Below are 461,373 nucleotides of genomic sequence, written 5' to 3'. Positions count from 1 at the left end.
AACGGCGTCCAGGATTTCAAAATAATAATCGGTCCGGATAAGGATAGTGTCTATATGGATAAGCTTCCTAAATGGGACAGGCATTCCCCTGATTCTATATTGGGCTCGCTATTGCATAGTGACAATGAGATCTATATTGATACTCTTACTCCGATAATGGTAGAGAAGGGCAGGACTGATAAGCCTTTATATTATCATACCGATACACACTGGAATTCATACGGAGCGGGTATGGCCTTCAATGCGCTGGCATCTACTATGCAATTTAAGCATCCTGACACAAAGTGGCCCGGTCCGTTCACTTCGGCACACTTTAAAACAGCAGAGGGACGCTCAGGTGATTTAGCTGCATTTTTACGTGTGAAAAACGTCAAGGAGGAACTTGTTTATCTTGACGACAGGGCTATCAATAAAACGAACATTAAAGTTTTTGATTTTAAAACAGGAAGGTTGTTGTCGGAAAAAAGGCTCACGGTTATAGGGGCACCACCTACCCCGGCACTTGTGGTTTCAGATAATGCGCTAAATGATGACCGTGTACTATGGCTTAGAGACTCCTACGGCACCGCTATGTCACCTTTTATGTCCAGAACTTTCAGGGAGGTTTTACAGGTACACCCAGGAAAGGTAACGCCGGAATTACTCCAGATCATGGTTAAATCCTTTAAGCCTAAGTATGTCTTCATCACAAGTGTAGAGCGAGACGCTTTAGGTAAATTTTTTACTTCTCCACCTGATACCAATGAATAACAAATACATAGCCCACTTCGGTGGGCTTTCCCACTCCGGCAGCAGACTACGTAGAAACGCGAATACCTCTTGATGAGTTGTTAGTGCAAAGGCCCGCGGCAACTTACTTAGTGAGAGCAGGTGGCCCAGCACGGCGCTACGGAATCCTGTCTGGTGCCTTGCTTGTCGTTGATGCCTCGCCTGACTCCATGCGACGGCTCGTTACTTGTATGTGATTTCGGTGGAGAATTCAGGGTGGTTGAGTACAAAAAACATCCTACGCCATATCTGATAAACGTAAGCAGCGGTCGCCGTGAAGAAATGCCTGAGATGGAAAATGAGGCGATCTTTGGAATGATAACGTACATGATCAACGATGCCCGTTCTGGCGAGTTTGATGATTGTCCGGTGTGATGGCAAAAAATTAGCGCAAGATGACGAAAGCAGCCTTGCGCTAATGCTCTGCAACAGGTCATTAATGTATCGTAAGTAATTGATTGTTGTGATTGAAAATGTCGTGTATTACAGTCTTTAGTTGTATTTAAATGAGATAAATAATCTTGTAATGGTTTGATTTTTCTATTTTTTATCATTCTGATTGCAGCTTTTTTTATACTAAGTTGAGCGAAACGGGAAGGCGAAAAGAGAAAAAGTCTTTTTTAAGTCGCTCAGCGTGCGGGGTACAGGTTTATATATCACAAATAAATAACATTTCTCGTGCTTCAGGTTGACATCCCTCGTGGAATGAAAATAAATGTCTATACAACCTACGACAAGCGGGGATGGTATGCGGCAGTGGTTACCTGATGACACAATCTGGCGGAATGTCCGGCTGGCAACGATGGACCCTGAGCGGGAAGCGCCCTACGGCATGGTTGAGGGGCACGCGCTGGTTGTACGCGCAGGGCGAATAGCGGCGATTGTTCCCGAAGCGTCCCTCGGAAACAGCCATCACCACGCACATGATATGGAAGGCAGGCTGGTTACACCGGGACTCATTGATTGCCATACGCATCTGGTCTTCGGGGGGAATCGTGCCGGAGAGTGGGAGCAACGGCTTAACGGCGTCTCTTACCAGCAGATCAGCGCCGGAGGCGGCGGAATTAACGCCACCGTATCCGCCACGCGTACTGCCACGCCAGACCAACTTTTACAGCTGGCGCGCGCGCGTATGCACCGGCTGATTAAAGAAGGCGTGACCCTCCTGGAGATCAAATCCGGCTACGGGCTGGCGCTGGCGGCGGAAGAGAAAATGCTGCGGGTTATTGCGGCCCTGGCGGCGGAGCAGGTGATCGAAATCAGCCCCACGCTGCTGGCGGCGCATGCCACCCCAGCCGAATATCGCAACGATCCTGACGGCTATATCACCCTGGTTTGCGAAACCCTTTTGCCTCAGTTATGGGAAAAAGGGCTGTTTGAAGCGGTCGACCTGTTCTGTGAAAGCGTTGGTTTTACGCTTGCCCAGAGCGAACGGGTGTTCCGGGCGGCGCAGGCGCTGGGCATTCCGGTCAAAGGCCATGTTGAGCAGCTCTCTTTACTTGGCGGCGCACGGCTGGTGAGTCGTTATCACGGGCTTTCAGCCGATCATATCGAATATCTGGATGAAGACGGCGTGGCGGCGATGAGTCGCAGCGGCACCGTCGGCGTGCTGTTGCCCGGCGCATTCTATTTCCTCAAAGAACAGCAGCGTCCGCCGGTGGCGCTGCTGCGTCAATACCGGGTACCGATGGCGGTAGCCACCGATTTTAATCCGGGCACCAGCCCGTTTATCAGCCTGCACCTGGCGATGAATATGGCCTGCGTCCAGTTTGGCTTAACGCCGGAAGAGGCGTGGGCTGGGGTGACGCGCCATGCCGCACAGGCGCTGGGGCGTCAGGCGACGCATGGGCAGCTTAAAGCGGGCTATGTGGCTGACTTTAACGTCTGGGATGCCCAACAGCCGGTGGAGATCCTCTATGAGCCGGGGCGCAATCCGTTATATCAGCGAATTTACCGAGGGCAAATGACATGACGCAATGGTTTCCAGCCTCTCCTGCACTCTGGCAGGGGCGGGACGACAGCGCGGAGGCTGCCAACGCGCTGCGCCTGTTCCAGACGGTCACCCTGAGTAGCGATTTCACGCCTGAGGCGTACCGCGGGCAGATTGCCTTTCTTGGCTTTGCCTGCGACGAAGGGGTGAAGCGTAACCAGGGGCGACCGGGGGCGGCAGGGGCGCCCGACGCGCTGCGTAAGGCGCTGGCGAATCTGGCCAGCCATCATGGCCACGAGCGGCTGGTGGATTTAGGCAATGTCGTCGCGCCCACGGCCGATCTGGAAGGGGCGCAGCAGGCGCTGCGTGAGGCGGTGCGCGCGTGTCAGCAGGCAGGCGTACGGACGTTTGTACTGGGCGGCGGTCATGAAACCGCATTTGGTCATGGGGCAGGGGTGCTGGACGCGTTCCCGGATGAGCGAACTGGTATTATCAACCTCGACGCCCATCTGGATTTGCGCCATGCCGACCGGGCCACGTCGGGCACGCCCTTTCGCCAGCTGGCGCTGCTTTGTGAAGAGCAGCAACGTGAATTTCATTATGCATGCCTTGGCGTAAGCCGTGCGGCCAACACTCAGGCGCTGTGGGATGAGGCGCAGCGGCGCGGCGTTACCGTGGTGGAAGATGTGCACTGTGATAGCGCCCGTGAACAAATGGCGCACTTTATCGACGGCGTCGACAAAATCTATCTGACCATCGATCTGGATGTTTTACCCGTCTGGGAGATGCCAGCCGTGTCGGCCCCCGCTGCGCTGGGCGTACCGCTGGCGACGATTATGCGGATAGTTGAACCCCTGTGCCGCAGCGGTAAACTCCAGGCCGTGGATATGGTTGAATTTAACCCACGCTTTGACGATGATGGCAGAGCCGTGCGCACTGCCGCACGGCTTGGCTGGCAAATTGCACACTGGTGGCGCTGAGATGACGGACGGCGCGCCGCGTTAAGGCATTTGCGCCGCCATCCGGCAAATAAAATGATACGCATAAGGAAGGCTCACGCATGTACCCATCCCGACCCCGTCCCGCCCAGGTGAATGCGCCTGCCCCTTTCTATGAAAAGATCAAAAAGGAGATTAGCGAGAAGATCGCCAGCGGCGTCTGGCAGCCGCACGATCGCATTCCCTCTGAGGCTGAACTGGTGGCACAGTATGGCTTCAGCCGGATGACCATCAACCGGGCGCTGCGTGAGTTAACGGATGAGGGGCTGCTGGTGCGTTTACAGGGGGTCGGTACCTTTGTCGCAGAACCGAAGGGGCAGTCCGCGCTGTTTGAAATCCGCAGTATTGCTGATGAGATTGCCGCCCGCCAGCATCTGCATCGTTGCAAGGTGCTGAGGCTGGAAAAAACGCAGGCCAATGCCTTGCAGGCTGTGTCGCTGAACGTCAAAGAGGGGACGCCGATTTTCCATTCGGTGATGGTCCATTTTGAAAACGAGCTGCCGGTGCAGATTGAAGATCGCTGCGTGAATGCGGATATTGTACCGGCGTATCTGACACAGGATTACAGCCAGACCACGCCGCATGCTTATCTGTCATTGGTCGCGCCACTCACCGAGGGGGAGCATATTGTTGAGGCGGTGCGAGCCACGGCAGAAGAGTGCGCCCTGCTGAACATCAAAGAACATGACCCCTGCCTGCTGATCCGACGAACGACCTGGTCGGCCACGGAGATTGTTTCTCACGCCCGTCTGCTTTTTCCTGGCTCCCGCTACCGCTTACAGGGGCATTTTATGTCCTGAGCGGACAGCTCTGAAAACCGTGATTGCTGACGCAATATAACAAAATTGTATCATTTTTGTTAATCACATCCTTGCGATGGCTTGTATAGACAAGTATATGTTAGTGACTTATTCACGTTCACCGTGGGCCGGAAAAGACGTGCCTGCGTCAGCCTGAGGAGTCTCTGTCATGTCCCAAAGCAAGTACCGTCAGCAAAATATCCGCGCCCCTCGCGGCACCACATTAACGGCTAAAAGCTGGCTGACCGAAGCGGCGCTGCGCATGTTAATGAATAATCTCGACCCGGACGTTGCCGAGAATCCCCATGAGCTGGTGGTTTACGGTGGGACAGGCCGCGCGGCGCGTAGCTGGGAATGCTATGACGCTATTGTTAACGCGTTAACTGAACTGGAAGCCGACGAAACTCTGCTGGTGCAGTCCGGCAAACCGGTTGGCGTCTTTAAAACCCATGAGAACGCCCCACGCGTGCTGATAGCTAACTCAAACCTCGTGCCGCATTGGGCGACGTGGGAGCACTTTCATGAGCTGGATGCCAAAGGGCTGGCGATGTATGGCCAGATGACGGCAGGAAGCTGGATCTACATTGGCAGACAGGGCATTGTGCAGGGCACCTATGAAACCTTTGTTGAAGCGGGACGTCAGCATTACGCAGGCAACCTGAATGGGCGTTGGGTGCTTACCGCCGGGCTGGGTGGGATGGGCGGTGCGCAGCCCCTGGCCGCGACGCTGGCGGGCGCCTGCTCGCTGAATATTGAGTGTCAGCAAAGCCGTATCGATTTTCGTCTGCGCACCCGCTATGTCGATGAGCAGGCCACCTCGCTTGCTGACGCGCTGGCGCGTATCGAAAAATATACGGGTGAAGGCAAAGCGGTGTCGATTGCCCTGTGCGCCAACGCGGCGGATATCGTTCCTGAGCTGGTAAAACGCGGCGTGCGCCCGGATCTGGTGACCGACCAGACCAGCGCCCACGATCCGCTGCATGGCTATCTGCCGTCCGGCTGGTGCTGGGAGGAGTATCAGGCAAAAGCCGCGTCAGACCCACAGGGAACGGCGCTGGCGGCGAAGCGCTCTATGGCGAAGCATGTGCAGGCCATGCTGGCGTTCAGCGAAATGGGGGTGCCGACCTTTGATTATGGCAACAATATTCGTCAGATGGCTAAAGAGATGGGCGTGGAGAAGGCTTTTGATTTTCCAGGTTTTGTTCCGGCCTATATCCGCCCGCTTTTCTGCCGCGGCATCGGCCCGTTCCGCTGGGTGGCGCTGTCCGGCGATCCGCAGGATATTTATAAAACCGACGCCAAAGTGAAAGAGATTGTGGCGAATGACGCGCACCTTCATCACTGGCTGGATATGGCGCGGGAGCGGATCAGCTTCCAGGGCTTACCGGCGCGTATCTGCTGGGTCGGTCTGGAATGGCGGCAGAAACTGGGACTGGCGTTCAATGAAATGGTACGTAAAGGGGAGGTTTCTGCGCCGATCGTGATTGGCCGCGATCATCTGGACTCCGGCTCCGTCGCCAGCCCGAACCGGGAAACTGAGGCGATGCGCGACGGATCTGACGCGGTTTCCGACTGGCCGCTGTTGAACGCGCTGCTCAATACCGCCAGCGGCGCGACCTGGGTTTCGCTGCATCATGGCGGCGGGGTGGGAATGGGGTTCTCCCAGCATGCCGGGATGGTCATCGTCTGCGACGGGAGCGATGAGGCCGCCGCCCGTATCGCCAGAGTGTTGCACAACGATCCGGCCACGGGGGTGATGCGTCATGCCGACGCCGGGTACGACATCGCCGTCGAATGCGCGGCGGAACAAGGTCTGAATCTTCCGATGGTTGCCGCGACGCAGGGAAAACGCTGATATGAACACATTGACACTTACGCCAGGTCAGCTGAGTTTTTCTCAACTGCGCGATGTCTGGCAGAACCCCGTGCAGCTCAGTCTCGATACCCGCGCCATTGACGGGATTAATGCCAGCGTTGCCTGCGTTAATCATATCGTTGCACAAGGGCGCACCGCCTACGGTATCAATACCGGTTTCGGCCTGCTGGCGCAAACGCGCATCGCCAATGCGGATTTGCAGAATCTACAGCGTTCTCTGGTGCTCTCCCACGCCGCAGGGGTGGGCGAACCGCTGGATGACGCGATGGTGCGCCTGATTATGGTCCTGAAAATCAACAGCCTGGCGCGGGGCTTCTCCGGGATCCGTCTGAGCGTAATTGAAGCGCTGATGGCGTTGGTCAACGCGGAGGTCTGGCCGCTGATCCCGGCAAAAGGTTCCGTGGGGGCATCGGGGGATTTAGCGCCGCTGGCCCATATGTCGCTAACGCTGTTGGGGGAAGGGAAAGCGCGCTGGCAGGGCGAATGGCTACCGGCGCGAGAGGCGCTGAAAAAGGCGGGTCTGGAACCCATCACTCTCGCGGCAAAAGAGGGGCTGGCGCTGCTCAACGGCACGCAGGCATCCACCGCGTTTGCGCTGCGCGGCCTGTTTGAAGCGCAGGAGCTGTTCGCTTCCGCTGTCGTCTGTGGGGCGCTGACCACCGAAGCGGTGCTGGGATCGCGTCGGCCTTTTGACGCCCGCATTCACGCCGCACGCGGTCAGCGTGGGCAGATTGACGCCGCCGCGCTGTATCGCCATGTGCTGACGGAAACCAGCGCGCTTTCACAGTCACATCACAACTGTGAGAAGGTACAGGATCCCTATTCGCTGCGCTGTCAGCCGCAGGTAATGGGAGCCTGTCTGACACAGATGCGCCAGGTGATGGAGGTGCTGCTGGTTGAAGCGAACGCCGTATCGGATAACCCGCTGGTCTTTGCCGAAGAGGGGGATGTGATCTCCGGCGGCAATTTCCACGCTGAGCCGGTGGCGATGGCGGCGGATAACCTGGCGCTGGCGATTGCGGAAATCGGTTCGCTGTCGGAACGACGCATCGCGTTAATGATGGATAAGCATATGTCGCAACTGCCGCCTTTCCTGGTGAAGAATGGCGGGGTTAATTCGGGCTTTATGATCGCCCAGGTCACCGCCGCCGCGCTGGCGAGCGAGAATAAAGCGCTGGCGCATCCGCACAGCGTTGACAGCCTGCCGACGTCGGCAAACCAGGAAGATCACGTCTCAATGGCGCCAGCCGCAGGTCGCCGACTGTGGGAGATGGCAGCCAACACCCGCGGGGTGATTGCCGTAGAGTGGCTGGCGGCCTGTCAGGGGATTGATTTGCGGGACGGTCTGACGTCCAGTCCACTGCTGGAACAGGCGCGGAAAGCGCTGCGTGAGGAGGTTGCCCATTACACGGACGATCGCTTCTTCGCGCCGGATATCGAATGTGCGACCAGGCTACTGACGCAGGGAGCATTGCTTAAACTGATGCCCGCGTTTCTGTCAGAAAATGCCGGATAAAACGCCTTAGCGTTGCTATCCGGCACAACAAGACCTGACTGAACATAGCGGTTATCGACGCGCTGGCGAGCGCGTGAAACGTGAAGATTTTGGCGGTGGGATAATGCCAACCGTTTAAGAGATAACGGAGAATTTTTAACAATGGCAAAGGGTTCCGTTCACCGTATGTTCATTGTTTCCCTGAAACCCTCATACCCGTGAACGGGCAAGGGAGGCTCCTCGTGCACTGAACCCCAAATCCTGGACACCAGATACCTTAATCTGGAGGTCCAGAACGATGAAATATCCATTTCGCGTTAATAAAAAATACAGACCGCAAAAAGTGTAGCCAGGCGTCAGGCAGCCTACCGCTAATTAATCCACAAAAAATGCTTCATTGCGCACGGCATTGTTCACTGCCTGAGTCAGGCGGTGGAGCTGCGCTGGCGCAATGAGATAAGGCGGCATCAGGTAGATCAGTTTGCCAAACGGACGGATCCAGACGCCTTGTTCAACAAAGAATTTTTGCAACGCTGCCATGTTGACCGGACGGGTCGTTTCCACCACGCCGATGGCGCCGAGCACCCGCACATCTGCAACGCTGGCGCAGTCGCGTGCAGGGGCAAGTTCGACGCGGAGCTGCGCCTCAATGGCCGCTACCTGCTGCTGCCATTCGCCGGTTTCCAGCACCGAGAGGCTGGCCGTCGCCACCGCACAGGCCAGCGGGTTGCCCATAAAGGTTGGGCCATGCATAAAACAACCGGCCTCGCCGTTGCTGATGGTTTCTGCCACTTCACGCGTGGTCAGGGTGGCGGAAAGCGTCATCGTACCGCCGGTTAACGCCTTGCCGAGACACAGAATATCCGGTGCGATCCCGGCGTGCTCACAGGCAAACAGCTTACCAGTACGGCCAAATCCGGTGGCAATTTCATCGGCAATCAGCAGGATACCTTCGCGGTCGCACATCCTGCGGATCCGGCGCAGCCACTCCGGGTGATACATCCGCATTCCCCCCGCGCCCTGCACGACAGGTTCCAGAATGACCGCGGCAATTTCATGACGGTGTGCGGCCATCAGGCGGGCAAAGGCCACCATATCGCGTTCGTCCCATTCGCCCTCCATCCGGTTTTGCGGCGCCGGGGCGAAGAGGTTTTCCGGCAGATAGCCCTTCCACAGGCTATGCATGGAGTTGTCCGGATCGCACACCGACATCGCGCCGAAGGTATCGCCGTGATAACCATTACGAAACGTCAGAAAGCGTTGGCGCGCTTCGCCTTTCGTCTGCCAGTATTGCAGCGCCATTTTCATCGCCACTTCAACCGCTACCGAGCCGGAATCCGCGAGGAATACGCATTCCAGCGGTTCCGGCGTCATCGCGACCAGCTTCCGGCACAGGTTGACGGCGGGCGTATGGGTTATTCCGCCAAACATCACGTGTGACATCGCGTCGATCTGCGTTTTCATCGCGGCGTTCAGCTGCGGGTGGTTATAACCGTGAATCGCCGCCCACCAGGAGGACATGCCGTCAATCAGCCGTTCGCCGCTGGATAAAATCAGTTCGCAGCCTTCCGCACGTTCAACAGGATAAACCGGCAGCGGAGAGGTCATGGAGGTGTAGGGATGCCAGATATGGCGTTGGTCAAAGGCAAGATCGTCCGGTGTCATAATCGACTTGTAAACCAAATTAAAAACATTTAGGTTTACGAGTCTACATGAAACTCACAACGAAAAGTAGACAAATATGGCTCACTCTTCTCGCTGGACATTGTCGCAAGTCACCGAATTATTTGAAAAACCGCTGCTGGATTTGCTGTTTGAAGCACAGCAAATTCATCGCCAGCACTTCGATCCCCGTCAGGTACAGGTCAGCACGCTGCTGTCGATTAAAACCGGCGCCTGCCCGGAAGATTGTAAGTATTGCCCGCAGAGTTCGCGCTACAAAACCGGGCTGGAGGCAGAACGATTAATGGAGGTCGGGCAGGTGCTGGACTCTGCGCGGAAAGCGAAGCTCGCCGGTTCCACCCGTTTCTGCATGGGGGCGGCGTGGAAGAACCCTCACGAGCGCGATATGCCGTACCTGGAGCAGATGGTGCAGGGCGTGAAGGCAATGGGGCTGGAAGCCTGTATGACGCTTGGGACGTTGAATGAGTCCCAGGCGCTGCGTCTTGCGAACGCCGGACTGGACTACTACAACCACAACCTCGATACCTCCCCGGAATTCTACGGCAATATCATCACCACGCGTTCATACCAGGAGCGCCTCGACACGCTGGATAAAGTGCGCGACGCCGGGATCAAAGTCTGTTCCGGCGGCATTGTGGGTCTGGGCGAAACGGTAAAAGATCGCGCCGGACTGCTGCTGCAACTGGCCAGTCTGCCAACGCCGCCGGAAAGCGTACCGATCAACATGCTGGTGAAGGTGAAGGGGACGCCTCTGGCGGATAACGAGGATGTGGATGCGTTTGATTTTATTCGCACCATTGCCGTGGCGCGCATCATGATGCCGACTTCATATGTGCGCCTCTCTGCCGGACGCGAGCAGATGAACGAACAGACCCAGGCGATGTGCTTTATGGCCGGGGCTAACTCCATTTTCTACGGCTGCAAATTACTGACTACCCCGAACCCGGAAGAAGATAACGATCTCCGGTTGTTCCGCAAGCTGGGGCTGAATCCACAGCAAACCGCCGTGCTGGCGGGCGATAACGAGCAGCAACAGCGTCTGGAACAGGCGCTGTTGACCCCGGATACTGACGATTATTACAACGCGGCAGCAGTATGAGCTGGCAGCAAAAAATCGACGAGGCGCTCGCGGCGCGTCGTTCGACCGATACCCTGCGAACTCGCCACGTGGTTGAGCAGGGGGCGGGGCGCTGGCTTACCGCCAATAGCCAGCGATATCTTAACTTCTCGAACAATGACTATCTTGGCCTGAGCAGTCACCCGCAGATTATTCGAGCCTGGCAACAGGGTGCCGAACGGTTTGGCGTCGGCAGCGGAGGATCGGGCCACGTCAGCGGCTATAGCGTGGCGCACCGGCAGCTGGAAGCGTCGCTGGCAGACTGGCTGGGCTACCCCCGCGCCCTGCTGTTTATCTCCGGCTTTGCGGCGAATCAGGCGGTTATTGCGGCATTAATGGCAAAAGATGACCGGATTGTCGCCGATCGTCTCAGCCATGCGTCGCTGCTGGAGGCCGCCAGTCTCAGTCCGGCGGCGCTTCGTCGCTATACCCATAACAATCCGGAGCACCTTGCGCGCCTGCTGGCGGCCCCCTGTCCGGGGCAACAGCTGGTGGTGACCGAGGGCGTTTTCAGTATGGATGGCGACAGCGCGCCGCTGGCGGAAATTCATCGTATCGCCCAGGAGCATAACGGCTGGCTGCTGGTGGATGATGCCCACGGCATCGGCGTTATCGGACAGGAAGGACGGGGAAGCTGCTGGCAACAGCAGGTGAAGCCAGAACTGCTGGTGGTGACTTTCGGCAAAGGTTTCGGCGTCAGCGGCGCGGCAGTTCTCTGCTCTGACAGCGTGGCGGATTATCTGTTGCAGTTTGCCCGTCACCTGATTTACAGCACCAGTATGCCGCCTGCCCAGGCGCAGGCATTGAGCGCCGCGCTGGACGTTATGCGCAGTGAGGAGGGGGATAAACGGAGGGAAAAGCTGGCGACGCTAATTCAGCAGTTTCGATCGGCAATCAACGCCACGCACTTTACGCTGGCAGATTCGCAAAGCGCCATCCAGCCGTTAATCGTTGGCGATAACGTTCGGGCGCTACAGCTGGCAGAGCGATTACGCAGCCAGGGATGCTGGGTGACCGCCATCCGTCCACCGACTGTGCCCGCGGGTACCGCCCGCTTGCGTCTGACGCTAACCGCCGCGCATGAACCGCAGGATATCGATCGTTTGCTGGAGGCGCTGCATGGCGCTGGTTAATAAACAAGCCATCGCGGCGGCGTTTGGCCGCGCGGCGAGCCAATACGAACAGCATGCCGAACTTCAGCGCCTGAGCGCGGATGCGCTGCTGGGGCAGCTGCCGGAAAGGTTTTTTGCACAGGTGCTGGACGCGGGATGCGGTCCCGGTCGGCTGAGCCGCTACTGGCGCGAACGGGGCAGTCACGTAACCGCCCTGGATCTGTCAGTGCAGATGCTGGATGAGGCGCGTCGTCAGGCGGTTGCGCACCACTATCTGGCTGGCGATATCGAATCGCTGCCGCTGACCTGCGCAGGGTTTGATCTGGCGTGGAGCAATCTGGCCGTCCAGTGGTGTAACGATTTGCGGGGGGCGTTAAGCGAACTCTGTCGTGTGGTGCGTCCCGGCGGCTGCGTGGCTTTCTCTACCCTGGCGCACGGCTCGCTGCCGGAACTGCATCAGGCGTGGCGGGCCGTTGATGAACGGCCCCATGCCAACCGCTTTTTAGCGGAAGATGCGCTACAGAATGTCGTAAACGACTGGCGCGGGTGCGGGCAGAGGCAAACCCTCACCGTGTGGTTTGACGATGCGCTCAGCGCGATGCGTTCACTGAAGGGGATTGGCGCAACCCATTTGCACGAAGGGCGCGAACAGCGCGTGCTGACGCGTGCGCAATTGCAACAGCTTCAGCTGGCCTGGCCACAGCGGCAGGGGCGATTTCCCCTGACATATCATCTTTTTCTGGGAGTCATTGAACGTGAATAATCGATTTTTTGTCACCGGAACCGACACCGAAGTCGGCAAGACGGTTGCCAGTTGCGCGTTGTTACAGGCTGCGGCGCGCCTGGGCTACCGGACGGCAGGCTACAAACCTGTCGCCTCCGGCAGCGAAATGACCGCATGTGGGTTACGTAACAGCGATGCCCTGGCCCTGCAGCGTAACAGTAGCCTGCGTCTGGAGTATGCAGCGGTGAACCCCTACACCTTCGCGGAACCGACGTCACCGCATATTATCAGCGCTGAAGAGGGGAGGCCGATTCAGGCTTGCGTGATGTCCGCAGGCCTGCGCGCTTTGGAGGCGCAGGCGGACTGGCTGCTGGTGGAAGGCGCCGGAGGCTGGTTTACGCCGCTGTCGGAGACGCTCACCTTTGCCGACTGGGTGCAGCAGGAACGTCTGCCGGTGATTCTGGTGGTCGGGGTGAAGCTGGGCTGTATCAACCATGCAGTGCTCACAGCGCAGGCGATACGGCAGGCCGGACTGCGGCTGGACGGCTGGGTGGCGAATGATGTGGTGGTGCCGGGGAAGCGACACGCCGAATATATGGCGACGCTCACAAGGATGATTCCGGCGCCGTTACTGGGAGAAATCCCCTGGCTTACGCAGCAGGCTGAATATGCAATGACAGGACAATATCTCGATCTTACCGCGTTAAACCGCAGGTAAAGATGGCGAAATTGCGAGCGATATCTTGCCTGCCGTCAGCAGATAAAAATCGAAAATTAGTGATAATTTTTTTTTAGTCGCGCTTTTGGAGCAAAGTGGGCGTATTAGCCAGGCGGCAGTCCATACGGGCTGGAAGCAGTTATCCACTATTCCTGTGGATAACCTTGTGTATTAGAGTTAGAAAACCCAGGGTAAGCGAGAGAATACGCGGCCTGCAGCTGAATTGATGCGAAAGCCGTCTCAAGGAAATATCCTTTGTGATACAGTTGGTTATATAAAATCAATGGCTGTAAGGAAAGTGTCATCGGTTGCCATAAAAGTTTCATAACGCGACTTGACAAATGTTAAGAAAGTCGGAGGTCTGGGGATAACCCGCTTTAGACGGTGTTTTATCTTGTCAGGAGCTAAATTTCCCCCCGTGCTGATGGCACATTACGGCGCGTAACAGCAGTATTATGATGCGCTACTGTTTTTTCATCCAGTATATTTTGCTGGCAATATTGGCCATCAGGAGTAAAATTACACACCTGCCCGCCCATTCCTTCAGGTAGCTGCTCATGAGTAAACCGTTCAAACTGAATTCTGTTTTTAAACCTTCTGGCGATCAGCCGGAGGCGATACGCCGTCTGGAAGAGGGACTGGAGGATGGCCTGGCGCACCAGACCTTGCTGGGCGTAACGGGTTCAGGAAAAACGTTTACTATCGCCAACGTGATTGCCGATCTTCAGCGACCGACCATGGTGATGGCCCCCAATAAAACGCTCGCAGCGCAGCTCTATGGCGAGATGAAGGAGTTCTTTCCGGATAACGCGGTGGAATATTTCGTCTCGTACTATGACTACTACCAGCCGGAGGCCTACGTGCCGAGTTCTGATACCTTCATCGAGAAGGACGCCTCGGTTAACGAACATATTGAACAGATGCGGCTGTCGGCGACCAAAGCGCTGCTGGAGCGTCGTGACGTCATCGTGGTGGCGTCCGTTTCGGCGATCTACGGTCTGGGCGATCCGGATTTGTATCTGAAGATGATGCTGCACCTTACGGTCGGCATGATTATTGACCAGCGGGCGATCCTGCGGCGGCTCGCGGAGTTGCAGTACACCCGTAACGATCAGGTTTTCCAGCGCGGCACCTTTCGCGTGCGCGGCGAGGTGATCGACATCTTCCCGGCGGAATCAGATGACATCGCGCTGCGCGTGGAACTGTTTGATGAAGAGGTGGAGCGCCTGTCGCTGTTCGATCCGCTGACCGGACAGATTGAATCGACGATTCCCCGCTATACCATCTACCCAAAAACGCACTATGTGACGCCACGTGAGCGTATCCTGCAGGCGATGGAAGAGATCAAAGTGGAGCTGGCGGACCGGAGAAAGGTTCTGCTGGCGAACGATAAGCTGCTGGAAGAACAGCGCTTAACCCAGCGCACACAGTTTGATCTTGAGATGATGAACGAGCTGGGCTACTGCTCAGGTATTGAAAACTACTCTCGCTTTCTTTCAGGGCGTGGGCCAGGCGAACCGCCGCCGACGCTGTTTGATTATCTGCCCGCGGATGGTCTGCTGGTGGTGGACGAATCGCACGTTACCATCCCGCAAATTGGCGGCATGTACCGCGGCGATCGGGCGCGCAAAGAGACGCTGGTGGAATATGGCTTCCGTCTGCCTTCCGCGCTGGATAACCGTCCGCTGAGGTTTGAAGAGTTTGAAGCGCTGGCGCCGCAAACCATCTACGTTTCCGCCACGCCCGGGAATTACGAACTGGAGAAATCCGGTGGCGATGTGGTCGATCAGGTCGTGCGACCCACCGGGCTGCTGGATCCGGTCATTGAGGTTCGTCCGGTGGCGACGCAGGTCGACGATCTGCTTTCTGAGATTCGTATCCGTGCGGCAATTAACGAACGTGTGCTGGTCACCACGTTGACCAAACGGATGGCGGAAGACCTGACTGAATATCTCGAAGAGCACGGCGAGCGAGTGCGCTATCTGCACTCGGATATCGATACCGTAGAACGTATGGAAATCATTCGTGATTTGCGTCTGGGCGAGTTTGACGTGCTGGTGGGTATCAACCTGTTACGAGAAGGCCTGGACATGCCTGAGGTGTCTCTGGTGGCGATTCTCGATGCCGACAAAGAGGGGTTCCTGCGTTCTGAACGTTCTCTGATTCAGACCATTGGTCGCGCGGCGCGTAACGTTAACGGGAAAGCCATCCTGTATGGCGACAGAATCACCGCGTCGATGGCAAAAGCGATTGGTGAAACTGAACGTCGTCGCGAGAAACAGCAGCTGTATAACGAAGAGCACGGAATCATCCCACAGGGCCTGAATAAGAAAGTGGTTGATATCCTGGCGCTGGGGCAAAGCCTGGCGAAAACCAAAGCGAAGGGCAGAGGGAAATCGCGCGCGGCGGCGAAGTCCGATGTGGTGGAAATGGATATGTCGCCAAAAGCGTTGCAGCAGAAGATCCACGAGCTGGAGGGACAGATGATGCAGCATGCGCAAAATCTGGAATTCGAAGAGGCCGCACAGATCCGCGACCAGCTGCATCAGCTGCGCGAGCTGTTTATCGCGGCGTCGTGATCACCAAAGGCGTTGCGTTGGCCCGATGAGCTTGCGCCATCGGGCAACCATACCGCCCGTTACCCCAGCGCCTGAATTGCTTTTTCCAGCGCGCAGTGCAGCAGCTGGCGGTTATGACGGTAAGGAATATCGCTGGCCTCCAGCACTTCCTGGATCACAACCCGGTCGGTAATCCCTGAAACATTCACTTTCGGCCCCACAACGACCGCATCAATCACTTTCTTCCCGACGTACTGCTCTATGACTGCCAGCTTATCAGCAAGCGTCAGGCTCGCGGCGGGGAGACTCAGTTCACGACCCAGATTACCGATATAAACCATCGGTGCAGATGTGCGGCGCAATGCCTGCGCCAGTTCATCAAGCAGCAGGATTGGCATCAGACTGGTATAGAAGCTGCCTGGCCCAATCAGGATTAAATCGGCCTGGGCAATGGCCTGTACCGCTTCCCGCGTTGTTGGAACCTTCGGCGACAGCATCAGCTCCTGAGGTGGGGTAGTGAGTTGATCAATGTTCACTTCACCGTAGACTTCATGCCCCTGGGCGTCCAGCGCCATCAGGTCAACCGGCAGTTCAGACATGGGGATTAAGTGCGCATCCACTTTTAGCAGGCTACGAATTAAATTTATCGCTTCCAGAGGCCGCACGCTGAGGTGATCCAGCGCTTTTAACATCAGATTTCCGAGGTTATGACCGGAAAGTTCGCCATTCCCGCCAAAACGGTACTCAAACATCGCTGAAGCAACGCTGGGTTCGGTGATCAATTGGTTCAGACAGTTGCGCATATCACCCCAGGCAATCCCCCCCTCCGAGCGGCGAATACGCCCCGTTGAACCCCCATTATCCGTGGTGGTGACAATTCCCGTCAGGCGTGAACCCAGTGAGGAGAGTGACGAGAGAACGCGTCCTAATCCATGCCCTCCGCCGAGAGCGACGACACGATCAAGGTCAGCCAGCGTACGATTGCGCATAAAAGTTCCTGAAGTCAAATTAACCGCGCTACAGTAACGCAAATCGCGGCTTTTCAGCAATTGGCTGACCCACAGGTAAATAAAAAAAACTGTCTGGATCTACTCCTTTAGAGCGAAGCGGGGCTGCGCCGGAAATGATGTACATCAATGCAAAGGTGTGATTTTCGCTTATTCTGTAGCGAAATGGCACGATCATGACGCTATATACATGTTTATACAGCGTAAGTGTGAATGGCACAATGTCCGTTTACACGCTACTATCGGCTTAGAGCTCGTCCCATCTGGCTCTTAACTACATAAACACACTCTAGCCTCTGCACCTGGGTCAAAAGATACGGTGCTTTGGCCGTGACGATGCTTAATCGCGTTGCCACCAGGGCGCAGGAAGAAATGACTCCGCCTCCCGTATATGGAAAGGTGTACATGGCCTCACAACTGACCGATGCTTTCGCACGCAAGTTCTATTACTTGCGTCTGTCGATTACCGATGTGTGCAATTTTCGTTGCACCTACTGTCTGCCGGATGGCTATAAGCCAGGCGGCGTCACCAACAACGGTTTTCTTACTGTCGATGAAATTCGCCGGGTGACTCGTGCCTTTGCCAGCCTGGGTACTGAGAAAGTGCGTCTGACAGGCGGCGAGCCTTCTTTGCGCCGCGACTTCACCGATATCATCGCTGCCGTGCGTGAAAACGATGCCATTCGTCAGATTGCGGTAACTACCAATGGTTACCGTCTGGCACGCGACGCCGCAAACTGGCGCAATGCAGGGCTGACAGGGATTAACGTCAGCGTTGACAGTCTGGATGCCCGTCAGTTTCATGCCATTACCGGACAGGATAAATTTCAGCAGGTGATGGCGGGTATTGATAGCGCGTTTGACGCCGGTTTCGAGAAAGTCAAAGTTAACACCGTGCTGATGCGCGATGTGAACCACCATCAGTTAGATACCTTTCTTTCCTGGATCCAGGGGCGCCCCATCCAGCTCCGCTTCATTGAATTGATGGAGACGGGCGAGGGGAGTGAACTGTTCCGTAAACACCATATTTCTGGTCAGGTGCTGCGCGATGAGCTGCTGCGCCGTGGTTGGATCCATCAGTTGCGCCAGCGCAGCGATGGTCCGGCCCAGGTTTTCTGCCATCCCGATTATGCCGGTGAAATCGGCCTCATCATGCCTTATGAGAAAGATTTCTGCGCCACCTGCAACCGTCTGCGCGTCTCTTCCATCGGCAAGCTGCATCTTTGCCTGTTTGGCGAAGGCGGCGTGAACCTGCGCGATTTGCTGGCTGAGGATGTTCAGCAGCAGGCGCTGGAAGAGCGCATTTCAGGCGCTTTGCGGGAGAAAAAACAGACCCATTTTCTGCACCAGAACCATACCGGTATTACGCAAAACTTATCGTACATTGGCGGTTAAACGTTATGCACTTCATCCTTCATGCTGTCTCTGCGCGGGCTGTGGAGTTACCTGTCTCATCCATGAGGCTCGCCCTTACGGGCCGTCGCTCTGCGACATTCAAATCTGTTCCTGACAGATTTGTCGCTCACCCCAGTCACTTACTTCTGTAAGTTTCCGGGGGCACTCCCTTGCTGCCCTGAGATAACCTGAATAATTTTGTGCGTATATAGGAGATTAAAGATGAGTCAGGTAAGCGCTGAATTTATCCCGACCCGCATTGCTATTCTTACCGTTTCGAATCGTCGTGGTGAAGAAGACGACACGTCCGGCCATTTTTTGCGCGATTCAGCGCAGGAAGCCGGTCATCAGGTCGTCGACAAAGCAATCGTTAAAGAAAACCGCTACGCGATTCGCGCCCAGGTGTCAGCGTGGATTGCCAGCGATGACGTACAGGTCGTATTAATTACCGGCGGCACGGGGCTGACGGAAGGCGACCAGGCGCCGGAAGCGCTATTGCCGCTGTTCGACAGAGAGGTCGAAGGCTTTGGCGAGGTGTTCCGTATGCTGTCGTTTGAAGAGATTGGCACCGCCACGCTGCAATCCCGCGCCGTCGCCGGGGTGGCGAACAACACGTTGATTTTCGCCATGCCTGGCTCCACGAAGGCATGTCGCACCGCCTGGGATAACATCATCGCCCCGCAGCTGGATGCGCGTACGCGTCCGTGCAATTTCCACCCACATTTGAAGAAATAAATATGCCGCAACTGACCCACATTAACGCCGCTGGCGAAGCGCATATGGTGGATGTCTCCGCCAAAGCGGAAACCGTACGTGAAGCCCGTGCGGAAGCGTTTGTGACGATGCGCAGTGAAACGCTGACGATGATCGTTGAAGGTAGCCACCATAAGGGCGATGTATTTGCGACCGCGCGTATTGCCGGTATTCAGGCGGCGAAGCGCACCTGGGAGCTGATCCCGCTGTGCCATCCGTTGCTGCTGAGCAAGGTGGAAGTACAGCTGCAGGCCGAGCCGGAACATAACCGTGTCCGTATCGAATCGCTCTGTCGCCTGACGGGGAAAACCGGCGTGGAGATGGAAGCCTTAACCGCGGCGTCCGTGGCGGCGCTGACCATCTATGATATGTGCAAAGCGGTGCAAAAAGATATGGTGATAGGTCCGGTTCGTCTGCTGGCGAAAAGCGGCGGTAAGTCCGGTGATTTTAAGGTGGATGCGGATGATTAAAGTTCTGTTTTTTGCGCAGGTTCGCGAACTGACTGGGGCGGACTCGCTGGAGGTACCGGCAGACTTCCCGACGGTGGAAACGCTGCGTGAACATCTGGCTGCTACGGGCGATCGTTGGGCGCTGGCGCTGGAAGACGGTAAGCTGCTGGCGGCGGTAAACCAGACGCTGGTCAGCTTTGACCATCCTTTGGTGGAAGGCGATGAAGTCGCGTTCTTTCCTCCGGTCACAGGGGGCTGAGATGGCGGAAACCCGAATTGTTGTCGACCACGCGCCGTTTAGCGTAGGGGAAGAGTACCCCTGGCTGGCGCAGCGTGATGAAGATGGCGCGGTCGTGACCTTTACCGGCAAGGTGCGCAATCACAATCTCGGTGACAGCGTGCAGGCGCTGACCCTGGAGCATTATCCCGGCATGACCGAAAAAGCGCTGGCGGATATCGTGGAAGAGGCGCGTCGCCGCTGGCCGCTGGGACGTGTGACGGTGATCCACCGTATCGGTGAGCTGTGGCCGGGCGATGAAATTGTTTTTGTCGGCGTGACCAGTGCCCATCGCAGTAGCGCCTTTGACGCCGGGCAGTTCATTATGGATTATCTGAAGACCCGCGCGCCGTTCTGGAAGCGCGAAGCAACGCCGGAAGGGGACCGCTGGGTGGAAGCGCGCGACAGCGATCGGCAAGCGGCAAAACGCTGGTAATAAAATAATGTGATAATCTTATTCAGAGGTATACCCTAAATAATTCGCGTGGCAGAAAGGCGGCAAGGGAAGAAATCTCAGGGAGCGCAGATAGCTCTGTGACCGGAGTTTCTGACAAATCCGCGGCTAACGCACCTGCTACTTGAAGTATGACGGGTGTATCATTTTTAATCTGAATTCAGGAGATAGTCATGGACCGATTCCCACGAACCGATTCCATTGTACAGGCACGTTCCGGCCTGCAAACCTATATGGCGCAGGTCTACGGTTGGATGACAGTCGGGCTGCTGTTGACTGCGTTTACCGCATGGTATGCGGCAAATTCCGCTGCCTTTATGGAACTGTTGTATACCAACAGGATCGTTTTCTTCGGGCTTGTCATCGCGCAGCTGGCCGTCGTTTTTGTGTTATCGGGTCTGATTAATAAGCTCAGCGCGGGGGTGATGACCACGCTGTTTATGCTCTATTCCGTCCTGACCGGCCTGACGCTTTCCAGTATTTTTATCGTTTACACGGCATCTTCTATTGCCAGCACGTTCGTGGTGACGGCCGGGATGTTCGGCGCCATGAGCCTGTATGGTTACACCACTAAACGCGATCTCAGCGGTCTGGGCAACATGCTGTTTATGGCGCTGATCGGCATTATTCTGGCGTCGCTGGTGAATTTCTGGCTGAAGAGCGAAGCGCTGATGTGGGCAGTAACCTACATCGGGGTGGTGGTGTTTGTCGGTCTGACCGCGTATGACACCCAGAAACTGAAAAATATCGGTGAGCAAATCGATGTACGCGACAGTTCTAACCTGCGTAAATACTCGATTCTTGGGGCGTTAACGCTGTATCTGGACTTCATCAACCTGTTCCTGATGCTGCTGCGTATCCTCGGTAATCGTCGCTGATCTCAGTGTGCCGGATGACATTTTGCTCATCCGGCATAACCCTTCACAATTATTTCGCCAGCGCCTTCTCGTTTTTCGCCCGTAACGTCTTCGCCCGACTTTCCAGAAGCAGGTAACAAATCAGCGCCAGCAACAGCGGCATAAAGTAATACAGCACGCGATAAGCGAGCAGTGCGGCAATGATCGTTCCCTGTGAGGTATGTTCTCCCGCCAGCAGGGCCAGAAACACCGCTTCCAGTACGCCAATTCCGGCAGGAATATGCACAATAACGCCAGCAATACTGCTGACCAGCAGCACGCCGAGCACGAAGAAAAAGTCGACGCTCTGGCCTAACAATAACCAGATAATGGCCCCCATGACCATCCAGTTAATACTGGATATGACCATTTGCGCTACGGCGAATTTCCACGACGGCAGCACTAATTTTTGTCCTTTAATGGTCATATGGCGATGTCTGGAAAAGGCGCAAAACCACAGGTACACCACGACCACCAGCAACAGCGCCACCCCCAAAAAGCGCAGCGTATTCTCACTGATGTACCAGTGGGCGGGTAACTGTACGACACCAAAAGTAAAGATAACCCCGCCAAGCAGGATATACCCCAGCCAGTTGGTGGCGATACTGAGCGAGAAAATTCGTGTGATGGTACTACCGGGCAAACCGAGGCGGGAGTAGAGTCGGTAGCGCATACCAATGCCGCCCACCCAGGTACTTAAGGTCAGATTAAAGGCATAGCAGATAAACGACACCAGCATCACCTGGCGCCTGGCCAGTTTATGCCCGCAATAAAAACGTCCAAGCAGATCGTAGCAGCCATAGAGCAGATAGCTGAGAACCACCAGCCCGATGGCGCTTAGTAATGCAACCCGGTTGTAATCGCGGATCACCGCCCAGACTTCTTCCCAGTTGACTTTACTGGCGTAGACCACCAGCAGCACGATCACGGCGATAAAAAACAGCCAGGTGAGGATCTTTTTCGCCAGCCGCCAGCGTGGATGCGATTTTGCCATCAGGGTTTCCCTCCCGTATCCTGCGCTTCGATGCGATCCTGCGTTTCCATTGTCGGCTGTGCCGGTGGGTCTACCTGCGCCAGACGCGGCGTATGCGCCGGAAGCCAGCCGACCAGCGCCGGGAAATGGCGTAAGAAGTGGAACGCCAGCACGCTTTTGCTCAGGTTCCACCAGGTGCGCCTGGGCAGCATGGATTCGTCAACTTGCTTGCAGTCGTGGGCGATAATGGTATTGAGGTTGTCGCGCAGGGTCTGGTTAAAAGCGCGGTCGTAAATAATCAGATTCGCTTCCAGATTGAGCGACAGGCTGAGGGGATCCAGGTTACTGGAGCCGACCGTTGCCCAGCGATCGTCCATCAGCGCCACTTTGCCATGCAAAGGTTTGCGGCGGTATTCATAGACCTGCACGCCGCCTTTCACCAGATAGTTATAAAGCAGGCGCGCGCCAACGGTGACAATGGGCATATCCGGCTCGCCCTGTACGATCAGCTTTACCCTCACCCCTCGTCGGGAGGCCTTGCGCATGGCATGGAGCAGGCGATAGCCGGGAAAGAAATAGGCGTTGGCGATGATAACTTCCCGCCTTGCCTGGGTGAGCATTTTCAGATAGTGGCGTTCAATGTCGTCGCGGTGCTCTTCGTTATCACGCCAGACAAACAGGGCCTGCGCTTCGCCAGGCTGATGATTTTCAATCGCCCGATGATGCCGTTTCCACCAACGGCGTACGGCGCTTTGCCCCGGTAGATTCTCCACTTCAAACTGAAGAATATCAGCCACGATCGGCCCCTCCACCCGTACCGCATAATCCTGTTTAGCCTCCGGGCCGTAGTCGGACATGTGCTCAGCGGAGTAGTTGATTCCACCAACAAAAGCCACCTTATCGTCAACCACCACAATTTTACGGTGCATGCGGCGAAAGAGATTCGTGCGCATACCAAACAGGCGTGGGCGCGGATCGTAATAGCGAAAAATCACCCCTGCCGACGTGAGTTCGCCGACGAAGCGGTCGCTGAGATCCGGTGAACCATAACCGTCTAAAAGTACCTCGACCTTAATGCCGCGTAATGCTGCTGCGAGCAGAACGGCATGAAGCGCTTTCCCCACGTCATCTTCAAACCAGATGAACGTCTCCAGAATTACTCTTTGTTGTGCCTGATCAATGGCTTCAAACACGGCGGGGTAGTACTGGTCGCCGTTCTCCAGTAGCTGGATCTGATTGCCTTCACGCCAGCTGCATTTCATAAATGAATCTCCGCGCTAAGAGGGGCATGGTCAGACAGATGTCGCCAGTTTCGCAGCGGCAACGCGGTGGGCGAACTGGCGTTAGCATTTTTTACGTAGATCCGATCGAGGCGCAGCAGCGGCAGGTGAACCGGAAAGGTCCGGGCCGGACGCCCGTGCGCCCGGGTAAAAATCTCGTCCAGTCCGGCGGCGGTCTTCAGCGCATGGTTCGCCTTTTGCCACCAGTCATTGAAATCACCTGCCACTACCACGGGTTCTGCTTCGGGCAGGGCATTGACCCAGTCAGCCAGCATTGTCAGCTGCGCCTGACGGTGGGTTTCACGCAGGCCGAGATGAACGCACATCACATGGATAGGGTGAGAGAGCACCGGCGGTGCGATGCGGCAGTAGAGCACGCCGCGCTTTTCGCTTCCGTCCACGGACACATCGCGATTTTCATAATGTTCAATAGGGTAACGCGACAGCACGGCATTTCCATGATGCCCTTCCGGGTAAACGGCGTTACGTCCATAGGCGAAGTCACTCCACATAGTATCCGCCAGAAACTCATAGTGGGTGGTGTCCGGCCAGTTCTCGATGTGTAGCGGATGGACTTCGTGGGCGCCCATCACCTCCTGCAGGCAGACAATATCGGCGCTGACGGTGCGCACGGCATCGCGCAGCTCCGGTAAAATGAAGCGCTTGTTAAAGGCGGTAAAGCCTTTATGTGTATTAATGGTGAGCACTTTGAATGAAAATTGCTGCGTTTGACCGGTCATAGTTCTCCTGTCGGCGTCACTTTCCTGAATAAATAGTGTAGTCGGCGTCACAAAAAGGTGCGGTCTTACGGAATTTTCCGTAAAGTTCGGTACTCTGAGTAATTAGACAAAAATCCTTCAGGAGAAAAGCCATGAGGTGGCAACAACGTGTTCGTGTCGCAACAGGTCTTAGTTGTTGGCAGATAATGTTGCATTTACTGGTAGTGGCGATGCTGGTAATGGGCTGGATGAGCGGCACTCTGGTGCGCGTCGGCCTTGGATTATGTGTGCTGTACGGGGTGACCGTACTGCTGATGTTGGCGCTTCAGCGTCATCATGAACAGCGCTGGCGAGATGTCGCTGATGTGCTGGAAGAGTTAACCACCACCTGGTATTTCGGCGCCGCGCTGATTGTGCTGTGGCTGCTCTCCCGGGTTTTGCAGAATAACCTGCTGCTGGCTCTGGCTGGGCTGGCGATCCTTGCCGGACCCGCCGTGGTTTCGCTACTGGCGAAAGATAAAAAACTACATCACTTTGCGTCTAAACATCGCGTACGCCGCTGATCCCGTCGTGGCCGCTATAACCAGTAGCGGCCACAAGCTTCCCCAGACAATCTGTAAACTCGCGTCCTTCAAATAAATCTGTTTGGTAATATCCGTAAAGTGACGGATAGGGTTTATCCATGTCAGATTCTGCAACCAGACCGGCATGTTCTCGACCGGAGAAACATACCCTGAGAGCAAAATCGCTGGCATCATAAAGACAAACACGCCGATAAACGCCTGCTGTTGCGTGGAACACAGCGATGAGATCAGTAACCCAAATCCCACCAGCGACAGGCCGTAGATAACCATGGTGAAGTAAAACAGCATCAGCGATCCGGCGAACGGGATCTGATAAGCCCAGATGCCTACGCCTAACACAATGGTGGCCTGGAACGTGGCGACAATCAGCGCGGGAACCGCTTTACCGACGAAGATCTGCCAGGTGGTCAGCGGGGAGACGAGTAGCTGATCGAGCGTGCCTTGCTCGCGTTCGCGGGCGACAGACAGCGAAGTGACGATCATCACCCCGATGGTGGTGATCATGGCGATCAGCGACGGCACCACGAACCATTTATAGTCCAGGTTCGGGTTGTACCAGTTACGCACGACCAGCTCGCTGTTGTTGGGTTTGGGTTTGCCGTCCATCAGTTCCTGCTGGTACTGCTTTACGATCTGTTGCAGGTAGTTGGCGGCAATCTGCGCGCTGTTGGAGTTACGTCCGTCGAGAATGAGCTGCATGGGGGCTGACTGGAAGGTATCCAGATTACGCGAGAAATCCGCCGGGAAGCGCACCAGCAGCAGCGCTTTTTGGGTATCAATTGTCGGCTGGATCTCCTGCGGGCTTTTTAACAACAGGATATGGGTAAATGCTTTGGCGCGGGCAAAACGCTGAGTCAGCTCTACCGAATGCTTGCCGTTATCTTCGTTATAAATTGCAATGGTGGCATTCGTAACCTCCAGCGTGGCGGCAAAGGGAAACAGGATGACCTGAATCAGCACCGGTAAAATCAGGATCGCGCGGGTCTGCGGCTCGCGTAACAGCGACTGCAACTCTTTGCGAATTAACGTCCATAAGCGATGAAACATGCGCGTCTCCCTAATCCAACCGACGTTTGGTTTTCAGCCACGTCAGGCCAATAAACATGACCGCCGAGGCGATTAAAAACAGCACGTTCACCATCAGCACCACCGGAATATTTCCCGCCAGGAACAGGCTTTGCAGCGTGCTAACGAAGTAACGCGCCGGAATAATGTACGTCACCGCGCGGATCACCGCAGGCATACTGTCTATCTGAAAAATAAATCCCGACAGCATGATAGAGGGCAGAAAAGCCGCGTTAAGCGCCACCTGTGCGGCGTTAAACTGGTTACGGGTAACGGTGGAGATCAGTAGCCCCATCCCTAGCGTACTGAGTAAAAAAAGGCTGGTGATAAAAAACAGGATCGTCAGCGAACCGCGATACGGTACGCCGAGAATGAAAACCGAAACCAGCATACAGAGCAGCATCGCCAGCATACCGAGAAAGTAGTAGGGGATAAGTTTGCACAGCAGCAGCTCCAGGCGCGTGACTTCCGTGGAGAGCAAGGCTTCCATGGTACCGCGCTCCCATTCGCGCGCCACCACCAGTGAGGTCAGGATTGCGCCGATCACCGTCATAATGATGGTCACTGCGCCAGGAATAATAAAATGCTGGCTGATGGCCGCCGGGTTAAACCAGTAGCGGGTTTGTACCTCGATGAGCGGTTCAAAGGTTTCCCCGCGATCTTCCGCCCGCTGCATTTGCCAGATCTGCCAGATGCCTTCCACGTAACCCTGTACAAAGTTGGCGGTGTTGGGTTCGCTGCCGTCGGTGATGACCTGAATGGGGGCGGTGTCGTTCGGGCGCGCCATCTGCCGGGCAAAATCCACCGGGATCACCACCAGGCCACGAATACGTCCGGCCTGCATTTTTTCAATGAGCTCGTGCCGGTTGTCGCTGATGGTGGCATCAATATAAGGTGAGCCGGTCATCGCATGAGTGAAATCCAGCGCCTCTTTGCTTTGTTGTTCCAGTAAAATTCCGACCCGTAACTTGCTGGAGTCGAGGTTTATGCCGTAGCCAAAGATAAACAGCAGCAGCAGGGGGATCACCACCGCAATCAGCCAACTGCTGGGATCGCGGACGATCTGCCGCGTCTCCTTAACGCACAGGGCGCGCACACGACGCCAGGAGAGCAGGCGATTAGGCATGGGTATGCTCCTTATCCCAGTCGTTAATCAACGTGATAAAGGCTTGTTCCATCGTTGGGTCGGGGGTGTTGTCATCGGCAGCCTGCGTTTTCAGGTCGTCCGGCGTGCCGCTGGCGATAAGCTTCCCGCGATAGACCAGCCCGATGCGATCGCAATATTCCGCCTCATCCATAAAATGGGTGGTGACCATCACCGTCACCCCTTTCTCGACCATGCTGTTGATATGCAGCCAGAACTCGCGACGGGTAATAGGATCGACACCCGAAGTGGGTTCGTCGAGAAACAGAATGTCCGGTTCGTGCATCAGCGAGCAGGCCAGCGCCAGGCGCTGTTTAAAGCCCAGCGGCAGCTCGTCGGTGGCGTGCGAGGCAATGCTTTTTAAGCCAAACGCCTCGCTCATCCTTTCGATTTTTTCGTTCTGAGACCGGCCCCGCAGACCATAAACGCCAGAGAAGAAGCGCAGGTTCTGTTCTACAGTCAAATTGCCGTAAAGGGAAAATTTCTGCGCCATATAGCCCAGACGCTGGCGCGCCTTGCCGGAGCTGACCTTCAAATCCATATCCAGCACCAGCGCCTTACCGGATGTTGGAACCAGCAGGCCACACATCATTTTAAACGTGGTCGATTTGCCCGCGCCGTTGGGACCCAGCAGGCCGAAAATTTCGCCGCGCTCAACGGCAAAGTTGACGTGGTCGGTGGCGGCGAAGTCCCCGAATTTTTTCGTCAGTTCTTTGGCTTCAATCACCGTCTCGCCGGGCGTGCCCTCTACCGTATGCAGGATGGCGCCAAGCGGCGACTCTGAGGTTCCCGCGCCGCCAAGCAGATCGATAAATGCATCTTCAAAACGCGGTGCGGTTTCGTTTATCTCAACGTCCGGCATTCCTTCGCCGCGGCGAATATCCTCTGCCGTCGCCTCTTTTTTCAGGATAAGCCTTACGGATTTCCCCTGGATCATGCCGTCGCTGACCTGCGGTAATTTCAATGCCCGCTGTAGCAGCCGACGGTTATTTTCCTGCGGACTACTCATCAGGAAGCTGCGTCCGGCCATCGTCTGCGTCAGTTTCGTGGGCTCACCCTGATATAAAATCTCACCTTCGTTCATCAGCAGCACATCGCGGCACTGTTCGGCTTCATCCAGATACGACGTGCTCCACAGAATCAGCATGCCGTCACCCGCCAGTTCGTGCACCATCTGCCACAGCTCGCGTCGTGAGATAGGGTCAACTCCGACGCCGGGTTCATCCAGCAGCAGAACCTTTGGCTCGCCGACCAGGGTACAGGCCAGCCCCAGCTTCTGTTTCATCCCACCGGAGAGTTTCCCGGCCAGACGGTCGGTAAACGGACCGAGGGCGGTGAATTCAAGCAGGCGCGCGAAAGTTTTCTCCCGCTCTTCGCCGGTGACGCTGCGCAAATCGGCATACAGATTAAGGTTCTCCATCACGGTGAGATCCTCATACAGGCCGAATTTTTGCGGCATATAGCCCAGCACCGCATGCAGCTCGCTGTCGTTTTTTATGGGGTCGTAACCGATGACCGTGGCGCTGCCGCCGTCGGGTTTTAACAAACCCGCCAGCATACGCATCAGGGTGGTCTTCCCCGCGCCGTCCGGTCCAACCAGACCCGTCACGTAGCCCGCGTGCAGGGTACAGTCGAGCGGAGCGACCGCGGGCTTATCCATCCCCGGGAAGCGTTTTTCCAGCCCGTTCAGCGTGATAACGGCCTCATTCATGGCCTGCCTCATTGTCGAATTTCACCGTCACCGGCATCCCCTGACGCAGCGTATCATCCGCATCGGTGACCACAATACGCAGACGATAGACGAGGTCGGTTCGCAGGTCCGGTGTTTCAACCGTTTTCGGGGTGAACTCGGCGGTGGGGGAGACGAAGCCAATCTTGCCGTGATAAGGCTTATCCGCACGACCGTCGGTGTAGAGCAGAATTTCGCGACCCGGCTGCGCCTGGTTAAGATTACGTTCATCCACATAAGCGCGCACCCAGACCGGACGCGTCAGGGAGAGCGTCAGCGCGGTGCTACCGGCGCTGAGCATACTGCCCGGCTCGACGGCGCGGGTAAGCAGCGTTCCGTCAGATGGGGCGTGCAGCGTGGTATCCTGCAAATCGAGCTCAGACTGTGCCAGCTGCGCCTGCGCCTGTTCGAGACTGGCTTTCGCCTGGGCGATATCCTGCTGGCGGTTACCGGTGCGGTACTGGCTTAATTTGTCCTGGGCGGATTTCAGCGTGGCCTGCGCCTGATCGCGCGATGAGCGGGCATTTTCCAGGTCGTTGGCAGAAATCGTCCGGCTTTTCCACAGCCCCTGTTGACGGTTGTAAAAGTTCTGCGCGTAGTCATAGGCCGCCTGCGCCTGTTTGACCGCCGCCGCCGCCTGGGCAATCTCTTCATCGCGATAGCCTGCCAGCATCAGGTCATACTGGGCCTGGGCGACGGAAACCCCCGCTTTGGCCTGCATCAACGCGTTTTCATAAGGGGCTTTATCGAGCATCCCCAGCACCTGCCCGGATTTGATGGCGTCGCCTTCATCCACCGCCAGCGAGGCAAGCCGGCCGCCGACGCGAAAACTCAGGTTAACGGTGCGGATGTCCACGTTGCCATAAAGCGTCAGCCCGTTATCCTGCCGACTCTGATACCACCCTGTGCCGCCAGCAATGACGGCGACCAGTACCGCTGCTGCCAGTCCGATTACGACAGGTTTTTTCATCAGTCCAGACTCCTTTGCGCTAAACCTTGCAAAATAAGATCGATATGACAGGTCACCGTTTGATAAATCAGTTCTGTTTTCTCTGCGTCAAACTGCGGCCAGCCGGTACGTAACAGGATGGTTTCTTTGCCAAGACGGAATGCGAGAACTTCGCCCAGCAGGGCATGAGTATGCAGAATCATGCGGGTATCGCTGGCATCGCAGCCAGTGTAAGCGGCGATCAGCCGGGTTAAATGGCTATGTAATGGTTCAATAACCTGCGAGTGCACCCGCTGATAGGCTGCCGTAGGAGAGAGCTGCTCGCGTGAGATAAATTTGCTCAGATTGACGGTGTCATCCTGGGTCAACAGCATAATCATGTTTTTACAGGCGCGCAGAATAAGCTCGCGGATGGCGGCACGGTCAGGCTCCGGTTGCGCAAACAGTTGTTCGGCTTCCTCGGCGTGAGGGCGAAACTGGGAGCCAATAAAATCGGCGATCCACTGCGCGCAGGCGAGGTAGAGATCCTCTTTGGAGCCAAAATAGTAGGTGATAGCGGCAATATTTTGTCCGGCCTGAGCAGCGATATCGCGGGTGGTGGCATGCAGGCCATACTCGCCAAACTGCGCCAGCGCGGCGGCAATCAGCTGACTTTTTGCCTGCTCGCCTTTCGCTGTTGTCGTGGGGGTATTCATCACACACCCTAATTCTTAATCAATCGATTGATTAAGATTATGACTGATTATGACTCTTGTCCAGTCTGGTCGATTATTTTACTTTTTCCATCTTTCGGGATGATTCAGGCGCTAAATAATTCGAGTGGCAGGAAGTCGGCCCCGCAGGGGCGAGGCGCGGAGAGGGGCCGGGTAAAAAGCCAGCGCATCTGTGGCTTAAAGCATGAGGGGTATATGCGCCGTGTCACAAAAACTGCTACACTCCGCCTCTTCATGACAGTGTGGTTTGTGTCATTTCCATTTTCAGTATCTCCCTGAAAACTACACCGGGAACGGTCGGGGCGGTTCGGAGTAGTTATGTCTTTTGATTCCCTGGGGTTAAGCCCTGATATCCTGCGCGCCGTTGCCGAGCAGGGTTACCGTGAACCTACCCCTATTCAGCAGCAGGCGATTCCTGCGGTGCTGGAAGGCCGTGACCTGATGGCCAGCGCCCAGACGGGGACCGGTAAAACCGCCGGTTTTACGTTGCCGTTGTTACAACACCTTATTAGCCAACAGCCGCATGCCAAAGGCCGCCGCCCGGTGCGTGCGCTGATCCTCACCCCGACCCGCGAACTGGCGGCGCAGATTGGTGAGAACGTTCGTGATTACAGCAAATATCTGAACATTCGCTCGCTGGTCGTATTTGGCGGCGTGAGCATTAACCCGCAGATGATGAAACTGCGAAGCGGCGTGGATGTGCTGGTGGCAACGCCGGGCCGTTTGCTGGATCTGGAACATCAGAATGCAGTGAAGCTGGACCAGGTTGAAATTCTGGTGCTGGATGAAGCGGATCGTATGCTTGATATGGGCTTTATCCATGACATCCGTCGCGTACTGGCTAAGCTGCCGGCAAAACGGCAGAACCTGCTGTTCTCAGCAACCTTCTCCGATGAGATTAAAGCGCTTGCCGAAAAGCTGCTGCATAATCCGCTGGAAATCGAAGTGGCACGCCGTAACACGGCCTCTGAGCAGGTGACGCAGCACGTTCATTTCGTTGATAAGAAACGCAAACGCGAACTGCTGTCACAGATGATTGGCAAAGGTAACTGGCAGCAGGTGCTGGTCTTCACCCGCACCAAACACGGGGCTAACCATCTGGCGGAACAGCTGAATAAAGACGGTATTCGCAGTGCGGCGATCCACGGCAATAAAAGCCAGGGGGCGCGCACCCGTGCGCTGGCTGATTTTAAATCCGGCGATATTCGCGTGCTGGTGGCAACTGACATCGCTGCGCGTGGGCTGGACATCGAAGAGCTACCGCACGTGGTGAACTATGAGCTGCCGAACGTGCCGGAAGACTACGTTCACCGTATCGGACGTACCGGTCGTGCTGCCGCGACCGGTGAAGCGCTGTCGCTGGTTTGCGTGGATGAGCACAAACTGCTGCGTGATATCGAGAAGCTGCTGAAAAAAGAGATCCCGCGTATCACTACGCCGGGCTATGAGCCGGATCCGTCCATCAAAGCGGAGCCGATTCAGAATGGTCGTCAGCAGCGCGGTGGTGGCGGCGGCGGTCGTGGCCGCGGACAGTCACAAGGACAGAGCGCTGGTCGCGCTCAGCAGCCGCGTCGGCAGGATGGCGGAGCGCCAAAAGCCAAACCGCGCAGTAGCGAAGGTAAACCGGCAGGCGATAAACCGCGCCCGCCGCGCCGCCCACGCAGAATCACGCCCGCACAGTAATTTGCGAGCCCGGCCGAAAGGTCGGGCTTTTCTTTTTGCGACAGGGTTCAGAAAATGCCACAATAGTGGCTGTTTATACAGTATTTCAGGTTTTCTCATGGCATTAACCGCTGCGCTAAAAGCGCAAATTGCTGCCTGGTATAAGGCGCTTTCGGAACAGATCCCCGACTTTATTCCCCGTGCGCCACAGCGGCAGATGATTGCTGATGTCGCGAAAACGCTTAGCGGAGAAGAGGGGCGGCATCTGGCGATTGAGGCGCCCACCGGGGTCGGGAAAACCCTCTCTTATCTTATTCCGGGTATTGCCATCGCCCGCGAAGAGCAAAAAACGCTGGTGGTGAGTACTGCGAACGTTGCGCTTCAGGATCAGATCTACAGTAAAGATCTGCCATTGCTGCGAAAAATCATTCCCGATCTGCGCTTTACCGCCGCGTTTGGTCGTGGGCGCTACGTCTGCCCGCGCAATCTGACGGCGCTGGCCAGCACTGAGCCGACACAGCAGGATCTGCTGGCCTTTCTGGACGACGAACTGACGCCGAATAACCAGGAAGAACAAAAGCGCTGCGCAAAGCTGAAGGGCGATCTCGACACCTACCGATGGGACGGCCTGCGCGATCATACAGACATTGCCATTAATGATGACCTCTGGCGACGCCTGAGCACTGACAAAGCCAGCTGCCTGAACCGAAACTGTCACTACTATCGGGAATGCCCCTTTTTTGTTGCCCGCCGCGAGATTCAGGAAGCAGAAGTGGTGGTGGCGAACCATGCGCTGGTGATGGCGGCAATGGAAAGCGAAGCGGTGCTGCCGGATCCAAAAAATTTGCTGCTGGTCCTGGATGAAGGCCATCACCTGCCGGATGTGGCACGCGATGCGCTGGAGATGAGCGCGGAAATTACGGCGCCGTGGTATCGGTTGCAGTTGGATCTTTTTACAAAGCTGGTGGCGACCTGCCTTGAACAATTTCGCCCCAAAACGACGCCGCCGCTGGCGAACCCTGAGCGCCTTAACGCGCATTGCGAAGAGTTGTATGAGCTGATCGCCTCACTCAATAACATTCTTAATCTGTATATGCCCGTGGCTCAGGAGGCGGAGTACCGCTTTGCTATGGGTGAGCTGCCAGACGAGGTGATGGAGATCTGCCAGCGGCTGGCGAAGCTGACAGAGATGCTGCGCGGGCTTGCCGAACTGTTTCTCAACGATCTCAGTGAGAAAACGGGAAGTCACGACGTGGTACGTCTGCACCGGATGCTGTTGCAGATGAACCGTGCGTTGGGGATGTTTGAAGCACAAAGCAAACTCTGGAGGCTCGCCTCGTTAGCCCAGTCCTCCGGTGCGCCGGTGACTAAATGGACAACGCGGGATGTGCGCGACGGGCAAATTCACGTCTGGTTTCACTGCGTAGGGATCCGCGTCAGCGATCAGCTGGAAAGGCTGCTCTGGCGCAGCGTGCCGCATATAATCGTCACTTCAGCGACGCTGCGATCGCTCAACAGCTTTTCGCGTTTGCAGGAGATGAGCGGTCTGAAAGAGAAAGCCGGAGATCGCTTTGTTGCGCTCGATTCACCGTTCAACCACTGTGAGCAGGGAAAAATTGTCATTCCCCGGATGCGCTATGAGCCGCTCATCGATAACGAAGAACAGCACATTGCCGAAATGGCGGCGTTTTTCCGCGAACAGCTTGAGAGCAAAAAGCATCATGGCATGCTGGTGCTGTTTGCCAGCGGGCGGGCGATGCAGCGCTTTCTCGAATATGTGACCGATCTCCGCCTGCTGCTGCTTGTGCAGGGCGATCAGCCTCGCTATCGGCTGGTGGAGCTGCACCGCAAGCGCGTTGAAAACGGCGAGCGCAGCGTGCTGGTGGGCTTACAGTCCTTTGCTGAGGGTCTGGATCTGAAGGGGGATTTACTCAGCCAGGTACATATCCATAAGATCGCTTTTCCGCCTGTCGACAGCCCGGTCGTGATCACCGAAGGCGAGTGGCTGAAAAGCCTGAACCGTTATCCGTTCGAAGTCCAGAGTTTGCCAAGTGCCTCGTTTAATCTTATTCAGCAGGTGGGACGTCTGATCCGTAGTCACAGTTGCTGGGGAGAAGTGGTGATCTATGACAAGCGTTTGTTCACCAAAAATTACGGTTCGCGCTTACTGAATGCGTTACCTGTATTTCCGATAGAGCAACCCGCCGTGCCAGACGTTATAGTAAAACCAAAAGAAAAAGCGAAACCCACGCGCCGTCGGCGGCGTTAATGATGTGAGTTTGAAGCAAGGAGTTTTCGATGGACTATCGCAAAATCATTAAAGAGATCGGGCGCGGTAAAAACCATGCGCGCGATCTGGATCAGGACACCGCGCGCGGTCTGTACAGCCAGATGCTAAATGGCGCAGTGCCGGATCTTGAAATGGGCGGCGTGTTGATCGCGTTGCGTATCAAAGGCGAAGGTGAAGCGGAGATGCTGGGTTTTTATGAAGCCATGCAGAACCACACCCTCCGCCTGACGCCTCCCGTTGCTAAACCGATGCCGATCGTAATCCCCAGCTACAACGGCGCACGTAAACAGGCCAACCTGACGCCGCTGCTGGCTATCCTGCTTCACAAGCTGGGTTTTCCGGTTGTGGTTCACGGGGTGAGTGAAGATCCAACCCGCGTTCTGACGGAAACCCTCTTTCAGCTGATGGGGATTGAGCCAACGCTGCACGCCGGGCAGGCGCAGGCAAAACTTGATGGTCATCAGCCGGTCTTTATCCCGGTCAGCGCCTTCTGTCCGCCGCTGGAGAAACAGCTGGCGATGCGCTGGCGTATGGGGGTGCGTAACAGTGCGCACACATTAGCAAAACTGGCAACGCCGTTTGCAGAAGATGCCGCTCTGCGCCTTGCCAGCGTTTCACATCCAGAGTACGTCTCGCGGGTAGCGAAGTTCTTTGGTGATATCGGTGGCCGGGGATTGCTCATGCACGGTACCGAAGGTGAAGTGTACGCCAACCCGCTGCGCTGCCCGCAGATCAGCCTGATCGACAGCGCGGGAGTTCGGGTGTTGCAGGACAGACAGAGTGAGATGCCTGACGAACCGGTGCCGCTACCGGCTGCCAAAGATCCGGAAACGACAGCTCGCTGGATTGAACGTTGTGTGGCGGGGAGTGAACCCGTACCGGTATCGCTGAAAATCCAGATGGCCTGCTGCCTGGTGGCGACAGGAGAAGTTGCAACGATGGCGGAAGGACTGGCGCGAATCGATCAAAGCTTCTGATTTCTGCTGGCGAATTTATTCAGATGCCGGATCTGTCCCTCAGGTCTGGCCTTATTCCGCAATATGAAATTTCTGCACGTTTGTTGACCTCTCCGTCTGCTAAGCGCAGCATAGCTTGTTGAAAAATAAGAAACACAACAAGCACGCAACGCAACAGGAGTTAACAATGAAAAGTGGACATCGCTTCCACGCGCAGACGCTGCACGCCTTTATTCAGGCTGTTTTCCGCCAGATGGGAAGCCATGAGCAGGAAGCGCAACAGGTGGCCGATCATCTGATAGCCGCCAACCTTGCCGGGCATGACTCACACGGTATCGGCATGATTCCCAGCTATATCCGCTCATTCTCTCAGGGGCATCTGCAAATCAACCGTCATGCAAAGATAGTGAAAGACGCCGGGGCGATCGTCACTCTCGAGGGGGATTGTGGCTTCGGCCAGGTTGTCGCACGTGAGGCCATGACGCTGGGGATTGAAAAAGCGCAGAAATACGGCATTGCCGCCGTTGCTTTACATAACGCTCATCATATCGGGCGCATTGGCTATTGGGCGGAGCAGTGCGCAGCGGCAGGATTTGTCTCCATCCATTTTGTTAATGTGGTGGGTATTCCGATGGTGGCGCCCTTTAACGGGCGTGACAGTCGGTTCGGCACGGATCCGTTTTGCGTTGTTTTTCCCCGTAAAAATGATTTTCCGCTATTGCTGGATTATGCCACCAGCGCCATTGCTTTTGGTAAAACGCGCGTGGCCTGGCATAAGGGCGTGGCGGTTCCTGAAGGGTGTCTGATTGATGCTGCCGGCGTGCCCACGACCGATCCTGCCGTCATGCAGGTTTCGCCATTAGGCTCGCTGTTAACCTTCGCTCAGCACAAGGGGTATGCCCTGGCGGCAATGTGCGAAATTCTGGGCGGGGCGCTTTCGGGTGGGAAAACGACGCATCAGGAGACGTTGCAGGAGAGTGCAGATGCCATCATTAATTGCATGACGACAATAGTCATTAATCCAGAGCTGTTTGGCGCGCCAGATTGTGACGAGCAGGTGGCGGCGTTCGCCGGGTGGGTTAAAGCGTCCCCACATGCCGATGATGCGCCGGTATTACTACCGGGAGAGTGGGAAGTGGGCATGCGTAATGAACGTCTGGCACAAGGCATTCCGCTTGATGCCGGTAGCTGGCAGGCTATTTGCGATGCGGCGCGGCAGACTGGAATGCCGGAAACGACGCTACAGGCGTTTTGCCGACAACTGGAATGCTGAGCAAAAAAAAGCCCGTCCAGTGGCGGACGGGCAAACAAAGGGTAACACAGGGTCAATGAGGGTTGGAGCAGCAGAGTCTGTTGGCAATACAGACCGGGTAAAACAGGAAATCTGTCGGTTATTTATAGATAACCGCGGTACCGCTCATTTTGTTGTTGTTGGTTGCGGAAGTGATGCTGTAGCCGCTCGCGCCAGCTGCCGCCGCTTTCTCAGCCAGTTTCGCTTCCAGGCCATCCAGCGTGGTTGCGCCTTCTGCAGACACAACGCCAATTTTATTCATGCTTTGCGCCTGAGCCGGGGTAACCGATTCTGCAGCAAAAACACCAAAAGACAGGGTAGACAGGGCAACAGCAGCAACAGCGTATTTAATGGTTTTCATCGTTAATTTCTCGCAGGTTATTTTTAAGGAGGACGTTGTTTCGTCGATGTGATAAGTATCACGTTTTTTTCCGGGAGATAAAATCGAAGAGAATTGACCACATTAATCAAATATTTTGAATAACAAATAACTTATTGATTATTAATTAATTCAGGGGCAGGATTTACAGTTCTTGTCAGTGCGCTTCACAGTCGGTGTGATAAGGGCACATTTTGCCACGCAGTTTATAAAATTACGTGAGCGTAAAGGAAAGCGCTTGCGCGCCGTTATTCGGTAAAGTCAGGTCAACGTAGCTGGCTGTCTTTCGAACCTCTGCGATTATATCCTGAATAGATTGAGTTATTTGAATCTTTCTCCTGCTGGCAGTTCAGGCATAATCTTACGCCCGGAACGGCCTTGCGCCGTGCTTCCGGAATAGGATCGCCACATTCTTCACATTCATACAGACTTTCACCGCCCGGTAATTCACCGCGAACACGTGCAACAGCATCTTCAATTGTACTGTTGATCTGTTCGTTGACGGCATCATCATTTGCCCAACCTGAAGCCATTATTCACTCCCACAATGTCGTATTGTGTCAATAAGTATAGTCAATATGGGGGCAAAAAATGGCCCGTCAAGGCGACGGGGGACGTCAGGAATAAACTGCATTCCCGGGAATGCAGTTATCGGTGAAATGACTATCTATAGATAGTCGCGGTGCCATACATCTGGTTATTACCGCCGGCAGAATTAACCACAAAGCCTTTCGCGCCCTGTTCATGGGCTTTTTCCGCCAGTTTATCTTCCAGATCGCTCAGGTTTGTTGCACCCGTTGCAGAGACGGTACCTGCGGCTCTTAGCTGACCGGTATCGGGATGGGTAACCGGTTGAGCAGCAGAGGCTGCAAGCGCCAGGCCGCTAAGTACGGTGGCAACAAGCAATGTGAGGCATGTCTTCATAGTGATATCCTCTAAGAAATAACAGGTAGTGCCAGATAAGTTTAGGACGTCATTGAAGGACAGATAACGCAAAAAATTGAGTGTGATCTGCTTGTTTTTTGAACAAAATTATTTGACAAATGTTGACAGATCAATGACATGTAGAGTACTGATTTTTGTGGTTTTATCGCCGACCTTTTGCGAGGGAGCGTAAGGCTGGCACGGGGTGACGGTTTTTCACGTCAGCCATGTTTACCCTGTGGCGTTAAGCGGGTATCTTACGCCGCTGCTAAAAGGAGAATGCTATGTCCCCCCAGAAACCGGGATTACACCCGCGTAACCGTCACCACGGTCGATACGATCTTGCCGCGCTTTGTCAGGCCGCGCCCGAGCTGACGCAATATCTCACCCGTACGCCCGCGGGGGAGCAAAGTGTTGATTTCGCCAGCCCGCTGGCGGTGAAAGCGCTGAACAAGGCGTTGCTGGCACATTTCTATGCGGTCGCTAACTGGGATATTCCCGACGGCTTTTTATGCCCGCCGGTGCCCGGTCGTGCAGACTACATCCACCATCTGGCGGATCTGCTTGGTGAGACGACCGGGACGATCCCTGCCAGCGCGAGTATTCTTGACGTTGGCGTGGGGGCTAACTGCATTTATCCGCTTATCGGCGTACATGAATATGGCTGGCGCTTTACCGGTAGTGAAACGCATGAGGCGGCGCTGGCGAGCGCGCAGGCGATTATCAAGGCGAATCCGGCGCTGAACCGGGCAATCCGCTTACGCCGCCAGCAGGATTCTGCTGCCATCTTTACGGGCATTATTCATAAGAATGAGCAGTATGACGCCACGTTGTGCAATCCTCCATTTCACGATTCGGCAGCGGCGGCACGCGCCGGAAGCGAACGCAAGCGGCGTAATCTTGGGCAGGATAAAGACGACGCGCTGAATTTTGGCGGTCAGCAGCAGGAGCTGTGGTGCGAAGGCGGTGAGGTCGCGTTTATCAAAAAGATGATTGCAGAGAGCCAGGTCTTTGGACGTCAGGTGATGTGGTTTACCACCCTGGTGTCGCGTGGTGAAAACCTGCCGCCGCTGTATCGTGCGCTGACCGACGTTGGGGCCGTGAAAGTGGTGAAAAAAGAGATGGCCCAGGGGCAAAAGCAGAGTCGCTTTATCGCCTGGAGCTTTATGGATAACGATCAGCGTAGCCGATTTATGGCGCGTCAGCGCTAGATCGTGGGTTCACCCGGCGGCAGCGGATTTGCTGCCGGGGATGGCAAGACCTGATACGTTTGCACTGGCGCGCGGATATTCGCCAGATCGAAATGTTTTTTCACCTGCGTATCCAGGGCAAAGCGTACTGTCCATTGCTTCAGCGGCAGAGTCGTAAACGATACCCGCAGCGTAAACGCCGTATTGGTGAGTCCCACAATGCCGGAAAATGACGGCTCGCCGATAATCAACCCACGAATGCCTTCCGTCTCCATGACCGCAGCTACGGCATCTTTCAGTGCCTGGTTGGCTTTGTCCGCATCTTCGTGTCTGTCCACGTCGTAATTGGCGACCACAGAGCCAATACCGCGAACAAAGTTGGCAAACGTTGTAATCGATGACCACGGAATAATGTGGTAAGCCCCGGTATCCTGGCGCACGCCGACCGAACGTATCGACATTCTCTCCACCGTGCCGGTGAGTGGGCCAATCGTCACCAGATCGCCAGTGTTCATCCCGTTTTCAAACTGAATAAATACGCCAGTGATAATATCCTTGACCAGCGTTTGCGAACCGAAGGAAATTGCCAGCCCTAATGCACCGGCGCCTGCCAGCAGCGGCGCGATATTGACGCCAATCTCTGACAGCACAATCATGATGGTAATGGTACTGATGACCACCGCCAGGGCGTTGCGAAAAAGCGTCAGCAGCGTTCGGGTTCGGGCGCTGGGCAGCGGGCGACCGTGAATGTCAGATGCCAGCCGGTTTTCTATCAGGCTGGCGAGAACCGTCCAGCCTACGGCGGAGAAAAACAGGATCAGCGCGATGCGGATCAGAATATCCACCGTTTTTTCTCCCGCACCGTTATGCAACCAGTTCCAGAAATCAAAAAGACTCCAGGCATTGAGCAGTAGCATGATAGCCACGCAGACCGTCAGGAACCGTGCCACCTTCAGCGCCGTCGAAAGCCAGCCGTTCAGCCGCTTTTGCAGTTCCGGGTAGTTACGCTGAGTGTGCGGCGACAGGGTAATTGTTTTGGCAATCCAGCGAGAAAATACGCCAGAAACAAAGGCGGCAATACCGATAATCAGCAGGCTGTGCACCGTGGCGCCCATCATAAATTTCAGGCTGTTGCCGGGATCGAAAAGTGAAAAGAAAAACAGCACGACAAAGTAGGCGCTCGCCAGCCAGTGCCAGATTAACGCAAAGGCGCGGATAAAGAGGCTGAAAAAGGCCAACGAACGATCCGCCAGATTGAGCAAATGCTGAGTAATCTCTTTTTTGTTGTGAAAAATCAGATACAGCGCCCAGAGCGTAATACACAGCATAATGATGACATTCGCCATCGCGCCAACCTGCACGTTGACCTGGTTGGAGATAATAGGGACGGCAACGATCAGGCCGTAGCCAATCAGACTGCTCAGCGAACTCAGACGCCGGTTCCAGTAGCGCGCGTTGGCATCCTGAATGGCAAACGGACGTAGTTCAGGCACGCCAGGACAGAAGATCAGCCGCAGGATGGCTTTGAAAAACTCAATAAGCGCAAAAGCGTTCAGGAACAGGCTTTGCTGGAAAGCGATGGTGGAACTTCCCGCGTTCAGATTGTCGCTGAGTACCTGCCCCACGAAGAGCGTCAGCGCCAGCAGCAGGAGATCGATAATAAACGCACTGATAATCATCGCCGGAAGCTGTAGCCAGTTGCTGCGGTCGCGGTTTTTCTTTCGCGCCCATTGCCCCATTTTGCGATACAGCGGCAGCGCGCACAGACGAATGAGCCAGTAAAAGCCGAACACGGCGGCGGCGAGCATCAGAAAGTGGGTCAGGGCATTGGTGAAGGTTTGAGTATTGAAGGGTTTGTGCGGCGCATCGGTAATGTTGCGATAAAGCTGGGCAAAGCGACCCGAGAGGGCCTCACCATAATGGCGGCTGATATCCGTGACATTTTCCAGTACGGTTTTCTCTTCTGCCACGGTTGGCGGCGTGATCCTGGGCACGGGTTCTGCGGGGGGCGTGGCGGCAACGGTACGTAGTTGCTCAATAAGTTCTTTACGCGATGTATCATTTTCCAGCACGTCCGCCAGCGCGGCATAGGCGGCTTTCTTTTGTTCAATATTGGGTACCGGTGCGGGGGCCGCCTGTGCGTCGGTGGTCGCTCCGGTCGTCACGCCGGGTATGGCGACAGCATGGGCGGGAGCGCCCAGCAGACAAAAGAAGATGAACAGGATCCACCGCATGACTCCTCCAGTGAGAAAAAGTAAAACAAAAAGATAAGTATAGATGCTGGAGGAGGGGGAAGCTGATTTGGGACAATTCGTAGAACAGCCTCCCTTTCTGGCGAAAGGGAGGCCATCCGTCAGGACACGTGCTGCAAAAACTCCTGCAAACGCGGGCTGGGCGGGTTTTCAATGAGGTCTTGCGGGTTGCCATCTTCGGCAATACGGCCTTTGTCGATAAAGATCAGACGAGAGGCCACTTTCTCTGCAAAGCCGATTTCGTGGGTGACAATCACCATCGTCATACCTTCTTCTGCCAAATCCTGCATCACTTTCAGTACTTCATGACGCAACTCCGGATCGAGCGCGGAGGTCGGCTCATCAAACAGCATCATCTTCGGCTTCACCGCCAGCGCACGGGCAATTGCGACACGTTGCTGCTGACCGCCTGAAAGCTCAGAAGGGTAGTGGTGCGAACGCTCTGCCAGTCCAACTTTTGCCAGCAGCGCTTTCGCCTGCTTCTCAGCCTCTTCTTTCCTGGCCCCACGCACGCGCAGTGGGCCGAACATGACGTTTTCGAGCGCCGTCAGATGCGGGAAGAGATAGAACTGCTGGAAAACCATTCCGGCTTCCTGGCGAATTAACCGCTCGTCCACCTTCGGGTCGTTGACTTTCAGGCCATCGACAATGAGTTCGCCGGAGGTGATCTCTTCGAGTTTGTTAATACAGCGCAGCAGCGTCGATTTCCCGGAGCCTGACGGCCCGATAATCACCACCACTTCACCCTGCTTAATGTTCAGGTCGATATTGTGCAGCACCTGGGTCGGACCAAAATGCTTCGAGACGTTTTTGAATTCAATCACAGGATTTTCATCCTTCTTTCCAGGCGACGCAGAATAAAGCTCAGCACCAGCGTAATAATCAGGTAGAACACCGCAACGGCGCTCCAGATTTCCAGGGCGCGGAAGTTACCCGCGATGATTTCCTGACCCTGCCGGGTCAGTTCGGCCACGCCAATAACGATAAACAGCGAGGTATCTTTAATGCTGATAATCCACTGGTTACCCAGCGGCGGCAGCATGCGACGCAGGGCGAGAGGCAAAATAACGTGGCGAATGGTTTCGGTACGTGAAAGCCCAAGCGCCAGCCCGGCTTCGCTGAAACCCTTGTGAATAGAAAGTACCGCCCCGCGGGTGATTTCGGCGATGTAGGCGCCGGAGTTAATCATGATAGTGACGACGGCGGCGCTGAACGGGTCAATACGCAAATCGTTAAACGCCATCGGCAGGGCAAAGTAGATAAACATCACCTGCACAACGATTGGCGTACCGCGAATGACTTCAATAAAAACCAGTGCGACGTGGTTAGCGATCCAACCGCCGAACGTACGGGCGAAACCTGCTGCCAGGCCAATGACCAGGCCGCCAGCCAGACCGAGGACCGAGATCCACAGGGTCATTTTGGCGCCTTCAATCAGAAGCGGAATGGCAGGCCAAATGGCACTCCAGTCAAACTGCATATGTCGTTCCTGTTACCGTGGTGGAAATATTCAAATGCCCGATGGAAGGATCATCGGGCAAGACAAACACCGATCAATTAATTATTTAGGTTCAGTACCGAACCATTTTTTGTAGATTTCGTTATAGGTGCCATTTTCACGCAGCGTTTTCAGCGCACCGTTCACTTTCTCGCGCAGCTCGTCGCTACCTTTCGGGAAAGCGATACCGTACTGCTGGGCTTCCAGAGACTCGCCTACCGCTTTGAACTGACCGTTACCGGCGGTTTTAATGAAGTAGAGAATGTTTGGCGTGTCGTGCAGGACAGCATCCGCGCGATTCGTGCCCAGCTCCATGTACGCGTTATCAATGTTCGGGAACTGACGCAGATCTTTGGTTTTGATGTTTGCTTTCGCATAATCAACAGAACCGGTACCGCTCTTCACGGCAACCACTTTACCATCCAGATCTTTCACGCTTTTCACGTCGTTATTGTTGGCTTTCACCATCACTAACAGACCGCTTTTGTAGTAACCATCAGAGAAGTCGATCGCTTTTTTACGCTCATCGGTGATGGTGATACCTGCCAGCGCAAGGTCAATGTTTTTGGTTTGCAGTGCAGGGATGATGCCGCTGAAATCCATCGGCTTCAGTTCGTAATCGAGCTTCAGCTCTTTCGCTACTGCCGCCCACAGATCCACATCAAAACCAACGTACTTGTCACCCTGTTTAAATTCAAACGGAACGAATGCAGTATCCGTTGCAACAACCAGTTTTTTATCCGCGGCATGAGAAGACACCGCAAAAGCCAGGGTAAGTGCAGCCAGTGAAACTTTAAATAGAGAATTCATAGCATTTCCTTTTATATCCACGGGGCGATCCCCTGCGAGAACATATGTCTTAATGAAAAAATCGTGCCAGTTTTGCAACTCATTGTTTTAACAGGAAGGTGTTTCAGTCTGTTGCACAATAAAGGGCGCAAAACCGGTAAGTTGCACCGTTTTGGGGCACCGCTATAGTGCAGATAAGACGTGATGCAAACGGTTTGACTATTTAGCGTAAAATACGTTGTTAAAACAATCTCTCATTAACGATTGTGTGAGGTAGTTATTACAAATATTTTACTTTGAGGGCGTCGGGCAGGATTTTGATGCACCATAAAAGTGCAAAACCCCCGCCAGAGCGGGGGTTACAGACAGTATACTTATGATGCTGTTATTCGATATTCGCTTCGATAAACCACAGGAATTTGTCGAGATCGCGAGAGGCCGCGGTGAAGATATCTGCAGTGTCTTCATCTTTCGCTTCGCCGATGGCTTGACGCACATCATTAGCAACAATCGCATAACGATCCGCCAGCTCTTTTAGGTGATCCTGCACGGTATGGATGTCGAGCGGGTAACTTTTCAGCGGTGTCTTGCTGTTAATAACCTGAGTTGTCCCTAAAGCTACGCCACCCAGCTGCACGGCACGTTCTGCCATGGTGTCCAGATGATCGGTCAGCGCAGTACGGAAGCCATCCAGCATTTCGTGTACGGCAATAAAGTTAGCACCGCGCATGTTCCAGTGAGCCTGTTTGGTAATCAGTGACAGATCAATGAACTGGATCACCTGACGATTCAGCAACTCAATCGTGGCTTTCTTCTCGCTGTCAGATACATCGTTGCGGGTATAAAGCAGATTGGACGCTTTTGTTTTTACCAATTTAGCGGTACTCATAATTTCATATCCTCTTGATGTTATGTCCCAGTAAACAACGGAACTAAGTATAGCACCTGTTATACATTCTGCTTTTGTGGATGTTCCTATCGCTTTAATAGCGGTAACAAGGCTATATTTTATTTTTATTTAAAATCATATGGTTAGGGATATTTTCTTAAGAGGGTAATTTATTCTCATTTCGCACAGGTAAATGAGAATAAATATGTGAGTAGTGAATCAGGAAAAATAATAAAGAGACAGCGTTGCGCAAAATATGAAAGATATTCTGCATGATTATGCATCTCATGCAGAAATGTAAAAATTAATTAATATCGACCTCTTTTATCTTTGTCTCCTGACGAAGGGTGAGTGTTGAACCCATTGAGGCGGCGATAATGGCGCACAGTGCTAATGTTTGAATGAGCGTCAGAGTCTCTCCGAGGAAAATCATGCCAGAGACGGCGGCCAGCGCGGGCTCCATACTCATCAACGTACCAAAAGTTCTGGTCGGCAGACGCGTCAGGGCAATCATCTCCAGAGAGTAGGGCAGTGCGGTCGACAGAATCGCAACGGCCAGACCTAACGGAACAACAGACCAGTGCCAGAGCGCTTCACCTGCCTGTGCTGCGCCAAGCGGGACAAAGATGATTGCCGCAATAAGCGAACCCACCGCGACGGTCGCCGGACCATGCTCGGCACCGGCACGCTGTCCGGTAAGAATGTAGATCGCCCAGCAGGCACCTGCACCAAGCGCGAGCGCGGCTCCCGTTAAATCAACGTGCGACACGTCCTGACCAAGCGGCAGCAGGAACCAGAGACCCAGTACCGCCAGCACGACCCAAATAAAATCGACCGCGCGTCGTGAAGAGAACAGCGCAACCGCCAACGGCCCGGTAAATTCCAGCGCCACGGCAATGCCCAGCGGTACGGTCTGAATCGACAGGTAGAAGAGGTAGTTCATCCCGCCAAGTGACAGACCGTAAAAGAGCAGCGGAAGCCTTTGCTCTTTCGCAAAGCGTAAGCGCCAGGGTTTAAAGAAGGCGACAAGGATAAGGGTTCCCAGCGCCAGGCGTAAGGCGGTGACGCCTGGCGCCCCAATCAGAGGAAACAACGATTTTGCCAGCGATGCCCCACTCTGAATAGAGGACATGGCAATAAGCAGCACCAAAATAGGTAACCAGACTGGCGTTTTATGTGACGACCCTGGCATCCTTTCTCCTGTCAAAACTTGTCAATTGAAGTAAAAGAGCCAGTGTAATGGAAATATCCCTGAGCGGTTGAGTGTTGGTTGAAAAAAAGTTTCCAGAAATCCGTAAAATAGCGAAATATTGATGGATTAATAAGCTATGTGATTAGGAATTATCTGGATGAATGTACCGATGTTTGTGCGTATTAATGGTGCAAATATCGGAAAAAGTGGTGTTAATTGAAAGAGATAACGGGTTCTGGAAACGTTCTGTTACATGAAAGACCCCGTTAGACATCGCAAATCGCAAAGAGTTTCTCATTAATTTTTGATATATTTAAATCTTAGGACTTTTTAGAAGCACATTTGAGGTGGTTATGAAAAAAATTGCATGTCTTTCAGCACTGGCCGCTGTTCTGGCTATCTCCGCAGGTACTGCTGTAGCAGCTACTTCTACTGTAACCGGTGGTTATGCTCAGAGCGACGCTCAGGGCGTAGCGAACAAAATGAACGGTTTCAACCTGAAGTATCGTTATGAGCAGGATAACAACCCGCTGGGCGTAATTGGTTCCTTCACTTACACTGAAAAAGATCGTACTAACAGTGGCGGCGATTACAACAAATCTCAGTACTACGGCATCACCGCAGGTCCGGCTTTCCGTCTGAACGACTGGGCAAGCATCTACGGTGTAGTCGGTGTTGGCTACGGTAAATTCCAGAGCACCAACTATCCGACTTATAAAGATGACACCAGCGACTACGGTTTCTCTTACGGTGCTGGTCTGCAGTTCAACCCAATCGAAAATGTTGCTCTGGACTTCTCTTATGAGCAGAGCCGTATTCGTAGCGTTGACGTTGGCACCTGGATCGCGGGTGTTGGTTACCGCTTCTAATCACTTCGGTGATATGAAAAATCCGCCTTACGGGGCGGATTTTTTTTGCCTCAAATCTGTCGGTATTGTAGACCATATAAAGCATTTATGCCGCCATCCGGCGCAGGCAGTTACGCTTATTGGGTCAGGAAAAAGTCGTTACCCAGATGGTTGTAGTCCACTTTCTGTAATTTAAAGTTGGTGATATAGACCTGCCCGGCCTTCTGCTCAGAGATAAAGCGGTATTGGGTCTTGATCTCTTTTGTGCTGATCCCCGTCCATTGTGAAAAAAAGTCGAGAAAATCATTTGCCGAGCGGCGGGCTTTAATTAGCCGATGCGCTTTATCATCGCTGGAGAGCACCATAAACGGCACCTGGAAGTTTTGCTGGAACTGGTCGTCATGGGCCAGATATTGCACCTCTTTCCCACGTTCTTTAAAGGCCAGACCGTGGTCCGAGAAGTAGACCAGAGAGAAACTGTCACCGCTGTTGCGTAGCTGATCGTACAGTTTACGCAGCAGGTCGTCCGTTTGGGTCATCGTGTACAGGTAGCAGGAGGTCTCTTTTGACTGTACAAACGTTTCGTATTTGCCTTTGGTGCGATCGCAGGCCTGGGGATGAGAACCCATTAAATGCAGCACGATAAGCTGGGGCTGTGTTCGCCCCGTCTCAAGAACCTGAGCCGTCATTTTCAACAGCGCCTCATCCTGAGTATTTTTATCCGCTTCAAAGTCGCCGCTTTTCAGAAACTGCACCTCGTCGGCACGCTTCGCGATACTGGCAATAGCGGTATCATATTCGCCAATTTGTCCCTGGTTTGAAAACCACCATGTCTGGAAACCGGCGCGATTGGCTAACGTGACAAAGTTATCCTGATACTGCGGCTTGTTATCCACCACGCGGTTGAGCGTTAAGCCGAGCGATTTTTGCGTTGACCCGCTGGCGGCAATATAGTCGGTAAACAGATAACCATTCACGTGACTTGCGAACGGGGTGTTGTCCCAATGACCGCCGAATGCGCCCAGCGCATCACGCCGCGCGCTCTCACCAATCACAACGACGTAGGTGTGATATTTAGGCTTCACTGCCGTCACCGTCCAGGTATCTTTCACGCTCGACAGTTTTGCCATGCGATTCTGTTCGTCAATCACTTCGTTGTTATTGACGATTATGTCTTTAGCGAAGCGGAAAACGGGGTAACCCGTATCTTTAAGTTTAAAGACGCCGCCCCACGCCAGATTCTGAACTGGCGCAACAAAAAAGGTGACCGCGCTGAACAGCAGGCACAGGCTGTCGAGCGTATTCCAGCATCTCTTCGGTGCCTCTTTCTTACGCCGAACGGCAATGACGCCAAGTGCAAAAATAAAAAGACCGACCAGATAGCTATACCACGGAAAAATAGTCAGGATTTCCGTGGACTCTTCCATATTGGTGGAGTGCAGTGCCAGCAGGGTGTTGAAATTGGGGGCACCGTAGGCCTGACCAAACGGGAAGTACATTGCCGCAATAAGCGAGCAGACGCCAATAAACGCCTTTTGCACGTGTGGCGAGGTGCGCCAGAGCAGCAGCAAAATACAGGTAAATGCGGCGGTATACAGCAGGCTTAAGGGATAGCCCAACGCAAGGTTTATCAGCAATGACTGTAAAAAGTACAAGCCTGTCCACGGACTGATAGCCCGGCTGCGGGCAATAAGCGTGTCTTTAAGGGTTAAATTCATATACCACTATCGCGAAAACGCCATGTGCTCACCCTGGCGTCAAGGGCCATTACCTGCTGAGCGTGCGTGAAGAGGGGATAGGGTCCGCATCTGCGAGCCGCAAATGTGCAGGGCTGCAAGAAGATAGAGCGCGCTTATGTTCAGGTCAACTAGCAGAGAGAAAATGTTTTGCGAAGGGGTTAGCAAAAACAGCAAAAAGAGAAGGGATTTTACGTGTTCAGCAAGCGTAGCTGCCGAATGTGACAGAAAAATGAAGCGGCGTACCGCGACGCCGCATTAGTTATCTGAGGGGTTATCCTGCCCGGATTTACCGTTGAACATATCGCACAGCATTGAGAGCAGCATTAACCGTACCTGAAAGGGAGAGTGGCTAAACACGCGTATACACCTCTTAAATTCGTTCATATAAACCTCCTGACTTTCCGATCCCGTCGATCCGTGAGGGATGCCTGCATTACATACAGATATAGCACAGGCTATATTATATAGCTATTGCTAAAATGTTATTTTTTTGTGCCTGGGCAACTCTGGTTTACAATGAGCGCTCTCCAATTAGATGCAATTAACGCGTCACAGGAATGAGGAAGCAGAATGAGTCGTCGCGCAGGTACGCCAATAACAAAAAAAGTGACGCAGTTAGTGAACGTTGAGGAACACGTTGAAGGGTTTCGTCAGGTCAGGGAAGCGCATCGTCGTGAACTGATCGACGACTATGTTGAGCTAATTTCCGATCTCATTATCGAGGTCGGGGAAGCGCGGCAGGTGGATATGGCCGCACGTCTGGGCGTCTCTCAGCCGACGGTGGCTAAGATGCTGAAGCGCCTGGCCTCGGTTGGATTAATTGAGATGATCCCATGGCGCGGCGTCTTTTTAACGCCGGAAGGCGAGAAGCTGGCGCAGGAGAGCCGTGAACGGCATCAAATAGTGGAAAATTTTTTGCTGGTGCTGGGCGTCAGTGCGGAGATCGCGCGTCGGGATGCGGAAGGGATGGAACATCATGTGAGCCAGGAAACGCTGGAGGCTTTCCGTCTGTTCACGCAAAAGCACGGAACGTCCGCTGAATGAATCTCCCGTGGCTGCGTGCGCTAAAGCGCGATCGTTTTTTTCAGTTATTGCTGGTTGTGGGGACAGGGTTAAGCTTTTGCGTTCCTTTTGCCCCACAGACCTGGCCCAAAGCCATCGACTGGCACACCATTATCACTCTCAGCGGCCTGATGCTGCTTACTAAAGGCGTTGAGATGAGCGGTTATTTTGACGTGCTGGGGCGTAAGATGACCCGCCGCTTTGCCACTGAGCGTCGGCTGGCGATGTTTATGGTGCTGGCTGCGGCGCTGCTCTCGACCTTCCTGACTAACGATGTGGCGCTGTTTATTGTCGTACCGCTGACGATCACCCTCAAAAAATTGTGCGCCATTCCGGTTAACCGACTGATCATTTTTGAAGCGCTTGCCGTCAACGCCGGTTCGCTGCTTACGCCGATTGGTAATCCGCAAAATATTTTACTCTGGGGGCGTTCCGGACAGTCGTTTGCCGCGTTTATCGGGCAGATGGGGCCTCTGGCGGCGGTTATGATGGCTACGCTGTTGGCGCTGTGCTGGTTCAGTTTTCCCAATAAGACGTTGCAGCACCATGCGGGAACACAAATGCCGGACTGGCGGCCGCGACTGGTGTGGGGTTGCCTGGGGTTTTATATCGTCTTTCTGACGGCTCTGGAGCTGAAACAGGAACTCTGGGGGCTGGTAATTATTGCCACCGGTTTTATCGTGCTGGCGCGACGGGTGGTGCTGAGCGTTGACTGGACGCTGTTGCTGGTGTTTATGGCGATGTTTATCGATGTCCATTTACTCACCCAGCTTCCGGCGTTACAGGGGGTATTGGGACACGTCACTACTTTATCAGAGCCGGGACTGTGGCTGACGGCGATTGGCCTGTCACAGTTTATCAGCAACGTTCCCGCGACGATTCTGCTGCTTAATTACGTCCCCCCCTCGATGCTGCTGGCATGGGCGGTGAACGTTGGCGGTTTTGGTTTATTACCCGGTTCCCTGGCAAATCTGATTGCGCTGAGGATGGCGAACGATCGGCGTATCTGGTGGCGTTTTCACGGATATTCGCTCCCGATGCTGGTGTGGGCTGCCGTAGTGGGATATGGGTTGTTACGCGTGTGTGCCTGAATGTGGTTTGCCTGATGGCGGCGCGAGCGCCTTATCCGGCCTGTAAAATGTTGCGCCATCAGGGGCTCATAAAAAAGGCGGATGATTCATCCGCCTTTTTCGTCTCTGGATTGGCTTAGTTCAGGCGAACCGGCATACCGGAACGGTTTTGAACCGCCTGCTCAACCACGGACTGATCGACGTCCGGCTCGTTGGTGACGCTTTGAATGCTCTTGTTCAGCGTAATCGGTACGATCTCACCGCCTTCGAACTGGGCTTCAGTGGTGGACAGCGGATTGTGAACTTCAATATAACGGCTGCCGTCTGGCTCGGTGGTCGCTTTCACCGGCTCATCAATAAACTGTACGCGGGTGCCGACAGGGACGTTTTCAAACAGGAACTTGATGTCTTCGTTACGCAGACGCACACAGCCGTGGCTGACGCGCAGGCCAATACCAAAGTTGGCATTGGTACCGTGAATTGCATACAGACGACCGATATACAGTGCATACAGCCCCATCGGGTTGTCCGGACCTGCCGGGACAACGGCTGGCAGCGGCTCACCGGCTGCACGATATTCGGCGTGCATTTTCGCGGTTGGCGTCCAGGTTGGGCCTGCTTTCTTACGTTCTACTTTGGTGGTCCAGTTGATGGGCGTATCTTTGCCTAACTGACCAATCCCAATCGGCAGGACGATGACGGTATTAGTGCCTTTCGGGTAGTAGTAGAGACGCATTTCCGCGCTGTTGATAACGATCCCCTCATGAACGGTATCCGGCAGGATCAGCTGCTGAGGGATGTTCAACACGGTGCCCCCCTTCGGCAGGAAGGTATCCACGCCGGGGTTGGCTTCCAGCATGTTGGAAAGGCCCATCTGATATTCCGCAGCGAAATATTCCAGCGGCTGGGTGTTGCCTTCCGGGATCGTAATCACCTGATTCTGACCAATAACGCGGCTGCCATCGGTCGGCAGGGGGTACGTCACCGCTGAGGCGGTGCTGCAAAAGCCAACTACAGCGAGAGCCGCTGCGAAAAACGTTGTTAATTTCATATTCATGTTCATGTATGCGAGATTCAGTGCCAGGCAGGCTATTGGGTTGAGAATTCTGTCGTGTTGGAAGCGCATTATATGTGCATTCCGGGTAACAGGGAATTCAGATGTGTACGAAATCACGTTTTTTTGCCATTTTCGTCCTTTCTCGTTTTACCGCCTGCCTCTGCGATATCTGATGCAATATCACTCCGTCAGCAGACGCGACTGTATACTGGCACGCACTTGCGGGGTTAGCTGATATTCCTGCTCCAGCCAGGTATCAATATGATGATAGCGCTGATGAATTGCGCGAAGCGCTTCGGCTAAATAAGATTCGCGTACCGCCAGTATTGCTGACAGGTTTTTCCGTCCACGCGCGCTCAGGCTGTCGCCTAACCAGTTTAGTATTTCGTCTTCTGTCTGCGCCAGCATTCCATGGGTTAACAGGTACTCTTCCATGACGGTGTCGCTGTCGCAGCCCAGCGCAAACAGCGTCAGCGCGCAGCCGATGCCGGTACGGTCTTTACCTACGGCACAGTGTTGCAAAAGTGCACCGTCGAACGGCTCCGTTAACCACTGTGAGAGCTGGCGATAGGCGGCGTTGTTAAACGGTAACTGGCGATAAAGCTCCAGCATAAATTTCTCGCCATCGAGTGTATCGAGCATGGCGGCACTAAACTCGGTCACTTTCGCATTGACGTCGCTGACAACCGGATTGGCTGGCGCGTTGAGATAATGCGCCCCGGCACTCAGGCGATCGGGGCGGTGACTGGCTTCCGTTGGATCGCGATAATCAAGTACCCGACTGAGTGGGATCTCGCCAAGTTGTCCCAGATCGTCGGCCGTCATCTGATGCAGCGCGCCGGAACGTAATAACTTGCCCTGACGGATACGGCGCCCCTCTGCCGTACGCTGGCCTCCCAGGTCACGAAAGTTAATTCCTCCCTGGAGCGCCAGGAATGCGGGATGGTGTGGCTGAGCTGTCATGGATATCCTCTTGCGTTGTCATGCTTACCGCACTGAAATTCAACCATATCATAGCGGCTGGAGAGGATTTTATCGCAGGCGTGAAAACTTTTGCGTTTGCTGGCATAATGTCTGGTTTATCACACTTCTCATTCTCATTTTTCAGGATATAACCCCGTGTTAGTTTCCAGCAACGTCACCATGCAGTTCGGCAGTAAGCCGCTGTTCGAAAATATTTCCGTCAAATTTGGCGGCGGCAACCGTTACGGCCTGATTGGCGCGAACGGTAGCGGTAAATCCACCTTTATGAAAATTCTCGGCGGCGACCTGGAGCCGACGCTGGGCAACGTTTCTCTCGATCCCAACGAGCGCATCGGTAAGCTGCGCCAGGATCAGTTTGCGTTTGAAGCGTTCACCGTACTCGACACCGTAATTATGGGACATGGTGAACTGTGGGAAGTAAAGCAGGAGCGTGACCGTATTTATTCGCTGCCGGAAATGAGCGAGGAAGACGGCTATAAAGTGGCCGATCTTGAGGTCAAATACGGCGAAATGGATGGTTATTCTGCGGAGGCGCGCGCGGGTGAACTGTTACTCGGTGTCGGCATTCCCGTTGAGCAACATTACGGTCCGATGAGTGAAGTGGCACCCGGCTGGAAGCTGCGTGTGCTGCTGGCGCAGGCGCTGTTTTCCAATCCGGATATTCTGCTGCTCGACGAACCGACCAACAACCTGGACATTGATACCATCCGCTGGCTGGAGCAGGTGCTTAACGAACGTGACAGCACCATGATCATTATTTCGCACGACCGTCACTTCCTGAACATGGTCTGTACGCACATGGCGGATCTGGATTACGGCGAGCTGCGTATTTACCCCGGTAACTACGATGAATATATGACTGCGGCCACTCAGGCGCGTGAGCGTCTGCTGGCCGATAACGCCAAGAAAAAAGCGCAGATTGCAGACCTGCAATCCTTCGTCAGCCGCTTTAGCGCTAACGCTTCGAAATCTCGTCAGGCAACCTCCCGTGCCCGTCAGATTGATAAAATTAAGCTCGATGAGGTGAAAGCCTCCAGTCGTCAGAACCCGTTCATCCGTTTTGAACAGGACAAGAAACTGTTCCGCAACGCGCTGGAAGTGGAAGCGCTCGCAAAAGGCTTTGATAACGGCCCGCTGTTTAAAGGCGTTAACCTGCTGCTGGAAGTGGGCGAAAAGCTCGCGGTACTGGGGACCAACGGCGTGGGTAAGTCCACGCTGCTGAAAACGCTGGTGGGCGATCTGGAAGCAGACAGCGGTACCGTGAAATGGTCAGAGAATGCGCGTATTGGCTATTACGCGCAGGATCACGAATATGAATTCGAAAATGACTTAACGGTATTCGAATGGATGAGTCAGTGGAAACAGGAAGGCGACGACGAGCAGGCGGTACGCAGTATTCTTGGACGCCTGTTGTTCAGCCAGGACGATATTAAAAAACCGGCGAAAGTGCTCTCCGGTGGTGAAAAGGGTCGTATGTTGTTTGGTAAACTGATGATGCAGAAACCGAACATTCTGGTAATGGACGAACCGACTAACCACCTGGATATGGAATCGATCGAATCACTGAACATGGCGCTGGAAATGTATCAGGGCACCCTGATTTTCGTTTCTCACGACCGTGAGTTTGTAAGCTCGCTGGCAACTCGCGTGCTGGAAATCACCCCGGAACGCGTGGTGGACTTCAGCGGTAATTACGAAGATTATCTGCGCAGTAAAGGTATCGAATAATTTTCCCGTCGTCTTTCACGTTACAGGTGTGTTGGCTGCACCTGTTCACCCCGGTCACTTACTGATGTAAGCTCCCGGGGCTCACCGGTTTGCCGCCTGCCTGTCACACGAAATACTTAGGGAAAATGGATGGTTGTCGTCTTTCACGTTACAGGTGTGTTGGCTGCACCTGTTCACCCCGGTCACTTACAGATGTAAGCTCCCGGGGACTCACCGGTTTGCCGCCTGCCTGTAACGCGAAATACTCAGGGAAAATGGATGGTTGTCGTCTTTCACGCTACAGGTGTGTTGGCTACACCTGTTCACCCCGGTCATTTACTGATATATGCTCCCGGGGACTCACCGGTTTGCCGCCTGCCTGTCACACGAAATACTCAGGGAAAATGGACGGTTGTCGTCTTTCACGCTACAGGTGCGGTTCAGGTTGCATTATTCCATTCCCAGCGCGCGCTTACCGTGAATGTTCAGATCGGCGGGCGTGAAACGTCCTTCCCAGTGAGTCTCATAATCTTCGCGCGGAAAATCCCCTGGCGATGCGCCTTTCTCCAGCGCCTCTTTGACTTTGTGCGCGTAAGCCAGATTCTTTTCACACATTGGCGCCGCCGGAATATACATCACGTTGCCCCAGCCCTGCTGATTTTCGACCGGAGCGACAGAGTGAATCACATCACAATGCCACCAGACGGAGTCTCCGGCTTCCAGTTGCGGAATGCTGGTGAGCGCCTCAATCAACAAGGGATGCCATTTCTCAGAGACCGGCAAGACTCTGCCCGGCGAGACGCCACACAGTTCATCTTCCGGCACATCATCAAGTAACGGGCGTAGCAGGATATATGCCATCGCTTCCGGGATGGGCACCACATGCAGTAATCCCTGGCCTGGCAGCATATCAGACAGGGCTGTCCAGCCCTGGAAGGTCCGGAATACTGAACATTTGGTCGTGTTCTCAACCGTGTATTCTTCCACTTCAGTACGGTGGGCGGCCTGCCACGGATCGTATTTTGCCAGGTTGCCATTAAACACATTCGCGAAAACGCGCTGATAAGCAGGGAGCAGCCAGCGCTCCAGCGCGCCAGAGTCGGTATGTGCGCCCAGACCCTTCGAGGTTGTACCCGGCGGGCGACGGCGGATCCTGTCCGGGTAAATCACGCTGATATCCGGGTTAAACCACTGCCTGCCATCGCTTTCAAAGGTCCACAGGCGGTTAAGAAAAGACTGCACGTTAGCCATCTCTTCGCTCTGGCGAGCCTGCATTTGCGCCTGCGACCAGTAAATCGGGTAAATCTCCGGGCGTGAAGCCGTTAATGTGCCAAAAAAATTATCCCCCGGCCCCTTGTACACCTCGTCGAAATGGTTGCGATCCAGGTAATCAAGCATCGATTGATCCCAGGCCAGCGCCTGTGCGCGAGGGAAGTGTCCTTTAACCACTGCGCATCCCCGACGCTTAATCTGTTCCTGCTGTTGTGCGGTGATAGTGCCGTCTTTGATATCGGCATACGCCAGTTCAGGCCAGACCGGCGCACCTTGTGATTTCAGAGCATTGATTTCAGCCACGCGGCTCGCGATGGCGTCGCTAAGCTGATTGAAAACCTGCTGAACGTCTCCGGGCTGTGCCCGCAGTTCTTTTTTCATCTGGCGGATTGCCGCTTTGTGATCGACCGGCAATGTGTCGCTTGTGAAGGTAAAAGCCATAACCACCTCGCATAACTTTCATTCGAAACAAATTATCATTACAAATGATAATATAAGTTATGAAAAAGTTAATGCAAGTTTAAAAAATTGATTTTGCGCACAAGAGGGAAAATCAACGGCGATGGGTAAAAAACGTTATCTATCTGGCCGCTGGCGTTATTTACGCTTATGCCCGCGCTGAGTTAGCAAATTTCTGACCAACCAGGGTCACGAAAAACCGGAGCCAGGGCTCCGGTTATCATCAGACGTTAAAAGGCGGGGCATTGTCGAGCACCGCCTGAATCACGTTCAGCGCGCCCTGATGATTGTTGTCATCAGTCTGGTAACGGGCAATCGCTTTGATGTTCTCAGCCGCATTTGCCATGGCGAAGGAGTAGCGCGCCATTTTCAGCATTTCTGCATCGTTGCCGCTGTCGCCTATAGCAACCACATTTTGTGGCGAAAGATCCCAGCTTTTCAGCAGGCGACTAATGCCGTTCGCTTTGTGCAGCCCCGGGATAATCAGGTCAATAAAGCCAAAACCACTGGTGACCGGCTTCATAATGCCGTCCAGTGACGCGTGCAGTTTGTCGATAACGAATGGGATCTGCTGGTCCGGCAGATTTAGCGAGAATTTAAACAGGACATCATCAATATCGTGATAATCCTTTACCGGCAGGAGACGGTGATAATGCTTTGCCATCAGCGCCACGAAGGATTCAGGGGCGTTTTCGCTGACATAAGCGCTTTTCAGACCGCAGGCGACAAAGTTGAGCTGCTTATCTTTTAGCAACTCGCCAATGACGATGCGTGATTCATGCCGGGTAAGCTCACCGTGAAAGCGTTGCTTGCCATGCTCAAACACCAATGCGCCATTTTCGGCAACAAAGGAGATTTCGTTTTTTAGCTCGGGGAAGAAGGAGATAAGCTGGTAATACTGATTACCGCTGGCGACGACAAATTCAATCTCTCTTTTTTTCAGTTCATGATACTGCGCCATAAATCGTGCGTGATCGTACTTTTTGGCGTCATTGAGAAAAGTTCCGTCCATATCGGTGACGATAACTTTAACGGTCATACATAGCTCCTGGCTCAAAACTGCGACCAGAAACATTTTAATAACAATGTGAGCTAATGCACAAATTTATTTCATTCGAAACGTGAATGCCCGGCGAGCGAAACGCCACCGGGCATTTGGGATTACAGCATATGTTCCGTACGCGCAATGATATCATCCTGCGCATCGGGTGAAAGCGCGGTGAAGAAGGCAGAGTAACCTGCCACTCGCACCACCAGGTCACGATACTGATCCGGGTGTTTTTTCGCTTCCAGCAGCGTTTCACGGGAGACGATGTTGTACTGAATGTGCCAGCCTTTATGTACTTCAAAGAAGGTACGCAGCAGCACCATCAGCTTCTGCTTGTCGGATTCATTCTCCAGCGTGGTCGGGTTCAGCTTCTGGTTCAGTAACACGCCGCCGAGAATTGAACCGGTAGGCAGCTTGCCCACGGACCCAATGACCGCGGTCGGACCAAGATGATCCGTTCCGGATGCCGGGCTGGCGCCTTCTGCCAGTGGGGTATGCGCTTTACGGCCATCCGGCGTTGCCATGGTTGCCGCGCCAAACGGTACGTTTGCGGAGATAGAAGAGGTGCCCGCGTAGTAATTGCCGCCAACCGGGCCACGGCCATAGCGCGGGTTATGGTACTGCTTCAGTTCGTCAATGTAGGTCTGGTAGGCACGAGCCAGCAGCGTATCGACGGTATCGTCATCATTACCGTACTTCGGCGCGCCGTTGATCAGACGCTGGCGCAACTGCTCGTGAGTCAGACCGTCAAAATCATCCGCCAGCGCCGCCGCCAGCTGTTGCTGCCCAATCGCCCCCTGTTCAAAGACCAGTTTCTTCACCGCCGCCAGGCTGTTGCCGAGGTTGGCAATACCCACCTGCAAACCCGATACCCAGTCGTACTTTGCGCCGCCTTGCTTAATGCTTTTTGCGCGTTCGATACAATCATCCACCAGCGCCGAGCAGAGAATATCGTGAACATTTTCTTCCAGCATGGTATCGACCACATACTCAATTTCGATCGATTTCCGCGTGTAGTAGCGAATTTGCGCATCCCAGGCGTCCATCACTTCATCGAAGTGGGTGAAGTTACCGGCAGAGAGCGCTTTTTCCTGCGGCAGGAACACTTTCCCACTGGTGGCGTCACGACCGCCTTCCAGCGCTGCCAGCATCACGCGGGCGAAGTTAATAAAGCTCATGCCGGTACAGCGGTAGCCCCATTTGCCGCCAACGGCGGTTTCGATGCAGCCAATCGCCGCATAGTCATAGGCATCCTGCGGTTCAATACCGAGCTTAATAAATTCCGGGATGACGATTTCATCGTTGTTAAACGCGGGCATTCCAAAGCCGCAGCGGATCACCTGCACGCAGGCATCCAGGAAATCATTACTCATCCCGGCGTGATAGCGCACGCTCAGGTTTGGCTGCGTGGAGCGCAGACGACCGCAGGATTCCAGAATGGCGTAGGAGAGCGGGTTGACGGCGTCCATCGGCTGACCGTTAAGCAGATTTTGACCACCAATGGTCACGTTCTGATACAGCGGGCTGCCCGCAGAAGCTTTGGAGTGAGAGCCTGAGCGGATTTTGTTCACTTCCAGCAACTTCAGCCAGCAGCTGTGCAGCAGTTCAATGGCATGTTCGCGATCCAGCGTCTGGTTCAGCTCGACGTCGCGACGGTAGTACGGATAGAGATACTGATCCATACGACCAAATGACACGGAGTGACCGTTGGATTCAATTTGCAGAATCAGCTGGATGAAATAGCAGAGCTGTAGCGCCTGCCAGAAAGTTTGCGGGGGCTGATGGGCGATGACATCACAGTTTTCCGCCATGGTCAGCAGTTCGCTGCGGCGACTTTCGCGCGGCTCTTTCGCTGCCATCTCACGCGCCAGACCGGCAAAACGTTTGATATGAAGGCTCACGGCGTCCAGCACGATATCGATAGCTTTCAGGAACTGATCGCCATGCAGATCGTCAAGCACGGTCAGGTTGATACGCGAGCGACGTTCCGCCACTTTATCGCGCAGACCATCGATACCTTTTTCCAGCAGCAAGGGGAAGTTGACCGCCAGGTGTGCGTCACCGGAGGTCATATTGCCTTCAGCTTTGATAATCCCGGTTTCCAGCAGACCTTTTTGCTCATCGGTAAACATACCGTAGCAGCGATCCTGCACGGTCTGGCCGCGCCACCAGGGGCAGACTTCATGCAGTACGCGTTTGTTTTCTTCGCTGACCGCAAAACCCGCGCCTGGACGATCCGCCAGGTCGTCGATCTCTTTTTCAATCCACGAGACGGTGTATTCCGGGAAGATCGGCGCGGCACGGACTTCGCTTGCCTGGTTGCCGATAATCAGCTCGTCATGCTTGATCCAGATAGTGCGCTGCGCGAGGTGATGCGCCAGCGCCAGGGCGCGACGCACCGGAATCGGCTTATCCAGATGCTGCTGATACATCGTGGTGTAGTGCTGTGCGCGCTCGGTACACACCGGGGGTTTCACAATGTGTACCAGCGCGGTTTTATGCGCCTTGATGCGGTCGCTGAGCGTATCCAGTTTCAGTATGGTCATGAGATTATCCTCGTAGAGTCGCGGTTAAACCTTTATTGCTGGCGTACTGCTGTGCAAAATCGAGCAAGGCAGGCGCATCCAGTGGTTTATCCGGCGCATTGTAGGGTTGACTGAGTAAGTGATATTTGTTCATGCCCAGCGTGTGGTAGGGCAGAAAATGAATCTCGCTGACGTGAAGTTCGTCAGCGGCAAAATCGGTAATGGCTTTGACGGCCTCTTCGTCGGCGTTAAAGCCCTGGATCAGCGGCACACGAATAATCATTTTTTTACCCGCCGCGGCGAGCTTTTTCAGATTCTCCAGCACACGTGAGGCGCTGCCATCAGTCCACTGTTTGAACGGCGCATCGGCGACATGCTTTAAATCGGCAAGAAACAGATCAACATGGGGTAAGGAGGGTTCAATATACTTCCAGGGAACGTGTAAACAGGTTTCGACAGCGGTGTGAATACCGGCATCATGGCTGGCTTTAAACAGTTCAGCCGCCAGTTCCGGCTGCATAAACGGCTCGCCGCCGGAAAGGGTCATCCCGCCGCCGCTGCGATCGTAAAACGGTTTGTCGCGCAGAACGGTCGCCATGATCTCTTCCACGCTTTTCATTTCGCCGCAGACGGTTAACGCCTGGGTAGGGCAGCAGTCGGTCAGCGCAAGAAGGTTCTCATCGGTGATTTTCTCGCGATGGATAAGCAGACCATTCAGTGCGCGCTCAATCACGCCTGGTACCGCCTGGGCGCACAGCGTGCAGTCTTCCAGGCAAAGACGCGCATCGTACAGAAGATCCTGCGTCCGGGCGCGGCTTTCCGGGTTCTGGCACCAGCGACAGCCCAGGGAGCATCCTTTAAGGAACACTACGGTACGGATACCTGGACCATCATGAGTGGAATAGCGCTGAATATTGAAAATCATAAACGGCCTCTTTTCTTTCGTATAAAGATTAAATTACTTTCGAATGAAAGTTATATTGACATGCGTCAACTAACAGAGAGGTTTTGCCGTGATAGTCTTCAATCCATGCACTACGCATAATTTTTCGAGGGGCATCGGGGCGGCAATGACCGGGATGCTTGAAGGCAGCCAGCAAAGAGGCAGCCTGAAGGATGAGGCGTAAAAAATTTTTAGTTGAGGAAAGATTTATGGAACTGTATCTGGATACGTCTGATGTTGACGCAGTAAAAGCGCTGGCGCGTATTTTTCCCCTGGCGGGCGTGACCACCAACCCCAGTATCGTGGCGGCAGGTAAAAAGTCGCTGGAGATTCTACTGCCTTCACTGCAAGAGGCGATGGGCGGGCAGGGACGTTTGTTCGCCCAGGTGATGGCCACGACTGCCGAAGGAATGATCAGCGATGCGCGAAAGCTGCGGGCAATCATCCCTGATATCGTGGTGAAAGTTCCGGTGACCGCAGAAGGTCTGGCAGCGATTAAGCGGCTGAAAGCGGAAGGGATCCCGACGCTTGGGACGGCGGTTTATGGGGCGGCGCAAGGGTTGCTGTCCGCGTTAGCCGGGGCTGAGTACGTTGCGCCTTATGTTAACCGTGTGGATGCGCAGGGGGGGGATGGTATTCAGACCGTGACTGATTTGCAAAACTTACTGAAAATGCACGCCCCGCACGCCAAAGTATTAGCCGCCAGCTTCAAAACGCCGCGTCAGGCGCTGGATTGCCTGCTGGCAGGCTGCGAGTCCATCACGCTGCCGCTGGATGTTGCACAGCAGCTGATTAGCTCTCCGGCCGTTGATGCCGCCGTAGCGAAGTTCGGGCACGACTGGCAGAGCGCATTTGGACGCACCTCTCTGTAAGTCTGTTTTGCCGGATGGCGGCTGACACCTTATCCGGCCTACAAAATGCGCTGTTGTAGGCCTGATAAGAGGTATTAGCATCGCCCTCAGGCAATAGTGCGGTGCCGACGATTTCTCTGCTAACTCCCGCAGACCTCACAGGTGGGATTGCGCATCAGCTTCATTTCGCGAAACTGGCAGGTCATGGCGTCGTACATGACGATTTTTCCGGACGCCGGTTTACCGTAGTTAGCCAGCAGCTTAATGGCTTCCATTGCCTGTAGCGAACCGATCACGCCGATCAGCGGGGCCATCACTCCGGCCTCTACGCAGGTCAGGGCGTTTTCACCGAACAGACGGCTCAGGCAACGGTAGCAGGGCTCTCCTTCCTGGTAGGTAAATACGGTAATTTGTCCTTCCATGCGAATTGCCGCACCGGAAACCAGCGGGATCCTGGCGGCGAAGCATCCGGCATTCAACTGATTGCGGATGCTGACGTTATCCGTACAGTCCAGCACCAAATCGTGTTCGGCGATAAGCGCGTGAATCTCGCTCTCGTCCAGCAGCGCGTTCATCGGCGTAATGGCGATATAAGGGTTAATCCGCGCCAGTGCGTCGCGGGCGGACAGCACTTTTGGCTGTCCAACGGTGGCATCGCTGTGCAGCGTCTGGCGCTGGAGGTTCGACACGGAGACCGTGTCAAAGTCGAGCAGGGTTAAATGCCCGACGCCAGCGGCTGCAAGGTATTGAGTTGCTGCGCATCCCAGCCCCCCCACACCAACGACCAGTACCCGCGCCTCCTTGAGCGCTTCCTGACCTTCGAAATCGAAGCCGCGCAGAATGATTTGCCGGTTATAGCGCATCATCTCCTGGTCGCTGAGTTCTGCCATTACAGGCCTCCAAACAGTGCGTTAAACGGCTCGACCTCAACCCATTCTCCGGCTTCGACGTTACCGCGCTCGCGCTCCAGCACGATAAAACAGTTACCCAGGCTAAAGGAGCTAAAAATATGCGAGCCCTGATGTCCGGTAGTGGTGACTTCCAGTTCGCCTTCTGCGGTACGCTGCAATACACCGCGCTGAAAATCCAGACGGCCAGGTGTTTTCTTCAGGCGTGAGGCGGTGCGCACGCGCTGGCGAGGCGGCAGTCCACAGGCGGTGTTGCCGCTGAGTTTCGCCAGGAGCGGTTGTACCAGTTGATAAAAGGTGAGGGCCGCAGACACTGGGTTACCCGGCAGACCGCAAAACCAGCTGTTGCTCAGTTTGCCAAACGCGAACGGTTTGCCCGGTTTGATGGCCAGCTTCCAGAAGGCAATTTCTCCCAGCTCTTCCAGAATCGTTTTGGTGTAATCCGCTTCGCCTACTGAAACGCCGCCGGAGCTGATGACGACATCGGCCTGGCTGTCGGCTTCGATAAACGCGGCGCGCAGCGCGTTGGGATCGTCGCGAATAATCCCCAGGTTGATCACTTCGCAGCCCAACTGCTGCAGCATCAGGTGAACGGTCAGACGGTTAGTGTCATAAATCTGCCCGTCTCCCAGCGGCTGACCTGGCAACTGCAGCTCATCACCGGTGGAGAACAGCGCCACGCGGACTTTGCGCACTACGGAAGCATCGGCAACACCGAGCGAAGCCAGAACGGGAAGCTCGGCGGTTGTCAGGCGAGTCCCGGCGGGAAACACCACCGCGCCGTTTGCAATATCTTCACCGCGCAGACGAATATTTTGCCCGCGGCGGACTTCGGCGGTAAAACGCACACCGTCGCCAGCTTGTTCCGTTTGCTCCTGCATCACCACCGCGTCACAACCAGCAGGCACCGGGGCACCGGTCATAATACGGATGCAGGTTCCCGCAGGCCACTCGCCATGGAAAGGCTGACCGGCAAAGGCTTTACCCGCCACCGCAAGCGGCTGGTCAGATTGTAAATCGGCTAATCGTACCGCATAGCCATCCATTGCCGAGTTATCAAATCCCGGCACATCAATGGGGGAAACGATGTCGGTGGCCAGAATGCGGCCAAAGCACTGAACCAGCGGCAGCGTCTCAACGGCGGTAAGCGGGGAGATACGTGAAAGCATCTCGTTAAGTGCCGTTTCAAGCGGCATCAGTCCGGCGGTAAATTCCATGAAAACACTCCAGCGGGGCAAATTCGAATCCGCCTATTATGTCAGAAAATGGATGCAGACTGTATGCCACCTCAGACTTAGAGCCTGGCCTTTACATGCCGTCAGCATCTTTCTATATTCAAAAATCGAATCAATAACTCACGGCATTTCTGATATTTATAGAGAAGTTTGTGCCACGTTAATGGACGGCAAAAAATGGGCAAAGCAGTCATTGCGATTCACGGCGGAGCAGGTGCGATAACCCGCGCGAAAATGAGCCAGGAGCAGGAATTACGCTACATACAGGCGCTGTCGGATATTGTCGAAACAGGACAAAAAATGCTTGAGGCGGGCGCGTGTGCGCTGGATGTGGTGACCGAATCGGTGCGCCTGCTGGAAGAGTGTCCGTTGTTTAATGCCGGAATTGGTGCGGTGTATACCCGCGATGAAACTCACGAGCTTGACGCCTGTGTGATGGATGGGAATACGCTAAAAGCGGGGGCGGTCGCGGGTGTCAGCCACATCCGTAATCCCGTTCAGGCTGCTCGACTGGTGATGGAAAAAAGTCCTCATGTGATGATGATCGGTTCCGGGGCGGAGAAATTTGTTGAATCACAGGGAATGACGCTTGTCTCCTCCGAACTTTTTTCTACGCCGGAACGTTACGAACAGTTGCTCGCCGCACGTGCGACCGGCGAGACCGTGCTCGATCACGGCGGGACTCCGCTGGATGAAAGTAAAAAGATGGGCACCGTTGGCGCGGTGGCACTGGATAAATTTGGCAATCTTGCCGCAGCGACCTCTACCGGCGGCATGACCAATAAATTACCGGGACGCGTGGGCGATAGTCCTTTGGTGGGCGCAGGCTGTTACGCCAATAACGCCAGCGTTGCCGTCTCCTGTACGGGGACCGGTGAAGTGTTTATTCGTGCGCTGGCAGCGTACGATATTGCCGCGTTGATGGACTACGGTGGACTGAGCCTGACAGACGCCTGTGAGCGCGTGGTCATGGAGAAATTACCGGCGCTGGGGGGAAGCGGTGGCGTCATTGCCGTCGATCATGAAGGCAATGTCGCTTTGCCATTTAATAGCGAAGGCATGTATCGCGCCTGGGCCTACGCCGGAGATACGCCAACCACCGGGATCTACCGGGAAAAAGGGGATACCGTTGCCACACAGTGACAAGCTTGACGTCGGCGATGTTCTGGCGGTTAACAATCTGAATATTACCTTTGTGCAGGAACAACAGCGCGTCGAGGCGGTACGTCATCTGTCGTTTCGTCTCAAACGAGGGGAAACGCTGGCGATTGTCGGTGAATCAGGCTCCGGTAAATCGGTTACCGCGCTGGCGCTGATGCGGCTGATTGAGCAGGCGGGCGGCGAGCTACACTGCGACCAGATGCTGCTTCGGCGTCGCAACCGCGAAGTGATAGAGCTGGGTGAACAGAGCGTCTCTCAGCTACAGCGCGTACGGGGTGCGGATATGGCGATGATCTTCCAGGAGCCGATGACGTCGCTCAACCCGGTGTTTACCATCGGTGAGCAGATTGCTGAGTCGATCCGGCTTCATCAGGGCGCCAGCCGTGAGGAGGCGATGGCGGAGGCGAAGCGGATGCTCGATCAGGTCCGTATTCCTGAGTCGAAAGCGATATTGTCCCGCTACCCGCATCAGCTCTCCGGCGGAATGCGTCAGCGAGTGATGATTGCGATGGCGCTGTCATGTCGTCCGGCGGTGCTGATTGCCGATGAACCCACGACCGCGCTGGACGTCACCATCCAGGCGCAGATCCTGCAGCTTATCAACGTGCTGCAACAGGAGATGTCGATGGGGGTGATTTTCATCACTCACGACATGGGCGTGGTGGCGGACATTGCTGACCGGGTGCTGGTGATGTACCAGGGCGAGGCGGTTGAGACCGGCAGCGTTGAGCAGATCTTTCATGAACCTAAACACCCCTACACCAAAGCGTTATTGTCTGCCGTACCGCAACTGGGCGCGATGAAAGGACATCTTCTGCTGCGTCGCTTCCCGCTGAGTGAGCTGCAACACGATGCGTCACAGACGGAGCAGGATACGGTGGCAGAAGGTGAGCCAATCTTGCAGGTGCGCAACCTGGTGACGCGCTTCCCATTACGCAGCGGCGTATTTAACCGTATCACCCGCGAAGTACATGCGGTAGAAAACGTCAGTTTTGATCTCTGGCCCGGCGAGACGTTGTCGCTGGTGGGGGAGTCTGGCAGTGGGAAATCCACGACCGGACGTGCGCTGCTGCGGCTGGTGGAATCACAGTCTGGCGAGATTATTTTTAACGGTCAGCGTATTGATACGCTGCCTGCCGGGAAATTACAGCCGGTACGTCGTGATATTCAGTTTATTTTTCAGGATCCGTATGCGTCGCTCGATCCGCGCCAGACGGTGGGGTACTCCATTATGGAGCCGCTGCGCGTGCATGGGTTATTGCAAGGGGATGCTGCGGCGGTGTGGGTGGCATGGCTGCTGGAGCGGGTGGGATTACGCCCGGAACACGCCTGGCGCTATCCGCATGAGTTTTCCGGCGGCCAGCGTCAGCGTATCTGCATTGCCCGTGCGCTGGCGCTCAATCCGAAGGTGATCGTCGCGGATGAATCGGTTTCCGCGCTGGATGTATCTATCCGGGGGCAAATCATTAATTTGCTGCTCGATCTGCAACGGGATCTGGGAATTGCCTACCTGTTTATTTCCCATGATATGGCGGTGGTGGAGCGTATCAGCCACCGCGTGGCGGTAATGTACCTCGGTCAGATCGTGGAGATTGGCCCGCGTTCTGCGGTGTTCGAAAATCCACAGCATCCGTATACCCGTAAACTGATGGCAGCGGTACCGGTGGCCGATCCTTCCCGACACCGACCGCAGCGCGTGCTGCTCTCGGACGATCTTCCCGGCAACATCTTTAAGCGTGGGGAGCAGCAGACGCCGGTTTCGCTGCAACAGGTAGGGCCGGGGCATTATGTCGCACGTCCTCTGACAGAAAATGTGCTATCGCGTTTATAACCAACAACAGACAGGGTTCAGGAGAATAATATGACAACATGTGTAGCCCGTAACTGGCTTCTGGCGCTGAGCATCGCTTCAGCGCTGGCAGCATCTCCCGCATTTGCTGCCAAAGATGTGGTCGTGGCGGTAGGCTCTAATTTCACGACGCTCGATCCCTACGATGCCAACGATACGTTATCTCAGGCTGTGGCAAAGTCGTTTTATCAGGGATTGTTTGGGCTTGATAAAGAGATGAAGCTACAGAACGTACTGGCACAGAGTTATACCGTTTCTGATGACGGCCTGACGTATACCCTGAAATTGCGCCAGGGCGTCAGGTTCCAGGATGGCACTGAGTTTAACGCGGCGGCGGTGAAAGCCAACCTCGATCGCGCCAGCAACCCGGAAAATCACCTCAAACGCTATAACCTGTACAAAAATATCGCTAAAACCGAAGTGGTGGATCCGGCCACGGTCAAAATTACGCTGAAGCAGCCTTTCTCAGCGTTTATCAATATCCTGGCGCATCCCGCGACGGCAATGATCTCCCCTGACGCGCTGAAAAAGTATGGTAAAGAGATCGGTTTTCATCCGGTAGGGACCGGACCGTATGTGCTGGATACGTGGAACCAGACCGATTTTGTGAAGGTGAAAAAGTTTGCCGGATACTGGCAGCAAGGTTTGCCGAAACTGGACACCATTACCTGGCGTCCGGTGGCAGATAACAATACGCGTGCGGCCATGCTGCAAACCGGCGAGGCGCAATTTGCTTTCCCCGTCCCCTATGAACAGGCCGCGCTGCTGGAGAAAAATAACAACCTGGAACTGGTGGCCAGCCCGTCGATCATGCAGCGCTATATCAGCATGAACGTGACACAAAAACCGTTCGATAACCCGAAGGTGCGTGAGGCGCTGAATTATGCGATAAACCGTCAGGCGCTGGTTAAAGTGGCCTTTGCGGGTTACGCGACGCCAGCCACCGGCGTGCTTCCCCCGGCTATCGCTTATGCGCAAAGTTACACGCCGTGGCCATACGATCCGGCGAAAGCGCGCGAGTTGCTGAAGGAAGCCGGTTATCCGAACGGCTTCAGCACCACGCTGTGGTCCTCGCATAACCACAGCACCGCGCAGAAAGTGCTGCAGTTTACGCAGCAGCAGCTGGCGCAGGTAGGGATCAAGGCGCAGGTAACGGCGATGGACGCCGGGCAGCGTGCGTCGGAAGTCGAAGGGAAAGGGCAAAAAGAGAGCGGGGTCAGGATGTTCTACACCGGCTGGTCGGCTTCTACTGGTGAAGCCGACTGGGCGCTGTCGCCGCTGTTTGCATCCCAGAACTGGCCGCCAACGTTGTTTAATACCGCCTTCTACAGCAATACGCAGGTGGACAGCTTCCTTGCGGATGCGCTGAAAACCACCGATCCGCAAGAGAAAGCGCGTCTGTACAAAGAGGCGCAGGATATCATCTGGAAAGAATCGCCGTGGATCCCGCTGGTGGTTGAGAAACTGGTCTCGGCGCACAGTAAGAAATTGACGGGGTTCTGGATCATGCCGGATACGGGCTTCAGCTTTGAAGACGCGGATTTGAAATAAGCAGTACAGGGAGTCTGATGCTTAATTATGTTCTCAAGCGCCTGCTGGGGTTAATTCCGACCCTGTTGATTATCGCGGTGCTGGTGTTTTTGTTTGTGCACCTCTTGCCCGGCGATCCGGCACGGCTGATTGCCGGGCCGGAGGCCGATGCACAGGTCATAGAACTGGTGCGCCAGCAGCTGGGGCTTGACCGTCCTCTGCATGTTCAATTCTGGCATTACCTCACTAACGTGTTGCAGGGGGACTTCGGTACCTCAATGGTTTCGCGCCGTCCGGTATCTGAAGAGATAGCCAGCCGGTTTATGCCTACGCTGTGGCTAACCCTTGCCAGCATGATATGGGCGGTACTGTTCGGCATGACTGCCGGAATTGTCGCCGCCGTGTGGCGTAATCGCTGGCCGGACAGATTAAGCATGACCCTGGCGGTTACCGGCATTTCATTTCCGGCCTTTGCGCTGGGGATGCTGCTGATGCAGGTCTTCTCTGTTGAACTGGGCTGGTTGCCCACCGTTGGCGCAGACAGCTGGCGGCACTATATTCTGCCGTCGCTCACCCTGGGCGCGGCGGTGGCTTCGGTTATGGCGCGCTTCACCCGCGCCTCGTTTGTCGATGTGCTGGGTGAAGATTACATGCGGACCGCTCGGGCGAAAGGAGTCAGCGAAACGTGGGTGGTACTTAAACACGGACTACGCAACGCCATGATCCCGGTGGTGACCATGATGGGGTTGCAGTTTGGTTTTTTGCTGGGCGGCTCGATTGTCGTGGAGAAAGTTTTTAACTGGCCAGGACTTGGACGGCTACTGGTGGATTCCGTGGAAATGCGAGATTACCCGGTCATTCAGGCTGAGGTGCTGCTGTTTTCTCTGGAATTTATTCTTATCAACTTAGTGGTGGATATGCTCTATGCCGTCATTAATCCGGCTATCAGGTACAAGTAAGGATGCGATTGTTTAACTGGCGCCGTCAGGCGATTTTAAATGCCATGCCGCAGGTGAAACCCGACCAGATCCGTACTCCCTGGCATGAGTTCTGGCGTCGTTTTCGTCGTCAGCACGTGGCGCTGATCGCGGGCATTTTTGTGCTGTTCTTGATCCTGGTGGCGATTTTTGCGCGCTGGCTGACGCCGTTTGATGCGGAGAACTATTTTGATTATGACCGCCTGAACGACGGACCGTCCTTGTTGCACTGGTTTGGGGTGGACTCACTCGGCAGGGATATTTTCAGCCGCGTGCTGCTGGGGGCGCAAATTTCACTGGCTGCGGGGGTATTTGCGGTCTTTATTGGCGCAACGATTGGCACGGTGCTGGGGCTGCTGGCAGGCTACTATGAGGGCTGGTGGGATCGCCTGATTATGCGTATCTGCGATGTGCTGTTTGCGTTTCCGGGGATTTTACTGGCTATTGCCGTGGTCGCGGTCCTGGGCAGCGGTATTGCCAACGTCATCATTGCGGTTGCCATCTTCTCAATTCCGGCCTTTGCGCGTCTTGTGCGTGGCAATACGCTGGTGCTTAAGCAGCAGACGTTTATCGAGTCGGCGCGTAGCATCGGCGCCAGCGATGCGACCATCATTTTCAGCCATATCCTGCCGGGGACGGTTTCATCCATTGTGGTCTTTTTCACCATGCGTATCGGGACGTCGATTATCTCAGCGGCGAGCCTGTCATTTCTTGGCCTGGGGGCACAGCCACCAACCCCGGAGTGGGGGGCTATGCTGAACGAGGCGCGAGCGGATATGGTGATGGCACCGCACGTGGCTATTTTCCCGGCGGTAGCGATATTTCTGACGGTGCTGGCGTTTAACCTGTTGGGAGATGGGCTGCGTGACGCGCTGGATCCGAAAATTAAGGGGTAATTTACAGGCCGGATAGCGGCATAAAGCCCTGTCCGGCCTGCAGGACATTTAAACCCGGCTACCCCACAGGTCGTATTCGTCCGCATTCTCTACCTTCACGCGGAGAATATCGCCAGGTTTGACGTTTGTCTCTCCGTTCAGGTACACCGCGCCGTCGATCTCCGGTGCGTCCGCCATGCTGCGACCAATCGCGCCTTCTTCGTCCACTTCATCAATAATGACCAGAATTTCGCGACCCACTTTTTCCTGCAAACGTTCAGCGGAGATCTGCTGCTGTAGCTGCATAAAGCGGTTCCAGCGCTCTTCTTTGACCTCTTCCGGCACCTGATCCGGCAGTTCATTCGCCCCTGCGCCTTCTACCGGGCTGTACTTGAAGCAGCCGACGCGATCCAGACGCGCTTCTTTGAGGAAGTCTAACAGCATCTGGAAATCTTCTTCTGTTTCGCTAGGAAAACCGACAATAAAGGTTGAACGCAGGGTCAGGTCAGGACAGATTTCACGCCACTGCTTGATGCGCGCCAGCTGGCGATCGACGGACCCGGGGCGCTTCATCAGTTTTAGAATACGCGGGCTGGCGTGCTGAAGCGGAATATCCAGGTAAGGGAGGATTTTGCCCTCAGCCATCAGCGGAATCACGTCATCAACATGCGGGTAAGGATAGACGTAGTGCAGACGCGTCCAGATCCCCAGCTTTGAGAGCTGTTCGCACAGACTGACCATGCTGGTCCTGACCGGTTCACCATTGTGGAAACCCGTGCGGTGCTTCACATCCACGCCGTAGGCAGACGTATCCTGGGAAATCACGAGGATCTCTTTTACCCCGGCATCGACAAGGCGTTTTGCTTCGCTTAATACTTCACCAATTGGGCGGCTGATCAGATCGCCACGCATGGATGGAATGATACAGAAGGTACAACGGTGGTTGCAGCCTTCAGAAATTTTCAGGTAGGCATAATGGCGCGGCGTCAGCTTCACCCCCTGTTCCGGCACCAGGCTCAGGAACGGGTTGTGTTTAGGTTTTGGTACATAGTGGTGCACGTGCTGCAGAACCTGCTCATAGCTGTGCGGGCCGGTGATTTCCAGCACTTTTGGATGGACTTCACGAATTTGATCTTCTTTCGCGCCCAGGCAGCCGGTGACGATGACTTTCCCATTTTCATTAAGCGCTTCACCGATCGCTTCCAGCGATTCCTGAACCGCGCTGTCGATAAAACCGCAGGTGTTGACGATGACCATGTCAGCATCGTCATAGCTTGGCACGACGTCATAGCCTTCGGTGCGCAGCTCAGTCAGGATGCGTTCCGAATCGACGAGGTTTTTCGGGCAGCCCAGGGAAACGAAGCCGATCTTCGGCTGACGGGATGGAGTTCTGGTTTGTGACATGCGGATTTACTCACGTTGCATCAATGGCGCGGGATTTTAAAGGCATAAAGGCGAAAATTATACAGTAATGTTTGCTTCAAAGTGGATTGGTCGTGCGGAGTATAATGATTGTGCAAAAAACAGTCAAAAGAAGCCTGTCCGGGCCGACAGGGAAAACAAAACGGTCTGCAAAGTCTCCAGCATTGGCAGGAACAGGGGAGTGGATGAGCGGACCGTACTCAAATTGTAAATAATGTTAATACTGGGTGAATAATTGATCTCAGGCATCTTTTAGCTCAAAAAATGACCATATTATAAATTTGCAGTATAGATGGAAGAGGAGGAACGAAGTATGTTCGTTGACAGACTGAGAACCGATCTGCTGAATAAGCTGATCAATGCCAGGATTGACCTCGCTGCGTATCTGCAGCTAAGGAAGGCGAAAGGATACATGTCGGTCAGCGAGAATGATCATCTACGTGATAACTTTTTCGAACTTAACCGCGAATTACATGATAAATCGCTGCACCTGAAATCGCATCTCGGGCAGGACGAGTGGGATGCCTTGCATCATGCCGAAGGGGCATTAGCCGCGGCTGCGGTGTGCCTGATGAGCGGACACCACGATTGTCCGACCTTTATTGCCGTTAACGCAGAAAAGCTGGAAAGCTGCCTGACAACGCTGATGTTAAGTATTCAGACCCTGCAGACGCACTCAACGTTAGAGCAGGCCTGAAATCAGGGGGAGGAGACTCCCCCTCATCAATTCATTTTTTAGTAAAAACAACGCGCTTATACCTCCTGATAGCTACGCTCACTCCAGCGGCAAGCCACGCAAGCTCTAACGCATAATTCTGCGAAGCACGCGGTTGGCCTGCTGTTCAAACTGGTCCGCTGCCTCGTCAATGGTGGCGTTACCGTGGTCGATACTTTCACGCGCCGCAGTAAACAGGGCGATGATTTGCGGATCTTCCGGCCAGGGCATAATGGGGGAATGGTTCGGCAGAGAGGCAGACTGCGTTAGCCCGGTGACAACCGGATCATCCTCTTTCAAAATGCCAGCCTCGCGCAGTATTTTCTCGCCTGCGGCGCTGAGCGGTACGCCGCGCTCAAGTGCGGATGGAATCACACCTTCCGGTTGATTCATCAAAAAATCAATAAGCAGCGCCGCTTCCTGCGGATACCGGGTATGGCGGCTAATCGAGAGCATCAGCGCCGTTTTGTTAAATTGCCCGGCGTCTTTAGCTCCTTCATGCATCGGATAAGGTCCCATGACCAGATCGGACGGATTCACGAGATTTTGTGATTCTGCCGGGTAAAGCACATTCCAGTTGTAGATCCCCCCCATTCACCGTTGATCCAGGGTTTCATTTCGTAGTTTACGCCTTTCCCAAAAGCAGATAACTCTTTGGTATCAGGGATCACATGCTGGTCGGTCAGTTGCCTGTAAAACGTGAAGGCTTCAACCAGTTCCGCATGGCTCCACGCAATTTTTCGGCGTTGTTCATCGACCATTGGTTTTTGATATTTCTGATATAACCAGGAACGCAGGAGTAAAAGCCCGTCCTGTTCGGACAGGATCATGGGGTAGTACTGGTCACCTAACTTTTCTTTAAAAACCGGTCCGGCCTGTAACAACTGCTCCCATGTTTTTGGCAGCGGGATACCGGCTTTTTTCCAGGTTGCGGCATTGTAGTAAAACAGCATGACGTTAGCTGAAACGGGAATCGCATTGATTTTTCCGTTGACGGTCGTGGTTGCCAGCGCCTGCGCTGAATACTGGTTCAATCCAATGGGACCACTTACTTTTTGTAAATCGTAAAAGCCCTCTCCATTCTTTGACAGCAGCGTCAGCCAGTTCCAGTTGATCTGTAATACATCGGCTTCTGTGCCGCTGTTCATTTGGGTGGTGAAGCGGGAGTAGTACCCATCCCAACCGTTGTATTCTGCTTTTACATCTATATTGGGGTATCTGGCCTCAAAGGCTTCCAGCGCTTTAAGCGTCGCCTGGTTTCGGGCCTTACCCCCCCACCAGGAAAAGCGCAGTTCGACCCGATCGGCGCTGTGTACGCAACTCGCTATGCCGAGGAGCAGAAGTACTAGCGATTTTTTCATCATTGCATTCCTTGTACTGTATCAGGGCTGAATATCTCGCCGTCCCTGACGGTATTCAGTTAACTGTTTCACCAGACGCATCTCCTCATCACTCCAGGGCGTGCCATCGGGGTTCAGAACGTCGTGAAACCACAGCGATTGCGGATCCTGATGCGTTTTATTAACACCAGGCCACGGGATCCAGGTTTGTGTTTTCCCCTGAACCAGTCCCCAGTGGTAGCAGCCCGTTTCAAACGCGCAGAAGAGGGGAAGCTGTTCGCTGACGACACCGTTTGTGTGACGTGAAAGCCATTCGGTGCACAATACCGGCCGCTCATAGCGTGTGAGCATATGGAGAATGTCGATTTGCCTGGCGGCGGAGGTATAGGCGTGGTAGCTGATGATATCGGAGAGTTCAAGCGCGGCGACGTCAATCGGGTGCTCAAGCGTGCCCCATATCTGATGATCCACATGCCATGCCCCGACCGTCAGCGGTTGCTGCGGATTGACGCTGCGCGCCCAGCGAAAAACAGCGTGCAATAAGCGCAGGGCGTACTCTTCTAGCCGCTCGTCGGCTTCGGCGTATTCAATGGGGGAAATGAAAATGCCCCGATTCCCCGGCTCGTTATACAGATCCCAGATGGCGATACGCGCATCCTGAGCAAACTGGGTGAGGAGATCGCAGACATAGGCTTCTACACGTGGCCATTGCTCTGGATCCATGACGATCGCCCGGCCGGGACTGGCGGCAGCCTGGCTGTTGTGCAAACCGGGCACAGGCGGTTTTTGTGGACCCAACCAGGGCTCATCGCCAGAAAACCCGCAATCGTCCATCAGCGTCAGCATAACCTTAATGTGATGGCGATCGGCGACCTCAAGAAAAGCGTCGATTCGCGCGAGCAATCCTTCGCGGTCATGTTCCCAGACAATAAACGGCAGATTGGTACGCAGAGCGTTATAGCCATAGCTTGCAGCCCATGCCAGCTCCTGCTCTATTACCGGCAGATCAAACGTCCCGGCCTGCCACATTTCGTTCCAGTTCACTGCGGTTCGCGGCAAATAGTTAAATCCGCACGCCCATCCATGCTGCTGGTACCATGCGCGAGCCTGTGCGGTACTCCATCGTTTCTGCATCATTTTTCCTCAACTAATAATATTAGCTAATATTTATTAATTATGGTGTCCGATGCAATGCCAACAGAATGAATATGCAAAGATCCTCACAAATTATCGTTCAGGAGAGTGTGGTATAGTCTGGCGAGGCCGAAGGAGTTGAAATGCAAAAGAAGAATAAGATAACGATGAGTGATATTGCTCGTGAGGCGGGCGTTTCACAGGCGACGGTTTCGCTGGTGCTGAACAACAGTCGCAGCGTTCGTTTGAGCGAGGCGACGCGGGAGCGGGTCTTTCAGGCGGCGCAGCGGTTGGGTTACCAGAAACTGGCGGTAGCGCACCGGATGGAAGGGCAGGAAGAGGTCGCCATGCTGGTGAGCGGTATGCCGGGCTACGATCCCTTTGTCGATGCGTTAAGCGAGGCCAGCACCACGGCCTGGCAACACGATATGCTGCTGACGGTGTACGATTATGGCGATGATGCTGAACTGGCCTCGCAGATCCTGCGTCAGCTTGCCCAACGGAACTGTGTTGGGGTGATCTTCGCCAGCCCGGTCACGCGCGTATTCGACTTCTCTCCCTTTGCGGATGTGCTGAGCATGCCGGTGGTGCTGCTAAATCAGTACGATCCGGGGCGTCCGCTGCTGCCAACTTTTCTGCCTGATGACAAGGCGAATGCCTGCCAGGTCACGCGCCATCTGCTCGATCAGGGGGTGACCCGTATTGCGCATATCATGGGTGATGAGTGGATGGATGCCAGTCGTTTACGTCTGGAGGGATATCGGCAAACGCTGCAACTGGCCGGGATCGCGCCGGATGAGGCGCTGATCCGCCAGACCGACTGGTCGCTAAATGCCACCTATGCTGCGACGCAGGAGCTGATGGCTTTGCCGCAGCCGCCCGAAGCGATATTCTGCGCCAGCGACTGGATGACGCTGGGATGCTACCAGGCGCTGGCCTCGATGAATGCACGTATTCCGCAGGATGTGCTGGTCTGCGGCTATGACGATCAGCGTATCTCGCATCAGCTAACACCGCAGCTCACCAGCGTGCAACTGGCCTATAATGAGCTGGGAAAAATGGCGGTGGAGTATTTGTGTTCCGGTGAGGATAACGCCACACACTGTCGGCTGGTGGGGAAATTGCAGGTGCGCGGCAGCAGCCAGCGCACCTGAAAAGGTTAGCTGACGGGGATCATGACTGTCTTACGAAATGCCGGACGCTCCGTGAGTTGCTGATACCAGCGCTCAAGATGGGGACGCGGCGTCCAGGTCAGACCGATGTTAAACAGGTTGTAGACGAATGGCGCAATGGCGATATCGCCTGTGCCGAACGCTTTGCCGGAGAACCAGGTCTGGTTTTTCAGCGCTTCGTCGAGAATCGCGAACAGCTCGTCGCAGCGTTTAGCTCCAGCGTCAATGGCGGACAGATCGCGCTGCTCTGGCGGTGTTCTGATCAGGCCAAACAGCACCACACGGTGTACCGGGCTTAACGTCTGGTTTGCCCAGTCCATCCACTTTTCGCCTTCGGCACGACGGGCGGGCGAGTCGATCCAAAGCCGTTTTTGTCCGTACTGTGCGGCCAGATAACGCACAATAGTATTAGATTCCCATAACAGCACATCGTTTTCATCATCACGCAGCAATGGCACCAGACCGTTTGGGTTCATTGCCAGGTAGTCCGCGTCATGATTAAGACCAAACTGACCGCCCGCCAGAACCTGATGATAAGGTAGCTCCAGCTCTTCGAGCGTCCACAGCACCTTTTTGACGTTGGTAGAGTTATTCCGGCCCCACAGCGTAATCATAGTCACCCCTCAATTAAGGACAGCCCCTGGGCTGTATTCAATCCACATGGTGAGTGAAACCTAACATTTACGCAACAAGCAGCAAAAAAAACGTCGTGGTTTGCAGCACCACAGAGCGTTCTTGCATAAACTTTAAAAACTTTACCAACTTACCGTTTCTTTAAGTTTGTGAGTGCGTTATTACTCACCGCTATTAATACACGGTGATATGACGTGTTTTTTTGGAATGGATACTCGGGTGGCATTTATGACGCAATACTCATACCTTCGTAGTTTCGTAGCAGGTTCAGCACTCTTATTTCTTTTTGCTCCCACGGCAATGGCGGCCGAGCAAACTATCGATCCGCCGAGCGTAGATGCGCGGGCGTGGATCTTAATGGATTACTCCAGCGGCAAGGTGCTTGCGGAAGGCAACGCCGATGAGAAGCTGGATCCGGCCAGTCTGACCAAAATCATGACCAGCTACGTCGTGGGACAGGCGCTGAAGGCGGGCAAAATTAAACTGACCGATATGGTAACGATCGGTAAAGATGCCTGGGCAACGGGGAACCCGGCTCTGCGCGGTTCGTCGGTCATGTTCCTGAAGCCAGGCGATCAGGTCGCGGTTTCCGATCTCAATAAAGGCGTAATCATTCAGTCCGGTAATGATGCCTGCATTGCGCTGGCGGATTATGTGGCTGGCAGCCAGGAGTCGTTTATCGGGTTAATGAACGGCTATGCGAAAAAGCTGGGGCTAACGAATACGACGTTCCAGACGGTTCACGGACTGGACGCGCCGGGCCAGTTCAGTACCGCACGTGATATGGCGCTGCTGGGTAAGGCGCTGATCCACGATGTGCCGGAAGAGTACGCCATCCACAAAGAGAAAGAGTTCACCTTTAACAAGATCCGTCAGCCGAACCGCAACCGTCTGCTGTGGAGTTCCAACCTCAATGTTGATGGCATGAAAACCGGTACCACGGCAGGGGCTGGCTATAATCTGGTGGCTTCGGCAACGCAGGGCGATATGCGTTTGATCTCCGTTGTGCTGGGAACCAAAAGCGATCGTATTCGTTTTAATGAATCTGAAAAACTGCTGACTTGGGGCTTCCGCTTCTTTGAAACGGTTACGCCTGTCAAACCGGATGCCACCTTTGTGACCCAGCGCGTCTGGTTTGGCGATAAGAGTGAGGTGAGCCTGGGGGCGGGAGAAGCCGGTTCGGTGACGATTCCGCGCGGCCAGCTCAAAAACCTGAAAGCCAGCTTTACGCTGACCGAACCTCAGCTAACGGCGCCGCTGAAAAAAGGCCAGGAGGTAGGGACTATCGACTTCCAGCTTAACGGTAAATCTATTGAACAGCGCCCGCTGATTGTGATGGAGAATGTTGAAGAGGGCGGATTCTTTAGCCGCATGTGGGACTTCGTGATGATGAAATTCCATCAATGGTTCGGCGGCTGGTTCTCATAACCACTCAAAATGCCGGATGGTCACGCGCCATCCGGCGAACAACGCTCAATACATTAACTTGATGCTTCGCGCTTTGGCGTAGTCCACGAATTCATCGTCAGGGCGACAATCGCTCACCACCGTATTAAAGCGTTTCAACTCTCCCATCCGTGCCGGACGCACCTTACCGAACTTACTGTGGTCGACGACCAGCACATGATACTGCGCCATCGACATCGCCCAGTGCTTCACCGGTAGCTCTTCAAGATTAAAACAGGTCGCACCTTTGCTGATGTGTACGCCCGCCGCGGAATAAAACGCGATATCCGGACAGATGTTGTTGAGGGTTTCCTGGAAATCGAGAGGTTTGAAAATGGCGTTGCTGGCGTGGAATTCGCCGCCGCAGAGGATCGCGCGACACAGCGGTTTTTCCTGCAGTGCCAGAAAGGTGTTCAGCGAATAGCAAACTGCGGTGAACGGGAGTTCATTATCAATGGCTTCGATGATCCACGGCGTTGTTGTACCGCAGTCAAAGAACAGGGTCTGATGGGGTTGCACCAGGGTTGCCGCCAGCTGTGAAGCACGGCGCTTCTCATCCACTAGTCGCGATTTCTGGTCACTCAGCAAGTAGTGGCTGGCACTACGTGGCTCCAGAACGATATATCCCCCGAGCAGGACAACCGGCGCGCTGTTATTATTCAGATCACGACGGATGGTCATCTCCGATACGCCCAGCAGGGTCGCCGCTTCCTTAAGATGTAATTTATCACTGCGTTTTAACGCCTGCAGCAATTGACCAATACGCTCGTCGCGACGTGTTTCCATAGTTCCTCAGGATAGTTGAATAAGTGCCCCGGATGAGAGTGCTTAATTCTACCCTTTTTCCCTCTGACTAGCCACGCACCCAGCCTTTGCGAATGGGCAGCGCAAAGCAGACGCGATAGCAGGTTTGCAGGCTGCGATAGAGGTTTTGACCGAACTTTTGCCAGATCATCTGTGCGCTCAGACAACCAATCATTCCGGCCAGCAATCCGCCCAGCATATCCATCGGCCAGTGCACGCCGAGGTAAACGCGTGACCAGGCGATGGCCACGGCAACCACCATCAGCAGCGCACCGGACCACACGCGGTGCCAGAACAAAAATGCCAGCGCAAAGGTGAAAATGACCGTACCGTGATCGCTTGGGAAGGAGTCATCTGCTGCATGATGCAGGAAGTTATAGCCGATGCGGTCGACAAACGGACGGTCATGCGGGAACAGGTGGCCCATCAGCCAGGAGAGCGTCAGGCTGACAATCAGCGCGATCGCCATTTTGATAACCAGCTGACGCTGTGCGCTGACCTGCGATTGCGGTCCCCAGAGCCAAAGGATGACAGCCATTAACGGCACGATATTGATCACATCTTTAGCGATGAAAATTGCGAGGGAAATCATCCACTGGGCCGAGTCCGGCGTGGCATTGATGAGGTAGAATAGCGAAGTGTTCAGATTTTCCAGCATAACATCCAGACTCGTAAGATAAATAAGTGACCCGTTCAGGGCAGAGAATAAGAGTGTCAGTACAGGGGGTAAAGTGGTTTAGTCTTAATTCTCTGTAAAATGAAGAGTTTTGCTATAACGGTTCCCGCTTTCGCGCCATAGTAGCGCCATCAACTTAAATTAACCTTAAAGAAAAAGTGGCGATGTTCATCTTTGTGTAAAAATGTGCGCATTTTACTGACGGGATACATAATTTGCTATCTCGGGTGACGCTCTTTCATTACACTTTGCGCGATTTTTACTGGCGAAGAGACTGCATGCAAAACCGAATACAAACAGGTGCCCGGCTGGGACGTCAGGCGCTGCTTTTTCCCCTCTGTCTGGTGCTCTACGAATTCTCGACCTATATCGGTAACGATATGATCCAACCCGGTATGCTGGCGGTGGTGGAGCAGTATCAGGCGAGCATTGACTGGGTTCCCACATCAATGACGGCTTACCTGGCGGGTGGGATGTTTTTACAGTGGTTTTTAGGACCGCTTTCGGATCGTATTGGTCGTCGCCCGGTGATGCTGGTGGGCGTGGTGTGGTTTATTGTTACCTGCCTTGCGACGCTACTGGCGCAGAACATCGAACAATTTATTCTGCTGCGCTTTTTACAGGGAATCAGCCTGTGCTTTATTGGCGCGGTGGGCTATGCCGCAATTCAGGAGTCGTTTGAAGAAGCGGTATGCATCAAAATTACCGCACTGATGGCAAATGTGGCACTGATTGCGCCACTGCTCGGCCCGCTGGTCGGTGCGGCGTGGGTGCATGTGCTGCCCTGGGAAGGAATGTTTGTTCTTTTTGCGCTGCTTGCGGCGGTCTCGTTTGTGGGTTTACAGCAAGCGATGCCGGAGACGGCGACGCGGATCGGTGAAAAGCTGTCGCTCAAAGAGCTGGGCCGTGACTACAGGCTGGTGCTGAAGAACGGTCGCTTTGTTGCCGGTGCGCTGGCGCTTGGGTTTGTCAGCCTGCCTCTGCTGGCGTGGATCGCTCAGTCGCCCATTATTATCATCAGCGGCGAACAGCTCAGCAGTTATCAATATGGTTTGTTGCAGGTACCGATTTTTGGCGCGCTGATCGCCGGGAACCTGGTGCTGGCACGTCTGACCTCCCGTCGGACGGTACGCTCGCTCATCATCATGGGCGGCTGGCCGATTGTGACAGGGCTGATTATTGCCGCCGGGGCGACGGTCGTCTCCTCGCATGCTTACCTGTGGATGACGGCAGGGCTGAGCGTTTATGCTTTTGGGATCGGTGTGGCAAACGCCGGTCTGGTCCGCCTGACGCTGTTTGCCAGTGAGATGAGTAAGGGGACCGTTTCTGCGGCGATGGGAATGCTGCAGATGCTGATTTTTACGCTGGGAATTGAAGTCAGCAAACATGCCTGGCTTATTGGCGGTAATGGGTTATTCAACCTGTTTAATCTGGCGAGCGGGATCCTGTGGATGATTCTGGCGTTTCTCTTTCTGCAAGATAAACGGGTCGGAAATACTCGGGAAGGGTGAAGCCCGGTCGCCGGGCTATGGAGAAACTTAATTGTGATGGTCGTCGATCTGATGTTCGATAATCATCCCTTCACCAACGCTTGCAACGTGCCGTGCATAAGGATGCGCGCGGTAAACCGGCGCAGGTGCCGGTGCTGGCGCGACATAAACTGTCTGCGGCGCGCTGGCGACGTTGATGGCTTGCGGTACGCTCAGAGAAGACGGCACCACCACCACTTTATAACCGCTCGGTACATCGACGGTAACGTTTTGCGCCAGCGCGGCACCCGCGAAGCCCAGTAGCAGCGCAGCTGCCAGTACACTTTTCTTCATAATCTATCCGCCTGAAATATTCACTGGAGATGATAATCCAGTAGGTTAATTTGATGCGGATTATGAGTAGTTCAGCTTTCGATTGTGTTGCCGGGCGTGCTGTCGGCTTAGTGCACAAAAGGGGATTGCTTATTCAGCACCTGGTCGATAATTTCCAGCACCCCCTCCTGGTTATTAGAGCCTGCGCGGAATTTTGCTGCCGATACGACAGCCTCTCCGGCATTTTCCATCGCGAAACTAAAGCCTGCCTGGCGTAACATCTCAATGTCATTTCCACCGTCGCCAAACACCACCACTTCTTCATCGTCAATGCCCCAGCGCTGTTGCAACAGGCGCAAACCGTTTGCCTTGTGAACCCCAGGGATAATCAAATCAATGCTGCCGTAGCCCGTATGGACAGGCACCATAATATCGCCGATAGCGTCATGCAGCGCCGACTGGACTTCAGGAATACGGTTGTCGGAGATGTTCAGGCCAAATTTGAAAAATACGTCGTTGATATTGTCGAAGTTATCGACAAACTCCAGCCGGTGATAGTACATCGCGGCGATCTCTTTCATCTTGTCGTTGTACTGTTTCAGGGTATAAGCGCTGTTTTTCCCACAGGCGATGATTTCCACATCGGTACGGGTCAGCAGATGGTTAACAATGGCGGTAAAATCGTCTTTCGCCAGATCGCCGTTGAAGACGTCTTCACCTTCGCTCACCACCCAGCCGCCGTTTTCTGCGACAAATGAGATCTCATGGGCAATCTCCGGAAAGAAGGAGATCAACTGATAATACTGGTTACCGCTGGCGACAACAAAGCGGATCCCCTGTGCTTTCATCTGCTGATACTGGGCCATAAACCGCTCGCGGTTATAGGTTTTTTGATCGCTCAGAAAGGTGCCATCCATATCGACAGCAATTAACTTGATACCCATCAGCTATGCTCCATCGCAGTTTGAGTTTTCGAATCCGGTTTGGCGACGGCTCGCGCGACGATTGCCGCGACCAGCACCAGCGCCAGTACCACTAACATTGCGCTACGTAACCCGTAGTGCTCGCCGAGATAGCCCAGCAGCGGCGGTCCAACGAGAAAAGCAAGATAGCCGGTGGTCGCCACCACGCTGACGCGCGTCGGCGCGTCGGGACCCGTATCGCTGGCGGCAGAGATGGTCAGCGGGAAGCCGAGCGATGCGCCCAGCCCCCAAAGTACAACCGAAACGCCGGCGATCCAGGCACTGTCGACGAAAATGATCAGGCTGATGCCAAGTGCTCCCATCAGCGCGCTGGCACGCACTACGGCGACCCGGCTGTAACGGTCAATGAACCAACCGCCGGTAAAGCGTCCGACGGTCATTCCCAGCGTAAAACCAGCGTAAATCAGTGAGCCGGAGGTAGGGTTAAAACCGTGGCCGTCCACCATCAGCAGCGGCAGCCAGTCGTTCGCCGAGCCTTCAGCAAACGCCATTGCCAGAACCACCACGCCAATCAGCAGCAGCTGAATATCACGATAGAAGGGAATGCCTTTCTCACTGCTTTGCGTACCGTCAGCGGCGTTTTTTCCGGTACCGCCAGGGATTTCGCGGATGGCAATGAAAATAGGGGCAATCCCGACCAACGCCGCCAGAAGAATATGCACCATGGCCGGAACGCCAAAAGCGGTCAATGCCATCCCAACGCCCGCACCGGCCAGCGTGCCTAAGCTGTAGAACCCGTGCATCATGGGCAACACGGTTTTATTCATTTCGCGTTCGACGGCCGCGCCTTCGACGTTAATTGCTACTTCAGCGGAGCCAAAGCTGGCGCCAAATACGCCGAGACCCAGGGCAAAAAGCAGCGGAGAGGAGAACCACAATGCGACGCTGAGTAGCATCATGCCTACCAGCGCACATGACATCGTGGTTCGGATGACGCTGCGGGTGCCAAATCGTTTCACCAGCCAGGCCGAACAAAGAATACCACTCATTGAACCGATGGAGAGACCGAACAGCACCGCCCCCATCTCTGCCGTGGAGACGGAGAGAATGTCTCGAATGGCTGGCGTTCGGGTTGCCCACGAGGCCATTAACAATCCGGGCAAAAAGAAGAACATGAAAAGCGCCCAGGTACGACGTTGTAAGGCTTTGCGTGATGAAGTGGCAGTCATGGGTTTACGTCAGAAAAAGAAAACAGAGGGACAACACTAGCAAGGTTGTGTACATTTGTACATATACCCGTCATAAGAGGAATCACCGTGCGACGTGCTAATGATCCACAGCGGCGAGATAAGATTGTTCAGGCTACGCTGGAGGCGGTGATGACGCATGGGATCCATGCCGTCACGCACCGCAAAATTGCAACGATCGCCCAGGTTCCGCTTGGATCGTTAACCTACTATTTTTCGGGGATTGATGAGCTGCTGATGGCGGCATTCAGTCAGTTTACCGAAACCATGTCACAGCAGTATCAGTCATTTTTTACTGACGTTATGGATGCGCAGAGCGCCTGCCATGCCATTACCGAAATGATTTATAGCTCGCAGGTGACAACGCCAGACAATATGGAACTGATGTATCAGCTGTACGCTTTCGCCAGCCGAAAACCGGCGCTGAAAATAGTGATGCAAAACTGGATGCAGCGCAGCCAGCAGACGCTGGAACAGTGGTTTGAACCGGCCACTGCCCGGGCGCTGGATGCCTTTATTGAAGGGATGACGCTGCATTTCGTTACGGACAGAACGCCGCTGGCGCGTGACGCTATTCTGCTAATGGTCAAACGCATCGCCGGACAGGAGAGCGCATAACTTTCCCCCCTGTAAGCAAGCTTATTGTTGTACCTGCCGTATGTGCGATAGATTGCGTGATGCAAGGAGAGGGGCTGAATTTCAGGCAACAAAAAACCCATCAACCTTGAACCAAAACGGCGGGGTTGATGGGCTCCACAAATTGGGGACATCAAAGAAAAGCAGTGGCACTAGTTATGACTGACGCCTTGAAGAAAAGTTCTGCGCGTTTGCAAAAATTTTTCACTTAAGGGCAAACTTCAGTTTTATCCTAAGCCAGGCCAGATGATGATGATCAGAGTCCCCGCCAGCGTGAGCAGCACGTTGGCTATCGCATAGGTGCCCGCGTAGCCAAGAGCCGGGATGTTGCTGCGGGCGGTATCGCTGATGATTTCCATTGCTGGTGCGCAGGTACGCGCGCCCATTATGGCGCCAAACAGCAGCGCACGGTTCATTCGCAATACCCAGGCGCCAAACAGAAAGCAGATAATAACCGGCACCAGGCTAACGATCAGCCCGGCAATCAGCATCTGTCCACCCAGCGCGCCAAGCCCGTTGCTAATGCCGCTACCCGCGCTCAGACCAACGCCTGCCATAAACACCATCAGACCAAATTCCTTCACCATATTCAGCGCCCCTTGTGGGATGTAGCCAAACGTTGGATGGTTAGCTCGCAGGAATCCGAGCATGATCCCGGCGAACAACAGCCCGGCAGCGTTACCAATGCCAAAACTGAAGTTGCTGAACTGGAAGGTGATCATCCCGATCATCAGACCGATGATAAAGAAGGCGCAGAAGGCCAGCAGGTCAGTTACCTGGCTGTGAATAGAGATAAAGCCGATGCGATCCGCGATGGTTTTCACACGCCGTGCATCGCCGCTCACCTGCAAGACGTCGCCTTTATTAAGGACAACGTTGTCATCTATCGGCATTTCAATCTGGCTGCGGATCACGCGGTTGAGGAAACAGCCGTGGTCGGTCAGCTTTAGCTGTGCGAGGCGACGTCCAACGGCATTGTGATTTTTAACCACAATCTCTTCGGTCACGATCCGCATGTCGAGCAAATCGCGATCGAACACCTCTTTACCGTTACGGAAGCTGGGATCGAGACGAGCATGGGCGTCCGGATAACCCACAAGCGCAATCTCATCGCCCATCTGCAGCACCGCGTCGCCGTCCGGGTTAGCCAGAATACCGTTACGACGGATACGTTCAATGTAGCAACCCGTCTGACGATAGATACCCAGCTCGCGCAGATTTTTACCATCGGTCCATGCCACCAGCTCCGGGCCTACCCGGTAAGCGCGAATCACTGGCAGATAAACCTTCCGGTTCGCGTCGGTGTCCAGTCCGCGCTCACGGGCGATCTGCTGGGCGCTGGTTTGCAGATCCTGATGCTGTAGTTTGGGTAAATAGCGGGCACCCACAATCAGACTGACCAAACCGATGAGATAAGTAAGCGCATAACCCAGGCTCAGATTATCGAGTGCCGCCGACAGCTCCGCTTTCTCCATCCCGAAGTGACGCAACGTATCGCCTGCACCAACCAGTACCGGGGTCGATGTCATTGAGCCTGCCAGCATACCGGCTGTCAGGCCGATGTCCCAGCCAAACAGCTTACCCAGCCCTAAGGCGATCAGCAGGGCACTACCCACCATCACCAGGGCAAGCATTAGATAATTTTTACCATCGCGAAAAAAAATGGAAAAAAAGTTAGGACCCGCTTCAACACCAACACAGAAAATAAACAACATAAAACCAAGATTCAGCGCGTCGGTGTTAATACTGAAGTGTTGCTGTCCTAATAATAGTGACACTACTAAAACACCAATGGAATTACCCAGTTGGATGGAGCCAAGACGCAATTTACCCAGGCACAGGCCGAGAGCCAGGACCACAAATAATAACAGGATGTAATTCCCATTTAACAAATCGGCGACGTTTATATTCACGGAGACTAACTTCTTGTTTACGAGTAAGCTGTTGAAAGAAAAAGTAATTTACGATAATGTTTTTGCCATAATTTAAGGGTGACCCGGTCATATACAGCACCCCAATAAAATCAACGCAACAATATATTTGACTAGTTTAATCTCATTACGAATCAACGGCTATAAGAATCGTGTGGGTGTATTTTTTAGCAGGGAATGCTGAACGGCTTTATCTGACGGGATGCCACTGGCGAGTGGTGTTTGATAGGGGACAGTGTCAGGAGAAACGATTGAAACATAAACGTGGTTGGGCGGGGACAGTCTGCTGCTTCGTGCTCTTTATAGTAGTTTGCTTGTTTCTTGCCATGAATATGACAGGAGCGTTCCGGGCTTCCGGACATCCTGAAATGGGGCTGTTGTTTTTTACATTGCCGGGCGCTATTGCGAGTTTCTTTTCCCATCGTCGGGAGGTCATCAAGCCACTGTTAGGCGCAATGCTCGCAGCACCATGCTGTATGTTGTTGATGCGGTTTTTTTTCACACCAATTAGCTCATTGTGGCAAGAACTTGCCTGGCTGTTTAGTGCCGTGTTCTGGTGCGCGCTTGGTGCGCTTTTTTACTTGTTTATCAGTAGCTTGTTTATTCATCGGCGCAGGAAAAACCGCTAATGCCCTCAGGACGAGGGCATCGTCAGCGCGCTTATGCAAACAGGTTCATATTCTCTTTTGCCCACGCTTCAAAATCAGTGCAGCCGCCAATGTGTTTCTGGTCGACAAAAATCTGCGGCACGGTTTCTACCGGCTTACCTACCGTTTTCTCCAGATCCGCTTTGGTGATGCCTTCAGCATGAATATCGATATAGCGGTAGTTGAAATCTTCATGCTCGTTGCTCAGTTTTTCTGCCAGTTCTTTCGCACGAACACAGTACGGGCAACCCGGGCGACCAAAAATTACGGTAAACATTCTTCTCTCCTCGAACTCAGAGCCTGACGGCGAATGGCATCTATGATGCCGCTAATTGGTGGCTTTGAACAGTAGGTTGCACCTTTTACTTTGATATCTATAAGCTATATCTGTTAAACACGGCGACGCTGAACGCCTTACAATACGCATCCGTTTACCGGGAGGCTTCTTATGCGCTCAATTGGTGTGTTACCTAAAAGCGTGTTGGTTCTGGAAATACTCGGTATGATTTTGCTGGCACTGGCACTCCTGTCGCTCAATCATTACCTTACGTTACCCGCGCCGCTGAACACTTCGCTGGCCGTTGTGGTAATGGTTTTTCTGGGCGTATTGTTGATGCTTCCTGCGGCGGCGGTGGTCATGTGGCGGGTTGCACAGCGACTCGCACCACAGCTGATGAATCGCCCGCCAGATTCTTCCCGTTCCGACAGAGAAAAAAATAATGACTCCAACCATTGATTTACTTTGTGGACATCGTTCCATTCGCCATTTCACCGACGAACCCATCACTGATGGGCAGCGTGAGGCGATCGTGGCAAGCGCGCAGAGCACCTCTAGCTCCAGTTTTTTGCAGTGCACCTCTATTATTCGTATTACCGATCCGGCGCTTCGTGAAGCGTTGGTGCCGTTAACGGGCGGACAAAAGCATGTTGCACAAGCCGCCGAGTTTTGGGTGTTCTGTGCTGATTTCAACCGCCACCTGCAAATTTGTCCGCAAGCTCAGCTGGGGCTGGCGGAACAGCTTTTGCTTGGGGTCGTTGATACCGCAATGATGGCGCAAAATGCGCTGACGGCAGCGGAGTCCCTTGGGCTGGGTGGCGTGTTTATCGGTGGGCTGCGTAATAATATCGAATCAGTGACCGGGCTGCTGAAGTTACCGAAACATGTGCTGCCGCTGTTTGGGCTGTGCCTGGGCTGGCCCGCAGATAACCCGGATCTCAAACCGCGTCTGCCGGCGGCGATTGTGATGCATGAAAATCAGTATCAGCCCCTCGATCTGGACGTTCTGGCACAATATGACGAGCAGCTGGCGCAGTACTACCTGACTCGCGGCAGCAATACGCGACGTGATACCTGGAGCGATCACATTCGTCGCACCATCATTAAAGAAAATCGTCCCTTTATTCTGGAATATTTGCATAAACAGGGTTGGGCGACGCGCTAAAGCTCAGTGTATGATACGCGGGTTTTTGACCAGGTTCGTCAGAGAGGTGCAGGGTGAAAATTGCCATATTGTCCCGGGATGGAACGCTCTATTCCTGTAAACGCCTGCGAGAAGCGGCGATGCGGCGCGGTCACCTGGTCGAAATACTCGACCCACTGTCCTGCTATATGAATATCAATCCGGCGGCATCGTCGATTCACTACAAGGGACGTAAGCTTCCGCATTTTGATGCGGTGATCCCGCGTATTGGTTCGGCCATCACCTTTTACGGTACGGCGACGCTGCGTCAGTTCGAGATGCTGGGCAGTTATCCATTGAATGAGTCTGTGGCTATTACCCGCGCGCGTGACAAGCTGCGTTCGATGCAGTTACTGGCGCGGCAGGGGATCGATCTGCCCATTACCGGAATTGCGCACTCCCCGGATGACACCAGCGACCTTATTGATATGGTGGGCGGTGCGCCGCTGGTGGTGAAGCTGGTGGAGGGGACGCAGGGGATTGGCGTGGTGCTGGCGGAGACGCGGCAGGCGGCTGAGAGCGTGGTTGACGCGTTTCGTGGTCTGAACGCCCATATCCTGATCCAGGAGTACATCAAAGAAGCCAAAGGGCGCGATATCCGTTGTCTGGTCGTGGGCGATGAAGTGGTTGCCGCTATTGAGCGTCGGGCGAAAGAGGGCGACTTTCGCTCGAATTTACATCGTGGCGGCGTGGCCTGTATCGCCCACATCACGCCGCGCGAGCGTGAGATAGCCATTAAGGCAGCACAAACGATGGGGCTGGATGTGGCCGGAGTGGATATTTTGCGCGCCGAACGGGGACCGCTGGTAATGGAGGTGAATGCCTCCCCAGGTCTGGAGGGTATCGAAAAGACAACCGGAGTGGATATCGCCGGGCGGATGATCCAGTGGATCGAACGGCACGCCACGGCAGAATTTTGTCTTAAAACGGGTGGTTAATCTCATTATCGTTGCCGATCGTAGTATGAAGCGCGCTTTTTGCGTAAGCTGTGTCGGTAATTTTTCATCGTAAGAGGTCGCACATTATTATGACATCACTGGTCGTTCCCACTCTGGATACGTTGCGTCAATGGCTCGACGACCTGGGCATGAGTTTTTTTGAATGCGATACCTGTCAGGCGCTGCATTTACCGCACATGCAAAACTTTGACGGCATTTACGACGCGAAATTAGATCTCGTGGACAATACGTTACTCTTTTCTGCAATGGCGGAAGTCAGACCTTCCGCGCTGCTTCCACTGGCGGCAGATCTGTCTGCCATTAATGCCAGCTCTCTCACCGTAAAAGCGTTTCTGGATATGCAGGACGACAATCTACCAAAGCTGGTGGTTTGCCAGTCTTTATCCGTCATGCCGGGTATCACTTACGAGCAGTTCGAATGGTTTGTTCGCCAGAGCGAAGAGCAGATTTCTATGGTGATCCTGGAAGCCGGGGCGCATCAACTGCTTTTTAGCGCCGAAGACGACGCGCAGAAAAGCAGCACCGAGGATCATTTTCTTCACTGATATCATTTGATTCTACCTGGAATCATTTGAGTTGCGGGACAAAACGACGCGGTCGTTTTCAACAGCGTTTGCGCTGGTCCCGAAGAGGCAAGGCCCAGGGATGGGCCGGGTAACAAAGCCAACGCACAGGCAACCTGAAGAATGATGCGTATAGCGCAGTCGCAACCAGGGCGGCTGCAAATTTCACGCTTTTATTCTGCTTTTAACCTTTCTCTAAAGAATTATTCACCTCCTTTCCCTCTGTTTCGCTTTATCACATAGACAAAGCGTGCATAAAAAATTGATAAAAGGCGTTTTTTAATCTGAGCTATAGCCGCAAACCCTGGCTAAAGTTATTCTTGCGATGCGCTGATGCAGCGAGCAATAACAGCCGGGAGAGCGTAAGCTTTTTCTCGACTTCGCCAGATGACAAAATATGCATGTTTCCTGCATATCTTAGAATGTGACTTTTTTGGTTCGTTTGTTAACGAACGTTCAGAAGGAAAGAGATTATGACCGCCTTAAATAAAAAATGGCTATCGGGTCTGGTTGTGGGTGCCCTGATGACCGTCTCTGCCGGCACGCTCGCCGCTGAACAGAAAACACTCCATATTTATAACTGGTCTGATTATATCGCCCCGGATACGGTGGCGAATTTTGAAAAAGAGACCGGTATAAAAGTTATCTATGATGTGTTTGACTCCAACGAAGTGCTGGAAGGTAAATTGATGGCCGGGAGCACCGGTTTTGACCTGGTGGTGCCGTCGGCCAGTTTCCTGGAGCGTCAGCTTGCTGCTGGCGTCTTCCAGCCGCTGGATAAGAGCAAACTGCCGGGCTGGAAAAATCTCGATCCGGAACTGCTCAAACTGGTGGCGAAGCACGATCCTGACAATAAATTTGCGATGCCGTATATGTGGGCAACCACCGGTATCGGTTACAACGTGGATAAGGTAAAGGCGGTATTGGGCGCCGACGCGCCGGTTAACAGTTGGGATCTGGTGCTGAAACCGGAAAATCTGGAGAAGCTGAAAAGCTGCGGAGTCTCATTCCTCGATGCGCCTGAAGAGGTTTTTGCCACCGTGCTGAATTACCTGGGCAAGGATCCTAACAGCACCAAAGCGGATGATTATACCGGGCCTGCGACCGACCTGCTGCTGAAACTGCGCCCGAATATTCGCTACTTCCACTCCTCGCAGTACATCAACGATCTGGCAAATGGCGATACCTGCGTGGCTATCGGCTGGGCAGGGGATGTCTGGCAGGCGGCTAACCGCGCTAAAGAGGCGAAAAACGGCGTCAATATCTCTTTCTTGATCCCGAAAGAGGGGGCGATGGCGTTCTTTGATGTGTTTGCGATGCCTGCCGATGCCAAAAATAAAGAGGAAGCCTGGCAGTTCCTTAACTATTTACTGCGACCTGATGTGATTGCCCATATCTCCGACCATGTGTTCTATGCTAACGCCAACAAAGAAGCAACGGCGCTGGTCAGCAAGGATGTTCGTGACAATCCGGGCATCTACCCGCCAGCCGATGTACGCGCCAGGTTGTTTACGCTGAAGGTTCAGGATCCGAAGATTGACCGGGTGCGTACGCGTGCCTGGACCAAAGTGAAGAGCGGAAAATAAAAAACGACATCATTGCCCGCCCTGCGTTTGCGCGGGCGGGCAAACGCACCATCGCGGTGCGTTTGCCTATCTTTTGCCAATGCCGGAGAGCACCCCGTGAATGACGTAACCCCACGCCCGCAGGCGAAAACCCGTAAGGCGCTGACGCCGCTTCTGGAAATACGTAATCTGACCAAATCGTTTGATGGCCAGCATGCAGTGGATGATGTCAGCCTGACTATTTATAAAGGTGAAATTTTTGCTCTGCTGGGGGCTTCCGGCTGTGGAAAATCTACGCTGCTGCGCATGCTGGCAGGCTTTGAACAACCCACCAGCGGGCAGATTATGCTGGATGGCGCCGACCTGGCGCAGGTGCCCCCTTATTTGCGTCCTGTCAATATGATGTTCCAGTCCTATGCGCTGTTCCCCCATATGACGGTAGAGCAAAATATCGCCTTTGGCCTCAGGCAGGACAAATTGCCGAAAGCGGAAATTGCCAGTCGGGTCGATGAAATGCTGGGGCTGGTGCATATGCGGGAATTCGCCAAACGCAAACCGCATCAGCTCTCCGGCGGCCAGCGTCAGCGCGTGGCGCTGGCGCGCAGTCTTGCAAAACGCCCAAAGCTGTTGCTACTTGATGAACCGATGGGGGCGTTGGATAAAAAGCTTCGCGACCGGATGCAGCTTGAGGTTGTGGATATTCTTGAGCGCGTGGGGGCAACCTGTGTGATGGTGACCCATGACCAGGAGGAGGCCATGACGATGGCCGGGCGCATTGCGATCATGAATCGCGGTAAGTTTGTGCAAATCGGTGAACCCGAGGAGATTTATGAGCACCCGACCACGCGCTACAGTGCAGAGTTTATCGGTTCGGTTAACGTCTTCGAAGGGCAACTGAAAGCACGCCAGGATGACGGGCTGGTGATCTGGTCGCCGGGACTTGTCCATCCGTTGAAGGTCGATCCGGATGCTTCGGTGGTGGATAACGTACCGGTGCATGTGGCGCTCCGCCCGGAGAAGATCATGCTGTGCGAAGAGCCGCCTGCTGACGGCTATAACTTTGCCGTGGGCGAAGTTGTACACATTGCCTATCTTGGCGATCTCTCTGTTTATCATGTTCGTCTGAAGAGCGGGCAGATGATTAGCGCCCAGTTGCAGAATGTACACCGCTACCGCAAAGGTCTGCCGACCTGGGGCGATGAGGTGCGCCTGTGCTGGGATGCGGACAGCTGTGTGGTGTTGACGGTTTAAGGAGCAAAAATGAGTACACTTGAACCTCCTGCTCACGTGGAGAAACAGGGCGGCTTCCGGCTCTGGCTGGCGCGAATGCAAATGAAGCATGGACGCAAGCTGGTGATTGCGCTGCCTTACGTCTGGCTGATACTGCTATTTTTGCTTCCCTTTCTGATCGTCTTCAAAATTAGCCTGGCGGAAATGGCGCGAGCAATTCCTCCGTACACCGGGCTGATGGAATGGGCTGACGGACAACTGTCGATAACCCTTAATCTCGGCAACTACCTGCAACTCACTGACGATCCGCTCTATTTCGACGCCTATCTGCAGTCGTTGCAAGTGGCAGGGATTTCAACATTCTGCTGCCTGCTGCTGGGATATCCGCTGGCCTGGGCGGTGGCGCACAGTAAGCCTTCCACGCGCAATATTCTGTTGTTGCTGGTGATCCTGCCTTCATGGACCTCTTTTTTGATTCGTGTTTATGCCTGGATGGGGATCCTGAAAAATAACGGCGTGCTGAATAATTTCCTGATGTGGCTGGGTGTTATCGATCAACCGCTGACCATTCTGCATACCAATCTGGCGGTCTATATTGGCATTGTGTATGCCTATTTACCGTTTATGGTGTTGCCGATTTATACCGCGCTGACGCGAATCGACTATTCCCTGGTAGAAGCGTCGCTGGATTTAGGCGCGCGTCCATTGAAAACCTTTTTCAGCGTGATTGTTCCCTTGACCAAAGGCGGGATTATCGCTGGTTCCATGCTGGTGTTCATTCCTGCGGTAGGGGAGTTTGTGATCCCTGAACTGCTCGGCGGGCCGGACAGTATCATGATTGGCCGCATATTGTGGCAGGAGTTCTTCAATAACCGCGACTGGCCGGTCGCCTCAGCGGTCGCCATTATTATGCTGCTGCTGTTGATTGTGCCGATTATGTGGTTCCACAAACATCAGCAAAAAAGCGGAGAGGTACACGGATGAACAACTTACCGGTAATTCGTTCGCCCTGGCGCATTTTTATTCTGGTGCTCGGGTTTACATTCCTCTATGCGCCGATGCTGATGCTGGTTATCTACTCATTTAACAGCTCTAAACTGGTGACCGTCTGGGCGGGATGGTCAACGCGCTGGTATGGCGAACTGTTCCGTGATGATGCCATGATGAGCGCGGTGGGCTTAAGCTTAACCATTGCTGCCTGTGCGGCGACAATGGCGGCGATTCTTGGCACGATTGCTGCGGTAGTGATGGTGCGCTTTGGCCGTTTTCGCGGCTCAAACGGATTTGCGTTTATGATTACTGCACCGCTGGTAATGCCCGATGTGATAACGGGATTGTCGCTGCTGCTGCTTTTTGTGGCCCTCGGACATGCCATTGGCTGGCCGTCGGATCGCGGTATGCTCACTATCTGGTTAGCCCATGTGACCTTCTGTACGGCCTATGTGGCGGTGGTGATCTCCTCGCGTTTGCGCGAGGTGGATCGCTCGATTGAAGAGGCCGCGATGGATCTGGGGGCGACGCCGCTAAAGGTGTTCTTCGTTATCACGCTGCCGATGATTATGCCCGCGATTATCTCCGGCTGGCTGCTGGCTTTTACGCTGTCGCTTGACGACCTGGTCATTGCCAGCTTTGTCTCCGGGCCGGGGGCGACCACGCTGCCAATGCTGGTCTTCTCCAGCGTGCGGATGGGGGTGAATCCGAAAATCAACGCGCTGGCGACGCTTATTCTCGGCGTGGTCGGAATTGTCGGATTTATCGCCTGGTATCTGATGGCCCGTACGGAAAAACAGCGGATCCGTGATATCCAGCGTGCAAGACGCGGCTGAAGAAACTAAAATTTGCCAACCTGGCTATTCTTCACCGCGCACGTTGTGCGGTGAAGTTTTCATGGAAGACGAATCGTTGGGATTTTTTAAAAAAACATCCTCATCACATGCCCGCTTAAATGTGCCTGCGCTGGTGCAGGTGGCGGCGCTCGCCATTATTATGATCCGCTGCCTCGATCTGCTGATGATTTTTAACACGCTCGGCGTACGTGGGCTGGTCGATTTTGTTCATCGCAGTGTGCAGACGTGGAGCCTGACGCTGGTTTTTCTGGGCAGTCTGGTGCTGGTTTTCGTTGAAATCTGGTGCGCCTTTTCGCTGGTGAAGGGACGTAACTGGGCGCGCTGGACCTATCTGCTGACGCAAATTATTGCCGCCGGGTACCTGTGGGCGGCCTCGCTGGGGTACGGTTATCCGGAATTGTTCAGTATTGCCGGAGAGTCAAAGCGTGAAATTTTCCGTACGCTGATGATGCAAAAACTCCCCGATATACTGGTTTTGCTGCTGCTGTTTATTCCTGCGGCGAGTCGGCGGTTCTTCCGTTTGCAATAATGTGTATAATCGTCGCCCCTGATCATCTGAAGGTTTTTGTATGCAGTGCGCACTCTATGACGCCGATCGCTGTCGCTCCTGCCCGTGGATAACGCAGCCGATTCGCGATCAGCTTTTCGCTAAAACAGCCGATCTGCAGCACCTGCTTGCCGGTTTTTCTGTTGGCGAGTGGGGCGCGCCCGTCACTGGCCCGGAAGCCGGTTTTCGTAATAAAGCTAAAATGGTCGTCAGCGGCAGCGTGGAGAAGCCTTTGCTGGGGATGCTGCATCGCGACGGTACCCCGGAGGATCTGTGTGATTGTCCGCTCTATCCCGCCTCGTTTGCACCGGTATTTTCCGCGCTAAAACCATTCATTGCCCGGGCAGGATTAACGCCGTACAACGTGGCACGTAAACGCGGTGAGCTGAAGTACATTTTGCTGACGGAAAGCCAGCTTGATGGCGGCATGATGCTGCGTTTTGTCCTGCGGTCGCAGACCAAACTGGCACAGCTGTATGCGGCGCTGCCGTGGTTACAGGCGCAGCTACCGCAACTGAAGGTGATAACGGCTAACATCCAGCCGGTACATATGGCGATTATGGAAGGGGAGGAGGAGATTTTCCTGACCAAACAGCAGGCTCTGGCAGAGCGTTTTAACGAGGTTCCTCTGTGGATCCGCCCGCAAAGTTTCTTCCAGACTAACCCGGTTGTCGCAAGTGAATTGTATGCGACGGCGCGCAGCTGGGTGCGTCAGCTTCCGGTGAATCACATGTGGGATCTGTTCTGTGGGGTGGGCGGTTTTGGCCTGCATTGTGCGACGCCGCAGATGCAGCTAACCGGGATTGAAATCGCACCTGAGGCGATAGCCTGTGCAAAACAGTCTGCCGCCGAACTGGGGCTAACGAATCTGCACTTTCAGGCGCTGGACTCTACTCAATTTGCCACCCGGCAAGAGGCGGTACCAGAACTGGTGCTGGTGAATCCGCCGCGTCGCGGTATTGGCAAACCTCTGTGTGATTATCTCACGCAGATGGCGCCGCCGTTTATTATCTATTCCAGCTGTAACGCCCGCAGTATGGCGAAAGACATCCATGAACTTCCGGATTACCGAATCGAACGCGTCCAGCTCTTCGATATGTTTCCGCATACCGCGCACTACGAAGTGCTGACGCTGCTCGTCAGGCAATAAAAAACCCGCGTTCGCGGGTTTTCAGGTAGATTCAGGCTTACTGCGGAAACCACTGGTCGCTGATTTTTTGATACGTGCCATCGGCTTTGATCGCTACCAGCGCGCCGTTCAGTTTATCCAGCAGCGCCTTGTTATCAGGACGAACGGCGATACCGAGACCAGTACCGAAATACTGCGGATCGGTGACTTTCTCTGTTGCAGCCCCCAGCTGTGGGTTGGTTTTCAGCCACTCATTTACTACAGCGGTGTCGCCGAACACGCCATCGATACGGCCATTTTTCAGGTCAATAATCGCATTCTGGTAACTGTCATACGCTACCGTTTTGACTTCAGGGTGTTTATCCTGCAGGTATTTCTGGTGGGTGGTGCCATTTTCCATACCGATACGCTTACCTTTCAGGTCGGCGAAGGTTTTATAGGCATCTTTCTTCGCAATCACCAGCGCAGAGTTTGCGTAGTAGGGGTGGGTGAATGCCACCTGTTTGCTACGCTCTGGCGTGATATCCATACCGGAGATCACCGCATCATATTTCTTAAATTTCAGCGCCGGGATCAGGCTGTCAAAGGCATGGTTGGTGAACGTACATTCTGCCTGCATTTGCTTGCACAGGGCTTTCGCCAGGTCGAGGTCGAAGCCAACGATCTGATTATTCGCATCCAGCGATTCAAACGGTGGATAGGTTGCAGAGACGCCGAAGCTGATTTTTTCTGCGGCAGAGGCGCCGACGGCGAAGGAAGCCAGTAATACGGCCAGAACTAACTTTTTCATGGTGTCACTCCCGTCTGTCAATCTTATGATTATTCGCCGTATCTGCGGCAGGAATCACAATGCCAGTTATTGAATTTTTATGCAATAAAATTGATTTAATATTTTTTAAGAAATAAAAAAAGACGGACAACTGTGAAAGTTGTCCGTCTCGTTGATTCTGTTTTATGCAGTTTATCGATTAGTTTCTGCGTTCAAACGCCAGCGCTTTACGCTCGATCATACGCATCATCAACGTCAGCAACCCGTTGACTACCAGGTAAATGACGCCAGCCGCGCCAAATACCATCACATCGTAAGTGCGACCGTACAGCAACTGGCTGTAACCCATCACTTCCATCAGCGTAATGGTATAGGCCAGAGAGGTACTCTTAAAGACCAGTACCACTTCGTTGGAATACGAAGAGAGGGAGCGTTTTAACGCATACGGCAGCAGGATCGCCAGCGTATCTTTCTTGCTCATCCCCAGCGCGCTGCAGGACTGCCACTGGCCCTCAGGAATGGCGCGGATCGCCCCGTAGAACAGTTGCGTGGTATAGGCCGCACTGTTCAGCGACAGCGCGATCAACGCACATAGCCAGGGCTCAGACAGCAGATGCCACAGTACCGGATACTCCTGCAAAGACGGAAACTGTCCCGGTCCGTAGTAGATCAGGAAGATCTGCACCAGCAGCGGCGTACCGGTAAAGAGCGTGATATAGCCGCGTACTATCCACTCCAGCACGGATGTTTTCAGCGTCAGAATGATGGTGAAAATCAGCGCCATAACGAGCGCAACGGCGATAGACGCCACGGTGAGCGTCAGGCTGGTATGCAGCCCTTTCAACAGTTGAGGTAAATACTCAAACATCAGCCTGGTCTCCGCTCAAAACGTGTCGTGTGCAGGTCAATGCGTTTGAGAATGTACTGACTGATGAGCGTAATCACCAGGTAGATTGCCGCCGCAATGATATACCAGTTAAACGGCTCCTGAGTCCGGGTTGCAATGCTCTTGGTTTGTAGCATCAGATCGTTGACGCTGATAAGGCTGACCAGGGCGGTATCTTTTAACAGCACCAGCCACTGATTGCCCAATCCAGGCAAAGCGTGACGCCACATTTGCGGCATCACCAGACGGAAGAATATCGCCGTCTTTGATAAGCCCAGCGCCTGACCGGATTCCCACTGACCGATGGGGACCGCTTTCAGCGCGCCGCGCAGCGTTTGCGAGGCATAGGCCGCATAAAGCAGAGAGAGGGCGATCACACCGCACAGGAACGGGCTGACGTCGAAGTTTTCGATCTCCATCTGCACAGGGATCTGCGCAAAACCGAGAGGGATCGTAAAGCCGTCAGACAGCGTCAGAAGAAGCTGGGAGGAACCGAAATAGATAAACAGCACCACCAGAATTTCCGGCAGGCCGCGCAGAATGGTTACCAGTCCCGTGCCGGTCCATGCCACCGGGCGCCATTTTGCTGACTCCCAGACGGCAAAAAACATTGCCAGCGCCAGGCCGACAATCAGCGCGCAAACGGCAAGGCCGACGGTCATCCCGGCGGCACTTGCTAAAGGAAAAAATTCGTTCATCAAGGATTACTTCTGGAACCATTTGTTATAGATGGTCTCGTAAGTCCCATCTTTCTTCACTTTTTCCAGCGCAGTATTGAATTTCTGCTGCAGCTCGGTGTTGTCCTGACGAACCGCGATGCCAAGACCGGTGCCGAAGTAATCTTTATCGGTGACTTTGTCGCCAACCGACGCCAGCTTTGGATTATCCTTCAGCCACTCGGTAACCACAGCGGTATCGCCGAACACGCCGTCAATACGCCCGTTTTGCAGATCCAGCTTCGCGTTCTGATAGCTGTCATAAGGCACGGTAGTGATTTCCGGATGTTTATCCATAATGAATTTCTGGTGCGTCGTCCCGTTCTGTACGCCCACTTTCTTACCTTTCAGCTGATCGATAGTGGTGTACTTACCCTGCTGACCGACAAACAGCGCGGAGTTGTCGTAGTAAGGCGTGGTGAACAGCACCTGTTTTTCACGTTCTGGCGTGATATCCATACCTGCCATTACGGCGTCGAAGCGACGGAATTTCAGGCTTGGGATCAGGCTGTCGAACGCCTGGTTTGTGAAGGTACAGGTGGCATCGATCTCTTTACACAGGGCATTGGCCAGATCAACGTCGAAGCCGACGATCTGGTTATTGGCATCCATTGATTCAAACGGAGGATAGGACGCTTCGGTTGCAAAACGAAGGGTCTGGGCTGCTGTAGCGGAAAGGCTAAAGCCTACAATTAGTGCGGCAATCAGAACTTTTTTCATGGCTTTTGTCCCGAATCTTAGTGAGATAAGTAGTTTTTAAATGCTTCGGTTTGCGGGTTGGCAAAGCAGCTCGCATCACCAAACTCGACGATATGACCGTTTTCCATATACACCACACGACTGGCGGTTTTACGCGCCACTTCCACTTCATGGGTAACGATCACCTGGGTAATTTTGGTTTCCGCCAGTTCGCGAATAATGCTGACGATCTGTGCGGTGATTTCCGGATCCAGTGCGGCGGTGGGTTCATCAAACAGCAGCACCTGGGGTTCCATCATCAGCGCGCGGGCAATCGCCACACGCTGTTGCTGACCACCGGAGAGGTGCAGCGGGTAGCGATCGCTGTAGGGCTTCAGACGCAGACGTTCCAGCAGCTTCTCCGCACGCGCCAGCGCCTGGTCTTTCGTCAACCCCAGCACGCGGCAGGGAGCTTCGATCAGGTTCTGCACTACGGTCAGATGCGGCCACAGATTATATTGCTGAAAGACCATCCCAACGTTCTGACGCAGCTCGCGAATCGCTTTATCTGACGGGGTCTTAGTAAAGTCGAAATGATTACCTGCAATGTTGAGCGTGCCGGAACGGGGCATCTCAAGCAGATTGAGTACACGCAGCAGCGAGCTTTTACCCGCGCCGCTAGGGCCAAGTAACACCAGTGTTTCACCCTGCGGGCAATCCAGCGTGATATCGAACAGCGCCTGATGCGCGCCGTAGAAGCAGTTAATGCCGTTTAATTGAATACTCATTGACACTCGTATACTGGCAGTCTGATAGCTATTGAAGCCGCAGATAGTACCTTTGACAGAATAGTTATGCAATATTTATGCGTTAAAAGTTAAATGTAGCGCGCATTTCCTCTTAAACATAGCACAATATAGCGGGGTGAATAGTCGGCAAGAACAATTGTCGGCATTCCATACAGAATGCCAGACAATTTCCGGGGGATATGATTTTTCAGCGTGTTGCAGGGGGATTAACGGTTCTCGACAGACTGACGCAGGCTACCGGCAGGCGCATGCACGCTGCCGCCCAGATAACGCACATCATCAATCACCCAGCATTGACCTTCGCGGATCATCAACACTTCATCACGCCAGCTCTGGTCTCCCTGTTTCAGCTCAACCCGCAGCGGAATATTGCGTGCATCGCTATTCGGGATGGTCGAGGCGCTGGTCACGCTGGCGCTGTCCGGCAGGGTGGTACGGCTGGAGAATGGGTCACTGCTCATCAGTTGACGGTGTTCTGTGTCGCGACTGGCATCAGAGAGCAGCTTTGCCAGATTATCACTCAGATAAGGGCGAAGGGCGGTAATATCGTTACTACGGTGCTGAATGCGGTAGTCATAGAATTGTTGGGCCACACTATCCGGACCGCCTTCCACACACGGACCGCTACGTGAACCATTGTCCTTGTAAGCCGGTGTGACGGTCGTACAGGCGCTGAGAAGTAGCGCGCAAGGGATGAATAAAGCAAGTTTGCAATAGCGCATGATGATTTCCTTATATACTCGTCATACTTCAGGTTGCTGGTGCGTTGCCGCGTGACTCGTCCTTTGGCCTCGCCTCTTTGGGACCAGCGCAAGCGCTGTTTAAAACGACTATGCCGTTTTGTCCTGCAACCCAAATTATGTAGAGTGTAAGCGATCGTTCAGGAACCGATCTACGATAACCAATTATATCCTTTCAATGATAGTGTATCGGTTTGATAATGCTTTAGAGATCGTGCTCTTATAACGCTGTCTGCGTATGACTCAATACAGGAGAGTAACCATGCAGTTTTCGACAACACCTACGCTGGAAGGGCAAAGCATCGTGGAATACTGCGGTGTGGTTACAGGTGAAGCCATTCTGGGGGCGAACATCTTCCGCGATTTCTTTGCGGGTATTCGCGATATCGTCGGCGGGCGTTCCGGTGCCTATGAAAAAGAGCTACGCAAAGCGCGTGAAATTGCCTTTGCGGAATTGGGCGAGCAGGCCAAAGCATTAGGTGCCGATGCGGTGGTTGGCATTGATATTGATTACGAAACCGTCGGTAAAGACAGCAGTATGCTAATGGTAAGCGTCAGCGGCACCGCGGTGAAAACGCGCCGATGAGACGTCTGCTGTGGCTGGCGGTCTTCGCGCTGCTGCTGACCGGGTGCGCCAGTGAAAAAGGAATAATCGATAAAGAGGCGTATCAGCTCGATACCCGTCATCAGGCGCAGGCGGCCTACCCGCGCATTAAAGTGCTGGTGATCCACTATACGGCGGATGATTTCGATACCTCGCTGGCGACGCTGACGGATAAAAACGTCAGCTCACACTATCTGGTCCCGGCGCAACCGCCGCTGCATCGCGGCAAGCCGCGTATCTGGCAACTGGTGCCGGAGCAGGATCTGGCCTGGCATGCCGGGATCAGTTTCTGGCGGGGCGCAACGAGGATCAACGATACCTCGATCGGCATTGAGCTGGAAAATCGTGGCTGGCAAAAATCGGCGGGGATGAAGTATTTTGCGCCGTTTGAGGTGGCGCAAATCCAGGCGTTAATCCCGCTGGCGAAAGATATTATCGCCCGTTACGACATTAAGCCGCAGAACGTGGTAGCCCATGCGGATATCGCGCCGCAGCGTAAAGACGATCCCGGTCCGCTGTTTCCGTGGCGCGAACTGGCGGCGCAGGGCATCGGCGCATGGCCGGACGCCCGGCGGGTAACGTTTTATCTGGCAGGGCGTGCGCCGCATGAGCCAGTAGAGACCGCCGCATTACTCGATCTGCTGGCGCGCTATGGTTATGAGGTCAAACCCGAAATGACGCCGCAGGAACAGCAGCGGGTGATCATGGCGTTCCAGATGCACTTCCGCCCGACGTTATGGAACGGCGTGGCGGATGCCGAAACCCAGGCGATTGCCGGGGCGTTGCTGGAGAAGTACGGACAGGGTTAACGTGGGAGCTTGCCGTGGTCGCGTAGCCAGGCTGCGGTACGCTCGATGCCTTTATCCAGAGTGACGATCGGCTGGTATCCCAGCTCTTCCTGGGCACGCGTAATGTCCAGCGTAAAATCGAAATTGAGCTTTGATACGCCGTAGTGCGTCAACGCGGGTTCTTTGGCGGATTTATTGCCAAAACGCTCCATACTGCGGGCGATCATATCCAGCATCGGGTAAGGCACCGAGCGGATACGGCAATCAATATTGAGTTCATCAATCAGTTTTTTCACAATGCTGCGTAACGTCCGGTGTTCACCGTTGGTAATGTTATATGCCCGGCCCGACGGCAGTGTGTCGCACGCTTCCTGACTTGCCAGCCACATGGCGTGAACGGCGTTTTCGTAATAGGTCATATCCACCAGAGCGCTTCCGCCGTGAGGTAACAGCACGCTGCCGTACTGGTGCATCATATGCGCCAGACGTGGGATAAACACTTTGTCATGCGGCCCGAAGAGACTCTGCGGACGCAGTACCGTAAATCGCGTTTGCGGGTTGGCCTGGGCCAGCAGGGAGATCACATCTTCGCCCGCGGCTTTACTACGTGCGAATTCATTAGCGAAACGGTGAGGGCGAAACTCCTCTTTGATATCGCGGTGATGGTGGTAATCGAAGTAGAGCGAGGGTGAAGAGATATGAATAAAATTACGTACGCCCCAGGCCACGGCCCATTCACCGAGACGACGGGTGGCGCGCACGTTTGCCAGATCAAAGGCTTCCTGGGTTCCCCACGGTGAGGTAAAACTGGAGCAGTGCCAGAGCGTGTCAATGCCCGCCAGCATCACTTTTGCCTGTGAGGAGACCAGTTCGGTCAGATCCGCATGGACAAACTCCGCCCCGATTTTTTCCAGCAGCTTACCCATCGCTTCGTTGCGACCGGTTGCTCTGACGCTGATGCCCTTATTGCGCAAAAACTCAACCGCGTTTCGACCTAAGCCGCTGGTTGCGCCGGTAACCAGTACCTTCATATCAATCCACTGTGGTTAATAGAACTTCGTGCGCATTCTTCCGTGAATTACGTCTGTATGCAATGGGAAACGTGAAAGAATACGGCATGTTTTTATTTTTAATCTGTGATTTGTTCTGCAAGTCTGGCGATGCGTTTCGCCATTCCGCGGAAAATGAACAGGTGCGCCGGGATCATCAGCAGCCAATAGAAGAGGCCGGGCATGCCATGCGGATGCCACCATGCGCGGACATCAATCTGCCGATAGTCGCCTTTATCCTCAAGGGTAAAACTCAGTCGGCCCAGCCCTGGCGCCTTCATGCCGAACAGCATCGTCAGCTGTTTTTCCGGCTCAGCGATGATGACTTTCCAGCTGTCTACCGTATCGCCTGGCTGAAGCAAGGCATGTTCAGGACGACCTTTTGCCAGCCGGTGACCTACTAACAGATCCATCGCCGCCCGCGTCTTCCATAAAATATTGCCGAAAAAATAGCCTTCCTTCCCGCCGATGCGGTTAACCACCTGCCACAGCGCTTTCCGACTGGCTGGCGTTTTAACGGTAAAGCCTGCCTGTTTAGCGAAAAAACCGTACTCTGGCCTCCAGCGAGCGAAGGCCTGGGCGTCATAGCCCCAGTCGCTGGAATTCACCAGTTTTTCTTCCTCTTTCAGCGTACGGCGTACGGCATCATCAAAGGCGATCAGCTTCTGCGGTATCAATGCCCTCAGCTCAGCGTCATCAGCCAGCAGATCGTGCCTGAGTCCCTGGATCAACGCTTTGGCCGTAGTGGGCGGCACGGAGGTAATCACATTCAGAAACCATACCGAAATCCAGCGGGTGGGGAAGGGGATGGGGATAAGCAGGCGATGCTTGCCGCTCACCGCCATAAAATGTTCAAACTGCTCCTGGTAGCTTAATACCTGCGGACCGGCGGCTTCGAGGATCCGGTGTTCGCCGGAAGGTTTTTCCAGGAGGGCGACCAGGTAGTGCAGCAGGTTTTCCAGGGCGATGGGGGTTGTACGCGAACGCACCCAGCGCGGCGGGGTCAGTATCGGCAGGTTATAGACCATGTCGCGCATCACCTCAAAGGCGGCAGAGCCTGCGCCGACGATGATCCCCGCACGCAGTTCGGTCACCGGAACGCCCGATTCGCGCAGGGTGTCTGCGGTGATTTGCCGGGCGCGCAGATGATCGGACTGTTCATGGATCGGGGCCTGCAACGAGCTGAGAAAGATCAATTGCTTAACCGGCGTGGCGCGCAGCGCATCACGGACATTCAGCGCGACCTGGCGTTCATGGGCGATAAAATCTCCCCCCTCGCCCATGCCGTGTACAAGGTAGTAAACCGTATCAATATTCTCTAATAAAGCAGGCAGGTTTTTCGGCCAGTTGAGATCGACCTTGTGACAGCTGACCTGCGCCAGGTGCTGCTTTTCCAGTCGCTCAATGCGACGTGCCGCCGCCAGAACCTGATGCCCTTGCTGGCTAAGCGCGCGCACCAGATGTTGACCAATATAGCCACTGGCGCCAAGAACCAAAATGCGTTGCGGCACGTTCTCTCCTTTAGCGATTTAAGAATGCGCGCCAGTGGGCGGCGACTTCGGCAAGCTGTTCACGCGAAACGTCCAGATGGGTAACCAGACGAACAATCGGCGAGGCATTGATCAGCACATCGTGTGCTTTCATGTATTCGCCCAGCGCCGCGGCGTTTTTTTCGCCGACGCGTACGAAGAGCATGTTGGTATCGTGGCGCATAACATCGGCACCGGCTTCGCGCAGCTGTTCTGCCATCCAGGCCGCGTTGGCGTGATCTTCCTGCAGGCGTGCGACGTTGTTCTTCAGCGCATAAAGCCCGGCCGCAGCCAGGATCCCGGCCTGACGCATTCCGCCACCGGTCATTTTACGCCAGCGAGTCGCACGTTTGATGTAATCATGGCTGCCTACCAGCAATGAGCCGACCGGCGTTCCCAGACCTTTGGATAGGCAGATGGTGAAAGAGTCGCAGTACCGGGTAATGTCTTTCAGCTCGCAGCCGTAAGCTACCACGGCGTTAAAAATACGTGCGCCGTCAACGTGCAGCGCAAGATTTCGTTCGCGGGTGAAATCCCACGCCGCTTTCAGATACTCACGCGGCAGCACTTTTCCATTATGGGTGTTTTCAAGGCTAAGCAGGCGGGTACGGGCAAAATGGATATCGTCGGCTTTGATTTTTGCCGCGACCTTATCCAGTGGCAGCGTACCGTCGCTGTCGGCATCGATCGGCTGTGGCTGAATGCTGCCGAGCACCGCAGCGCCACCCGCTTCATACAGATAGTTATGTGCTCCCTGACCGGCAATATACTCTTCGCCACGCTGGCAATGGCTGAGCAGGGCGACGAGATTGGCCTGGGTTCCGGTGGGTAAAAAAATTGCCGCGTCTTTGCCTGAAAGCTCTGCGGCGTATCGCTGGAGGGCATTTACGGTCGGGTCATCTCCGTATACGTCGTCCCCGACCGGGGCGGACATCATCTCTTCGAGCATGGCGCGGCTCGGCCGGGTTACGGTATCACTGCGTAAATCGATCATTGCACATCCCTATAGTTTAAAAGGCGATGTGCATTGTTTTACCTTAGCCAGTTGGTTTTCGCCAGTTCGATTACCTCATCACCGCGTCCGCTGATGATGGCACGCAGCATATACAGGCTGAACCCTTTGGCCTGCTCAAGTTTGATCTGCGGCGGAATAGCCAGCTCTTCCTTCGCCACCACGACATCAACCAGCACCGGGCCGTCAATTGACATCGCCCGTTGCAACGCCTCATCAACCTCAGAGGCTTTTTCCACGCGAATGCCGGTGATCCCACAGGCTTCGGCAATGCGTGCAAAGTTGGTATCGTGTAGCCCGGTACCGTCAGTAAGATAGCCGCCCGCTTTCATTTCCATCGCCACAAAGCCCAGCACGCTGTTGTTGAAGACCACGATTTTGAGCGGCAGCTTCATCTGCACAACGGACAAAAAATCCCCCATCAGCATGCTAAAACCGCCGTCGCCACACAGGGCAATCACCTGACGATTGGGAGCGGTTGCCTGTGCGCCCAGGGCCTGCGGCATGGCGTTGGCCATCGAACCGTGGTTGAAGGAACCCAGCAGGCGGCGTTTTCCATTCATCTTCAGATAACGGGCTGCCCAGACCGTCGGCGTGCCGACATCACAGGTGAAAATGGCATCATCCGCGGCAAAATGGCCGATCTGCTGCGCCAGATACTGCGGGTGAATGGCTTTCTCGCTGGGTTTTGCCAGATCGTCCAACCCTTTACGTGCATCGCGATAGTGCTCCAGCGCTTTATCGAGGAAATGACGATCGGTCTTCTCTTCCACCAGCGGCAGCAGCGCGGCAAGCGTTGATTTAATATCGCCAACCAGCGCCATATCCACCTTACTGTGTGCTCCGATGCTGGCCGGATTGATGTCAATCTGAATAATTTTGGCGTCGGTCGGGTAGAAGGCACGATAAGGAAACTGGGGGCCAAGCAGGATCAGCGTGTCGGCATTCATCATGGTGTGAAAACCGGAAGAAAAGCCGATGAGGCCAGTCATACCCACGTCGTAAGGGTTATCGTATTCGACATGTTCTTTTCCACGCAGCGCGTGAACAATGGGCGCTTTGATTTTGGCGGCGAATTCGACCAGCTCTTTATGGGCACCCGCACAGCCGCTGCCGCACATCAGCGCGATATTGCTGGAGTAGCGTAATAGCTGCGCCAGTTTTTTTAACTCTTCCGCCTCGGGCGTCACCACGGGTAACGGCGCATGATACCAGTGGGTGCTGGCGCTCTCCGGCGCCAGCTTCAGCGCGACATCGCCGGGTAGCACCACCACGGACACGCCCCGGTTCAGCACCGCTTTGCGCATGGCGATGGCCAGAACCTGCGGGATTTGTTCCGGGCTGGACACTAACTCGCAATAGTGGCTGCATTCGCGGAATAACTCCTGCGGATGTGTCTCCTGAAAATATCCGCTGCCAATCTCACTGGATGGAATATGTGCAGCAATCGCCAGTACCGGGACGTGATTACGGTGACAGTCAAATAGGCCGTTAATCAGATGCAGGTTACCGGGGCCGCAGGAACCCGCGCAAACGGCCAGTTCTCCGGTGAGCTGCGCCTCTGCGCCAGCGGCAAAGGCGGCGACCTCTTCATGGCGGGTTGGCATCCACTCAATCGTTCCCATGCGATTAAGACTGTCACTCAGGCCGTTCAGGGAGTCGCCCGTCACGCCCCAGATCCGTTTCACGCCAGCTCGTTCAAGAGTTTTAGCAATAAAAGCGGCAACCGTTTGTTTCATGGTTTTCCATCTCCTTTTTGTGATACCGGTTACAAGTCTAGTTGAATATCATGGTTACGCTTCTCATCCCTTCTTACTTTCGGCAGGTATTTTTCGTCGAAAAAAGATGTTGCGTAGAGCCAGGTATGGCGAAAAAAGGAGTAAATTCAGATGATTGTATTGCTTTTAAATAGAGTGAACCGCATGTTGACGCATGAGGACTTTGGCAAGTTTTTATTACGCCTGGCGGTTGGCGGGCTGATGTTATTTCACGGTCTGCATAAGTTGTTTGCTGGTATTGACGGGATCAGTGGAATGTTGATCGCGAAAGGATTACCCGGATTTATCGCTTACGGTGTACTGGTGGGAGAAGTGATTGCGCCGTGCCTGTTGATTCTGGGGATCCTGACGCGGCCGGCGGCACTGGTGCTGGCGTTCACGATGGTCGTTGCCTGGCTCATGGTCGGAATGGGGGAGACCGGGTCGCTGGATAAAACCGGCGCGTGGGCAATAGAAAGTCTGATTTATTTCTTTGCTGGTGCGCTGGCGGTGGCATTTCTTGGTGCGGGGCGTTATTCCGTCGTCAGGAATTCAGCCTGGCGATGAGGCGTTGCCGGAAGGAGACGTGAATGCCTTATCTGGCCTGCAGATATTTTCGCAAGCCGGATAAGCGCAGCGTTATTTTTAATTAGCGATCAGGCAAGCACCAAATCACCCTGCGGATGACAGGAACAGGCCAGCACATAGCCTTCGGCGATTTCCGAATCGGTCAGCGTCATGGTGCTGCTGACCGTATACTCACCGGAAACAACTTTTGTTTTACAGCAGCCGCAAACGCCAGCGCGACAGGCGGCGGTTACCGGAACCTTGTTGCTCTCCAGCGCCTCCAGCAGCGTGGTGCCGACCGGGGCGTAAAACGCCTTCGCGTCCTGAAGTCGGGTGAACTTCAGGCCGCCCGTCGCCGCTTCAGCCACCGGGGTGAAGAACTTCTCTTTAAAGAATCGCGTCACGCCATGCGCTTTCACTTCTTTCTCTACCCAATCCATATAGGGCGCGGGGCCGCAGGTCATGACGGTGCGTGCTGCCAGATCCGGCACGCGTTGCAGCAGCTCCGTCGTCAGCCGACCGGCGATAAAACCGTCAGTGGCGTTGTTTTCCGCAACCAGCGTGACCGGATACTGCTGCCACTCTTTGGCAAAGATGACATCCTGCGGCGAGCGTACGTTAAAGATCACCTGTACATCGGCCTGCGGACGATATTTAGCCAGCCAGCGGCGCATCGACATAATGGGCGTGACGCCACAACCGGCAGCCAGCAGCAGGAATTTATCTTCCGCTTTGTCGTCGCAGGTGAAATCCCCCTGTGCATCAGACAGCCAGAGGTAATCCCCACGCTTCACGTCGCGTGTCAGCCACTGCGAGCCTTTTCCTTCATCAATCCGACGAACGGTCAGCGTAATGTATTCACTCACCCCTGGGGTAGACGAAATCGTGTAGGCACGCAGCGTTTCCGCTGAATTGCGTACGCTGACCAGCGCATATTGTCCGGCGCGGTAGGGATAATAGTCATGGCACAGTAACGAAATAGTCCATACATCCGGCGTTTCCTGATGGATGTGATGAACCTGCATTCGCCATGGGCACTGATGGGTTGGCATCGTCATGGTTAAACTCCTTACGCGCTCAGCAACTGCTTCATGTCTTCTTCAACGGTGGTCACGGAACGCAGACCAAATTTCTCGTTGAGCACCGCCAGCAGATCCGGCGTGAAGAAGCCCGGCGCGGTCGGGCCAGTGACGATGTTTTTCACCCCCAGAGAGAGCAGGGTCAGCAGAATGACAATTGCTTTCTGTTCGAACCACGAGAGCACCAGGGACAGCGGCAGGTCGTTCACGCCACAGCCCAGTTTTTCCGCCAGCGTCACCGCCAGGATGATGGCAGAGTAAGCGTCGTTACACTGACCGGCATCGACCAGACGCGGCAGGCCTTCGATATCACCGAACTCCAGCTTGTTGAAACGGTATTTACCGCACGCCAGCGTCAGGATCAGGCAGTCATCCGGTACGCTAGTGGCGAAGTCGGTGAAGTAGTTACGTTCACCGCGCGCGCCGTCGCAGCCACCCACCAGGAAGATGTGACGCAGTTTTTCGCGGCTTACCAGGTCGATCAGCGTATCGGCGGCACCCAGCAGAGTCTGACGACCAAAGCCTACGGTAATCAGGTGCGGAATTTCGCTGTACGGGAAGCCTGCCATCTGCCGGGCCTGAGTGATAACGGGGCTAAAATCATCACCTTCGAGGTGGCTTACGCCTGGCCAGCCGACGATGCTGCGGGTCCAGATACGGTCATCGTATGCGCCCACGGTCGGATCGATGATGCAGTTAGAGGTCATCAAAATTGGGCCAGGGAAGCGGGCGAATTCGACCTGCTGGTTCTGCCAGCCGCTGCCGTAGTTGCCGATCAGGTGTCTGAATTTACGCAGTTCCGGGTAGCCATGTGCCGGGAGCATTTCACCGTGGGTATAGACGTTAACGCCGGTACCTTCGGTTTGCTCCAGCAGGTTGTAAAGATCTTTCAGGTCGTGACCGGAGATCAGGATACACTTCCCTTCGGTGGCTTTGACGTTGACCTGAGTCGGAGTCGGGTGACCGTATTTGGTGGTTTCACCCGCATCCAGAATGGCCATCACTTTGAAGTTCATCTGGCCGATTTCCATTGAGCACTCCAGCAGAGCGTTCATATTGGAAGGCCAGGTTCCCAGCCATGCCATGATTTTGTGGTACTGAGCATAAATATCATTGTCTGATTTGCCGAGAACGTGCGCGTGCTCCATATACGCTGCCGCACCTTTCAGGCCGTACAGGCACAGCAGACGCAGGCCGAGAATGTTCTCGCCAATGGTTGCTTTGTCTTTGTTCGGCGTAAATTCGGCTGCCTGACGTTGCAGATCGCCCAGGTCGTCGCTGACCAGTTGCAGCTCAGCCATCGGGTTGTCGCAGTGCGTATTGTTATCCACGCGCAGGCACTGTGCTTTCAGCGCTTCACGCATGGCGATAGCGTCACGGGCGTAGCCGACGATGCGCGGAGAATCGAAATTCACGTTGGTCAGGGTAGAGAAGAACGCGCGTGGCGCGAAGCTATCAACGTCGTGGTTGATGATGCCGTATTCACGCGCTTTCACCGCCCATGCGGAGAGACCTTGTAGGGACGCGATCAGCAGATCCTGCAAATCGGAGGTTTCAGCCGTTTTACCGCACATACCCTGCGCGTAAGAGCAGCCGTTTCCTGCCGGAGTACGGATGGTTTGTTCACATTGCACACAAAACATGGTCACACCTTTTAAAGTTATATTTAATATACATGTTTAAGGTTATGCCCGTGTGTAAAGGGATAAAAGGGATTTCTGCTACAACTTAAAGGGAGATTGATTTAGCGCAATTTTGGCGGTAAATGACTACCGCCAGAGAGGTATCAGGCAGAGAAAAACGCCATCAGAATCGGCACCAGCAGACTCAGAATAAAGCCGTGAACGATAGCGGCAGGGACCATCTCCAGCCCGCCGGAACGTTGCAGAACCGGTAAGGTAAAGTCCATGGAGGTTGCACCGCACAGACCCAGTGCCGTGGAGCGATTGCGGCGTATGAGTCCGGGGATCAGCATAATAGCAATCAGCTCGCGCGCCAGATCGTTAAAGAAGGCGGCGCTGCCGATGACCGGGCCGAACGATTCGGTCAGCAAGATCCCGGAAAGCGAATACCAGCCGAAACCCGACGCCATCGCCAGGGCGGTTTTAACCGGCAGGTCGAGAATAAAAGCATTAATAAATCCGCCGACCAGAGAACTGGCAACCACGACCACAGCGACAATCATTCCCCGGCGGTTAAGTACAATCTGCTTTAACGTCATGCCGCTGTTACGCAATTGCACACCGACCAATATCAATAAAAAGATCAGCGTATATTCGCTGGCTTCTGTGGCATGTTGTAAAAAAGAGAGTCCGCTAAGGCCGATGACAAATCCCACCACCACCACGCCACACAGTTGCAGAGACTCAAGCGCCATCGCAATACGTGAAGGCAGCTTCTCCTGTACGTGGTTGTGTCGCCACGGCAACGAGCGTTCCAGCCAGAGTAATGCCACAATATTGCATAGCAGAATAATAGTAATGCTGACGGCGGAATAATGAAAAATAGCCAATAAATTACTGGCGAGATTATCCAGGAATGCGAGGCTGATCCCCATAAAGAAGAGGATGACATAAACAATCCAGCTCAATAACCGATTAATCAGGCGTAATGCGGCTCTGTGGCGAAGGGGAATGAGGTAACCGACAACCAGGGGAACCAGAATGATTAACAGCCCAGAAAACATGCAATCCTGTCCTTGCGAAGAAAAGAAATAAATAACGCAGTGACACAGTACTCAAAGCAGCGAGATGAGTAAAGTTGCAAATAAAAGGAAACGTTTTGTACATGAAAAGACCTGGCATTTAGCCAGGTCTTTATGCGGATTAATCGCGTTTTTCGAGCAGCGTACGGTAAATAAGACCGCCCAGGATCCCACCAACGATTGGCATAACCCAGAATAGCCACAGCTGTTCCAGCGCCCAGCCACCCTGGAAGATAGCGACAGCGGTACTACGCGCCGGGTTGACGGAGGTATTGGTGACCGGAATACTGATTAAGTGAATCAGGGTTAATGCCAGACCAATTGCAATGGGGGCAAAACCCGCCGGAGCGTGCTTATCGGTTGCACCGTGGATCACCAGCAGGAAACCTGCAGTCAGCACAATTTCAATGACAATGGCTGAGAGCATGGAATAACCGCCCGGAGAATGTTCACCATAGCCATTAGAGGCAAAACCGCTGGTCGTCGCATCAAAGCCGGCTTTACCGCTGGCAATAAGATAAAGTACGGCAGCGGCAATAATACCGCCGACAACCTGGGCGACAATATAACCAATAACATCTTTTGCCGGAAAACGTCCGCCCGCCCACAGGCCTAATGTCACCGCCGGGTTAAAGTGGCCTCCTGAAATATGACCCACGGCAAATGCCATTGTCAAAACAGTAAGACCGAACGCCAATGCAACGCCGGCAAATCCAATCCCTAACTCAGGAAACGCCGCGGCCAGAACGGCACTTCCGCAGCCACCAAAAACAAGCCAGAATGTACCAAAACATTCGGCTGCTAATTTTCTAAACATATCCACCTCAGTTTTAAAAACCTGACATCAGAAAAGTACGTCAGGCGTTATTTATCGCCATAAAAGGGTGACGACATAATTAGAGCCTGGGCCATTAGGCTATTTGCTTGCCATTTTGAACCCGGGCAGTGCTCATCCCCCTCACGTACTGTGTACGCTCCGGTTGCTCCGCGTTGTCCGTGTCCAAACTGCCTGCGCCAATTACACCTGATGGGCCTGGCTTTTTATCCGCGCATATTTTAAAAACGAACGCCACCCATTCGCCAGTCAAATAAATCCAGTAAGTTTGATTTAGGGCAATGTGGTGTTATTCCTTGTTTAGATTTGTCTTAATCACAGTGTAGTGCAGGGTACTGATGTTGCAATTATCACCACATGCAACAGATTTTATCGCTATATACTCGTCATACTTCAGGTTACCGGGGCGTGGGCTTTGTTACCCGGCCTCGCCCCTGCGTTGCCGAATTATTTAGAGTATACTGCGGAAAGGATAAGTTGTTCATTTCTGGAGGATACATGATTCTGGAACGCGTTGAGATTGTTGGTTTCCGCGGTATCAATCGGTTGTCGTTAATGCTGGAGCAAAATAACGTGCTGATTGGCGAGAACGCGTGGGGTAAATCCAGTCTGCTGGATGCCTTAACGCTGTTGTTGTCACCAGAATCGGAGCTGTATCATTTTAATCATGATGATTTCTGGTTTCCGCCCGGTGATACCAAAGGGCGCGAACACCATCTGCATATCATTTTGACGTTCCGTGAGTCTTCGCCCGGTCGCCACCGCGTCCGGCGCTATCGCCCTCTTGAGGCATCCTGGTCCCTTTGTCAGGATGGCTATCACCGTATTTTCTACCGTCTGGAAGGTGAGGGGGCTGAAGATGGCAGCGTAATGACGTTGCGCAGTTTTCTTGACGGTGACGGCCATCCGTTAGAGCTTGATGATATCAACAGCCAGGCGCGACATCTGGTGCGTTTAATGCCGGTCCTGCGCCTGCGCGATGCCCGCTTTATGCGTCGTATCCGTAACGGCACGGTGCCTGATGTCCCGGATGTTGAAGTCACCGCCATGCAGCTGGATTTTCTGGCTCGCGAACTGGCAACCCGTCCGCAAAATCTCACTGACGGACAAATCCGCCAGGGGCTTTCGGCGATGGTGCAACTGCTGGAGCACTATTTCTCTGAGCAGGGGACGAACCCCTCCCATCATCGGCTGATGCGTCGGCGTTCGGCCAATGAACAACGCAGCTGGCGCTATCTGGATATCATCAACCGTATGATCGACAAGCCCGCAGGAAGGTCGCAGCGGGTTATCCTTTTGGGGCTGTTTTCCACATTACTCCAGGCCAAAGGTACCGTCAGGCTACATAAAGACGCCAGGCCACTGCTGCTGGTGGAAGATCCGGAAACTCGCCTGCATCCCATTATGCTTTCGGTGGCATGGCAATTGCTGAATCTGCTGCCGTTGCAGCGAATCGCCACAACCAATTCTGGCGAATTACTGTCGCTGACCCCCGTGGAGCATGTCTGTCGCCTGGTGCGCGAATCATCTCGCGTCGCCGCCTGGCGGCTGGGACCGAACGGGCTGAGTGCGGAAGATGGTCGACGCATTGCCTTTCATATTCGTTTTAACCGTGCCTCCTCGCTGTTTGCCCGTTGTTGGTTACTGGTTGAGGGAGAAACGGAAACCTGGGTGATTAACGAGCTGGCCCGTCAGTGCGGACATCACTTCGATGCGGAAGGCATTAAAGTCATTGAATTCGCCCAGTCGGGTCTGAAACCACTGGTTAAATTCGCCCGACGCATGGGAATTGAATGGCATGTGCTGGTCGACGGTGATGAGGCGGGGAAAAAATATGCGGCAACGGTGCGCGGCCTGCTGAATAACGATCGGGAAGATGAACGGGAACATTTAACCATGCTGCCTGCGCTGGATATGGAGCACTTTATGTACCGGCAGGGATTTTCGGATGTTTTCCACCGGGTGGCGCAGATCCCGCAAGATGTGCCGATGAATATGCGTAAGCTGATTTCGAAGGCGATCCATCGCTCATCGAAACCGGATTTAGCCATTGAAGTGGCTATGGAAGCAGGGCGACGCGGCGTTGATTCTGTACCCACGTTGCTCAGAAAGATGTTTTCACGCGTGCTTTGGCTGGCTCGCGGTCGGGCTGATTAATGGCTGAACATATCGGACATCTGTTCATGGATGGCGTCGAGCATTTGATAGCGTCGACGATATTCAGCGCGTTTTTTGCTGGCCACCTCTGAGGTGTCTTTACGCGTGATGGCACACGGAATGTGGTAATACCCATCTGCGTGACGCTCACCGCCCACAGCGGCCCAAAACTCATCGTAGTTGGCGTGGATCTTATCGCTTTTGTCCCGATAACGCAGGCTGCGATAAATATGTGTTTCATTGCTCACGGCGATGATTTGTTCGGTCTGTAACCGCTGGGCAAAACAACAGATTGCCTCCATGACCAGACGCTTGGGAAATAATCCGTGGCACGCTTTCGTTGCACTCTGGATGGCTTCATGAGGCAATTCTCGCTTACCGCCCTGCAGACCACCGATAAACAGCGTTCGTTTTCCCTGATACTCACACAGTGTAAAGGTGATTTCCGCTAACGTTTCACCGGCTTCATTGCGGATAAGAATGGTGCTATCACCCTCTTTATCCAGTGAGATCATCATGGTTAATTCGAGGCTGAAATATTCACCGTTTTTCCCCTCCAGCTGCGCCAGTCGTAGCCCTGACGTATTCATATACGTTTTTAATTCTTCGTGAGACATAAACGAATACAGCTGCGCATAGTGGAAACGAAGAGCTTCCAGTAACGTCTTGCGCCCTAAATTCGCGGCAAGATAAGGACGATGAAGACGCACCGGCAGGCGGGGCTGGCGTGTCAGCAGCACGTTCAGCTCGGGCCACTGTGCAAGTTCGTTCATCCATTCGCGACTTAAACGCGGCATCAGCAGTGAACGCAGCATAAATTTGCGGCGAAAACTGCGCTGGTGCCAAAATTTTCCTGGACGCCACTGGCCGCTGGTCAGGCTGAAAAACAGGCTCAGGCTCGTGACAGTACGGGAAGGGGACAATGTATCTTCGGTAAGCTGCGACATATTCAACAATCCAATTAAAAGTCGTAGAACCGATTTCATCATCAGCATACTTAACGAAATATCAATAACTCTGATACTCTCACCTCCTTCCAACACTTGTTTATCAATGGTTGAAGTTAATCTTCTCATTCTGACGAAATACATGAGGAATTAAGGATTTCTATGAGCATCAAGGGCAGATTTAAGAAACGTTACTTAATCGTGTTGATTGTCATCATCATGGCGCTGATTGCCCTTTGGAGAACGTTGAATGCACCATTACCCAATTATCAGACGCTGATTGTCCGCCCTGGCGACTTGCAGCAGAGCGTGCTGGCAACCGGAAAACTGGATGCGTTACGCAAAGTTGATGTGGGAGCGCAGGTCAGCGGTCAGCTTAAAACGCTGTCGGTGGCGATTGGGGACAAAGTTAAGAAAGATCAGTTGCTGGGCGTTATCGATCCCGAACAGGCTGAAAACCAGATTAAAGAGGTGGAAGCGACCCTGATGGAGCTGCGCGCTCAGCGTCAACAGGCGCAGGCGCAATGGAAACTGGCGCGAGTCACGCTCTCCCGACAGCAGCAGCTGGCGAAAACGCAGGCGGTTTCGCAACAGGATCTGGACACCGCCGCGACGGAGATGGCGGTAAAACAGGCGCAAATTGGCACGATTGATGCGCAAATTAAGCGCAATCAGGCCTCCCTGAATACCGCAAAAACCAATCTGGATTATACCCGCATTGTCGCGCCAATGGCGGGTGAAGTGACGCAAATCACTACCCTGCAAGGCCAGACGGTCATTGCCGCTCAGCAGGCGCCCAATATTCTGACGCTGGCGGATATGAGCACCATGCTGGTTAAGGCACAGGTTTCTGAGGCGGATGTTATTCATCTGAAGCCGGGACAAAAAGCCTGGTTTACCGTGCTCGGCGATCCCCAGACGCGGTATGAAGGTACGCTGAAAGATGTGCTGCCGACGCCGGAAAAAGTCAACGACGCCATCTTCTACTATGCCCGTTTTGAAGTGCCAAACCCGAAAGGCATTTTGCGCCTTGAAATGACGGCGCAGGTTCATATTCAGCTCACTGAAGTGAAAAATGTCCTCACTATCCCGCTCTCGGCCCTGGGCGATCCGGCTGGAGATAACCGCTATAAAGTAACCTTGCTGCGTAACGGTGAAACCCGCGAACGCGAGGTGTCGCCAGGTGCGCGTAATGACACCGATGTGGAGATTGTCAAAGGGCTGGAAGAGGGTGACGAAGTCGTGACGGGCGAGGATAATTCGGGAGCGGCGCAATGACGGCGCTGCTTGAACTGAGCAATATCCGCCGTAGTTACCCGTCAGGCGAAGAACAGGTCGACGTGCTTAAAGGCATCAGCCTGCAAATAAACGCCGGAGAGATGGTGGCGATTGTTGGTGCTTCCGGCTCCGGAAAATCGACGCTGATGAACATACTGGGCTGCCTCGATAAACCCACCAGCGGTACCTACCGGATAGCGGGTCGCGATGTGTCTGCCCTTAATGCTGACGCGCTGGCGCAGCTACGACGCGAGCATTTCGGTTTTATCTTCCAGCGTTACCACCTGTTGTCGCACCTGACGGCGACGCAAAATGTGGAGGTGCCTGCTGTCTATGCGGGTATTGAACGCAGGCAGCGTCTGGCTCGCGCCAGGGAGCTACTCCAGCGGCTTGGGCTGGACGACCGCGTTGACTATCAGCCTTCTCAGCTTTCAGGCGGTCAGCAACAGCGCGTGAGTATTGCCCGTGCGCTGATGAATGGCGGTCAGGTGATCCTGGCCGATGAACCGACCGGCGCGCTGGACAGCCATTCCGGTGAAGAGGTGATGACGATCCTGCATCAGCTGCGCGATCGCGGACACACGGTGATTATTGTTACGCACGATCCACAGGTTGCGGCTCAGGCGGAGAGGGTGATTGAGATCCATGATGGGGAGATCGTGCGTAATCCTCCGGCGAAACAGTCCGTAAGCGGTCAGGGAATTGTCGAACCAGCCGTGAAGGGGGCCTCCGGATGGAGACAGTTTGTCAGTGGCTTTCGCGAAGCGCTGAATATGGCATGGCGGGCATTAGTGGCGAATAAAATGCGTACCCTGCTGACCATGCTCGGGATCATTATCGGCATCGCCTCGGTGGTATCGATCGTGGTGGTGGGGGACGCGGCAAAGCAGCTGGTGCTGGCGGATATCCGCGCTATCGGCACAAACACGATTGACATCTATCCCGGCAAAGATTTTGGCGACGACGATCCGCAATATCAACAGGCGCTGAAATATGACGATCTGAGCGCAATTCAGAAGCAGCCCTGGGTCAGCTCCGCCACCCCTGCGGTGTCGCAGAGCTTGCGGCTTCGCTATGGCAACATCGACGTCGCAGCCAGTGCGAACGGTGTGAGCGGCGACTATTTTAACGTCTATGGCATGACCTTTAGTGAAGGGAACACCTTCAACAAAGAACAGCTTAACGGGCGGGCGCAGGTGGTGGTGGTGGACAGCAATACCCGACGTCTGTTGTTCCCACATAAAACGAATGTTGTGGGTGAGGTGATTCTGGTGGGTAATATGCCTGCTACGGTCATTGGCGTGGCTGAAGAGAAGCAGTCGATGTTCGGCAGCAGTAAAACTCTGCGGGTCTGGCTGCCGTACAGCACCATGTCCGGGCGGATTATGGGACAGTCATGGCTGAACTCAATCACCGTGCGGGTGAATGAGGGATTTGACAGCGCCCAGGCTGAACAACAGCTCACCCGCTTGTTGACGCTGCGGCATGGTAAAAAAGATTTCTTCACCTGGAATATGGACGGCGTCTTGAAAACCGCCGAAAAGACCACACGTACTCTTCAGCTGTTCCTGACGCTGGTGGCGGTTATTTCGCTGGTGGTCGGGGGGATTGGCGTAATGAATATTATGCTGGTCTCGGTAACGGAGCGTACGCGGGAGATCGGTATCCGTATGGCGGTAGGCGCGCGGGCCAGCGATGTGCTGCAACAGTTTCTGATTGAGGCCGTGCTGGTGTGTCTGGTGGGGGGCGCGCTGGGTATTGGCCTGTCGATGCTGATCGCCTTTACGCTACAGATATTCCTGCCAGGATGGGAGATCGGATTTTCACCCATTGCGTTGCTCACGGCGTTTTTATGTTCAACCTTTACCGGGATCCTGTTTGGCTGGTTGCCCGCACGCAATGCGGCACGTCTGGACCCTGTTGATGCGCTGGCGCGGGAATAAAGCTGCAGAAATAAAAATGCCAGCCGCGAGGACTGGCATTTTGACTGCGGGATGTACACAATAAGACAGAAGATCTATGCAACCGCTTCTGCTTCGATGGGCACGATGACGCTGGCATGATTGCCTTTTGGCCCCTGGTGCACATCAAACTGGACTGACTGTCCGGCTTTTAGCGTTCTGTAACCATCCATCTGAATGGTGGAATAGTGAGCGAAAATGTCTTCGCCGCCGCCTTCAGGGCAGATAAAACCAAACCCTTTGGCATTATTGAACCACTTAACAGTACCCGTTTCCATGCTTCGACATCCTTCGTAAATCTTATATAAGTAAGATGGAATGAACCGGTGGCGGAGTGGGGGCTGTTCAAAACCTCGCCAACTCTCGAAATTACAATTTAGAGAAATCAGGCGATGCGTCAAGCGGCAGGCAGGGGGGATGGGGTAAAAATGAATCAAAAATTTGAAGCAGTTAACGCTATTGACGGGGAATGTGACAGAAGTCGCGGATGCCAGTGATAGATGATAGCTATCTGGCAATTAAGGTAGATTGAATACATGCTATCGCTCCTGTCAGCGGCAGAGCGTTCTGTCGGTAACCGTAACTGAGATGACGACTGACAATGAGTAAGACGAACGATTGGCTGGATTTTGACCAACTGGCGGAAGATAAGTTGCGCGACGCGCTAAAACCGCCTTCTATGTATAAAGTGATATTAGTCAATGATGATTATACTCCGATGGAGTTTGTTATTGACGTGTTACAAAAATTCTTTTCTTATGATGTAGAACGTGCAACGCAACTGATGCTTACGGTTCACTATCAAGGTAAAGCCATCTGCGGAATATTTACCGCAGAGGTCGCGGAGACCAAAGTGGCGATGGTGAACAAATATGCGAAGGAGAATGAGCATCCGTTGCTGTGTACGCTGGAAAAAGCCTGAATGCAGGCATAAAAATTGGGGGAGGTGCCAATGCTCAATCAAGAACTGGAACTCAGTTTAAACATGGCTTTCGCCAGAGCGCGTGAGCACCGTCATGAGTTTATGACCGTCGAGCACTTGTTACTGGCGCTGCTCAGTAACCCATCGGCCCGCGAAGCGCTGGAAGCGTGTTCCGTGGATCTTGTGGCGCTCCGTCAGGAACTCGAAGCCTTCATTGAACAAACCACACCTGTTCTGCCTGCCAGTGAAGAAGAGCGCGACACGCAGCCGACGCTGAGTTTTCAGCGGGTACTGCAACGTGCGGTCTTCCACGTTCAGTCCTCCGGGCGCAGTGAGGTAACCGGCGCAAACGTGCTGGTTGCCATCTTTAGCGAACAAGAGTCTCAGGCGGCGTATCTGCTGCGTAAGCATGAGGTCAGCCGTCTTGATGTGGTGAACTTTATTTCTCATGGCACGCGTAAAGACGAGCCGAGCCAGCCTTCTGATTCTGGCCATCAGCCAAATAGCGAAGAACAGGCTGGCGGGGAGGAGCGTATGGAGAACTTCACGACTAACCTCAACCAGCTTGCACGCGTAGGGGGAATTGACCCGCTGATTGGTCGTGAAAAAGAGCTGGAGCGCGCTATTCAGGTGCTGTGCCGTCGTCGTAAGAATAACCCGCTGCTGGTGGGGGAATCTGGCGTGGGGAAAACCGCCATTGCCGAAGGGCTGGCCTGGCGTATCGTCCAGGGCGATGTGCCGGAAGTGATGGCGGATTGCACCCTCTACTCGCTGGATATCGGCTCGCTGCTGGCGGGAACCAAATATCGCGGTGATTTTGAAAAACGCTTTAAAGCCTTGCTCAAACAGCTGGAGCAGGATACTAACAGCATCCTGTTTATCGATGAGATCCACACCATTATCGGTGCGGGTGCGGCATCGGGCGGCCAGGTGGATGCGGCAAACCTGATCAAACCGCTGCTCTCCAGCGGCAAGATCCGCGTGATTGGCTCAACAACGTATCAGGAATTCAGCAATATTTTTGAGAAAGACCGTGCGTTAGCGCGTCGCTTCCAGAAAATTGATATCACTGAGCCGTCGGTCGAAGAGACTGTGCAGATCATTAACGGCCTGAAACCGAAGTATGAAGCGCACCACGACGTTCGTTATACCGCGAAAGCAGTGCGTGCGGCGGTTGAGCTGGCGGTGAAATACATCAACGATCGTCATCTGCCGGATAAGGCCATTGACGTAATTGATGAAGCCGGGGCGCGTGCCCGACTGATGCCGGTGAGTAAGCGCAAGAAAACGGTCAACGTCGCGGATATCGAATCTGTGGTGGCGCGTATTGCGCGTATCCCTGAGAAGAGTGTTTCGCAGAGCGATCGCGATACGCTGAAAAACCTCGGCGACCGTCTGAAAATGCTGGTCTTCGGACAGGATAAAGCCATCGAGGCGCTGACCGAAGCGATCAAGATGAGCCGCGCGGGTCTGGGGCACGAGCATAAGCCTGTGGGGTCGTTCCTGTTCGCCGGTCCAACCGGGGTAGGGAAAACCGAGGTAACGGTACAGCTTTCCAAAGCGCTGGGAATCGAACTGCTGCGTTTTGATATGTCCGAGTATATGGAACGCCATACCGTAAGCCGCCTGATTGGTGCGCCTCCGGGATATGTCGGTTTTGACCAGGGCGGTCTGCTGACGGACGCGGTCATCAAACATCCTCATGCGGTGTTGCTGCTTGATGAGATTGAGAAGGCGCACCCGGATGTCTTTAACCTGCTGCTACAGGTGATGGATAACGGTACGCTGACCGATAACAACGGACGCAAAGCGGATTTCCGCAACGTCGTGCTGGTGATGACCACCAACGCCGGGGTGCGTGAAACCGAGCGTAAATCGATTGGTCTTATCCATCAGGACAACAGCACCGATGCGATGAGTGAAATCAAGAAGGTGTTCACGCCGGAGTTCCGTAACCGCCTGGACAACATTATCTGGTTCGAACACCTGTCTACTGAGGTGATCCATCAGGTTGTCGATAAGTTCATCGTCGAGCTTCAGGTGCAGCTGGATCAGAAAGGCGTCTCCCTGGAAGTGAGCCAGGAAGCGCGTAACTGGCTGGCGGAGAAGGGTTACGATCGGGCAATGGGCGCACGTCCGATGACGCGTGTGATTCAGGACAACCTGAAGAAACCGTTGGCGAACGAACTGCTGTTTGGCTCGCTGGTGGATGGCGGGCAGGTTACCGTCGCGCTGGATAAAGAGAAAAATGAGCTGACGTATGGCTTCCAGAGTGCGCAGAAGCACAAGCCGGAAACTGCACATTAATTTTTACTCCCGCGCCTGACGTTGAACTTCAGGCATCGTTAAAATCCGTAACCTCTTTTGAGGCTACGGATTTTTTTTTATCCCATGTTCAAAGACTGACGGGCCAGGCGCTCAGTGTCAGCAGCGGATCTGTCAGCGACCCTTTTTTTAAGCCAGATTGTAATTTATTGATTTCTTGAAGAAAAACAGAATGGCGATAAAAAGGGTCAGGCGCATATTTATTGATATTTATCTTTATCGACAACGGTATAGCCATGTAATATTCCAGTTCACTGCCGTACAGGCAGCTTAGAAATGGCTAAAGAAACTGTTTTTCCGGTTCTGAAGGTTCACTGCCGTACAGGCAGCTTAGAAATGTCAGGTTGCGCATATCAGCCTCCGTTCGAGGTTCACTGCCGTACAGGCAGCTTAGAAAGCAAAAAGGCGCATTAAAAAAGAATGCTGAATTGTTCACTGCCGTACAGGCAGCTTAGAAACCATGCACGAATCGGCGGCGACCTGAAAACCAGTTCACTGCCGTACAGGCAGCTTAGAAAATAAACCTCATAAACCATTTGCGCGTTTTCATGTTCACTGCCGTACAGGCAGCTTAGAAAAGTAACAGTCAAATCACCATCGATTTCATATTGTTCACTGCCGTACAGGCAGCTTAGAAAAGCACCTCGGCTACATCCTTCGCCACAAACCAGGTTCACTGCCGTACAGGCAGCTTAGAAACCTTTAACTAATTAAAAATTAAGATGCTTTGGGTTCACTGCCGTACAGGCAGCTTAGAAATCCGGACAGTTGTGTTTGTGTCCGTTGTACGTGTTCACTGCCGTACAGGCAGCTTAGAAATTTACGACAAGCGCCGCGCAGATGAAGTTATGGTTCACTGCCGTACAGGCAGCTTAGAAAGGACGCAGCACGCGGCAAAAAATCGGCTTAAAGTTCACTGCCGTACAGGCAGCTTAGAAAAAAAGCGCCTGGCGCTAACCGAGCAGGAAATCGTTCACTGCCGTACAGGCAGCTTAGAAATAAATCGTGGTTTGACTCTCAGTCAGACGAAAGTTCACTGCCGTACAGGCAGCTTAGAAATGGAGGGTGGCGCGGTCTGCTGCGATGATAGCGTGCACTGCCGTACAGGCAGCTTATTTTTCCTTCTGGATGATAATGCCTGGGATTGATATTTACGGCATGGATAATTTATTTATTACATTATTCATAAAATAACATTCATATTTCATATGAGCAGAAAGATAAAGTTTGCCAGTTATTGGTTTGTTGATTTTTGTCAATTTCAAAATTAAGTTCGATTCTGTACTATCGTTGCAATCCCGTCTTACTAATTATTATTTGAATAAATATGTCAGCGAATTTAATCACGCCAACGGATCTTAAAACCATTCTGCACTCGAAAAGAGCGAATATTTATTATCTTGAAAAATGTCGAGTGCAGATTAATGGTGGGCGCGTTGAATATGTGACGAGTGCTGGCAATGAATCTTATTATTGGAATATTCCAGTCGCGAATACGACGGCGATTATGTTGGGAATGGGGACTTCCGTTTCTCAGGCCGCAATGCGCGAGTTTGCCCGCGCTGGCGTCATGGTTGGGTTTTGTGGTACGGACGGCACGCCGCTCTATTCGGCCAACGAAGTTGATATTGATGTTTCATGGCTCTCGCCGCAAAGTGAGTATCGTCCCACCGAATATTTGCAAAATTGGGTCTCTTTTTGGTTTCACAAGGAAAAACGACTTGAAGCAGCCAAAAGATTTCAGCAAATAAGATTACTGCAAATAGAAAAAAGATGGCTAAGCTTAGCCTCGCGGAACACATTTCAGCCTGATATCGAACGACTCCGCATAATAATTTTCACAGCACAAACCTCTATGGCTCAGGCGGAAAATCATACGGCGTTAATGCTACAGGAAGCGCAATTAACCAAAGCATTATACAGGCTGGCGAGCGAGGCCGTTGGCTATGATAAGTTTATTCGCGCTAAACGTGGCGGCGGTACAGATATCGCTAATCGCTTTCTCGATCAGGGAAATTACCTGGCTTATGGTCTGGCAGCCGTCGCCGCGTGGGTCACAGGGATCCCGCACGCGCTGGCCGTTATGCACGGTAAAACGCGCCGCGGAGGACTGGTCTTTGATCTGGCTGACTTAATTAAAGATGCGCTGGTCATGCCACAGGCTTTTATGGCGGCAATGGAAGGCGAAGATGCCCAGACGTTTCGCCAGCGCTGTATTAACGGGTTTCAGCAATCCGACGCGCTGGATCTGATGATTATGACCCTCCAGGAAACGGCTCAGCAGCTGGCTGAGGCAGGTCAATGAATGTGCTCATTATTTCCCGCTGCACTAAGCGTGCGCGCGAGGAAAGCTGCCGAATTATCGATCGGTTCGCCGAACGTACGGGCGATACCGCCTGGCAAACCGTTATCACCCTGGAGGGGGCGAATACGCTACGTCGATTATTACGCAAATCGGCAAGACGGAATACGGCTGTTGCCTGCCACTGGCTAAAGAAAAATGGGCAAATGGAATTGATGTGGATTGTTGGTAACCTGCGCCGTTTTAATGCGCAAGGGCGTGTACCAACGCATCGTACAGCACGTGCAGTCGTGACAAATCGGGATGAAAATCAGTGGCGATGTGCTGAAAGTATTGCCCTTTTAGCCGCTATCGCAGGGTTATTTCATGACTTTGGTAAGGCCGGGTACTGCTTTCAGGAGAGTTTGACCAAAAAGGGCGGTAAACGCTTTCAGCCTTATCGACATGAATGGATCTCTGTCCGGCTTTTTCAGGCATTCGTCGGTGAGCAAACTGACGAGCGATGGCTGGAAAAACTTGAAACGCTGTCACCCGCTGATGAAACACAAATTCTCTCCCGATTACAGAAAGATCATCCGCATTTTTCCGACAGCCCTTTTCGCACGCTTTCCCCGCTGGCAAAAGTCGTCGCCTGGCTGATTTTGTCACACCATCGCTTACCTGAAAATTTGCGCTCTGAAAGTAGGGAATCATCAGAGAATTGCGATCGCTGGCTGGAGAATCAGCTTAATGCCGACTGGAACGCATTGAATCATGATGATTCGCAGAAAGCGTTTAACTGGTCAGAAACCGATTTTCATCACGTCTGGACCTTTCCGCTGGGAACCCCACTGCAAAGCCGCGTCTGGCGTGAAAAGGCACGGCAAATTGCCCGCCGGGCGAAAAACGCCGCAGCATTGAAACAGTGGGGGCAGATGGATCAACTGTTCACACTGCATATGGCGCGTTTTTGCCTGATGCTTGCCGACCATTTTTATTCTGCCAGCGATCCGCATCCTGGATGGCAGGATCCGGATTACGCTGTCTGGGCAAATAGCGACCGTAAGAGCGGCGCGCTGAAACAACGCGTTGATGAACACCTGACCGGGGTGGCACACCATGCGTTGCTGGTAGGGCGGCAGCTGATGCGCGTTCGCACATCGCTACCGGCTATTGCCCGCCATAAAGGGTTTCGCGAACGTGCGGTCAATCCACTTTTTCACTGGCAAAACAAGGCGTGGGATGTTGCCGCCGCATTGCGTGAACGAAGCCGGGAAGAGGGCTTTTTTGGCGTCAATATGGCCTCTACAGGGTGTGGAAAAACGTTCGCCAATGCGCGAATTATGTATGCGTTAGCGGATGAGCATGAAGGCTGTCGATTTACCGTTGCGCTGGGCCTGAGAACGTTGACCTTACAAACGGGTGATGCCTTGCGTAATCGTCTTCATCTGGGGGAAGACGATCTGGCGGTCATGGTCGGTTCGGGAGCCGTAAGGCAACTCTGGCAGCAAGAAAATAAAAAGAGTGAACCTGACCAGGGCAGCGTGTCGGCATCAGCCCTGACTGACGAGCAACAATATGTTCACTATGACGGCGGTGTACAAACGGGGGTTCTGGAAAAATGGTTACGCGGCGACGGTAAGCTATCCGCACTGGTGAGTGCGCCAGTGCTGGTCGCCACTCTCGATCATCTGATCCCTGCAACGGACGGTGTGCGTGGCGGAAAGCAGCTCCCGGCGATGCTCCGACTGCTGACCAGCGATCTGGTACTGGATGAGCCTGATGATTTTGACGTTGCCGATCTCCATACCGTATGCCGCCTGATGAACTGGGCGGGAATGTTGGGGAGTCGGGTATTACTGTCATCAGCTACTTTGCCGCCGGATCTCGTGCAGGCGCTGTTTGCGGCTTATCTGGCAGGGAGAAAAATCTGGCAGGCGTCGTGCGGCGCGGGTGACAGACCCGTCAATATCTGCTGCGCATGGTTTGATGAAAAAAGAGCGAATGCTGAACAGATTGCCGATGGTCGTTCATTCAGCCGTGCGCACAATGCGTTTGTTGAACAGCGAGCACTGATGCTGGCGAAAAAAGAGAGGCTGCACTTTGGCCGGATTGCGCCGATCTCTCCCGCTTCTTCAGCGGTGAGCGAGGTTATCACCTGCGCTGCAGAGACGGTGCATCAGCAGATGCTGGCTTTGCATCAGGCCCATAAAGAGATACATGAAACCGGGAAAACCGTGTCACTGGGGCTGGTGCGGTTTGCCAATATCGCCCCGCTGGTTGCGGTAGCAAAGGCGCTTTTCGCTCTCCCGTCGCCGGAAAATATCTGTATTCACTATTGTGTTTATCACGCCAGACACCCTCTGGCGGTGCGCTCCGCCCTGGAGAAATGTCTGGATAGCGCCTTCACCCGCCATCAGCCCGATGCTGTCTGGAAACATCCGGATATTGCTCAGGCAATCCATACTCGCCCGGAAAAGCATCATTTGTTTGTGGTGCTGGGCACGTCCGTTATGGAGGTGGGACGTGATTGGGATGCCAGCTGGGGAATCGTTGAACCCAGCTCTATGCGCTCAATTATCCAGTTTGCAGGCCGCATACAGCGTCACCGCAGGCAGGTGCCTGAGAGAGAGAATCTGGTGATATTGAGCCGTAACATCAGGGCGCTAAGAGAGCAATCGCCTGCATTTAGCCAACCGGGTTTTGAAGATAAAAATCATCTGCTGGACAGTCACGATCTGCAAGAGCTACTGCCACCAAGGGACTATCAAACAATCAATGCTGTCAGCCGCATTTTGCCCACCGATGGCAAAAACAAGCTGGCTGAACTGGAACATCTCAGGCTCCGCGCAGAGCTGCGCAGTAAGAAAAGCAAACAGGTTGTCGCCGCCAACTGGTGGCGGCAACCTCTGACCTGGTGTGCCTGGATGCAGAGAAGGACGCCGTTTCGTCACTCCCCCCAGCGTGAAGGCGTGTTTTTCCTGCACATGGAAGATGAGGAGAGCGAGCCATACTTCGCTTTTCGTGAGGAAAACGGCAGACCTAAACCGTCCGATAAGTTTGTCTTTCAGGAGGTTGAGCCAGCCAGCGGAGTCGTGGGGTGGGGGAACGTGAATTACCAGCAGATACTGCGTGATCAGGCTGACTGGCTGAATATGGCGATCGACCGCGTGGGTGAGATGTTTGCAGAAATTAGAGTACCTGTTAATGAGCAGGAGGATGCGGTGAGCGACTGGAAGTACCACCCGTGGCTGGGTGTATTCAGGGATCTACATTAACGATGCCAGGAGCAGTTATGACAACCGAAGCACTGACCCAATTTATAATCCAGTACATTGCTTCCCGCAGGCAGACAAAACTGGAAGCCTTCGACAAGGAGGCGGCAAAGCGACTGGCGCAGGGAGACGACACAAGCCTCGTCGCTCAGGAGCGTCAGGCGCTTGAAGCACGCTACCAGCCGCAAAACTGGCTGACGGAGGCGGCGAGGCGGGCGGGGCAGATAAGTCTGGTTACTCAAGCGGCCAAGTTTACTCATGGCGATTCAAAAAGCAGCAGCATCTATCGCGAAACGCCCGACGATGAAGGTTATTTAAGTACCGCCGCGCTGGATAATATGCCTGCGGATGCGGTGGGCAACGCTGCCGCCCTTGACGTGGCTAAACTGCTGCAAAGCGAGGTGGATGGGGACTCGCTGTTGGCCTGTCTTAAACGAGGCGAGTATGGGCCACTGCAAACATTTGCCGGGAATGGTGAACAGCTGGCGCAGTGGATTAAAGGATTCAACCAGGCGCTGACGTCGGCACAACCCACCTCACATAAGCTCGCCAAACAGATCTACTTTCCGGTGGGTGACCGCTATCACCTGCTTTGCCCGCTGTTTGCCACCTCGCTGGCGCAGGTTATGCACGAAAAGCTGATCGCTTCCCGTTTTGGCGAAGCGGGGAAATTGGTACGCGCTGCCCGCCGGGCCGGGAAATGGCATCCGCAGCCGGACGTGCGCTATCCCAATCTTGCTGAAATGCATTTTGGCGGTACCAAGCCGCAAAACATTTCTGCGCTGAACAGTTCGCGCGGTGGACGTGTCTGGCTGTTGCCTTCACAACCGCCGAAGTGGAAGCTGCTGGATAAAGTGCCGCAAAAAATGGGCCATCTGTTTTCCCTGCGTGGCGCCTTCAACTACGCGGCGACAGGGATTATTTCCCGTATGGTTTATCTGCTCAAAGAGAATGCCGATAAAAATAACCTCTCTGTACGCAATGCGCGTGCTGCCTGTGTGGATGAGCTGATCGACCTTTTGTTTATGCAGGCCGCTGCGTATCAGCAGGAAAACGGGCAGGGCTGGACGCTTAGCCCCCAGGCGTTGCCGCTACATCAGCAACTGTGGCTTGACCCCTGGCGCAGCAAAACGGATGAAACCTTTCGCCTTGAGCGTGAAAAAGGGGACTGGAAGGCGGGCGTTGCGGATGATTTTGCGCGCTGGCTTAACCAGCGTCTGAGCAAGGCGCGTCTGGAGGTGGGGGTCGTTGAGCGCCGAGAGTGGCGAACCCAGCGCCGGTTTGACCAACGAATGCGCGAGATGGAAGCCATTGTGCAGGAGGCGCTGAAATGAGTTATCTGCTGCTATTGCCGCATATTCGCATCGAAAATGCCAATGCCGTTGCCGGATTAACCTGGGGGTTCCCGGCAATAACGCACTTCTTAGGCTACGTTCATGCGCTTTCCCGTAAGGTGAGCGCTGAATATGGCGTGATATTTACCGGGTGTGCCGTTATCAGCCATGAACATCATATTCAGGCGTACACCTCCGGGCGAGATTATCAGTTTGCTTTAACCCGTAATCCGTTGACCAAAGAGGGAAAAACCGCGTCGTTCAACGAAGAGGGACGCATGCATCTTACGGTTTCGTTGCTGGTTGAGTGTCAGGGCGAGATTGCTAACGGGGAATATGGAAAACGGGCGCTCAGTTCACAGCTGAAAATGCAGTGTCAGAGCCAAAAGCTGGCGGGGGGCAGCATTGTTAATATGCGTACCCCGCAGGTGTTTGATTCACCGGATGATGAGAAACAACTGCGTCAAATTCTCTGGCGACTTATGCCAGGCTTTGCGCTTTACGATCGCAGTGAATGGCTGATGGAACATCATCGCGCCCGGCAGCAGCACCAGCCGGAAGGCTCATTGCTGGACGCCTGGCTGGATTTTGCGGCGATCAAATATCGGGCGATAAAACCAGAAGAAGGGGATGACGCCCGCTGGGAGTATCAGCCTAAGCCCATGCCCGGCTATCTGGTGCCGCTGATGTGCGGCTATCAACGCATTTCCCGGCTTTATGCTCCCGGTGACGTTACCCATACACGCGATACCACAACCCCCTTTGCCTTCGCCGAGGCCGTTTATGGCGTTGGCGAATGGCGCGGGATACATCGCGTCACGACGCTCGAACCGCTTTTCTGGCGCTATCACACTACTGATACGGGCTACTACTGCTCTGCTGCGCCTGTAGCTGACGATTTTACGTTTAACGACGATGACGATTTTGAATAAGGACATAACTATGGCAAAGGCTCCTGTAGGGATAAAAACGGCTTCCGTGCTGGCATTTGAGCGTAAGCTTGCGGCCTCCGATGCGATGATGTATGCGGGGAACTGGCAGCGTGAAAGCTGGCAACCCATTGAGATTCAGGAAAAAGCGGTGCGCGGAACGATCTCCAATCGGCTGAAAAATGCGATTGCCAGCGTTCCGCTGAAACTGGATGCCGAAATACAAAAAGCGAACCTGCAACGTGTTGATACTGCGGCTTTATCTGTTGATACAGATACGCTGAAAGTGGTGTTTACTTTGCGCGTGCTGGGCAACCTGTCCACGCCATCGGTCTGTAATGACATGGATTATCAGCAGGCGCTCCAGCAGGTTATTGATGGCTATATCAGCGAGCATGGCTTTGCTGAGCTGGCCCATCGCTATGCCGCTAACCTGGCGAACGGGCGTTTTCTGTGGCGTAACCGGGTTGGGGCGGAACAAATACAGGTCACGGTACGCGCAGAGGATCAGTCCTGGGAATTCAACTGCCATGACTATTCATTGCGTGAGTTTAAGCAAAACCCTCCTGCCCTGGTTTCGCTCTCCAGATTGATTGAACAAGGGCTGAGCGGGCAGGCGTGGGTGATGTTAACCGTTGAAGCTCAGGTGCGTCTGGGGGCAGGCCAGGAGGTATTTCCATCTCAGGAACTGGTGCTGGACAGCAACAGTTCCAAAAGTCGTTTTCTGTATCAGGTCGCGGGAATGGCGGGTATACATTCGCAGAAAATTGGTAACGCCCTGCGTACCATTGATACCTGGCATCCCAGAGTGGCGGAGCTGGGAGCCATTGCGGTAGAACCCTACGGGTCGGTGACCAACCGCGGCGTGGCGTGTCGTCAGCCGAAAGACAAGACAGACTTTTATACGTTACTGGATAATTGGGTGACGAAAGGGCAAAAACCCGATGCTGACCAGCAGCATTATGTTATGGCGGTGCTAATCCGTGGTGGCGTATTTGGTGAGAAGAGCGAATAAGGAGCGGAGATGGATCACTATCTTGAGATCCGCGTTTTGCCCGATCCCGAGTTCAACACCGGGATGCTGATGGCAGCCCTGTTTGCTAAGCTGCACCGTGCGTTAGGCGCGAGAGGCAAAGGGGATATCGGCGTAAGCTTCCCGCTGGCTGGCGTAACGCCGGGGGCCTGTTTACGGCTTCATGGCACAATGTTGGCTTTGCAGGAGCTTGAAGCGGGTTTGTGGCGCAAAGGACTCACTGATTATTGCCAGTGTTCGACAATTAGCATTATTCCTGCCATTCAGGGGTGGCGGACGGTAAGTCGTATACAGGTCAAAAGCAGCCCACAAAGAATGATGCGGCGTTCCGTTAAAAAGGGATGGTTATCAGAAGAGGAAGCGCAGCAGCGTCTGGCAACGTTAGCAGAACAGTACACGGACCTGCCATATCTGAACATCAAGAGTTTGTCGAGCCAGCAGCAGTTCAGGTTGTTTATTCGTCACGGGGACATTCTTTCGATGCCGGTAAACGGGGTATTCAGTAGCTATGGATTAAGTGCAACGGCGACGATTCCCTGGTTTTAGCGCCTGATGGCGCGGTGCTTATCTGGCGTGCGGATGTCTTGCGAATCGTATGCCGGATAAGGCGTTAGCCGCCATCCGACATTCAGGACGGGTCACATGCGAAAAAAAAACCGTACTTTCGTACGCGCTCTTTCTTAAATATGGCGGTGAGGGGGGGATTGACTCGCTTCGCTCGCCCCTTCGGGGCAGCCCGCTCACGGTGTTCGCGGTCTGTCCAGCGGGCAACAGCCCGTTGTCGACCCCCGGTCGGGGATTCTCATCCCCCCGCGGGTGTGCAATATGCGAAAAAAAAGCCCGTACTTTCGTACGCGCTCTTTCTTAAAGATGGCGGTGAGGGGGGGATTCGAACCCCCGATACGTTGCCGTATACACACTTTCCAGGCGTGCTCCTTCAGCCACTCGGACACCTCACCATATTGTATTGCTGCCTGACCGCTTGGGGGGCAACGGGGCGCTACTATAGGGAGTTGCGCTAAAACGGTCAAGCAGTATTTACGCTTTAACTATCGTTTGGTTATCCAGTGTACATCTTCCCCACGCCAGGCTGTGCGGGGAAGTGGATTAGCGTTGTGAATCCAGCTTCTCGTTGTTCTTCACAACTTTCTGCGCCTTGCTGTAGCTTTCAATCAGCAACTGATAGGCCGGGAAGACGTGGGTATAGACCTCAGCCCATTCAGCGGCATCTTCACGGTTCCAGGTGCCCTGCAGCTCAGAGGCTACCGCAGCGGTATCCATCGGCACAACGCCAGCCTGCACCACCCGAGCGAGGGTGATCTCCTGCGCCATTTTGCTGTAAGTACCGGAAGCATCGATCACGGCAAATACCTTATACCCTTCAGCGACTGCACTGATTGCCGGGAAGGCCATGCACACGCTGGTAATCGTGCCAGCGATGATAAGCGTCTTTCGGCCCGTCGCTTTTACGGCTTCAACAAACTCTGCATTATCCCAGGCGTTAATTTCACCTTTACGCGCCACATACCTGGCATGCGGGGCGTTAACATGAATTTCCGGGATCAACGGACCGTTCGGCCCTTGCGGAACAGAGGCGGTGGTAATCACGGGCATCTTCGATAAGGTCGCCATTTTTGCCAGCGCCGCAGCCCGGGCGCGCAGTTCCGGCATCGGCATATCACCAACGGTCTGGAATAAACCGCTCTGATGATCAATTAGCAGCATGACGGAGTCGTTTACATCGATAACCGGGCGTAAGCCATTAAAATTAGCAGGACTGGACATATTCTTCTCCTCTGATTCAGATTTGGCCAAAATGGCCAGAGTTGAAATCACGTATAGCTTCCGCGATCTCTTCTTTAGTGTTCATGACAAACGGTCCGTAACCGACAATCGGCTCATTGAGCGGTTCGCCGGAGAGCAGTAGTACGCTGGCGTCACTGCTGGCTTCAAGGTGTAGCTTTTCGCCCACCAGGCTGAATACCACCAGCTGTGCTTCATTCGCTGTTGAGCCATTGACGGTGATACTGCCTTTCAAAACGACCAGCGCAGTACTCCAGCCCTCAGGCTGCGACAGCGTGACAGGTCGCGCCTGTCGCAAACGCATATCCCAGACGTTTAACGGTGAAAAGGTATGCGCCGGACCTTTGGCATCCTGATAATGCCCGGCAATCACCCGTACCGTTCCAGCGTCATCGGGCAGCATCGTGGTTGGGATTAACGCACTGGTGATGCTCTGATATCCTGGCTCCGTCATTTTGTCCTTAGCGGGCAGGTTCACCCACAGTTGCACCATCTCCAGTTCACCGCCCTGGAGGGTGAAAGCTTCGGAATGAAATTCCTGATGCAAAATCCCCGCGCCAGCGGTCATCCACTGCACGTCGCCAGGGCCGATCACGCCGCCACGACCCGTTGAGTCGCGATGCTCGACTTCGCCGCTGTAAACGACGGTAACAGTTTCAAAGCCGCGGTGAGGATGCTCACCAACCCCACGTTTTTCACTGCCTGGCGTGAAGGTGTGCGGCCCGGCATAGTCCAGCAGCAGGAACGGACTCAGCTGCTGCGCGTGAGACGGATAAGAAAACATTGAACGAACCGGAAAACCATCGCCAACCCAGTGTGGGCGCGGTGCGGTGTAGACGCCTGTGACTTGTTTCATCTTGCTCTCCCCGATAGCGTTGTTTGCTGTTAATAAGCTTATATTTACGACAACGGAGTGGGTAGAGGCTAAAATAATCCATACTGTTCTAAAAATGAGACGATGAAATGGCAAAGCCGGATCTCAATGATTTTGCATGGTTTGTACACGTAGTGGAGCAAGGCGGATTTGCGGCGGCGGGCAGGGCGCTGGATGAACCTAAGTCAAAGCTAAGTCGGCGTATTGCTCAACTGGAAGATCAACTGGGCGTTCGGCTGATTCAACGCACGACCCGGCAGTTTAATGTGACTGAGGTAGGGCAGACTTTTTACGAGCATTGCAAAGCCATGCTGGTAGAGGCGCAGGCGGCTCAGGAGGCGATTGCAGCGCTGCAGGTTGAGCCGCGCGGTATTGTAAAGCTAACGTGTCCGGTAACGTTATTGCATGTACACGTGGGACCAGTACTGGCGAAATTTATGGCCCGATACCCTGATGTCGTGCTGCAACTGGAGGCCACAAACCGTCGCGTTGACGTGGTAAGTGAAGGCGTTGATATCGCGATCAGAGTCAGGCCGCGCCCTTTTGAGGACAGCGATTTGGTTATGCGCGTGCTGGCAGAACGTAGACATCGGTTGGTTGCCAGCCCGGCGCTGATTGCAAGAATGGGGACACCTTCTTCGCCTGCTGAACTTAACCGCTGGCCTGGGCTTAGTCTTCGCGCCGGGAAGCATGTACATCGCTGGGTGCTGTTTGGACCGGAAGGCGCAAAAGCTGACGTTCAGTTCACACCCCGGTTTATTACCACTGACATGCTGGCGCTGCGTGAAGCGGCGGTTGCCGGCGTCGGGGTGGTGCAATTGCCGGTGTTGATGGTAAAGGAGCAACTTGCCGCAGGCGAGCTGGTCGCACTACTGGACGGCTGGGAGCCGGGAAGAGAAGTTATCCATGCGGTATTTCCTTCACGGCGAGGGCTATTGCCCTCTGTGCGCACGCTGGTGGATTTCTTAACGGAAGAATATGCGCGTATGGTGGAGGATTAAAAGAGAAAGTGGGATTAACCCTTTTTTGAATGCATAACTTAACGCATTGATTTTAAAGTGGTTTTATTTTCGGGCTGAAAAAGGGGGTTGTCAGTGAAATTCTGGACTTTTATCGAAAAATCAAAAAGGTAGTCTGTTATTATTTCAGTTCACTGCCGTACAGGCAGCTTAGAAATAATCTGATGAGGCTTAATCATCTGTTCTTCGGTTCACTGCCGTACAGGCAGCTTAGAAAAATGACTGAGGAGCGGAAAAATGGCAACGGATGTTCACTGCCGTACAGGCAGCTTAGAAATTCGACTTTGCGGATAACGTCGTCTTTGCTGTGTTCACTGCCGTACAGGCAGCTTAGAAAAAGACGAACCGTTGCAACTTTTGCAAAATAACGTTCACTGCCGTACAGGCAGCTTAGAAAATAGCAACAGAATCAGCCTCTAATGCGGCCTGGTTCACTGCCGTACAGGCAGCTTAGAAATCTGTTGCAGTGGACGTATGACGAGGTGGTCGCTTCACTGCCGTGCAGGCAGTTGGCAGTAAAATTTGAGGTACAAAAAAGGCCGGAAGAACCGACCTTTTACTATCTGTACGCCATTCGGGCGTGAAAACAAATCAGCGACTACGGAAGACAATGCGGCCTTTGCTCAGGTCGTACGGGGTCAGCTCAACAGTCACTTTGTCGCCCGTCAGGATGCGGATATAGTTTTTACGCATTTTACCGGAGATGTGTGCAGTAACCACGTGACCGTTTTCTAACTCTACGCGGAACATGGTATTAGGTAACGTTTCGAGCACGGTACCCTGCATTTCAATATTGTCTTCTTTGGCCATCTAATCCTCTGGGGTATCACTACCGTAATTTGAACCGGCAAGATAATGCCGAAGTTCTTTTAATAAGTAAAGATTTGTGCGTTTAAAACGCAGCAAATGAAATTTGGCGCATTACTCCGAAATTCTCCAAAAGCACACGGCAAAGCCGCACTTGAAGCGCAACGTATTAAGGGAGCGATGAGATAAACGATGGCGTTACCTGACGCGAAAGGTTCCTTAACGGTAGCGGGGTAATGGGCTAAACCAACTCTGCGACGCAATTATAACACCCCGACAAAAAATGTGCCGAAAACATTCACTCCTGAGGCGAAAATAACGTTCGTGGTACCCAAAAATCCTCTGGCAAACGCTGCTGACGCGTTATTTCAAGGTGTTCCAGATACTCTTTGCGTGAAATTTCGACGGCTCCCAGGGATGCGGTATGATTGTTGAGCACCTGGCAATCGAGCAGTTTTCCACCCTGGCGAACAAATTCCGCACAAAAAACAAGCAGTGCGGTTTTAGACGCATTTTCCTGACGGCTGAACATCGATTCAGCGCAAAACAATGTGCCTTGCGAAACGCCATACATGCCGCCAACCAGCTCATCATTGTGCCACACCTCGATGGAATGCGCATGCCCCAGGGTGTGCAAACGATGGTAGGCCTCAAGCACGCCGAGTGTGATCCATGTCCCTTCCTCACGTTCGGTTGCGCAGCCCTCAATGACCTTACCAAAGGCATGGTTTAGCGTCACACGATAAGGAGAATGGTGATGAAAACGCTTCATGCTGCGGCTGACATGAAATGTATCAGGCCACAGGACTGCGCGCGGATCCGGCGACCACCAAAGGATCGGATCGCCGGGTGAAAACCACGGGAAAATACCGTGCTGATACGCCATTAACAGGCGTGCAGAACTAAGGTCGCCGCCAAGTGCAAGCAGACCGTTAGGCTCACGTAACGCGCCTTCCGGTGAAGGGAAGGCGATTGAGTGGCGAGAGAGTTGAACCAGGCGCATGACAGCATAACTCCAGTACGCGAGAGTCGGATCGTCCAATAATAGCTTAGAGCCAGACCCATCGGGCTAATTTATTTGCCAGTCTGAACCAGGGCAGTGCTCACATCCTCACGTATTGCGTGTACGCTCCGTTTGTTCCACGCTGTCCGTGTCCTGACTGGCTGCAACACTATACGGTCTCTGAACCCGTTTTTTACAGACCTTGCTTAAACTGGTAATAACGCCCCTGCCTGGCTAACAGGTCTGCGTGATTACCTTGCTCAATGATTTGTCCGTTGTCCATCACGATAATCTTATCAAAACGCGACAATCCACGCAGACGATGCGTGACCATCAGGACGGTCTTTTCACGCATCACATCGGCCAGTAATTCAAGCATTTGGCTCTCAGTGGTGGCGTCCAGTCCTTCAGTGGGTTCATCAAGCAGCACCAGCGGCGCATCGTGCAACAGAGCGCGGGCAATAGCCAGACGGCGAAGCTCACCGCCAGAGAGCTGGCGTCCACCTTCACCCAGCCAACTGTTAAGTCCACCGTCTTCAAGCAGTTTCTCCAGACCCACACGACCCAGCGTCTCAGACAAAATTTCATCACTGGCGCTGGGGGAAGCCAGCAGCAGGTTGTCGCGCAATGTTGCGCTGAACAGGTGCACGCGCTGGGGGACCACGCTGATGGTCTGACGCAGCGTTGCCTCACTCAGCGTCGAAAGAGGGCGGTTGTTTAGCAGAATTTCACCGCTTTGCGGATCCCAGGCGCGGGTCAGTAACTGTAATAATGTCGATTTACCGCAGCCGGTGCGTCCCAGAATGGCAATGTGATCTCCGCGATTCGCCTGTAAAGAGAGGGTGTTCAGCGCGGTTTGCGCCTGTTCCGGATAAGTGAATGAAACTTCGCGCAGGGTTAACGTCACGTGTTCGGGAACATCCAGCTTCGCCTCGGGGAAGGTCACTTCCGGTTTCTGTCCGGTGAGTTCAGTAATACGCACTGCGGATGCGATCACCTGCCCCAGATGCTGAAATGCGCCCGTCACCGGAGCCAGAGCTTCAAACGCTGCCAGCGCGCAAAAGACAAACAGAGCAATCAGCGCACCGGGTTGTTCGTTTCCGCCAACGCCGCCGGATGCCATCCACAGCATCAGCATCACGGCCAGCGCCCCGATCAACAACATTACGGCCTGGGATAGCGCAGTTAATTCCGACTGGCGGCGTTGCGCTTCATGCCACTGCAATTCGGTTGCTTCCATCTGTGAACGGTAGCGCTTGCTGGCGCCAAAAATGGTTAGCTCGGCTTGTCCCTGTAGCCAGGCGGTTAGCTGCTGGCGATACAGGCCGCGTAGGTGGGTGAGATTCTGCCCGGTGCTTTTCCCGGCCCGATAAAAGACCGGCGGCATGATAAACAGCGTCAACAACATCACACCGCCAAGCGTACACGCAAGCGTGAAATCGAGCACGCTCAGCCCAACCGTCACCACCAGTATCACCACAAAAGCGCCAACCAGCGGCGAAATTACGCGCAGGTAGAGATGGTCGAGCGTGTCGACATCGGCGACCACCCGGTTGAGCAATTCGCCCTGACGATAACGGGCAAGCCCGGCAGGGGAGAGGGGCAGCAGTTTACTGAACGCGTAGATGCGCAGATGCTGAAGTACGCGAAACGTTGCGTCGTGGCTGACCAGACGTTCAAAATAACGCCCGGCGGTTCGGGTAATCGCCGCACCGCGCACCCCAGCGGCGGGCAGCATGTAGTTAAAGCTGTAGATACCTGCCACCCCCGCAACGGCGGAAGCGGACAGGAACCAGCCGGAAAGCGTTAGCAGACCAATACTGGCCAGCAGGGTAACGATGGCCAGTACGATCCCGAGGAGCAACATCCACTTATGACGTTTATACAGCGCCAGATAGGGTAGCAAAGCACGCATTTAGATCTCCTCCTGACGATGAGCCAATAGCGTCGCAAATGGGCCACCGGCCGCGCTCAGTTCTGCATAATGGCCTTGCTCGACAATCTGACCGTCCTGCATCACCCAAATCGTGTCCCAGTCGGCAAGATCTTCGAGTTGGTGCGTTACCATCAGGGTGGTCTGACGTTTTGACGCGGCACCGAGCGCCTGCATTACACGCTGCTCGCTGTGCGCATCCAGACTGGCCGCGGGTTCATCCAGCAATAACAGTTTGCAAGGATTTAGCAGCGCGCGCGCCACGGCCACACGCTGTGCCTGACCCACTGACAGACGCGCCGCCTGATCGCCGATCGGTGTATCAACACCCTGGGGCAATTGGGGCAGAAACTCACTTACCCAGGCGCTGTCGAGGGCTTTTTGCAACGCTTGCTCACTGGCATCGGGACGCGCCAGCAGAACGTTGTCCCGTAACGTCGCCGCGGGCAGCTGCGGGTTTTGTCCGACCCAGGAGAGATGTTTACGCCAGGATTCTGGTGATAGATCGCGAAGTTCTGTGCCGTTGATGCACAGTGAACCCTGATAAGACAAAAAGCCTGAGAGCACGTTCAGCAGCGAACTTTTCCCGGAACCGCTGCGCCCGACCAGTACCGCTCGCTCTCCGGGTGCGAGGGTAAAATTGAGTGGCCCGGCAAGGGTTTTTCCTTCAGGCGAGGTGATAACCAGATCTTTTGCTGTAATGGTAACCGGATCCTGGGTCGTCAGTTCAACATCCCCCTGTTCCGGATGGGCGAGCGGTGTTTCCAGAAACGTTTTCAGGCTGTCGGCCGCGCCAACGGCCTGCGCTTTCGCGTGATAGAACGTGCCCAGATCGCGCAGCGGCTGGAAAAACTCCGGGGCGAGAATCAGAGCCAGGAAGCCCGCGGCGAGCGTAACGCCGGCACCATAATGACCAAAATTGAGTTCACCGAGATAAGAGAAGCCAAAGTAGACCGCGACCAGCGCAATGGATAGTGACGTGAAGAATTCAAGGATACCAGAAGATAAAAAGGCAAGACGCAGCACTTCCATTGTCCGCTGGCGGAAATCCTGTGACGCGGCGCGAATACTCTCTGTTTCGGCCTCGCCACGACCAAAAATGCGCAGCGTTTCCATCCCGCGTAAGCGATCGAGAAAATGACCGCTCAGGCGGGCCAGCGCCAGGAAGTTGCGACGGTTAGCATCGGCGGCGCCCATGCCCACCATTGCCATGAATAACGGAATAAGCGGCGCTGTGCCTAACAGAATCAGCGCAGCGGCCCAGTTGGAGGGGAAAATCGCCGCCACAATCAGTAACGGAACGCTGACGGCAAGGGCCATCTGCGGCAAATAGCGCGCATAGTAATCGTGCATATCGTCAATTTGTTCAAGCACCAGCGTCGCCCAGCTCCCCGCCGGTTTTCCCTGAATCCACGCGGGCCCAGCCTGTTGTAACCTGTCCAGTACCTGTCGGCGGATCTCAAAACGAATGTGCTGTCCGGCGTGAAATCCGACGCGTTCCCGCAGCCAGACAATCCAGGCACGCAGAATGAAGACCAGCACCAACAGGACGAACGGGAGCAGCAGCGCTTCGCGGGGAATATTCTCCATTATCATATGCTGCAGAATGCGCGCCATGATCCAGGCCTGAGCAACAATCAATACGCCGCTCACAAACCCCAGCAGACGCGAAATGTTCAGCCAGCGCTGGGAGATGACGCTTTGCTGTTTTAACCAGCGGGTTAACTCTTTTTGACGGGTTTTGTTCATTGCACGCTTAGCAGGTGAGTTATCGGTATTTTTTTGCAGGGCAATGTTACAACGAGGCAAAAATAAAGGCGACTTCTAGTCGCCTTTTTTACTTTTGTTACTGATTTGTAAACTATTTGCAGGCGTCAGCCAGACCATCCAGGTAGCGCTCAGCGTCCAGCGCTGCCATGCAGCCGGTGCCCGCAGAGGTGATCGCCTGACGGTAAATGTGGTCCATCACGTCCCCGGCAGCAAATACGCCAGGAATGCTGGTCTGAGTCGCGTTACCGTGGATGCCGGACTGCACTTTGATATAGCCGTTTTCCAGCGCCAGTTGACCGTCAAAAATGGCGGTGTTCGGGCTGTGACCAATGGCGACAAACAGACCTGCAACGTCAAGAGATTCAATGTTGTCGGCATTCAGTGTATCGCGCAGACGCAGACCGGTGACGCCCATCTGATCGCCGGTGACTTCTTCCAGCGTGCGATGGGTGTGCAGCACGATATTCCCGTTCTCGACTTTATCCATCAGACGCTTAATCAGGATCTTCTCTGCACGGAAACTGTCACGACGGTGAATCAGATGCACTTCAGCCGCGATATTCGACAGGTACAGCGCTTCTTCAACTGCGGTATTGCCGCCGCCGATGACCGCCACTTTTTGGTTGCGGTAGAAGAAACCATCACACGTCGCGCAAGCGGAAACGCCGCGGCCTTTGAATGCTTCTTCTGATGGCAGACCCAGATAGCGCGCGGAGGCGCCGGTGGCAATGATCAACGCATCGCAGGTGTATTCTGCGCTGTCGCCAGTCAGACGGAACGGACGATTCTGCAGATCCACTTTGTTGATGTGATCGAAGATAATTTCGGTTTCAAATTTTGTTGCATGTTCATGCATGCGTTCCATCAGCAGCGGGCCGGTCAGATCGTTTGGATCGCCAGGCCAGTTTTCCACTTCTGTTGTGGTGGTCAGTTGGCCGCCTTTTTCCATGCCGGTAATCAGAACCGGTTTCAGGTTTGCGCGCGCTGCGTAGACAGCAGCGGTATATCCCGCAGGTCCTGAACCAAGAATAAGCAGTTTACTGTGTTTGGTCGTGCCCATGAGATCCCCATAGTTGTTGGCAGACAATGGGCAGGATTGTAGGGAATTTGCAGACGTAAAAAAAGAGTGCAGCGATTTTGTTAACAATTTGTGTAATAGCAGAAGCCGATGAATGGGGGAATTTGCGTCTGGATCATAATGATTGCTACTAAAACGGAGTCAGTTATAAGGTGATAAAATGACGATTTACCACCACTCTGAATGAATAACTGGCATGTTGTACTAAAAATCGATGTTTTGCTTTGACAATCACCTGCTGTTTTGCGAAAACATTCCTTGAAGAGAAAAACAGTGTTATGTGTGTGCCGCATAATCATGCATGTAAATACCATGTTTACCGGGCTAGTGAAATCTACGCATGGCGTGGACAGACGCCATTCGTGATGTCGATAGCAGCCGTGAGGCAACGGTCTTCTCACCATAGACCCAGGCATTGCGCGCCGTTAATCCCTCTGGGTTTCGGTCTATTGTGATGGGCAGCGACTCTAAACAGTGATGTGTATAGAGTCAGGCAGGAGTAGGGAAGGAATACAGAGAGACAATAATAATGGTAGATAGCAAGAAGCGTCCTGGCAAAGATCTCGACCGTATCGATCGTAACATTCTTAATGAGTTGCAAAAGGATGGGCGTATTTCCAATGTCGAGCTTTCTAAACGAGTGGGACTTTCCCCGACGCCCTGCCTTGAGCGTGTGCGTCGTCTGGAGAGACAGGGTTTTATTCAGGGCTATACGGCACTGTTGAACCCACATTATCTGGATGCATCACTTTTGGTTTTTGTTGAGATTACTCTGAATCGTGGTGCGCCGGATGTGTTTGAACAATTTAACTCTGCTGTACAAAAACTTGAAGAAATTCAAGAGTGTCATCTAGTTTCCGGTGATTTCGACTACCTGTTGAAAACACGCGTGCCGGATATGTCAGCGTACCGTAAGCTGTTGGGTGAGACCCTGCTGCGTCTGCCTGGCGTGAATGACACACGTACATACGTGGTGATGGAAGAAGTCAAACAGAGTAATCGTCTGGTTATTAAGACGCGCTAATACGGAACAGGTGCAAAATCGGCGTATTTTGATTACACTCCTGTTAATCCATACAGCAACAGTGCCAGGGCAACCTGGTGCTGTTGTCCGTTTTAGCATCGGGCAGGAAAAGCCCGAAACCTGGAGAGCCTTTTTTGAGCCAGGAATACACTGAAGACAAAGAAGTCACATTGACCAAGTTAAGCAGCGGGCGCCGACTTCTGGAGGCGTTGCTGATCCTTATTGCGCTTTTTGCCGTCTGGCTGATGGCCGCTTTACTGAGCTTTAATCCCTCAGATCCCAGCTGGTCGCAAACGGCCTGGCACGAGCCTATCCATAACCTGGGCGGTGCGCCGGGCGCGTGGCTGGCTGACACTCTGTTTTTCATTTTTGGGGTGATGGCTTACACCATCCCGGTAATCATTGTTGGCGGCTGCTGGTTTGCCTGGCGACATCAGACCAACGATGACTATATTGACTACTTTGCCGTCTCACTGCGTATTATTGGCGTTTTGGCGCTGATCCTGACCTCCTGCGGCCTGGCGGCAATCAATGCCGATGACATCTGGTATTTTGCCTCTGGCGGCGTTATTGGCAGCCTGTTGAGCACTACGCTAAAACCGTTGTTGCACAGCAGCGGCGGAACGATCACGTTGTTGTGTATTTGGGCTGCGGGCCTGACTCTTTTTACCGGCTGGTCATGGGTCAGCATTGCGGAAAAACTCGGCGGCTGGTTATTGAATATCCTGACGTTCGCCAGTAATCGCACCCGTCGTGACGATACGTGGGTGGAAGACGACGAATATGAAGATGATGAAGAGTACGAAGACGAAACGGATGGCGTGAAACGCGAATCCCGTCGGGCACGTATTCTTCGTGGCGCGCTGGCGCGCCGTAAACGGTTGGCTGAGAAATTTATTAACCCACGTGGTCGTCATACCGATGCGGCGCTGTTCTCCGGCAAACGCATGGATGATGATGAAGAGATTGAATACAGTGCGCGTGGCGTGGCGGCCGATCCTGATGACGTGTTGTTCTCAGGGAATCGGGCGATGCAGTTGGAATATGATGAGTACGATCCGCTGCTGAATGGTCACTCTGTTACTGAGCCTGTTGCAGCTGCTGCTGCAGCGACGGCTGCAACTCAGACGTGGGCGGCTCCGGTCGACCCCATTGTGCCAATGCCGCAAGTTCCGGAAGGCGAACCGGTTTCTGTTCAGCCGGTTGTCGAGTGGCAGCCGGTTCCCGGCCCGCAAACGGTTGAGCCGGTCATAGCGCCTGCGCCGGAAGGCTACCCGCCGCATACGCAAGAGTATGCTCAGCCGCAGAATATGCCGTACGAGCCATGGCAACAGCCTGTTGAAGGCAATTCTCCGCAGCAATATTATGCCCCGCAGGCGGCTGACCCCGTATATGCTCAGCCTGTCGAGCCACAGCCGCAAACACAGTGGCACTCACAGGAACCCGCTGCAGAGCAAACCTGGCAACCGGAACCGGTTAATCAACAGGAACCCGTGCCACAGCCGGATTATCATCAGCATCAATCCACATTCCAGCAACCTGTTGTTGAACAGCCGCCTGCTGTTTCCGCGTCAGAACCTGTGGTGGAAGAGACAAAACCGGCTCGCCCGCCGCTCTACTATTTTGAAGAAGTGGAAGAGAAGCGTGCGCGTGAACGCGAGCAACTGGCTGCATGGTATCAGCCAATTCCTGAACCGCTTGAAAAGCCAGAGCCTGTTAAACCTTCTGCCACCGTTACTGCTTCAGTTCCTCCTGTAGAAGCTGCCGCCGCAATTGCGCCAGTCGCGGCAGGTGTGAAGGAGGCGACGCTGGCTGCGGGTGCTGTTGCCGCTCCTGTGTTCAGTCTGGCAAATGGTGGTGCTCCGCGTCCGCAGGTAAAAGAGGGGATTGGCCCGCAGTTGCCGCGTCCGAATCGAGTGCGTGTTCCAACGCGACGTGAGCTGGCGTCATATGGCATAAAATTGCCGTCGCAGCGTATCGCCGAAGAGAAAGCGCGTGAAGCAGGGCAGTATCAGAATCATACCGATAATGACTACGGCGATGATGAAATTGATGTCATGCAGCAGGATGAGCTGGCTCGCCAGTTTGCACAGTCGCAACAGAATCGTTATGGCAACGAGTATCAGCATGAGGTTTCTCAGGTTGAGGACGAGGATGCCTCGGCTGAAGCTGAACTGGCGCGCCAGTTTGCCTCATCACAGCAGCAGCGTTACTCAGGGGAGCAACCTGCCGGAGCAAATCCATTCTCGCTGGATGATTTTGAATTTTCGCCGATGAAAACGCTGGTGGATGATGGCCCTCATGAACCATTGTTCACGCCGGGCGTCATGCCGGAAGTCGCGCCCGTGCCGCAGCAGCAGTATCAGCAGCCGCAACAGACGGTAGCACCACAGCAGCAGTATCAGCAGCCGCAACAGCCGGTAGCGCCGCAACAGCAGTATCAGCAGCCGCAACAGCCGATAGCGCCACAGCATCAGTATCAGCAGCCGCAACAGCCGGTAGCGCCACAGCAGCAATATCAGCAACCGCAACAGCTGGCAGCACCGCAGCAGCAGTATCAGCAGCCGCAACGGCCGGTAGCGCCGCAGCAGCAGTATCAGCAGCCGCAGCAGCCGGTAGCGACGCAGCAGCAGTATCAGCAGCCGCAGCAGCCAGTTGCTCCGCAGGCGCAGGAAAGTTTGATCCATCCGCTGCTGATGCGTAATGGCGACAGTCGTCCGCTGCAGAGACCGAGCACCCCTCTGCCATCGCTGGATCTATTGACCCCGCCGCCGAGTGAGGTTGAACCTGTTGATACCATTGCGCTGGAGCAGATGGCACGCCTGGTGGAAGCACGTCTGGCGGATTTCCGTATTAAGGCCGATGTGGTGAACTATTCCCCTGGGCCAGTGATCACCCGCTTTGAGCTTAATCTGGCACCGGGGGTCAAAGCCGCGCGTATTTCTAACCTCTCCCGCGACCTGGCGCGTTCTTTATCAACCGTTGCGGTACGCGTGGTGGAAGTTATTCCAGGTAAACCTTACGTTGGCCTGGAACTGCCGAATAAAAAACGTCAGACCGTGTATCTGCGTGAGGTGCTGGATAACGCGAAATTCCGCGAGAATCCATCGCCGCTGACCATCGTGCTGGGTAAAGATATCGCGGGCGATCCGGTTATTGCGGATCTGGCCAAAATGCCTCACCTGCTGGTTGCCGGTACAACCGGTTCCGGTAAGTCCGTGGGGGTGAACGCCATGATCCTCAGCATGCTGTATAAAGCGCAGCCGGAAGATGTTCGCTTCATCATGATCGACCCAAAAATGTTGGAGCTCTCGGTCTACGAAGGTATCCCGCATCTGCTGACGGAAGTGGTCACAGATATGAAAGACGCGGCCAATGCCCTGCGCTGGAGCGTGAATGAAATGGAGCGTCGCTACAAGCTGATGTCTGCGCTTGGCGTGCGTAATCTGGCAGGTTACAACGAGAAAATCGCGGAAGCCGCGCGGATGGGACGTCCGATTCCAGATCCGTACTGGAAACCGGGCGACAGTATGGATGCTCAGCATCCTGTACTGGAAAAATTGCCTTACATTGTCGTGCTGGTGGATGAATTTGCCGACCTGATGATGACCGTTGGTAAAAAAGTCGAAGAGCTGATTGCTCGTCTGGCGCAGAAAGCGCGTGCGGCAGGGATTCACCTGGTGCTGGCGACGCAGCGTCCGTCGGTTGACGTCATTACCGGTCTGATTAAAGCCAACATCCCGACCCGTATCGCCTTTACCGTGTCCAGTAAGATTGACTCGCGTACCATCCTCGATCAGGGCGGTGCGGAATCGCTGCTGGGAATGGGGGATATGCTCTATTCCGGGCCGAACTCATCAATGCCGGTTCGTGTTCACGGTGCTTTTGTCCGCGATCAGGAAGTCCATGCGGTAGTTCAGGACTGGAAAGCACGCGGCCGTCCGCAATATGTCGATGGCATTACCTCCGACAGTGAAAGTGAAGGTGGCAGCGGCGGTTTTGACAGTGGCGAAGAGCTGGACGCACTATTCGATCAGGCAGTTAACTTTGTCACTGAGAAGCGCAAAGCCTCAATATCTGGCGTACAGCGCCAGTTCCGTATCGGTTATAACCGTGCGGCGCGCATCATCGAACAGATGGAAGCGCAGGGGATTGTCAGCGAGCAGGGCCATAATGGTAATCGAGAAGTGCTGGCACCGCCTCCCTTCGAGTGATTGCAAAGTTGGGTAAATATTTAAAAATTCAGTATTTTCTTCTTTCCTCCTGCTGATTTTTGGCCTGGAATGGATAGCAGAGGGATCTCCCGGTCGGGAGTGACGTATTTTGAGGAACAATGATGAAAAAAATTGCAATCACCTGTGCATTACTCTCAGGTTTCGTCGTGAGCAGCGTATGGGCGGATGCCGCCAGCGATCTGAAAAGTCGCCTGGATAAAGTCAGCAGTTTCCATGCCAGCTTTACCCAGAAAGTGACTGATGGCAGCGGCGCTGCCGTTCAGGAAGGTCAGGGCGATCTGTGGGTTAAGCGTCCAAATCTGTTTAACTGGCACATGACACAGCCTGACGAGAGCATTCTGGTTTCTGATGGTAAAACTCTGTGGTTCTTTAACCCGTTTGTCGAACAGGCAACGGCGACCTGGCTGAAAGACGCCACGGGTAACACGCCGTTTATGCTGATTGCACGCAATCAGTCCAGCGACTGGCAGCAGTATAACATCAGGCAGAACGGCGATGACTTTGTTCTGACGCCCAAAACCAGCAGCGGTAACCTGAAGCAGTTCACTATCAACGTGGGGCGCGACGGAACTATTCATCAGTTCAGCGCCGTAGAACAGGACGATCAGCGCAGCAGCTATCAGCTGAAATCTCAGCAAAATGGCGCTGTTGAAGCATCGAAATTTACCTTTACTCCACCGCAAGGTGTAACGGTAGACGACCAACGTAAGTAGAGGCGATGAGTGAGCAATCTGTCGCTCGATTTTTCTGATAATACCTTTCAACCACTGGCCGCACGTATGCGGCCAGAAAATTTAGCGCAATACATTGGTCAGCAGCATTTGCTGGCAGCGGGTAAGCCTTTGCCTCGCGCAATTGAGGCCGGTCATCTGCATTCGATGATTTTATGGGGGCCGCCAGGGACCGGTAAAACCACGCTCGCAGAAGTGATTGCCCGCTATGCCAACGCCGACGTGGAGCGCATCTCGGCAGTAACTTCCGGCGTTAAAGAGATCCGTGAGGCCATCGAGCGCGCCCGTCAGAATCGAAATGCCGGACGTCGTACCATTCTGTTTGTCGATGAAGTTCATCGCTTCAACAAAAGCCAACAGGATGCCTTCTTACCCCATATTGAAGATGGCACCATTACCTTTATTGGTGCAACGACCGAAAATCCCTCGTTTGAACTTAATTCCGCGCTGCTGTCACGCGCGCGCGTCTATTTACTCAAATCGCTGACCACTGAAGATATTGAGCATGTGCTACGTCAGGCGATGGAAGATAAAGCGCGTGGCTACGGCGAACAGGCTATTGTGCTACCAGACGAGACGTGTCGGGCGATTGCTGAACTGGTCAACGGTGACGCGCGTCGGGCGCTTAATACGCTGGAAATGATGGCGGATATGGCGGAAGTGGACGCCAGCGGAAAGCGAGTATTGCTGCCAGCGCTGTTGACCGAAATTGCCGGAGAGCGCAGTGCCCGCTTCGACAACAAAGGCGACCGCTTTTATGATCTGATCTCTGCGTTGCATAAATCGGTTCGCGGCAGCGCTCCGGATGCGGCGCTCTATTGGTATGCCCGTATTATTTCAGCCGGTGGCGATCCGCTTTATGTCGCCCGCCGTTGTCTGGCGATCGCGTCTGAAGATGTCGGAAATGCAGATCCGCGTGCGATGCAGGTGGCGATCTCCGCATGGGATTGCTTTACCCGGGTCGGTCCAGCCGAGGGCGAAAGAGCAATTGCGCAGGCAATTGTCTATTTAGCCTGCGCACCGAAGAGTAATGCGGTTTATACCGCTTTCAAAGCGGCGCTGGCCGATGCCCGCGAACGTCCGGATTACGATGTACCGGTTCACTTGCGTAATGCGCCGACAAAGCTGATGAAGGAGATGGGCTACGGTCAGGAGTATCGCTACGCTCATGACGAACCTAATGCTTATGCTGCAGGCGAGGAATATTTCCCGCAGGAAATGGCACAAACACGCTATTATCACCCGACAAACAGAGGTCTTGAGGGCAAGATTGGCGAAAAGCTCGCCTGGCTCGCCGGACAGGATCAAAATAGCCCTATAAAACGCTACCGTTAGCGCAGGCGTTGCGGTAATGTTGGCAATGTATCCCTGTGACTGCAGGCTGTGGTCACTTTTTCCTATTTCAATTCGATAAGCACAGGATAAGCATGCTCGATCCCAATCTGCTGCGTAATGAGCCAGACGCAGTCGCTGAAAAACTGGCACGCCGGGGCTTTAAGCTGGATGTAGATAAGCTGCGCGCTCTTGAAGAGCGTCGTAAAGTTTTGCAGGTCAATACCGAGAACCTGCAGGCAGAGCGTAACTCTCGATCGAAATCCATCGGCCAGGCGAAAGCGCGCGGGGAAGACATTGAGCCTTTACGTCTGGAAGTGAACAAGCTGGGCGAAGAGCTGGATGCAGCCAAAGCTGAGCTGGACACCTTACAGGCAGAGATCCGCGATATTGCGCTGACCATTCCTAACCTGCCGGCCGATGAAGTTCCGGTGGGCAAAGATGAAAATGACAACATTGAAGTCAGCCGCTGGGGGACTCCACGCGAGTTTGATTTCGAGGTGCGCGATCATGTAACGCTGGGCGAAATGCACGCGGGGCTTGACTTTGCGGCTGCGGTTAAGCTGACAGGTTCTCGTTTTGTGGTGATGAAAGGGCAAATTGCCCGTATGCACCGTGCACTGTCGCAGTTCATGCTGGATCTGCATACCGAGCAGCATGGCTACGGTGAAAACTATGTACCGTATCTGGTCAACCATGACACGCTGTATGGCACCGGTCAGTTACCGAAATTTGCCGGCGATCTGTTCCATACCCGTCCGCTGGAAGAAGAGGCTGACAGCAGCAACTACGCGCTGATCCCGACTGCGGAAGTGCCTTTGACCAACCTGGTACGCGATGAGATCATCGACGAAGATCAACTGCCAATCAAAATGACCGCGCATACGCCGTGCTTCCGTTCTGAAGCCGGTTCTTACGGTCGCGACACCCGTGGTCTGATCCGTATGCACCAGTTTGATAAAGTTGAGATGGTGCAGATAGTCCGTCCGGAAGATTCTATGGACGCACTGGAAGAGATGACCGGTCACGCAGAAAAAGTTCTGCAACTGCTCGGTCTGCCGTATCGTAAAATCATCCTGTGTACGGGTGACATGGGCTTCGGCGCGTGCAAAACCTACGATCTGGAAGTGTGGATCCCTGCGCAGAATACCTATCGCGAGATCTCCTCCTGTTCTAACGTCTGGGATTTCCAGGCGCGTCGCATGCAGGCTCGCTGCCGCAGCAAGTCAGATAAAAAGACCCGTCTGGTTCACACTCTGAATGGTTCTGGTCTGGCTGTAGGTCGTACTCTGGTTGCCGTAATGGAAAACTACCAGCAGGCTGATGGCCGTATTGAGGTGCCGGAAGTTTTACGTCCGTATATGAACGGACTGGAATATATCGGTTAATCCCCCGTCCTCTCACTTCTGAAAAGCGCCTTCCGGCGCTTTTTTTGTGCCTGTTTGATACCGGACAATGATCCTTACTCCCTTCGGGGTAATACTCCCTGAGAGTGAAAAGCAGTATTTCACGCTGTTTTTCAGGAATTAATTATATACAAACTTATATAACGATATCATCGTTGTGTATATAAATATACAGCGATTTTTTGCTTTTGTTAATTACGAGCAAGCAGAGTGAGCCATTATGAAAACTAAGATCCCCGATGCCGTACTGGCAACTGAGGTGAGTCGTCGTGGTTTGGTAAAAACGACGGCGATAGGCGGACTGGCCGTGGCCAGCAGCGCGTTTACCCTGCCATTCACCCGAATAGTTAATGCAGCTGAAGCCATCAGTCCTGCACAAAGCAATGAAAAAGTTATCTGGAGCGCCTGCACGGTAAACTGTGGGAGCCGTTGCCCGCTGCGAATGCATGTAGTGGACGACGAAATCAAGTACGTGGAAACAGACAATACCGGTGACGATGACTACGAGGGGCTGCATCAGGTTCGCGCCTGCCTGCGTGGACGCTCTATGCGGCGTCGCGTTTATAATCCGGATCGCCTGAAGTATCCGATGAAACGCGTGGGTAAACGTGGCGAAGGCAAATTTGAACGTATCAGTTGGGATGAGGCTTACGAGATCATCGCCAGCAATATGCAGCGTCTGATCAAAGACTACGGTAACGAATCCATCTATCTGAACTACGGTACCGGTACGCTGGGCGGTACCCTGACCCGTTCCTGGCCACCAGGTAAAACGCTGGTCGCCCGCCTGATGAACTGCTGTGGCGGTTATCTGAATCACTATGGTGATTACTCCTCCGCGCAGATTGCCGCCGGTCTGAACTACACCTACGGCGGATGGGCAGACGGAAACAGTCCTTCCGATATCGAAAACAGCAAGCTGGTGGTGCTGTTTGGCAACAACCCAGGTGAAACCCGCATGAGCGGCGGTGGGGTAACCTACTACCTCGAACAGGCGCGGCAGAAATCAAAGGCGCGGATGATTATTATCGATCCACGTTATACCGACACCGGCGCGGGTCGTGAAGACGAATGGATCCCGATTCGCCCTGGTACGGATGCGGCGCTGGTGAATGCGCTGGCGTATGTCCTGATCACCGAAAATATGGTCGATCAACCGTTCCTCGACAAATACTGCGTGGGTTACGACGAGAAAACGTTACCTGCCAGCGCGCCGAAGAACGGCCACTATAAAGCCTATATTCTGGGAGAGGGAAAAGACGGTACTGCGAAAACGCCAGAGTGGGCGGCGCAGATTACCGGAATTCCGGCGGATCGTATTATTAAACTGGCGCGTGAAATCGGCAGCGCTAAACCGGCTTATATCAGCCAGGGGTGGGGGCCACAGCGTCACGCCAATGGTGAAATTGCCACCCGCGCGATTTCCATGCTGGCTATCCTGACCGGTAACGTCGGAATTAACGGTGGCAACAGCGGTGCGCGTGAAGGCTCATACAGTTTGCCGTTTGAGCGTATGCCTACCCTGGAAAATCCGGTTGAGACCAGTATTTCTATGTTTATGTGGACCGACGCGATTGAGCGCGGCCCGGAAATGACCGCCCTTCGCGACGGCGTGCGCGGAAAAGATAAGCTTGATGTTCCGATTAAGATGATCTGGAACTATGCTGGTAACTGCCTGATTAACCAGCATTCTGAAATCAACCGCACGCATGAAATTCTGCAGGATGACAAGAAGTGCGAAATGATTGTTGTCATTGACTGTCACATGACTTCTTCAGCGAAATATGCCGATATCCTGCTGCCGGACTGCACCGCGTCTGAGCAGATGGACTTTGCGCTGGATGCGTCCTGCGGGAATATGTCCTATGTCATTTTCACTGACCAGGCCATTACGCCGCGCTTTGAGTGCAAGACTATCTATCAGATGACCAGCGAGCTGGCGAAGCGTCTGGGCGTGGAGCAGCAGTTTACTGAAGGACGTACCCAGGAAGAGTGGATGCGTCATCTGTACGAACAGTCACGTAAAGCGATTCCGGATCTGCCGACGTTTGAAGAGTTCCGCAAGCAGGGCATCTTTAAGCAGCGCGACCCGGAAGGTCATCACGTCGCGTATAAAGCCTTCCGTGAAGATCCACAGGCGAATCCGCTGACGACGCCGACGGGCAAAATTGAGATCTACTCGCAGGCGTTGGCGGATATAGCGGCGACCTGGGAACTGCCGGAAGGGGATGTCATTGACCCGCTGCCGATCTACACCCCAGGGTTTGAAAACTACAACGATCCGCTGACCAAAGACTATCCGTTGCAATTGACCGGCTTCCACTACAAGTCTCGCGTGCATTCCACCTACGGCAACGTTGACGTGCTGAAAGCCGCCTGTCGGCAGGATATGTGGATTAACCCGATGGATGCGCAAAAACGTGGCATCAGTAACGGGGACAAGGTGCGGATATTTAACGGTCGTGGTGAGCTGCATATCGAGGCGAAAGTGACGCCGCGTATGATGCCTGGCGTTGTCGCGGTGAGTGAAGGCGCCTGGTACGACCCGGATACAAAACGTATCGATCAGGGCGGTTGTATTAACGTGCTGACCACTCAGCGTCCGTCTCCTCTCGCTAAGGGGAATCCGTCACATACAAACCTTGTTCAGGTTGAAAAGGTATAAGGAGTAACCGATGACAACCCAGTATGGATTTTTTATCGATTCCAGCCGTTGCACCGGTTGCAAAACCTGCGAACTGGCCTGCAAGGACTACAAAGATTTAACCCCGGACGTCAGCTTTCGCCGCATCTATGAGTATGCGGGCGGCGACTGGCAGGAAGACAACGGCGTCTGGCATCAGAACGTCTTTGCTTACTATCTCTCCATTGCGTGTAACCACTGTGAAGATCCGGCCTGTACCAAAGTTTGTCCGAGCGGCGCGATGCACAAGCGGGAAGATGGCTTTGTGGTGGTGGATGAAGATGTCTGCATCGGCTGCCGCTACTGCCATATGGCCTGTCCGTACGGCGCGCCGCAGTACAACGCGGCAAAGGGACATATGACCAAATGCGACGGCTGCCATGACCGCGTGGCGGAAGGTAAAAAACCGATTTGCGTGGAGTCCTGCCCGCTGCGTGCGCTGGATTTTGGTCCCATCGACGAACTGCGCAAAAAACATGGCGATCTGGCTGCTGNCGAGCGGCGCGATGCACAAGCGGGAAGATGGCTTTGTGGTGGTGGATGAAGATGTCTGCATCGGCTGCCGCTACTGCCATATGGCCTGTCCGTACGGCGCGCCGCAGTACAACGCGGCAAAGGGACATATGACCAAATGCGACGGCTGCCATGACCGCGTGGCGGAAGGTAAAAAACCGATTTGCGTGGAGTCCTGCCCGCTGCGTGCGCTGGATTTTGGTCCCATCGACGAACTGCGCAAAAAACATGGCGATCTGGCTGCTGTTGCTCCGTTACCGGGGGCGCACTTCACGAAGCCAAGTATTGTGATCAAACCGAATGCCAACAGCCGCCCGACCGGAGATACCACCGGTTATCTGGCGAATCCGAAGGAGGTGTAAGATGGGTAGTGGATGGCATGAATGGCCGCTGATGATCTTCACGGTTTTCGGACAGTGTGTGGTCGGCGGTTTTATCGTACTCGCCCTGGCGCTGATGAAAGGCAATCTGCGTGCTGAAACAGAACAGCGGGTTATCGCCTGTATGTTCGGTCTGTGGGTACTGATGGGCATTGGCTTTATCGCCTCTATGTTGCATCTGGGCTCCCCGATGCGCGCCTTTAACTCACTCAATCGTGTCGGGGCTTCGGCGCTGAGTAACGAAATAGCCAGTGGCTCGATCTTCTTTGCTGTAGGTGGCATTGGCTGGCTGCTGGCAATGCTGAAAAAGCTCTCTCCGGCGCTGCGTAATCTCTGGCTGATTATCACGATGGTACTGGGCGTCATCTTTGTCTGGATGATGGTCCGCGTATATAACAGCATTGACACGGTGCCTACCTGGTATAGTGTCTGGACGCCGCTGGGCTTCTTCCTGACGCTGTTCATGGGAGGCCCGCTGTTAGGCTATTTGCTGCTGCGTATCGCGGGTGTCGATGGCTGGGCAATGCGTCTGCTGCCAGCAGTTTCGCTGCTTGCGCTGGTGGTCAGCGCCATCATGTCGGTAATGCAGGGGGCTGAGCTGGCGACAATTCACAGCTCTATCCAGCAGGCTTCTGCGCTGGTGCCGGATTATGGTTCGCTGATGGCCTGGCGCATTGTGATGCTGGCGGTAGCGCTCTGCTGCTGGATTGTTCCGCAACTTAAAGGCTATCAGCCGGCGGTGCCGCTGCTTTCAGTGGCGTTTGTGCTGCTGTTGGTGGGCGAGCTGATCGGTCGCGGTGTGTTCTATGGTCTGCATATGACCGTGGGCGTAACGGTGGCCAGCTAGTTAATAATGTGTCGGATGACATATTGTTTGACCGGGGCATCAAGCCCCGGTTTTTTATTTCTGCTTCGTTAACGAGTCATAGCTGGTCATCAGATTGCGATAATCGGGGATATGACTGGAGAACAGCGTCGCCAGTCCTTCGATATCGTTGCGCCAGTCGCGGTGGAGTTCGCATGCTACGCCAAACCACGTCATCAATTGAGCGCCAGCCTGTGACATCCGATCCCATGCCGAATGGCGGGTAATTTCATTAAATGTACCCGAAGCATCTGTCACGACAAAAACGTCAAATCCTTCTTCAATGGCGGAAAGAGCAGGGAAGGCGACGCACACTTCTGTTACGACGCCCGCGATAATCAGTTGTTTCTTGCCGGTCGCTTTGACCGCGTTGACAAAATCTTCGTTATCCCATGCGTTAATGTTACCCGGACGTGCAATATAGGGCGCATCGGGGAACTGAGCTTTCAATTCTGGTACCAGCGGTCCGTTTGGTCCTGTTTCAAAGCTGGTTGTCAGAATGGTCGGCAGTTTGAAGTATTTTGCTAAGTCGCCCAGTGCGAGGACGTTGTTTTTAAATTTATCGGGATCAATATCCCGGACCAGTGAGAGCAGTCCAGCCTGATGGTCGACCAGTAGAACGGCTGCATTGTCTTTATCAAGTCTTACGTAAGGTTTAGTCATGATATTTCTCCTGTTCAGCATCAGTGGGGAATTTGATGAGATTAAGTTTATATAAAGAACGATATCTGAACAGGGTGATTAAAAAGAACTTACCGTTTCATTTTCAGGACAATGCAATGAAACTTCTCGCATAGCGTTTAGTAAGAAAAAAAAGTACGGTGAGTCCATGAAATTTTTCGACTGAACGAAGCGCGTTAATTTTGTTTTAGAACAATAAAAACAAGCAGATGTCTGTTTCCGCTTTTTATCAATTCATATTAAGAATCAGTAATACAAATCGATCGCCCTGAAAGCGTCTCAGCCCCCTGATTTCGCCGATTGACAATGTTTTTGGCGGTGGCATGATGCGCATGAAATTTGAACTTCCTCACGGTTTTTACACATGTCCATCTATACCCGGCCCGTCATGCTGCTGCTGTCAGGCCTGCTTTTGTTGACCCTGGCGATTGCGGTTTTAAACACGCTTGTCCCGCTTTGGCTCGCCCAGGAAAGTCTGCCTACCTGGCAGGTGGGGATGGTCAGCTCGTCCTATTTTACCGGTAACCTGGTCGGGACATTGCTGACGGGGTATCTCATCAAACGTATTGGGTTTAACCGTAGCTATTATGTCGCCTCGATGATTTTTGCGGCTGGCTGTGTCGGGCTGGGCGTAATGGTTGAGTTCTGGAGCTGGATGGCCTGGCGCTTTGTGGCTGGCGTGGGCTGTGCCATGATTTGGGTGATCGTGGAAAGTGCGCTGATGTGCAGCGGGACCTCGCGTAATCGTGGACGACTGCTTGCTGCTTACATGATGGTCTATTACGTGGGAACCTTTCTCGGTCAGTTGCTGGTCAGTAAAGTCCCGACCGAACTGATGAACGTGCTGCCGTGGGTGACCGGTTTGATCCTGGCGGGTATTTTGCCGCTGCTCTTTACGCGCATTCTGAGTCAGCAGGCCGACGATCGCAGTACGACGCCCATTACCTCGATGCTGAAACTCCGTCAGGCGCGGCTGGGCGTTAACGGCTGCATCATCTCCGGGATTGTACTCGGTTCCCTGTATGGCCTGATGCCGCTCTATCTCAACCACCGGGGCATTAGCAACGCTGGTATTGGCTTCTGGATGGCGGTACTGGTCAGCGCGGGCATTCTGGGGCAATGGCCGATTGGCCGTCTGGCCGATAAATTTGGTCGTCTGCTGGTGCTGCGCGTTCAGGTATTTGTGGTGATCCTCGGCAGCATTGCTATGTTGACTCAGGCCGCGATGGCTCCCGCCTTATTTATTCTGGGCGCCGCGGGCTTTACGCTCTATCCGGTGGCAATGGCATGGGCCTGTGAAAAAGTGGAACATCATCAGCTTGTCGCCATGAATCAGGCTTTGCTGCTCAGCTATACCGTGGGTAGCCTGCTGGGCCCCTCATTTACCGCGATGCTGATGCAGAATTATTCCGATAACCTGTTATTCATTATGATTGCCAGCGTATCGTTTATTTATCTGCTGATGTTGTTGCGTAGCGCCAGGCATACGCCGAATCCGGTGGCTCACGTATAAAGCGCGCCAGACGGTATGCAAGGTAAAATGTTTGCATACCGTGACTCATTTTCCCATTGCGGGTATGCCGGAAGTTGCGAGGTCTTCGCACGCTTTCAGCGCGCAGTGAAGCTGCGCCTGACTGGTAATACTCGTCAGCTGTTGTAAATGCTCCCCTTCATCCAGCCAGCAAACCAGTTTTTGAATCATTTCAATATGTCGGGTGCTGCTGGCGGCCGCCAGGACAATAATTAACCGCACATCTGGATGTCCAGGAAAAGGTACCGCCTCTTTCAGACAAAGAAGCGAAAGATGTGTCTCACTGCTTATCACTCCTTCTTCCGGACGGGCGTGCGGCAGGGCAAACTCAGGGCTTAAAATGTACCACGGGCCAGTTGTTTCTGTTTCACGGATGATTGCCTGAGCGTAGCCGGACGTAATTGCGCCCAGTTCTTCCAGAGGCTGGCAAGCCAGCGTCACAGCCTCCTGCCAGGTGCGACATTGTTCATGAAACTGACAGGCAGAAAACAGCGCAGATGTCATTGTGTTCTCCTTATTTCAGAGCGGCAGACCGCATTGCGGTCTGCCAACCCGAACTATCTGAGGGCTTCAAAGAGTGCGGTCGCCGAAATGCCGTATTTCTCTTTCAACTGGCGGCTATTGCCTGATTCCGTAAACGTGTCTTGTGTCCCCAGCCGGATTAATCTTGTGTTTAATCCTTCCTCCGCCAATACTTCAGCAACCTGACCGCCAAGCCCACCGGTGATCGTGTGATTTTCAATCGTTGCGATCTGCGGGCAGCTGGCAATCAGTTGCAGAAGGCGCTGGCGGTTAAACGGTTTTAGCATGGCGACGTGAATCAGCTTGCCTCGCTTTCCCTGGGCACATAGCTGAACATAACCTGCACTTGCCTGCTCCAGAACGGTTCCTTCATAGAGAATGGCGAAGTCATTGCCTGAGTCCTCCACGGCGGCGATATCGGTCACTCGCGGAACGGCAGATTTATCGCGCACGGGCATCGGTTCTCGGGCTACGCGAATATAGACAGGACCGGGAATGTTTACTGCCTGTTCAAATGCGGCTTCAACTTCTTCAGCGTCGGCAGGCGTCAGAATTGTGATCCCCGGCAGCACGCGCGTCAGGGCCAGATCTTCCAGCGCATGGTGCGAAGCACCGTCCGGGCCGTCATCCATACCGGGATGGCTACCGACCAGTTTGATATTCGCTTTTGCATAACAAGCCTGGCGGAGCTGTGTCCATGCCGTTCCGGTGACGAACATCGCGAAGTTAACGTAGAACGGAATATTTCCTTCCAGCGCCTGGCCTGTGGCAAAACTCATGGCGGAACCTTCTGCAATCCCCATTTCAAAGAATGCATCGGGCCAGGCTTTTTGAAACTGATCTGTTCGGGTGGAACTCGCCAGATCGCTGTCAATAACGACAACAGGATAGCCTTTCGCCTTCAGGGCGAGCAGGGCATTACCAATCTCATCGCGTGGTGCTCTCATGACTGTAATTCCTCCATAGCCTGCTGGTATTGCCCGGCACTCGGGGTTTTTGAGTGCCAGTCCCCATTATTTTCCATATAGCTCACGCCGCTGCCTTTGGTGGTGTGGGCGATAATAGCCACCGGTTTACCTTTCAGATGGCGCGAGAGCAGTAACGTATCGGCAACCTGGTGCATGTCGTTGCCATTTTGCAGTTCAAGCACATGCCAGCCAAAATTACGGATTTTATCGGCCAGGGGTTCGAGGTTGATGACCTCATTGACCGGATCGTGCGAGGAGAAACCGTTGCAGTCGATAATAGCGACCAGGTTATCCATTCGCATATGACTGGCCTGTTGCAGCGATTCCCAGATCTGGCCTTCGTGCATTTCACCATCACCGATAATGGCGAAAACGCGGTGGCAATCCTGAGCACGTTTTTTTGCCGCAGCCATCCCCAGAGCAACGGAAAGACCCTGACCCAGCAGCCCGGTTGTTGCATCCACATCGGGAAGGGATTTCACGCTTGGATGACCCTGCAGGCGCGAGTTGATCTGACGAAAGGTATTAAATTCGCTGCGTGCGATTTTCCCCAACTGGAACAACATGGCGTACTGCGCGGCGACGGCGTGGCCTTTGCTCATCACCACCCGGGTGCGCGGGGACTCATCCAGGCACATCTCCTGGTGGTAGATCCAGGTCAGAACATCAATAATGGAGAGGGCACCGCCGGGGTGACCAACGCCCGATTCGTAAATCATGGTGACAATATCGCGGCGGGCTGCGCGCGCATGAGATTTCAGTTCATCAATATTCATGTTTACTCCTTATCAGGGCAGCATTTTGCCGATGTAGTACACAACCAGACCAAGCGCAACGAAGTCGGTTTCCGGGAAGCTGGTGCCGGAGAGCCCTACGGACTCCATAATGGGATAGATAAGCGCAGGTCCGATGCCGATGAGAATACCGGTAATAAAGCTGCCTACTACGGCACCTTTCCAGCCACCGGAGGCATTACCGAATACCGCGGCAGTTGCTCCAATAAAGAAATAGGGAATGGCGACAGGAATAATTACCGTTTGACCAATTAGCGCAAGTATCCCCATCACAACCAGCCCGCCGACGAATGAGGAGATAAAGCCAAGTACGGTGGCGGTTGGTGCATAAGGGAACACCACCGGGCAGTCCAGTGCCGGTTTGGCGTTAGGAATGAACTTCTCGGAGATCCCCAGAAATGCCGGAACGATCTCTGAAAGCAGCAAACGAACGCCGGTAATGATGATGTAGAGTGAGGCGGTAAAGGTCAGGGATTGAAACAGCGGATAGACCAGCCAGTGCATACCACCCGCCACGGCGGTGACGGCCGTTTTCCCGGCGGCCAGCGCAGCAATGTAATAGAAAATACTGACCGAAATAGAAACCGAGACAATATAGTCTTTAAAAATCCCCAGCCATCCCGGCAGGTTCAGTTTTTCCGTTGAGTCTTTAGGATCCCCCACCTTTGAGCCAATCCAGCCAGAAGCCGCATAGGCCAGCGTGACGTAATGCCCCATGGCGATTTCATCATTGCCGGTGATCTTACGCATCCAGGGTTGAGCAATGGCAGGATAGATACAGGCTGCCAGCCCAAGCAGGACAGACCCCGCAATAATCGTAATACCATCACTGTAACCCAACGCTTTCAGCGTGACGGTGAGTAAAGCAGAGAGATAGAGGTTATGCTGACCGGTTAAAAAGATGTATTTGAATGGCGTCACGCGGGCAAAAAACAGGTTCCAGCCAAAGCCGATAACCATAATCAGCGACACGCACATGGCAAATTTGGTTTGTGCCAGCCCGGTTAGCGCTTCTGCCAGCGGCATCACCCCTTTCAGTCCAAATCCATCGCTGAAAAGCGTCTGGAAATTACCCAGAGAGGTGACTGCCAGCCCGGCACCACCGGCAAAAACCAGAAAGCCGACGATGGTTTTGAAGGTGCCGGATAACACTTTTTCGATCGGTTTGCGTTGGATTAACAAACCGATTAATGCAATAAATCCAACTAAAAGTGGGGTTACACCCAGAATGTCGAATACAATAAACCTGAGGAGATCCATATTGCCTCCGGGAGAGGTTAGTTGCCCTGAATTACGCTGGTGAGCGCGGTTTCCATTTCTTCGCTATTCATCAAGTCGGTTATACCGATGGCTCTGAATCCGGCAGCTTCAATTTCATCGGTGAGGTCGCGCATGGTGATAACAAAGTCGATCCCTTGCCAGGTGGCAAGACCGGACAAGACGTCGTGTTCGAGTTCAATATCCCAGCCATGTTTATCGATAACTTTCTGGGCTTTGATTTTGAGCATTAAGGAGCTGCCCATGCCGGTACGACAGACAATAAGACCTTTCATATGATTTCTCCTGTATTGTAAAAATAATTATTTTCCGTTGCGCGTAACGTGAAAAAAATTATTATCTTTACCCTGGCAGAAAGATGTGATTGTGTTTGCATTTCGAGCAAAAAGGCGAAAAATGAGTCATATTAATACTAACTTGCTGATAAATATCAGGAATGAGGCTGGCGGGCTTAGCCCAATCCTGGAAAAGGTGGGTCATTTTGTGACGGAGAATCCGGACTTTGTGATGCGGCACACGATTACTGAGTTGGCGGATTCGATTGAAACCAGCGAGGGGAGTATTACTCGCTTTTGTCGGGCATTTGGTTTTAAAGGTTTCTCTGATTTCAGAACTGCGCTTGCTCTGGAGCAGGGGGCTGCACGTCCTGAAGAGCAGGGCAATGAAGAGATTTCTGCCGTTGTGGCAAGTATTCGCGACAGCCATGCCATCATCAATACCCAGGAGCTACAGGCCGCCGCCGCATGGCTCAATCAGGTTAATAATGTTGCGATTTATGCCGTCGGTACGGCGGTCCCGGTGGCGCTGTTTTTGCAGATGAACCTGATCAAAATGGGTAAGGCTGCGAGTTTTGTTGATCGTTTTTATCTCACCACGTCATCCATGATGGTTGAGCCGCAAAGCCAGGGGATCATTGTGGTCCACACCGAGCAGGCATCGGCAGATATGATGCAGGCGCTGGCACTGGCAAAGCAGCATAACGCGCGTATTCTTTCGCTCACGCGAGGTACCTTTGCGCCGCTCAGTCGCCTTTCCGACTGGAATTTACAGGCTGCCGTGGCACTGAAGGGGGAGGGGGAGTATGGCTTCGCTGAAATTGCCGGTGCGATGATGGTCGCGGATCGATTACTCAATGCGCTTGAGGAACAGGATGAGCGCTATGCGGAGTGCCGCAAAGCGCATCAGAAGAGTATTTTCTCGATTGAGAGCGTGGCGAATAAGCTGTCGGAATACTTTATGTCGTAAATCGGCTATTCAGGCGGAACCTTCATCGCAGGCGTCAATAAAGGCGGTGGATACCACACTATCAGGAGAGGTGCCTGCCCTTTGCGGTATAGCCGCGCATTAACAGGGACTGCCAAAAGAGAAGGGCTATCGTTGCGGAACGCGGTATTTGTTGCCTGTTGTCATCGCTGTACTGATAGCGGAGGGGCTGCCCTGTGTGAGCAGCCATGCTGACGAAAGAAAAAAGGGTTGCGATGATTCCGTATCGCAAAAATCAGTCCATGATGAATTTCCTGGTATATTAATATCAGTACATTACTTTATGACCATACTGCTCAAGAATGCCCTTCACGCGTTCCATGGTCTCTTTCTTCGGCGGCTTCACGCCATCCAGCTTGTACTCTTCACCCATGGCAACCCATTTGTGCTTGCCCAGTTCGTGATAAGGCAATAGTTCGATTTTTTCAACGTTGCCCATATCGCGGGTAAATTCACCGAGGCGATGCGCTGAGTCGTCGTCGTCAGACCAGCCCGGTACGACGACGTAACGAATCCACACGTTAATATTCTTGTCAGACAAATAGCGCGCAAATTCCAGCGTACGATGGTTGGATACGCCAACCAGGTTCTGGTGAATCTCGTCGTTCATCTGTTTAAGGTCGAGCATCACCAGGTCAGTAACTTCCAGCAGCTCGTCAATAACCGGATCGTAACGACGGACAAAACCGTTAGTGTCCAGACAGGTATGAATGCCTTCTTTCTTGCAGGCGCGGAACCAGTCGCGCACGAATTCTGCCTGAAGAATAGCTTCGCCACCGGATGCGGTTACCCCGCCGCCAGACGCGTTCATAAAGTGGCGGTAGGTCACGACCTCTTTCATCAGTTCTTCAACCGTGATTTCTTTACCGCCATGCGTATCCCACGTATCACGGTTATGACAATACAGGCAGCGCATCAGGCAACCCTGGAAGAAGGTGATAAAACGGATACCCGGGCCATCGACAGTGCCACAGGATTCAAAGGAGTGAATGCGACCAATAACTGACATTGCGGTGTTTCTCCAGATGTGGCCCATCCGGGGCCGTGTTGGCGCACAGCTCGTTGGCTGTGTCGAGTCTGTTTTGGCGGTTATCCATTGAGTATAGATAACTGGCAAAGCAGGCTTATTAAAAAGGCCCCACTTACGTGGAGCCTTTATTGTACGCTGTTTATTGCGTAATTTCAGTCAAAACCCATTACATGGTCTGAGTGAAGGTACGGGTAATAACGTCCTGCTGCTGTTCTTTCGTCAGGGAGTTAAAACGTACTGCGTAGCCAGATACACGGATGGTCAGCTGAGGATATTTCTCAGGGTGTTCCATCGCATCAAGCAGCATTTCACGGTTCATGACGTTCACGTTCAGGTGCTGACCACCTTCAATGGACGCTTCGTGATGGAAGTAACCGTCCATCAGACCCGCCAGGTTAGTCTTACGAACTTCGTCGTCTTTACCCAGTGCGTTCGGAACGATAGAGAAGGTGTAAGAGATACCATCTTTAGCGTAAGCAAACGGCAGTTTAGCAACGGAGGTCAGAGAGGCAACAGCACCTTTCTGGTCACGACCGTGCATTGGGTTAGCACCCGGTCCGAACGGTGCGCCAGCGCGACGACCATCCGGGGTGTTACCGGTTTTCTTACCATACACAACGTTAGAGGTGATGGTCAGAACAGACTGAGTCGGGATAGCGTTACGGTAAGTCGTCAGTTTCTGAATTTTCTTCATGAAACGTTCTACCAGGTCAACCGCCATGTCATCAACGCGAGAGTCGTTGTTACCAAACTGCGGGTACTCGCCTTCGATTTCGAAGTCGACAGCCAGACCGTCTTCGTCACGAATCGGTTTAACTTTCGCATATTTGATTGCAGACAGGGAGTCAGCAGCAACGGACAGACCAGCGATACCACACGCCATGGTGCGGATAACGTCACGGTCGTGCAGCGCCATCAGAGAGGCTTCGTAGCTGTACTTGTCGTGCATGTAGTGGATAATGTTCAGCGCGGTGACGTACTGCTTAGCCAGCCAGTCCATGAAGTGATCCATGCGATCCATGACTTCGTCGAAGTTCAGGACGTCGCCTTTGATCGGCTCAGATTTAGGACCAACCTGCATTTTCAGTTTTTCATCAACGCCGCCGTTGATTGCGTACAGCATGGTTTTCGCCAGGTTTGCACGCGCACCGAAGAACTGCATTTGTTTACCAACGACCATTGGGCTTACGCAGCAAGCGATAGCGTAGTCGTCGTTATTGAAGTCCGGACGCATCAGGTCATCGTTCTCGTACTGCAGAGAAGAGGTGTCGATGGACACTTTAGCGGCGAATTTCTTGAAGTTCAGAGGCAGTTTTTCAGACCACAGAACGGTGATGTTCGGTTCCGGAGACGGACCCATGGTGTACAGGGTGTTCAGGAAACGGAAGCTGTTTTTGGTTACCAGAGTACGGCCATCAACGCCCATACCACCGATAGATTCAGTTGCCCAAATCGGATCGCCAGAGAACAGTTCATCGTATTCAGGCGTACGCAGGAAGCGAACCATACGCAGTTTCATGACCAGGTGGTCAATCATTTCCTGAGCGTCTTGTTCGGTGATTTTGCCTGCTTTGATATCACGTTCGATGTACGCATCCAGGAAGGTGGATACACGACCGAAGGACATTGCAGCACCGTTCTGAGACTTAACAGCGGCCAGGTAGCCGAAGTAGGTCCACTGGATAGCTTCCTGAGCGTTGGTAGCCGGACCAGAGATATCGCAGCCATATTTAGCCGCCATCTCTTTGATCTGACCCAGCGCACGGTGCTGTTCAGCAATTTCTTCACGCAGACGGATAGTGGCTTCCAGGTTTACGCCGTTTTCCAGATCGGACTGCAGGGAAAGGAACTGTGCATATTTGTCTTTCAGCAGGTAGTCGATACCGTACAGCGCAACGCGGCGGTAGTCACCGATGATACGGCCACGGCCATACGCATCCGGCAGACCTGTCAGAACGCCGGATTTACGGCAGTTCAGAATGTCTTTGGTGTAGACATCAAATACGCCCTGGTTGTGGGTTTTGCGGTATTCGGTGAAGATTTTTTTCAACATCGGGTCCAGCTCGCGATTGTACGCTTTGCAGGAACCTTCAACCATTTTGATACCACCGAACGGGATGATCGCACGTTTCAGCGGCGCTTCAGTCTGCAGACCAACGATTTTCTCAAGGGCTTTGTTGATGTAGCCAGCATCGTGAGAAGTGATGGTAGAAGCAACAGAGGTGTCAAAGTCAACAGGCGCGTGAGTGCGGTTTTCCTGTTTAACGCCTTCCATTACGCTGTCCCACAGAGCCGTGGTCGCATCAGTCGCGCCAGCCAGGAAGGACTCGTCACCCTCATACGGAGTGTAGTTTTTCTGAATGAAGTCACGGACGTTGACTTCATTCTGCCAGTCACCTTTGGTAAAACCTTCCCAGGCTGTGGCTAACTTTTCATTAAGCTCGGACATGTAACACCTACCTTCTTAAGTGGATTTTTTATTTACTGCGTGTAGTGAACATCAGGACTAGTGATGATCGTTACCACGCAGGTAAATGACCCAGTATGTCAACCCGACCAACAAACCCCCGCCGATAATGTTACCGATCGTAACCGGAATCAGGTTATCAGTGATGAAGTTCATTACGCTCAGGTGAGAAAAACTTTCCGGCGTTGAACCGACCGCGGTCCAGAATTCCGGTGTCGCGAAATCACGGATTACAATACCCATTGGGATCATAAACATGTTTGCGATACTGTGCTCAAAACCGCTGGCAACAAACATTGCAACCGGCAGAACCATAATAAATGCTTTATCCATCAGGCTGCGGCCTGAGTAGCTCATCCATACGGCCAGGCATACCATCAGGTTCGCAAGGATACCCAGGCAAACGGCTTCAACAAAAGTATGGTGCATTTTGTGGTCGGCGGTTTGCAGGACGTTAAGCCCCCACTGACCATTCGCGACCATATACTCGCCAGAGAGCCACATCAATAGCACAAAGAGCAGGCAACCAATCAGGTTACCAAAATAGACGTTGAGCCAGTTTTTCGCCAACTGACCCCAGGTGATACGCCCGCTGGCCTTTGCCACCACGATCAGTACGGTAGAGGTAAAAAGGTCAGCGCCGCAGATAACACAAAGAATCAGCCCCAGAGAGAAGCAGATGCCGCCAATCAGTTTCGCCATGCCAAAAGGCATCGTACCAGTGCCGGTTGTCGCAGTGATATAGAAAACAAAGGCGATTGAGATGAAAACACCGGCAGTAATTGCCAGATAGAAAGTCTTAAGCGGATGTTTCGTTGCTTTATAGACGCCTGCTTCTTCGGCAACTTTGGCCATTGCAGCAGGGAGTAAAAGATCAAAAGGGTTGTCAGCTTTCACACTAACTCTCTCTTTATTAAGTCGGCGACGAGATACTAACAAAGCATTATAGATGAGAATTTGATATAGATCATATCTCGCCTGGCTTATAGGCCCGTAAGACGCATGGTTTTTATGCGATTACGGTGTAATTGTTTGATTATCATGATAAAAATAAATTTTAAAATTTAGCAAATGAGTTGAATTTTTTCTTTACCCTCCCTGTGGACAGTTAATTAAAATGGGGCAATCGATAAAAAAAGTAACTTTAATACGTTAGTTTTTGTAATATCAACTACCAATATTTAACCTTGTTATTACAATTATTTGGTTTATTCAAAAATAAGAAAAACGGGGCACCAGAAGCGCCCCGTAATATAGCTCAGACAATGACATAAACCTACTCAGTGCAGGTCAACTGCCTCTATTTTGACCAGAAGGCCGCTTTGGCGCGCTGGAGCTTCTCGTAAGCCTTCAGCAGTGACTGATGCGAGGCAAAAGCGTGCAGATCGCTGTCTACCGACGGCAGACCATAGAATGCGGCTTCGCCGCTTAACGCCGCACTTGCCGCTTCAACGGCCTCTGCGCCATACATCCGCACAAAAGCGTTCAGATATTGCAGAGGTTCGCGCTCTTCTTCCTGCGAAAGCAACAGCAGCGTTTGCAGGCAGCGGTAATAGTTCGCGCGTTCAGGGCTAAAGACCGAACCATTAAACTCCATTGTCCACTCGGTCCAGATCAGCGCCTGTTCCAAATCGCCACCCGCCAGCGCCAGCATCGCTTTTAATTCGCCGATGCGCAGCGTGTACCAGCCGTTGTCCGCACCGGTCGCCAGTCCCAGTAATTCGCGCACGCGGGTGAAGTCATCAAAACCCTCTTCATCCAGTTGCTCGATCAAATTGAGATATTCTTCTTTGTCCCATTCGCTGTCCGGCAAAGAGAGAAGGGTTTCACGCAGATGCATGCCCATGCCATTGTTTGCCAGCCACAGATCTTCAGCAGGATAGATATCCGACATGCCCGGCACGATGATACGGCAGGCGTACACGCCAAGATGCTCGTAGTCGGCAATGTACACTTCTTTATCTTCAGCATTGAAGATAGCCATCAGGGTGGCGAACTCTTCCTCCGTCGTGCCGGAGAAATTCCAGTCGACAAACGCATAATCGGCATCCTGTCTGAACAGATCCCAGGAGATCAGGCCGCTGGAGTCAATGAAGTGCGTCTCGAGGTTGGTATGTTCAGCCACTTCTTCATCATCAAACGTTGGCGGCGTAAAGACATCCAGATCTTTCAGACCACGGCCCTGTAGTAACTCGGTAACCGTACGCTCCAGCGCAACGCCGAAATCAGGGTGGGCACCAAATGAAGCAAAGCAGGTACCGTTAGCCGGATTGAACAGAACCACACAGATAACCGGGTACTGACCGCCCAGTGAGCCGTCATAAGCAAATATTGGGAACCCTTCGGCTTCCAGTTTTGCGATGGATTCGACGACCGCCGGGTAGCGTGCCAGCACGTCGGCCGGGATTTCCGGCAGACTGATGCTCTCGGCGATAATGCGATTTTTCACATAACGTTCAAAGACTTCAGACAGCCCCTGAACGCGCGCTTCATTACGAGTGTTACCGGCGGACATCCCGTTAGAGACGTACAGGTTACCGATAATGTTCATTGGGATATAGACGGTCTGGTTGTCCGACTGGCGGGTAAATGGCAAACCACAGACGCCACGTTCTTCATTTCCGGACTGCAGATCGATAAGCATGCTTCCGGCCAGTTCGTTTTCCGGATCGTAAAACGCGCGCAGACGCGCATCCAGCAGACCTTCCGGTATGCTGTCATCCCCGGTCAACGGGAACCATTTCTCGTTCGGGTAGTGAACGAAAGGGGCATTGGCGATGGTTTCACCAAGCCAGAAGTCCGCAAAGAAATAGTTGGTGGAAAGACGCTCAAAGTATTCACCCAGCGCGGAGGCCAGTGCGGCTTTTTTCGTCGCGCCTTTACCGTTGGTGAAGCACAGTGCGCACTCTTTGTCGCGAATGTGTACAGACCAGACGTTTGGCACCGGATTCAGCCAGGAGGCCTCTTCAATATGGAAACCGAGATCGAGCAGTTTCTGCTGGAAGCGAGCGATGGAGTCTTCCAGAGCGGCGTCTTTGCCGGGGATAAATGTTTGCGTCATGAAAATCACTTTTGTCGTACGGAAAGCGCGCAATGATACGGGTTTTAGAGGAATGGCGCTATCGTCGCCGGACCTTCGGTGTAAATAAAAGTTTTGGCTATGCTTTGATACAACGGATCGCTGAAAGAGCATAAAAATGAAAGCATTTGATTTACAGCGTATGGCGCTTGATAAGGTCCCAATGGAGTTTTTAGGGGAAGTCGCTCTGCGAAGTCTTTATACCTTTATTCTGGTGTACTTTTTTTTGAAACTGACCGGACGACGCGGCGTACGGCAAATGTCGCTTTTTGAAGTATTGATTATTTTAACCCTGGGTTCAGCAGCGGGCGACGTGGCATTTTATGATGACGTCCCGATGCTGCCTGTGCTGGTGGTGTTTATTACTCTGGCGCTGTTGTACCGTGCAGTCATGTGGCTGATGACACACAGTGAAAAAATGGAAGATCTGCTGGAGGGTAAGCCTGTCGTCATTATTGAAGACGGCGAACTGGCATGGGAGAAACTGAACAACGCCAATATGACCGAATTTGAATTTTTTATGGAGTTACGCCTTAACGGTGTTGAACACCTTGGACAGGTGAAACTCGCTATCCTGGAAACAAACGGCCAAATCAGCGTCTATTTCTTTACTGACAACGATGTGAAACCAGGGCTTAGCATTTTACCTAAGCATTGTACGCAGCGGTTTAAAGTCGTCCCAGCGGCGGGAGACTACGCCTGCGTGCGCTGTAGTGAGGTTATCCAGATGAATGCCGGAGATCATCAATTATGTCCACGCTGTGCAAATCCAGAATGGTCGAAGGCCAGTCGGGTAAAAAGGGTCACCTGACAGCAAAAGTATCGGTTTTTAACGGTCAATCCAATAGATTCTGTTGTGTGACGGATGGCACATTTTTACCCCAGCCGGTTTTACCCATTGCGGCGCGTGCCACTGAATGATAAAACCGATATCCACAGGAATAACTTATACCCAATCTCAGTCGTCTTGCTTTGTCTGGATGGCCGGGGTTGAGGTGATAATAACGCAACGTGGTGAGGGGAAATGGCTCAGGTCTTCAATTTTAGTTCAGGTCCGGCAATGCTTCCGGCGGAAGTGCTTAAACTGGCTCAACAGGATCTTTGTGACTGGAACGGTCTAGGTACATCGGTGATGGAAGTTAGCCACCGCGGTAAAGAGTTCATCAAGGTCGCAGAGGAGGCGGAACAGGATTTTCGCGATCTCCTTAGCATCCCCTCCAACTATAAAGTGTTGTTCTGCCACGGCGGCGGCCGCGGGCAGTTTGCGGCAATTCCGTTAAACATTCTTGGCGATAAAACATCGGCAGACTATGTCGATGCCGGTTACTGGGCGGCCAGTGCAATTAAAGAAGCGAAAAAATACTGCTCCCCAAACGTTATTGATGCCAAAGAAACCGTGGATGGCCTGCGTGCGGTCAAACCGATGAGCGAGTGGCAGCTGTCCGACAACGCTGCCTATTTGCACTATTGCCCGAATGAAACGATCGATGGTATCGCCATCAACGAAACGCCGAATTTTGCGTCTGATGTGGTCGTGACGGCAGATTTCTCTTCAACGATTCTCTCCTCTCCGTTGGATGTATCCCGCTACGGGGTGATTTATGCCGGAGCGCAGAAGAACATCGGTCCGGCGGGTTTAACGATTGTCATCGTACGCGAAGATCTGCTGGGCAAAGCGCACACCACTTGTCCGTCAATCCTTGACTACACCATTCTTAATGACAACGACTCCATGTTCAATACGCCGCCGACCTTCGCCTGGTACCTTTCTGGCTTAGTGTTCAAATGGCTCAAAGAGCAGGGTGGCGTTACGGTGATGGATAAAATCAATCAACAAAAAGCAGCGCTACTGTATGGCGTGATTGATGGCAGCGATTTCTACCGTAACGACGTGGCAAAAGCGAACCGTTCCCGTATGAACGTACCGTTCCAGCTGGCTGACAGCGCGCTTGATAAGCTCTTCCTGGAAGAGTCTTTTGCCGCAGGTTTGCATGCGCTTAAAGGTCACCGTGTTGTGGGAGGAATGCGGGCCTCCATCTATAACGCTATGCCGCTGGAGGGCGTGAAAGCACTGACCGATTTTATGGTCGATTTCGAGCGTCGTCGCGGCTAATCGGCATTCTCTTTTCATCCCCACAGCCTGCCTGTGGGGTTTTTATTTCTGTTTTTGAGAGTTGAGTTTCATGGAATCCCTGACGTTACAACCCATCGCGCGAGTCGATGGCACCATCAATCTGCCTGGCTCCAAAAGCGTGTCGAACCGTGCGTTGTTACTGGCGGCTTTAGCTCACGGTACAACTGTTTTGACCAATCTGCTGGACAGCGATGATGTTCGCCATATGCTCAACGCCCTGAGCGCGTTGGGGATCAAATATACCCTTTCAGCCGATCGTACCCGCTGCGAGATCGTCGGCAACGGCGGAGCATTACGTGCTGAAGGTGCGCTGGAACTGTTTCTCGGCAACGCCGGGACGGCCATGCGTCCGCTGGCTGCGGCGCTATGCCTGGGGACAAACGATATCGTGCTGACCGGTGAACCGCGCATGAAAGAGCGCCCGATTGGTCATCTGGTCGACGCATTGCGCCAGGGCGGGGCCAATATTGATTATCTGGAGCAGGAAAACTATCCGCCGCTACGACTGCGAGGCGGTTTTAATGGTGGAGAGGTTGAAGTGGACGGTAGCGTCTCCAGCCAGTTCCTCACCGCGCTGCTCATGACTGCGCCGCTTGCACCGCAGGGTACGGTAATTAGTATCAAGGGCGAGCTGGTATCAAAACCCTACATCGATATTACCCTTAACCTGATGAATACGTTTGGTGTCGAGATTGAGAATCAGAGCTACCAGCGTTTTGTGGTGAAAGGCCATCAGCATTATCAGTCGCCAGGCCACTATCTGGTGGAGGGTGACGCCTCATCGGCGTCCTATTTCCTGGCTGCTGGTGCTATTAAAGGTGGTACGGTGAAGGTGACAGGGATTGGTCGCAACAGTATGCAGGGCGATATTCGCTTTGCCGATGTTTTAGAAAAAATGGGGGCGACCCTTACATGGGGAGACGACTTCATTGCCTGTACGCGTGGTGAACTGAATGCTGTCGATATGGATATGAACCACATTCCCGATGCGGCAATGACAATTGCTACGGCGGCGCTGTTTGCGAAAGGCACGACCACTTTGCGTAATATCTACAACTGGCGCGTCAAAGAGACCGATCGCCTGTATGCCATGGCGACGGAGCTGCGTAAAGTTGGCGCAGACGTGGAGGAGGGGCATGATTTTATTCGCATTACGCCGCCTGCGGAGCTGCAGTTTGCCGAAATAGCCACCTACAACGATCACCGAATGGCGATGTGTTTCTCGCTGGTGGCACTCTCCGATACGCCAGTCACTATTCTTGATCCGAAATGCACCGCCAAAACGTTTCCGGACTATTTCGAACAGCTGGCGCGTATCAGTACTCCTGCCTGATGTCCTCCCTGCGCCAGCCAGCGGGCTGGCGCGCAATCTTCCAAAGCCGTACTTTTTTCTTCTTTTGGCGCCCTGAGGCATCTTGAATTACTTTGTGTATATAAGTGCGCAATTATTCCTCATCTGATTACAGATAAAACGGGTTTTTGCACACAATGTTAACGATTGTGGGCGTTGGCGCGTATAATGCGCGGCGTTTACGTTAACGGTACGCCTGTTTAAGGAGATAAAGATGACGGCAATCGCCCCGGTAATTACCATTGATGGCCCAAGCGGCGCTGGAAAAGGCACCTTGTGCAAAGCAATGGCGGAAGCGTTGCAGTGGCATCTGCTGGACTCTGGCGCGATTTATCGTGTTCTGGCGCTGGCGGCATTACATCATCATGTGGATGTTGCTTCAGAAGATGCGCTGGTACCGCTGGCTACCCATCTGGATGTGCGCTTTGTATCAACAGACGGCAATCTGGAAGTGATTCTGGAAGGGGAAGATGTCAGTGGTGAAATTCGCACTCAGGAAGTGGCCAATGCCGCATCCCAGGTTGCCGCGTTTCCCCGCGTTCGCGAAGCACTGCTGCGTCGTCAGCGCGCCTTTCGTGAGTTGCCTGGCCTGATTGCCGATGGGCGTGATATGGGCACGGTGGTATTCCCTGATGCGCCAGTAAAAATTTTCCTTGACGCCTCCTCTGAAGAACGTGCGCATCGCCGTATGCTACAGTTGCAGGAGAAGGGCTTTAGTGTTAACTTTGAACGCCTTTTGGCCGAGATCAAAGAACGCGACGACCGCGATCGAAATCGTGCGGTAGCGCCGTTGGTTCCTGCTGCTGATGCTTTAGTTCTGGATTCTACCCGATTAAGCATTGAGCAAGTGATTGAAAAAGCGTTACAATATGCGCGCCAAAAATTGGCACTCGCTTAAGTGCGACCGAATTTGCAGTACCCCCGTTGCAATGGAGTGACAGCGGGTATGTTAAACAACCCCATCCGGCATGGAGCCAGGTGGACGTTAAATATGAAACCTGAAGATTAAACATGACTGAATCTTTTGCTCAACTGTTTGAAGAATCCTTAAAAGAAATCGAAACCCGCCCGGGTTCCATCGTTCGTGGTGTTGTTGTTGCTATCGACAAAGACGTAGTACTGGTTGACGCCGGTCTGAAATCTGAGTCTGCCATTCCGGCTGAGCAGTTCAAAAACGCCCAGGGCGAACTGGAAATTCAGGTTGGTGACGAAGTTGACGTTGCTCTGGATGCAGTAGAAGACGGCTTCGGTGAAACCCTGCTGTCCCGTGAGAAAGCTAAACGTCACGAAGCATGGATCACGCTGGAAAAAGCTTACGAAGATGCTGAAACTGTTACCGGTGTTATCAACGGCAAAGTTAAGGGCGGCTTCACTGTTGAGCTGAACGGTATTCGTGCGTTCCTGCCAGGTTCTCTGGTAGACGTTCGTCCGGTGCGCGATACGCTGCACCTGGAAGGCAAAGAGCTTGAGTTCAAAGTAATCAAGCTGGATCAGAAGCGCAACAACGTTGTTGTTTCTCGTCGTGCCGTTATCGAATCCGAAAACAGCGCAGAGCGCGATCAGCTGCTGGAAAACCTGCAGGAAGGCATGGAAGTTAAAGGTATCGTTAAGAACCTCACTGACTACGGTGCATTCGTTGATCTGGGCGGCGTTGACGGCCTGCTGCACATCACTGATATGGCATGGAAACGCGTTAAGCATCCGAGCGAAATCGTAAACGTTGGCGACGAAATCACTGTTAAAGTGCTGAAGTTCGACCGCGAACGTACCCGTGTATCTCTGGGCCTGAAACAGCTGGGCGAAGATCCGTGGGTAGCTATCGCTAAGCGTTATCCGGAAGGTACCAAACTGACTGGTCGCGTGACCAACCTGACCGACTACGGCTGCTTCGTTGAAATCGAAGAAGGCGTTGAAGGCCTGGTTCACGTTTCCGAAATGGACTGGACCAACAAAAACATCCACCCGTCCAAAGTTGTTAACGTTGGTGATGTAGTGGAAGTTATGGTTCTGGATATCGACGAAGAACGTCGCCGTATCTCCCTGGGCCTGAAGCAGTGCAAAAACAACCCATGGCAGCAGTTTGCGGAAACCCACAACAAGGGCGACCGTGTTGAAGGTAAAATCAAGTCTATCACTGACTTCGGTATCTTCATCGGCCTGGACGGCGGTATCGACGGCCTGGTTCACCTGTCTGACATCTCCTGGAACGTTGCAGGCGAAGAAGCAGTTCGTGAATACAAAAAAGGCGACGAAATCGCTGCAGTTGTTCTGCAGGTTGACGCAGAACGTGAACGTATCTCTCTGGGCGTTAAACAGCTCGCAGAAGATCCGTTCAACAACTGGGTTGCACTGAACAAGAAAGGCGCAATCGTAAACGGTAAAGTCACTGCAGTTGACGCTAAAGGCGCAACCGTAGAACTGGCTGACGGCGTTGAAGGTTACCTGCGTGCTTCTGAAGCATCCCGTGACCGCGTTGAAGATGCAACTCTGGTTCTGAGCGTTGGCGACGACGTTGAAGCTAAGTTCACCGGCGTTGACCGTAAGAACCGCGCAATCAGCCTGTCTGTTCGTGCGAAAGACGAAGCTGATGAGAAAGATGCAATCGCAACTGTTAACAAACAGGAAGATGCAAACTTCTCTAACAACGCAATGGCTGAAGCTTTCAAAGCGGCTAAAGGCGAGTAATTCTCTGAAACTTCGGGTGTTTTATCCCGAAGTATGATGAGTTTACTTGACAGATTGCAGGTTTCGTCCTGTAATCAAGCATTAAGGGCGGCTACGGCCGCCCTTAATTAATGCAATAACAGTAGCAGCCAATTTGCTTAAGGAACCGGAGGAAACATGACCAAGTCAGAATTGATTGAAAGACTTGCAACCCAGCAATCTCATATTCCCGCGAAAGCGGTTGAAGATGCGGTAAAAGAGATGCTGGAGCATATGGCCTCGACTCTTGCGCAGGGCGAGCGTATTGAAATCCGCGGTTTCGGCAGCTTTTCATTACATTACCGCGCACCTCGTACTGGACGTAACCCGAAGACTGGCGACAAAGTGGATCTGGAAGGAAAATATGTTCCACACTTCAAGCCGGGTAAAGAACTGCGCGATCGCGCCAATATTTATGGTTAAGTTTGAATTACAAACTTAAGCCCGAAAAAAGCACCGCGCAGGTGCTTTTTTCATTTCTGCCATACGGTGCTGGAAAGCCCCTCGCATTTTAATTCGCATATTGCATTTCCTGAACAGAAAGCGCGGAAGCGTTATCGGAAAACGGAAAACTTCACCCAGACAAAGATTGGGTAACGTCGCACACTTCCTGCAACAGGGAGGTGTTCATGAAAATAACGACGGTCAGCGTATGTGCATTGTGCGGAATTACCCCGCTAATAATTTTGCCCGAGCTTCCCGGGATGCCTGGTATCGTCGGTCTGTTTAGTCTGGCATGCCTGTTCAGCTTCATACCGCATAGATACTTACGTTACGTTGGGTTGACCCTGCTATTTTTCCTGTGGGGGATTATGGCGGGTAAACAGGCTGTCTGGCCGGCGAATACGCTGCCGGGAACAACCCAGGAGGCAATTGTCAGGATTACCGGTACGGATAACATGACGACGCACTATGGCAAGGTTACCCATCTTAACGGCAGGTGGATCTTTCCAGCGGTGGGCGTTGTTCTGTATGGCCAGTATTTACCGGATGTAGTTTGTGCAGGGCAGCGCTGGGCGATGTCGCTGAAGGTTCGCGCCGTACACGGACAACTCAATGAAGGTGGTTTTGACAGCCAACGCTATGCGCTGGCACAGCATCAACCGCTAACCGGGCGATTTCTGCAGGCCAGGGTTATTAACCCTGAATGCAGCAGCCGGGCTCTCTATCTGGCTTCACTAAAGAAAACGCTTGCTGACTATCCGTGGCAGCAAGTGATATTAGGGCTGGGAATGGGAGAACGTTTGTCAGTTCCGCAGGAGGTGAAAACACTTATGCGCGATACAGGCACCGCTCACCTGATGGCCATCTCTGGTTTGCATATTGCCTTCGCTGCGTTTCTTATGGGGGCAGTCATTCGCGGTGCACAATTTTTTATACCTGTCAGATGGATTCACTGGCAGGTCCCGCTCGTTGGTGGGATCCTGAGTGCAATATTTTACGCCTGGCTAACCGGGTTGCAGCCGCCTGCATTGCGAACGGTGGTGGCGCTGGTTGCGTGGGGGATGCTCAAACTCAGTGGTCGACAATGGAGCGGGTGGGAGGTCTGGTGCTGTTGTCTGGCTGCAATTGTGGTGGTGGATCCTATCGCCGTTCTCTCGCAAAGTTTGTGGCTCTCAGCTCTGGCCGTTGCTGCACTGATTTTTTGGTACCAATGGTTTCCTTGCCCTGTCTGGTCGTTACCGCGGGCAGTGCGCTTCTTACCTGAACTGGCACACCTGCAATTGGGTATTACACTGTTACTTCTGCCGCTGCAAATCGCTCTCTTTCACGGCGTCAGTCTGACCTCATTTCTGGCGAATCTGTTTGCTGTGCCGATGGTCACGTTTATTTCTGTCCCGTTAATTTTGGCTGGAATGATCGTACACTTAACGGGTCCCCTGTTTTTTGAACATGGGATGTGGCTTTTGGCCGATAGTTCACTCGCCGTGTTGGTTTGGGCGCTCCGGGCTTTGCCAGAAGGGTGGATCAATATTGATGAGCGCTGGCAGGGGGTGCTGCTGATTCCATGGCTGGCGCTGATAGTATGGCGATTTAATGCCTGGCGAACGTGGCCAGCTGTCTGTCTGGCAGGGCTGTTATTGCTGAGCTGGCCGTTTTGGCGCCCCGCACGAAGCGATAGCTGGCAGGTCTATATGCTTGACGTAGGGCAGGGCCTGGCAATGGTGATTGCCCGGAATGGCAAGGCAATCCTCTATGATACCGGTCTTGCCTGGCTTGGCGGCGACAGTGGGCAACAGTTGATAATTCCCTGGCTGCGCTGGCATAACCTGACTCCGGAAGGGATTGTGCTGAGTCATGAGCATCTGGATCATCGCGGTGGGATGGACGCTTTGCTAAAAGCCTGGCCGTCCATGTGGGTCAGAAGTCCATTAGGCTGGAAAAACCATTTACCCTGTTTTCGCGCAGAGCAGTGGCAATGGCAGGGGCTACGTTTCAGCGCACATTGGCCGCTGAAAGGAAATAAGGACCAGGGTAATAACCGTTCCTGCGTTGTAAAAGTGGATGATGGAACGCACAGTATTCTGCTTACGGGGGATATAGAGTCTCCAGCTGAACAAAAAATGCTAAGTCATTACTGGGAACATCTGCAATCGACTGTGATTCAGGTTCCACACCACGGCAGTAATACTTCATCATCACTGGCGTTGGTTCAGCGTGTCAACGGAACGGTGGCGTTGGCCTCTGCGTCACGCTACAACGCCTGGCGTCTGCCGTCGGTAAAGGTAAAAAAACGTTATCAGAGTGAAGGCTATCAGTGGCTGGATACCCCACATCATGGGCAGGTATCGCTGGATTTTTCAGGGCAGGGCTGGCGAATAAATAGCCTGCGTGAGCAACTTTTGCCTCGTTGGTATCATCAGTGGTTTGGCGTGTCAGAGGATAACGGGTAGAATATGCGGCTATTTCAACAAATGCTGGTTTTTTGAATGCATAACGATAAAGATCTCTCTACGTGGCAGACGTTTCGCCGACTGTGGCCAACCATCGCGCCTTTTAAATCGGGTCTGATCGTGGCGGGTGTCGCGTTAATCCTCAACGCAGCCAGCGATACCTTCATGTTATCGCTCCTCAAGCCATTACTGGATGATGGTTTTGGTAAAACAGATCGCTCGGTGCTGCTTTGGATGCCACTGGTGGTTATTGGACTGATGATATTGCGTGGTATCACCAGCTATATCTCAAGTTACTGCATCTCCTGGGTGTCGGGCAAAGTGGTCATGACCATGCGCCGACGCTTGTTTGGTCATATGATGGGGATGCCAGTCTCTTTCTTCGACAAACAATCCACCGGGACACTGCTGTCGCGTATTACCTATGACTCTGAGCAGGTGGCGTCTTCTTCTTCTGGCGCATTGATTACCGTTGTGCGTGAAGGCGCATCGATCATCGGCCTGTTTATTATGATGTTCTACTACAGCTGGCAACTGTCGATCATTCTGGTCGTTTTGGCACCCGTCGTGTCCATTGCGATACGCGTTGTCTCAAAACGTTTCCGCAGTATCAGTAAAAACATGCAAACCACTATGGGGCATGTGACGACCAGCGCAGAACAGATGCTGAAGGGCCACAAAGAAGTCCTTATCTTTGGTGGTCAGGAAGTTGAAACCAAACGTTTTGATAAAGTCAGTAATAAAATGCGTACGCAGGGGATGAAGATGGTCTCTGCGTCCTCAATATCTGATCCGATCATTCAGCTCATCGCTTCTCTGGCACTGGCTTTCGTTTTGTACGCGGCGAGTTTCCCAAGCGTGATGGACAGTCTGACCGCAGGGACAATTACCGTCGTTTTCTCATCAATGATTGCGTTGATGCGCCCGCTCAAATCGCTAACTAACGTCAATGCGCAGTTCCAGCGCGGTATGGCGGCATGCCAGACCTTGTTTGCTATTCTGGATAGCGAACAGGAGAAAGATGAAGGTAAACGTGTCGTTGAACGTGCTACGGGCAATCTGGAATTCCGCAATGTTACCTTTACTTATCCAGGTCGTGATGTACCTGCGTTGCGTAATATCAATCTGAATATCCCGGCGGGTAAAACGGTTGCTCTGGTGGGCCGTTCTGGCTCGGGTAAATCCACAATTGCCAGTCTGATCACGCGCTTCTATGACATTGATGAAGGTGAAATCCTGATGGATGGTCACGATCTGCGTGAATACACCTTAGCTTCTTTACGTAATCAGGTTGCGCTGGTTTCACAAAACGTGCACCTGTTTAACGATACGGTTGCGAACAACATCGCTTATGCGCGTACCGAACAGTACAGCCGGGAGCAGATCGAAGAAGCGGCTCGTATGGCGTACGCAATGGACTTCATCAATAAGATGGATAACGGTCTGGATACCATTATTGGTGAAAACGGGGTACTGCTTTCTGGTGGTCAACGGCAGCGTATCGCGATTGCCCGTGCCCTGCTGCGCGACAGCCCAATTCTGATCCTCGATGAAGCGACATCCGCGCTTGATACCGAATCCGAACGTGCGATTCAGGCGGCGCTGGATGAACTACAGAAAAACCGTACTTCACTGGTGATCGCGCATCGTCTTTCAACCATTGAAAGTGCCGATGAAATTGTGGTGGTGGAAGATGGTGTTATCGTTGAGCGCGGTACGCACAGCGAACTGATTAATCATCGCGGCGTTTATGCGCAGCTGCATAAAATGCAGTTTGGCCAATGATAGCCAGAATCTGGTCCGGTGAGTCGCCCTTGTGGCGACTGTTACTGCCTCTCTCCTGGCTGTACGGCCTGGTGAGCGGCAGTATTCGCTTGTGTTACAAGTTTGGACTGAAACGCGCCTGGCGTGCGCCGGTGCCTGTGGTGGTGGTTGGAAACCTGACAGCCGGGGGGAACGGTAAGACCCCAGTGGTGGTTTGGCTGGTAGAGCAGCTTCAACAGCGTGGGATCCGTGTTGGCGTGGTCTCTCGGGGTTATGGTGGTAAAGCTGCGTCGTATCCGTTGTTGCTGACAGCGCAGACCACTACCGCAGAGGCGGGTGATGAGCCTGTTCTGATTTTTCAGCGTACCGGGGCGCCCGTCGCCGTTTCGCCAGCGCGTTCCGACGCAGTAAAATCACTTCTCACCGCTCATCAGGATATGCAGATTATCGTGACGGACGATGGCTTGCAGCACTATCGACTGGCGCGGGATGTCGAGATTGTGGTGATTGACGGCGAGCGTCGGTTTGGTAATGGCTGGTGGCTGCCTGCGGGCCCAATGCGTGAGCGTGCCGGTCGTCTACGTTCGGTTGATGCCGTGATTGTAAACGGTGGCGTCCCACAGCCAGGTGAGATCCCGATGCATCTTGAACCTGGCATGGCTGTAAACCTGCGTACCGGTGAGCGTCGTGATGTGGCGCAATTACTGAACGTTGTTGCGATGGCGGGCATTGGTCACCCACCGCGTTTTTTTGCCACGCTGACAGCATGCGGCGTTCAGCCGCAAAAATGTGTTCCGCTGGCGGACCATCAGGCGCTCACACACGGTGGCGTCAGCGCGTTACTTCGCACGGGGCAAACGCTGGTGATGACGGAGAAAGACGCGGTCAAGTGTCGTCCATTTGCTGAAGAAAACTGGTGGTATTTACCTGTTGATGCACATTTGTCTGGTAAAGAACCTGACGCATTACTTGAACAACTCACTTCGCTGGTTCGTTAGCTGATTCAAACCGCGGCAGTGAACGATTTATGGAGTCATGAATGTCGTTGCCGCAACTCTCGCTTACGGATGCCCGTAACCTGCATCTTGCAGCCCAGGGGCTGCTGAAAAAATCACGTCGTCGCGCGCAGCCTGCGGATATCCTGGCGACGATTTCCCGCATGTCACTGTTGCAAATTGACACCATCAACATTGTCGCCCGCAGTCCATACCTGGTACTGTTCAGCCGTCTGGGAGACTATCCGCCGCAATGGCTGGATGAGGCCTTATTTCGCGGTGAGCTGATGGAGTACTGGGCGCATGAAGCCTGTTTTCTGCCGCGCAGCGATTTTATGTTGATACGTCATCGTATGCTGGCGCCAGAGAAAATGGGCTGGAAGTATAAGGCCTCCTGGATGAAGGAGCACGCTCATGAGATTGAACAGCTGCTTCAGCATATCCACCATCATGGGCCGGTCCGCTCTGTGGATTTTGAGCATCCGCGCAAGGGCACCAGCGGTTGGTGGGAGTGGAAACCGCACAAGCGCCATCTTGAGGGGCTCTTCACTTGCGGAAAAGTGATGGTGGTGGAACGGCGAAACTTTCAGCGCGTGTACGATTTAACTCATCGGGTAATGCCTGACTGGGATGATACGTGCGATCTGCTCCCGCCGGCGGAAGCGGAAATGACGATGCTTGATAACAGCGCGCGCAGCCTGGGTATCTTTCGCGAGCAGTGGCTGGCGGATTACTATCGTCTGAAGCGTCCGGCGTTAAAAACGTGGCGCGATATCCGCTCAGAGCAGCAGCACATTATCCCTGTCGATGTCGCAACGTTAGGTCAACTCTGGCTGCATGCCGGTCTACTACCGCTCCTGGAGCAGGCCCTGGCCGGTAAGTTAACCGCCAGTCACAGTGCCGTTTTATCGCCTTTTGATCCGGTTGTCTGGGATCGCAAACGAGCAGAGCAACTGTTTGATTTTAGCTACCGACTGGAGTGTTACACCCCGGCGCCAAAACGTCAGTACGGGTATTTTGTTCTGCCTCTGCTGCACCGCGGACAACTGGTTGGACGTATGGATGCCAAAATGCACCGTAAAACGGGCGTGCTGGAGGTGATCTCACTTTATCTACAGGACGGGGTGAAACCGGGTATGACGCTACAGAAAGGGCTGCTGCAGGCCATTACCGATTTTGCCCGCTGGCAGCGGGCCAGCCGCGTAACGTTAGGACACTGTCCGAACGGCCTGTTTGCTGACTGTCGTCACGGTTGGGAAATCGCGCAGTCTGCTGAACGGATATGATAAGATTCACCTATTCACTATCCGGTCCATCTGGAGGAACTATGGATCATCGTCTGCTTGAAATCATTGCCTGCCCGGTATGCAACGGCAAACTCTGGTACAACCAGGAAAAACAAGAACTGATTTGCAAACTGGATAACCTTGCATTCCCCTTGCGCGATGGGATTCCGGTACTGCTGGAGACCGAAGCCCGCGTGTTGACCGCTGACGAGAGTAAATCATGAGCTTTGTGGTGATTATTCCTGCGCGTTACGCCTCTACGCGTCTTCCGGGGAAGCCGTTGCTGGATATCAACGGTAAGCCAATGATTGTGCATGTGCTGGAGCGTGCACGTGAGTCCGGTGCTGAACGCATTATTGTCGCCACCGATCATGACGATGTGGCGCGCGCCGTTGAAGCCGCGGGGGGCGAAGTATGCATGACCCGCGCCGATCATCAGTCTGGTACTGAGCGTCTGGCGGAAGTTGTTGAGAAGTGCGGTTTTAGCGATGATACCGTGATTGTGAACGTCCAGGGCGATGAACCGATGATCCCGGCCGTGATCATTCGCCAGGTGGCTGAAAATCTGGCGCAGCGTCAGGTGGGCATGGCGACGCTTGCAGCCCCAATCCACTGCGCGGAAGAGGCATTTAATCCAAATGCGGTGAAAGTTGTGCTGGATGCTGAAGGCTATGCGCTTTACTTCTCGCGCGCGACGATCCCCTGGGATCGTGACCGCTTCGCCAAAAGCCTGGAAACGATGGGTGACACCCTCCTGCGCCATCTGGGGATCTATGGCTATCGCGCCGGTTTTATTCGCCGCTATGTTAACTGGCAGCCGAGCCCGCTGGAGCGTATTGAGATGCTGGAGCAGCTTCGCGTGCTCTGGTACGGCGAAAAAATCCATGTTGCTGTGGCTGAGCAGGTACCCGGCACGGGTGTTGATACCGCCGAAGATCTTGAGCGCGTTCGCGCCGAAATGCGTTAATATCCTTAAGGATACGCCTCTCAAAAGTGGGAGGGGTATCCTGTCATCATCCTTTTCCTCCACTTTTCTTGCCATCAATTGATCTCATTCGGGTGACATCGGTCCATATGGCGCTCATTATGAAAGCAGTAGCTTTTATGAGGGCAATCTGAATGGAACAGCTGCGTGCCGAATTAAGCCATCTACTGGGAGAAAAACTCAGCCGTATTGAGTGCGTAAGTGAAAAAACGGACTCAGCGCTGTGGTCGCTGTACGACAGTCAGGGAAACCCCATGCCGTTGATGGCGAGAAGTTTCACGACTCCCGGCGTTGCTCGTCAACTGGCATGGAAAACCACAATGCTGGCGCGGAGCGGTACGGTACGGATGCCGGTGATTTATGGCGTGATGACGCACGAGGAACATCCAGGTCCCGATGTATTGTTGCTGGAACGTCTGCGCGGCGTGCCGGTAGAAGCCCCTGCAAGGACCCCGGAACGCTGGGAGCAGCTCAAAGATCAAATTGTCGAAGGGTTGTTGGCCTGGCATCGCCAGGACAGTCGCGGCTGCGTGGGGGTGGTAGACAATACTCAGGAGAATACCTGGCCTTCATGGTATCGCCAGCGCGTCGAGGTATTGTGGAGTACCTTAAACCAGTTCCACAATACCGGCTTCACGATGGAGGATAAACGTATCCTTTTTCGCACCCGTGAATGCCTCCCCGCCCTGTTTGAGGGCTTCAATGACAACTGCGTGTTGATTCACGGTAATTTCAGCCTGCGTAGCATGTTGAAAGATGCCCGCAGCGATCAACTTCTGGCAATGGTCGGGCCAGGTACTATGCTTTGGGCGCCAAGAGAATATGAACTTTTCCGGCTGATGGACAATACGCTGGCGGAAGGATTGTTATGGCACTATCTGCAACGCGCGCCAGTGGCGGAATCATTCATCTGGCGGCGTTGGCTGTATGTGTTATGGGACGAGGTGGCGCAGCTGGTTAATACCGGCCGCTTTAGCCGTTCTAATTTTGACCTGGCGACAAAATCACTGTTGCCGTGGCTCGCCTGACGATCCTTTCAACCACTGCCAGATTCGCCCCAGCGTTTCGTAACTGGCGCGATCGCTGTGCATCAGCCAGACGGGGGACGGGATGGCGCGCTCCCATGGATTCAGCGGTGAATCAATAGCCAGTTGATTCGCCGGTGCAGGAAGGGGGTTAAGCCCGGCATGCTGGAAGAAAATCATCGCCCGCGGGAGATGAGATGCCGAAGTCACCAGCAGGAAAGGCGCATTGCCGATAGCCTGCTTAACGGCCGCAGCTTCTTCTTCGGTGTCTTTAGGACTATCCAGCGTAATGATATCGCTTCCCGGTACGCCCAGTGACTTCGCCACGCGTGCGCCAACTTCTGCGGTGCTAACGGTGTTAGTCTGTGCGACGCTGCCAGTAAAGATAAGCTTTGATCCTGGGTTAGCTCGCCACAGACGGATACCTTCGTTAAGGCGCGGAAGACTGTTATTGATCAGGTTAGAGCTGGGTGCCCACTGCGGGTTCCAGGTATAGCCCCCGCCCAGTACCACGATGTATTCCACCTTTTGCGTATCCTGCCAGGTCGGATACCGTTCCTCAATGGGACGGAGCAGACTGTCGGCAACAGGCTGCAGGCTCAGGAGCAGAAGCGTCAGCCATCCCAGACTGATAAAGACCTTCCCGGTTTTCTGAAAGCGACTAAACCACAACAGTATCAGGCCTGCGCCCATCATGAACAGCAGGAAGGGAAGGGGCAGCAGCATACCGCCAATCACTTTCTTCAGTGTAAAAAGCATCCTTTTTGGTTCCTTTTTTAACCATACAGCAGGACTTCTGCAGGGATATTACACCAGACAGGTTAAATATCGCCGCGAGTATGACAAAATAGCGTCCTTTTAAGAGAACCCCTGAGCCAGCCGGTGGAGAGCCCAATGCGGGATCGCAATTTTGATGACATTGCAGAAAAGTTTTCCCGTAACATTTACGGTACAACTAAAGGTCAGCTAAGACAGGCTATCTTGTGGCAGGATCTGGACCGTGTGCTGGCGGATTTCGGTTCGCAGAAATTGCGGGTGCTGGACGCGGGCGGCGGTGAGGGGCAAACGGCGATTAAAATGGCAGAGCGCGGGTACCATGTTACGCTTTGCGATCTTTCCGCTGAAATGATCGTGCGTGCGCAGCAGGCGGCAGAAGCAAAAGGTGTGAGCAACAACATGCATTTTATACAGTGCGCCGCTCAGGATGTTGCTTCGCATTTGGAAAGCCCCGTTGATCTGATATTGTTTCATGCTGTGCTGGAGTGGGTGGCAGAACCGGTCAGCGTGCTGAAAACCCTGTGGTCTGTATTGCGCCCCGACGGTGTACTGTCGTTAATGTTCTACAATGCTAACGGTCTGTTGATGCATAACATGGTGGCAGGGAACTTTGACTACGTGCAGGTGGGGATGCCAAAACGCAAAAAACGTACGCTTTCGCCAGACTATCCACGTGAACCGGATCAGGTTTATCAGTGGCTGGAGCAGATTGGCTGGCAAATCACCGGGAAGACCGGGGTACGCGTGTTTCATGATTATCTGCGTGAAAAAAATCAGCAGCGTGACTGTTATGAGATGTTGGTTGAACTGGAAACGCGTTATTGCCGCCAGGAGCCGTATGTCAGTCTTGGCCGGTATATACATGTCACTGCCCGCAAATCGCAGATGCAAGGATAACCTATGAGTGAAATTTCCCAGACAGTCCCCGAACTGGTTGCCTGGGCCAGAAAAAATGACTTTTCTATCTCGCTGCCGGTAGACAGATTGTCGTTTCTGCTGGCGGTTGCCACGCTGAATGGCGAACGTCTTGACGGTGAGATGAGTGAAGGTGAACTGGTGGATGCGTTCCGCCATGTGAGTGATGCGTTTGAGCAAACCAGCGAAACCATCGGCGTACGCGCCAACAACGCGATCAACGATATGGTGCGTCAACGTCTGCTGAACCGCTTTACCAGTGAGCAGGCAGAAGGGAACGCGATTTATCGTTTGACGCCGCTCGGCATTGGCATCACCGATTACTATATTCGCCAGCGTGAGTTTTCCACGCTGCGGCTCTCCATGCAGCTGTCGATTGTGGCTGGCGAACTGAAGCGTGCGGCGGATGCGGCAGCCGAGGGCGGGGATGAGTTCCACTGGCACCGTAACGTCTATGCTCCGCTCAAATATTCCGTGGCGGAGATTTTCGACAGCATCGATCTGACCCAGCGCATCATGGATGAGCAGCAGCAGCAGGTGAAAGATGATATTGCGCAGCTGCTGAACAAAGACTGGCGGGCGGCGATTTCGAGCTGTGAACTGCTGCTGTCTGAAACCTCCGGAACGCTGCGTGAGTTGCAGGACACACTGGAAGCGGCGGGCGATAAGCTACAAGCCAATCTGCTGCGCATTCAGGACGCGACGATGGCGCATGACGATCTGCATTTTGTCGATCGTCTGGTGTTCGATCTGCAAAGCAAGCTGGACCGTATTATTAGCTGGGGCCAGCAGTCTATCGATCTGTGGATCGGCTATGACCGACACGTGCATAAATTTATCCGTACCGCGATTGATATGGATAAAAACCGCGTCTTTGCCCAGCGCCTGCGTCAGTCCGTGCAGAACTATTTCGACGATCCCTGGGCGCTGACCTACGCCAATGCCGATCGCCTGCTGGATATGCGCGATGAAGAGATTGCGTTGCGCGATGAAGAGGTCACCGGGGAACTGCCGCCGGATCTGGAATACGAAGAATTTAACGAGATCCGTGAACAGCTGGCGGCGATCATCGAAGAACAACTGGTCATTTATAAAACCAGACAAACACCGCTGGATCTTGGTCTGGTGGTACGCGAATATCTGGCGCAATACCCCCGCGCGCGTCACTTTGACGTCGCGCGTATTGTTATCGATCAGGCGGTACGTCTTGGCGTAGCGCAAGCAGACTTCACCGGACTGCCAGCCAAATGGCAGCCGATTAATGATTACGGAGCCAAGGTACAGGCGCATGTCATTGACAAATATTGAACAAGTGATGCCGGTTAAGCTGGCGCAGGCGTTGGCGAATCCGTTATTTCCGGCGCTGGACAGCGCATTGCGCTCAGGTCGCCACGTCGGGCTGGACGAACTGGATAATCATGCCTTTTTGATGGATTTTCAGGAATACCTGGAAGAGTTTTACGCGCGTTATAACGTCGAACTGATACGTGCGCCGGAAGGATTCTTCTACCTGCGCCCGCGTTCAACCACCATTATTCCGCGCTCCGTCCTCTCGGAACTGGATATGATGGTCGGTAAAATCCTTTGCTATCTCTATCTCAGCCCGGAGCGGCTGGCGAATGAAGGGATTTTTACCCAACAGGAACTCTACGACGAACTGCTGACGCTGGCTGATGAAGCCAAACTGTTGAAGCTGGTGAATAACCGCTCGACCGGCTCTGACGTTGACCGCCAGAAGTTGCAGGAAAAAATGCGTTCATCTCTGAACCGTCTGCGCCGTCTGGGTATGGTGTGGTTTATGGGCCACGACAGCAGCAAATTCCGCATTACCGAGTCGGTCTTCCGCTTTGGCGCGGACGTGCGCAGCGGCGACGATCCGCGTGAAGCGCAGCGTCGCTTAATCCGTGATGGTGAAGCGATGCCGGTCGAGAACCATCTGCAACTCAATGATGAGGCCGAAGAGAATCAGCCGGACGGCGGAGAGGAAGAATAATGATTGAACGCGGTAAATTTCGCTCACTGACGCTTATCAACTGGAACGGCTTTTTTGCCCGCACGTTTGACCTCGATGAACTGGTCACCACGCTGTCCGGGGGGAACGGGGCCGGTAAATCCACCACCATGGCGGCATTCGTCACGGCACTGATCCCGGATTTAACCCTGCTGCACTTTCGTAACACCACGGAGGCCGGGGCGACCAGTGGCTCACGCGACAAAGGCCTGCACGGTAAGCTGAAGGCGGGTGTCTGTTACTCCATGCTTGATACGATCAACTCTCGCCATCAGCGGGTGGTGGTCGGCGTACGTCTGCAACAGGTTGCCGGGCGCGACCGTAAAGTTGATATCAAACCGTTCGCCATTCAGGGGCTGCCGATGTCGGTTCAGCCGACGCAACTGGTGACGGAAACGCTGAACGAACGTCAGGCGCGCGTGCTTTCACTTGCCGAGCTGAAAGAGAAGCTCGACGAGATGGAAGGGGTGCAGTTTAAGCAGTTCAACTCGATCACCGACTATCACTCGCTGATGTTCGATCTGGGCATTATTGCCCGTCGTTTACGCTCAGCCTCCGATCGCAGCAAGTTCTATCGCCTGATCGAAGCCTCCTTGTACGGCGGGATCTCCAGCGCCATTACCCGTTCCCTGCGCGACTACCTGCTGCCGGAAAACAGCGGCGTGCGCAAAGCGTTCCAGGATATGGAAGCTGCGCTGCGTGAAAACCGTATGACGCTGGAAGCGATCCGTGTCACCCAGTCCGACCGCGATCTGTTTAAACACCTGATCAGCGAAGCCACCAACTATGTGGCGGCAGACTACATGCGTCATGCCAACGAGCGGCGAGTCCATCTGGATAAGGCGCTGGAGTTCCGTCGTGAACTCTACACCTCGCGCAAACAGCTGGCGGCGGAACAGTATAAACATGTGGATATGGCCCGTGAGCTGGGCGAACAAAATGGGGCAGAAGGCTCCCTTGAGGCCGATTATCAGGCGGCGAGCGATCACCTGAACCTGGTGCAAACCGCGCTGCGCCAGCAGGAAAAAATTGAACGTTATGAAGCGGATCTCGACGAACTACAGATCCGCCTTGAAGAACAAAATGAAGTGGTGGCGGAAGCCGTCGACTGTCAGGAAGAGAACGAAGCGCGCGCGGAGGCCGCTGAGCTGGAAGTGGATGAGCTGAAAAGCCAGCTTGCCGATTATCAGCAGGCCCTGGACGTGCAGCAAACCCGCGCCATTCAGTACAATCAGGCGATTTCCGCGCTGGAGCGTGCAAAAGCGTTGTGCCATTTGCCTGATTTAACGGCAGACAGCGCAGCGCAGTGGCTGGAAACCTTCCAGGCTAAAGAACAGGAAGCGACAGAAAAACTGCTCTCACTGGAGCAGAAAATGAGTGTGGCGCAAACCGCACACAGCCAGTTTGAGCAGGCCTATCAGCTGGTGGTGGCAATCAATGGTCCTCTGGCGCGTAACGAAGCGTGGGAGGTTGCCCGCGAGCTGTTGCGTGAAGGGGTCGATCAGCGTCACCTGGCCGAGCAGGTTCAGCCGTTGCGTATGCGTCTGAGCGAGCTGGAGCAGCGTCTGCGTGAACAGCAGGAGGCCGAGCGTTTGCTGACGGAATTCTGCAAACGTCAGGGTAAGAACGTCGATATCGACGAACTGGAAGCGCTGCATCAGGAGCTGGAGGCGCGCATCGCCTCGCTGTCTGATAGCGTCTCTAACGCGCATGAACAGCGTATGACGTTGCGTCAGGAGCAGGAACAACTGCAGTCGCGCATTCAGCGTTTGATGCAGCGTGCTCCTGTCTGGCTGGCGGCGCAAAACAGCCTGAACCAACTGAGCGAGCAGTGCGGTGAAGAGTTCACCTCCAGCCAGGAAGTGACGGAATATCTGCAGCAGTTGCTGGAACGTGAGCGTGAAGCGATTGTTGAACGCGATGAAGTCGGCGCACGTAAAAATGCGGTTGATGAAGAGATTGAACGTTTAAGTCAGCCAGGCGGGGCCGAAGATCAGCGCCTCAACGCCCTGGCGGAGCGCTTTGGCGGCGTGTTGCTGTCAGAAATCTACGACGACGTTAGCCTTGAAGATGCGCCGTACTTTTCTGCACTGTACGGCCCGTCGCGCCACGCCATCGTGGTGCCGGATCTGTCGCTGATTGCTGAACAACTGGAAGGGTTAACGGACTGTCCGGAAGATTTGTACCTGATCGAAGGGGATCCGCAGTCGTTCGATGACAGCGTCTTCAGCGTTGATGAGCTGGAAAAAGCGGTGGTCGTGAAAATCGCCGATCGCCAGTGGCGCTATTCACGCTTCCCGTCGGTACCGATTTTCGGTCGTGCGGCGCGTGAAAGCCGTATTGAAAATCTGCATGCCGAGCGTGAGGGGCTCTCTGAGCGTTTTGCCACGCTCTCCTTTGACGTCCAGAAAACTCAGCGTCTGCATCAGGCGTTCAGCCGCTTTATCGGCAGCCACCTTGCCGTTGCGTTTGATTCCGATCCGGAAGCGGAAATTCGCCAGCTCAACAGCCGTCGCGTGGAGCTGGAGCGTGCGCTGGCTAATCATGAAAATGATAATCAGCAGCAGCGACTTCAGTATGAACAGGCCAGGGAAGGGGTTTCGGCCCTTAACCGCCTGCTGCCACGTCTGAACCTGCTGGCTGACGATACGCTGGCCGACCGGGTGGATGAAATTCGGGAGCGCCTGGATGAAGCACAGGAAGCCGCGCGCTTTGTGCAACAGCACAGCAATCAGCTTGCCAGACTGGAACCGATTGTTTCAGTGTTGCAAAGTGACCCGGAACAGTTTGAGCAACTGAAAGAGGATTATGCGTATTCGCAGCAGACACAGCGCGATGCTCGTCAGCAGGCGTTTGCGCTGACCGAAGTCGTTCAGCGTCGTGCGCACTTTGGTTACTCCGACTCGGCAGAAATGCTCAACGGCAACAGCGATCTGAACGAAAAACTGCGCGAGCGGCTGGCGCAAGCCGAGAGCGAGCGTACCCGTGCCCGTGAAGCCTTGCGTGGTCATGCCGCACAGTTAAGTCAGTACAATCAGGTGCTGGCGTCGCTGAAAAGCTCGTATGACACCAAAAAAGAGTTGCTCAACGATCTCCAGCGCGAGCTGCAGGATATCGGCGTCCGTGCTGACAGCGGCGCGGAAGAGCGGGCGCGTATTCGTCGCGATGAGCTACATGCTCAACTGAGTAATAACCGTGCCCGTCGCAATCAGCTTGAAAAAGCGCTGACCTTCTGCGAAGCGGAGATGGATAACCTGACCCGCAGGCTGCGTAAACTCGAACGTGATTACCATGAAATGCGCGAGCAGGTGGTGACCGCCAAAGCCGGGTGGTGTGCGGTGATGCGTATGGTGAAAGACAATGGCGTTGAGCGTCGTCTGCACCGTCGCGAACTGGCCTATCTCTCTGCCGATGACTTACGTTCCATGTCGGATAAAGCGCTCGGTGCGCTGCGTCTGGCCGTCGCGGATAACGAACATCTGCGCGATGTGCTGCGCTTGTCCGAAGATCCGAAGCGTCCGGAACGTAAAATCCAGTTCTTCGTGGCCGTTTATCAGCATCTGCGTGAGCGTATCCGCCAGGATATCATCCGTACTGACGATCCGGTTGAAGCCATCGAACAGATGGAAATTGAGCTGGGGCGTCTGACGGAAGAATTGACCTCGCGTGAACAGAAGCTGGCGATCAGTTCGCGCAGTGTGGCAAACATTATTCGCAAGACCATTCAGCGTGAACAGAACCGTATTCGCCAGCTCAACCAGGGGCTGCAGAGCGTATCGTTTGGCCAGGTCAACAGCGTACGTCTGAACGTCAATGTCCGTGAAACCCACGCCACGCTGCTGGAAGTGCTGTCTGAACAGCACGAACAGCATCAGGATCTGTTCAACAGCAACCGTCTGAGTTTCTCAGAAGCACTGGCGAAGTTGTACCAACGCCTGAACCCACAAATCGATATGGGTCAGCGTACGCCGCAGACGATTGGTGAGGAGCTGCTGGATTACCGTAACTATCTGGAAATGGAAGTTGAGGTGAATCGTGGTTCTGACGGCTGGCTGCGTGCGGAGTCTGGTGCGCTGTCTACCGGTGAGGCGATCGGTACCGGTATGTCTATCCTGGTGATGGTGGTACAGAGCTGGGAGGATGAGGCTCGTCGCCTGCGCGGGAAGGATATCTCTCCGTGCCGTCTGCTGTTCCTTGATGAGGCGGCACGTCTGGATGCGCGCTCTATCGCCACACTGTTTGAACTGTGTGAGCGTTTGCAGATGCAGTTGATCATCGCGGCGCCGGAAAACATCAGCCCGGAGAAAGGCACCACGTATAAACTGGTGCGTAAAGTCTTCCAGAACACGGAACATGTTCACGTGGTTGGACTGCGTGGATTCGCGCCACAACCGCCGGAAACCCTCCCCGGTACAGAGAATGCCCCGTCAGAGGCAAGCTAGTCAGAAAGGCGGTCGAAAGACCGCCTTCTTCTATTCGGAACCATCATAATTTCAGATGCAATTTCCTTAAACTTCTTTACATTATACCAGGTAAAAAGCTAACGAAGTTTATATACTGAAGTTAAGCCTGACGGGTATACAGGCTTGCTCGTCATACTTCAGTGGTATTGGCGTTTACAGGCGTTTCACACCCGATTACTGGCGTCTGGCTACTCAAAGTATGATAAAGAAAACAGGGGGCAAGGGATGTTGCTTAATAAAATATGGGGTCGTCGGCTGTCGGCAATCAGTTTATGCCTGGTCGTAACATTCGCTCCGCTGTTCAGTGTCCAGGCCGATGAGCCTGAAGTTATTCCGGGTGACAGTCCTGTGGTCGCCGGCGAGCAGGGGCTGGCTCAGCCGCAGGCGCTGTCTCCCACCACGGCGGCGATGGCCGGTCTCCAGCCGCTTGCAGAAGGCGCGGCGGAAAAAGCCCGCGCTGAGCTACAGGCACAGCTTCCCTCTGGCTACACGCCGGTATATATGAACCAACTGGAATTACTCTACGCCGCGCACGATATGAAACCCATGTGGGAAAATCGTGATGCGGTGAAGTCGTTTCAACAACAGCTGGCCGAGGTTGCGATTGCCGGATTTCAGCCGCAATTTACAACCTGGGTGGCGCTGTTGACCGATCCGTCCGTGACGGGGCTGGGACGTGATGCTGTCCTGTCCGATGCGATGATGGGTTATCTTCACTTCATCGCTAATATTTCCGTCAAAGGCAACCGCTGGCTCTATAGCAGCAAGCCTTACGCATTGGCGACGCCGCCGCTTTCGGTGATTAATCAGTGGCAGGTGGCGCTGGATAACGGTCAGCTGCCAGCGTTTATCGCTGAGCTGACGCCACAGCATCCGCAATATGCCGCAATGCACGAATCACTGCTCAAACTGGTGAGTGACAACCGTCCATGGCCGGAGTTGACCAGTAAAGCAACGTTACGGCCGGGCCAGTGGAGTAATGACGTTCCCGCGTTGCGCGAAATTTTGCAGCGTACGGGGATGCTGGAAGGGGGGCCGAACATTGCGCTGCCGGGCGAATATAACGCTGGCGATGCCGTTGTCAGCCCTTCTGCCGTAGCGACTGAATCCGCGTCTGCTGCCGGGAAACCTGCTCCGGTTGTTCGTGCGGCGTATGATAAGGAACTGGTTGAAGGCGTGAAGCGTTTTCAGGCGTGGCAGGGACTCGGTGCTGACGGCGCGATTGGTCCCGCCACGCGTAACTGGCTGAACGTGACGCCGGCCCAGCGGGCAGGCGTTCTGGCACTGAATATTCAGCGTTTGCGTCTGCTGCCTGGCGAGCTCTCTACCGGTATTATGGTGAACATTCCGGCTTACTCACTGGTTTATTATCAAAACGGTAATCAGGTGCTGGCCTCCCGCGTCATTGTCGGACGCCCTGACCGGAAAACCCCGATGATGAGCAGTGCGTTGAACAACGTTGTGGTCAACCCGCCGTGGAACGTGCCGCCAACGCTTGCGCGTAAAGACATTCTGCCAAAGTTGTGGAACGATCCGGGATATCTTGAGCGTCACGGCTATACGGTGATGCGCGGCTGGAACAGCAAAGAGGCTATCGATCCGTGGCAGGTGGACTGGGCGACTATCACGCCGTCGAATCTGCCGTTCCGCTTCCAGCAGGCTCCGGGGGCGCACAACTCGCTGGGGCGCTATAAGTTCAATATGCCAAGTTCCGATGCGATTTATCTGCACGACACGCCGAACCACAACCTGTTCCAGAAAGACGCCAGAGCGCTCAGTTCCGGCTGCGTTCGTGTGAATAAGGCGTCGGAGCTGGCGAATATGCTGTTGCAGGATGCGGGCTGGAACAATACGCGTATTTCTGATGCGCTGAAGCAGGGCGATACGCGATATGTCAATATTCGCCAGAACATCCCGGTCAATCTCTACTATCTGACCGCGTTTGTCGGCGCGGACGGTCAGACCCAGTATCGTACAGATATTTACAATTATGATCAGACTGCGCGATCCAGCGCACAAATTATGGCAAAAGCTGAAAAATTAATCAGGTAAATGAAGATGTTCTGGTAAATCTGTTGTCGTAAAACTGTGTAATCACGAGGCCTGCTGCCTGCAGGCCCTGTGGCTGCTGGGGAAGGGCAATCTTGACGGCAGCTTTTTTGCCAGTTAAGGTGCCTCTCGTGCGCCAGAAGTGCATATAAACGATAACACTTGACCTGTAGACCTGATTATCATGGACAAATTTGACGCTAATCGTCGCAAATTGCTGGCGCTTGGTGGTGTTGCCCTCGGTGCCGCCATCTTGCCTGGCCCGGCTTTTGCGACGCTCTCTACCCCACGCCCGCGTATTTTGACGCTCAATAATCTTCATACCGGAGAGTCGATTAAAGCGGAGTTTTTCGACGGCAGAGCCTATATTCAGGATGAATTAGCCAAACTTAACCATTTTTTCCGCGACTATCGTGCGAATAAAATTAAGTCCATCGACCCAGGATTGTTCGATCAGCTTTTCCGCCTGCAAGGCCTGTTAGGCACCCGTAAGCCGGTACAGCTTATTTCCGGTTATCGCTCCATGGATACCAATAATGAATTGCGTGCGCACAGCAGTGGAGTGGCGAAAAAAAGCTACCACACCAAAGGGCAGGCAATGGATTTCCATATTGAAGGCATTTCGTTAAGCAATATTCGCAAAGCGGCGTTATCTATGCGCGCAGGTGGTGTAGGATATTACCCACGCAGTAATTTTGTGCATATTGACACCGGGCCAGCGCGGCACTGGTAATTAACGAAACAGGAGCAGTATGAATTATCGTATTATTCCGGTCACCGCTTTCTCCCAGAACTGCTCGCTGATTTGGTGTGAGCAAACGCGTCTGGCGGCGTTGGTCGATCCCGGCGGCGATGCAGAGAAAATCAAACAGGACGTTGATGCCAGCGGCCTGACGCTCATGCAGATCCTGCTCACTCATGGCCACCTTGATCACGTAGGCGCGGCGTCTGAACTGGCGCAGCATTATGGCGTACCGGTTATTGGTCCGGAAAAAGAAGATGAGTTCTGGTTACAGGGGTTACCTGCACAGAGCCGCATGTTTGGCCTGGAAGAGTGTCAACCGCTGACGCCCGATCGTTGGCTGAACGAAGGCGATCGGGTCAGCGTGGGGAATGTGACTTTACAGGTGTTGCATTGTCCGGGACATACGCCGGGACACGTGGTCTTCTTTGATGAACAATCAAAGCTACTGATTTCCGGCGATGTAATATTCAAAGGCGGCGTCGGCCGCAGTGATTTCCCGCGCGGGGATCACAATCAGCTGATTGACGCAATTAAGCGTAAACTGCTGCCGTTAGGCGATGACGTGACATTCATTCCTGGTCATGGCCCGCTGTCGACGCTGGGTTATGAACGGTTGCATAATCCGTTCTTGCAAGACGAAATGCCTGTCTGGTAATGCAGATAACAAAGCCCGCATCAGCGGGCTTTGTTTTATCCGGGGAGGTGATTACAGCACGGCAACGATGGCTTCGCACAGCGGCGCCATGTTATCCGGTGTCATTCCCGCCACGTTAACACGCCCGGAAGCCACGGCGTAGACGCCAAACTCTTCACGCAGACGCAATACCTGCTCTTTGGTCAGACCGCTAAAAGAGAACATACCGTTCTGTCTGGTGATAAAGCTGAAGTCACGGTTTGCCCCTTTCTCCTGCAGTGTATTGACAAACAGCAGGCGCATACGCTGAATGCGCTGACGCATGTCGGTCAGTTCCTGTTCCCAGATGGCGCGCAGCGCGTCATTGCTCAGGATGGTTGCGACCACAGCTGCGCCGTGAGCCGGTGGGTTAGAGTAATTGGCGCGAATAGAGAATTTCATCTGACTGAAGGCGCGCTCAACGGTTTCAGTATCTGCCGCCACCAGCGTACAGGCGCCGACACGCTCATTGTACAGGCCAAAGTTTTTGGAGTAAGAACTCGCGACAATCAGTTCTTTATGCAATGCAACAAACGCACGCAGACCTTCGGCATCTTCTTCCAGACCACGGGCGAAGCCCTGATAGGCGAAGTCAAACAGCGGCAACCAGCCTTTTTCCACAGAGAGCTGCGCCAGTGTTTGCCACTGCTCCAGTGTAGGATCGATACCGGTTGGGTTATGACAGCAGCCGTGGAACAGTACCACATCGCCCGCCTGCGCTTCGTTCAGGCTGCTCAACAGCGCGTCAAAATCCAGCGTATGGTTTTGGGCGTCATACCAGGCATATTCGCAAACTTCCAGACCCGCAGAGTTGAAAACACTCTTATGGTTAGGCCAGCTTGGATTGCTTACCCACACGCGTTTGGCCGCGGTGTTTTTAGCCAGAAAGTCAGCGGCAACACGCAGAGCGCCTGTCCCGCCTGGCGTTTGCGCGGTACGGGCGCGTTTATCATTAATCAGTGAACTACCTTTTCCGAACAGCAGTTCCTGCGTGCAACGGCCGAATTCCGGAATACCGTCAATGCTGAGGTAGTTTTTTGTCGTTTCATTTTCGAGTAAATACTGCTCGGCTTTTTTAACGCTGGTCAGTACCGGCGTTTTGCCAGTCTCATCTTTATATACACCAATCCCGAGGTTGATTTTTCCAGGACGGTCATCAGCACGAAACAGATCGGCCAGGCCCAGAATTGGGTCGGCAGGAGCGGCGGTAATGTTCTCAAACATGACGATGTTCCATTATGGTTACGGAAGGGAAGTCCGCTATCAGGTTAACGGTAGATTTACAAAATGCCAACCGTTAGCGGCGAAAACTCTGAGTGTTTTTTGAAGACGCGAGATTTCTCTGGCGGATATAAAAAAACAGGACCGAAGTCCTGTTTTTTAGGCATATAACAAAGAGGTCTGCTATTAGAACTGGTAAACGATACCTACAGCAACGGTGTCGTCAGAACCTACGCCCAGTTTATTGTCAGAATCGATCTGGTTGATGATGTAATCAACGTAGGTGGACATGTTTTTGTTGAAGTAGTAGGTAGCACCGACTTCGACGTAGTTAACCAGATCTTCGTTGCCGACACCTTCAACATCTTTCGCTTTGGATTTGGTATAAGCGATGGACGGACGCAGACCGAAGTCGAACTGGTATTGAGCAACTAACAGGATGTCCTGCGTTTTGTTCGCGAAACCGCCACTGATTGGGGTTGCGTTACGCGTTTCGCCATAGTTAGCGGCCAGGTAGAGGTTGTTAGCATCATATTTCAGGCCAGTCGCCCACTGTTCCGCTTTTTTACCGTTGCCACGCAGACGTGCATCTTCCTGAGCGTCGGTACGGTCAGCCGCACCGTAAGCACCTACGATACCGAAACCTTCAAACTCGTAGCTCAGAGATGTACCCCAGCCGTCGCCGTTAGAACGACGAACATCGCTGAAGTTATTGTCATCACCGTCAACATCATAAGTACTGGCACGCTCATTTTTACCCAGGTACTGAACGCCGAAGTTCAGACCTTCGACCAGACCGAAGAAGTTAGCGTTACGATAAGTCGCTACGCCGCCAACGCGACCCGCGAAGAAGTCGTCGGTGTAGGCGGTGTCACCACCAAATTCTGGCAGCATATCGGTGTAACCCAGAGCATCGTAAACGATGCCATAGTTACGACCGTAGTCCAGGGAGCCGGCATCACCAAATTTCAGACCGGCGAACGCCAGACGGGTTTTGTTGCCATTCTGAGAGTCAGAACCACCTTCAGAATTATTGCCGCTGAACTGATATTCCCACTGACCGTAACCGGTCAGTTGGTCATTAATCTGAGTTTCCCCTTTGAAACCAAGACGGGCATAGGTCTGGTCGCCATCGCCACCATAACTGTTCTCACCGTTGTTTTTAGAAAAATAATGCAGACCTACCGCTTTGCCGTACAGGTCCAGCTTGTTGCCGTCTTTGTTATAAACTTCAGCAGCGTTAGCTGCGCCGGCTACCAGCAGGGCAGGGATCACCGCTGCCAGGATGTTGCGCTTCATCATTATTTATTACCCTCATTGGTTTTTTTATATGACACTCGCCACTGCCGCCAATAAGTTACGTCAATAAAAATTTACGGAACTATTGATGAGAGTTTGGTGTCTTTTTGTGTCTGACAGGCATCTTTCCATTCAAACTGCCAATTCGCCACCGTGAAAATGCTACAAATATAAAGATTTTGTTTCAAAAAGAAAAAATATGTAATCAAATGTTAAAATAAAGTAACTTTGTGAACATCGTCAAACTTCAGTCTGTTTCTGCGGGTAAAACGCTCGTTTTATTTCTATTTATATGATTTTCTTATCGTTAATTTAGATAACGGCAAATATTATCACTTACTTTTTGGCGGGATATTTTTACTCATCGTTCTGTTCGGATGTCTGGAATGCTATTTTTCTGATTAAAAAAAGTACTATTAGATCAGAAAAAACTAATCTTTAGCCATTGTGCGTGAGGTTTTTTGCTGTGACAGTGAGAAGAAATATTCCGTAACAGGAACAGGGTTTTTGGCGCTTGCTATTAGATTTGTTTACTTTTGAAACGCAAAAGTTGACAAAAGAGAATAAAAAAAGCCAGCGAGAAGCTGGCTTTTTAGCTTTAATCGCGAGATTAGAAGCTGGCGTTGCGTGGGGTACGCGGGAAGGGGATAACGTCACGGACGTTTTGTACGCCGGTGACATAAGCGATCAAACGCTCAAATCCCAGACCGAAACCTGAATGAGGAACGGTACCGTAGCGGCGCAAATCGCGATACCACCAGTAGTCCTCTTTATTGAGGCCCATTTCCAGCATACGCGCATCCAGAACGTCAAGGCGCTCTTCACGCTGGGAACCGCCAATGATCTCACCGATTCCCGGCGCCAGAACATCCATTGCCGCGACGGTTTTACCGTCTTCGTTAAGGCGCATATAAAATGCCTTAATGTCCTTCGGATAGTTTTTCACTACTACCGGCGCTTTAAAGTGCTCTTCTGCCAGATACCGCTCATGCTCGGAAGAGAGATCGACACCCCAGAACACCGGGTTTTCGAATTTCTTACCGCAGTTTTCCAGAATGGTCACCGCATCGGTGTAATCCACCTGTGCGAAGTCTGCGTCAATGAAACGTTCCAGACGGGAAACGGCATCTTTATCCACACGCTCGGCAAAGAATTTCATGTCGTCTGCGCGTTCTGTCAGTACCGCCTTAAAGACGTACTTCAGCATCGCTTCCGCCAGACCAGCAACGTCATTCAGGTCCGCAAACGCCACCTCCGGCTCCAGCATCCAGAATTCCGCCAGGTGACGGCTGGTGTTGGAGTTTTCAGCACGGAAAGTCGGTCCAAAAGTATAAATTTTTGACAGCGCACAGGCATAGGTTTCACCGTTCAACTGACCCGAAACGGTCAGGAACGACTCTTTACCGAAAAAGTCTTTATCGAAATCAACTTTCCCCTGATCGTTACGCGGCAGGTTTTCCAGATCCAGCGTCGATACGCGGAACATCTCGCCCGCGCCTTCGGTGTCAGAAGCGGTAATCAACGGGGTAGACACCCAAAAGAAACCCTGTTCATCGAAGAAGCGATGCAGAGCCTGAGCCAGCGTGTGGCGGACACGAGCCACCGCGCCAATCATGTTGGTGCGCGGACGCAGGTGCGCAACTTCGCGCAGATATTCGATGCTATGGCGTTTTGCCGCCATAGGATAGGTGTCCGGATCTTCAACCCAGCCGGTGACTTCCACTTCCGTCGCCTGAATTTCGAAGCTTTGTCCCTGTCCAGGGGACGCAACAACTTTACCCGTTACAATCACCGAGCAGCCGGTTGTCAGACGCAGTACATCTTGATTGTAATTGGGCAGAGAATGATTAATTACAGCCTGTACAGGATCAAAGCAGGAACCGTCATAAACGGCAAGGAAGGAGATGCCAGCTTTTGAATCTCGGCGGGTACGCACCCATCCGCGCACGGTGACTTCGCTGTCAACGGCTACGCGGCCCTGGAGTACGTCGGCAACAGGCACAACGCTCATAATATTCTCTCTGTTAATAGTCGATTAGACATACTCTAAATAATTCGGGTTGCGGGAAGGTTGACTTCGGTGAGGGACATGGATGTCCCTGATTCATCCCCAGGCGCTTACATCAGTAAGTGACTGGAGTGAGCGAGGAAAGCCAACACACCCGCAACTTGAAGTATGACGAGTATAAACACTTGTCCACCCGAAACGGGAGGGCTTCCTATGTTACCTGGCATCTGCAATCAGACAAGCAGAAATCGCAGCTGGAGCGAAAGATTTCGGAAATAAACGCGAAAAGGGAGCCATGATGGCTCCCCGAAAGGCTTAGCTGGCTTTTCTGATATGGGGCAAGTCGAAGGCTTTACGCAACGCGCGCACGAAGGCTTTGTCATGGCAAATGGTTTTTCCTGGGCTATCGGACAGCTTAGCAACAGGCTTGCCATTGCACTCTACCAGTTTGATCACAATATTCAGCGGCTTCACCTGCGGGATATCGCAGGTCAGCCGCGTCCCGATGCCAAAGCTCAGCTGTACACGTGAAGAGAAGTGACGATAGAGATCGACCGCTTTCTTTAAATCAAGATTGTCGGAGAACACCAGAAGCTTGCTCAGAGGGTCAATACCCAATTTCTGATAATGCGCAATGGCTTTCTCGCCCCATTCGACAGGATCTCCGGAGTCATGACGTAATCCCTGATAGCGCGTGGCGAATTCCATGCCGAAATCACGTAAGAAGGCATCCATTGTGATGCAGTCTGTCAGGGCGATACCAAGCTGGTTGGGATATTCGTTAAGCCAGGCGGCCAGGGCGGCACGTTGGCTGGTGGCCAGATCCGGGCTTATCTGCTGGTGCGCCTGGAACCACTCGTGGGCCTGAGTACCCATCGGCGTCAATGACAGACGACGTGCGAGATCGTAGTTACTGGTACCGACAAACCACGGTTCCTGCTGGAGACGCTTAACGATCGCCTGCTGCACTTCTCGTGAGAAGCGACGACGGGTACCAAAATCCATCAGATGGAAGCGGGACATATCGAGATCGGCCGTTAAAGCAGAGAAATCGACTAGCTTATTTTCCAGCGCGTCAAGCGCCTGCAAAACGCCGGATTCAGGTGAGCGGTAGCGGTGTACCAACTCGCTGATAACGGCCAGCAACGGGACTTCCCACATGATCACTTCACGCCACGGACCGGTTAAGCGAATATTCAGCTTGCCGTTGTCGTTCGTAACGGAGACCTGTTCCGGGTTATAGCGGAAATTGCGTAACCAGTTGAGGTAGTCAGCTTTAAAGAAGGGCAGACCGGAGAGCCATGCAAACTCGTCCCCCTGAAGTTTCAGGTGCTGCATCGCGTGAACCTGCTCGCGAATAGCATCGGCATAAATACCCAGCAAATCATCACCGCGGCAACGGAATTCAGCCGCTACATGCACATCATCGTAGCGGTGAAAAACGGCTTGCTGCATATGCAACTTATAAGCATCTGTATCCAGCAGCGAGTGCAGAACAGGAGAAGCGAATTGTGTCATAGGTGCGCAGTAGCATCCTCTCACGGGAGCGTTTAGTACAATAAACAACTAAGAAAACCGCTGGAGTATACCTTGTTTAGCGATTTATTGAACCCCGATCACAACATAAGCTGTCTTCAGGGTCGAGTGCATTTCGTGCCTCGTGTTATAAAAATGTAGCTAAAAGAGTGTTTGTGTATGAAAAGATAAACATTCTGCGTAGCGCGATTTGCGCAACAGGAATAGACTGGAGTCGAGACTCTACAGAAGATGCGAAAGGTTTTTTATGACACAACAGCCGCAAGCTAAATACCGTCACGATTACCGTGCACCGGATTACCAGATTACCGATATTGACTTGACCTTTGACCTCGATGCCGAAAAAACGGTAGTCACAGCATTGAGCCAGGTTGTCCGTCATGGCGCGTCTGATGCGTCTCTCCGCCTTGATGGTGAAGATTTGACGCTGGTATCCATCCACGTCAACGATGCGCCGTGGACCGCGTATAAAACAGAAGAGGGCGTGCTGATTATCGACAGTCTGCCCGAGCGTTTTACGCTGTGCATTGTCAATGAGATCAGCCCCGCGGCGAATACAGCGCTGGAAGGTTTATACCAGTCCGGTGATGCGTTATGCACTCAGTGTGAAGCGGAAGGTTTCCGTCATATTACCTGGTATCCTGACCGTCCTGACGTGCTGGCGCGTTTTACCACGAAAATTATTGCTGATAAGAATCAATATCCGTTCCTGCTCTCCAACGGTAACCGTGTTGCCCAGGGCGAGCTGGAAAACGGTCGTCACTGGGTTCAGTGGCAGGATCCGTTCCCGAAACCGTGCTACCTGTTTGCGCTGGTGGCGGGTGATTTTGACGTACTGCGCGATTCCTTTACTACCCGTTCCGGGCGCGAAGTTGCTCTGGAGCTGTACGTCGACCGTGGAAATCTGGATCGGGCTCCGTGGGCGATGACTTCATTGCAAAACTCCATGAAGTGGGATGAAGAACGTTTCGGCCTCGAGTATGACCTCGACATCTATATGATTGTTGCGGTGGACTTCTTTAATATGGGCGCGATGGAGAATAAAGGGCTGAATATCTTTAACTCCAAATATGTGCTGGCGCGTACCGACACGGCTACTGATAAAGATTACCTTGATATTGAGCGTGTGATTGGTCACGAGTATTTCCACAACTGGACAGGTAACCGTGTTACCTGCCGCGACTGGTTCCAGCTTAGCCTGAAAGAAGGCTTAACGGTATTTCGCGATCAGGAGTTCAGCTCCGATCTGGGATCACGAGCGGTAAACCGCATCAGCAATGTGCGCACCATGCGTGGTCTGCAGTTTGCCGAAGACGCCAGTCCGATGGCACACCCGATCCGTCCGGATAAGGTGATTGAAATGAACAACTTCTACACCCTGACCGTTTACGAGAAGGGTGCGGAAGTCATTCGTATGATCCACACGTTGCTGGGTGAAACAAACTTCCAGAAAGGGATGCAGCTCTACTTTGAGCGTCACGACGGCAGCGCGGCAACCTGCGACGACTTTGTACAGGCGATGGAAGATGCGTCAAACGTCGATCTTTCCCATTTCCGCCTCTGGTATAGCCAGTCCGGTACGCCGATTGTAACGGTGAAAGACGACTACAGCCCGGAAACAGAGCAGTACACTCTGACCATCAGCCAGCGCACGCCCGTCACTGCGGATCAGGCGGAGAAGAAACCGCTGCATATTCCGTTCGCGATTGAATTGTACGATAACGAAGGCAACGTTATCCCATTGCAGAAGGGGGGGCATCCGGTGAGTTCCGTGCTTAACCTCACTCAGGCAGAACAGACCTTCGTATTTGATAATGTCTGGTTCCAGCCGGTGCCTGCACTGCTTTGCGAGTTCTCCGCTCCCGTGAAGCTTGAATATAAATGGAGCGATCAGCAGCTGACGTTCCTGATGCGTCACGCGCGAAACGACTTCTCCCGCTGGGATGCGGCGCAAAGTCTGCTGTCCACCTACATTAAACTGAATGTGGCGCGTCATCAGCAGGGGCAACCGCTCTCCCTGCCGATACATGTTGCGGATGCGTTCCGTGCGGTGCTGCTGGATGAGCAGATCGATCCCGCGCTGGCGGCAGAGATCCTGACGCTACCTTCCGTTAACGAAATGGCGGAACTGTTTGAGCAAATCGATCCGCTGGCGATTAGCGAAGTCCGTGAAGCACTCACCCGCACCCTGGCGACCGAACTGGCCGATGAGTTCCTGGCAATCTACAACGCCAATCGTCTGGATGAATATCGTGTGGAACATGCGGATATTGGCAAGCGTACTCTGCGTAATGCCTGTCTGCGTTTTCTCGCGTTTGGCGAAACGGAACTGGCCAATACGCTGGTAAGCCAGCAGTACCATAACGCCAACAATATGACCGACGCGCTGGCGGCACTCTCTGCGGCAGTGGCGGCGCAGCTGCCGTGCCGTGACGCGTTGATGCAGGAATATGATGACAAGTGGCACCACGACGGCCTGGTGATGGATAAATGGTTCATTCTGCAGTCCACCAGCCCGGCAGATAACGTGCTGGAAACGGTACGCGGCCTGCTGAAACATCGCTCATTTAGCATGGGTAACCCGAACCGTATCCGGTCGCTGATCGGCGCTTTTGCGGGCAGCAATCCGGCGGCGTTCCATGCGCAGGATGGCAGTGGTTATCAGTTCCTGGTGGAAATGCTCACCGAGCTGAACAGTCGCAACCCGCAGGTGGCCTCGCGCCTGATTGAACCGCTAATCCGCCTGAAACGTTATGACGCCAGACGTCAGGCGAAGATGCGAGCGGCGCTGGAGCAACTGAAAGATCTGGAAAATCTCTCCGGCGATCTGTTTGAGAAGATCACCAAAGCGCTGGCCTGATAATATTGCCGGATGCGTCCGGCCTGCAAATCAAATGCAGGCCGGATAAGCGACAGCGCCATCCGGCATTTTTAACCGTGCTTGCGTAGCGGAGCCTCATGTTCACCACGCTGCATCACCCGGTTCAACACTTCCGCCTCAAGTTCAGCTAAACGCACCGAACCCCGTCGTCGTGGACGGGGAATATCGACCGTCAGATCCAGCCCTGGTTTTCCGTCTTCAATCAGCAATACGCGGTCAGCCATTGCCACCGCTTCGCTGACGTCATGTGTTACCAGCAGCACGGTAAAGCCATGCTCCTGCCACAATGAAACAATCAGATCCTGCATCTCCAGTCGGGTTAGCGCGTCCAGTGCGCCGAGCGGTTCATCGAGTAACAGCAAGCCAGGTCGGTGGATGAGTGCACGCCCCAGCGCGACACGCTGTTTTTGTCCTCCAGAGAGCGCGGCAGGCCATTCCGTGGCCCGGTTTTCTAGACCCACCGAAGCCAGCGCCTGACGAGCGGCATTGCGCCACTCTCCCTTAAGACCCAGCCCTACGTTATCGATCACCGATTTCCACGGCAGCAGACGCGCGTCCTGGAACATCATCCGCGTGTCGTCCTGAATATCCGCCAGTGGCGTTGTGCCTGCGAGGAGTTCGCCAGAGGTGGGGGATTCCAGCCCGGCCAGCAGGCGCAGCAAAGTGCTTTTGCCACCGCCGCTCCGCCCAACGACGGCGACAAACTGACCCGCCGGAATATGCAGGTCAAACTGATTGAGCACGGTATTGCTGCCGTAGCGTTTGGTCACCGCGTTCAGCAGTAGTGGGATGCCCTGATTCAGACGAGCGGTATTCATACGGTTGCCTCCTTCACATGATAGGCCGGATTCCAGCGCAACCAGACGCGCTCCAGCAGTTGAGCGCTGACATCGGCCAGTTTGCCAAGCAGGGCATAGAGAATAATGGCGACCACCACCACATCCGTTTGCAGAAATTCGCGGGCATTCATCGCCAGATAGCCAATCCCTGAATTGGCGGAGATCGTCTCTGCCACAATCAGCGTCAGCCACATCAGCCCCAGGGCAAACCGGACGCCGACCATGATTGAAGGCAGAGCGCCGGGCAGGATCACATGGATAAACAACGGAAAACCGGAGAGCCCGTAGCTGCGCGCCATCTCGACTAAGCCACGATCGATATTGCGGATCCCGTGCCAGGTATTGATATAGATGGGAAAGAGCGTGCCCAGCGCAACGAGGAAGATCTTCGCGGATTCATCAATGCCGAACCAGAGGATCACCAGCGGGATCAGCGCCAGGTGCGGCACGTTACGCAACATTTGAATAGAGGTATCCAGCAGCCTTTCCCCCCAGCGTGACAGGCCGCTAATGAGTCCCAGCGCCAGCCCAATCGATCCGCCGATGGAAAAGCCGATCAGGGCGCGCCAGGAACTGATCGCCAGATGCTGCCAAAGCTCACCGCTGGCGGAGAGCGTCCGGAAGGCTTCAATGACGCCTTCCGGGGAGGGCAAAATACGCCCGGATAGCCAGCCTGTGGAAGACGCAAGCTGCCAGAGCGCAACGATGCCCACCGGTAAAAACCAGGGGGCAACGCGCAGCAACCACTTATTTGTTGGCGTTGCCATATTTGGGTACCTCAGCTCTGGGCGACTTTACGTGGGATGAATTCATTTGCCACCGCTTCACCTTGCTGGTGCAGAGGCTTCGGCTGGGGGATCTCCGTGATGGCGACATCCAGATGTGGAAACAACAATTCGCCGACCTTATATGCCTCTTCGAGATGCGGATAACCGGAAAGCACGAAGCTATCGATACCCAGTGCGGCATATTCATTAATCCGTGCCGCCACCGTCGGTCCATCGCCCACCAGCGCCGTTCCTGCGCCACCGCGTACAAGGCCGACCCCCGCCCAAAGATTAGGGCTGATCTCAAGTTTGTCGCGCTTGCCGTTATGCAGTGCCGCCATGCGGTGCTGCCCCACAGAATCGGTACGAGCGAAAGCCGCCTGTGCTTTGGCGATCGTCTCATCGTCCAGGTGCGAAATCAGGCGTTCCGCCGCTTGCCAGGCCTCTTCGTTGGTTTCACGTACAATAACGTGCAGGCGAATGCCGAAACGAATTTTGCGTCCACGTGCCGTCGCTTTAGCTCGCACCTGTTCGATCTTCTCTTTCACCAGTGCAGGAGGTTCACCCCAGGTAAGGTAGAGATCAACCTGCTCTGCGGCCAGATCCTGAGCGACCTCCGAGGAACCACCAAAGTAGAGTGGGGGATATGGCTGTTGGATCGGCGGGAAAAACAGTTTCGCCCCGCGTACATGGATATGTTTGCCGCTAAAATCGACGGTTTCGCCCTGTAGCAGACGGCGCCAGACCTGAGTGAATTCATCAGAGGCTTCGTAACGTTCAGCGTGGTCGAGAAACACGCCGTCACCCGCCAGCTCCTGCGGATCGCTACCGGTTACGAGATTAAACAGCGCGCGACCGTTTGAGAGCCGATCAAGCGTCGCCGCCTGGCGAGCGGCAACCGTTGGCGAGGTTACGCTCGGACGCAGGGCGACCAGGAACTTCAGCCGCTGGGTTACCGGGATCATTGAGGCAGCCACCAGCCACGCATCTTCACAGGAACGCCCGGTTGGGATCAGCACGCCGGTGAAACCCAGGCGATCTGCGGTTTGCGCAATTTGCTGTAGATAGCCGTGATCAACCGGGCGTGCTCCCTCTTCGGTGCCGAGATAATGACCATCACCGTGTGTTGGCAAGAACCAGAACATATTCAGACTCATAACTGTTTTCCTTCCTGTTGAGTGGGATGCCAGATGCGTTGGCGAATATCGATCTTTTTCGGAACGAGTCGGTTTTCGTAAAACAGGTCGGCGGTTTGTTGCTGTAGCGTGGCGACAGTGGCGCTAACCGGTGAAATGGCGGTGGGCGGACGGTGGTCTAAATAAGAGGCGATAACGGGTTCTGGTAATCCCATTGTTTTTGCCAGCAGCGTAATGCTTTCCGGACGCTGGCTGAGGGTCAGGGCATCAGCCTGACTGAAGGTATCCAGAACGCCCTGAATAAAAGCCCCGTTTTTCTCAGCGTAAGGTCGTGCGGCCAGATAAAACGAACCGGTCTGTTTCAGATCAGAACCATCCTTCAGCACGCGAACCCCGCCCTGCAATAAGGCTGCCGAGTAGTAGGGATCCCAGATTGCCCACGCGTCAACGTTCCCTTGCTGGAAGGCGGCGCGGGCATCGGCTGGCGTCAGGTAGGTGGGCTGGATGTCGGTAAACTTCAGTCCGGCCTGTTGCAGGGCGCGCAGGAGCAGGTTGTGTGAGCTTGACCCTTTCTGGAAGGCGACCTTATGGCCTTTTAGTTCAGCCACCGTTTTAATCGGGCTGTTTTCCGGTACCAGAATCACCTCAGCCTTCGGTTTCGCCGGCTCCACGCCAACGTAAAGCAGATCCGCTCCGGCAGCCTGGGCAAAAATGGGCGGAATATCCCCAGTGCTACCGAGATCGATGCTCCCGACGTTCAGCGCTTCCAGCATCTGCGGGCCAGCCGGGAACTCAACCCATGAGATTTTGGTTTGCGGATAGCGCTTTTCGAGTAGCGAATGGCTTTTCGTCAGCACCATACTCACGCTGCCTTTCTGGTAGCCGATACGCAGCGCATCAGGCGCAGGTTCGGCGGCCTGGGCCGGAGAGGTGGTCAGGAGTCCAGTCAGTACCAGCCACGAGGCGTGACGTCTGAATAATTTAAGCATGGGCGGTACCTCGCAGACTCTTCAGGGACGGGGTCTGCGCATCACGGCGATGCAGCGCCAGCCAGAAGGTATCCAGCGCGCCGTTTAGTCGCAGCTGGAGATTGGGCGTAAAGTGGGGTTTATGTTGATAGTCGATCACCTGTGAATCATCCGCGAAGACCCCGTGCAGGATCTCCTGAGCTTTCAGGGCACTCAGTACCGGTTTCAGGGCATAATCGACGGCTAACAGATGGGCTACGGTGCCGCCTGTGGCGAGCGGCAGCACCACTTTGCCTTCCAGGGCGCGTTCAGGAAGCAGATCGAGAAGCGTTTTTAACGCCCCGGAGTAGGCCGCTTTATAGACCGGAGTGGCAACAATCAGCCCATCGGCTTCTTTAAGCTGCTCCGTCAGCGTTTTTAGCGCCGGGCTGTCGAAGCGAGCATACAGCAGATCGGCAGGTTCAAAATTGTGTAGGTTCCAGTGGTAGATCTCCACACCCTGTTCACTCAGTTTTTCCCGCGCATATTCCAGTAACGCGCTGGAACGAGAGGGAAAGCGTGGGCTTCCTGCAAGAGTAATGACGCGCATAATCTCAATCTCCCCTTATAACTAATTGTTCTCTTTTGTTTAACATTGATAACAATTTTTGCAGTCTGACAGAGGGATTTTGTTTATCGAAATGATTTATACGGGATAGAAAAGCTGAAAAATGGATAAAAAGAGGAGTGAGAAGAAAACGTTTGCTATTTATTGCCGCAGGTCAATTCCCTTTTAGCCCGATATCACACATAATACGCCCCCGGTTTGCACACCGGGAATCCAGGAGAGTTCATGTACTACCCCTTCGTTCGTAAAGCCCTTTTCCAGCTCGATCCAGAGCGCGCTCATGAATTGACATTCCAACAGCTTCGTCGCATCACAGGTACGCCGTTTGAAGCGCTGGTCCGCCAAAAAGTACCGGCAAAACCGGTAACCTGTATGGGACTGACGTTTAAAAATCCGCTTGGCCTGGCGGCCGGTCTGGATAAGGACGGCGAGTGCATTGATGCGCTGGGGGCAATGGGTTTCGGTTCGATCGAAATCGGTACCGTTACGCCGCGTCCACAGCCGGGTAATGACAAGCCACGCCTTTTCCGTCTGGTGGACGCAGAGGGGTTGATCAACCGGATGGGCTTTAATAACCTGGGTGTTGATAACCTCGTCGAGAACGTTAAAAAAGCGCACTATGACGGCGTGCTGGGGATTAATATCGGCAAAAATAAAGATACTCCGGTAGAGCAAGGTAAAGATGACTATCTGATTTGTATGGAAAAAATCTATGCCTATGCCGGGTATATCGCCATTAATATATCTTCGCCAAATACCCCAGGATTACGTACGCTGCAATATGGTGAAGCGCTTGATGATCTGCTCAGCGCAATTAAAAATAAGCAAAACGATCTGCAATCGATCCATCAAAAATATGTCCCGGTCGCAGTAAAGATCGCGCCGGATCTTTCTGAAGAAGAACTGATCCAGGTGGCCGACAGTTTGCTTCGGCATAATATCGATGGTGTTATTGCAACTAATACCACACTCGATCGTTCCCTGGTTCAGGGAATGAAAAATTGCGATCAGGCGGGGGGATTAAGTGGACGTCCGCTGCAATTAAAAAGTACAGAAATTATTCGCCGACTGTCCGAGGAATTAAAAGGGCAGCTACCGATTATTGGCGTCGGCGGGATTGACTCTGTCGTCGCGGCGCGCGAGAAGATGGCGGCCGGCGCTTCGCTGGTGCAAATTTATTCTGGCTTTATTTTTAAAGGTCCGCCACTGATTAAAGAAATTATTACCCATATCTGATTCTTTTCTCCTCCTTTGTCAGATTATCAGACAACCAGGGCTTTATTTCCGGCCCTGGTTGTTTTATATTCCTTTGTTGTTGCTTATTTAAACATTATATACTCTAATTAATTCGAGCTGTGGGACAAAACGCGTAGCCGTTTTGAACAGCGCTTGCGCTGGCCCCGAAAGGCGAGTTACGCGGCGACGCAGGGACAAATCTGTCAGGAACAGATTTGAATGCTGCTGGTAGCGGCCCCTGGATGGGTCGAGTAATAAAGCCAACGCAACTGCAACTTGAAGTATGACGAGTATAGTCTTTCCTTATCTAAGGTAATAAACAAGCGGCACAAGGACAACATTGCAACAGGACGCTAAAGGGGTGGAGAGAAACCGATGCGAATTAAACCTGACGATAACTGGCGCTGGTATTATGATGAAGAGCATGATCGAATGATGCTCGATTTAGCCAATGGTATGTTATTTCGCTCGCGTTTTGCCCGTAAAATGCTGACTCCGGATGCATTCTCCCCGTCTGGTTTTTGTGTTGATGACGCCGCGCTTTATTTCTCATTTGAAGAAAAGTGTCGTGATCTCGAATTATCCAAAGAACAGAAAGCGGAACTGGTGCTTAACGCACTGGTGGCTATTCGCTATCTGAAACCGCAAATGCCGAAAAGCTGGCACTTTGTGGCACATGGCGAAAACTGGTTGCCTGGCGTCGGGGATGCGGCCTGCGTGTGGCTGAGCGATACCGAAGAGCAGATCAATCTGCTGGTGGTGGAGCCGGGAGAAAACGCGGCGCTTTGCCTGCTGGCCCAGCCGGGCGTGGTTGTGGCGGGGCGCACGATGCAGCTTGGCGATGCAATAAAAATCATGAACGACAGGCTGAAACCGCAGTTAAGAATTGACAGCTTAAGCCTTGAGCAGGCGGTTTAGCATCTCGTCGGTGGGCGTAGCTGGTGCAGGCAGTTTGAACACGGACAGTACGCCAGTCCTGCCCTGGTTCTTAGATTTTCAGCCTGAGCGCGGTCTTCGGCACACAGCTACAGCACAAGATTGTTCCGTCATCGCCAATCGCTGATTTTTTCAGCGGACTGACTTCGCCTTCCAGCAGCTTCACCCGACAGCAGCCGCAGATCCCCGCCCTGCATGAATAAGGAACCCGGATACCCTGGTTCTCCAGCTGTTCCAGTAGCACCTGCTGATTGTTGCCGCGAAAAGCCTGACCCTGCCAGTCAATAGTCACCGCCGCATCCGTCTGTTGTTCTGCTACGACTACGCCTTCATCCTCTTCGGCGGCGCCATACGCTTTGGCCGGTCCCGTGGCGAGGATTTCAACTTCATCACCGACACGAACCACGCCGCTGTTTCGGGCGATAAGATTCTGTCCAAAGTCGACATCGCCGTTGTCCAGGGCAGTACGGAAGCGTTGCAGGGTTGCCAGCGGTTCGCCTGAGGGATGTTTCTGACCTTTTTCCGGACTGACGGTGGTGAAAATACAGCGTGAGCAGGGTTTTACCACGTCAAAAATGACCTCGCCAATGCGAATGGTTTTCCAGGTATCTTCTTCCCATGCAGAGGTGCCGGAAACCACCAGGTTCGGGCGGAACTGCTCCATCTTCACGCTGGCCGGGCAGCGCTGTTGCAGATCGCGCAGAGAGGCTTCATTAGTCAGCAAATAAGGAAAACCATCAGCAAAAGAGAGCGGTACGTCGTCGTGGCGTTTTACCCTGCGGGTCGGCTGAGGACCCACCCAGCGAAGCTGGACATCGCGAGAGAAGAAGCGACTCAGCCACTGGTTAATCGCCTGAGGAGCGATGCGGGCGGTAAAATGATTTCCCCATACCTCGGTCGGCTCGTCCTGTTGCGCGAAATCGGCAAAGTGGACCAGCGCGCTGCTGCCGTCCGGTGCACTCAGGTGCAGACCATCATGGAATGGAGAAGGGGTGAAGCGTACCATTTGTGGAAACTGGCGGGCGGTAATGAACGTTCCGTCAGGTTGGGTGACCATAAAAATGCGATCGAAGGCCATACCGCTGACGTCGGCAAGGGCGTGCGTCAGACCAATACCGCGCATAGATTTTACGGGATGAATAAAAAGCCGGGTTAACGCCACCACTGTTCTGCCCCTTGAGCGAAAATAAGCCCCTAACTTTATGACATGCGCGTGAGATTGGCTATAATGCGCAGCAATTTTCTTCGAGTATAAGTGACGATATGAATTCTCTGTTTGCCAGTACGGCCCGTGGGCTGGAAGAGCTGTTAAAAACTGAACTTGAAAACCTGGGCGCAGTTGAGTGCCAGGTGGTTCAGGGTGGGGTCCATTTTAAGGGCGACACACGGCTTGTTTACCAGAGCCTGATGTGGAGTCGGCTGGCCTCCCGTATTATTTTGCCAATGGGGGAATGTAAGGTTTACAGCGATCTGGACCTTTACCTTGGCGTACAAGCGGTTGACTGGACAGAGATCTTCAATCCGGATGCGACCTTTGCAGTGCATTTCAGCGGTCTGAACGACACCATTCGCAACAGCCAGTACGGGGCGATGAAAGTCAAAGACGCGATTGTCGATGCCTTTACCCGCAAGAATCTGCCGCGTCCGAATGTAGACCGTGAATCACCGGATATCCGCGTCAACGTCTGGCTGAACAAAGATACCGCCAGCATTGCTCTCGATCTGAGCGGTGATGGTCTGCATCTGCGCGGTTACCGCGATCGCACGGGCGTTGCGCCAATTAAAGAGACGCTGGCCGCGGCTATCGTTATGCGTTCTGGCTGGCAGCCGGGTACGCCGCTGCTCGATCCGATGTGCGGTTCTGGTACGTTGCTCATTGAAGCGGCGATGTGGGCAACCGATCGGGCGCCGGGCCTGCACCGTGGTCACTGGGGCTTTAGCGGCTGGGCGCAGCACGATGAGGCCGTCTGGCAGGAAGTGAAAGCACAAGCGCAAACGCGCGCGCGCAAAGGTCTGGCTGACTATACGTCCCGTTTCTATGGTTCTGACAGCGACGCGCGCGTCATTGAACGGGCGCGCAGCAACGCCCGTCGCGCAGGTCTTGGCGAACTGATTACCTTTGAAGTGAAGGATGTGGCGCAGCTGAGCAATCCGCTGCCAACGGGTCCGTATGGGACGGTTATCAGCAACCCGCCATACGGCGAGCGCCTGGACAGCGAACCGGCGCTGATTGCGCTGCATAGCCTGCTGGGACGGACGATGAAAGATCGGTTCGGCGGCTGGAATTTGTCGCTGTTCAGCGCCTCGCCGGATCTGCTGAGCTGTCTGCAACTGCGCGCCGATAAGCAATATAAGGCTAAAAACGGTCCGCTGGACTGCGTGCAGAAAAACTATCATGTAGCGGAAAGCACCCCGGACGCAAAACCCGCAACGGTAGCCGAAGATTATGCCAACCGCCTGCGTAAGAATGCCAGGAAGCTGGAGAAATGGGCGCGTCAGGAAGGTATTGAATGCTATCGTCTGTATGACGCCGACCTGCCTGAGTATAACGTGGCGGTCGATCGCTACGGCGACTGGGTCGTGATTCAGGAGTATGCGCCGCCAAAAACGGTTGATGCGCAAAAAGCGCGTCAGCGTCTGTTCGATATCATCGCCGCAACGCTGTCCGTTCTGGAGGTCGCGACGAATAAACTGGTGCTGAAGACCCGCGAACGCCAGAAAGGGAAAAACCAGTACCAGAAGATGAACGAGAAGGGTGAGTTCATCGAAGTCAGCGAGTATAACGCACGTCTGTGGGTTAATCTGACCGATTACCTTGATACCGGTCTGTTTCTCGACCATCGCATTGCACGCCGGATGCTCGGACAGATGAGCAAAGGAAAAGATTTCCTTAACCTGTTCTCTTACACCGGCAGCGCCAGCGTGCATGCAGGGCTGGGTGGGGCGCGTAGCACCACGACGGTGGATATGTCACGTACCTACCTGGAGTGGGCGGAACGCAACCTGCGTCTGAACGGACTGAGCGGGCGGGCGCACCGTCTGATTCAGGCCGACTGCCTGGGCTGGCTGCGCGAAGCCAATGAACAGTTTGATCTGATCTTCATCGACCCACCTACGTTCTCTAACTCCAAACGGATGGAAGATTCGTTTGACGTCCAACGCGATCACCTGGCGCTGATGAAAGATCTGAAACGTCTGCTGCGTAACGGCGGCACAATCATGTTCTCCAACAATAAACGTGGATTCCGTATGGATCTCGAAGGGCTGGCGACGCTGGGGCTGAAAGCACAAGAAATTACCCAAAAAACGCTTTCCCAGGACTTTGCCCGCAACCGCCAGATCCACAACTGCTGGCTGATTACCGCAGCCTGAAAGGATAAGTAAAATGTCATTAATCAGTATGCATGGCGCATGGCTGTCGTTCAGCGATGCGCCGCTTCTCGATAATGCAGAGCTGCATATCGAAGATAACGAACGTGTCTGCCTGGTCGGCCGTAACGGCGCCGGGAAATCGACGCTGATGAAGATCCTTAACCGCGAGCAGGGTCTGGATGACGGGCGCATCATTTATGAACAGGATCTGATCGTTGCCCGACTGCAACAGGATCCGCCACGCAATATCGTCGGCAGCGTATACGATTTTGTCGCTGAAGGAATTGAAGAGCAGGCTGAGTATCTGAAGCGCTACCATGATATCTCTCGTCTGATCATGACTGACCCCAGCGATAAAAATCTCAATGAGATGGCGAAGGTGCAGGAGCAGCTCGACCATCACAACCTGTGGCAGCTTGAAAACCGTATTAACGAAGTGCTGGCGCAACTGGGGCTGGATCCTAACGCGGCGCTCTCTTCGCTCTCCGGGGGCTGGCTGCGTAAGGCGGCGCTGGGGCGGGCGCTGGTCAGCAATCCACGCGTGCTGCTCCTTGATGAGCCAACCAACCATCTGGATATTGAAACCATCGACTGGCTGGAAGGGTTCCTGAAATCCTTCAACGGCACGATTATTTTCATCTCCCACGACCGTTCCTTTATCCGCAATATGGCGACCCGTATTGTTGATCTCGATCGCGGCAAGCTGGTGACTTATCCGGGGAATTACGATCAGTACCTGCAGGAGAAAGAAGAGGCCCTGCGCGTGGAAGAACTGCAGAACGCTGAATTCGATCGCAAGCTGGCGCTGGAAGAAGTGTGGATCCGCCAGGGAATTAAAGCACGTCGTACCCGTAACGAAGGTCGCGTGCGCGCCCTGAAAGCGATGCGTCGCGAACGCAGTGAACGGCGTGAAGTGATGGGAACTGCGAAGATGCAGGTCGAAGAAGCGACCCGCTCCGGTAAGGTCGTCTTTGAGATGGAAAATGTCGATTACCAGGTGGACGGCAAACAGTTGGTGAAAGACTTCTCCGCTCAGGTTCAGCGCGGCGACAAAATTGCCCTGATCGGGCCGAACGGCTGCGGGAAAACGACGCTGCTCAAACTGATGTTAGATCAGCTTAAGGCTGACAGTGGCCGTATCCACGTAGGGACGAAGCTGGAAGTGGCCTATTTCGATCAGCACCGTGCAGAGTTGGATCCCGATAAAACGGTGATGGATAACCTGGCGGAAGGCAAGCAAGAGGTGATGGTTAACGGTAAACCGCGCCATGTATTGGGTTATCTGCAGGACTTCCTGTTCCATCCAAAGCGTGCGATGACGCCGGTGCGCGCGTTGTCAGGCGGAGAGCGTAATCGTCTGCTGCTGGCACGGCTTTTTCTGAAACCCAGCAATCTGTTAATTCTTGATGAACCGACAAACGATCTCGACGTCGAGACGCTGGAGCTACTGGAAGAGCTGATCGATGCTTATCAGGGCACCGTGTTGCTGGTGAGCCACGATCGTCAGTTTGTCGACAACACCGTGACCGAGTGCTGGATCTTCGAAAGCGGCGGTAAAATTGGTCGTTATGTTGGCGGCTATCATGATGCGCGCGGTCAGCAAGAGCAGCACCTGGCGTTTATACAGCCTGCCGGGAAGAAAACCGAGGAAGTTATTGCCCCGAAAGCAGAAATTGTAAAACGCGGCAGTAGCAAACTAAGCTATAAACTGCAGCGCGAACTGGAACAACTCCCCGCACGGCTTGAAGAGCTGGAAGCAAAACTGGAAGCGTTGCAGACGCAGGTGGCAGACGCTGCCTTCTTCAGCCAGCCCCATGAACATACGCAAAAGGTACTGGCCGAGCTGAATGACGCAGAGCAGGAACTTGAGCAAGCCTTTGAGCGCTGGGAATATCTTGAAGCTTTGAAGAATGGCGCATAATTAAAGGAGCGCATATGTGCGAACATCATCATGCTGCAAAGCACATATTGTGCCCGCAGTGTGACATGCTGGTGGCATTGCCCCACCTTGAGCATGGTCAGAAGGCAGCATGTCCAAGATGTGGCACAACGTTGACAACGGAGTGGGACGCGCCGAGGCAGCGTCCCACCGCGTATGTGCTGGCGGCGCTGTTCATGCTGCTGCTCTCTAACCTTTTCCCGTTTGTGAACATGAATGTGGCGGGGGTGAGCAGCGAAGTCACGCTGCTGGAAATTCCGGGAGTGCTCTTTTCAGAAGACTACGCCAGTCTTGGCACCTTCTTTATGCTCTTTGTGCAACTCGTCCCGGCGTTTTGCCTGATCACGATTTTATTATTGGTAAACCGCGTCGACCTGCCGGTCCGCCTGAAGCAGAGGCTGGCACGAGTACTGTTCCAGTTGAAAACGTGGGGAATGGCGGAGATATTTCTTGCGGGCGTGCTGGTGAGTTTTGTCAAACTGATGGCCTACGGTGACATCGGCGTCGGCAGCAGTTTTATTCCGTGGTGCTTGTTCTGTGTTTTACAACTGCGTGCGTTTCAGTGCGTCGATCGCCGCTGGTTATGGGATGATATCTCCCCAATGCCGGTAACGCAGCAAACGCTGAAGCCTGGGATTTCAGGACTTCAGCAGGGACTTCGCTCCTGCTCATGCTGCACGGCGATTCTTCCTGCTGATGAGTTAGTGTGCCCGCGTTGCCAGACGAAAGGTTATGCCCGACGTAAAAACAGCCTGCAGTGGACGCTGGCGCTGCTGTTCACATCGATCATGTTATATCTGCCCGCCAACATCATGCCGATCATGATTACCGATCTCCTCGGTTCGAAGATGCCTTCCACGATCCTTGCCGGGGTTATTTTGCTGTGGAGCGAAGGGTCGTACCCGGTTGCGGCGGTGATATTTATCGCCAGCATCATGGTGCCGACGCTAAAAATGATCGCCATCGCCTGGCTGTGCTGGGACGCAAAAGGGCATGGCAAACGTGACAGTGAAAGAATGCATCTGATATACGAGATGGTCGAATTTGTCGGGCGCTGGTCAATGATCGACGTTTTTGTTATTGCCGTCCTCTCTGCGCTGGTGCGTATGGGAGGCTTAATGAATATTTATCCTGCAATGGGTGCTTTGATGTTTGCTTTAGTTGTCATCATGACAATGTTTTCTGCGATGACCTTTGATCCGCGCCTGTCGTGGGATCGTGAACCTGACCATGAGGAGTCCTGACAGCATGGAATCTAAAAGTGGGGAAGCCAAAATTCAGAAGGTAAAGAACTGGTCTCCCGTGTGGATATTTCCCATCGTCACTGCGCTCATTGGGGCATGGGTTCTGTTTTACCACTACAGTCATCAGGGCCCAGAGGTAACCTTGATCACGACCAATGCGGAAGGCATAGAGGGGGGAAAAACCACCATCAAAAGCCGCAGCGTGGACGTGGGGGTAGTGGAAAGCGCGACGCTGACAGATGATCTCACGCATGTCGAGATTAAAGCGCGCCTTAATTCCGGTATGGAAAAGTTGTTACACAAAGATTCTGCCTTTTGGGTGGTGAAGCCGCAGATCGGACGTGAAGGGATCAGCGGATTAGGGACGCTGCTTTCCGGCGCATATATTGAATTGCAGCCGGGGTCGAAAGGCAGCGAGCTGACAACCTACCAGCTTCTGGATTCACCTCCGCTGGCACCGCCCGATGCGAAGGGGATCCGCGTGGTTCTGGACAGCAAAAAAGCCGGCCAGCTTAGCCCAGGCGATCCGGTACTCTTCCGCGGATATCGCGTGGGTTCCGTAGAAACCAGTACGTTTGATCCACAGAAACGTTCCATCAGTTATCAACTTTTCATCAACGCGCCAAATGACCGCCTGGTGACCAGCAATGTCCGTTTCTGGAAAGACAGCGGTATTGCGGTGGATCTGACGTCTGCCGGTATGCGGGTCGAAATGGGTTCGCTGAGCACCCTGTTTGGCGGCGGCGTCAGTTTTGATGTCCCGGAAGGTCTTGACCAGGGGCAGCCGGTTGCAGAAAAAACCGCCTTCAGCCTGTATGACGATCAGAAAAGTATTCAGGATTCGCTTTATACCGATCATATCGATTACCTGATGTTCTTCAAAGATTCGATTCGCGGTCTACAGCCGGGAGCACCGGTGGAATTCCGTGGGATCCGTTTAGGGACGGTCGCTAAGGTACCTTTCTTTGCGCCAGGTATGCGGCAGGCATTTAATGACGATTATCGTATTCCGGTGCTGATTCGTATTGAGCCGGAGCGTCTGAAAGCGCAGCTTGATGAGAACACCGACGTGGGGGCTCATCTGGCGGAACTGCTTAATCGTGGGTTAAGAGCGTCGCTGAAAACCGGTAACCTGGTGACCGGAGCGCTGTATGTGGATCTGGATTTCTATCCTAAAGAGCCGCCGTTAAAAGGTATTCGTGAGTTCGGCGGTTACCAAATCATTCCGACAGTCAGTGGTGGTCTGGCGCAAATTCAGCTGCGACTGATGGAAGCGCTGGATAAAATCAATAATCTGCCGTTGAACCCAATGATTGAACAGGCGACCAACACGTTGACGGAAAGTCAGCGGACCATGAAGCATCTGCAAACCACGCTGGACAATATGAACAAGATTACCTCCAGCCAGTCGATGCAGCAGCTTCCGGCGGATATGCAAAACACACTGCGCGAACTTAATCGCAGTATGCAGGGCTTCCAGCCAGGTTCGGCGGCATATAACAAGATGGTGGCGGATATGCAGCGTCTTGACCAGGTGCTTCGTGAGCTACAACCGGTGCTGAAGACGCTGAATGATAAGAGTAATGCGCTGGTGTTTGAAGCAAAGGATAAGAAAGATCCAGAGCCGAAGAGGGCGAAACAATGAAAAAGTGGCCAGTGGTGATGATGGCGTTCTGGCTGGCGTCATGCAGCTCCGGCGGGGAGAACAAAAGTTATTATCAGCTCCCCATCGCTCAGCAGGGCGCGCAGAGTACGGCGAGCCAGGGGAATCGTCTGCTGTGGGTAGAACAGGTTACGGTACCGGATTATCTGGCGGGGAACGGTGTTGTCTATCAGACCAGCGATGTGAAATATGCGATCGCCAATAACAATCTTTGGGCCAGCCCGCTGGATCAACAGCTGCGTAATACGCTGGTGGCGAACCTCAGCGCTCAGCTGCCGGGATGGGTGGTAGCTTCCCAGCCGTTAGGGACGACTCAGGACGCGCTGAACGTCACCGTGACCGGATTCCACGGTCGCTATGATGGTAAGGTCATTGTGAGCGGTGAGTGGCTGCTGAATCATCAGGGACAGCTAATTAAGCGTCCGTTCCATATTGAGGTTACGCAAACTCAGGATGGTTACGATGAGATGGTCAAGATGCTGGGAAATGCCTGGAGCCAGGAAGCTGCCGCCATTGCTCAGGAGCTTAAGCGTATCCCATAAGTTTAAATTTTTGTAAATCTGACCGCCTCCGGCACTGTGCCTGGGGCGGTTTTTTATTTATGAAGAAAGTTGTTTCAGCTCACAATTTTTGTACAACTGATTTTCTGAGTAGCTCACAAATATGACATCGGTATGAATTTTGCGCATTGACGAGCTCAATAATTCGCGGTATTCGTTTAGTGTGATTGCACACTTCGTAATCACTGTTTTCTTTTCCACCAGATACAAGCATGAGGGAAACGAGGCATGAAGAGACAAAAACGAGATCGCCTGGAACGGGCACATCAACGTGGTTATCAGGCCGGTATTACCGGACGCTCAAAAGAAATGTGTCCCTATCAGACGCTGAATCAGAGATCGCACTGGCTGGGAGGCTGGCGAGAAGCCATGGCGGACAGGGTGGCAATTGCCTGATTCTGTCTCTTTAGAAAAAGAAACCTCCGCAGTACGGAGGTTTCGCCTTTTCATGGCCAGATAAGGCATTTGCGCCGCTATCTGGAAATCAAAGGATATGCTTAGAAAGTGGAGGTGTCCTGGAACAGACCCACTTTCAGATCGTTTGCAGTGTAGATCTGACGACCATCCACCAGCACTTCACCATCAGCAATACCCATAATCAGACGGCGATTAATTACACGCTTGAAGTGAATACGGTAAGTCACTTTCTTCGCGGTCGGCAGAATCTGACCGCCGAATTTCACTTCGCCTACGCCCAGCGCACGGCCTTTACCTTCACCGCCAAGCCAGCCGAGATAGAATCCAACCAGCTGCCACATTGCGTCAAGACCCAGACAGCCCGGCATTACCGGATCGCCGATGAAGTGGCATCCGAAGAACCAAAGATCCGGATTAATGTCCAGTTCTGCTTCAACATAACCTTTGTCGAAGTTGCCGCCGGTTTCGGTCATTTTGACCACACGGTCCATCATCAGCATGTTTGGCGCCGGCAGCTGTGGGCCTTTTGCTCCAAACAGTTCACCGCGACCAGAGGCAAGAAGGTCTTCTTTCGTATAGGATTCGCGTTTATCTACCATGTTCTCTGTAAGCCTTATTTTATTGAAGCACGCAGGATAGCTAACACGTGTACGCTGAACAAGTCCGATCAGTTCGGAACAAACCAGTTCAGCCACCGCAGCGGCCATGGAAAACGGTGACGTCCTTCCTGTTGCGTCGCCTGCGCGATACGCTCCAGAATGGCTTGCATCAGCGTCGTTTGCCCTTCGCCATCCCACACCAGATTTAACAGCAACGGCAGCGCGTCAGTGACATCGTCCACCGCCCAAATTGTAAATTTCTCTTCCTCAACGGCCTGCAAAAGTGCGGGCTGCAGGCTGAGGTGCCTGACGTTCGCTGACGGAATAATAACCCCTTGTTTGCCGGTTAACTCACGCTGCTGGCAAATGGCGAAGAAGCCTTCGATCTTCTCGTTCAGACCGCCAACGGGCTGAGCGCGACCAAACTGATCGACAGAACCCGTGATGGCGATGCTTTGATTCACCGGCACATTGGCAAGGGCGCTAATTAATGCACACAGTTCAGCCATTGATGCGCTGTCGCCATCAACTTCGCTGTAGGATTGCTCAAAGGTTAGCGAGGCGGAGAAAGGGATCTGCTGCTCAAGCTGTAGCTCCGACATCAGGAACGCCTGCATGATCATCATACCCTTGGCATGAATATTACCGCCGAGCTCAGCCTTACGCTCGATATCGATGAATTCTCCGTCTCCAATATGTACCACGCAGCTGATGCGCGAGGGTTCGCCAAAAGCACGCGGATGACCCGGAAATTCAATCACCGACAGGGCATTTATCTGACCGACGCGCTCGCCTTCGGTTTCAATCAGAATTTGTTCCTGAAGGATCTCATCCTGCATGCGTTCGGCCAGAAACCCTTCGCGCCATTCACGCTGTGAAAGCATCAGGGTGAGTTGCTCCGCGTTGCAGAATTCACCTTCACACAGTGGGACGACCTCTTTCAACTGACGGATAATCCATAGCGGATTGAGCGGCAGTGTGTCCTGCTCGCCGGTATAGCGTACCGCTTCGCGTACCAGTACCTGCCAGGCATCAGGCGCCGGAGAGGGCAGGTTGTTGCTTTTGGCGGTCAGTGTGACCCACTGACACCACTGGCTCACGGATTCGGCATCTACAATCTGCAGGTTATCTTCAAATTCGCTATAGATGGCCTGCTCAGCCAGTTCCGGCTCCATCTCCTGGAAATCAGCCAGTGATTCACGCTCGCCCACCAAAATGACTTTGAGTTTCAGCGGCATTGATGGCACAGAGACCGGAAGGGGACGCGACTCGTCAAAGGCTACCCAGTCAAAGCGTCCGCAGCTGACAATGGCTTTCAGACGCATCCACAGCAGGGGCTGGGCCAGGAGCGTACGCAATGAGATGATCAGAACACCGCCATTCGCCTGGTGCACCAGACCTGGCTGTAAGGTAATGTCGCCATTAAACTGGCGCAGGCAGCCAAACAGTTGCTCTGCTTCAACCCAGTCGGCGCTGACAACCTGCGTCAGCGTTGCAAAATTATCTTCAGTGCTGGTGGCATCGAGATAGCGGATGGTATGGCCCGAAACCTCGTAATGGCCGCCCGTCAACTGGTCGGCATCGTTTTGCAATGTTCGTGCCGCATCTGCCAGGAGATTGAGGTACTCAGGCTCTTCCGGCGCTTTTGCCAGCATAAAAGGGGATGAAACCCGGGACTGGAGCAACTGCTCAAGCGCAAACTGCAGGCGCGGTTGAGTATCACTGAGTAAGGTGTCGTTATCATCGGTAACGTGTGGCTGTGCAAATATCTCCTGATAACTGTCGGTATCAGGAACCAGATCACGCCATGCAAGTTTCGTAATGGTCAAAGTTGAGGTTTTTTAGTCTGTTGTGAAAAACGCGATTATAGCGTAACCGGCATCGCTGCACACGTGGAAAGCGAAAGCAAACGTTCATGAGGATATGTGACAGGTCACAGGGTAAAGATTCTTTTCTTCAGATAATAAAAAAGCTGATATTCTGATATGGGTGACACGGTAACATTGAGATCGCAATGAAATATCAACAACTTGAAAATCTTGAGAGCGGTTGGAAGTGGAAGTACCTGGTGAAGAAGCATCGCGAAGGGGAGTTGATAACCCGTTACGTGGAGGCCAGTGCTGCCCAGGAGGCCGTTGATTTATTGCTTACCCTCGAAAATGAACCGGTCCGGGTCAATGTCTGGATCGAAAAACACATGAGTCCGATGTTGCAAAACCGGATGAAGCAGACTATTCGCGCAAGGCGTAAACGACACTTTAATGCGGAACACCAGCATACCCGTAAGAAGTCGATTGATCTGGAGTTTATCGTCTGGCAGCGCCTGGCTGGCCTTGCGCAACGACGCGGAAAAACACTTTCAGAAACAATCGTGCAACTGATAGAAGATGCCGAAAACAAAGAGAAGTATGCGACTAAGATGTCTTCGCTGAAGCACGATTTACAGGCGCTGTTAGGCAAAGAATAAGCGTCATAGAGTTTAACGTCGTTTTGAAGGCGAAAAAAAAACCCCGCAGAGCGGGGTTTTTTATTAGACGGAAACTTAAGCCTGCGGCTGAGTTACAACGTCTTTGATGCCTTTAACTTCGATCTCTACACGACGATCCGGGGCCAGGCAGTCGATCAGTGCAGCGCGAGCTTTCACGTTGTCACAGGTGTTGCCGGTAACCGGGTTGGATTCGCCCATGCCACGTGCGGAGATTTTGTCAGACGGGATACCTTTAGAAATCAGGTAATCAACAACAGACTGAGCACGTTTTTCGGACAGACCCTGGTTGTAAGCGTCAGAACCGATGCGGTCAGTGAAGCCCAGAACCACTACGGAACCGTCTTTCGGATCCAGGTTGCTCAGCTGGCTGTACATCTGATCCAGAGCCTGCTGGCCTTCTGGTTTCAGAGTCGCTTTGTTGAAGTTGAACAGTACGTCAGACTTCAGAGTGAAGTGTTTGGTCTGTACTTCTGGAGCCGGAGCTGGTGCCGGAGCAACTACTGGAGCTACAGTTTCCTGACCAAAACGGTAAGAAACACCTACGCTCAGCATGCCGTTATCCGGACGAGTGCCGATGGTGTTAGCGTCACCGATGTTGTTGGTCCACTGGTATTCCAGACGGGTAGCGATTTCAGGAGTAATTGCATACTCGATACCGCCCGCGAATACTGGAGAAACGCCAGTGTCGTGGTTTTTATCAGAATTACCACCAGGTACGTTAGCCTTGGTGTCTGCACGCCATACCATACCACCCAGACGAGTGTAGATGTCCAGATCGTCAGTGATTGGGTAACCCAGTTTAGCGGTCAGCTGAACGCCCTGAGCTTTGTAAGCACCGTTGATGTTGTCGCCTTTGTACGGCATACGACCTAACCAGTCGTAACCCATTTCAAAGCCAACATACGGGTTAACCTGATAACCACCGAATGCACCAGCACCCAGTTGGTTTTCATGGGTCGGACCATTGTTGTTGATGAAACCAGTGTCATGGTACTGAGACCAGCCCAGTTTAGCACCAGTGTACCAGGTGTTATCTTTCGGAGCGGCCTGCGCTACGGTAGCGAAACCAGCCAGTGCCACTGCAATCGCGATAGCTGTCTTTTTCATTTTTTGCGCCTCGTTATCATCCAAAATACGCCATGAATATCTCCAACGAGATAACACGGTTAAATCCTTCACCGGGGGACTAGCTCAATAGTTGCTCTACCGATATCTTCGGCTATATGCCGAGCACCCCTGGCGATGTAAAGTCTACAACGTAGTTGAAAACTTACAAGTGTGAACTCCGTCAGGCATATGAAAAAAAAAGGCTTGTATACAAAATATTTAACATTTTTTGATGGTAAATTGCGCAACGAAAATTCGGGGAACCGCTTCAGACAAGCGTTCGCGGAAAAAAAACCTCACACATCAAAGTAGAATTCAGCTGCGAAAAAAAATTCCAGGATAAATCCTAATTTGGCTCAATGATACAAATTAGAGTGAATTTTTAGCCCGAAATGGTGTCTCGTGGCATGAGCATGTGCGCTCACGGGGCGCATGATAAAGCCCATTGCGTTTCCCTCGTCCGCCGCTTTAACCAGTTCAGCATGTTCTTCTTCTGTTAACTCGTTCGCCAGCCAGCCGATCACTACGCTGTAGTTGCCCGTACGCAGTGCGCGAACCATTGACTCCAGCGTATTGCAAGGAGAGAGCTGGCGAATCTGCATCACTTTCGTTAACGGCAATCCTGCAGACTGAACCCATTCGCGACTCAGTTTTTGCTGGGGTGTGAGCCAGAGCTGCCAGCGAGATTGCTGACCCAATTGCTGAAGCAGAGGCAGCAGCAGTAACTGTGTCATCATGGGCTGGTCTTCGCGATAGACCACTTCACTGATAAGTCCGGCAGAAGCGTTTTCCGAAGAGGCGCTCGCCATGCTGTTGGATGTGGAAGAGAACGCCGAAGAACGATGTGCATAGCCTGAAGTGTACATAATCAATCCAGCCCTGTGAGTTACTGTATGAATGTACAGTACTCCTGCTATCGCTAAAGATCAACTCTATTTTCGGAAACCGACTCGCAATTTTCATCCATCATTGCGTGAAAAATGAAAATCATCTTGCCCCGTGACCCTAAGTTGCCTATGTTCGGTAACTAACGGATCTGTTATCGAAAGTCATTTATTTACCTCATGATTTAAAAGGGAATTTTATGAGAAAAAACTCATATGACAGGATCTATAAATCACAAGAATATCTGGCATCTTTGGGAACAATTCATTACCGATCGTTGTTCGGTAGCTACAGTTTAACCATCGATGACACGGTATTCGCCATGGTTGCCGATGGCGAATTATACCTTCGGGCCTGTGAGCAGAGCGTACAATACTGTGTGAACCACACGCCTGTCTGGCTGACGTTCATGAAACGTGGACGCCCTGTCATACTTAACTATTATCAGGTTGATGAAGCGCTGTGGCGCGACCAACAGCAGCTGGTTCGTTTATCAAAATTTTCGTTTGACGCCGCGTTACAAGAGAAGCATTCCCGTGGTTCGCAGCAGCGCCTGAAGGATTTACCCAACATGTCGTTCCATCTGGAGGTTTTGCTCAATGAGGCGGGCATTAAAGATGTTCGCACGTTGCGGATACTGGGCGCAAAAATGTGCTGGTTACGACTCCATCAGATCAACAAATCGGTGACGGTAAAGATCCTTTATATGCTGGAAGGTGCGATTAACGGAGTGCATGAAGCCGCACTCCCGGCGGTCCGTCGCCAGGAGCTATCACAGTGGGTTAAGGCGCTTTCACTGGAGCCGGAATATCTGCGGGCGACTGAGTGATTTGGCGCTGCAGGCGGCTAATTTCCGGGAGTAGCGCTATCAGCAAACCAACCTGCTGTACAACCAGAGGTTCTTTACTGTCAGGACGTGGCTCAAGATGCTGAATACGCTGTGTTAACTCGGCGAGCGCTTGTTGTACACGCTGTTCGTGGGCGGGTTGATGGTGCAGTGCATCATCGACATAGCAGACAGCGTCATCCAGTAACGTCAGGACCTCCGGATTGGTGAGTTGCTCCCGGTGAGCCCCCAGCGCTGAAATGTAACTGGTAAAAGTATGATTGAGGCAGAGCAGCCGGAACGCTGCCTCACGAGTACCGGCGGTAACATTGGGCTCGCTGGACATATTGGAGACGACAGAGGCCAGCTCAGCGTCGCGATTATGCGCATCGCGACGGGCAATGCGGTATGCAAGGCGGTTATCGCGGCCCTGATGATATTGTTCGAGGATCGCGTCAAGGTAGCGACAGTTGGCCTCGGTTGCGCGTTCCAGCACGCGGGGCAGGTTGCGAAAACGCCAGTCGGGCCAGATGAAAGTCACTGCCGCCCAGGCAATAGCACAGCCGATAAGCGTATCAATTACGCGTGGCAGTGCCACTTCAAACCCCTCGCCCAGCAGATTAAAACAAAGCAGTACCAGAAGGGTGATAAACATTGTCGCATGAGCATACTGAACGTTACGGAAAGCAAAAAACAGTACGCCGGTAATCACCAACAGGACAAGCTGCCCTTCCAGCGAAGGTACAAACCATAGTATTGGCAAACCAATGGCGACGCCTACCAGCGTGCCAATGATTCTCAACGCCAGGCGGTGCCGTGTGGCGTTGTAGTTAGGCTGACAAACGAACAGACTGGTCAGCAGGATCCAGTAGCCATGCTGCATACCGGTAATCTGAATGATGGCGTAGCCGACACAGAGAACCAGTGACATTCGCACCGCGTGACGAAAGAGCGCCGACTCCGGAGTAAAGTTGCGGCTCAGGCGCAGCCAGATGTCGCTGAATCCGTGCAGACTGTCATCAGCGAGCAGGTTCTCTGATTCACTCCGCGGCATGGCCTGCGCCTGCTCTGATTCAATTGTCGCCAGTTGAGCATCAATGGCCCGCAGGTTAGAGAGCAAGAACCCCAGCGTTTTCAACAGATCAGCCGACGACCCGTTGGCACGCATGCGCTCAAGCGCGGCATCGATATGGGTAAATGCGCGTTCAAAATGCGGGTCATGCTGGTAGGGCGTTCGCAGCAGAATAGAGCGTGAAAGCTGCATACAGGCCTGTCCCTGCATCGACATCAGGCGCTGGAAGCGGAACATGACATCGCTGTGACGAAAATGTTCGCGCAAGGTTTGATACTGCACATGCGATGAGCTTGCCCGCTCATGTATATCCTGCGCGACAAAATAGTAGTGCAGAGTCCGTCGCGTTCCCCTTTGTCCGCGGTCGCCGCGCAGGCGGGTAAGGAGTGAGACTTTGGTTTGATTCAGCGTCGCCATCAGCTGCCCGTTAGCCAGTGCCAGATCGTAGAGTGGGGCCTGGCTTTCATCTTCGATATCCGGATCAAACAGACGTGACTTTAGCTCCAGATAGTGCGCCAGCTGTTCATAGCTGCGCGCGAGATTATCCTGTAGCGGACGAACAGGAAACAGCAAATGGCCGATCAGCGTTAACAGGTTGTACCAGATGGCCCCGGCTATCAGCAGCAGCGGCTGCTGGTACCACTGGTCATAAAGCGAGGTACCCAACATGGTGTAAATGGCGATCAGCAATGCGCCAAAGGCGATCGTTGCATAACGTTGCCCTAAACCGCCCAGTAGAATAAAGCCGCTGGTGGAGAGGGTTAACCCTATTGCGAACAGCCACGGCCATGGGAACAGCAGTTCAACGGAGGCTGAAGCGATAAAAAAACAGATTAACGTAATAATCAGATTGCGCAGTCGACCAGCCAGGCGATCGTCCAGATCTGTAAGCGCCGCGGCCACCATCCCGAGTGTGAGTGGGATAGTGAGTTTCACATCGCCCAGCCACCATGGCAGAGCCGTGGTGCCGCAAAGCGCAATAAATATCCGTATATAATACAGCCAGGTGCTGTTCCAGGTATAACGTCTGAGCAGGGGACTTAACATAAAGGTCATTGGTTCTGCTTACTCAAAGCGACGACGTGCATTGGCTTCACGCGCAGAGCGGGCAGCTTCGACGGAGACCACGCGACGTCCAACAGGCCAAAGGGCGATAGCGGCGATTTTAAAGTTAGCGATGCCAACGGGGATGCCAATAATGGTAATACATTGGGCAATACCGGAGGCGATGTGCATCAGACATAGCCACCAGCCGAAGAAAATTAACCAGAAAATATTGAGTATCGTCCCCCCCGTGTTCATTAACGCACTTTTACCCTCGGGGTTGAGCTCGTCGACATGCACCGCCTCATTGCCATAGGGCAACAGCGAGAGCCTGGTTATTTCCCAGCATGAACGGGTGAGCGGCAATGTGAAGATAAGTACGATGCTGACCAGCGTGGCCAGTAGCCAGGAGAGCGTGGTGGCGAATCCCCCCAGCACAAAGTTTAAAATATTCAGAACGGTACGCATAAACCCTCGGTTAATTCTGGTTTTCTGTCTTTGCTGGCAATTGTAACGTTTTTTTGGGCTGGAGCACGTTTTCTCTGGCGGTTACACTGAGAAGAACTCCTCTACGTCTGGATCTGCTGAGTCATGGAACTGAAAGCAACTTCTCTGGGAAAACGTCTGGCACAACACCCGTACGATCGGGCCGTCATTCTTAATGCCGGTATTAAAGTATCGGGCGATCGTCATGAGTATCTTATTCCATTCAATCAGTTACTGGCTATTCACTGTAAACGTGGCCTGGTATGGGGCGAGCTGGAGTTTGTACTGCCGGATGAGAAAGTCGTCCGCCTGCACGGCACGGAATGGGCTGAGACGCAGCGTTTTCATCACCATCTGAATACCCGCTGGCAGCAGTGGAGTCAGGAGATGAGCGAGGTAGCGGCTGGCGTGTTGCAGAAACAGCTGGATTTGATTGCGGCTCGCTCGGGAGAAAACACGTGGCTGACGCGTGAGCAGACCTCCGGGCTACAGCAGCAGATTCGGCAGGCTTTTGCCGCCCTGCCGTTGCCGATTGGTCGGCTGGAAGAATTTGAAAACTGCCGCGATGCGTTAAAGCAATGCCTGGCGTGGCTGAAGGACATTGAAGCCAGTCGTCTGGCGCATAACCAGACCTATACCGATACGATGCTGACGGAGCATGCTGAATTTTTCCAGCAGATTGAGTCCTCCCCGCTCAATCCGGCGCAGGCGCGGGCGGTGGTCAATGGTGAGCATTCCTTGCTGGTACTGGCCGGGGCCGGGAGTGGTAAAACCTCGGTTCTGGTCGCGAGGGCGGGCTGGCTGCTGGCCAGAGGTGAAGCGGCTGCCGAACAGATCCTGTTGCTTGCGTTTGGGCGTAAAGCGGCTCAGGAGATGGATGAGCGTATTCGCGAGCGGCTCCATACCGGGGAGATCGCGGCACGGACGTTCCACTCGCTGGCGCTTCATATTATCCAGCAGGGGAGTAAAAAGGTACCAACCATCAGCAAGCTGGAAAATGATACCGTCGCACGCAACAAGCTGTTTATCAGCGCATGGCGTCAGCAGTGCAGCGAGAAGAAGGCACAGGCTAAAGGCTGGCGGCAGTGGCTGGAAGAAGAGATGCAGTGGCCGGTGCCGGAAGGGAATTTCTGGGACGACGAAAAATTACAGCGCCGTCTGGCTTCGCGACTGGATCGCTGGGTGGGGTTGATGCGCATGCACGGTGGGGCGCAGGCAGAGATGATTGCCAGCGCGCCGGAAGAGATCCGCGACCTGTTCAGCAAACGTATTAAATTGATGTCCCCGCTGCTGAAAGCGTGGAAAAGCGCGCTAAAAGAGGAGAACGCGGTCGATTTTTCCGGTCTTATCCATCAGGCGATTGTTATTCTGGAGAAAGGTCGTTTTATCAGTCCATGGAAGCATATTCTGGTGGATGAGTTTCAGGATATCTCACCGCAACGCGCGTCGTTGCTGGCGGCTCTGCGTAAGCAAAATACAGAGACCACGCTGTTTGCCGTCGGTGATGACTGGCAGGCGATTTACCGCTTTAGCGGGGCGCAACTCTCATTAACCACGGCGTTCCATCAGACTTTTGGTGAGGGTGAACGTTGCGATCTGGATACAACCTACCGTTTTAACAGTCGCATTGGTGAAATTGCCAACCGCTTCATTCAGCAAAATCCACATCAGCTTAAAAAGCCGTTGAATAGCCTGACGACGGGGGACAAAAAAGCCGTCACCTTACTGGATGAAAGCCAGCTGGACGCGCTGCTGGATAAACTTTCTGGTTACGCGAAAACGGAAGATCGCATTCTGGTGTTGGCGCGCTACCACTACCTTAAGCCCGTCAGTCTTGAAAAAGCGGCAACCCGCTGGCCCAAATTACAGCTTGATTTCATGACTATTCATGCCAGTAAAGGACAGCAGGCGGACTACGTGATTGTTGTCGGCTTGCAGGAGGGGAGTGATGGCTTCCCGGCACCGGCGCGGGAGGCGATCGTGGAGGAGGCGTTACTGCCGCCGGTTGAAGATTTTCCGGATGCGGAAGAACGGCGACTGCTGTATGTGGCCCTGACTCGCGCACGTCATCGCGTGTGGGTTCTGTTTAACAAAGAAAACCCATCAACGTTTGTCGAAGACCTGAAAGCGCTGGATGTGCCGGTGGCAAGAAAACCATAGAGAGCAGGCGGTCAGACAAACCGCCTGCAAAGCATTACTTCAGTCGTTCTGCCAGATAACGCTGATAATCCGGGATCAGAATGTCTACTGCGTCATTGAAGTGTGGGGACTGGATAATAAAGTCCGCCGTTGATACGTTAGTCGCGACAGGAATGTTCCACACGGTGGCAAGGCGCAGCAACGCTTTGACGTCCGGGTCGTGCGGCACGGCATTGAGCGGATCCCAGAAGAAAATCAGGACATCAATTTTCCCTTCCGAAATCAGTGCGCCAACCTGCTGATCGCCCCCCATCGGGCCGCTCAGCATTGCGTTAACGTCCATCCCCGTCGTGCGCTGAATCAAATTACCTGTGGTTCCCGTGGCGTAGAGCACGTGTTGCTCAAGCAATGGCTGGTGGCGTTCTACCCAGTTCATCAACATTTGTTTGCAGTGATCGTGCGCGACCAGCGCAATGTGCTTCCGCGCTGGCAAGGTGCGAGTCGTCAGTTCCATAGTTTATTTCCATAGTTAACCTTGCTACAGAGTACTGGAAGCTGTTGGCGCTGCAAGACAAAGACGAAAAAAGCCTGAGCGCAGGCACAAAAACCTCAGGAAGATGGCTGTTTTTCCGCCCATTGCAGGAAATTATTCCGCGTCTGCGGATCGGCTTGTTTAAACCAGTATTTTAACCGTTGTTCCGTCAGCGTCTGAGAAAGGGGGGAAATGGTATCAAGCTCAGAAACACCAGAAAGCAGAGCACTGTCATCGGCCATCATCGTGGCAAACTGGGGCAGCGAAGCGCGCTTTGCCGCTTTGTTGTAACGCTCGGTTTCGGCCTCGTAATCAATAATCTTCGCCGTGGAGGTAATTGATAATATGTCGAGTTCCACTGGAACGGGCGTGGCGTCGCCATCCAGCAGTTCCAGACGCGGCGTGGCGTCAAAATGTGCGGTTTCGCGCTCGCTTTCCAGACGGGGAAGGTGAAAGTTGACCAGGTTGATGAACTGCGTATTGAAGCTTATCACCAACGGCGGGGAAATATAGAGTCGTTCCTCATGGCTGGAGAGACGGATGGTTTTCTCTACCCGGAAGATAAGCTGGTGCGGACCATTATCCAGCTCAATACTGTCGGCGCCACGCAGTAGAGAACTGGAGACTTTTTTACCGTCGAGCACCAGCAGGTCGATATCGCTGGAGAGACGCAAGGTCGTCGCAAACACGGTCACCGGCAAACACAATGCAAAGAGGGTTACCACCATGCCGGTTTTCATAGCGTTCTCCTGTCAAAAGACTGCCCGCAGAATAATGTGTCTAAATTTTTCGACGATCACGTTTACTAACATATAGACATGTTTTTCGGTTTTGCGCTCATCCGTCTGTATGGGATGAATGGTTGGGATGTCCTCTTTGTCGTACACTTGCTTAAACAGCCTGGGAGAAAAATCATGAAAGAGACCGATATTGCTGGCATTTTGACGTCGACTCGCACTATCGCCCTGGTGGGGGCAAGTGATAAGCCGGATCGCCCGAGCTATCGTGTAATGAAGTATTTACTTGATCAGGGCTACCATGTGATTCCGGTATCACCAAAGGTGGCAGGAAAAACGCTGCTGGGGCAGCAAGGTTACGCGACGCTGGCAGAGGTGCCTGAGAAGGTCGATATGGTCGATGTGTTCCGTCATTCAGAGGCGGCATGGAGTGTCGCGCAGGAGGCCATTGCCATTGGTGCGAAAACGCTGTGGATGCAGTTGGGGGTGATCAACGAACAGGCGGCGGTGTTAGCACGCGAGGCGGGTTTGGCGGTGGTGATGGATCGCTGTCCGGCGATTGAGATCCCGCGGTTAGGGCTGGCGAAATAGTTGCCTGCGGCGCGGTCGCATCCGGTTGAAACAAAAGCAGCCCGATAAGCAGAATGCTATCGGGCGTTAATGAAATTTAATTGCGCAGGCGTGGCGCCTGGAGCTGCTTGCGGATAGTCTGCGCCAGCTCATCCATTGACGGTTGCTCTGGGTGCTCATCCTGCGTTTCGCTGCTCAGCTGCGCCTCAGCCAGATAAGTATGAACTGGCTGACCATCATCATCTTCCATTACCACGTGGTACCACGGAGCGGCGCGAAGCTCATCGTTGACCGCCAATTCATCGGGGGACGGCTCGTCGAGCGAATAGATCGGGTCGATATCCACGATCACTCCGAGATAACCTAACAGGGAATGGCGGACCTGTTGGCCTATACCGAATTTGCTGGCAATCATCGTTACCTCCCCGGGAAATTATTACTCTTTATATGAGGGTAATACTCCACTTTTCAAGTTACATGATGCGACAGGCAAACCCTTTCAGATACAGCCCTTCCGGATAGGTGGCGATCACCGGATGATCGGCAGCCTGACGGAACTGCTCTATAAATTGTACATCACGACCAGCATCTATTGCGGCATCGGCGATGATTTTCTGAAATAAATCTGTGGTCATCAGCCCGGAACAGGAGAATGTCAGCAAGACTCCGCCCGGATTCAGCAACTGGATCGCCAGCATATTGATATCTTTGTAGCCGCGGCAGGCACCCATCAGCTGGCTTTTGTTTTCAACAAACTTTGGTGGATCCATGACGATCACATCAAATTTCTCGCCGCGATCGCGGTAGGCGCGCAGCAGCTTGAAAACATCGTCGCGAACAAACTCAGCTTTGCTCAGATCCAGTTTGTTCAGCTCAACGTTCTGTTTCGCGATATCCAGCGCTTCCTGAGAGGTATCAACGCTGATCACCTGACGGCATCCGCCCATCAGGGCAGATACGGCGAACCCACCGGTGTAAGAGAAACAGTTCAGCACGCGCTGATTTTCGACATAGCGACGCGTCGCCAGACGGCTGTCGCGCTGATCGAGATAATAGCCCGTTTTATGACCGCCCTGGATGTCCACCAGCAGCTTCATGCCGTGTTCTTCAATGGGCAGCAAAGCGGGAGGGCGTTCACCGGTTACAAGACCGTGGGTCAGTTCCATACCCTCTTTTTTGCGCACGGCAACATCGCTACGGTCATAAATGGCACATTCCGGAAAAAGGGATTGCAGCGCGCTAATCAGAGCCGCACGCTGATACTCAGCGCCTGCGCTGAGTAACTGCAGCACCAGAAAATTGCCGAAGCGGTCAATGGTCACGCCAGGCAGACCGTCGGACTCACCGGCGATCAGACGATAACTGTCCAGCCCATCTTTTTGCGCCAGCCAGTCGCGCCACTGCTGCGCCTGCTGCAAACGACGGGTAAAGAAAGCGATATCGACCGATTCAGATTTATCGAACGTCCAGACACGTGCACGGATCTGTGAAGCCGATGAATACGCGCCACGGGCTAACCATTTACCCTGGTGATCGAGAATATCGATGGTTTCACCGAGACCCGCTTTGCCTTCCATGCGAGCAACCGCGCCGGAAAAGACCCACGGATGGCGACGGAGTAATGACTTCTCGCGCCCTTTAGCCAGAATTAAACGGGGATACGTTGAAAATGTAGATTCAGTCATGCGGAGTAACCTCTCACAAACAGTGACGCGAGCCGGACGAATGTTCCAGCCTGATACCGTTAAAACAAAATGGCGCGTAGGGTAGCACAGATGGGAGAGGCAAGCATCTGTGCATGGCGGAGAGCGTTTCGGCACAAAATTGAATCGCAAAGGCACAGTATCTTTGGTGGCGCTCTTTTACATTGCTATTTCTTAATACCCATAAGGAAATACAATGAAAACTGTCTCCTCCCTGACGGCCATCGTCATGATGGTCCTGAGCTTTAGCGTATCTGCTGCGCCGGTCTTCAGTCTTAACAGCACGGATATTCCGCAAGACCTCCGTTTGACGCAAAAACAGGTATTTAATGGATTTGGGTGCAGCGGTGAGAATCTTTCTCCACAGTTGAATTGGCAGAATCCGCCCACGGGAACCAAAAGTTTTGCCATTACGTTGTTTGATCCGGATGCGCCTACGGGAAGTGGCTGGTGGCACTGGACGGTGGTGAATATTCCGGCACAGCACCATGCCCTTGCCGCTGGAATGGACAACGCGAAGCTGCCTGCCGGCGCTGTTCAGGGGCGTAATGATTTCGGGTATGCTGGGTTTGGCGGAGCCTGTCCACCGGCAGGAGATAAAGCACATCGTTATACGTTTACCGTCTGGGCGCTGAATACGGCGTCATTGCCCATCGACAGTACGGCGAGCGGCGCGCTGGTGGGCTTTATGCTGAACAGTCACGTGATTGCAAAAGCTGAATTAACGACCACGTACGGAAGATAAGCGGAGGGTAACACGGTGCAGGACGTACATTTCCGACATAATATTCTGACGGCGGCAGAAGTTCGTTCCAGCCAGCTGCATTGCCTGCATCGTGTGAAACTTTTTTCGGCCGCTATCTGCCATATTACCCAGGGCAGCAAAGTTATCATTCAGGATGATAGTCGTCTGGTTGCCAGGTCTGGCGAGTTAATTATTATCCCGGCAGATACGCCGCTGGAGATTATCAACCAACCGGTGCGGGGCCGTTTCCGTTCCGATCTGTTGCTGCTTTCGCCTGCGATTATGGCGAAATTTAAAAAAGCGTACGTTGAGGATTATCCTCCTGCGACACTGACCTCTCTCTGTACGCCGATGAGTCAGGGGCTGGCGTTTATGTGGACGGGGCTGCTGGATGCGGTGCGTCAGGACTTGCCGGAAAAATTGCAGGAACATCAGGCGATGGGATTATTGTTAGCGCTTTTGCATGATGGGGCAGCAGGGCCGCTGCTTATTGAGCGCAGTTTTAATCTGACGGAGCAGGTGCGGCAACTCGTCATGCTGGCGCCTGCTAAGCTATGGACAGCAGAAGATATCGCCCGTCGTTTAGCGATGGGAACATCGACTTTGCGCAGACGACTTCAGCAGGAATCGCAGAGCTATCGGCAAATTGTTGAAGAGGTTCGCATGTCTTGTGCGCTTGCTCAGTTGCAGTCGACAACGCTGCCAATTGGCGAGATAGCACTGCGTTGCGGCTATCTTTCCGGCTCCCGGTTTACAGCGCGATTCCGCCAGCACTATGGATGTTTGCCAAAGCAGGTGCGTTAATGAAACGCACGCTATTAGCGTGCGGGTTCGCTCACCCTTTACGATAAGAAGGAGAACAGCAATGTCCAGAGTCTGCATCATCGCCTGGGTGTATGGTCGGGTTCAGGGGGTAGGGTTTCGCTATACCACGCAGCATGAAGCGCAGCGTCTGGGGTTAACCGGCTATGCAAAGAATATGGACGATGGCAGCGTGGAAGTGGTGGCCTGCGGTGAAACGACACAGGTTGAGAAGCTGATGAAGTGGCTGAAGGACGGTGGGCCGCGCTCCGCTCGTGTGGACAGAGTCCTCAGCGAACCGCACAGCCCTCGTAAGGAGATAACCGGCTTCAGTATTCGCTATTAAATACACTTCACCGGCCTGGGCAGGCCGGCAATTTTGGTGGCCTGTTTCGCCGGACCTTTGGGAAACAGGCGATACAGATAGCGACTGTTGCCTTTTTCTTCGCCAAACTTGTTTGCCATTGCCTTAACCAGCATACGGATTGCGGGTGAGGTGTTGAACTCCAGATAGAAATCACGCACAAAGCGCACCACTTCCCAGTGTTCGGGGGAGAGTGTAATGCCTTCATTTTCCGCAATAACAGCCGCCAGAGGTTCACTCCACTGCGAGGAGACTTTTAAATAGCCATCGCTGTCGGTAGCGATCTCTTTACCTTCAAAAATTAGCATCACAATTTGTTGTCCTGAAAAAACTGCCCGCAGTTTAACAAAAAATGGTCCGGGCGATAAACCTCAAGCCAGAGCAGCAACTGCAACAGATTACTGACATTGAGCTTGTCCAGCTCGCTTTTAATAATGAAAAAATCAAAATACGGTTCACTATCCCAGGCAGTCATAATGTCAGTACCGCCTGTTACGGAGCTGGAGAATACATACGTTTTTTTATTTTTTTCGCCAGATCCTCAAAGCCGGAAGGAATCGCTATTTCAGCGCAGGCCAGCTGGATAGATACGGGGAGTAGGGCGGCAAAAAGAAGAGTTTTAGTGTGAAAAGCCATGAACAAGCCTCGACGTCATCCTGACATCAGAGGGCTTTCATCCTCTGATTTTTTCGTAGCGCGGATTTATGCACCGCCTTCCGTAGTGGTCGCCTGAGTCAGCATCAGACTGACCACACCACGGTACTGATCGCCATCAGCATTGGTTAACTGCGCTGCACTTACCAGAGGCACTTTAACGTTGCTGGTGGCGGAGTTAACCAGATCCTGGTATTCAGGCGACAATTTTCCAGACCACGGCCTGGCAGGGTTCTTGCGCCTGTGAGGAAACAGGATGTAAACATAACCGCGTGCGGTAACACCTGAGATCTATGTATGTTCTTTATATTTAATAATTCGTTGTTGTTTGATCCACACTCTCATTTAATTAGTTTGGTTGGTCAGCCTGAGTCAGCAATTATGCTGTCGGCTCCTGCCGTACGTGTGTTGCAGAAGTTTATTCGCAATAAAAGGTTGTGATCTAAGCCGTGAACAATTAATTACCCGGGGCCGGGAGGAGTATGGTTTTACCCCTTCAGGAAATAATCTGAATAAGGCTGTGAGCGAGTTACGAAAAAGTTTTCAGATGTCAGGGGACAACTGTTCTTTGATTGTGACCGTACCGCGATTGGGATTTCGTTTTGAGGGGGAGGTGCCTGTCAGTCGCGTGAAAATCTCCGTTTTTATCGTCAGTGTTAGACCCCCTCCTGGAGAGGGGGGCTTTTACTTAAGCTGTTGACTTAATCGCGGCTGGCGAAGCCCAGGATGCTGAGCAGGCTGATAAAGATGTTGTACAGCGAAACGTACAGGCTGACGGTGGCGCGGATATAGTTTGTCTCACCACCACGGATGATGTTGCTGGTTTCAAACAGGATTGCGCCCGAAGAAATCAGGATAAACACCGCGCTGATGGCCAGATGCAGTGCCGGCAGTTGCAGGAAGATATTCGCAACCATTCCGATCAGCACCACCACAATCCCCGCCATCAGCATACCGCCGAGGAAGGACATGTCTTTACGAGTGGTCAGCACATAGGCAGAGCAGCAGAAGAAGACCAGAGCTGTACCGCCCAGCGCCATACCGATAACGTCACCCATGCCCGCCGACAGGTAGGCGTTCAGGATTGGCCCCAGGATGTAACCCAGAAAGCCAGTGAAGGCAAAAGCAGACAGGATACCGGTTGGTTTATTCGCGGTTTTATAGGTCAGGAACATCAGGCCATACATACCCACCAGTGTCAGAATCAGACCTGGCGACGGCAGCATTAATACGGTGCTGGCGGTTGCTGTAATAGCAGAAAACGCCAGCGTCAGGCTCAGCAGGAAATAGGTGTTGCGCAGCACTTTATTTGTGCTGAGTAGCGATGTACGGTCATGTGAAGAACTAACAATACGGTCCATGAGTCACTCTCTTATGACAGATGCAATTAATGCTGGAGGATAATAAAATCAACGACAATCACACAGCGGTTTTACCCATCTTTACGCATTTGATTCCGAACATGTTTAGCATTTTATTTTGATAAATAAATGCAAACCAGATGGAAGTGCCGATTATACACGTAAAGAAGATCAATATCTTATAGGTTACTGAAAAACATTGCCTTATTGTGCTTTTGCTATTAAGCGTAAACACGATGTCATCAAAAATAAATAAGGCAATGGATCATGACTCAACACAAATCAAAAACACTGAATCGCACCCTGCTGGTCGCCGCGTTGATGGTGATGAATGCTGCTGCATGGGCGGCAACGGTACCCGCCGGGACTGCACTGGCGGATAAGCAGGAGTTGGTCAGAAACAACGGTAGTGAACCCGCATCACTGGATCCGCATAAAGTTGAAAGTAACGTCGAGTTTAATTTAATCAGCGATATGTTTGATGGTCTTGTCGCCGTCAACCCACAGGGGGTGGTTGAACCGCGTCTGGCGGCATCCTGGGAGAATAAGAATAACACCGTTTGGGTTTTTCATTTGCGCCCCGGCATTATGTGGTCTGATGGTTCTGCTATCACCGCGCAGGACATCGTCTGGAGCTGGCAACGGCTTGTTTTACCGCAAACCGCCTCACCGTATGCAACCTATCTGGGTAATATGCATGTTGCCAATGCGGCTGATATTGCCCAGGGTAAAAAAGATCCTGCCACGCTCGGGGTAAAAGCGCTGAATGATACTACATTGGAAGTCACGCTGACCCAGCCAACCGCTGCTTTTCTGGCAATGCTGGCGCATCCGTCGCTGGTACCGCTGGATAAAGTACTGATTGGTCGCTTTGGTGATAAATGGACAAAGCCGGAGCATTTTGTCAGCAGTGGGGCTTACAGGCTTTCGCAGTGGGTAGTGAATGAGCGAATTGTTGCAGTGCGTAACACGCATTACTGGGACGATAAAAACACGGTAATTAATAAAGTCACGTACCTGCCCATCAGCTCAGAATCGGCAGATGTCAATCGCTACAAGGCTGGGGAAATTGACATTGTCTTCAGCGTGCCGGTGAATCAGTTTGCGCAGTTGAAAAAGACGATGGGTGATGAGCTACGCGTTTCCCCACAGCTGTCGACCTATTACTACATGTTCAATACCACGCGGGCGCCGTTCAACGATCCGCGCGTTCGTCGTGCGCTGAATCTGGCGCTGGATAAAGACATTATTGCTGAAAAAGTCATGGGGCAGGGACAGCTTGCCGCGTGGCTGATAAGCCAGCCTGAAATCGGGGGTATACAACTGCATGACCCGGAGTACGCCTCGTGGCCGCGCGATAAACGGATCGCTGAAGCGAAAAAGCTGCTGTCTGAAGCTGGATTCGGTCCGGAGCATCCACTCACCTTCAATCTACTCTATAACACTTTTGAAACTCACCAGCGCATTGCCATTGCCGCGTCATCCATGTGGAAGAAAAACCTGGGCGTGGAGGCGAAACTACAAAATCAGGAGTGGAAAACCATGCTTGATACTATGCACACCGGCAATTTCGACGTAGTGCGTTATGCGTGGATAGCGGACTACGACGACGCGTCGAGTTTTCTCAATATATTCCGTACGGGTGATAGTGAAAACACGACGCTGTACAGCAATGCCGCCTACGATGAGGCAATGCTGAACGCGGCTAAAGCCAGTTCGCTGACAGAACGGGGGAAATACTATCAGCAGGCGGAAGATCTTTTGGGGCAGGATGTTCCCGCAATGCCTCTCTATCACTATGTACGTACACATCTGGTAAAGCCGTGGGTGGGAGGATTTATCCCGGACAGGCTTGGCAACTACTACACCAAAGATATGTACATCAAAAAACATTAAGCACTACAGGCTGATTTTATGCTGCTAAAATGGTCAATTTGTTGTTATTTCAGGCTATTAATGGCATTTTGACTATTTTTCAGGCAAACGAACGCATTCGGGCTTTACACGGCGCATCGGGATGTTTATAGTGCGCCTCATTCCGGAAGTGTGGCCGAGCGGTTGAAGGCACCGGTCTTGAAAACCGGCGACCCGAAAGGGTTCCAGAGTTCGAATCTCTGCGCTTCCGCCAGATTAAACAAGGGGTTACCGAAAGGTAACCCCTTTGTTTTTTGTCTGTTAGAACCGACTTAGAATATTCACTTAGAATATCTTTCCTGAATCGGCGGTCTGTCGAGGGTAGGAGAGACCTTAGTTTTTCGGTCATAAATCAGAACCTGACTCTCCGTTTTGTGTCCGCTGAACAACTGTTTATCGCGACTACTTCCTTCGTAATCAGAGATGCCTTTTGCTTTCAGATCGTGGAAAGTACAGTCCAGCATATAACCCAATTTTACTGATGCTCTATGCCTGGCATCTTCCCAGTGGTGACTGAATCCCCGTTTACCGAATCCGCTTCCGTGCGTCCCCAGTATCACGCATGAGCCCGGATTGTTCGGCGTAGAGAATGTTTTCGCCAGCTCAAAAGCCTGGCGCAGTCGTTCAGTCCACTGTTTGATTTGGCTGACGCTGTTTTTCCCCTGCTGGATGAAGATCCCCTCCGGTGTAACCTGGCGCCATTGCAGACCCAACACGTCTGCCTGTCGTGCTGCGCACAGATAGGCTATCTCCATAGCGACACGTGTCACTGCATCAGCTTCCTGATAAATAGCTTCGTACTCTGCATCAGTAATATAACGACCACGCGCCACAGCTTTGAATTTACTCACACCCTGACAAGGATTTCCTTTCACCATTCCTCTTTCATATCCCCACCTGTACACACGCGACATGCTGCTCATTTCGTGATTTGCCTGAGTCTTACTCTGTAATCCTCGGCGATCCATAAATTTCCGTACATCTTCCGTTTTAATTTTATCTGCCGTTATTTTACCGAATACCGCTAATAACTTTTTCTGGTGCTGTAAATAATCTTTCTGGGTACGAGGCTTGAGTTCAAGATAATATGCACTTTTTAAAAACAGCCCCCATAGTTTGCTGAACGTCATAATGTTGCTTTGCTCATTCAGCAGAGCTTCATATTTTCCCCAGAGTTGCGATAACTTCATACTAACCGGCCCGATGGTGATGCACTCTTTAGCTGTGGGCTTGTAGTAATAGCTATATTTATTCGCGTAGACGCGTGGAGGAAGTTTGTTATGCACAGCTGGGAATGACCACTCAGCAGTTAATTTGCATTGCGATTCGTGATTTTGCCGCGGCGATTATTGCCTTGCTGCTTGATGCCAGGGATCGACCGCAGCGTATAGCACAGGCATTACAAGCCATACAGGAAACACAGCGCCTGACCAGCGTTTAACTTGTATCGAGGAAAGACCAATATGCAGACATTAACAGACCGCATTCCGACGCAGCCGCTTGAAGCTTTGAAGGTGGTTGAAGCGTGGGGGGTTCCGTCTGATGACAATGAAAGGCTTCACCTGGAACAAGTGCGGAAGCCGCCAGACAGACAAACTGGTAATGGGAATGGGGCATATGACTCGCGCCAATAGCGAGGACTGCCTTTTTGCGGTTAAGGGAAATCTTCCTGAACGCATTAATGCTGGGATCGTCCAGTCATTTACCGCGCCGCGCCTGGTGCATTCGCAAAAGCCTGACTTTGTGCGTGAAAAGTTGGTTCAACTGCTGGGGGATGTTCCGCGCATAACCCCACCTACAGATTCCCCTTCCATTGCTGAGATGATAGCCACAGGGAGAGAAGAAATGGCGTCGGAATGTAAAAAAGGCGATGTTTCTTTTAACTGCGAATTCCTCACTGGCGATCTGACCGGGACAGGTAAATGGCATCACACTAAGCTGTACCTTCATAACAGCGGGCGTGTAGATATGATTGTTGACGGTAAAGCCTATTACCAAAGCGATATCAGTAATAGCAGCTTTGCAGGTCAGGAGACTACTTCTTTCACAATGAAAGGAGTTGGTGGCGATCATGGCGAAGTAAATATCGTGAGGTCTAACGAAGGGAAATCCTTAAATTTTGAAGCTTATAACAAAGATGATAAACGGTTTGTTATGGGGGGGGCTAAGTTGCAGTAGCTCACTCAGATTGGCTTCATGCATCTAAGCATTGGTGTTAGATTTTATGATGAGACAAATTATCTATTCAGAACTCCCGTTGAGGCGGTCATGCGAAGGTGTGGCTGCTCCTGAATGTTTATGGAGTTCTATCATGAAACCACAAAAACGCGCGATGCGTCGGCATCACGCCAAAAGACTTAAAGCCAAGCGAAACCATTACCACAATGTGGGTTCTGGTGGGTTGGTTGCTTTAGGAATTGTTTATCGAACCCCTTGCTTGTGCTCTTGCTGGATGTGTGGCAACCAACGCCAGTATTATGGTATGCGTATTCAGGAGCGTAGAGATAGAGCAATGTATTCTTTGTGATTACTACCATCATCGATGGCGTTTTTTTCTATCTAAATAGCTGCGCCTAATACCGCTACACTTTTGCCAGGCCATGTTTTCCCCCAGGAAATGGGCTGACGGTTTTCATAAAATGGCGAACTTTTTTCAGCAACTGCCACATTGAACGACACTGATGATTGCGCGTTATCGTGTCGTGAAGTGTTTGCCATAGCCGCTCTACGTGGTTCACCCATGGCGAGTAAACCGGTTGATAAATTATCCTGAACTTCGGATTCTGTTTCAGCCAGCGCTGGGTTTCCCGGCTTTTATGGATAATGTAGTTGTCCACGATTAGCGTGATAGTTTTCGCCCGCCGGTACGTGGCTTTGAGGTGTTTTAGCAGGCTGATGAACAGCGTCGAACTTTTGCTGTTTCCACCAACGTAGCTGACTTTGCCTGTTCCACTGTGTAGCGCCCCAGCCAGATAGTATTTTTCATTCTGACCGGGCGTTACCACGCGTTTTTGCTGTCCGCGCAGTTGCCAGTCTGCGCCGGTTTTGGGATTAAGGTGGATATCCACTTCATCTTCATAAAATACCGGATGTTCTGCACTGCATTCGTCCAGCGCTTTGTGGATTGCCGTCATCTTTTCATCCTTATGTGGATCACGGATACGTAGCGTTGGGGCGGCCCTTCGCCAGACAAGCCCTGCAGAAGGTAGCCAACGACGAACGGTTCCTGCATGTAACTGGCAACCTGTTATCTCATTGATTTTTATTGCCAATAACTCAGTGCTCCAGCGTGAACGTTGATAACCAAAATCACCGGGAGAATGCTTTATCAGTTCACGTAACAGTGTGCAGATATGCTCAAATGGCCAGCGACGGGAACGTCCGGCAGGCAACGATTTCAGGCCTTCAATACCCGACAGCGTAAACCAGTTAATCCAGCGTCCAATGGATGAACGGGCGCAGCAGAGCGTTCTGGCGACGTCGCTAACACGGTCCCCCCGGTGCAGCATCAGTAAGGCAGTCAGTCTGCGTGCATGATTTTTATCACGTGTCTTATGGATAGCTTTCTGCATCAGGCGTCGTTCTGCTCGGGGGATTGGTGCTATGATCGGCATCGCTCAGTCCGGTTAGTGATTTGGGATATTCAGCGATTGATCAGATCGCACAATCCGGACTGAGTTCCCTTTAAGTGATCTACTATTCGGCGCAGCTATTTAGCCCACTCAGCTGGCTGCGTGAAAGCGGCTGGATAGTCATTAAGCGAGACCTAGTGGCAGAGAAATTGGCTACATGGTGATGTAGGTCGTTCACCAGTTACAGATAACCAACCCGCTTCGGCGGGTTTTGTCGTCGCCCGATCCCTGATACCATTTTGGCTATTTAGTTAAATGGGGTAGGGATATGAAAAAGATACTGCTTATACTTGTTGCAATTGGGTTGACTGGCTGCGCTAGGCCCTATGGACCAGCAGAAACCATAATTAACAAACAAATTGTTAATCCTAAGCCTGGTGTAGAGCAAACCAAAGTTACTATCACAAGAAACAAACAATTTATTGGTGGCGGAAGCGGCGGGATGTGTCGTTTTCTTGTGCAGATAGATGGCGTTGATATTGCCAAATTACGGCAAAATCAGTTTATTTCGGCGTATTTGGATAATGGTAAGCATCTACTAAGAGTAAGCAATGAATGTGATGTCGGGTCAATGGGGATGAGGAAATCTCTTGAAATTGAAGCAACAGGTGGTGAGCAAGAGTATATAACTGAAAATGGCATGTGGAGGCAATACCGCATGTGGCGAGTTAAATGAAAGGAAGGCCGTGATAGTGGCCTTTTTTAATGGTGGTGATGATGCAAGAAATTATGATACAAACAGAACAGAACTGAACGGAAACATTGGTATCGATGATTTAGACTATCACGCCACTTGGTTCATGGCTCTGATGTAACTTAGCCATAAACACATAAAACCCGCTTAACTGCGCTGAGGAATCCCCAGTAATGAGCGGGTAAAAAAAGACAGGCATAGAGTTTTGTGATCTACTGATTTGTGCAACCAATTCAATGAGATCACCTCTATGCCTGCTTATCGAGTATGTCAGAATTTCTTCCGCGATGCTTTAGCCCCGTTTCACAAATATCGACAAAATGCTTTACTGGATGCCACCATCGCACTCATCAACGGCGCATCTCTGACGTTGACCAGCATCGGACGTTATTTACCCGGTACAGCTCAGGTCAAAAACAAAATAAAACGCGTTGACCGTCTGCTCGGTAATGAATCTCTCCATCACGATATCCCTCTGATATTTAGAAATATTATTTCCATGCTGACAAGCCAGCTATCACTGTGCGTCATCGCCGTTGACTGGAGTGGCTACCCGTCTCAGGAGCATCACGTGCTCCGTGCCAGCCTGATTTGCGATGGACGTTCGATACCCTCAAATCCCGGCTTCACCGTGAAATAACGATGCGCGATTATGGTCAGCGAAATGGCGGGCATTTCAATCTGGTTCAGAAGAAAACAGATATGGATAACGGACGGCACGCAGTCGGTGCTTGTGCAGATATTTGGTTCAGCGGACCTGTGCGACAGCCCGGTAAAACCTGGCGAAGAACAGGCAGCGCACAGCTTCAGTAATACAACGCTGACCATCACGCCTCCAACAGCAATGTGGATACGTTCATCATGGTTTGAAGGCAATATTCGTGTCGTCGTGTCGTGAGGGACTTGTTATGGCTATTTACATCAAATCCTTACCACCACCCGCACCCAAACTGCCTGATATCGACGTCACTCAGCTGGCCGGTCGCTTTGGCGGCTTCCCCGCTGGCGAAATGGAAACCATTGATGACTTTGGTACCGCCCCCGTTGGTCCTGGTGTGGTTCGTGCGGGAGGAGAGCCAGACTATCCAAAAAGAACAAAGGGAATCCCGGAAGGTGCGCGCCCTTATGGCACAGTCCTGACTATCTCATCCGCAGGAACCGGAGCGGACGGTAAGCGCCGTATTACAAAACCACTCTCTGATAATGAATTCGTTTATCAGCTGTATTTTGATAATGGGCTGACATTATTCACCCGCACGGGATTTGGTAATGACGGCTTTTCAGCCAGGGAAATGAAAACCCCGATGAAGAGGTAAGCAGTAAAATGGCAATAACAATTAACGAGGGAATCCTGGGTAAGGCCCCCGCACCTGAATTTAACTTTGCGATGCTCAGTGGTGTATTTGGCAGTATGCCAGCCGGGGAAATGGGCATTTGTCCTGATGCCAATACGGCCCTGATAGGCTGGGAGAAAGTCACGCCAGCGACTAAAAATCACCCAAGCCCGGAAGCACAATACGGCGTTATCTGGAGCATAGACACAATGGGGTGTGGCAATAGTGGTAAACGCCGCATCCCTGTGAATACCATCCTGCAGGAATGGGTATATCAACTTGCGCTGATGAACGATAACTCAGTCATGATGCGCCAGCGAATCAATAAAGGTGCGTGGGGTGTATGGTTAAGGTGGCTGTAATGAGCAGATTCACCACTCCCGCCATACTGGAAATGCTGGGACACTACAACTGGCGCGTATACGAGCCGTTCGCGTTTTACCTCAGTGACGACAACAGCGACGTGATAGAAGTCCCGGCAGGCTTTATTACCGACCTTGCGACAATACCGCGCATCTTCTGGATACTGCTACCGCCAGACGGTAAATACGCCAAAGCCGCGATAATCCATGATTATCTCTACGACAACGCATTGCGCACCAAGAAAGAGACCGACAAAATTTTCCTCGACGGGATGACGGTGCTGGGCGTGCCGAAATGGAAACGCACGATCATTTATTGGGCTGTAAGACTGTTTGGGAGGGGAACTACGGGAAGAGTATTAAGATAGCGTGAGGTGTGGTGCCTGGCATTGCCCGTCCCTTTCCAGAGGAAAATTGTTTAGCGACAATCGGTAGTAGAAAGGTCTATAGCCTTGGGATACAATTCTATAGGAGCGTGTGTTTTATATAATTTAAATTCAGCGCCTTGCCCCGCCTGCGTAACATTAAGTACAACAACACCACCAGCCAAACGAAGGGATTCACCACCCTCAATTGTTACTTGAGATAAAGAAAAACCTAAAGGTGAATATTTATCCACTACGCAAGACATATACTGTTTCACTGTTTTGTTTGTATACCCAATAATATCTGGATGCGTGGCGTTTAAGGCACTTTGGCAACCAGATAAACAGATTATCAAAAGTAGTGATTTTTTCATGCATTACTATCCTATATGTTTTTTCACATTCAGATTACTAGCCACCTGATGGTGGTCTGTTATGCGTACAACAAGAACGCGTTTCTTTTTCTCGTTTGCAGACAGTGAATGTCAACAAAAGTAGGTTGCTGGTTGGTGTTGCGGGATGGTGTTGGGTTACTCATCACTTTTCAGGACATAAACATTATCACAAAACCAAAGCCCACGGCGTCAAAACCGTGGGCTTTTTTGATCTATGCAACTGGAGTCTTCATGCCTGCTATTGATATTGTTTCCATGAGTGGTGAAATGCCGCGTGTGTTACCCTATATGTTGCCTAATGGTTTTGCCTCGCTGGCGCAGAACTGCCATTTCCGGTTTGGCGTGATTACGCCAGTGAATGATGATGTGGAAAGTAACGTCACATTTGGCACTAAACCGGAAACGATTTTTTTGTATCGCAAGGATAAGTGGTTTACCTGGCGGGGTATGGTCGATGTGGTAAGAAGCCCTGTTGCACAGGACCCTTACGGACGAGTGTATTATTCCGACGGTCAGTATCCGAAGGTGACCAGTGCGCAGATAGCGACAGCAGGCAACGGACCTTATCCTACAATCAGCTATCGTCTTGGGGTTCCGGCGCCGGAAAGTGCGATTACATGTACGGTGTTCAACCCTGCCGTTATTTCAGTCTCTCATGACACATCACCAACTCCGGATGAAGCTGCCGGAGTGATAGCGAAAGCGATGATTAATGAATCGCCACGGATAATCCAGACACTTCCGAGCCGTTGATAATATTGTTTTTCATATTCCGTCGGTGGCATCTGATCACTCGAACCATGCCGACGCTTACTGTTATAAAACATTTCGATGTAATCAAAAATATCGCTGCGTGCTTCTTCCCGTGTTCCGTAGATCTTTTTCTTTATCCGTTCACGCTTCAGTAGCTGGAAAAAGCTTTCTGCAACTGCGTTGTCGTGACAGTTACCACGACGGCTCATACTGCCCTCCAGACCGTGTGATTTCAGGAACGACTGCCACTCATGGCTTGTGTACTGACTACCTTGGTCAGAATGAACCAGCACCTGTTTTTGGGGATTACGTCGCCACACGGCCATCAAAAGCGCATTCAGAACAATATCTTTTGTCATCCGGGGTTGCATTGACCAGCCGATAACTTTGCGCGAGAACAGGTCAACAACTACGGCCAGATACAGCCAGCCTTCGTGGGTTCGGATGTAAGTTATGTCCGTTACCCAACGTTCATCCGGAGCTTCCGGGTTGAACTGTCGCTGGAGCCTGTTGGGTGTCACGATACTGACTTCACCGTTACGCGTTCGTGGGCTTCGATATGCCACCCGACAACATGACCGGCCTTTGCATGATGGCAAACGGTATTGCTGCCGGATTTGCCGGAAACGAAGTGATGTTTTCTGAGGCGTTTTTGCCTTATGCGTGGCCGGACAGTTACCGTCAGACTACTGCGGAAGATGTTGTAGCTATTGCTCCCATTGGTACAGCGCTGGTTGTTGCCACAAAAGGTGAACCTTACCTGTTCAGCGGTGTGTCACCTGCAAATATTCAGGTGCGAAACTGCCGTTAACTCAGGAGTATGTCAGTCGGCAAAGCATGGTTGTGATGGATGGTTTTGTGCTTTATGCGGGAACGAACGGGCTGGTTTCGGTGGATGGTTCGGGGAATGCCGTTATAGCTACGGAAAAAATTATCTCTCCGGAACAGTGGCGCGAGATGTTTAACCCATCGTCCATTAACGCGTACCAGTATCGCGGTGAATATGTGGCCCGTTATACGAAAACGGATGGTGGTCAGGCTGTATTCATTTTTAACCCGCAGGATATGGATATCCGCCATATGAGTACAACGTTCGATACCGCATATAACGATGTGGCAACCGACACATTGTACCTGGTAAAAGGGCGGGAGTTGTCTGTATCACAGGGCGCAACGACACCATTGCCTTTTGTCTGGCGCTCAAAAATGTTTATTGCTCAGGAAAGTACCAGTTTCTCATGTCTGAGAATAAAAGCACCATACCCTGAGCGGATTGGGATTTCTGTGTTTGCCGACGGGCGGCCGGTGATCAGATTACCGCCTGGGGGATTGTCAGGTTCAGTGCTTAAATTGCCGCCAGTGACAGGACATGAATGGTATCTCGAAGTGGCTGGTTTCGGGCAGGTTGAGCGAATCACCCTCAGTACATCGATGGCGGAGATGCCGGCATGAGTAAAAAACCGTGGCGTGCAGGAAAGGACCTGGCTTCTGTTGTCGAAAATATGGAGATTGGGACCGGCCAGCGCGGTGACGGAAAAGATGCGTTTGTCACACAGCGCCAGCTTGCAGAACTGAAACTGGCGAAAATGAGGGCTGGCAGTGGAGGTATCAGACTTACCCCCGGTCTGGGGCAGGGGGGTTCCCTGAGATACCGCCGCCTGAACGCCCCACAAGGCCAGAAGGTTTTCTGGTTACGGGCGGCTTTGGCTATGTTCTACTTGAATGGGTGATGCCGAAATATAACGGTCATTCCCTGGCGGAAGTCTGGCGGGGTACGGAAGATAACCTTTCTGACGCTGTTCTCGTAGGGACAACACCGGGGCAGGTTTACAGCGATCCGGTTGATCCGGGCTGGAAAGGATTTTACTGGATACGGTTTGTTAACTCAGCAGGCGTGTCTGGTCCGTATAACTCACCTGATGGCACTCCGGCAGAAACGCAAATGGATGTACAGGCCGTGATTGACCAGATACACGATGAGGCTGCTAAATCCCCGATAGTACAGGAACTAAAGAGCGAGATTAAAACATCGTCTGATGAGGCGAAAAAGGGCGCAATTGAGCAGGCAGTACTCCAGACTACCGAAGTCGTTGGTGGACTCAAAACCGATACCTTTAATGCGTTAAACAGTGTGAACAAGCGTGTTACTGGCATTGACAATGACGGAGGCAAAGCGTTTCAGACGATGTGGGCGCAGAAAGCCAGTGCCGCAGGAATAACGGCAGGTATTGGTATCGTTGCCGGGAAAGACGCAGCAGGTAACCCGATTAGTCAGGTGGCGATAGCGGCATCGCAACTGTTTGTTTTTGACCCGAACAATCCTGGTAACACGGCGTATCCGTTTGCAGTGTCTGGCGGTAAAGTGGTGATCCAGAAAGCGGTTATTTATGACGCAGTGGTTCAGACTCTCGCTGCACAGCGAATTGTGGCTGATGAAGTTATCCGCAAGGGGCCGTATTACTCCCGCTCCAGAAGCGCCCTTTCGCCGGAAGAAACACTTTCCGCGCGATTCGTTCGATCCATGCAGGATAAGTTCCAGGTACTGAAAGCGGTTCAGGACAATAACCGTTATATTGTCCAGTTGGGCGGGGACATTGGTACAGCATAGGGGTTTACGGTACGTGGTGGCAAAATAATGAGGAGAAGACGGGCGCTTACGTAGACAGTTGGCTGTTATCTAACTGGTTTGATAACACCGTCAGCGGTGAAAATCTGGCACAGGAAGACTACACGTCAAAAGGCATCACTGCCTCTGTTTAATCCGGTTATACCTGGAAAATTGGCGAGAAAAATGAGCGCGAAAGCTATTATTTTCAGACGGTTGGACAGTTAATCTGGATGAGAGTTAAAGCGAATACTCATCGTGAAGCTAATGGGACGCGAGTGACCCGCGAAGGGAACGGTAACATTATCAACGGGTTTCAGTTAACTGTGACGTATAAACCCCTGTTAGTGACCTGACCCCCTTTCTTTTGGCTCTTCAGAATATCCACACCGAACCTTGTGCTAAAAATTGACAGGTTCTGTTCACTCATTTCCAGCTACAGGCCGCGCAACAGGCGAGGGAGTGGTGCTAAAAATAATGGATATGCTCGACTTTTTAGTTCAGCAGTAAATTTCAGCTCTGATTTTAGAAAAAAATAACTATATAAGCGTAATATGTATTGAATGTGTTCAGAAAATTAATAAATGCCACATTCAACGGTTTTTATCGTGATTATTCTCATGGTAATTAAATTAACAAAAAAATATAAAAATAGGAGCAAGTCAAACCCAATGTCCCTTTTTTGCTATTTGATAATGTCTGAAAGTTTAATGTTCATAGTGATATTTACTTTTTGTTACATGTGTTTTGTGTATTAATCTCCACAAATAAATTAATGGTATTTAGCAGTGTGAAATAGCATAGCACGTGGATATAATTACATTAGAGGAACTGATAATGAAAAAGATGACAGTGGCGCTTTCAGCGATTACTACAGCTATAATTATGGCTGGTTCAGCCCATGCCGCGGAAGTTTATAACAAAGATGGTAATAAACTTGATCTGTATGGGAAAGTGGTTGGTTTACATTATTTCTCCGATAATTCCGGCAATGATGGAGATAAAAGCTATGTTCGCATGGGTTTCAAAGGTGAAACTCAAATCAACGATCAGCTGGTAGGGTTTGGCCAGTTTGAGTATGAATTTAAAGGCAATCGCGTTGAATCAACTGGCGGTTCAAACAGTAATAAAACGCGCCTGGCATTCGCTGGTCTTAAATTTGGTGAGTACGGCTCATTCGACTATGGTCGTAACTACGGTGTTCTTTATGACGTCGGTTCTTATACTGATGTACTGCCGGAGTTTGGTGGCGATAGCTATACCACAACCGACAACTTTATGACTGGTCGCACCACTGGTGTCGCAACATACCGCAATACGGACTTCTTTGGTCTTGTCGAGGGCTGGGACTTCGCTGTTCAGTATCAAGGACAGAATGGTAATGGCAGCGAATCAAATAATGGACGTAGTAATCTGAAAGAGCAGAACGGAGATGGATGGGGCGTTTCAACCTCCTATGATTTCGGCATGGGGGTGAGTGTCGCCGCAGCGTTTGCCTCTTCTGACCGTACAGATGACCAGGAGTTTAATTCTTCAGCAACAGGTGAAAAAGCTGAGGCCTGGACGTTTGGGGCAAAATACGATGCCAATAATGTCTACGTTGCTGCAACATACGCTCAAACCTATAATATGACGCCTTATGGCAACGATTGCAGTTTCTGCGTTGCTAACAAAACGAATAACTTCGAAGTTACAGCACAATACCAGTTTGATTTTGGCTTGCGTCCGGAAATCTCATACCTGCTGTCAAAAGGTAAAGACCTCGATATCATGACGAATCACGGCAAAGTTTATGATAACCAGGATCTGGTTGAGTATATTTCCATTGGTGCTAAATATTACTTCAACAAAAACATGGCCACCTATGTCGATTACAAAATTAACCTGCTTGACGATAAAGATGCTTTTTATACAGCCGCAGGGATCAACACCGACGATGTGGTTGCTGTAGGCCTGGTCTATCAATTCTAATCAGACTACAACCTCCTTTACTCACAAGGACGCGCAAGCGTCCTTTTTTGTTATTTTAAGCCAGTATCCGGATACTATAGGGTTTGCTAATGAGATACGAAAGGATGGCATAAGGAGGATATAAAATTTATTGCGCTATTGGTAAAAAAAGGGGCTGTAGCAGCCCCAAAATTCCTATGAGTCAGTGAGGAATAAATCCTGTAAAAACAGCATATTTATGACATGTATAAGTAAACGCTATTTTGATTAAAATCAATGAGTCATATTATAACTGTACTGGCAGGATGAGTAAGACTTTGTCCTACTAAATTACGAATCATTTATTTTTAGCTGTTCTTCTTTTTTTTATATCCTCATAAATTCTTCTTACATCGTTTGCATACCTGGATCTTTTCAGCTCCTGCTCAGGTGTATTCAGAAAACCGGCGTTGTAAGCACCCACAGCCCGCCAGCTGTAACCCCAGCGTCTGAAAGCAAGGGCAAGGTAATATGCGCCGGTATATATATTCAGGCAGCGGTCGCGATACAGTCTACCTGGCGTGATACCAAAACGGCGGAGATGCTGAAAGTTCTGTGAATGGATTTGCATCGTACCAATGGCATATTTCTCTGGAGAGACGAAATTGATTGCAGATTGCCGGAACGATGACTCTTTAAAAGCAATCGCGCGCAGCAGGTCTGGATGGATTTTGTAACGATAACCTGCCCGGTCGAAACAATCTGCGCTGTGTGAACAGACAGCAAAGAGCAGCAGGCTGAATAAAGCCATTTTTTTCATCCCTGGCATCTCCTGAAAAAAAATAATAATAGTGTGAATTTCACATTAAAAACAATTTGAATTCGTCTGAATCCTGCAGCTTCAGGCGTGCTCAAGGACTACACCCTCAGACAAGATTGGTAACTCTTTCAGTACACGGTGTGATGCGAATCCAGGTTAACTTAAGAGTCATCATATTAAAGATGAAACGGTCAAAATCTATAGAGAGGCCTTTGAGGATGTAAAAGCAAATGGAACAGAGGTGTCATACCGTGAAGAGTCATTCTTGAGCTGAAAATGTCAAAAATTAAGCAACACGTCATGGTGATGAGTTTGAATGTGTCCGATTTTTTATTTTCTGAAAAAAATGAGAAAACGGAAAAAACGCATTAACAATTACTAATTGCAACATAAAAGCATCTCATTTTCTGAAAACAAAATATTTGCACCATAAAAAAATATCTCTGTAGATTACTGTTAGTAAAGCATTTTATGATTTGTATGCTATTACGTACAAATAGTGATAGCTCATAATAAATCTTTAAAAAACATAGTTATTATAAATTAACTGTAAATAAGGTAGCGTACTAACATTGGCAATTGAAATCATCAGTTTTTTTTACCATTAAATACAATGTATAATTTAAAGAATCGTAACGATTAATTTTATTCATTGTTGTTGGAAATTTTCAGGACATAAGATTGTTTCAAGAAGGCGCACAAAGTGAGGTGCTATCCTTAATAAGGAAATATCTGAGAGCATGTATGCAAAAACGAAGGCGTCTGACTGGTGCATTGATCTATTCACCGAACTGGACTCATCGGGTCGCACTTGAATACTTAGTTTACGATAAAAGGGAACAGACAACACAGATTATCAAGAGCAGCGATACTTTAACAACGATTTTACAAGAAAATGAGAGTTACACACCCATTTTGTGTGTACTTGATATGCTGCCAAGAAATTCTGTGTCTGCTATTTTGTCGTTACGCAAAATGTATCCAGAAATAGCAATAGTTTTTGTCGGAAACTATTTTTTATACTCTGATAGAATGGTTGCTGAGTACTTTGGTGGGATATATCTGAAAGAGTATGATGCGATTTTGGCAGGCTATCCTGATATCAGTATGAATGAGCATATTATTTCAACACTGTTCTCAGGTGCATATCCGCCAATCCGTAATATTAATAAAGATATATCTGTAGAGAGCGTACTTGCCTCCCTGGAATGCTGGATTAAGGACCGATTGACTGGAGTAATGCCTTCCCCGCGCGTCAGGGAGATTGTTTTGAAATGGTTGGTGAAAGGCGCATCGCCAGCTGAGGTCGCGAGGATACTGGGGCGAAGCGACAAGGTTATGTATCACTACCGATGGTTAATGATTCGTGCACTCGGCATCCGTAAAGGAGGAAGAGAATTTATTGCATCACTTTCGGTAGCGGCAGGTCCGACTGGCCCGGGCGGTAGCGTGGAGCAAAGCAAATGAAAGCGCAGCGTACGAATAAACATTAATAGTTGCTGAAAAAAACTCAGGCCAGTTACGAGGTATATGAATATGACAGGAGAATGGTTACCTATTGCACACGATACGACAGGAAAAGAAATTTCAGGTGCATTAATTCCTGGTCAGGTTGATATTCGCTACTTCCGATTGCTGGTTAATGTTTGTGTACTGCACAGTCCATGTATACAGAGGGCACTGGAGGATGTGCTGGTTTATGGAAAAACGCGGAAAGAGGCCTGTCTGGATAATGGGGTGAGCCAAAGCTATTTTTCAGTTAAGTATCGCCATATGCAATGTGTCAGCCAGACCGTAATGAGAATATGTAATTTAATTAATCACAACCAGCAGGAAATGATTAATCACAACCAACAGGAAATGGTTGACAGTAAATTCCTCTAAGGAATTGCAAAAAGTACCAGAAAGGAAAGGAACCCAAATAATTGGTACAATATGTAGCAGGCGCAAGAGTGACAAGTTCTTGCAGGAATAAAATTTCTTTCAAAGGAAGAAAATATGTTTAATAATACCTTAATTAAGGCGTATTGTGGTGCTGAAGTTTACATTAAAGGCTCCTTAAAACAATTCTTTAAAAAAGAAGATGGTGTGACAGCTGTTGAATATGCAATTGTTGTGGCAGGGGTTGCTGCGGTTGTCCTGATCATCTTTGGAAGTAAAGGGCCAGTCTGGGATATGTTAAATTCAACATTTACTACTCTGAAGACAAGTGTTACTGGTATGATCGGAGGCGGCACTCCTACACCATAATTACTTAAAAGTTCTAAATTAAAAAACTGAGAATGCCTGACTAAACTTTCTATTTATTAGAAAGGTTTTTAAATTATTTATGCGTTAAGGGATTGAAATGAAGCGAAAACTCGTCATTGTCTATATTTTGATGATTTTAGTCGGTATTGTCGGAATTTTTATTTTCAGTAAAAACGAGCCGGACAAGGATGTTCAGCCGTTAGTACAAACAAAGCAAGACGAACCGTCCATAGAAATACAAAGTGTAGTATTGATGAAAGACTTAGCCCGAGGGACAATTCTTACTGCTGATGATTATCGCATCAATACCATCAAGAAAAAAGAAAGTGAAGTCACTACGGCGGAGCGAAAAGCAATCAAAGGATTGGAAAATATTGTCGGCTGGGCACTTAAATCCGATCTCAGTAAAGATTCGATGGTAACGCTTAATAATGTTGCTAAACCAGGTACGAACGAATACTTTGAACTTTTCCTGCTACCAGGAAACGTCGTCTATACATTTACATTACAGAGTAATGAAAATTATCTGCTGGACAATGTTAAGACCGGAACAGGTGTAGATATCTATCTGATATATGGGCGCGAAGTCGGGCGCGATATGAAAGAAAACATCGTTTCACCACCAACGTCGGTAACCGGCCGTAGTCTGAAGAAGGTCATTGCCAATAAACGTGTGCTCGCAATAAATAAAGCAAAGCAAAAAGAAAAAGATGGCATTTATACGATCGCAGAAGGCAGCCAGATTATTGTTGAGTTAAATAATGATGATGTAAAAATCCTCAGAGGGTTAGAAACGGGCACGAAATTGGCACTTTTCCCTGCTACTGATAAAGATCAGCACGAGCTTACTTTAGATGGCTTACTACAGCTACCAGAAAGTAATTGGGTTGATGATGCTCCTTACTTACCAGAAGGCAATTATCCTGCTCCAGGATTGAATGATAGCCCTGTCAAGGACGGCGTAACAGAATTGCGTGGATAACTATTGCGTTTATATGAAGGTTCTGAAAATGAAGAAGGATAATCTAATGCGTCAGGGCACCTTTTTGTGGCAAGTGTGTTTTTTGCTCTCGGCTCTTTTCATCAGTACGGCCAGTTTTGCAGAGCAAATTTATATAAAACCTGGTATGTCAAAACAGATTAAGACCAGTGAACCTATCAAAACGGTGTTTATTTCGTCACCTGAAATTGCAGATTATAAGGTGATCAGCAACAAAGCAGTTGTATTGTATGGTAAAAAAAGTGGTACAGCTGAGATATCGATTTATGGTGCTAACTCAAAGGTCATTTACAATGTCAGCTTAGGTGTTGATCCGCTGTTACCTGAACTATCTCACCGCATCAAACAAGAATATCCGGGAAGTAATGTAGTTATAAAACGGTTTAACGACAATGGCGGGAAAGCGTCTTATATATTGTCCGGTACTGTACAGAGTGAAGAAATTAAAGATGGTGTCTACCAGTTGGTTGGGAGTCTGGTTGGAATATCCGGTGAGGATAAAACGGTTGAAGCCGATGACAGCAGCTCTGGTAGCGGTGGCAGTAATATGATGGTCAAAAGCGACAAAATTCCTTTTGTTAGCTATAAGACCTATGACAACATTATTAACCGTATTGAACTCCCGTCATCAAATCAGGTAAATGTAAAATTAACCGTTGTTGAAGTAACAAAAGAGTTTACAGATAATCTTGGGATTGAATGGAGTAGCTTGACTCTCGACAGTATGATGGGAGGTGGTACCAGTGTTAACGCGGCGGGCACCTTTAACTTATTAGGCTTTAAAAATGGCTTTGATGCCAGGAACATCAGTACCCTTATCAACGCTGTCCATAATGACAAAATTGCAAGGGTATTAGCACAACCTAACCTGACAGTGTTATCGGGTGAGTCTGCCAACTTCCTGGTCGGAGGCGAAATTCCTATCCTGATGCAGGATCGTGACGCCACAACAGTGACCTATAAAGAGTATGGCATTCGTTTGAATATTGCGGCAAAAGTAGAGAGAAGAAATAAAATAAAACTCTTTATTTCGAATGAGGTAAGTAGTGTAACCGGTACTTATGCTTACAATACTTATCAAATTCCAACCCTGAGAACACGCAAGTCGAACTCTACAATTGAATTAGGGGATGGTGACAGCTTTGCAATCGGTGGTCTGTTAAACGAGTCTGACCTTGAAACGTTGACGAAGGTTCCTTTTATTGGCGATATTCCTATATTAGGAGCGTTGGGACGTCGTGCAGGAAGTGAACGTAGCAAGACCGAACTGGTTGTTTTTGCGACTGTTAATCTGGTGAAGCCTATTTCATCAGGAGAAAAAATTGCTTTACCTAAATTTAATAAAACATCCTCAACAAAATTATTTTTTAATGTCGATGTTGATGAAAAAACACGCGGTAACCGTTTGAATAATGATACTGCAGAATTTCTTGACCAGGTTGGCTTTGCTAAATAGGAGGAAGACGATATGAGATTATTTAGCACACCAACTGAATCAGAAGCCAAAGAGGATAACAGTCGCGTCGTACTCGACAGAAGTAAAGTTGTTCTCATTTCGCGTAACAAGAAAATTCAGGTAGATGTTAAAAATGTACTAATGATGCACAATATAAGCAACATTGTGCAGAGAGAGTCTGCGGTCAACGAGTATCTTGACGATCAGGATACTAAAGATGCCGGCTGGATGATCTTAGATATTGAAGATGAAAGCGATATTAATACAATTAATGAAATTACATCGCTTATTGTCCCTTATGATGTGTACTATGTTCTGATTGGCAATACTGATTCTATTGCCTTTGCTAAATCGCTGGAAAAGAGTGGTGGCAGATATCTATATATCAGTACACAACTAAATGAGTTGCCTAATGTTATTTTGAAATCACAAATTCAGATAACGGATAAGTCAACATTGCGCATCAGCGTTCTTGGATGTAAAGGTGGTTGCGGGACGACTACCGTAAGTCATGAAATTTTAACGACATTAAATAATTTTACTACCGCCCCTTGTCTGCTGGTACAGGGTGCTACGGGAAGTAAGGATTTTGATTTAATATCGGGTAATGAAGTTGATGCCTCTGATAGTAAAGTTCAAAAAATAGCGGATAACCGCTCGATAAAAATGGAGCCTATAAGCGAAGTTTTTAATTATACTGACCCTGTATTTAATCATTTTAATATAGCTTTGTTTGAACATAATGCTTGTGCTATTTCAACTGAAAATCTTGAGTTGATTTTTAAAAATTCAAATACACTTGTGTTGATTTTAGGAAGAAACTTTTCTTCGTTCAGAACCGCGAAACGTGTTCTTGATGAGTATGCCAGATTTGAAAGACAAAAAAATGACGCAATTAAGCGAAAAATTATAATCTGCATTAATGAATATAATGCTGCAGATAACAAGCAAAAATTTTCTGATGAGGATATCTCTGAATATCTGGGGCAAGAAATTAGTGCAATTCTACCTCACTTTCAAAACAGAAAAGAGAATGATAGCTTCTCGCAGCATGCTCACCAGCTTTCGGCTGCAATATTAGGAAGAGAAAAAGCAGTTTTGCCACAAAGTAAAAAATCTTTAGATTTATCCAGGCTGTTAAATCTATTCAGTAAAAAATAGAGGTTGTAGAAAATAAATGGGACCTAATGAGCTATCATCGTTAAGAATCTTCAGGGAAAATATCCTTAAGAAATTGGACCTGGATCGTGTCGATGCAATAAAGGATGATAGAACAGCGCTGGAAACGGAGATAAGTGATGTTTTACAACGCGTGTCTGCCGAGATAGGTCAATATTTATCAACTCAACTTCGTCTGGATCTTGTTAAACTTGTTTCTGACGAAATATCAGGTTATGGGCCATTACGCGATTTAATGGAGGATGACACAATTAGTGATATTCTCGTTAACGGACCTGAACAGATTTTTGTTGAACGCGCCGGACGTCTGGAAAAGGTAGATACTTTTTTTCTTAGTAACCAGCAGTTGACTGAGATCGCCAGACGCCTTGTTTCAAAGGTGGGACGCAGGGTTGATGATTCGCAGCCATTGGTTGACGCACGTTTACCAGACGGTAGCCGCTTAAACGTCGTTATTGCCCCTATTACTCTGGATGGAACGTCGATATCTATCCGTAAATTCGGCAAGGGTAAGAAGACGTTAGGTGATTTGATCAACTATGGAAGTATGGATGAAATGATGGCCAACTTCCTGGTTATTGCCGCCAGTTGTAAAGTTAACATTATTATATCGGGTGGTACTGGTTCAGGTAAAACAACGTTGCTTAATGCATTGTCGCAATATATTGGTGAAACTGAACGAATTATAACCCTGGAAGATGCTGCTGAACTGCGTCTGATTAAACCACATGTTGTGCGAATGGAAACGCGTATGGCCGGTGCGGAGCAGCAGGGAATGATCCCTATGCGATCTCTCGTTATAAACTCGCTTCGTATGCGTCCTGACCGAATCATTGTAGGGGAGTGTCGTGGTGAAGAGGCATTTGAAATGCTTCAGGCGATGAACACCGGCCATGATGGATCCATGTCAACCTTACACGCCAACTCACCAAGAGATGCCATTGCGCGTCTGGAAAGTATGGTAATGATGGCGAGCGCATCATTACCATTAATGGCAATCAGACGGAATATTTCATCTGCGATACATCTTATTATTCAGGTATCCCGTATGCCGGATGGTTCCAGAAAAGTAATGAATATTTCTGAGGTAATGGGTATGGAGGGGGAAAATATTATCATCCAGGACATTTTCACCTTCGAGGCATCGTCACAGCGAGACATGCAAGGAAGAATTCAGGGGCTGTATAAATTTAATGGCCTCCTGAAACGGTCTGTTGTTTACCGTCAGGGGGTAATTTACGGTATGACGGATGCCTTAAACGAATTGTTTGGGAGCCAGATCCAATGACACTTTTTTTTATTTTGCTTGTTATATTAGGCGTTGTAAATTTTATCGCCGTACTCATTTATTACAAGAAAGTTAAAAAACTTGATGGTGGAGAACAGCGTTTTCGCGTTGCGACCAAAAAGAAAAATTGGAGTGGTCAGGTTCTTGAAAAAATAAAAGAAGCTGTGACAGGTGATGTGAGAAGCATTAAGTCAACATATCGTAATATGAAACCAAAAGAGGTTGCGCTATTTTTTGGACTATTTCTCGCTGGCGTTTACTTAAATATTGCATTCCTTAAGTTTAATATAATTATAGCATCTGTTGTCTTACTTATAGTGCTGTCATATCTACATTTCAGGATTAGTAAGAAAAAACAAAGAGCACTCTTTGAAATAGAGTTTTCTGAGGCACTCAATATAATTAATAGTTCCATAAGTTCTGGTAATTCAATTGTCGTAGGCATTACCCATTGTGGCAATAAATTAAATGGTGAGGTTGTCGGGCCAGAACTCAAAATTGTATCGAGAAGGTTAAGTATTGGTGAAGATGTGTATGCTGTTTTAATGGATTCTTATGAGCGTTTGCCATACCGGGAATACTATTTTTTTATCCTCGCTGTCATTATTAATATTAATGGTGGTGGCCAGGTCAGGGAAGTCATGACACGATTGGCTAAACAAATATCAGATGCAAAGATAATCGATCGTAAAAAACTGACAATGACTTCTGAAGCGAGGATGTCAGTGAAAGTACTTGCTATGATCCCTGTCGGTTTTGTATTCGTTCTAAATATATTAAGTCCGGAAAATTTTGATATCTTAATAAATCATGACTCCGGGAGAATGATCTTATATTATGCCATTGGCAGCGTTTGTCTGGGACTTGCTATCATATGGAATATGATGAATAAAGCCGTTTGAAAACAATGGAGACATAGTTTATGTCATTATATGTCCTGTATTTTATTATAATATCTTTTATCTTCGTCATTTTTAATTTTTTGACTAAGAAAAAGAAAACCCAAAAAATTTCATCTGTATTAGAAAAACAAGGTCAAATTGTTGCAAAAGATGAAAAATTGATTTCTAACATTGAAAAAATTTATCGCAAAACAAGTAAATCGGTATCTTTTTTTGATTTTCTAGACTCTAATATGTTCTTGAAGTTTGGCATCGTTATTATATTTGCACTTCTTGTGTTTATCCTTGATGCGATGGATATACTTGAATTGGATAAACAGACCCAGGCGATAACAATCAGTGTTGCGTTAGTGTTTATGATTCTTATTCCTCCAAGGATTAAAAATTATATAATGCAAAAAAAGACTAAAAAAATAAATGCCGATCTTCCTTATGTTATAGACATTATGTCTATTTGTGTACAATCTGGAATGACGATAGAAAATGCTCTGATCTATATATCGAAGAACATTCAGTTTATTAACAGTGATATTGCAAGTCTGCTCGAAAGGACCGCAATTAAAATTGAAGTGAGTGGTATTGTGAGTGCGCTGGAGCAATTATATGAGGAAGTGTCAAGCTCAGAGGTGAGGATGTTTTGTACGACGTTACAGCAAAGCATCACTTATGGAGCGTCTATCAGCACAGTCCTCGTTGAATTGTCGAAAGAGATGCGGGAGATGCAACTTTTGTCTGTTGAAGAAAAGGTTGCCAGCTTATCCGCTAAAATGGCAGCTCCAATGATCTTATTTATAATGTTTCCGATTCTTGCAATTGTTGCAGGACCCGGATTTATCAGGATGATGGCAATATGGGGAAATTAATCGCTGTTCTTATTTCTTTGCTTTTGTTGGGATGCAGCTCGCAAAGCTCACTTGATAATAGAGAACGAGAATTTATTTTAACAAAAGTTAATAATTATAAGGGACTTATAGCGTTTTACAGAGAGCAACTTAGTAAAAATGACACGCCAGAAGTCAGATTAAAGCTATGTGAAGTCTATAATAAAATCGAAGACTATGAATCTTCACAGAATTGCCTTAAAGAACTGGTGAATACTTCGCCTACTGCTGAGTCTTTATTGTTATCAGCACAAAATAATAGCACTCTTGGTCATAATGATATCGCGTTAAAGCAAATTGACGAGGCGCTAAAAATGGACCCTAAATTGGGCGAAGCATTTAACCTCAAAGGCGTTATTCTTGCTCATTTAGGTGATTTGGACAACGCTAAAGAAAACTTTGAGAAGGCCAGAAATCTTTTTGTTGCCGAGGAGATCGTCAATAATAATCTTGCTATGATTGCAATTGTAGAAAAGGATTATAATCTTGCTCGTTCATATCTGATGCCGCTTTATTCTCGAGGTTATAATTCACCAAAGATTGTCCATAATTTAATTTTTACACTGGTGAAACTCAATGACTACAGTACGGCTGAAACATTGATCCGGCAAAACAACCTTGAAGATTCATCACAGCAGCTAATTGCTGATTTGGACAGTGTCACCACGACCGTCCCTGAACGTGCGATTTTACGTACCACTGCTCCGGTTGCCGTTGCAATCGAAGGGAGTGATGAGACCAGGAAAACAAATCCTGCCGGACTGGTTGGCGCCAGCCCTGAGATGGCGACACCCGTAAAAGAAGTGAACAACACTGTTCTTAAAGATAGTGAAATGACTTCAGATAACCAGGGTCAGGTAGAAAATATTGTGATTGGAGAACATGGTAAATTTGTCCGTCTGGTCTTTATCTCTTCTTCCTATATTAAAGGAGAAAAAATATCAGGTGGGCGAGACAACCATGTAGAATTTGTTTTGAAAAACTTTAAGAAGAATTCAAAAATAAATGATCTCACTAAAAATGTTAAAAAATACACCAAATCACTGAACAATGTTTCCATAGAAGAGCGTGGAGATGATTTATATCTGTCATTCAGTGCAAAAAGGATTGTAAAGCAGGTTAAGGCCTATACTTCACCAAAATCATCCATATCTAGTAATCGATTAGTATTAGATATTTTTTTCTAAGCCAGTTAACGGCATAGTTTAAACAAAGTAGGAGTTGTTTATGAGTAAGTTAAGTGATTCACTTGAAAATCTAATGGAACTTGATGGTGCTGTTTGCGCTGCCGTAGTTGATACGCGTAATGGAATGATTTTAGGTCATGTGGGCACAGGTATTGATATTGAAATCGCCGCTGCAGGTAATACCGATGTGTTAAAGGCTAAACTCAAAACAATCAAGCTACTTGGTTTGAATGAAACAATTGAGGATATTCTTATTACGCTGGAAAAACAATACCACATCTTACGTCCTTTACAGAAAGTGGAGTCAGTTTTCATTTATCTTGTATTAGACAGGCGTGAAAGTAACCTTGCATTAGCTCGTCGTAAGGTAATGGATGTTGAATCTTCAGTAGAATCAATTTAATACTCGCTTCGCGTACCCTATACTGAATATATAAGATATGGATGATTATAAAATTTTGTTTATAGGCCGTAGTGGTTCTGCGAAAACTACGGCTATAAATTCTGCAAGTCAAATCGATGTTGTTTCTACGGATGTTGCAATGTCATTTATGGCATCAGAGCAAAAAAAAGAGACGACGGTGGGATTAGATTATGGCGATCTGCTGATGGAATCTCCGGATGGTCAACACCGGTTGCGTATGTACGGCGTGCCAGGACAATCACGGTTCTCCTTTTCATGGGAGATTTTACAGCAAGGCTGTTCAGGTCTGGTATTAATGATAGATGCAACAGATGTGTGTGCTATTGATGATATTCATTTTTATACATCGGCTGTAAATACTGATGATAACCGAATTTCATTACCCACAGTTATAGCCATTGTAAAAGGCGATTTGCTGAGTCTCGAGTCATTGTCGAAACTGAAAGAGGCCATTCACAAAGAAAATATCATATCCCCGATACTATGGATCGATGCCAGAAGTAAGGATGCTGTTATATCTGTATTGAATGTTTTATTAAAGCAAATCAGGAGGTAGTTATGAAGAATGGACTTCCTTTTCCATTAAGATTTACAGTGAGTGATGATAAGAATATCAGCACACGCGATAAAGAACACACTGATAAGGTAACGGAGTCTGATGTTGTTCTCCAGCCTCTTGATGAGAAGCAAGAGAAAATAAGCAACAATGATAAAAGCTTTACTGATTCTGTCCTCAAAGAGCAGATTGACAAAGTATTGCTTAATTATGTTAACAAATTTCCTGATATTCAAAACCTGGTATTATCAACAGTCGATGGATTTGAAATCGCTTCTGTACTCGATCAGGGGGGAGAAGAGAGTATTCGCAAAGTTTCAGCGATGTCAAGTTCTCTGCAATCTATTGGTTCTGCGATACTGAGAGAGATTGGTGCTCCTGGTTACCAGTATTTGTATCTTAATAATGGAAAACGTTCTGTTTTTATTTATCTCATTTCCGGCAGCAAACTGGATGTTGTTCTTATGGCCGTTTCAGGGGAAATTGACTCTCTTGGGCAGGCGCTGTGGATGATGCAAAAATTAGTCGATGAAGTAAAAGAACTTATCCAATAACGGAACATTTAAGGATGTAATAATGGATACCCTATTTGCTTACAGGCTTTCAATGGAGTTAGTTGCAGCAGATATTATTTCCGAATATATTCCTTTAAGACCTGTACTCGATAATCGCAATGAATTAGTTCAGGAGCGTATTCATATCTATAATTCATTGATTTCTGATAATCTGGACTCCTGGCGTGCGATGGGCAATGCCCGGAGTTATTGTCAAAGGCAAGTTGATGAGTTAATCGAGCATGCGATTTTATTAGTCAGAGCTGATATTGCATCGAACTTTATCGGTCATTCACCCGTTCTTTGCGAACGCGATACTATGATCGCTGAATCAGTTAGCAAATATATAAAACTAATTGATTTACCGATGGTGACGCCAGTGCCTGTTGTACAGACAGAAACGATATCTTATCAGGTCGATAAACCTAAAATGTCAGTGAAAAAGAAAAATAAGCGATTTCCGCGTAAAGGTAAAAAGTAATGATATTGTCAATCATTGGTTATTGTTTGATTATATGCACAGTCCTGTATGCTATGTATACTGATATTAAAATCAGGAAGATATACAACAATATACCATTGATAATCATTGCCGTTAGTTTTTTATTAATTCTTTTTACTGATATCAATGTTTCTTATTTATCTGGCATCGTGGTTCTGGTAATTGGTTTTATTCTAAGTATGTATAATATCTGGGGAGCAGGCGATGCTAAATTTTGTTTTGCTCTGTCGCTGTCTATACCGGGAGAAAATTTGCCTGCTTTCCTTCTATTCACCTCTGTCATTGGTGGGATTATGGCTGTCCTGATGCTCATTGTCCCTCATCTGTATGGACGGTACAAAACGTTGCCCTACGGCGTAGCATTAGGTTGCGGTTATATTGTCAATTTATTAACCTTTTGAGGAGGCTATTTTGCACGCCTTAATGAGAATGATAAAAAGAACAAAAAAGGAAGATGGCGCGATTGCGGTCGAGTTGTCGTTGGTCATTATTCCCTTTCTTATATCTATTTTATTTATTATCGAATTATGTCGAATAATGTATTTATCATCCGCTTTGGATGTCGTACTGGCGGAGTCTGGCCGCTACATTTCGCTGGATAGTAGCGTAACGGATTACTCATCTGCATTCGAGCAAAATCTTAAAAATAACGCAAAAGCCTGGCCACTGCTCTATAGCGGTACAGAAGTTTCCGTGACGGTTAAGCATTGTAAAACAATCTCAGAATTATTGAATGATAACTGTATTTCAGGATCCACCACTGCTGACCACTTTTTATCAGTATATTCATTTAAATACAGTTACCAGCCGGTTTTTTTCTTTTTCAGTGCTGGTTATTTTTCATCAATATTTGAACGGAAAATAGTCTATGTGCAAGAGCCCAACAGAACGTAACAAACATTTTTGGGAGAGAAGCCGGGCAAGTGCGTCTATCGAATTTGCTTTTGTATTCCCTATTATTGTACTACTGGGACTGATACTTATTGACTTTACATTTCATTTTTCTTCTGAAAGTAAACTTGCGCGATTGACAAACTCAGCATCTTCGATGCTGCGTGAGCGCAGTACCCTTTATGCGAACCGTGAAGTCGTGTCATATGAGGATGTGAGTAATCTACAAAAGGCAGTGAATATATTACTTGGCTCTGATTCTCTTAAAGGCAGTGTGAGCATCCGGGTTCAAACCGTGCATTTTTCTGATACATCAACAAAGAATGGAAAAATTGTAGACGGTGCAAAGTCAATTGATCTTTATGTACCCGCGGATATCAATTCTGTTGAGCAGAAAAAATGCAAGGGAGCATTCGACATTAATAGTGCTGAAGTTTATAAAATGTCACCATGGATGGAAGAGAGTGTCGATAAGGGAAAATGGGCTCCGTTATATCAGGTTACCCTTTGTACTAAAGGTAGAGATAGCCTTTTTCTGAACGCGATGTCCAGCGTTGGCGTAATCGCTGATACTATTTCAACAAGCAACATTGTCATTCCGAGGTAATTATGCAGATGATAATGATGAAATTAAAAAGAAAGTTGCACTTATTTCGTTTTATTCAAGAGGGTAATGCGGGTATATCCGTGATGTTTGCAATTATTTTACCTCTTTTGATAGCGACTTTTTCCTTGGGTATCGACGGCTCTCGTTTTTTAATCAAGAGGGCGCGTTTAGCCGATGCTTTATCCCAGGGAAGTTTTGCTGTTGCCTCTACAAACACTAACCTCACTACGGAACAGGAGAAAATAGAAGGGAAAGATCTGGTCAGAAGCTATATTAACTATTATTTGCCAGGCAGTGAAATTGATGAGTCAACTCTGAAAGTTAATGCCGATATTGTTTTTAATAACGCCGATGTAACCAAAATTGATAGTATAAAATATGTAGCTATAGCAAAGATTATCGAGCATCCAATCATTGATGGTATCAGCAATGCTCTGCCGGGCTTTAGTAAAGACATATCGATTTTAGCTGATGAAAATAACGGTATTGTTCGTAAAACGATGGGTGATGTTAATATAGAAAGCGATATTGCCTTCGCCGTCGACTTCTCAGGATCAATGTTGGGAATGTCAGGTGGAAAAATGCGCATTCAGATTTTGCGTGATGTGGTAAATGATTTAGTGACTCAAATTGATAATGAAAAGTCGAAATCAAAAATAGCCATTGTCCCTTTTGATATAGGTATTCCTGTTAAGCTTGATAAAAAGAATGAAGCCGGTGGCGATCGCATTGGATGCGCGACCCCTTATAAATTTAAAGACCAATATGATATCGATCATGCCTTTTGGGAAAATAAAAAAATAGACTGGTCTTCATCTGGCTATAATACATCCGGCGTCGATCGTAATCTTGTTATCCAAAGCTATCTTGACCTCAAACGTTATGATTATTATTATAATCACGTACGTCCAGCTATCGGCAGCGCTTACCAAAGTTATTGTGTGAGAAATAATACTTTTGATAATACAGCTACAGGTGGCTCATTGCACTCTAATCCTTTATCGTGTGAAGCGGTAAACGATGTCAGCGTGATGAACTCTGTAAATTATAATGAAATACAAAATTATAGCCAAATTGTGCAAGACTACTTTTATCCTTTGATAAATGATTCAACGAGTCAATCTTTTGCAAATGATACAACAATTAATTATGCTGGTACAATTAGTGACTCTTTCTTATTCGATGATGACTCAATAAAACCTTTTGAAAGATCTTTTGCCAGTATCGATATGGGTAACCCCTTCAAAGCAATGTGTTTGTCGGCATTTAATATATCCGTTCCTGTAGGTCCCACTGCAGGTTTTATTCCATCAGGATATCCTTACTGGCGCCCGGACAATTATTATTCTGAGTACCTAAGCAAGATTAAGCAAAATGCATATGTGATAGGCTTGTCTAATGATAAATCCGAAATTGATCAGTTTCAGGCTATGTGGCCACAGGATGGTGCGGGGACAGATATTATTGCCGGTATATTATATGCCGCCCGTGAAGTCGCCAAGGGTGATAATCCGCGTAAGATAATCATTATTGTATCCGATGGTGAGGAGTATGGTGAACAAGAGACGGTTGGTGTAAAATTTCGGCGCATGGGAATGTGCCAAAAAGTAATGGATGGGATAAAGGCTAACTCACCAAAAACTAAAGAAGCTAAAATATATTTTGTATCAATTGTTAATAACGCCTACACGTCTTCAACACTGTGGGAATGGCGACGGAATTGTGTTGGTGACGATGGGGCATTTGTGGCAACTGACTACTCCGCATTAAAAAATGCAATCACAAGTATATTTAGTACTGAGCCAGGCGGTCTGAAGTTTATTAATAAAAATGATGGCTCGACACCTTAGTATTCTGATCATGCAGCATCTTTTTTTTATGGTTATGTAAATTGAGGGCTGCCATAGCATTTATAATGATTTTAAAATATTTAAGTCGTTTTTTTGTTAAACACGAGATTGCACTACCAAAAAATTTGGAAAAGGAGCCTGAAGTTATGAACAAATTTGACAACGTGTTGGAAAAATTGCGCCCTGATAGTTCAGTGAGTTATGTCGCTTTTGTTGATATGAACAGTGGGATGAAACTCGCCTCTGTTGGGATGCTCAAGGATGGTGATGCACTGATTGATTGTGCTATACGGGTTATGCGTGCAGAGCTTAAAACCATTCAATTACTAGAAATCAATGATGATGTGCTGGACATCATTATTACTACCGAAGATGAATATCAACTGCTGTATCCATGCCGGGGTATGAAGGATATTTTCATTTATCTGGTTGCGAATCGTGAACGTGCTAACCTGGCATTACTAAAACGCAACATCGCCGATGTCGAAGCTAACCTTATCTCTATTTTGTATACCGATGGCGATATTCAGAACCACGGCTTTAACGTTAAGTCTGCGCTGGATGCCCACTGCCGCTGGCGTGATAAATTAATTTCAATCATTAATGGTACAGATACGGTCACCAATCTAAGTGAACTGGGCATGGACGACAGATGTGAACTGGGACAGTGGCTACACTCTGTAGGTGAAAGCCAATATAGCAGTATGTCTGAGTTTCAGGAACTTATGAAGCTGCACCATGATTTTCATCGATGCGTTCAGGAAGTTGTGGATATTTATCTTGCTGAAGGTGTTGATGTTGCAAAATGTGAGTTGACAGGAAGTTTCCAAAAGAAATCTGCGCTTGTTCAGGAGCAGATTGTCCATTTCTTCGATAATATTTAATTTACCTTTATCATGTCGTACAGGCGTTGTTCACAGCGCCTCTTAACGATTAAGTTATATAATTTGTAATGAAACTATTATCTTATTTTGATTATCCCAATAAAATGACTCGTTAGCCTTATACAAAGAAAAACTCCAGGAAGGCTCATGAAGGATTTTTTTAATGCTGACATCTGAACTTCATATTATTGTTCTTGATCATGTCCGTTCCAGTGCTGTGACAAAATCTGCGCATGTACAATATACCGCGCAGAAGTGCTTTCGCTTACGTGAAAAAATGTTGCATTCGGCATCACATTGTCGAGAAGAATCTCAATCACTTTCTCTCGTATTAAACCGACAATATCGGCTTGTTAATCACCTTGCTAAAGGCAATGACCACGCTGATTATAAGACAGAACATAATCAACTTTTGAAGCTGGCCCGCGAACAGTATCAGCAAACCGGTTTAACGCAGGAGCACCTTAGTCGTGTGGCTTCAGGCATGGCTCTTGCGGCAGACAGGTTGCTGTTCGCACTTCTGAAAGTACAACATTATCAATGGCGTGACAGACTGTATGTTGCTTTGCTGACCGAGCAGCAGAATGAAATTCTCACCGATGAGCGAGAATGCACTCTGGGATTGTGGATACACGGTGAAGGACTGCGCCGTTTTCGTACGCTGCCGGGCTTTCGGGAACTGGATAGTTGCCACCATCTCGTTCACCAAACGAGCGAGAATCTGTTCAGACGTAAACTTGAGACATTTACGGCAGGGGAACTGAAGCGGGTATTACATGACGTTGAAGAAACAAGTCAACAGCTTATCATTGCATTAGATCGTCTCGATGAGCGTGTTGGATTGTTATATCCTCAACCCGACGCGATTTGAGCCTGTGATAAGCTGGTATGTGTACTTATATGCTGTTATGCCCGCATCTGCATGAGGGATAACATTTCTGGTACAGCTCTATTATGGTTTGGTGGATGCGTTTTAGTTCTCTTAACTTGACGGAAAAATAGCTTTGTGTGGCTCCGGTTTTGTTACATGCCTCCATTCTGGTATATCCATAAACTAAATGATACTCCAGTGCTCCCAGCATTTTATTACTGTGAATAGCATAAATTCGGGTGAGTAATCTGAAGTAACTCGCGCTCACTTTTCCCGGAATCAGCGTTGTCGAAAAAACATGTAAATGCGATAGCGTATTTATTAGCTGATGACTACTCATGATTAACCTTAATTGTCTCTTTCCTGTAAATCCTTTTTTTGAAATATAATCATTGTGAATGTGTATTTCAATATGTATCCGAATCAGAACGTCGCGTTTTTTAGAAAACAAGCATAACTAACTGATGCTTTTGATAATTTTGGTTTTATATAATTATATATATGAAATCATATATATTCGTGTTCAACCACTTTGCGTGATACGAAGGAGTTGATTCCCTCATCCTCTGCAAGCCCTGCTGCACGGTAATGTTTTTTCTTTTTTATCGGTCAACACCGTAACTGTTTTGTAATAAATGCTCTCATATAAACTTGTCATATAATATTCCGCGCCAAAACGCCTCCCTGTTTTGTTGTATATAATGCTTAATATCGATAGTCGTCGCTGTACACTCCTTTTTTAAGTGGGGTGCTATCTTTTAATTAAAAGATCTTAAAAGTGATTACACATTAAAAACGATTTATCAGGCATTTCATTACACTCTGTAATGCACTAAGTTGCATCAACGAATAGAATTATGTTAAGATGAAACATAATTCCAATTTTCTGCCAATAATGACACCATCTGACCTGTATAATGATTTTGCGCTAAGCTACCCCATAAGCGCTTCTTTTCTTACCTGGTGGCCCTTTTTTTTACTCATCGTATGTGCAGCCATACTGCCGGGCCTTGTCATGCGAATATTCAGGCGAGTTGTATCCGCAAAACAGCAGCACCTTACCTATGCACTGCGCACGTTACAAATCGTTCCTTATTATCAGCCCGTGCTGGATGTTGTTTCAGGGGGAGTGTACGGCGCTGAAGTCCTGGTACGCTGGAAAAGAACAAACGGAACGTTATCGCTGCCGGATGAATTTGTGCCTCTTGCCCAGGAGTCCGGACTGCTTATTCCCATGACGCGCATGTTACTCGAACAGGTTGAACGGGATATGCTTGCGTTACGTCTGAGGCTGCCCAGGGTGTTTCATATTGGCCTTAATGTCTGCGTCACTGTAGATATGCTTTCCGGGATGAAAGATGCATTCATCCATTTTCAGCGGAGTCTTCCCGGACATGTGCGGCTGACACTCGAACTTCTGGAACATGACAGTGCTGAAACGGGTACTGAGCTGACGCTTCTTCTGAGTCAACTACGCGCGACGGGGATACTGATAGCCCTGGGGGATTTTGGAACCGGATCGAATAGTCTGGACAGGCTGGCCTGTTTGCCTGCAGATATTATTAAAATTGATAAATCCATCGTGGCGGCGCTGGGGGAGGGGAACGAGTCCCGGTGCGCGCTTGATGAGATTATCCAGATGGCCCAGCAAAAGAATGTCGCTATTATTGCTGAAGGCATTGAAACGGAGCTTCAGCATAGCTGTTTATTGCGTAAAGGGGTGGCATTGCAGCAGGGGTATTACTGGTCGACACCGCTCTCGTTTGAACAATTTTCCCATTATATTATTCAAAGCAGTGAGACGCTGAGGTAACTGACACAGAAAAGTTGTCATAAAATCAGCTATCTTCTTCCTGATGGCCATTTTGCGTATTGAATGTATTTTTAGCTCTGAACAGAGTATCCGGCAAATCGCCTGCGGTGCCGTCATTAAATTATGCGCCGTCTGTCAGTCTTAAATATTCATGCAATAGTCATGTCAGCACTATCGTGAATATCCTGCCGAATTATCTGTCTTGTTAATCAGAATTCTTCCATCCTCAGACAGATGCACTCAATTTTGGCGTAATTATCTGTATTTGTGTTGTTTTCCTGTCTTTGATGCTGTTTGTTATACCTTGACGAATTTTAATCCTGCTCGCGAGCGGGCAGCATCCGCAGCCCAGCCTGCGGTAACCTGTAAATAAGAATAAATTGGTAAATGTCGAAATCAGTTCTATAGTGCATTGTATTTCGTTGTTAACAGGGTGATCTAATGAGATTTCACGGACTGACTAAAGGGTTTTTCATATTCATTCTTGCTATGGTGACGTGGGCATTTTTTGATGTTTTGTCACCCTATTTTTCAGCCGTGTTATGGGCAGCGATCCTGACCGTAATATTTTACCCGGTTAAAAATAAGCTGCGTACGGCACTGGGCGATCGTAATGGGCTGGCTTCTTTACTCACGCTGGGTATTATTTGCCTGATCGTTTTTATTCCGTTAACGATTATTCTCTCGTCACTGGCAATCGAGCTGAATGTGGTTTACACCAAACTTCAGCATAACAATACGCAATTTCCCGAAGTGGTGGCCAGTCTGTTTGCACATATGCCTGAATGGGCAAGGTCGTTTTTTGCCGAACACAATCTGGACAATGCTGCGCAAATCCAGCAGAAGCTCTCTGATGTCGCTTTAAAGGGAGGGCAGTACCTGGCGGGAAGTGCGTTTTTAATTGGTAAAGGTACCTTTGGCTTTGCCGTCAGCTTCGGCATTATGCTCTATCTGCTCTTTTTTCTGCTAAAAGATGGGCCATATCTGGTGCGCCAGATTCTGGATTCTCTCCCTTTAACCGATTTTGTTAAGCAGCATTTGTTCGCAAAATTTGCGGCAGTTTCCAGAGCAACCGTGAAGGGAACGGCTGTTGTGGCGGTCGTTCAGGGGCTGCTGGGGGGCATTGCTTTTTATATTGTCGGTATTGATGGCAGCATTTTATGGGGCGCGTTAATGGCGTTCCTCTCTCTGGTGCCTGCGGTGGGGTCTGCGATTATTTGGGTTCCGGCGGCTATCTATCTCTTTGCGACACATCAGCTGTGGCAGGGATTCTTCATCGTGGGGTTCTTTGTCGTTATTGTGGGCCTGGTCGACAACATTCTCCGTCCGCTGTTGGTTGGGAAAGATACGAAAATGCCGGACTATCTGATCCTGATCGCCACGCTGGGTGGAATGGAGATTTACGGTATTAACGGATTCGTGATTGGTCCTCTGATTGCCGCGCTTTTTATTGCCTGCTGGAACCTGCTTTCTGGCCGCGATCATGCCGGGAATGCTGATGAGATAGATGAAGATTTTATTGAAGAGGGCAAAAATACATCTGAATTGTAATCCACAGCCAGCCTTCGCCACTGGTGACGATGGTCACCGGTGGCGGGTATCCAGCAATTTTTCCGATCTGATCTATATCAATTTTTTATATCATTTTTAACATTGTCATTACCTGAGTTTAATTTTCTCGGTGAATGTTTTTCCGTTGTTAAATCAAACAATTGAATCCTTAATTCCCCGCTTTTTTACCCGTAACATTTCGTTCCCTTCATAAAAAACAACATTTTTTATCCTTGTGTTAACAAAAAAACATGCTTATTTTTACTTTAACTGACAAATGAAGAAACTATTAGCCAGATAAGAATTGATTGGTTTTACGTATTAATGAAGCAGAACAGGAATGTTTTATGAGCAATAACGGAAATGAGGGCGTCCCCTCGAGACGACGTTTTTTACAGCAAACGTTGGCGATTATCCCCCTGACTGCCATGGGCAGCAGCCTGGTTACCCTGAGCACCTCCGCAGCACCCGCATCTTCTGAAGGCGTATCGGCCCATTACGTTCCACGGTTTTTTAATAATGATGAGTGGATGTTTGTTCTGGCGGCTACCGATCGGCTGATTCCGGCAGATGACAACGGGCCGGGCGCGGTGAGTGAAGGCGTTCCCGTGTTTATTGATAAACAGATGGAGCTGCCATATGGCTACGGACATCTGTGGTATATGCAGGGACCGTTTGTGGATGCTGTCCCTGAGCTGGGCTATCAGTCACATCTGGTGCCGCGCGAAACCTGGCGTCGTGGGATTAAGGCGGTGAATCAGTGGTGCCAGGATAAGCATCAGAAAAATTTCGCTGAGCTAACCCATCCCCAACAGGAAGAGGTGTTGCGCCAGCTGGAAAGCGGAGCGCTGACCTTTGATAACGTCCCTGGCAAAATCTTCTTCACACAGATGCTGGAAAATACGAAAGAAGGCTATCTGTCCGATCCGTTACACGGCGGTAATCAGACAATGGCGTCGTGGAAACTGATCGGTTTTCCGGGCGCGCGTGCTGACTATCAGCAGGTGATGGACAATCCCGGTAAGCCTTACCCGCTGGGACCGGTGAGCATTTCAGGGAAGAGGAGCGTATAGCACATGGCAATTAAAAAAGATCCTGTTGATGTGGTTATCGTGGGCTTTGGCTGGACCGGGTCGTTGATGGCAATGGAGCTGGCGGATAGCGGACTGAAGATCCTGGCGCTGGAGCGTGGGGAAGCGCGCGACACATACCCTGACTTCGCCTACCCGCGTATTGCGGATGAGCTGACCTATGGTATCCGCCTGAAGCTGTTTCAGAATGCGTCAAAAGAGACGGTAACGGTACGCCATACCCAATCAGATACGGCTTTGCCATACCGTCGATTCGGCTCTTTCTTGCCCGGTGACGGTGTTGGCGGGGCTGGCGTTCACTGGAACGGGATGCTCTGGCGTCCGCTGGAGGCCGATCTCAGGATGCGCAGTACGGTTATCGAAAAGTACGGCGCAGACTTTATTCCGGCAGATATGACGGTGCAGGACTATCCATTCACGTATCAGGAAATGGAGCCTTTTTTCGATAAATACGAGAAGATTTGCGGTACTGCCGGGCAGGCGGGGAATGTGAAAGGCCAAATCCTTGAAGGGGGCAACCCTTTTGAAGCCGAACGTCAGAATCCGTATCCGACGAAAGCGCTGAAGCAACAATACTCCGGAATGCTGTTCAGTAAGGCGGCGAAAGCGCTGGGCTACCATCCTTTCCCGGTACCGGCGGCAAACTGTAGCGAACCGTTCACCAACCCTTACGGCGTCCAGCTTGGCGTGTGTAACTATTGCGGTTTTTGTGAACGTTTTGGTTGTTTTAACTACTCTAAAGCCTCGCCGCAATCCTGCGTACTGCCCGCGCTGAAACAATATAGCAACGTTGAGCTGCGGACCGAATCTCATGTGCTGCGGGTCAATACCGATTCGACAGGTACGAAGGCGACGGGCGTTACCTACATTGATGCGAACGGGCAGGAGGTGGAACAACCGGCGAGTCTGGTGGTGTTAAGCGCTTTCCAGCTGCATAACGTGCGGCTGCTGCTGCTGTCGAAAATTGGTAAGCCTTACGATCCGGTAACCGGTGAGGGCGTGGTTGGGCGTAACTATGCCTATCAGATGAACGGCGGTATTTCACTGTTCTTTAATCAGGATCATAACTTCAACCCGTTTGCGGCAACCGGGACTACCGGAATGTTTATTGATGATTTCAATGCGGAAAACTTTGACCACAGTGGGCTGGGATTTGTGGGTGGGGCGACGATATCCGCCACCATCACCGGCGGGCGTCCTGTTCAGCAGATGTCGACGCCTAAAGATGCGCCGAAGTGGGGGAGCGGTTGGAAAAAAGCCATCAAAGAGAGCTACCTGCACACCATGAACGTCGGGTCATCGGGGTCGGTGATGCCGTACAAACAGTGCTATCTGGATCTCGACCCGACCTATAAAGATCTACACGGACAGCCATTGCTAAGAATGACCTTCGACTGGCAGCCAAATGAGCTGAAAATGACGCATTTTATCGGTACAAAGGCTGAAGAGATCGTCCAGAAAATCAACCCGCCGCATTATGAAATGGGCTTCAAAAAGAGTGATGCGCATTATGACGTGCGTCCATACCAGTCGACCCACACCACCGGTGGCGCAGTGATGGGAGACAATCCCAAAACGAGCGTGGTGAATAAATACATGCAGAGCTGGGATGTGCCAAACGTCTTTGTCCTCGGAGCCTGCTGCTTCCCGCAGAACCTGGCCTATAACCCAACGGGGATTGTCGGTGCGACAGCGTTGTTTGCCGCGCATGCGATTCGTACACAGTATCTGGCAAACCCAGGTCCGTTGGTTCAGGCGTAAGGGAGGGATTAACATGACGATTCACTGGAAAGCACTGCTCCCGATATTGCCTCTGGCGCTGTTGGCCTCTGCCGTTCAGGCCGGAACGACCAGCCAGAATCTCAGTCAGGGACAACAGCTGGCTGCGGCAGGGGATTGTATCGCGTGCCACACTGTCGGGGGAGGCAAATCTTATGCGGGTGGGCTCAAAATGAGCACGCCGATAGGGGCCATCTACTCGACTAACATTACGCCGGATAAAGAGACCGGAATCGGTAACTACAGCTACGACGATTTTGCCAAAGCGGTGCGCGAAGGGGTCGCGAAGGATGGGCGAAACCTCTATCCCGCTATGCCGTATACCTCCTATGCCAAAATCAACGATCGGGATCTGCATACCCTGTATGACTTCTTCATGCATCAGATACCTGCGGTAAAACAGCAAAATCGCGACAGTGATATTCCGTGGCCGCTCAGTATGCGCTGGCCGCTGTCTGTCTGGAATGCGGTGTTTCATGATGATGCGGTCTATCAGCCAGACGCTTCCCGGAGCGCGCAGTGGAACCGGGGCGCGTATCTGGTACAGGGGCTGGCGCATTGCGGAACATGTCATACGCCGCGTGGGATCGGTTTTCAGGAAAAAGCGCTCGATCAGAATGATGCCGCTTATCTGACCGGCGGTACGCTGGAGGGCTGGCACGCGCCGGATCTCACCGGAAACGTGAAAAGCGGTCTGGGACGCTGGTCGGCGCAGGATATTGCCGAATTTCTCAAGACCGGTCGTACCGACAGCAGTGCGGCGTTTGGCTCTATGACCGACGTTGTGGCGCACAGTACTCAGTATCTGAGCAGTGACGACCTTGAGGCGGTAGCGGTATATCTGAAGTCGCTGAAGTCCTCCGATCCGCAGGCTGTGGCGCCGAAAGCCGATACTGAAACCTCGCTGGCGCTGATTAAAGGCGATATGAGTAAACCCGGTGCGCAGGAGTATATGGATAACTGTTCGGCCTGCCACCGTATCGATGGTCAGGGATATGCGAAAACCTTCCCGGCGCTGGCGCATAACTCAGCGGTGCTGAGCGACGATCCATCGTCGTTAATCAGCGTGGTGTTGCGTGGTGGTCAAATGGCGGTTACCCAGGATGCGCCAACCGGGCTGACCATGCCGGATTTCGCGTGGCGTCTGAATGACAAACAGGTGGCCGATTTGCTGACTTTTGTGCGCAGCAGTTGGGGCAATAATGCGCCAGCGGTAACGGCAGAAGAGGTGAAAGACCTGCGCAACGATCTGAAAGAGGCAAAAGAAGAGAAATAACGCTCATCCCCAGGCGGTTTTTGGTTTCAGAAACCGCCGACTGATGTGAAGACGTCTCACCGGCATGTTGGGCTGAACCTGTTCCTGTTTTACCGGATAGTGCCAGCCTCTGTTATTTGTACTGTGCCCGGTAACAGAGTGCTCATTTCGGGGCAGGCGAGAACCTGTCTTATGGGTGAGATACCGCTTTAACAGACGGCATTGTGCTCCCAAAAATCAATCCGCGTAGCGCTGATTCAGCGCAGACCTGATGCGCTGAAGGCATCAGTCTGAATTTCAGTTGTCCTCTACGTCGCCCACTAAACAGTGACTAAACAGCAAAGACCTCGTTTCTGTTTTGTAACATCACGCTGCAAATTAGCGATATCCGCCACAAAATTCACATATCACTCCCGATGATGAATGGAAGCATCTTGCTTTTGCAGAGGGAGGCGGATAGTTTCTGTAACGTTACACTAAAACGTTACAGAAAACGAATTCAGCCACTTTTTCGTGACATCTGCTGACCGATGAAGTCGTGTCAGATGGCGTTATCGCTACCTCTACAGTATGAGAAAGGATAATCATGATGAAAAATAAACCATTTTGTTCAGCCAGACGCTTTCTGGCATTTGCTTGCCTCAGCACCGCACTGATTGCCGGTAGTGCCGTAACCTCCCTTGCCGAGGCGGCGCTCAACTTCCGCGTCTACTCCTCTTTGCCTGGAGACGACTCATCTGCCCACTACATCTGGTACAGTCGTTTTCAGGAAAACCTGAATAAAAACGAGAAGTTAAAAGGGCAGATTAAGCTCAACTATTTTCCTAACGGCATGCTGGGAAAAGAAGCTGATGCCACGCAGCAGGTTCGTATAGGCGCCATCAATATGATGATTTCCGGCACGTCGATTTGGGCCACGCTGGTACCAGAAGTCGGGGTTCTGGATCTGGGCTATCTGTTTAAAGACTATGACCATGTAGGAAAAACGCTGGACGGTAAAGCGGGCGAGCAGCTTTCCGCGCTCATGATGAGTAAAGCAAACGTAATGGTGCTGGGTTATGGCTATAACCTGGGCGCACGCAATGTGTATACCAAAAAGGCGATTGAAAAACCGGAGGATTTAAAAAATCTGAAAATCCGCGTGCTCCCGGTTCCTAACTTTATCGCCACCCTGAATCACATGGGGGCGGTGGCCATTCCAATGCCGGGCGGCGAGGTCTATTCCAGCTTGCAAATGGGTGTTATCGATGGCGTTGAGCATGACGCGCCGACCATCTACGCCAGTAAATATTATGAAATTATCAAGAATGGCACGTTAACCCGTCATAGCTATAACCCGCTGATGATTGCCATCAATAAGAGGAGCTTCGAGCAGATTCCGCAAGAGTTACGTGCCGATGTGCTGGCAGCAGCGAAAGAGGCAACGGAATACGAACGCCAACAGGCCAGTATGAAAGAAGCGGAGGCGATTAAGGCTCTGGAAGCCAAAGGGGTCACTTTCCGTGAAACCGATCGCGCATACTTTGCTCAGGCCGTACAGCCTGTCTGGAAAGCGTTTCTTGACCGGTTCCCGGATCTGAAACCGATGGTGGATGAGATCGGTGCTATTGCGCCGGACAACCAGCCATAAGTCATGAGTCGTCAGTTTGCCGATGTCAGACGAACCGGCGACTTTACCCGATAAAACCATGAAGGAATTCAACATGGCAGATATCTCTATGAAAGCAAAGGATGAAAATACTTTGTTGACGCTGCTGGGTCGCCTGAGTCGATGTCTAACGACCCTGACATCCTGGGCCGGGGCGCTGGTGTTGTTTATCAACGTGCTGGTGGTCTTCGCATCGGTCATCTGGCGCTACGCTTTGCATTCGCCAATCCACTGGGCGGAAGAGGTGGCGCGCGCGCTCATGATTGCACTGGTCTTTTTTGGTGTAGCCACGTCAACGGGCAGAGGAGGGCACATCGGCGTCGATCTGTTTCTGCGCTTCTTGCCTGAAAATGTCCGCCCATACGTAGTACATGCCAGTCGCTGGATCCTGTTTCTGGTCTCCGTCGGACTGGTTGTTTCCAGCTACGATCTGGTGCAGGCCGCGCGTCTGCAAACCACAGAAACCGGTCTGCCGCAGACCATCTACGTGATTCCGGTACTCATCGGCTCAGTGGTGATGATGGTGGCTGCGCTGGAACATGCCCTGCATGAACGTGCCAGGATTGTTCTGCTCAGCGGCGGTGGGATCCTGGTGCTGGCTGCGCTGGGCTATCTGAAGCTTTCGCTGATGGCCGATCCGGCCAGCGCGGCTGCGGGGCTGATGCTGATTTGCTTTGTGCTGGGGATTCTGGCCGGTGTGCCAATCGCCTTCACGCTGGGTATGTCTGCGATGGTCTTTTTTATCTGCGACCCCTCTCTGCCGTTTGTCTTCTTCTCGCAGCAGGTTGCGGCGGGCGTTGACCACTTTGTCCTGCTGGCGATTCCGTTCTTTTTGCTGGCCGGTGCGGCAATGGAAATCAACGGGATGTCAACGCGTCTGGTGGAACTGATCGTGCGTGGCATGGGGCGGTTCCGCGGTGGCCTGAACATGACAACCGTGTTGTCGATGGCGTTTTTCTCCGGTATCTCCGGCTCCAAGCTGGCGGATGTTGCGGCAGTCGGCGGCGTGTTAATGCCTGCGGTACGCCGTGCTAAACAAGACAGTGAAGAGGCGGCTGGCGTATTTGCTGCCTCGGCGGTGATGGCAGAGACCATTCCACCGTGTGTTAACCTGATCGTGATGGGATTTGTCGCGAACATTTCCATTGGCGCGTTGTTCATCGCCGGTCTGGTGCCTGCGGCCTGTCTGTTAGTGCTGCTGATGATTGCTGCAAACCGTTTTGGTGGGAAAATTAACGTCAGTGAAGCGTATCCGGTGTTACGGCCACGTACCCAGCTTTACCTCGGGGCCGCTGTCGGTCTGGTGATGATCTTTATGATTGGCCGCGGGGTCATGATGGGGATCGCCACCTCGACGGAGATTTCCGCTTTTGCGGTTATCTACGCCATTGTGGTGGGGCGTCTGGCGTTTCGTGAACTGACGCTAAAAGCTACCGTCAAAATGTTTGTTGATATCGCGGCCATGTCCGGTGTCTTACTGTTTATCGTGGCCTGCGCGACCAGCCTTTCTTATGCCTTAACAATACAGATGATCCCACAGCAGATTGCCGAACTCCTGGTGGGGATTGGGATGGAGCAGGGTGCATGGCTGTTCCTGCTGTTAACCATTGTTATTCTGATTATCTTTGGTGCGGTTCTGGAAGGCGCGCCAGCGCTGATTATCTTCGCGCCCATCCTGGTGCCAATTGCCATTCAGCTTGGATTTAATCCGCTGCACTTTGGCATTGTGATGATTATGGCAATGGGCTTTGGGCTGTTCTCTCCGCCGATTGGTTTGGGGTTATACACCACCTGCGCGATTTGCGGCGTTGAAATGAAGCATGTTATCCGGCCTATGGCGAAATATCTGGCGGTGGTATTCGTTGGGATCATTATTGTCGCCATGGCTCCACCATTAACGACCTGGTTGCCGGGACTGGCTGGTTATTAATTATTAAGAGCCTGTGATTCACCACGTTTGAGTGGTGGGGATGTCCACGCGTAAAAAATAGCAACGATGCGCCAGGTTATATCCTGACGTTGTATAAATATGAATAACTGGAGTATGAAATGGGATTATTAACGGGTAAAAAAGTGTTTATTACCGGCGCAGAGCAAGGTATTGGTAAAGAAACCGCGAGAAAACTGATAGAAGCAGGATGTGATATCTATATTCATTATTTCAGTGGTGAAGAAGGGCCGCGGGAATTAATGGCGACGGCACAACAGCAGGGAACCCGGGCGGCATGTGGTTTCGCTGATTTAACCGATGAGGAGGCCGCTGCTCGCTGCGTGGCGGACGCGGCAGAATTTCTCGGCGGGATCGACATTCTGGTGAATAACGTCGGCGGTATTATTGCCCGCAAATGGCTTGGTGAAATTGAACCGCAATTCTGGCGCACGGTTATTGATGTCAATATGACGACCATGCTCAATGTGACCCAGCAGGCGCTGCCGTGGCTGAAAGCCGCATCTGAGGGAGCCAGTATCGTTAACCTCGCCTCACTCGCCGGGCGTTCCGGCGGGCACGCTGGCTCATTGGTTTATTCCACCACCAAAGGGGCGGTGTTAACCTGGACTCGCTCGCTTGCCGCTGAATTAGGCGAATTTGGGATCCGCGTCAATGCCGTAGCGCCTGGGTTAATTCTGGGCACGCGTTTTCATAATCAGCACACCACGCAGGCCTCTGCCGATCAGACGGTTCAGGCGATTCCTTTGGGCAGGGCGGGAACCCCGGAAGATGTCGCCAGGGCGATCTGCTTCCTTGCCTCCGAATATGATGGTTTTATTTCCGGGGCAACGATTGATATCAACGGTGGTATTTACCGGGCTTAATCGAAAATGGCGGGTTGAAATACCCGCCAGATTTTAAAAGGAATAAATTATGATAAAGTCAGAGATTATTCATCCTGATTTATTACAGGCGCTGGCGCTGTGCGGGCATAAGGCCAACATTTTAATTACCGATGCAAATTATTCGTTCTTAACTAACTCCTCGCCACAAGCGCGCATCATCTGGCTTAATTTCACCCCAGGAATGATTGGCAGTGTGGTTATTCTGGAGAAAATACTGGGATATATTAATGTGGAGAAGGCCACGCTCATGGCCAGTCCGCCGGAATTTGACAATACCATTGAGCGTGAATACCGCGGTTTGCTTTCAGAGCCGATCGAATTTGAGCATGTTGAACGTAACGCTTTCTACTCCCTGGCGAAGTCATCCGACACGCTCCTGGTCATTGCATCCGGAGAGACACGCCGTTTTGCCAACATCCTTCTGACCGTAGCCCCAACGCTGTCCTGAGAAACAGAGAAGAACATTCTGTTCTTCTCCTTTCAGCCACGTACAGATTGCCGGGAAACCAGCGACGGGGAAAATAAAAACTCCTCTGGCGCAATGGCGGGATTTTCTATCCTGGCAATCAGTCTTTCCACCATGACCTCTGCCATCTGTGGGAGGGGGGGCATAATTGAGCTAAGGCCGGGATAGACCAGCCCTGAAAGCGAAATATTGTCGATACCGACGATCGAAATTTGTTCCGGTACATTAATGCCCGCCTGATGTAAACCGGCCATTAATCCGATACCGAGCGCGTCGTTAATGGCAACAATGCCATCCGGCAGAGGCGACTGCTGGCTGATCTTTAACGCCAGCGCCCGGCCCAGCTCCGTCATCTCCGTGTCGCCATAGGCCGCCATCGCCTGTCCTTCTACGATCATCCCGTCACGAAACAGCCCATGATGTTGTACCGCGCTGAGAAACCCTTCTATTTTGTGGGCGCGGCTGGGGGTCATACCTGCTACGGTGGCGAAGGCCAGGCGATGGCAGTTATGAGCGATCAGATGTTCTGCGGCCATGCGACCGGCCTCGATGTTGTCCATTGAGACGCTGTCCAATGTGAAATCGTCGGCTTCAGCGCGGGCTGGCATACGACCATCATAGTTCACCATCACCATGCCCTGATTTGCCGCGCGGGCAAAATGCGGTTTTTCGATATCACAGGCTGCGACGATTATCCCCCGAACGCCGTGGGAAAACATATCTTCCAGGAAGGCCTCTTCCTCTTCAATTTGCCGGTAGGTATTGCCCGTCAGCACCCGAAACAGGCGCTTTTTGGCCGCCAGATCGACTTCACGCGCCAGAGCGGCAAAGCTGGGGTTCACAATTGACGGCACCAGTAAGCCAATCATTTTGGCATGGCCCGTCTTTAACTGCTGGGCCACCCGATTGGGGAAATAATTCAGCGTCTGCATACTCTGCTGGATGCGTGCCAGCGTTTCGGCCCGCATTTGATCGGTACGTCCATTGAGCACGTTGGACACTGTACTAACGGACACGCCAGCATGTTTTGCGACATCACGGATGTTCGCCATACATCTCCTTTGCGGCAATCGAGAGTGGCAGCGTCAGTACCGCCACCGGAAGTGATTAACTATAACGGTTTAGTGTAACGTTACAGATGGCGCTGTCAATGCAAAGTATCCACCACAATTTACCGTCTGGCCTGGGCTAATGCCCAATCATTCCGGCTTGTGGAATAATGCGGAAATAAAGATTTTCCGGTACCGGGCTTTCCCAGACACCAGCGTAAACGGCAAAGCCAACAGCGGCAAATACAATGCCGAGTAGCAGCACGGTCATCATCATGCCGGACAGGGCGCTCTGGCGCTTGTCCGTGTTTCCCGGAGGGGTATGCAATGAAAAGGTCAGCGTCGAGGCAACCGGGCACGATTCCACGCAGGTCATACATCCGGTACATTCCACCGTTCTCACCTGAATAAGCTTATCGACAGGGATACGGGACGGGCAGTTTTTGGCACATTTGCCGCAGTCAATGCAGCTGTCTGCATTACGACGGATTTTAACCGGAGAGAGCAGGGAGAACAGGCCCAGCAGCGCGCCGTAGGGACACAGATAGCGACACCAGGCATTGTGAACAAACAGACTAATCACGACGAGAATCGCCACGCTGGCGAGCGTCACGCTTCCGGGATGACGAAAGAAGGCTAGCATCTTGACGTCGATAATGATCCCGTAAGCGGACGTCAGGAAATACTGAATCCCCGTGGCGGGCATCGACAGCGCGATATACAGAAAGAAGCTGAGCAGCAGATATTTCAGTCCGCGCATCGGGATATCCAGCCAGCGTGGAAGCGTCACCTGGCGGCCAAACCCCTTTTTACCGAGATTGCCAGTCAGCTCTGAAATTGTGCCAACCGGACAGAGCCATGAGCAGAATGATTTTTTCAGCAACAGGCTAATGACGATGAAAGCAACCAGCAGCAGCATTGAGGCTGCGTGGATCGGCGGGAGCACGCCCGTTTCCAGCGTATAGCGAATGTTCATCAGGCCAGCGATGGGCAGCCAGCCTTCGATGCCGCCAGGGCGGGGAACAAACAGCGTGGCGCCGCCGGACTCACAGTAACGGACCCAGTAGTAGAAGGTGACGCCAATATAGATATTGATTGCGAGCAGCAACAGCTGCGTTGCCTTTCGCCAGGTTGAGGCATTACGCCAGTCATTCCACGGTCGTTTGCCGCCAGTTGTCCCCGGTCGACGTTGCCAGCGCGTGCGCACTTTTTCTGTCATCACTTGGCCTGTTCTTCCTAACATGTATTCCAGATGCCACTATCCTAAGGCAATTCTGAATGCCGAAGATTGATTCAGGTCTGCTTGATCCAACTTTCTCCTGCTGCTGCAACAGCCCGCATAATAACTCTCTAAAATGAGAAGCAGATCGTTTAAGCAGGACTTTTGTCCTGAAGGCTTATCCCTGCGCTGGTTACACTTCCTGCATACCTTCACTAAAAAGCGTTCAGGAATTGTTATGACTGCACATATTAATGCCAAACCTGGTGATTTTGCTTCAACTGTCATTATGCCAGGCGACCCGCTGCGGGCTAAATTTATCGCTGAAAATTATCTGATGGACTATCAGGAAGTCACCAACGTTCGCAATATGCTGGGATATACGGGTTTTTATTTTGGCCAGCCGGTATCGGTGATGGGACACGGCATGGGTATTCCGTCAATGACACTGTATGCTCATGAACTGGTTAATGATTATGGCGTAAAAAGAATTATTCGGGTAGGCAGTCTGGGGGCTACTCAGCAGCATATTAAAATGCGCGATATCATACTTGCCGTTGCCGCCGGGACCGATTCTGTAACGAATCTGAAGCGTAGTTCTGGATATGCAATGGCGACGTCCGCGGATTTTAAATTACTTCATCAGGCATGGGTGTTAGCACAGAAAAGTGGTATCGATATCAAAGTGGGGAATATTTTTAGTGGCGATCTCTATTACGATCCCGATGACAATCTTATTCCTGCGCTGGAGCGTTTTGGGGTGCTGGGAATTGATATGGAGGTTGCTGGCCTTTATGCATTGGCACATCAATTTAAAATTGAAGCACTGGCAATTTTGACCGTGTCCGATCACTGTCTGACCGGAGAAGAGACAACCGCAGAAGAGCGACAGTTAACCTTTAAGAATATGATTGAACTGGCACTGAATACGGCCATTACAGTCTAATGCAGCATTCGACTTGCACCCCTCAGGGATAGTGAATATGAAAAATAAACTCTCACTTACTTTAATCAGCTTTCTGGCAAATTTTATTATGGCTGGATTTGCCAGTCAGTTTGGTATGCTGATTGAGCCGATTGCCGGGCATTATAATGCGGATATCAATGCGGTTGCTTCTATATTTTCATTACTTAATGGTGGCGCATTAGCGGGGACGATTGCGGCTTTTTTCCTGATTGAAAAAATTGGCGTAAAACGGATGACGCTTATTATCTACTCAATTGTATTTCTTTGTGCGTTAGCGATGCATCTGAGTAGTGGCTTATGGCCTGTGATGGTGGCGATGACGCTGGTGGGATTCTGCGGTGGGATTGGGCTATGCGTGGCAGGAACCATTGTGGTTTCTATCTGGCAGGAGCGTATTCAGAGTACGATGCTGGTGGTCCAGGATGCCACCTTTAACGTTGCGGGCGTTGTTTTTCCCCTGATTACCACATTTGCGCTTACCCACAATATGTCATGGAGCTACAGCTACCTGAGTGTGGGCCTGGTGGCGCTGTTCACGCTGGGCATCGTGGCGCTAACCCGCTTTAATGCCTGTGAAGTGACCCCTTCTTCGGGCCAGAAAGACGTGGTTAAATCTGAGTGGAATCCAGGGATTATCAGTGGCGGGATTGGCCTGTTTCTGGGAATGCTGGCGCTCTATACCTTCCTGACCTGGGCGCCTTTGTTTGTAAAGAACAAATTTGGCATTCCATTTGAAGAGGCGGGAAATATCATTACTCAGTACTGGGGGGCGGCGCTGGTTGGGGCGTTAGTGTCGACGGGAATTGTGGCGCGGGTGAAAATCCATTATTTCTTGCTGAGTATTATTTTTCTCGCCTGTATCATTACCACCGTCATTGTCACCAAAGAAAATCTTTCCGGACTGGATTACCTGGCATATAGCTACGGATTTGTGTGTGCGGCGCTGTATAACTCCTTTATTGCGTATGGCGTCTCTTTTGTTAAGCGCGCCAGCAGCCAGAATGTTTCTTATATATTAATCAGCGGAAGCGCAGGGGCGATGTTCAGCCCAGCCATTAGCGCCCTGATGGAAAAAACGATGGGATTGCAGAAAATAATGTATGCGATACCGGTTTTATATTTCATTATCTTTATGATGTTGATTGTCACCCTGAAGTTAAAAAATAAATCAGTACAGTAGATACGACCTCTTTTAAATTTATCGTAATGATATTGCTCCATTGCGGGGCAATGACACTCAGTTTTATCAAAGGAATGGAATATGTTTAATGAAAATGGTTTTACTTTTAAAAAAGCATTGTTAGCGGCGGCGGTAATGAGTGCCGGATGTTGCCAGGCAATAGCCGCAGATTATCGTGATGGCAATATCCGGAAAAATGATTTTCACTGGATGCAAATGAACTTAATGCAAAGTGTTGATGCAAAGGTTCCTTACGGAGTTCGCAATGACACTTATCTTGAGCTGGAATTTGGTGCCCGCTCCGGTATTGTCGATCTTTATGGCTATGTCGATTTTTTTGACGTGTTTGACAGCAAACAGGACGATCGCCACGGTGGTGATAATTTCTTTGCTAAGATCTCACCACGTTTTTCCCTGGATGCCATCTTCAATAAAGATTTATCCGTTGGCCCTTTTAATGAGTTTTATATTGCAACGGTGAATAATCTTGGCGATCGCGAGTTGTTTGAGCATTATATAGGGCTTGGTACCGATGTGAAGGTGCCCTGGTTTGGTATGATGGGAATGAATATCTATGCTCACTATGTTCGCGAAAATTACGGTGCGGATAACGAAGGGAAGTGGGACGGTTATATGTTCTCTACTAACTGGTCAACGCCCTTTTATCATTTTGACAATGGCAGCTATTTAAATTTCCAGGGCTATTTTGATTATCAATTCGCGGCGAATAAAATTGCCGGTCAGGCGTTATACAGCAACAACGCTATCGAATGGTATAACGGCATATACTGGCATAGCGAAAATTATGCGGTGGGCTATGGGCTGAAGTATTTCCGCAATATGGCCTTGATGCAAAACCACGGTGGGGCAGGGCGCACAACGGGGCTTGGGCACTACTTCAACCTCACCTGGAAATTTTAATCGTATCTGAATGACACGCCGGTACCCGCCGGGCGTGTCATTCAAAGATATCGTTCCCCAGAAACTGACGCAGCCCATCAAGATCCTGAATTTCCAGTCCCTGTTTTGTCCGTGTCACCAGCCCGGCATCGGTAAGCGCTTTAACCGCGCGCCGATAAACCCGATCGGTGGTGCCAAATCTTTCTGCTTCCTGATAATTTTTACGGAATCCATCCATTGGCTGCTTGTTCAGATGCTGCCGATAGAGGTCATAGGCAACATTGTGCACAATGGGGTAGAGCATACGGTGCAAAAAGATTTCCAGCATATCCTGATAGTCCACCGCCATTGCGCTGGCAAAAAAAATCGCCAGTTTTGGGTGTTGATTGAATGCCGCTTCGAGTCGATCGCAACTGCATACTGCAACGGTCAGCGGTTCCTCCGCCACGATATCAAGTTGGCAGCGATAACCGGTGAAAAACTCCATTTCACCAAACAGCTGTTCGTCGCATTCCATGGCGCCCAGTTGAAAACGGCGGCCATTTTCAGCGCTGTAGCGCAGGGAGATTCTGCCGGATTCGACCATTATCAGGCGATCGACAACCTGGCCCTGATGATAGAGATACTCATTTTCGTCAATAAGCTGTTTTTCTGAGAGCAGCTCGCGAAATATTTTCTCAATAAATGCATCATCCTGTTGCCAGATAGTATGAAAACGGCCTTTAGTGAGTGGTTTAAGCTGCATGTCTTCATTTCTGTGAGTGAGCAAATTCTTAGATCTGAATGTATGCCATCCGGGGATTGATGTCATTAAGACGCGTGCCGCGAGAGCGTTAATCTGTCTTTATAAATGGAAAGGGCCAGCATCATGCTGACCCGGGAGAGGTGCCAGGCCGGTTCAGGGATGAGCGATAAAGCGCGATAGCCGCTGGCGCAGTAAACGATTTTCCTGTCGTAAGCGGGCGTTCTCTTCCAGCAGGGTGAGCGCGACGGCAATCCCCGGCCAGTCCAGCGCCAGCTCCTGGCGCAGACGCAAAGCACGCTGCACCACGGTGAGGGCATGATCGTCAAACTGCCAGTGGGCCGCCTCGTCTTCCTGAGGCTCTATCACACCCAGTCCGACAATCTCATTAAGCTCATCTTCCGAAACGCCGCTGTGCAGACAGAACTCGGTAATCGTAAAGGTGACGGTAACGTTAGCCATTATGCTTTCCCCCACTCTTTGCGCGGATCAAACGACTTTTGCGCGTCCGCCAGCTGTTGCCACAGCGTCGTACTGTTTTCATCTGGTTTCGGCGGCATCACGATTTTAATCACCGCGTAGAGATCGCCGGTGTGTTTCTTGCTTACCAGACCTTTGCCTTTGATGCGTAAGCGCTGACCCGCCTGGCTGCCCGCGGGGATAGTTAAAAGAATGTTCTCTTTTAGCGTCGGCACGGTGACCTTCGCCCCAAGTGCGGCCTCCCACGGCGCCAGAGGCACGACGATCTCCAGATCCTGGTTGACGATATCAAACAGCGGATGTGGCGCTATATGAATCACCAGCCATAAATCACCGTTCGGGCCGCCATGCTCGCCAGGCGTCCCCTGGCCTTTCAGACGAATGCGTTGACCATTTCCGACGCCCGCCGGAATTTTCACATTCAGCGTTTTAGGGATTTCTTGCTCAATGATGCCAAACGCGTTGTATACCGGCAGGTTATAGCTGATGGTCCGGCTGTGTTGTGCAAGCGTCTCTTCGAGGAACACCGCCACTTCGATTTCTATATCGTGGCCCCGGCTGGCGTGGCGTTGTCTTGACTGACGGGCATGATGCCCGAAAATTGAAGAGAAGATATCGTCAAAGTCTTCAGCGTTGTTGCCTTGACCTTCTTCCTGCCGGAACTGACGGTTGAATTGCGGATCGTTGCGGTGTTGCCACAGCCGATCGTATTCGGCCCGCTTCTGCTCATCGCTCAGGACTTCCCATGCTTCGGCCACCTCTTTAAAGCGGGCTTCGGCATCGGATTCTTTACTGACATCGGGATGATACTTGCGGGCCAGTCGACGATAGGCGGTCTTGATTGTCTTGAGATCGTCCGTCGATTTCACGCCCATAATGGCGTAATAATCCTTTAATTCCATAGCGTTATCTCGCGTAAATCAATACATGCAAAAGGGAGTTTCCTGGAAAGTGAACACCTCTAAGTGTAGGGTAATCCTCAGGGATGCGTATGCCAACCGCAAAAACATTACTGGATTTAATAAATCGAACCTGAAAAGGGCGTGATGATGAGGAAGACGGTAAATCCTGAAGGGAAGAGGGCAGGAGGGTGAAATCCTGCCCATTAGCGTGAGCCGCTTAACGCTTGCCGTTTGGCTTAAGCGTTTCGCCAGGCTTCAATTTAAATAATTCGTCATCGCGGGTTGAATAGCGGACGCTTCCATCCTGCAACCGGTAAGCCCCCTCAGTAAAACCCGCGCCGTTCAGGAAAGGCGCCACGGCATCCGGTTTGTTCTGTCTGGCGGCTTCCAGCGCAAGTAAGGCGTAGGGGGCGATATGGTCGACATTGGCATAGATAGCCTGGGGATCATCCATAAAAAAGCCATTAACGCGTTGGGTCGTAATAATGTTATCGGCAATTTTATCAGCCAGATCCAGATAGCGTTTTTGTCCGCTTGATTGCCAGAGATCGATCAGGGCAAAAATGGCATAAGGTTCACGGTTGTCGGTTGCCATATTTAACTGGTTATTGACGCCGCCTGGCTCCCCGATATCGCCCAGACCTTGTCCTCTGGCGATGCCACGGGCAACTTTCCAGATCTGCGGGTTGGGCTCCAGCGTCCAGGCTCTGGCGTAAGACAGGAGAAATTCATTACCCGCAGGATACGGCTTCAGTACCGTTCCTTTCTTCCCATAATATCCATCCCTTTTCAGAACATAATCTGAAAGGTCCGTACCGTTCGCCAGCATGGGGCGGAAAGTGTTGTCTTTTTCATCGTAGGCCCAGTTGGCGAAGGCAATCAGCCCACCAATGGTCCACTTTTTAATCTCTTTCCCCTCTTCACCCAGAGATTTGGCAAGGGCCAGCTGCATGAGGGCGTTCTCTGAGTACAGCGTACTGGTTCTGCCCTTCAGCATCATGTTGCCTTCCAGTGCGTCTGGACCAAATTCAGGGCCAAATTGACGCTGCGCGCGATCGCCGTATTTCGAATTGGTATCCGTATCATCGCTGGTTTCGGCACGTTTAAGCGGCTGAGTGAATTGATAAACGCCAAGCCCTGTTTTCTGATCTCTGGGCAAAACATACTGTTCGGCAAGACGCGTTGCCCACCGTAATGCGCCATCTTCATGGTTGTATTTGTACAGCATCGAAGCGGAGTAGATCAGATCATTGCCCGCGTTGAGAAAACTTAAGCCTTTGGTCGCGAAGAACGGTGGCTGCTGCTCAAACGCATTTTCCCACAGTTTCCCCATCGGTTTGCCGTACTCGCCGTGACGACTGGTTTCCAGAATCTTCCAGTCATAAACATGCGCATTCCAGAAGGCGCGGATAAACTGTATGGTGGCGGGTTTATCAACGAAAAACATCAGGTCATACCAGGGATACGCATTCTTGAGTTCATGCACCTGTTCTTTTTCGCTGGGGCCTTCCGGTTGCAATGTGTTCAGATTGATAAAACGGTGCCCGCCCCAGAGTAAAAGGCCGCTGCTGTCCTGATAGTGCTGGAAGTAATAACGAACATTGTCTTCAGCGAGCTGTTTGTATTTTGGATTGTCGGTTAACAGGCTTAGCCCCACCAGAACGCGCATCAGGTTCTGCTGCGCAGAAAAGTTAGACAGCACGGCAACCTTTCCATCAGGAAAGATCCACTCCATTTGTTGGCCTGTTCGCGGGTCAATCCCATCAGCAAGAAGGGGGGCCTCCGGGAAATTTTTGCTCCGACCTTTTTCGATAACGGCATCGGCGAATTCTTTAACACTGGTAAGTTTCGCACTGTCCTGCGCCAGAGAAGGGAAAGAACAGATGCCAAGTAAACTCACTACCACTGCTAATTTAGACAGTTTCATATTTATCTCGTATTTGCTGGTAAACGTTGAACACGCTTGTGTTGTTCAGCGATCTGAATGGAGTCGGGGTCAGAAAGTGTATTTCACGCCAACACGGTAGCGGGTTTGTCTTTCATTGGTGAGTTTATCCCCAGAGACATTGGCGATGGCGGCATAAGGTGACCAGTTTTTATCCAGCTTATAGGTCAGTTTAAAATCATGCGTCCAGTCTTCGCTCTTATTGTTTGCGAGGATCACACCAGCAGAGTTCGCTTTTTTATAATCGAGCTCATAATCAAGCTGAAAATCTTTATTAAGCTTGAAGGTTAAGACGGAGGTCAGATTATAACCATTTTCGGATGTGTCTTTTGATGTGCCAATATTGTTTGAGTTTCGTTTAAAGTAAGGGCGATAACGTAAAGACGCACTGATATCCTCATTAAGATTCGCTTTCCCACGCAGATAAGGCCGGTAGTTATTGGAAGATGAATTCGTATCCAGGGAAAAACCCGGTTCAATCTGGAAGGTTGAGTTGAATTTATGAACATAGCTGGCAACGACTTCTGTTCCGTTACTTACCGTTTCATCAAAGGCTTTATCTTTATTTTGTGAACCTTTCCATTTTCCCTCCAGCGAGAGTCCGAAGCCATTGGCGAAACGATGGGACATGAGTAACCGGTCTTTGTGATTATTTCCACCTTTATCATTCATTTCGTGGCGATAGTCGAAAGTCACAGCATGTGCCGCGATGCTCATAAAGGGTACAGTCATCAATAAAAATGAACGCAACATATAAAGCCTCTTGTTTTATTCCAAAGGTAAAAGAGTCCTCTCCATATCGTCAGAGGATATTTAAAGAAAATGATGGCCCTGCCATATGATGCCAGGCGACAGCATATGGCATCGATAAATTGTCATTATTTCATTAAGTTGGCGTGTGGTGCCGGGTGCCTCCCGGTGAACGTGCGGCTGATCGCACCCGTTCGTCCATAAAAAAGAAACATCCATGAGGACAGTCTCAGATCAGCTGACCCCGCCGCTTAGGGGGATTCACCACACATTGTTCATTACATTTTTTCTTGCGTAATTTTATAAGCGCATAATGAATCATGGAAATAACTTTTACAAAAAATGAAATGATGTTTTGAGTGGTTGATCTCATATTTTTATTTAACCGGTGAATCTTATTTTTGATATTTTTAAAGATATTCTTAGTTCCTCAGGGGAGGGTTTTTGGGGTGCGGTTGGTCATTTTCGTGGTTTGGTTTTTACAGAGGGAAGATTTGCTTTATTTTGTCTTAAATATTTTCCTGGATTATCAGAGACGACATTACAGTAAAATGAGCTATGCCAGAAAAATAAAAATGATTCTCAATATTAAATGAGGATCCAGGAGTCTGTTTATCTATGGGGACGATATGAATGTTTACGGGAAGGACCAATTCTTTATTTATGGTGTTAAAGAAATGATAAAGCAGATGGAGTATCGTGAACAATCCTCGCCATTATCACTCTGTCTTTATGTCATGGCCGGCATGGATCCTGCGGAAATATTCACGTGTCTGACGCTACATCCTCCGACAGATTTCGCCATTTTTATCTCTGCAAAGCGTCACTATGACCTGCTGAACCGTTTGTCTTCTGAGCTGACAACGCTTTGTGTGGCAGAACATTTAACCCTGAGTGAACTACGTCAGACGCTGGCGGTGATGGAGATGCTGCGCAGGCAAAATGCGCCCGGCAGTCACGCTCAGAATCACTTTAAGTTTACTCGCGCTGAACAGCAGATTATGCAGTTAACCTTACGAGGTCACTCTATTGATGAAATCGCCCGTATCCGCGGCGTGAGCCCGGTCACTATCAGCGTTCAGCGAAGTGGGTTAATGAAACGGACGGGAACGAAAAGCATACTGGAACTTTGCGCATTATACCGGGCGTATCAGTCAACCCCCCACGCGGCGGGGTATCATTGTCATGCCGCCGCTCTGTAACACCCGCCCCTCTCACCTCCGACATAACTTTACAGCGCAAAGGTTGCGTAAAATGCGTCAGTGGCTATCATAGCTCGCGTCAATGAATGAGGCGCTGATGGCGAAACAACAACGGTTGGGATGGTGGTTTCTGTGTCTGGCATGTGTTGTGGTGATGGTTTGTACCGCCCAGCGCATGGCGGGTTTGCACGCCTTACAGACAGAGACAGCCACGACGCTTGTTGCCCAAACGTCAGCCACCTCAACGGATGATGCCTCTCCGGTAACCCCCTGTGAACTTAGCGCCAAATCGCTGTTAGCCGCGCCACCGGTGCTGTTTGAAGGGGCGATTCTCGCACTTTGCCTGTTGCTGACGCTGCTGGCCCCAATGCGGGCGATGCGGCTACCTTTCTTTCCTCCGCGAGCCATCTCGCCGCCCACGCTGCGGGTACACCTCCGTTTCTGCGTTTTCCGTGAATGACAGACCGACTGCAATCGACAGTTAGTTAATCATTGATGGAGAAAAATTATGATGCTTATTCTCAGGCAGACGGTCTGCTGCCTGTTATTACTTTGGCTGCCTACGGCATGGGCGGCAGAAAGCGGCTGGTTGCGATCTCCCGATAACGACCATGCCAGCGTGAGACTTCGTGCGGATACTTCAGCTCAGGGCGAAACGCGCCTGCTGCTGGATATCAGGCTGGAGAAGGGCTGGAAAACCTACTGGCGCTCACCGGGAGAAGGCGGCGTTGCGCCCTCCATTGCCTGGCACAATGAGATGCCAGAGGTGGAGTGGTTCTGGCCGACGCCTGCCCGCTTTGAGGTGGCGAATATCACAACTCAGGGTTATCACGATCGTGTCACTCTTCCGCTGGTGGTTCGCGGTCCATCTCCCGCCACCATTGCGGGCGTGCTGACGCTTTCCACCTGTAGCACCGTCTGCCTGCTTACCGATTTTCCCTTTTCGCTGACGCCTTCCCGTCAGGATGCGGATTTTGCGCATGACTATGCCCAGGCGATGGGCCAGGTGCCGCTGGCGCAGGGGGTGACGGATTCGCTGAACGCCAGCGCCCGGGCGGGTGAACTGGTTGTGGAGGCGCGGCGTACAGGAGGCTGGTCGGCGCCGGAGTTGTATCTCGATGCCCTTGACGAGGTGGACTTCGGTAAGCCGCAGATTCGTGTTGAAGGCGAAATGCTTCTGGCAACGGTGCCGGTTCATGACGGTTGGGGGGAGGGCGCCCCGGATATACACGGTAAGTCGCTCACGCTGGTGCTGGCAGATAATGGCATGGCGCAGGAAAGTCAGGTTACGGTGGCGGCTGCGTCGTCCGCGCAGCATACGGACCTGCCGCTCTGGCAGGTGGTGCTGATGGCGCTGGCGGGGGGCGTGATCCTCAATCTCATGCCGTGCGTGCTGCCGGTGCTGGGGATGAAGCTTGGTTCGATCTTACTGGTGGAGGAGAAGAATCGCCGACAGATCCGCCGTCAGTTTCTGGTCTCCGTGAGTGGCATTCTGGTCTCCTTTATGGCGCTGGCGTTGCTGATGACCCTGCTGCGGTTGACCCACCAGGCGTCTGGCTGGGGGATCCAGTTCCAGAATCCGTGGTTCATTGGCTTTATGGTGCTGGTGATGCTGGTTTTCAGCGCCAATCTGTTTGGCCTGTTCGAGTTTCGTCTGTCATCGAAGATGACCACTCAGCTTGCCACCCGTGGCGGCAACGGCCTGTCAGGGCATTTCTGGCAGGGGGCGTTTGCCACCCTGCTGGCCACGCCGTGCAGCGCACCGTTCCTCGGTACTGCGGTTGCCGTGGCGCTCACTGCTTCTCTACCGACGCTTTGGGGGCTGTTCCTGGCGCTCGGTCTGGGGATGAGCCTGCCCTGGCTGCTGGTGGCGTTGCGTCCCGGTCTTGCCCTGCGCTTACCGCGTCCTGGTCGCTGGATGAATACCTTGCGCCGTCTGTTAGGTCTGATGATGCTCGGTTCCGCTATCTGGCTGGCGACCCTGCTGCTGCCGCACTTTGGCTTCTCAACCCAAACGCTGGCGAAGGAAAGCGTGAACTGGCAGCCGCTGAGCGATCGCGCGATTGCGGACGCGCTTGCGCAGCATAAGCGTGTTTTTATCGACGTCACGGCAGACTGGTGTATTACCTGTAAGGTGAACAAATACAACGTGTTGCATAAAGAAGAGGTTCAGGCTGCGCTGCAACAATCTGACATCGTGGCGCTACGTGGCGACTGGACGCTGCCTTCTGACGCCATCACCGATTTTCTGAAAAAACGCGGCCAGGTCGCTGTGCCGTATAACCAAATTTACGGTCCCGGTTTACCGGAAGGCCAGGCGTTGCCGACGTTGTTGACCACTGATGCGGTGTTGCAAACGTTGACGGATACCAAAGGAGTTATGCCATGAAAACCCTGATTGCGCTGGTGTTCACCCTGTTTTCTGCCGTAAGTCTGGCGCAAGAGACTGCGCCTTTCACGCCGGAGCAGGAAAAACAAATTGAAGCGCTGATTCAGCAGGCGCTGTTTCACGATCCCGCCAGCCCGCGTATTGGAGCGAAGCAGGCAAAACTGACGCTGATTAATTTTACCGATTACAACTGCCCGTACTGCAAGCAGCTTGACCCGATGCTGGAAAAAATTGTGCAGAAGTATCCGGACGTTGCGGTAATCATTAAGCCGCTGCCGTTTAAAGGAGAAAGCTCCGTGCTGTCAGCCCGCACGGCGTTGACCACCTGGCGTGAACATCCCCGGCAGTTCCCCGGACTGCATAAAAAACTGATGCAGAAAAAGGGGTACCACACCGCCGCGAGTATTAAGCAGGCGCAGGAGAAGTCGGGCGTGGCGGCGGTTACGCTGGATGATAAGAGCATGGAAACTCTGAGCACCAATCTGCAACTTGCGCGTCTGGTTGGCGTGCAGGGAACGCCAGCGACGATTATTGGCGATGAACTGATCCCCGGCGCGGTTTCCTGGGAGGTACTGGAAGCGGTGGTCAAAGAAAAACGGGCGGTGGCGAATGGTCAGTAAACTACGACGCTGGCTGCGCGAAGGGCTGATCTTGCTGGTTCTGCTGGCGGGGGGGGCGATCCTGATGGATGCCTGGCGCGCGCCGCAGGTACCGCCCGCCTTCGGCAGCACGGCGCTGCCGACCCTTGACGGGGAAACGGTTACGCTGGCGTCGCTCAGCGAAGAGAGGCCCGTCCTGCTCTATTTCTGGGCAAGCTGGTGCGGTATTTGTCGGTTTACGACGCCGGATGTGGCGCGATTGCACGCGGAAGGCGAAAACGTGATGACTATCGCCCTGCGCTCCGGCGATGCACAAACGGTAATGCACGGGCTGGCGCGTAAAGGCGTGGTTTTCCCGGTAGTCAATGACGCCAGCGGCGCGCTCTCACGCAGTTGGGCGATCAACGTAACGCCAACGCTGGTGGTGGTGTCGAAGGGACAGGTGATTTCCACAACCAGCGGCTGGACCAGCTACTGGGGAATGAAACTCCGCCTGTGGTGGGCAAGAACGTTTTGAATAAAACGCCGGGGAAACCCGGTTTTTTATTGTGCGGGGAAAATAACAGTAAACACATCTTTTTCTGATATTTAATTCAGGTTTGAACGCCGCGTTTTTATATATTTTGCCATGCCTTGTGGTTGCAATTCCTGACAGGTGATGGCATATCTTAATATGTTAATGAGGTTTTTTTGACAGGGATTAAAGTAAAATGCGCAAGGGTAAAATTATTGTTGTATCAATGATGGTGTTTTGTGTTCTTGTTTTTTTTATCGCTATCGCCTGGTTTGTGCTATATCAGGGCGAAATGACGGAGCCGTCCGGAGAGGATAAACATGCGGCAATTGTGCACGCCGCCGGTTTACTGAAAACGGAGCTGAAGGATAAGCAGTCAATAGAAAAAATGTATCAGCGCTCTATTATTGCACGTAAAGTTAATTTAGATTCAGGTGAGTTTGTGACGGATAATCGCGTGGGGGAGGGATGCAAGACGCTTTCTCCGGAACACGATCCAGCACAGATTCGTCAACGCTGCCCGCTCGCGGATATTTATTTCGCAAAAGATAAAAATGATAAAATTCAAAGTATTATAATTCCTGTTTCGGGGAAGGGAGCGAAGTCGATGATGCACGCCTTCCTGGCTCTGGGACTGGATGGGCGTACGGTCAAAAATCTCTATTACTACCAGCAGCGAGAAACGCCATTTTTGGGGGCAAGAGTGGAAGATGAGAACTGGCGGAAACAGTGGCCGGGTAAGATATTGCTCGATAATAATGGCAAACCGTCACTGAAAATAGTTCAGGGAAAATCAGCCGATCCTGATGAAAATACCATTGACGGTATTTCAGGCGCGACGCTAACCTCAATCGGAGTAGAAAAGAGTATTAACTACTGGATGGGGGAACAGGGTTACGGACATTTTCTGCAACGACTGGCTCACGACCCTAATATACTTAACGCATCAACGCTGATTTCCCCATAACCTCATTCTGTATACTCGCCGGTAATATCCTCCGTGTCGGCGAGTATGCTGCCGCCATTTCCCTTGCGTTGTTGCAAAATTAATTTTTTGCGGCAGCGCAATTCCATGCGCATCACATTTCAATGAAACAAATTTACATAATCTGTCATTTGTTGACATTTTTATGATCCATGTCATGTACAAATGACGCAAAGATAGATAATGATAATAATTATCATTTGTATTATTGGGTGCGTGCCGTGCGTAAGTCCTGTCTGTCTCTGCTTGTTTTTGTGTGCAGCCTGTTCGTGAGCGTTAGCGTATGGGCGACGTACCATGCCCCGTTCATTGATGACATTGAACAACGCCTTGATAAAACGGCAGAACTCTACTCGCAACAGCGCACCGACGAGGCGCGCCGAACGGTACAAATGGCCTACTTCGAGGTATTCGAAAACCTGGAAGGGCCAATCCGCATCAACATTTCCGCCAGCAAAAGCTACGAGATGGAGAGCGCCTTTGGCGAGATCCGCCGAATGATTGGCGATAAAAAATCACTCTCCGAAGTGCAGGCTAAAATCGACTGGCTGAAGGCGTCGCTGCGTGAAGTTGAACCGGTGCTGGACGGTGGGCATCGGCTGGTTGCCGAGGAGCAACACAGTGCTCTTTCCCGAACGGATATCGCCCTGCACTGGCAGGAGAGTTTCCGCATCATCGACGATCTGCTCGCCCGGGCGGTGAGTGATTACCAGGCCGGAAACTTTACCACCGCCAGCCAACATGTTCAGCAGGCGCACTATCAGGGTTTTAAAAACTCTGAAATGGAAATGTCGGTCAGGCAAAACCGTTCCGCCAAAGACGCCGCGGCCATTAACCAACAATTTTCGGCACTGATTGCTTTGACCGCACAGCCGGAACGTCTCAACGATGTTGCTTATCAGGTCACCACGCTGTTGCAGGACATTGAGGATATTCTGCCTGGACTGCCGACAACCCGTGACGATCAGCAAATTACTGCCCCGCAAAGTGCGGGAAGTCATCCAGCGGCAGAAGAGGCGAATGTCCGAACCAACTGGGCGGAGGTGGCAAGCGGCATCAACCAGAGCATTCAGGCCGCCATTACCCGTTATCAGGGCGGTGATGCCCAGAGTGCCATTCTGGACGTTCAGGACAGCTACTTCGATCGCTTCGAAGCCAGCGGCATGGAAAACAAAATCGGCTCTCGCAACCCGGCGTTTAAAACCACGCTGGAGGCCTATTTTACGCGTCTGGTTAGCCTGATGAAGGCCGGGCAGCCGGTAGAAAGGCTGAATGCGGAAGCCGATGCCCTGGCGCAGGATCTGCAAAACGCGGTGACGATGCTTGGTGAAGGGGAAGAGACGCAGTGGAGCTTGCTGCTCTATAGCCTGATGATCATCGTGCGTGAGGGGCTGGAAGCCCTGCTGATCGTGGCGGCGATCGTCGCCTACATGGTGAAAAACAATCATCAGGATAAGCTGCCGCTCATTCGTCAGTCGGTGATTGCCGCCCTGATCGCCAGCGTGATTACAGCGGCTATCTTCCAGCTGCTGTTCACCAACTCCGGTGCCAGTCGCGAGCTGCTGGAAGGCGTGACGATGCTGATTGCCATGGTGATGCTGTTCTTTATGAGTTACTGGCTGCTCTCCAAAGTCGAAGCCCGACACTGGAAGGCCTGGCTCGAAGGCAAACTCTCTCATTCACTCTCCCGCGGTTCGCTGGTTGGGCTGTGGCTGACCAGCTTCCTCGCGGTGTATCGCGAGGGGGCGGAAACCGTGCTGTTTTATTACGCCCTGATCGGCGATGCGAAAGATGTCGCCGGGCATATGGCGATTGGCGCTGGTTTTGTTATCGGCTGCGTCGTGCTGCTGGCGGCCTGGCTAATCATGCGCTACTCGGTGGTACGTCTGCCGCTGAAACCCTTCTTTATGTTTACCGGCAGCTTCATGTACCTGATGGCCTTCGTGTTTGCAGGCAAAGGGGTACTGGAACTGGTGGAAGGCAAATTGTTCCAGCCTACGCTGCTTAACGGCTTTCCTGAAATCAGCTGGCTGGGAATTTATCCCTATATGGAAACGCTATTGCCGCAGGCCGTATTGCTGCTCGCCGCGCTGGTCGCGCTGTGGGTGATGCGGCGGAAAAGCGCCGTTCCTGGGGAAACGATTAAAAATAATCCGTAGTTGCGATTTTAGACGAGAGGATATGTCTGATGACCATGAAGAAAACCCTGTTTGCCAGCGCAGTGATGGCCGGAATTTTCACCGCTCCGGCGGCATTTGCTTTCAAAGAGTATCCGGCAGGTGAGCCTGTTGTGATGAATGAAATGGAGCTGGCGGCCGTTTATCTCCAGCCGATCGATATGGAGCCTCGCGGCATGGGTTTACCGGCTGCAAAAGCCGATATTCACCTCGAGGCGGATATCCATGCGGTGGAAGGCAGTAAAAACGGCTTTGGCGCCGGTGAGTGGATCCCGTATCTGACCATCAGCTACACCCTGGTCAACAGCGATACCGGTGAAAAACAGGAAGGGACCTTCATGCCGATGGTGGCCAGCGACGGTCCTCACTACGGCGCGAACATCAAAATGATGGGGGTGGGCAACTACAAAGTGACCTATCACATTGAGCCGCCGTCAAAAGCGGGCATGCACCGTCATACCGACAGCGATACCGGCGTGGGCCGCTGGTGGAAGCCGTTCGATGTGAGCTACGAATTTAAATACGTCGGTCTGAACTAAGCATTCCGATGTGCCGGGATGATTAATCGTCCCGGCTTATTCAATCCGCCGTTCTGAGTCGAAGTCATGAGTTACTTTTTCGTCACCACGCTACAGGTCTTTTTCTGCATTGCGCTGCTCTCCGGAGTTCTCTGGAGTCGAAACGATCCCCCCGCATTACGTTCGCTGGTCTGGACTTTGCTGTTGGGGCTGGTTGCTGGCGTGCTGACAGGGCTTAATCTCCGGGGTTCCCTGCCGGTACAACTGCTGTTTGTCGGCACGGAAGTCATGGCGACGCTACTGTTTGTACTCAGCTTCTGGTGGGCAGGAAACCGTGTCCGCTCCCTGTGGCAGGGCATTCTGGTCTTCGGCGCGGCGTATCACTGGGCGCGCGACCCTAACCTTGGCGGCTTAACCCGCACCCATGTGCTGAACACCGAACTGCTCCTGAATTTGACCGCGGTGGTGCTGGCCTTCGCGATACTGTGCCTGGCAGGGGTGCTTTGCGCCATGCTGCTGCGCCGGATCCGCAGACTGTTCTGGCCTGTCACTCTTCTCCTGATGGTTATGCTGTGGCTGCCGTTAAGCGGCAATCTGCTGTTGCTGCTGATGAAGCTCCAGGTATTGCCGCTGGAGAAATCCCTGCTAAGTTTTGTGGCGAAGGTGACCAATAACGCGGCGCTGTATAACTGGGTGGGGGCGGGGCTGCTGCTGATTCTGGCGCTGTGCTGGTTACCGGCGCTCCTGAGCGCACGCCGTCAGACGCGCGAAGAGAATGAACCGATTGCCCATCGACTGGCGCTGGCGCAGTGGCGGAATACGTTCCGGCTGTGGCTGGTGACGCTGGGGTGTGCTGTCGTGGTGATGGTCGGGCAGCTGTGGTGGGACAACGTCGCCTCCCGGCCTCCGCAGCTTTCGGAAGCCATTCCGGTTCAGCTTGCCAGCGATGGCAGCGTGCATTTGCCGGTTGAACCACTGCGTGATGGCAAGCTGCACCGGTTTGTCTGGGTGGCGGACGATGGCAAAGCGGTGCGCTTTTTCGTGATAAACCGTTATCCCGACAAACTGCGTTTTGGCGTGGTGTTTGACGCCTGCCTGCTGTGCGGCGATCAGGGTTACGTGATGGAAGGTAATCAGGTTATCTGCGTGGCCTGCGAGGTGCATATCTTTATCCCGTCAATTGGCAAACCTGGCGGTTGTAACCCGGTGCCGATTGAAAACTGGCATAACGACGAGCATGAATTGGTGATCCCAGGCAAAGAGCTGGTGGCTGGCGTGAACTATTTCTCGACGGTGATGACCATTAAGGTTACCGATCCGGTTGATGGCTCCTCGCTCACCAATACCTCTGCGGACTACAAATACAGCTATGGCGGTAAGACCTGGTTCTTCTCGTCAGAAGCAAACTATGACCGCTTCCGTAAAACGCCGGAGCAGTTTGTCCCTGCCAAACTGAGGGAGGAGTAACGATGCTGTGGCGAATGTTACGCCAGTCATGGGGACGCAACCTGCGGCGCAAGGGGCTGGCGATAGTGACGGTGTTTCTCGCCTCCAGCCTGATTTCTGCGCTGCTGGCGGTCTCCATTGATATCGGCGATAAAATGTCCAGAGAGCTGAAATCCTACGGGGCGAATATTTTAATTGAACCCGCCGGACAGGCGGCGCTGCCCGCACTGTTCAGCGAAAGCAGCAATCCGCTTTCGGGACAGGATTTTCTGGACGAAGCGGAGCTGCCGAACATCAAGGACATTTTCTGGCGCAACAACATTGTTGGCTTCGCCCCGATGCTTGGCGGCGAGGTGAATGTTGACGGTAAAGAGGTGCGTATTCTGGGCACCTTCTTCAGCCAGCCGGTGGATATTCCCGACGAAGAAGGCTATGAAACGGGACATAAAACGGTGAGTCCGTTCTGGCAGGTGATCGGCGACTGGCCGCAGGAAGGCGGGAACAGTACTGTGCAAACGCTGGTGGGACATGCTCTGGCCCGCCAGACGGGCTGGAAGGCGGGCGACACGCTGACATTACAGAGCGAAAACGCCACGCTGAGTGTCACCGTCAGCGGGATCCTCTCCAGCGGCGGAGAGGAAGACAGCCAGCTGGTGATGCCGTTAAACGTCGCGCAGAAGCTGCTGGGGCTGCCCGGCAAAGTACAGGCGATTCGCGTTTCCGCGCTGACGGTGCCGGAAAATGAGCTTTCGCGCCGCGCCCGCGAAAACCTGGAGGCGCTCAATGCCGAAGAGTATGACCTCTGGTATTGCACCGCCTATGTTTCCTCAATTGCCCATCAGCTGGAGGAGGCCATCTCCGGGGCGGAGGTTCGTCCCGTATGGCAGGTGGCCGCCTCTGAAGGGGTGGTGATCGATAAGATTCAGCTGCTGATGGCGGTGATCACCGTTGCCGCGCTGGTGGCCTCGGCGATGGGCATTGCCTCACTGATGACCAGTACCATTATGGAGCGTGCTAAAGAGATTGGTCTGATGAAGGCGCTGGGGGCGCACCAGTGGCAGATTATGCTGCTGTTTTATCTGGAGGCCGCCTCCAGCGGTCTGGCCGGGGGAGCGCTGGGATGCGTCGCCGGATGGGGGCTGGCGAAAGCGATTGGCGTGATGCTTTTCGATGCGCCGCTGGATTTTGCCTGGATTGTGGTGCCCTGCGTGCTGGTGATTGCGATCTTCATTGCCCTGATCGGCACCTGGTTCCCGGCGCGACGCATTGCCCGCCTCTATCCTGTGGAGGTGCTGTATGGCCGCTAAACGCGCAATGATCTGGCTGCTGGTGTGGCGGGCGCTGCGCCTGCGCTTTCAGCGGGTTAGCGTGGTGTTTGCCGCGCTGATGGTGGGGGCGACTATCGTGACCGCGCTCAGTGCGGTGTGGTTTGATATCAATACCAAAATGAGTGAAGAACTGCGCACCTTTGGCGCGAATTTCTACATCGGGCCGGGCCACGGTTCCAGTATGTCGCAGCAGGAGCTGCAAACGATTCTGGATCAGGCGCCGCAAGGTCTGGTACACGGAGCCAGCCCCTGGCTGTACGGTATGGCGCGCACCGAACTGGAAAAGGTGGTGCTCGTCGGCATGTGGTTTGAGTCGCTACAGAAACTGGTGCCGTACTGGCAGGTGCAGGGGAGCTGGATTGGCGTCAGCTTTGACGATCGCAATGCGATGATTGGCGTCAAGCTGGCCGAACGCCTGAGCGTTCAGCCCGGCGACAGCCTTACCCTCGTGGAGGGTAACCAGCGTAAAAATCTGCAAATTAAAGGCATCGTCGAAGCAGGCGATGCGACAGACAACATGCTGATTGTCAGCCTTGACGTGGCGCAGGCGTGGCTGCATCAGCCGGGGAAAATCAGCCACGGTTTACTGAGCGTCAGTAACGATGTCGGTCAGGTGGAAAGCTATGCCAGCCGGTTGCAAAGCCAGTATCCGGATCTGGAGATCCGCCCGGTACGCAAGGTTTCCGCTTCTGAAGGGCAGGTGCTGGAGAAGATCAAAGGTCTGATGGGACTGGTCTCCATTGTGATCCTTGCGCTCTCTTCGTTGTGTGTTAATACCACGCTGATGGCGATTGTCGGTGAGCGCGCCCGTGAGTTTGCCCTGCAAAAAGCCCTCGGTGCCAGCAATGGGGATATTGTGCGGCAAATTCTGCTTGAAACCTGCATCATCGCGCTGGCCGCGGTGGTATGCGGCTGGGTATTGGGCTATTTGCTGGCTCAGCTGCTGGGGCTGACCGTGTTCAATGCGGCGATTTCGCTGCGTCTGCCGGTGCTGCCCATCACCCTGGTGTTGTCTTTACTGGTCGCCATCCTGGCGGCGATTGTTCCGGTGCGGCGTGCGGTCAGCGTCGAACCCGCTAAAGTGCTGAAAGGAGAGTAGCGCCATGTCCGTGACGCAGATCCCTCAGGTGGCGATCGAAACACGCCACTTATATAAACGGTTTGGTGACGTTACCGCCCTGGACGATATTAACCTGCGGATTGCCCGGGGTGAATTCGTCGCTATTATGGGGGCTTCCGGCTCCGGTAAAACCACGCTGATGAATATCCTCACCTGCCTTGATACGGCCACGGAAGGGCAGGTGTTCCTTGACGGGACTGACGCCGCCGCCCTTGATGAAGAGGGACGCCGCCGTTTTCGTGCGGAGAAAATCGGTCTGGTCTTCCAGCAGTTCCATCTGATCCCCTTCTTAACCGCTCTGGAGAACATCATGCTGGCGCAGCACTATCACAGCGTGGTGGATGAGGCGGCAGCGCGAAAGGTTCTTGAGCAGGTTGGCCTGGGACATCGTGTGACCCACCTGCCGAACCAGCTTTCCGGCGGCGAGCAGCAGCGCGTCTGTATTGCCCGGGCGCTGGTCAATGAGCCGCCGGTGATCTTCGCCGATGAACCTACGGGCAACCTGGATGAAGAAAATGAGCAGCGGGTTCTGGATTTGCTCACCGACCTGCATCGTCAGGGACGCACCATTGTGATGGTGACCCATAACCCCGCGCTTGGGCAGTTTGCCGATCGTATTTTACGTCTGCAGCACGGTAAATATCTGGGCGAGGAGGCAAATCATCATGCGCTGGTTTAACGCTTTTATTCTCTCAATGACCGTTCTGGTTAGCGCGTGCAAAGAGGAAAAGCTGGCGGTTGGCGAACCCGCACCGACGCTGGCGACGTTCGATTTACAGGGGAGGTCGTCCGGGCTGGAGCGCTGGCGGGGAAAAGCCGTATACCTGAACTTCTGGTCTGCGGGCTGCAGCGGCTGTCTGGCGGAAATGGACACCCTGGAATCGCTGAGCAAAAAGTGGGGCGATAAAGTGGTGGTGGTGGCGGTGAATACCGATCCGGAAACCGTCAATGTGGCGGGATTACTGGAGAAACACTCGATTTCCTATCCGGTGCTGCGCGATCAGCTAAAGATTACCCAGGAGCGCTATCAGGTGATCGGTACACCCACATCGGTGCTGATTGATTCGCAGGGCCGGGTGCTGGAATTACATCAGGGAATGCGTAAACCGCCAGAATTAGAGGCGACGTTTGCGCGTCTGGCAACACAATAAGTGTGACGCAGGGAGAAGCCGCCAATGGCATTTATATGGAATGAAGAGAGTCTGGCTTTCTTACGTGAAAACGCCGGTGTTCTGACGACGGGGCAAATTGCGCAGCTGCTCTGCACTAACATTACCGTAGTGCGTAACATGGCTTACAGGCAGAAACTCAGCCTCCGGGTTTCAGCTTATAACCAGCAGCGAATTCAGCTGGTTCAGGGACTGTATGAGTCTGATGAATCGCTAAGTCTGAAGGAGATCGCCAGGCGAACCGGGCTGACTTACAGCACGGTGCAATATATTGTCTATGTGAAATTGAAAAGTAAGCCGTACGCCACCCGGGAGTATGTCTCTTTTGAAACGGAAAATGCCGTTCATTACCGGGTACAGAAAGAGTTTATTGATACCGAACGGTCGCTGTTGCACGATATTTCAGACAGCACTCGCTTTCACGAGCTCTACCTCAAAGACGGGACATTCTATTGTGCCCGTAATATCCGTCACGAAGTCATCATCTCCGAATAGCATATTTCGTCGCCCGGCGAAGCAAGCGTCCTGGTTTGCTTACAGAATGAGATCTCCTCTGTTTCTGGAAAGTAAACTATGGCTTCTCTTTTTGCATTCAGCCCCTCCCACATCGTGATGATTGCCGCAACCTTTATCCTGGCCGGGATGGTGAAAGGCGTCACCGGAATGGGATTGCCGACGGTGGCAATGGGGATCCTCGGGTCGCTTATCTCTCCGGTTGCGGCTGCGGCAATGCTGCTTTTACCGTCTCTGGTGAGTAATTTATTTCAGTTCGGCGGCGGCGGAAATACCGGCAGATTGTTGAAACGACTCTGGCCCATGCTGCTGGCGGTGGCGATCGCCACGCTGCTGGCCAGCGTCTGGATCACCCGCGGGGATACCACGCGCACGCAGATTGCACTTGGTGTTGCGCTTATCGTCTATGCACTGTGGACGCTGGTGGGAAAACGGATCCCGGTAAATCCGCAGCGTGAAAAACCACTGTCGCTGGCGGTGGGTTTTGCGACCGGTTTGCTGACGGGGGGCACCGGCGTTTTTGTGATGCCCGCCGTACCGTGGCTCCAGTCGTTAGGCTTTGAAAAAGATGAGCTGGTCCAGGCGCTCGGTATTTCTTTCACCGTCTCAACGCTGGCATTAGCGCTCGGGCTATGGTGGCATGATGCGCTGCCTGTCCAGTCGCTGACGCTATCGGCGTTTGCTATCGTTCCGGCGCTGGCAGGTCAGTGGATCGGCACCCGCGCGCGGCGGGCGATCTCCCCCCTTGTTTTTAAACGCTGTTTCCTGTTTTGTCTGATGGGGCTGGGTGTGGAAATGGTGCTCCGCGCGGCATAGCACACCCTGTGACTTTGCCGGGGTTTCGTGTCATCGTTAATCGGTGAACAAGTCTGAGAGGTATTTATGACGTCAGTGATGCTGAATGAGGAAGAGGGAGAGCTGGAGTCACGGATGGCGCTTACCGCAGCGGTCATGGCCGACAAATCGCGTTCGCGTATGCTGTGTGCCTTGATGGACGGGCGAGCCTGGACAGCAACGGAACTCAGCGCGGTGGCGGATGTGTCGGCGTCGACCGCCAGCGCGCATCTGGCGCGGCTGTGCGAACAGCGTTTTGTCGTCTCACTGGCCCAGGGGCGGCATCGCTATTTTCGCCTGGCGGGTGCGGATATCGCAGAACTGCTGGAGTGCCTGATGGGGGTGGCGTGGATGTCCTCTTCGCCGCGAAAAATCACTACGCCGCGTCATTTGCGTCATGCCCGCACCTGTTATGACCATCTTGCGGGAGAGGTGGCGGTGATGCTTTTTGATACTTTGCTTTCCCGTCAATGGCTGACACCGGATGGGGAAACGCTGACCCCGCTGGGGCGGGAAAAATTGGCTGCGGCTGGCATTGTTGTTACCGCTATCGCTTCGCGGCGGAAATTTAGCTGTGGATGTCTGGACTGGAGCGAGCGACGCTACCATTCAGGTGGTGTCCTCGGCGCGGCGCTGCTAAGCGGGTTTACCGCGCTGCGCTGGATAAAAACTGAAGCGGGGAGTCGCCATGTTACTTTTACGCCGCTCGGTATCCGCAAACTGCGGTCTGAATTTGGTATTAACGCCACAGGGTAGATCGCCTGTTTTGCGGTCCTGTTCCCGGAAAAATGTCATATTCCTGTCACACTCTACAGGAATTGATAACAACAAGAGGTCGTAGGGATGAAAAAATCGTTAATCGCCGCCGCGGTGGCCGGGGTTGTTTTGTTGTCATCCGCCGTGCAGGCGCAGACGGCGCCGGAAGGTTATCAGCTCCAGCAAGTATTGATGATGAGCCGACATAACTTACGCGCACCTTTGGCAAATAACGGCAGCGTTCTGGAACAATCCACGCCGAACTCATGGCCAGAGTGGGACGTGCCGGGCGGACAGCTGACAACCAAAGGCGGCGTACTCGAAGTCTATATGGGTCATTACATGCGGGAATGGCTGGCAGAGCAGGGAATGGTGAAGTCCGGCGAGTGCCCGGCGCCGGATACGGTCTATGCCTACGCCAATAGCCTGCAACGAACGGTGGCGACGGCGCAGTTCTTTATTACCGGCGCTTTCCCGGGGTGCGACGTTCCGGTGCATCATCAGGCAAAAATGGGCACCATGGATCCCACCTTCAATCCGGTCATCACTGAGGATTCCGCCGCATTCAGCCAGCAGGCCGTTCAGGCGATGGAAAAAGAGCGTGGCAAAATGCAGCTCGACGACAGCTATAAACTGCTTGAGCAGATGACCCATTACCAGGATTCTCCGTCCTGCAAAGAAAAACAGCAATGCTCGCTGACGGAAGCCAAAGACACATTCAGCGCGAAGTATCAGGAAGAACCCGGCGTGTCTGGTCCGCTCAAAGTGGGGAATTCACTGGTGGATGCATTTACGTTGCAGTACTACGAAGGCTTCCCGCTGGATCAGGTTGCATGGGGGGAAATTAAATCTGATCAGCAGTGGAAGGTCTTGTCGAAGCTGAAAAATGGCTACCAGGATAGCCTGTTCACCTCCCCTGAGGTGGCGCGCAACGTGGCAAAACCGCTGGTGAAATATATCGATCGGACGCTGGTGACTGAACGGACGAAAGCGCCGAAAATCACCGTGCTGGTGGGGCACGACTCCAACATTGCGTCCCTGCTGACGGCGCTGGACTTCAAGCCGTATCAGCTGCACGACCAGAATGAGCGCACGCCCATTGGCGGTAAGATTGTCTTCCAGCGCTGGCATGACGGCAAAGCCAACCGCGATCTGATGAAAATAGAGTACGTGTATCAGAGTTCTGAGCAGTTGCGAAACGCCGATGTTCTGACCCTGAAATCACCGGCCCAGCGCGTTACGCTTGCGCTGCAAGGGTGTCCGGTGGATGCAGACGGCTTCTGCCCAATGGATAAATTCGACAGCGTGATGAAGGATGCGGTGAAATAAAAAGAGGCGCCCCCGTGTGAGCGGGGGCGCCTGAGGATTAGACGTTTTTACGTTCGATGGTCTGTTCGCCCCAAAATAGCGAATCTTTATCGGTTTTCTCAAAGGCTTTGATTAGCACTTCATCACTGCCTTCTTCCCAAATCTGTTCCGCCAGTTTTTCATCATAATTTGCGACTTCAAAAATGGCTTCGGCTATTTCTGGCGACGTATTACGCAGACTTGCCCATTCACCGACGCGATGAACTTTTGCTTCTTGAGTTGGCATGATTGTCCTCCTGTTGAAGATTAGCCGTTAAGTTTTACTGCCAGGCCCGCAACATATTCGCCCTGATAGCGTGCAATTGAGAGTTCTTCCTGGCTTGGCTGGCGTGAGCCGTCGCCGCCGGCAATGGTGGTCGCGCCGTAAGGGGTACCGCCGCGAACCTGTGAAACATCAAACAGTTCTTGTGCGGCATAGCCAATCGGGACGATCACCATCCCGTGGTGGGCGAGCGTCGTCCATGTGGAGGTGATGGTCTGTTCCTGACCGCCACCGGTCCCCGTTGAACTGAAAACGCTGGCGAGTTTGCCGTACAGCGCGCCGGAAGCCCACAGGCCACCCGTTTGATCCAGGAAGGTACGCATCTGGCCGGACATATTGCCAAAGCGGGTTGGGGTACCAAAAATAATGGCATCGTAATCCGCCAGTTCCTGCGGGGTGGCGACAGGTGCGTTTTGCGTTTTACCGCCCGCTTTGGTGAAAACCTCAGCGGGCATTGTTTCCGGTACCCGCTTAACGATGACCTCTGCGCCATCCACTTTATTTGCCCCTTCAGCTACGGCATGCGCCATCGTTTCAATGTGTCCGTACATGGAATAATAAAGCACCAGAACTTTTGCCATTTTAAACAACTCCTCGGGTTAATCGTGCCCGTAGCGATTCGCTACCTCTAATAAAGATATGACGTACCGCTGAGAGTGCAAATTTCACCGTCATTTCTTTGATTTATAACAATTTTTATAACAACGCGCTTTGTTGCAAAATGATACATTTTCGTGGGCTGGTTTTTATCAACCATAAGAATGACTTATTGATCCCCGAACGGGATGATGAATATTTTATGCAGTAACCTGTTGCAGGATATTACGGTTAACGGGCCGTTCTGACTGAGTTCACTAAGCTTAGTTCCACGTAGCGAAAATGATGCGTTCAGTCTGACGCTGCGCGAGGAGATTCGCTCCTCTGAATCCATGCAATATGATGTCGATACTCGTCATACTTCAGGTTGTGGGGGTACAGGCTTTGTTACCCGGCCTTCGGCCTTGCCCCTTCGGGTCCAGCACAGGCGCTGTTTCAAACAACCCCGCCGTGTTGACCTGCAACTGAAATTATTTCGAGTAAAATCAATGACGGAGGTCAGTAATGGCAAACCATCGTGGCGGTTCCGGAAACTTTGCGGAAGACCGCGAAAGAGCATCAGAAGCAGGTCGTAAAGGTGGTCAGCACAGCGGGGGGAACTTCAAAAACGATCCGCAGCGTGCATCTGAAGCAGGCAAAAAAGGGGGCAAAAGCAGCCACGGCAGTAACAAGTCGTAGCGCCTGTCGATTTGTCTGAGAACACCGCCGCCGCCGGATCCTCCGGCGGTTTTTTTGCTCGCAAGGTTGAACTGTAGCCAAACGCAACGCAGACTAAGGGCATTCGGCTAATCGGGTGTCTCATGTCATTACTTTCGCGCTACTCCTTTTCGGTAAAACCCCAGGAGGCGATCCTTATTGTGATCACCATGTTTTGGGGCGGGACTTTTCTGGCCGTGCAGTATGCGGTCACGATGAGCGGTCCGTTCTTTTTTGTCGGCGTACGTTTCGCGATGGCGGCGCTTGCCGTGGCGCTCTTATCGTTGCGTACCCTGCGCGGGCTGACGTGGCTGGAAGTGAAGTCGGGGGTGGCTATCGGGATCTCCATTGCGCTGGGCTATAGCCTGCAGACCTGGGGTTTACAGTTTATTCCCAGCAGTAAATCGGCCTTTATTACCGCCATGTATGTGCCGCTGGTTCCGCTGCTGCAATGGCTGTGTCTGGGACGGATGCCGGGACTGATGTCCTGTGCAGGCATTGTGCTGGCGTTTATCGGGCTGATTTTTCTTGCCGGTCCCGGCGACAATTTACTGGCGCTCGGCGAGGGGGAACTGATCACCCTTGTCAGCGCAGTGGCGATTGCGGCGGAAATTATCCTTATCAGCGCCTGGGCCGGGAAGGTCGATGTACGCAGGGTGACGGTGGTACAACTGGCGACGGCGTCGCTGGTGGCGTTTATTGCGATGGTGCCGGCGGGCGAATCCGTTCCGCCAATGTCAATGGGGTTACTGGTCGTTGCGTCTGGGCTGGGGATTTTCAGCGCCATTATCCAGGTAACGATGAACTGGGCGCAGCGCAGCGTTTCGCCAACGCGGGCAACGGTTATTTATACCGGGGAGCCGGTGTGGGCAGGGATTTTCGGTCGTCTGGCTGGTGAGCGCCTGCCGTGGCTGGCGCTGGTCGGGGCGGCGTTTATCGTCGTTGGCGTCCTGGTCAGCGAGCTGAAGTTCAAAAAGAAGAAGGCAGCGCTGCAGGAAGCGCCACCTGAGTCGCTTTAATATAACCATTCAGCGCATGATTTGTTATGCTGGCGCCCTTATGACAAGGAGAGGGCGCATGGCTCAACGCGCAGAGAAAAAAACAGGTAAACGTTCACAGGCCGTCAGCGCTAAACGTCAGGCCATCTTAACCGCCGCATTAAATACCTTTTCTCAATTTGGTATACACGGAACGCGTCTGGAGCAGGTCGCCGAACTGGCGGGGGTCTCCAAAACCAATCTGCTCTATTACTATCCGTCTAAAGAGGCGCTCTACGTCGCCGTTTTACGCCAGATCCTTGATATCTGGCTGGCGCCGCTGAAGGCGTTTCGCGAGGATTTTGCGCCGCTGGTGGCGATCAAAGAGTATATCCGTCTCAAACTTGAGGTTTCCCGTGATTACCCGCAGGCGTCCCGGCTATTTTGTATGGAAATGCTGGCAGGCGCGCCGCTACTGATGGCGGAGTTAACCGGCGATCTTCGCGCGCTTATTGATGAGAAATCGGCGCTGATCGCGGGATGGGTGGCCAGCGGAAAACTGGCGCCGGTGGACCCGCATCATCTGATCTTTATGATTTGGGCTTCAACACAGCATTATGCCGATTTTGCTCCTCAGGTTGAGGCGGTAACAGGCGCGACGCTCCGCGATGAAGCCTTTTTTAACCAGACCGTTGAGAATGTGCAACGGATCATTATTGAAGGGATCCGCGTGCGTTAGCTGGCTGGCGGCAGCGGACAGCTCAAATCACCTTCTTCACATTGCAATAGCGAGGCCAGGAACGCTTCCCGCTCATCGGTTTTGTCCGTCATGCACTGACTGGCGATCGTCGGCTGAACGCTCCCGCCCTCGGTACCGGAGCTGATGAGCGCACAGTCGGCGTCCCGCAGGGCAATCCACGCGATCTGCGCTTTCTTCAGCAGCTCGCGCTGGGGCGGCGCGGCGCGTTTTAATGCGCTCTGATACGTTGCATTAAGTTTTTTATCCGCAGCCTGATACTGTGCGGCGGCGCAGGTGTTCATTTCAGTTTGCGTGCTGGCGTTGGCACAGTCATCGGCCAGCGCCTGGCCACTTAGCAGCAGTGCTGCGCATGTGAGTACAATTCGCTTCATAACTTCCCCTGGCTCCATAAAAAATAGCCGGATGGTGGCTGACGCCTTACCCGGCCTGGGAATACCTGAATATTACAGGCCCGATAAGCACAGCGCTATCGGGCCTTTTCCGGAGCGTTAATTAACCACAACCTTAGCCAATTGTCATCAGGCTGGCGTTACCCCCGGCGGCGGCGGTGTTGACGCTCAGCGAACGTTCAATGTACAGACGCTCCAGCAGGATATTGGTTTCGCCGTGGGCAAAACCCTGTACCGAAACAATCGCCCCTTCGCGAGCGGCAACGGCTTCACACAGTGCCCGTAGCTGATCGGAATCGCCGTGGAAGATGACCGCATCGAATGGCTGAGAGGTCAGATTATCGGCATTCGCAAACTGGATACGTTCTGAAACGGCCGCCGGAAGACGCTGTGCCAGCTCACGATGGAAGGTGTCATCCGGCCACAAAATCAGACAACCCACCGCAGTAACGGCGGCAGTTTGTACCAGCGCATCCTGTTCATCGTCAGCCACACACAACACGCGTTCGCGTGGCAACAGTGTCCAGGTGTTACGCTCGCCGGTCGGCCCCGGCAACAGACGCTGGGTTCCGGCCTGCGCCAGGTCACCAAACTGCTGGCAAAGCATTTGCAACTGCGGGCGATCCGCCGCCCATTCGCCCAGTGCAGCCAGCGGCTGGGTGAGTACCGCTTTGAGCCGGGCGTCAACCGGATAATCCGCATCCTGGCGCGCCAGGGTCATTGCCAGCGCGTTCTCCGGGCGATTTGCCAGCAGGCGGTAGAGATACAGCGGCCCCCCAGCTTTCGGACCGGTGCCGGACAAGCCTTCGCCGCCAAACGGCTGCACGCCGACCACCGCGCCCACCATATTGCGGTTAACGTACAGGTTGCCAACATGGGCGGAGCCGGTGACCTGAGCGATCGTTTCATCAATACGGGTGTGGACACCCAGCGTCAGGCCATAGCCGGAAGCGTTGATCTGTTCGATCAGCGGTTCCAGGTTATTGCGGCTGTAGCGCACCACGTGCAGCACCGGACCAAAGACCTCTTTTTGCAGTTCATCGAAACTTTCCAGCTCAATCAACGTCGGGGGAATAAAGGTACCCGTTTGCCATTCACGCGTATCGTCGCTGTTTTCGCGCGCGGCCTGGAACACCGGGCGGCCTTTCGCGCGCATGGCCTGAATATGCCGCTCAATGTTGGTTTTGGCTTCATCATCGATAACCGGACCAATGTCGGTTGTCAGGCGACCGGGATTACCCATTCGGCACTCTGCCATCGCGCCGCACAGCATTTTCAGCGTATGGTCGGCAATGTCATCCTGCAGGCAGAGTACGCGCAGCGCAGAGCAGCGCTGTCCGGCACTGTCGAAGGCGGAAGCCAGCACGTCCACCACCACCTGCTCGGTCAGCGCGGAGGAGTCGACGATCATCGCATTCATCCCGCCGGTTTCGGCGATCAGTGGAATCGGACGCCCCTGTGCGTCAAGGCGCGTGGCGATATTGCGCTGCAATAACGTCGCAACTTCCGTTGAGCCGGTAAACATGACGCCGCGGACGCGACCGTCGCCGGTGAGCTGTGCGCCCACGGTTTCCCCTCGACCCGGAAGCAGTTGCACCACGCCCTGCGGTACACCGGCTTCCAGCAGGATCGCAATACCCTGAGCGGCAATCAGCGGCGTCTGTTCGGCCGGTTTGGCCAGCACGCTGTTGCCAGCGGCCAGCGCGGCGGCAATCTGCCCGGTGAAAATGGCGAGCGGGAAGTTCCAGGGACTGATACAGACCACCGGTCCCAATGGGCGGTGGGTTTCATTATCGAAGTCATCACGAACCTGTCCGGCATAATAGTGGAGGAAATCCACCGCCTCGCGGACTTCGGCGATCGCGTTGCTGAAGGTTTTTCCGGCTTCGCGTACCAGGATGCCAATCAGTTGCTGCATCTGGCCCTCCATCAGGACGGCGGCACGGTGCAGGATCGCGGCGCGTTCCTCCGGCGGCGTGGCGAACCAGATTGGGGCGTTATCCACCGCGCTTTGCAGCGCCTGCTCAACCTCCATTTTGCTGGCTTCACGCACATAGCCGACAATGTCTTTCGGTTCTGCCGGGTTAATGACCGGCTGCATGTCGCCATCGACAACCGGCTGCTCCAGCATCGGCAGAGCCCGCCATTTCTGCAACGCGCTGTTAAGCAGAGCCGAGGAGAGAGAGGCGAGGCGATGTTCGTTGGAGAGATCCAGACCCGCGGAGTTTTCACGTCCCTTGCCGTACAGCTCACGCGGCAGGGCGATCTTCGGGTGCGGCAGGCCGGTCTGGCCTTCCTGCTGAGCCAGCTTTTCAACCGCTTCAACCGGATCGGCAACCAGCTCATCCAGCGGCAGCGTGGTGTCAGCAATACGGTTAACGAACGAGGTGTTCGCACCGTTCTCCAGCAGGCGGCGTACCAGGTAGGCCAGCAGCGTTTCATGGGTGCCAACCGGTGCATAAATGCGGCACGGACGGTTAAGCTTGCCATCCGCGACTTTGCCGGTGACCTGCTCATACAGCGGTTCGCCCATGCCGTGCAGGCACTGGAACTCATACTGACCCGGATAGTAGTTCTGGCCTGCCAGCTGATAAATTGCCGCCAGCGTATGGGCGTTATGGGTCGCAAACTGCGGATAGATGAGATTTGGCACGGCGAGCAGTTTCTTCGCGCAGGCCAGATAAGAGACGTCGGTATAGACCTTACGGGTATAAACCGGGTAGCCTTCCAGCCCATCCATCTGGGCGCGCTTGATTTCGCTGTCCCAGTAGGCGCCTTTCACCAGTCGGATCATCAGGCGACGGCGGCTGCGGGTCGCCAGATCGATCAGGTAGTCGATAACGAACGGACAGCGTTTCTGATAGGCCTGGATAACAAATCCAATCCCGTTCCAGCCTGCCAGTTCAGGCTCAAAGCAGAGTTTTTCCAGCAGGTCGAGGGAGATCTCCAGGCGGTCGGCCTCTTCAGCATCAATATTGATGCCAATATCATACTGACGCGCCAGCAGAGTCAGCGATTTCAAACGCGGATACAGCTCTTCCATCACCCGATCGTACTGTGCGCGACTATAGCGCGGGTGTAGCGCAGAAAGTTTGATCGAGATCCCCGGACCTTCATAGATGCCACGTCCGTTGGATGCTTTACCAATCGCGTGGATGGCCTGCTGATAAGAGACCATATAGGCCTGAGCATCGGCGGCGGTCAGCGCCGCTTCGCCCAGCATATCGTAGGAGTAGCGGAAGCCTTTGTCTTCCAGCTTGCGGGCATTGGCCAGCGCTTCGGCGATGGTTTCACCGGTGACGAACTGCTCCCCCATCAGGCGCATCGCCATATCCACGCCTTTACGGATCAGCGGCTCTCCGCTCTTACCGATAATGCGGTTCAGCGAACGCGAGAGACTGGCTTCATTGTGGGTGGAGACCAGGCGACCCGTAAACAGCAGACCCCAGGTGGCGGCATTGACGAACAGCGACGGGCTGCGGCCAATGTGCGACTGCCAGTTGCCGTTGCTGATTTTATCGCGAATTAACGCATCGCGCGTCGCCTTGTCCGGAATGCGCAGCAGGGCTTCCGCCAGGCACATCAGCGCCACCCCTTCCTGCGAGGAGAGGGAGAACTCCTGCAATAATCCTTGCACCATTCCGGCGCGACCGCTGGCCGTTTTCTGATTACGCAGCTTATTTGCCAGCTGATACGCCAGTTTATGCGCCTGTTCCGCCAGCGGCTGCGGCAGGCGTGCCTGCTCCATCAGCATGGAGACGGCATCCGTTTCGGCGCGACGATACGCAGCGGTAATCGCAGCACGGGAGACGGACTGTGGGAGGATCTGTTCGGCAAATTCAAGGAAAGGCTGGTGGCTCTCTTCCGGCTGCGTATTCGCCTCATCAGCTTCATTTGCTGCACCGGCGAGCAGGGCTGGTAGCTCTGGTAATGCGTCATCGCTTTCCAGCTTTTCCAGATAATTGAAAATGGCCTGCTTGATTAACCAGTGCGGTGTGCGATCAATGCGCGTGGCTGCGCTTTTAATACGTTCGCGCGTGGCGTCGTCAAGCTTAACCCCCATCGTGGTGGTTCCCATGCCGTTTACTCCTGTTGTATAGCTGCGGCTGATAGTTATCGAGAAATATCTACTATGTTGCAACTTTGTGCAACCACGTTAAATGTGACCTGGTTAGCAAGCTTAAAAATGAATGAAATGTTAATAAAGGAAATGCTAATGGCGATGGGAAAAATAATGACGGAATCTTTTTCTCTGCGGTACTTAACACTTTTAAAAGGTGCAACCGAAAAAAATGTGAGAGAGTGCAACCTGGTGAAAAATAGTATTCCGTCAGTATTAAAATTGATGTAAATGGTGTGTTAAATCGATTGTGAATGCTCAGTGCTTCCGGCAGGATACGGTCGCCTGGTAAATACAACATACTTTGCCCCGTTCCGGCAGAGTCATAAAACAGAAGAGTTGGAGAGTTTAATGGCTATTAGCACACCGATGTTGGTGACATTCTGTGTCTATATTTTGGGCATGATATTTATAGGGTTTATAGCATGGCGTTCGACCAAAAACTTTGACGATTATATTCTTGGCGGCAGAAGTCTCGGCCCCTTTGTGACCGCGTTATCCGCCGGGGCGTCTGATATGAGCGGCTGGCTGTTAATGGGTCTGCCTGGCGCTATTTTTCTTTCCGGTATTTCAGAAAGCTGGATCGCCATTGGTCTGACATTAGGTGCGTGGATTAACTGGAAGCTGGTGGCAGGGCGTCTGCGCGTGCATACCGAGTTTAATAATAATGCGTTAACCCTGCCGGATTACTTCACCGGACGATTTGAAGATAAAAGCCGTATTCTGCGTATTATCTCAGCGCTGGTTATTCTGCTGTTCTTCACCATTTATTGTGCCTCAGGCATCGTCGCCGGGGCGCGCCTGTTCGAAAGCACCTTCGGGATGAGCTATGAAACGGCGCTGTGGGCGGGCGCGGCGGCGACCATTATCTACACTTTTATTGGCGGTTTCCTGGCGGTGAGCTGGACCGATACCGTGCAGGCCAGCCTGATGATTTTCGCGCTGATCCTGACGCCGGTCATCGTTATTATCAGCGTGGGGGGCTTTGGCGATTCGCTGGAAGTGATTAAGCAAAAGAGCATTGAGAACCTGGATATGCTTAAAGGGCTGAATTTCGTCGCCATCATTTCTCTGATGGGCTGGGGTTTAGGCTATTTCGGTCAGCCGCATATTCTGGCGCGCTTTATGGCTGCGGATTCTCATCACAGTATTGTGCATGCGCGTCGCATCAGCATGACATGGATGATTTTGTGTCTGGCTGGTGCGGTTGCCGTTGGCTTCTTTGGCATTGCTTACTTTGACACTCATCCGTCACTGGCGGGGGCGGTGAATCAGAACGCCGAGCGTGTGTTTATTGAACTGGCGCAGATTCTGTTTAACCCGTGGATCGCCGGTATTCTGTTGTCCGCTATTCTTGCCGCGGTGATGTCGACACTCAGCTGTCAGCTGCTGGTTTGCTCCAGTGCGATTACTGAAGATCTCTACAAAGCGTTTCTGCGCAAAGGCGCCAGTCAGAAAGAGCTGGTGTGGGTAGGGCGTTTGATGGTGCTGGTGGTTGCGCTGGTGGCGATTGCCCTGGCGGCGAACCCGGAGAACCGTGTGTTGGGCCTGGTCAGCTATGCGTGGGCCGGTTTTGGCGCGGCGTTTGGTCCGGTGGTGCTGTTCTCGGTTATGTGGTCGCGCATGACCCGCAACGGTGCGCTGGCAGGCATGATTATCGGGGCGGTCACCGTCATCGTCTGGAAGCACTTTGGCTGGCTGGATCTGTACGAAATCATTCCAGGATTTATTTTTGGCAGCATGGGGATTGTGTTCTTCAGCCTGCTGGGGAAAGCGCCGTCTGCGGCGATACAAAAACGTTTTGCGCAGGCGGATGCGCATTACCATTCAGCGCCGCCGTCGCGTTTGCAGGAAGGTTAATTCTCTCTGTTCTCTGAACAAACCCGCCTCGTGCGCAATGCCGATCCTTAACTGATCGTCATTGCGCCGCGTGCGGGTCTTATTCAACCATAAAGCCAGATCCCTGCTTTTGCAGAATCTGCCAGCATTTTTAAAGTTAGCGGCTCTGGTTCGTTGTCATCACCACCACACGTAAAAAGCGCATACAGAAAGAACGTCTCTTGCGGCCAATACCTGTAAAAATCGAACTCCGCCCGATCTACGTCGAAGCGCTCGAAATACTCATTCATGATGTCTGCGCCTGTCTCACTCGCCCAGACATATTTACCCGTGCTCAGGCTGGTATTAATAGAGACAGGCCAACGCTTTTTTGTAAAAAGTGCAGGCTTGTTGAACCGTTCGCTGTACCACGCTATGACCTCATCGTCTGTCACCATAGTTTATCGTTCCCCCGCGCTATGGTGTTGTACTTGTTCGTAGACTTGTACGCTATTGTAGAGACATCAGCAGCGATGATGATGATCCCAATAATGGGAATCCATCGACCAACAAACGCGCCCAGGTTGGTTACATAGGTGAATTTACGCCTTCTTATACTGCCAGTGGTAAGCGTGGGTAAGCGTCTGGTTTCGATGTCCAGATAATGCCGTAGCTGCTTGCTAAGCGGTGAAGTTCCCAGGGTTGCCCCTGTTGGCTTGCCTCTTGTGGCAATCTCTGGCTGGCCTAACAGAATCAGACCAATCGTCAGATAATCCCCTACCCTGAAATGCTCCGCTGTTTCATCAAGAAATATCCAGAATAATAGCTCCCCCGCAGAAAGGTTAGAATATCCCTTGTAGAAATACGTTCCGTTTAGTTCTTCAACAGTATCCATGTTGTTTCACCTATCCGGTTACACGTTCATTCCATGCGTCAGAATATTGTATGTTACCGTCAAGGTAGCGCCAGGTGATTTTGTCGTAACGAACCTGAACCTGTTCAAGATGCCCAACATGGATCACCGTTTTGCAATCGTGCATCATCGGGGTTACAGAAACAATCTTCACCCCTTCGAGGAGCATGTTGTAATATTCGACTTCTTGCCCTGCGTCGTTGATTTTGTACCATTTGAATTCAGCAGATTGTAGACGTTGACCAGTAGCAACGGCTTTCATCAGATAAGGGGAAGAACTATCAAATTCTTTCTCGAAGATAAGCGCACCGTGTACACGTGTACCTGTCAGCTTTCCGGTGTTGCCGTCGGTGGGAATGTACAGATTGTGACTAAACGAAGATACTTCAATTGAACTCTCACGCTTTGCAACGTCAACAGAACCTTTGATCAATGCGCCGCCATCATCTTTAAGCCATAGGTAAGCAGGAATAGCCATTCTTCACATCTCCTTGTTAAAAATAAGGTTAATTTACCTTGAGTATCGAATAGTTAAACAAGAAATTATGTTTCGGGGTATTAAAAACCCGCCGTAGCGGCAATGCCGATCAGTTAAGGATCGGTTGACCGATCCTCAAACTGCGGCGTTATAACGGCTTCCACTACAGGGAGCTGTTTTCTTTATGCCACTTCTCAACGACCTTCTCGACTTCAGTGACCATCCGCTTATGCTGCCGCCTGCCAGGGGATATGGTTATCTGGATGGTGGTAGCGATGCTCTTTTTCCGCAATGAGCCGATTACCGATGTGGTACGTCGCCTGAACCTGAGTGCAGATGGCGAAGCGGGGATGAACCTGCTGGCACAGCCGCTGATGGCGTCCATCAAAAGTAGTCTGTTGGACAATGCGCTGGTACTGAGAAGCCGTGAGGTTGAACTGCCTGAGCAGGAAGTGTGGGGGATGCCGCTGGCTTATAATCTGATACGCCGTGAGGATCATCGGGGCCGGGGGCGGTTAAGATGTTAAAAAACCGCTATCTGGTAAATCGCTATGCCTCACCGCTTAAGTGAACGGCATTGCGCCGCGTGCGGGCTTTTTGCCTCTGCCGATCTGCCCTGAACAGATAACGCTGCACGAATCGTTACCTGGCTAATCTTTTACATTTCGTCATCATTCTCACTACATTCCGCTTGAGTTTTCTTTTTCTGTAATGATAATCACTATCAATGTAATTTACTTTTCTTTGCATCAGTTGACTGAGAATAACGTTTAAGGGTGCCCGGCATGTTTGTTCCGTTTCTTATTATGTTGCGCGAAGGGCTAGAAGCCGCGCTGATTGTCAGTCTGATAGCCAGTTATCTGAAGCGAACCCAGCGTGGTCGCTGGATTGGCGTTATGTGGATTGGGGTGCTCCTGGCCGCGGCGCTTTGCCTGGCGCTGGGGATTTTCATCAACGAAACAACCGGTGAGTTTCCGCAAAAAGAGCAGGAGCTGTTTGAAGGCGTTGTGGCGGTGATTGCCGTAGTGATCCTGACCTGGATGGTCTTCTGGATGCGTAAAGTCTCACGCAACGTCAAGGTCCAGCTCGAACAGGCGGTTGATAGCGCCCTGCTGCGCGGGAACAACCACGGCTGGGCGCTGATTATGATGGTCTTTTTTGCTGTGGCGCGGGAAGGTCTGGAGTCGGTCTTTTTTCTGCTGGCGGCATTTCAACAGGATGTCGGTATCTGGCCGCCGCTTGGCGCAATGCTGGGGCTGGCGACTGCGGTTGTGCTGGGTTTCCTGCTTTACTGGGGCGGTATCCGTCTCAATCTGGGCGCTTTTTTCAAGTGGACCAGCCTGTTTATTTTGCTGGTTGCCGCAGGTCTGGCTGCGGGGGCAATTCGCGCGTTTCACGAAGCCGGGCTGTGGAATCACTTCCAGGATGTGGCGTTCGATATGAGTGCCATCCTTTCAACGCACTCCCTGTTTGGCACGCTTATGGAAGGCATTTTTGGCTATCAGGAAGCGCCAGCCGTCAGTGAAGTTGCCGTCTGGTTTATCTATCTGGTTCCGGCGCTGGTGTTGTTTACCCTGCCAGCACGTGCAGGTACGACGGCGTCTCGTACCGCACCGTGATCGATGCGACGCAAATCCATTTTTAGTTACAACATACTTTTATAGGGACAGGTCATGACGATTAACTTCCGCCGTAGTGCGCTGCCGCTGAGCATGGCTGCACTGATCGCTTCTGCTTTTACGGCTCAGGCGGCTGATATTCCGCAGGTCAAAGTGACGGTGACAGACAAACAGTGCGAGCCGATGAATATTACGGTAAACGCCGGTAAGACCCAGTTTATTATTCAAAACCACAGTCAGAAGGCGCTGGAGTGGGAGATCCTGAAAGGCGTAATGGTGGTTGAGGAGCGTGAGAACATTGCCCCTGGATTTAGCCAGAAGATGACCGCCAGCCTGCAACCCGGTGAATATGACATGACCTGTGGTTTGCTGACCAATCCGAAAGGGAAGCTGATTGTGAAAGGGGCGGCGACAGCTGATGCAGCGCGAAGCGATGCGTTGTTAAGCCTCGGTGGTGCAATCACCGAATATAAGGCCTATGTGACGACAGAAACCGCACAGCTGGTGGCGGGCACAAAAGCATTTACGGATGCCATTAAAGCGGGCGATCTTGAGAAAGCAAAAGCGCTGTACGCGCCGACGCGTCAGCATTACGAGCGTATCGAACCGATTGCCGAACTTTTCTCCGATCTCGATGGCAGCATCGATGCCCGTGAAGATGATTATGAACAGAAAGCCGCCGATCCGAAATTCACGGGCTTCCACCGTCTGGAAAAATCGTTGTTCGGCGACGGTTCCACCAAAGGTATGGAACAGTATGCCGACAGGTTGAACAGCGATGTGGCTGAACTGCAAAAACGCATCAGCGAACTGGCATTCCCGCCGTCCAAAGTTGTAGGCGGGGCGGCTGGTCTGATTGAAGAGGTCGCCGCCAGCAAAATCAGCGGTGAAGAAGATCGCTACAGCCATACCGATCTGTGGGACTTTCAGGCCAACGTAGATGGCGCGCAAAAAATCGTCAACCTGCTGCGCCCCTCGTTACAGAAAGCCAACGCAGAGCTGCTGACGAAGGTGGATGCCAACTTTAAAAAGGTCGATACCATCCTGGCGAAATATCGTACTAAAGAGGGTTTTGAAACCTACGATAAACTGACGGATGCGGACCGTAATGCCTTGAAAGGCCCGGTTACCACGCTGGCGGAAGATCTTGCGCAATTACGCGGCGTGCTGGGGCTGGACTAAGCATTATGCAGCATGAAGATAAAAACGGCGTGAGCGAACCGGCACGCCGGCGTTTGTTGAAGGGGATGGGGGCGATTGGCGGCGCATTGGCGCTGGCTGGCGGTTGTCCTGTCGCACATGCGCAAAAACCGCAGAGCGCGCCGGGGACATTATCCCCGGATGCGCGCAGTGAAACGCAGCCATTCTATGGCGACCATCAGGCTGGGATCCTGACGCCGCAGCAGGCATCGATGATGCTGGTGGCGTTTGACGTTCTGGCCAGTGATAAAGCGGAGCTTGAGCGGTTGTTCCGCTTACTGACCACGCGCATTACGTTTTTAACCTCCGGCGGTCCGGCACCAGAAGCGCCTAATCCGCGGCTGCCACCGATGGACTCCGGCATTCTGGGGAAATATATCGCACCGGATAATCTGACTATTACCCTTTCGGTGGGACATTCGCTGTTTGACTCACGGTTTGGCCTGACGCCCCAGAGGCCAAAGGCGCTGCAAAAAATGACCCGCTTTGCGAATGATTCGCTGGATGCTGCGCTATGTCATGGCGATCTGCTGTTGCAGATTTGTGCCAATACGCAGGACACGGTTATCCATGCGTTGCGCGATATCATTAAGCATACGCCCGATCTGCTCAGCGTTCGCTGGAAGCGGGAAGGGTTTATTTCGGACCACGCCGCGCGTAGTAAAGGCAAAGAGACGCCGGTGAATCTGCTTGGCTTCAGGGATGGTACGGCTAACCCCGACAGCAGCGATGCGCGACTGATGCAGGATGTGGTATGGGTGACAGCCGAACAAGGCGAGCCGGAGTGGGCTATTGGCGGCAGCTATCAGGCTGTACGCTTGATTCAGTTCCGCGTTGAATTCTGGGATCGGACGCCGCTTAAAGAGCAGCAGACGATCTTTGGTCGTGATAAACAGACCGGCGCCCCGTTGGGAATGCAGCACGAGCACGACGTCCCGGACTATGCCAGCGACCCGGACGGGAATGTGATTGCGCTGGACAGCCATATTCGTCTGGCTAATCCGCGTACGCCACAGACCCGGTCCAGTCTGATGATGCGCCGGGGTTACAGTTATTCGCTCGGTGTCACCGGCTCAGGGCAACTGGATATGGGATTGCTGTTTGTCTGCTATCAGCACGATCTGGAGAAAGGCTTTCTGACTGTACAGAAGCGGCTCAATGGCGAAGCGCTGGAGGAGTATGTTAAGCCGATCGGCGGTGGCTATTTCTTTGTGCTGCCCGGCGTAAAAAGTGCGGATCGTTATCTCGGACAGCCGCTGCTGGAAGCCTGACCGACGTTCTATGGGAGGAGGGGGATTTTTGCCCATCCTCCTGAATGAAATATTATTTTTTAATATGATTTCTTTCTTGAAATAATTTTGTAATATCTTCTTAAGAGACTGTTGCCAGCAGAAAAAGAGAATTTAGTTAACAACCAGTAAATATATTGTTGCGTAAAAGCTAAATTCTGATGTACTTATAGAATCTAAATCATTCGAGTTGCGGGACAAAACGGCGTAGTCATTTTGAACAGCGCTTGCGCTGGCCCCGAAGGGTCGGGTATCAAAGCCAGCGCCCCCGCACCTGAAGTATGACGAGTATAAGTAATTGCGGTAGTTCCCGGCGGTGATACGCATTCACTATGGAGATCGCGAATGGTAACGTCCTGTACTGGACACGTTTTTAACAGTCAATGCAATACCTTGCGCGGAAGCCACTCCTCCGGCAGTCACCTTGTCACCGCTAAATTATCCTCACTTCCTTTTTTACCTGTGTTACCGACGCCATCTGCGGTGCGCGTAGCCGTGTCTGGCGTTTTTGTTAAAAGGCAAGCTATGGCTTACAAGGAAGCCAACCCTCTGATGTTCGTGCGCATAATCGCGCTGCCAGCGGCGCGTGTGATGAATACCAACAACTCAAGGTGCTATCCATGGGAAGACAAAAAGCAGTGATCAAAGCTCGTCGTGAAGCAAAACGTGTGCTGAGACGGGATTCACGCAGTCATAAACAGCGTGAAGAAGAGTCGGTCACCTCGCTTGTGCAGATGGGCGGCGTAGAAGCCATTGGCATGGCGCGCGACAGTCGCGACACCACGCCGATCGTAGCGCGTAATGAGGCTCAGTCGCACTACCTGAATGCTATCGAGAGTAAACAACTGATCTTCGCGACTGGCGAAGCCGGGTGCGGTAAAACCTGGATCAGTGCGGCGAAAGCGGCAGAGGCCCTGATACATAAAGATGTAGACAGGATCATTGTAACTCGTCCAGTTCTGCAGGCCGATGAAGATCTCGGCTTCTTACCTGGGGATGTATCGGAGAAGTTTGCCCCCTATTTCCGGCCCGTTTACGACGTGCTGGTGAAACGGCTGGGTGCATCCTTTATGCAGTATTGCCTGCGACCTGAGATCGGTAAGGTGGAAATCGCGCCGTTCGCCTATATGCGCGGACGTACATTTGAAAATGCGGTGGTTATTCTCGACGAGGCTCAGAATGTCACTGCGGCGCAAATGAAGATGTTTTTGACACGCCTCGGGGAGAACGTCACGGTTATTGTCAATGGCGATATCACCCAGTGTGATTTACCGGCGCACGTCCAGTCTGGGTTAAGCGATGCGCTGGCCCGCTTTGAAGAAGATGAAATGATCGGTATTGTTCGCTTCAACAAAGATGACTGTGTTCGCTCGGCGCTGTGCCAGAGAACACTGAATGCGTATAGCTGATTGCCGGTGGTTCAGGCAGCGTGCGTCTGCACGTGATTTACCCGTGAAGTACAAATCACATTAAAATCTTTCCCTCACCCGATGCGGTGGGGGAAAGATTAACTTAACGCCTGGTCCACCGGGCTACTTTGCCTGCCATTTTGATCCTGTTGCAGTGCGCTCGCCAGGAACGCCGCAATTTTGGTTTCAATCTGGCTGTCGATGGTTCTCAACCGCAACAGAGCGATTCCACACTCCTGCAGGATGGCATCTTTCAGCGCGTCACGTTCGCGCTGTTCAGAAAGCGTGTGCGACCCGCCATCGACCTCAATCACTGCCAGCGGTTGCTTGCCCACCCGGTAATATAAAACGAAGTCGCAGCTGGCGCCTTGTGCCATAAATTCTTGCTGGCGCAGGGTAAAACGATCGTCCATACGGGCGATCAGTTGCCTGAGCGGAACTTGCTGATGCAGGGTGAGCGCGTGATACGCTGGCAGCACCAGCGTATCTTTGATCAATTGCGCGGCGATGTGTTCAGAGAGAAAACCTGAATCCACAGGTGGCAGGCGGGATTTTAACCTTTCCAGTGAGCGGTCATATTCTGAGTACAGCAAATCGAAGGCGCTGACCACCGGGCTGTAATGCACTTCTGTGTCGTCGGCGTAATAGGTCATGTAACGTATTAATGCCGCGATATGCTGGTTATTCCCGCTGAAAACATTGTCTCCGGTTACCAGCGTGAAGCGTTTTTGCGCACGCGAAACGGCGACGTTAATCAACTGCGGATCATCCACAAAAGAGAGCGCGACGGCATCGGCTTTTTTGTCCAGCACCGTGGAGAAGACAATCTCTTCGCATTCGCGCCCCTGAAATTTATGCACGGTGGCGCTGACAAAATCAGCCGGAAGCGCCTGGTGTGAGAGATTAACCTGCGCGTTGTAAGGTGCAATAAACCCCCGGCTGCCGGAGGTGTCCCAGCTCAGCGCGGTATAGGATTCCAGCTCGCGCAGGTTACTGTTATTACGTGTGTGATTATCTTTAGCGGTCACCACCAGCGACAACGCCGGCTCGCCTTTATCACGCGTCATGCAAATCAGCTGGTTGTCATAAAACTGTTTATTGCAAAACTGGATGATTTTTGGGTGGCAGCGGTAGTGTTCTTTTAACAAGGTGCTGGGAAGAGCCTTGCCATAAAGCGCAATTAACGAGTCCAGTAAGCTATGGGTGACGCAATCATAATGCGCGGCGGGCGCAGACATCGGGCTTTTCACCGGCACATGGGATAGCTGTTTTCGGTCGCCGACAACTATCACATTTCGTGCGCAGCCTAATGCCAGGATCCCGGGAATGATGTCCTGTTGTGATGCTTCATCAATGATCAGGTAATCAAGGATGGTACCGTTCGCCAGCGAGTTAACAATGGAATGTGTGCTGCTGCTTATCACCGGATAGCGTTTTAAAAATGTGGCGAAGTCTTTCTGGTAACTCTTTTCGTTAAGATCGTCAGCGGGGGTGATAAATTGCCGCAAATGCGCGCGCAGGAGGGCCATTGAGTTTTTTGTCAGGCTTTTTTGCAGGGTTTCCACGTCATTTTCCTGCAAACGGCGCTCATGACTGGCGAGGGTTTCACGCGTCTGTTGCAAACGCGTCGCGTAATAATGGCGCTGAAGGGCAAAAAACATTGCCTGACGTTTCTCTGGCGTATTTAGCGGTGCGGTTCTGATGATTTTAAATTTAAACAGTAAGACCAGTCTGTCGCGTAGCCCTATGCGGCTGGCAGTGAGCGACTGCATAAACGCCATCAGGTCGGTGATTTTATCCTGCGCCAGCCCATAACGGCTAATCCCGGTAGTATGATTAATCTCCTGCGTTTTCAGCCACTGCAGAAGGTATTTCTCTTCAACGATCAGTTCGTCAATTTCGGCGCGCAGCTGCGCGGCCTCATTTTGCGCACGTAAATACGCTTTTAACTGCGTGACCAGCTGCGTCACCGCGTTGATGTCCGGGGCCGGTTCGGATGTGCCCGGTGGGAGCGCGTGCCGCTCGGCGAAAAACGCTGAACGGTTTTCTGCGCTGCCCAGTCGCGCAATCACATAATCCAGATCGACCTTCGCCAGTTTCTCGTAAACGTTATCGACGGGCGCGTTATTATTCGACACGATTGCCACGCTGCGCTGTTGCAGCATGATATTGGCCAGAATATTCAGGATGGTCTGGGTTTTACCGGTTCCGGGTGGACCTTCAATGACCGATATCTGCGCGCTAAAGGCTTGTTCAACCGATTTCATCTGGCTTTCATTTAAGCCAAACGGGTAAATAAGATGCTCCGGCAAACGGCGGGTGGCGTTTGTACCCCGGCAATAGGCGTGAAGCGCAATATCGGGGTGGGGAACGATTTTTTCCAGTTGGCGACAGATATTATCGGCAATCGCTTTTTTGTCCCCGCCCGCCTGGCAGGCACGCTGTTTAGCTACGTCGCGAAAATAGTTAAATACCGCTTCTTCTTTTAGCGTAGTCTCTGCTGCGATCTGCACATCCTCCGCTTTCATAACGTAGCAGCGTGTCGAACCGGGGTAATAAATGAGAGCGTATTTATTGCCGACGATCTCCGCCCTGGCGATAGTCTGCACATCCGGGCGTCCTTTTCTGATCAGCAGAGTACCGTTCGCAGTATGTGAGGGCTCGACGCGGCAGGCGCTGAAAGGCCGGGTGTACGTTTTTCCTGATGGAAAATGGCAGGTGAGTTCCAGACACTGTTTGCTTTTGTGATAACGCAAGGTCCAGTCGGTGATTTTCCCTGTTTTGTCATCGCCATCAACATAGACAGTGACCATAATCTTCTCCCTGATATCTGTAACGTTTTCAATCACTATACCCGGATTATACGTGCGGGTCGCGCAGTGCGTACCGGCATGTCACTCGCGTTGAAATTGGTCAAATAAACTGAATCTTTATGTTAAACAAACGATATTTATTCTCATCTTGATTGGCGTAGAGTAATGGCATTGCGTGCCGTATCCCGTATCCCGTGTCGACGGGAACGGCTCTCCTGCTGAACAGAAGGATAAAACCCATGAAAAAGATCGGATTTCTGTCATTTGGTCACTGGACACCGTCCCCACAGTCCGGCACCCGCACAGCGGCTGACTCGCTGTTGCAGTCCATCGATCTCGCTGTCGCTGCTGAGGAATTAGGGGCGGATGGCGCATATTTCAGGGTTCACCATTTTGCCCGTCAGCTGGCTTCCCCGTTTCCGCTACTGGCTGCGGTGGGCGCGAAAACAAAAAGTATTGAGATTGGCACTGGCGTTATCGACATGCGCTATGAGAACCCGCTGTATATGGCGGAGAGCGCCAGCGCTGCGGATTTGATTTCCGGTGGTCGTTTGCAACTGGGTATCAGCCGTGGATCGCCGGAGCAGGTCATTGATGGCTGGCGCTATTTTGGCTACCAGCCCGCAGAAGGCGAGACCGAGGCCGATATGGCGCGGCGGCATTCGGAAGTGTTGCTGGAGGCGCTGCGTGGTGAAGGCTTCGCCAAACCGAATCCGCAACCGATGTTCCCGAACCCGCCAGGGATGCTGCGTCTGGAGCCTTATTCCGAAGGGCTGCGGGAACGCATCTGGTGGGGAGCCGGTTCGAATGCGACTGCCGTCTGGGCAGCGAAACTTGGCATGAACCTGCAAAGTTCGACGCTGAAAGATGATGAAACCGGTGAAGCATTCCACATCCAGCAGGCGAAACAGATCCGGGCGTACCGCACTGCCTGGGCCGAAGCGGGGCATACACGCCCGCCGCGCGTATCGGTGAGCCGCAGCATTTTTGCGCTGATGGATAACCGCGATCGCGCCTATTTCGGTGGCAGCAGTAATGAGGGGGATAAAGTGGGGTTCCTTGATGAGAAAACCCGGGCGATCTTTGGTCGCAGCTATGCTGCCGATCCTGACACCCTGGTGAAGCAATTAAAACAGGACGAGGCGATTGCCGAAGCCGATACGTTATTGCTGACCGTGCCGAATCAACTGGGCGTCGACTATAACGTGCACGTAATTGAGTCAATCCTTAAATACGTTGCCCCCGCGATGGGCTGGCGCGAATAGCGCGCAGTATTTGACATCGGCAATGAAATGTAACGATGACTTCGTTATGAGAATCAAAACAGCGTTTTCCGGTAAAGTGCGATGAACTAAAAAAGCCCGTACTTTCGTACGCGCTCTTTCTTAAATATGGCGGTGAGGGGGGGATTGACTCGCTTCGCTCGCCCCTTCGGGGCAGCCCGCTCACGGTGTTYGCGGTCTGTCCAACGGGCAACAGCCCGTTGTCGAACCCCGGTCGGGGATTCTCATCCCCCCGYGRRTGTGCAACATGCRAAAAAAAAGCCCGTACTTTCGTACGCGCTCTCTCTTAAAKATGGCGGTGAGGGGGGGATTGACTCGCTTCGCTCGCCCCTTCGGGGCAGCCCGCTCACGGTGTTCGCGGTCTGTCCAACGGGCAACAGCCCGTTGTCGAACCCCGGTCGGGGATTCTCATCCCCCCGCGAATGTGCAACATGCAAAAAAAAGCCCGTACTTTCGTACGCGCTCTCTCTTAAATATGGCGGTGAGGGGGGGATTCGAACCCCCGATACGTTGCCGTATACACACTTTCCAGGCGTGCTCCTTCAGCCACTCGGACACCTCACCATATTGTCGTTCCACTGTTGCCGGAACGGGCGCTAATTTAGGGAAAACCCTCGCCTGCGTCAATCAACTTTTTGAAAAAATCGTGCGTTTATACAAACTTCAATCAACATGGGGCTTTAGTAAGCGAAAACTGCTTTTTTTGCCACCGCTGATGAATTTGCTATGCTGATGATCCCCTTGAAAACGATGATAATTAGTGCGAGCAAATTCCGTGCTACAACCCTCAGGAGTCAATATGGATATCATTTTCTATCACCCGACGTTCGATACCACATGGTGGAGTAACGCATTAGAAAAAGCGCTGCCGCAGGCAAAAGTCCGGGAATGGAAGGCAGGGGATAACGATCCTGCAGATTATGCGCTGGTCTGGCATCCGCCCGTTGAGATGCTGGAAGGTCGTAAACTGAAGGCGGTATTCGCGCTGGGGGCGGGTGTTGATTCAATTCTGAGCAAGCTGAAAGCCCATCCGAATATGCTTGCACATTCTGTGCCGCTGTTTCGACTGGAAGATACCGGGATGGGGCTGCAAATGCAGGAGTATGCCGTCAGTCAGGTACTGCACTGGTTCCGTCGTTTTGATGATTATCAGGCGCAGAAAGCGCAAATTCGGTGGCAGCCATTGCCGGAATATACCCGCGAAGAGTTTACTATTGGCATTATGGGCGCTGGTGTGTTGGGGGCAAAAGTTGCCGAAAGCTTGCAGGCATGGGGATTTCCGCTTCGATGCTGGAGTCGTAGCCGTAAGTCGTGGTCTGGCGTTGAAAGCTTTGCCGGAACCGCGGAGTTGGGCGCATTTCTCAACGAGACCCGGGTACTGATTAACCTGCTGCCAAACACGGCAGAAACGGTTGGCATCATCAATGGTGAATTGTTGAACCAGTTGCAGGATGGTGCATATTTGCTCAACCTGGCGCGCGGTGTTCACGTGAATGAAGACGATCTGTTGACCGCGCTGAATAACCAGAAACTTAAAGGTGCGATGTTAGATGTCTTCAGCCATGAGCCGTTACCTGCGGATAGCCCGCTCTGGAAGCATCCGCGTGTGGCAATGACGCCGCACATTGCAGCGGTAACCCGTCCGGCGGAAGCCGTGGAATATATTTCACGTACTATTTTGGATCTTGAAAAGGGCGAGGTTGTGTCGGGCCAGGTCGATCGTGAGCGCGGCTACTGATACTGATGCCAACCCGATTTACGCCGGGTTTCGACTAATAAACGGCGGTGATTCCTGCTATCCTTGACGCAAAATGACTACAGGAGAGAATTATGTATCCCGTTGACTTGCATATGCATACTATCGCCAGCTCTCATGCCTACAGCACTCTGAGTGATTACATTGCGGAAGCTAAACGCAAGGGACTGAAATTGTTTGCCATTACCGACCACGGTCCGGATATGGCGGATGCCCCGCACCACTGGCACTTCATTAACATGCGTATCTGGCCGCGTCTGGTCGACGGGGTGGGGATCCTGCGCGGTATTGAAGCAAACATAAAGAACATCGATGGCGAGATTGATTGCTCTGGCCCCATGTTTGATTCACTGGATCTGATCATCGCCGGTTTTCATGAGCCGGTTTTTGCGCCGCATGATAAGGAAACCAATACCCTGGCGATGATTGCGACGATGGCCAGTGGCAACGTCCATATTATCAGTCACCCGGGAAATCCTAAATATCCTGTTGATATTACAGCAATTGCGCAAGCCGCCGCAAAGTATCAGGTCGCCCTTGAAATCAACAACTCTTCGTTCCTGCATTCCCGGAAAGGCAGTGAAGATAACTGTCGTGCGGTAGCTGCTGCGGTGCGAGATGCCGGAGGATGGGTGGCATTAGGTTCAGACTCCCACACCGCTTTCAGCATGGGCGAATTTGGTGAGTGTCGTAAAATCCTTGATGACGTTGATTTCCCGGAAGATCGTATCCTGAACGTCACGCCAAATCGTCTGCTGAGTTTTCTGGAGTCGCGCGGTATGGCGCCGATCCCGGAATTTGCAGAACTTTAATTGCGAATAACGAGAATATATTAATGAATGAGTTTTCTATCCTGTGTCGTGTACTGGGGTCGATCTATTATCGTCAGCCTCATGACCCTTTACTGGTTCCGCTGTTTACGCTGATTCGCGAAGGTAAACTGGCGGCAAACTGGCCGCTGGAGCAGGATGAGCTGTTGGGCCGCTTGCAGAATAGTTGTGATATGACGCAGCTGGCTGCTGACTATAATGCGTTGTTTATCGGTGAAGAGTGTGCTGTTCCCCCTTATCGCAGCGCATGGGTGGAAGGGGCAAAAGAGTCGGATGTTCGTGCATTCCTCTCGGCGCGCGGTATGCCGTTGACGGATGCGCCAGCCGATCACATTGGGACGCTGCTGTTAGCCGCCTCCTGGCTGGAAGATCAGTCCACTGAAGACGAAAGTGAAGCGCTGGAAACGCTGTTTGTAGAGTACCTGTTACCGTGGTGCGGAACGTTTCTCGGCAAAGTTGAAGCTCATGCGACAACGCCGTTCTGGCGAACAATGGCCCCGCTGACCCGCGATGCTATCGGCGCAATGTGGGATGAGCTGGAAGAAGACGCTGATGCATAAATGTGACAATCATCACGTGATTGTGCAACTTAAAATACAAATTGCATAATTTGTGTGCGCGGTCTCATTCATCTTTCGCTTTTCTGCTATCATGCGCGGCATGAATATACTTCTTTCAATTGCAATCACAACGGGCATTCTCTCCGGGATCTGGGGATGGGTGGCCGTGTCTCTTGGTCTGTTGAGTTGGGCTGGTTTTCTTGGCTGCACGGCGTATTTTGCCTGTCCGCAGGGCGGGCTGAAAGGGCTGGCTATTTCAGCATGTACGCTGGCAAGCGGCGTGGTGTGGGCATTGGTGATCATACATGGCAGCGCGCTGGCACCGCATCTGGAGATAGTCAGCTACGTCATGACCGGGATTGTCGCGTTTTTGATGTGCATTCAGGCAAAGCAGCTTCTGCTTTCATTTGTGCCGGGAACGTTTATTGGCGCATGTGCAACCTTTGCCGGTCAGGGTGACTGGCGGCTCATTGTGCCGTCACTGATGCTGGGGCTGGTGTTTGGTTATGCCATGAAGAACAGCGGTCTCTGGCTGGCTTCCCGACGGGAGAGGGCCGTTTCACAAACGGTGACCAATAAATGAAAAAGCGTGAGGCCAGCCAGCCTCACGCTTTTTTGTCCCGGAGTCAGGATTCCGGTGGTACGGACATCTGACGATATTTCACCAGAATGTCATTTTGCCGCTCAGCTTTATTCTGCAAATCCCACAGGCCGCGATCGATACCATCATTAATCAGGAAAATAACCCCGGTTTCAATGGCGGACATCAGGCACAGCATCACCGGTTCGTTAGCGGTATACCCGATTTCACCTTCCAGCAGTCTCTGGTAGTCAATAAAGCGGAAAACCCCAGCCTGCACCTCATAAGAGAGAATGGTTTTACTGGTATTCACCGAGGAGAGTACTTCACCGGTGCTGACGTTGACCACTCGCAGGTTAACGGCAATCTGGTCAAGCTGATATTGTGTATCCGCGCCAATACCGAAGTACCTCGCACCTACACCGCCAGATTTCACGTTGCTTTCATAACCGATAATTGACCCTTCGATCATCACGTTGGCTGCGGTAAGCGATTGCAGAGGAATGCGGTTATTCATCGCGACCGTCCCGTTTTCTTGCGCTGCGCGAATGATCTTACGTTCGTTCAGCAGGTTTTGCAGTCCCTGGCGTTCCAGAGGGACAAACCAGCGTGAATCCTTCAGGGCGGTTACCAGCATCGCGGTTGCGCTTTGCGGTACTGCGGTCGAGAAGTTGCTGGCAGGGTAGGGTTTAAATTGCCCGGTTTCATCCTGGATATTGTAAACCGAGACAAAGATCTTGCCCGTTGGTGGAGGCAAATGCGTGAGATCCTTATAACTTTGCGCACGAGGCATCAACGTCGGTCTCGCGGCTTCTTTAGGAGGGGCGGTTAAGCATCCACTTAATAAAATGACTGCAACCAAAACAAGTAAGCGCTGCATGATTATTGTCCTTACGTGGCTGATGCTTAAAAGTCGGTTGAGTTTGATTGCAAGCCCGACACTTCAATGGTGGAGGTTTTCCCGCTTTTCCGGTCAGTTACGTTAAGCTGCAACTGTCCATCCTTGTTGGCAATATCAATAATAAAGTCGTTGGTCACCATTCGACCGGGTTTGCCGCTATTAATATTGGTTAACAGTCCACCCAGAATCTGTGACTGTATGGCCTGGGTAAAGTTATCCAGTGCGGATGGTGTTTCAATACCATAATCATCGCTATAGCTTGGATCTTTATACGAATTTTGCGCCTGAGCGCTGTTCAATAAAAAGGAGCCGTTATTGGGGTTTCCACCAAAATTAGGATTGCGGAACTGGAAGGTCATATTTCCAGCCCAACTAAATGGTGAAATAAGCATGAGCACAACGATTGCATGTTTGGCACGCATTGTAGCCTCCGGACAAATTATTATTTAAAATTCATCGTGCGCTAAATCACTCGTGCTTAATAGCGTTTGGTCTATTTGCCGGCGATTCAAGGCGTCCTCAGTCTGAGCCAGAGCAAAGACAACAGTTTTATCGAAGTCTCTTTTCGTTGGAAATAAAAATGTCTGGAAAATAACGTCCTGACTAACGGTTATTGTTATCCAGCTTCCCCAACGTGCACTGGGTCTTTCATTAATGGTCAAATTACCGGTGAAGCTACTTTCCCATTTGTCACTAAAAGCACGGTAGAAGTCATGGCCAATAGAAGAGACAGTATGGTCGGTCAGTAGCCCGGGAACCTCCACTTCAACTGCGTGCAGGTTCCCGGCAGCAAGCAGGAATTCAACGCCTGCAAGCCAGATCAGATAGCGTTTCATGGCGTTAGCGCCTGAGGTTATCGTTGGCCCACGAGACGGCCTGAGTCCGGTTTTTTACCGCTATCTTTTTGAAAAGATTATAAAGATGGGTTTTTACCGTATTTTCACTAATAAACAGTGAACGAGCAATCTCAATATTTGAGGCGCCAATACGCAGCTTATTAAGGATCTCTTTTTCACGGTGAGTGAGCAGTGCTGACTCAGTGCTGCTATACCGGTAATGACCTGAATGAGTGATCAAGTAACTGGCCAGTTTCTGCGAGAAATAGCATTCACCGCGCAAGATCCCTTGTAGTCCGTTTACAACACGTTCTTCATCTTCCGCTGCGTAAAAAACGCCATTGATATGCGGCCAGTTTTCGATATCCCGGTACGGGTAATCGTCAGGCGTATTCAACAATAATGTTTTTATATTGTTGTTTTTCCGACTTAAATTATCCTGCCAGTAGTGGATTAGTTTTTTATCCGCTTCCATCATATCCAGTAAAACAATGCAGCTGGAGGATATCTCTTCCAGAGCACGTTGAATATTATGTAGTTTTCCGGTGAGCGCCAGCGATTGTTTCAGGTGCTGCAATAACGCCGTAGCCTGCAGGGATGGTTTGGTGATCAACAATAATGTATGACCATGAATACTATGGACTTCATTAAACATGATGAAACCCCACTTTTTAGTCGCACACCTGTCAGCTGCCTCTGTTGAAATAGAGGCTCCAGAAGTACTGAAAGATGTTGCACTGCTGTGTGTAGAAATAAATCAACCCTAATGGGTAAAATATAAAACGAATGGACTACATCTGATTTCAATCTAGCCATTACAAATCTTAAAGCAAGTGTTAAACTTGTAACTAAATGTAAAATTATATATTAATGTGTTAAAACGTGGCTTTTTCTAAGTTTGTTTTTGATAGTAAAGTTGTACATTGTCAGGTTATTGCACAGTTTTAAAAAATCATACAAATAATAATAATCTACTGATAATTATGATTTTTTATTGTTTTTATTTTTCCTTGTATCCTGTCTTAATTACAATAAAAATGTTCTGTTTCTTTGTGGAGTTTTTTCGTCAAAAAAAAAGAAGCCTGTCACGTCGTGTTCTGGTCAGGCATCCAGAACACGACCAGCAGACAAAGAAAGAGAGACATGCGCAGTTTCGTCTGCCCGAAAAAGCATGAACGCGGCGAGGGAAATAAAAATTACGTAAATAACAGAGCGCCTGCCCGATAATTAGCACTTTGGGGTGAGTGGATATATCAAAATACCACTCGTGGGTGAGTTATTTAAAATGTTTCCGTGGACATACTCTTCATCGTAACGCGGCGTTAACAAAAAACGAATCGCGTTTACGTTAAATTGGATGCAGTAAATTAAATTTCTCCTATATACGACCAGGTCCAGGGTGACAACATGAAAAACAAATTGTTATTTATGATGTTAACAGTTCTGGGTGTGCCTGGAGTTGCAGCTGCGTCAGGTTATGATTTGGCAAATTCAGAGTATAACTTCGCAGTAAATGAATTAAGTAAGTCTTCATTTAATCAGGCAGCCATTATTGGTCAGGTCGGCACTGATAACAGTGCGAAAGTACGCCAGGATGGCTCAAAACTATTGTCTGTTATTTCACAAGAAGGTGGAAGTCATCGGGCAAAGATTGACCAGTCAGGAGCTTATAACTTTGCATATATTGCTCAGTCGGGCAGCGCCAATGACGCCAGTATATTGCAAGGTGATTACGGTAATACTGCGATGATCATCCAGAAAGGCTCTGGAAATAAAGCAAATATTACTCAGTACGGTACGCAAAAAACAGCAGTTGTAGTGCAGAGACAGTCGCAAATGGCTATTCGCGTTATTCAACGTTAATACCGTTACGACTTTTAAATCAATCCGATGGGGGTTTACCATGAAACTTTTACAAGTGGCAGCATTTGCAGCAATCGTGGTTTCTGGCAGTGCTCTGGCTGGTTCTGTTCCACAGTGGGGCGGCGGCGGCGGTAGCGGTGGTGGTAACGGCAGCAGTTCTGGCCCGGAATCAACACTGAGTATTTACCAGAACGGTGCTGCGAACTCTGCACTTGCTCTGCAAAGTGATGCCCGTAAATCAGATACGACAATTCATCAGAATGGCTACGCTAACGCCGCTGATGTTGGTCAGGGTTCAGATAACAGCACTATCGATCTGACTCAAAGCGGCTTCAGAAACAACGCCACTATCGATCAATGGAACGGCAAAAACTCGGATATCACCGTTAGCCAATATGGCGGTAATAACGGTGCTCTGGTTAACCAGACCGCATCTGACTCCAGCGTACTGGTTCATCAGGTTGGTTTTGGTAACAACGCGACCGCTAACCAATATTGATTCAGATTTATGGCTGGCAATAAACAGGGCGAAAGCCCTGTTTATTTTCGGAGGATACATAATGCAAACGCTCCTGCTCCTGGCGGCGCTCTCCAATCAGATAACCTTCAATACGACTCGTCAGGGGGATATTTACACCGTTGTTCCTCAGGTGACGCTCACTCAGTCTTGTATGTGCCGGGTGCAACTCATGTCTGTCCGGCAAGGGAAAGCGGGACAAAGTCAAACCCGGCAGGAAAAGACGCTTTCATTACCTGCTAATCAACCGATTGATTTGATGAAACTCAGTTTAAATATCACTCAGGAGGACACGGTTAAAATTTTCGTTACTGTTTCTGACGGACGTACAATCCATTTAACACAGCAATGGCTGACCTCTGCGGCATCACCATAATCTATTGATTTATTTACGATAATGATGTGGCGGAGTAGTGATTACTGTTCTATGAATATAGAGACGGCAAACGTCATTCCCGGTTTCAGTAATCATCACAATGGCAAGAAGGGAAAACACAACCCCTCAAGGATGATTTATTATTGAGGAAGCCGCATATGTTTACATCATTGTCAAAGAATCTTCTGGGTCTCAGTCTGTCTGTTTTCGCTTTTTTCTCCGTTTCGTCTTTCGCCGCACATGGTTCGCAAGGTGGAGTCATTCACTTTGTCGGGCAAATTGTCGAACCCCCCTGTGAGGTTTCCAGTGAGCAAGGGCGCCTGGAAATGTCCTGTGAACGTGATGGCCGTATCCAGCGCCATCGTTTTAGTCCGCAGCGGGTGTCATCAGCAACGCAATACTTCCAGCAGATTGCCTCTGTAAAGATGCAGTATCTTAATGAGCGGAAGAATCTGGCAATAATGAGCATTGAATATCGATGATTGCAGCCAGGTTCTTAATCTAACCGGATGACTAAAAAGGGCGATTTCCTGGAAAACCCTGCTGTACACTTAGGCTACAGGGTTATGCAAGGGGATTTTATGGAAACGCGAATTCATGTCATTCAGGGTGATATCACCCAAATGGCCGTTGACGTTATTGTTAATGCGGCAAATTCTTCATTGTTGGGGGGCGGGGGCGTTGACGGAGCGATTCATCGTGCCGCTGGCCCCGCGCTTTTGGATGCCTGCAAAAAGGTCAGGCAGCAGCAGGGGGAATGTCCCACTGGTCATGCCGTGATTACGCTCGCGGGCAATCTACCTGCGAAGGCGGTGATCCATACAGTCGGTCCTGTCTGGCAAGGGGGAGAACATAATGAAGCTCAACTGTTGCAGGATGCGTACTTTAATTGCCTGAATCTGGCGCTGGCGAATGGCTATCATTCTGTTGCATTTCCTGCCATCAGTACGGGTGTGTATGGCTATCCACGCGCGGCAGCCGCGGAAATCGCGGTGAAGACGGTGTCAGCATTCCTTATCCGTCGCGCTTTGCCAGAACAGGTATACTTTGTCTGCTATGACGAAGAGAATGCCCGACTCTACGAGAGATTACTCACCCGGCAAGGCGAGGAGTGAATTGACCCGGCTTGCGCGCGCCGTCGCGCCACTGTGTGAACGTCATCCGCAGCTGTGCGGTATTCTGCCTCTTGATGACGGTCTGGACGCCTTTGCCGCCCGCTACCGGCTGGCTGAAATGGCAGAGCAGACCCTCGATGTGCAGTATTACATCTGGGAGAATGACATGTCCGGACGGCTGCTGTTTTCAGCATTGCTGTCTGCCGCCGATCGGGGAGTGCATGTCCGTCTGCTGCTGGATGATAACAACACGCCAGGGCTGGACGGCATTCTCCAGCGGCTGGACAACCATCCTGACATTGACGTCCGTCTGTTTAATCCTTTCTCTTTTCGCCTGCTGCGTATGCTTGGCTATTTAACCGACTTTGCCCGGCTGAACCGTCGAATGCATAATAAAAGCTTGACGGTTGATGGCGTGGTAACGCTGGTCGGTGGTCGAAACATTGGTGATGCTTATTTTGGCCTGGGTGAAGAACCGTTGTTCTCCGATCTGGATGTGCTGGCGATTGGGCCTGTCGTCAACGAGGTTGCCGAGGACTTTGAACGTTACTGGGATTGTCGGTCGGTTTCGACGTTGAAATCGGTACTGTCAATTTCAGAACCGGGGAGCGCCGAACGCATTGAGCTGCCGGATAACGGGGATAATGACGCCATGTCTCGTCGCTATCTGCATAAACTGGAAACCAGTCAGTTTATGACGCATTTGTATCATGGCGAACTGCCTTTTATTTGGGCGAATACCCGTTTGCTTAGCGACGATCCGTCCAAAGGGGAGGGGAAAGCGCAGCGCCACTCGTTGTTGCCACAGCGACTGTTTAATGTGATGGGCTCGCCAGCCGAGCGTATCGATATTATTTCCGCCTATTTTGTCCCGACCAGAGCAGGGGTTGCACAGCTGCTGAGGCTGGTCCGCAAAGGCGTAAAGATTGCCATTCTCACCAACTCGCTGGCGGCGAACGATGTGGCAGTAGTCCACGCGGGCTATGCGCGCTGGCGAAAAAAGCTGCTGCGCTATGGCGTGGAACTCTATGAGCTTAAGCCAACCCGCGAACCTCATAGTGCATTGCACGACCGGGGATTGACCGGCAATTCTGGTGCCAGTTTACATGCCAAAACGTTCAGTATTGACGGAAAGACGGTGTTTATCGGTTCATTCAATTTTGATCCGCGTTCAACTTTACTTAACACCGAAATGGGATTTGTGATTGAGAGTGAAACGCTGGCCAGGTCAATCCACGCGCGCTTTTTGCAAAGCCAGTTCGATGTCGCCTGGCAACTGAGGCTGGATCGCTGGGGACGTATAAACTGGATCGATCGCCATCAGGGGAAAGAGCTGGTGCTAAAAAAAGAACCCGCCACAGGATTCTGGAAGCGGGTTCTGGTGCGACTGGCCTCGATTCTGCCTGTCGAGTGGTTGCTCTGAAAATACCGACTAGCGCGCTACAGCGCTATTATTTTCACGCCTGACGGCGGGCTTACCCGAAAATAAAAACTTCAGCAGCGGAATGCGTAAATGAATTTCGTACAGAATCAGCGCAATGCCGATGACAAAAACCAGTCCGCATAAAAAACCCAGGAGATTAGACGTGATATGCGGAGTGATGTAGGCACCAAAAAACAGGGTCAGCGGATGATGCACCAGATAAATAAACAGCGATGCGTTTACAAAATAGGTAACGCGAGCGGATTGAAAATTCAACAAACGATGGCCGAGTGAAAAGACGACGTTAACCATCCACAGACCCATAACCATCGTGATCACATATTCCGTTTCATACATCCAGGCATCGCCGTTTCCGTAATGTTGGTTCAGCAGATAGGCGATAAACGCCAGTGCCGCGCCCAGCGTGCAGCCGCGTGAAGGCGTGGTAAACAACGCTTTCAGACTGGGGTAGATAAACGCCAGTGCGCCGAGGATAAAAAAGGGCACGTAAAACAGTGTCTGCATAACAATAAAATTGAACATGCCGTCGCTGAGAATCGGCGGGTAAAGAATAAACAGTGTACGTCTGACCACCGCATAACCCACGCCCAGTAAGAAAAAGATGAGCGTCAGTTTGGTCATTGAAAATTGAGTCACGGGTAGCGAACCGGCGTTTGCCAGCCGTGTTTTTATCTTGCTAAATATCCACATACTTAGCGTCGTTAATACCACCAGCACCAATAAGAACCACAGGTGTGAAATTAATTCCCACGCCAACGTATTGTATTTTTCGTAGCCAGAAAGCGTATGCCAGGCGTCAGCTTTTCCTTTTACATATTGCAGCATAATAAATTGCGGCAACGTCAACAGAGGAATTGCGGTCAGCATCGGAATACCCACGCGCTCAACGCGAACTTTCCACCAGCGTTTTAAGGGATAACGCAGAAATAGCATGTACGAAAAATAACCTGAAATAACGAAAAAGACCTGCATACGGAATGCATGGATAAAATCGTTAAACAAGGTGAGCCACCATGAAGGCTCAGCACTGTTGACATGCCAGGTATGGCCTGAATAAATCAGTGAAATATGAAAAGGGATCCCTAACAACATCAGCCATGCGCGGATGGAGTCGAGGAAATACTCACGCTGTTGAGGCACTGGATTCATAAACGGTTACGTATTCTCGGACTTTTCGTCTTAATGCGAAGACGGATAATGGGTACATTCGGTGGCAACCCTACACGAAGTATGTCTACCTGTCTCCAGGATAAGCACGCAAAGTGAAAAAGGGCTCGGAACGTGCTTAATCCATGAGCCAGCGCGCTGAACAATACAGGTATTCAGTTGTCGTAATGCCTGATTATCCATTAAAATAGATCGGATCGATAAGTACTCCGGATAGTTCAGGTTGTAGTAAAGCAGAAGCCAAATCAGATGCAACCAGGAGTATAAGCACACAAAGGGGGAAGTGCTTACTAAATGAAACATAAACTACAAATGATGAAAATGCGTTGGTTGGGTGCAGCAGTGATGTTAACGCTGTACACCTCATCGAGCTGGGCCTTCAGTATCGATGATGTTGCAAAGCAAGCACAATCCTTAGCCGGTAAGGGCTATGAGGCGCCAAAAAGTAACTTGCCCTCCGTCTTCCGCGATATGAAATATGCGGACTACCAGCAGATCCAGTTTAACCGCGATAAAGCATACTGGAGCAACCTAAAGACCCCATTTAAGCTCGAGTTCTACCATCAGGGTATGTACTTCGACACGCCGGTCAAAATTAACGAAGTGACCGCGACGACGGTAAAGAGAATCAAATACAATCCGGATTACTTTAATTTTGGCGATGTCCAGCATGACAAAGACTCGGTGAAAGATCTTGGTTTTGCCGGGTTTAAGGTGCTGTACCCGATTAACAGCAAAGACAAAAGCGATGAAATCGTCAGCATGCTTGGCGCCAGCTACTTTCGCGTGATTGGCGCAGGTCAGGTCTACGGTCTGTCTGCCCGTGGTCTGGCTATCGATACCGCTTTACCTTCTGGTGAAGAATTTCCCCGTTTTCGTGAGTTCTGGATCGAGCGTCCGAAACCTGCTGATAAGCGTCTGACAATTTATGCGCTGCTGGATTCCCCACGCGCGACCGGAGCTTATCGTTTTGTGATCCTTCCTGGTCGTGACACGGTTGTGGACGTCCAGTCTAAAGTTTATCTGCGCGATAAAGTCGGCAAGCTGGGCGTTGCGCCGTTAACCAGTATGTTCCTGTTCGGGCCGAACCAGCCGTCTGCGGCGACCAACTATCGTCCGGAACTGCACGACTCTAACGGTCTGTCTATCCATGCCGGGAACGGCGAATGGATCTGGCGTCCGCTGAATAACCCGAAACACCTCGCGGTCAGCAGCTTCGCGATGGAAAATCCGCAGGGCTTCGGCCTGCTGCAACGTGGCCGTCAATTTTCACGCTTCGAGGATTTAGACGATCGTTATGACCTGCGCCCGAGCGCCTGGATCACGCCGAAAGGTGACTGGGGCAAAGGGAAGGTTGAGCTGGTTGAGATCCCGACCAACGATGAAACCAATGACAACATCGTTGCCTACTGGACGCCGGATCAGTTGCCAGAAGCAGGCAAAGAGATGAATTTCAAATACACCCTCACGTTCACCCGCGATGAAGACAAACTTCATGCGCCGGACAATGCGTGGGTGCAGCAAACCCGCCGCTCTACCGGTGACGTCAAACAGTCCAACCTGATTCGTCAGCCTGACGGAACTATCGCGTTTGTGGTGGATTTTGCTGGTGCAGATATGAAAAAACTGCCGCAGGATACCCCTGTTACTGCGCAAACCAGCATTGGCGATAACGGAGAGATCGTTGAGAGCGCCGTTCGCTACAACCCGATGACCAAAGGCTGGCGCTTAACGCTGCGCGTGAAAGTGAAAGACGCGAAGAAAACCACTGAGATGCGCGCTGCGTTGGTCAACGCCGATCAGACGCTGAGTGAAACCTGGAGCTACCAGTTACCTGCCAATGAATAAAACTACTGAGTATATTGACGCAATGCCGCTCTCGGATATTGAGAAAGCGGCATTGCCGAAAACTGACATCTGCGCCGTTCATCAGGCGCTGGATGCCGAGCATCGTACTTACTCGCGAGAAGACGATTCACCGCAGGGTTCTGTTAAAGCGCGTCTTGAACAAGCTTGGCCAGATTCTCTTGCCGACGGGCAGCTGATTAAAGACGACGAAGGGCGCGACCAGCTTCAGGCCATGCCGAAAGCAAAACGTTCTTCGATGTTTCCCGATCCCTGGCGTACCAATCCGGTGGGGCGTTTCTGGGACCGCCTGCGCGGTCGCGATGTGACGCCGCGTTATCTGTCTCGTCTGACCAAAGAAGAGCAGGAGAGCGAGCAAAAATGGCGTACCGTCGGGACAATCCGCCGCTACACCTTGCTGGTGCTGACCCTGGCGCAGACGGTGGTGGCAACCTGGTATATGAAGACTATTCTTCCTTACCAGGGTTGGGCGTTGATTAATCCGGCGGACATGGTGGGGCAGAACCTGTGGATCTCCTTTATGCAGCTGCTGCCTTACGTTTTGCAAACCGGTATTTTGATCCTGTTTGCTGTGCTGTTCTGCTGGGTCTCTGCCGGATTCTGGACCGCGCTGATGGGCTTTTTGCAACTGCTGATCGGGCGTGACAAATACAGTATTTCCGCGTCAACGGTTGGCGACGAGCCGCTCAATCCGCAGCATCGTACCGCGCTGATTATGCCTATCTGTAACGAGGACGTAGACCGCGTTTTCGCCGGGCTGCGCGCCACGTGGGAGTCGGTGAAAGCCACCGGTAATGCTGAACATTTTGATGTCTACATCCTCAGCGATAGCTACAACCCCGATATCTGCGTTGCAGAACAAAAAGCGTGGATGGAGCTGATCGCCGAAGTGCAAGGTGAAGGGCAGATATTCTATCGCCGTCGCCGTCGCCGGGTGAAGCGCAAAAGCGGCAACATTGATGACTTCTGCCGTCGCTGGGGGAGCCAGTACAGCTACATGGTGGTACTGGATGCCGACTCCGTTATGACCGGAGAGTGCCTGACCGGGCTGGTGCGTCTGATGGAAGCGAACCCGAATGCCGGGATCATCCAGTCTTCGCCCAAGGCTTCTGGCATGGACACCCTGTACGCACGTTGCCAGCAGTTTGCGACGCGCGTGTATGGACCGTTGTTTACCGCAGGTCTGCACTTCTGGCAGTTGGGAGAGTCGCACTACTGGGGCCATAACGCCATTATCCGCGTGAAGCCGTTTATTGAGCACTGCGCGCTGGCCCCCCTGCCAGGCGAAGGTTCATTTGCCGGTTCGATCCTCTCTCACGACTTCGTGGAAGCTGCGCTGATGCGTCGTGCGGGCTGGGGCGTCTGGATTGCCTATGATCTGCCCGGTTCGTATGAAGAGCTGCCGCCAAACCTGTTGGATGAGCTTAAGCGTGACCGTCGCTGGTGTCATGGCAACCTGATGAACTTCCGTCTGTTCCTGGTCAAGGGGATGCATCCGGTTCACCGCGCCGTGTTCCTGACGGGGGTGATGTCTTATCTCTCTGCGCCGCTGTGGTTTATGTTCCTGGCGCTCTCGACTGCGCTACAGGTCGTACATGCGTTGACCGAACCGCAATACTTCCTGCAGCCGCGCCAGCTGTTCCCGGTCTGGCCGCAGTGGCGTCCTGAGCTGGCGATAGCGCTCTTTGCTTCGACGATGGTGCTGCTATTCCTGCCAAAATTGTTGAGCATTATGCTCATCTGGTGCAAAGGCACTAAAGAGTACGGTGGTTTCTGCCGCGTAACGCTGTCGCTGCTGCTGGAGGTTCTGTTTTCTGTGCTGCTGGCTCCGGTACGTATGCTGTTCCACACGGTGTTTGTGGTCAGCGCGTTCCTCGGCTGGGAAGTGGTGTGGAACTCACCGCAGCGTGACGATGACTCCACCCCGTGGGGGGAGGCATTTATGCGCCATGGCTCTCAGCTGCTGCTGGGCGTGGTGTGGGCTGTGGGCATGGCCTGGCTGGACCTGCGCTTCCTGTTCTGGCTGGCGCCGATCGTCTTCTCACTGATTCTGTCACCGTTTGTTTCCGTGATCTCCAGCCGTTCCACGGTGGGACTTCGTACCAAACGCTGGAAGCTGTTCCTGATCCCGGAAGAGTATTCTCCGCCGCAGGTGCTGGTGGATACCGACAAGTATCTGGTGATGAACCGCCAGCGTGCGCTGGACGATGGCTTTATGCACGCGGTGTTTAATCCGTCGTTCAACGCGCTGGCAACGGCGATGGCTACCGCGCGTCACCGCGCCAGTCAGGTGCTGGAGATTGCGCGTGATCGTCACGTGGAACAGGCGCTGAATGAAACGCCGGAAAAACTGCATCGCGACCGCCGTCTGGTGTTGTTAAGCGATCCGGTGACAATGGCGCGTTTACACTATCGTGTCTGGAGTTCGCCGGAAAAATACTCGTCGTGGGTTAACCACTATCAGGGTATCAAACTGAATCCACTGGCGTTGCAGAAAAAATAATATGCCTGAGTGTGAAAATACCGGCCTGGCGCCGGTATTTTTTTATACTGAAGAGGGCAGTGAACGAGGTAATCAGGTGCGTATTCTGGCAGTCAGCATAATGGTTCTGCTTTTAAGCGGGTGCGGCAGTATTATCACCCGGACGATCCCCGGCCAGGGGCACGGGAATCAGTACTATCCGGGCGTACAGTGGGACGTTCGTGACTCGGCGTGGCGCTATGTCACCATCCTCGATCTGCCTTTCTCACTGGTCTTTGATACGCTACTGTTGCCGCTGGACATTCATCACGGCCCGTATGAGTAATTAGCGCTCGTCCCACTCATCGGCTGCGGTCTGACCCTCTTCTGTATCGAGAGGCGGCTCAAGCTGAAATTCGCCTTCATCCCATTCGTGAAGGGTATTTTCCTCCTGCCACTCCTGGTGGATCTCTATCTCATCATAATCGCCATCAAAGACGCTTTGTGCAGCTTCTCCGCTCAGCATCGGCAGGCATTCGCCTTCTTCCTCTTCGTCAGCAAAAAACTCGACCTGCCACATGATGTCTCCATCCTGCAGGACATATTTCTGTGCATTGAACTGTCGCACGTCCGCGTCGTTTTGCTCAAGGCCGGGGTTATCAGCCAGGAACTCTTCACGAGCGGCGTCAATGGCTTCTTCCAGCGTGGCGTACATGGTCATCACGTGTCTCCCTTTGATTTGATGAGGTATTCAGGGAAAGAATAGCTGATTCTCCGGCTTTGCAAGTATGAATGCGTAAAAATCATCCTGTGATCTGTGGAACTCTGCGGCGGCGCAGAGTGTTCCAGGAGTAAACCGCGTTAAACAGCACCACGCCCGCAGTGACAAAGAAGACGGTGCGGAAACCGTAGCTGGCGGAGATCGCCGCCCCCATCAGCGGGCCGGTAACGTTGCCAATATCACGAAACGACTGGTTATAGCTGAAGATACGACCGGCAATCTGATTGGTTGAGTTGTAGACCAGTAGCGTCTGCACGGCGGGCAGTAGCGCGCCGTCCGCCGCGCCCAGCAAAAAGCGCAGGACAGCCAGCTGCCACGGCGTCTGGACAAAAGACATAGGAATAAGCAGCAGGACAGAGACGATCAGCGCGACAATTAAAATTTTCTCCGGGCCAATACGGTCACCCAGTTTACCCAGTCGCGGCGCACTGAGTAACGCCGCCACGCCGGGAACGGAAGCAATCATCCCGCTGATAAAGGCGATATTGCTGACGTTTCCTGCCAGTTCGCGAACATACAGCGTCAGGATCGGGGCAATGGAACCTGTGGCAACCTGAATGATCAAGGTGGTAACGAACAGGCTCAGCACCAGCTTCGGGTTTTTGAGGGAAGCGACGACTTCCCGGACGTGGAGCATCTCCTTCTTACTGATAGGTTGAAAATGTTCACGAATAAAGAACAGCGTCAGTAAGAAACAGGTCAGCAACACGCTGGCGGTAATGAAAAATACCGGACGCAGTCCGTACTGGTCGGCGAGCAAACCGCCGGCCAGCGGCCCAAGCAGCGCACCGCTCACCCCCCCTGTAGAGAGAGTACCTAACGCCCAACCGCTTTTAGAACGCGGGACCTGCGTGGCGATGAGCGCGTTAGCGTTCGGGATAAATCCACCCAGCAAGCCCAGCAGGGCGCGAAGAATCAAAAACTGCCAGATATTCTGCGCAAACCCCATCAGCACCATCACCACAGCCATGCCGAGCGCAGAGCGCAGCAGCATAATTTTACGCCCTTTACGGTCAGCCAGGCCGCCCCAGAAGGGGGAGGCAATGGCAGAGAACAGGAAGGTAATACTGAACACCAGACCCGACCACATATTCAGCGCACGGTGTCCTGTTACCCCGAGCTGCTCAACGTAAAGGGGCAAAAAAGGCATAACGAGGCTGAATGCTGCGCCGGTTAAAAAACAACCAAGCCACGCAACGGTAAGATTGCGCTTCCAGTTTATGGGGGTATCTGAGGGTGACATGGCGTTCCGCAGTGTGACGCGCCGTTGCGCTATCATCAAAAAAAAGAATATAAAACAAGCACACTTATTATGCGCCTGCCTTACTGGTGCTGCAATGTGGGGAGCTTTTATCGCTAAAAAAGGGGGATAAGCAGCCCGAATGGACTGCTACAGAACTAATAGCGGGAAGGAACGCCTTCCGGGCGAGTTTTGAAGCGGCGATGTAGCCACATATACTGCTCTGGCGCCATCATAATGCACTGCTCAATGATTTTGTTCATCCAGGCGGCGGTCGTTTCTGCATCGTCCAGCGGCGGGGAACATTCTGGCGGTAGCATAATCAGCTGATATCCTTTGCCGTCAGGTTTACGACGAGGAACAAACGGCACCAGGCAGGCGTTGGACATGCGCGAAAGCATCCACGTCCCGGAGGTGGTGGCAGCCTGCTCCACGGCGAAGAGTGGAACGAAAACGCTGGCGCGTGGGCCATAGTCATGGTCTGGGGCATACCAGACCACTTCGCCTTTTTTCAGCGCCTTAATCATTCCTTTCAGATCCTTGCGGTCAAGCATCGACTTGTTGGAACGCATACGCCCCCAGGTCTGTAGCCAGTCGAGTAAAGGATTGTCATTCGGGCGATAGACGCCAATCCCCGGTTCCTGTAAACCAAACTGCCGCGCCCCCAGCTCAAGCGTCAGAAAGTGCAGGCCTACGAGCAGGATCCCACGCTGCTGTGCCTGAACGTCGCGGATATGCTCCATACCAATGACTTCCGTCCAGCGGGAGATACGGCGATCCGTCCAGAACCACGCCATGCCGGTTTCCATCAGGCCCATGCCCACCGACTCAAAGTTTTTGACCACCATTTCGTGGCGTTCCTGCTCGCTCATCTGGGGGAAACAGAGTTCAAGATTGCGCCAGACAATTTTGGCACGGCGCTTCATCAGGCGTAATGCCAGATGCCCCATCAGACAGCCCAGGCGGTAGATCATGGGGTAGGGTAACTGCACGACCAACCAAAGTGCGCCAATACCCAGCCAGGTTAACCAATAACGTGGATGCAGTAATGCTGCGGAGAACTTGGGTAAATTCGTCATGTCTGTCCTGTCTTTAATTCTTAAACGAGCAATTCCCTGTATTGTCGCATTTTTTCGTGCCCAGCCAAAACATGCGGTGGGAGAGTGGCGATTAATACGGCGATTGTTGTTAATTTATTAGTTTGAACAATGAAATGTAGCGCAAAATGTGTGGATGTAAATTGGCGGGGATTGCTATATGATGCCGCCCGATTTAACTTTTACCCTTTGCAGGATACGTACACCATGCCAGTGTTACACAACCGCATTGCTAACGACGCGCTCAGAGCGCGGATGTTGGCGGAAACAGAACCGCGTACCACGATCTCGTTTTATAAATATTTTACCGTTGCGAATCCCCAGCATACCCGGGATGCCTTGTATCAGATGTTTACTGCACTGAACGTCTTTGGCCGCGTTTACCTGGCGCATGAAGGGATTAATGCCCAAATCAGCGTGCCACAGAGCAAGGTGGAGGCGTTTCGCCAGCAGCTTTACGCATTTGACCCGGCGCTGGACCAGCTGCGTCTGAATATCGCGCTGGATGATGATGGAAAGTCATTCTGGGTGCTGCGCATGAAGGTGCGTGAACGCATTGTGGCTGATGGTATTGATGACCCGAATTTTGACGCCAGCGATGTGGGGGCTTACCTGAAGGCGGCGGAAGTGAATGCCATGCTCGACGATCCTGACGCTGTCTTTATCGATATGCGTAACCACTATGAATATGAAGTGGGCCACTTCGAGAATGCGCTGGAAATCCCTGCCGATACGTTCCGTGAACAGTTGCCGAAAGCCGTCGAAATGATGCAGGGACATAAAGATAAAAAGATCGTGATGTACTGCACTGGCGGCATTCGCTGTGAGAAGGCCAGCGCGTGGATGAAACACAACGGCTTCACGAAAGTCTGGCATATTGAAGGCGGAATTATCGAATATGCGCGCAAAGCCCGCGAGCAGGGTTTACCGGTTCGTTTTATCGGGAAAAATTTTGTTTTTGATGAGCGTATGGGTGAGCGGATCTCTGAAGAGGTTATTGCCCATTGCCATCAGTGCGGTGTGCCCTGTGATAGCCACACCAACTGTAAAAATGATGGCTGCCATCTGCTGTTTATTCAGTGTCCGGCCTGTGCGGAAAAATATAACGGCTGTTGCAGCGAACTCTGCTGTGAGGAGAGCGCGTTACCGGAAGAAGAGCAGCGGCGACGTCGTGCTGGTCGTGAGAACGGCAATAAGATATTCAATAAATCACGCGGGCACCTGAATCTCCGGCTGGGGATTGCGGATCCGGCTGAGTAATTAAGCAGGAGAGGGGAAGTCGCCCCTCTCCTGCGCGTTATTTCTGCTGTACGCCTTCTACCGAGATGATCAGGTCGACTTCCTGCGAAGCCGGACCAGGATCGGTGGTGATATTGAAGTCCTTCAGTTTGATTTTACCTTCCGCTTCAAAACCCGCGCGTTTACCTCCCCACGGATCGTCGCCCTGACCGATCAGTTTCGCTTCCAGAGTGACCGGCCTTGTTACGCCGTTTAGCGTCAGATTACCGGTGATATCCAGCTCATCGCCCTCTTTTTTCACGCTGGTGGAGGTAAATGTCGACTGTGGAAATTTCGCTACGTTCAGGAATTCTGCGCTGCGCAGATGCTTATCACGCTCGGCGTGGTTAGTATCAACGCTGTTTGTATTGATTGTCACATTCACCTTGTCCGCCGCAGGATTTTTTTCATCAAAGGTGAAGGTGCCGTCGAAATCTTTGAAAGTGCCATATAACCAGCTGTAGCCGAGATGCTGGATACGGAAATTAATAAAGGCATGTTGTCCTTCTTTGTCAATTTTGTAGTCTGCCGCCAGGGCAGATCCGGTCGTGAACAGCAGAGAGGCGAGGGTTAAACCCAGCAGGCTTTTCTTCATTTTTGTGCTCCAGAGTCAGATGACGACTTTCCTGACATGCGATTGAGGGTGTCGTCTTTATCGATGAAATGATGTTTAACGGCCATAAGGCCGTGCAGGACGGACACAATGACGACGGTCCAGGCAAGCCAGAGGTGTAGATTTCCTGCAAGATCGGCCTGAGCGCCAGCATCGGCAAGCGTTGCAGGGACGTCAAACCAGCCGAATACGCTGATGGGTTTACCATTGGCCGTAGAGATGAGATAGCCACTGATTACGATAGCGAAAAGCAGAAGATATAACGCAATATGTCCCAGTGCTGCACCGATTCGGGTCAGGCGCGAATAGCTTGTAAGTGCGGGAGGAGGAGGGGATATCGCCCGCCAGATAACCCGAATGACCAGTCCCATCATGAGCAGAATGCCAATACTTTTATGCAACTCCGGGGCCTGATGGTACCAGCCGTCATAGTAGCTGAGCGTGACCATCCACAGACCCAGCGCAAACATGCCGTAGATCACGACAGCCATCAGCCAGTGCAGCGTGGCGGAAATAATGCCATAGCGCTGAGGAGTATTTAAAAATTGCATAAATGCACCAATGAGGATTTTAAAAAAATGAAAATGGCCTGTTAACGCATTTTTTGCAACTAAAAAATAACAATATTAATGATGTTTATTTTTTATTCAATAAAATTGAATTAAAATTGGATTGTTCATCAGGATATTAGCGGTAGCACTTCGGTTTATGCTTTTTCTTCAAGGAAAAAGAAGATTTATGTTGTTCAAATTATCGCAATGTAAATTAGAGAAATATTCTTTTTTGTCAATTTGCGTCAGGAGGAAGGCTCAGAAGAAAAAAATATAAATAAGATCCATAATAGCCAGCAGCGACCATAAAATAACATAGAGCATAAAATGCTCGCGGATATTGTTAACCAGGAAATGAAATAACCGAAGCATGGATTATATCACCTAAAAAAACGACCCCGGTAGTGAGGCCGTTTGTTCATTATTGTTCAAAACGGGCAAGACTGAAGGGACTCAGGTCAAAGGCTGGGGCTTTATCCTGGGCAAAATCTGCAGCGATTTCTCCCAGTACAGAGGCAAATTTAAATCCGTGACCGCTCAGACCCGTGATCACCAGAGTATTATCGTGTCCGGGCAAAGTATCGATAATAAAGTCCTCATCTGGTGAGTTATCGTAGGTACAGGCTGCACCGTGCAGACAGCAACCGATGCCGGGCAGAATATTACGCAGAAACGGGAAGGCTTCGGCACCATCAGTGGCCACCGCGGCAAACGGTTTGCGTTCTTGCGGAGTACTGATAGGTTGCCCGCCGTTATGTTTGCCGATTTTTAGCGCGTCGTTTTCTGCCGGGAAACCGTAGTACTGGTCGCCATTTGGCAGTTCGCCGGTAAAGGCAGGGAAGTTGTTTTTACTGCTGTAGCGACCATCGGCCTGATACCATGCAAACACTTTACGCACTGGCTGAACAGGAAGCCCGGGGATTAATGACTGCACCCATGTACCTGCGCTAACTAACGCTTTCTTTGCGCTGTACTGACCATCGGCCGTATCAATGGTAATACCGTCCTCATTATGATGAATGGCGGTGACAGGGCAGTTGAAAAGCTGCGCGCATCCCGCTTCTTCCGCCAGTCTGATCCAGGTTTTGATCGCCAGTTCACTGCGCAGGAAACCGGAATCAGCTTCAAACAGGCCAAGGTAATCGTCCGGCACGCGGATTTCAGGCCAACGCGCCATAATGGCTGCGGCGTCCAGTTGTTCGACATTTAGTTGCCACTGGCTGGCGCTGCGGGCGACGTTGGCAAGAAATTCTGAATGGGCAGGACCGAGATTGATCACACCGGAGCGAACAAAAATCGGATCTTCATTGTGCGTGGATAACTCATCCCACAACGTCCGGGCGCGAAGAACCAGCGGTACATATTTCTCACCTTCGCCATAAGCGTGACGGATTAATCGCGTGTCACCGTGATGGCTACCCTGCTGGTGGGGCGGCATATCGGCGTCCGTCATCAGAACCTTTAACCCGGCGCGAGTGGCATAATAGCCAGCGGCTGCGCCAACGGAACCACTGCCAATAATGATTAAGTCGTATTTCATTAGTTTCTCTCTGCTATCGCGATTCAGGCAGAGTAATTAAGTGAACTCAGATATACAACCTGGAATTGAAAGAGGCACCATAAAGGTGCCTCCTGGTAGATGGCCGACGCATTATCAGTGACGCCGGTACTCATTTTCCTGGTAATCGCCAGATTCGATTTTGGCGATTCCTGCTTCTAATATCGAAATAAATTGTCGTGCAACATCGGTGGTTAACCAGAGCGTTTGCCCCACTTCAGTCCCATCAGGTTCAGGGCGATTCGGAGTCTGGTAATGCAAACGCAACATCAGCGCATCATAGCTATCAACGGTGCTGATGTCCCACCCTACGAGCGGATGAGTCTGTATGACTTCATTATTTTTTTCCATCATGCCCCCTAATTCGTGTTACAAGACAACGGTTTTCGAGGTTCAATGCGTTGTTATCTGAAGCAACTTCAGTATACCAATAGATAAAGGTATTGACTGAATATTTAAAGAGGTAAGAGCATAAATTTCTGCATTTTAAGAATTCATGAACAAAAAAACGGCATCTTGTTCATTTTTTTTGGCATATTGTGCAGTTATTTTGCGGAAGATAAGAAAATATAATCCGTTGCGCAACTTATCACGGTGAAAAAAGCCGGGGCGACCCGGCAAAAACAAACATCAAGGCACAGGATTTTTTATTCTTTAATGAACCAGTCATCCGCGCTTTCCCACGTTTCCTGCAGGATTTCGCTGATGCGTTCTTTATCTTCTTTTGTCGCGCCAATCACGGACAAATTATTGGCTCCGGCATAGCGAACGGTAACGTTGCCGTCATTCTCTGGAAAGTGGTGCTGAATACGGCGGGAGAGTTCACCTGCCAGCGCGTCGATCGCACCGGCAGGCAAAGGTGAAGTTTTGGCTATGGTGACTTCAATACGCATAATGGCCCCCTGTTGAATATACTGTTTATTTATACAGTTAAAATAAACCAGTAGCAACAGCTGGCCTTACATTTTTTATTTTTTGACCGACCAGCGCACCGTTTCACCGCCGAGGAACGGCACCAGAGTGTCATCCGTCAGCGCGATGCTTTCCGGCACCTGCTGCTCTTCGCGTATCAGCTCAATAACGCTCTCATTGACCGGCAAGCCGTAGAACGTCGGCCCGTTCAGTGAGCAGAAGGCTTCAAAATGCGCCAGAGCATTCATCTCTTCAAATACGGTGGCGTAGCTGCCCAGCGCCGTTGGGGCGTTAAAGCAACCGGCGCAGCCGCAGCTGGACTCTTTACGATGACGCGCATGGGGAGCGGAGTCGGTACCCAGGAAAACGCGCTTAAAACCACTGGCGACCAGCTCACGCAATGCCTGCTGGTGCACATTACGTTTCAGAATTGGCAGGCAGTACAGGTGCGGGCGAACGCCGCCAACCAGCATGTGGTTACGGTTAAACATCAGGTGTTGCGGCGTAACTGTCGCGGCTAACAGCTCATTTCCGTCGCGAACGTACTCAGCCGCATCTTTGGTGGTGATATGTTCAAAGACGACTTTCAGGGCGGTCAGGCGTCGACGAAGCGGTTCCATCACCGTTTCAATAAAGCGTGCTTCGCGATCGAAAATATCGATATCCGCATCGGTAACTTCGCCATGCACCAGCAAGGGGATGCCCAGTTTTTCCATCCGCTCCAGTACCGGCATGATGGTATCAACCGAAGTCACGCCATGGCTGGAGTTGGTCGTGGCATTGGCAGGGTACAGCTTAGCGGCAGTGAAAACGCCCTCGCTGAAACCGCGTTCCAGCTCATCCGGGTCCAGGGAGTCCGTTAAATAGCAGGTCATCAATGGGGTGAAATCATGCCCGGCAGGAACGGCATCAAGGATGCGCTGACGGTAAGCAATGGCCGCGTCAACCGTGGTGACCGGCGGCGCCAGATTCGGCATAACAATCGCGCGAGCGTAAATTTCACTGGTATAAGGCACGACAGTTTTCAACATGTCGCCATCGCGAAGGTGAAGGTGCCAGTCGTCTGGGCGGCGGATCTTTAATACCTGGGATGGTGCTGTCATCTCTATGCTCCGGCTGAGGGGGGGCTTTTTTGCCGGAAACAAAGGATAAGCGGAAACGTTTTCGTTTGCACGAAAAAAAAGGCGCATCAGCGCCTTCTGTTTCATTAATCGGTGAACGGGATGATAATTTCGCCAGGTTTCACCTCAATACCTTTAGCCAGTTTTTTCGCCAGCGCTTCGCCCTTAGTGCTGTCTTCACGCAGAATATAGGCCGGTTGCTGGTTAAAATAGTTACGCAGCGCCTGATTCAGGTAAGGGGTCAGGGTTTGCAGCACTGACTGCATTTTTTCTGGTGTAACCGTCGCATCAACAACTTCCATTTCCTGGAGGAAAATCGCCCCTTTTTCTTTATCGAATACCGGCAACGCCTTTAGCTTCAGCTTCATCGTTGCTTTTTGGCTACCAAACAGGGAATTCATATCCAGATTAGCATCGCCGGTTAAGGTCACTTTATTTGGCTCTTCGCGACCAATCTGGCTGGCAAGATTACTCAGCACGATATGCGCGTCGGCAACGCCCGGCAAACCAATGTCTTTGGAAAAATTATTGTGCTTTTCCAGCGCCTGATTAATTTCTTGTTCGCTTACTGTGTACTGGGTGAGTTGGTTGCAACCCACCAGCAGGCCGCCGACAATCAGGGCAGCGGCAATAAAAATCTTTTTCATGGGGTTCCTCAACATGAAGCCAGCGTCATAATCCTGACACAAAGCAGCATGTAGCACTAGCGCAAAAGGCACCAGCAGATAAAACTGAAAACAGCGGCGGCGTTGTGTTGCCGCGCCGCCGCTCGCGGTAATTAAATCGCCATTGATGATAACAGATTGATTTGCGTCTGTTTTGCCATATTGTCGCGATAATCCGCCACGCGAGTTGGCCAGGTAATGCCAGCGACCAGCGTGAGGTTACGTAACAGCGGGAAGAGCTGGATATCATCCTCAGAAAGTTCGCCATTGACGGCGTTCGGCTTCACGATGAGTTTATCCAGCGTGCGAAGGTCGTCGCTGATTTTCTTCGTTAATCCGGTGGAGTGGGCGAGGTGATCTGCGAAGCTGCCGACAGAAGCCTCTTTTTTCTCCGTAAAGTATTTGCGTGCCGCAGGCGTTGAGAACTCGTCAAACGCGGATTTGGCAAAACGCGGCAGGAGCAGATGGTTGGCGTAGGCGTTTACTTTGCGCAGCCACTCCTCGATAGCGGGGTTTTTCTTCCCGGTCAGCAGCGGTTTCCCGTCAATGTTATCAACGTAATGAACGATATCCATACTTTCCGCCATATAGCGGCTGTCATCTTTCTGTAGGATGGGCACCATTTTCTGGCCGATCATGCGGGTCGGCGTTTCATCGTCGTCATTCTGCAGGACGTTCAATTCCACGGGGATGTTCTTCAGACCAAAAATCATGCGGGCTTTGATGCAGAAAGGGCAGTGATCGTAAATATAAAGCTTCACGTTTCTCCTCCATTTGACTGTCAGTTCCCTTTCAGTATGGAGGAGACGCGTACAGGTATCAAATCAGGCGCCGGGTTCCAGCATCCGGCGCGGCGTTCGTTTGTGACTGAACTGCCAGCCGAGCGCAATGAAGGTGATCCCCCCAATAATTCCCAGCATCATCCACGGTAGTTCAGGCTGTTGCAGTTGTTTCCCCATATCGAACAGCCAGCCGCCGCCGATATAACCAATCGCGCCGCCAATGGCGAGCCCCAGACGGCTAAAGCCCATATAACTGCCCCGAGCCCGGGCATCCGCCAGCGATGCGCTGAGCGTTTCGCGCGCCGGTTCGGCGATGATCGAACCAATATAGAAAGTACAAATAAGCGTGAACAGTTGCTGTAAATCACTCACCATTCCGATGGGCAGCATACTTAACGACATCACTAATAACCCCGCCATCAGGCGATGTTCGAGACGGAAACGTTTTTCGCTCCAGCGCGCAATCGGGTAGAGCAGCGTCAGCGAGAGGCATGCTTCAATAGCGTACATCCATTTTACCGCTGCGGGTGAACCGGCGATGTCGTTCACCATAATGGGTAACATCAGCATGACCTGAACTGCCAGCATGTAATAGCCTGCCAGCGTCAGCACATAGGTGACGAAACGTTTGTCACACAGTACGCGACTCATCCCTTCACGCACCGGAATACGCACAGTGGATAACTTCCATGCGGGCAGCAGCCAGGCGTTGAACGCCGCACAGAGGACGAACAGAATTGCCCCTGTGGCACAAACCAGACGGAAGTCGTATTGCAACAACCAACTGCCGAGCAGGGCGCCGATAACCGCCCCGGCACTGTCCTGCATCATTAGCAGAGAAAAGAAACGTCCACGCTGTTCCGGACGAATCAGTTTTACCACCAGCGCAGAGCGCGGGGGATCGAACAGTGTGCCGCCTAGGCCGGAAAGAAAACAGGAAAACCACAGTAGCCAGGGCTCGTGGGCGATCCCCATCGTCGCAAACCCGGCGGCGCGCATCAGCATACCAGTGACAATCATCGGCTTGGCACCAAAGCGGTCGGCAATGGCGCCGCCGAATATCCCCAGACCTTGCTGAATAAACTGGCGCAGACCCAGGGCAATACCAACCATCACGGCAGCCCAGCCCATTTGGTCGACGAAACGAATCGAGATCAGCGGGAATACGACGAAGAAACCCAGCACGACCAGCATGTTATCAATAAGCAGGAAATATTTACCCAGGTTCCTCGCCTGCGAGACACGCGACATTTCCCCTCCCGGGAAATACACTCGTCATACTTCTGGCTGCGGCTATATTGGCTGCAACGCGAATTACGGAGAGTTTAAAAGATAAGCACCTTCTATTCTGCGGTTTCGCTGTCTCTTTTCCCACCCTCAGCAAGACAATATTTTTTAATCAAAAGCCCGTCTTGATAGAGAGATTTCATCAAAATGTGTGAATAATCCAAAAAATGGCGTTTTGCACTTTTCACAGGGCCTGGTTGCACAGGTATAGTTAGGCTATCAGGGTGAACTGAGACGTTACAGGAAGGAGTAGGTATAGAATGTTTGGCTATCGCAGCAACGTGCCAAAAGTGCGCTTAACTACCGACCGTCTGGTCGTTCGTCTGGTGCATGAGCGTGATGCCTGGCGTCTGGCAGATTATTACGCGGAAAATCGTCATTTCTTAAAACCCTGGGAGCCTGTTCGTGACGAAAGCCACTGCTATCCTTCAGGCTGGCAGGCAAGGCTCAGTATGATTAGCGAGTTTCATAAGCAGGGCTCCGCATACTATTTCGCCCTGCTCGATCTGGAAGAAAAAGAAGTCATCGGCGTGGCGAATTTTTCTAACGTCGTGCGCGGCTCTTTTCACGCCTGTTATCTCGGATACTCCATTGCGCAAAAGTGGCAGGGGCAAGGACTGATGTTCGAAGCCCTGACTGCGGCTATTCGCTATATGCAGCGTACACAACATATTCATCGAATTATGGCAAACTACATGCCGCACAATAAGCGCAGCGGCGATTTGCTGGCGCGGCTTGGCTTTGAGAAAGAGGGCTACGCGAAAGATTACCTGTTGATTGATGGTCAGTGGCGCGATCACGTGCTGACGGCATTAACGACAACAGAATGGACGCCCGGTCGTTAAACATCTGGCTTTCGTATTTGCCATTTGTACACCGCTTGCTGCTCGCGTACCGCGTGTACGCCTGGTGGCTGCATGCGGTCGCGTTTCAACGATTGCACCAACTGAACCCGATTATAAAGGAGACCAGGATGAAATATGAACTTACCGCCACGGAAGCGCGTGTGATTGGCTGCCTGCTGGAAAAACAGGTTACGACGCCGGAACAATATCCGCTCTCCGTTAACGGCGTGGTGACCGCCTGTAACCAGAAGACAAACCGCGAACCGGTGATGAATCTGGCGGAACAAGAGGTGCAGGAGCAGCTCGACAACCTGGTGAAGCGTCATTTCCTGCGCACGGTTAGCGGCTTTGGCAATCGGGTGACCAAATATGAGCAGCGTTTTTGTAACTCTGAGTTTGGTAATCTGAAGCTGAGTCCGGCTGAAGTGGCGCTGGTAACCACGCTGTTATTGCGTGGTGCGCAGACGCCTGGAGAATTGCGCAGCCGCGCGTCACGGATGTATGAGTTCAGCGATATGGCGGAAGTGGAAAATACGCTGGAGCAGCTGGCTGGTCGCGAAGATGGTCCCTATGTCGTGCGTCTGGCGCGCGAGCCGGGTAAACGTGAAAGTCGCTATATGCATCTTTTCTGTGGCGAGGTGGACGAGCAGTCGCTTCCCGCTTCCGGGACGCAGGCAAATTCGGGCGATCTGCAGGCCCGTGTTGAAGCGCTGGAAAGTGAAGTCGCAGAGCTGAAACAGCGACTCGATTCACTTCTGGCTCATCCGGGAGACTAAGGTGAAAAAACTCCGTATTGGCGTGGTGGGACTGGGCGGTATTGCGCAAAAAGCGTGGCTCCCGGTGTTAGGTGCTGCGACGGACTGGACGCTGCAGGGTGCCTGGTCTCCGACGCGTGATAAAGCACTGCGCATTTGCGAAACGTGGCGCATCCCGTATGCCAGTTCGCTGAAGAGTCTGGCGGCCGACTGTGACGCCGTGTTCGTACATACCAGCACCGCCACACATTATAATGTGGTGAGTGAGCTACTTAACGCGGGGGTTCACGTCTGCGTGGATAAACCCCTGGCGGAAAACCTGCACGATGCGGAAAAGCTGGTGGAACAGGCGATGCGGAAAAACCTGACGCTAATGGTGGGGTTTAACCGCCGGTTTGCGCCGCTCTATCGTGATTTAAAAGCATTGCTCACTGATGCCGTCTCGTTGCGAATGGACAAACATCGAATCGACAGCGTTGGGCCGCACGATCTGCGTTTCACGCTGTTGGATGATTATCTGCATGTCGTGGATACCGCCTTATGGCTGGCCGGTGGCAAAGCGCAGCTCAAGGATGGGACGCTGCTGACTAACGACTCTGGCGAGATGCTCTATGCGGAACATCACTTTTCGGTGGAGCAACTGCACATCACCACCAGTATGCATCGTCGTGCCGGGAGTCAGCGCGAAAGCGTGCAGGCCGTGACCGACGGCGGCTTATATGATGTGATGGATATGCGCGAGTGGCGAGAAGAGCGCGGGCAGGGCGTGGTAAACCGGCCTATTGCGGGTTGGCAAACCACTCTGGAGCAGCGTGGATTTACCGGGTGCGTGCGCCATTTTATCGAATGTGTGCAAAATCAGACGGTTCCGGAAACAGCAGGTGAGCAGGCGATTCTGGCTCAGCGCGTGGTTGAAAAGCTGTGGCGAGACGCAATGTGCGAATAACCCCCTGTAACATCTGGCGGTAGTATTTCATCATAATCCAGGTACTATATGCCAACTCAAAATAACGCCTCCTGTAGACCTGATAAGACGCGGTAGCGTCGCCATCAGGCATAGCGACATTGCCGGATGACGGAGACAACGCCTTATCCGGCCCACGGTTTGTCCACGCAGGGGCTTTGCTCCAGGGTCTGGAATACAACAGAAATGAATTTATTAAAGTCGCTGGCCGCCGTCAGCTCGATGACCATGTTTTCACGTGTGCTTGGCTTTGCGCGTGATGCGATCGTCGCCAGGATTTTTGGCGCAGGAATGGCGACCGATGCTTTTTTTGTCGCGTTTAAACTGCCCAATCTGTTACGTCGCATATTTGCTGAAGGGGCGTTCTCCCAGGCCTTTGTCCCTATTCTCGCCGAATATAAAAGCAAACAGGGCGAAGACGCAACGCGGGTGTTTGTCTCTTATGTCTCCGGGTTGCTGACGCTCGCGCTGGCGGTGGTCACCGTTGTCGGGATGCTGGCGGCACCCTGGGTCATTATGGTCACTGCGCCTGGCTTCGCGGATACCGCAGACAAGTTTGCACTCACCACGAAGCTGCTGCAGATTACCTTTCCTTATATTCTGCTCATCTCTCTGGCCTCGCTGGTGGGGGCGATTCTCAATACGTGGAACCGCTTCTCTATCCCCGCTTTTGCCCCCACGTTTTTGAACATCAGCATGATTGGCTTCGCGCTTTTCGCCGCGCCGTATTTCAACCCGCCGGTGCTGGCGCTTGCGTGGGCGGTCACCGCAGGCGGCGTGCTGCAACTGGTTTATCAGCTGCCGCATCTGAAAAAGATCGGTATGCTGGTGCTGCCACGCGTTAACTTCCGTGACGCCGGCGCAATGCGCGTGGTTAAACAGATGGGGCCCGCAATCCTTGGCGTTTCCGTCAGCCAGATCTCGCTTATCATCAACACCATTTTCGCCTCGTTTCTGGCGTCGGGTTCGGTGTCATGGATGTACTACGCCGACCGTCTGATGGAGTTTCCGTCCGGTGTGCTGGGCGTGGCGCTGGGGACTATTTTGCTGCCGTCGCTGTCGAAGAGTTTTGCCAGCGGTAACCATGATGAATACTGCCGCCTGATGGACTGGGGCCTGCGCCTGTGTTTCCTTCTGGCGCTGCCGAGCGCCGTGGCGCTGGGAATTCTCTCCGGGCCATTGACCGTTTCTCTTTTCCAGTACGGCAAATTTACCGCTTTTGATGCGCTGATGACCCAGCGCGCCTTGATTGCTTACTCCGTAGGCTTGATGGGGCTGATTGTGGTGAAAGTGCTGGCGCCGGGATTTTATTCGCGTCAGGACATTAAAACACCGGTGAGAATCGCCATTGTGACGCTGATTATGACCCAGTTGATGAACCTGGCGTTTATCGGACCGCTGAAACATGCCGGGCTGTCGCTGTCAATTGGTCTGGCGGCCTGTCTGAACGCGGCTCTGCTGTACTGGCAATTGCGTAAACAAAAAATCTTCACTCCCCAGCCGGGATGGATGCGCTTTTTGTTCCGTCTGGTGATCTCCGTGCTGGTCATGTCGGCAGTGTTGATCGGTATGCTGCATATCATGCCGGAATGGTCGCAAGGCACGATGCCGTGGCGAATTCTGCGCCTGATGGGGGTGGTGTTTGCCGGTATCGCAGCTTATTTTGCTGCGCTGGCGGCGCTGGGCTTTAAGGTAAAAGAGTTTGCACGCCGGACGGCGTAACGGAAATGTATTGCCGGATGGCGTCGTTCCGCTTTATCTGGCCTGTAAATCATTCGGGCCTGATAAATAAGCGAAGCGCCATCTGGCAGTCATCAGATGGAGATTTTTTTACCGCCACGATGGGGCGCTGATGTCTGGCCGTTAGCGCCGTATAGCGTGGGTTCCTGGTGAGGTTTTAACACCTCCAGCGTCTGAGTATTACGCTCAATTTGGCCTTCCAGCAGCCAACCGTTGTGCTGGTTCAGCTCCCGTAAATGCTGCGTTTTTTCCGTGATTGTCTGCCAGCGTCCGGCAATATCGTCATTCGCACTACGCTTCGAATCCTGTTCCTGGCGGCGCTGCTGTTCCAGATAATCGAGGGTCGCCAGCAGAGAGCTTTTCTCTTCTGTAATGCGCTGAAGCTGGCTGCCGTTAATGTGACCCGCGGAAAGCAGCTGTTGCTCGGCATCCATCACCCTTTTCAGGTCGTTCAGGATAGCCGTCATACGATCCAGTATTTCTGACAGACGAGTCATACGGTTATTTACTCAGCAGATAGCTCTGGGCATCAAGGAGCAGCGAGTCAGCAATTTTACCCGTGTCCATTTTCAGCTCACCGTTACGAATTGCGGTTTTCAGCGCTTCAACGCGTTCCATGTTGATGTCACCGGAGCCCGGCTGCATCAGTTTCGCTTGCGCATCGCTTAACTTCACGCTGGTGCTGGTCGCCGTGGAGGTTTTTTCCTGACGCGTTTTTTGCACCTGCTGATCGCTGGTTTCGCGAGTCTGGACAGTGCTAACGGGCTTCAAAGGCGAGGTACGGTCAATACTCATTTTATCATCCTCATCGAGGGGTTATGCTGTAGCGGCCAGCTATCATTATTTGTTCAGTATCTATCGGCAGAGGCTACAAAATCTTTAACTTATTATAGGTTAATAAGAATATTCCCATCAGCATCGACGGTTCCACTCACTACCTGACCCGATAACATCCGCACGCGCGCGTTTTGCGCTACAGCGGCATTGTTTAATGCCTTGCCTTCGGCATTGACGCTAAAACCCTCACCGCTTGCCACCACCATCACCCGTTGGCCCGCTTTAATTCGCCAGGCCTGGCGCAGCAGAGTGAGTTGTATCGGCTGACCCGGCGCAAGATCGCGCAGGCTAACCGCATCCTGAATCTGATTGATATCCAGGACGGTGCGCGGCGGGAGCTGATCCAGTCGGCCCCGTTTTAGCGTTACGCTGGCAGCATTTAGCGTACCGCCCTGGGGAACCGGGACGGAAGCCACCACATAATTTCCGGTCGCCTGGACGTTCACCTGCAAATAACGCTTTTCGTTAGCGCAGCGCGCCAGCACGTTCACATTCCCCCACAGCTTGCCGCCGTTCGCTACGCTCAGCGCGGGCTGCTCACAGCCAGGCAGAAGGTTTGGCGCGGTACGAAGAGTAACGGTCACGTCATCGCTGTACCCGGCCAGACGCTCGGCAAACAGCGCTGTCAATTGTTCGTTCAGGTTCTGCGCTATCGTCAGAGGGCTGAACAGCAATGCAGCCATGGCTATTCCACGTTTTAACGATTGCATCATCACCTCACGCCAGTTTTAGCAATGACAGGATTCTACTCGCGCGGCTTCTCCATCAACGCAATAAATAGCGAGTCATTTTGCGTTTATTCCGCCGATAACGCACGCGTACTGGGATTTAAGCTGTCGACTGAATTTTGTCACTTGCGGAGGAGATATGCTCGATAAGCTCGATGCCGCCTTACGTTTTCAACAAGAAGCGCTGAATCTGCGTGCCCAACGCCAGGAAGTGCTGGCGGCCAATATCGCCAATGCGGATACGCCTGGATATCAGGCACGTGATATGGATTTTGCCAGTGAGTTAAAAAAGGTCATGGTGCGGGGGCGGGAAGAAACCAGTCGCGTTTCATTGACATTGACCTCTGCACAACATATTCCCGCTCAGACCGTCTCCTCTCCTTCTGCGGATTTGCTTTACCGCATCCCGGACCAGCCGTCGCTGGACGGCAACACCGTTGATATGGACAGAGAACGGACGCAGTTTGCGGATAACAGCCTGAAATACCAGATGAGCCTGACCGCACTGAGCGGGCAAATCAAGGGCATGATGAACGTGCTGCAGGGGGGGAACTAATCCGTGGCGCTGTTAAACATTTTTGATATTGCAGGCTCGGCGCTGACCGCACAGTCTCAACGCCTGAACGTAGCCGCCAGTAACCTGGCTAACGCCGACAGCGTGACCGGACCGGACGGTCAGCCGTTTCGCGCGAAGCAGGTGGTATTTCAGGTTGATGCTGCGCAGGGAGCCGCCACCGGCGGCGTTAAGGTAGCCGGTGTGATCGAAAGCCAGGTGCCGGACAAGCTGGTTTATGAACCCGGCAATCCGCTGGCGGATGCCAACGGTTACGTGAAGATGCCGAATGTGGATGTGGTTGGCGAAATGGTGAACACCATGGCGGCTTCCCGCAGCTATCAGGCAAACGTTGAAGTTCTCAATACCGTGAAAAGCATGATGCTTAAAACGCTGACACTCGGCCAGTAAAGGAGACACGTATGTCCATTGCCGTAAATGTTAACGACCCCACCAGTTCCGGCGTCAGGAACGCTACCGGCAACAGCTCGCTAACCGGCAGCAACGCCGCGGATCTCCAGAGCAGTTTTCTGACGCTCCTGGTGGCGCAATTGCAAAACCAGGATCCCACTAATCCAATGCAGAACAACGAACTGACGACGCAGCTGGCGCAGATCAGTACCGTCAGCGGCATTGAGAAACTGAACACCACGCTGGGTTCGATTTCCGGGCAAATTGATAGCAGCCAGTCGTTGCAAGCTGCGGCCCTGATTGGTCACGGCGTCATGATTCCAGGCACCACCATTCTTGCGGGTAAAGGTTCTGAAGAGGGCGCAACCACCACCACGACGCCGTTTGGCGTGGAGTTGCAGCAGCCTGCGGATAAAGTCACCGCCACCATTACCGATAAAGACGGCAAAGTGGTACGCACCATCGAGATAGGCGAACTGAAAGCAGGCGTTCATACCTTTACGTGGGATGGCTCGCTGACGGATGGCACGACCGCACCGAACGGTTCTTATAACGTGGCGATCACCGCCAGCAACGGCGGTACGCAACTGGTGGCGCAGCCGCTGCAATTTGCGTTGGTGCAGGGCGTTATCCGTAGTAATGGCGGAAACACGCTCGATTTAGGCACCTACGGAACCACCACCCTCGACGAAGTACGGCAGATAATCTAAATCAGGAGTAAGTCATGGCCTTTTCTCAAGCGGTTAGCGGTCTGAACGCTGCAGCCACCAACCTCGATGTCATTGGTAACAACATCGCCAACTCCGCCACTTATGGCTTTAAGTCAGGCACCGCCTCTTTTGCTGACATGTTCGCCGGTTCAAAAGTGGGGCTGGGCGTAAAAGTCGCTGGTATCACGCAGGACTTCACTGATGGCACCACCACGAACACCGGTCGAGGCCTGGATGTGGCTATCAGCCAGAACGGTTTTTTCCGCCTGGTAGACAGCAACGGTTCCGTTTTCTATAGCCGTAACGGTCAGTTCAAGCTCGATGAAAACCGTAATATCGTCAACATGCAGGGTATGCAGCTGACAGGCTATCCGGCAACCGGTACGCCGCCGACCGTTCAGCAGGGGGCAAACCCCGGGCCGATTACCATCCCGAATACGCTGATGGGCGCGAAAAGCACCGATACCGCCTCGATGCAGATCAACCTGAACTCTTCGGATAAGGTGCCCGCGAATACTCCGTTCAAACCCACTGACGCTGATAGCTACAACAAACGCGCGCCGCTGACCGTTTTCGACAGCCAGGGTAACCAGCACGACATCAACGTTTATTACGTTAAAACCGGTGATAACACCTGGGATGTCTGGACCCAGGATTCCAGCGTGGCCAACTCTCCGCTGGTGAAATCCTCACAAATGCAATTTGATGAGAATGGCGCGCTGACAAGCGTGACCGGATACACCGAAGTTGCGCCTGTACCTCCGGCCACGGAACCTACGTGGACGCTCAACGCCACACCTAACGCAACTCCGTCATTCAGCATTACCACCGGTACGGTTAACGGCGCAGATCCGGCGACGTTCACCCTGAGCTTGCAAAACTCCATGCAGCAAAATACCGGCACTAACGCCGTTATTGCCACCACGCAAAACGGCTATAAGCCGGGCGATCTGGTGAGTTATCAGATTAACGACGACGGCACGGTAGTGGGGAACTACTCCAACGAACAGCAACAGGTTCTCGGCCAGATTGTCCTGGCGAACTTTGCCAATAATGAAGGCCTGGCCTCCCAGGGCGACAACGTCTGGGCAGCAACTCAGGCTTCCGGCGTTGAGCTGCTGGGGACGGCGGGTAACGGCAACTTCGGCAAGCTGACAAACGGCGCGCTGGAGTCCTCAAACGTGGATCTGAGTAAAGAACTGGTGAACATGATTGTCGCTCAGCGTAACTATCAGTCGAACGCGCAGACCATCAAAACCCAGGATCAGATCCTTAACACGCTGGTTAACCTGCGCTAAGCGCCTGACGGGATAGCTTAATGGATCACGCAATCTATACCGCGATGGGCGCCGCCAGCCAGACGCTGAATCAGCAGGCGGTGACGGCCAGCAACCTGGCGAACGTCTCTACTCCGGGATTTCGCGCACAGCTGAATGCGCTGCGCGCGGTACCTGTTGAAGGGCTCTCATTACCGACACGTACGCTGGTGACGGCGTCCACCCCTGGGGCCGATATGACCCCTGGGAAAATGGACTATACCTCACGCCCGCTTGACGTGGCGTTGCAACAGGATGGCTGGCTGGCAGTTCAGACCGCTGATGGCAGGGAAGGGTATACCCGTAACGGGAATATCCAGGTCGACCCTGGCGGTCAACTGACGATTCAGGGGCATCCGGTGATAGGTGAAACCGGCCCTGTTGCGGTACCGGAAGGGTCAGAAATCACCATTGCGGCGGATGGGACTATCTCCGCGTTGAATCCTGGGGACCCGGCCAATACGGTCGCACCGGTGGGACGGCTTAAGCTGGTGAAAGCACAGGGCAATGAGGTGCAACGCGGGGATGACGGTATGTTCCGCCTTACTGCGACCGCGCAGGCGGCGCGTGGTCCTGTCCTTCAGGCCGATCCGTCGATTCGCGTGATGTCCGGGGTACTGGAAGGCAGCAACGTCAGTGCGGTATCCGCCATGACCGACATGATTGCGAACGCCCGCCGTTTTGAAATGCAGATGAAGGTTATCAGCAGCGTGGATGACAACGCGGGCCGTGCTAACCAACTGCTGTCGATGAGTTAATACAGGACACTTTATGATCAGTTCATTATGGATCGCCAAAACCGGCCTGGATGCGCAGCAAACGAACATGGACGTCGTGGCTAACAACCTGGCCAACGTCAGCACCAATGGTTTCAAACGCCAACGCGTGGTGTTTGAGGATCTGCTTTACCAGACGATTCGCCAGCCCGGCGCGCAGTCTTCTGAACAGACCGTACTGCCTTCAGGTCTGCAAATCGGCACCGGTGTGCGTCCGGTTGCCACAGAGCGTCTGCACAGTCAGGGCAACCTGTCGCAGACCAACAACAGCAAAGATGTCGCCATCAAAGGGCAAGGGTTCTTCCAGGTGATGCTGCCGGACGGAACCTCCGCGTATACCCGCGACGGCTCGTTCCAGGTTGATCAGAATGGTCAACTGGTGACGGCCGGTGGTTTTCAGGTGCAACCGGCAATCACGATTCCGGCCAACGCCCTGAGCATCACGATTGGCCGTGACGGCATCGTCAGCGTGACCCAGCAGGGACAGGCGGCACCGGTACAGGTCGGACAGCTCAACCTGACCACCTTTATGAACGACACTGGCCTGGAAAGTATTGGTGAAAATCTGTACGCCGAAACGCAATCTTCTGGCGCACCCAACGAGAGTACGCCGGGGTTAAACGGCGCAGGCTTGTTGTATCAGGGCTATGTTGAAACCTCCAACGTTAACGTGGCGGAAGAACTGGTCAATATGATCCAGGTTCAGCGCGCTTACGAAATTAACAGTAAAGCAATTTCAACCTCCGATCAGATGTTGCAAAAACTGACCCAACTCTAAGGTGTTGTCCGGTGGGGGCGACCCCACCGGCACCCTGATTCAGAAGATGAAGGCAATGCATAAAAACGCTGCGCACCGTTACCCGATTATGGCCCTGCTGGTGGTATCACTGTCAGGATGTGCCTGGATCCCTTCCACTCCGCTGGTGCAGGGCGCGACCACTGCGCAGCCCGTGCCGGGGCCGACGCCGGTAGTCAATGGATCCATTTTTCAGTCCGCGCAGCCCGTTAATTATGGCTATCAGCCGCTGTTCGAAGACAGACGCCCGCGCAATATTGGCGATACGTTGACGATTGTTCTGCAGGAAAACGTCAGCGCCAGCAAAAGCTCCTCCGCTAACGCCAGCCGCGATGGCAAAACAAACTTTGGTTTTGATACCGTCCCGCGCTATCTGCAGGGGTTATTCGGCAATGCGCGTGCGGACGTAGAGGCATCTGGCGGTAACGCCTTCAATGGGAAAGGCGGCGCTAACGCCAGTAACACCTTTAGCGGCACGTTGACCGTGACCGTCGATCAGGTACTGGTCAATGGCAACTTACATGTGGTGGGTGAAAAACAGATTGCCATTAACCAGGGCACTGAGTTCATCCGCTTCTCCGGGGTTGTAAACCCACGCACGATTAGTGGCAGCAACTCGGTGCCGTCAACGCAGGTGGCGGATGCACGCATCGAATATGTCGGTAACGGCTATATCAACGAAGCACAGAACATGGGCTGGCTACAGCGTTTCTTCCTTAATTTGTCGCCGATGTAAGCGAGGTTCCCGGTGTTTAAATCTCTTTTGGCTTTCGTACTGGTTCTGGTCACCACTCTGGCGCACGCCGATCGCATTCGCGATCTCACCAGCGTGCAGGGCGTACGGGAAAACTCGCTGATTGGTTATGGGCTGGTGGTCGGGCTGGATGGTACCGGCGACCAGACCACCCAGACGCCGTTTACCACGCAAACACTCAACAACATGCTCTCACAGTTGGGAATAACGGTGCCGACAGGCACTAATATGCAATTAAAAAACGTCGCAGCGGTGATGGTTACCGCACAGTTCCCGGCGTTTGGGCGCCAGGGACAAACGATCGATGTGGTGGTTTCCTCAATGGGCAACGCCAAAAGCCTGCGCGGCGGCACACTGCTGATGACGCCCCTGAAAGGGGTTGATAGTCAGGTTTACGCCCTGGCGCAGGGAAACATTCTGGTCGGCGGTGCGGGAGCGTCCGCAGGCGGCAGCAGCGTGCAGGTTAACCAGCTTAACGGTGGGCGAATCACCAACGGCGCAACCATCGAACGTGAATTGCCAAGCCAGTTTGGTGCCGGAAATACCCTTAATCTGCAATTGAATAATGAAGATTTTACCATGGCGCAGCAGATTGCTGACACCATCAACCGTTCTCGCGGGTTTGGCAGCGCCAGCGCGCTGGATGCTCGCACAATTCAGGTTCGGGTGCCGAGCGGTAACAGCTCACAGGTGCGTTTCCTGGCCGATATCCAGAATATGGAGGTGAACGTCACGCCGCAGGATGCGAAGGTGATCATCAACTCCCGGACCGGCTCGGTGGTGATGAACCGCGAGGTTACGCTGGATAGTTGTGCTGTGGCTCAGGGAAATCTCTCTGTGACGGTGAATCGTTCGGTGAATGTCAGCCAGCCGGATACGCCATTTGGCGGCGGGCAAACCGTGGTGACGCCACAAACGCAGATTGATCTTCGCCAGAGCGGCGGCTCGCTGCAAAGCGTGCGTTCCAGCGCCAACCTGAACAATGTGGTACGCGCACTCAACGCTCTCGGAGCCACGCCGATGGATCTGATGTCTATTCTGCAATCCATGCAGAGTGCGGGCTGCCTGCGCGCCAGACTGGAAATCATCTGATGACGGGAGACAGCAAACTGCTCGTCAGCGCCGCCTGGGATGCGCAATCGCTGAACGAGCTGAAAATTAAAGCCGGGCAGGATCCTGCGGCGAATGCACGGCCCGTTGCCCGTCAGGTTGAAGGGATGTTCGTCCAGATGATGCTGAAAAGTATGCGGGAGGCGTTGCCAAAAGACGGGATGTTTAGCAGCGATCAGACGCGTCTGTATACCAGCATGTATGACCAGCAAATTGCCCAGCAGATGACTGCCGGAAAAGGACTGGGTCTGGCGGAAATGATGGTTAAGCAACTCACGCAGGGGCAGGAGCAGCCCGGAGAAGAAACGGCTCAGGTACCGATGAAGTTTCCGCTGGAAACGGTGACCAGTTATCAAAATCAGGCGTTGACGCAGCTGGTTCGCAAAGCGATACCGAAAACGCCAGAAAGTAATGACGTGCCGCTTTCGGGCGATAGCAAAGACTTTCTGGCCCAGCTTTCACTTCCGGCGCGTCTGGCCAGTGAACAGAGCGGCGTGCCGCACCATCTGATTCTGGCGCAGGCGGCGCTGGAGTCCGGGTGGGGGCAACGACAGATCCGTCGGGAAAACGGTGAGCCCAGCTTCAACCTGTTTGGTGTGAAAGCTTCCGCGAACTGGAAGGGACCGGTGACAGAGATAACCACCACCGAATATGAAAAGGGTGAAGCGAAGAAGGTGAAGGCGAAATTCCGCGTTTACAGCTCGTACCTGGAGGCGTTATCGGATTATGTCGGGCTGTTGACCCGCAATCCGCGCTACGCCGCTGTCACCACGGCATCCACCGCCGAGCAGGGGGCGCAGGCATTACAGAATGCCGGGTACGCGACCGATCCCAACTATGCGCGCAAACTAACCAATATGATTCAGCAGCTAAAATCAATGAGCGACAAAGTGAGCAAAACATACAGCAGCGGGCTCGATAATCTCTTCTAAATCGCTCAAGTACGACAATCAGCTGCCGATAATGACCTGTAACTGAAGGATTAAAAGGAACCTCCATGTCCAGCTTGATTAACAATGCCATGAGCGGACTCAGTGCAGCACAGGCTGCGCTGGCGTCAGTCAGTAATAATATTACCAACTATAACGTCGCGGGATACACCCGACAGACCACTATTCTGGCGCAATCAAACAGTACGCTGGGCGCGGGAGGTTGGGTGGGTAACGGTGTTTACGTTTCTGGCGTACAGCGTGAGTATGACGCATTCATTACCAATCAGTTACGTGCGGCGCAAAATCAGAGCAGTGGGCTAACCACTCGCTATGAGCAAATGTCAAAAATAGATAATCTGCTGGCCAACAAAACCAGCTCGCTCTCGACATCTTTGCAGGATTTCTTCACCAGTTTGCAAACGCTGGTGAGTAATGCGGAAGATCCGGCGGCGCGTCAGGCCATGATTGGCAAAGCCGATGGTCTGGTAAACCAGTTTAAAACGACCGATCAATATCTGCGCGATCAGGATAAGCAGGTCAATATCGCCATTGGCGCCAGCGTCGATCAAATCAATAACTATGCTAAACAGATAGCCAATCTGAATGACCAAATATCACGTCTGACCGGCGTGGGCGCCGGTGCTTCGCCGAACGATTTGCTCGATCAGCGTGACCAGCTGGTTAGCGAGATGAATAAGATCGTGGGCGTGGAGGTGAGCGTTCAGGATGGTGGAACCTATAACGTCACGATGGCGAACGGTTATACCTTAGTGCAGGGAAGCAATGCCAGGCAGCTGGCAGCGGTACCTTCCAGTGCGGATCCAGGCCGTATTACAGTGGCATACGTTGACGATCTGGCTGGAAATATTGAAATTCCGGAGAAGCTGCTCAATACCGGATCGTTAGGGGGGTTGCTGACTTTCCGCTCACAGGATCTGGACCAGACGCGTAATACTCTGGGGCAGCTGGCGCTGGCGTTTGCTGACGCGTTTAATAATCAGCACAAACAAGGTTTTGATGCCAATGGTGATGCGGGTACCGATTTCTTTGGTATCGGTAGCCCGTCAGTGCTCAGTAATACCAAAAATACCGGTACCGCGACGCCAGTCGCGAAGGTAACCGATAGCTCCGCCGTGCAGGCGACCGACTATAAAATGGTGTATGACGGGACGAAATGGCAGGTCACCCGACTGTCTGACAATACCACCTTCGAGGCCACCGCAACCGCAGGTAAACTCTCTTTTGACGGGCTGGAAGTGGATGTCGGTACCGGGGCAAATGCCAATGACAGCTTTACCTTAAAACCGGTCAGCAATGCCATTATTAACATGTCGGTTAAAGTAAGAGATGAGTCAAAAATCGCCATGGCCGGTGAGTCTATTCAGGATACCAATCCGGATATTGATACGGGTAAAAGCGATAACCGTAACGGTCAGGCGCTGCTGGATTTGCAAAGTAACAGTCATACGGTTGGCGGTTCAAAATCCTTTAACGATGCATACGCTACCCTGGTGAGCGACGTCGGTAACAAAACCGCTACGTTGAAAACCAGTAGCACCACTCAGGCAAATGTGGTGACACAGCTTTCAAACCAGCAGCAATCGATTTCTGGCGTCAACCTTGATGAAGAGTATGGCAACCTGCAACGTTATCAGCAGTACTACCTGGCAAACGCGCAGGTGCTGCAGACCGCCAATTCGCTCTTTGATGCACTTCTGAATATCCGCTAAGGAGAGGGAGATATATGCGTATCAGTACCCAGATGATGTACGAGCAGAACATGCGCGGCATCACCAATTCTCAGGCTGAATGGATGAAGTACGGCGAGCAGATGTCCACGGGCAAACGTGTCATTAACCCTTCAGACGATCCGATTGCCGCTTCGCAGGCCGTCGTGCTTTCTCAGGCACAGGCGCAAAACAGCCAGTATGCGCTGGCCCGTACATTTGCCACACAAAAGGTATCACTAGAAGAAAATACGTTGAGGCAAGTGACGCTTTCCATCCAAACCGCGCAGGAAAAAATCGTCAATGCCGGAAACGGTACGTTAAGCGATGACGACCGCGCTTCGCTGGCGACGGACCTGCAGGGGATCCGCGATCAAATTATGAATCTGGCAAACAGTACGGATGGTAATGGTCGCTACATTTTCGGTGGATACAAAACGGAATCTGCGCCGTTTGATCAGACTGATGGCAGCTATATGGGGGGATCTGAGAATGTTACCCAGCAGGTTGACTCTGCCCGAACAATGGTGATTGGTCATACCGGGGACCAAATCTTCAATAGCATTACCAGTAATGCGGTGCCGGAACCTGCAGGCAGTACTCAGGAAACAAACCTGTTCAGAATGCTGGATACGGCGATTGCTGCACTCAACACACCAGTAGAAGGTGATGACGTGGCAAAAGCGGACGCCGCAGCGGCCATTGATAAAACCAACCGGGGTTTAAAGAACTCACTGAACAACGTTCTGACCGTGCGTGCTGAGTTAGGTACCCAGCTTAGCGAGTTAAGCTCGCTAGACTCTCTGGGAGCCGATCGCGCTTTAGGGCAATCGCAGCAGATGAGCGATCTTGTGGATGTGGACTGGAACGCGGCGATCTCTTCGTACATTATGCAGCAGGCGGCACTACAGGCTTCGTATAAAGCGTTTACCGATATGCAGGGAATGTCGCTGTTCCAGTTAAATCGATAACATCTTTTTAAAACATATCATGAAACTGGGTATGTTTTGTCTGCCCGCTCCGTTTAACACCCCGGAGCGGGTATTTTTTTGCCTCTCCTGGGCCGTGCTCAGACGAAACCTGACCACGTTTTGAACGCCGCTTGCGGGGCCAGAAGGGGGGCGTCGCGAATCATCCCCACGTGTTCCATGTATGCTCCGCGCTGTCCGTGTGCAAACTGTCTGCGCCAATGACGCCTGGAGGGGCAAGCTCTGAGTCCACTGATGCTCGCCCCCCCTGATTAGCCTGCACTCAGATTCAGATTTCTGTCAGCTAACGGGTTCAGCGCTCTGTCCTGCGGTGGTCCGCCTGTAGGCGTATCCGGTTGAGCTATTTACCCAAACTGATTGAAGAGGTCATGTCTGAACGGTCACTGATGCGACGCCCGGAAGTGAAAAAAAAAGCCGACCAGAAGGTCGGCTTTTATCGTTGCGCTGAGCTTATTCGCCAGACTGAGGGCGGGTTGGGCCCGCAGAGGCGTGATGCGTCGCACTGTGACCACCTGCGGCGCCTTTACCTTCGAAATCGAAGGCCGGACGCTGCCAGTCACTGTGGCGCGGGGCTTCAGGCACATATTCCGGTGCTGGCGCACGGGTCATCGGGGCAGTCGCATGGCTGAGCGCCGCGACTGGCTCAGCAGTGACCGGAGCCGCAACGTCGACCGGGGTGGCAACGGGCGCTGCTACAACGGTCTCTTGCAGCTCTTCAGCCTGCTCTGAAACTTTCTCGTCAACGACGGCGACAGGTTCAGCGACGACTTCCGGCTCAACGGTAACAACTTCAGCGGTCTCTTCGACAGCCGGGGCCGTTTCCTGAGTTTCAGCCACAGGCTGCGCTTCTGCGATAACTTCCTGAGCGACCGGGGCATCAGCTTCAGCGATAACCTGCGGCTGCTCCTCCACCGGTGCGGCAATCACTTCCGGATGCGTGGTTTCAACGACGGCTGGCTGCGGTTCAGCGACAGAAGATTCATTCTGAACGACAACCTGCTGAGCGACGTCAACAACGGATGCAACGGCGGCGGTGATGGCCTGCGCTTCGGCGACGACGGGCTGAGTCTGAACCTGCTCGATTTCGCGATCGCGCTGCTCTTCAACCTGTGCATCCTGAGGACGTGTGACCGGATAACGGATCCACACTTTACCTGAAGCCATTTCCGGAGAAGCACATGCGACGGTTAATGGCATCGGTGAGTGTGTCGGATAACGCTCATCACGGTAGCGACGACGACGCTGACCGCTGACGCGCAGATGACGCGGAGAGCGGCGTGAGCGACGCGGCATACCGGTGTTATCGCGCGCTTCGGCGTGCTCGTCCTGCGACTCAGGCGCGACGTCAGCGATAGCCGGTAGCGGAACTTTCGCCAGCTCAGTGCTCTGTTTCTGTACCGGCACAGCCTGTTCAACGGATGGCATGGCGACGGTTTCTTCCACGACCGGTGGGGTCACGGTTTCAACGTCTGCAGCTTCGGCAAAACGAACTTTTTGATTCAACTGGCGCTGTTTACGGCGAGGCTGAGGCTGACGTACGCGCTCTTCCTGCTCCACTTCTTGCGGCTGTTGTTCTTCAGCGTTCAGTACTTTCGCTTCCTGCTGCGCCTGGCGCTTGTCATCATTACGACGACGGCTGCGCTCGCGACGCTGCGTCTGCTGCTCATCGCCGGACCGGGCTTTCTCTGCCACGTCGCTGGACTGCTGACGATTGTCGCGCGCTTCCGMGTTCTGCGGCTGGCGACGGTTGCGACGATTCTCGTCGCGATTTTCGCCGCCTTCAGAACGTTCGCCTCGATTATCACGGTTATCACGACGCTCGTTACGATCGTTACGGTCACGACGCGTGTTCTGGCGTGGTTTACGACGATCCTGCTGACGTTCCGGTTTCTCTTCGGCTTTCGGGGCTGGCTGTTCGGCTGGTTTAGCCTCTTCACTGCCCGCAAAAACGGACTTCAGCGCGCCGAAGAAGCGGCTTAACAGACCCGGTTGCGCAGGGGCGGCTGGCGTCACGACTGCCGTCGGTGCGGCAACATTAACGGCTGGCTCTGCCGGTGCTGGTGCAGACGGTACTTCCGGCATTGCGAAGGTTGCCAGTGCCGGCTGCTCAGGGCGCTTACGTTCGGCGTATTCTTCTTCAGAAGGTAACGCCATCGCTTCTTCATGCAGCTTCGGCAGCATGTAGCTCAGGGTCGGCGTCTCTTCGCCTTTACGTACGCGCAGCACGGAATAATGCGGGGTTTCCATCTGATCGTTTGGTACGATCACACAGCGCACACCATCCTGACGCGTCTCAATGGCGTTCACTGCCGTACGTTTTTCGTTAAGCAGGTAAGAGGCAATGGGGACAGGGACAATGGCGTGAACTTCCTGGGTATTCTCTTTGAGCGCTTCTTCTTCGATCAGGCGCAGAATAGACAGGGAGAGCGATTCGTTATCACGTACGGTGCCGGTGCCGCTACAGCGTGGGCAAACGTGATGGCTGGATTCACCCAGTGACGGACTCAGGCGTTGACGGGACATCTCCAGCAGACCAAAGCGAGAGATATGGCTAATCTGGATACGCGCTCTGTCCTGGCGTACCGCTTCACGCAGACGGTTTTCCACAGCACGCTGGTGGCGTACCGGAGTCATGTCGATGAAGTCGATAACAATCAGACCACCAAGGTCACGCAGACGCAGCTGGCGAGCGATCTCATCGGCTGCTTCCAGGTTGGTGTTGAATGCCGTTTCTTCAATATCGCCGCCGCGGGTTGCGCGTGCGGAGTTGATATCAATAGCGGTTAACGCTTCGGTGGTATCAATGACGATGGAGCCGCCTGACGGCAAACGAACTTCACGCTGGAAAGCGGATTCGATCTGGGACTCAATCTGATAGTGGCTGAACAGCGGGATTTCACCGGTGTAAAGCTTGATTTTGCTGCTGAAATCCGGACGACCTAATGCGGCGATATGCTGACGCGCCAGTTCGAGAACCTTCGGGTTATCGATAAGAATTTCACCGATATCCTGACGCAGATAGTCGCGGAAGGCGCGGACGATAACGTTGCTTTCCTGATGGATCAGGAACGGGGCAGGGCGGCTTTCCGCTGCTTTCTGGATAGCTTCCCAGTGTTTCAGGCGGAAGCTTAGGTCCCATTGCAGCGCTTCTGCGGATTTACCAACGCCCGCGGTACGCACGATCAGGCCCATGCCATCCGGCAGTTCCAGACTTGCCAGCGCTTCTTTTAGTTCGGTACGATCGTCGCCTTCAATACGACGAGAAATACCGCCCGCACGCGGGTTGTTCGGCATCAGAACCAGATAGCTCCCCGCCAGGCTGATAAAGGTGGTCAGCGCAGCGCCTTTGTTGCCGCGTTCTTCTTTATCAATCTGAACAATGACTTCCTGGCCTTCGCGTAACACATCTTTAATGTTTGGACGACCATGAGCGTTGTAATTAGCGGGGAAATATTCGCGGGCAATTTCTTTTAACGGGAGGAAACCGTGACGTTCAGCGCCGTAATCAACAAATGCCGCTTCCAGACTCGGTTCAATACGGGTGATTTTGCCTTTATAGATGTTCGCTTTTTTCTGTTCGTGGCCTGGGCTTTCAATATCCAGGTCGTACAGACGCTGCCCATCTACAAGGGCAACACGCAACTCTTCCTGCTGAGTTGCGTTGATTAACATTCTTTTCATCGTAACTTACTCATTATTCTTACATTGACGACTAAGCTGCGGGCAGAGTAACGCCTTTCCGGGGGTGAACCGATGGCCTCGTGTCTATTCGCGTCGCCAACCTCACGGTTATCGTCAGCTCAAAGAGGCGCAGAGTGTCGGTTGCCTGTATTTCATGCGGAAACACAGCGCAATTATCAGGGGAACTGACTGGGAGTTACTCTCCAGAGAAGGTTCCTTTTACCGGTAAGGACTGCAACCCGCAGCCCGCTAACTGCCTGAAAGATCAATACGTCTTACGCCATTGCTGCGTTGATGATCGGTCGGGCAAAATGGGTTATTCCGTAAAATTCCTTGTTTTAACAAGATTCGACACGGAAACGTTCACATTATTCCATTGCTAACCTTGTTATAGCAAGATGACTTTTACCATTTATCACCCGGTTACTCACAGTTTTTTCACTTCCACAAGGGGATTGGTTTAATAACCACCAAATCGGCCGCGTTGAATGTCAGTATCAGGGCGTAAAAATAAATATACTCGTCATTCTTCAAGTTGCTGGCGCATTGGCTTTGTTACTCGACCTATCCCTGAGCCTCGCCCTTTTGGGGTCAGCGCCAGCGCTGTTCAAAACCACGACGCCGTTTTGTCCCGCAACTCGAATTATTTAGAGTATAAGCATATAAAAACAGGTGGCGCGAATCCTTATGGCTATTTAGAATCGGCCCCCATGAAAACTGAGACTCCATCCGTAAAAATAGTTGCTATTACCGCTGATGAGGCGGGGCAACGCATCGATAACTTTTTGCGTACGCAACTCAAAGGCGTACCCAAAAGCATGATTTATCGCATTTTGCGTAAAGGCGAAGTGCGGGTGAACAAAAAACGTATCAAACCTGAGTATAAGCTGGAAGCCGGGGATGAGGTGCGAATTCCCCCTGTTCGCGTTGCGGAGCGTGAAGAAGAGGCCGTTTCACCGCATCTGCAAAAAGTGGCGGCGCTGGCTGACGTCATTCTGTATGAAGATGACCATATTCTGGTGCTGAATAAACCTTCCGGCACTGCCGTACATGGCGGAAGCGGGCTGAGCTTTGGCGTCATTGAGGGATTACGCGCGTTACGACCGGAGGCGCGCTTCCTGGAGCTGGTGCACCGTCTTGATCGTGATACCTCTGGCGTACTTCTGGTAGCGAAGAAGCGCTCTGCGCTACGTTCGTTGCATGAACAGCTACGTGAAAAAGGGATGCAAAAGGATTATCTGGCGCTGGTGCGTGGCCAGTGGCAGTCACATGTCAAAACAGTACAGGCACCTTTATTAAAGAATATCCTGCAAAGCGGTGAACGCATTGTGCGGGTGAATCAGGAAGGTAAACCGTCGGAAACCCGCTTTAAAGTCGAGGAGCGCTACGCGTTCGCGACACTCGTACGCTGTAGCCCGGTAACCGGACGTACGCATCAGATTCGTGTACATACGCAGTATGCGGGACATCCGATTGCGTTTGACGATCGTTATGGCGATCGTGAGTTTGATAAGCAACTGGCGGGTACCGGGTTGTCGCGTCTGTTCCTTCACGCGGCGGCATTGAAGTTTACCCATCCGGGGACGGGCGATGTGTTGCGTATTGAAGCGCCAATGGACGAGCAGCTTAAGCGCTGTTTGCAGATGTTGCGGAAGTCTGCCTGATGGCGCTGCGCTTATCAGGCCTGCAATGCTCGTTCCCGTAGGCCGGATAAGACGCGTGAGCGTTGCCATCAGGTATTTCACGACGCTATGGCATCACACGACACTATGCCATCAATGGGTTCATCTCTTCCCGGCGCAACATCTGACATAGCGCAATCAGCGGCAGGCCAATGAGCGTATTAGGGTCACGCCCTTCTAAACGCTCGAAAAGCGCAATCCCCAGCCCTTCGCTTTTAAAACTGCCCGCGCAGTGCAGAGGGCGCTCTTTAAGCACGTAAGATTCAATCTCCATCTCGCTGAGGTGACGGAAATGAACGTCAAACGGATCGACTTCCGTCTGAAGATGGCCTGTCGCGGTGTTGTACAGCGCAAGACCAGTATAGAACGTGACAATATTACCGCTGGCTTTTGCTAATTGCGCTCGCGCATTTTCTTCCGTCAATGGCTTGCCGGTAATTTCACCATCCAGTACGCAGACCTGATCGGAACCAATAATTAAGTGGGCAGGAAAACGGTGGGCCAGCGACTGCGCTTTTTCCTGTGCCAGGCGGGTTACCAGATGACGCGGCGTCTCTCCAGGCATGGGTGTTTCATCAACGTCAGGCGCGGCGCATTCGAACGGGATTGACAGTTTTTCAAGCAGCGCACGCCGCCAGGGTGAGGTAGAGGCGAGAATGAGTCCAGGCATATTTTTTCCACCAGATATAGCGTAATGATGAGAGCCATTTTAAAATAGGCTCTTCGTCTTTCAGGTTAGCTTTAATGCCAGCCCTGAGCGAAAATAAGTCTGTAACCCGCAATGTGTGCGAATTATTGGCAAAAGGCAACCGCAGGCTGCCTTTTTCTTTGACTATATGACGTTACAAAGTTAATATGCGCGCCCTATGCAAAAGGTAAAATTACCCCTGACTCTTGATCCGGTTCGTACGGCTCAAAAACGCCTCGATTATGAAGGTATCTTTACTTCTGATCTGGCAGAGCGCGTCGTCGATTCTGTAGTCAGTGTGGACAGTGATGTGGAATGCTCCATGTCGTTCGCTATCGATAACCAACGTCTCGCCGTGATAACGGGGGATGCAAAGGTTGCGGTAACGCTCGAATGCCAGCGTTGCGGGAAGCCGTTTACCCATCAGGTTCACACAACGTATTGTTTCAGTCCGGTTCGTTCTGATGAACAGGCTGAAGCACTCCCGGAAGCGTATGAGCCGATTGAGGTTAACGAATTCGGTGAAATCGATCTGCTTGCAATGGTAGAAGATGAAATCATCCTCTCCTTGCCGGTGGTTCCGGTGCATGATTCTGAACACTGTGAAGTGTCCGAGGCGGACATGGTCTTTGGTGAACTGCCTGATGAAGCGCAAAAACCAAATCCATTTGCCGTATTAGCCAGCTTAAAGCGTAAGTAATTGAGGAGTAAGGTCCATGGCCGTACAACAGAATAAACCAACCCGTTCCAAACGTGGCATGCGTCGTTCTCATGACGCTCTGACCGCAGTCACCAGCCTGTCTTTAGACAAAACTTCTGGTGAAAAACACCTGCGTCACCACATCACCGCCGACGGTTACTACCGTGGCCGCAAGGTAATCGCTAAGTAATCACGCTTTTGCGTGATGAAGCTTAGTGAGGAATTTCCCCAGGCGACTGGGGAAACACCGAACCGGGCGGCGAAGATATCTTGACACGTCTAACCCTGGCGTTAGATGTCATGGGGGGAGATTTTGGCCCTTCCGTGACGGTGCCTGCAGCACTGCAGGCACTGCATTCTAATTCACAACTCACACTTCTTTTAGTCGGGGATCCCGATACAATCACGCCATTACTTGCCAAAGCTGACTTTGAACAACGTTCGCGTCTGCAGATTATCCCTGCACAGTCAGTTATTGCCAGTGATGCCCGGCCTTCGCAGGCAATCCGCGCCAGTCGCGGCAGCTCAATGCGTGTGGCCCTGGAGCTTGTGAAAGAAGGACGTGCGCAGGCCTGCGTCAGCGCCGGGAACACCGGAGCGCTAATGGGGCTTGCGAAATTACTGCTCAAACCCCTTGAGGGGATTGAGCGTCCTGCGCTGGTAACGGTATTGCCGCATCAGCAGAAGGGCAAAACGGTAGTCCTTGATTTAGGGGCTAACGTGGATTGTGACAGTAAGATGTTGATGCAGTTCGCCATCATGGGTTCCGTTCTGGCGGAGGAAGTGGCAGGGATTAACAATCCTCGCGTGGCCTTGCTTAACATCGGCGAAGAAGAAACGAAGGGTCTCGACAGTATTCGGGATGCTTCAGCAATGCTAAAAACAATCCCTTCCATCAATTACATCGGCTATCTTGAAGCCAATGAATTATTGACGGGGAAAACGGATGTTCTGGTTTGTGACGGCTTTACGGGCAATGTCACATTAAAGACGATGGAAGGTGTTGTCAGAATGTTCCTTTCACTGCTGAAATTTCAGGGTGAAGGGAAAAAACGGTCGTGGTGGCTGCAGTTATTAAAACGTTGGTTACAAAAAAGCCTGACGAGGCGATTCAGTCACCTCAACCCCGACCAGTATAATGGCGCCTGTCTGTTAGGATTGCGCGGCATCGTGATAAAAAGTCATGGTGCCGCCAATCAGCGAGCGTTTGCCGTCGCGATTGAGCAGGCAGTGCAGGCGGTGCAGCGACAAGTTCCTCAGCGAATTGCCGCTCGCCTGGAATCTGTATACCCAGCCGGTCTCGAACTGCCGGACGGTGGTAAAAATGGACATTCACATAAGCACGGATAGCCGGGCTTGTGGAGTCCAGCCAGCGTATCTGTCGTTCGTGGGCGGTGGGGATATAACCGAAAAGTGACTGAGCGTACATGTATACGAAGATTATTGGTACTGGCAGTTATCTGCCCGAACAAGTGCGGACTAACGCCGATCTGGAAAAAATGGTAGAGACCTCTGACGAGTGGATTGTCACCCGCACAGGTATCCGTGAACGCCATATTGCTGCGCCAAACGAAACCGTCTCGACGATGGGCTATGAAGCAGCAAACCGCGCGCTTGAAATGGCGGGCATTGATAAAGAACAGATTGGCTTGATTGTGGTTGCGACCACCTCAGCAACGCATGCTTTTCCAAGTGCAGCATGCCAGATCCAAAATATGCTGGGCATTAAAGGTTGCCCGGCGTTTGATGTTGCAGCTGCCTGCGCCGGTTTCACATACGCATTAAGTGTGGCGGACCAGTACGTGAAGTCTGGTGCGGTGAAATATGCGCTGGTTGTTGGTTCTGACGTGCTGGCACGCACCTGCGATCCCACCGATCGCGGAACGATCATCATTTTTGGCGACGGCGCTGGCGCGGTTGTGCTGAGTGCGTCTGAAGAGCCGGGGATCATCTCGACCCATCTGCATGCCGACGGCAGCTATGGTGAGTTACTGACGCTGCCTAACGCCGATCGCGTGAATCCGGAAAATTCGATTCATCTGACGATGGCCGGTAACGAGGTGTTTAAAGTCGCGGTGACTGAGCTTGCTCATATCGTCGACGAAACGCTGGCGGCGAACAACCTTGACCGTTCTCAACTGGACTGGCTGGTTCCGCATCAGGCAAACCTGCGCATTATCGGCGCGACGGCGAAGAAGCTCGGTATGTCGATGGACAACGTGGTGGTGACGCTGGACAGACATGGCAATACCTCTGCGGCCTCCGTACCGTGCGCGCTGGATGAAGCTGTGCGCGACGGCCGTATCAAAGCCGGGCAATTAGTGTTGCTTGAGGCCTTTGGCGGTGGTTTCACCTGGGGCTCTGCGCTGGTTCGTTTCTAGTATAAGGATTTAAACATGTCGCAATTTGCATTTGTGTTCCCTGGACAGGGTTCTCAGGCCGTCGGAATGCTGGCTGATATGGCTGCAAGCTATCCGATTGTAGAAGAAACTTTTGCTGAGGCCTCTGCCGCGCTGGGCTATGATCTGTGGGCGCTGACTCAGCAAGGTCCGGCTGAAGAGCTTAATAAAACCTGGCAGACTCAGCCTGCGCTGTTAACGGCCTCTGTGGCGCTGTATCGCGTATGGCAGCAGCAGGGGGGACGCGCGCCTGTATTAATGGCGGGTCATAGTCTGGGTGAATATTCCGCACTGGTATGTGCTGGCGTTATTACCTTTGCTGATGCCGTGCGTCTGGTGGAACTGCGTGGTAAATTCATGCAGGAAGCTGTACCGGAAGGAACAGGCGCCATGGCGGCAATTATTGGTCTGGATGATGCCTCTATCGCCAAAGCGTGCGAAGACGTGGCGGAAGGCCAGGTGGTTTCTCCGGTCAACTTCAACTCACCGGGCCAGGTTGTTATCGCCGGGCATAAAGAGGCCGTAGAACGTGCCGGAGCTGCCTGTAAAGCTGCGGGCGCGAAGCGTGCGCTGCCTCTGCCGGTGAGCGTACCCTCTCACTGTGCGCTGATGAAGCCAGCCGCGGAAAAGCTGGCGGTGGAACTGGCTAAAATTACCTTCAACGTGCCGACAGTTCCGGTTGTGAACAACGTTGACGTGAAGTGTGAAACCGATGCTGATGCGATTCGTGACGCACTGGTTCGCCAGCTGTACAACCCCGTACAGTGGACGAAAAGCGTGGAATTTATGGCGGCGCAAGGTGTTGAACACCTGTATGAAGTGGGCCCAGGTAAAGTCCTCACTGGTCTGACGAAACGTATTGTTGACACCCTGACAGCCTCGGCTCTGAACGAACCGGCGGCGATGTCAGCGGCACTTGCGCAATAAAAGAGGAAAACCATGAGTTTTGAAGGAAAAATTGCACTGGTTACGGGTGCAAGTCGCGGGATTGGCCGCGCAATTGCTGAAACACTCGCTGCACGTGGTGCGAAAGTTATCGGCACGGCAACCAGTGAAAATGGCGCTCAGGCTATCAGTGACTATTTAGGTGCGAATGGCAAAGGTCTGATGTTGAATGTGACCGATCCTGCATCTATTGAATCCGTTCTGGAAAAAATTCGCGCAGAATTTGGTGAAGTCGATATCCTGGTTAATAATGCCGGTATCACTCGTGATAATCTGTTGATGCGAATGAAAGATGATGAGTGGAACGATATTCTCGAAACTAACCTGTCATCTGTTTTCCGCCTGTCAAAAGCGGTAATGCGCGCTATGATGAAAAAGCGTCATGGACGTATTATCACTGTCGGTTCTGTGGTAGGTACCATGGGAAATGCAGGTCAGGCCAACTACGCTGCGGCGAAAGCGGGTTTGATCGGCTTCAGTAAATCACTGGCGCGTGAAGTTGCATCGCGTGGTATTACTGTAAACGTTGTTGCTCCGGGCTTTATTGAAACGGACATGACGCGTGCGCTGACCGATGAGCAGCGTGCGGGTACGCTGGCGGCAGTACCTGCGGGTCGTTTAGGCTCCCCAAAAGAAATCGCCAGTGCGGTTGCATTTTTAGCCTCTGACGAAGCAAGTTACATCACTGGTGAGACTTTGCACGTTAACGGCGGAATGTATATGGTTTAACCACGAGATACACAAAATCATTCAGGTGGGATCAGGGCGGCAAGGCCGGGAAGCCCGGGAGCATAGATTACTATGTGAGCGGGATTAGCAGGCGCAGCCAACGCGGAAGCAACCTGAAGGATGACGTGTAGAAAAATATTTGCGTTATTGTGGGGGTTGGCCTCAAAATAACGTAAAATCGTGGTAAGACCTGCCGGGATTTAGTTGCAAATTTTTCAACATTTTATACACTACGAAAACCATCGCGAAAGCGAGTTTTGATAGGAAATTTAAGAGTATGAGCACTATCGAAGAACGCGTTAAGAAAATTATCGGCGAGCAGCTGGGCGTTAAGCAGGAAGAAGTTACCAACAATGCTTCTTTCGTTGAAGACCTGGGCGCAGATTCTCTTGACACCGTTGAGCTGGTAATGGCTCTGGAAGAAGAGTTTGATACTGAGATTCCGGACGAAGAAGCTGAGAAAATCACCACTGTTCAGGCTGCCATTGATTACATCAACGGCCACCAGGCGTAAGTGAACATCTCCAGGCGGTCATTCGACCGCCTGAGTTTTATCTTTTTGTCCCACTAGAATCATTTTTTCCCTCCCTGGAGGACAAACGTGTCTAAGCGTCGTGTAGTTGTGACCGGACTGGGCATGTTGTCTCCTGTCGGCAATACCGTAGAGTCTACCTGGAAAGCTCTCCTTGCCGGTCAGAGTGGCATCAGCCTGATCGACCATTTCGATACTAGCGCCTATGCAACGAAATTTGCTGGCTTAGTAAAGGATTTTAACTGTGATGACATCATCTCGCGCAAAGAACAGCGCAAGATGGATGCCTTCATTCAATATGGAATTGTCGCTGGCGTTCAGGCCATGCAGGATTCTGGCCTTGAAGTAACGGAAGAGAACGCAACCCGTATTGGCGCCGCTATCGGCTCTGGTATCGGTGGTCTCGGCCTGATCGAAGATAACCACAGTTCGCTGGTGAACGGTGGGCCGCGTAAGATTAGTCCGTTTTTCGTTCCGTCGACGATTGTTAACATGGTGGCGGGTCACCTGACCATCATGTATGGCCTGCGTGGGCCAAGCATTTCAATCGCCACCGCCTGTACTTCTGGCGTGCACAATATCGGCCAGGCCGCACGTATCATCGCTTATGGCGATGCTGATGCGATGGTGGCCGGTGGTGCTGAAAAAGCCAGTACGCCGTTAGGTGTCGGTGGCTTTGGTGCAGCGCGCGCACTGTCAACCCGTAACGATAATCCGCAGGCGGCAAGCCGTCCGTGGGATAAAGATCGTGACGGTTTCGTGCTGGGCGACGGCGCAGGCATGATCGTGCTGGAAGAGTACGAGCACGCGAAGAAACGCGGCGCAAAAATTTATGCAGAGATCGTTGGTTTCGGCATGAGTAGTGACGCTTATCACATGACCTCTCCGCCGGAAAATGGCGCAGGCGCGGCGCTGGCGATGGTTAATGCACTGCGTGATGCAGCAGTTGAGCCGGGCCAGATTGGCTACGTCAATGCTCACGGTACCTCTACCCCGGCAGGCGATAAAGCAGAAGCGCAGGCAGTTAAATCTGTCTTTGGCGATGCAGCAAGCCGTGTGTTGGTCAGCTCCACCAAATCCATGACCGGTCACCTGTTGGGTGCAGCAGGCGCTGTAGAGTCTATTTTCTCTATCCTTGCACTGCGCGACCAGGCTGTTCCGCCAACCATCAACCTGGATAACCCGGATGACGGTTGCGATCTGGATTTTGTGCCGCTGGAAGCACGTCAGGTCAGCGGAATGGAGTACACCCTGTGTAATTCCTTCGGCTTTGGTGGCACCAACGGTTCCTTGATCTTTAAGAAGATTTAAGTCGTTCCGTAATCAATTAAAGGTCCGCATGTCGGACCTTTTTTTATAGCGTTTTCACCCCTTGTTCTGCGTTATTCATCCTGCGACACTATCGGACCACGATTAAGGAGCCACCATGTTCTTGATAAATGGCCACGAACAGGATCTTCTTGCCGCAAGCGACCGCGCGACACAGTTCGGTGATGGCTGCTTTACAACCGCGCGCATTGTTGACGGGAAGGTATGTCATCTTGCTGCACACCTTCACCGTTTGCAGGACACCTGTGAAAAATTACTGATTGCCTTCAACTTCTGGTCTGAACTGGAAGAGGAGATGACGACGCGTGCTGCGGGGGTGAAGCGTGGTGTACTTAAAGTGATCGTCAGCCGTGGAAGCGGCGGTCGGGGTTACAGTACCGCGAATTGTTCGCATGCAACGCGCATCCTTTCCGTTTCTGCCTATCCTTCCTGTTACGATTCGTGGCGAGAGCAGGGGATTACTCTGGCACTGAGTCCTGTTCGCCTTGGACGCAACCCTCATCTTGCCGGTTTAAAGCATCTGAACCGTCTGGAGCAGGTACTGATTCGCTCTCATCTTGAACAGACGGACGCGGATGAAGCGTTGGTTCTTGACAGTGAGGGATGGGTTACGGAATGCTGTGCGGCTAATTTGTTCTGGCGTATTGGTAATGTGGTCTACACGCCGAGCCTGGATCAGGCGGGGGTGAATGGCATTATGCGACAATTCTGCTTACGTATGCTGGCACAATCATCGTTTCGGACTGTCGAAGTGAGAGTCCGGGAGGAGGCGCTGAAGCATGCGGATGAAATGATCGTCTGTAATGCGCTCATGCCTGTTGTGCCCGTGCGTGCGTATGGCGGGAAGCTGTTGCCTTCACGTGCCTTATTTGAATTTTTAGCCCCACTGTGTGAGCACCCGAATTAGTCATGAAAAAATTGTTACGCGTTGTTTTGTTGTTGCTGATTGTGTTGGGCATTGCTGCCGGAGCGGGTATATGGAAAGTTCGCCAGCTGGCAGACAGCAAGCTGTTGATTAAAGAAGAGACCATCTTTACGCTCAAGGCGGGCACCGGACGCCTGGCGCTTGGCGATCGGCTGTACGCAGACAACATTATCAATCGGCCACGCGTCTTCCAGTGGCTGCTGCGTGTTGAGCCTGAACTCTCGCATTTTAAAGCAGGCACTTATCGCTTTACCCCGGAGATGACTGTCCGGGACATGCTGAAGCTGCTGGAAAGCGGTAAAGAGGCCCAGTTCCCGTTACGTCTGGTTGAAGGGATGCGCCTGAGCGATTATCTCAGGCAGCTGCGTGATGCGCCGTACATCAAACATACCCTGAGCGATGATAAGTACGAGACTGTCGCGCAGGCGCTTAAGCTGGAAAATCCAGAGTGGGTGGAGGGCTGGTTCTGGCCTGACACCTGGATGTATACCGCCAATACGACCGATGTGGCGATGTTGAAACGCGCAAATCAGAAGATGGTGAAAGCGGTCGACGACATCTGGGAAGGGCGGGCCGAGGGGTTACCCTACAAAGACAAAAATCAGCTGGTGACGATGGCTTCTATTATTGAAAAAGAGACTGCCGTTGCCAGTGAGCGCGATCAGGTCGCTTCAGTCTTTATCAATCGTTTACGGGTGGGAATGCGTCTGCAGACCGATCCTACGGTGATTTACGGCATGGGTGAGCGCTATAATGGCAAGCTGTCCCGTGCCGATCTGGAAAGGCCGACGGCGTATAATACCTATACGATCTCAGGCTTGCCGCCGGGTCCTATTGCAATGCCGGGGGAGGCCTCGCTGAAGGCGGCGGCGCATCCGGCGAAGACGCCGTATCTCTATTTTGTGGCCGACGGTAAAGGGGGCCATACGTTTAACACCAATCTTGCCAGCCATAACCGGTCAGTGCAGGATTATCTGAAAGTGCTTAAGGAAAAAAATGCGCAGTAATTATATCGTCATCGAAGGTCTGGAAGGGGCCGGAAAAACCACTGCACGTAATGTTGTGGTGGAGACGCTTGAGCAGCTTGGGATCCATGACATGATTTTTACCCGTGAGCCTGGCGGAACACAGCTTGCGGAGAAGTTGAGAAGTCTGGTGCTTGACATCAAATCTGTGGGCGATGAGATCATCACCGACAAAGCGGAAGTACTGATGTTCTACGCCGCGCGCGTCCAGTTGGTTGAGACCGTCATTAAGCCTGCGCTGGCGAAAGGCACCTGGGTCATTGGCGACCGTCACGATCTCTCCACGCAGGCTTATCAGGGCGGTGGCCGCGGGATCGATCAAACGATGCTGGCCACCCTGCGCGATGCGGTGCTTGGTGATTTCCGTCCAGACCTGACGATTTATCTGGATGTCACGCCGGAGGTCGGTTTAAAACGCGCGCGCGCGCGTGGTGAGCTGGACCGCATTGAGCAGGAATCGTTTACTTTCTTCAACCGCACCCGCGCCCGTTATCTGGAACTGGCGTCGCAGGATGCCAGCATTCGAACCATTGACGCGACGCTCCCGCTGGATACTGTGATGAACAATATTCGTACCGCGGTGACGGAGTGGGTGAGGGAGCAGGGCGCATGAAATGGTATCCATGGTTGCGACCGGACTTCGAAAAACTGGTAGCCAGCTATCAGATGGGAAGGGGTCACCATGCGCTACTGATTCAGGCATTACCCGGAATGGGCGACGATGCACTCATTTATGCCCTGAGCCGTTATCTGCTGTGCCAGCAGCCTGAAGGACATAAAAGCTGTGGGCACTGTCGGGGTTGCCAGCTGATGCAGGCCGGAACGCATCCTGATTACTATTCGCTTGCCCCTGAAAAAGGGAAAAGTACTCTGGGCGTGGACGCAGTGCGCGAAGTTGGCGAGAAGCTGTATGAGCACTCACGTCTCGGTGGGGCGAAAGTGGTGTGGATCCCGGATGCGGCGCTGCTGACGGACGCGGCGGCGAATGCGCTGTTAAAAACGCTGGAAGAGCCGCCGGTACAAACCTGGTTTTTCCTGGCGAGTCGTGAGCCAGCGCGCTTACTGGCGACCTTACGCAGCCGCTGCCGGTTACATCATCTTGCCCCCCCTTCAGAACAGTATGGCGTTTCATGGCTTGCGCGAGAAGTGACGGTGTCACATGATGCGTTACTGGCGGCACTTCGCCTGAGTGCGGGGTCTCCGGGCGCGGCGCTGGAACTGCTGCAATCTGAGAGCTGGTCACATCGTGAGACGCTGTGCCAGGCGCTTGAAAAGAGTTTACAGAGCGGCGACTGGTACACATTATTACCGGCGTTGAATCATGAACAGGCTCCGGCGCGTATGCACTGGCTGGCAACTCTGCTTGTGGATGCGCTCAAACGTCAGCATGGTGCCTCATATTTCACCAATGTGGACAGCGAAAGGTTGATCGCATCGCTGGCGGGGCAGCTATCTCCGGCGCGAATTCAGGCGATCCTTAACGATATCTGCCACTGTCGCGAACAGTTACTCAGCGTGACCGGATTGAACCGCGAGCTGGTGTTAACCGATCTTATTCTCCGCACAGAGCACTACCTGCAACCAGGCACCCTGTTGCCTGTTCCCCATCTTTGAGAGAGACATTATGTTTTTAGTCGACTCACACTGCCATCTTGATGGCCTGGATTACCAATCTCTGCATAAGGATGTGGATGACGTGCTGGCGAAAGCCGCCGCGCGTGACGTAAAGTTTTGCCTGGCGGTAGCGACCACCCTGGCAGGCTACCGCAGTATGCGTGAGCTGGTTGGCAAGCGCGATAACGTGGTCTTTTCCTGCGGCGTGCATCCGCTAAACCAGGATGAAACTTATGATGTGGAGGCACTGCGCCGTCTGGCGACGGATGAAGGCGTTGTGGCGATGGGCGAGACCGGGCTGGACTATTTTTACACGCCGGAAACAAAAGTTCGTCAGCAGGAATCGTTCATCCACCATATCCAGATTGGCCGGGAGCTGAACAAACCGGTTATCGTACACACTCGCGATGCGCGAGCCGATACGCTGGCTATTCTGCGTCAAGAAAAAGTGACGGATTGCGGTGGCGTACTACACTGTTTTACAGAGGACAGAGAAACTGCGGGTAAGTTGCTGGATCTCGGATTCTATATCTCTTTTTCCGGGATTGTGACCTTCCGTAATGCGGAACAGCTACGTGATGCCGCCCGCTACGTTCCTCTGGATCGTCTGTTAGTTGAGACGGATTCACCGTATCTTGCACCGGTGCCGCATCGTGGTAAGGAGAACCAGCCTGCGATGGTTCGTGATGTCGCGGAGTATATGGCCGTATTGAAAGGTGTTGCCGTTGAGGAACTCGCACAGGTAACTACCGATAACTTTGCTCGCCTGTTTCACATCGATGCTTCCCGCCTGCAATCAATCCGTTAGTCTAGTTTTTTTAAAGCTCGTAATTAATATTTAAAGCGAGTAAAGTTCACCGCCTTTAAGTGGGCGGTGAATGACCGCTTAGAAGCATTTTTATACTTTTTTTGTCAAAAAGTGCAACTTGACGGCCTGATCGAAGTTGAAACGTGATAACCGTCAAACAAAAATGAACTTAATTATTTTACTCTGTGTAATAAATAAAAGGGCGCTTAGATGCCCTGTCCACGGCGAGGTTCTCCCCCCTCGCCAATGCGTGAGAACGTAGATAAGCACAAATACTCAGGAGCACTCCTAATTATGTTTAAGAATGCATTTGCTAACCTGCAAAAGGTCGGTAAATCGCTGATGCTGCCGGTATCCGTACTGCCTATCGCAGGTATCCTGCTGGGCGTCGGTTCCGCAAACTTCAGCTGGCTGCCAGCCGTTGTATCGCACGTGATGGCAGAAGCAGGCGGTTCTGTTTTTGCTAACATGCCGCTCATTTTCGCTATCGGTGTCGCGCTTGGCTTCACCAATAACGATGGCGTTTCCGCTCTGGCTGCCGTCGTTGCATACGGCATTATGGTGAAAACCATGGCCGTGGTTGCGCCGCTGGTACTGCATTTACCTGCTGAAGAAATTGCCGCTAAACACCTGGCTGATACCGGTGTTCTTGGCGGGATTATCTCCGGTGCGATTGCAGCGTATATGTTTAACCGCTTCTACCGCATCAAGTTGCCTGAGTATCTTGGCTTCTTCGCGGGTAAACGCTTTGTCCCGATTATCTCTGGCCTGGCGGCAATCTTTACCGGTGTGATCCTGTCCTTCATCTGGCCACCGATCGGTACCGCTATCCAGACGTTCTCTCAATGGGCCGCCTATCAGAACCCGGTTGTGGCGTTCGGTATTTACGGCTTCATTGAACGCTGCCTGGTTCCGTTTGGTCTGCACCATATCTGGAACGTTCCTTTCCAGATGCAGATTGGTGAATACACCAATGCGGCAGGTCAGGTCTTCCACGGCGATATTCCTCGCTACATGGCGGGCGATCCGACTGCGGGCAAACTCTCTGGCGGCTTCCTGTTTAAAATGTACGGTTTGCCGGCTGCAGCGATTGCAATCTGGCATTCGGCTAAACCAGAAAACCGCGCGAAAGTGGGCGGTATCATGATCTCCGCAGCGCTGACCTCGTTCCTGACCGGTATTACCGAGCCGATCGAGTTCTCCTTTATGTTCGTTGCGCCGATCCTGTACATCATCCACGCGATTCTGGCTGGTCTGGCATTCCCGATCTGTATTCTGCTGGGTATGCGCGATGGTACCTCTTTCTCACACGGTCTGATCGACTTTATCGTTCTGTCCGGCAACAGCAGCAAGCTGTGGCTGTTCCCGATTGTGGGCGCGGGTTACGCGGTTGTTTACTACACCATCTTCCGTGTGCTGATTAAGGCGCTGGATCTGAAAACGCCAGGTCGTGAAGATAGCACCGACGACGCGAAAGCGACTGCAACCAGCGAAATGGCTCCGGCTCTGGTCGCGGCGTTTGGTGGTAAAGAGAACATCACTAACCTGGATGCGTGCATTACCCGTCTGCGTGTCAGCGTGGCTGACGTTGCGAAAGTGGATCAGGCTGGCCTGAAGACACTGGGCGCGGCAGGGGTTGTGGTTGCGGGATCGGGTGTTCAGGCGATCTTCGGTACCAAATCCGATAACCTGAAAACTGAAATGGATGAATACATCCGTAACAGCTAAGCAGTAAGATGTTGGGGAGAACTAAGGCAGCCAAATGGCTGCCTTTTTTAATGGGTGAAAATATCAGAACGGGTCGCGTGCGGTGATGCTGATGTTACGCCGTTCACCACAGACGACAGAACCCCCGTTTCAGCGGAATCGGGTCGCTATACAGGGGATTAATGGTTATAACTGCAGCAGCATTAATGCTTTTGCTTAATAAATTGTGGGTTAAGGTTGAAAGGGCAGGATTAACTCGATCATACTCTATACTCGCAGTGTGGCTCAGCGTAGCATGGCTATTTTAGAAAAGGAAAACGTCGTGGCAGAAGAGACTATTTTCAGCAAAATTATTCGTCGTGAGATCCCTTCGGATATCGTTTATCAGGACGATCTGGTTACCGCCTTTCGCGATATTGCACCACAGGCACCGACTCACATCCTGATCATCCCTAATGTCCTGATTCCCACCGTCAATGACGTGACGGCGGAGCATGAGAAGGCGCTGGGCCGTATGATTACGGTCGCGGCAAAAATTGCCGAACAGGAAGGCATTGCACAGGACGGCTACCGTCTGATTATGAATACGAATCGTCATGGCGGGCAGGAGGTGTACCACATCCATATGCACCTGCTGGGCGGTCGTGCGCTGGGCCCAATGCTCGCGCACAAAGGTCTGTAACCATGATCAAAGGATGCATTGCGCTGTCGCTAACCGTGCTGTTGCTGGCCGGATGTCGTTCTCATCCGGAAATTCCGGTCAGTAGCGATCAGACGCTGGTCATGGAGTCAACGCTTCTGGCGTCAGGAGTGACGGCGGAAAAACCGTCGTTTACTATGTCTGACATTCAGCCTTCTGCATCCTCAACGCTCTATAACGAAAGGCAAGAGCCCGTTACCGTTCATTATCGCTTTTACTGGTATGACGCCAGAGGGCTGGAGATGCACCCTCTGGAAGCGCCTCGCAGTGTTACCATTCCGGCACGTTCGACGGTCACACTGTATGGCAGCGCCAATTATCTGGGGGCGCACAAAGTCAGACTCTATCTTTATTTGTAATACACAAAATTCTTCATGAGGCAGCGTGAAGGATGAAGTCTATAAGGGGTGAATCTTTGATGACCAAAATAAGTCGCTACGCATTGATTGCCGCGCTGGCGATGTTCCTCTCTGGCTGCGTGGTGACACGTGAACCTGCGCCGGTTGATGAAGCGAAACCTGCGCCAGAGCAGCCAGCTCAGCCGCAGCAGCCTGCACCGGTAGTGCCATCTGTTCCCGCTATCCCAGGGCAGCCGGGTCCGATTGAGCATGAGGATCAAACCGCCGCGCCCGCGCCTCGCGTACGTCATTATGACTGGAATAGCGCGATGCAGCCGATGGTGAGCAAAATGTTGCAGGCTGACGGGGTCACCGCAGGCAGCGTGCTGCTGGTGGATAGCGTCAATAACCGTACCAACGGTTCGCTGAATGCAGGTGAGGCCACCGAGACATTGCGCAATGCGCTGGCGAACAATGGCAAATTTACCCTGGTTTCCGCGCAACAGCTCTCCATCGCTAAACAGCAGTTAGGTTTGTCTCCGCAGGACAGCCTGGGAACGCGCAGTAAAGCGATTGGTATAGCCCGTAACGTTGGTGCGCACTATGTGCTTTATTCCAGTGCTTCCGGCAACGTCAATGCGCCGTCGCTGCAAATGCAACTGATGCTGGTACAAACTGGCGAGATAATCTGGTCAGGTAAAGGTGCTGTTCAACAACAATAGCCCACTCACGCGCGACAAGCTCCTGTCGCGCTATTTCCCGCACTATCATCCCGTCTCTGAGTTTGAAAATGGGCTCAGTGGCGGGAGTTTTCTCATTGAAAATGAAAACCATCGACTGGTGATCCGTCAGCCCCACGATCCTCGCGCGCCGGAATATGTTTTTCTGCGTCAGTATCGTGCGTTATCGCGGTTGCCTGAGAGCCTTGCTCCGACACCGCGTTTTTATACCCGTGGCTGGATGGCGGTGGACTATCTGCCCGGTGAAGTAAAATCCGGATTACCGAATGCCGACGAACTGGCAGGCTTATTGTATCATCTGCATTTACAGCCGCGTTTCGGCTGGCGAATCGCCTTGCTGCCGCTGCTTGAACGTTACTGGCAGGATTGCGATCCGACGCGACGCACCCCGTTCTGGCTACAGCATTTAACATCTTTACGCGAGGTGGGAGAACCGCATCCGCTGCGGCTCGCCCCGCTGCATATGGATGTACATGCCGCAAATCTGGTGCACACCTCGTCCGGCCTACGGCTAATTGACTGGGAGTACGCCGGGGACGGTGATATTGCGCTGGAGCTGGCGGCAGTATGGGTAGAAAACGCCCATCAGCATCGCCAACTGGTGAACGCCTATGCAGCATGTGCGCACGTTGCCCCGGAACAACTTTGGCAACAGGTAAGACGCTGGTATCCCTGGCTCCTGATGCTGAAGGCGGGATGGTTTGAGTACCGCTGGCAACAGACCGGCGAACGACAATTTATCAGGCTGGCCGATGAAACCTGGCGGCAGCTAACAATGAAAGGTTAAGGAGAGCAGTGTGGGTCCAGTAATGTTGGATGTCGAAGGGTTTGAGCTGGACGCGGAAGAGCGTGAGATTCTGGCCCATCCGTTGGTTGGAGGCCTGATCCTCTTTACGCGTAACTACCACGATCCGGAGCAACTGCGCGAACTTGTCCGCCAGATTCGGGCTGCGTCGCATAATCATCTGGTGGTGGCGGTCGATCAGGAAGGCGGACGCGTGCAGCGTTTTCGTGAAGGATTTACCCGTTTGCCTGCGGCACAATCTTTTGCTGCGCTGCACGGGCTGGAAGAGGGCGGTAAGCTGGCTCAGGAGGCCGGATGGCTAATGGCCAGTGAAATGATTGCGATGGACATCGATATTAGCTTCGCACCAGTGCTGGATGTCGGGCATATTTGTACAGCGATTGGCGAGCGCTCTTATCATGCCGATCCGCTCAACGCGCTGGCGATGGCGACGCGCTTTATTGACGGTATGCACGCCGCCGGGATGAAAACGACCGGTAAACACTTCCCGGGGCACGGAGCGGTTACCGCTGACTCGCATAAGGAAACGCCAACCGATCCACGCCCTGAAGCAGAGATTCGCGCAAAAGATATGTCGGTCTTTCGCACCCTGATTGGCGAAAATAAGCTTGATGCGATTATGCCTGCGCATGTCATCTATAGCGATGTTGACGCGCGCCCGGCAAGCGGCTCGCCGCACTGGCTTAAAACGGTGCTGCGCCAGGAGCTGGGTTTTGATGGCGTGATTTTCTCTGACGATCTCTCGATGGAAGGTGCGGCGATCATGGGGAGCTACGCGCAGCGTGGTCAGGCCGCGCTGGATGCAGGTTGCGATATGATCCTCGTCTGCAATAATCGTAAAGGAGCCGTCAGTGTGTTAGATAATCTGTCGCCGATCAATGCAGAACGTGTTACACGTTTGTATCATAAAGGTTCGTTTTCGCGTCAGGAACTGATGGACTCGGCACGCTGGAAAACGGTCAGCGCCCGGCTCAACCAGTTACATGAACGCTGGCAGGAAGAGAAAGCAGGTCATTAATGCGAGTTTGGTGAGGATGCGATGATTATCTATTTACACGGTTTTGACTCTAACAGTCCGGGTAACCACGAGAAAGTACTGCAACTGCAGTTCATTGATCCGGACGTCAGGCTGATCAGCTATAGCACTCGGCATCCTAAACATGACATGCAGCATCTGCTGAAAGAAGTGGACAAAATGCTGCAACTGAATGTGGATGACCGGCCCTTAATTTGTGGCGTCGGTTTAGGCGGCTACTGGGCAGAGCGGATTGGCTTTTTATGCGATATTCGCCAGGTGATGTTTAACCCTAATTTGTTCCCGTATGAGAACATGGAAGGAAAAATCGACAGGCCGGAAGAGTACGCTGATATTGCCACCAAATGCGTGACTAACTTCCGTGAGAAGAACCGCGATCGCTGCCTGGTTATCCTGTCCCGCCGTGATGAAGCGCTGAACAGCCAGCGTTCGTCAGAGGAACTGCACCATTTTTACGAGATAGTCTGGGACGAAGAGCAGACGCATAAATTTAAAAATATCTCGCCGCATTTACAGCGGATCAAAGCCTTTAAGACGCTGGGCTGATACCTGGCGTCATCAGTAAACGGTTAACAAAACCAGCCTTTCGGCTGGTTTTTTTGTCTTTTTCAGCGCCCTGTTGCCTGACTTTTCAGCATAAAAATTGATGCACATCAATTTTGGTATGACCAATGCACCGTTCGTGTTATTCTCAATACTGAAAGAGATTTTCATTGTCGTAACTTATTGTTAATTAAAAGCTATGTTTATAACTGTTAATTAACAATTGGTTAATAAATTTAAGGGGGTCACGTTGACTACACCATTGGAAAAAATCGTGATCGTCGGCGGCGGTGCTGGCGGGCTGGAAATGGCAACACAGTTGGGCCACAAGCTGGGGCGGAAGAAAAAAGCCCAAATTACGTTGGTGGACAGGAATCACAGCCATCTGTGGAAGCCGCTCCTGCACGAAGTGGCGACCGGTTCGCTGGATGAAGGGGTGGATGCGTTGAGCTATCTGGCTCATGCCCGCAATCACGGCTTCCAGTTCCAGCTTGGTTCGGTGATGGAAATCGATCGCCAGGCAAAGACCATCACTATCGCAGAGCTGCGTGATGAGAAGGGGGAACTGCTGGTTCCTGAGCGCAAAATCGCGTATGACACGCTGGTGATGGCGCTGGGTAGCACCTCTAACGATTTCAACACGCCGGGTGTGAAAGATCACTGCATCTTCCTGGATAACCCGCATCAGGCGCGCCGCTTCCACCAGGAAATGCTTAATCTGTTCCTGAAGTATTCCGCAAATCCTGGCGCCAACGGCAAAGTCAATATTGCCATTGTTGGCGGTGGCGCGACGGGCGTGGAGCTGTCTGCGGAACTGCATAACGCGGTGAAACAGTTGCACAGCTATGGTTACAAAGGGCTGACTAACGAAGCGCTGAACGTGACGCTGGTGGAAGCCGGTGAGCGTATTTTACCGGCACTGCCGCCACGTATCTCCAGCGCGGCGCATAATGAACTCACCAAACTGGGCGTACGCGTGCTGACCCAGACGATGGTGACCAGTGCCGACGCGGGGGGTCTGCACACCAAAGATGGCGAGTACATCGAAGCGGATCTGATGGTCTGGGCTGCCGGGATCAAAGCGCCGGACTTTATGAAGGACATTGGGGGGCTGGAAACCAACCGGATCAATCAGCTGGTGGTGGAACCGACGCTGCAAACGACCCGCGATCCTGACGTGTACGCGATTGGCGACTGTGCCTCTTGCGCGCGCCCGGAAGGAGGCTTTGTGCCGCCGCGCGCGCAGGCCGCGCACCAGATGGCAACCTGTGCGATGAACAACATTCTGGCGCAGATGAACGGCAAACCGCTAAAAGCGTATCAGTACAAAGATCACGGCTCACTGGTTTCACTCTCCAGGTTCTCAACCGTGGGAAGCCTGATGGGCAACCTGACCCGTGGTTCTATGATGGTGGAAGGGCGAATTGCGCGCTTCGTTTATATCTCCCTGTACCGGATGCATCAGATTGCGCTGCACGGTTACTTTAAGACCGGGTTGATGATGCTGGTCGGCAGTATTAACCGCGTTATCCGCCCACGCCTGAAGTTGCACTAATCTCCACTGAGAGTGCCGGATGATGCTCACGCATCCGGCGCTTTTTTCCTCAGAATGCTCTGAATCATCCCGTTTTATCCCATACCCACAACATTTTCATCCACTGTCTGATGGGTTTCTCATTGCTATGGTTGCAAAATTGTTACTAACAGCAAAAAAGGAGGAACTCCCGTGAATAAATCTATGTTGGCGGGTATAGGGATTGGCGTAGCTGCTGCGCTGGGTGTGGCGGCGGTGGCCAGTCTTAACGTGTTTGATCGCGGCCCGAAGTATGCACATGTTGTCTCCGCAACACCGATTAAAGAGACCGTCAAAACGCCGCGTCAGGAGTGTCGTAATGTGACGGTAACGCACCGCAAACCCGTCCAGGATGAGAATCGCATCACCGGGTCCGTACTGGGCGCCGTGGCGGGCGGAGTGCTGGGCCATCAGTTTGGCGGTGGTCGTGGTAAAGATGTCGCCACCGTGGTAGGTGCGCTGGGCGGGGGCTATGCCGGTAACCAGATTCAGGGATCGATGCAGGAAAACGACACTTACACCTCAACGCAGCAGCGGTGTAAAACGGTGTATGACAAGTCAGAGAAAATGCTCGGCTACGACGTCACATATAAAATTGGCGACCAGCAGGGCAAAATCCGCATGGATAAAGATCCTGGCACGCAAATTCCACTGGACAGCAACGGCCAGTTGGTTCTGACAAACAAAGCCTAAAAAAGCTGTACTCTGCAAGTTAGCCCCTCATTCGCTCAGGCTGAGGGGCTTTTTTTATCAGAAGGTCAGCGCGTAGTTCAGACCAAATGTACGTCCCCGGCCTTTGTACTCGTACAGCGATGGGCTGCCGTAGGTGGGGCTGTAGAGCAACGGCGCCCGCTGTCCCCACAGGGTGGTGTAATCCTCGTCCAGCAGGTTTTCGATACTGAATGTCAGTTTCCCCAGCGGCAGTTGATAGCTGCTAATGAAATCCACAGTATTATAACCTTCCAGCTTGTTCCCGCTGGCGTCGGTTAAATCGAATGTTTGCTGGCTTTGCAGACGTAAAGACCAGGGCTCAGGCGCCCAGCCGACCCAGGCGGTGGCTTTTGACGGTGAGGCGAGCGTGACGTCCCATTTTTGCCATTTACCGTTCTGTTTCACCTCTGATTTAAGGACATTAAAGTTTGCCCCCAGGCTCCAGTCGCTGTCCGGGACAAAGTAATCCGCCGCACCTTCAACGCCATAAATCCGTCGATCGTCAGACTCAACGTTGATAGTCATGTCGCTGCGGTTAATGACGATGGATTTATCAGATGTGGAATAGTACGCGGCCAGTTGGGTGCGCAGGTTATCGCCGGTGTAACGCCAGCCCAGCTCAAACGAGTTAACCTTAATCCCTTCCAGTTTTGAATCCGCGACGTTGACGCTGCGCAGGAGCTGATAATGGTTGCCAACCTGCTCATAAGTCCCGTTGCCGTAGTATTTCCCCGGATCGGGTAACTCAACGCCCTGAGAGAAATTAAACCAGGTCTGCTGGCGATCCGTCAGGTGCGCGAGGATCCCGGCATTAAACAGAAGGTTATCATAGCTTGCTTTACCTCCCGGGATGGTATCCGCTGAACTGGCAAGGCCGCTGGCAATGCCTTGCTGCTGGGCATAACCCACAAAGTCATCGACCCGGTTTTCCGTCCACTGATAGCGCACGCCGCCGCTAAGGGTGAAAATATCATTGATGTCGTAACTGTTTTGCAGGAACGGAGCAAAGTTAGTGATGCTGTAACCCGGATAACGACCGGTGGTCCAGGCGGTGCGGTTATCCATTCCGCCGGAAGGGAGTGAATACGCAAGATCAAAGAATTTCTGGTTGGAGTCGAATGTTTCGTGGTCAGCATCAATGCCCCACGTCAGCTCCCAGTTATCCAGAAGCTGGCTGTTCAGCGTGATTTTCGCGCCAAACTGATCGGTATCCTGTTGTGAGGCGGAGAAGCTGGTGACTTGACCTTTGCTGAGTGCCGGGAAAGGGTAGAACTGTAGCGATTCGTCGCGATAATAGATCTGACTGACCAGATTCTGGCCGAAGAAATCAGCGTCAGAATATTGCAGGCTGATCAGATGGCGCTCAGTGCCGGGGATTCGGTCAGAGTTAAGGCCGCTACGAGTATATGCGTTGCCGTTACCGGTGACGGCGGACATATTTTCCCCAAGGTACAGGCCGTAATCCTCATCCCCCTGACTTTTATAGTATTGCGTCACCAGCTGTAGCTGCCGGTTGTCATCGATCTCAATCGTTCCGGTGCCCATCACATCAAGACGATCGGAGTGCTGCAAGCCGGTTTGGGTATTATCCAGCACCAGCGCATCGCCGCTGCCGTCATACCAGCCGCCGAAACGTTGATACGCGACGGACAGGCGACCCGAGGCGCGATCGGTGCCGCCGCTGACGCCGACAGCAACGCGTTCATCATGATCGTTGCTGTTGTTGAAGCCGCTTTTGCTCCCCAGTTCCAGTTCAACCTGGCGTTCAGGCTGACCTTTTTTGGTGACGATATTAATCAGGCCGCCGGTACTGCCGCCTCCATAGAGCGACGTCGCGCCTGAAATCACTTCAATATGCTCTATGTTGAAGGGATCGATGGAATCCAGCTGTCGGCTGTCGGTACGTGATGAATTTAGCCGTACACCATCGATCAGCACGACGATAGCCCGTCCACGCATATTCATGCCGTAGTTAGTTCGCCCCTGACTGCTGACATCAATACCGGGGATGAGCTGCGCCAGCACGTCTTTGAACTCTTTTCCTCCCTGAACTTGCTGCTCAATTTCCTGGCCTTCAATGACCCAGGTGGTTTGCGCCATCTGCGCAACGGTCCGCTGGCTGCGGTTTGCACTGACGATCAGGTTTTCTTCCTCGCTCTGTGCGGCTATCGCAGGGCAGGCCAACGTGAGCAAAAGGGGATTGAGTACCCAAAGACGCTTATTCATTCGCATTCCTTTTAAATCTATCACTATGGTTGTTGTTATTTCCGGTGCAGGTACCGGCAGTTACATTGTGAAACAGATGTTAAAACAAATGCGAATATTGATAATAATGATTTTTATTATCAAGTGATTTTACAAAAATAAAGCACTAAACCGTTGATAGCATTAGTAAAGATGGGGTTAATCTCAGAATAAATATCCTCCGGCATAGCCGGAGGTTTTTCGGATGCGCCTATAAGGCTCTGTTACCAGCCGCGCCCTAACAGGCGCATACGATCTGACATTTGCATCAGACTTCGTTACTTACGGCCCGTAAACGGGCTACCCGGATAAGGGAGCGATAACTGCTCACCCATTTTATCTTCTGTAAGCTGGTGCTTTATGTATTCCTGTATCTTCACCGTGTTCTTACCCACCGTATCTACGTAGTATCCCCGGCACCAGAACTCTCTATTCCTGTACTTGAATTTCATATCCCCAAACTGCTCATACAGCATCAGACTGCTTTTCCCTTTCAGATACCCCATAAAGCCGGATACGCTCATTTTGGGTGGGATTTCCACAAGCATATGGATATGATCTGCACAGCATTCCGCTTCCAGAATCCGCACGTTTTTCCACTCACACAGCTTTCTTAAGATGCTGCCTGTCGCCCTGCGTTTCTCTCCGTAGAACGCTTGTCTTCGGTATTTGGGCGCAAAAACTATGTGATATTTACAGTTCCATCGGGTGTGCGCTAAGCTCTTTTCGTCCCCCATTGGGACCCCCTTTTGATTTCTTGTTGAACTTTTGCAGTTGCCAGACCGCAAGGTGTTTTAACAAATCAAAAGGGGTTTTAATAACTGGCCCAAAGCTGAAAGCTTTCCGGAACCCCCAGCCTAGCTGGGGGTTTTCTGTGCACAAGAAAACCGGGAGCGCAGATCGCTCCCGGGCAAGGATTTACCGTCAGGCCTTCAGCATTTCAGGCCACAAACGTAGGGTGGTGCGGGTGATTTGCATCAGTTTGTCAAAGCTTGCACCTTCCCGGGCACTGATGGACATGCCTTGTAAAATGCAGCTGAGATATTCTGCAAGCGTCTGTACGTTGCAGTGCGTCGGTATTTCACCACGCGTCTGCCGCTGCAGAAGAAACTGCGTCAACGTTTGCTCCTGCATGGCATGGCGGGATTTCACCGTGTTGGCGATATCACGAGATGCGGCAGCAAGCGTGGCTGAGGTGTTGATCATAAAGCACCCGGCCGGCGTGTCTTTACTGGTGAAGCACGTTGCTATGGCGGTGAAGTAATCTTCCAGCGCAGATTCAACGCTTTTTTCCTCACAAAAGAGCCGGGCCTCGTGCTTCGCCGCAAAGCGCGAGATATATCTGTCCAGCACCGCACGGAACAACCCCTCTTTATTGGTAAATTCCGCATACAGGGTCGGTGCTTTGGCACCGGTTGCTTCCACAAGGTCGGAAAGCGATGTCGCTTCATAACCGTGCTGCCAGAAGAGTGTCATGGCCTTATCAAGCGCGGCTTCCCTGTCGAACACTTTTGGTCGGCCACGGCTTTTTTTAACGCAACTTGTCGATTCAGTTGTCATGATGCCGTTGTACCTGATTGGGTTTGTTGAACAACCATTATAAAAATAATCGTGCTCAGTCTCCAGCGTATTCATTAGAAAAATAAATCAATAGTATTGATATGAAATATAAGATGTTTTTAATTTATATAATGATCGTTATAAAAAAATGTTGACGTGTGACATGGATCACATTTATGATTTACCTATCGATCGTTAAGTTAATGCTTACGACAATAATTCATCTGCTAAAGGTCAACATCATGAAAAACGTAAAAACCCTTATCGCTGCTGCTGTTCTGAGTTCTCTGTCATTTGCAAGTTTTGCTGCCGTTGAAGTTCAGGCAACGCCTGCAGGCCAGCAAAAAGTCGGCACCATTTCTGCCAACGGCGGGACTAACCTGGGTTCTCTGGAAGATCAGCTGGCGCAAAAAGCGGATGAGATGGGGGCGAAATCCTTCCGTATTACTTCCGTGACGGGTCCTAATAACCTGCACGGTACCGCAGTTATCTACAAATAAGCATTAACCCTCATTAATGCCTGCCACTGCCAAAAAAAGCCCCGCTGAATTCTGTTCGGCGGGGCTTTTTCCATTGTTGATTTTACATCGTTTCCTGATTCACATCGTGATGACGGCTAACGTCTACCGGCATTCCTGACCGCACATCCATAACGTGTTGCATGACTGCGGTGTCAGTTTGCGGGGCATTTTTAAATGCCTGCATTGTGCTGTTCAGCGTGATTGGCAGCAGCTGTGGGTCGTCGTCAATATTCTTCGACAGCGGCTGATGGACTTCCACCAGACGGAAACCACCTGGCTCCACGGAGGTTTTGATCGGCGTGTTAATGATATTGACCTTCGTTCCTGGCGTGACCTGCCGGAACAGGGTCTCAATATCACCATCACGCAGACGGATACAGCCGGAGCTGACGCGCATACCAATACCAAAGTCAGCATTGGTGCCGTGCAGCAGATAAACGCCGCCGTACGCGGCTAAGCGAATGGCGTGATGCCCCATCGGGTTATCCGGTCCGGCAGGAACCACGGCAGGGAGATTAATCCCCTGTGCTTTATACCGGGCACGAATATTTGCCGTCGGCGTCCAGGTGGGGTTTGCGCGTTTGTCCGACACGGTTGTCACCATCGTTGGCGTCAGGGTATCACCGCCCAGCTGCCCGATGCCGATGGGATAGACGGTCACCGAATTTTTGCCGGGATGGTAATAATAGAGGCGCAGTTCGGCGAGATTGATCACGATACCCTGGCGCGGCGCATCCGGTAGCAGAGTTTGCAACGGAATCGTTAACACGCTGCCAGCGCGTGGAACAAAAGGATCAACGCCGGGGTTGGCTTGTAACAGCGCCAGAAAACCGACGTTATACTTTTTCGCGATTGCCTCCAGCGAACCCCCATTGTTCTCCACAACGTGGAATTTATTTTCTCCAACCAGTTTGCTTCCCGAAGGGGGAAGCGGCCAGGTATTTGCCTGCGCGGGGAGGGCAAGCAAGGCACTGGCGGCGAGTGCAAAAACCGTCAGCCAACGAGAGAGTTGCATAGTTTTCATTATGATCATTAATCAAAGGGTTATTCGAATATCCTCGTCATATATCAGGTTGCGGGGGGCGTTGGCTTTGCTACCGAGCCTTGCCCCATCGGAGCCAGCGAAAGCGCTGTTCAAAACGACTAACGCCGTTTTATCCCGCAACGCGAATTATTCAGAGTGTAGAAAAAGCCAATGCTAATTATGGGTGGGGGTTATGTCTTGAAATGCAAGGGAACTGCAAAGAGTTGTAAAGATCACGACATTGATTGGGTTGCCGGATGGCTCGCTCATCCGGCAAAAGGGGGTCACGCCACCGCGTTTTCTTCCAGCTGCGCCATAAACTGACGTACCCAATCCATACGCATTTTCCGCTCGGACAGATCCTGTATGAACTTCAGGCGGGTTGGGCCATCAAGACGGAAGTGCTGCGGCTGTTTTTGCAGCAGGCCAATCAGCCAGGCAGGGTTAACATGATTTTTCTCGGCAAACTCGATGGTACCGCCTTTCTCATTGCCTTCCAGCTTACGGATCCCCAGTTTCTGCGCCTGCTGGCGCAGTCGGGCAATATCCAGCAGATTACGTGCCGGATCGGGCAGCAGGCCGAAACGGTCGATCAGCTCTACTTTGATTTCCTCCAGCTCGTTTTCACTCTTCGCGCTGGCGATGCGCTTGTAGAACGACAGCCGGGTGTTTACATCGGGGATAAAATCATCCGGCAGCAGCGATGGCATACGCAACTCCACCTCTGTTTGCTGGCTGGTTAGATCTTCCAGAGACGGTTCGCGCCCGGCTTTCAGGGCATCGACAGCATTTTCCAGCAGCTCCATATACAGCGAGAAGCCGATTGTCTCCATCTGTCCACTCTGATCTTCGCCAAGCAGTTCGCCTGCACCGCGAATTTCGAGGTCGTGTGTCGCAAGAGCGAAGCCTGCGCCGAGATCTTCGAGTGAGGCGATGGCTTCGAGGCGTTTTTGCGCGTCGGTGGTCATGGCTTTCGGATGCGGCGTCAGCAACCAGGCATACGCCTGATGGTGGGAACGTCCGACGCGACCGCGAAGCTGGTGCAACTGTGCCAGACCAAAATGATCCGCACGTTCGATGATGATTGTGTTTGCGGTAGGAATATCAATACCGGTTTCGATGATGGTGGTACACACCAGCACGTTAAAGCGCTGGTGGTGGAAATCGTTCATCACCCGTTCCAGCTCACGCTCACGCATCTGCCCGTGGCCGATGGCGATACGCGCTTCCGGCACCAGCTCCGCTAAACGATCGGCAGCTTTCTGAATATTTTCAACATCGTTATACAGATAGTAGACCTGACCGCCGCGCAAGATTTCACGCAGAATCGCCTCGCGTACCACCAGATTGTCGTATTCGCGAACGAAGGTTTTCACCGCCAGACGACGCGCCGGAGGCGTGGCGATAATTGACAGATCGCGCATTCCGCTCATTGCCATATTCAGCGTCCGGGGGATCGGCGTAGCGGTGAGGGTCAAAATATCAACATCGGCACGCATCGCTTTGATACGTTCCTTATGCCGCACGCCGAAGCGATGCTCCTCATCGACGATCAACAAACCGAGATCTTTCAGCTTCACGTCGTTTTGCAGCAATTTATGCGTGCCGATCAGAATATCGATTTTTCCTTCGGCAACCTGCTCCAGAATTTGTGCCTGCTCTTTGGCGCTCCTGAAGCGGGAGATCATCTCAATGCGCACCGGCCAGTTGGCAAAGCGGTCGCGGAAGTTGTCGAAGTGCTGCTGGGCAAGCAGGGTGGTAGGCACCAGCACCGCCACCTGTTTGTGGTTCTCGACGGCAAGGAATGCCGCACGCATTGCCACTTCGGTTTTACCGAACCCGACGTCGCCGCAGACCAGACGGTCCATCGCTAAGGGCTGGCACATGTCGCTGAGGACCGCATTAATTGCCTGTGCCTGATCGGGCGTAGTCTCAAACGGGAAGCTGTCGCAAAACAGTTGGTACTGTTCGCGATCGTGTTTAAAGGCGAAGCCTTCTTTCGCCGCGCGCTGGGCGTAAATATCCAGCAGCTCGGCGGCCACGTCCCGCACCTTCTCCGCCGCTTTCTGGCGCGCGCGCGACCAGGCATCGCCGCCCAGCTTATGCAGCGGGGCACTATCTTCCGCGCCACCAGCATAACGGCTGATCAGATGCAAAGATGAAACAGGCACATACAGTTTGGCATCGTTGGCGTAGGTGAGCATCAGATACTCGCCTTTGATGCCGCCAGCTTCCAGCGTGGTCATTCCGGCATAACGGCCGACACCGTGTTCCAGGTGTACCACCGGCTGGCCCGGATGCAGCTCCGCCAGGTTGCGAATCAGCGTGTCCGGGTTAATTGTACGCCGCGAATCCTGACGACGGCGCGCCACGCGTTCGCCCAGGAGATCGCTTTCGCAGATCAGCGCCAGGTTGCGTTTCGTATCGACAAAGCCATGCTCGGCCGCGCCAGTCATCAGATAACGGCCGGTACCGCTCGCTTCGTCCAGGCGTAAAATGCGTTTGGGCGAGACTTTGATGCGCGCCAGTAATTCACCCAGCGCTTCACGTCGTCCTTCGCTCTCAACGGAGAACACCACCGGACCGCTGAACGACTCCAGGAATTTGCGTAGGGCATCCAGTGGCGCTTTTTGCTGCGCCTGTACGGCCAGGTCCGGCAGTTTCTGAAAACCCAGATTGGTATTGGCGGCTTTGGTCGGCAGATGCTCGGTTTTGAGCTGTACGCGCGGCCAGCGCTTGAGTTCGCTGAAGAGTTCATCCACCCGCAGCCAGAGGGATTGCGGTGGCAATAACGGGCGCATTGGGTCAACGCCACGGCTTTCGAAGCGGGCGAGGGTATCGGCCTGGAAGCGCCCGGCGCTGGCCTCCAGATCCCCGGTGTTAACCACCAGCGTATTGGCCGGGAAGTAGCTGAATAACGGCGGCAACGGTTCGTTGAAAAACAGCGGTTGCCAGTACTCGATCCCGGCAGGCAGCGTGCCTTTACTGACCTGCTGGTAAATATGCTCTGCGTCACGTTTGACTTCAAAAGTATCGCGCCACTGGCTGCGGAAAAGTTCGATCGCCGTTTTGTCGGTCGGGAATTCGTGCGCTGGCAGCAGATTGATCTCTTCCACCTCTTCCAGCGTTCGCTGGGTGTCGGCATCAAAGAGACGCAGGCTGTCTATCTCATCATCGAAGAAATCAAGGCGATAAGGCTGTTCGCTGCCCATCGGGAAGAGATCGAGTAGCGCCCCGCGGGTGGCATATTCGCCGTGCTCCATCACCTGATCGACATGGCGATAGCCCGCGCTGTCCAGCTGTGAACGCAGGGCATCACGCGACAGGCGCTGACCCTTCTGCATCACCAGCGCGTGGCCGTGCAGATAGCTGTGCGGACAGACGCGCTGCATCAGCGTGTTCACCGGCACGATCAACACGCCGCGCTGCATGGATGGCAGCTGATACAGCGTCGAGAGCCGCGAGGAGATGATCTCCTGATGCGGAGAAAAGCTGTCATAAGGAAGCGTTTCCCAGTCGGCCAGGTTCATTACCAACTGGTCAGTAAACTGACGGATCTCATCATGCAGGCGCAGGGCGTTTTGCATGTCAGGTGCAACGAGCACCACCGGGCCTGTGTGACGCTCGGCGATTTCAGCCACCAGGGTGGCGCAGGCGGCGCCGGTAAGCTCACCTAACTGACGCAGATCGGAAGCGTTGACTGGCAGCGTGTAATGATGTTGTTCAGGCATTCGGTTGTCAGAATCTCTTTAGCATATGACTGATAAGCAATGCTCTTTATTATCCGCGATCGTTTCTTATAAGCAAATTGAATTGCCCCCAAACGGGGGCGAAAGATTTATCGGGAACTGCTGGCGGCTACCGGTAAAGCGGGCGGGGAGAAGAGGATATCGGCAAACGCATACTGTGAAATCTTGCGTACCAGCAATCCCGCCAGCGTACAGAGCAGCAGGCAGACAAACGGGTAAACCAGCAACACCGTCAGCTCTGTCTGTGCAGACCAGACGGCAGCGTTCATTTTCGGGATCAGCAGAAGGCTGAAGGCTTCTACAAGAATGCGATGGGTGGTGTAAATCGCAATGGTGTTTGAGCCAATGATGTTAAGCAGGCTTGTTGAATGCATGCCGAAGCGTTGTTCATATTGATAGAACAACTTCATGATGAGCACGATTGAGACCAAAGAGAGCAGGAGCGAGATATTCATGCGCCAGGTGGCGACGGCAAGTAAGATGATACCTGCGCAAACCAGGGCGTGACGGCGTAGCGGCACCTCTTTGATATAGACCATGAGCATGTTGCCAAACCAGGCGCCGAGGCTGTAGTACGGCAGGTTGCGAATCACGCTGTTCATTCCCCACCAGGGCGTGGGAATAAAGTTAATGGCGACGCTCAGCGCAACAAACAGGGCGAACAGCGGTATTGCCTGGCGGTGGCATATTTTGCAGACCACGAAATAGACCATCAGCGCATACAGATACCACAGGCTGGTACTGGCGGTCAGCATACCGTGGACAAACTCACCGACGGAACCCGCGTAGGCCGCATTTGATGCTTGGTTCAGGTCGCGATTGGGCGCCAGCCATTGATTCAGCACGCTTAAGCACAGCCACTGGACCACGCCCCACAGCGCCAGTACCCAGAAGATACTCCAGATTCGTTTATCGACGCAGATTCTCCAGGGGACGCTGTCGATGTAGCGGCGAATCAGATAACCGGAAATAAAGAAAAAGACCGGCATACGAAATGGCGCAAGATAGAGATTGAAGTAGATCCAGCATTTGGTCAGCACTTGTGCAAACGGATGCTGGAAGGTGGTGAGGTGAGGATAGAAGGTGATCACCGAGTGATAAATGACCACCAGACAGATACATAACCCTTTAATTTGGTTGATCCACAGTTCTTTTTGTTTCATCAGGACAGCGTACTCGCGTTAATCAACAGTGCCAGTGATCCTGCGGGTCCGCGTCGGCGCTGTAATGCGTAACATTCTGCTTTTTGATTTTTTAAGATAAAGATCAGGGTTGGAAACGGACCGAAATGTAGATTTATTTAGTAAATTGATTTCCTGATACTTTTTGGCGCAGCGCTGACGAACAGTTACGGTTCAGACGTTTACCCATGCTGCTTTCGCTTATATACTCGTGACTTTGCTAACAGCAACCAGACGGATTTCATGTACCAACCTGTCGCTCTATTTATCGGCCTGCGCTACATGCGCGGGCGTGCAGCAGATCGTTTCGGTCGTTTCGTCTCCTGGCTTTCCACCATCGGCATTACCCTTGGGGTGATGGCGTTGGTGACAGTATTGTCAGTGATGAACGGTTTTGAACGTGAACTGCAAAACAACATCCTCGGCCTGATGCCGCAGGCCATTCTCTCATCTGAGCAAGGCTCGCTTAACCCACAGCAGCTTCCGGAAAAGGCCGTGACCCTGAACGGGGTGAATCGTATTGCGCCGCTTACCACCGGCGATGTCGTACTGCAAAGCGCCCGCAGCGTGGCGGTCGGGGTGATGCTGGGCATTGATCCGACGCAAAAAGATCCTTTAACGCCGTATCTGGTCAATGTGAAGCAAACCGATCTCGAGCCGGGTAAGTATAATGTCATCCTTGGTGAGCAACTTGCCGGACAGCTGGGGGTTAACCGCGGCGATCAAATTCGTGTAATGGTGCCTTCGGCCAGCCAGTTTACCCCAATGGGGCGTCTGCCGAGCCAGCGACTTTTCACGGTGATCGGCACCTTCGCGGCAAACAGCGAAGTGGATGGCTATGAGATGCTGACCAACATTCAGGACGCGTCGCGCCTGATGCGCTATCCGCTGGGGAACATTACCGGCTGGCGCTTATGGCTGAATGAACCGCTGAAGGTGGATACCCTCAGCCAGCAAAAGCTCCCGGAAGGAACCCAATGGCAGGACTGGCGCGAGCGTAAAGGCGAGCTTTTCCAGGCCGTGCGCATGGAAAAGAACATGATGGGGTTACTGCTTAGCCTGATCGTGGCGGTGGCGGCTTTTAATATTATTACCTCGCTGGGTTTAATGGTGATGGAGAAGCAAGGGGAAGTGGCGATTTTACAAACGCAGGGGTTAACACCGCGGCAGATCATGATGGTCTTTATGGTACAAGGGGCCAGCGCCGGGATTATCGGCGCCCTGCTGGGGGCTGCGCTGGGCGCTCTGCTCGCCAGTCAGTTGAATAATCTGATGCCAGTTATCGGTATTCTGCTTGACGGCGCTGCGCTGCCTGTGGCGATTGAACCGCTGCAGGTTATCGTTATTGCGCTGGTGGCGATGGCTATCGCTCTGCTCTCTACGCTTTATCCTTCCTGGCGCGCTGCCGCCACTCAACCCGCTGAGGCTTTACGTTATGAATAAGATCCTGTTGCAATGCGACAAACTGTGCAAACGCTATCAGGAAGGCTCCGTGCAGACCGACGTGCTGCACGATGTCAGCTTCAGCATTGGCGAAGGCGAAATGATGGCCATCGTCGGTAGCTCGGGTTCCGGTAAGAGTACGTTGCTGCACCTGCTGGGCGGTCTGGATACGCCGACGTCGGGCGACGTGATTTTTAGCGGTCAGCCGATGAGTAAGCTCTCATCAGCGGCGAAAGCGGAACTGCGTAACCAGAAGCTCGGTTTTATCTACCAGTTCCACCACCTGCTGCCGGATTTCACCGCGCTGGAAAACGTAGCAATGCCGCTGTTGATCGGCAAGAAAAAGCCATCTGAGACCGCCGGGCGGGCGCGTGAGATGCTAAAAGCCGTTGGCCTGGATCATCGTGCTAATCACCGTCCGTCTGAACTCTCTGGCGGTGAACGCCAGCGCGTGGCGATTGCCCGTGCGCTGGTGAATAATCCACGTCTGGTGCTGGCGGATGAGCCGACGGGTAACCTGGATGCGCGAAACGCCGACAGTATATTTCAGCTTCTGGGAGAGCTAAACCGTTCTCAGGACACCGCGTTTCTGGTGGTAACCCACGATCTGCAACTGGCGAAACGGATGAGTCGTCAGCTGGAAATGCGCGACGGACGCCTGACGGCGGAACTCAGCCTGACGGCGGAACTCAGCCTGATGGGGGCTGAGTAATGGCTTCGCCTCTGTCACTATTGATTGGTTTGCGTTTTAGCCGGGGGCGGCGGCGCGGCGGCATGGTATCGCTGATTTCAGTCATCTCTACCATTGGCATTGCGCTGGGCGTGGCGGTGCTTATCGTCGGCCTGAGCGCGATGAACGGCTTTGAGCGTGAGCTGAACAACCGCATTCTGGCGGTGGTGCCGCACGGTGAAATTGAATCAGTGAATCAGCCGTGGACCCACTGGCAGGACGCGCTGGCTAAAGTCCAGAAGGTACCCGGTATTGTGGCCGCGGCACCTTATATCAACTTCACCGGGCTGGTAGAGAGTGGGGTGAATCTGCGCGCGATTCAGGTTAAGGGGGTTGATCCACAACAGGAACAGCGCTTAAGCGCGCTGCCGTCGTTTGTGCAAAACCATGCCTGGGATAATTTTAAAGCGGGTGAGCAGCAGGTCATCATTGGTAAAGGCGTTGCCGATGCGCTGAAGGTGAAGCAGGGCGACTGGGTGTCGATCATGATCCCTAACGCCAGCGCTGACCACAAGCTTCAGCAGCCTAAACGTGTGCGCCTGCATGTGGCGGGGATCCTGCAACTCAGCGGTCAACTCGATCACAGTTTTGCGATGATCCCGATGGAAGATGCGCAGCAGTATCTGGATATGGGCTCCAGCGTTTCCGGCATCGCGCTGAAAGTGAATGATGTCTTTAATGCCAACAAGCTGGTACGGGACGCAGGCGAGGTGACTAACAGCTATGTCTACATCAAGAGCTGGATCGGAACCTACGGCTATATGTATCGCGATATTCAGATGATCCGCGCCATTATGTATCTGGCGATGGTGCTGGTGATCGGCGTTGCGTGTTTTAACATTGTTTCAACATTAGTGATGGCGGTAAAAGACAAGAGCGGCGATATTGCGGTATTAAGAACGCTGGGGGCGAAAGATGGCCTAATCCGCGCCATTTTTGTCTGGTACGGGCTGCTGGCTGGCCTGCTAGGCAGCCTGATCGGTGTGGTTATCGGCATTGTGGTGTCGCTACGGCTCACGCCAATAATTGAAGGAATTGAGACGCTGATTGGTCATCAGTTCCTCTCCGGAGATATCTATTTTATCGACTTCCTGCCATCCGAATTACACTGGCTGGATGTGGTTTATGTGCTGGTCACAGCGTTGTTGCTGAGTCTTCTGGCAAGTTGGTACCCGGCGCGGCGCGCCAGTAACATTGATCCTGCCAGAGTGCTGAGCGGCCAGTAAATGCAATACATATATGCTCTCAATCATTCGGGTGGCGGGAAGCCAACGTCCCCGCCACCTGAAGTATGACGAGTAGACACAAGGAGCGGCAATGTATTACGGGTTCGATATTGGTGGGACAAAAATTGCGTCAGGTGTGTTTGACAATGAGCGACGCTTGCAGTGGGAAAAGCGCGTCCCCACGCCACGCGACAGCTATGACGCTTTTTTAGATGCGGTGTGCGAGCTGGTCACGGAAGCTGATCAGCGATTTGGGGTGAAAGGCTCAGTGGGGATTGGTATCCCGGGGATGCCGGAAACCGAAGACGGCACGCTGTACGCCGCCAATGTCCCTGCCGCCAGCGGCAGGCCTCTGCGAGCCGATCTCAGCGCGCGTCTTGACCGCGACGTGCGTCTTGATAACGATGCCAACTGCTTTGCGCTTTCAGAAGCCTGGGACGATGAGTTCACGCAGTACCCGCTGGTGATGGGGCTGATCCTCGGTACCGGCGTTGGCGGTGGGCTGATCCTTAACGGTAAGCCGGTTACCGGCCATAGCTATATTACCGGTGAGTTCGGCCACATGCGTTTGCCGGTGGATGCGCTGACGCTGATGGGTTTTGACTTCCCGCTACGCCGCTGTGGATGCGGTCAGCTGGGCTGTATCGAGAACTATTTATCCGGTCGCGGATTTGCGTGGCTATACCAGCATTACTATCATCAACCGTTGCAGGCGCCTGAAATTATCGCATTATGGGAGCAAGGGGATGAGCGCGCGCGGGCGCACGTCGAACGTTATCTGGATCTGCTGGCGGTCTGTCTTGGTAATATCCTGACGATTGTCGATCCTGATCTGGTAGTGATTGGCGGCGGGTTGTCGAACTTTACGGCAATCACAGCGCAGCTGGCCGAAAGGCTGCCACGTCATCTTCTTCCTGTTGCGCGTGTACCACGTATTGAGCGCGCGCGTCATGGTGATGCTGGCGGAATGCGCGGCGCTGCCTTCTTACATCTTACCGATTAACTCACAGAGGTCGTTATGCAGTCGCGTCAGGGTCATCGGTTAAGACGTTTTCGTAAAAATAAACGCCATCTGCGCGAACGCCTGCGTCAGCGGATCTTTTTCAGAGACAGAGTGGTGCCGGAATTGATGGAAAAACCAAGAGTATTAGTCCTTACAGGTGCAGGGATTTCTGCGGAATCGGGTATTCGTACTTTTCGCGCTACGGATGGCCTTTGGGAAGAGCATCGGGTAGAAGATGTGGCGACGCCGGAAGGCTTTGCCCGCGACCCCGAACTGGTGCAGTCATTCTACAATGCGCGGCGACACCAGCTTCAGCAGCCGGAAATTCAGCCGAACCCGGCGCATATCGCGCTCGCAAAACTGGAAGAGGCGCTGGGCGATCGCTTCCTGCTGGTGACGCAGAATATCGATAACCTGCATGAACGTGCCGGAAACCATAATGTTATCCATATGCACGGCGAGCTGCTGAAAGTTCGTTGCTCCCGGAGCGGACAGATTCTGGACTGGACCGGGGACGTCATGCCGGATGACAAATGCCACTGCTGCCAGTTTCCGGCTCCGCTGCGTCCGCACGTGGTCTGGTTTGGTGAGATGCCGCTCGGGATGGATGAGATCTATACGGCGCTGGCGATGGCGGATATCTTTATCGCGATCGGTACCTCCGGGCACGTCTATCCGGCGGCAGGCTTTGTGCATGAAGCGAAACTGCATGGCGCGCATACGGTGGAGTTGAATCTGGAGCCAAGCCAGGTCGGCAGTGAGTTTGAAGAGAAACAGTATGGCCCGGCTAGTCAGGTGGTGCCGGAGTTTGTCGGGATGTTGCTTAAAGGATTGTGAGCGGTTTTTGTGCCGGATAATGCTGCGTTTATCCGGCGTGTAAATCGTCGTCCGGCAGGCCGGGTAAGGCAATGCTGCCACCCGGCCTTGCGCTGATTATCGTCCTGCTTTCAGCTTTTGATAATACTCTTCGTAGATGGCGCTGGCGGAGCCGACGTCATTCTGCCATTCCCCTTTGCTGATGGTTTCTGCGTCAGGGTAGAGTGATTTATCGTTCGCAACGGCAGGGCTTAACAGCTTACGTGCCGCCAGGTTTGGCGTGGGGTAACCGATGGTTTCCGCCACTTCTTTCGCGACGTCCGGACGCAGCAGGAAGTCGATCAGCTTCAGCGCGCCTTCTTTATTTTTGGCATTCGCCGGAATAGAGAGGCTGTCCATCCAGAAGATCCCGCCTTCTTTCGGCCACACCACGTCCAGCGGCGTACCCGCCTCACGTGCCACGAACGCCGAGCCGTTCCACACCATCCCCAGATTCACTTCGCCTTCCATATACGGGTTTGCCGGGTTATCAGAGTTAAACGCGGCGACGTTTGGCATCAGCTTTTTCAGCTCGTTATAGGCTGCTTCAATTTCTTTAGGATCGGTGGTGTTACCGGAGTAGCCGAGCTTACGCAGTGCCATCTGGAACACTTCACGCGCATCGTCGGTCAGCAGCAGGCTGCCTTTGTATTCTGGTTTCCACAGGTCAGCCCAGCTGGTGACGGTTTTCGGATCCATGACATCGCTGTTGACGCCAATTGCCGTTGCGCCCCAGATGTACGGAATAGAGTAGTCATTGTCAGGATCAAACGGCTTGTTGAGCATTTCAGGATCGAGGTTATTGAAGTGGGTTAACTTCGTCTTGTCGATCTTCTGGATCATGCCTTCCTTACGCATTTTGTCGACATAATAGGTGGAAGGCACCACCAGGTCATACGCGCCGTCTTTGTAGGTTTTGAGTTTGGCGTACATGGTCTCATTCGACTCGTAGGTCGAATAGATAACCTTGATGCCCGTCTCTTTAGTGAACTGTTCCAGCAGTCCCGGCGGAACGTACTCCGTCCAGTTGTAGAAATAGAGCGTGTTGTTGTCGGAGGCCATGGCGGTGCTCATGCCCAGTGCCAGAGTACCCGCCGCGAGCAGGTGGCGTGACCATTTTTTCATCATTTAACGTCCCCTGAATGAAGGGCCTTAACGGCCCTTAGTTTTATCACGTGCAATAAGCTGGCTGGCGATCACCATAACCAGCGACAGCACTAACAGAATTGTCGCTAATGCGTTCACTTCGGGTGATACGCCCACTTTAACCATTGAGTAGATCTTCAACGGCAGAATTTCATAGCCAGGCCCGGTAACGAACGACGAAACAACCACATCATCCATCGACAGGGTAAAGCTTAGCAGCCAGCCTGCCGCCACCGCAGGCATTGCCAGCGGGAGAATGATTTTGCGCAGGATCGTGATTTCGCTGGCACCCAGATCTTTCGCCGCCTCCAGCATCCGCACATCGAATCCTTTCAGACGCGAATAGACGGTGACCACCACAAACGGCAGACAGAAGGTGATATGCGAGAACAACAGCGACCAGAAGCCGAGCTGAATACCGAGCAGCATAAACAGTACCAGCAGAGAGATTGCCATCACGATATCCGGTGACATCATCACCACAAACAGCATACCGCTGACAAACGGCTTGCCGCGAAAACGGTAGCGATAGAGCGCAACCGCCGTCAGCGAGCCAATCAGCGTGGCAAACGTTGCTGATAGCACGGCCATCGTCAGCGAGTGCTGCGCGGCCTGTAACAGGCTGTCGTTGTTCATCAGCAGGCTATACCAGTGAGTGGTAAAACCCTGCCAGTTGATGCCGAAGCGCGAGCTGTTGAAGGAATTCACAATCAAAATAATGATTGGAATATACAGATACGCATAAATGGCGGTCATAAAACCGCCGCGGAGCAGTCGACCGATCATTCGAGTTCCGCCTTCTTGTTCAGCAGGCGCGATGCACGCCAGTAGATCAGCAGCATCAGGCCCATCACGATGGTCAGTGTAATACTGGTGGCGGCGCCAAACGGCCAGTCCCGGATGTTAAGGAACTGCACCTTAATAACGTTACCAATCAGCAGATTTTTTGCTCCGCCCATCAGGTCAGAGACATAGAACAGGCCCATCGCTGGCAGCATGACTAACAGACAACCGGCGATGATCCCGGGCATCGTCAGCGGAATGATAATACGAATAAAGGTCTGTACTTTGCTGGCACCCAGATCTTTCGCCGCCTCCAGCAGTGGTTTATCGAGCTTCTCGATGCTGGAGTAAAGCGGCATGACCATAAAGGGGAGCAGGATATAAACCAGACCAATAATCACCGCGCCCGGGGTGAACATGATGCGAATGGGGGTATCGATCACGCCCAGCCATAGCAGGAACTCGTTGAGATAACCTTTAGTGCTGAGGAAGATTTTCAGTCCATAGATACGAATCAGCGAGTTGGTCCAGAAAGGTACGATCAGCAAAAAAAGCAGCAGCGGACGCACCTTTTCCGGCAGCTTCGCCAGAAACCAGGCAAATGGATAGCCCAACACGAGGCAGGCGAGAGTGGCGATCAGCGCCATATTAAGCGAGTGCAGCAGGACTTCAAAATAGAGCGGATCGAGCAGGCGTGCGTAGTTTTCCAGCGTAAAGACCATCTTGACGAAATTCGCGTCGTCACGGGTCAAAAAGCTGGTGCCAATGATCATCAGGTTGGGCAGAAAGACAAACAACACAAGCCAACCGACAATAGTGAAAATCACCACATTCTGGAATTTACTTGTGTTCTTCATCAGCCAGTACGACCTCCCAGCTTTCTACCCAGTTAATGGCCATTTTCTGGTCGAGAGAGTGGTCAAAGTCCGGATCGTCTTCATTAAAGAACTCACTGACCATCACCATCTTGCCATTTTCCAGTTCGACAACTGACTCCAGCGTCATGCCTTTGTAGTTGCGCTCGCGCACATAGCCGATAAGCCCTTCGATGTGGTTGTCGTCGTTGATTTCGTCAACGCGCAGATCTTCAGGACGCAGGAGAACATGCAGTTTCTGCCCGGGTTTAACGGTGAAATTAACGTAGATATTACATTCGCGGCCTTCCACGTTTGCCCGTACACGCTGTTCGTCCAGTCGCTCGATGACGGTCGCATCGAACATATTGATTTCACCGATGAATCCGGCCACAAACAGGTTTTTCGGTTCTTCGTAGATCTCACGTGGGGTACCGTCCTGCTCAATTCTGCCGTCCCGCATCACCACGATACGATCGGACATGGTCAGAGCTTCTTCCTGATCGTGAGTCACGAACACGAAGGTGATACCGAGCTTACGCTGCAACGCCTTCAGTTCGTTTTGCATCTGCTTTCGCAGCTTGTAATCCAGGGCGGAGAGCGACTCGTCAAGTAACAGCAAACGCGGTTTATTAACCACCGCACGCGCAATCGCCACGCGCTGCTGTTGGCCGCCGGAAAGCTGATGCGGCTTACGCTGCGCAAACTCTTCGAGTTGCACCATGCGTAACGCATCAGTCACCCGGGGAGAGATATCGGCGGCGGGGGTTTTCTGCATGCGCAAACCAAAAGCCACATTCTCAAATACGGTCATGTGGGGAAACAGCGCATAGCTTTGAAAAACGGTGTTCACATAGCGGTTTTCCGCCGGAACGTGGGTGATATCCTGGTTATCCAGCATGATATGACCGGAATCGACGGTTTCCAGACCGGCAATCAGGCGAAGAACGGTGGTTTTACCGCAGCCAGAGGGGCCAAGCAGCGTGAGGAATTCGCCATTATTGATGGTCAAATCCAGGGGAGAAATGACCTCTTTACCATCAAAACTTTTGCGTATTCCTGACAAAAGCACCAGCGGTGAAAGCGAACGCGGTTGTTTATTCAATTTTTTACTCTGTCCCATGTAGACGTAACGGATGGCTGATCGTTACGGGGTTTGTGGTTAACCACCTCGGTGACTCTTAATAAGGGCGGTCATTCTACGGCAAACCGCTGTAATCGCCAATCCTTGTTACGAATTACCCTACACTTCATCCTTCAGGCTGCCTCTGTATTAGCTGCACATGACCCGTCTCTGGGGATCCATTCACTTGCTGCCGCGATGCATCCTGAGTGATTTTGTGTATACACTTCATTATTCAGGGGCTGGAAGCGAAATATTCTCGTTTGCAGGGATAAAAGTGACCTGACGCAATATTTGTCTTTTGTTGCTTACTGATAATGTTGTCACGAAAAGTGAGGGTGACTGCATGGATAAACTACTTGAGCGTTTTTTACATTACGTGTCTTTGGATACCCAGTCGAAGGCGGGAGTGCGACAAGTTCCCAGTACCGAGGGGCAGTGGAAACTATTACATCTGCTCAAAGAACAGCTCGAAGAAATGGGGTTGGTTAATGTCACGCTAAGCGATAAAGGGACAGTGATGGCGACGCTGCCCGCTAATATCGCTGGTGATATCCCTGCGATCGGTTTTATTTCCCATGTGGATACCTCTCCGGATTTCAGCGGCAAAAATGTGAATCCGCAGATTGTCGAAAATTATCGTGGCGGGGATATCGCGTTAGGCATCGGCGATGAAGTGTTATCACCGGTAATGTTCCCGGTACTGCACCAGCTGCTGGGGCAAACGCTGATTACGACCGACGGTAAAACGCTGCTCGGCGCTGACGACAAGGCCGGCGTAGCGGAGATCATGACCGCGCTGGCGGTGCTGAAACAGAAAGACATTCCGCACGGTGATATTCGTGTGGCCTTTACGCCTGATGAAGAGGTCGGTAAAGGGGCGAAGCATTTCGACGTCGCGGCATTTGATGCGAAGTGGGCCTATACTGTCGACGGAGGTGGCGTAGGGGAGCTGGAGTTTGAGAACTTCAACGCGGCGTCGGTGAATATCAAAATTGTCGGTAATAACGTTCACCCTGGGTCTGCAAAAGGCGTAATGGTTAACGCGTTATCCCTCGCAGCGCGTATTCATGCTGAAGTTCCGGCGGATGAAAGTCCGGAAACAACCGAAGGCTACGAAGGTTTCTACCATCTGGCAAGCATGAAAGGCACCGTTGATCGTGCCGATATGCACTACATCATTCGCGATTTTGACCGCAAACAGTTTGAAGCGCGCAAACGCAAGATGATGGAAATCGCCAAAAAGGTCGGCAAGGGGCTACACCCGGACTGCTATATTGAGCTGGTGATCGAAGACAGCTATTACAACATGCGCGAGAAAGTGGTTGAACATCCGCACATTCTGGATATTGCCCGGCAGGCGATGTGTGACTGTGACATCGATCCGCAGCTAAAACCGATTCGCGGCGGTACTGACGGGGCGCAGCTTTCGTTTATGGGAATACCGTGCCCAAATCTGTTCACCGGCGGGTATAACTATCACGGCAAGCATGAGTTTGTGACCCTGGAAGGGATGGAGAAAGCGGTGCAGGTGATTGTGCGTATTGCGCAACTGACCGCAGAGCAGAAGTAAAATTGTCGATGCCGGATGGTGTAAAGCCTGATGGCGCTGTTACCGCGTCTTATCAGGCCTACGGGATGGAGCGCATCCAGGCCTGATAAGCAAAGCGCCATCCGGCATAAAGCAAACCGAAACTTATCCTTCGAAGAACCAGTATCCGCTGTTGACCAGTGCGGCCAGCATGGCGAGGAATGACGGGTCTTCCAGCGCATCGCCAAAGTTTTCAGCGGTCAGCACGATGTGGCTGGCGAGCGCTTCCAGTGCCGGACGGTGCTCAGAGTCGATCTTCTCACCGTTGGCATACACCTCATCTCCCACGCGCAGTACGCGTAATCCGCCCAGTCGCACCAGCACGTCGCCTTGCTTCAGCGCGTCGTAGATCTCATCTGGCTGGTACGGCGGTTCCGGCGGGGCGATGTCCAGTTCATGCCGTGACTGGGAGATAAACTCGCCAAACCACTCTTTGAAATGTTCTGGCTGATTAATCAGGTCGAGCATCATTGCGCGCAGCTTATCCATCTCCTGAGGCAGCACATCGGCCGGATGTTCACGGGCGGGGACGTCAGGATCGCTGTAATAGGTGTTGCCCAGTTCACGTTGCAGAACGTAATCAGCAAAGCCGCTAATCAGCTCGCGCGTATTCGGCGCCCGGAAACCGACCGAATAGTTCATCGCATTTTCCAGGGCATAGCCTTCGTGTGGGAATCCCGGTGGGATATACAAAATATCGCCAGGCTCCAGCTCTTCGTCGATGATGGCTTCAAACGGGTTAACCTGTAACAGATCCGGGTGTGGGCAGTGCTGCTTCATTTGTAGCTTTTCACCTACACGCCAGCGACGACGACCGGTCCCCTGAATAATAAAGACGTCGTACTGATCCAGATGTGGTCCCACGCCGCCGCCGGGGACGGAAAAGGAGATCATCAGATCGTCGATCCGCCAGTCCGGCAGGGCGCGGAAAGGACGCATCAGCGCAGCGGTAGGTTCATGCCAGTGGTTCACGGCCTGCACCAGTAGCGACCAGTTGTTCTCGCCGAGATGATCATAGCTTTCAAAAGGACCGTGGCTGACCTGCCATTTACCGTCCTGGTGACTGACAAGGCGGCTGTCGACTTCGCTTTCCATCGCCAGACCCGCCAGTTCGTCAGGGGAGAGCGGATCGATAAAATTGTTGAATCCGCGCTTTAACACCACCGGGCGTTTTTGCCAGTGACGTTCAAGAAAATCGGGCCAGTTGAGTGTGAGTTGGTATTCCATAATGAGCATCCGCAGCCTGTGATTGCTACCGATTATAACGGATGCCTGGCAGGATAAATGATTCAGACACAGAAATATTACAAATATACTCGTTATACTTTACGTTGCTGGTGCGCTGGCGTTGTTACCCGGACCATCCCTGGGCCTCGCCCCTTCGGGGCCAGCGCAGGCGCGGGCAAAACGACGACGCCGTTTTATCCCGCAACGCGAATTATTCAGCGTATGTAAGCTTACTCATCCTTCGCGCCCGGCTGTTGATGACCAAAAATCACCTCCATACGCGCGCCGCCGAGCAGGCTGTCATTAGCGATAATTTTGCCGTCATACTGTTCAGTAATCTCGCGTGCCACCGCCAGCCCTACGCCCTGGCCGGGCCGCAATGTGTCAATCCGTTGGCCACGATCGAACACCATATCACGCTTGCTCTGCGGAATACCCGGACCGTCATCCTCCACGATAATGTGCAGATGGTCGTCGGTCTGAAGGGCAGAGATTTCGACAAACTCCAGGCAGTATTTACAGGCGTTATCCAGCACGTTGCCCATCACTTCAACAAAGTCGTTTTGCTCACCAACGAAGCTGATTTCAGGAGAAATATCGAGGCTGATATTAACCCCTTTCCGCTGGTATACCTTGTTCAGTGCGGAGGTCAGATTATCCAGTAGCGGAGCAACCGGATGCAGTTCGCGACTCAGCAGCATACTACTGCCGCGCATACTGGCACGATGCAGGTAGTAACCAATCTGCTGGGAAATACGGCTGATCTGCTCCAGCATTACGGGTTCGGCATCGCTGACGCTCATCTTTTCACTGCGCATTGAGCGCAGGGTACTTTGCAGAACGGCAAGCGGCGTCTTCAGGCTGTGGGTGAGGTCGGTGAGAGTGGTACGGTATTTGTCGTACCGTTCGCGTTCGCTTTTCAGCATGCGGTTCAGGTTACGCACCAGACTGGTCAGTTCCCGGGTTGTTTCGGGATTGAGCATTTCACGGTGATGCTCTTCAAGCTCGCGAACTTCCCGAGCCAGGGCTTCAATAGGACGCAGGCTCCACCAGGCGGCAACCCACAGTAGCGGGATCACTAACAGCAGGTTGGCAGCCAGCACATACACAAACCAGCTCCAGACCATATAAGAGCGTTTAAGCTCAATCGGAACCGTATCCACGACGACAATCGTCAACTGCGGCATCCGTTCGGTTGCCGGGTAGACATTCACCGCCACCGAGTGGGTCATTTCGGCGTTATCGTCATCTTCCCGCACCTCTTTGAGCTGCTCCTGGACCGAATGATCCGCGCTAATGAGTGTGCTGGTGGCGTCAACATCCGCTTCAATTTCATGAAAACCATTCCTTTTCAGCCAGTCTGGCTCGATAAGATTCAGCAGCCAGGGGACGTCGCGCTGGGCCCACAACAGTTTGCCTTTCTCATCGTAAATCAGCGACATGGTCGGGCTTTGCATATCGAGATTTTCAGGTAGCTCGACGTGGATTTTGTCATCCTGCCACTTCGCCAGCGTATAAAAAAGGTTGCTCTCACCGCGCAGCAGGCGAAACGTCGTTTTGTCAAAACTGACGCTATAGCCAACCAGCGCGACCATGCCGTAGGCCAGTGAAAGCACCAGCACAACGCCTGCCGTCGCCAGCAGAAAACGCAGCCGCAGCGACAGGGGGAAGAAATGACGCAATAATTTATTCATTAGCGAAGTTCGAAAAGATATCCCTGACCACGCACGGTGGTGATCACTTCATCAGGATATTGCGCCTGAATTTTTTTCCGCAGGCGGCCCATCAGTACGTCAATGGTGTGACTTTCGCGCAGTTCAGCATCCGGATAGAGTTGCAGCATCAGCGAGTCTTTGCTGACCACTTTGCCGTTATTACGGATCAGCGTTTCCATAATGGTATATTCAAACGCCGTCAGCTTAATGACTTCGTCAGACACCGACAGCTCGCGGCGGGAGAGATCAACCTGAAACGGCGGGATAGAGATGACCTGCGAGGCCAGACCGCTGTTGCGGCGCATCAGCGCCTGCATACGCGCCACCACTTCCTCAATATGGAACGGTTTAGTGACATAGTCATCCGCGCCTGCGCTCAGCACTTCGACCTTGTCCTGCCAGCCTTCACGGGCAGTTAAAACAAGCACGGGCAGGGAGATATCATTGCTCCGCCAGCGGCGAATCAACGAAAGCCCGTCTTCATCCGGGAGTCCCAGATCGACGATCGCGATATCTGGTATATGTTCGTTAAGATAATAGTCGGCCTCTTTGGCATCTTCTGCATCATCAACCTGGTGTCCTGCATCTTGTAACTGAACCTTCAGGTGGTGACGTAACAACGCATTATCTTCGACAACCAGGACGCGCATCGGCTTTTCTCCCTAAATTAACGGTATATACACTTCATCTTTCAGTCTGCCTTTTCGCTGGCGGCGTATATTCATCCCGGTCACGTACGACTTGTACGCGCCAGGGAATTCATTCACTGGCCGTCATAATGCAATTTGAATGATTCAGTATAGAAGTATTGTAACGCTGATTATGTTGCCGTGGGGATAAACATTCAATAAACCAAAGGGGAAGGTGCCCTCTTCCTGAACGAAAGAGGGCAGGAGGCGATTATTTCAGCTCATCTGTCAGGGTGATAGCGCGGCCAATATAGTTGGCCGGAGTCATCGCTTTCAGACGCGTTTTCTCTTCTTCCGGCAGGGGCAGCGCGTCGATAAACTGTTTCATGCCTTCAGCGTCAACGCGTTTGCCGCGAGTCAGCTCTTTCAGCTTCTCGTACGGTTTTTCAATGCCGTAGCGACGCATTACCGTCTGAATCGGCTCAGCCAGCACTTCCCAGTTATGGTCCAGTTCGTCCAGCAGACGGTCACGGTTCAGTTCCAGCTTGCTCACGCCTTTAAGCGTGGACTGGTACGCGATCAGCGCATATCCAATACCCACGCCCAGGTTACGCAGCACGGTAGAGTCCGTCAGGTCACGCTGCCAGCGTGAAACCGGCAGCTTGCTTGCCAGGTGTTGCAGCACGGCGTTAGACAGGCCCAGGTTGCCTTCGGAGTTTTCGAAGTCAATCGGGTTTACTTTGTGCGGCATGGTGGAAGAACCGATTTCACCAGCGATAGTTTTCTGTTTAAAGTGGTTCAGCGCGATATAACCCCAGACGTCGCGATCGAAGTCGATCAGAATGGTGTTAAAGCGGGCGATACAATCAAACAGCTCCGCGATGTAGTCGTGCGGCTCAATCTGCGTGGTGTACGGGTTCCATTGAATTCCCAGAGAGGATACAAACTCTTCACTGAACTGATGCCAGTCCACTTCCGGGTACGCGGCGATGTGGGCGTTATAGTTGCCGACGGCACCGTTGATTTTACCGAGGATTTCCACCTGGTTTAGCTGACGGTACTGACGCTCCATACGGTAAGCGACGTTAGCCATCTCTTTACCCATCGTTGAAGGCGTTGCCGGCTGACCGTGCGTGCGCGAGAGCAGGGGAATATCACGATACTCCACGGACAGCGCTTTTACTGCGTCGATCACCTGACGCCAGTATGGCAGAACCACTTCGTCACGTGCGGTTTTCAGCATCAGCGCGTGAGACAGGTTGTTAATATCTTCAGAAGTGCAGGCGAAGTGAATAAATTCAGAAACCGCGTGCAGTTCCGGGATATCCGCGACTTTTTCTTTCAGGAAGTACTCCACGGCTTTGACGTCGTGGTTAGTGGTGCGCTCGATAGTTTTAATACGTGCTGCATCTTCTTCACTGAAGTTCGCGACGACAGTATCAAGGTAACCGTTTGCGTCCGCAGCAAAAGCAGGAACTTCCTTGATCGCTGCGTGCGCGGCCAGTTTTTGCAGCCAGCGTACTTCTACTTGTACACGGAATTTCAGCAAACCGTATTCGCTGAAAATCCCGCGCAGCGCGCTGACTTTATCGCCGTAGCGTCCATCGACAGGGGAAACGGCGGTCAGTGAGGATAATTCCATAGATCACAACTCCGGGGTTAAATGAGCAAGAATTTGTTTTGCCTGAGTGGTCAGGCGATGACGAGAAAACATTAGCTGCAGGCGACCACCGCCCACCTGGTGCCAGAGCACGGCGGCGCGGATACCGGCAAGCAGAGAGGCGCGGACCTTTGCCTGCACCTGCGGACTCTGAAGTACAGCAGGGGAGCCGGTAACCTGAATGCGCGGTCCCAGCGGGCTGATGACATCGACATAAATACCGGCCATTGCGCTCATCAGCGTTTCTGACTGTAAATCAAAATGATCCAACTGGCGTTGCAGACCGTTGATACGGTCGCCCAGCGTGTCCAGCGCGCCTTTTGCGGCCGACAGCTTACGCTCCAGCACCATCATGCTAAGGGTGTAGCGGGTCAGTTCTGCGTTGAGCCCCTGGCGGCTGCTGGCGTTCAGAACCCCAAGCAGAGTTTCCAGACCGAGACGCAGATTGGCCTCGCTACCGCCGAACACACCCAGCGTTGAGCTGGGGTTCATATCGATAACGCTGTTCAGTGAGACGTGGAGCGCATCGGCATCACAGTGCCCCTGGTGCGCCAGTTGTTGCACCAGGCGTGCCGACTGGCAAATACCCGCCAGCGCAAGGGTGATGTCATAATAATTCTTTGCCACAATCACTGCTTCCTTGTATCAAATAAAATACACGTTATCTTTCAGGCCGCCTCTGCGTGGGGGGCTGAGTGACGCGTCTCATCCATAAGATTCACCCTTACGCCCCGTCGCTCCGCGACGTTCAAATCAGCGCCTGGCGATTCACTCAGCGGCCGCCTTGATGCAACCTGAATGATGTCGTGTATTGAATAATCAGTTCGGCAGAGGCAGGCGCTGTTCAATAATGCCGCCGCCGAGACACACTTCACCGTTGTAAAAGACAGCCGACTGGCCTGGCGTTACCGCCGCCACCGGCTCAGCAAAAATCACTTCAATGCGTTCGTCATCCAGCGCCTTCACGGTGCACGGAATGTCAGTCTGACGATAGCGGGTTTTTACCGTGCAGCGCATGGTGCCGGTGAACGGCTCGCGATCGACCCAGTGTAGCTGCTGCGCAATCAGCCCGACGGACATCAGACGCGGATGCTCATGTCCCTGAGCAACGATCAGAATATTATTCTCAACGTCTTTGTCCACCACGTACCACGGATCTTCGGTCCCTTCTTTGGTGCCGCCGATACCCAGACCTTTACGCTGGCCGAGGGTGTGGTACATCAAGCCCTGATGCTGACCGATTTCTTCGCCGTCCACGGTGATGATTTTTCCAGGCTGTGCCGGGAGATAGCGACCGAGGAACTCGCGGAATTTACGCTCGCCAATAAAGCAGATGCCAGTAGAGTCTTTTTTCTTCGCGGTGATCAACCCCAGGTCTTCGGCAATTTTACGGACCTGCGGTTTTTCCAGTTCACCTACCGGGAACAGGCTCTGCGAAATTTGCTCATGGCCGAGCGTATAGAGGAAGTAACTCTGGTCTTTATTGCCGTCGAGTCCGCGCAGCAGGCGGCTTTTGCCGTCTGGATCCGCACGACGCACGTAGTGACCGGTCGCAATGTAATCTGCGCCCAGATCTTCTGCGGCGAATTCGAGGAACGCCTTAAATTTGATCTCTTTATTGCACAGAATATCAGGGTTCGGCGTGCGGCCTGCTTTGTACTCTTCGAGGAACAGCTCAAAGACGTTATCCCAGTATTCAGCAGCAAAGTTGACGGTATGCAGTTCAATGCCGAGCTTATCGCAGACGGCCTGAGCGTCGGCCAGGTCGGCTGCCGCTGTACAATATTCCTCACCGTCGTCCTCTTCCCAGTTCTTCATGAACAGGCCTTCTACCTGATAACCCTGTTGTTGCAACAGCCAGGCAGAAACGGAGGAATCGACACCGCCGGACATACCGACGATCACTTTTTTTGGGCTTTCAGACATTGGAATACTCACGACATTGAACTTCAAGGCGGCGTATTCTATCACGCAGCCCTTTACTTGACACCCTCTGTAAACGGCCAGTTAAATTCGCCGATCGTCCCGAGTGGGTAGCGTTGTCCACTCTGCCAGCAGCGAATGCTTTCGGCAACCAGCGGAGAACGCAGGTTAGGCGCATTGAGGATCGCATCGGCACTCACCCAGTGACAGCAATCGATATCGCTGTCATGAGGTTCGGTGTCGCATATACCGGCAAGTTCAATGGAAAACAGGAAACGCAAAAACGGCGTTTTGTCCGGGGCGATCCAGTGGTGCATCCGGATAAAATGCTGAGGCTGTGCGTGGATGCCGGTTTCTTCCCACAGCTCACGCGTGGCGGCCTGCACTAACGTTTCATCCGCTTCCAGATGCCCGGCAGGCTGGTTCCACAGCGCTTTGCCGTTGATGGTTTCCTCAACCACTAAAAATTTGTCTTCTGCATGAACGACGCAGGCGACCGTGACGTGCGGTTTGAACATAGGCATCCTTATTAAAGCAGTTTATCAATACCCTTGCAGAGATCGCCGGGTGGCTTCATCCGTTTTTCTCCTGCGTTATTTCGCGCCACTGCCCGTGATGAAGGCCATCAAGCGTGTAATCCCCCATGGCATAGCGAATTAACCGCAGCGTCGGAAAACCAACGTGCGCAGTCATGCGTCGCACCTGGCGGTTACGGCCCTCATATAAGGTTACCTTCAGCCAGGTGGTGGGAATATTTTTCCGCTCACGAACAGGCGGAATGCGTGGCCAGAGCCATTCAGGCTCCGCGACAACGTCAATCCCTGCGGGCAGTGTGGGACCATCGTTGAGCGTTACGCCATTGCGCAGCGCATCCAGCGCCTCTTCTGTCGGTTCACCCTCAACCTGTACATAGTAAATTTTACCCGTACGCTTGCCGGGCTGCGTCAAACGCGCCTGTAGCGCCCCGTCATTGGTCAGTACCAGCAGTCCTTCGCTGTCTCTGTCCAGACGACCTGCCGCATAAACGTCCGGCACGGGAATAAAATCTTTTAACGTTCGGCGTCCTGCCTCGTCGGTAAACTGCGGCAAAACATCGTAAGGTTTATTGAACAAAACCACGCGTTTTGGCTGGTTTTCTTTCCGCTGCTTAGTCGCTTGTCGTGAGCTGAATCGCTTAAGGCGGTGATTTCTAAAAGGAGTTTTTTGCATGGTATATTCAGAACTTATCAATTGCCGCATTATAGCCTAATAACGAGTGTCTTTCATGGCGGCAAACATTAGGGTAGTATTGACATGCTCATTACAAAACATTAACAAAAAATTGCTCTAACGCATTCGTGCAGCAGGACGCAAATGCACATGCAGCGCGATGACAGACGAGCAAACCAGAAGCGCTCGAAGGAGAGGTGAATGGAAAGCAAAGTAGTTGTTCCGGCGGAAGGTAAGAAGATCACCCTGCAAAACGGCAAACTCAACGTTCCTGAAAATCCGATTATCCCGTTCATTGAAGGCGACGGTATCGGTGTTGATGTAACCCCTGCCATGCTCAAAGTGGTTGATGCCGCTGTTGAGAAAGCCTATAAAGGCGAGCGTAAAATTTCCTGGATGGAAATTTACACCGGCGAGAAATCTACTCAGGTTTATGGCCAGGATGTCTGGCTGCCTGCTGAAACCCTTGATCTGATTCGTGATTACCGTGTGGCGATTAAAGGCCCGCTGACTACCCCGGTTGGGGGCGGTATTCGCTCTCTGAACGTTGCCCTGCGTCAGGAGCTTGACCTGTACGTTTGTCTGCGTCCGGTTCGTTACTATCAGGGTACTCCAAGTCCTGTTAAGCATCCGGAACTGACCGACATGGTTATCTTCCGCGAAAACTCTGAAGACATCTATGCGGGAATTGAATGGAAGGCTGACTCTGCCGACGCAGAGAAAGTGATCAAATTCCTGCGTGAAGAGATGGGCGTGAAGAAAATTCGTTTCCCTGAACATTGCGGTATCGGCATCAAACCCTGTTCCGAAGAAGGGACCAAACGTCTGGTGCGTGCGGCAATCGAATATGCGATCGTCAACGACCGCGATTCTGTGACCCTGGTTCACAAAGGCAACATCATGAAGTTCACCGAAGGTGCCTTCAAAGACTGGGGTTACCAGTTAGCGCGAGAAGAGTTCGGCGGCGAGCTGATTGACGGCGGCCCATGGGTGAAAATCAAGAATCCGAACACGGGCAAAGAGATCGTGGTTAAGGATGTTATTGCGGATGCGTTCCTGCAGCAAATCCTGCTGCGTCCGGCAGAATATGACGTTATCGCCTGTATGAACCTGAACGGCGACTATATCTCCGATGCGCTGGCGGCGCAGGTGGGGGGAATTGGTATCGCACCGGGAGCAAACATCGGTGATGAATGCGCGCTGTTTGAAGCGACCCACGGTACCGCACCGAAGTACGCGGGTCAGGATAAAGTGAACCCAGGTTCTATCATTCTGTCTGCTGAGATGATGCTGCGTCACATGCAGTGGTTTGAAGCAGCGGATCTGATTGTTAAAGGGATGGAAGGGGCGATTGCCGCGAAGACCGTCACCTATGACTTCGAACGTCTGATGGAAGACGCTAAACTGCTGAAATGTTCAGAGTTTGGCGACGCGATTATCGCGAATATGTAATTACTGTATGTGCTAAAACAACGGGCGTATAACACGCCCGTTGTTTTATGTCAGCAAGCTAACATTTATTAAAATAACCTTACCGTCAGTACTGGATTAAACATTCCCGAAAACAGCAGACACGCTGCATGCAGGCGCCTGGCTACAGCGAAGCCATCTGAGAAAGAGTTTATTGAACGACTTTAGTGAGAATACGACTACACAAGTCATTCTACATTAATCAGGAAGCGGTCTGTCGGGCCTGCTGACCCGACGAGATTGTTCAGAAAGTATATTTAAGACCTGCCGTGGTCATAAAGTTGTAATTTTCAATTCCTGCGGAGTTTTTACTATAGCCGGAGGTACCGTCGTTTCTGTCATAAAACGTGGTATCACCTTTCTTATTGGTGACGCGGCTCCATGCTCCTTCAACATATACTTTTGCATGTGGAGTCACGTAATAACCAGCATTTGCTGTGACAGAGTAATAATTCTGGTTTTTAACTTTGTCGCGGAATGTAATTCCACGAGCGTAGTGTTCATCGTTGTCAGATGCCTGTACCCAACCACTGTATTTAAATGCACTGCCAAATTCGAAGCTATCATAACGATAGCTGCCGACAAGACCGATATAAGGCATTTTAAAACGCTGTTTGTAGCCTATGCCTCTTTCTCCATCAGGAAATGAACCTGTTTCATTACGGAAACCGCCATTTTCGCTATAAATGTATGTACCGCCTGTGGCATTAAAGCTATAACGGTTTTCCTGGTAGCCAGCCATAAGACCAAGTCGATAGTCTGGCTCATTGAAAATCCACCCTTTGATATTTAAATCGAATTCATTAGCATAGTTGAGATGAGTATCCGGATGCTTGCTCTCATCCGTCCATGTTCCGGCATTGCTGGCATCCATCCAGTCTTTATCTACCATATTAGAACCACGGCTATCGAGGGTGCTCCAGCCTGAAGCTCCAATGGATAACCATGGCATCAGATCCCAATTGATTGCACCTTTAATAATTGCAGCGTTATTGAATTTCCAGTCGAGTTGACTGATTTTCCGTCCACCTTCTGTTGGCTCATAAACACGTTCGTTTGTTTTCCCGCTTAGAGCACCAAGGCTAATATCCATACTTATATTTTCAGGAGTAAAGAGAATGCCCTCGGTAGAAGCAAAAGAGTTGAACGCAACGGGGGCAGTTAAAACTATTCCCAGAATTTTTAATCGCATAAAGGTGACTCCATTCAGTTAGTGTTAATTATCGAATGATTATGTTGTTATTTCGACTGATGAGTCAATTAAGCCATGTGGTTTGTTTAGTGTTTTTTTTAGGTTTGGATAATTGTCTTTCGAATGAAAGGAAATACAGGATAATGTTTTATCTGCACCAGATTTCACTTGCCGTTAATCCAGAGATCCTAATAAGTCTGTATAAGACTTATCAGGAGAATTAATTCTTGCAGAAATGATTGCATGGAATATATTCAGGCAAAAAATACCCTGTAATTTTTGTGGGTAAATTAGCCGGGCGTATATTTTTTCAATAAAGCGCTATAAAGCGTAAGAAGCAGAGGGCTGTACGGGACTGATGTTTGCCCCTGGTTTTCAGTGCCAGATTGTTGCGTTCAATGTGCCGGGAAAAACTTGCTGTTTCTCACTTTAAGAGTCTGATGGGCCAGCGCGGATTTTTCGGACGAGGCACTGGAAAAAGTGGCCACGGGGTGGCCAAAGTTATTCCAGATGTTGTTGACGGTTTTTTCCACAATACCGTTCATTGGTTAGCCTGTTCAGGATAAGGGGCTGGCTGTGAATGACCACCTGTAATTTAAGTTTGTTTAGCGTCCGTTGAATTCATTAGCAGTGAATTATTTACGTAAAAATAGTGCAGTCAGAGAGACTATTAAGCAGTGCTTCTCAATGTGCCTGCCCAGAATTTATCGTATTTAACCAGTGTGTTACATTTTTTGTCAGTGCATTTTCCCTGAAAGCAAGAATACCGATGCTTAACGGATAACGTCTCATCAGCGATACGTATTCTGCGCGATGCAAACCGGAAAAAAGCGGTGCATTTCCACGCTCCTTATGGCATCAATCCATTGAATACGCGCTTTTTCCGGGGACAGGTCATCAGCGATTCCAGTTTCGCTACACAGGCCAGGTAGTGAGGCGTTGTTTTATGAAATGCGACGGCATCCTCGTCTTTATAAGCTTCATAAATATAAAAACGACTCTCCACGTCCGGATCCTGCAACACGTCGAAGCGGAGATTGCCTTCTTCGCGAACCGAACCCAGGTGATTCAGACGAAAAACGTCGATAAATTCAGCAATTTTGTCTTCGTGGACGTTAATTTCAACCAGAGTGACATGCATAATTTTCTCCTTGCAGCACATGGACCCGCCGGGCAGGTCCATGATTTATCAATTTTTCTCGCTCAGATACAGCTCATACGCGCGCTCGGCGGTTTCATTACGATGCACGACCGCGTGGACAGCTTTCATCATGGCGACCGGGTGTTCGGACTGGAAGATATTGCGTCCCATATCCACGCCGGAAGCGCCCTGGTCGATGGCCTGCCAGCACATCTCCAGCGCCTCACGTTCCGGGAGCTTTTTGCCGCCGGCGATGACAATCGGCACGGGGCAGCCCGCAGCGATGCGCTCAAAACCTTTATCGACGTAATAAGTCTTGATGATCTGCGCGCCCATTTCTGCGGCGATACGGGTGGCGAGCGAAAAGTAGCGCTGATCGCGTGCCATCTCTTTCCCCACGCCGGTCACTGCCATTGTCGGCATTCCTGCCTTGATCCCGGCGTCGACGAGTTGAATGATGTTTTTAATGGACTGATGCTCGTACTCACTCCCGATATACACCTGCGCCGCCACCGCGCAGCTATTGAGACGCACGGCATCATCGATGGATAACGCGACGGCTTCATTGCTCAGTTCGGTCAGGATGGAATTCCCCCCGGAGGCGCGTAAGACCACGGGCTTATTTGTGGCTGGGGGGACCACGCTGCGCAGGATCCCGCGGGTACACATCAGCACATCGGCGAGCGGGAACAGGGGGGCGATATTGATATCAATACGCTCCAGCCCGGTGGTCGGTCCCTGAAAATAGCCATGGTCGAACGCAAGCATGACCGTTTTTCCGGTATCGGGATTAAAAATGCGTGACAGCCGGGACTGCATGCCCCAGTCGAGCGCGCCGCAACCCTTAAGCGTAAACGGGGTGTTGCGCTGCGGCGTATCGGCATGGAAATCTTTGCCATCTTTAATGTCATCTAAATCAGCCATGATCTACTCCACGGTTAGGGAATGAAACTCAGAAATCGTATTTGCCGATATTCTCTTTGTTGAACACCACGCGTTCAGGCAGAAGAACAATGCCGTTACCTTTCGCCTCGTAGTCGTAGCCCTGTACGCTGTTTGGCGACACTTCCACCTGACCGACCCCAGGAATATCCAGCTTGTCACCGGTATTCATGTCGCCTTTTTTCAGCAAAGCGTCAGCGACGTACACGGAGATCTTGCCCTGCTGGACAACATCCCAAAGGCCAAACTCTTTCACCGTGCCGCGTTCAACATACGGGCGCATCACGTTTGGCGTACTGAAACCGACAATCGCAACCTTATCGTTTTTCAGGTTTTCAGCAGCCTGGGCGGCGGCGGGCAGGGCGTTGGCATCCGGAGCGATGATGGCGTCAAGATCGGCGTAAGCTTTAATGATGCCTTCTGCGGTCTGGAGTGATTTGGTGGCATCGTTATAGCCAAACTGAGTGGTGACGACCTCCCAGCCGGGATGCTCTTTGGCGATTTTGTCTTTGGCCTCTTTCACCCACTGGTTTTGATCGGTCACGGTCGGGCTGGAATAGAAGAAGGCTACTTTGGCTTTCTCTTTTTTAACCTGACTGAAGGCCATATCAACCAGCATGCCGCCTAACTGGGCAGGCGTACCCTGGTTGATGTAGTACGAACGGCATTCCGGTTTGGTGTCGGAATCCCAGGTCAGCACTTTTACACCGCGCTGCATCGCGCGTTTTAATGCCGGACACAAGCCGTCAGGCGAGACGGCGGACACCACAATGGCGTTATATCCCTGGTTGACGAAGTTATTGATGAGCTGAACCTGACCGGAAACGCTGGGCTCCGTCGGACCGTCGTAAGTGACATCGACGCCCAGCTCTTTACCGGCTTCCAGGGCGCCGTTACCGCCGCTGGTAAAGAATCCTACGCCAACCAGTTTCGGGATAAACGCGATCCGCTCTGCGGCCCAGGCGTTAAGGGTGAACGCCGCCAGGCTAAGGGTACTGATTACGGCAATTTTTTTAATGCTCTGAATAGTCATGTACTTTTCCTTTAGGGCAATGGATTTTCGGCCTGCCGGATAGCGCGACGACGCGCCAGCCAGTCTTTGATTTGCTGACGATGCAGGCTGACGGAACGACCTACGACAACGACAATAAGCAGTGCGCCGGAAAGGGCGCTGGACACCTGATTCGGCACGCCAGCCATTTGCAACCCCTGTTGCAGATAGCCCACCAGCAGCGCGGCGATAGCGGTACCGAGAATCGACCCGGAGCCACCGTAAATATTGGCTCCCCCCAGCACCACGGCGGTAATCGCCGGCATCAGGAAGGTGGCGCCAAGATCGGAACGCGCAGAGCCAAAGTAAGACACCAGCAGGACCGCCGCGATAGCCGAGGCAAAGCCTGTCATGGCGTACAGCGCGCAGAGCGTCCGCTTCACCGGAATCGCGCTGTACAGCGCCACACGGGCGCTCTGCCCAATCAGGAAAACATTTCGTCCGGCGTGGGTTCTGTGCATCACCAGCCAGAAAAAGAACACGCAGACGAGAAAGAAGATCAGCGGGATGGGCAGACCCAGCACATCAAGATTGGCAAAATCGGTAAAACCCTGTGGGAAGCCGCCGATCCCTTCATACCCGGTGGCGCCCGCCATCCCTGAGAGCAGCAGCGCGCTGCCGCCGAACAGATACAGTGTGCCCAGGGTGATAACCAGAGGGTTCACCCCCGTGTAGATAATCAAACCGGCGTTGATTAACCCGCACAGGGCACCCAGCGCGAGCGTCAGGATAATCGCCAGCGGCAGCGGTATACCGCCCTGGAACATCACGCCCAGGGCGATGGCGCACAGACCCATTGTGGAGCCAAATGAGATGTCGATCCCGCCGCTGACGATCACCATGGTTAAAGGCAGGGCGACAATGCCAATACAGATAAAGTCGCTGGTGCTGAACAGCAGCACGTTGAGATCCAGCAGGCGCGGATTCAGCGCGCCGAATCCCAGAATTTCAACGATCAGCAGCGCGGCAAGCGCCAGCTCCCAGCCGTAACGATGTAAATGAGTCATCAGGCAACCTCACGTTTTTTGGCGGTGCGTACCGATTTTGCAGATGATTCCGCAGATGCGTGCGGCGGGGATGGCACCGTGAAGCGGGCATATTTTTGGCGGCGAATGTTGCGCTCCAGCGCACAGCGCAGACGACCGTCGAACACCAGTACCGCCAGCAATACCAGACCCGCAATAAAGTCATTCCACCAGGCCGGAATGCGCAGCAGTACGAGTACGCTGTCAATTTGGGTGAGGAACCAGGCGCCAAGTACGGCACCAATAATCGTACCGGAGCCGCCCAGCAGGCTGATCCCACCCAGTACGCAGGCGGCGATGGCTTTCATCTCCAGGCCGGTCCCTGTCTGATTCGGGATAAAGCCAATCTGTGAGGCAAAGACGATACCGGCCAGCGCCGCCATACAGCCATTGAGCGAAAACGCCAAAATTCTGATGGCTTCAGTGCGAATCCCCAGCTGCCGCGCGCCCTGTAAATTATCGCCGGTGGCGTAAAAGCTGCGGCCAAAGGCGGTTTTTGCCAGCAGCCAGGCCATGAGTAGCATCAGGAACAACGTCAGCCAGCCGATGGCGGATATTCCCAGCAAAATGGGGGCGGACAGCTGCTTAAGTTCTGCGGGTAATCCTTCAATCCATTTGCCACCGGTCCAGAGCAGCATGACGCCGCGATACAGGCCAAGCGTTCCCAGCGTGGCGACAATCGCCGGAATTTTCAGCCAGGCGACCAGCACGCCATTGATAAATCCGGCGAGCAGCCCCAGCGCCAGCGTCGCCACGCAGGCCACAGGCAGTGGATATCCCGCGTTCAACAACAGTCCCAACAGAACGGCACACATTCCGGTGATGGAGCCAACCGAAACGTCAATGTTACGCGTCAGCATGACCAGCGTTGCCCCCATTGCCAGCAGCATGAGGATCTGAGCACTGCTGAAAACCATCGTCAGCGTCTGGATACTGAGGTATCGGCTGTCAAGTATACCTGGCAGGAAAAATAACAGCAGGACGGCCATCAGGGCGGTTGCCTCGCGGTTATTCTGGATAAATTTCAGCATGACATCTCCCCGGAATGTGGCCTGGTTCCTGATACGCTGTCGCCGAAGGCAACGTGCATGATGGTGTCGACATTGATATCGTCGCCCTGCAGGGCGTCGCTGCCCGTTTCACCCTGGTGCATGACGTAAACGCGATCGGCCATCTGTTCGATCTCTTCCAGATCGGAAGAGATAAACAGTACCGCGACGTTCTGGGCGGCGATGCTGCGGATAAGCTGATAGATGTCGTTACGGGCAGAGACGTCCACGCCACGCGTAGGTTCATCCACGATCAGAACCTGCGGTGAGGCTTCAAGACATTTGGCGATCAGGATCTTTTGCTGATTGCCTCCGGAGAGCGTGCGGGCAGGCTGTTCGGGATCGTTGAGCTTTATATTGAGCGCCCGGCGGTAGCGCTCAAGCGTGGCGCAATCTCTGGCGGGTTTTGCCCAGAAGCCGCTGTGGTTATGGGTTAATGCGCAGACGTTCCACGCCAGCGAGGCATCCAGATTCAGCCCGGAAGACTGTCTGTCCTCCGGCAGGTAAACCAGCCCGTGTTGCAGGCGTTCACGCGTGGAAAACGTGGAGATATCCTGGTCGTTGAGCACGATGCGTCCGGCGCGTAAAGGGCGCAGGCCGTAGAGTGTTTCCGCCAGTTCGGTTCGTCCTGCGCCGACCAGTCCGGCCAGGCCTAAAATTTCCCCGGCGCGCACCTCAAAACTGACGTTCATAAACCCTTCACCCGTCACATTTTCCAGGGTCAGCACGGGGGTGCCCGCCTCGTACTGAGGACGATTACCGGGCAGCTCCAGCCACAGTTTTTGTGTCGCGCTCAGGGCGTTTGTCCGCGAAGCCGGTGTGATGGCCTGGATAATATCATCGGTGGTCAGATCTGCCGTTTTTCCCGATAACGCAATGGTCCCGTCACGCATTACGCTGATGCGGTCAGCAATCTGGCGTATTTCTGGCAGCTTGTGGGAGATAAAGACGATCCCCACGCCGGTGCTCAGCAGCTCGCGCAGGCGACTGAACAGGCGTTCTGTTTCCGCCGGCGTCAGCGATGCGGTGGGTTCATCAAGAATCAAAATTCGCGAATCGCGCATCAGCCCGCGCATAATTTCGACCATCTGCCGGTCGGCGACGTCCAGTGAACCCGCGGGACTGTTGATATCGAACTGACAGCCCAGCGCCATCAGCATCGTGGCCATTTTTTGCGCCGAATTCTGGTGTCTGGGCAAGCCAAAGAGGATGTTCTCTTTTACCGTCAGGCTGGGGAAGAGCAGTGGTTCCTGTGGCACAAGGTATATCCCTAATTGATGCGCCAGCACAGGCGTGAGTCTGGTACAACGAGTTCCCTCAATCTCGATAATGCCGCTGTCGGCGGGGGTAATACCGGCGATGATTTTCATCAACGTGGATTTCCCTGCGCCATTCCCGCCCAGCAGCGCATGGACTTCGCCTTTGTGCAAAACAAAGTCAATACCTCTGAGTACATTGACACCTGAGTACTGTTTGTGAACAGATCGGGCGCTGAGCAGTGGTGAGATCGTTTCGTGGCTCATTTGCATGTCACCTCCGTTCACCCTGTGTAGGTTCGGGTTGAACAAATGTATTTTGGTATTCGAATTGTTCATAACCTTATGACCTAACTGCTCATAAAACCGACGAATGGATCACGTTTTATGCGAAAATGATCTGGATGTTTACGTTTGTTCATTTATAAACGCCTGAAATGTGGGTTCTCTCACAGTTATTAACGAATAATGAATGAACAATTGTGTTTAGAATTTCGATATGTTCAAAGTGAAGACAGGATGATGACAATTAACGACCCGATGATTTCCGAACAAGGAATGAGTGAAGAAGAGCTGGTGGCGCGCATTGCGTGGTTCTATTACCACGACGGTATGACGCAGAGCGACATCAGTGACAGACTGGGGCTGACGCGTCTGAAGGTTTCGCGACTGCTGGAGAAAGGGCATCAGTCCGGGATTATTCGTGTGCAGATTAATTCTCGCTTTGAAGGTTGTCTTGAATATGAAACCGAATTACGCAGCCGCTATGGTCTGAATAATGTACGGGTTATTCCGGGGCTTCCGGGGGCGGACGTTTGCGTTCGCCTGGGGATCGGGGCGGCGCACATGCTGATGGAATCATTACAGCCGCAGCAGATCCTGGCGGCGGGCTTCGGTGAAGCCACCATGAATACCTTAAAGCGGCTCAGCGGGTTTATCTCTGCCCAGCAAATTCGCCTGGTGACGCTGTCAGGCGGCGTCGGGCCATATATGACGGGGATTGGACAACTGAATGCGGCTTGTCCGGTCAGCATTATCCCGGCACCGCTCCGCGCCTCTTCGGCGGACATCGCCCGCACCTTAAAAAATGAAAATAGCGTGCAGGATGTGCTGTTGGCTGCCCAGGCCGCCGATGCGGCGATTGTCGGCATCGGCGCAATCAACCAGAAAGATGAGGCCACCATTATTCGTTCCGGCTATATCACTCAGGGTGAGCAACTGATGATCGGGCGCAAAGGCGCGGTGGGGGACATTCTGGGCTATTTCTTTGATGCCGAAGGGCAGGTTATTCCGGACATGAAGATCCATAACGAACTTATTGGGTTAACCCTTAATTCTCTGAAGACGATCCCAACGGTGATCGGCGTGGCCGGAGGCGTGAATAAAGCGGAAGCGATCGCCGCGGCGATGAAGGGGGGTTATATCAACGCGCTGGTCACCGACCAGGATACTGCCGCCGCCATTGTCAGCGGGCAGTAATGCGTACCTGCCGCGCCATCGCGCGGCAGGGCTGTAACAGAATTTCCGTTTGTACCGTGGAGAAAGCATTGACGACCTGACAGAAATAATAAGCCGAGGACTAAAACGATGGCCCGACTCTGTACCCCCTCTGAATCCGCACACTATCTGATGGCGCTGGACGCCGGAACCGGAAGCGTCCGGGCGGTTATTTTCGACCTGGAAGGCAAACAAATCGCTGTAGGACAAGCGGAATGGCGGCATCTCGCCGTACCGGATGTTCCCGGTTCGATGGAGTTTGATCTGGGAAAAAACTGGCAACTGGCCTGTGAATGCATCCGTCAGGCTTTGCATATCGCCGGGATTGCGCCAGAAGCGATTGCGGCCGTATCTGCCTGTTCGATGCGCGAAGGTATTGTGGTCTATGACGCTAAAGGAACCCCCGTCTGGGCCTGCGCGAACGTGGATGCCAGGGCGGCCAGGGAGGTCAGCGAGCTTAAAGAAATTCATGATTACACCTTTGAAAGCGATGTCTATCGCAGTACCGGTCAGACGCTGGCGCTAAGCGCTATTCCACGCCTGCTGTGGCTGGCGCACCATCGTTCGGATATTTACCATTGCGCCTCTACGGTCACGATGATCAGCGACTGGATGGCCTATATGCTCAGCGGCGAGCTGGCGGTGGATCCGTCCAATGCCGGAACCACCGGGCTGCTGGATCTCAAGACGCGTAACTGGAAGCCGTCTTTGCTGGAAATGGCCGGACTGCGGGCGGATATTCTCTCACCGGTAAAAGAGACGGGGACGTTGCTGGGAAACGTTACCGCACAAGCCGCCGCACAGTGTGGGCTGAAGGTGGGGACACCGGTGGTGGTGGGCGGGGGGGATGTCCAGTTAGGCTGTCTCGGGCTGGGGGTTGTGCGTCCGGCACAAACCGCGGTGCTGGGGGGGACATTCTGGCAACAGGTGGTCAATTTACCCGCGCCGATGGTTGATCCTGAGATGAACGTTCGTATTAATCCACACGTCATTCCGGGAATGGTGCAAACCGAATCAATCAGTTTTTTCACTGGTCTGACGATGCGCTGGTTCCGCGATGCCTTCTGTGCAGAAGAGAAACTGATTGCGGAGCGGCTGGGCGTAGATACTTATACGCTGCTGGAGGAGATGGCCAGTCGGGTACCGGCGGGCGCATGGGGTGTTATGCCGATTTTCTCTGACCGGATGCGCTTTAAAAGTTGGTATCACGCAGCGCCTTCTTTCATCAACCTGTCTATCGATCCGGAAAAATGCAATAAGGCGTCGCTGTTCCGCGCGCTGGAAGAGAATGCGGCAATTGTGTCGGCCTGCAACTTACAGCAAATCGCCGATTTTACCGGGATTCACCCGACGTCCGTGGTGTTTGCTGGCGGGGGTTCGAAGGGCAAACTCTGGAGTCAGATTCTGGCGGATGTTTCCGGGCTGACGGTGAACGTTCCGGTTGTCAAAGAAGCCACGGCGCTGGGCTGTGCAATTGCTGCCGGAGTGGGGGCTGGGATCTGGTCATCAATGGCGGAAACCGGCGAGCGGCTGGTGCGTTGGGAGCGGCAGCATGTACCCGATATGGCGAAACATGAGCTTTACCTGGCGTCGCGAGAAAAATGGCAGGCGGTGTATCAGGAGCAGTTAGGTCTGGTCGATCACGGGTTGACGACCTCTTTGTGGAAAGCGCCAGGTTTGTAACAGGAGACCGCAATGATTAAATCCAATGAAGCGCAGCACGAGTACCGTTTTGGTGACAATGGCCCGAAATATCTTATTCGCGGTCCGGTGTGTGACATGGGGGTTGTCATGCTCCAGCCCGGTCAGTCTTTCCCCAATCATCGCCATATCGAAGCCTGTGAGATTTTTTATACCCTGGCGGGTGAGGTGACGTTGTATCTGAACGGTGAGCCGCACATTCTGGGCGCGGGGGATGTTCTGCACTGCGATCCTGGTGAGGCGCATTTTCTGGTAAATAAAGGGAAAATGCCCTGGAAAGGCGTCTTTGTGAAATCCCCGCATTTACCCGGTGACAGCCATCCGGTAGAGCCTTCTGGATATTAGTTTTCGGGCAATCCGCTGTGGATGCACCATAAGTTGACAATTGATACATTTAGAAATGTCATAATAGTTGCATGGATAATTTTGCTTATGTATTATTTGACTCCGATCACATAATGTCACATGAATGACTCAAAGATCGTCAAACCGCCATTAGCTCATCCGGAAGAGCGAACGACATGAGTTGTAGTGTTGTAGGGAACGGGGTTCGAGGCCTCGATGGCGGCCCAAATTTTAAAGCCCAGGCCAATGCCGGGGCTTTTTCATTTCCGCTGCCGTGCAGGATATAAAAAACCACGCGTCAACGCGTGGCTTATCAGGGCTCCGTCAGACTTACTTGTCTGCGTCTTTATACACGTCGGCGACGGCTTCAAAGTTGGGTCCATGCTGACGTGCTGCAACGATGTGGTAATACTTACCGCCTTTCTCATCAGCCAGTTTTGACAACTCAGTACGCAGGTCGCTCGGAGAAGAGATCGCTCCCTGGGTCTGTGACACATTCACTGAGCCAATTTTAACCAGTTTAAAGTGATCGACCTCGTCTTTAGAGACCTGATCGGCGGCAACCGCGCCGAAGGAGAAGGCGGAGAGGAGCAGTGTGGTAGCTAAAGCAATTTTTTTCATATACAGCATCCTTGTTTGGTTGTTCATTGAGAGTAGCTTCACGTTTTTTAGTGTAGACCAATTATTCAGGAATGCCGGTTTATCAAGCAGACTCATTCATGAGCCTGCTCTTTTTGGTGTTAAAGCCCTTCGGTGACAATCTTCGCCGCGGCGGCCAGTACGTCTTTACGATCTTTGGCATCCTGCTGAGGCTGAGTAAAATAGGTCACCAGAATTAATGGCGCATGATTTTCAGGCCAGATAACCGCAATATCATTGGTGGTGCCATAGTCGCCACCGCCGGTTTTATCACCCACCACCCATGATGCCGGCAGGCCCGCGCGAATGCTCTTTCCGCCAGTGGTATTGCCTTTCATCCATTCGACCAGCTGAGCGCGCTGTGTGGCGCCCAGCGCATTACCTAAGGTCAGGTTGCGCAAACTTTTCGCCATCGCCAGGGGGGTTGACGTGTCTCGTTCATCGCCCGGAATGGCAGTATTTAGCGTCGGCTCGGTGCGGTCCAGGCGAAATGTGGTATCCCCAATGGAACGGGCGAATGCCGTTACGTTATCCGTGCCGCCAAGATGGTCGATAAGCTTGTTCATGGCCGTATTGTCACTGTATTGCAGCGCCGCAGCGCTCAGTTCCGCCAGCGTCATTTCGCCATCAACATTTTTTTCGGTAATCGGGTTCCAGTTGGTCAAATCGCTTTTTTTGATTGACATCTTCTGGTGCAGGACATTTTTATCGTCTTCACTCTGCTTCAGCACCGCTGCCGCGGTGATGACTTTGCTGGTGCTGCACATTGCAAATCGCTCATCGCCACGGTAGAGAAGCTGCGAATCGTCTGCGGTATCGATCAGCGCAACGCCAAGACGTCCCCCTGAGCTTTTTTCTAATGCGGTGAGCTTCTGCTTAATCGTGCTGACATCCGTTGCTGTCCTGGCCCACAGTGATGTGCTGCCCATCAGTAAGGGAACAACCGCAGTGGCAATAAGCACCGCCTGACGAAAGGGTGTTTTAAACATGTCTGGCCTTCCAGGTAATAGCTGAATTGATAAATTAATATACGTGTGGGTAATGTTGATGAGGAATTAACGATGCGGCTGATTAATAAAAATATCAGCGATTAGAATACGTTATTTCTCTCAGCCCGCTGCACTATCCGCTTTTCACTCTTGTCTGACAAGCGAGAAGAATTTACCCTGACCTAAAGAAAATCTTATGGGTACCAGTAATGCGTTCAAATTTGCCTCTTAATGCCCTGCGCGCTTTTGAAGCCTCTGCCAGACACTTAAGTTTCACACGGGCCGCGATTGAACTTTGCGTCACGCAGGCTGCGGTGAGTCAGCAGGTCAGACTCCTGGAGGAGCGGCTCAATATGGTGCTTTTCAAACGCCTGCCCCGTGGACTGGCGATGACCGACGAAGCGCAGGCGTTATTCACCGTGCTGACCAATGCGTTCAGCCAGATAGACACGATTTTCCGACAGTTTGAAGGCGGGGAATACCGGGAGGTTCTTACCGTAGCGGCGGTGGGAACATTTGCCGTCGGCTGGTTATTACCGCGTATTGAGAAATTTAAGCAGGAACATCCCTTTATCGAATTGCGGGTACAGACCAACAACAACGTGGTGAATCTGGCGGCCGAAGGGCTGGATTTCGCGATTCGTTTCGGCAATGGCTTATGGTCATCCACCCATAATGAGGGGCTGTTTGAGGCACCACTGACCGTGTTGTGTTCGCCTGAAACGGCGCAGCGCCTTACCACTCCGGCAGATCTCTTTCATGAACATTTACTGCGTTCTTATCGCGCCGATGAGTGGGATAGCTGGTTTGCTGCCGCAGGGCTGGAGGCGGAAAGAGTGAGCGGTTCTATTTTTGATTCATCACGTCTGATGATTGAAACGGCGATCCATACCGGCGGCGTGGCACTGGCACCCGCGAGGATGTTTACACGCGAACTGGAAACGTCACAGCTTGTTCAGCCCTTTACTATTGAGATTACGGTGGGAAGCTATTGGCTGACCTGGTTAAAATCGAAGCCCATCACGCCAGCAATGGAAATATTTCGCGACTGGATCCGGCAGGAGGTCGCAATTTAAGTCAACGGGAGTCAGGGCGACTCCCGGTGTGTCCGCGGTGGTTAACGCACGACCAGCACAGGGCATTGCGCATGGCGTACCACTGCCGCAGCGGTTGAACCTAACAGATATGTTGAGATCCCTGGCCGGTGTGAGGCGATGATCACAAGGTCAGCACTCACAGAATCAGCCAGTTTCAGAATCTGGTCTTTTGGTGGACCGTAGACCAGATGCGTTACCACCCGGCCTGCTGGAATGTTGAACTGCTTGACTATCTTATCCAGCTTCTGCTGCGCTTTCGTCCGCAGACCATTTTTATCCGGATACTCTCCTGAATAAGCGAGTCCCAGGGAAGCATAAAAAGGGACAGAAGGGATGACGGCCAGAAAATGGACTTTAGCGGCTTTGGCGTGCGCTTCAACCTGAGGGATAACCTGACGCGTTAAATCGACTTCTGAGATATCAATGGGCACCAGAATAGAGCGATACATATCACTACCTCCTGTTTGTTTGATCTCCTCTTTCAGTTTACTGAATATCCCTGTGGTATAAAAAGTGACCAGAATCAAAGTAATGTGAATCATGCCGGTAATCGTGAGAACTCAGCCACGGAACTGACATTATCTGGTTTCAGGTGTTCTGTTAAAAATCTCAAGTCCGGTACAGTGTGGCAGAAATAGCGCGCTCTCAGGGGGGCCGTCTCAAAACGATCGTCTCACAGAAATAAAGCGATATCGAAAATTGAAGGTAAAAAGTGGCACGACATTGTATAAAGATTTACGGGCGATTGACGCTATTAAATTTTCCGCGAGTGAACATGAATATTGTCCAGCATTTTGGCGTCTTTCATTATATATTTATTTATATAACGAAGGGGACCTGATAATTATATTTTGTATTTCTGAATGATTATACTAAATATTTAATCTTTTCTGGTTTATAAAACTGAATATTGCGCCTGGGTTCACCGTTTTGGATTGTTTTTCCTCGATTTTTTGTCGCTACTAAATTTGAGACTTCCTTCAAAATTGTCTCTGTACATACTTTTTGATCTCCCTTCGCTTGATGAATATCAATAAATGGCCGACGTTGCTTAATTATGGTCTACCTATAAAAGAGTATATGGACTGACCAGGGTTAATGATGAAAAAAATAATAATATTGACGGTGCTTTTGAGCGCTGTAGTCGGTGCATTAGTTGTTTTTGCTGCACAATGGACATTGCATAAGACATCCAGTACTGAATTTTGTCTATCCTGCCATACAATGCAGGCGCCTTATGAGGAATATCTGGGATCCAGGCATTTTCAGAATCAGAAAGGTATTCGGGCAGAATGTGCGGATTGCCATATTCCGGAAGGCGGAATGGGTTATCTCGTCGCCAAGATCAAGGCTTCCAAAGATCTCTGGCACCAGTTTATTACCAAAAAAATTGATACGCCGGAACAGTTTGAAGAACACCGTCTCGACATGGCGCAAACGGTGTGGGACCAACTCAAAGCGAATGATTCGGCCACCTGTCGTAGCTGTCACAGCATGGATGCAATGGATCTTGAGGCACAAACTGCCGATGCCAGAAAGATGCATGAAATGGGCGTTAAGGAACAGCAAACCTGTATCGATTGCCACAAAGGGGTGGCGCACTTCCCTCCGGAAATAAAAATGGATGACTCTGCGCTGAAGGGACTTGAAGCGCAGGCGGTATCAACACCTGCCTCAGCTACAGAGCTCTATGTTGTCGGCCCCGGCGCGCTTGGCGATCTGGCAACGCTTTATCCGGCGACACAGTTAAATGTCCTGAAAACCACGGGAACGACCCGGCTGGTTGAAATCCGGGGCAGCCAAATGCAGGGCAGTGAACAGGTGATTTACTACGCCGCCGGTCAGCGACTTGTGCTTGCCAGCCTGAGCGAAAAAGGTCAGCAGGCGCTGAACGTGCTCTCAGACTGGAAGACAGATGAATATGGCAATGTCTGGCGGGACGTTGCGCTGCAAGGGGAATGGAGCGCCTCCGCACTGGCAAGCCGTGAGCCGATGTGGGACTACGCACGCAAACTCGACAATGTGTACTGCGCCGGGTGCCATGCGCCAATTCCTGCGAAGCATTTTACCCTCAATGCCTGGCCGTCCGTGGCGAAAGGAATGGGGGCTCGTACCAACATCAGTGAAAACGAACTGGATATTCTGAGCCGTTATTTCCAGTACAACGCAAAAGACATACACCAATAAGCGACGATACCAGGAGAGATCATGAAACTCACAAGACGTGACTTTATTAAAACGGCTGGGGCGGCAACCGGGACGATGGCGATTTCCTCGATGATCCCGATGCCTGCCTGGGCCGAAGGCCAGAGTGGTGGGGCGATCCTGACGGCTGCGCGCTGGGGAGCGGTTTACGTAGAGGTGAAAGACGGGAAGGTGGTTTCATCGAAAGGCGCCTTGCAGAAAACGATTCCGAACTCATTGCAACTGACTGCCCCCGATCAGGTTCATACCAGCGCACGTATCAAATACCCCATGGTGCGTAAAAGTTATCTGGAAAATCCCGGCAAAGCGGATGGAAAGCGAGGTAGCGATCCTTTTGTTCGCGTGAGCTGGGAACAGGCGCTAAAGCTTATTCATGAGCAGCATGCCCGGATCCGCAGCAGCTATGGGCCTGCCTCTGTTTTTGCGGGCTCTTACGGCTGGCGTTCCAGCGGCGTGCTGCATAAGGCGCAAACGTTACTGCAACGTTATATGAGTATGGCGGGCGGGTACGCTGGCCATACGGGTGATTATTCCACCGGTGCGGCGCAAGTGATCATGCCTTATGTGGTGGGATCGGTTGAAGTTTACGAACAGCAGACGACATGGCCGATGGTGCTTGAACATAGCCAGGTTGTGGTGCTGTGGGGGATGAATCCGCTTAACACCTTAAAAATCGCCTGGAGCAGCTCCGACGAACAGGGAATTGAATATTTTAATTTGCTGAAAAAATCCGGTAAGAGCGTAATTGCAATAGACCCGATGCGCTCTGAGACGATTGAATTCTTCGGTGATAATGCGACCTGGATTGCGCCACACATGGGGACCGATGTGGCGATGATGCTGGGTATTGCGCATACGCTGGTGAAAAAAGGTCTGCATGATAAGGCGTTCCTCGATAAATACACGACCGGTTATCCGCAGTTTGAAGAGTATCTGCTGGGTAAAAGCGACAATATCGAGAAAACCGCTGAGTGGGCGGCGGGCGTGTGCGGCGTGCCAGCCGAACAAATCGAGAAACTGGCGGAGATTTTCTCCGGCAACACAACGATGCTCATGGCCGGCTGGGGTATTCAACGTCAGCAGTATGGCGAGCAGAAGCACTGGATGCTGGTGACTCTGGCGGCGATGTTAGGACAAATTGGTACTGAAGGCGGCGGTTTTGGTTTCTCCTACCATTATTCAAATGGCGGCAATCCAACGCGCACCGGGGGCGTTTTACCTGCAATATCAGCACAGGTGGAAGGGGACTCGTCGGCAGGGAACGACTGGGCCGTCTCTGATGCCGTGACCAGTCTGCCAGTGGCGCGAATCGTTGAGGCACTCGAAAACCCCGGCGGAAAATATCAGCATAACGGGAAAGAACAGACCTTCCCGGATATCAAAATGATCTGGTGGGCCGGCGGCGCTAACTTTACTCACCACCAGGATACCAATCGCTTGATCAAAGCGTGGCAGAAGCCGGAGCTGGTGGTTATCTCTGAGTGTTACTGGACGGCGGCAGCCAAACATGCCGATATTGTTCTCCCGATCACCACATCGTTTGAACGTAACGATCTCACGATGACCGGCGACTACAGTAATCAGCATCTGGTGCCGATGAAGCAGGTGATTGAGCCGCAGTTTGAAGCCCGCAGTGATTTTGACGTGTTTGCGGATTTAGCTGAGATGCTCAAACCTGGCGGCAAAGCGGTCTACACCGAAGGTAAGGATGAAATGGCGTGGCTGAAGCAGTTCTACGATGCTGCGCAACAGGCGGCGCGCGCGCAGCGTGTGGCGATGCCACAGTTCAGCACCTTCTGGCAGCAGAACAAATTAATCGAGATGCGTGCGAACGAAAAGAATAACAAATACGTTCGTTACGCTGACTTCCGTAGCGATCCGGTGATGAACGCGCTCGGCACGCCAAGTGGAAAAATCGAGATCTATTCAAAAACAATTGAAGGTTATAACTATAAAGATTGCCCACCGCATGCGTCCTGGATTGAGCCGGATGAGTGGAAGGGGTCGGCAGATAAGGATCAGCTGCAGCTGCTGACCGCGCATCCTGCGCATCGTTTGCACAGTCAGCTTAACTATGCCTCACTGCGTAAAGAGTATGCCATCGCCGATCGTGAACCGGTCACAATTCATCCGGATGATGCAAAAGCGCGCGGTATCGCCGAAGGCGACCTGGTACGGGTGTGGAATGGTCGCGGGCAAGTCCTGGTCGGGGCACATGTCAGCGATGGGATTAAACCCGGCATTATCTGTATTCATGAAGGGGCCTGGCCGGATATCGAGAACGGAATCTGTAAAAACGGTGGCGCTAACGTGCTGACCGACGATATCCCTACCTCGCGGCTGGCAAATGGCTGTGCGGGTAACACGACGCTGGTCTATGCGGAGAAATTTACGGGCGAAGCGCCAAAACTCACGGTGTTTGATGAGCCAACGATTGTCACGATGTAATTTTGCGCATCAGCAGAGTCTTTGAATCAGACGGGAGCCATCGGCTCCCGTTTTTTTTTACAGTTTTAATTCAGGTTGAATAAAATATATTGTTATATTATAACATTTCATCTTCACAAACGGATGAGGGTGATATTTTGGTTATTCATTTTGAAAAGTTAGCGCTCGCTCTGGGGATGTTTCTGGCAAGCGGTCAGGTTCTGGCACACGATCACCATTCACACGGCGCGCCGATGACTGAGGTGGAACGGAAAGCGGCAGAAGGGGTATTTGATGATAAAAACGTGCAGGACAGGGCACTTACGGACTGGGACGGCATGTGGCAGTCCGTATATCCGTATCTGGTGAGCGGCAAGCTGGATCCGGTTTTCAAACAGAAAGCGGAGAAAGATAGCGCTAAAACGGCTGAAGAGATTAAGGCCTATTATCGCAAAGGATATGCCACCCACGTTGAGACTATCGGCATTGAGAATGGCGTAATGGAATTCCATACGGGCAATCAGGTCGCGTCCTGCAAATACGATTATGCCGGACACAGGATCCTGACGTATCAGTCCGGTAAAAAAGGCGTGCGCTATCTGTTTGAGTGTCATGATGCGGCCAGCAACGCGCCTAAGTACGTTCAGTTCAGCGATCACATCATCGCCCCGCGCAAATCGAGCCATTTCCACATTTTCATGGGTAACACTTCACAGCAGGCGCTGCTGGAAGAGATGGATAACTGGCCAACCTACTATCCGTACCAGCTGAAGGCAGATCGGGTGGTGGATGACATGTTGCACCATTAAGCTTCGTTCCAACCCGCTGCTTGTCGGCGGGTTGTTCTCGGGTCAGATATCCGTTGCGATGCACAATCCTGAAGATATTATTTTTGATTGATGGGGCAAATAAAATCAATATCCTGGCGCTCAGCCCTATGTCAGAGCGTGTTGCCACGCTTGATCTCCACACGGTTTAAAACTACTGTATATAAATACAGTTAATGTGTGGATATGAGATTATGTTGTTCTACAGACCAATAGATTTACGTCAGGACCTGACGATCCCTCTTTTTTCTGATGCCGTTTCATGCGGCTTTCCCTCACCCGCACAGGATTATGTCGAACGGCGAATCGATCTCAATGAGCTGCTGATTCAGCATCCCAGCGCGACCTACTTTGTCAGAGCATCCGGTGATTCAATGATTGAAGGGGGAATTAGCGATGGTGATTTGCTGGTGGTTGACTGTTCCTACCGGGCAAAACATGGCGACATCGTTATCGCGGCAGTGGAGGGTGAGTTTACCGTTAAACGGCTCCAGCTGCGGCCCTGGGTACAATTAAATCCGATGAACAGCATGTATTCACCTGTCAGGGTGGGGAGTGAAGAGACGCTCGATATTTTTGGCGTGGTCATCCATATCATTAAGACGCCCCGCTAATTATGTTTGCATTGGTGGATGTGAATTCATTTTACGCTTCCTGTGAAACGGCGTTCAGACCGGACCTGAAAGACAGGCCGGTCGTCGTGCTATCGAATAACGATGGCTGTGTGATTGCCCGTAGCGAAGAGGCGAAAAAAATCGGGGTTGTCATGGGTGCTCCTTACTTTAAACAAAAAGATCTGTTTCGCCACTTTGGGGTTATCTGCTTTAGCAGCAATTATGAACTCTATGCCGATATGTCGAATCGGGTGATGACCACGCTTGAAGAGATGACGCCACGGGTTGAGATCTACAGTATCGACGAAGCTTTTTGTGATTTAACCGGGGTGCGAAATTGCCGGGATTTGACGGATTTTGGCAAAGAGATACGCAATACGATTTTGCAACGTATGCACCTGACGGTTGGCGTGGGCATTGCGCCCACCAGGACGCTGGCAAAGCTGGCGAACCACGCGGCAAAGCAGTGGCGGCAGACGGGGGGGATTGTGGATCTCTCAAATATTGAGCGTCAGAGAAAGCTGATGGCGCGTATGCCGGTGAGTGAAGTCTGGGGAGTGGGACGGCGCCTGAGTAAGAGACTGGAGGCGATGGGAATCGAAAACGTACTGCAACTGGCCGATGCCGATATCCGTTTTATCAGGAAAAATTTCAGCGTGGTGCTGGAAAGAACGGTAAGGGAGCTGCGCGGTGAATCCTGCCTGGCGCAGGACGAGTTTGCAGCGGCAAAGCAGGAGATTATCTGTTCCCGTTCATTTGGCGATCGCGTCACGGAGTATGAGTCGATGCGGCAGGCTATTTGCAGCTACGCCTCGCGCGCGGCGGAAAAGCTGCGTGCGGAACATCAATATTGTCGTCATATTTCCGCTTTTGTGAAAACCAGCCCGTTTGCGCCAAATGAAACGTACTATGGCAACACGGCGTCCGTGAAATTACTGACGCCTACACAGGACAGCCGGGACATCATCAACGCGGCGGTGCGCTGTCTGGACGCCCTCTGGTGTGACGGTCATCGTTATCAGAAAGCGGGCGTGATGCTGGGGGATTTTTTTAGCCAGGGAATCGCCCAGCTTAACCTGTTTGATGATAATGCCCCCCGACCCGGCAGCGAGAAGCTGATGGCCGTTCTGGACCTGTTGAATACCAAAAGAGGGAAAGGAACGCTCTGGTTTGCCGGGCAAGGGGCGCAGCAGCAGTGGCAAATGAAAAGAGAGATGCTCTCTCCACGCTATACCACAAGGATTTCTGACGTTCTGGTGGCCGTGGTCAGATAAACGATAGTGCGTTTCCCTTTCCATCCCTGAACGCATTCGTTAGCATATTGTCCCGCAGTTGAGCGTATCTGATATGTCAGGAAGAGGTTGACGTGTTTGCAGAGTATGGTGTTCTGAATTACTGGACCTATCTGGTCGGGGCGATTTTTATTGTGCTGGTGCCGGGGCCAAATACGATATTTGTGCTGAAAAACAGCGTTGGGCGTGGGATAAAGGGCGGTTATCTTGCGGCGGCTGGGGTATTTATTGGTGATGCCGTGCTGATGTTCCTGGCCTATGCCGGCGTCGCGACGCTGATTAAAACCACGCCGGTTTTATTTAATATCGTTCGCTATCTTGGCGCATTTTATCTGCTCTGGCTGGGGGCGAAGATCCTCTATGCCACGCTGACCGCAAAGAGTGGAGAAGCGACGGAGGAAGCGGTGCCCTTTGGCGCGATCTTCAAGCGTGCGCTGGTGCTGAGTTTAACCAATCCTAAAGCGATCCTGTTTTACGTGTCGTTCTTCGTCCAGTTCATTGACGTGAATGCACCACACGCGGGGCTGTCGTTCTTTATTTTAGCCATCACGCTGGAAATCGTGAGCTTCTGTTATCTGAGCTTCCTGATTATTTCCGGGGCTTTCGTGACCCAGTATATTCGGACTAAAAAGAAACTGGCGAAGGTGGGGAACTCCCTGATCGGCCTGATTTTTGTCGGCTTTGCCGCCCGCCTGGCAACGTTGCAGTCATAAGTTTTTTCGGCCCGCCTTTCTGGCGGGCTTTTCACTTTACTTTTCCGATTGCATCACGCAATCGCCTCGCATAAGCGCGCTTTCATTTCGCTATAGGTCTGTGCAGCGTACCTCTCCGCCCATGTCTGATCGGCAATAGGCTCAACTTTCACCGCGCAGTACTTGGTTTCCGGCGTTTTTGAGATCGGATCAAGATTATCCTGTGTCAGTTCGTTGCACGCGCCAATCCACCACTGATACGTCATGTATACCGAACCGTGGTTGATACGTTCGGAAACATCCGCCCGGCTGATTACCTTGCCGCGACGTGAACTGACCCAGACCAGATCGCGATGGCGGATCCCCAGCTGCTCTGCATCCCGGGTGTTGATCTGCACATAGCCGGGTTCATCCGCCAGCGCCTGGAGCGCCGCGCAGTTGCCGGTCATCGAACGACAGGAGTAATGACCCACTTCGCGCACGGTACACAGCACCATCGGGAAATCGGCGTCCGGCACTTCGGCCGGGGCTCGCCACGGTGCGGCAAATAACCTGCCTTTGCCGTTAGCCGTATCGAACTGGCTATTGGCGTAAAGATAAGGGGTACCCGGATGATCGAGCTCAGGGCAGGGCCACTGCACGTGCCCCATATCGCCCATTTTCTTGTACGTTACGCCGTAAAAAAGCGGGCACAGTTCGCGCATCTCATCCCAGATTTGCTGGTTGCTTTCGTAGTGCATCGGATAGCCCATCGCGGTAGCCAGCAGGCTGATAATCTCCCAGTCGCGTTTCACATCGCCGCCGGGTTCAATGGCTTTTTCAAAACGCTGGAAGCCACGATCCGCGCAGGTGAAGACGCCACCGTGCTCGCCCCATGAGGTTGCCGGTAAGAGAACGTCCGCCGCCTCCGCTGTCTTGGTCATGAAAATATCCTGCACCACGATAAAATCCAGCGCCTCAAATCCTTTACGCACCAGGCTCAGATCGGCCTCCGTCTGGAGCGGATCTTCCCCCATGATGTAGTACGCTTTGATTTTGCCCTCCATCGCCAGATGAGGAACTTCGGTGATACGTGTGCCGACTTTGTCATCCATCCGGCTGGCGTCGATTCCCCAGGCATGGGCAAACTTTTCTCTGACGGCGGCATCCGTCACATCCTGATAGCCAGGAAACTGATTGGGTAAAACGCCCATATCACAGGCACCCTGCACGTTATTCTGACCGCGCACAGGGCCGACGCCAACGTCCGGACGTCCCAGATTTCCGGTGAGCAGCGCAAGGCTCGACAAGCCGCGTACCACATCTACCGCCTGACCGAACTGCGTGACGCCCATTCCCCACATTACCGTGGCGGAAGGTGCGGCGGCAAAGGTTCGCATCGCCTGACGCACCTGTGGCGCAGGTACGCCGGTAAGGTGCTCAACGGCTTCAGGCGCGTAGTCCTTCACGGTTTGCCAGTAAGCGTCCAGCCCTTCGGTGTACTTTTGCACATACTGCTGGTCATAAAGATGTTCATCAATAAGGACATAACCAAATGCGTTAACCAGCGCCATATTGCAGCCGTTGTTAAGCTGCAAATGCTGATCGGCGATACGCGCGGTTTCGATGCGGCGCGGGTCGCAAACGATGATTTTGGCACCGTTCTGACGCGCCCTGATGACCCGGCGTGCCACGATAGGGTGGGAATCAGCGCAGTTATAGCCAAAGATAAGCAGACATTTGGAATTTTCGATATCGCTGATGCTGTTACTCATCGCACCATTGCCCAGCGTTTCCTGCAGGCCGGCTACGGAGGGACCGTGACACACGCGGGCGCAGCAATCGACATTATTGGTATTCAGCACCGCCCGGGCAAACTTCTGCATCACATAGTTGGTTTCATTTCCGGTTCCACGGGATGAGCCGGTGGTCATAATGGCCCGTGGCCCGTGGTTGTTTTTGATTTCCTGAAGGCGGGTGGCGGTGTAGCGGATCGCTTCATCCCAACTGACGGGGGTAAACTTGTCCCCTTTTTGGTAGCGGATCATCGGGCGCGTCAGGCGTGGCGTTAAAAGGCGGGTGTCGTTAAGAAAATCCCAACCATAATAGCCTTTCAGGCAGAGCTGGTTCTGATTGGTTACCCCCTTTGCCGCTTCGGCGCGGATGATTTTGTTATTTTCAACAACAAGCTTGAGCTTGCACCCGGCCCCGCAGTATGGGCACACACTGATAATTTTTTTCATCAATAACAGACCTGTTAAAAGCTGAAATAGTGCGAATTATAGGCAAAGCGCCGGCTGCATAGCCGACATGCTTCGGCGTGTCATAGCGACAGTGATATAAAGCATAAAGCGTGCCAAATGGGTTAAGCCTGTGGTAATGGGGTTTCGAAAAGAAAGGCAGACAGAAAATGACAGAGAAATCGACATAAATGACGAGCCTGTGTCAAAAAAAAGCCCGCACAGAGGCGGGCAAGAAATACTGGAAGCAATGTGAGCAATGTCGTACTGAATACCTGAGCTATTTACTCAACTATTCAGTGATGAGAAAGATAATCTTTATCATTTAAACTTGCAACCCTGAGTTTTATGAGGGATAAGGATAAAGTGATGTTTATCACAAATTTCAATTTTCTGACGGTGTGCTATGCTTTTTAACGGCGAGTAAAACGCTAACGTAAAACACATAAGTGAGGAAAAAATGGGCATTCTTTCATGGATTATTTTCGGGCTTATCGCGGGTATTCTGGCGAAGTGGATTATGCCTGGTAAAGATGGCGGCGGCTTCTTTATGACGATTATTCTGGGGGTCGTTGGTGCCGTAGTTGGGGGATGGATCAGCACCTTCTTTGGTTTCGGCAAAGTTGATGGGTTCAACTTTGGTAGCTTCGCTGTTGCGGTAATCGGTGCGATTGTCGTTCTGTTTATCTACAGAAAAATCAAAAGCTAACCTGTAAATTTCCATTGATGAAAAGGCTACCTTCGGGTGGCCTTTGTCGTTCTGGCTTTGCGATTACCACCAGCCCAGTTCGGTGCCCAGTACGGCAATAATGGCCACACCAATCATAATCAGCGTCGTTTTTTTCATTGTTATGCTCCCGGCATGGTGTAGCCGCCGGTAAAGAACCAGACCAGAAAAGCCACGGCCGTAATGAAAATGACGACAGGGAAAATAATACCCAGCCTCATGCGATCACCTTACAGGTTATTTGAAGACGGGAAGGATAGCAGGGCTTAGTGCGTGACAAAAGGGGTTTTATCCTGTCGTTTCTTGTCCCGGTACATTGCGCTATCGGCGCTGCGAAGCGCGCTGTCTGCATCCATCACATTGGGGTCAATCTCCACAATGCCCAGACTGGCGCCCGGATAAAACAGCCGAATATCGCCCAACCGATACTCACCACGAATAGCCTCCAGAAGGCGACTTTTCAGTGTCTGAAGGTGGCTATCAGACGCATCGGACAGGCAGGCAACCAAAAACTCATCACCACCCAGACGACCAATAATATCGTCATGGCTGCGCAGGGCGGTCAGGCGTTGTCCCGTCTGGATTAAAAACTGATCGCCAGCTTCGTGCCCAAAACGATCGTTAATCAGTTTAAAATTATCCAGATCGATAAACGCCACGGTGACGTTGCGTTTCAGGTGGCGGGCAAGAGCGAACAGTGAATCCATATTTTCAAAAATGGCCCGGCGATTCGGTAAACCGGTGAGCACATCGGTATAAGAGTGGGCGATAAGCGCGGCGTTGGCCTCGCGCAGCTGGGCAACCAGCGATTCTTTCTGAATGTATTGCGCGATGAGTCCGGCAAACAAATGCAGCACCTGCTCACCGCGTTCGGTCAGGGCGTGCTGTTGGCGGCTTGTCGCGCACAGCGTACCGTAAAATGTACCGTCCGGAAGATGTACCGGCGTACTCAGAAACGTCGTGATTCCCAGGGCATGTGCGCAATCGCAATCCGGCCAGCGGGCAGGGACGTTATCGCTGTAAAAACAATTACCGTCTATTGCGCGTTTACACAGCGTGTCATCCCAGGGAACAGAAAGACCTTCAGGAATGTGCATTTGCTTACTGTTGCGGGCATACAAAATATGCTGGAGACGGGCATTAACATCAACTTTCGTCAGATAAGTTGACTCCATTTCGGTCACCATCTCCAGCATTTCCAGAAGCTGGCGGATCAAACTTTCAAGGGACTGTTCCGTCGCTAATGACTGCGAAACGCGAGCGAGGATCATATCGGACATAACGAAAACAAACTCCAGGAGAGAAGAAGGCGGGGCTGAAAATTTCAGCTTTGTCGGCATAATAAAACATCGCCCGGAAAGATGAAATATATCTGTTTGTTTAAAAAACAACCATCACCACCAAGCCGATCAGGAAAACATAGAGACAGGGCATCAGTCACGATACTCTGTTGGAGATAATGGTTAACGGGAGTTCCTATGAAATTTAAGTTTGTTGCACTGCCTTGCGTTCTTGTACTGGCAGCATGTTCGTCGCCATCGCAACCCGACGCCCCTAAGCCACCGAAAACAGGCATGGCAAACCCGGCGGCGGTCTATTGTGAGCAAAAGGGGGGCGTTCAGGTACCCGTGCAAAGCCCGCAGGGCGTTCGTACCGACTGCAGGTTGCCTGGCGGGGAGGTTGTTGATGAATGGGAACTCTGGCGCAGGGATCACCCACAGCCCGCGAAGTGACAACGGACGCCCCGGCAGGTTATTATTTCTCAGAGTAATCTGATGATGAGAGAAGTATGTTCCAGCTAATGCCGGGTGTCCTGGCGATGATTATTGGTGCGAAAACGTCTGCCGGACGTTGCAATATCGGTAAATCGGTTGAGCTGTTTAGTCTGTGTCAGCCGGGTGAGGTATTCATTAATCCGGTTAACGGATTCACGACGATGCTACCGAAAGAGACACCGCGTGCGCTCTGGCTGGTAACCGGTGACGTCATTTCCGCAAACGGTCAGCAGGGGTTTGCCTGGGTTCGCGCCGAACACCTGATGCCGCTGCAGCCAGATAGCCAGCCAGAAACCGGGGAAACCCGTAAATCAGCGCTCGCGTAACCATGCAGCCAGCACGAGAGCATGATTTTGCTCCGTGTTTTTCGCCGCATACAGCAGCGTGAGCGTCTGCTGGCGGGCAATGTCCGCCAGTCGTTTTCCTTCCTGTTTCTGCGGCTCCAGCTCGGCGCGATACTGTTCAGTAAAGTGGGCGAAATCCATCGCCTCAGCGTGAAATGCTTTACGCAGTTCTGCTGATGGGGTGATGGCTTTATCCCATTCATCAAACGCTAAATCCGTTTTCTTGATGCCGCGCGGCCACAGACGGTCAACGAGTACGCGATAGCCATCGCTTTTCTCTGCCGGGTCGTACACGCGTTTGCACTGAATGTTCATCCTTCTCTCTCCTCAATCCAGGCGATGAGTTTATCAATCTGCCGATCGGAAAATACGCTAATACCATGCTGACGTAACAGGGCTGCGGCGACGCCCATACCGGGATGGCGCTGGCCGCTGAATGTGCCGTCATACACCGATTGACTGCCACAGGTCGGGCTGCCGTCGGTTAACAATGCCACACAACATCCGTTCTCCTGTGCGGTACGCAGCGCGAGCCAGGCGGCAAGCTGATAATGTGCGGTCACGTCCCGGCCGGTGATTTCCAGAATCCTCGCCTGTTCCCGCATTACCGCTTCTCCGCTGGCAGCCACAATTTCTGCAGCCGGACGCGGTGTGGGTAAGCCTGCGGCCAGCTCCGGACAGTGGATAACCAGACGCTGTTCACGTTGCCAGCGTGCCAGCACGCTGGCCAGCTGCGCCTTTTCACTGGCGTTATAGCGAACCTTAAAACCCATCAGACAGGCGCTGACCAGAATTTTGTTTTTCATTGTTTACGATGCGTGCATGAGAAAACGAGGCGCAAATACTATAGCACTTTGCTGACGCGCATCCCTAAATTAAGGGATTGTGATAGCAGTAAAAGATCGGTAGTCTGAGGCTCCTTATGTTGTCCCCAATTGCTCTGACGTAAGGAATTCTCCATGGAAATCTCTCCTGTAAAAGATACGCTACGAATCGCGCTGGTGGGTGACTACAACCCCGAGGTTGTGGCGCATCAGGCAATCCCTCTCGCTATTGACGATGCTGCTGCCGTGCTGGAGCTGGTGGCGGATTATGACTGGTTAGCAACAACGGAAATCAGCAGTGCTGAAGATTTAGTGGGGTATGACGCAATCTGGGTCGTTCCTGCCAGCCCCTATAAAAACCCCGAAGGGGCACTGATTGCGATTCGTTACGCCCGTGAAAACAGCGTTCCTTTCCTCGGTACCTGCGGAGGATTCCAGCACGCTATTCTGGAGTATGCCCGCAATGTTCTGGGCTGGGATGACGCCGCACATGCTGAGACGGACGCCCTGGGGCGCATGGTGATTGCGCCTTTAGCCTGCGATCTGGTGGAGAAAACCGATCGGATCGAACTGCGAGCCAATACGCTGATAGCCAAAGCCTACGGACAGGCGATGATTTCTGAGGGGTATCACTGTCGCTACGGTATCGCGGAAGATTTTGCGAGCGAGCTTGAAAGCGGTGATTTACGCGTCACGGGCTGGGATGATAACGGAGACATTCGCGCCGTTGAGCTGGTTATCCATCCGTTTTTTGTGGGCACGCTTTTTCAGCATGAGCGTGGCGCGCTGGCAGGAAAACCCGTTCCGTTGGTACAGGCCATGCTATGGGCGGCTCGCGGGTAATAAAAAGGGCAGGCTGATGCGCCTGCCCGAAAACTAGCGGATTGTCATTTCCCGATCTCTTCCGGCGTAGAGGCCGAATACCGCCATCACGATAGCAAGAACCGCCACGATGAGAAGCGGAATATGCCAGTCGCCGAGGGTATCGTGAATTTTCCCCATTAACGGCGGTCCACAAGCGGCCAGTAAATAACCCACGGATTGTGCCATCCCGGAAAGCGCTGCCGCCTGATGTGCGGAGCTGGCGCGTAACCCAATAAATGTTAAGCCTAAAATCATGGTCGCGCCGGAACCGAAACCGAACAGCAGCGTCCACAGAACGGCGTGTTCCGGCATAAACCAGAATCCCGAGGCGCCCACAGCGCACATCAATGACACCAGTACCGCAATACTGCGTTGATCGTTAAAACGATGCAAGATTACCGGGATCAGCAGGCCTGGCGCGGCGGTTGCCAGCTGCAATAAACCGTGCAGCGAACCTGCTCCGGCTTCACTGTAGCCGTGACTAATCAAAATTGCCGGAAGCCAGCCGATAATCACGTAATAGATAAGCGAGTTGATGCCCAGAAATAGCGTAACCTGCCAGGCGAGGGCTGAACGCCAGATGCCGCGTGTATGCAGCGCCCGCGAAGTGGTCAGGCTGGCGTTGGCGGTATTGCGCCACTGCGGCAGCCAGATGAGTAAAGCCAGCAGCGGGAATAGCATCAGCATCATCAGCGCACCGCGCCAGCCAAATCCATGCAGCGCCAGTGGCACAACCATGACCGATCCCAGCGCCGCCGCTGCGCCCATCGTCACAGAGTATGCCCCGGTGAGTTTGGCCACCTGCTGCGAAAAATCACGTTTGATAAGCCCCGGCAACAGCACGTTTCCGAGTGCGATCCCACAACCGATAATCGCGGTGCCGATAAACAGCAGGATGGGCGAGGGAAGCGAGCGTACGGCGATGCCGGCGCAAATCAGCAGCATGGCGGCAAACAGGCTGCGTTCCATACCAACGCGGCGGGCGACGTTCGCCGCCAGCGGCGACACCAGCGCAAAGGCCAGCAGAGGCAAGGTGGTGAGTAGCCCCGTCTGGGCGGTGGTCAGGCCGTAATCTGCGCGAATCGCATCCAGCAGCGGGGCGGCGCCGGTAAAGGTCACACGCAATGTGGTGGCAATCATCAGAATACCGGCAATCAGCAACACGCCATGCTTGCCACGTAATAAAGGTGAATGGGTCATTGTTATCTCATATCGTCAGGCGAGGCGGTACATTACCGTTTTTACTCCGCCGATGAATCAAGCTAAAATGACAGATTATCGCTAAAATCGGACAAAATAATGATTGGCCTGAGACTGGACGGTTACGAACCCGATCTTCACCAAGATGCGGCTGTCGCTTTTTGCATTCGCGCGCGGGAGGATGAACTCTTCAGCCCTGTGCATCAGCATCGCAAAGGGCAGCTTATTCTGGCTCTGCACGGCGCGATTACCTGTGAAGTCGAAAATGCGATGTGGATGGTGCCGCCGCAGTATGCGGTGTGGATCCCCGGTGAAATTCCCCATAGCAACCACGTGACGGCCGGGGCGGAGCTGTGCTTTCTGTTTATCGAACCGGATGCGGTGGTGATGCCGGAGCGGTGTTGTACCCTGAAAATAACGCCACTGTGCAGAGAACTCATTCTGGCGCTGGCAAGCAGAACGGATCCCCAACGAACGGAGCCGTCAACCCGGCGACTGACTCAGGTTTTGTTTGATGAACTGCCGCAGCAGCCCCAGGAGCAGATGCAGCTCCCCGTCTCCGGTCACCCCAGGATCCGTAAAATGGTCGAGACGATGGCGCGGGCACCGGCGCAGTGGCAGACGTTAGGACAGTGGGCGAGCGCGTTTGCGATGAGCGAGCGTAATCTTGCCAGACTGGTGGTTAAGGAGACGGGGTTAAGTTTTCGCCGCTGGCGCCATCAGTTGCAGCTTATTCTGGCGCTACAGGCGCTGATCGACGGGCAAAGCGTGCAGCAGGTGGCTCAAACTCTGGGATATGACTCGACCACGGCGTTTATTACCATGTTCAAAAAAGGCCTGGGTCAGACCCCAGGCCGTTATCTGTCCGGGCTGGCTACTGCTTCCCCACAATCAATGAGACCAGGCCTGCCGCTATAAGCGGCCCGACGGGAACACCGCGAAACAGCGCAACGCCCAGCACGGTTCCTACCAGCAGCCCGGCGACGAGCTGCGGCTGGCTACCCATCAGCGTCACGCCGCGCCCACCCAGCCACGAGACGATAACGCCAACCACAATGGCGACCAGAGACTTCCAGTTGACAAAAGAGTGGATCAGCGTTGAAGGCGGTAATGTTCCGCTGGCGATAGGTGCCATCACGCCAATTGTCAGAATAATGATCCCTATGGTGAGACCCTGCTTCTCAATCCACGGGAAAAAGGTATTAAGCGGGGTAACGCGGACGATAATCAGCACCAGAATTGAAACGGCGACAGTGGTGTTATGGCTGATAAAGCCCAGAGCTGCCAGTCCAAGCAGGATCAGCAGAGTGACATCAAACATCGTGGTTTCCTTGCCAAAAAAAAGATAAGCCTGATTACTGTACGCTCAAATGTGTCAGCGATCAGGCTTTTTTAACGTTCGGGATCATTTTCAGGCGAATGCATAATGGCGCAAAACGAAGCGCTAACGGCTTTTTGTCATCAAACTGCCATTAATATGATCTATCAATAATGCGTGAGCTGTTATCTCTGTCGTTACGGGGTGAAACCATGCACGATCAAATGTTTGTCGAGACACTGATCATCACGTCATCGTTTTTTGCCATTGCTGCCGTTATTGTGATTTCCGTGTTGATTTTAGAGCGGTGAAGTGAGTTGTCACTGCGTACGACGGAACGCAATCAGCTCAGGTTGTGCAATACGCAGATAATCTTGCGTATTGAGAATGATCGACTTCTCCAGCAGGCCTGCATTAAAGGCGATCTCGTTAAAACGCCCAAACAGCAGTGGGTCGGCAACCAGTTTTAGTCGGGGATGAAAACTGAACGGCGGGATCGCGCCAAAGACGCACCCGGTCAGTTCATCGACTTCCGCCGGGCTGGCAAGCGAGGCGCGCAGGCCACCAAGATGGGCGGCGAGTTGAGCAAGATCGGCCTGTTGATCTGCCGGGAGAATAGCCAGGACATGCTGATTGACGCCGTTACCTTTTACCTTACAGACCAGCGCTTTCGCCCCCTGGCCTAAAGCGGTGCCGCGAATTTCTGAAACGGCTTCGCACTTACCTACGGCGTCATGGCTGACCATGCGCCAGTTTGCTCTTTCCTGCGATAACAAATCGACTAAACGCTGATGGG

General features: G+C 52.5%; 433 protein-coding genes, 3 tRNA genes, 1 other RNA gene, 15 pseudogenes, 2 CRISPR repeat arrays and 1 riboswitch (2 of these 455 cut by a window edge). Of the genes and pseudogenes, 267 read left to right on the top strand and 185 right to left on the bottom strand.

What is annotated here, in order from left to right:
* From C3432_RS09070 to hutH, 7 genes and pseudogenes are all read left to right on the top strand, one after another.
* Positions 1 to 750, top strand: the 3' portion of a protein-coding gene (locus C3432_RS09070) for an alginate O-acetyltransferase AlgX-related protein (protein ID WP_103776290.1). 351 nt of this gene lie to the left of the window's left edge; only the last 750 of its 1,101 coding nucleotides appear in the window; the start codon falls outside the window, past its left edge; its stop codon occupies positions 748 to 750.
* A gap of 20 nt (positions 751 to 770) precedes the next feature.
* A pseudogene (locus C3432_RS09065) lies at positions 771 to 1,143 on the top strand (HumD family translesion DNA polymerase).
* Positions 1,144 to 1,516: 373 nt separating this feature from the next.
* Positions 1,517 to 2,740 (top strand): imidazolonepropionase, encoded by a 1,224-nt coding sequence (hutI, locus tag C3432_RS09060; RefSeq protein WP_103776289.1) that lies wholly within the window; start codon positions 1,517 to 1,519, stop codon positions 2,738 to 2,740.
* Positions 2,737 to 3,678, top strand: coding sequence for a formimidoylglutamase (hutG, locus tag C3432_RS09055; RefSeq protein ID WP_103776288.1), 942 nt, complete (start codon positions 2,737 to 2,739; stop codon positions 3,676 to 3,678). The genes hutI and hutG overlap by 4 nt, the downstream gene beginning before the upstream one ends.
* 80 nt (positions 3,679 to 3,758) lie before the next feature.
* Positions 3,759 to 4,496 (top strand): histidine utilization repressor, encoded by a 738-nt coding sequence (locus C3432_RS09050; RefSeq protein ID WP_103776287.1) that lies wholly within the window; start codon positions 3,759 to 3,761, stop codon positions 4,494 to 4,496.
* A 169-nt stretch (positions 4,497 to 4,665) separates the two neighbouring features.
* On the top strand, positions 4,666 to 6,351 hold the full coding sequence (hutU, locus tag C3432_RS09045; RefSeq protein WP_103776286.1) for a urocanate hydratase: 1,686 nt from the start codon (positions 4,666 to 4,668) through the stop codon (positions 6,349 to 6,351).
* Position 6,352: 1 nt separating this feature from the next.
* Entirely contained in the window at positions 6,353 to 7,888 is a 1,536-nt protein-coding gene (hutH, locus tag C3432_RS09040; RefSeq protein WP_103776285.1) for a histidine ammonia-lyase, read from the top strand.
* A gap of 354 nt (positions 7,889 to 8,242) precedes the next feature.
* Here hutH and bioA read toward each other — a convergent pair whose 3' ends face one another.
* Positions 8,243 to 9,532, bottom strand: coding sequence for an adenosylmethionine--8-amino-7-oxononanoate transaminase (gene bioA / locus C3432_RS09035; protein ID WP_103776284.1), 1,290 nt, complete (start codon positions 9,530 to 9,532; stop codon positions 8,243 to 8,245).
* A 76-nt stretch (positions 9,533 to 9,608) separates the two neighbouring features.
* Between bioA and bioB the strand changes: the two genes are divergently transcribed.
* The 5 genes from bioB to uvrB all read left to right on the top strand — a co-directional run bounded on the left by bioB (position 9,609) and on the right by uvrB (position 15,800).
* Complete coding sequence (gene bioB / locus C3432_RS09030; protein ID WP_103776283.1) at positions 9,609 to 10,649, top strand: biotin synthase BioB; 1,041 nt, start codon at positions 9,609 to 9,611, stop codon at positions 10,647 to 10,649.
* Positions 10,646 to 11,800, top strand: a complete 1,155-nt coding sequence (bioF, locus tag C3432_RS09025) for an 8-amino-7-oxononanoate synthase (RefSeq protein WP_103776282.1) — start codon at positions 10,646 to 10,648, stop codon at positions 11,798 to 11,800. The genes bioB and bioF overlap by 4 nt, the downstream gene beginning before the upstream one ends.
* Positions 11,787 to 12,542 (top strand): malonyl-ACP O-methyltransferase BioC, encoded by a 756-nt coding sequence (gene bioC / locus C3432_RS09020; protein ID WP_103776281.1) that lies wholly within the window; start codon positions 11,787 to 11,789, stop codon positions 12,540 to 12,542. The genes bioF and bioC overlap by 14 nt, the downstream gene beginning before the upstream one ends.
* Entirely contained in the window at positions 12,535 to 13,221 is a 687-nt protein-coding gene (gene bioD, locus C3432_RS09015; RefSeq protein WP_103776280.1) for a dethiobiotin synthase, read from the top strand. The genes bioC and bioD overlap by 8 nt, the downstream gene beginning before the upstream one ends.
* 557 nt (positions 13,222 to 13,778) lie before the next feature.
* Positions 13,779 to 15,800 (top strand): excinuclease ABC subunit UvrB, encoded by a 2,022-nt coding sequence (gene uvrB, locus C3432_RS09010; protein WP_103776279.1) that lies wholly within the window; start codon positions 13,779 to 13,781, stop codon positions 15,798 to 15,800.
* 59 nt (positions 15,801 to 15,859) lie between these two features.
* On the opposite strand, the gene yvcK is transcribed toward uvrB, so the two are convergent.
* Positions 15,860 to 16,768, bottom strand: coding sequence for a uridine diphosphate-N-acetylglucosamine-binding protein YvcK (gene yvcK / locus C3432_RS09005; protein WP_103776278.1), 909 nt, complete (start codon positions 16,766 to 16,768; stop codon positions 15,860 to 15,862).
* A 291-nt stretch (positions 16,769 to 17,059) separates the two neighbouring features.
* A riboswitch (molybdenum cofactor riboswitch) is annotated at positions 17,060 to 17,204 on the top strand.
* Between yvcK and moaA the strand changes: the two genes are divergently transcribed.
* The 6 genes from moaA (at position 17,192) to C3432_RS08970 (ending at position 20,992) form a co-directional block, all read left to right on the top strand.
* Complete coding sequence (gene moaA / locus C3432_RS08995; RefSeq protein WP_103776276.1) at positions 17,192 to 18,181, top strand: GTP 3',8-cyclase MoaA; 990 nt, start codon at positions 17,192 to 17,194, stop codon at positions 18,179 to 18,181. It overlaps the preceding riboswitch by 13 nt.
* A 222-nt stretch (positions 18,182 to 18,403) precedes the next feature.
* Positions 18,404 to 18,916 carry a molybdenum cofactor biosynthesis protein B gene (moaB, locus tag C3432_RS08990; RefSeq protein ID WP_103776275.1) on the top strand — a complete coding sequence of 171 codons (513 nt, stop codon included), beginning with the start codon at positions 18,404 to 18,406 and terminating at the stop codon, positions 18,914 to 18,916.
* 2 nt (positions 18,917 to 18,918) lie between these two features.
* Entirely contained in the window at positions 18,919 to 19,404 is a 486-nt protein-coding gene (gene moaC / locus C3432_RS08985; RefSeq protein ID WP_103776274.1) for a cyclic pyranopterin monophosphate synthase MoaC, read from the top strand.
* A complete protein-coding gene (gene moaD / locus C3432_RS08980; RefSeq protein ID WP_103776273.1) occupies positions 19,397 to 19,642 on the top strand; it encodes a molybdopterin synthase sulfur carrier subunit in 246 nt (81 codons plus the stop codon). The genes moaC and moaD overlap by 8 nt, the downstream gene beginning before the upstream one ends.
* Position 19,643: 1 nt before the next feature.
* Positions 19,644 to 20,096: a molybdopterin synthase catalytic subunit MoaE gene (gene moaE, locus C3432_RS08975; RefSeq protein WP_103776272.1), complete on the top strand. Its 453-nt coding sequence runs from the start codon at positions 19,644 to 19,646 to the stop codon at positions 20,094 to 20,096.
* Positions 20,097 to 20,287: 191 nt separating this feature from the next.
* On the top strand, positions 20,288 to 20,992 hold the full coding sequence (locus tag C3432_RS08970) for a Bax inhibitor-1/YccA family protein (RefSeq protein ID WP_103776271.1): 705 nt from the start codon (positions 20,288 to 20,290) through the stop codon (positions 20,990 to 20,992).
* Positions 20,993 to 21,041: 49 nt separating this feature from the next.
* Here C3432_RS08970 and C3432_RS08965 read toward each other — a convergent pair whose 3' ends face one another.
* From C3432_RS08965 to C3432_RS08955, 3 genes are read right to left on the bottom strand one after another with little or no spacing between them, the layout of a single operon-like run.
* Complete coding sequence (locus C3432_RS08965; RefSeq protein WP_103776270.1) at positions 21,042 to 22,004, bottom strand: lysylphosphatidylglycerol synthase domain-containing protein; 963 nt, start codon at positions 22,002 to 22,004, stop codon at positions 21,042 to 21,044.
* On the bottom strand, positions 22,004 to 23,245 hold the full coding sequence (gene clsB / locus C3432_RS08960) for a cardiolipin synthase ClsB (protein WP_103776269.1): 1,242 nt from the start codon (positions 23,243 to 23,245) through the stop codon (positions 22,004 to 22,006). The genes C3432_RS08965 and clsB overlap by 1 nt, the downstream gene beginning before the upstream one ends.
* Positions 23,242 to 24,003, bottom strand: coding sequence for an endonuclease/exonuclease/phosphatase family protein (locus C3432_RS08955; RefSeq protein WP_103776268.1), 762 nt, complete (start codon positions 24,001 to 24,003; stop codon positions 23,242 to 23,244). Before C3432_RS08955 ends, clsB begins: the two co-directional genes overlap by 4 nt.
* A 131-nt stretch (positions 24,004 to 24,134) precedes the next feature.
* Between C3432_RS08955 and C3432_RS08950 the strand changes: the two genes are divergently transcribed.
* Positions 24,135 to 24,545: a YbhQ family protein gene (locus C3432_RS08950; RefSeq protein WP_103776267.1), complete on the top strand. Its 411-nt coding sequence runs from the start codon at positions 24,135 to 24,137 to the stop codon at positions 24,543 to 24,545.
* On the opposite strand, the gene C3432_RS08945 is transcribed toward C3432_RS08950, so the two are convergent.
* The 5 genes from C3432_RS08945 to cecR are packed head-to-tail and all read right to left on the bottom strand — an operon-like array spanning position 24,507 to position 30,148.
* Positions 24,507 to 25,613 (bottom strand): ABC transporter permease, encoded by a 1,107-nt coding sequence (locus C3432_RS08945; RefSeq protein WP_103776266.1) that lies wholly within the window; start codon positions 25,611 to 25,613, stop codon positions 24,507 to 24,509. The genes C3432_RS08950 and C3432_RS08945 overlap by 39 nt on opposite strands.
* Before the next feature lie 10 nt (positions 25,614 to 25,623).
* Positions 25,624 to 26,757 carry an ABC transporter permease gene (locus C3432_RS08940; RefSeq protein WP_103776265.1) on the bottom strand — a complete coding sequence of 378 codons (1,134 nt, stop codon included), beginning with the start codon at positions 26,755 to 26,757 and terminating at the stop codon, positions 25,624 to 25,626.
* The gene (locus C3432_RS08935) at positions 26,750 to 28,486 is read right to left on the bottom strand and encodes an ATP-binding cassette domain-containing protein (protein WP_103776264.1); all 1,737 of its coding nucleotides are present in this window, start codon (positions 28,484 to 28,486) and stop codon (positions 26,750 to 26,752) included. Before C3432_RS08935 ends, C3432_RS08940 begins: the two co-directional genes overlap by 8 nt.
* Positions 28,479 to 29,474: a secretion protein HlyD gene (hlyD, locus tag C3432_RS08930; protein ID WP_103776263.1), complete on the bottom strand. Its 996-nt coding sequence runs from the start codon at positions 29,472 to 29,474 to the stop codon at positions 28,479 to 28,481. The genes C3432_RS08935 and hlyD overlap by 8 nt, the downstream gene beginning before the upstream one ends.
* Positions 29,474 to 30,148, bottom strand: coding sequence for a transcriptional regulator CecR (cecR, locus tag C3432_RS08925; protein ID WP_103776262.1), 675 nt, complete (start codon positions 30,146 to 30,148; stop codon positions 29,474 to 29,476). The genes hlyD and cecR overlap by 1 nt, the downstream gene beginning before the upstream one ends.
* Before the next feature lie 336 nt (positions 30,149 to 30,484).
* On the opposite strand from cecR, the gene rhlE reads away from it, so the two are divergent.
* The 4 genes from rhlE to C3432_RS08905 all read left to right on the top strand — a co-directional run bounded on the left by rhlE (position 30,485) and on the right by C3432_RS08905 (position 36,347).
* Entirely contained in the window at positions 30,485 to 31,849 is a 1,365-nt protein-coding gene (gene rhlE / locus C3432_RS08920) for an ATP-dependent RNA helicase RhlE (protein ID WP_103776261.1), read from the top strand.
* Between the two features lie 97 nt (positions 31,850 to 31,946).
* Complete coding sequence (gene dinG, locus C3432_RS08915) at positions 31,947 to 34,097, top strand: ATP-dependent DNA helicase DinG (RefSeq protein ID WP_103776260.1); 2,151 nt, start codon at positions 31,947 to 31,949, stop codon at positions 34,095 to 34,097.
* Between the two features lie 29 nt (positions 34,098 to 34,126).
* Positions 34,127 to 35,095, top strand: coding sequence for a DNA-binding protein YbiB (ybiB, locus tag C3432_RS08910; RefSeq protein ID WP_103776259.1), 969 nt, complete (start codon positions 34,127 to 34,129; stop codon positions 35,093 to 35,095).
* Between the two features lie 166 nt (positions 35,096 to 35,261).
* Complete coding sequence (locus tag C3432_RS08905; RefSeq protein WP_103776258.1) at positions 35,262 to 36,347, top strand: malate/lactate/ureidoglycolate dehydrogenase; 1,086 nt, start codon at positions 35,262 to 35,264, stop codon at positions 36,345 to 36,347.
* Positions 36,348 to 36,465: 118 nt separating this feature from the next.
* On the opposite strand, the gene ybiJ is transcribed toward C3432_RS08905, so the two are convergent.
* From ybiJ to mcbA, 3 genes are all read right to left on the bottom strand, one after another.
* Positions 36,466 to 36,726, bottom strand: a complete 261-nt coding sequence (gene ybiJ, locus C3432_RS08900) for a DUF1471 family protein YbiJ (RefSeq protein WP_103776257.1) — start codon at positions 36,724 to 36,726, stop codon at positions 36,466 to 36,468.
* 284 nt (positions 36,727 to 37,010) lie between these two features.
* Positions 37,011 to 37,277, bottom strand: a complete 267-nt coding sequence (locus C3432_RS08895) for a DksA/TraR family C4-type zinc finger protein (RefSeq protein ID WP_103776256.1) — start codon at positions 37,275 to 37,277, stop codon at positions 37,011 to 37,013.
* A gap of 130 nt (positions 37,278 to 37,407) precedes the next feature.
* Positions 37,408 to 37,668: a DUF1471 family periplasmic protein McbA gene (gene mcbA, locus C3432_RS08890; protein ID WP_103776255.1), complete on the bottom strand. Its 261-nt coding sequence runs from the start codon at positions 37,666 to 37,668 to the stop codon at positions 37,408 to 37,410.
* Between the two features lie 284 nt (positions 37,669 to 37,952).
* Between mcbA and rlmF the strand changes: the two genes are divergently transcribed.
* Complete coding sequence (gene rlmF, locus C3432_RS08885; RefSeq protein ID WP_103776254.1) at positions 37,953 to 38,879, top strand: 23S rRNA (adenine(1618)-N(6))-methyltransferase RlmF; 927 nt, start codon at positions 37,953 to 37,955, stop codon at positions 38,877 to 38,879.
* Here rlmF and ybiO read toward each other — a convergent pair.
* From ybiO to rhtA, 6 genes are all read right to left on the bottom strand, one after another.
* Complete coding sequence (gene ybiO / locus C3432_RS08880) at positions 38,876 to 41,092, bottom strand: mechanosensitive channel protein (RefSeq protein ID WP_103776253.1); 2,217 nt, start codon at positions 41,090 to 41,092, stop codon at positions 38,876 to 38,878. The genes rlmF and ybiO overlap by 4 nt on opposite strands.
* A 119-nt stretch (positions 41,093 to 41,211) precedes the next feature.
* Positions 41,212 to 41,934 (bottom strand): glutamine ABC transporter ATP-binding protein GlnQ, encoded by a 723-nt coding sequence (glnQ, locus tag C3432_RS08875; protein WP_103776252.1) that lies wholly within the window; start codon positions 41,932 to 41,934, stop codon positions 41,212 to 41,214.
* A complete protein-coding gene (glnP, locus tag C3432_RS08870; RefSeq protein ID WP_043015695.1) occupies positions 41,931 to 42,590 on the bottom strand; it encodes a glutamine ABC transporter permease GlnP in 660 nt (219 codons plus the stop codon). The genes glnQ and glnP overlap by 4 nt, the downstream gene beginning before the upstream one ends.
* Before the next feature lie 81 nt (positions 42,591 to 42,671).
* Entirely contained in the window at positions 42,672 to 43,418 is a 747-nt protein-coding gene (gene glnH / locus C3432_RS08865; protein ID WP_103776251.1) for a glutamine ABC transporter substrate-binding protein GlnH, read from the bottom strand.
* Between the two features lie 364 nt (positions 43,419 to 43,782).
* Positions 43,783 to 44,286: a DNA starvation/stationary phase protection protein Dps gene (gene dps / locus C3432_RS08860; protein ID WP_103776250.1), complete on the bottom strand. Its 504-nt coding sequence runs from the start codon at positions 44,284 to 44,286 to the stop codon at positions 43,783 to 43,785.
* Between the two features lie 304 nt (positions 44,287 to 44,590).
* The gene (rhtA, locus tag C3432_RS08855) at positions 44,591 to 45,478 is read right to left on the bottom strand and encodes a threonine/homoserine exporter RhtA (protein ID WP_103776249.1); all 888 of its coding nucleotides are present in this window, start codon (positions 45,476 to 45,478) and stop codon (positions 44,591 to 44,593) included.
* Between the two features lie 235 nt (positions 45,479 to 45,713).
* Between rhtA and C3432_RS27430 the strand changes: the two genes are divergently transcribed.
* On the top strand, positions 45,714 to 45,779 hold the full coding sequence (locus tag C3432_RS27430) for a hypothetical protein (protein ID WP_146050912.1): 66 nt from the start codon (positions 45,714 to 45,716) through the stop codon (positions 45,777 to 45,779).
* A gap of 52 nt (positions 45,780 to 45,831) precedes the next feature.
* Positions 45,832 to 46,347, top strand: a complete 516-nt coding sequence (gene ompX / locus C3432_RS08850; RefSeq protein ID WP_103776248.1) for an outer membrane protein OmpX — start codon at positions 45,832 to 45,834, stop codon at positions 46,345 to 46,347.
* A 116-nt stretch (positions 46,348 to 46,463) separates the two neighbouring features.
* Here ompX and C3432_RS08840 read toward each other — a convergent pair whose 3' ends face one another.
* Positions 46,464 to 48,044, bottom strand: a complete 1,581-nt coding sequence (locus C3432_RS08840) for a phosphoethanolamine transferase (protein WP_103776246.1) — start codon at positions 48,042 to 48,044, stop codon at positions 46,464 to 46,466.
* 276 nt (positions 48,045 to 48,320) lie between these two features.
* Entirely contained in the window at positions 48,321 to 48,449 is a 129-nt protein-coding gene (gene mntS / locus C3432_RS08835) for a manganase accumulation protein MntS (RefSeq protein WP_103776245.1), read from the bottom strand.
* Between the two features lie 186 nt (positions 48,450 to 48,635).
* Between mntS and mntR the strand changes: the two genes are divergently transcribed.
* Both mntR and C3432_RS08825 read left to right on the top strand, forming a co-directional pair.
* A complete protein-coding gene (gene mntR / locus C3432_RS08830) occupies positions 48,636 to 49,109 on the top strand; it encodes a manganese-binding transcriptional regulator MntR (protein ID WP_103776244.1) in 474 nt (157 codons plus the stop codon).
* Positions 49,106 to 50,218, top strand: a complete 1,113-nt coding sequence (locus C3432_RS08825; protein WP_103776243.1) for an anion transporter — start codon at positions 49,106 to 49,108, stop codon at positions 50,216 to 50,218. The genes mntR and C3432_RS08825 overlap by 4 nt, the downstream gene beginning before the upstream one ends.
* 115 nt (positions 50,219 to 50,333) lie before the next feature.
* Here the strand turns inward: C3432_RS08825 and ldtB are convergent, their stop codons facing one another.
* Both ldtB and C3432_RS08815 read right to left on the bottom strand, forming a co-directional pair.
* Positions 50,334 to 51,254 (bottom strand): L,D-transpeptidase, encoded by a 921-nt coding sequence (gene ldtB, locus C3432_RS08820; protein ID WP_103776947.1) that lies wholly within the window; start codon positions 51,252 to 51,254, stop codon positions 50,334 to 50,336.
* A gap of 180 nt (positions 51,255 to 51,434) precedes the next feature.
* Positions 51,435 to 52,217: a tyrosine-protein phosphatase gene (locus C3432_RS08815; protein ID WP_103776242.1), complete on the bottom strand. Its 783-nt coding sequence runs from the start codon at positions 52,215 to 52,217 to the stop codon at positions 51,435 to 51,437.
* A gap of 156 nt (positions 52,218 to 52,373) precedes the next feature.
* On the opposite strand from C3432_RS08815, the gene C3432_RS08810 reads away from it, so the two are divergent.
* On the top strand, positions 52,374 to 53,966 hold the full coding sequence (locus C3432_RS08810) for an ABC-F family ATPase (protein ID WP_103776241.1): 1,593 nt from the start codon (positions 52,374 to 52,376) through the stop codon (positions 53,964 to 53,966).
* A gap of 429 nt (positions 53,967 to 54,395) precedes the next feature.
* On the opposite strand, the gene C3432_RS08800 is transcribed toward C3432_RS08810, so the two are convergent.
* The 4 genes from C3432_RS08800 to C3432_RS08785 all read right to left on the bottom strand — a co-directional run bounded on the left by C3432_RS08800 (position 54,396) and on the right by C3432_RS08785 (position 60,174).
* Positions 54,396 to 55,658, bottom strand: a complete 1,263-nt coding sequence (locus C3432_RS08800; protein WP_103776240.1) for a DUF1479 domain-containing protein — start codon at positions 55,656 to 55,658, stop codon at positions 54,396 to 54,398.
* 241 nt (positions 55,659 to 55,899) lie between these two features.
* Positions 55,900 to 56,715, bottom strand: coding sequence for a Cof-type HAD-IIB family hydrolase (locus tag C3432_RS08795; protein WP_103776239.1), 816 nt, complete (start codon positions 56,713 to 56,715; stop codon positions 55,900 to 55,902).
* Between the two features lie 122 nt (positions 56,716 to 56,837).
* Complete coding sequence (locus C3432_RS08790; RefSeq protein ID WP_103776238.1) at positions 56,838 to 59,270, bottom strand: glycyl radical protein; 2,433 nt, start codon at positions 59,268 to 59,270, stop codon at positions 56,838 to 56,840.
* A 4-nt stretch (positions 59,271 to 59,274) separates the two neighbouring features.
* A complete protein-coding gene (locus C3432_RS08785) occupies positions 59,275 to 60,174 on the bottom strand; it encodes a glycyl-radical enzyme activating protein (RefSeq protein WP_103776237.1) in 900 nt (299 codons plus the stop codon).
* A 227-nt stretch (positions 60,175 to 60,401) separates the two neighbouring features.
* On the opposite strand from C3432_RS08785, the gene fsa reads away from it, so the two are divergent.
* Entirely contained in the window at positions 60,402 to 61,064 is a 663-nt protein-coding gene (fsa, locus tag C3432_RS08780; protein WP_103776236.1) for a fructose-6-phosphate aldolase, read from the top strand.
* A 119-nt stretch (positions 61,065 to 61,183) separates the two neighbouring features.
* On the opposite strand, the gene moeB is transcribed toward fsa, so the two are convergent.
* Positions 61,184 to 61,933, bottom strand: a complete 750-nt coding sequence (gene moeB / locus C3432_RS08775) for a molybdopterin-synthase adenylyltransferase MoeB (protein WP_103776235.1) — start codon at positions 61,931 to 61,933, stop codon at positions 61,184 to 61,186.
* Entirely contained in the window at positions 61,933 to 63,168 is a 1,236-nt protein-coding gene (gene moeA / locus C3432_RS08770; RefSeq protein WP_103776234.1) for a molybdopterin molybdotransferase MoeA, read from the bottom strand. The genes moeB and moeA overlap by 1 nt, the downstream gene beginning before the upstream one ends.
* 195 nt (positions 63,169 to 63,363) lie before the next feature.
* Here moeA and iaaA point away from each other — a divergent pair, with 195 nt between their 5' ends.
* Genes iaaA through gsiD form a run of 5 tightly spaced genes read left to right on the top strand, consistent with a single transcriptional unit; the run spans position 63,364 to position 69,599 of the window.
* Entirely contained in the window at positions 63,364 to 64,329 is a 966-nt protein-coding gene (iaaA, locus tag C3432_RS08760) for a beta-aspartyl-peptidase (RefSeq protein ID WP_103776232.1), read from the top strand.
* Positions 64,316 to 66,178 carry a glutathione ABC transporter ATP-binding protein GsiA gene (gene gsiA, locus C3432_RS08755; RefSeq protein ID WP_103776231.1) on the top strand — a complete coding sequence of 621 codons (1,863 nt, stop codon included), beginning with the start codon at positions 64,316 to 64,318 and terminating at the stop codon, positions 66,176 to 66,178. The genes iaaA and gsiA overlap by 14 nt, the downstream gene beginning before the upstream one ends.
* A gap of 30 nt (positions 66,179 to 66,208) precedes the next feature.
* Positions 66,209 to 67,747: a glutathione ABC transporter substrate-binding protein GsiB gene (gene gsiB, locus C3432_RS08750; RefSeq protein ID WP_103776230.1), complete on the top strand. Its 1,539-nt coding sequence runs from the start codon at positions 66,209 to 66,211 to the stop codon at positions 67,745 to 67,747.
* Between the two features lie 17 nt (positions 67,748 to 67,764).
* Positions 67,765 to 68,685, top strand: a complete 921-nt coding sequence (gsiC, locus tag C3432_RS08745) for a glutathione ABC transporter permease GsiC (RefSeq protein WP_103776229.1) — start codon at positions 67,765 to 67,767, stop codon at positions 68,683 to 68,685.
* 2 nt (positions 68,686 to 68,687) lie between these two features.
* Complete coding sequence (gene gsiD, locus C3432_RS08740; protein WP_103776228.1) at positions 68,688 to 69,599, top strand: glutathione ABC transporter permease GsiD; 912 nt, start codon at positions 68,688 to 68,690, stop codon at positions 69,597 to 69,599.
* Between the two features lie 48 nt (positions 69,600 to 69,647).
* Here gsiD and rimO read toward each other — a convergent pair whose 3' ends face one another.
* Positions 69,648 to 70,982, bottom strand: a complete 1,335-nt coding sequence (gene rimO, locus C3432_RS08735) for a 30S ribosomal protein S12 methylthiotransferase RimO (RefSeq protein WP_103776227.1) — start codon at positions 70,980 to 70,982, stop codon at positions 69,648 to 69,650.
* A gap of 331 nt (positions 70,983 to 71,313) precedes the next feature.
* Between rimO and bssR the strand changes: the two genes are divergently transcribed.
* On the top strand, positions 71,314 to 71,697 hold the full coding sequence (gene bssR, locus C3432_RS08730) for a biofilm formation regulator BssR (RefSeq protein ID WP_103776226.1): 384 nt from the start codon (positions 71,314 to 71,316) through the stop codon (positions 71,695 to 71,697).
* A 105-nt stretch (positions 71,698 to 71,802) separates the two neighbouring features.
* On the opposite strand, the pseudogene C3432_RS08725 reads toward bssR, so the two are convergent.
* Positions 71,803 to 73,076, bottom strand: a pseudogene (locus tag C3432_RS08725) (ABC transporter substrate-binding protein).
* Between the two features lie 21 nt (positions 73,077 to 73,097).
* A complete protein-coding gene (locus C3432_RS08720; RefSeq protein WP_103776225.1) occupies positions 73,098 to 74,189 on the bottom strand; it encodes a cellulase family glycosylhydrolase in 1,092 nt (363 codons plus the stop codon).
* 143 nt (positions 74,190 to 74,332) lie between these two features.
* On the opposite strand from C3432_RS08720, the gene C3432_RS08715 reads away from it, so the two are divergent.
* Positions 74,333 to 75,343: a LacI family DNA-binding transcriptional regulator gene (locus C3432_RS08715; protein WP_103776224.1), complete on the top strand. Its 1,011-nt coding sequence runs from the start codon at positions 74,333 to 74,335 to the stop codon at positions 75,341 to 75,343.
* Between the two features lie 5 nt (positions 75,344 to 75,348).
* On the opposite strand, the gene C3432_RS08710 is transcribed toward C3432_RS08715, so the two are convergent.
* Entirely contained in the window at positions 75,349 to 75,975 is a 627-nt protein-coding gene (locus tag C3432_RS08710) for a glutathione S-transferase family protein (RefSeq protein WP_103776223.1), read from the bottom strand.
* Positions 75,976 to 76,222: 247 nt separating this feature from the next.
* Between C3432_RS08710 and dacC the strand changes: the two genes are divergently transcribed.
* The gene (gene dacC / locus C3432_RS08705; protein WP_103776945.1) at positions 76,223 to 77,422 is read left to right on the top strand and encodes a serine-type D-Ala-D-Ala carboxypeptidase; all 1,200 of its coding nucleotides are present in this window, start codon (positions 76,223 to 76,225) and stop codon (positions 77,420 to 77,422) included.
* A gap of 45 nt (positions 77,423 to 77,467) precedes the next feature.
* Here dacC and deoR read toward each other — a convergent pair whose 3' ends face one another.
* Together deoR and ybjG are read right to left on the bottom strand one after the other, a co-directional pair.
* The gene (gene deoR, locus C3432_RS08700) at positions 77,468 to 78,226 is read right to left on the bottom strand and encodes a DNA-binding transcriptional repressor DeoR (protein ID WP_103776222.1); all 759 of its coding nucleotides are present in this window, start codon (positions 78,224 to 78,226) and stop codon (positions 77,468 to 77,470) included.
* A 67-nt stretch (positions 78,227 to 78,293) separates the two neighbouring features.
* The gene (ybjG, locus tag C3432_RS08695; RefSeq protein ID WP_103776221.1) at positions 78,294 to 78,902 is read right to left on the bottom strand and encodes an undecaprenyl-diphosphate phosphatase; all 609 of its coding nucleotides are present in this window, start codon (positions 78,900 to 78,902) and stop codon (positions 78,294 to 78,296) included.
* Between the two features lie 296 nt (positions 78,903 to 79,198).
* Here ybjG and C3432_RS08690 point away from each other — a divergent pair, with 296 nt between their 5' ends.
* A complete protein-coding gene (locus C3432_RS08690) occupies positions 79,199 to 80,431 on the top strand; it encodes an MFS transporter (protein ID WP_103776220.1) in 1,233 nt (410 codons plus the stop codon).
* 27 nt (positions 80,432 to 80,458) lie between these two features.
* Here the strand turns inward: C3432_RS08690 and C3432_RS08685 are convergent, their stop codons facing one another.
* From C3432_RS08685 to C3432_RS08675, 3 genes are all read right to left on the bottom strand, one after another.
* Positions 80,459 to 80,743: a hypothetical protein gene (locus tag C3432_RS08685; protein ID WP_103776219.1), complete on the bottom strand. Its 285-nt coding sequence runs from the start codon at positions 80,741 to 80,743 to the stop codon at positions 80,459 to 80,461.
* Positions 80,744 to 80,850: 107 nt separating this feature from the next.
* Complete coding sequence (locus C3432_RS08680) at positions 80,851 to 81,666, bottom strand: Cof-type HAD-IIB family hydrolase (protein WP_103776218.1); 816 nt, start codon at positions 81,664 to 81,666, stop codon at positions 80,851 to 80,853.
* Complete coding sequence (locus C3432_RS08675) at positions 81,666 to 82,874, bottom strand: MFS transporter (protein WP_103776217.1); 1,209 nt, start codon at positions 82,872 to 82,874, stop codon at positions 81,666 to 81,668. Before C3432_RS08675 ends, C3432_RS08680 begins: the two co-directional genes overlap by 1 nt.
* An 87-nt stretch (positions 82,875 to 82,961) precedes the next feature.
* Between C3432_RS08675 and C3432_RS08670 the strand changes: the two genes are divergently transcribed.
* Complete coding sequence (locus C3432_RS08670; RefSeq protein ID WP_103776216.1) at positions 82,962 to 83,510, top strand: TetR/AcrR family transcriptional regulator; 549 nt, start codon at positions 82,962 to 82,964, stop codon at positions 83,508 to 83,510.
* A gap of 245 nt (positions 83,511 to 83,755) precedes the next feature.
* Here C3432_RS08670 and C3432_RS08665 read toward each other — a convergent pair whose 3' ends face one another.
* Positions 83,756 to 85,441 carry an aspartate:alanine antiporter gene (locus tag C3432_RS08665; protein ID WP_103776215.1) on the bottom strand — a complete coding sequence of 562 codons (1,686 nt, stop codon included), beginning with the start codon at positions 85,439 to 85,441 and terminating at the stop codon, positions 83,756 to 83,758.
* Positions 85,442 to 85,710: 269 nt separating this feature from the next.
* On the opposite strand from C3432_RS08665, the gene C3432_RS08660 reads away from it, so the two are divergent.
* The gene (locus C3432_RS08660; protein ID WP_103776214.1) at positions 85,711 to 86,088 is read left to right on the top strand and encodes an inner membrane protein YbjM; all 378 of its coding nucleotides are present in this window, start codon (positions 85,711 to 85,713) and stop codon (positions 86,086 to 86,088) included.
* Between the two features lie 31 nt (positions 86,089 to 86,119).
* Here C3432_RS08660 and C3432_RS08655 read toward each other — a convergent pair whose 3' ends face one another.
* On the bottom strand, positions 86,120 to 86,383 hold the full coding sequence (locus C3432_RS08655; protein ID WP_046477794.1) for a GrxA family glutaredoxin: 264 nt from the start codon (positions 86,381 to 86,383) through the stop codon (positions 86,120 to 86,122).
* 171 nt (positions 86,384 to 86,554) lie between these two features.
* On the opposite strand from C3432_RS08655, the gene C3432_RS08650 reads away from it, so the two are divergent.
* The 10 genes from C3432_RS08650 (at position 86,555) to rlmC (ending at position 95,427) form a co-directional block, all read left to right on the top strand.
* Entirely contained in the window at positions 86,555 to 86,842 is a 288-nt protein-coding gene (locus C3432_RS08650) for a YbjC family protein (protein WP_103776213.1), read from the top strand.
* Complete coding sequence (gene nfsA, locus C3432_RS08645) at positions 86,826 to 87,548, top strand: nitroreductase NfsA (RefSeq protein ID WP_103776212.1); 723 nt, start codon at positions 86,826 to 86,828, stop codon at positions 87,546 to 87,548. The genes C3432_RS08650 and nfsA overlap by 17 nt, the downstream gene beginning before the upstream one ends.
* A 53-nt stretch (positions 87,549 to 87,601) precedes the next feature.
* Entirely contained in the window at positions 87,602 to 88,504 is a 903-nt protein-coding gene (rimK, locus tag C3432_RS08640; protein ID WP_103776211.1) for a 30S ribosomal protein S6--L-glutamate ligase, read from the top strand.
* A gap of 89 nt (positions 88,505 to 88,593) precedes the next feature.
* Positions 88,594 to 89,070 carry a type III secretion system chaperone family protein gene (locus tag C3432_RS08635; RefSeq protein WP_103776210.1) on the top strand — a complete coding sequence of 159 codons (477 nt, stop codon included), beginning with the start codon at positions 88,594 to 88,596 and terminating at the stop codon, positions 89,068 to 89,070.
* A 491-nt stretch (positions 89,071 to 89,561) separates the two neighbouring features.
* On the top strand, positions 89,562 to 90,674 hold the full coding sequence (gene potF / locus C3432_RS08625; protein ID WP_103776209.1) for a spermidine/putrescine ABC transporter substrate-binding protein PotF: 1,113 nt from the start codon (positions 89,562 to 89,564) through the stop codon (positions 90,672 to 90,674).
* A 96-nt stretch (positions 90,675 to 90,770) separates the two neighbouring features.
* Entirely contained in the window at positions 90,771 to 91,904 is a 1,134-nt protein-coding gene (gene potG, locus C3432_RS08620) for a putrescine ABC transporter ATP-binding subunit PotG (RefSeq protein ID WP_103776208.1), read from the top strand.
* Between the two features lie 9 nt (positions 91,905 to 91,913).
* On the top strand, positions 91,914 to 92,867 hold the full coding sequence (gene potH / locus C3432_RS08615) for a putrescine ABC transporter permease PotH (protein WP_103776207.1): 954 nt from the start codon (positions 91,914 to 91,916) through the stop codon (positions 92,865 to 92,867).
* Positions 92,864 to 93,709, top strand: a complete 846-nt coding sequence (gene potI, locus C3432_RS08610; protein ID WP_103776206.1) for a putrescine ABC transporter permease PotI — start codon at positions 92,864 to 92,866, stop codon at positions 93,707 to 93,709. Before potH ends, potI begins: the two co-directional genes overlap by 4 nt.
* Before the next feature lie 61 nt (positions 93,710 to 93,770).
* A complete protein-coding gene (locus C3432_RS08605; RefSeq protein ID WP_103776205.1) occupies positions 93,771 to 94,259 on the top strand; it encodes a YbjO family protein in 489 nt (162 codons plus the stop codon).
* A 40-nt stretch (positions 94,260 to 94,299) separates the two neighbouring features.
* Positions 94,300 to 95,427 (top strand): 23S rRNA (uracil(747)-C(5))-methyltransferase RlmC, encoded by a 1,128-nt coding sequence (rlmC, locus tag C3432_RS08600; protein ID WP_103776204.1) that lies wholly within the window; start codon positions 94,300 to 94,302, stop codon positions 95,425 to 95,427.
* 37 nt (positions 95,428 to 95,464) lie between these two features.
* On the opposite strand, the gene artJ is transcribed toward rlmC, so the two are convergent.
* The 6 genes from artJ to C3432_RS08570 form a co-directional block, all read right to left on the bottom strand.
* The gene (gene artJ / locus C3432_RS08595) at positions 95,465 to 96,196 is read right to left on the bottom strand and encodes an arginine ABC transporter substrate-binding protein ArtJ (RefSeq protein ID WP_103776203.1); all 732 of its coding nucleotides are present in this window, start codon (positions 96,194 to 96,196) and stop codon (positions 95,465 to 95,467) included.
* A gap of 178 nt (positions 96,197 to 96,374) precedes the next feature.
* Positions 96,375 to 97,043, bottom strand: coding sequence for an arginine ABC transporter permease ArtM (artM, locus tag C3432_RS08590; RefSeq protein ID WP_103776202.1), 669 nt, complete (start codon positions 97,041 to 97,043; stop codon positions 96,375 to 96,377).
* Positions 97,043 to 97,759 (bottom strand): arginine ABC transporter permease ArtQ, encoded by a 717-nt coding sequence (gene artQ / locus C3432_RS08585; protein WP_103776201.1) that lies wholly within the window; start codon positions 97,757 to 97,759, stop codon positions 97,043 to 97,045. Before artQ ends, artM begins: the two co-directional genes overlap by 1 nt.
* 6 nt (positions 97,760 to 97,765) lie before the next feature.
* Complete coding sequence (gene artI / locus C3432_RS08580) at positions 97,766 to 98,497, bottom strand: arginine ABC transporter substrate-binding protein ArtI (protein ID WP_103776200.1); 732 nt, start codon at positions 98,495 to 98,497, stop codon at positions 97,766 to 97,768.
* 17 nt (positions 98,498 to 98,514) lie between these two features.
* A complete protein-coding gene (gene artP / locus C3432_RS08575) occupies positions 98,515 to 99,243 on the bottom strand; it encodes an arginine ABC transporter ATP-binding protein ArtP (protein ID WP_103776199.1) in 729 nt (242 codons plus the stop codon).
* Between the two features lie 227 nt (positions 99,244 to 99,470).
* Positions 99,471 to 99,986 (bottom strand): lipoprotein, encoded by a 516-nt coding sequence (locus C3432_RS08570; protein ID WP_103776198.1) that lies wholly within the window; start codon positions 99,984 to 99,986, stop codon positions 99,471 to 99,473.
* Positions 99,987 to 100,266: 280 nt separating this feature from the next.
* On the opposite strand from C3432_RS08570, the gene C3432_RS08565 reads away from it, so the two are divergent.
* The gene (locus C3432_RS08565) at positions 100,267 to 100,590 is read left to right on the top strand and encodes a heavy metal-binding domain-containing protein (protein WP_042320310.1); all 324 of its coding nucleotides are present in this window, start codon (positions 100,267 to 100,269) and stop codon (positions 100,588 to 100,590) included.
* Positions 100,587 to 101,417, top strand: coding sequence for an N-acetylmuramoyl-L-alanine amidase (locus C3432_RS08560; protein ID WP_103776197.1), 831 nt, complete (start codon positions 100,587 to 100,589; stop codon positions 101,415 to 101,417). Before C3432_RS08565 ends, C3432_RS08560 begins: the two co-directional genes overlap by 4 nt.
* Here the strand turns inward: C3432_RS08560 and C3432_RS08555 are convergent.
* The 4 genes from C3432_RS08555 to poxB form a co-directional block, all read right to left on the bottom strand.
* Complete coding sequence (locus tag C3432_RS08555; RefSeq protein WP_103776196.1) at positions 101,414 to 102,427, bottom strand: NAD-dependent epimerase/dehydratase family protein; 1,014 nt, start codon at positions 102,425 to 102,427, stop codon at positions 101,414 to 101,416. The genes C3432_RS08560 and C3432_RS08555 overlap by 4 nt on opposite strands.
* 98 nt (positions 102,428 to 102,525) lie before the next feature.
* Entirely contained in the window at positions 102,526 to 103,956 is a 1,431-nt protein-coding gene (locus tag C3432_RS08550; protein WP_103776195.1) for an SDR family oxidoreductase, read from the bottom strand.
* A gap of 10 nt (positions 103,957 to 103,966) precedes the next feature.
* Complete coding sequence (gene ltaE / locus C3432_RS08545; RefSeq protein ID WP_103776194.1) at positions 103,967 to 104,968, bottom strand: low-specificity L-threonine aldolase; 1,002 nt, start codon at positions 104,966 to 104,968, stop codon at positions 103,967 to 103,969.
* A gap of 38 nt (positions 104,969 to 105,006) precedes the next feature.
* Positions 105,007 to 106,725 carry a ubiquinone-dependent pyruvate dehydrogenase gene (gene poxB / locus C3432_RS08540; protein WP_103776193.1) on the bottom strand — a complete coding sequence of 573 codons (1,719 nt, stop codon included), beginning with the start codon at positions 106,723 to 106,725 and terminating at the stop codon, positions 105,007 to 105,009.
* Between the two features lie 150 nt (positions 106,726 to 106,875).
* On the opposite strand from poxB, the gene C3432_RS08535 reads away from it, so the two are divergent.
* Entirely contained in the window at positions 106,876 to 107,310 is a 435-nt protein-coding gene (locus tag C3432_RS08535; protein WP_103776192.1) for a DoxX family protein, read from the top strand.
* Between the two features lie 89 nt (positions 107,311 to 107,399).
* On the opposite strand, the gene hcr is transcribed toward C3432_RS08535, so the two are convergent.
* The 4 genes from hcr to aqpZ all read right to left on the bottom strand — a co-directional run bounded on the left by hcr (position 107,400) and on the right by aqpZ (position 111,910).
* Positions 107,400 to 108,368 (bottom strand): NADH oxidoreductase, encoded by a 969-nt coding sequence (gene hcr, locus C3432_RS08530; RefSeq protein WP_103776191.1) that lies wholly within the window; start codon positions 108,366 to 108,368, stop codon positions 107,400 to 107,402.
* 11 nt (positions 108,369 to 108,379) lie between these two features.
* On the bottom strand, positions 108,380 to 110,032 hold the full coding sequence (hcp, locus tag C3432_RS08525) for a hydroxylamine reductase (RefSeq protein WP_103776190.1): 1,653 nt from the start codon (positions 110,030 to 110,032) through the stop codon (positions 108,380 to 108,382).
* A gap of 143 nt (positions 110,033 to 110,175) precedes the next feature.
* Positions 110,176 to 111,075: a lysine exporter LysO family protein gene (locus C3432_RS08520; RefSeq protein ID WP_103776189.1), complete on the bottom strand. Its 900-nt coding sequence runs from the start codon at positions 111,073 to 111,075 to the stop codon at positions 110,176 to 110,178.
* A 139-nt stretch (positions 111,076 to 111,214) separates the two neighbouring features.
* A complete protein-coding gene (gene aqpZ / locus C3432_RS08515; RefSeq protein ID WP_103776188.1) occupies positions 111,215 to 111,910 on the bottom strand; it encodes an aquaporin Z in 696 nt (231 codons plus the stop codon).
* A 516-nt stretch (positions 111,911 to 112,426) separates the two neighbouring features.
* Between aqpZ and C3432_RS08505 the strand changes: the two genes are divergently transcribed.
* A complete protein-coding gene (locus tag C3432_RS08505; protein WP_103776187.1) occupies positions 112,427 to 114,085 on the top strand; it encodes an ATP-dependent endonuclease in 1,659 nt (552 codons plus the stop codon).
* Here the strand turns inward: C3432_RS08505 and C3432_RS08500 are convergent.
* Entirely contained in the window at positions 114,082 to 115,032 is a 951-nt protein-coding gene (locus C3432_RS08500; RefSeq protein ID WP_146050865.1) for a VirK/YbjX family protein, read from the bottom strand. The two genes, C3432_RS08505 and C3432_RS08500, sit on opposite strands and share 4 nt — an antisense overlap.
* A 162-nt stretch (positions 115,033 to 115,194) precedes the next feature.
* Between C3432_RS08500 and macA the strand changes: the two genes are divergently transcribed.
* The gene (gene macA, locus C3432_RS08495) at positions 115,195 to 116,310 is read left to right on the top strand and encodes a macrolide transporter subunit MacA (protein ID WP_103776186.1); all 1,116 of its coding nucleotides are present in this window, start codon (positions 115,195 to 115,197) and stop codon (positions 116,308 to 116,310) included.
* The gene (gene macB / locus C3432_RS08490; RefSeq protein ID WP_103776185.1) at positions 116,307 to 118,253 is read left to right on the top strand and encodes a macrolide ABC transporter ATP-binding protein/permease MacB; all 1,947 of its coding nucleotides are present in this window, start codon (positions 116,307 to 116,309) and stop codon (positions 118,251 to 118,253) included. The genes macA and macB overlap by 4 nt, the downstream gene beginning before the upstream one ends.
* Positions 118,254 to 118,327: 74 nt before the next feature.
* Here macB and cspD read toward each other — a convergent pair whose 3' ends face one another.
* Complete coding sequence (gene cspD, locus C3432_RS08485; protein ID WP_042284847.1) at positions 118,328 to 118,549, bottom strand: cold shock-like protein CspD; 222 nt, start codon at positions 118,547 to 118,549, stop codon at positions 118,328 to 118,330.
* A 150-nt stretch (positions 118,550 to 118,699) separates the two neighbouring features.
* Between cspD and C3432_RS27775 the strand changes: the two are divergent.
* From C3432_RS27775 to clpA, 3 genes and pseudogenes are all read left to right on the top strand, one after another.
* Positions 118,700 to 118,775, top strand: a pseudogene (locus C3432_RS27775) (hypothetical protein).
* Between the two features lie 97 nt (positions 118,776 to 118,872).
* Positions 118,873 to 119,193, top strand: a complete 321-nt coding sequence (gene clpS, locus C3432_RS08480) for an ATP-dependent Clp protease adapter ClpS (protein ID WP_103776184.1) — start codon at positions 118,873 to 118,875, stop codon at positions 119,191 to 119,193.
* Between the two features lie 30 nt (positions 119,194 to 119,223).
* Positions 119,224 to 121,500: an ATP-dependent Clp protease ATP-binding subunit ClpA gene (gene clpA, locus C3432_RS08475; RefSeq protein WP_103776183.1), complete on the top strand. Its 2,277-nt coding sequence runs from the start codon at positions 119,224 to 119,226 to the stop codon at positions 121,498 to 121,500.
* Between the two features lie 88 nt (positions 121,501 to 121,588).
* Here clpA and C3432_RS27645 read toward each other — a convergent pair whose 3' ends face one another.
* Positions 121,589 to 121,756 (bottom strand): hypothetical protein, encoded by a 168-nt coding sequence (locus C3432_RS27645; protein WP_181012890.1) that lies wholly within the window; start codon positions 121,754 to 121,756, stop codon positions 121,589 to 121,591.
* Positions 121,757 to 121,767: 11 nt separating this feature from the next.
* Positions 121,768 to 122,637: direct repeats of the CRISPR family, unit length 28 nt; unit sequence GTTCACTGCCGTACAGGCAGCTTAGAAA.
* 208 nt (positions 122,638 to 122,845) lie between these two features.
* Here C3432_RS27645 and cas1f point away from each other — a divergent pair.
* The 6 genes from cas1f to cas6f are packed head-to-tail and all read left to right on the top strand — an operon-like array spanning position 122,846 to position 130,916.
* Complete coding sequence (gene cas1f / locus C3432_RS08470; RefSeq protein ID WP_103776182.1) at positions 122,846 to 123,823, top strand: type I-F CRISPR-associated endonuclease Cas1f; 978 nt, start codon at positions 122,846 to 122,848, stop codon at positions 123,821 to 123,823.
* Positions 123,820 to 127,077, top strand: a complete 3,258-nt coding sequence (gene cas3f, locus C3432_RS08465) for a type I-F CRISPR-associated helicase Cas3f (protein ID WP_103776181.1) — start codon at positions 123,820 to 123,822, stop codon at positions 127,075 to 127,077. The genes cas1f and cas3f overlap by 4 nt, the downstream gene beginning before the upstream one ends.
* Before the next feature lie 17 nt (positions 127,078 to 127,094).
* A complete protein-coding gene (csy1, locus tag C3432_RS08460; RefSeq protein WP_103776180.1) occupies positions 127,095 to 128,408 on the top strand; it encodes a type I-F CRISPR-associated protein Csy1 in 1,314 nt (437 codons plus the stop codon).
* Positions 128,405 to 129,340, top strand: a complete 936-nt coding sequence (gene csy2, locus C3432_RS08455) for a type I-F CRISPR-associated protein Csy2 (RefSeq protein WP_103776179.1) — start codon at positions 128,405 to 128,407, stop codon at positions 129,338 to 129,340. The genes csy1 and csy2 overlap by 4 nt, the downstream gene beginning before the upstream one ends.
* 10 nt (positions 129,341 to 129,350) lie before the next feature.
* The gene (gene csy3 / locus C3432_RS08450; RefSeq protein WP_103776178.1) at positions 129,351 to 130,352 is read left to right on the top strand and encodes a type I-F CRISPR-associated protein Csy3; all 1,002 of its coding nucleotides are present in this window, start codon (positions 129,351 to 129,353) and stop codon (positions 130,350 to 130,352) included.
* Positions 130,353 to 130,361: 9 nt separating this feature from the next.
* Complete coding sequence (gene cas6f, locus C3432_RS08445; protein WP_103776177.1) at positions 130,362 to 130,916, top strand: type I-F CRISPR-associated endoribonuclease Cas6/Csy4; 555 nt, start codon at positions 130,362 to 130,364, stop codon at positions 130,914 to 130,916.
* A 325-nt stretch (positions 130,917 to 131,241) separates the two neighbouring features.
* Here cas6f and C3432_RS08440 read toward each other — a convergent pair.
* The 3 genes from C3432_RS08440 to C3432_RS08430 form a co-directional block, all read right to left on the bottom strand.
* Positions 131,242 to 131,329, bottom strand: a tRNA-Ser gene (locus C3432_RS08440).
* 148 nt (positions 131,330 to 131,477) lie between these two features.
* The gene (locus C3432_RS08435) at positions 131,478 to 132,155 is read right to left on the bottom strand and encodes an isochorismatase family protein (protein ID WP_103776176.1); all 678 of its coding nucleotides are present in this window, start codon (positions 132,153 to 132,155) and stop codon (positions 131,478 to 131,480) included.
* Positions 132,156 to 132,171: 16 nt separating this feature from the next.
* Positions 132,172 to 133,029, bottom strand: a complete 858-nt coding sequence (locus C3432_RS08430; protein ID WP_103776175.1) for a pirin family protein — start codon at positions 133,027 to 133,029, stop codon at positions 132,172 to 132,174.
* 107 nt (positions 133,030 to 133,136) lie between these two features.
* Here C3432_RS08430 and C3432_RS08425 point away from each other — a divergent pair, with 107 nt between their 5' ends.
* A complete protein-coding gene (locus C3432_RS08425) occupies positions 133,137 to 134,048 on the top strand; it encodes a LysR family transcriptional regulator (protein WP_103776174.1) in 912 nt (303 codons plus the stop codon).
* 147 nt (positions 134,049 to 134,195) lie between these two features.
* Positions 134,196 to 134,523: direct repeats of the CRISPR family, unit length 28 nt; unit sequence GTTCACTGCCGTACAGGCAGCTTAGAAA.
* Between the two features lie 134 nt (positions 134,524 to 134,657).
* Here C3432_RS08425 and infA read toward each other — a convergent pair.
* The 5 genes from infA to trxB all read right to left on the bottom strand — a co-directional run bounded on the left by infA (position 134,658) and on the right by trxB (position 140,639).
* On the bottom strand, positions 134,658 to 134,876 hold the full coding sequence (gene infA, locus C3432_RS08420; protein WP_001040187.1) for a translation initiation factor IF-1: 219 nt from the start codon (positions 134,874 to 134,876) through the stop codon (positions 134,658 to 134,660).
* Between the two features lie 295 nt (positions 134,877 to 135,171).
* The gene (gene aat / locus C3432_RS08415; RefSeq protein ID WP_103776173.1) at positions 135,172 to 135,876 is read right to left on the bottom strand and encodes a leucyl/phenylalanyl-tRNA--protein transferase; all 705 of its coding nucleotides are present in this window, start codon (positions 135,874 to 135,876) and stop codon (positions 135,172 to 135,174) included.
* A 193-nt stretch (positions 135,877 to 136,069) separates the two neighbouring features.
* Entirely contained in the window at positions 136,070 to 137,791 is a 1,722-nt protein-coding gene (cydC, locus tag C3432_RS08410) for a heme ABC transporter ATP-binding protein/permease CydC (RefSeq protein ID WP_103776172.1), read from the bottom strand.
* The gene (gene cydD, locus C3432_RS08405) at positions 137,792 to 139,558 is read right to left on the bottom strand and encodes a heme ABC transporter permease/ATP-binding protein CydD (protein WP_103776171.1); all 1,767 of its coding nucleotides are present in this window, start codon (positions 139,556 to 139,558) and stop codon (positions 137,792 to 137,794) included.
* 112 nt (positions 139,559 to 139,670) lie between these two features.
* Positions 139,671 to 140,639 carry a thioredoxin-disulfide reductase gene (trxB, locus tag C3432_RS08400; protein WP_103776170.1) on the bottom strand — a complete coding sequence of 323 codons (969 nt, stop codon included), beginning with the start codon at positions 140,637 to 140,639 and terminating at the stop codon, positions 139,671 to 139,673.
* A gap of 547 nt (positions 140,640 to 141,186) precedes the next feature.
* On the opposite strand from trxB, the gene lrp reads away from it, so the two are divergent.
* The 9 genes and pseudogenes from lrp (at position 141,187) to C3432_RS08350 (ending at position 153,808) form a co-directional block, all read left to right on the top strand.
* Positions 141,187 to 141,681 (top strand): leucine-responsive transcriptional regulator Lrp, encoded by a 495-nt coding sequence (gene lrp / locus C3432_RS08390; protein ID WP_002439523.1) that lies wholly within the window; start codon positions 141,187 to 141,189, stop codon positions 141,679 to 141,681.
* Between the two features lie 134 nt (positions 141,682 to 141,815).
* Complete coding sequence (gene ftsK / locus C3432_RS08385; RefSeq protein ID WP_103776169.1) at positions 141,816 to 145,895, top strand: DNA translocase FtsK; 4,080 nt, start codon at positions 141,816 to 141,818, stop codon at positions 145,893 to 145,895.
* A 122-nt stretch (positions 145,896 to 146,017) separates the two neighbouring features.
* A complete protein-coding gene (gene lolA, locus C3432_RS08380) occupies positions 146,018 to 146,629 on the top strand; it encodes an outer membrane lipoprotein chaperone LolA (protein WP_103776168.1) in 612 nt (203 codons plus the stop codon).
* A 9-nt stretch (positions 146,630 to 146,638) separates the two neighbouring features.
* Positions 146,639 to 147,982, top strand: coding sequence for a replication-associated recombination protein RarA (gene rarA / locus C3432_RS08375; protein ID WP_103776167.1), 1,344 nt, complete (start codon positions 146,639 to 146,641; stop codon positions 147,980 to 147,982).
* Positions 147,983 to 148,074: 92 nt separating this feature from the next.
* Positions 148,075 to 149,367, top strand: a complete 1,293-nt coding sequence (gene serS, locus C3432_RS08370) for a serine--tRNA ligase (protein WP_103776166.1) — start codon at positions 148,075 to 148,077, stop codon at positions 149,365 to 149,367.
* Positions 149,368 to 149,605: 238 nt separating this feature from the next.
* Positions 149,606 to 152,050, top strand: a complete 2,445-nt coding sequence (gene dmsA / locus C3432_RS08365) for a dimethylsulfoxide reductase subunit A (RefSeq protein ID WP_103776165.1) — start codon at positions 149,606 to 149,608, stop codon at positions 152,048 to 152,050.
* A gap of 10 nt (positions 152,051 to 152,060) precedes the next feature.
* A pseudogene (gene dmsB, locus C3432_RS08360) lies at positions 152,061 to 152,561 on the top strand (dimethylsulfoxide reductase iron-sulfur subunit DmsB); the annotation flags it as partial.
* Between the two features lie 2 nt (positions 152,562 to 152,563).
* Positions 152,564 to 152,943, top strand: a pseudogene (locus tag C3432_RS08355) (4Fe-4S dicluster domain-containing protein); the annotation flags it as partial.
* Between the two features lies 1 nt (position 152,944).
* Positions 152,945 to 153,808 (top strand): dimethyl sulfoxide reductase anchor subunit family protein, encoded by an 864-nt coding sequence (locus C3432_RS08350; protein WP_103776164.1) that lies wholly within the window; start codon positions 152,945 to 152,947, stop codon positions 153,806 to 153,808.
* A 54-nt stretch (positions 153,809 to 153,862) separates the two neighbouring features.
* Here the strand turns inward: C3432_RS08350 and ycaC are convergent, their stop codons facing one another.
* Positions 153,863 to 154,489: an isochorismate family cysteine hydrolase YcaC gene (gene ycaC, locus C3432_RS08345; protein WP_103776163.1), complete on the bottom strand. Its 627-nt coding sequence runs from the start codon at positions 154,487 to 154,489 to the stop codon at positions 153,863 to 153,865.
* Positions 154,490 to 154,871: 382 nt separating this feature from the next.
* On the opposite strand from ycaC, the gene C3432_RS08340 reads away from it, so the two are divergent.
* On the top strand, positions 154,872 to 156,020 hold the full coding sequence (locus tag C3432_RS08340; RefSeq protein WP_103776162.1) for an MFS transporter: 1,149 nt from the start codon (positions 154,872 to 154,874) through the stop codon (positions 156,018 to 156,020).
* Positions 156,021 to 156,065: 45 nt separating this feature from the next.
* Here the strand turns inward: C3432_RS08340 and C3432_RS08335 are convergent, their stop codons facing one another.
* From C3432_RS08335 to C3432_RS08315, 5 genes are read right to left on the bottom strand one after another with little or no spacing between them, the layout of a single operon-like run.
* The gene (locus tag C3432_RS08335) at positions 156,066 to 156,542 is read right to left on the bottom strand and encodes a PTS sugar transporter subunit IIA (protein ID WP_103776161.1); all 477 of its coding nucleotides are present in this window, start codon (positions 156,540 to 156,542) and stop codon (positions 156,066 to 156,068) included.
* A gap of 53 nt (positions 156,543 to 156,595) precedes the next feature.
* On the bottom strand, positions 156,596 to 157,507 hold the full coding sequence (locus tag C3432_RS08330; RefSeq protein ID WP_103776160.1) for a transketolase family protein: 912 nt from the start codon (positions 157,505 to 157,507) through the stop codon (positions 156,596 to 156,598).
* Positions 157,504 to 158,304, bottom strand: a complete 801-nt coding sequence (locus C3432_RS08325; RefSeq protein WP_103776159.1) for a transketolase — start codon at positions 158,302 to 158,304, stop codon at positions 157,504 to 157,506. Before C3432_RS08325 ends, C3432_RS08330 begins: the two co-directional genes overlap by 4 nt.
* A 12-nt stretch (positions 158,305 to 158,316) precedes the next feature.
* Positions 158,317 to 159,582, bottom strand: a complete 1,266-nt coding sequence (locus C3432_RS08320) for a PTS ascorbate transporter subunit IIC (RefSeq protein ID WP_103776158.1) — start codon at positions 159,580 to 159,582, stop codon at positions 158,317 to 158,319.
* 17 nt (positions 159,583 to 159,599) lie between these two features.
* Entirely contained in the window at positions 159,600 to 159,875 is a 276-nt protein-coding gene (locus C3432_RS08315) for a PTS sugar transporter subunit IIB (protein WP_103776157.1), read from the bottom strand.
* Between the two features lie 121 nt (positions 159,876 to 159,996).
* Here C3432_RS08315 and C3432_RS08310 point away from each other — a divergent pair, with 121 nt between their 5' ends.
* Positions 159,997 to 160,845, top strand: coding sequence for a MurR/RpiR family transcriptional regulator (locus C3432_RS08310; protein ID WP_103776156.1), 849 nt, complete (start codon positions 159,997 to 159,999; stop codon positions 160,843 to 160,845).
* 286 nt (positions 160,846 to 161,131) lie between these two features.
* Here the strand turns inward: C3432_RS08310 and pflA are convergent, their stop codons facing one another.
* The 4 genes from pflA to ycaO form a co-directional block, all read right to left on the bottom strand.
* Positions 161,132 to 161,872, bottom strand: coding sequence for a pyruvate formate lyase 1-activating protein (gene pflA, locus C3432_RS08305; RefSeq protein ID WP_103776155.1), 741 nt, complete (start codon positions 161,870 to 161,872; stop codon positions 161,132 to 161,134).
* A 187-nt stretch (positions 161,873 to 162,059) separates the two neighbouring features.
* Complete coding sequence (gene pflB / locus C3432_RS08300; RefSeq protein WP_103776154.1) at positions 162,060 to 164,342, bottom strand: formate C-acetyltransferase; 2,283 nt, start codon at positions 164,340 to 164,342, stop codon at positions 162,060 to 162,062.
* 57 nt (positions 164,343 to 164,399) lie between these two features.
* Positions 164,400 to 165,257, bottom strand: coding sequence for a formate transporter FocA (focA, locus tag C3432_RS08295; RefSeq protein ID WP_103776153.1), 858 nt, complete (start codon positions 165,255 to 165,257; stop codon positions 164,400 to 164,402).
* 403 nt (positions 165,258 to 165,660) lie between these two features.
* A complete protein-coding gene (gene ycaO / locus C3432_RS08290; RefSeq protein ID WP_103776152.1) occupies positions 165,661 to 167,421 on the bottom strand; it encodes a 30S ribosomal protein S12 methylthiotransferase accessory factor YcaO in 1,761 nt (586 codons plus the stop codon).
* Between the two features lie 136 nt (positions 167,422 to 167,557).
* Between ycaO and C3432_RS08285 the strand changes: the two genes are divergently transcribed.
* From C3432_RS08285 to C3432_RS08225, 13 genes are all read left to right on the top strand, one after another.
* Positions 167,558 to 168,250: a DUF421 domain-containing protein gene (locus tag C3432_RS08285; protein ID WP_103776151.1), complete on the top strand. Its 693-nt coding sequence runs from the start codon at positions 167,558 to 167,560 to the stop codon at positions 168,248 to 168,250.
* Positions 168,251 to 168,463: 213 nt separating this feature from the next.
* Positions 168,464 to 169,552: a 3-phosphoserine/phosphohydroxythreonine transaminase gene (gene serC, locus C3432_RS08280; RefSeq protein WP_103776150.1), complete on the top strand. Its 1,089-nt coding sequence runs from the start codon at positions 168,464 to 168,466 to the stop codon at positions 169,550 to 169,552.
* 70 nt (positions 169,553 to 169,622) lie between these two features.
* On the top strand, positions 169,623 to 170,906 hold the full coding sequence (gene aroA / locus C3432_RS08275; RefSeq protein WP_103776149.1) for a 3-phosphoshikimate 1-carboxyvinyltransferase: 1,284 nt from the start codon (positions 169,623 to 169,625) through the stop codon (positions 170,904 to 170,906).
* 232 nt (positions 170,907 to 171,138) lie between these two features.
* Complete coding sequence (cmk, locus tag C3432_RS08270) at positions 171,139 to 171,822, top strand: (d)CMP kinase (RefSeq protein WP_103776148.1); 684 nt, start codon at positions 171,139 to 171,141, stop codon at positions 171,820 to 171,822.
* A gap of 113 nt (positions 171,823 to 171,935) precedes the next feature.
* Positions 171,936 to 173,609 carry a 30S ribosomal protein S1 gene (gene rpsA / locus C3432_RS08265; protein WP_103776147.1) on the top strand — a complete coding sequence of 558 codons (1,674 nt, stop codon included), beginning with the start codon at positions 171,936 to 171,938 and terminating at the stop codon, positions 173,607 to 173,609.
* Positions 173,610 to 173,765: 156 nt separating this feature from the next.
* Positions 173,766 to 174,050 carry an integration host factor subunit beta gene (ihfB, locus tag C3432_RS08260; protein WP_002463068.1) on the top strand — a complete coding sequence of 95 codons (285 nt, stop codon included), beginning with the start codon at positions 173,766 to 173,768 and terminating at the stop codon, positions 174,048 to 174,050.
* 206 nt (positions 174,051 to 174,256) lie between these two features.
* Positions 174,257 to 176,521, top strand: coding sequence for a ComEC family protein (locus C3432_RS08255; RefSeq protein ID WP_103776146.1), 2,265 nt, complete (start codon positions 174,257 to 174,259; stop codon positions 176,519 to 176,521).
* Positions 176,522 to 176,557: 36 nt separating this feature from the next.
* Entirely contained in the window at positions 176,558 to 178,306 is a 1,749-nt protein-coding gene (gene msbA, locus C3432_RS08250; protein WP_103776145.1) for a lipid A ABC transporter ATP-binding protein/permease MsbA, read from the top strand.
* Complete coding sequence (gene lpxK, locus C3432_RS08245; protein ID WP_103776144.1) at positions 178,303 to 179,283, top strand: tetraacyldisaccharide 4'-kinase; 981 nt, start codon at positions 178,303 to 178,305, stop codon at positions 179,281 to 179,283. The genes msbA and lpxK overlap by 4 nt, the downstream gene beginning before the upstream one ends.
* 41 nt (positions 179,284 to 179,324) lie before the next feature.
* Positions 179,325 to 180,566: a winged helix-turn-helix domain-containing protein gene (locus tag C3432_RS08240; protein WP_103776143.1), complete on the top strand. Its 1,242-nt coding sequence runs from the start codon at positions 179,325 to 179,327 to the stop codon at positions 180,564 to 180,566.
* Between the two features lie 41 nt (positions 180,567 to 180,607).
* A complete protein-coding gene (ycaR, locus tag C3432_RS08235) occupies positions 180,608 to 180,790 on the top strand; it encodes a protein YcaR (RefSeq protein WP_000350058.1) in 183 nt (60 codons plus the stop codon).
* Positions 180,787 to 181,533 carry a 3-deoxy-manno-octulosonate cytidylyltransferase gene (gene kdsB, locus C3432_RS08230; protein WP_103776142.1) on the top strand — a complete coding sequence of 249 codons (747 nt, stop codon included), beginning with the start codon at positions 180,787 to 180,789 and terminating at the stop codon, positions 181,531 to 181,533. The genes ycaR and kdsB overlap by 4 nt, the downstream gene beginning before the upstream one ends.
* A 152-nt stretch (positions 181,534 to 181,685) precedes the next feature.
* Positions 181,686 to 182,579: a YcbJ family phosphotransferase gene (locus C3432_RS08225; protein ID WP_103776141.1), complete on the top strand. Its 894-nt coding sequence runs from the start codon at positions 181,686 to 181,688 to the stop codon at positions 182,577 to 182,579.
* On the opposite strand, the gene elyC is transcribed toward C3432_RS08225, so the two are convergent.
* Positions 182,556 to 183,335, bottom strand: a complete 780-nt coding sequence (elyC, locus tag C3432_RS08220; RefSeq protein ID WP_103776140.1) for an envelope biogenesis factor ElyC — start codon at positions 183,333 to 183,335, stop codon at positions 182,556 to 182,558. The two genes, C3432_RS08225 and elyC, sit on opposite strands and share 24 nt — an antisense overlap.
* 135 nt (positions 183,336 to 183,470) lie before the next feature.
* Here elyC and cmoM point away from each other — a divergent pair, with 135 nt between their 5' ends.
* The 7 genes from cmoM (at position 183,471) to C3432_RS08175 (ending at position 194,191) form a co-directional block, all read left to right on the top strand.
* Positions 183,471 to 184,250: a tRNA uridine 5-oxyacetic acid(34) methyltransferase CmoM gene (gene cmoM, locus C3432_RS08210; RefSeq protein WP_103776138.1), complete on the top strand. Its 780-nt coding sequence runs from the start codon at positions 183,471 to 183,473 to the stop codon at positions 184,248 to 184,250.
* 3 nt (positions 184,251 to 184,253) lie between these two features.
* On the top strand, positions 184,254 to 185,576 hold the full coding sequence (mukF, locus tag C3432_RS08205) for a chromosome partition protein MukF (protein ID WP_103776137.1): 1,323 nt from the start codon (positions 184,254 to 184,256) through the stop codon (positions 185,574 to 185,576).
* On the top strand, positions 185,557 to 186,261 hold the full coding sequence (gene mukE / locus C3432_RS08200) for a chromosome partition protein MukE (protein ID WP_103776136.1): 705 nt from the start codon (positions 185,557 to 185,559) through the stop codon (positions 186,259 to 186,261). Before mukF ends, mukE begins: the two co-directional genes overlap by 20 nt.
* Positions 186,261 to 190,721: a chromosome partition protein MukB gene (mukB, locus tag C3432_RS08195; RefSeq protein WP_103776135.1), complete on the top strand. Its 4,461-nt coding sequence runs from the start codon at positions 186,261 to 186,263 to the stop codon at positions 190,719 to 190,721. The genes mukE and mukB overlap by 1 nt, the downstream gene beginning before the upstream one ends.
* A gap of 246 nt (positions 190,722 to 190,967) precedes the next feature.
* A complete protein-coding gene (ldtD, locus tag C3432_RS08190) occupies positions 190,968 to 192,794 on the top strand; it encodes a L,D-transpeptidase (protein WP_103776134.1) in 1,827 nt (608 codons plus the stop codon).
* Positions 192,795 to 192,975: 181 nt separating this feature from the next.
* Entirely contained in the window at positions 192,976 to 193,524 is a 549-nt protein-coding gene (locus C3432_RS08180; protein ID WP_103776133.1) for a YcbK family protein, read from the top strand.
* A gap of 19 nt (positions 193,525 to 193,543) precedes the next feature.
* Positions 193,544 to 194,191, top strand: coding sequence for an MBL fold metallo-hydrolase (locus C3432_RS08175; protein ID WP_103776132.1), 648 nt, complete (start codon positions 193,544 to 193,546; stop codon positions 194,189 to 194,191).
* Between the two features lie 51 nt (positions 194,192 to 194,242).
* Here C3432_RS08175 and aspC read toward each other — a convergent pair whose 3' ends face one another.
* From aspC to pncB, 4 genes are all read right to left on the bottom strand, one after another.
* Positions 194,243 to 195,433 carry an aspartate transaminase gene (gene aspC / locus C3432_RS08170; RefSeq protein ID WP_103776131.1) on the bottom strand — a complete coding sequence of 397 codons (1,191 nt, stop codon included), beginning with the start codon at positions 195,431 to 195,433 and terminating at the stop codon, positions 194,243 to 194,245.
* A 183-nt stretch (positions 195,434 to 195,616) separates the two neighbouring features.
* Positions 195,617 to 196,732: a porin OmpF gene (ompF, locus tag C3432_RS08165; RefSeq protein WP_103776130.1), complete on the bottom strand. Its 1,116-nt coding sequence runs from the start codon at positions 196,730 to 196,732 to the stop codon at positions 195,617 to 195,619.
* Between the two features lie 607 nt (positions 196,733 to 197,339).
* Positions 197,340 to 198,740, bottom strand: a complete 1,401-nt coding sequence (asnS, locus tag C3432_RS08160) for an asparagine--tRNA ligase (RefSeq protein WP_103776129.1) — start codon at positions 198,738 to 198,740, stop codon at positions 197,340 to 197,342.
* A 312-nt stretch (positions 198,741 to 199,052) separates the two neighbouring features.
* Positions 199,053 to 200,255 (bottom strand): nicotinate phosphoribosyltransferase, encoded by a 1,203-nt coding sequence (gene pncB / locus C3432_RS08155; RefSeq protein WP_103776128.1) that lies wholly within the window; start codon positions 200,253 to 200,255, stop codon positions 199,053 to 199,055.
* A 265-nt stretch (positions 200,256 to 200,520) separates the two neighbouring features.
* Between pncB and pepN the strand changes: the two genes are divergently transcribed.
* A complete protein-coding gene (gene pepN, locus C3432_RS08150) occupies positions 200,521 to 203,133 on the top strand; it encodes an aminopeptidase N (protein WP_103776127.1) in 2,613 nt (870 codons plus the stop codon).
* Between the two features lie 71 nt (positions 203,134 to 203,204).
* Here pepN and ssuB read toward each other — a convergent pair whose 3' ends face one another.
* Genes ssuB through ssuE form a run of 5 tightly spaced genes read right to left on the bottom strand, consistent with a single transcriptional unit; the run spans position 203,205 to position 207,453 of the window.
* A complete protein-coding gene (gene ssuB / locus C3432_RS08145) occupies positions 203,205 to 203,972 on the bottom strand; it encodes an aliphatic sulfonates ABC transporter ATP-binding protein (RefSeq protein ID WP_103776126.1) in 768 nt (255 codons plus the stop codon).
* Complete coding sequence (gene ssuC, locus C3432_RS08140) at positions 203,969 to 204,760, bottom strand: aliphatic sulfonate ABC transporter permease SsuC (RefSeq protein ID WP_103776125.1); 792 nt, start codon at positions 204,758 to 204,760, stop codon at positions 203,969 to 203,971. Before ssuC ends, ssuB begins: the two co-directional genes overlap by 4 nt.
* Before the next feature lie 11 nt (positions 204,761 to 204,771).
* Entirely contained in the window at positions 204,772 to 205,917 is a 1,146-nt protein-coding gene (ssuD, locus tag C3432_RS08135) for an FMNH2-dependent alkanesulfonate monooxygenase (RefSeq protein WP_103776124.1), read from the bottom strand.
* Positions 205,914 to 206,885 (bottom strand): sulfonate ABC transporter substrate-binding protein, encoded by a 972-nt coding sequence (locus C3432_RS08130; protein ID WP_103776123.1) that lies wholly within the window; start codon positions 206,883 to 206,885, stop codon positions 205,914 to 205,916. Before C3432_RS08130 ends, ssuD begins: the two co-directional genes overlap by 4 nt.
* Positions 206,878 to 207,453: an NADPH-dependent FMN reductase gene (gene ssuE, locus C3432_RS08125; protein ID WP_103776122.1), complete on the bottom strand. Its 576-nt coding sequence runs from the start codon at positions 207,451 to 207,453 to the stop codon at positions 206,878 to 206,880. Before ssuE ends, C3432_RS08130 begins: the two co-directional genes overlap by 8 nt.
* Positions 207,454 to 207,696: 243 nt before the next feature.
* On the opposite strand from ssuE, the gene pyrD reads away from it, so the two are divergent.
* Together pyrD and zapC are read left to right on the top strand one after the other, a co-directional pair.
* Complete coding sequence (gene pyrD / locus C3432_RS08115) at positions 207,697 to 208,707, top strand: quinone-dependent dihydroorotate dehydrogenase (RefSeq protein ID WP_103776121.1); 1,011 nt, start codon at positions 207,697 to 207,699, stop codon at positions 208,705 to 208,707.
* Positions 208,708 to 209,082: 375 nt separating this feature from the next.
* Positions 209,083 to 209,625 carry a cell division protein ZapC gene (zapC, locus tag C3432_RS08110; protein ID WP_103776120.1) on the top strand — a complete coding sequence of 181 codons (543 nt, stop codon included), beginning with the start codon at positions 209,083 to 209,085 and terminating at the stop codon, positions 209,623 to 209,625.
* 70 nt (positions 209,626 to 209,695) lie between these two features.
* Here zapC and C3432_RS08105 read toward each other — a convergent pair whose 3' ends face one another.
* The gene (locus tag C3432_RS08105; protein WP_103776119.1) at positions 209,696 to 210,808 is read right to left on the bottom strand and encodes a YcbX family protein; all 1,113 of its coding nucleotides are present in this window, start codon (positions 210,806 to 210,808) and stop codon (positions 209,696 to 209,698) included.
* Positions 210,809 to 210,906: 98 nt separating this feature from the next.
* On the opposite strand from C3432_RS08105, the gene rlmKL reads away from it, so the two are divergent.
* From rlmKL to rmf, 6 genes are all read left to right on the top strand, one after another.
* Positions 210,907 to 213,015: a bifunctional 23S rRNA (guanine(2069)-N(7))-methyltransferase RlmK/23S rRNA (guanine(2445)-N(2))-methyltransferase RlmL gene (gene rlmKL / locus C3432_RS08100; RefSeq protein ID WP_103776118.1), complete on the top strand. Its 2,109-nt coding sequence runs from the start codon at positions 210,907 to 210,909 to the stop codon at positions 213,013 to 213,015.
* A gap of 13 nt (positions 213,016 to 213,028) precedes the next feature.
* Positions 213,029 to 214,936, top strand: a complete 1,908-nt coding sequence (locus tag C3432_RS08095) for an ABC transporter ATP-binding protein (protein ID WP_103776117.1) — start codon at positions 213,029 to 213,031, stop codon at positions 214,934 to 214,936.
* A gap of 14 nt (positions 214,937 to 214,950) precedes the next feature.
* Positions 214,951 to 216,198: a membrane integrity-associated transporter subunit PqiA gene (pqiA, locus tag C3432_RS08090; RefSeq protein ID WP_103776116.1), complete on the top strand. Its 1,248-nt coding sequence runs from the start codon at positions 214,951 to 214,953 to the stop codon at positions 216,196 to 216,198.
* 4 nt (positions 216,199 to 216,202) lie between these two features.
* Positions 216,203 to 217,843 carry an intermembrane transport protein PqiB gene (pqiB, locus tag C3432_RS08085; RefSeq protein WP_103776115.1) on the top strand — a complete coding sequence of 547 codons (1,641 nt, stop codon included), beginning with the start codon at positions 216,203 to 216,205 and terminating at the stop codon, positions 217,841 to 217,843.
* Positions 217,840 to 218,403 carry a membrane integrity-associated transporter subunit PqiC gene (pqiC, locus tag C3432_RS08080; protein ID WP_103776114.1) on the top strand — a complete coding sequence of 188 codons (564 nt, stop codon included), beginning with the start codon at positions 217,840 to 217,842 and terminating at the stop codon, positions 218,401 to 218,403. The genes pqiB and pqiC overlap by 4 nt, the downstream gene beginning before the upstream one ends.
* A 246-nt stretch (positions 218,404 to 218,649) precedes the next feature.
* Entirely contained in the window at positions 218,650 to 218,817 is a 168-nt protein-coding gene (rmf, locus tag C3432_RS08070; RefSeq protein WP_103776112.1) for a ribosome modulation factor, read from the top strand.
* Positions 218,818 to 218,918: 101 nt separating this feature from the next.
* Here rmf and fabA read toward each other — a convergent pair whose 3' ends face one another.
* A complete protein-coding gene (gene fabA / locus C3432_RS08065; RefSeq protein ID WP_103776942.1) occupies positions 218,919 to 219,437 on the bottom strand; it encodes a bifunctional 3-hydroxydecanoyl-ACP dehydratase/trans-2-decenoyl-ACP isomerase in 519 nt (172 codons plus the stop codon).
* Between the two features lie 68 nt (positions 219,438 to 219,505).
* On the bottom strand, positions 219,506 to 221,266 hold the full coding sequence (locus C3432_RS08060; RefSeq protein WP_103776111.1) for an AAA family ATPase: 1,761 nt from the start codon (positions 221,264 to 221,266) through the stop codon (positions 219,506 to 219,508).
* A 185-nt stretch (positions 221,267 to 221,451) separates the two neighbouring features.
* Here C3432_RS08060 and matP point away from each other — a divergent pair, with 185 nt between their 5' ends.
* Positions 221,452 to 221,904: a macrodomain Ter protein MatP gene (matP, locus tag C3432_RS08055; protein ID WP_103776110.1), complete on the top strand. Its 453-nt coding sequence runs from the start codon at positions 221,452 to 221,454 to the stop codon at positions 221,902 to 221,904.
* Between the two features lie 75 nt (positions 221,905 to 221,979).
* On the opposite strand, the gene ompA is transcribed toward matP, so the two are convergent.
* Positions 221,980 to 223,032 (bottom strand): porin OmpA, encoded by a 1,053-nt coding sequence (ompA, locus tag C3432_RS08050; RefSeq protein WP_103776109.1) that lies wholly within the window; start codon positions 223,030 to 223,032, stop codon positions 221,980 to 221,982.
* 356 nt (positions 223,033 to 223,388) lie between these two features.
* Positions 223,389 to 223,898: an SOS-induced cell division inhibitor SulA gene (gene sulA / locus C3432_RS08040; protein ID WP_103776108.1), complete on the bottom strand. Its 510-nt coding sequence runs from the start codon at positions 223,896 to 223,898 to the stop codon at positions 223,389 to 223,391.
* A gap of 218 nt (positions 223,899 to 224,116) precedes the next feature.
* Here sulA and C3432_RS08035 point away from each other — a divergent pair, with 218 nt between their 5' ends.
* Entirely contained in the window at positions 224,117 to 224,746 is a 630-nt protein-coding gene (locus tag C3432_RS08035; RefSeq protein ID WP_103776107.1) for a TfoX/Sxy family DNA transformation protein, read from the top strand.
* Here the strand turns inward: C3432_RS08035 and yccS are convergent.
* Both yccS and C3432_RS08025 read right to left on the bottom strand, forming a co-directional pair.
* Positions 224,700 to 226,862 carry a YccS family putative transporter gene (gene yccS / locus C3432_RS08030; protein ID WP_103776941.1) on the bottom strand — a complete coding sequence of 721 codons (2,163 nt, stop codon included), beginning with the start codon at positions 226,860 to 226,862 and terminating at the stop codon, positions 224,700 to 224,702. The genes C3432_RS08035 and yccS overlap by 47 nt on opposite strands.
* A gap of 18 nt (positions 226,863 to 226,880) precedes the next feature.
* The gene (locus C3432_RS08025) at positions 226,881 to 227,327 is read right to left on the bottom strand and encodes a YccF domain-containing protein (protein ID WP_103776106.1); all 447 of its coding nucleotides are present in this window, start codon (positions 227,325 to 227,327) and stop codon (positions 226,881 to 226,883) included.
* A gap of 123 nt (positions 227,328 to 227,450) precedes the next feature.
* On the opposite strand from C3432_RS08025, the gene helD reads away from it, so the two are divergent.
* On the top strand, positions 227,451 to 229,505 hold the full coding sequence (gene helD / locus C3432_RS08020; protein ID WP_103776105.1) for a DNA helicase IV: 2,055 nt from the start codon (positions 227,451 to 227,453) through the stop codon (positions 229,503 to 229,505).
* Between the two features lie 34 nt (positions 229,506 to 229,539).
* Here the strand turns inward: helD and mgsA are convergent, their stop codons facing one another.
* Positions 229,540 to 229,998 carry a methylglyoxal synthase gene (mgsA, locus tag C3432_RS08015; RefSeq protein ID WP_103776104.1) on the bottom strand — a complete coding sequence of 153 codons (459 nt, stop codon included), beginning with the start codon at positions 229,996 to 229,998 and terminating at the stop codon, positions 229,540 to 229,542.
* A gap of 95 nt (positions 229,999 to 230,093) precedes the next feature.
* Positions 230,094 to 230,756, bottom strand: a complete 663-nt coding sequence (gene csgI, locus C3432_RS08010) for a curli synthesis inhibitor (protein WP_103776103.1) — start codon at positions 230,754 to 230,756, stop codon at positions 230,094 to 230,096.
* A 174-nt stretch (positions 230,757 to 230,930) separates the two neighbouring features.
* Here csgI and C3432_RS08000 point away from each other — a divergent pair, with 174 nt between their 5' ends.
* Positions 230,931 to 231,344 (top strand): CoA-binding protein, encoded by a 414-nt coding sequence (locus C3432_RS08000; protein ID WP_103776102.1) that lies wholly within the window; start codon positions 230,931 to 230,933, stop codon positions 231,342 to 231,344.
* Positions 231,345 to 231,420: 76 nt separating this feature from the next.
* Here the strand turns inward: C3432_RS08000 and hspQ are convergent, their stop codons facing one another.
* A complete protein-coding gene (hspQ, locus tag C3432_RS07995) occupies positions 231,421 to 231,738 on the bottom strand; it encodes a heat shock protein HspQ (RefSeq protein ID WP_103776101.1) in 318 nt (105 codons plus the stop codon).
* Between the two features lie 58 nt (positions 231,739 to 231,796).
* Positions 231,797 to 233,008 carry a 23S rRNA (cytosine(1962)-C(5))-methyltransferase RlmI gene (gene rlmI / locus C3432_RS07990; RefSeq protein WP_103776100.1) on the bottom strand — a complete coding sequence of 404 codons (1,212 nt, stop codon included), beginning with the start codon at positions 233,006 to 233,008 and terminating at the stop codon, positions 231,797 to 231,799.
* A gap of 214 nt (positions 233,009 to 233,222) precedes the next feature.
* Between rlmI and C3432_RS07985 the strand changes: the two genes are divergently transcribed.
* The 3 genes from C3432_RS07985 (at position 233,223) to yccX (ending at position 234,918) form a co-directional block, all read left to right on the top strand.
* Positions 233,223 to 233,771, top strand: a complete 549-nt coding sequence (locus tag C3432_RS07985; RefSeq protein WP_103776099.1) for a YbhB/YbcL family Raf kinase inhibitor-like protein — start codon at positions 233,223 to 233,225, stop codon at positions 233,769 to 233,771.
* Between the two features lie 15 nt (positions 233,772 to 233,786).
* Positions 233,787 to 234,575, top strand: a complete 789-nt coding sequence (locus C3432_RS07980) for an AraC family transcriptional regulator (protein ID WP_103776098.1) — start codon at positions 233,787 to 233,789, stop codon at positions 234,573 to 234,575.
* A gap of 61 nt (positions 234,576 to 234,636) precedes the next feature.
* The gene (yccX, locus tag C3432_RS07975; protein ID WP_103776097.1) at positions 234,637 to 234,918 is read left to right on the top strand and encodes an acylphosphatase; all 282 of its coding nucleotides are present in this window, start codon (positions 234,637 to 234,639) and stop codon (positions 234,916 to 234,918) included.
* Here yccX and tusE read toward each other — a convergent pair.
* The 5 genes from tusE to yccA all read right to left on the bottom strand — a co-directional run bounded on the left by tusE (position 234,915) and on the right by yccA (position 236,951).
* Positions 234,915 to 235,244 (bottom strand): sulfurtransferase TusE, encoded by a 330-nt coding sequence (gene tusE / locus C3432_RS07970; RefSeq protein WP_103776096.1) that lies wholly within the window; start codon positions 235,242 to 235,244, stop codon positions 234,915 to 234,917. The two genes, yccX and tusE, sit on opposite strands and share 4 nt — an antisense overlap.
* Positions 235,244 to 235,411: a hypothetical protein gene (locus C3432_RS27640; RefSeq protein WP_181012889.1), complete on the bottom strand. Its 168-nt coding sequence runs from the start codon at positions 235,409 to 235,411 to the stop codon at positions 235,244 to 235,246. The genes tusE and C3432_RS27640 overlap by 1 nt, the downstream gene beginning before the upstream one ends.
* Before the next feature lie 17 nt (positions 235,412 to 235,428).
* Entirely contained in the window at positions 235,429 to 235,572 is a 144-nt protein-coding gene (locus C3432_RS27635) for a hypothetical protein (RefSeq protein WP_181012888.1), read from the bottom strand.
* A gap of 66 nt (positions 235,573 to 235,638) precedes the next feature.
* Positions 235,639 to 235,797: a hypothetical protein gene (locus tag C3432_RS07965; RefSeq protein WP_258041594.1), complete on the bottom strand. Its 159-nt coding sequence runs from the start codon at positions 235,795 to 235,797 to the stop codon at positions 235,639 to 235,641.
* A 494-nt stretch (positions 235,798 to 236,291) separates the two neighbouring features.
* Positions 236,292 to 236,951 carry an FtsH protease modulator YccA gene (gene yccA, locus C3432_RS07955; protein WP_103776095.1) on the bottom strand — a complete coding sequence of 220 codons (660 nt, stop codon included), beginning with the start codon at positions 236,949 to 236,951 and terminating at the stop codon, positions 236,292 to 236,294.
* A 267-nt stretch (positions 236,952 to 237,218) separates the two neighbouring features.
* Between yccA and C3432_RS07950 the strand changes: the two genes are divergently transcribed.
* Positions 237,219 to 238,847, top strand: a complete 1,629-nt coding sequence (locus C3432_RS07950; RefSeq protein WP_103776094.1) for an ABC transporter substrate-binding protein — start codon at positions 237,219 to 237,221, stop codon at positions 238,845 to 238,847.
* 144 nt (positions 238,848 to 238,991) lie between these two features.
* Positions 238,992 to 239,079, top strand: a tRNA-Ser gene (locus C3432_RS07945).
* Between the two features lie 67 nt (positions 239,080 to 239,146).
* Here C3432_RS07945 and C3432_RS07940 read toward each other — a convergent pair.
* Positions 239,147 to 240,151, bottom strand: a complete 1,005-nt coding sequence (locus C3432_RS07940) for a tyrosine-type recombinase/integrase (protein ID WP_103776093.1) — start codon at positions 240,149 to 240,151, stop codon at positions 239,147 to 239,149.
* Here C3432_RS07940 and C3432_RS27420 point away from each other — a divergent pair.
* From C3432_RS27420 to C3432_RS07930, 3 genes and pseudogenes are all read left to right on the top strand, one after another.
* Positions 240,145 to 240,306, top strand: a pseudogene (locus tag C3432_RS27420) (toxin YdaT family protein); the annotation flags it as partial. The gene C3432_RS07940 and the pseudogene C3432_RS27420 sit on opposite strands and share 7 nt — an antisense overlap.
* 43 nt (positions 240,307 to 240,349) lie before the next feature.
* A pseudogene (locus tag C3432_RS07935) lies at positions 240,350 to 240,653 on the top strand (MT-A70 family methyltransferase); the annotation flags it as partial.
* 523 nt (positions 240,654 to 241,176) lie between these two features.
* Positions 241,177 to 241,392, top strand: coding sequence for a hypothetical protein (locus tag C3432_RS07930; protein ID WP_103776092.1), 216 nt, complete (start codon positions 241,177 to 241,179; stop codon positions 241,390 to 241,392).
* A gap of 55 nt (positions 241,393 to 241,447) precedes the next feature.
* On the opposite strand, the gene C3432_RS07925 is transcribed toward C3432_RS07930, so the two are convergent.
* On the bottom strand, positions 241,448 to 242,479 hold the full coding sequence (locus C3432_RS07925; protein WP_103776091.1) for an IS630 family transposase: 1,032 nt from the start codon (positions 242,477 to 242,479) through the stop codon (positions 241,448 to 241,450).
* A 107-nt stretch (positions 242,480 to 242,586) separates the two neighbouring features.
* On the opposite strand from C3432_RS07925, the pseudogene C3432_RS27415 reads away from it, so the two are divergent.
* The 7 genes and pseudogenes from C3432_RS27415 to C3432_RS07895 form a co-directional block, all read left to right on the top strand.
* A pseudogene (locus C3432_RS27415) lies at positions 242,587 to 242,661 on the top strand (ORF6N domain-containing protein); the annotation flags it as partial.
* A gap of 104 nt (positions 242,662 to 242,765) precedes the next feature.
* On the top strand, positions 242,766 to 243,173 hold the full coding sequence (locus tag C3432_RS07920) for a hypothetical protein (RefSeq protein WP_103776090.1): 408 nt from the start codon (positions 242,766 to 242,768) through the stop codon (positions 243,171 to 243,173).
* Positions 243,174 to 243,441: 268 nt separating this feature from the next.
* Positions 243,442 to 243,804: pseudogene (locus C3432_RS07915) on the top strand (IS4 family transposase); the annotation flags it as partial.
* Between the two features lie 39 nt (positions 243,805 to 243,843).
* Positions 243,844 to 244,089 (top strand): hypothetical protein, encoded by a 246-nt coding sequence (locus C3432_RS07910; protein WP_103776089.1) that lies wholly within the window; start codon positions 243,844 to 243,846, stop codon positions 244,087 to 244,089.
* A 10-nt stretch (positions 244,090 to 244,099) separates the two neighbouring features.
* Positions 244,100 to 244,507, top strand: a complete 408-nt coding sequence (locus tag C3432_RS07905) for a hypothetical protein (RefSeq protein WP_103776088.1) — start codon at positions 244,100 to 244,102, stop codon at positions 244,505 to 244,507.
* Between the two features lie 8 nt (positions 244,508 to 244,515).
* Positions 244,516 to 244,887, top strand: coding sequence for a hypothetical protein (locus tag C3432_RS07900; RefSeq protein WP_103776087.1), 372 nt, complete (start codon positions 244,516 to 244,518; stop codon positions 244,885 to 244,887).
* Positions 244,887 to 245,255 (top strand): DUF1353 domain-containing protein, encoded by a 369-nt coding sequence (locus tag C3432_RS07895; RefSeq protein ID WP_103776086.1) that lies wholly within the window; start codon positions 244,887 to 244,889, stop codon positions 245,253 to 245,255. The genes C3432_RS07900 and C3432_RS07895 overlap by 1 nt, the downstream gene beginning before the upstream one ends.
* A 50-nt stretch (positions 245,256 to 245,305) precedes the next feature.
* On the opposite strand, the gene C3432_RS27410 is transcribed toward C3432_RS07895, so the two are convergent.
* Positions 245,306 to 245,626, bottom strand: coding sequence for a hypothetical protein (locus C3432_RS27410; RefSeq protein ID WP_146050866.1), 321 nt, complete (start codon positions 245,624 to 245,626; stop codon positions 245,306 to 245,308).
* A 108-nt stretch (positions 245,627 to 245,734) separates the two neighbouring features.
* Here C3432_RS27410 and C3432_RS28320 point away from each other — a divergent pair, with 108 nt between their 5' ends.
* A complete protein-coding gene (locus tag C3432_RS28320; protein ID WP_374755462.1) occupies positions 245,735 to 246,400 on the top strand; it encodes a hypothetical protein in 666 nt (221 codons plus the stop codon).
* Here the strand turns inward: C3432_RS28320 and C3432_RS07885 are convergent.
* A pseudogene (locus tag C3432_RS07885) lies at positions 246,382 to 246,960 on the bottom strand (IS3 family transposase); the annotation flags it as partial. The gene C3432_RS28320 and the pseudogene C3432_RS07885 overlap by 19 nt on opposite strands.
* A 2-nt stretch (positions 246,961 to 246,962) precedes the next feature.
* On the opposite strand from C3432_RS07885, the pseudogene C3432_RS07880 reads away from it, so the two are divergent.
* The 5 genes and pseudogenes from C3432_RS07880 to ompC form a co-directional block, all read left to right on the top strand.
* Positions 246,963 to 247,852 (top strand): annotated as a pseudogene (locus tag C3432_RS07880) (hypothetical protein); the annotation flags it as partial.
* Positions 247,849 to 248,130, top strand: a complete 282-nt coding sequence (locus C3432_RS28315; protein WP_374755461.1) for a hypothetical protein — start codon at positions 247,849 to 247,851, stop codon at positions 248,128 to 248,130. The pseudogene C3432_RS07880 and the gene C3432_RS28315, both read left to right, overlap by 4 nt.
* Before the next feature lie 422 nt (positions 248,131 to 248,552).
* A pseudogene (locus tag C3432_RS28310) lies at positions 248,553 to 248,969 on the top strand (phage tail tip fiber protein); the annotation flags it as partial.
* A 35-nt stretch (positions 248,970 to 249,004) separates the two neighbouring features.
* Positions 249,005 to 249,361, top strand: a pseudogene (locus C3432_RS07870) (autotransporter outer membrane beta-barrel domain-containing protein).
* Positions 249,362 to 249,842: 481 nt separating this feature from the next.
* Positions 249,843 to 250,976, top strand: a complete 1,134-nt coding sequence (ompC, locus tag C3432_RS07865; protein ID WP_103776085.1) for a porin OmpC — start codon at positions 249,843 to 249,845, stop codon at positions 250,974 to 250,976.
* 316 nt (positions 250,977 to 251,292) lie between these two features.
* On the opposite strand, the gene C3432_RS07860 is transcribed toward ompC, so the two are convergent.
* Positions 251,293 to 251,754 (bottom strand): transglycosylase SLT domain-containing protein, encoded by a 462-nt coding sequence (locus tag C3432_RS07860; protein WP_103776084.1) that lies wholly within the window; start codon positions 251,752 to 251,754, stop codon positions 251,293 to 251,295.
* 681 nt (positions 251,755 to 252,435) lie between these two features.
* Between C3432_RS07860 and C3432_RS07855 the strand changes: the two genes are divergently transcribed.
* The 20 genes from C3432_RS07855 to C3432_RS07760 all read left to right on the top strand — a co-directional run bounded on the left by C3432_RS07855 (position 252,436) and on the right by C3432_RS07760 (position 269,036).
* On the top strand, positions 252,436 to 253,221 hold the full coding sequence (locus C3432_RS07855; protein WP_146050867.1) for a hypothetical protein: 786 nt from the start codon (positions 252,436 to 252,438) through the stop codon (positions 253,219 to 253,221).
* A gap of 69 nt (positions 253,222 to 253,290) precedes the next feature.
* Entirely contained in the window at positions 253,291 to 253,638 is a 348-nt protein-coding gene (locus C3432_RS07850; protein ID WP_103776082.1) for a PapB/FocB family fimbrial expression transcriptional regulator, read from the top strand.
* Positions 253,639 to 253,752: 114 nt separating this feature from the next.
* Positions 253,753 to 254,004: a Flp family type IVb pilin gene (locus C3432_RS07845; RefSeq protein WP_103776081.1), complete on the top strand. Its 252-nt coding sequence runs from the start codon at positions 253,753 to 253,755 to the stop codon at positions 254,002 to 254,004.
* Between the two features lie 97 nt (positions 254,005 to 254,101).
* Positions 254,102 to 254,986: an SAF domain-containing protein gene (locus tag C3432_RS07840; protein ID WP_103776080.1), complete on the top strand. Its 885-nt coding sequence runs from the start codon at positions 254,102 to 254,104 to the stop codon at positions 254,984 to 254,986.
* A 28-nt stretch (positions 254,987 to 255,014) separates the two neighbouring features.
* The gene (locus tag C3432_RS07835) at positions 255,015 to 256,460 is read left to right on the top strand and encodes a type II and III secretion system protein family protein (protein ID WP_258041593.1); all 1,446 of its coding nucleotides are present in this window, start codon (positions 255,015 to 255,017) and stop codon (positions 256,458 to 256,460) included.
* Positions 256,461 to 256,472: 12 nt separating this feature from the next.
* On the top strand, positions 256,473 to 257,621 hold the full coding sequence (locus C3432_RS07830; protein ID WP_103776078.1) for a hypothetical protein: 1,149 nt from the start codon (positions 256,473 to 256,475) through the stop codon (positions 257,619 to 257,621).
* 16 nt (positions 257,622 to 257,637) lie between these two features.
* A complete protein-coding gene (locus tag C3432_RS07825) occupies positions 257,638 to 258,927 on the top strand; it encodes a CpaF family protein (RefSeq protein ID WP_103776077.1) in 1,290 nt (429 codons plus the stop codon).
* Positions 258,924 to 259,829 (top strand): type II secretion system F family protein, encoded by a 906-nt coding sequence (locus tag C3432_RS07820; protein WP_103776076.1) that lies wholly within the window; start codon positions 258,924 to 258,926, stop codon positions 259,827 to 259,829. Before C3432_RS07825 ends, C3432_RS07820 begins: the two co-directional genes overlap by 4 nt.
* 20 nt (positions 259,830 to 259,849) lie before the next feature.
* Positions 259,850 to 260,692, top strand: a complete 843-nt coding sequence (locus C3432_RS07815; RefSeq protein ID WP_103776075.1) for a type II secretion system F family protein — start codon at positions 259,850 to 259,852, stop codon at positions 260,690 to 260,692.
* Positions 260,680 to 261,897 (top strand): tetratricopeptide repeat protein, encoded by a 1,218-nt coding sequence (locus C3432_RS07810; protein ID WP_103776074.1) that lies wholly within the window; start codon positions 260,680 to 260,682, stop codon positions 261,895 to 261,897. Before C3432_RS07815 ends, C3432_RS07810 begins: the two co-directional genes overlap by 13 nt.
* A gap of 40 nt (positions 261,898 to 261,937) precedes the next feature.
* Positions 261,938 to 262,300: a hypothetical protein gene (locus C3432_RS07805; RefSeq protein ID WP_103776073.1), complete on the top strand. Its 363-nt coding sequence runs from the start codon at positions 261,938 to 261,940 to the stop codon at positions 262,298 to 262,300.
* A 37-nt stretch (positions 262,301 to 262,337) separates the two neighbouring features.
* Entirely contained in the window at positions 262,338 to 262,877 is a 540-nt protein-coding gene (locus C3432_RS07800; protein WP_103776072.1) for a GTP-binding protein, read from the top strand.
* 2 nt (positions 262,878 to 262,879) lie between these two features.
* The gene (locus tag C3432_RS07795) at positions 262,880 to 263,431 is read left to right on the top strand and encodes a roadblock/LC7 domain-containing protein (RefSeq protein ID WP_103776071.1); all 552 of its coding nucleotides are present in this window, start codon (positions 262,880 to 262,882) and stop codon (positions 263,429 to 263,431) included.
* A gap of 22 nt (positions 263,432 to 263,453) precedes the next feature.
* Complete coding sequence (locus C3432_RS07790) at positions 263,454 to 263,912, top strand: hypothetical protein (protein ID WP_103776070.1); 459 nt, start codon at positions 263,454 to 263,456, stop codon at positions 263,910 to 263,912.
* Positions 263,912 to 264,334, top strand: a complete 423-nt coding sequence (locus C3432_RS07785) for an A24 family peptidase (protein WP_103776069.1) — start codon at positions 263,912 to 263,914, stop codon at positions 264,332 to 264,334. Before C3432_RS07790 ends, C3432_RS07785 begins: the two co-directional genes overlap by 1 nt.
* Positions 264,335 to 264,344: 10 nt before the next feature.
* Positions 264,345 to 264,827: a TadE/TadG family type IV pilus assembly protein gene (locus C3432_RS07780; protein WP_146050868.1), complete on the top strand. Its 483-nt coding sequence runs from the start codon at positions 264,345 to 264,347 to the stop codon at positions 264,825 to 264,827.
* Positions 264,802 to 265,431 carry a tight adherence pilus pseudopilin TadF gene (gene tadF, locus C3432_RS07775; RefSeq protein WP_103776067.1) on the top strand — a complete coding sequence of 210 codons (630 nt, stop codon included), beginning with the start codon at positions 264,802 to 264,804 and terminating at the stop codon, positions 265,429 to 265,431. The genes C3432_RS07780 and tadF overlap by 26 nt, the downstream gene beginning before the upstream one ends.
* A 14-nt stretch (positions 265,432 to 265,445) precedes the next feature.
* Positions 265,446 to 267,281, top strand: coding sequence for a TadE/TadG family type IV pilus assembly protein (locus tag C3432_RS07770; RefSeq protein WP_146050869.1), 1,836 nt, complete (start codon positions 265,446 to 265,448; stop codon positions 267,279 to 267,281).
* A gap of 146 nt (positions 267,282 to 267,427) precedes the next feature.
* Entirely contained in the window at positions 267,428 to 268,165 is a 738-nt protein-coding gene (locus C3432_RS07765) for a CZB domain-containing protein (RefSeq protein WP_181012886.1), read from the top strand.
* A 163-nt stretch (positions 268,166 to 268,328) separates the two neighbouring features.
* Positions 268,329 to 269,036, top strand: a complete 708-nt coding sequence (locus C3432_RS07760; RefSeq protein ID WP_103776064.1) for a CZB domain-containing protein — start codon at positions 268,329 to 268,331, stop codon at positions 269,034 to 269,036.
* Positions 269,037 to 269,061: 25 nt separating this feature from the next.
* On the opposite strand, the gene C3432_RS07755 is transcribed toward C3432_RS07760, so the two are convergent.
* Positions 269,062 to 269,376, bottom strand: a complete 315-nt coding sequence (locus tag C3432_RS07755) for a PapB/FocB family fimbrial expression transcriptional regulator (RefSeq protein ID WP_103776063.1) — start codon at positions 269,374 to 269,376, stop codon at positions 269,062 to 269,064.
* Positions 269,377 to 270,051: 675 nt separating this feature from the next.
* On the opposite strand from C3432_RS07755, the gene C3432_RS07750 reads away from it, so the two are divergent.
* The 9 genes from C3432_RS07750 (at position 270,052) to C3432_RS07710 (ending at position 281,456) form a co-directional block, all read left to right on the top strand.
* Positions 270,052 to 270,849 (top strand): EAL domain-containing protein, encoded by a 798-nt coding sequence (locus C3432_RS07750; protein ID WP_181012885.1) that lies wholly within the window; start codon positions 270,052 to 270,054, stop codon positions 270,847 to 270,849.
* A 441-nt stretch (positions 270,850 to 271,290) separates the two neighbouring features.
* Positions 271,291 to 272,400: an AI-2E family transporter gene (locus C3432_RS07745; protein ID WP_103776061.1), complete on the top strand. Its 1,110-nt coding sequence runs from the start codon at positions 271,291 to 271,293 to the stop codon at positions 272,398 to 272,400.
* 347 nt (positions 272,401 to 272,747) lie between these two features.
* Positions 272,748 to 273,473, top strand: coding sequence for a gluconate 2-dehydrogenase subunit 3 family protein (locus tag C3432_RS07740; protein ID WP_103776060.1), 726 nt, complete (start codon positions 272,748 to 272,750; stop codon positions 273,471 to 273,473).
* A 3-nt stretch (positions 273,474 to 273,476) separates the two neighbouring features.
* Positions 273,477 to 275,252, top strand: coding sequence for a GMC family oxidoreductase (locus tag C3432_RS07735; protein ID WP_103776059.1), 1,776 nt, complete (start codon positions 273,477 to 273,479; stop codon positions 275,250 to 275,252).
* A gap of 13 nt (positions 275,253 to 275,265) precedes the next feature.
* Entirely contained in the window at positions 275,266 to 276,546 is a 1,281-nt protein-coding gene (locus C3432_RS07730; RefSeq protein WP_103776058.1) for a c-type cytochrome, read from the top strand.
* 565 nt (positions 276,547 to 277,111) lie between these two features.
* On the top strand, positions 277,112 to 278,155 hold the full coding sequence (locus tag C3432_RS07725; protein WP_103776057.1) for a TRAP transporter substrate-binding protein: 1,044 nt from the start codon (positions 277,112 to 277,114) through the stop codon (positions 278,153 to 278,155).
* 73 nt (positions 278,156 to 278,228) lie between these two features.
* Positions 278,229 to 280,103, top strand: coding sequence for a TRAP transporter large permease (locus C3432_RS07720; RefSeq protein ID WP_103776056.1), 1,875 nt, complete (start codon positions 278,229 to 278,231; stop codon positions 280,101 to 280,103).
* Positions 280,104 to 280,222: 119 nt separating this feature from the next.
* The gene (locus C3432_RS07715; RefSeq protein ID WP_103776055.1) at positions 280,223 to 280,987 is read left to right on the top strand and encodes an SDR family NAD(P)-dependent oxidoreductase; all 765 of its coding nucleotides are present in this window, start codon (positions 280,223 to 280,225) and stop codon (positions 280,985 to 280,987) included.
* Positions 280,988 to 281,036: 49 nt separating this feature from the next.
* Entirely contained in the window at positions 281,037 to 281,456 is a 420-nt protein-coding gene (locus tag C3432_RS07710) for an RbsD/FucU family protein (protein ID WP_103776054.1), read from the top strand.
* 32 nt (positions 281,457 to 281,488) lie between these two features.
* Here C3432_RS07710 and C3432_RS07705 read toward each other — a convergent pair whose 3' ends face one another.
* Complete coding sequence (locus C3432_RS07705; protein WP_103776053.1) at positions 281,489 to 282,526, bottom strand: LacI family DNA-binding transcriptional regulator; 1,038 nt, start codon at positions 282,524 to 282,526, stop codon at positions 281,489 to 281,491.
* Positions 282,527 to 282,662: 136 nt separating this feature from the next.
* A complete protein-coding gene (locus tag C3432_RS07700) occupies positions 282,663 to 283,742 on the bottom strand; it encodes a 4Fe-4S binding protein (RefSeq protein WP_103776052.1) in 1,080 nt (359 codons plus the stop codon).
* A 238-nt stretch (positions 283,743 to 283,980) separates the two neighbouring features.
* Here C3432_RS07700 and deoD point away from each other — a divergent pair, with 238 nt between their 5' ends.
* The 3 genes from deoD (at position 283,981) to C3432_RS07685 (ending at position 286,810) form a co-directional block, all read left to right on the top strand.
* Positions 283,981 to 284,688 (top strand): purine-nucleoside phosphorylase, encoded by a 708-nt coding sequence (gene deoD / locus C3432_RS07695; protein WP_103776051.1) that lies wholly within the window; start codon positions 283,981 to 283,983, stop codon positions 284,686 to 284,688.
* Positions 284,689 to 284,725: 37 nt separating this feature from the next.
* On the top strand, positions 284,726 to 285,889 hold the full coding sequence (gene tsgA / locus C3432_RS07690) for an MFS transporter TsgA (protein ID WP_103776050.1): 1,164 nt from the start codon (positions 284,726 to 284,728) through the stop codon (positions 285,887 to 285,889).
* A 135-nt stretch (positions 285,890 to 286,024) separates the two neighbouring features.
* Positions 286,025 to 286,810, top strand: a complete 786-nt coding sequence (locus C3432_RS07685) for a nucleoside-specific channel-forming Tsx family protein (protein ID WP_374755466.1) — start codon at positions 286,025 to 286,027, stop codon at positions 286,808 to 286,810.
* A 37-nt stretch (positions 286,811 to 286,847) separates the two neighbouring features.
* Here the strand turns inward: C3432_RS07685 and C3432_RS07680 are convergent, their stop codons facing one another.
* From C3432_RS07680 to C3432_RS07660, 5 genes are all read right to left on the bottom strand, one after another.
* Positions 286,848 to 287,534, bottom strand: a complete 687-nt coding sequence (locus tag C3432_RS07680) for a Crp/Fnr family transcriptional regulator (protein WP_103776048.1) — start codon at positions 287,532 to 287,534, stop codon at positions 286,848 to 286,850.
* A gap of 153 nt (positions 287,535 to 287,687) precedes the next feature.
* The gene (cbpM, locus tag C3432_RS07675) at positions 287,688 to 287,993 is read right to left on the bottom strand and encodes a chaperone modulator CbpM (RefSeq protein WP_103776047.1); all 306 of its coding nucleotides are present in this window, start codon (positions 287,991 to 287,993) and stop codon (positions 287,688 to 287,690) included.
* On the bottom strand, positions 287,993 to 288,913 hold the full coding sequence (cbpA, locus tag C3432_RS07670) for a curved DNA-binding protein (protein ID WP_103776046.1): 921 nt from the start codon (positions 288,911 to 288,913) through the stop codon (positions 287,993 to 287,995). Before cbpA ends, cbpM begins: the two co-directional genes overlap by 1 nt.
* A 217-nt stretch (positions 288,914 to 289,130) precedes the next feature.
* The gene (locus tag C3432_RS07665) at positions 289,131 to 290,840 is read right to left on the bottom strand and encodes a pectate lyase (protein ID WP_103776045.1); all 1,710 of its coding nucleotides are present in this window, start codon (positions 290,838 to 290,840) and stop codon (positions 289,131 to 289,133) included.
* A 69-nt stretch (positions 290,841 to 290,909) separates the two neighbouring features.
* Positions 290,910 to 291,611 carry an oligogalacturonate-specific porin KdgM family protein gene (locus C3432_RS07660; protein ID WP_103776044.1) on the bottom strand — a complete coding sequence of 234 codons (702 nt, stop codon included), beginning with the start codon at positions 291,609 to 291,611 and terminating at the stop codon, positions 290,910 to 290,912.
* Between the two features lie 674 nt (positions 291,612 to 292,285).
* Here C3432_RS07660 and C3432_RS07655 point away from each other — a divergent pair.
* The 17 genes from C3432_RS07655 to agp all read left to right on the top strand — a co-directional run bounded on the left by C3432_RS07655 (position 292,286) and on the right by agp (position 308,487).
* On the top strand, positions 292,286 to 292,810 hold the full coding sequence (locus C3432_RS07655) for a helix-turn-helix transcriptional regulator (RefSeq protein WP_258041592.1): 525 nt from the start codon (positions 292,286 to 292,288) through the stop codon (positions 292,808 to 292,810).
* Positions 292,811 to 292,907: 97 nt separating this feature from the next.
* Complete coding sequence (locus C3432_RS07650) at positions 292,908 to 293,270, top strand: copper resistance protein (RefSeq protein ID WP_103776940.1); 363 nt, start codon at positions 292,908 to 292,910, stop codon at positions 293,268 to 293,270.
* 48 nt (positions 293,271 to 293,318) lie between these two features.
* On the top strand, positions 293,319 to 295,199 hold the full coding sequence (locus C3432_RS07645) for a cytochrome c biogenesis protein CcdA (RefSeq protein ID WP_103776042.1): 1,881 nt from the start codon (positions 293,319 to 293,321) through the stop codon (positions 295,197 to 295,199).
* Positions 295,196 to 295,819 carry a DsbA family protein gene (locus tag C3432_RS07640; protein ID WP_103776041.1) on the top strand — a complete coding sequence of 208 codons (624 nt, stop codon included), beginning with the start codon at positions 295,196 to 295,198 and terminating at the stop codon, positions 295,817 to 295,819. The genes C3432_RS07645 and C3432_RS07640 overlap by 4 nt, the downstream gene beginning before the upstream one ends.
* Complete coding sequence (locus tag C3432_RS07635; protein WP_103776040.1) at positions 295,809 to 296,315, top strand: protein disulfide oxidoreductase; 507 nt, start codon at positions 295,809 to 295,811, stop codon at positions 296,313 to 296,315. The genes C3432_RS07640 and C3432_RS07635 overlap by 11 nt, the downstream gene beginning before the upstream one ends.
* Positions 296,316 to 296,508: 193 nt before the next feature.
* Positions 296,509 to 297,279: an NADH:ubiquinone reductase (Na(+)-transporting) subunit C gene (nqrC, locus tag C3432_RS07630; protein WP_103776039.1), complete on the top strand. Its 771-nt coding sequence runs from the start codon at positions 296,509 to 296,511 to the stop codon at positions 297,277 to 297,279.
* 239 nt (positions 297,280 to 297,518) lie between these two features.
* Positions 297,519 to 299,456: an FTR1 family iron permease gene (locus C3432_RS07625; protein ID WP_146050870.1), complete on the top strand. Its 1,938-nt coding sequence runs from the start codon at positions 297,519 to 297,521 to the stop codon at positions 299,454 to 299,456.
* Positions 299,457 to 299,485: 29 nt separating this feature from the next.
* Positions 299,486 to 300,013: an iron transporter gene (locus C3432_RS07620; protein WP_103776037.1), complete on the top strand. Its 528-nt coding sequence runs from the start codon at positions 299,486 to 299,488 to the stop codon at positions 300,011 to 300,013.
* 66 nt (positions 300,014 to 300,079) lie between these two features.
* Positions 300,080 to 301,459, top strand: a complete 1,380-nt coding sequence (locus tag C3432_RS07615; RefSeq protein WP_103776036.1) for a Fe-S-containing protein — start codon at positions 300,080 to 300,082, stop codon at positions 301,457 to 301,459.
* 2 nt (positions 301,460 to 301,461) lie between these two features.
* On the top strand, positions 301,462 to 302,745 hold the full coding sequence (locus C3432_RS07610) for an ABC transporter permease (protein ID WP_103776035.1): 1,284 nt from the start codon (positions 301,462 to 301,464) through the stop codon (positions 302,743 to 302,745).
* A complete protein-coding gene (locus tag C3432_RS07605; protein WP_146050871.1) occupies positions 302,735 to 303,865 on the top strand; it encodes an ABC transporter permease in 1,131 nt (376 codons plus the stop codon). Before C3432_RS07610 ends, C3432_RS07605 begins: the two co-directional genes overlap by 11 nt.
* A gap of 4 nt (positions 303,866 to 303,869) precedes the next feature.
* Positions 303,870 to 304,565, top strand: coding sequence for an ABC transporter ATP-binding protein (locus C3432_RS07600; RefSeq protein WP_103776033.1), 696 nt, complete (start codon positions 303,870 to 303,872; stop codon positions 304,563 to 304,565).
* Positions 304,552 to 305,037 (top strand): TlpA family protein disulfide reductase, encoded by a 486-nt coding sequence (locus tag C3432_RS07595; protein ID WP_146050872.1) that lies wholly within the window; start codon positions 304,552 to 304,554, stop codon positions 305,035 to 305,037. Before C3432_RS07600 ends, C3432_RS07595 begins: the two co-directional genes overlap by 14 nt.
* Before the next feature lie 24 nt (positions 305,038 to 305,061).
* Positions 305,062 to 305,550: a hypothetical protein gene (locus tag C3432_RS07590; RefSeq protein ID WP_103776031.1), complete on the top strand. Its 489-nt coding sequence runs from the start codon at positions 305,062 to 305,064 to the stop codon at positions 305,548 to 305,550.
* A 78-nt stretch (positions 305,551 to 305,628) separates the two neighbouring features.
* Complete coding sequence (locus tag C3432_RS07585) at positions 305,629 to 306,384, top strand: sulfite exporter TauE/SafE family protein (protein WP_103776030.1); 756 nt, start codon at positions 305,629 to 305,631, stop codon at positions 306,382 to 306,384.
* Positions 306,385 to 306,450: 66 nt separating this feature from the next.
* Complete coding sequence (locus C3432_RS07580) at positions 306,451 to 307,158, top strand: ArsR/SmtB family transcription factor (RefSeq protein WP_103776029.1); 708 nt, start codon at positions 306,451 to 306,453, stop codon at positions 307,156 to 307,158.
* Between the two features lie 87 nt (positions 307,159 to 307,245).
* A complete protein-coding gene (gene agp / locus C3432_RS07575; RefSeq protein WP_103776028.1) occupies positions 307,246 to 308,487 on the top strand; it encodes a bifunctional glucose-1-phosphatase/inositol phosphatase in 1,242 nt (413 codons plus the stop codon).
* Positions 308,488 to 308,524: 37 nt separating this feature from the next.
* Here the strand turns inward: agp and C3432_RS07570 are convergent, their stop codons facing one another.
* Both C3432_RS07570 and wrbA read right to left on the bottom strand, forming a co-directional pair.
* The gene (locus C3432_RS07570; RefSeq protein ID WP_103776027.1) at positions 308,525 to 308,752 is read right to left on the bottom strand and encodes a YccJ family protein; all 228 of its coding nucleotides are present in this window, start codon (positions 308,750 to 308,752) and stop codon (positions 308,525 to 308,527) included.
* Between the two features lie 20 nt (positions 308,753 to 308,772).
* Entirely contained in the window at positions 308,773 to 309,369 is a 597-nt protein-coding gene (wrbA, locus tag C3432_RS07565; protein WP_103776026.1) for an NAD(P)H:quinone oxidoreductase, read from the bottom strand.
* Positions 309,370 to 309,889: 520 nt separating this feature from the next.
* Between wrbA and C3432_RS07560 the strand changes: the two genes are divergently transcribed.
* From C3432_RS07560 to rutR, 3 genes are all read left to right on the top strand, one after another.
* Positions 309,890 to 310,063 carry a con-10 family general stress protein gene (locus C3432_RS07560; protein ID WP_103776025.1) on the top strand — a complete coding sequence of 58 codons (174 nt, stop codon included), beginning with the start codon at positions 309,890 to 309,892 and terminating at the stop codon, positions 310,061 to 310,063.
* 122 nt (positions 310,064 to 310,185) lie between these two features.
* Positions 310,186 to 311,100, top strand: a complete 915-nt coding sequence (locus C3432_RS07555) for a DMT family transporter (RefSeq protein WP_103776024.1) — start codon at positions 310,186 to 310,188, stop codon at positions 311,098 to 311,100.
* A gap of 58 nt (positions 311,101 to 311,158) precedes the next feature.
* Positions 311,159 to 311,797: an HTH-type transcriptional regulator RutR gene (gene rutR, locus C3432_RS07550; RefSeq protein WP_103776023.1), complete on the top strand. Its 639-nt coding sequence runs from the start codon at positions 311,159 to 311,161 to the stop codon at positions 311,795 to 311,797.
* Here rutR and C3432_RS07545 read toward each other — a convergent pair.
* Both C3432_RS07545 and putA read right to left on the bottom strand, forming a co-directional pair.
* Entirely contained in the window at positions 311,794 to 312,189 is a 396-nt protein-coding gene (locus C3432_RS07545; protein ID WP_103776022.1) for a lysozyme inhibitor LprI family protein, read from the bottom strand. The two genes, rutR and C3432_RS07545, sit on opposite strands and share 4 nt — an antisense overlap.
* 133 nt (positions 312,190 to 312,322) lie before the next feature.
* On the bottom strand, positions 312,323 to 316,285 hold the full coding sequence (gene putA, locus C3432_RS07540; RefSeq protein WP_103776021.1) for a trifunctional transcriptional regulator/proline dehydrogenase/L-glutamate gamma-semialdehyde dehydrogenase: 3,963 nt from the start codon (positions 316,283 to 316,285) through the stop codon (positions 312,323 to 312,325).
* A gap of 393 nt (positions 316,286 to 316,678) precedes the next feature.
* Between putA and putP the strand changes: the two genes are divergently transcribed.
* Positions 316,679 to 318,187, top strand: a complete 1,509-nt coding sequence (gene putP / locus C3432_RS07530; protein WP_103776019.1) for a sodium/proline symporter PutP — start codon at positions 316,679 to 316,681, stop codon at positions 318,185 to 318,187.
* Positions 318,188 to 318,270: 83 nt separating this feature from the next.
* Here putP and C3432_RS07525 read toward each other — a convergent pair whose 3' ends face one another.
* Genes C3432_RS07525 through C3432_RS07515 form a run of 3 tightly spaced genes read right to left on the bottom strand, consistent with a single transcriptional unit; the run spans position 318,271 to position 319,536 of the window.
* The gene (locus C3432_RS07525) at positions 318,271 to 318,603 is read right to left on the bottom strand and encodes a DUF1493 family protein (RefSeq protein WP_103776018.1); all 333 of its coding nucleotides are present in this window, start codon (positions 318,601 to 318,603) and stop codon (positions 318,271 to 318,273) included.
* Complete coding sequence (locus C3432_RS07520; RefSeq protein ID WP_103776017.1) at positions 318,597 to 319,040, bottom strand: STM2901 family protein; 444 nt, start codon at positions 319,038 to 319,040, stop codon at positions 318,597 to 318,599. The genes C3432_RS07525 and C3432_RS07520 overlap by 7 nt, the downstream gene beginning before the upstream one ends.
* A 10-nt stretch (positions 319,041 to 319,050) precedes the next feature.
* The gene (locus C3432_RS07515; RefSeq protein ID WP_103776016.1) at positions 319,051 to 319,536 is read right to left on the bottom strand and encodes an Hcp family type VI secretion system effector; all 486 of its coding nucleotides are present in this window, start codon (positions 319,534 to 319,536) and stop codon (positions 319,051 to 319,053) included.
* A 184-nt stretch (positions 319,537 to 319,720) separates the two neighbouring features.
* Here C3432_RS07515 and C3432_RS07510 point away from each other — a divergent pair.
* From C3432_RS07510 to phoH, 5 genes and pseudogenes are all read left to right on the top strand, one after another.
* Positions 319,721 to 319,904, top strand: a pseudogene (locus C3432_RS07510) (transposase domain-containing protein); the annotation flags it as partial.
* A 417-nt stretch (positions 319,905 to 320,321) separates the two neighbouring features.
* A complete protein-coding gene (gene efeU, locus C3432_RS07505) occupies positions 320,322 to 321,155 on the top strand; it encodes an iron uptake transporter permease EfeU (RefSeq protein WP_103776015.1) in 834 nt (277 codons plus the stop codon).
* A 54-nt stretch (positions 321,156 to 321,209) separates the two neighbouring features.
* Positions 321,210 to 322,337, top strand: a complete 1,128-nt coding sequence (gene efeO, locus C3432_RS07500; protein ID WP_103776014.1) for an iron uptake system protein EfeO — start codon at positions 321,210 to 321,212, stop codon at positions 322,335 to 322,337.
* 5 nt (positions 322,338 to 322,342) lie between these two features.
* Positions 322,343 to 323,626: an iron uptake transporter deferrochelatase/peroxidase subunit gene (gene efeB, locus C3432_RS07495; RefSeq protein ID WP_103776013.1), complete on the top strand. Its 1,284-nt coding sequence runs from the start codon at positions 322,343 to 322,345 to the stop codon at positions 323,624 to 323,626.
* Positions 323,627 to 324,264: 638 nt separating this feature from the next.
* A complete protein-coding gene (gene phoH / locus C3432_RS07490; RefSeq protein WP_181012884.1) occupies positions 324,265 to 325,053 on the top strand; it encodes a phosphate starvation-inducible protein PhoH in 789 nt (262 codons plus the stop codon).
* A gap of 98 nt (positions 325,054 to 325,151) precedes the next feature.
* Here the strand turns inward: phoH and C3432_RS07485 are convergent, their stop codons facing one another.
* Positions 325,152 to 327,866, bottom strand: a complete 2,715-nt coding sequence (locus C3432_RS07485; RefSeq protein WP_103776012.1) for an AAA domain-containing protein — start codon at positions 327,864 to 327,866, stop codon at positions 325,152 to 325,154.
* Positions 327,867 to 328,105: 239 nt separating this feature from the next.
* Between C3432_RS07485 and C3432_RS07480 the strand changes: the two genes are divergently transcribed.
* Positions 328,106 to 329,131, top strand: coding sequence for an LLM class flavin-dependent oxidoreductase (locus tag C3432_RS07480; RefSeq protein ID WP_103776011.1), 1,026 nt, complete (start codon positions 328,106 to 328,108; stop codon positions 329,129 to 329,131).
* Positions 329,132 to 329,442: 311 nt separating this feature from the next.
* On the opposite strand, the gene C3432_RS28530 is transcribed toward C3432_RS07480, so the two are convergent.
* Positions 329,443 to 329,582, bottom strand: a non-coding RNA gene (locus C3432_RS28530) — RtT sRNA.
* 43 nt (positions 329,583 to 329,625) lie between these two features.
* A tRNA-Ser gene (locus C3432_RS07465) sits at positions 329,626 to 329,713 on the bottom strand.
* A 235-nt stretch (positions 329,714 to 329,948) separates the two neighbouring features.
* Between C3432_RS07465 and ghrA the strand changes: the two genes are divergently transcribed.
* The 4 genes from ghrA to C3432_RS07445 all read left to right on the top strand — a co-directional run bounded on the left by ghrA (position 329,949) and on the right by C3432_RS07445 (position 332,878).
* Entirely contained in the window at positions 329,949 to 330,887 is a 939-nt protein-coding gene (gene ghrA, locus C3432_RS07460; RefSeq protein ID WP_103776010.1) for a glyoxylate/hydroxypyruvate reductase GhrA, read from the top strand.
* A 92-nt stretch (positions 330,888 to 330,979) separates the two neighbouring features.
* A complete protein-coding gene (locus C3432_RS07455; RefSeq protein WP_103776009.1) occupies positions 330,980 to 331,717 on the top strand; it encodes a phosphatase in 738 nt (245 codons plus the stop codon).
* 23 nt (positions 331,718 to 331,740) lie between these two features.
* Positions 331,741 to 332,295: a TorD/DmsD family molecular chaperone gene (locus C3432_RS07450; RefSeq protein ID WP_103776008.1), complete on the top strand. Its 555-nt coding sequence runs from the start codon at positions 331,741 to 331,743 to the stop codon at positions 332,293 to 332,295.
* A 100-nt stretch (positions 332,296 to 332,395) separates the two neighbouring features.
* Entirely contained in the window at positions 332,396 to 332,878 is a 483-nt protein-coding gene (locus C3432_RS07445) for a DUF1097 domain-containing protein (protein ID WP_146050874.1), read from the top strand.
* A 43-nt stretch (positions 332,879 to 332,921) separates the two neighbouring features.
* Here C3432_RS07445 and csgG read toward each other — a convergent pair whose 3' ends face one another.
* Genes csgG through csgD form a run of 4 tightly spaced genes read right to left on the bottom strand, consistent with a single transcriptional unit; the run spans position 332,922 to position 335,267 of the window.
* Positions 332,922 to 333,755 (bottom strand): curli production assembly/transport protein CsgG, encoded by an 834-nt coding sequence (csgG, locus tag C3432_RS07440; protein WP_103776006.1) that lies wholly within the window; start codon positions 333,753 to 333,755, stop codon positions 332,922 to 332,924.
* Between the two features lie 26 nt (positions 333,756 to 333,781).
* Positions 333,782 to 334,198 (bottom strand): curli production assembly/transport protein CsgF, encoded by a 417-nt coding sequence (csgF, locus tag C3432_RS07435; RefSeq protein WP_103776005.1) that lies wholly within the window; start codon positions 334,196 to 334,198, stop codon positions 333,782 to 333,784.
* A gap of 24 nt (positions 334,199 to 334,222) precedes the next feature.
* Entirely contained in the window at positions 334,223 to 334,612 is a 390-nt protein-coding gene (gene csgE / locus C3432_RS07430) for a curli production assembly/transport protein CsgE (protein ID WP_103776004.1), read from the bottom strand.
* A gap of 4 nt (positions 334,613 to 334,616) precedes the next feature.
* Positions 334,617 to 335,267 carry a biofilm master transcriptional regulator CsgD gene (csgD, locus tag C3432_RS07425; protein WP_103776003.1) on the bottom strand — a complete coding sequence of 217 codons (651 nt, stop codon included), beginning with the start codon at positions 335,265 to 335,267 and terminating at the stop codon, positions 334,617 to 334,619.
* A 752-nt stretch (positions 335,268 to 336,019) separates the two neighbouring features.
* On the opposite strand from csgD, the gene csgB reads away from it, so the two are divergent.
* From csgB to C3432_RS07395, 6 genes are all read left to right on the top strand, one after another.
* Positions 336,020 to 336,475 (top strand): curli minor subunit CsgB, encoded by a 456-nt coding sequence (gene csgB / locus C3432_RS07420; protein WP_103776002.1) that lies wholly within the window; start codon positions 336,020 to 336,022, stop codon positions 336,473 to 336,475.
* 40 nt (positions 336,476 to 336,515) lie between these two features.
* Positions 336,516 to 336,974: a curli major subunit CsgA gene (csgA, locus tag C3432_RS07415; protein WP_103776001.1), complete on the top strand. Its 459-nt coding sequence runs from the start codon at positions 336,516 to 336,518 to the stop codon at positions 336,972 to 336,974.
* Between the two features lie 61 nt (positions 336,975 to 337,035).
* Positions 337,036 to 337,368, top strand: coding sequence for a curli assembly chaperone CsgC (gene csgC, locus C3432_RS07410; RefSeq protein ID WP_103776000.1), 333 nt, complete (start codon positions 337,036 to 337,038; stop codon positions 337,366 to 337,368).
* Between the two features lie 158 nt (positions 337,369 to 337,526).
* On the top strand, positions 337,527 to 337,850 hold the full coding sequence (locus tag C3432_RS07405; RefSeq protein WP_103775999.1) for a type 1 fimbrial protein: 324 nt from the start codon (positions 337,527 to 337,529) through the stop codon (positions 337,848 to 337,850).
* A gap of 99 nt (positions 337,851 to 337,949) precedes the next feature.
* On the top strand, positions 337,950 to 338,483 hold the full coding sequence (gene ymdB, locus C3432_RS07400) for an O-acetyl-ADP-ribose deacetylase (RefSeq protein ID WP_103776939.1): 534 nt from the start codon (positions 337,950 to 337,952) through the stop codon (positions 338,481 to 338,483).
* Positions 338,425 to 339,906, top strand: a complete 1,482-nt coding sequence (locus tag C3432_RS07395) for a phospholipase D family protein (RefSeq protein WP_103775998.1) — start codon at positions 338,425 to 338,427, stop codon at positions 339,904 to 339,906. Before ymdB ends, C3432_RS07395 begins: the two co-directional genes overlap by 59 nt.
* A gap of 9 nt (positions 339,907 to 339,915) precedes the next feature.
* Here the strand turns inward: C3432_RS07395 and mdoC are convergent, their stop codons facing one another.
* Positions 339,916 to 341,076, bottom strand: a complete 1,161-nt coding sequence (mdoC, locus tag C3432_RS07390) for a glucans biosynthesis protein MdoC (protein ID WP_103775997.1) — start codon at positions 341,074 to 341,076, stop codon at positions 339,916 to 339,918.
* A 330-nt stretch (positions 341,077 to 341,406) separates the two neighbouring features.
* Here mdoC and mdoG point away from each other — a divergent pair, with 330 nt between their 5' ends.
* From mdoG to C3432_RS07375, 3 genes are all read left to right on the top strand, one after another.
* Complete coding sequence (gene mdoG / locus C3432_RS07385; protein ID WP_103776938.1) at positions 341,407 to 342,942, top strand: glucans biosynthesis protein MdoG; 1,536 nt, start codon at positions 341,407 to 341,409, stop codon at positions 342,940 to 342,942.
* Complete coding sequence (gene mdoH, locus C3432_RS07380; protein ID WP_103775996.1) at positions 342,935 to 345,463, top strand: glucans biosynthesis glucosyltransferase MdoH; 2,529 nt, start codon at positions 342,935 to 342,937, stop codon at positions 345,461 to 345,463. The genes mdoG and mdoH overlap by 8 nt, the downstream gene beginning before the upstream one ends.
* 76 nt (positions 345,464 to 345,539) lie before the next feature.
* Complete coding sequence (locus C3432_RS07375) at positions 345,540 to 345,767, top strand: YceK/YidQ family lipoprotein (protein WP_103776937.1); 228 nt, start codon at positions 345,540 to 345,542, stop codon at positions 345,765 to 345,767.
* On the opposite strand, the gene C3432_RS07370 is transcribed toward C3432_RS07375, so the two are convergent.
* From C3432_RS07370 to C3432_RS07355, 3 genes are all read right to left on the bottom strand, one after another.
* On the bottom strand, positions 345,768 to 346,142 hold the full coding sequence (locus C3432_RS07370) for a MysB family protein (RefSeq protein WP_103775995.1): 375 nt from the start codon (positions 346,140 to 346,142) through the stop codon (positions 345,768 to 345,770).
* Positions 346,143 to 346,224: 82 nt separating this feature from the next.
* Positions 346,225 to 347,445, bottom strand: coding sequence for a multidrug efflux MFS transporter MdtG (gene mdtG / locus C3432_RS07365; protein ID WP_103775994.1), 1,221 nt, complete (start codon positions 347,443 to 347,445; stop codon positions 346,225 to 346,227).
* A gap of 155 nt (positions 347,446 to 347,600) precedes the next feature.
* Positions 347,601 to 348,521 (bottom strand): Kdo(2)-lipid IV(A) acyltransferase, encoded by a 921-nt coding sequence (locus C3432_RS07355; RefSeq protein ID WP_103775993.1) that lies wholly within the window; start codon positions 348,519 to 348,521, stop codon positions 347,601 to 347,603.
* 225 nt (positions 348,522 to 348,746) lie between these two features.
* Here C3432_RS07355 and trhO point away from each other — a divergent pair, with 225 nt between their 5' ends.
* Positions 348,747 to 349,799, top strand: coding sequence for an oxygen-dependent tRNA uridine(34) hydroxylase TrhO (trhO, locus tag C3432_RS07350; protein ID WP_103775992.1), 1,053 nt, complete (start codon positions 348,747 to 348,749; stop codon positions 349,797 to 349,799).
* A 37-nt stretch (positions 349,800 to 349,836) separates the two neighbouring features.
* On the opposite strand, the gene C3432_RS07345 is transcribed toward trhO, so the two are convergent.
* From C3432_RS07345 to mdtH, 10 genes are all read right to left on the bottom strand, one after another.
* Positions 349,837 to 350,412: a YceI family protein gene (locus C3432_RS07345; protein WP_103775991.1), complete on the bottom strand. Its 576-nt coding sequence runs from the start codon at positions 350,410 to 350,412 to the stop codon at positions 349,837 to 349,839.
* Positions 350,409 to 350,981, bottom strand: coding sequence for a cytochrome b (locus tag C3432_RS07340; protein ID WP_103775990.1), 573 nt, complete (start codon positions 350,979 to 350,981; stop codon positions 350,409 to 350,411). The genes C3432_RS07345 and C3432_RS07340 overlap by 4 nt, the downstream gene beginning before the upstream one ends.
* 258 nt (positions 350,982 to 351,239) lie before the next feature.
* On the bottom strand, positions 351,240 to 351,353 hold the full coding sequence (locus tag C3432_RS07335) for a DUF2770 family protein (protein WP_103775989.1): 114 nt from the start codon (positions 351,351 to 351,353) through the stop codon (positions 351,240 to 351,242).
* A 49-nt stretch (positions 351,354 to 351,402) separates the two neighbouring features.
* Entirely contained in the window at positions 351,403 to 352,521 is a 1,119-nt protein-coding gene (gene solA, locus C3432_RS07330) for an N-methyl-L-tryptophan oxidase (protein ID WP_103775988.1), read from the bottom strand.
* Positions 352,522 to 352,635: 114 nt separating this feature from the next.
* Positions 352,636 to 352,890: a biofilm formation regulator BssS gene (gene bssS / locus C3432_RS07325; RefSeq protein ID WP_103776936.1), complete on the bottom strand. Its 255-nt coding sequence runs from the start codon at positions 352,888 to 352,890 to the stop codon at positions 352,636 to 352,638.
* A gap of 296 nt (positions 352,891 to 353,186) precedes the next feature.
* On the bottom strand, positions 353,187 to 353,432 hold the full coding sequence (gene dinI, locus C3432_RS07320; RefSeq protein ID WP_103775987.1) for a DNA damage-inducible protein I: 246 nt from the start codon (positions 353,430 to 353,432) through the stop codon (positions 353,187 to 353,189).
* 75 nt (positions 353,433 to 353,507) lie between these two features.
* Positions 353,508 to 354,554 (bottom strand): dihydroorotase, encoded by a 1,047-nt coding sequence (gene pyrC, locus C3432_RS07315; protein WP_103775986.1) that lies wholly within the window; start codon positions 354,552 to 354,554, stop codon positions 353,508 to 353,510.
* Positions 354,555 to 354,658: 104 nt separating this feature from the next.
* Positions 354,659 to 355,219 carry a lipoprotein gene (locus tag C3432_RS07310; RefSeq protein ID WP_103775985.1) on the bottom strand — a complete coding sequence of 187 codons (561 nt, stop codon included), beginning with the start codon at positions 355,217 to 355,219 and terminating at the stop codon, positions 354,659 to 354,661.
* A gap of 131 nt (positions 355,220 to 355,350) precedes the next feature.
* Positions 355,351 to 355,998 (bottom strand): glutaredoxin 2, encoded by a 648-nt coding sequence (gene grxB, locus C3432_RS07305; protein ID WP_103775984.1) that lies wholly within the window; start codon positions 355,996 to 355,998, stop codon positions 355,351 to 355,353.
* Between the two features lie 63 nt (positions 355,999 to 356,061).
* Entirely contained in the window at positions 356,062 to 357,270 is a 1,209-nt protein-coding gene (gene mdtH / locus C3432_RS07300) for a multidrug efflux MFS transporter MdtH (protein ID WP_103775983.1), read from the bottom strand.
* Positions 357,271 to 357,566: 296 nt separating this feature from the next.
* On the opposite strand from mdtH, the gene rimJ reads away from it, so the two are divergent.
* The 4 genes from rimJ (at position 357,567) to murJ (ending at position 361,592) form a co-directional block, all read left to right on the top strand.
* On the top strand, positions 357,567 to 358,151 hold the full coding sequence (gene rimJ, locus C3432_RS07295) for a ribosomal protein S5-alanine N-acetyltransferase (protein ID WP_103775982.1): 585 nt from the start codon (positions 357,567 to 357,569) through the stop codon (positions 358,149 to 358,151).
* Positions 358,152 to 358,279: 128 nt separating this feature from the next.
* On the top strand, positions 358,280 to 358,927 hold the full coding sequence (locus C3432_RS07290; protein WP_103775981.1) for a YceH family protein: 648 nt from the start codon (positions 358,280 to 358,282) through the stop codon (positions 358,925 to 358,927).
* A gap of 1 nt (position 358,928) precedes the next feature.
* Complete coding sequence (locus tag C3432_RS07285) at positions 358,929 to 359,852, top strand: Gfo/Idh/MocA family protein (protein ID WP_103775980.1); 924 nt, start codon at positions 358,929 to 358,931, stop codon at positions 359,850 to 359,852.
* 204 nt (positions 359,853 to 360,056) lie between these two features.
* On the top strand, positions 360,057 to 361,592 hold the full coding sequence (murJ, locus tag C3432_RS07275) for a murein biosynthesis integral membrane protein MurJ (protein WP_103775978.1): 1,536 nt from the start codon (positions 360,057 to 360,059) through the stop codon (positions 361,590 to 361,592).
* Positions 361,593 to 361,684: 92 nt separating this feature from the next.
* Here the strand turns inward: murJ and flgN are convergent, their stop codons facing one another.
* The 3 genes from flgN to flgA all read right to left on the bottom strand — a co-directional run bounded on the left by flgN (position 361,685) and on the right by flgA (position 363,157).
* Entirely contained in the window at positions 361,685 to 362,107 is a 423-nt protein-coding gene (flgN, locus tag C3432_RS07270; protein ID WP_103775977.1) for a flagella biosynthesis chaperone FlgN, read from the bottom strand.
* Between the two features lie 4 nt (positions 362,108 to 362,111).
* Entirely contained in the window at positions 362,112 to 362,405 is a 294-nt protein-coding gene (flgM, locus tag C3432_RS07265) for a flagellar biosynthesis anti-sigma factor FlgM (protein ID WP_103776935.1), read from the bottom strand.
* A 92-nt stretch (positions 362,406 to 362,497) separates the two neighbouring features.
* Complete coding sequence (gene flgA / locus C3432_RS07260) at positions 362,498 to 363,157, bottom strand: flagellar basal body P-ring formation chaperone FlgA (RefSeq protein WP_103776934.1); 660 nt, start codon at positions 363,155 to 363,157, stop codon at positions 362,498 to 362,500.
* A 157-nt stretch (positions 363,158 to 363,314) separates the two neighbouring features.
* Here flgA and flgB point away from each other — a divergent pair, with 157 nt between their 5' ends.
* The 11 genes from flgB to flgL all read left to right on the top strand — a co-directional run bounded on the left by flgB (position 363,315) and on the right by flgL (position 373,231).
* The gene (gene flgB / locus C3432_RS07250; protein WP_103775976.1) at positions 363,315 to 363,731 is read left to right on the top strand and encodes a flagellar basal body rod protein FlgB; all 417 of its coding nucleotides are present in this window, start codon (positions 363,315 to 363,317) and stop codon (positions 363,729 to 363,731) included.
* A 3-nt stretch (positions 363,732 to 363,734) separates the two neighbouring features.
* Positions 363,735 to 364,139 carry a flagellar basal body rod protein FlgC gene (gene flgC / locus C3432_RS07245; RefSeq protein ID WP_103775975.1) on the top strand — a complete coding sequence of 135 codons (405 nt, stop codon included), beginning with the start codon at positions 363,735 to 363,737 and terminating at the stop codon, positions 364,137 to 364,139.
* An 11-nt stretch (positions 364,140 to 364,150) separates the two neighbouring features.
* Positions 364,151 to 364,849, top strand: coding sequence for a flagellar hook assembly protein FlgD (flgD, locus tag C3432_RS07240; RefSeq protein ID WP_103775974.1), 699 nt, complete (start codon positions 364,151 to 364,153; stop codon positions 364,847 to 364,849).
* A 14-nt stretch (positions 364,850 to 364,863) separates the two neighbouring features.
* On the top strand, positions 364,864 to 366,147 hold the full coding sequence (gene flgE / locus C3432_RS07235) for a flagellar hook protein FlgE (protein ID WP_103775973.1): 1,284 nt from the start codon (positions 364,864 to 364,866) through the stop codon (positions 366,145 to 366,147).
* 20 nt (positions 366,148 to 366,167) lie between these two features.
* Entirely contained in the window at positions 366,168 to 366,923 is a 756-nt protein-coding gene (locus tag C3432_RS07230) for a flagellar basal body rod protein FlgF (protein ID WP_103775972.1), read from the top strand.
* Between the two features lie 13 nt (positions 366,924 to 366,936).
* The gene (gene flgG / locus C3432_RS07225) at positions 366,937 to 367,719 is read left to right on the top strand and encodes a flagellar basal-body rod protein FlgG (protein WP_103775971.1); all 783 of its coding nucleotides are present in this window, start codon (positions 366,937 to 366,939) and stop codon (positions 367,717 to 367,719) included.
* Between the two features lie 55 nt (positions 367,720 to 367,774).
* Positions 367,775 to 368,473 (top strand): flagellar basal body L-ring protein FlgH, encoded by a 699-nt coding sequence (gene flgH, locus C3432_RS07220; RefSeq protein ID WP_103775970.1) that lies wholly within the window; start codon positions 367,775 to 367,777, stop codon positions 368,471 to 368,473.
* Between the two features lie 12 nt (positions 368,474 to 368,485).
* Positions 368,486 to 369,583: a flagellar basal body P-ring protein FlgI gene (locus C3432_RS07215; RefSeq protein WP_103775969.1), complete on the top strand. Its 1,098-nt coding sequence runs from the start codon at positions 368,486 to 368,488 to the stop codon at positions 369,581 to 369,583.
* Positions 369,583 to 370,533 (top strand): flagellar assembly peptidoglycan hydrolase FlgJ, encoded by a 951-nt coding sequence (gene flgJ, locus C3432_RS07210; protein ID WP_103775968.1) that lies wholly within the window; start codon positions 369,583 to 369,585, stop codon positions 370,531 to 370,533. The genes C3432_RS07215 and flgJ overlap by 1 nt, the downstream gene beginning before the upstream one ends.
* A 65-nt stretch (positions 370,534 to 370,598) precedes the next feature.
* Positions 370,599 to 372,263, top strand: coding sequence for a flagellar hook-associated protein FlgK (flgK, locus tag C3432_RS07205; RefSeq protein WP_103775967.1), 1,665 nt, complete (start codon positions 370,599 to 370,601; stop codon positions 372,261 to 372,263).
* Between the two features lie 14 nt (positions 372,264 to 372,277).
* On the top strand, positions 372,278 to 373,231 hold the full coding sequence (gene flgL, locus C3432_RS07200; RefSeq protein ID WP_103775966.1) for a flagellar hook-associated protein FlgL: 954 nt from the start codon (positions 372,278 to 372,280) through the stop codon (positions 373,229 to 373,231).
* A 468-nt stretch (positions 373,232 to 373,699) separates the two neighbouring features.
* Here flgL and rne read toward each other — a convergent pair whose 3' ends face one another.
* Positions 373,700 to 376,930 carry a ribonuclease E gene (gene rne / locus C3432_RS07190; RefSeq protein ID WP_103775965.1) on the bottom strand — a complete coding sequence of 1,077 codons (3,231 nt, stop codon included), beginning with the start codon at positions 376,928 to 376,930 and terminating at the stop codon, positions 373,700 to 373,702.
* Between the two features lie 710 nt (positions 376,931 to 377,640).
* Between rne and rluC the strand changes: the two genes are divergently transcribed.
* The gene (rluC, locus tag C3432_RS07180) at positions 377,641 to 378,594 is read left to right on the top strand and encodes a 23S rRNA pseudouridine(955/2504/2580) synthase RluC (protein WP_103775963.1); all 954 of its coding nucleotides are present in this window, start codon (positions 377,641 to 377,643) and stop codon (positions 378,592 to 378,594) included.
* 103 nt (positions 378,595 to 378,697) lie between these two features.
* Here rluC and C3432_RS07175 read toward each other — a convergent pair whose 3' ends face one another.
* On the bottom strand, positions 378,698 to 379,282 hold the full coding sequence (locus C3432_RS07175) for a Maf family protein (RefSeq protein ID WP_103775962.1): 585 nt from the start codon (positions 379,280 to 379,282) through the stop codon (positions 378,698 to 378,700).
* Between the two features lie 196 nt (positions 379,283 to 379,478).
* Between C3432_RS07175 and yceD the strand changes: the two genes are divergently transcribed.
* From yceD to C3432_RS07060, 22 genes are all read left to right on the top strand, one after another.
* Positions 379,479 to 380,000 carry a 23S rRNA accumulation protein YceD gene (gene yceD, locus C3432_RS07165; RefSeq protein WP_103775960.1) on the top strand — a complete coding sequence of 174 codons (522 nt, stop codon included), beginning with the start codon at positions 379,479 to 379,481 and terminating at the stop codon, positions 379,998 to 380,000.
* A gap of 16 nt (positions 380,001 to 380,016) precedes the next feature.
* Positions 380,017 to 380,190, top strand: coding sequence for a 50S ribosomal protein L32 (gene rpmF, locus C3432_RS07160; RefSeq protein WP_103775959.1), 174 nt, complete (start codon positions 380,017 to 380,019; stop codon positions 380,188 to 380,190).
* An 80-nt stretch (positions 380,191 to 380,270) separates the two neighbouring features.
* The gene (gene plsX, locus C3432_RS07155; RefSeq protein ID WP_103775958.1) at positions 380,271 to 381,350 is read left to right on the top strand and encodes a phosphate acyltransferase PlsX; all 1,080 of its coding nucleotides are present in this window, start codon (positions 380,271 to 380,273) and stop codon (positions 381,348 to 381,350) included.
* A 77-nt stretch (positions 381,351 to 381,427) separates the two neighbouring features.
* Complete coding sequence (fabH, locus tag C3432_RS07150) at positions 381,428 to 382,381, top strand: beta-ketoacyl-ACP synthase III (protein WP_103775957.1); 954 nt, start codon at positions 381,428 to 381,430, stop codon at positions 382,379 to 382,381.
* A gap of 15 nt (positions 382,382 to 382,396) precedes the next feature.
* The gene (gene fabD, locus C3432_RS07145) at positions 382,397 to 383,326 is read left to right on the top strand and encodes an ACP S-malonyltransferase (protein ID WP_103775956.1); all 930 of its coding nucleotides are present in this window, start codon (positions 382,397 to 382,399) and stop codon (positions 383,324 to 383,326) included.
* Between the two features lie 12 nt (positions 383,327 to 383,338).
* Complete coding sequence (gene fabG, locus C3432_RS07140) at positions 383,339 to 384,073, top strand: 3-oxoacyl-ACP reductase FabG (protein WP_103775955.1); 735 nt, start codon at positions 383,339 to 383,341, stop codon at positions 384,071 to 384,073.
* Between the two features lie 277 nt (positions 384,074 to 384,350).
* Positions 384,351 to 384,587: an acyl carrier protein gene (gene acpP / locus C3432_RS07135; RefSeq protein WP_000103754.1), complete on the top strand. Its 237-nt coding sequence runs from the start codon at positions 384,351 to 384,353 to the stop codon at positions 384,585 to 384,587.
* Positions 384,588 to 384,674: 87 nt separating this feature from the next.
* Positions 384,675 to 385,916 carry a beta-ketoacyl-ACP synthase II gene (gene fabF / locus C3432_RS07130; RefSeq protein WP_103775954.1) on the top strand — a complete coding sequence of 414 codons (1,242 nt, stop codon included), beginning with the start codon at positions 384,675 to 384,677 and terminating at the stop codon, positions 385,914 to 385,916.
* Between the two features lie 115 nt (positions 385,917 to 386,031).
* On the top strand, positions 386,032 to 386,841 hold the full coding sequence (gene pabC, locus C3432_RS07125) for an aminodeoxychorismate lyase (protein WP_103775953.1): 810 nt from the start codon (positions 386,032 to 386,034) through the stop codon (positions 386,839 to 386,841).
* Between the two features lie 2 nt (positions 386,842 to 386,843).
* A complete protein-coding gene (gene yceG, locus C3432_RS07120) occupies positions 386,844 to 387,866 on the top strand; it encodes a cell division protein YceG (RefSeq protein ID WP_103775952.1) in 1,023 nt (340 codons plus the stop codon).
* Positions 387,856 to 388,497 carry a dTMP kinase gene (gene tmk / locus C3432_RS07115; protein ID WP_103775951.1) on the top strand — a complete coding sequence of 214 codons (642 nt, stop codon included), beginning with the start codon at positions 387,856 to 387,858 and terminating at the stop codon, positions 388,495 to 388,497. The genes yceG and tmk overlap by 11 nt, the downstream gene beginning before the upstream one ends.
* Positions 388,494 to 389,498, top strand: a complete 1,005-nt coding sequence (holB, locus tag C3432_RS07110; RefSeq protein ID WP_103775950.1) for a DNA polymerase III subunit delta' — start codon at positions 388,494 to 388,496, stop codon at positions 389,496 to 389,498. Before tmk ends, holB begins: the two co-directional genes overlap by 4 nt.
* Positions 389,499 to 389,508: 10 nt before the next feature.
* A complete protein-coding gene (locus C3432_RS07105) occupies positions 389,509 to 390,306 on the top strand; it encodes a metal-dependent hydrolase (RefSeq protein ID WP_103775949.1) in 798 nt (265 codons plus the stop codon).
* A gap of 294 nt (positions 390,307 to 390,600) precedes the next feature.
* Positions 390,601 to 392,034, top strand: coding sequence for a PTS glucose transporter subunit IIBC (ptsG, locus tag C3432_RS07100; protein WP_103775948.1), 1,434 nt, complete (start codon positions 390,601 to 390,603; stop codon positions 392,032 to 392,034).
* 301 nt (positions 392,035 to 392,335) lie between these two features.
* Entirely contained in the window at positions 392,336 to 392,695 is a 360-nt protein-coding gene (gene hinT / locus C3432_RS07095; protein WP_103776933.1) for a purine nucleoside phosphoramidase, read from the top strand.
* A gap of 2 nt (positions 392,696 to 392,697) precedes the next feature.
* Entirely contained in the window at positions 392,698 to 393,072 is a 375-nt protein-coding gene (locus C3432_RS07090) for a YcfL family protein (protein ID WP_103775947.1), read from the top strand.
* A 59-nt stretch (positions 393,073 to 393,131) separates the two neighbouring features.
* Complete coding sequence (gene lpoB, locus C3432_RS07085) at positions 393,132 to 393,773, top strand: penicillin-binding protein activator LpoB (RefSeq protein WP_103775946.1); 642 nt, start codon at positions 393,132 to 393,134, stop codon at positions 393,771 to 393,773.
* Positions 393,754 to 394,578 (top strand): thiamine kinase, encoded by an 825-nt coding sequence (thiK, locus tag C3432_RS07080; RefSeq protein ID WP_103775945.1) that lies wholly within the window; start codon positions 393,754 to 393,756, stop codon positions 394,576 to 394,578. Before lpoB ends, thiK begins: the two co-directional genes overlap by 20 nt.
* 10 nt (positions 394,579 to 394,588) lie before the next feature.
* On the top strand, positions 394,589 to 395,614 hold the full coding sequence (nagZ, locus tag C3432_RS07075; protein ID WP_103775944.1) for a beta-N-acetylhexosaminidase: 1,026 nt from the start codon (positions 394,589 to 394,591) through the stop codon (positions 395,612 to 395,614).
* Between the two features lie 21 nt (positions 395,615 to 395,635).
* A complete protein-coding gene (ycfP, locus tag C3432_RS07070; RefSeq protein WP_103775943.1) occupies positions 395,636 to 396,178 on the top strand; it encodes an alpha/beta hydrolase YcfP in 543 nt (180 codons plus the stop codon).
* Between the two features lie 247 nt (positions 396,179 to 396,425).
* Positions 396,426 to 397,730, top strand: a complete 1,305-nt coding sequence (gene ndh, locus C3432_RS07065; RefSeq protein WP_103775942.1) for an NADH-quinone dehydrogenase — start codon at positions 396,426 to 396,428, stop codon at positions 397,728 to 397,730.
* A gap of 171 nt (positions 397,731 to 397,901) precedes the next feature.
* Positions 397,902 to 398,441, top strand: a complete 540-nt coding sequence (locus C3432_RS07060; protein WP_103775941.1) for a glycine zipper 2TM domain-containing protein — start codon at positions 397,902 to 397,904, stop codon at positions 398,439 to 398,441.
* Positions 398,442 to 398,498: 57 nt separating this feature from the next.
* On the opposite strand, the gene C3432_RS07055 is transcribed toward C3432_RS07060, so the two are convergent.
* The 3 genes from C3432_RS07055 to comR all read right to left on the bottom strand — a co-directional run bounded on the left by C3432_RS07055 (position 398,499) and on the right by comR (position 402,263).
* Positions 398,499 to 400,685, bottom strand: coding sequence for a TonB-dependent siderophore receptor (locus C3432_RS07055; RefSeq protein ID WP_103775940.1), 2,187 nt, complete (start codon positions 400,683 to 400,685; stop codon positions 398,499 to 398,501).
* 296 nt (positions 400,686 to 400,981) lie between these two features.
* Entirely contained in the window at positions 400,982 to 401,440 is a 459-nt protein-coding gene (tnpA, locus tag C3432_RS07040; RefSeq protein WP_103775939.1) for an IS200/IS605 family transposase, read from the bottom strand.
* 187 nt (positions 401,441 to 401,627) lie between these two features.
* Positions 401,628 to 402,263, bottom strand: coding sequence for a TetR family copper-responsive transcriptional repressor ComR (gene comR / locus C3432_RS07030; RefSeq protein WP_103775937.1), 636 nt, complete (start codon positions 402,261 to 402,263; stop codon positions 401,628 to 401,630).
* A 242-nt stretch (positions 402,264 to 402,505) separates the two neighbouring features.
* On the opposite strand from comR, the gene bhsA reads away from it, so the two are divergent.
* A complete protein-coding gene (gene bhsA / locus C3432_RS07025; RefSeq protein ID WP_103776932.1) occupies positions 402,506 to 402,763 on the top strand; it encodes a multiple stress resistance protein BhsA in 258 nt (85 codons plus the stop codon).
* Between the two features lie 82 nt (positions 402,764 to 402,845).
* Here bhsA and ldtC read toward each other — a convergent pair whose 3' ends face one another.
* The 3 genes from ldtC to C3432_RS07010 all read right to left on the bottom strand — a co-directional run bounded on the left by ldtC (position 402,846) and on the right by C3432_RS07010 (position 408,720).
* Entirely contained in the window at positions 402,846 to 403,808 is a 963-nt protein-coding gene (ldtC, locus tag C3432_RS07020; protein ID WP_103775936.1) for a L,D-transpeptidase LdtC, read from the bottom strand.
* A 284-nt stretch (positions 403,809 to 404,092) separates the two neighbouring features.
* Positions 404,093 to 407,539 carry a transcription-repair coupling factor gene (gene mfd, locus C3432_RS07015; RefSeq protein WP_103775935.1) on the bottom strand — a complete coding sequence of 1,149 codons (3,447 nt, stop codon included), beginning with the start codon at positions 407,537 to 407,539 and terminating at the stop codon, positions 404,093 to 404,095.
* 107 nt (positions 407,540 to 407,646) lie between these two features.
* Positions 407,647 to 408,720, bottom strand: coding sequence for an acyltransferase family protein (locus tag C3432_RS07010; RefSeq protein WP_103775934.1), 1,074 nt, complete (start codon positions 408,718 to 408,720; stop codon positions 407,647 to 407,649).
* A 261-nt stretch (positions 408,721 to 408,981) separates the two neighbouring features.
* Here C3432_RS07010 and lolC point away from each other — a divergent pair, with 261 nt between their 5' ends.
* The 5 genes from lolC (at position 408,982) to cobB (ending at position 413,977) form a co-directional block, all read left to right on the top strand.
* Positions 408,982 to 410,181 (top strand): lipoprotein-releasing ABC transporter permease subunit LolC, encoded by a 1,200-nt coding sequence (lolC, locus tag C3432_RS07005; RefSeq protein WP_103775933.1) that lies wholly within the window; start codon positions 408,982 to 408,984, stop codon positions 410,179 to 410,181.
* A complete protein-coding gene (lolD, locus tag C3432_RS07000; RefSeq protein WP_103775932.1) occupies positions 410,174 to 410,893 on the top strand; it encodes a lipoprotein-releasing ABC transporter ATP-binding protein LolD in 720 nt (239 codons plus the stop codon). The genes lolC and lolD overlap by 8 nt, the downstream gene beginning before the upstream one ends.
* Positions 410,893 to 412,137, top strand: coding sequence for a lipoprotein-releasing ABC transporter permease subunit LolE (gene lolE / locus C3432_RS06995; RefSeq protein WP_103775931.1), 1,245 nt, complete (start codon positions 410,893 to 410,895; stop codon positions 412,135 to 412,137). Before lolD ends, lolE begins: the two co-directional genes overlap by 1 nt.
* Before the next feature lie 91 nt (positions 412,138 to 412,228).
* Complete coding sequence (gene nagK, locus C3432_RS06990; RefSeq protein ID WP_103775930.1) at positions 412,229 to 413,140, top strand: N-acetylglucosamine kinase; 912 nt, start codon at positions 412,229 to 412,231, stop codon at positions 413,138 to 413,140.
* 15 nt (positions 413,141 to 413,155) lie between these two features.
* Positions 413,156 to 413,977, top strand: coding sequence for a Sir2 family NAD+-dependent deacetylase (cobB, locus tag C3432_RS06985; RefSeq protein WP_103775929.1), 822 nt, complete (start codon positions 413,156 to 413,158; stop codon positions 413,975 to 413,977).
* 96 nt (positions 413,978 to 414,073) lie between these two features.
* Here the strand turns inward: cobB and potD are convergent, their stop codons facing one another.
* The 4 genes from potD to potA are packed head-to-tail and all read right to left on the bottom strand — an operon-like array spanning position 414,074 to position 417,901.
* Positions 414,074 to 415,120, bottom strand: a complete 1,047-nt coding sequence (potD, locus tag C3432_RS06980) for a spermidine/putrescine ABC transporter substrate-binding protein PotD (protein ID WP_103776931.1) — start codon at positions 415,118 to 415,120, stop codon at positions 414,074 to 414,076.
* 27 nt (positions 415,121 to 415,147) lie between these two features.
* Complete coding sequence (gene potC, locus C3432_RS06975) at positions 415,148 to 415,927, bottom strand: spermidine/putrescine ABC transporter permease PotC (RefSeq protein ID WP_103775928.1); 780 nt, start codon at positions 415,925 to 415,927, stop codon at positions 415,148 to 415,150.
* Entirely contained in the window at positions 415,924 to 416,781 is an 858-nt protein-coding gene (potB, locus tag C3432_RS06970; protein WP_103775927.1) for a spermidine/putrescine ABC transporter permease PotB, read from the bottom strand. Before potB ends, potC begins: the two co-directional genes overlap by 4 nt.
* Positions 416,765 to 417,901: a spermidine/putrescine ABC transporter ATP-binding protein PotA gene (potA, locus tag C3432_RS06965; RefSeq protein ID WP_103775926.1), complete on the bottom strand. Its 1,137-nt coding sequence runs from the start codon at positions 417,899 to 417,901 to the stop codon at positions 416,765 to 416,767. The genes potB and potA overlap by 17 nt, the downstream gene beginning before the upstream one ends.
* A gap of 346 nt (positions 417,902 to 418,247) precedes the next feature.
* Between potA and pepT the strand changes: the two genes are divergently transcribed.
* Positions 418,248 to 419,474: a peptidase T gene (pepT, locus tag C3432_RS06960; protein WP_103775925.1), complete on the top strand. Its 1,227-nt coding sequence runs from the start codon at positions 418,248 to 418,250 to the stop codon at positions 419,472 to 419,474.
* A 123-nt stretch (positions 419,475 to 419,597) separates the two neighbouring features.
* Here the strand turns inward: pepT and roxA are convergent, their stop codons facing one another.
* The 8 genes from roxA to rluE form a co-directional block, all read right to left on the bottom strand.
* Positions 419,598 to 420,719 carry a [50S ribosomal protein L16]-arginine 3-hydroxylase gene (roxA, locus tag C3432_RS06955; RefSeq protein ID WP_103776930.1) on the bottom strand — a complete coding sequence of 374 codons (1,122 nt, stop codon included), beginning with the start codon at positions 420,717 to 420,719 and terminating at the stop codon, positions 419,598 to 419,600.
* Between the two features lie 230 nt (positions 420,720 to 420,949).
* Positions 420,950 to 422,413 (bottom strand): two-component system sensor histidine kinase PhoQ, encoded by a 1,464-nt coding sequence (gene phoQ, locus C3432_RS06950; protein ID WP_103775924.1) that lies wholly within the window; start codon positions 422,411 to 422,413, stop codon positions 420,950 to 420,952.
* The gene (gene phoP, locus C3432_RS06945) at positions 422,413 to 423,084 is read right to left on the bottom strand and encodes a two-component system response regulator PhoP (protein WP_103775923.1); all 672 of its coding nucleotides are present in this window, start codon (positions 423,082 to 423,084) and stop codon (positions 422,413 to 422,415) included. The genes phoQ and phoP overlap by 1 nt, the downstream gene beginning before the upstream one ends.
* 250 nt (positions 423,085 to 423,334) lie before the next feature.
* Entirely contained in the window at positions 423,335 to 424,705 is a 1,371-nt protein-coding gene (gene purB, locus C3432_RS06940) for an adenylosuccinate lyase (protein WP_103775922.1), read from the bottom strand.
* A 3-nt stretch (positions 424,706 to 424,708) separates the two neighbouring features.
* Positions 424,709 to 425,350 (bottom strand): high frequency lysogenization protein HflD, encoded by a 642-nt coding sequence (hflD, locus tag C3432_RS06935; protein WP_103776929.1) that lies wholly within the window; start codon positions 425,348 to 425,350, stop codon positions 424,709 to 424,711.
* A 192-nt stretch (positions 425,351 to 425,542) separates the two neighbouring features.
* Positions 425,543 to 426,649: a tRNA 2-thiouridine(34) synthase MnmA gene (gene mnmA, locus C3432_RS06930; RefSeq protein WP_103775921.1), complete on the bottom strand. Its 1,107-nt coding sequence runs from the start codon at positions 426,647 to 426,649 to the stop codon at positions 425,543 to 425,545.
* Positions 426,650 to 426,702: 53 nt separating this feature from the next.
* On the bottom strand, positions 426,703 to 427,164 hold the full coding sequence (locus tag C3432_RS06925) for an NUDIX hydrolase (RefSeq protein ID WP_103775920.1): 462 nt from the start codon (positions 427,162 to 427,164) through the stop codon (positions 426,703 to 426,705).
* A gap of 55 nt (positions 427,165 to 427,219) precedes the next feature.
* Positions 427,220 to 427,885: a 23S rRNA pseudouridine(2457) synthase RluE gene (gene rluE, locus C3432_RS06920; protein ID WP_103775919.1), complete on the bottom strand. Its 666-nt coding sequence runs from the start codon at positions 427,883 to 427,885 to the stop codon at positions 427,220 to 427,222.
* Positions 427,886 to 428,056: 171 nt separating this feature from the next.
* Here rluE and icd point away from each other — a divergent pair, with 171 nt between their 5' ends.
* Positions 428,057 to 429,307: an NADP-dependent isocitrate dehydrogenase gene (gene icd / locus C3432_RS06915; protein ID WP_103775918.1), complete on the top strand. Its 1,251-nt coding sequence runs from the start codon at positions 428,057 to 428,059 to the stop codon at positions 429,305 to 429,307.
* Positions 429,308 to 429,569: 262 nt separating this feature from the next.
* Here icd and C3432_RS06910 read toward each other — a convergent pair whose 3' ends face one another.
* From C3432_RS06910 to lsrA, 8 genes are all read right to left on the bottom strand, one after another.
* Entirely contained in the window at positions 429,570 to 430,517 is a 948-nt protein-coding gene (locus tag C3432_RS06910) for an omptin family outer membrane protease (RefSeq protein ID WP_103775917.1), read from the bottom strand.
* 395 nt (positions 430,518 to 430,912) lie between these two features.
* Positions 430,913 to 431,062: a hypothetical protein gene (locus tag C3432_RS27630; protein ID WP_181012883.1), complete on the bottom strand. Its 150-nt coding sequence runs from the start codon at positions 431,060 to 431,062 to the stop codon at positions 430,913 to 430,915.
* 305 nt (positions 431,063 to 431,367) lie between these two features.
* A complete protein-coding gene (gene lsrG / locus C3432_RS06905) occupies positions 431,368 to 431,658 on the bottom strand; it encodes a (4S)-4-hydroxy-5-phosphonooxypentane-2,3-dione isomerase (protein ID WP_103775916.1) in 291 nt (96 codons plus the stop codon).
* 48 nt (positions 431,659 to 431,706) lie between these two features.
* Positions 431,707 to 432,582, bottom strand: a complete 876-nt coding sequence (lsrF, locus tag C3432_RS06900; RefSeq protein ID WP_103775915.1) for a 3-hydroxy-5-phosphonooxypentane-2,4-dione thiolase — start codon at positions 432,580 to 432,582, stop codon at positions 431,707 to 431,709.
* Positions 432,583 to 432,610: 28 nt separating this feature from the next.
* Positions 432,611 to 433,633 carry an autoinducer 2 ABC transporter substrate-binding protein LsrB gene (gene lsrB, locus C3432_RS06895; protein WP_103775914.1) on the bottom strand — a complete coding sequence of 341 codons (1,023 nt, stop codon included), beginning with the start codon at positions 433,631 to 433,633 and terminating at the stop codon, positions 432,611 to 432,613.
* Between the two features lie 11 nt (positions 433,634 to 433,644).
* Entirely contained in the window at positions 433,645 to 434,658 is a 1,014-nt protein-coding gene (gene lsrD, locus C3432_RS06890; RefSeq protein ID WP_103775913.1) for an autoinducer 2 ABC transporter permease LsrD, read from the bottom strand.
* Entirely contained in the window at positions 434,658 to 435,707 is a 1,050-nt protein-coding gene (gene lsrC / locus C3432_RS06885) for an autoinducer 2 ABC transporter permease LsrC (RefSeq protein WP_103775912.1), read from the bottom strand. Before lsrC ends, lsrD begins: the two co-directional genes overlap by 1 nt.
* On the bottom strand, positions 435,701 to 437,254 hold the full coding sequence (lsrA, locus tag C3432_RS06880) for an autoinducer 2 ABC transporter ATP-binding protein LsrA (RefSeq protein ID WP_103775911.1): 1,554 nt from the start codon (positions 437,252 to 437,254) through the stop codon (positions 435,701 to 435,703). Before lsrA ends, lsrC begins: the two co-directional genes overlap by 7 nt.
* 249 nt (positions 437,255 to 437,503) lie before the next feature.
* Between lsrA and lsrR the strand changes: the two genes are divergently transcribed.
* From lsrR to C3432_RS06865, 3 genes are all read left to right on the top strand, one after another.
* Complete coding sequence (lsrR, locus tag C3432_RS06875) at positions 437,504 to 438,460, top strand: transcriptional regulator LsrR (protein WP_103775910.1); 957 nt, start codon at positions 437,504 to 437,506, stop codon at positions 438,458 to 438,460.
* Between the two features lie 108 nt (positions 438,461 to 438,568).
* Entirely contained in the window at positions 438,569 to 440,161 is a 1,593-nt protein-coding gene (gene lsrK / locus C3432_RS06870) for an autoinducer-2 kinase (protein WP_103775909.1), read from the top strand.
* A gap of 12 nt (positions 440,162 to 440,173) precedes the next feature.
* Positions 440,174 to 440,524 carry a cupin domain-containing protein gene (locus C3432_RS06865; protein WP_103775908.1) on the top strand — a complete coding sequence of 117 codons (351 nt, stop codon included), beginning with the start codon at positions 440,174 to 440,176 and terminating at the stop codon, positions 440,522 to 440,524.
* A gap of 330 nt (positions 440,525 to 440,854) precedes the next feature.
* Here C3432_RS06865 and C3432_RS06860 read toward each other — a convergent pair whose 3' ends face one another.
* Entirely contained in the window at positions 440,855 to 441,145 is a 291-nt protein-coding gene (locus C3432_RS06860; RefSeq protein ID WP_103775907.1) for a YdgH/BhsA/McbA family protein, read from the bottom strand.
* 119 nt (positions 441,146 to 441,264) lie between these two features.
* On the bottom strand, positions 441,265 to 442,152 hold the full coding sequence (gene bla, locus C3432_RS06855) for a CdiA/SED family class A beta-lactamase (protein ID WP_103775906.1): 888 nt from the start codon (positions 442,150 to 442,152) through the stop codon (positions 441,265 to 441,267).
* 209 nt (positions 442,153 to 442,361) lie between these two features.
* Here bla and C3432_RS06850 point away from each other — a divergent pair, with 209 nt between their 5' ends.
* Positions 442,362 to 443,228 (top strand): LysR family transcriptional regulator, encoded by an 867-nt coding sequence (locus tag C3432_RS06850; protein WP_103775905.1) that lies wholly within the window; start codon positions 442,362 to 442,364, stop codon positions 443,226 to 443,228.
* Between the two features lie 41 nt (positions 443,229 to 443,269).
* Here the strand turns inward: C3432_RS06850 and uspF are convergent, their stop codons facing one another.
* Entirely contained in the window at positions 443,270 to 443,698 is a 429-nt protein-coding gene (gene uspF, locus C3432_RS06845) for a universal stress protein UspF (protein ID WP_103775904.1), read from the bottom strand.
* 649 nt (positions 443,699 to 444,347) lie between these two features.
* Between uspF and C3432_RS06840 the strand changes: the two genes are divergently transcribed.
* The 6 genes from C3432_RS06840 (at position 444,348) to leuE (ending at position 451,327) form a co-directional block, all read left to right on the top strand.
* Positions 444,348 to 445,436 carry a NapC/NirT family cytochrome c gene (locus tag C3432_RS06840; protein ID WP_258041591.1) on the top strand — a complete coding sequence of 363 codons (1,089 nt, stop codon included), beginning with the start codon at positions 444,348 to 444,350 and terminating at the stop codon, positions 445,434 to 445,436.
* A gap of 21 nt (positions 445,437 to 445,457) precedes the next feature.
* Complete coding sequence (locus C3432_RS06835) at positions 445,458 to 447,902, top strand: trimethylamine-N-oxide reductase 2 (protein ID WP_103775902.1); 2,445 nt, start codon at positions 445,458 to 445,460, stop codon at positions 447,900 to 447,902.
* A gap of 137 nt (positions 447,903 to 448,039) precedes the next feature.
* Positions 448,040 to 448,690, top strand: a complete 651-nt coding sequence (zinT, locus tag C3432_RS06830; protein WP_103776928.1) for a metal-binding protein ZinT — start codon at positions 448,040 to 448,042, stop codon at positions 448,688 to 448,690.
* Positions 448,691 to 448,902: 212 nt separating this feature from the next.
* A complete protein-coding gene (locus C3432_RS06825) occupies positions 448,903 to 449,322 on the top strand; it encodes a translesion error-prone DNA polymerase V autoproteolytic subunit (RefSeq protein ID WP_103775901.1) in 420 nt (139 codons plus the stop codon).
* A gap of 2 nt (positions 449,323 to 449,324) precedes the next feature.
* Positions 449,325 to 450,596, top strand: coding sequence for a Y-family DNA polymerase (locus C3432_RS06820; protein ID WP_103775900.1), 1,272 nt, complete (start codon positions 449,325 to 449,327; stop codon positions 450,594 to 450,596).
* 92 nt (positions 450,597 to 450,688) lie between these two features.
* Positions 450,689 to 451,327 (top strand): leucine efflux protein LeuE, encoded by a 639-nt coding sequence (leuE, locus tag C3432_RS06815; RefSeq protein WP_103775899.1) that lies wholly within the window; start codon positions 450,689 to 450,691, stop codon positions 451,325 to 451,327.
* 53 nt (positions 451,328 to 451,380) lie between these two features.
* Here leuE and fdhF read toward each other — a convergent pair whose 3' ends face one another.
* Positions 451,381 to 453,528, bottom strand: a complete 2,148-nt coding sequence (gene fdhF / locus C3432_RS06810; RefSeq protein ID WP_103775898.1) for a formate dehydrogenase subunit alpha — start codon at positions 453,526 to 453,528, stop codon at positions 451,381 to 451,383.
* A 457-nt stretch (positions 453,529 to 453,985) separates the two neighbouring features.
* Here fdhF and C3432_RS06805 point away from each other — a divergent pair, with 457 nt between their 5' ends.
* A complete protein-coding gene (locus tag C3432_RS06805) occupies positions 453,986 to 454,234 on the top strand; it encodes a GlsB/YeaQ/YmgE family stress response membrane protein (RefSeq protein WP_103775897.1) in 249 nt (82 codons plus the stop codon).
* Between the two features lie 63 nt (positions 454,235 to 454,297).
* On the opposite strand, the gene yoaJ is transcribed toward C3432_RS06805, so the two are convergent.
* From yoaJ to C3432_RS06790, 3 genes are read right to left on the bottom strand one after another with little or no spacing between them, the layout of a single operon-like run.
* Positions 454,298 to 454,372 carry a protein YoaJ gene (yoaJ, locus tag C3432_RS06800; protein ID WP_103776927.1) on the bottom strand — a complete coding sequence of 25 codons (75 nt, stop codon included), beginning with the start codon at positions 454,370 to 454,372 and terminating at the stop codon, positions 454,298 to 454,300.
* A 2-nt stretch (positions 454,373 to 454,374) separates the two neighbouring features.
* Positions 454,375 to 454,473 (bottom strand): YoaK family small membrane protein, encoded by a 99-nt coding sequence (locus C3432_RS06795; protein WP_103775896.1) that lies wholly within the window; start codon positions 454,471 to 454,473, stop codon positions 454,375 to 454,377.
* Between the two features lie 45 nt (positions 454,474 to 454,518).
* The gene (locus C3432_RS06790) at positions 454,519 to 455,532 is read right to left on the bottom strand and encodes a sensor domain-containing diguanylate cyclase (RefSeq protein WP_103775895.1); all 1,014 of its coding nucleotides are present in this window, start codon (positions 455,530 to 455,532) and stop codon (positions 454,519 to 454,521) included.
* 198 nt (positions 455,533 to 455,730) lie between these two features.
* On the opposite strand from C3432_RS06790, the gene C3432_RS06785 reads away from it, so the two are divergent.
* Both C3432_RS06785 and C3432_RS06780 read left to right on the top strand, forming a co-directional pair.
* Positions 455,731 to 455,985, top strand: coding sequence for a putative hemolysin (locus tag C3432_RS06785; protein WP_103775894.1), 255 nt, complete (start codon positions 455,731 to 455,733; stop codon positions 455,983 to 455,985).
* 56 nt (positions 455,986 to 456,041) lie between these two features.
* Entirely contained in the window at positions 456,042 to 456,353 is a 312-nt protein-coding gene (locus C3432_RS06780) for a hypothetical protein (RefSeq protein WP_103775893.1), read from the top strand.
* Here the strand turns inward: C3432_RS06780 and C3432_RS06775 are convergent.
* Together C3432_RS06775 and C3432_RS06770 are read right to left on the bottom strand one after the other, a co-directional pair.
* A complete protein-coding gene (locus tag C3432_RS06775) occupies positions 456,339 to 456,686 on the bottom strand; it encodes a DUF488 domain-containing protein (RefSeq protein WP_103775892.1) in 348 nt (115 codons plus the stop codon). The genes C3432_RS06780 and C3432_RS06775 overlap by 15 nt on opposite strands.
* A complete protein-coding gene (locus C3432_RS06770; RefSeq protein WP_103775891.1) occupies positions 456,683 to 457,177 on the bottom strand; it encodes a DUF523 domain-containing protein in 495 nt (164 codons plus the stop codon). The genes C3432_RS06775 and C3432_RS06770 overlap by 4 nt, the downstream gene beginning before the upstream one ends.
* Positions 457,178 to 457,330: 153 nt before the next feature.
* Between C3432_RS06770 and C3432_RS06765 the strand changes: the two genes are divergently transcribed.
* Positions 457,331 to 458,038 carry a CTP synthase C-terminal region-related (seleno)protein gene (locus C3432_RS06765; protein ID WP_103775890.1) on the top strand — a complete coding sequence of 236 codons (708 nt, stop codon included), beginning with the start codon at positions 457,331 to 457,333 and terminating at the stop codon, positions 458,036 to 458,038.
* Between the two features lie 33 nt (positions 458,039 to 458,071).
* On the opposite strand, the gene C3432_RS06760 is transcribed toward C3432_RS06765, so the two are convergent.
* Positions 458,072 to 459,259, bottom strand: coding sequence for a CynX/NimT family MFS transporter (locus tag C3432_RS06760; protein WP_103775889.1), 1,188 nt, complete (start codon positions 459,257 to 459,259; stop codon positions 458,072 to 458,074).
* A gap of 99 nt (positions 459,260 to 459,358) precedes the next feature.
* Here C3432_RS06760 and C3432_RS06755 point away from each other — a divergent pair.
* Positions 459,359 to 460,157 (top strand): annotated as a pseudogene (locus tag C3432_RS06755) (AraC family transcriptional regulator).
* Here C3432_RS06755 and C3432_RS06750 read toward each other — a convergent pair.
* Positions 460,134 to 460,580, bottom strand: coding sequence for a DUF441 domain-containing protein (locus tag C3432_RS06750; protein WP_103775887.1), 447 nt, complete (start codon positions 460,578 to 460,580; stop codon positions 460,134 to 460,136). The pseudogene C3432_RS06755 and the gene C3432_RS06750 overlap by 24 nt on opposite strands.
* A gap of 209 nt (positions 460,581 to 460,789) precedes the next feature.
* Here C3432_RS06750 and yoaI point away from each other — a divergent pair, with 209 nt between their 5' ends.
* Positions 460,790 to 460,888, top strand: coding sequence for a small membrane protein YoaI (yoaI, locus tag C3432_RS06745; RefSeq protein ID WP_103775886.1), 99 nt, complete (start codon positions 460,790 to 460,792; stop codon positions 460,886 to 460,888).
* A 9-nt stretch (positions 460,889 to 460,897) separates the two neighbouring features.
* Here the strand turns inward: yoaI and C3432_RS06740 are convergent, their stop codons facing one another.
* On the bottom strand, positions 460,898 to 461,373 hold the 3' portion of the coding sequence (locus C3432_RS06740) for a YbaK/prolyl-tRNA synthetase associated domain-containing protein (protein ID WP_103775885.1). The gene runs 28 nt beyond the window's last position; 476 of the gene's 504 nt are visible here — the last part of the coding sequence; the start codon falls outside the window, past its right edge; its stop codon occupies positions 460,898 to 460,900.

This window comes from Citrobacter amalonaticus, assembly GCF_002918555.1.
In the GTDB taxonomy this organism is placed as follows: Bacteria; Pseudomonadota; Gammaproteobacteria; order Enterobacterales; family Enterobacteriaceae; genus Citrobacter_C; species Citrobacter_C amalonaticus_A.
The sequence above is the reverse complement of the archived record's forward strand: the minus strand, read 5'-3'. Positions and strand labels throughout refer to the sequence as shown.

Excerpts from the sequence above, each read along its gene's own strand:
- hutI (WP_103776289.1), top strand. The coding sequence starts at position 1,517 with ATGCGGCAGTGGTTACCTGATGACACAATCTGGCGGAATGTCCGGCTG.
- hutG (WP_103776288.1), top strand. The coding sequence starts at position 2,737 with ATGACGCAATGGTTTCCAGCCTCTCCTGCACTCTGGCAGGGGCGGGAC.
- C3432_RS09050 (WP_103776287.1), top strand. The coding sequence starts at position 3,759 with ATGTACCCATCCCGACCCCGTCCCGCCCAGGTGAATGCGCCTGCCCCT.
- hutU (WP_103776286.1), top strand. The coding sequence starts at position 4,666 with ATGTCCCAAAGCAAGTACCGTCAGCAAAATATCCGCGCCCCTCGCGGC.
- hutH (WP_103776285.1), top strand. The coding sequence starts at position 6,353 with ATGAACACATTGACACTTACGCCAGGTCAGCTGAGTTTTTCTCAACTG.
- bioA (WP_103776284.1), bottom strand. The coding sequence starts at position 9,532 with ATGACACCGGACGATCTTGCCTTTGACCAACGCCATATCTGGCATCCC.
- bioB (WP_103776283.1), top strand. The coding sequence starts at position 9,609 with ATGGCTCACTCTTCTCGCTGGACATTGTCGCAAGTCACCGAATTATTT.
- bioF (WP_103776282.1), top strand. The coding sequence starts at position 10,646 with ATGAGCTGGCAGCAAAAAATCGACGAGGCGCTCGCGGCGCGTCGTTCG.
- bioC (WP_103776281.1), top strand. The coding sequence starts at position 11,787 with ATGGCGCTGGTTAATAAACAAGCCATCGCGGCGGCGTTTGGCCGCGCG.
- uvrB (WP_103776279.1), top strand. The coding sequence starts at position 13,779 with ATGAGTAAACCGTTCAAACTGAATTCTGTTTTTAAACCTTCTGGCGAT.
- yvcK (WP_103776278.1), bottom strand. The coding sequence starts at position 16,768 with ATGCGCAATCGTACGCTGGCTGACCTTGATCGTGTCGTCGCTCTCGGC.
- moaA (WP_103776276.1), top strand. The coding sequence starts at position 17,192 with ATGGCCTCACAACTGACCGATGCTTTCGCACGCAAGTTCTATTACTTG.
- moaB (WP_103776275.1), top strand. The coding sequence starts at position 18,404 with ATGAGTCAGGTAAGCGCTGAATTTATCCCGACCCGCATTGCTATTCTT.
- moaC (WP_103776274.1), top strand. The coding sequence starts at position 18,919 with ATGCCGCAACTGACCCACATTAACGCCGCTGGCGAAGCGCATATGGTG.
- moaD (WP_103776273.1), top strand. The coding sequence starts at position 19,397 with ATGATTAAAGTTCTGTTTTTTGCGCAGGTTCGCGAACTGACTGGGGCG.
- moaE (WP_103776272.1), top strand. The coding sequence starts at position 19,644 with ATGGCGGAAACCCGAATTGTTGTCGACCACGCGCCGTTTAGCGTAGGG.
- C3432_RS08970 (WP_103776271.1), top strand. The coding sequence starts at position 20,288 with ATGGACCGATTCCCACGAACCGATTCCATTGTACAGGCACGTTCCGGC.
- C3432_RS08965 (WP_103776270.1), bottom strand. The coding sequence starts at position 22,004 with ATGGCAAAATCGCATCCACGCTGGCGGCTGGCGAAAAAGATCCTCACC.
- clsB (WP_103776269.1), bottom strand. The coding sequence starts at position 23,245 with ATGAAATGCAGCTGGCGTGAAGGCAATCAGATCCAGCTACTGGAGAAC.
- C3432_RS08955 (WP_103776268.1), bottom strand. The coding sequence starts at position 24,003 with ATGACCGGTCAAACGCAGCAATTTTCATTCAAAGTGCTCACCATTAAT.
- C3432_RS08950 (WP_103776267.1), top strand. The coding sequence starts at position 24,135 with ATGAGGTGGCAACAACGTGTTCGTGTCGCAACAGGTCTTAGTTGTTGG.
- C3432_RS08945 (WP_103776266.1), bottom strand. The coding sequence starts at position 25,613 with ATGTTTCATCGCTTATGGACGTTAATTCGCAAAGAGTTGCAGTCGCTG.
- C3432_RS08940 (WP_103776265.1), bottom strand. The coding sequence starts at position 26,757 with ATGCCTAATCGCCTGCTCTCCTGGCGTCGTGTGCGCGCCCTGTGCGTT.
- C3432_RS08935 (WP_103776264.1), bottom strand. The coding sequence starts at position 28,486 with ATGAATGAGGCCGTTATCACGCTGAACGGGCTGGAAAAACGCTTCCCG.
- hlyD (WP_103776263.1), bottom strand. The coding sequence starts at position 29,474 with ATGAAAAAACCTGTCGTAATCGGACTGGCAGCAGCGGTACTGGTCGCC.
- cecR (WP_103776262.1), bottom strand. The coding sequence starts at position 30,148 with ATGAATACCCCCACGACAACAGCGAAAGGCGAGCAGGCAAAAAGTCAG.
- rhlE (WP_103776261.1), top strand. The coding sequence starts at position 30,485 with ATGTCTTTTGATTCCCTGGGGTTAAGCCCTGATATCCTGCGCGCCGTT.
- dinG (WP_103776260.1), top strand. The coding sequence starts at position 31,947 with ATGGCATTAACCGCTGCGCTAAAAGCGCAAATTGCTGCCTGGTATAAG.
- ybiB (WP_103776259.1), top strand. The coding sequence starts at position 34,127 with ATGGACTATCGCAAAATCATTAAAGAGATCGGGCGCGGTAAAAACCAT.
- C3432_RS08905 (WP_103776258.1), top strand. The coding sequence starts at position 35,262 with ATGAAAAGTGGACATCGCTTCCACGCGCAGACGCTGCACGCCTTTATT.
- ybiJ (WP_103776257.1), bottom strand. The coding sequence starts at position 36,726 with ATGAAAACCATTAAATACGCTGTTGCTGCTGTTGCCCTGTCTACCCTG.
- C3432_RS08895 (WP_103776256.1), bottom strand. The coding sequence starts at position 37,277 with ATGGCTTCAGGTTGGGCAAATGATGATGCCGTCAACGAACAGATCAAC.
- mcbA (WP_103776255.1), bottom strand. The coding sequence starts at position 37,668 with ATGAAGACATGCCTCACATTGCTTGTTGCCACCGTACTTAGCGGCCTG.
- rlmF (WP_103776254.1), top strand. The coding sequence starts at position 37,953 with ATGTCCCCCCAGAAACCGGGATTACACCCGCGTAACCGTCACCACGGT.
- ybiO (WP_103776253.1), bottom strand. The coding sequence starts at position 41,092 with ATGCGGTGGATCCTGTTCATCTTCTTTTGTCTGCTGGGCGCTCCCGCC.
- glnP (WP_043015695.1), bottom strand. The coding sequence starts at position 42,590 with ATGCAGTTTGACTGGAGTGCCATTTGGCCTGCCATTCCGCTTCTGATT.
- glnH (WP_103776251.1), bottom strand. The coding sequence starts at position 43,418 with ATGAATTCTCTATTTAAAGTTTCACTGGCTGCACTTACCCTGGCTTTT.
- dps (WP_103776250.1), bottom strand. The coding sequence starts at position 44,286 with ATGAGTACCGCTAAATTGGTAAAAACAAAAGCGTCCAATCTGCTTTAT.
- rhtA (WP_103776249.1), bottom strand. The coding sequence starts at position 45,478 with ATGCCAGGGTCGTCACATAAAACGCCAGTCTGGTTACCTATTTTGGTG.
- ompX (WP_103776248.1), top strand. The coding sequence starts at position 45,832 with ATGAAAAAAATTGCATGTCTTTCAGCACTGGCCGCTGTTCTGGCTATC.
- C3432_RS08840 (WP_103776246.1), bottom strand. The coding sequence starts at position 48,044 with ATGAATTTAACCCTTAAAGACACGCTTATTGCCCGCAGCCGGGCTATC.
- mntS (WP_103776245.1), bottom strand. The coding sequence starts at position 48,449 with ATGAACGAATTTAAGAGGTGTATACGCGTGTTTAGCCACTCTCCCTTT.
- mntR (WP_103776244.1), top strand. The coding sequence starts at position 48,636 with ATGAGTCGTCGCGCAGGTACGCCAATAACAAAAAAAGTGACGCAGTTA.
- C3432_RS08825 (WP_103776243.1), top strand. The coding sequence starts at position 49,106 with ATGAATCTCCCGTGGCTGCGTGCGCTAAAGCGCGATCGTTTTTTTCAG.
- ldtB (WP_103776947.1), bottom strand. The coding sequence starts at position 51,254 with ATGAATATGAAATTAACAACGTTTTTCGCAGCGGCTCTCGCTGTAGTT.
- C3432_RS08815 (WP_103776242.1), bottom strand. The coding sequence starts at position 52,217 with ATGACAGCTCAGCCACACCATCCCGCATTCCTGGCGCTCCAGGGAGGA.
- C3432_RS08800 (WP_103776240.1), bottom strand. The coding sequence starts at position 55,658 with ATGGCTTTTACCTTCACAAGCGACACATTGCCGGTCGATCACAAAGCG.
- C3432_RS08795 (WP_103776239.1), bottom strand. The coding sequence starts at position 56,715 with ATGACCGTTAAAGTTATCGTCACCGATATGGACGGAACTTTTCTCAAT.
- C3432_RS08790 (WP_103776238.1), bottom strand. The coding sequence starts at position 59,270 with ATGACCATACTGAAACTGGATACGCTCAGCGACCGCATCAAGGCGCAT.
- C3432_RS08785 (WP_103776237.1), bottom strand. The coding sequence starts at position 60,174 with ATGATTTTCAATATTCAGCGCTATTCCACTCATGATGGTCCAGGTATC.
- fsa (WP_103776236.1), top strand. The coding sequence starts at position 60,402 with ATGGAACTGTATCTGGATACGTCTGATGTTGACGCAGTAAAAGCGCTG.
- moeB (WP_103776235.1), bottom strand. The coding sequence starts at position 61,933 with ATGGCAGAACTCAGCGACCAGGAGATGATGCGCTATAACCGGCAAATC.
- moeA (WP_103776234.1), bottom strand. The coding sequence starts at position 63,168 with ATGGAATTTACCGCCGGACTGATGCCGCTTGAAACGGCACTTAACGAG.
- iaaA (WP_103776232.1), top strand. The coding sequence starts at position 63,364 with ATGGGCAAAGCAGTCATTGCGATTCACGGCGGAGCAGGTGCGATAACC.
- gsiB (WP_103776230.1), top strand. The coding sequence starts at position 66,209 with ATGACAACATGTGTAGCCCGTAACTGGCTTCTGGCGCTGAGCATCGCT.
- gsiC (WP_103776229.1), top strand. The coding sequence starts at position 67,765 with ATGCTTAATTATGTTCTCAAGCGCCTGCTGGGGTTAATTCCGACCCTG.
- gsiD (WP_103776228.1), top strand. The coding sequence starts at position 68,688 with ATGCGATTGTTTAACTGGCGCCGTCAGGCGATTTTAAATGCCATGCCG.
- rimO (WP_103776227.1), bottom strand. The coding sequence starts at position 70,982 with ATGTCACAAACCAGAACTCCATCCCGTCAGCCGAAGATCGGCTTCGTT.
- bssR (WP_103776226.1), top strand. The coding sequence starts at position 71,314 with ATGTTCGTTGACAGACTGAGAACCGATCTGCTGAATAAGCTGATCAAT.
- C3432_RS08720 (WP_103776225.1), bottom strand. The coding sequence starts at position 74,189 with ATGCAGAAACGATGGAGTACCGCACAGGCTCGCGCATGGTACCAGCAG.
- C3432_RS08715 (WP_103776224.1), top strand. The coding sequence starts at position 74,333 with ATGCAAAAGAAGAATAAGATAACGATGAGTGATATTGCTCGTGAGGCG.
- C3432_RS08710 (WP_103776223.1), bottom strand. The coding sequence starts at position 75,975 with ATGATTACGCTGTGGGGCCGGAATAACTCTACCAACGTCAAAAAGGTG.
- dacC (WP_103776945.1), top strand. The coding sequence starts at position 76,223 with ATGACGCAATACTCATACCTTCGTAGTTTCGTAGCAGGTTCAGCACTC.
- deoR (WP_103776222.1), bottom strand. The coding sequence starts at position 78,226 with ATGGAAACACGTCGCGACGAGCGTATTGGTCAATTGCTGCAGGCGTTA.
- ybjG (WP_103776221.1), bottom strand. The coding sequence starts at position 78,902 with ATGCTGGAAAATCTGAACACTTCGCTATTCTACCTCATCAATGCCACG.
- C3432_RS08690 (WP_103776220.1), top strand. The coding sequence starts at position 79,199 with ATGCAAAACCGAATACAAACAGGTGCCCGGCTGGGACGTCAGGCGCTG.
- C3432_RS08685 (WP_103776219.1), bottom strand. The coding sequence starts at position 80,743 with ATGAAGAAAAGTGTACTGGCAGCTGCGCTGCTACTGGGCTTCGCGGGT.
- C3432_RS08680 (WP_103776218.1), bottom strand. The coding sequence starts at position 81,666 with ATGGGTATCAAGTTAATTGCTGTCGATATGGATGGCACCTTTCTGAGC.
- C3432_RS08675 (WP_103776217.1), bottom strand. The coding sequence starts at position 82,874 with ATGACTGCCACTTCATCACGCAAAGCCTTACAACGTCGTACCTGGGCG.
- C3432_RS08655 (WP_046477794.1), bottom strand. The coding sequence starts at position 86,383 with ATGTTTACCGTAATTTTTGGTCGCCCGGGTTGCCCGTACTGTGTTCGT.
- C3432_RS08650 (WP_103776213.1), top strand. The coding sequence starts at position 86,555 with ATGCGCTCAATTGGTGTGTTACCTAAAAGCGTGTTGGTTCTGGAAATA.
- nfsA (WP_103776212.1), top strand. The coding sequence starts at position 86,826 with ATGACTCCAACCATTGATTTACTTTGTGGACATCGTTCCATTCGCCAT.
- C3432_RS08635 (WP_103776210.1), top strand. The coding sequence starts at position 88,594 with ATGACATCACTGGTCGTTCCCACTCTGGATACGTTGCGTCAATGGCTC.
- potF (WP_103776209.1), top strand. The coding sequence starts at position 89,562 with ATGACCGCCTTAAATAAAAAATGGCTATCGGGTCTGGTTGTGGGTGCC.
- potH (WP_103776207.1), top strand. The coding sequence starts at position 91,914 with ATGAGTACACTTGAACCTCCTGCTCACGTGGAGAAACAGGGCGGCTTC.
- potI (WP_103776206.1), top strand. The coding sequence starts at position 92,864 with ATGAACAACTTACCGGTAATTCGTTCGCCCTGGCGCATTTTTATTCTG.
- C3432_RS08605 (WP_103776205.1), top strand. The coding sequence starts at position 93,771 with ATGGAAGACGAATCGTTGGGATTTTTTAAAAAAACATCCTCATCACAT.
- rlmC (WP_103776204.1), top strand. The coding sequence starts at position 94,300 with ATGCAGTGCGCACTCTATGACGCCGATCGCTGTCGCTCCTGCCCGTGG.
- artJ (WP_103776203.1), bottom strand. The coding sequence starts at position 96,196 with ATGAAAAAGTTAGTTCTGGCCGTATTACTGGCTTCCTTCGCCGTCGGC.
- artM (WP_103776202.1), bottom strand. The coding sequence starts at position 97,043 with ATGTTTGAGTATTTACCTCAACTGTTGAAAGGGCTGCATACCAGCCTG.
- artQ (WP_103776201.1), bottom strand. The coding sequence starts at position 97,759 with ATGAACGAATTTTTTCCTTTAGCAAGTGCCGCCGGGATGACCGTCGGC.
- artI (WP_103776200.1), bottom strand. The coding sequence starts at position 98,497 with ATGAAAAAAGTTCTGATTGCCGCACTAATTGTAGGCTTTAGCCTTTCC.
- artP (WP_103776199.1), bottom strand. The coding sequence starts at position 99,243 with ATGAGTATTCAATTAAACGGCATTAACTGCTTCTACGGCGCGCATCAG.
- C3432_RS08570 (WP_103776198.1), bottom strand. The coding sequence starts at position 99,986 with ATGCGCTATTGCAAACTTGCTTTATTCATCCCTTGCGCGCTACTTCTC.
- C3432_RS08565 (WP_042320310.1), top strand. The coding sequence starts at position 100,267 with ATGCAGTTTTCGACAACACCTACGCTGGAAGGGCAAAGCATCGTGGAA.
- C3432_RS08560 (WP_103776197.1), top strand. The coding sequence starts at position 100,587 with ATGAGACGTCTGCTGTGGCTGGCGGTCTTCGCGCTGCTGCTGACCGGG.
- C3432_RS08555 (WP_103776196.1), bottom strand. The coding sequence starts at position 102,427 with ATGAAGGTACTGGTTACCGGCGCAACCAGCGGCTTAGGTCGAAACGCG.
- ltaE (WP_103776194.1), bottom strand. The coding sequence starts at position 104,968 with ATGATCGATTTACGCAGTGATACCGTAACCCGGCCGAGCCGCGCCATG.
- poxB (WP_103776193.1), bottom strand. The coding sequence starts at position 106,725 with ATGAAACAAACGGTTGCCGCTTTTATTGCTAAAACTCTTGAACGAGCT.
- C3432_RS08535 (WP_103776192.1), top strand. The coding sequence starts at position 106,876 with ATGATTGTATTGCTTTTAAATAGAGTGAACCGCATGTTGACGCATGAG.
- hcr (WP_103776191.1), bottom strand. The coding sequence starts at position 108,368 with ATGACGATGCCAACCCATCAGTGCCCATGGCGAATGCAGGTTCATCAC.
- hcp (WP_103776190.1), bottom strand. The coding sequence starts at position 110,032 with ATGTTTTGTGTGCAATGTGAACAAACCATCCGTACTCCGGCAGGAAAC.
- C3432_RS08520 (WP_103776189.1), bottom strand. The coding sequence starts at position 111,075 with ATGTTTTCTGGGCTGTTAATCATTCTGGTTCCCCTGGTTGTCGGTTAC.
- aqpZ (WP_103776188.1), bottom strand. The coding sequence starts at position 111,910 with ATGTTTAGAAAATTAGCAGCCGAATGTTTTGGTACATTCTGGCTTGTT.
- C3432_RS08505 (WP_103776187.1), top strand. The coding sequence starts at position 112,427 with ATGATTCTGGAACGCGTTGAGATTGTTGGTTTCCGCGGTATCAATCGG.
- C3432_RS08500 (WP_146050865.1), bottom strand. The coding sequence starts at position 115,032 with ATGTCGCAGCTTACCGAAGATACATTGTCCCCTTCCCGTACTGTCACG.
- macA (WP_103776186.1), top strand. The coding sequence starts at position 115,195 with ATGAGCATCAAGGGCAGATTTAAGAAACGTTACTTAATCGTGTTGATT.
- macB (WP_103776185.1), top strand. The coding sequence starts at position 116,307 with ATGACGGCGCTGCTTGAACTGAGCAATATCCGCCGTAGTTACCCGTCA.
- cspD (WP_042284847.1), bottom strand. The coding sequence starts at position 118,549 with ATGGAAACGGGTACTGTTAAGTGGTTCAATAATGCCAAAGGGTTTGGT.
- clpS (WP_103776184.1), top strand. The coding sequence starts at position 118,873 with ATGAGTAAGACGAACGATTGGCTGGATTTTGACCAACTGGCGGAAGAT.
- clpA (WP_103776183.1), top strand. The coding sequence starts at position 119,224 with ATGCTCAATCAAGAACTGGAACTCAGTTTAAACATGGCTTTCGCCAGA.
- C3432_RS27645 (WP_181012890.1), bottom strand. The coding sequence starts at position 121,756 with ATGGCTATACCGTTGTCGATAAAGATAAATATCAATAAATATGCGCCT.
- cas1f (WP_103776182.1), top strand. The coding sequence starts at position 122,846 with ATGTCAGCGAATTTAATCACGCCAACGGATCTTAAAACCATTCTGCAC.
- cas3f (WP_103776181.1), top strand. The coding sequence starts at position 123,820 with ATGAATGTGCTCATTATTTCCCGCTGCACTAAGCGTGCGCGCGAGGAA.
- csy1 (WP_103776180.1), top strand. The coding sequence starts at position 127,095 with ATGACAACCGAAGCACTGACCCAATTTATAATCCAGTACATTGCTTCC.
- csy2 (WP_103776179.1), top strand. The coding sequence starts at position 128,405 with ATGAGTTATCTGCTGCTATTGCCGCATATTCGCATCGAAAATGCCAAT.
- csy3 (WP_103776178.1), top strand. The coding sequence starts at position 129,351 with ATGGCAAAGGCTCCTGTAGGGATAAAAACGGCTTCCGTGCTGGCATTT.
- cas6f (WP_103776177.1), top strand. The coding sequence starts at position 130,362 with ATGGATCACTATCTTGAGATCCGCGTTTTGCCCGATCCCGAGTTCAAC.
- C3432_RS08435 (WP_103776176.1), bottom strand. The coding sequence starts at position 132,155 with ATGTCCAGTCCTGCTAATTTTAATGGCTTACGCCCGGTTATCGATGTA.
- C3432_RS08430 (WP_103776175.1), bottom strand. The coding sequence starts at position 133,029 with ATGAAACAAGTCACAGGCGTCTACACCGCACCGCGCCCACACTGGGTT.
- C3432_RS08425 (WP_103776174.1), top strand. The coding sequence starts at position 133,137 with ATGGCAAAGCCGGATCTCAATGATTTTGCATGGTTTGTACACGTAGTG.
- infA (WP_001040187.1), bottom strand. The coding sequence starts at position 134,876 with ATGGCCAAAGAAGACAATATTGAAATGCAGGGTACCGTGCTCGAAACG.
- aat (WP_103776173.1), bottom strand. The coding sequence starts at position 135,876 with ATGCGCCTGGTTCAACTCTCTCGCCACTCAATCGCCTTCCCTTCACCG.
- cydC (WP_103776172.1), bottom strand. The coding sequence starts at position 137,791 with ATGCGTGCTTTGCTACCCTATCTGGCGCTGTATAAACGTCATAAGTGG.
- cydD (WP_103776171.1), bottom strand. The coding sequence starts at position 139,558 with ATGAACAAAACCCGTCAAAAAGAGTTAACCCGCTGGTTAAAACAGCAA.
- trxB (WP_103776170.1), bottom strand. The coding sequence starts at position 140,639 with ATGGGCACGACCAAACACAGTAAACTGCTTATTCTTGGTTCAGGACCT.
- lrp (WP_002439523.1), top strand. The coding sequence starts at position 141,187 with ATGGTAGATAGCAAGAAGCGTCCTGGCAAAGATCTCGACCGTATCGAT.
- lolA (WP_103776168.1), top strand. The coding sequence starts at position 146,018 with ATGAAAAAAATTGCAATCACCTGTGCATTACTCTCAGGTTTCGTCGTG.
- serS (WP_103776166.1), top strand. The coding sequence starts at position 148,075 with ATGCTCGATCCCAATCTGCTGCGTAATGAGCCAGACGCAGTCGCTGAA.
- dmsA (WP_103776165.1), top strand. The coding sequence starts at position 149,606 with ATGAAAACTAAGATCCCCGATGCCGTACTGGCAACTGAGGTGAGTCGT.
- C3432_RS08350 (WP_103776164.1), top strand. The coding sequence starts at position 152,945 with ATGGGTAGTGGATGGCATGAATGGCCGCTGATGATCTTCACGGTTTTC.
- ycaC (WP_103776163.1), bottom strand. The coding sequence starts at position 154,489 with ATGACTAAACCTTACGTAAGACTTGATAAAGACAATGCAGCCGTTCTA.
- C3432_RS08340 (WP_103776162.1), top strand. The coding sequence starts at position 154,872 with ATGTCCATCTATACCCGGCCCGTCATGCTGCTGCTGTCAGGCCTGCTT.
- C3432_RS08335 (WP_103776161.1), bottom strand. The coding sequence starts at position 156,542 with ATGACATCTGCGCTGTTTTCTGCCTGTCAGTTTCATGAACAATGTCGC.
- C3432_RS08330 (WP_103776160.1), bottom strand. The coding sequence starts at position 157,507 with ATGAGAGCACCACGCGATGAGATTGGTAATGCCCTGCTCGCCCTGAAG.
- C3432_RS08325 (WP_103776159.1), bottom strand. The coding sequence starts at position 158,304 with ATGAATATTGATGAACTGAAATCTCATGCGCGCGCAGCCCGCCGCGAT.
- C3432_RS08320 (WP_103776158.1), bottom strand. The coding sequence starts at position 159,582 with ATGGATCTCCTCAGGTTTATTGTATTCGACATTCTGGGTGTAACCCCA.
- C3432_RS08315 (WP_103776157.1), bottom strand. The coding sequence starts at position 159,875 with ATGAAAGGTCTTATTGTCTGTCGTACCGGCATGGGCAGCTCCTTAATG.
- C3432_RS08310 (WP_103776156.1), top strand. The coding sequence starts at position 159,997 with ATGAGTCATATTAATACTAACTTGCTGATAAATATCAGGAATGAGGCT.
- pflA (WP_103776155.1), bottom strand. The coding sequence starts at position 161,872 with ATGTCAGTTATTGGTCGCATTCACTCCTTTGAATCCTGTGGCACTGTC.
- pflB (WP_103776154.1), bottom strand. The coding sequence starts at position 164,342 with ATGTCCGAGCTTAATGAAAAGTTAGCCACAGCCTGGGAAGGTTTTACC.
- ycaO (WP_103776152.1), bottom strand. The coding sequence starts at position 167,421 with ATGACGCAAACATTTATCCCCGGCAAAGACGCCGCTCTGGAAGACTCC.
- C3432_RS08285 (WP_103776151.1), top strand. The coding sequence starts at position 167,558 with ATGAAAGCATTTGATTTACAGCGTATGGCGCTTGATAAGGTCCCAATG.
- serC (WP_103776150.1), top strand. The coding sequence starts at position 168,464 with ATGGCTCAGGTCTTCAATTTTAGTTCAGGTCCGGCAATGCTTCCGGCG.
- aroA (WP_103776149.1), top strand. The coding sequence starts at position 169,623 with ATGGAATCCCTGACGTTACAACCCATCGCGCGAGTCGATGGCACCATC.
- cmk (WP_103776148.1), top strand. The coding sequence starts at position 171,139 with ATGACGGCAATCGCCCCGGTAATTACCATTGATGGCCCAAGCGGCGCT.
- rpsA (WP_103776147.1), top strand. The coding sequence starts at position 171,936 with ATGACTGAATCTTTTGCTCAACTGTTTGAAGAATCCTTAAAAGAAATC.
- ihfB (WP_002463068.1), top strand. The coding sequence starts at position 173,766 with ATGACCAAGTCAGAATTGATTGAAAGACTTGCAACCCAGCAATCTCAT.
- C3432_RS08255 (WP_103776146.1), top strand. The coding sequence starts at position 174,257 with ATGAAAATAACGACGGTCAGCGTATGTGCATTGTGCGGAATTACCCCG.
- msbA (WP_103776145.1), top strand. The coding sequence starts at position 176,558 with ATGCATAACGATAAAGATCTCTCTACGTGGCAGACGTTTCGCCGACTG.
- lpxK (WP_103776144.1), top strand. The coding sequence starts at position 178,303 with ATGATAGCCAGAATCTGGTCCGGTGAGTCGCCCTTGTGGCGACTGTTA.
- C3432_RS08240 (WP_103776143.1), top strand. The coding sequence starts at position 179,325 with ATGTCGTTGCCGCAACTCTCGCTTACGGATGCCCGTAACCTGCATCTT.
- ycaR (WP_000350058.1), top strand. The coding sequence starts at position 180,608 with ATGGATCATCGTCTGCTTGAAATCATTGCCTGCCCGGTATGCAACGGC.
- kdsB (WP_103776142.1), top strand. The coding sequence starts at position 180,787 with ATGAGCTTTGTGGTGATTATTCCTGCGCGTTACGCCTCTACGCGTCTT.
- C3432_RS08225 (WP_103776141.1), top strand. The coding sequence starts at position 181,686 with ATGGAACAGCTGCGTGCCGAATTAAGCCATCTACTGGGAGAAAAACTC.
- elyC (WP_103776140.1), bottom strand. The coding sequence starts at position 183,335 with ATGCTTTTTACACTGAAGAAAGTGATTGGCGGTATGCTGCTGCCCCTT.
- cmoM (WP_103776138.1), top strand. The coding sequence starts at position 183,471 with ATGCGGGATCGCAATTTTGATGACATTGCAGAAAAGTTTTCCCGTAAC.
- mukF (WP_103776137.1), top strand. The coding sequence starts at position 184,254 with ATGAGTGAAATTTCCCAGACAGTCCCCGAACTGGTTGCCTGGGCCAGA.
- mukE (WP_103776136.1), top strand. The coding sequence starts at position 185,557 with ATGTCATTGACAAATATTGAACAAGTGATGCCGGTTAAGCTGGCGCAG.
- mukB (WP_103776135.1), top strand. The coding sequence starts at position 186,261 with ATGATTGAACGCGGTAAATTTCGCTCACTGACGCTTATCAACTGGAAC.
- ldtD (WP_103776134.1), top strand. The coding sequence starts at position 190,968 with ATGTTGCTTAATAAAATATGGGGTCGTCGGCTGTCGGCAATCAGTTTA.
- C3432_RS08180 (WP_103776133.1), top strand. The coding sequence starts at position 192,976 with ATGGACAAATTTGACGCTAATCGTCGCAAATTGCTGGCGCTTGGTGGT.
- C3432_RS08175 (WP_103776132.1), top strand. The coding sequence starts at position 193,544 with ATGAATTATCGTATTATTCCGGTCACCGCTTTCTCCCAGAACTGCTCG.
- aspC (WP_103776131.1), bottom strand. The coding sequence starts at position 195,433 with ATGTTTGAGAACATTACCGCCGCTCCTGCCGACCCAATTCTGGGCCTG.
- ompF (WP_103776130.1), bottom strand. The coding sequence starts at position 196,732 with ATGATGAAGCGCAACATCCTGGCAGCGGTGATCCCTGCCCTGCTGGTA.
- asnS (WP_103776129.1), bottom strand. The coding sequence starts at position 198,740 with ATGAGCGTTGTGCCTGTTGCCGACGTACTCCAGGGCCGCGTAGCCGTT.
- pncB (WP_103776128.1), bottom strand. The coding sequence starts at position 200,255 with ATGACACAATTCGCTTCTCCTGTTCTGCACTCGCTGCTGGATACAGAT.
- pepN (WP_103776127.1), top strand. The coding sequence starts at position 200,521 with ATGACACAACAGCCGCAAGCTAAATACCGTCACGATTACCGTGCACCG.
- ssuB (WP_103776126.1), bottom strand. The coding sequence starts at position 203,972 with ATGAATACCGCTCGTCTGAATCAGGGCATCCCACTACTGCTGAACGCG.
- ssuC (WP_103776125.1), bottom strand. The coding sequence starts at position 204,760 with ATGGCAACGCCAACAAATAAGTGGTTGCTGCGCGTTGCCCCCTGGTTT.
- ssuD (WP_103776124.1), bottom strand. The coding sequence starts at position 205,917 with ATGAGTCTGAATATGTTCTGGTTCTTGCCAACACACGGTGATGGTCAT.
- C3432_RS08130 (WP_103776123.1), bottom strand. The coding sequence starts at position 206,885 with ATGCTTAAATTATTCAGACGTCACGCCTCGTGGCTGGTACTGACTGGA.
- ssuE (WP_103776122.1), bottom strand. The coding sequence starts at position 207,453 with ATGCGCGTCATTACTCTTGCAGGAAGCCCACGCTTTCCCTCTCGTTCC.
- pyrD (WP_103776121.1), top strand. The coding sequence starts at position 207,697 with ATGTACTACCCCTTCGTTCGTAAAGCCCTTTTCCAGCTCGATCCAGAG.
- zapC (WP_103776120.1), top strand. The coding sequence starts at position 209,083 with ATGCGAATTAAACCTGACGATAACTGGCGCTGGTATTATGATGAAGAG.
- rlmKL (WP_103776118.1), top strand. The coding sequence starts at position 210,907 with ATGAATTCTCTGTTTGCCAGTACGGCCCGTGGGCTGGAAGAGCTGTTA.
- C3432_RS08095 (WP_103776117.1), top strand. The coding sequence starts at position 213,029 with ATGTCATTAATCAGTATGCATGGCGCATGGCTGTCGTTCAGCGATGCG.
- pqiA (WP_103776116.1), top strand. The coding sequence starts at position 214,951 with ATGTGCGAACATCATCATGCTGCAAAGCACATATTGTGCCCGCAGTGT.
- pqiB (WP_103776115.1), top strand. The coding sequence starts at position 216,203 with ATGGAATCTAAAAGTGGGGAAGCCAAAATTCAGAAGGTAAAGAACTGG.
- pqiC (WP_103776114.1), top strand. The coding sequence starts at position 217,840 with ATGAAAAAGTGGCCAGTGGTGATGATGGCGTTCTGGCTGGCGTCATGC.
- rmf (WP_103776112.1), top strand. The coding sequence starts at position 218,650 with ATGAAGAGACAAAAACGAGATCGCCTGGAACGGGCACATCAACGTGGT.
- fabA (WP_103776942.1), bottom strand. The coding sequence starts at position 219,437 with ATGGTAGATAAACGCGAATCCTATACGAAAGAAGACCTTCTTGCCTCT.
- matP (WP_103776110.1), top strand. The coding sequence starts at position 221,452 with ATGAAATATCAACAACTTGAAAATCTTGAGAGCGGTTGGAAGTGGAAG.
- ompA (WP_103776109.1), bottom strand. The coding sequence starts at position 223,032 with ATGAAAAAGACAGCTATCGCGATTGCAGTGGCACTGGCTGGTTTCGCT.
- sulA (WP_103776108.1), bottom strand. The coding sequence starts at position 223,898 with ATGTACACTTCAGGCTATGCACATCGTTCTTCGGCGTTCTCTTCCACA.
- C3432_RS08035 (WP_103776107.1), top strand. The coding sequence starts at position 224,117 with ATGAGAAAAAACTCATATGACAGGATCTATAAATCACAAGAATATCTG.
- yccS (WP_103776941.1), bottom strand. The coding sequence starts at position 226,862 with ATGTTAAGTCCCCTGCTCAGACGTTATACCTGGAACAGCACCTGGCTG.
- C3432_RS08025 (WP_103776106.1), bottom strand. The coding sequence starts at position 227,327 with ATGCGTACCGTTCTGAATATTTTAAACTTTGTGCTGGGGGGATTCGCC.
- helD (WP_103776105.1), top strand. The coding sequence starts at position 227,451 with ATGGAACTGAAAGCAACTTCTCTGGGAAAACGTCTGGCACAACACCCG.
- mgsA (WP_103776104.1), bottom strand. The coding sequence starts at position 229,998 with ATGGAACTGACGACTCGCACCTTGCCAGCGCGGAAGCACATTGCGCTG.
- csgI (WP_103776103.1), bottom strand. The coding sequence starts at position 230,756 with ATGAAAACCGGCATGGTGGTAACCCTCTTTGCATTGTGTTTGCCGGTG.
- C3432_RS08000 (WP_103776102.1), top strand. The coding sequence starts at position 230,931 with ATGAAAGAGACCGATATTGCTGGCATTTTGACGTCGACTCGCACTATC.
- hspQ (WP_103776101.1), bottom strand. The coding sequence starts at position 231,738 with ATGATTGCCAGCAAATTCGGTATAGGCCAACAGGTCCGCCATTCCCTG.
- rlmI (WP_103776100.1), bottom strand. The coding sequence starts at position 233,008 with ATGACTGAATCTACATTTTCAACGTATCCCCGTTTAATTCTGGCTAAA.
- C3432_RS07985 (WP_103776099.1), top strand. The coding sequence starts at position 233,223 with ATGAAAACTGTCTCCTCCCTGACGGCCATCGTCATGATGGTCCTGAGC.
- yccX (WP_103776097.1), top strand. The coding sequence starts at position 234,637 with ATGTCCAGAGTCTGCATCATCGCCTGGGTGTATGGTCGGGTTCAGGGG.
- tusE (WP_103776096.1), bottom strand. The coding sequence starts at position 235,244 with ATGCTAATTTTTGAAGGTAAAGAGATCGCTACCGACAGCGATGGCTAT.
- C3432_RS27640 (WP_181012889.1), bottom strand. The coding sequence starts at position 235,411 with ATGACTGCCTGGGATAGTGAACCGTATTTTGATTTTTTCATTATTAAA.
- C3432_RS27635 (WP_181012888.1), bottom strand. The coding sequence starts at position 235,572 with ATGGCTTTTCACACTAAAACTCTTCTTTTTGCCGCCCTACTCCCCGTA.
- yccA (WP_103776095.1), bottom strand. The coding sequence starts at position 236,951 with ATGGACCGTATTGTTAGTTCTTCACATGACCGTACATCGCTACTCAGC.
- C3432_RS07950 (WP_103776094.1), top strand. The coding sequence starts at position 237,219 with ATGACTCAACACAAATCAAAAACACTGAATCGCACCCTGCTGGTCGCC.
- C3432_RS07930 (WP_103776092.1), top strand. The coding sequence starts at position 241,177 with ATGAAACCACAAAAACGCGCGATGCGTCGGCATCACGCCAAAAGACTT.
- C3432_RS07925 (WP_103776091.1), bottom strand. The coding sequence starts at position 242,479 with ATGCCGATCATAGCACCAATCCCCCGAGCAGAACGACGCCTGATGCAG.
- C3432_RS07920 (WP_103776090.1), top strand. The coding sequence starts at position 242,766 with ATGAAAAAGATACTGCTTATACTTGTTGCAATTGGGTTGACTGGCTGC.
- C3432_RS07910 (WP_103776089.1), top strand. The coding sequence starts at position 243,844 with ATGGTCAGCGAAATGGCGGGCATTTCAATCTGGTTCAGAAGAAAACAG.
- C3432_RS07905 (WP_103776088.1), top strand. The coding sequence starts at position 244,100 with ATGGCTATTTACATCAAATCCTTACCACCACCCGCACCCAAACTGCCT.
- C3432_RS07900 (WP_103776087.1), top strand. The coding sequence starts at position 244,516 with ATGGCAATAACAATTAACGAGGGAATCCTGGGTAAGGCCCCCGCACCT.
- C3432_RS07895 (WP_103776086.1), top strand. The coding sequence starts at position 244,887 with ATGAGCAGATTCACCACTCCCGCCATACTGGAAATGCTGGGACACTAC.
- C3432_RS27410 (WP_146050866.1), bottom strand. The coding sequence starts at position 245,626 with ATGAAAAAATCACTACTTTTGATAATCTGTTTATCTGGTTGCCAAAGT.
- C3432_RS28320 (WP_374755462.1), top strand. The coding sequence starts at position 245,735 with ATGTCAACAAAAGTAGGTTGCTGGTTGGTGTTGCGGGATGGTGTTGGG.
- C3432_RS28315 (WP_374755461.1), top strand. The coding sequence starts at position 247,849 with ATGAGTAAAAAACCGTGGCGTGCAGGAAAGGACCTGGCTTCTGTTGTC.
- ompC (WP_103776085.1), top strand. The coding sequence starts at position 249,843 with ATGAAAAAGATGACAGTGGCGCTTTCAGCGATTACTACAGCTATAATT.
- C3432_RS07860 (WP_103776084.1), bottom strand. The coding sequence starts at position 251,754 with ATGAAAAAAATGGCTTTATTCAGCCTGCTGCTCTTTGCTGTCTGTTCA.
- C3432_RS07850 (WP_103776082.1), top strand. The coding sequence starts at position 253,291 with ATGACAGGAGAATGGTTACCTATTGCACACGATACGACAGGAAAAGAA.
- C3432_RS07845 (WP_103776081.1), top strand. The coding sequence starts at position 253,753 with ATGTTTAATAATACCTTAATTAAGGCGTATTGTGGTGCTGAAGTTTAC.
- C3432_RS07840 (WP_103776080.1), top strand. The coding sequence starts at position 254,102 with ATGAAGCGAAAACTCGTCATTGTCTATATTTTGATGATTTTAGTCGGT.
- C3432_RS07835 (WP_258041593.1), top strand. The coding sequence starts at position 255,015 with ATGAAGAAGGATAATCTAATGCGTCAGGGCACCTTTTTGTGGCAAGTG.
- C3432_RS07830 (WP_103776078.1), top strand. The coding sequence starts at position 256,473 with ATGAGATTATTTAGCACACCAACTGAATCAGAAGCCAAAGAGGATAAC.
- C3432_RS07825 (WP_103776077.1), top strand. The coding sequence starts at position 257,638 with ATGGGACCTAATGAGCTATCATCGTTAAGAATCTTCAGGGAAAATATC.
- C3432_RS07820 (WP_103776076.1), top strand. The coding sequence starts at position 258,924 with ATGACACTTTTTTTTATTTTGCTTGTTATATTAGGCGTTGTAAATTTT.
- C3432_RS07815 (WP_103776075.1), top strand. The coding sequence starts at position 259,850 with ATGTCATTATATGTCCTGTATTTTATTATAATATCTTTTATCTTCGTC.
- C3432_RS07810 (WP_103776074.1), top strand. The coding sequence starts at position 260,680 with ATGGGGAAATTAATCGCTGTTCTTATTTCTTTGCTTTTGTTGGGATGC.
- C3432_RS07805 (WP_103776073.1), top strand. The coding sequence starts at position 261,938 with ATGAGTAAGTTAAGTGATTCACTTGAAAATCTAATGGAACTTGATGGT.
- C3432_RS07800 (WP_103776072.1), top strand. The coding sequence starts at position 262,338 with ATGGATGATTATAAAATTTTGTTTATAGGCCGTAGTGGTTCTGCGAAA.
- C3432_RS07795 (WP_103776071.1), top strand. The coding sequence starts at position 262,880 with ATGAAGAATGGACTTCCTTTTCCATTAAGATTTACAGTGAGTGATGAT.
- C3432_RS07790 (WP_103776070.1), top strand. The coding sequence starts at position 263,454 with ATGGATACCCTATTTGCTTACAGGCTTTCAATGGAGTTAGTTGCAGCA.
- C3432_RS07785 (WP_103776069.1), top strand. The coding sequence starts at position 263,912 with ATGATATTGTCAATCATTGGTTATTGTTTGATTATATGCACAGTCCTG.
- tadF (WP_103776067.1), top strand. The coding sequence starts at position 264,802 with ATGTGCAAGAGCCCAACAGAACGTAACAAACATTTTTGGGAGAGAAGC.
- C3432_RS07770 (WP_146050869.1), top strand. The coding sequence starts at position 265,446 with ATGATGAAATTAAAAAGAAAGTTGCACTTATTTCGTTTTATTCAAGAG.
- C3432_RS07765 (WP_181012886.1), top strand. The coding sequence starts at position 267,428 with ATGAACAAATTTGACAACGTGTTGGAAAAATTGCGCCCTGATAGTTCA.
- C3432_RS07760 (WP_103776064.1), top strand. The coding sequence starts at position 268,329 with ATGCTGACATCTGAACTTCATATTATTGTTCTTGATCATGTCCGTTCC.
- C3432_RS07755 (WP_103776063.1), bottom strand. The coding sequence starts at position 269,376 with ATGAGTAGTCATCAGCTAATAAATACGCTATCGCATTTACATGTTTTT.
- C3432_RS07750 (WP_181012885.1), top strand. The coding sequence starts at position 270,052 with ATGCGAATATTCAGGCGAGTTGTATCCGCAAAACAGCAGCACCTTACC.
- C3432_RS07745 (WP_103776061.1), top strand. The coding sequence starts at position 271,291 with ATGAGATTTCACGGACTGACTAAAGGGTTTTTCATATTCATTCTTGCT.
- C3432_RS07740 (WP_103776060.1), top strand. The coding sequence starts at position 272,748 with ATGAGCAATAACGGAAATGAGGGCGTCCCCTCGAGACGACGTTTTTTA.
- C3432_RS07735 (WP_103776059.1), top strand. The coding sequence starts at position 273,477 with ATGGCAATTAAAAAAGATCCTGTTGATGTGGTTATCGTGGGCTTTGGC.
- C3432_RS07730 (WP_103776058.1), top strand. The coding sequence starts at position 275,266 with ATGACGATTCACTGGAAAGCACTGCTCCCGATATTGCCTCTGGCGCTG.
- C3432_RS07725 (WP_103776057.1), top strand. The coding sequence starts at position 277,112 with ATGATGAAAAATAAACCATTTTGTTCAGCCAGACGCTTTCTGGCATTT.
- C3432_RS07720 (WP_103776056.1), top strand. The coding sequence starts at position 278,229 with ATGGCAGATATCTCTATGAAAGCAAAGGATGAAAATACTTTGTTGACG.
- C3432_RS07715 (WP_103776055.1), top strand. The coding sequence starts at position 280,223 with ATGGGATTATTAACGGGTAAAAAAGTGTTTATTACCGGCGCAGAGCAA.
- C3432_RS07710 (WP_103776054.1), top strand. The coding sequence starts at position 281,037 with ATGATAAAGTCAGAGATTATTCATCCTGATTTATTACAGGCGCTGGCG.
- C3432_RS07705 (WP_103776053.1), bottom strand. The coding sequence starts at position 282,526 with ATGGCGAACATCCGTGATGTCGCAAAACATGCTGGCGTGTCCGTTAGT.
- C3432_RS07700 (WP_103776052.1), bottom strand. The coding sequence starts at position 283,742 with ATGACAGAAAAAGTGCGCACGCGCTGGCAACGTCGACCGGGGACAACT.
- deoD (WP_103776051.1), top strand. The coding sequence starts at position 283,981 with ATGACTGCACATATTAATGCCAAACCTGGTGATTTTGCTTCAACTGTC.
- tsgA (WP_103776050.1), top strand. The coding sequence starts at position 284,726 with ATGAAAAATAAACTCTCACTTACTTTAATCAGCTTTCTGGCAAATTTT.
- C3432_RS07685 (WP_374755466.1), top strand. The coding sequence starts at position 286,025 with ATGAGTGCCGGATGTTGCCAGGCAATAGCCGCAGATTATCGTGATGGC.
- C3432_RS07680 (WP_103776048.1), bottom strand. The coding sequence starts at position 287,534 with ATGCAGCTTAAACCACTCACTAAAGGCCGTTTTCATACTATCTGGCAA.
- cbpM (WP_103776047.1), bottom strand. The coding sequence starts at position 287,993 with ATGGCTAACGTTACCGTCACCTTTACGATTACCGAGTTCTGTCTGCAC.
- cbpA (WP_103776046.1), bottom strand. The coding sequence starts at position 288,913 with ATGGAATTAAAGGATTATTACGCCATTATGGGCGTGAAATCGACGGAC.
- C3432_RS07665 (WP_103776045.1), bottom strand. The coding sequence starts at position 290,840 with ATGAAACTGTCTAAATTAGCAGTGGTAGTGAGTTTACTTGGCATCTGT.
- C3432_RS07660 (WP_103776044.1), bottom strand. The coding sequence starts at position 291,611 with ATGTTGCGTTCATTTTTATTGATGACTGTACCCTTTATGAGCATCGCG.
- C3432_RS07655 (WP_258041592.1), top strand. The coding sequence starts at position 292,286 with ATGATAAAGCAGATGGAGTATCGTGAACAATCCTCGCCATTATCACTC.
- C3432_RS07650 (WP_103776940.1), top strand. The coding sequence starts at position 292,908 with ATGGCGAAACAACAACGGTTGGGATGGTGGTTTCTGTGTCTGGCATGT.
- C3432_RS07645 (WP_103776042.1), top strand. The coding sequence starts at position 293,319 with ATGATGCTTATTCTCAGGCAGACGGTCTGCTGCCTGTTATTACTTTGG.
- C3432_RS07640 (WP_103776041.1), top strand. The coding sequence starts at position 295,196 with ATGAAAACCCTGATTGCGCTGGTGTTCACCCTGTTTTCTGCCGTAAGT.
- C3432_RS07635 (WP_103776040.1), top strand. The coding sequence starts at position 295,809 with ATGGTCAGTAAACTACGACGCTGGCTGCGCGAAGGGCTGATCTTGCTG.
- nqrC (WP_103776039.1), top strand. The coding sequence starts at position 296,509 with ATGCGCAAGGGTAAAATTATTGTTGTATCAATGATGGTGTTTTGTGTT.
- C3432_RS07620 (WP_103776037.1), top strand. The coding sequence starts at position 299,486 with ATGACCATGAAGAAAACCCTGTTTGCCAGCGCAGTGATGGCCGGAATT.
- C3432_RS07615 (WP_103776036.1), top strand. The coding sequence starts at position 300,080 with ATGAGTTACTTTTTCGTCACCACGCTACAGGTCTTTTTCTGCATTGCG.
- C3432_RS07610 (WP_103776035.1), top strand. The coding sequence starts at position 301,462 with ATGCTGTGGCGAATGTTACGCCAGTCATGGGGACGCAACCTGCGGCGC.
- C3432_RS07605 (WP_146050871.1), top strand. The coding sequence starts at position 302,735 with ATGGCCGCTAAACGCGCAATGATCTGGCTGCTGGTGTGGCGGGCGCTG.
- C3432_RS07600 (WP_103776033.1), top strand. The coding sequence starts at position 303,870 with ATGTCCGTGACGCAGATCCCTCAGGTGGCGATCGAAACACGCCACTTA.
- C3432_RS07595 (WP_146050872.1), top strand. The coding sequence starts at position 304,552 with ATGCGCTGGTTTAACGCTTTTATTCTCTCAATGACCGTTCTGGTTAGC.
- C3432_RS07590 (WP_103776031.1), top strand. The coding sequence starts at position 305,062 with ATGGCATTTATATGGAATGAAGAGAGTCTGGCTTTCTTACGTGAAAAC.
- C3432_RS07585 (WP_103776030.1), top strand. The coding sequence starts at position 305,629 with ATGGCTTCTCTTTTTGCATTCAGCCCCTCCCACATCGTGATGATTGCC.
- C3432_RS07580 (WP_103776029.1), top strand. The coding sequence starts at position 306,451 with ATGACGTCAGTGATGCTGAATGAGGAAGAGGGAGAGCTGGAGTCACGG.
- agp (WP_103776028.1), top strand. The coding sequence starts at position 307,246 with ATGAAAAAATCGTTAATCGCCGCCGCGGTGGCCGGGGTTGTTTTGTTG.
- C3432_RS07570 (WP_103776027.1), bottom strand. The coding sequence starts at position 308,752 with ATGCCAACTCAAGAAGCAAAAGTTCATCGCGTCGGTGAATGGGCAAGT.
- wrbA (WP_103776026.1), bottom strand. The coding sequence starts at position 309,369 with ATGGCAAAAGTTCTGGTGCTTTATTATTCCATGTACGGACACATTGAA.
- C3432_RS07560 (WP_103776025.1), top strand. The coding sequence starts at position 309,890 with ATGGCAAACCATCGTGGCGGTTCCGGAAACTTTGCGGAAGACCGCGAA.
- C3432_RS07555 (WP_103776024.1), top strand. The coding sequence starts at position 310,186 with ATGTCATTACTTTCGCGCTACTCCTTTTCGGTAAAACCCCAGGAGGCG.
- rutR (WP_103776023.1), top strand. The coding sequence starts at position 311,159 with ATGGCTCAACGCGCAGAGAAAAAAACAGGTAAACGTTCACAGGCCGTC.
- C3432_RS07545 (WP_103776022.1), bottom strand. The coding sequence starts at position 312,189 with ATGAAGCGAATTGTACTCACATGCGCAGCACTGCTGCTAAGTGGCCAG.
- putA (WP_103776021.1), bottom strand. The coding sequence starts at position 316,285 with ATGGGAACCACCACGATGGGGGTTAAGCTTGACGACGCCACGCGCGAA.
- putP (WP_103776019.1), top strand. The coding sequence starts at position 316,679 with ATGGCTATTAGCACACCGATGTTGGTGACATTCTGTGTCTATATTTTG.
- C3432_RS07525 (WP_103776018.1), bottom strand. The coding sequence starts at position 318,603 with ATGGTGACAGACGATGAGGTCATAGCGTGGTACAGCGAACGGTTCAAC.
- C3432_RS07520 (WP_103776017.1), bottom strand. The coding sequence starts at position 319,040 with ATGGATACTGTTGAAGAACTAAACGGAACGTATTTCTACAAGGGATAT.
- C3432_RS07515 (WP_103776016.1), bottom strand. The coding sequence starts at position 319,536 with ATGGCTATTCCTGCTTACCTATGGCTTAAAGATGATGGCGGCGCATTG.
- efeU (WP_103776015.1), top strand. The coding sequence starts at position 320,322 with ATGTTTGTTCCGTTTCTTATTATGTTGCGCGAAGGGCTAGAAGCCGCG.
- efeO (WP_103776014.1), top strand. The coding sequence starts at position 321,210 with ATGACGATTAACTTCCGCCGTAGTGCGCTGCCGCTGAGCATGGCTGCA.
- efeB (WP_103776013.1), top strand. The coding sequence starts at position 322,343 with ATGCAGCATGAAGATAAAAACGGCGTGAGCGAACCGGCACGCCGGCGT.
- phoH (WP_181012884.1), top strand. The coding sequence starts at position 324,265 with ATGGGAAGACAAAAAGCAGTGATCAAAGCTCGTCGTGAAGCAAAACGT.
- C3432_RS07485 (WP_103776012.1), bottom strand. The coding sequence starts at position 327,866 with ATGGTCACTGTCTATGTTGATGGCGATGACAAAACAGGGAAAATCACC.
- C3432_RS07480 (WP_103776011.1), top strand. The coding sequence starts at position 328,106 with ATGAAAAAGATCGGATTTCTGTCATTTGGTCACTGGACACCGTCCCCA.
- ghrA (WP_103776010.1), top strand. The coding sequence starts at position 329,949 with ATGGATATCATTTTCTATCACCCGACGTTCGATACCACATGGTGGAGT.
- C3432_RS07455 (WP_103776009.1), top strand. The coding sequence starts at position 330,980 with ATGTATCCCGTTGACTTGCATATGCATACTATCGCCAGCTCTCATGCC.
- C3432_RS07450 (WP_103776008.1), top strand. The coding sequence starts at position 331,741 with ATGAATGAGTTTTCTATCCTGTGTCGTGTACTGGGGTCGATCTATTAT.
- C3432_RS07445 (WP_146050874.1), top strand. The coding sequence starts at position 332,396 with ATGAATATACTTCTTTCAATTGCAATCACAACGGGCATTCTCTCCGGG.
- csgG (WP_103776006.1), bottom strand. The coding sequence starts at position 333,755 with ATGCAGCGCTTACTTGTTTTGGTTGCAGTCATTTTATTAAGTGGATGC.
- csgF (WP_103776005.1), bottom strand. The coding sequence starts at position 334,198 with ATGCGTGCCAAACATGCAATCGTTGTGCTCATGCTTATTTCACCATTT.
- csgE (WP_103776004.1), bottom strand. The coding sequence starts at position 334,612 with ATGAAACGCTATCTGATCTGGCTTGCAGGCGTTGAATTCCTGCTTGCT.
- csgD (WP_103776003.1), bottom strand. The coding sequence starts at position 335,267 with ATGTTTAATGAAGTCCATAGTATTCATGGTCATACATTATTGTTGATC.
- csgB (WP_103776002.1), top strand. The coding sequence starts at position 336,020 with ATGAAAAACAAATTGTTATTTATGATGTTAACAGTTCTGGGTGTGCCT.
- csgA (WP_103776001.1), top strand. The coding sequence starts at position 336,516 with ATGAAACTTTTACAAGTGGCAGCATTTGCAGCAATCGTGGTTTCTGGC.
- csgC (WP_103776000.1), top strand. The coding sequence starts at position 337,036 with ATGCAAACGCTCCTGCTCCTGGCGGCGCTCTCCAATCAGATAACCTTC.
- C3432_RS07405 (WP_103775999.1), top strand. The coding sequence starts at position 337,527 with ATGTTTACATCATTGTCAAAGAATCTTCTGGGTCTCAGTCTGTCTGTT.
- ymdB (WP_103776939.1), top strand. The coding sequence starts at position 337,950 with ATGGAAACGCGAATTCATGTCATTCAGGGTGATATCACCCAAATGGCC.
- C3432_RS07395 (WP_103775998.1), top strand. The coding sequence starts at position 338,425 with ATGACGAAGAGAATGCCCGACTCTACGAGAGATTACTCACCCGGCAAG.
- mdoC (WP_103775997.1), bottom strand. The coding sequence starts at position 341,076 with ATGAATCCAGTGCCTCAACAGCGTGAGTATTTCCTCGACTCCATCCGC.
- mdoG (WP_103776938.1), top strand. The coding sequence starts at position 341,407 with ATGATGAAAATGCGTTGGTTGGGTGCAGCAGTGATGTTAACGCTGTAC.
- mdoH (WP_103775996.1), top strand. The coding sequence starts at position 342,935 with ATGAATAAAACTACTGAGTATATTGACGCAATGCCGCTCTCGGATATT.
- C3432_RS07370 (WP_103775995.1), bottom strand. The coding sequence starts at position 346,142 with ATGACCATGTACGCCACGCTGGAAGAAGCCATTGACGCCGCTCGTGAA.
- mdtG (WP_103775994.1), bottom strand. The coding sequence starts at position 347,445 with ATGTCACCCTCAGATACCCCCATAAACTGGAAGCGCAATCTTACCGTT.
- C3432_RS07355 (WP_103775993.1), bottom strand. The coding sequence starts at position 348,521 with ATGACGAATTTACCCAAGTTCTCCGCAGCATTACTGCATCCACGTTAT.
- trhO (WP_103775992.1), top strand. The coding sequence starts at position 348,747 with ATGCCAGTGTTACACAACCGCATTGCTAACGACGCGCTCAGAGCGCGG.
- C3432_RS07345 (WP_103775991.1), bottom strand. The coding sequence starts at position 350,412 with ATGAAGAAAAGCCTGCTGGGTTTAACCCTCGCCTCTCTGCTGTTCACG.
- C3432_RS07340 (WP_103775990.1), bottom strand. The coding sequence starts at position 350,981 with ATGCAATTTTTAAATACTCCTCAGCGCTATGGCATTATTTCCGCCACG.
- C3432_RS07335 (WP_103775989.1), bottom strand. The coding sequence starts at position 351,353 with ATGCTTCGGTTATTTCATTTCCTGGTTAACAATATCCGCGAGCATTTT.
- solA (WP_103775988.1), bottom strand. The coding sequence starts at position 352,521 with ATGAAATACGACTTAATCATTATTGGCAGTGGTTCCGTTGGCGCAGCC.
- bssS (WP_103776936.1), bottom strand. The coding sequence starts at position 352,890 with ATGGAAAAAAATAATGAAGTCATACAGACTCATCCGCTCGTAGGGTGG.
- dinI (WP_103775987.1), bottom strand. The coding sequence starts at position 353,432 with ATGCGTATTGAAGTCACCATAGCCAAAACTTCACCTTTGCCTGCCGGT.
- pyrC (WP_103775986.1), bottom strand. The coding sequence starts at position 354,554 with ATGACAGCACCATCCCAGGTATTAAAGATCCGCCGCCCAGACGACTGG.
- C3432_RS07310 (WP_103775985.1), bottom strand. The coding sequence starts at position 355,219 with ATGAAAAAGATTTTTATTGCCGCTGCCCTGATTGTCGGCGGCCTGCTG.
- mdtH (WP_103775983.1), bottom strand. The coding sequence starts at position 357,270 with ATGTCGCGTGTCTCGCAGGCGAGGAACCTGGGTAAATATTTCCTGCTT.
- rimJ (WP_103775982.1), top strand. The coding sequence starts at position 357,567 with ATGTTTGGCTATCGCAGCAACGTGCCAAAAGTGCGCTTAACTACCGAC.
- C3432_RS07290 (WP_103775981.1), top strand. The coding sequence starts at position 358,280 with ATGAAATATGAACTTACCGCCACGGAAGCGCGTGTGATTGGCTGCCTG.
- murJ (WP_103775978.1), top strand. The coding sequence starts at position 360,057 with ATGAATTTATTAAAGTCGCTGGCCGCCGTCAGCTCGATGACCATGTTT.
- flgN (WP_103775977.1), bottom strand. The coding sequence starts at position 362,107 with ATGACTCGTCTGTCAGAAATACTGGATCGTATGACGGCTATCCTGAAC.
- flgM (WP_103776935.1), bottom strand. The coding sequence starts at position 362,405 with ATGAGTATTGACCGTACCTCGCCTTTGAAGCCCGTTAGCACTGTCCAG.
- flgA (WP_103776934.1), bottom strand. The coding sequence starts at position 363,157 with ATGCAATCGTTAAAACGTGGAATAGCCATGGCTGCATTGCTGTTCAGC.
- flgB (WP_103775976.1), top strand. The coding sequence starts at position 363,315 with ATGCTCGATAAGCTCGATGCCGCCTTACGTTTTCAACAAGAAGCGCTG.
- flgD (WP_103775974.1), top strand. The coding sequence starts at position 364,151 with ATGTCCATTGCCGTAAATGTTAACGACCCCACCAGTTCCGGCGTCAGG.
- flgE (WP_103775973.1), top strand. The coding sequence starts at position 364,864 with ATGGCCTTTTCTCAAGCGGTTAGCGGTCTGAACGCTGCAGCCACCAAC.
- C3432_RS07230 (WP_103775972.1), top strand. The coding sequence starts at position 366,168 with ATGGATCACGCAATCTATACCGCGATGGGCGCCGCCAGCCAGACGCTG.
- flgG (WP_103775971.1), top strand. The coding sequence starts at position 366,937 with ATGATCAGTTCATTATGGATCGCCAAAACCGGCCTGGATGCGCAGCAA.
- flgH (WP_103775970.1), top strand. The coding sequence starts at position 367,775 with ATGCATAAAAACGCTGCGCACCGTTACCCGATTATGGCCCTGCTGGTG.
- flgJ (WP_103775968.1), top strand. The coding sequence starts at position 369,583 with ATGACGGGAGACAGCAAACTGCTCGTCAGCGCCGCCTGGGATGCGCAA.
- flgK (WP_103775967.1), top strand. The coding sequence starts at position 370,599 with ATGTCCAGCTTGATTAACAATGCCATGAGCGGACTCAGTGCAGCACAG.
- flgL (WP_103775966.1), top strand. The coding sequence starts at position 372,278 with ATGCGTATCAGTACCCAGATGATGTACGAGCAGAACATGCGCGGCATC.
- rluC (WP_103775963.1), top strand. The coding sequence starts at position 377,641 with ATGAAAACTGAGACTCCATCCGTAAAAATAGTTGCTATTACCGCTGAT.
- C3432_RS07175 (WP_103775962.1), bottom strand. The coding sequence starts at position 379,282 with ATGCCTGGACTCATTCTCGCCTCTACCTCACCCTGGCGGCGTGCGCTG.
- yceD (WP_103775960.1), top strand. The coding sequence starts at position 379,479 with ATGCAAAAGGTAAAATTACCCCTGACTCTTGATCCGGTTCGTACGGCT.
- rpmF (WP_103775959.1), top strand. The coding sequence starts at position 380,017 with ATGGCCGTACAACAGAATAAACCAACCCGTTCCAAACGTGGCATGCGT.
- fabH (WP_103775957.1), top strand. The coding sequence starts at position 381,428 with ATGTATACGAAGATTATTGGTACTGGCAGTTATCTGCCCGAACAAGTG.
- fabD (WP_103775956.1), top strand. The coding sequence starts at position 382,397 with ATGTCGCAATTTGCATTTGTGTTCCCTGGACAGGGTTCTCAGGCCGTC.
- fabG (WP_103775955.1), top strand. The coding sequence starts at position 383,339 with ATGAGTTTTGAAGGAAAAATTGCACTGGTTACGGGTGCAAGTCGCGGG.
- acpP (WP_000103754.1), top strand. The coding sequence starts at position 384,351 with ATGAGCACTATCGAAGAACGCGTTAAGAAAATTATCGGCGAGCAGCTG.
- pabC (WP_103775953.1), top strand. The coding sequence starts at position 386,032 with ATGTTCTTGATAAATGGCCACGAACAGGATCTTCTTGCCGCAAGCGAC.
- yceG (WP_103775952.1), top strand. The coding sequence starts at position 386,844 with ATGAAAAAATTGTTACGCGTTGTTTTGTTGTTGCTGATTGTGTTGGGC.
- tmk (WP_103775951.1), top strand. The coding sequence starts at position 387,856 with ATGCGCAGTAATTATATCGTCATCGAAGGTCTGGAAGGGGCCGGAAAA.
- holB (WP_103775950.1), top strand. The coding sequence starts at position 388,494 with ATGAAATGGTATCCATGGTTGCGACCGGACTTCGAAAAACTGGTAGCC.
- C3432_RS07105 (WP_103775949.1), top strand. The coding sequence starts at position 389,509 with ATGTTTTTAGTCGACTCACACTGCCATCTTGATGGCCTGGATTACCAA.
- ptsG (WP_103775948.1), top strand. The coding sequence starts at position 390,601 with ATGTTTAAGAATGCATTTGCTAACCTGCAAAAGGTCGGTAAATCGCTG.
- C3432_RS07090 (WP_103775947.1), top strand. The coding sequence starts at position 392,698 with ATGATCAAAGGATGCATTGCGCTGTCGCTAACCGTGCTGTTGCTGGCC.
- lpoB (WP_103775946.1), top strand. The coding sequence starts at position 393,132 with ATGACCAAAATAAGTCGCTACGCATTGATTGCCGCGCTGGCGATGTTC.
- ycfP (WP_103775943.1), top strand. The coding sequence starts at position 395,636 with ATGATTATCTATTTACACGGTTTTGACTCTAACAGTCCGGGTAACCAC.
- C3432_RS07055 (WP_103775940.1), bottom strand. The coding sequence starts at position 400,685 with ATGAATAAGCGTCTTTGGGTACTCAATCCCCTTTTGCTCACGTTGGCC.
- tnpA (WP_103775939.1), bottom strand. The coding sequence starts at position 401,440 with ATGGGGGACGAAAAGAGCTTAGCGCACACCCGATGGAACTGTAAATAT.
- comR (WP_103775937.1), bottom strand. The coding sequence starts at position 402,263 with ATGACAACTGAATCGACAAGTTGCGTTAAAAAAAGCCGTGGCCGACCA.
- bhsA (WP_103776932.1), top strand. The coding sequence starts at position 402,506 with ATGAAAAACGTAAAAACCCTTATCGCTGCTGCTGTTCTGAGTTCTCTG.
- ldtC (WP_103775936.1), bottom strand. The coding sequence starts at position 403,808 with ATGAAAACTATGCAACTCTCTCGTTGGCTGACGGTTTTTGCACTCGCC.
- mfd (WP_103775935.1), bottom strand. The coding sequence starts at position 407,539 with ATGCCTGAACAACATCATTACACGCTGCCAGTCAACGCTTCCGATCTG.
- C3432_RS07010 (WP_103775934.1), bottom strand. The coding sequence starts at position 408,720 with ATGAAACAAAAAGAACTGTGGATCAACCAAATTAAAGGGTTATGTATC.
- lolC (WP_103775933.1), top strand. The coding sequence starts at position 408,982 with ATGTACCAACCTGTCGCTCTATTTATCGGCCTGCGCTACATGCGCGGG.
- lolD (WP_103775932.1), top strand. The coding sequence starts at position 410,174 with ATGAATAAGATCCTGTTGCAATGCGACAAACTGTGCAAACGCTATCAG.
- lolE (WP_103775931.1), top strand. The coding sequence starts at position 410,893 with ATGGCTTCGCCTCTGTCACTATTGATTGGTTTGCGTTTTAGCCGGGGG.
- nagK (WP_103775930.1), top strand. The coding sequence starts at position 412,229 with ATGTATTACGGGTTCGATATTGGTGGGACAAAAATTGCGTCAGGTGTG.
- cobB (WP_103775929.1), top strand. The coding sequence starts at position 413,156 with ATGCAGTCGCGTCAGGGTCATCGGTTAAGACGTTTTCGTAAAAATAAA.
- potD (WP_103776931.1), bottom strand. The coding sequence starts at position 415,120 with ATGAAAAAATGGTCACGCCACCTGCTCGCGGCGGGTACTCTGGCACTG.
- potC (WP_103775928.1), bottom strand. The coding sequence starts at position 415,927 with ATGATCGGTCGACTGCTCCGCGGCGGTTTTATGACCGCCATTTATGCG.
- potB (WP_103775927.1), bottom strand. The coding sequence starts at position 416,781 with ATGAAGAACACAAGTAAATTCCAGAATGTGGTGATTTTCACTATTGTC.
- potA (WP_103775926.1), bottom strand. The coding sequence starts at position 417,901 with ATGGGACAGAGTAAAAAATTGAATAAACAACCGCGTTCGCTTTCACCG.
- pepT (WP_103775925.1), top strand. The coding sequence starts at position 418,248 with ATGGATAAACTACTTGAGCGTTTTTTACATTACGTGTCTTTGGATACC.
- roxA (WP_103776930.1), bottom strand. The coding sequence starts at position 420,719 with ATGGAATACCAACTCACACTCAACTGGCCCGATTTTCTTGAACGTCAC.
- phoQ (WP_103775924.1), bottom strand. The coding sequence starts at position 422,413 with ATGAATAAATTATTGCGTCATTTCTTCCCCCTGTCGCTGCGGCTGCGT.
- phoP (WP_103775923.1), bottom strand. The coding sequence starts at position 423,084 with ATGCGCGTCCTGGTTGTCGAAGATAATGCGTTGTTACGTCACCACCTG.
- purB (WP_103775922.1), bottom strand. The coding sequence starts at position 424,705 with ATGGAATTATCCTCACTGACCGCCGTTTCCCCTGTCGATGGACGCTAC.
- mnmA (WP_103775921.1), bottom strand. The coding sequence starts at position 426,649 with ATGTCTGAAAGCCCAAAAAAAGTGATCGTCGGTATGTCCGGCGGTGTC.
- C3432_RS06925 (WP_103775920.1), bottom strand. The coding sequence starts at position 427,164 with ATGTTCAAACCGCACGTCACGGTCGCCTGCGTCGTTCATGCAGAAGAC.
- rluE (WP_103775919.1), bottom strand. The coding sequence starts at position 427,885 with ATGCGGCAATTGATAAGTTCTGAATATACCATGCAAAAAACTCCTTTT.
- icd (WP_103775918.1), top strand. The coding sequence starts at position 428,057 with ATGGAAAGCAAAGTAGTTGTTCCGGCGGAAGGTAAGAAGATCACCCTG.
- C3432_RS06910 (WP_103775917.1), bottom strand. The coding sequence starts at position 430,517 with ATGCGATTAAAAATTCTGGGAATAGTTTTAACTGCCCCCGTTGCGTTC.
- C3432_RS27630 (WP_181012883.1), bottom strand. The coding sequence starts at position 431,062 with ATGAACGGTATTGTGGAAAAAACCGTCAACAACATCTGGAATAACTTT.
- lsrG (WP_103775916.1), bottom strand. The coding sequence starts at position 431,658 with ATGCATGTCACTCTGGTTGAAATTAACGTCCACGAAGACAAAATTGCT.
- lsrF (WP_103775915.1), bottom strand. The coding sequence starts at position 432,582 with ATGGCTGATTTAGATGACATTAAAGATGGCAAAGATTTCCATGCCGAT.
- lsrB (WP_103775914.1), bottom strand. The coding sequence starts at position 433,633 with ATGACTATTCAGAGCATTAAAAAAATTGCCGTAATCAGTACCCTTAGC.
- lsrD (WP_103775913.1), bottom strand. The coding sequence starts at position 434,658 with ATGACTCATTTACATCGTTACGGCTGGGAGCTGGCGCTTGCCGCGCTG.
- lsrC (WP_103775912.1), bottom strand. The coding sequence starts at position 435,707 with ATGCTGAAATTTATCCAGAATAACCGCGAGGCAACCGCCCTGATGGCC.
- lsrA (WP_103775911.1), bottom strand. The coding sequence starts at position 437,254 with ATGCAAATGAGCCACGAAACGATCTCACCACTGCTCAGCGCCCGATCT.
- lsrR (WP_103775910.1), top strand. The coding sequence starts at position 437,504 with ATGACAATTAACGACCCGATGATTTCCGAACAAGGAATGAGTGAAGAA.
- lsrK (WP_103775909.1), top strand. The coding sequence starts at position 438,569 with ATGGCCCGACTCTGTACCCCCTCTGAATCCGCACACTATCTGATGGCG.
- C3432_RS06865 (WP_103775908.1), top strand. The coding sequence starts at position 440,174 with ATGATTAAATCCAATGAAGCGCAGCACGAGTACCGTTTTGGTGACAAT.
- C3432_RS06860 (WP_103775907.1), bottom strand. The coding sequence starts at position 441,145 with ATGAAAAAAATTGCTTTAGCTACCACACTGCTCCTCTCCGCCTTCTCC.
- bla (WP_103775906.1), bottom strand. The coding sequence starts at position 442,152 with ATGTTTAAAACACCCTTTCGTCAGGCGGTGCTTATTGCCACTGCGGTT.
- C3432_RS06850 (WP_103775905.1), top strand. The coding sequence starts at position 442,362 with ATGCGTTCAAATTTGCCTCTTAATGCCCTGCGCGCTTTTGAAGCCTCT.
- uspF (WP_103775904.1), bottom strand. The coding sequence starts at position 443,698 with ATGTATCGCTCTATTCTGGTGCCCATTGATATCTCAGAAGTCGATTTA.
- C3432_RS06840 (WP_258041591.1), top strand. The coding sequence starts at position 444,348 with ATGATGAAAAAAATAATAATATTGACGGTGCTTTTGAGCGCTGTAGTC.
- C3432_RS06835 (WP_103775902.1), top strand. The coding sequence starts at position 445,458 with ATGAAACTCACAAGACGTGACTTTATTAAAACGGCTGGGGCGGCAACC.
- C3432_RS06825 (WP_103775901.1), top strand. The coding sequence starts at position 448,903 with ATGTTGTTCTACAGACCAATAGATTTACGTCAGGACCTGACGATCCCT.
- C3432_RS06820 (WP_103775900.1), top strand. The coding sequence starts at position 449,325 with ATGTTTGCATTGGTGGATGTGAATTCATTTTACGCTTCCTGTGAAACG.
- fdhF (WP_103775898.1), bottom strand. The coding sequence starts at position 453,528 with ATGAAAAAAATTATCAGTGTGTGCCCATACTGCGGGGCCGGGTGCAAG.
- C3432_RS06805 (WP_103775897.1), top strand. The coding sequence starts at position 453,986 with ATGGGCATTCTTTCATGGATTATTTTCGGGCTTATCGCGGGTATTCTG.
- C3432_RS06795 (WP_103775896.1), bottom strand. The coding sequence starts at position 454,473 with ATGAGGCTGGGTATTATTTTCCCTGTCGTCATTTTCATTACGGCCGTG.
- C3432_RS06790 (WP_103775895.1), bottom strand. The coding sequence starts at position 455,532 with ATGTCCGATATGATCCTCGCTCGCGTTTCGCAGTCATTAGCGACGGAA.
- C3432_RS06785 (WP_103775894.1), top strand. The coding sequence starts at position 455,731 with ATGAAATTTAAGTTTGTTGCACTGCCTTGCGTTCTTGTACTGGCAGCA.
- C3432_RS06780 (WP_103775893.1), top strand. The coding sequence starts at position 456,042 with ATGTTCCAGCTAATGCCGGGTGTCCTGGCGATGATTATTGGTGCGAAA.
- C3432_RS06775 (WP_103775892.1), bottom strand. The coding sequence starts at position 456,686 with ATGAACATTCAGTGCAAACGCGTGTACGACCCGGCAGAGAAAAGCGAT.
- C3432_RS06770 (WP_103775891.1), bottom strand. The coding sequence starts at position 457,177 with ATGAAAAACAAAATTCTGGTCAGCGCCTGTCTGATGGGTTTTAAGGTT.
- C3432_RS06765 (WP_103775890.1), top strand. The coding sequence starts at position 457,331 with ATGGAAATCTCTCCTGTAAAAGATACGCTACGAATCGCGCTGGTGGGT.
- C3432_RS06760 (WP_103775889.1), bottom strand. The coding sequence starts at position 459,259 with ATGACCCATTCACCTTTATTACGTGGCAAGCATGGCGTGTTGCTGATT.
- C3432_RS06750 (WP_103775887.1), bottom strand. The coding sequence starts at position 460,580 with ATGTTTGATGTCACTCTGCTGATCCTGCTTGGACTGGCAGCTCTGGGC.
- yoaI (WP_103775886.1), top strand. The coding sequence starts at position 460,790 with ATGCACGATCAAATGTTTGTCGAGACACTGATCATCACGTCATCGTTT.